This window comes from Anabaenopsis sp. NIES-4685 (genome assembly GCF_059725405.1).
In genome coordinates this window covers 2,248,992-2,710,364 of record NZ_AP043602.1, presented here as the reverse complement: position 1 = coordinate 2,710,364, position 461,373 = coordinate 2,248,992, and the positions used below count along the sequence as shown (strand labels likewise).

Below are 461,373 nucleotides of genomic sequence, written 5' to 3'. Positions count from 1 at the left end.
AGTGACATTATGAAGCAAATTAGAATTGGCAACGCTAGTTTGAGTTAATGACAAAGCCCAAAGAAAAATAGCAGATGTCCCTAACATTGATGATAAAACAACAATTCCCCAGTCTTGTAACTCAATGACTGGATTAGGTACAGATGAATTGTTGATTTTAGATCGAATTACCTGCCAAACAAATAAAACTATTGTAGCTATATAATAGCGATTGAAAATAGTTGCTGACGGACTCAGTTCATTTTCTGCCAGCCGAGTGAAAATTGCCGCAAAAGATAAAATGAAAACTCCCAATAATAATGATAAGAAAGCCAATGGTAATGTGTTGTTTTGACTGGGTTTCAATGCTGGACTAGATTCTGATACCATAAATTTTGCTGCTAGATACTTTTTTATGTCAAAGATTATAGGTTAATTAAGTAGTTGTGTAAAATAAATTTTATGTTTAGGAGAGGAAATAGAGAGTAGTTAGCAGAGGGAGCATCCCAATTTTGCAAAGAGATAGGGAGAGGGCAGAAATATTCGCGAGTTTGCATCGCGAATAAAGAGGGGGACTGTACATCAACACAAAAATTCGCGACAATTGATTTGTGTTCCATCCCTAGTAGAAAGGCCAATGACCCCAGAAGAAAAAAAAGAATTAGGCTCTGACAGCAAAAATAAGGTGTAGATGTCTAGATTGCATTGTGCTGTCGAGGGTTTAGTAATTTCTCTCATTCTCCCATACCCATTACTAGACGACCCTTATTTATCAATGCACTATTTTGTTATTCTGTCAATGCGTAAGTCCTAGAGAAATATCGCGTCTGGCTAAGGCGTGCAAGTCTACTAAGGGATAACCGCTCCCATGTCCCCGTTGAAGTAGAAAGTAAAGTCTAGCTTTGTCTAGGTTTTATATAGCAGACAGCTAAACGTCGAAAAAATATCACCACGCTCTAAGATTAAACGCGGTGAATCTGGAAACCTGTGTAAACAGGATATTATATCTGAGACTGTCAAACTTCTGAGTTGTTCTCGGTTAAACGTTGTTGTTTAAGGTTTTGTAATTGCTCTAACAAAGAATCTACTTCTGCTTGGAGGTGTTGAAGTTTCGCGTGTTGGTCTTCTTGATAATAAGACTTGGTGACATCGCTAACCCAGAGAGTCTGGGAGGGACGTTCGGAAACACTAGATGAACAAGTAGGCATTGTTAAATAAATTTCCTAAATTGACTCACACCATCTATATAAACATCATAATAACGTTAAGTTAAGATTAGTTAAACACTTGTATATATTTAATCATATAAACTCATACTTGGCTAGTGTATTTATAAGTGAAGGTAATGTTATCCCCTGAGTTACACACAGAATTCATGGCTGGGAAGGCAGAGTACTGTGATCACAAAGGAGGATTTCACATAAAATAAAAATCATCAGTGAGACGTTGGCACTCAATGTGGATAATATTCTTATAGAATGAAAAATCTAGAAAATAGCACCTCAAAAGGAGAAATTAAGTTTTTCCCTTGCCAATGGAGGGCTTACCCATCCCCAATCCTTAGTTAAAAACTTTTAAAACCTGTGACTGTGAGTTTGTCTGTTGTTAAATCTACTCGCCAACCTTGGCCCGGACTGATAGAAGCCTATCGCGAATATTTACCTGTAAGCGAGAAAACGCCGGTTGTTACCTTACTAGAGGGTAATACTCCCTTGATTCCAGTACCGGCCATCGCCGAACGCATTGGCAGACAGGTAAAAGTATTTGTCAAATACGATGGTCTTAACCCCACTGGTAGCTTCAAAGATCGGGGGATGACTATGGCAATCAGCAAGGCTAAGGAAGCTGGGGCTAAGGCAGTAATTTGTGCTAGTACAGGGAACACCTCAGCGGCGGCGGCAGCTTATGCTAAACGTGGCGGGATGAAGCCTTTTGTGTTGATACCCGATGGCTATGTAGCCTTGGGTAAGTTAGCACAGGCTTTGTTATACGGTGCGGAAGTTTTAGCAATTAAAGGGAATTTTGACCGCGCCCTGGAAATTGTGCGGGAAATGTCGGAAAGCTATCCCATTACTTTAGTTAATTCGGTGAATCCCTACCGTTTGGAAGGACAAAAAACCGGAGCATTTGAAGTGGTAGATGCTTTGGGTAATGCTCCAGACTGGTTGTGTATCCCAGTGGGTAATGCGGGAAATATCACAGCATATTGGATGGGTTTTTGTCAATATCACCAAGGCGGAAAATGCGATCGCCTACCGCGGATGATGGGATTCCAAGCCGCAGGGGCTGCTCCCCTGGTGAATGGGCATCCTGTCACCCATCCCGAAACCATCGCCACAGCTATACGTATTGGTAACCCTGCTAGTTGGGATAAAGCCATGGCTGCCCAATCTGCTAGTCAAGGTAGTTTTAAAGCCGTTAGCGATGAGGAAATTCTCGATGCTTATAGACTTTTAGCATCATCAGAAGGTATTTTCTGTGAACCCGCCAGCGCTGCATCTGTAGCCGGTTTGTTGCAGGTTAAAGACCAAGTTCCCACAGGGGCGACAGTGGTTTGTGTCCTCACCGGGAATGGTTTAAAAGACCCAGATACAGCTATTAAACACAGTCACAGCCAATTTAAACAAGGCATTGATGCTGAAGTAGGGGCAGTAGCCCAAGCAATGGGATTTTAATTATTTGGTATCAGCTGACTGTCAGTGGGGGCTACACCAACTTTTTCTTGGACAGGTAGCCCCTAAATTCATGTATGGCGGATTTTGGTTATGTGGTGAAGATTTTCTGTTAAAGTTTTTTACCTAGTTAGAATTTTATGAACCAAAAGAGGGATAAATAAGAATAGTCTTATCTAAGTGATTCCTCCCCTTAGTTCTTCTATGACTTATTGCCTCAGAATTGCCGATATTCCCACTAATGAGCGTCCACGCGAGCGTTTAATGAGCCACGGTGCTAAAACTTTGGCTACAGCTGAGTTAATTGCAATTCTTTTAGGTACTGGTCAGGGACCGGGAAAACTTTCGGCTGTAGGATTAGGACAATATATATTACAAGAACTAAGTAAACATCAACGTGACCCCCTAGCAGTTCTGCGAGAGATTAACCCAGCGGAATTAATGCAAATTCCTGGTATTGGCCCAGCCAAAGCCACCACTATCTTAGCGGCAATTGAATTGGGGAAACGTACCTTTCAATTTCGCCCATCAGACAGTACACCCATTGATAACCCCGTTGTGGCTGCGGCTGCACTTAGTCAAGATTTAATGTGGCAAACACAAGAACGTTTTGCAGTGTTGCTGTTAGATGTGAAAAATCGGTTATTGGGAACCCAAGTAATTACTATTGGTACCGCCACGGAAACCTTAGCATCCCCGCGAGAAATTTTCCGAGAAGTCATTCGTCAAGGTGCAACCCGGGCAATTATTGCTCATAATCATCCTTCAGGTAATGTGGAACCTAGCCCAGAAGATATAGAATTAACCCGTCAATTATTAGCAGGGGCGCGGCTTTTAGGCATTCCATTATTAGATCACTTGATTTTAGGTAATGGTAATCACCAAAGTTTACGTGAAATTACGACACTGTGGAATGAATACCCCCAAGGTGATTAATAGAAAATGGGAGTGACTGTTATTGCCACTCCTAGAGCCACGGATCAAGAAACTTGAAGATATTACTTACTGTTCCCCTTGCTACCATTCCCATTCCGCATTAGCACACGTTCAGCAAGTTTATCTGGTACTTCCTGGAAATGGTCATGTTCCCAGTGGAAAAACCCAACACCCAGGGTGAGCGATCGCAACTCTATAATAAAGTTTTGCATCTCAGCTTGGGGCAAGTATGCAGATACATGATCCCAGTTTTGCCAATCATCTTTGCCCTCATATCCTAAAATCTGCCCTCTTCTACCACTCAATAATTGCAGTACCTTAGAGGTAAATTCGCTCGGTGTTGTCACTCGCACCCGCAGAATCGGTTCTAGCAGAGTCGGTTTAGCCTGGGGTACTCCCGTTTGCATTGCCAATCGTGCAGCCTGTTTAAAAGCTTGTTCAGAACTATCAACGCTGTGATAAGAACCATTAGTGAGAGTGACAGCCACATCTACCATGGGAAACCCCAAAGGCCCATGTGTTAAAAACTCCCGCACACCCATTTCTACACCAGGAATATACTGTTTAGGAACTACACCCCCAACTATAGTTTCATCGAAGTTAAAACCTTTTCCCCGTGCTAGGGGTTTGATATCCAGGAAAACATCACCAAATTGGCCGTGACCACCACTTTGATGCTTGTAGCGTCCATGAACCGCAGCCACAGTTTTACTGATGGTTTCTTTATATGGTACTTGCGGCTGATGAGTTGTCATCGGTAAGTGATATTTGCGCCGCAGTCTGTCTAGGGCGACTTGTAAATGAATTTCACCTTGACCCCAGAGAATGACCTCATGAGTGTCCCCGTGTTGCTCCCAAGCCAAGGAAGGATCTTCTTCTAACAACTTGCTTAGGGAACTGCTGAGTTTTACTTCATCATTGTGTCTTTCCGGTGTAATCGCCAAAGCATAGACTGGCCTTAACTGTTCGGCTTTGGGTAATTCCTTCGCCGGGGTTTGTGTAGAAATTGTCTCTCCTGTGTTGATACCCTCTAAACGGCTCAAAGCGACAATTTCACCTGCACCGACTTGATTAACTAAATGCTGTTGTTGTCCCATGAGGCGGTAAATTCCCCCAGTCCGAACACCATTTAGGACAATACCATCAGTTAATTCACCTCGCCACACACGCACTAAGGAAAGTTTGCCACCTTGGGGGGTATAGTAAGTTTTTAATATCTGGGCTAAGGGGTGATTCCCTTTGATATTTCTTAAACGACGTTCTGCTGTGGTTTCTGATTCCGGCGCTTCTCGTTGTAGTGCTTCTAACAGAGGTCTGACACCATAATCTTTTTCTGCTATACCAAAGAACACCGGAACTACCAAATCCGCCCCTAATTCTAGTTTTAAGTCTTGAATAATTTCTTCTTCGGGTGGTTCAATGTCTTCTAAAAGTTCTTCGAGTAGGTGGTCGTCAAAATTCGCCAAAGCTTCGAGCATTTCCGACCGGGCGATTTGTTCTTCTGCTTTTAAATTTTCAGGAAAAGGAATCAAATCAGCAGGTGCGCCTGGGTGATATTGATACGCTTGTTCACTCACCATGTCGATAAATCCGGTGAGTTGCTCCCCTTGCATGATTGGGTATTGGTGAGCTACCAGAGGACGACTAGAAACTGCTTTGAGTGCGTGTAATGTTTCTAAAACGTGAATATTTGCCCTATCCATTTTATTCACAAACACCAGATGGGGAATTTCCCAATCATCCAGGAATTTAAATAAGGGCGCTAGGGTCAGAACCCGTTCGCTGATGGGTTCACAAACGACAATTGCCGCGTCAACTCCTATTAAAGTATTGTAGGTTTCTTGGGCAAATTCTACCGAACCCGGACAATCAATAAAGGTAAAACGAGTGTCTTTAAACTCTGTACTGGCGGCGGTGACTTCCACACTCATATGGCGATCGCGCGATTCTGGCGCACTATCCCCCACCGTGTTACCATCCTTCACATTACCCGGGCGCGAAATTGCCCCACTGACAAATAATAAGCTTTCTAGTAGTGTGGTTTTTCCACTTAAATAAGGTCCAACAATTGCAACGTTCCGCGAACCCGATTTTACTTTTTCGTTCATAAAACCCCTCTTGCGGTAAGTCAGTCTTACCTGCATGATTCTTGTTCAGGAGTATCAAATACTTTTCTGCCAGAAAAATAATTCCTTCCTTAACTTGTCATTATCCTGCCTTTAACCACAATTGCCAGAAATTGTATTTTATCGTAAGGTTGACCTTGATTTTTTTTAAGATAAAAATAACTTTAATATACAATATTAAAGATTTGTAAATATTTGATAATTACCGACCCTTTTTATAGCATTTGTTAGGCTGTTATACTACTTGTATGCACCAAGATACAAATGATTTTCTATTATTATTCACAGTATTTACCCAGGGTAGGCAGGAGTTATACTGAGCATGTGGATAGCTTGCGTCGCCTAGCCATAGTATGCCCAACCGAGAAGATTTGTGACATTAAAATGTGACTTGATTTATTTGAAAAGTGGTGTATACATACAGCTAAAATTGGGGTGTGAACCTCTTTGAGACGTATCTTTTTGTACCCTTATAGATAGATGAATCATTCCTTGAGCATGAGTAAAAATCAAATAGTCACCTCAAGGAGAATCAATCTATGACTACAGGTAACGGTCAATCTCAACAACCCATTAGCAACCTAGAGTATGACTTCCTCACCGTGCTGCATAATAAAGCTGAAGCAGTCAAGGCTTATGACTGCTACATCAAAGATGCACAGGAAATGAACTCTCAGCCCTGTGTAGAATTATTTCAAAAGTTGCGACAGTTGGAAATAGAACAAACCCAAGAAGTTCGCCACCATTTGCAACAAGTGATGCAGCACGGCAAGATGTAATAACAGATGTAATAAAGCCTTTTTCCGGCTCATGAAGTACACACCAATTCCCTATTCCCTATTCCCTATTCCCTGTTCCCTGTTCCCTCAAACTAAAAAAAATTGTACCTCACGAGCATGGGAAATGCTATAACATTGCAAATACAAAACTCTATTGACAATCCCCGCTCTAAAGAAACGGGGATTGTTGATCTGTGAATAATTTCCTACTACTTAGCATCTTAGTAAAAAAAAGCGGGTACTCGACCCGCCAGCAGAGAAATATAAAATTCAACTATCAATCGGTACTTAGAGGGAAATTTCTGGCGCGCGCAAAGAAATCTCTGATGCTTCTTTCTCCTGTGCTAAAGTCGGTACAGAATGACGTAATCTTGTCGTTAACTGTACTGTTGTCGCATCATACATCTGGGTCAGTAACTTAGGATAAAACCCAATACCAATAATTGGCACTAACAAACAAGCAATGATAAACACTTCCCTGGGTTCAGCATCTATTAGAGCTTGGTGGGAAACTAACTCTTCGTTTTCTTGACCATAGAAAATTTCCCGTAACATAGACAGCAAATAAATTGGAGTTAAAATTACCCCCACAGCCATCAGGAACACCACGATAACTTTAAAAGTGGAGCTATAAGCATCACTGGTGGCAAAACCCACAAACACCATTAATTCAGCCACGAAACCGCTCATTCCTGGTAATGCTAAAGAAGCCATGGAACAAGTGGTAAACATAGCAAAAATCTTTTTCATCCTCTTACCCACACCACCCATTTCATCTAACATCAGGGTGTGTGTCCGGTCATAAGTTGCGCCCACAAGGAAGAACAAACTCGCCCCAATTAACCCGTGGGAAACCATTTGTAAAACCGCCCCACTCAGTCCCAAATCGGTAAAGGAAGCAATACCAATGAGGACAAAACCCATGTGAGAAATTGAAGAGTAGGCAATTTTCCGCTTCAGGTTGCGCTGGGCGAAAGATGTTAGGGCGGCGTAGATGATATTAACCACCCCCAAAACCACCAACACAGGGGCAAAATAAGCGTGAGCATCGGGGAGCATTTGGGCATTCATGCGAATTAAGGCATAACCGCCCATTTTCAGCAGAATACCTGCTAATAACATATGTACCGGCGCTGTAGCTTCACCGTGGGCATCTGGTAGCCAAGTATGTAAGGGAATAATTGGCAACTTGACAGCGTAGGCAATGAGAAACCCAGCATAAAGTAAAAGCTGGAAATTAAGAGCGAAATCCTTCAAATCCAGCGATCGCATATCGAAGGTGACGGTATCGCCGTAAAATCCCATTGTCAGGGCAGACAGCAAAATAAACAACGATCCACCAGCGGTGTATAAAATAAACTTAGTCGCTGCATATTGTCGCTTTTTGCCTCCCCAAATGGACAGCAGAAAGTAGATAGGTACGAGTTCCAGTTCCCACACCAAGAAAAATAACAGCATATCCTGAACAGCGAACACGGCGATTTGTCCGCCATACATCGCCAGAATCAAGAAATAAAAGAGCCTGGGCTTGAGGGTCACAGGCCAAGCTGCTAAAATTGCCAATGTAGTAATAAACCCAGTCAAAATAATCAGAGGCATAGACAAGCCATCTGCCCCTACTGACCAATTCAAATCAAGTTGAGGTAACCAGGGGTAACTCTCCACCATTTGCAAATCTGGATTCGAGAAGTCGTAACCAGTATAAAAAGCGTAAACAATTAGTGCAAAATCAATTAGTCCCACAATCAGGGAATACCAGCGCACTGTTTTGCCGTCTTTATCTGGGATGATGGGAATCAGTAGCGACGCGGCTATAGGTAACAAAATAATTGTCGTCAGCCACGGAAAATTAACTGTATTCATCGCAATTAATCTGCAAACAGAATCATGTTGGGCAAAAAGTCACTAGCTATTAACTAACAGCTTTTTGGCAGTTTTCCTTTCATTGTTAGGTTGATTTAATCAAATTGACAATCCCCCACCCTCCCGGATGACCTAAACCACATCTACAAAGCAGCCCTAACCGCCAGTCTGTATATTACAGGTAAACTCCCCGCCAATTGCCTCATAATGAGCAATTAAGGCATCTGTTGTCCATTAAATGACAAATTTAATGAAAATATTAAAATCACGTATTTTTAGATGATTATTGAGGTGTTAGTCAAATATTTGGACAAACCTCTTGATAAATAGTCACAATACCAAGCTAAAAATATAGTCAAATATTTTTAGTAACTATATGACTTGTAGTCAAAAATCTTGTCATCTTTTGCAATGCAACTCTCTGCGCCTAGTGCGCCTGGTGCGTGAAACAAAAAATCATGTAGGGGCGGACAGCAGTCCACCCCTGTAACAACTAGGTGATACCAAAGAAAATCACTAAACCCAAAACTGCCCCAAAGATAATTAAGGCGTAGAATTGAGCGCGACCATTTTCCAGGTACTTCAGACCTTCACCACTAACGAGGGTGAAAAAGCCGGTAAGATTAACAGCACCATCAACAACGCGGAAGTCAACTTCCATCACTTGTCGAGCTAGACGACGTAGTCCCAGAACAAAGACACGATGGTAAATGTCATCAAAGTACCACTTATTCAGGGATAGCTCATAAAGAGATTTGATTTGAGAAGCGATCGCAGCCGGGTCAATTTTACCCCACAAATACATTAGCGAAGCCAAGGTAATGCCGATTAAAGAAATACCTACAGAAGCCCCCGCCATGATGTAAAACTCCGTCGGGTTAAACTCAGCGGCTTTTTCCAGAACTTCGGTGATGGTTTCGCTAGGGGGAAAAATAAACTCCTCAAAGTAGTTAGCGTAGGGTGTCCCCACCAGACCTATCAGAATCGAAGGTATAGCCAACACAGCCAGAGGTAAAGTCATCGTCCACGGTGATTCATGAGGAGTACTGCTGTGATGTCCGTGGGAGTCATGGGCTGCCAATTCTCCTTGTTTCATCGCCCCTGGTCCAAAATTAGGCGCTAGTGCAGCCGAATCTAATTCCTGGACTATGGGGGTGGCAGCTTTTTTCAGCTTATCCTTAATTTTCTGGTCGTTACCGCGGAATTTGCCTTCAAATGTCATGAAGTACATTCTAAACATATAGAAGGCGGTAATACCGGCAGTTAACCAGCCAATTAACCACAGAAGTGGACTAGCTTCAAAGGCGTTACCGAGAATTTCATCTTTTGACCAGAAACCAGCAAAAGGTGGAACCCCAGAAATTGCCAAGCAACCAATCAAGAAGGTAATACCTGTGACGGGCATATACTTTCGCATTCCTCCCATCAAGCGCATATCCTGGGCTAAGGCTGGGTCATGACCGACAACCCCTTCCATACCGTGAATCACCGAACCAGAACCTAGGAATAACATCGCCTTAAAGTAGGCGTGGGTCATGAGGTGGAACAAACCCGCACTGTATGAGCCTAATCCCATAGCCATCACCATGTAGCCTAATTGGGAGATGGTGGAATAAGCCAGACCCTTTTTGATGTCATTTTGAGTTATGGCAATACTGGCACCCAAAAACGCCGTAAATGCCCCGGTAAAGGCAATGACGTTCATGGCCGCTGGGACATGCTCAAATACTGGGTACATCCGGGCAATCAGGAACACACCGGCTGCTACCATGGTGGCAGCGTGGATGAGCGCTGAAATGGGGGTTCGTCCTTCCATGGCATCTGGGAGCCAGACGTGGAGGGGAAATTGGGCGGACTTTGCCACGGCCGTAAGAAGACTAAGATCGCCAACAGGATGGCGAGAAAATTGCTTACAGAACCGGTTTCTACGAGTTGGCCTAGGCGATCGCCCATGACCCCAAAATCAAAGCTTCCCGTAGCCCAGAATAGTCCGAGAATGCCCAATAGTAAGCCAAAGTCTCCCACGCGGTTAGTCACAAATGCTTTTTGACAAGCATCTGCTGCTGCTTTGCGATCGTACCAAAAGCCTACCAGCAGGTAAGAACACATCCCCACTAGTTCCCAGAAGATATAAATCTGCACCAGGTTGGGACTAACTACTAGACCCAACATAGAGGAACCGAACAGGCTGAGATAGGCGTAAAACCTTACGTATCCAGGGTCATGAGCCATATAGCCATCGGTGTAAACCATGACTAATAAAGCTACTGTGGTGACAATCACCAGCATCAGGGCTGTTAGGTGGTCGATAGTGTAGCCCATACTCAAGTGAAAATTACCGGCTGCTGCCCATTCTAGGGTACGCAGGTAAGGCGCGTGTCCTTGAATTTGGCTCCACAGCAAGGCCAAGGAGAACGCCATTGCTGCTCCCATGAGGGAGATGATGACTACAGCGTTGATTTGCCGCAGGCGGTTTGTCACTTGATTTAAAGAAATTAACCCTAAACCAACCAGCATTGCTCCTAAAAGCGGAAATACTGGAATCAGCCAGGCATATTCATAGATTACTTCCATCACTGATGCTTACTTTTAGAATTCTAATTTGGGGGAACTGTTAATAATTGTGACACACACCCTTGAGGATAAAATACCCCACCCGAAGCTAATTGGGCCGGGTAATTAAGCATGGTTTTATATTTTATAAATTGGGTAGTAAGGAACAGAAAATATTTAGTGGTATTACACATAACCAGTAACTAATCATGAAAACCTGATCAGGTTAGGCCATAGGGACAAAACTCCTGAGTATGTGGCTGACTCAGGAACCCACATACGTCTTTAAGGTAGGAGATGTAGTGCCAACTGTCTGTTGAATAAACGGTTATGGTCAATCATTGTAGCTGTAATCACTTGGTCTCCATCCAATTATCACCCGTACTCACATCAACCACTAAGGGGACACTTAAATGTACAGCATCTTCCATGAGTGACTTGATTTGTGGTTGCAATTCTTCCCACTCTGGAGGAGGAACTTCAAATACTAATTCATCGTGAACTTGTAATAACAACCGCGCTTGATACTTCTGCAAAACTTTATGCAGTCGCACCATGGCAATTTTGATAATATCAGCGCTAGAACCTTGAATTGGGGCATTAGCAGCAGAACGTAATAATCCCGCATCGGAAGCAGCTAATTTTTTTAATTTACTCAAGTCAATGTTATCTGGGTTGCTACCTTTTAAGTGGCGTAAACTATTATTGGTAAACTCAAAATACCGGCGTCTACCTAGAATAGTTTCTACATAACCTTGAGCGATCGCTTGTTTTTTTAACCCTTCCAAATAAGCAAATACACATGGATAACGTTCATTAAATCGCTGGATAAACTCATTAGCAATAGTTTTATCTATCCCCGTAGAACGGGAAAATTTCAGTGAACCCATACCATATATAACACCAAAATTAATAGTTTTCGCAATCCGGCGTTCTTCTGATGTAATATGTTCTTTGTCAAATACCAAACGTGCGGTTACTGTGTGAATATCTTCATTTTGCTGATATGCTTGTAATAGTATCGGCTCCTGACTTAAATGAGCTAAGATGCGTAATTCAATTTGAGAGTAATCCGCAGCCACCATTAACCAATCTGATTTCGGTAAAAAAGCCTTACGAATTTGGCGACTAAAGGCTGTACGAATGGGGATATTTTGTAAGTTGGGATTAGAGGAAGATAACCGACCTGTGGAAGTTGCAGTTTGATTAAAATCAGTATGTATCCGTTGGGTATCTGGACGGACTAAAGCCGGTAAAGCATCTACATAGGTAGACTTTAATTTCGATAAAGTACGATATTCAATAATGGCATTAACAAAGCCAGTTGTATCAACTTCCTGGAGTTTTTCTAAAGTCCCTGCATCAGTAGAGTAACCGGTTTGAATTTTCCGGGAGTATTTGGTACTTAAGCCCAATTTTTCAAATAAGATTTGACTTAATTGTTTAGGAGAACCCAAATTAAATTTTTCTCCAGCTACGGTAATTGCTGTGTCCTGTAATTTAGCTAAAGTTATCTCTAATTCCTGGGATAGTTCTTGCAAGTAAACAGAATTAATCGAAATACCCGTATATTCCATCTCCGCTAAAACTGCTTCTAGGGGTTGTTCCACTTGTAGCAATAACTTATGTAAAGCTGGAGTTTTTTCTAATTCCTCACGGAGCTTAGGCACAAGTTGCCATGTGGCGTAAACTTGTAAACAGCAATAATTAGCTACAGCAGTGATATCTAGATCCCCAATATTTTTACCTTTGGGAACTAAATCATTATAGTTAGTTAAGATTAATCCCAAATGACGCAACGCTAAATCAGTGAGGTTATGGCTAGTATCTGGATTTAAAACATAACTAGCTAACATGGGATCAAATACTACTCCCGCCAAGTTAATTCCTTGGTTGCGAAAAACTAAGCGGTCAAATTTAGTATTTTGGAAGGTCTTGGGATATTCTGCACTTGATAATATCGGATTTAGTGCGGTGAGTGCAATATCTTTAGGTAAATTCTCCCCTTCTCTATGACCCAGGGGAATATAAGCTGACTCATCAGGAGCAATTCCCCAACAGCAACCAATACCCACTAGTTGAGCATCTCTTGGTTCTAATCCAGTGGTTTCAGTGTCCCAAGCAACAGGATGTTTGGGGTCAGTAAATTTTTGTAATAAGTTGACTAACTCAGTCAGTTGGGATGAGGTCTTAATTATCCGTGGTTGAATGGGTGAGTTAATTTTTGGTGACATTGCTGCTGTGTCCACAGCACTAAAAAACCACACATCATCATCTTCATCGGGTGTGGTGGCTGAGTTCTGGGTAATTTCCCCACCAAAACGTTGCTGGAGTTCGTTAAATTTACCTAAAAAGCTTTTGAATTCTAATTTCTCTAAAATGGGAGTGAGAATACTGGTATCAAATCCCGTTAATTTGCAATCTTCTAAATTAATTTCTAGAGGAACATCTAAAACAATTTTGGCTAAGTATTGCGACTTTTGCGCGTCTTCTCTACCTGTTAATAGTTTTGTCTGTGTTGCGCCTTTAATTTCATCTAGTGCTGCATAAATCTGATCTAGAGAACCGTAAGTACTAAGTAGCTGTACTGCGGTTTTTTCGCCTATTCCCTTGACACCGGGAATATTATCTGATTTATCACCACAGAGGGCTTTAAAATCGACAATTTGTGCAGGTAATACACCTAATTTGGCTTGAACTTCTGCTGTACTAAATTCAGTGATGCTGTTTGTAGAACGTTTGAGAGCATCAGGGCTAAAATTTAAAACGGTGATTTCTTTGGCTGGGTCGATGAGTTGAAATAAATCGCGATCGCCTGTTAAGATTTTCACTCCATACCCAGCAGCAGTAGCTTTTTGTGCTATGGTTCCCAAAACATCATCCGCTTCATAACCAGGTGCGGTGAAAATTGGCAGATTTAACCCTGCTAGCAATTCGTGCAGATTTTGTAAATCAGGAACAAAATCTTCTGGTGTTCCTGGACGGTCAGCTTTATAAGTATCATCAGCTTCATGGCGAAAAGTTGGTAAACCCAAATCAAAAGCCACAGCTATGGCTTCTGGTTGTTGTGTCGCCATAACTTCTAATAGACATTTGAGAAACCCAAAACATACACTAGTAGGAATTCCTGTTTTAGTCCGCAGTCCGCCATCTTTTCCTTTGGCGAAGGCGAAATAAGAACGAAAAGCTAGGGAATGTCCATCTACGAGGATGAAGGTGGGACGACCTGTGGTGTTTGCAGTTTGAGACATAGCTATATTATTTTACCTCCCCATGAAGTGCTAGAGCCTGCTAACCTCATACTGGGAGTTTTAACCTGAATGGGGAATTTATGCACAAAGCACCTACCTCTGATTTAACATCCGCTGGTAATCAGGCTCTGGCTACACAAGACATTAAGTTACTGGTTTTAGATATAGATGGTACGATCTCTGGAGAGTCTAACACCTTAAGTGTACCCGTAAAGCAAGCGATCGCAGCGGTACAAGCCAAAGGAATTCACGTAGCCATCGCCACTGGTCGGATGTATTGTTCAGCTTTACGCTTCCACCAAGAAATTAACTGTCTTCTACCATTGATGGCTTATCAAGGCGCTTGGATTCAAGACCCAGCTAGTCAGAAAATTCATCGCCATTGGTCTGTTTCCAGAGAAATCGCACACCAACTACTAGATTATTTTGAACAACCACAACTGCGATCGCATTTATCTATCCATTTCTATATTAATGACCAGCTGTACGTGCGAGACTTGAGCCAAGAAACTCAAACCTATGCAAAACGTTCTGGTATTACGCCAATTCCCGTAGGCGACCTACGCCGAGTTCTGAGCGATGAACCCACAAAAATACTAGCCTTGTGTGAGGACACACAGGTAATTAATCAGTTACTAGGTGATTTACGCCGTCAATACACACCTGCTGAACTTTACCTCACAACTTCGATTGCTACGTTCTTTGAAGCAACTAACCCCTTAGTTAATAAGGGAACTGCTGTGCGTTACCTAGCAGAAGAATTACTAGGCTTACAAAGCAAAAACGTCATGACTATTGGTGATAACTTTAATGATTTGGAAATGCTGCAATATGCTGGTATCGGTGTAGCTATGGGTAACGCTCCACCAGGTGTAAAAGCTGTCGCCCAATGGGTAGCCCCTACTGTAGAGGAAGATGGGGTAGTAAGTGCGATCGAGAAATTTTTACTCTCTTAAAACTGCTTAACATCAGAAAAGACACCGACGACTGGCCGTGTTTCGTCTCGGTGCCTTTACTGGTTCGCTCCTCACACACCTGTAAATATAACCGAGGCGACTACATCAGTCAATAGTTTCCAGAAAACTTGCGATTTTTCCCGGTAATTATAAAGATTTGGTAAAGAATTTTTTCATCGCAAATAATCATAACTCCAGAGGAGCAAAAACTCCCAGTTTATCTACAAGTAAACACCTCAACACAGACTGAGTAGCCATGATCAGTCCCACCCTGGCTTGGGCTAATTCTAGTGAAGTAATTTTCACCTCCCCCAAAATCCGACACCTGCACCAGAAAGCCTCAAAAGCTCGACTTAAATCCAAGGCAACTTTTTCCCAGTTCACTGTACCACTACACTCTAAGTTATCTACAGCCTCTACTAACTCAGTAATCAGACGACCCTCTGCTGGGTGAGTGAAGCGGAGTTTTTGCTCATCGTTGAGCCAAGGTATGTTCTCTACCGATACCAAACTAGTCAGGTTAGCCTGATGTACTTCCTTGAGTTTAATCAATCCTTCATGGTGAGCTAGACCGCACCAATGAGCAGCAACGTGCATGAGCATATTGAATCATAAACAAGCTAGAGGGATTTAACATGGTAATTTTGGCTTTTTCCCTCTCCCCATCTTCACCCACACTCTTAACTACAAGGTTTTGCAACCAAGCAGCTAAAAAAGCATGAGTTAACTCTAAATGAATCCAACCAGGGGGAACTACTTCCACCTGAAAAACACCGTCACCCATTGCTGATAAGTGAGAGACAATTCCATTGGCGATGTCCATCGTTTTGTCATGATCAGATTTTGCCAACTGGAGCGCCAAACCTGAAATATATAAAACTCGACTATCATCTGTACCCTTATAGAGAGGAAACTTTCTACTTGCTATGGGGACAAATTCACCACTAAAATTACAAAAACTGAGTACATATAATATGTAACGATATATTAACCCTTTAATTGCTATTTCTCGGCTCACTAGTAAATTTGAACTATATACACTTGTACTCACAGGGTATCCATAACATATTTGTATATTTTCGTCATCTACCTTAAGATATAAATCTGAACTTGATGCAAAAAAATGAGAGTAGCATAAAATTTGATGAATTTTCGATGAACTGTCAGTAAACTTTACTACAATCATTGTACAGTAGGAAGTATAACAAAAGAGTAGAGGGCAAACTAACTGCTTTTCTGCTCTTTGTATGGCTGACGCTGTTAGGCGTTAAGCCTACTCTGCCGACACAAAGACACTCCTTGCACCTTTTTATTACGTCTTTGTATTCAGCCAAACGCTCTTTGTTACCTATGCAATCTCCATCTTCTTTTTCTGAGGCATCACGGCCCTTTTTAACTTGGCAACGGATTCTTGACTGGGCTCAAGAACACTACCGCTGCCGCACCTTTAGCAAGGATGAACGTATTCCAGCCCGACCTGGATTATTGTACTTAGTGCAAAGGGGCGCAATTCGCATGGTGGGAACAGCACAAGTTAGTACCACCGCCAGTCAGCTCACTTCTCGACGCATTAATAGAACTCCAGAAGAAGCCTTCTTGGGTTTTATCGGCGCGGGACAACCGTTTGAAATTGTGGCTCAGTCACCATTCACCCTCCAAGCATACGCCCATGTTGACCAAACAGCTGTGCTGTGGATGTACTGGCACGATTTAGACAACTGGCCTCACTTCCGCCGTGAAGTCATGGATGCCTTTAGGTATCAGCACCAACGTAAATTACTGTGGCTGAGTGCCTTGGGACAACGCCGCACCATTGACCGACTCTTAGGATTCCTGACACTATTGATTGAGGAATACGGAGAACCGGCTATGAGTGAGACTGACCCCGATGTGATTCGTGGCTATTGTCTGCCCTTCCCCCTCACCCATGCCCAAATTGGTAGCGCCATCGGTTCCACTCGTGTAACTGTGACTCGCTTGATGGGTAAGTTGCGTCAACGCGGCTTAATCCTCACCCAGGGAGATAATCTCATTTGCTTACCAGCAGAGTCGATTAATCGAGCCAACTGAAACGCATTTCACAGCTGATGAACAAAAGCCACAGCAAGTTAGAGTCGGCAATATCTACTTCCTGGGTTTGAGCAATCTGTTTGACAACCACAAACAGATTGTGATCAATTGCGTAATGTGAAAATCAATGTTCTTGGTAATGAGCAATCTATTGCCCTTGCTTCCCAATAGCAAGGGTCAATAGCACAAATGTATTCTATATTACCTAGGATGTTCAGTTAATTCAGACTGGGCTTGGGTGGTCGTGGCTGTACAAACCACATTAAGACCACTCAACTCGCCTGGGGAAGAATTTATGCCGTGGAAAACGTTTTCCCCATCTTCTCTGATGGTTCACCGTACCGGTTCAAAGTCATAGCCAGTCCGGGAACGGTTACCGGTAACTACTTTTACTAGTTGCACAGGCGCAGAGCGATCGCCTGAAGGTAAAAATCGAATCGCACCAGAAGCCCCAGTAGGAGAAAAATCAGAAGCGGTGAGTGCTTGTTGTATCCCCGAACGTGTAGGATTTCTTTCTAATGCGGCAATCAGGGCTACAGTGGCATCATAAGCCAAGGCAGTTCGCCAACTAACATCAGCACCCCACAAATCCCTCGACTTTTGGGGAAAATCTGACTGGCGATCGCCTAAAATATGCCAGGGAACTGCTACCACCATCCCCAAGGCTGCCTCTCCCACCACTTCTAATGTTTTAATATTATAAACATCATCTCCTCCCAGTACATTTAACCGTTTCTGGTTCAGTTGAACCACTTGCAGTGCTTTATCTAAATTTTCAGTGTCAGTTGCTAACATCAAAACTTCTGCACCCTCCCCAATAGCCTGTTGTAGGCTTTTAGCCGCACTAAAATTTCCCTGGGACAGGTCAAACTCACCTGATACTCGTCCACCCTCCAACAACACAGATGATACAAACTCCGACTTTAAAGACTGGCTGTAATTACTCCGGGAATTAAAGAAAACCGCCGCTTGTCTTTTCTGCAAGTTTTTGACCATATAATTAGCCAAGCTCCTAGCTGCGATAAAATCACTAGGTACTGTGCGGAAAATATAGGGGCTAAAGTTAGAAATTTTCACCGAAGTGCTAATAGGAGTAATGGCTACCAGTTTCCCAGCATCATAAATAGTACCTGCCGCTAAGGTAGTGTCACTGCTATAAGGACCAACTACCCCCAATACATCGGGATTTTTAACTAGGCTAGCAGCAATTTGTTGAGCAATCTCAGGATTATTATCATCATTGGCTATCCCTACCTTTAAAGGTACGCCTTTAATACCCCCGGAGGTATTCACCTCATTTTGGGCTTGAGCGATACCGCGTAGAATCTCCAGGGAAACATTAGGATTATTACCTATAGGTACTGAGGCGACAACACTATAGCTTTTAGCAGCACCAATGCGGGCATTATTTAAATATATCAGTGCCTGGGGGTCATTACGCTTGAGTTTTAAAGATGTTTCTAAACTAGCAATAGCTTGGGTATAATTTTTCTCACTTATTGCTTGTACTCCCGCTTTTTTGTCAGGAGTCACTTCGCCAGTGTTCAAAATTCTTTCTCCAAAACTAATCCGCTCTGCACCGGGTTGATTTTGGGGAAATCTGATTATGTCAAAAAACCACAAAATACCACCTAATAAGCCCAATGTGATCAGCAGGGAAAAAACAAGTAGGGTAGTTTCATTTTTCTGGGACATAATTAAGAATTGGGGTTGATTTATAAATTTATTTATGCGTCGCGGTCAGTAATGCTGAAAGAAACTGGATGTGTAGGTGTTTTAATTCTTGTTAAATATTAAAGATAATATTTGATAAACAATTCGATATATGGATGTAACTGCAATAGTTGCTAAACCACCAGCAACCGCTAGCAAAATTATTTGTGAAATGGCAATTCCCCCTTGTAAAAAGGGAACAAAAATAATCACTGCTAAGGTAATTACCGGAATCAATAATAAATCAAACTTTTCAATCCACCGTCTAGTTTGGGCGAATATTATTATACCTAATATCAAAGCACAAATCACCCCAGTGATTACAGCACTGCCCAAGAAACTATTCAGAGCGATCGCTATTAATGCACCCTCAAACCCGCTAAAAGCTGCTCCACCCAATAATTCCCACGTAGAAAAACTGGGCTGAGGTTTTGTTTTGGCTGGTTGAGATTTGGGTGTAACAATTGGGGTAATTGATGGTTGAGAAAGAGCTATAATTACTTCATTAGCCGAATGAAAGCGTTGATTAGCAGCAGGTAAGAGCATTTTATCTAAAATATCAGCCAGGCGAGGACTGACCTTAACTAAAGAGCGCCATTGCCACTGATTAGTATAGGTATCAAACAGTTGATTTGCTGCTTTACCTGTCAGCAAGTTCAGGATAGTGACCGCCAAAGCGTATAAGTCTGTAGACGGGAAGACCTGGTTACCGGCCATTTGCTCTGGTGGTGCAAATCCCATGGAATAAATACCAGTGGAAGCATTAGAGCCTCCCGTAGCATTTGTTACCTGCTTCACAGCCCCAAAATCCAGCAGAAAGAGTTTACCATCACGACGACGCATGATATTAGAAGGTTTAATATCTCTGTGAATGATACTTCTATCATGTACGAACTGTAAAACCTTGAGAATTTCTTGCAGTATTTCTAAAACTTCTGGTTCAGAAAATTTACCCTTCTGATCCAATTCTTCTGCTAAATTTTGTCCATCAATGTATTCTTGTACCAAGTAAAAAAACTGCTCTTGGTGTCCTCCTTGCAAACTATTAACTATTACCGGGAAAAAAGCAAATAAACCAGGTATTTGCTCGTGTCCACTACCTATTTGGGCTAGAACTTCTGCTTCTCTCTCAAATAACTTTTGTGCTTTTTGCAATTGAGTAGGTGATAAACTTCCCGCGGGCTGAAACTGCTTGACTACGCATTGACGCATTCCTGGTATGCGGCGATCTATTGCTAAAAATGCTGTACCAAATCCCCCTCTTCCCAGTAACTTAACTGGCACATATCGACCATCTAGGAGTAAGGGCATACCGCAGGTAGTACAATATTTTTGTTGCGTTGTTTTCAGGGTGTTAATATCGTCCAAATCCGCAAAATAGTTTTGTGGGCGAGGGTAAGTCGGACGAGTACAGTAAACTTTCATTTTTATCATTGTCATGCCATCAATAAAATCGATTTACTTACTCTCAACCATAAATTATATAGCATTTCCCATGCTCGTGAGGTACAATTTTTTTTAGTTTGAGGGAACAGGGAACAGGGAATTGGTGTGTACTTCATGAGCCTGAAAAAGGCTATAATTTCCCCACCAATAAATTAAGGAAATTACATCTCCAACTTAAAAATACTGATGACAAGAGACTAATAACTAGATTTTAAACTGGTTCAGAATCAGAGTTAATATTGACTCCATCCAGTGTATTTACCCCTAACTTAGGTTGTGATATTTTCAACATATCTTTATTCCATTCTGGAGTAGCAAACTGAGGTAAAATTTCTTGACTAAAGGCTTCTGCAGCCTTAGAACGATAGCGATTAGGATTAAAAATCAACCAGAGGTTTCGCTTGACGACGACACCTTCAATGCAGGTAGATTTTAATACACCCATTTGTAATTCTTTGGCGATGGCTGAGGTGGAGACAAAGGCAGCACCCAAGCCTGATTGCACGGCATTTTTGATGGCTTCTATGGAATTTAGTTCCATTTCAAACTTAAACCGTCTGGTATCAATATCACACCTTACCAGTACCTGATCAATCACTTTGCGAATAGTTGATTGGGAGTCTAGAGCAATGAATTGTAGTTTATATAGGTCTTCTTTTTGAATTTTTTCCTGTTTAGCAAAGGGATGAAATATTGGTAAAATCAGTGCTAGTTCATCCTCAGCGTAGGGCATAATTACCAAAGATTCTGCTAACTCAGCCGGAACTTCACCACCAATAATCGCTAGATCAATTTGTCCATTAGCGACACTCCAGGCGGTGCGCCGGGTAGAGTGGACATGTAATTGCACTGATACATCTGGATATTTTTGGCGGAACATACCGATCATTTTTGGTAAAAGATAAGTTCCGGTGGTTTGAGAAGCGCCAACAATTAAAGTACCGCCTTGGAGGTTTTGTAAATCTTCCACAGCGCGGCAGGTTTCTTGACACAAACTCAGGATTTTCTCACCATAGCTCAAGAGTAGATGTCCAGCTTCGGTTAATTGTGCGCGACGACCTCCACGGTCAAATAAAGGGACATCCAGCTGTCGTTCTAAGTTTTGGACTTGTAAACTCACCGCAGGTTGCGAGACGTAAAGACTATCAGCAGCACGCTTAAAGCTCCCTTCTGCGGCGATCGCTTTCAGGATACGTAACTGATCTAAAGTGAAAGGAAGGTCAGACATAAGGCTCAACCCACAATTTTAAAAGGAGCAGCTTGGTGAACAAAGCAAACTGCTACGTAGTTTTTCTGCCCACTAGGGGCGTGATCTGTAGCAGAAATAAATAATTGGTGACAATTGACTAGTGAATCAAGTTTTCCAGCTTGTCACCCTCCCTTGTTTTGTTACATCTTCAAGAAGGCTTGACTCGAAAAAGACAGTACCACAACACCCTGAGTAAAGTCTCCTGTGGAAAATTTTGTGGTATTGGTTGTACTGAGTTAACTTTTTGTTAAATTACTTTACCTATGTATACAATGCTCAATTCTTGGCTTACTCCCAGTCATTTGGTCATGTTGGGATTACAATTAGCTTTCGCGATCGCTCACAGTGGGGGAGCGGCCCTCCGTCCTTGGGCAGAAAAACACATCGGACCGAGGCTTTATCGCATTTGTTTTGCATTAATTAGTTTACCCTTAGCTGTAATCTTAATTATTTACTTTTTCAATCATCGGTATGACGGTTTGCAACTGTGGCTAGTACAGGCAGTACCGGGAGTAAGGCTAGGAGTTTGGGTATTATCAGCGATTTCCTTTTTCTTTTTGTATCCTGCTACCTTCAATTTACTAGAAATCGCCGCCATTCAAAAGCCCCAAGTTCACCTTTACGAGACAGGAATTATTCGTATTACCCGCCATCCCCAGATGGTAGGGCAAATTATCTGGTGTTTAGCCCATACCCTCTGGCTAGGAACTAGCTTTACCTTGGTTACTTCCCTGGGCTTAATCTTGCATCACTTGTTTGGTGTTTGGCATGGCGATCGCCGGCTGGCGGCACGCTATGGTGAAGCCTTTGAAGTCGTCAAACAACGGACATCAATTATTCCTTTCCGAGCAATTATTGATGGTCGTCAATCTATCAAATGGCAGGAGTTTCTCCGCCCTGCCTACTTAGGAGTAGCAATTTTTATAGCTCTGCTCTCTTGGGCTCACCCCCTGTTACTGGTAGCAACTAGTCGGATAGAATGGTAGTTAGAGACGATCCCCACTATCAAAATAAAATACCAGTCAATGGCAATTTCCGCCGATCAACCGCTGCCAAATCAATGTAGTATGAATTTTAATAGCTTTCAGCAGGGGGATCGCTTCGTCAGTTTGATATTTTCTCTAGGTCTTTGACAACTTAAATGCTTGTACTAGGGAAGTAATAACACAGCAGTCCAATTTCCTGGAAACAGGAAAGATGGGCAGTGGATAAGTGAAAACAGCGACAGTATCTCTGCCCTGGCTGGTGGTTACAGTGTATGTTTTTCCTAAATCCGCTTGAGGAAATAACTGCGTTGGCAATTCTTGCTCCTGATAGCTAGTTTAATATCAAAACCTTATAATTTTAGAGGCGTCATGGTGTTGTCGGTTAGTGAGCGGACATTTACACAAGAAGTTTTACAATCTCCCATTCCTGTTTTAGTGAATTTTGAAGCACCGTGGTGCAGCTTGTGTCGCCTGATTCACCCTCTGTTGTTGCAATTTAATGCTCAATGTGGTGAGCAAATCAAGTTAGTAGGGGTTAACGCCGATAATAATTTTAAACTGGCTAATACTTATAGACTCAGGACACTGCCAACTTTGCTGTTAGTGGAAAATGGCATAATTCGGCATCGTCTAGAAGGTTTTAGTAGTAAAGAGGATTTACGTCTGGCTTTAGAAGAAATTAAGCTCACTTATAATAACCGTTCTAGAACATACCATGCCGTGACCACAGCAGACATGGAATGTCGCTCGGCTTGACGCTCTACCCGGCTAGAAGCCGGGATATTCACCACCAGGTACTCTAGTGCCATTGTTGTTATCTTGGAACAACAGATCCAACTGAGTTTCCAAGTTCCCAGGCCACCACGTTTGCTCTCATGAGCGTGGTGTTGTCTGCTCACAAACCCTGTTGATTCAGGGTTCGGCGTTTGAAACAGTAATAGCGCCTAGGTTTCCGCTGGGGAGAATTTCAGTCATCTGTGGCTCAAAATCCTAAAATTAAGAAAAATGGTAATTAGCTAAATTCAACAAATTTTTAGATAAACAAGGTAGACGATAAATAGATCAGTAATCCAAAGACTCTATGATTGTCGAATAATTTGATAAACAAGGACATTCCCTCGTTAATTGGGACTTTTAGGGCAAATATACCCTTTAGGTTACCTCGAATGTCAAAAATCTGTGGATTGTCTGCATTTACGTAGTTTCAGCCAGGCTAATTATCTGCTAACTGCGTAAGTGTTCCTAAAGTTGAGGAAAATAATATTACAATTTATCATGTTTTAGATGAGAATATTTACTGTTTGTCAGCTTGATCAGAAGGAGTTGACAGACAAAACACTGTTGTAAAATAGACATAAGTAATGATTTGGGGGGCCATTTACTGGTCAGGAACGCCTATAGAAACTATTTTTGGAAATCTTCAAGGTCTTAAATCCAGTCAGCTGAAGCAACTACAGCGACTTTACCACCAGCGCATCCCAGGCGATCGCATTACTACGCCTGAATTTTCCCAGCGTCTGGCTGCTATCAGCACAGAAATCAATCAGCCTGTATGTGCTTACCTCAACCGTCGGGGACAAGTGATGCGTGTAGGGGTAGGTACACCCCGTCAAACGCAAATCCCACCGTTAGAATTACCCCGTTACGGTGCAGAGCGTCTGAGCGGTATTCGTTGTATCGCCACCCATCTCAAGGCAGAACCCCCGAATGAGTCGGCTTTGACGGCTATGGCACTGCAACGCTTAGATGCTCTTGTAGTGCTAAATATTACTAGTACAGGATTTACAAAGCGCGGAGGCGGCTCCACGGGGTACGTCAAGGAAAGTTATTTAGCTCATTTAGTATCCAATACTAAACAGCTAGTCTCAACTCAGCTGGGGACAAAGGTAAATTTAGTGGCTCCCGACTCGGGACTTTACTCTAGCGTATCCCCACCTATGAGTTTAGATATGCTGTCAGAGCAGGATTTTATCGACTTAGTGGACAGTGTGGAAGCCGAATTCCAACGGGAATTTGTGGCCACGGAAGTAGCTGCTGACCATGATCGCGTCGTCATAGTTGGTATTATTACTGACACTGAAAGTAGTCAAAGATTCCAAGATACCATAATGGAATTAGCCAGGTTAGTACATACAGCAGGGGGAGAAGTATTACAGACACTACAACAAAAGCGATCGCGGATTCATCCACAAACAGTAGTGGGTGAGGGGAAAGTAGAAGAAATCGCCCTGACTACCCAAACCCTGGGAGCTAATTTGATTGTTTTTGACCGTGATCTCTCACCCGCCCAAGTGCGTAACTTGGAAAGGAAAATTGGTGTCCGGGTAGTTGACCGCACAGAAGTAATTTTAGATATCTTTGCCCAACGGGCCCAGTCCCGTGCTGGTAAACTACAAGTCGAACTCGCACAGTTAGGGTATATGATGCCTAGACTCAGTGGTAGAGGTCTGGCTATGTCGCGGTTAGGTGGTGGGATTGGCACCGTTGGACCGGGTGAAACTAAACTGGAAACAGAACGGCGCGCTATTCAAAAACGGATTTCTCGACTGCAACAGGAAGTCAACCAGTTACAAGCCCATCGCTCCCGGTTACGCCTAAGACGGCAAAATCAGGAAGTTCCCTCTGTGGCTTTAGTGGGCTATACCAACGCCGGTAAATCCACTTTGCTCAATGCTCTCACCAACGCGGAAGTTTACACCGCTGACCAGTTGTTTGCTACTCTTGACCCCACCACCCGCCGCCTAGTAATTGCCGATGGTGACCGTGGTGGAACTCAAGAAATTCTACTCACAGATACAGTAGGTTTTATACACGAACTCCCAGCCTCTCTAATGGATGCCTTTCGTGCCACCTTAGAGGAAGTCACAGAAGCCGATGCTCTACTGCATTTGGTTGATTTATCTCATCCTGCTTGGTTGAGTCATATTCGCTCAGTTAGGGAAATTTTGGCACAAATGCCAGTTACTCCAGGCCCTGCACTGGTTGTTTTTAACAAAATTGACCAAGCAGATAGCGCCACCTTGGCTTTAGCTCGAGAGGAGTTTCCCCTGGCTGTGTTTATTTCCGCCAGTCAGCGATTAGGTTTAGAAACCCTGCGTCAACGTCTGACCCAACTGGTCAAATATGTTGTTGACACTCGGTGACTTGAATCGCCGTGATGGCTGTAAGAACCCCCCGGATAGAAGCGGGGGGATTAAAGGCATTAAAAAGGCATTAAAATTAAGAAGTATTAAATTTAATTGAGGATTTTATGGCTGCCAAAGTTGAAATTTACACTTGGAGCACCTGCCCATTTTGCATCCGTGCTAAGAGTTTGTTGACTAAAAAAGGTGTTGATTTTGCTGAATATTGCATTGATGGAGATGAAGAAGCACGGTCTCAAATGTCAGTAAGATCTCAGGGGAGACGCTCAGTACCACAAATTTTTATTAATGATTCCCATGTTGGTGGTTGTGATGATATTCACGCTTTAGAACGTCAAGGTAAGCTGGATGAATTATTAGCTTCTGATGTCTAGATTAACCCAATATTGAGATTAAGATTAGACATATCTAACAAATCACCTAGAGACGTGAGGTCTCACGTCTCTGGAGGTCTGGGAGAAAAAAGTATATTTACCGGCTTAGTTTGCTCAATAATTTAACTCTAAATGCGGACAAAAACTGGAAAAATCCCTTTCATGGTTAACTATCACGGCGAATCAAGCCGTTGGCACTTCCTCCACTGTCTAAAGCCGATTGGCTTCCGTGCCTTTCGGGGATTTTCTTGTGAATCATGTCAGATATTGCACATTTTTTGATATCAGGCATACTATACATGGCCAGTTGTTCCAAATCTGGTATATTTAACCAAACCTGCCACTGACATAATTTCGGGTATCTTCTTGTTGGGGGTCATTGAAGATGGCTTCTGTAGAACTATATTCTACTAGATAACCACTGCGACCACCTTCCACAACCTGAACGTTGAAAAAAGCTGTCTGATCAGACACCCGTGCTGCCTGTTGCATATTATGGGTGACGATGACAATGGTATATTTTTCTTTGAGTTGGTGAATTAGTTCTTCCACCCGCAATGTAGAAACTGGGTCTAAGGCAGAACAGGGTTCATCCATGAGAATAATTTCCGGTTGCACTGCGATCGCTCTAGCGATACACAAGCGTTGCTGTTGTCCGCCGGATAAAGATGTGCCACTTTGTCGTAGTTTATCTTTGACCTCATCCCACAAAGCAGCTTGTCTGAGACTGCGTTCGACTAATTCATCCATATTCCCTTGATAGCCATTGATTTTGGCTCCAAAAGTAATATTCTCATAAATTGATTTAGGAAAGGGATTTGGTCGTTGAAATACCATCCCAATTCGGCGGCGCACCTGTACAGGGTCGATGTTGGGTGCATACAAATTGTGATCGTAAAAATAAACTTTGCCTTCTGCTCGAAAGGAATCGATGACGTCATTGAGACGGTTATAGCATCGCAGCAATGTACTTTTACCGCAGCCAGACGGACCAATAAAAGCTGTCACCTGATTTTTCGGGATGTCCAGCCAAATATTTCGCAAAGCCAAAAAATTACCGTAGTACACATTCAGATTCTCTGTGCGTAAAACAGTTTCAGTGTCATTCACTGTAGTAGTGTTAGTAGGCATAATAATAGTGTATTGTGGATTTTTGCCCCAGAGAATCTTTCTCTGGTGGTTCCTTAGCCAAAACGACCACTCACATAATCGCGAGTACGCTGATCCTGGGGACTGGAAAAAATTCTCTCGGTGGTATCTACCTCTACCAGATACCCGACGCGATTTCCCCCTTCCAGGGCTTCGGCATTAAAGAAAGCAGTATAATCTGCAACCCTAGAAGCCTGCTGCATGTTATGGGTGACAATGACAATAGTGTAATGCTGTTTGAGATCAAGCATTAACTCCTCAATCCGCATCGTCGATATAGGATCAAGAGCCGAGCAAGGTTCATCCATCAAAATCACATCCGGCTGAACCGCAATAGCGCGAGCAATACACAAACGCTGCTGTTGTCCCCCTGAAAGAGAAGTCCCCAACTTGTGGAGATTGTCTTTAACCTCATCCCAGAGGGCTGCACGGCGGAGGGAATTTTCAACAATCTCATCCATATTTCCCTTAATGCCATTCACCCGCAAACCATAGGCTACATTGTCATAAATCGTCTTCGGGAAAGGATTAGGCTGCTGAAATACCATACCCACCCTGCGGCGGACTACCACCGGGTCAACTGTAGCACCGTAGAGATTTTGTCCTCGGTAAGTAAGGTATCCCTTCACCTTCGCACCCGGAATCAAGGCGTTAGTCCGATTGAAACAACGCAGGAGAGTACTTTTACCACAGCCCGAAGGACCAATTAAAGCGGTAATTTTGCCCTCCAGAATATCCATTGTCACATACTGAAGGGCGATCGCACCCCCATAGTAAACCGATAAATCCTTGACCTCAAAAATGCGCCTACTATCAACGGGACTGCTATTACTAATTTTCTTTTCCATAGTATTCTCAATGTAGAGTGTATAGAAATTGGCTGAGTTTGCAGCCAAAAGAATTGAATTCCCTGATCTTATAACTTCTTCTGCCGACTCAAGTACCGAGCCAAAATACTAAACAACAGCACAATTGACAATAACATCAAGGCGGCGGCCCAAGCCAAACTCTGGGAAGCCTTATAGGGAATAATCGAGAAAAAGTAAATTAACACTGGTAAGGTTGCCACAGGTTCCCAAACATTAGTGGCCCAGAAATTATTGTTAAAAGAGGTGAACAGCAAGGGAGCCGCTTCTCCGGCAGCCCGGGCAACAGATAAAACTATACCAGTAATAATTGAAGTCAGAGCTGCTGGTAAGACAATCTGGACAATGGTTTCAAATTTTGTCGCCCCAATACCCATTGCAGCCAAACGCAACTCATTAGGCACTAATAACAAAGCCTCTTCTGTAGACCGAATAATAATAGGCAGCATTAACACCGCCAAAGCCACCCCACCGGAAAAAGCCGAAAATGACCCTAATGGCATCACCACAATTGCATAGGCGAATAAGCCACACAAAATAGCGGGGACACCGGTGAGTACATTACAGGAAAACTTCACCAAGTAGGCCAACCGAGTTCCCCGACCAAACTCAGCTAAGTAAATAGCCGCAATCACACCAAAAGGAACTGAAATCAATGTACCAATACCCAGAGTCATTAAAGTTCCAATAATGGCATGACCAAAGCCACCCTCAGATAAACCAGGAGGCGGGGGGAGCTTAGTAAAAATATCTGGAAATATTATGGAATTAATCCCCTTTTGAAACACACTCGCCAGCACCCAAATTAGAGGGATAATTACCGCCGCGGCAAACACCATAGTTAAAATGGTCAACACCCGCCCCATGATCCGGCGATGGGGTGCCATGGTTTTCTCACTGATATCAAAACCACTGTCCGTGGCCGATGCCACGCTATCGCTATCATACCCAAAGGAATACTGATTATCTGGAGTACCCATAATTTAATTGATATTTCGTAAACTTAATCTTGCATACACTCGTACTCAAAACTGGGGAAAAGGCGTGATATTTTACTCAATATTTTGGAATCGACGAATAATCATCTCAGCTAAAATATTCACTACTAAAGATAAAAGCATTAGCACTACGCCAGCGTACATTAAAGCCGCAACTTGAGTGCGTCCCGCTTCTCCAAATTGGGAAGCAATCAAACCTGTGATCGTCGATCCGGGTTGCAGCCATGATATGTTAATGCGGTTGGCGTTACCAACGAGCATAGCCGCCACCATGGTTTCCCCCATGGCTCGACCCATAGCCAACATCACAGAACTGATAATGCCAGATAACCCTGCGGGAATCAGCACTCTGAGAATTGTTTCCCAACGGGTTGCTCCCAAAGCTAAGGAACCATTGCGGAGATTACTGGGTAGGACTTCAAAGGTGCTCCGGGTAATAGAGATGATAATGGGCACAATCATAATTGCCAGTACCAAGCCCACAATCAGCAGACTATTGCCAAAAACAGAATCGCCACCGAAAAAAGGAATCCAGCCGAAGTACGTGTTAAGGAAGGTAAAAATAGGTCTGATAGCAGGAATGAGGACAAAAATACCCCAAATTCCCAACACCACGCTGGGAATAGCGACGATCAGTTCAATGGCAAAAGCAATGGGAGTTGTTACCCATTTAGGCGCAAATCCTTCTGTTAAAAAGATGGCTACTCCGATGCCCAAGGGGATAGCAATTGACAGGGCAATCAAGGCAGTGACTAAAGTTCCATATATCTGAGGTAGTACCCCATAAACGTTGGTGACAGGGTTCCAGGTTGTACCGACTAAAAAACCCAGACCAAATTTTTCAATGGCTGGTGTAGCTGCTATAGCGGTCTGTATGATTACCCATAGTAAAACTGCTCCGGCACTGATGGCTAGTATCAGGGTTAGTCCCCAAAATCCCACATCTAGAACCCTAGCGGGACTGATTTGCTTTTCCAGGCTATTCCCGGTTAATTGAGTTGATTTATCTGCCGACATCATGACTTGATTTTTGCTCTATAAGTGGTTATTGTGACATGGTGATGTCCCAACTCAGGTGTCGGGATGAATTTTGGGAGTGTTAGATGTCAAAGACACTCCCAATCATCTCGGATTATTACTTGGCGTTCACCGTGTCAAATACTGCTTTAATTCTCTGCACTAGAGGGTCAGGAATGGGGACATAAAGAAGTTCCTCCGAAAGTGCCTTGCCTTCGGGTCCCAAAGACCATTCCAAGACATTACGCATGGCTTGCCATTTAGCATCGTCCTCATACTGTCGATAGATCATCACCCAAGCTAGACCGACTATAGGGTAGGAATCAACACCCGAAGGGTCTGGAACTAGGAGCGCGAAATCATCGGGTACCGGCTCATCTAGTAGAGCTTTGGCTGCTGCTTCTGGAGATGGGGCTATAAAGTTTCCAGCTTTGTTTTCAATTAAGGCGGAATTGATTTTGTTTAGGGCAGCATAGGCGTAGGATAAGTAACCAATGGCTCCCTCATTCTGCTGAATGGCAGCGGCTACGCCTTCGTTACCTTGTCCGCCAATTCCCACAGGCCAGTCTACTGAAGTTCCTGCCCCAGCTGTCCAGTCTGGGCAGACAGTTTTAATGTGGTTGGTAAATACGAAGGTAGTACCACTCCCATCAGACCGGTGCGCAAAGGTAATGGGTAGGTCGGGAATCTTTAAACCAGGGTTATCTGCGGCGATGGCTGGATCAGTCCATCGAGTAATTTTTCCGGTTACGATATCACAATAACTTTTGCGGGAGAGTCTCAGTTCGAGATCTTTAACTCCTGGTAAGTTATAGGAGAAGGATAAAAAGCCTCCGGTCATGGGAACTTGGATCGGATCGTAATTATGAGCTTCTTTGAAGGACTTGAGCCGACTTGCAGAGTCGGTGATGGGTGCTTCGCTCGCCCCAAAGTCTACGGTTTTATTGATGTACTGCTCCAAACCCGCCCCACTTCCTACGGACTGATAGCTCACCTGGACATTGGGGTTGACTTGGCGATTATAGGCATCAAACCACCTCTGAAAAAGAGGTGCGGGGAATGTTGCCCCGGCTCCGGTAATAGCTATTTTCTGCCCACCACCACCATCCGCTCCTGGGCTACAGGCTGTTGCTACCAACATGATTGGTAGTGAAGCGATGGCTAACACAACTTTGCGATTAAGAACCATGAAAAATACGTCCAGTTTGCGAAAGTACTACGGAGTTATATCAAAAAGACCTTGCTTCATTGGTCATGACAACATCACCGGCATCACAGTCTAGGGTTATGGCGGTAGCAATGGGATTATCTGAGTCTTGCCCCGCGCCACAAGCCCCTAAGCTAAATTACATATCTAACAGCGATGTTTTAGCTGCTAGGCGACTCTTGTTGATTACATGTAGACCTGTGAATTTTTAGTTAATTTATCCAGATGAGCGATATTAGAATACCTCTAAAAGATACGTCTGAAGGTAAACAAAAGGTTAACAAAGGCAAAATAATATATTTTTCTGATCTATTTGCTACATTGAAAATAAAAAAAATGCTACGTAATTTCTTAAATTTTATGGTATAAATTATAAATTTTCAGGAAAAACCAAACTATCCAGTATTATTTTCAGGTTCAAACATGATTTTTCCGCAATTTTTTAGCGATCGCCATTTATTCAGAAGCTAATCACCCAAAGCCTCAAACCACAGAATTCCCTTAAGAATGTCCCGCTCACCTAACGGCATAGCGGGTTAATATCAAAAATATTACTTATTAGCATATGAGATCGCGTATAAATTTTATCCCTAAATAATATTTGGGGATATTTTTCATTGAGAATTTTCTAATTATTAAGTTCGACTTTGAAACACCCAACTTGATGTTCCTTACGCCAAGCATGAGGTGGTAAACCATGATGTTGACGAAACTGGCGGGAGAAATGGGAAACATCTTGATAACCCAATGCTCTGGCAATTTGCTCAACTGTTTGGTAATCATTTTGCAGTAAAAAACGCGCTCCTTGCATCCGGCGTTTAACAATCCAGCTATTGACAGTTTCTCCTGTCTGCTTTCCCACCTGGTTAGTCAAGTAAGCAGGTGAGTAACCAACTGCTTCAGCTACATCACACAGTGTAATTCCTTCGTGATAATGGGCTTCAATAAATTCAAAAACTTTTTTTAATTGGGGAACACAGGGAAATATTGATTGAGGTGAGTTCAAAGCTGTGGTCTGATCTGCGGATCCTGATTTTTGAGCTTCCTGGAATTTAGCAGCACACCAAGTTTTGAGCACAGCTTGTCTTTGCAACTGGGTATTAATTGCTCTGAGTAATTCGTCTAGTGAAAAGGGTTTAGTAACATAGTCATCTGCACCTAACTCCATACCTTTGCGAATAGCCTCTCTAGTACAGCTACCCGTGATAAAAATAAAGGGAATAATTGCTGTAACAGGATCTTGACGTAGCATGGTGAGGACAGTGTAACCATCTATATCCGGCATTGTCAGATCACAAAGTACTAAATCAGGTACATACTCCTGTGCTTGTTGGATACCAGCTAAACCATTTTGAGCGTTTATAATATCAAACCCTTTAGCTTCAAGACCCTGTACATAAAGATGGCGGGTAACATGATCATCTTCAATTACCAGAATTTTTTTGACCGATTCGTACTTCATTTTATAGCAACCAAAATTATAATATTAAATGGAACATGGGGATTTTTAAATTGACAAATCTTAAATACTTAAATCAATTAACACTTATAGTAATCAAAACATTCTAATTCTCATAGAAAAGAGGCTTCTTTAACTAGTGGTAACATCACAGTAATGGTAGTACCTTTATCTACTTCGCTTTCCAGATTCACTTGACCACCATGTAAATCTACTAGCGTTTTAATAATCGATAATCCTAGTCCATTACCGGGTATATTCCCAATATTACTTCCCCTGTAGAATGCTTCAAATAATCTTTCTTTGTCTCTGGTTGGAATGCCAATTCCTTGGTCTTTTACCTGAAAAAAAATAGATTTTTCTTGGTAAGTCATAATCAAATCAATAATGCTATTCTTAGGAGAATACTTAATGGCATTTTCTAGGAGATTCTTCAATATATAATCTAATAATTTTGCATCAAAAAAAGCATTGATCACTTCCAAATTAGTCAGAAAATTTATTCTTTTTTCCATGGAAATAATGTGCATTTCCGCCACTAAATTATGACAAAATTTCACTAAATCCAGTGGTTTAGGGTCAAAATTTATTTTGCCTGATTCTGCTTGAGCAAACAACAAAGTATCATCTAACATCTGGCTGATTTGTGCGATGGCTTTTTCTATATTTTCCAGTAATGATTCTATTTTTTGCTTGGTATGCTTGTCTATTTCTTCTGCAACTAAGCTATTACAAAATGAAATAATATTTAGTGGAGTACGAAGTTGATGACAGACCATAGAAAGAAACTGCGCTCTCAGTTCGCTTATTTGTTTAGCTTGTTGTAAAGCGTTATTAAAACTTGACTCTAAATTTTTGTAATCTGTAATATCAATAGCTATGATTAATTCTTCTGGTTTTACAGGTAACTTGAAAATTCCATCAAGCTTAGTTACCACGCCAATTAGCAAGCGTTCCGTACCATCTGATGTGAGGATATTTATCTCCTGGTATTCAAAGTCAGGTAATTCTTTTTGCAAGCATAAATTTATAGGTTTTTTCCTCTTAATTATTCCGTTAAAATCAAAATTATTTAGTAGTTCCTCTTTACTATATCCAGTAAATTTTTGTACGGCAGAATTTACATAAAATATTCTGTTTCCCTGAATCAGAAAAATGTTGGCTTCTATTGTTTCTGGTAAGGTGAATAATATATTGATATTCACCGGTTTTATGCTCAAATCTATGGCTTCATCCCTCTGAGGTCGAACAACAGCACAGGCAAAAGTTTGACCTGTTTTTTTCAGGTATATAATAGAAGTTTCAACTGTAAATATGCGCTGTTGCTTATTACGATAGCGAGATTTAAACGTAAAATAATCTTCTGATTTTATTTTTGATAATCTATGGATATCAAAATCTATATCTAGATGATAAAGCCTCATTGAAAGTAATTCTTCACGGGAATAGCCAGTCATTTTGCAAATTGCATCATTGACAAAAATCAACTGGTAATTTTCTCCTAAGCATAAAGCTGGTTCTACAGCTTGATCTATCAGGAAATAAGCAAATTTTAAATCTATTTCTGTCTGTATATTTCTGGTAAGATTTGCAAAAAATAACCTATCTTCGCTATAATCCATAAACTTAATATCTCCCTTTCATAAGTCAGAACCATAGGCATTCAAAAATCAAGATAATAGCTCTTAAAAAGACATATATTTATTGGTCATTGGTAATAATTTTAAATTATTTCATAAAATGTGCTATTTATTTGAATTTTACTAATAACATAAAAAAATTATAAAAATAAACTTACAAGTTATGGAATTTATAAAATATGAAATCTTATAACTCCACCTTAATCGATACTTTTAAACTGAATTTAGGATAATTTTTGATTTCCATGACTCAATATCAAATACAAAATTATCTGCACTATAACTTGACAAACCACTGCTTTTATAAAAATATCAATGAGGTTATACGTGACTTTAATGTAAATGTGCTAAATTGACAAGTGACATTGAACTATTCAGCCAATAACTAATAGTTAACATCTAATTTTCACAGAATATGCAATCTAAAAGATAACGTATATATTGATATTAGGGTTTGAATGTGTATTTACAAATATGGGCATAGAGAGTTAAGTTAATTCATAAAAACTCTGATATATGATTTACATTATTAAAGATTTAACTATATTTAAGATTATTTATTCATCTACCATGAGGAACATATCTGACGAGCAAACAATAGCCTAATATGAATTGATTTGTGATAGTCGAGACTATTTTTGCTCTAATAGACTGGAAATTTATACGTTCATCTATCTAAAGAAGTAAGAAATGATAATATATGTTTTAATTAAGCTGATAAGAATTAGTGATATTTTATATTGATCTTGTCAACCTGGACTATTAGCCGCTGTTTGCTGTTGTTGTTCACTTTCTCCCGATAATTCAATTCTGGGGCTGAGAATTTTCAGCTAAAACAAAAATAACCTCCGTGCTCACTTCCGGGTTAGTCTGTGGAGTAACTCACAAAAATACACATCTAATACTTTTTTCTGATACCTTGACTAAGGAAATCAGGAGGATAATGTTTGTCATAATAAAACATAACGACTAAGCCAGTATAAATCTGTATAATTCAATACCATGACTAATAGTTTAATACATAAATAACTGATAAAAACATTGTTTGAGTATTTGTGCAAATAAAATGGCTGGAAGTGTAGAAAATGTGGGAACTATTCAATTACTATGGTCTATGGTTGGTTTGCTCCTCACCATGGGCGGTACTTTCCTAGAAGCCTATAGTATTGCCTTACCTTGGACTGGGAATAATCAAGGAACTGAGATTTTTTCTTTGGGTGTTACCTGTCAAGTTGGTGCGGTACTGTTAGTAGGTTGTTTAGGAGGTAAAAATGCTGGCGCACTATCGCAAATCGCCTATTTAGTCATGGGTTTAACCTTGCTACCTGTATTTGCCGATGGTGGCGGTATTGGATATGTTAAACTATCTCAGTTCGGTTATCTGTTAGGTTTTATCCCTGGAGCGTGGATTTGTGGATCTTTGGCATTTCAAGCTAGACCTAAGCTGGAAACCCTGGCTTTCAGTTGTTTGAGTGGCTTGTTAACTGTCCACTTCTGCGGTATTACTTATTTAATCATCAGTTATATTTTTCAGTGGAAAGGTACGGAAAATTTGCCTCTAATGCAAGCAATCCTTAAATATTCTTGGTTTGCACTGCCCGGTCAACTAGCTGTAGTGTGTGCTGTTACCGTAATAGCATATGTATTACGTCATTTAATGTTTTATTAGTTATGGCAGAGCTAGTACGACAGTCAAGTAAAAATCGAAAAATCCATTTATAGGCTTTTGACCAATTTGAAATGATTGGGACTAATTGTACATTTTCTCGGTAATTATATGTACTTTTATAGACAAAGAGGAGATGGTGATTTTGATATCCATTTAGTAAATACTATTTTTATTGACATTAACCTCTACTATCTCTCACGCCCTAGTTGCTAGTTTCATGCGTTTAAAAAATCATCTCTTTTGGATTACTGCCTTCATTGCTTTTTTCTTAGATCAACTAACAAAATATTGGATAGTGCAGACCTTTAGCCTGGAACAGACATTACCAATTATACCAGATGTATTCCATTTCACTTATGTTACTAATACTGGGGCAGCTTTTAGTCTGTTCAGCGGGAAAGTAGAGTGGTTAAGATGGCTATCGTTGGTCGTGAGTTTGTTATTGATAGCACTAGCATGGTTTGGCCAGAATTTAAGTCGTTGGAATCAGTTAGGCTATGGTTTGATTTTAGGCGGAGCTATGGGGAATGGTATTGATCGGTTCGCTTTGGGGTATGTGGTTGATTTCCTGGATTTTCGCTTGATTAATTTTGCCGTATTTAATATGGCAGATTCATTTATTACTATTGGTATTATTTGTCTATTAATTGCTTCTTGGGAAAAAGCACCCAGTCATAGTGACAGTTAAAGCTAATCTGAACACTTGATAAATGAAAATCAAAGTATCCCCTCAACTTCCCATGTCAGAGAGAATTTTAATGTCAATTAATCCTTAAAGATATTACCCTAATATTTTCAAAAATTATAGATGTTAAGGGAGTATGGACTCACAATCTTGTACGGTTGGCAAGAGTAATGAACCCGACTTGGTAGGTTTGATGAGTCGATATTTTCTTGGTGTAAGATTGAATTAGTAAAAACTACCTATAGCTAATTTCTGCTGTGACTGATGTGTACAATGGTGGAATATCTGTATCGAGATTGTCAAATCGCCCGAATGTTTGCCAATAATTCTGATGTAAATAGCCTATGAGTTCCCCCAACCTCCTCATAAGCCACAAACTGTACTTGGTCAACTGACTCAAGCAGTACAGACACTTCAAGCGAGGGTTGACTTTTCCAAGTTGGCGCTGAAGCCTAATGCCAAAGTACCAGAGATATGGGTGCAGGATACAGGGGCAGAACGTGAGGTATATCCGTTGTTAGGCGATCGCTATATAGTAGGTCGTAGTTCCAAATCCTGTGATATAGTCATTCGCAATCCAGTTGTCAGCCAAATTCACCTATCACTCTCACGGGATTCAACTCAACGCACCCCTGTTTTTGTCATCAAAGATGAAAACTCCACTAATGGTATTTATCTGGGGAAACGCCGAATTAATCGATTAGAACTGCGTCACGGTGACATTTTTACTTTGGGACCGCCAGAACTCGCAGCTTCAGTGCGGCTACAATACTTTGACCCAGCACCCTTGCATATAAAAGCAGCAACTTGGGCGGCCTATAGTATGGCAGGTGTGAGCGCCTTAGTGGGGTTAGTCATAGGGGTGGAATGGCTAAAATTTTCCGTCAGACCCTTACCCACTGCTAGCAGCGCCCCTATAGTGATTTATGCCCGCGATGGCTCGACACCCTTGCGCGAGCCTCGGAGTACCTCTCATGTAGACCTCAAGAGTTTAGAGGACTTTGGCTATTTACCCGCGGCTATAGTGGCCTCAGAAGATAGTCGTTACTATTGGCACTTTGGCGTTGACCCTTTAGGGATTTTGCGAGCTGTGTTAGTCAATACGCGCAGTGGAGATGTACAGCAGGGGGCTAGCACCATTACCCAGCAAGTGTCCCGAAGTTTGTTCCGGGACTATGTAGGCGCTCAAGACTCCTTGGGACGCAAACTGCGGGAAGCTATTGTTTCCTTGAAGCTAGAAACTTTTTACAGTAAAGATCAAATATTACTCATTTACTTAAATCGAGTATTTTTGGGGGTGGATACATCCGGTTTTGAGGATGCAGCTCGTTATTACTTTGATAAGTCAGCTAGAGAATTAACTCTCTCAGAAGCTGCAACATTAGTGGGAATTTTACCTGCTCCCAACGCTTTTAATTTTTGTGGAAATAACCCCAATAGGCTACAACTAGTTGACTATCGTAATCGCGTCATTAGGCGAATGTTGGACATGGGGAAAATTTCCGCAGAACAGGCCAATCGAGCTAGGCGCTCCCCAGTCCAGATTAACCCCAAAGTTTGCGAACGGCAATCCAGTACCATTGCTCCTTACTTTTACCAGTATGTATTTCAGGAATTGGAATCAATCTTGGGGGTAGGAGTTGCCAGAGAAGGAAATTTTATCATTGAAACCCAGCTCGATCCCAGAATGCAAGCAGAGGCGGAAACAGCTTTGCGTAATCAAATCAATAAAGCTGGTTCTACCTTGGGCTTTTCTCAAGGAGCGATCGTTACCCTAGACACTAGAACTGGTAGTATTTTGTCGATGGTAGGCGGGACTGATTTTGGAAAAAGCCAGTTTAACCGTGCTGTTCAAGCCCAAAGACAACCGGGTTCTACCTTCAAGGTTTTCGCTTTTGCAGCCGCCCTAGAGAGGGGAATACCAGCCTCTAAAACTTATTCTTGCGCGGCTCTACCCTGGCAAGGCTTTACCTATAGGCCTTGTAGAACCGGTGCCCAGAATTCCTTAGATATGACGACTGGCTTCGCCCTGTCAGAAAATCCCATTGCTCTGCGAATTGCCAGGGAGGTGGGGCTAGATAGAGTCGTATCCACCGCCAGACGTTTAGGAGTCAAGTCATCACTCGAAGCAGTTCCCGGCTTAGTACTGGGTCAAAGTGTAGTCAATGTTTTAGAAATGACTGGTGCTTTTGGCGCCATTAGCAATCGTGGTGTTTGGAATCCACCCCACGCAATTAGCAGGATTATAGACAGTAGTGATTGTCAAAATAGTCAGGATTTAAAAACTTGTCGTGTTGTCTATTCCTTTGACGAAAATCCGGACGCTAACCAGCGAGTTTTACCCACAGGTGTAGCCGATGAAATCAACCAGATGATGCGCCAAGCAGTAACTAGCGGTACTGGACGCGCCGCGGCTATCGGACTGGGGGAAGGTGGGAAAACCGGCACCACTGATAAAAACGTTGATCTCTGGTTTATTGGTTCAATCCCCAGTCGCCGGTTTGTAACTGGCATTTGGTTGGGTAATGACAATAATTCTCCCACATCCGGCAGCAGCGGGCAAGCAGCCCAACTTTGGGGCAATTATATGAGACAAATTACCAGATAAGGTGGGGGTGAATAGTCACTGATATCCCCGCCAAGGGCTAACTTGCAGAATACCATCTCTGGTAAAAACTACTTTAAATTGGGCTATTGGTTCATTTGTGAGAGAACCATTAGCGGGAGTTTGCAGCAATTTGGGTAAAGGAGTTGATTCTATGCCCTCATTTGCTCCTTGATTTACCGCTTTATAACCAATGATCGCACCATCAGGATTTACACCTACTCGATAGACTAAATCTTCTCTTAATTCTGAGCGACTAGTCCAACCTAGATCAATTTGTTTATAAATTTTTCCATTCAGAAGACGTAGTTGGGATGAATTAGTAATTTCTGTAGCTGAATTTAAGAGTGCTTCTAAATTTCTGATTTTGAGTGCTGTATCCACGATTGGAGTGGCTACATTCAGGTCAGTTGCTGGGGAACTCTCTGGAGTTTGTATATTTGGGGGTGTTATGTTCTCTGATGCAGCCGAATTGGGGGTGGGTGCTATGGATACAGTCTCTTCTTGCTCCTGGGTTGCTGGTGGGCGCGTCTCAGGGGCAGGAATTAGGCTCAAAGCGATGGCGGCAACTGCTACAGTTGAAATTCCTATACTTGCCGCTACTCCTTGCTTGAGTAGAAATTCATTAGGACTACCGTAACTTCTAGGCACGGGCTGTAATTCTAATGACAACTCTGGTAGGGTTTGGCTGTCAGCAAAAAATTGATCCACAGCTTCAACCAGGTCAAATAACTGCACTGTATTCAAATCCATTTGAATGGGCGGTTGATTATAGTTAGGCTGAGACTGAAAAACATCTACAGCTATTTCAGAATGCACAATTAACCGGTGCCGATTAGTGTAAATTTTTTGTAACTCCACTAATTCTGAGTCTTGATTATGTGCTTGGGGGTTTGACACATTACTCAAAAATTCTTGAGCATAGCCACTCACAGCCCGGACTAGACTCTCAAAAAATTCTCGTCCGCCTACTAGGGGCTGACTATAGCCAGATATATAGCATTCTGCATTGACCAATATGGATAATTCTGGACGCATACCTTGATAGTATGCTGCTTTGGCTACATCACTGAAACCCTCTAACAGCAGTGTACAATTAGGTAGACTGTACTTACGTTGAATATTCATTCTACTTCACCGTCAAAAAGACTAATCCAAAATCGCTGCATTCCAGCTGTACCAGTACAAAATAGTAATTGTCCCAACAAATTGATTGCTAGTTCATCTAATTTATCGTCAGAATCTAATGCCATTACGGTAGAACGTCGGGGATTCATTCTACTTCTGAAATGTACTCGAAATCGCTCTAGGTAATTCGATAGGCGTAAATTCTGTACCAAAGGTATCTGCTTTTCACTCATTTGCTGATATGTCATCAACATTTGGCGAATGACAACGGTTAAACGCCGCGCGATGTAGCTGGCAATAACTACTAAAGCTTTTGCTTCCATGATAGTCAAGGGACGGCGAATATGAGATCTTCGCAGTGGGTTAGAGCTCCGCATTCGCCATAGATTTACTCGGTTTTTAATAATTCCTTTCAGTTCTAACTCATCAGCAAAAGCCAGAATAGCTTCGGAGCTACCAAGTTCTAAAGCTTCAATTGCCAGTAAAATTAGATCAACTTGCAGTCGGGTTCTAGCCGGACAACCCTGTGCTGCCTTGGCGAAGCTTACCATAGGCATCGCAGGGTCTGGTAAAGTATCCAGAATCATCGGCAAGGAGGGGGGGGGTGGACTATTCAATGGCGTTAAGCTGGCTGAGACATTCATTCTATAAATTACCTTGTGCAGAGCTAATAGGCAGAATAAAACTAGTACAACTAATTTAAAGGAGCTAGAACAGGCTTGAACCTGTTTCAAACTTGTTTGTAGTGCTTAAGCATTGATTACTTTTTCTGCTGTCCAAAGTTCGGTAAAAATTAGGTAAATAAATCTCTTCTTGTCAGTCAGAAACTGATTTACCGATTTTTTTGTCGGAGGTAGTTCTCTTGGAGACCGTGGCTTTGTAGAAGTCTTTATGTAAGTGGGAGTGGTATTACAGTTGCAGTATCTACCTGCTTTGTGCGGTACAGATGCCAAGTTGCTCTAAGTAACGCCATCAAAAATCACCTCCGATTTAGTTGTTTTGAGTATAGTAAAAGAATATATCAAAAATCAGGAAACCCCCAAAGGCTAATATATTATTGTCCCTTACCTTCCCTGGCTGTATTACCGTGTAAAATTAGCTAATCTGGCTAAATTAGAGCGTCAATGATCAGGGTATGAGATTATAGTGTAGGATTTTTCAGGGACTAGTCATGAGTCATTGGTCATTAATCCCCCTCCTACCCCCTCATAACTGAATTTTATGGATTTAAAGTCTCTAATTCGCGATATCCCAGATTTTCCTAAACCCGGAATTTTATTTCGCGATATCACTACTTTACTGCGCGACCCAGAGGGATTGCGCTACACTATTGACTTTTTTACGGAAAAATGCATTGGTTTAGGCTTAAGAGCTGATTATGTTGTGGGTATGGAGTCCCGTGGGTTTATTTTTGGACCTCCTCTAGCTTACAAATTAGGAGCGGGTTTTATTCCGGTACGGAAGCCGGGAAAGTTACCAGGAGCAGTTCACTCAATTGAATATGAATTAGAATATGGTACAGACTGCCTGGAAATGCATCAAGACGCTTTGCATCCAAATAGTCGCGTTTTAATTGTAGATGACTTGATTGCCACAGGTGGTACGGCTAGTGCAACCGCTAAGTTGGTGCAGAAGATTGGCTGCGAATTGGTAGGGTTTGGCTTTATCATCGAGCTACAGGATTTACAAGGACGTCAACATTTACCAGATGTGCCGATTGTCTCCCTAATTGAATACTAATCATTGTTAATCTCTCCTATATCCTGAGAAATTGACTAATAAAAAATGACTAAATTGCTATGACTTCTCAGAAAATTTCCTGGAAGACCTGTCACGAGGGCTTTATAGGGCTAGTCACGAACGAAACATTTGTTTATGTGGTGAAACGGATATTGCAAGCACTGTTCACTTTGTTATTGGCAACGGCGCTGTCGTTTGTGATCATGAAACTATCCCCGGGGGATTATGTGGATACGTTGCGCCAAAATCCGACAATTTCGCCAGAACGCATTGAGGAATTAAGGCAACAGTTTGGTTTAAATAAATCTTGGCCAGAACAGTTTGGACTATGGTTATGGCGAATTTTTACCCAAGGAGATTTTGGTACCAGTTTTGTTTACCAACGCTCAGTAGCTTCTCTGTTGTGGGAAAGGATACCAGCAACTTTACTTTTAGCGATCGCTTCTTTATTTTGTACCTGGGCGATCGCAATTCCCTTTGGTATTCTCGCAGCTGTGAAACAAAATCAAGCGACTGATCGCATTTTACAACTGATTAGCTACACAGGACAAGGGTTTCCTAGTTTCATCACTGCTTTGTTTCTGCTCATATTTGCTCAAATCACCTCACCTTTATTTCCCGTGGGTGGTATGACTAGCATCAATCATGCTGATTTGTCTTGGTTTGGCAAAATCATTGATATTGGCTGGCACATGATTTTACCCACCATTGCCTTAAGTATCACTAGTTTTGCCGGGTTGCAAAGAATCACTCGCGGAGAATTGTTGGATGTTCTACGTCAAGATTATATCCAAACGGCTCGCGCCAAGGGACTACCAGAAAATCGGGTGATTTATGTTCACGCTCTTCGCAATGCCATAAATCCTTTAATTACTTTGTTAGGCTTTGAATTGGCTGGTTTATTAGGTGGTGCATTTATTGCCGAACAATTCTTTAACTGGCCCGGTTTAGGGAGATTGACTTTACAGGCAGTAATGGCAAAAGACCAGTATTTAGTCATGGCTAGCCTCGTCATGAGTGCCGTATTACTGAATATAGGCAATTTAATGGCGGATTTGCTATTAAAGGTAGCCGACCCCCGGATTCGTTTGGAATCTTAATTGAGTATGTTTTCTGAAATTTATTATATATTGCGTTCCTCGACTGATGGTCGTTATCTCGTAGCCCATCCCGATGCTGAAAGTTCCGGCTATTTATTACTGTTTAGGGAAAACTTTGATGCTTTAAGCTATCTCAATACCCATGCTGGTCAATTAGCTAACCGCTTTGCCGTAGAATCTGTTCTTGCTACACAGTTGGGTAATTTGCTCAAACGTTGGGGTTTTAGCGGCGTGGGAATTGTCATAGATCCGTTATTGCCGAAAGTAGATTTTATGCAGCATCGTTAAATATAGTAGTTCGCAGGTAGATAAGTACTATATGAATGATAAAACTCTTGTGGAGTGGGCAGTATGCCCACTAAGGGTGTAACGCAGTATAATGAGATACCCTATGAATAATCCACAGAGGCACAGAGAAAAAGGAGAAAGAAATAGAGAATTTCACTTCAGGGGTGGACATTTTGCCCGCCCCATTATTTAAACCACGACTTTTTCTAACATCAATTTAGAACGTTTGACTTGCTCAGGAATAGCTACGGGATAATCTCCAGTAAAGCAAGCTGAACAGAAACTATTAGTATCTTCCTGGGTTGCTTCCAGCATTCCCTCCCAACTCAGATAAGCCAGGCTATCTACTCCCAACTGCTCGGCAATTTCTGACACTGACTTGGTAGCAGCAATCAACTGATCCTGACTATCAGTATCAATACCGTAAAAACATGGATGTGTGACTGGTGGGGAAGAAATGCGCATATGTACCTCGCTAGCACCTGCTTCACGTAATGCTTTAACCAGTTTCCGGCTGGTTGTACCCCGAACAATGGAATCATCCACAATAATTACTCGTTTACCCACCAATACATCTTTGAGTGGGTTAAGTTTCATGCGAATCCCGGACTCGCGCATAGATTGTGTGGGCTGAATAAAAGTTCGACCCACATAGCGATTTTTAATCAGTCCTTCGGCGTAGGGGACACCAGAGGCTTGGGAAAATCCAATGGCCGCAGGTATTCCTGAATCAGGAACACCAAAGACAATATCAGCATCTACAGCGGATTCAGCCGCTATTTGTCGCCCTAACCTCATGCGATAGGTGTACAAACTTTCGTTGTGCATGATGCTATCAGGACGGGCAAAGTAAATCATCTCAAAGATACATAACTTACGAGCAGGTTTTTGACTCCAATGGTAGGAAGCTAAACCTGCTTCAGTAATCCAAACTAATTCCCCCGGTTCCACATCTCGTAAGTATTCGGCTCCAATGATATCTAAACCACAAGTTTCCGAAGCCAAGACATAACGGACTGGTAACCCGGGTAAAGTTCCAATTACTAAGGGGCGGATACCATTGGGATCCCGCGCACCCATGACACCAACGGGAGTCCCAATCACCAAACTAAAAGCGCCTTGGCAACGGTGAAATGCCCTACTTGCTCCTTCTACCCAATCTGCACCAGCGTTGACGGCTTGAGCGATCGCCAAAGCGATCATTTCCGAGTCTGTTGTTGTGACTAAACTCACTTGGGTCTTGACTAACTCTGACCGCAGCTGCACAGTGTTGACTAAATTACCATTATGTGCTAAAGCTAATGAACCTAGTCGGGTTTCCACCACAGCCGGCTGGACATTATCCTTGCGGCTAGAACCAGTAGTGGAATAACGAGTGTGACCAATAGCGAGGTTTCCGGGTAACTGATCCAAAATGGACTCATTAAAGACCTGAGAAACTAAGCCCATGTCTTTGTGTAGGTGTACTTTTGCATCTTCAAACGTTGCAATCCCAGCTGATTCTTGACCCCTATGTTGCAGAGCGTATAATCCAAAGTAGGTCATTTTGGCAACATCTTCTTCTGGAGCGTAAATGCCAAAAACACCACAAGCTTCTTCTGGTTTGTCAGGTCGATGCTCTTGACTATTGATTGGGTCTATTTCCTGATTGTGGTATTCATCCGATAGCTTGTGCGGTGTAGCCATAGTGACGGAATGGATGGGAATCATTAGCTATTGCTCCTGGTTTGGGTGTCAAGTCGGAATAATCGGTAATTGATAATTTTTAATTCGCAATTACTACCCCACCAATAAATGGAGTGAGTTATGCTGGATTTTGTTCTGGAATTAATTACGAATTGCAAACTACGAATTAGTAATTATTTAGTCCCTGGGATTATGTCGCTGGATAGTTGCCAAATCCTTAACGAATCTTTAACCATCTATTAAAACAGTACCGTAATTCTGCTCACAGAGGTTAATTATCCCCATATAGGGGATAGAAAAATTAATTGGGAGTATTACCTAGGCGAGCAAGACGGTTAGAGATCGCCCGGAAATAGGGATCTTTCATCTGTTCCATAGTAAGTTTGATTAAGATTTGGTTATCATTGGTTAAAATCCTCAAACCTAGTTCAGAATCACCCAAATTACCTACTGTACCAAGTTTTTGCCAATTAGCCCCCAAATGTTCACCTAAGTAATATTCCCATTTTTCTTGCTGTGATTGTGTTACAGAAACTACTATTCTTGCGCCACCTTCACCAAACAGCACTTCATCCAGACGTTTTAACTGATGTTCAGGAATTTCTATCTGGATTTGGGCACCTAAGTTACCAGAAAGGCAACATTCAGCCAAAGCAACAGCCACACCCCCCTCAGATGAATCATGGGCAGAACATATCCAACCAGCACGAATACCTAAGCGGCAAACTTGCTGTACACGACGTTCCAAATCAAAATCTATCCTTGGCGGATGGCCAGCAACAGTATTGTGAATAGTAGCTAAATACTCAGATGCACCCAAACTAACAGAGGATGTCAGAGGTAATCCCAAAAGATAAATTAAATCACCATTACCTTGCCAACCTTGACCACAAATCCTTGTTAAGTCAGGAATTAACCCCACCATACCCACCACAGGAGTAGGATAAATGGGTTGGGGATTACCTTGAGAATCAAAGGTTTCATTGTACAGAGAGACATTCCCGCCTGTAACTGGTGTTGCCAATTCTAGACAACCTTCAGACAAACCGCGACAAGCCTGGGATAATTGCCAGTAACCAACGGGTTTTTCTGGACTACCAAAATTGAGATTATCTGTCACCGCCAGAGGTTCGGCACCCACACAGCTGAGATTACGAGCTGCTTCTGCCACCACGGCCTTAGCTCCCTCATAGGGATCAAGATAAACATAACGAGGATTACAGTCTACAGTTGCCGCCACACCTGATGTCAAACTTTCAGGTTCTAATTCTTCATTTTTCCTTGTTTCTAGGGGACGTAAGCGCACCACAGCAGCATCAGCACCACCAGGCAGAATCACAGTATTATTCTGGACTTGATGGTCATACTGACGATAAACCCAATTTTTAGAAGCGATGGTTGGCGTACCGAGCAAAGTTAACAGAATATTATCCCAGGATTGGAGTTTACCTTCAATGTCAATCCCCGCAATTGTACAAGCTGGTAAGGAATCAGGTGACCATTTCCAAGCTTCCAGAACATACTCTGGTGGTTCTGCTAACAATTCCCGTTCATAAAGAGGGGTATTTTCCGCCAGCGCCTCAGCCGGAATTTCTGCTGCGACTGTACCCTGAAAGAAAATCCGCACAATGGGGTCAGCAATCACAGTACCCGCAACCACAGCATGAAGTCCCCAACGGTGGAAAATATCAATTAGCTCTTGTTCTCGACCCTTGTGGGCTACAAATAGCATTCTTTCTTGAGATTCAGACAGCAGGTATTCATAGGGAACCATCCCCAACTCCCGCACAGGAATTTTATCTAAATCAAATTCAATACCCACACCACCTTTAGCCGCCATCTCTGAAGTAGAACAGGTAATACCCGCAGCACCCATATCTTGGGCGGCGACAACAGCACCAGTTTTAAATGCTTCCAGACAAGCTTCAATTAAAGACTTTTCTATAAAGGGGTCACCTACTTGTACGGCGGGACGGTTATCCATTGATTCATCTGTTAATTCCGCACTAGCAAAACTGGCACCCCCCATACCGTCTCTTCCCGTGGTAGAACCGACATATAACACAGGATTACCAATACCAGCAGCACCGGATTTAACGATTTCTGGTGTTTCCATTAATCCCAGTGCCATGACGTTAACTAAGGGATTACCCGAATAAGCCGGGTCAAAATATACTTCACCCCCAACAGTCGGCACTCCAACGGAATTACCATAATGTGAAATACCCGCTACAACACCTGTAAATAACCTTTGGGTTTTGGGATCATCTAGAGAACCGAAACGTAAAGAGTTTAATAAGGCAATGGGACGCGCCCCCATTGTAAATATATCTCTTAATATACCGCCTACACCTGTGGCGGCACCTTGGAAGGGTTCGACGGCTGATGGGTGGTTATGAGATTCAATTTTAAATGCTAATTGCAGTCCAGCGCCTAAGTCTACAACTCCGGCATTTTCACCAGGTCCAACCAGGATGCGCGCTCCTGTGGTGGGAAACTGCTTAAGTAAAGGACGGGAATTTTTATAACAGCAATGCTCAGACCACATAACTCCAAACATTCCCAGTTCAGCTTTGTTGGGATGTCGTCCTAAGCGTCTGACAATTTCTGCATATTCTTCTGGTTTTAATCCTTCGGCGGCGATTTCTTGAGGGGAAAAGGGAGTAGAGGAAGTGGCGGTCATGGAAATAATGCACCAAGAGTACAGAGAATTATTGTATCGATTTAGTTACCCTATATGCACTTTGCAACCACTAATTAAGACTTTTTTGCATATTTACCCTTCAAATAGTGGCGACTATCTGCTAAAATTTCCCCACATCTGGTTAATAACTTGACAGATTTTTTGCCACAGCCATGACCAAATGTGAGGACGTTATGATCAAATGAGAAATCTTATGGGTCTAATACCTTAACATTCACAATCCTAGAACCAACACCAGTTTGATCAAGACATCGCTTGAATGATGTAATCAAAGTAGGGTGCTGCTTCGGTCGCATCTTCCACACTTAGTAAGTCAAGAGAGGCAGTTTTCAAGGCGCTAATAGCTTCTACCATGCCTGGTACAGGAACACCTAAAGAATTGTACATTTCTCGCACGCCGATTAAACCAATTTTTTCGATTGGTTCTTTGTCGCCTGCAAGTACGCCATAGGTAATAAGGCGCAAATACCAACCAAAGTCACGGATACATAGGGAACGCTGACGTTCGCCGTAAGCATTACCGCCGGGGGCGATAAAGTCAGGGCGCTTTTTCCACAGATTTTTGGTTGCTTCCTGAACAATCTTTTTTTCGTTCTCCGCTAAGGTCGCAGCAATGCGTGTCCTTTGTTCTCCGGTTTGGAGAAATTCTTTGATGCTTTTGAGTTCGCCACTGCTCGGATAACGCAGTTGGTCGTCGGCTTGGAGAATAACTTGGCTAATTACGGTCATAATTATACGCTCTTGTGTGCGAAATATTATTTGCTAGTTTAGCGAGTCTGAGGTACACAAAGAAAGGAAAATTAGGAAGATGATGGGAGTGAGCACAAGGATTGTGATTTTCTCATGACCAATGACCCATGACTAATAACTAATGACTAAACACCAGGGTGAGTTAATTGAAATTGTGATCGCCGACTTGAGTAGTACAGGTGATGGTGTGGGACGTTTTGAGGAAATTGTGGTTTTTGTCCCCGATACTGTTCCAGGCGATCGCGCTATAGTTCGCTTAGTACAAGTTAAACCTCAATACGCTCATGCTCAACTTCATCACCTCTTGCAAGCATCTCCTCATCGGGTCAGAGCAAGTTGTATTGTGGCTGACAAGTGTGGTGGTTGTCAGTGGCAACATATTGATTATGAATATCAGCTAGTAGCGAAGCATGATCAAGTTATCCAAGCTTTACAGCGTATTGGTGGTTTTGTCAATCCACCAGTCGATCCGGTGTTAACCACAGATGCACCTTTGGGCTATCGCAATAAGGCCACTTATCCTCTAGGAGTTTCCGCCACAGGTCAGGTACAAGCTGGTTACTACCAAAAAGGTAGCCATCGATTAGTGAATTTAAATCAATGTCCTGTTCAAGATGCGAGATTAAATCCTTTACTGGTACAAGTAAAGCAGGACATCCAACAACACGGTTGGCAAATTTACGATGAACGAAAACACCAAGGACAAATCCGCCATTTGGGTTTACGTATTGGACGGCGAACTGGCGAAATGTTATTGACTTTGGTAGTGAAGGAGTGGAATTTACCAGGAATTGAACAGCAGGCCCAGGAATGGTTAAAGCGCTATCCCCAACTGGTGGGTGTGTCTTTAAATCGCAATCACCATCGCACAAATGCCATTTTTGGCGCTGAAACTCGTTGCGTTGCTGGTGTTTCTCACCTGCGAGAAGTCTTTGCTGATTTAGAATTTCAAGTCCGTCCAGATACGTTTTTCCAGGTTTATACAGAAACCGCAGAAGCACTGTTGCAGATAATTCAGTCAGAACTCAATCTTCAAGGACAGGAGTTGCTAATTGATGCTTATTGTGGTATTGGTACTTTAACTTTACCTTTAGCCAAACAAGTTCGGGAAGCTATAGGATTAGAATTACAACCAGAAGCTGTAGAGCAAGCTATTGTCAATGCCCAGCACAATGGAATTAATAATGTTACATTCCAAGTAGGCGCAGTAGAGAATTTGCTGCCGGAAATGGGCATAATACCAGATGTGGTGTTACTTGATCCGCCGCGCAAAGGGTGCGATCGCGCCGTGATTAATTCTTTATTAGAACTGAAACCTCCACGCATAGTTTACGTCAGTTGTAAAGTAGCTACTCTGGCTCGCGATCTAAAATTGTTATGCCAAGATGGGCTATATCACATGACACGCATACAACCTGCTGATTTCTTCCCCCAAACAGCTCATGTAGAAGCGGTTGCTTTTATGGTGTTATCACATTAGTATCAGTAATACTGAGTGTGGAAGAAAAACTTACATTTCAAATTTGTAGTCTAATGCATACTAAAAATGCTAAAATCTAATTAAGCTAAAAAAAACGATTTTGTTACAGAGATTAAATTCCCATCCACCCCAAGCAACATGAATAAGCTTTGGTAAAGCAACAATCGGCAATACCAAGATTATCCTCATACTCTTGAATATTACCAATAATTTTCTTTGCTAACTGCACGAGCAGTTGTCTTTATAGGCGTTATATGTATCAACAATCTCATCTCATAAACAGAGTCAATTCTCCCTAGGATTTCCCAAATTTAGTGTTTAAAGACGCAAGTTTGAAGGCAGCGTGACCACCTCACTTTTGTATCAGGGTGCCTGTAATCAATAGCAAACTAATGTCTAGCTAACTGAAAGCTGCGGGGTTTCTCTTGTGATGACCATTTCCCTTCGTCCAGTTGGACGTTATTGGGGCACAATTAGTTTTGCCTCAACTCTTTATCTATGCCCAATTTTAGATTTACTCCTAGCTGAAATTCCAGGAAAACTGCAAGCAGAATTGCGCCTAGGACTCCAAGAAGCCCTAGTAAATGCCGCAAAACATGGTAATAATCTTGATCCTAGTAAAACAGTTGTAGTCCGTTTTTCCCTAATCAACAATCAATATTGGTGGGTAATCTCAGACCAGGGTCAAGGCTTTGTTCCTGTATCGGCTGATGATGAAAACCCCACAGATTATTTACCACCAGATGAATCAGAAAATGGTCGTGGTTTATGTCTTCTGCATCAAATTTTTGATCAAGTAGAGTGGAATCGTAAAGGTACAGAATTGAGACTGTGTAAAGAAATGGAAAATAGCCCCCGTTTGTCTTTGAGACGGTAGGGGAGCGGTCATTAGTCATTGGTATTGGGAAAACAACTACTTTATCCCTGATTTCCATGGCTGGGACAGGGAGGTGCAGAAATTGATCGGTCTAACCAACCAACAGCTTGTTGTAATCTCACTATGGCTTCTTCGGGCTGATTTTGGACAAGGTACAAAAGGGCGGCCGCGGCTTGTTCACTAGCGCGAGAATTGCGGTTAGACTTGAGGCGATGCCAATCCTTAGGCGAGATACTTAGCCTTTCCATTAAGGCTTGGGCTAGTTCTAGAGTGCTAAGTTCATTCAATGGATTGGTTTGAGAAAGCTGAGTAGGTTGAGACATGATTCTAAGTGCTAAGTGATGCGTAAAGAGAAGATAAATTACTTATATAAAATAGTGCTGATTCAGAAGTTAAAATTTTGGGGATTGACCAGCATTTAATCATAGTTTACTACCTGAAAATGAAACCGCGTCAAGAATCACCATCGCCAGGGGAAAGTCAAGAAACGGATTTGGATCAAGAACTGGAAAATATAGAGCGATGGCTCTACTCCTTGAAGAAACGTTACAATCAGGTACAAAGCCATCGACAAAAACAGGCACAATGGCAACAGCATCAACACGAATTAGCACAAGATAAACACCAGACAGCAGAAATATCAGCTGCCCAGTAAATTAAACAGCAGTTAAAACTACTAGAAATCAACTGAGAACGCCAGTTATTTTCTGGGACTAGTTTGACAAAACCTTTCTGTCCAGCCGTCCGCTTGAGTGGAATGGTATTTATTGTAGGCTGGATATTGTGGTGGGTAATCCCGATTTTGGCTTGGGGAGCAACTTAAATGTTAATATTGTTTAATATCTGTCTTAGTTGACAAAATAGAAGTTATATAGTATGTCAAATCGAAGAATTGCAGAAGTATTACGCACTGGTCAACCTGATGATTCTCTCGTGGTTCAAGGCTGGGTGAGAACAAAACGGGAGTTAAAAGGATTTGCGTTTATAGAAGTCAATGACGGATCCTCACTAGCTAATTTGCAAGTGGTCATCAATCAGGATTTACCAGACTACGAAGCCATTATTAAAAAGCTGAATACAGGTGCTTCGGTGGAGGTGAGTGGGCTACTAGTGGCTTCTCAAGGGAAGGGACAGCGCATTGAATTAACAGCCGCGGCTGTGAAAGTTTATGGAGAAGCTGATCCCGAAACCTACCCTCTGCAAAAGAAACGCCACTCCTTTGAATTTTTACGCACCATAGGACACTTGCGATCGCGGACTAACTCTTTTGGTGCAGTTTTCCGGGTGAGAAACGCCTGTTCTACAGCCATTCACCAATTTTTCCAAGAGAGGGGCTTTTTATGGGTACATACACCTGTAATTACGGCTAACGACTGCGAAGGCGCGGGTGAACTATTCAGCGTCACCAGCTTCGACCTCAAAAACATACCCCGCACACAAACTCAAACAGTAGATTACACCCAGGACTTTTTTAGTAAACCCACCTATTTAACAGTTAGCGGTCAGTTAGAAGCCGAGGTCATGGCCATGGCCTTTACTAACGTCTACACATTTGGCCCCACATTCCGGGCGGAAAATTCCAATACCTCGCGCCACCTCGCCGAATTTTGGATGGTGGAACCAGAAATGGCCTTCTGCGACCTAGATGGTAATATGGATTTAGCCGAAGCATTTCTCAAACAGGTTTTTGGATATGTGTTAGAGAAATGTCCAGAAGACATGGAATTTTTCAATCAACGCATTGATAATACTGTTTTAGCCACAGCCGACAATATTATTAATAATCAATTTGAGCGATTAACTTATACAGAAGCAGTCAAATTATTAGAAAAAGCCAATGTCAAATTTGAATATCCAGTGAGTTGGGGCTTAGATTTACAATCAGAACATGAAAGATATTTAGCAGAAGAGCTGTTTAAAAAGCCTGTAATTGTCACAGATTATCCAGCCCAAATTAAAGCATTTTATATGCGTTTGAATGAGGATGAAAAAACCGTTCGCGCCATGGACATTCTTGCACCTAAAATTGGGGAAATTATCGGCGGTTCTCAAAGAGAAGAAAGGTTAGATGTATTGGAACGCCGTATTTTAGCCCAGGGAATGCAACCGGAAGATTTATGGTGGTACATGGATTTACGCCGTTATGGTACTGTTCCCCATGCTGGTTTCGGCTTAGGCTTTGAAAGACTGGTGCAATTTATCACAGGTATGGGAAACATCCGGGATGTGATTCCCTTCCCTCGCACACCACAAAGCGCCGATTTCTAGTATAAGCCATCATATAAATCTCTTGCAGCCTTAACCCACACTAAAAGACCACAAAAAACTTAGGGTGGGTGAGGTACACAGGGTCATATTGTAGCGATAAATATTTGTAATTTTGAGACGTAACTCACTCTATGGTTATTTCCAGTTGGGAAGACGGGGAATTTAGGTGGAGTGATGTATTGATAATTTTAGGTGATATCCGGGTTGGAACATGGCAGTTGAGGACTGTATTATGAATTATGAATTATGAAGTTTGAATTAAAAAAACCCAAATTTAGCTTCACAATTCATAATTTGTTAGCCGTCAAACTAAAGTCAGGATGTCAAAACAAGCTTGAGTTTTGAGCTATTCTGTGTAACTCAAAACTCAGAACTTGGGAAATCAGCACAGAGATTAAGCCATTTGATTTTCAATCGCCCAACGCGCTAGTTCAGTACGGTTGTGGAGATTAGTTTTGCCCAACATATTGGACACATGGCTTTCAACTGTACGCTGACTCACATTTAGTTCTTCAGCAATTTCCCGATTAGCTAAACCCCTAGCGACAAACTGTACCACTTTCAGTTCAGTTGGGGTTAACTGTACATCAAAGGGAACCTGAATTCGGGAACCGTTTTCTCCTCCTTTAGCTTGGTGTTCTTTCCAACGAGTAGTTTGCTTCAGCGAAGATTCTACTTGTGCTACGAGTTCTTCTGGTTCAAAGGGCTTGACCATATAAACATCAGCCCCTTTGTTCAGACCTTTAACTCGCTCTGCACTTTGGCCCTTCGCTGATAGGAAAAGCACGGGAATCCAGGCGGTGCGTTCATTTTGTCGGAGTTGTTCTACAAAAGTATATCCGTCCATCTCCGGCATGATGACGTCACAGATGATCATATCTGGAATATCTTGTTGAAGAATTCCCAGGGCTTCTCGTCCATTTTCGGAAGTGTTAACTTCATAGCCTCTAAATTCCAGGTAGTCCTTCACCAGCAAGATGAGGTTAGGGTCATCGTCAATCAGTAGCAGTCTTTTGTGATCTTTCATGCTGGGCTCTTTCATAGCATTGGCACTTTTCGCGCTTCGGTCCATCAAGGTGTTGAGTGGTTATCCTTTATGGTGGATCATTGAGGTGTTGTCCTTTTTCTACTTAACTTGCCTTTGCCTTCTGGAAGTCTTAAAAGTGGTGATTACTTTTGATAAGACGACGGGATCATGGGCAACTTTCAGTAAGGATACGTAGAGCAGTAGTATTTATAATGCGTTATTATATATCGCTTTGAAAGTGGCGGGTGAAAAAAACACTGATTAAATAATCATGCTTCTAATTCACGAGGTACATATTGGCTGAAGATGACCCTAACTTAAAAAAAACCGCCCTTTCAGAGGCTTACTGCTTTACTATATCCTGGTGATGTTCAGCCTTGACAAATGTTCGCAAGCAAGTAGAGGAGTTATCGGCAGAAGATGGGTCAAAATGCATATTCTTGCACCACCATTATGCCTATCGAGTGTTTTGGGATGACTGGCTCAATAACTTCTGGTTTTGCTCGGCAATACCAGGAACCATATGGGTAGACCACCATTATCGGTCTACAGCAACAAACCCGCAAGAGATAGGCTGTAGTCTTATAGGATGTAAGTGGGAGACTTGCTGTTTAATTCACCCTTGGGCTTTAGTCAGTGTTCCCAATATCCAAGACTAACTTGTTTTGCACAGAAGTGAGTAACTGTCTGGTCAGCACAGATAAAATTCTCTGGCTGAATTTCTGCCATTGCTCAGATTTTTAGACAATTACTTAGGGCTTTGTCATCAAGAAACTGAGTAATTTTGGCGAGTTAACGGCGTCACCCTACCAGTGTAGTCTTACTCATCGATCGGCACCCTGATTACAGTTTTATAACAATTTCCCGGTTTTGCACATAAATTTATCTATATAAAAATATTCGTAACTTACCCAGCAAAACCCGATATATCCAAATGATGCAGTATTTATACTTAAGTACTGCTGCCATATGCTGGTGCGGGAACCCGTACTCAATTAATTATTGCCATTTTATGCTGCTTTTAGGTAGATTAGCACTCAGGAGTTGAGAGTGCTAACTCTGGAGAAAAAATATTTATGGCAGCTGTAACTTTAAGCGTTTCTACAGTTAAACCCCTAGGCGATCGCGTTTTCGTAAAAGTGAGCGCCCCGGAAGAAAAAACCGCAGGTGGACTGTTTTTACCCGACAACGCCCAGGAAAAACCCCAAGTAGGCGAAGTAGTAGCCCTTGGACCTGGCAAGCGTAACGATGACGGTAGCCGTCAGACATTAGACATTAAAGTCGGCGATAAAGTGCTGTACTCCAAGTATGCTGGCACTGATATCAAGCTCGGCACAGAAGAATACGTACTGCTTTCTGAAAAAGATATCTTAGCAGTCGTCAACTAATGGGGAATGGGTACAGACGCGAGGGGGCGAACCCCACGCCCAAAGCCCAACCCCTAAAGTCCAATTAAAAATCTTGACTTACTCCCTGAATAGAGATACCTATGGCAAAGCGCATTATCTATAACGAAAACGCCCGTCGCGCCCTCGAGCGAGGCATTGACATCTTGGCTGAGGCTGTAGCTGTCACCCTAGGCCCTAAAGGTCGTAACGTAGTCCTCGAAAAGAAATTTGGTGCACCCCAAATCGTTAATGACGGTGTAACCATCGCCAAAGAAATCGAATTAGAAGACCACATTGAAAATACAGGCGTGGCGTTGATTCGTCAAGCTGCTTCTAAAACCAACGACGCGGCTGGGGATGGTACCACCACTGCCACCGTTTTAGCCCACGCCATGGTCAAAGAAGGCTTACGCAACGTTGCAGCTGGTGCTAATGCAATTTCCCTGAAGCGTGGTATTGATAAGGCCGCAGGCTTTTTAGTAGATAAGATTGCTCAACACGCCCGTCCAGTAGAAGATTCTAAATCCATTGCCCAAGTTGCTTCGATTTCAGCTGGTAACGATGAAGAAGTCGGCCAGATGATTGCCCAAGCAATGGACAAAGTAGGCAAGGAAGGCGTAATTTCTCTCGAAGAAGGGAAATCTATGACCACCGAGCTAGAAATTACCGAAGGGATGCGCTTTGACAAGGGCTATATCTCTCCCTACTTTGCCACCGATGCTGAACGCATGGAAACGGTTTTTGATGAGCCTTTCCTGCTGCTCACCGATAAAAAAATCGCTTTGGTACAAGATTTGGTACCAGTTCTCGAGCAAGTAGCTCGTGCTGGTCGTCCTTTAGTGATTATCGCTGAGGATATTGAAAAAGAAGCTTTAGCTACCTTGGTGGTTAACCGTCTGCGTGGTGTGCTGAATGTTGCGGCTGTAAAAGCTCCTGGCTTTGGCGATCGCCGTAAAGCTATGCTCGAAGATATCGCCGTTCTCACTGGTGGTCAATTAATTACCGAAGACGCTGGTTTGAAGCTAGAAAACACCAAGCTAGAAAGCCTGGGTAAAGCTCGCCGTGTGACCATTACCAAAGACAACACCACCATTGTTGCTGAAGGTAATGAAGTTGCTGTTAAGGCTCGTTGTGAACAAATCCGTCGTCAGATGGAAGAAACCGAATCTTCCTACGACAAAGAGAAGTTACAAGAACGTCTTGCTAAACTCTCTGGTGGTGTAGCTGTGGTCAAAGTGGGTGCTGCCACCGAAACCGAAATGAAAGATAAGAAGCTACGCTTGGAAGATGCTATCAACGCTACCAAAGCGGCTGTAGAAGAGGGTATTGTTCCCGGCGGTGGTACAACTCTAGCTCATCTGGCTCCTAGCCTGGAAGAGTGGGCTAACAGCAGCCTCACCGGTGAAGAATTAACAGGTGCTTTGATTGTAGTTCGGGCTTTACCTGCGCCTCTGAAGCGGATTGCTGAAAACGCCGGTCAGAATGGTGCTGTCATTGCTGAACGGGTCAAAGAGAAAGAATTCAACGTTGGTTACAATGCTGCTACCAATGAATTTGTTGATTTGTTAGCCGCTGGTATTGTTGACCCTGCGAAAGTAACTCGTTCTGCTCTGCAAAATGCTGCTTCGATCGCTGGTATGGTGTTGACAACCGAATGTATCATCGTTGACAAGCCAGAACCTAAAGACGCAGCTCCTGCTGGTGGCGCTGGTATGGGTGGCGGTGACTTCGATTACTAATACTCTCTAAGTCACATAAATTAAAAAAGCTCCATTCCCTTGTGGGTGGGGCTTTTTTTGTGATTAATGGTTAAATTTTAGGAAAAAATACAGACTTAGTAATATACTTATCAAGCTTAAATTTTAAGTTTGCCAAGTATGGAAGATTACCAAGCCGCTTTTATGCAGCGTCAACTTGATACCGAAATACTATCTAGAAAGGATTCAGAAAGACGAGTAGCTGCTATGCACTTTGGAGGTGTAACCATTGAATGTTTATTAAAAGCAATGATTTTTGCGACTTTACCAAAAGGCGTAACTCAGGAATGGAAGACAGATTCTACTGATCCTGGTCATACTATTACGAATCCTGGACATAGCTACATAGAAGCATTAAAACGGCTTAACCGACTTAAATCGAGAATTGATAATTTTCCTGAAGTGCGAGAATGGATCAATGAAGTAGAAAATCCAAACAGCAAAAATTTTATAGATATGCGTTATTCTGGCCTTGAGCCTGATGATCAAAGTTATAAACGCTGGTTAAAAGCCTATCTCAGCCTCAAGGGCTGGTTACAGAAGCAAGCTACTCAACTTTAACGAGGTGGTAAAATGCAGGACAATTGGCAGTCTTTACTCAAGCAGCATATTAACAGCCAATATGTGCAGAATCCTCAAAATGAGTGGGTTGATGTAAACATTTCTACATCAGGATTGCTAAATCTGACTATAGTTAGCAATCAGTTTATTAATTTATCTATCCCTCAGCGTAAAGAACAAATATCAAGCTTACTTAAATCTAAGGTTCCTCCTGAGGTTGCTGATTTATCTCCTGGATTTCTTTCCTTATATACGCTTCAAGAAGCGAAGTCACTAAATCTTTCACCGCCACAAGTTTCTAATACAGCTTTAGTTCATACTTGGCAAGATTTAGCTATCCAAGCAGCAAATCCTCAAAATCAATCACCCCCACCCCATCGCGAACTTACTTTACCCAGGACAGTGACATTCTATTCCTTTAAAGGAGGAGTAGGACGCACTACGGCATTAACTCATGTTGCTTGGATTTTAGCAATGCGGGGACATAAAGTTGTAGCTGTAGATTTAGATTTAGAAGCACCGGGTTTAAGTACAGCATTTAACCTCGAACCACAACCAAAATACGGAATTGTTGATTATTTTTATGAGCGTTCCTACTTACCAGAGGGAATAGATCCTAAGATTTCAATTACTCAGATATTTGGTGAAGTGAATATATCTAACGCCACAGGCAGATTATTTATTGTTCCTGCTGGTTATCTTACTCTTGATTATGTTTCTAAAGTTGATGACCTCCGAGCTACTACTTTTATTGATGGAAATCAAAGTCTTTGGGATGTTTTCAAGGGTGAAATTTACGAACATTTAAAACCGGATATTATCTTAATTGATTCCAGAACTGGAATTAATCAATGGGGAGCTTTATCATTAATTCAAGCTGCTGACGAAGCGATTATTTTTCTTTTCCCTAATGAACAAAACAAACAGGGGATAGAATTACTTTTATCATCCCTTCAAAACATCAAGAAATTAGCAATTAAGTTTGTTTTTTCTCCGGTATTGGATAATACTCACAAGGAAGTTTCGTCAAAAATAACCTATATTTTTAAGTCATTGCTGAATAGTATAAATATAGCAATAAATCAAAATCATGAAAAAGATGAAGATGAATCGGATTTAGATAATTATCAAGATACAATAATAGAGAAACCTTTAGTAATTCCCTACTTTACACCAATTGCTATAGCTGATAATTATCCTGTACAAGCTTTTATAAATCACTATAATAAAATTGCCAACTGGATTGATGAAGAAACTGATGAACTTCGACGCATAAATATTTTAAGTAATTCAGAACAACGTTGGAAAATTATTGAAAGCTTGCAATTTCCTGAAGCAAATGCTGCTGATACAAACAATTTGAGTTTACTATTTCAGCGTACCACTGATTTTGAAAAATTTTTAGATGATACTACCTGTTTGATCAGAGGAAGAAAAGGAACAGGTAAAACTGCTTTGTATTCGCTTTTTCTTAAACACGAAAGTGTTGCTCGAAAATTAGCTCACGGACGTTTGGATAATAGTGTATTTTTTTCAGCTCATGGTCGCTTTAAAGAAAGCCGTCCCTCTCGTGATGAATTCCAAAGCATCCATACAAGTTTGAAACATAATGATGGTTCATGGGAAGCTTTTTGGAGGGCTTATTTACTGCTTAGGTGTCATCAAGAATATTTATTTATATTCCCTATAAGTGAAAAGTTTACCGGATTGGAAGAAATTATTAAAAAGTTGCCTAAAAAAGGATGGCACTATGAAACTACCCAAGCATTACTAAAATTATCTACTGATTCTGATCTGCGACTTATCGTCAAAGATGTCATAGATATCATTAATCAAACAGCGACAAATAACTCTCAAAAACTGTGGTTTCTCTATGATGATTTAGATGAAGACATTTTTGAAGCAGGAGAATTAAGACAGCAAGCACTCACTGGCTTATTTCAATTAATCCAGTCTTGTGATGCCAACAGATTAACGGCAATTAGGTTTAAAATTTTCTTGAGAGAAGATATATGGAATCGCTTAATTTTTGACAACAGAAGTCATTTCAACGGACGTGATATTCTTTTACAGTGGACCAGGGTTGATTTTTTACGATTAGCACTCCGCCAAGTAATACAATCTAAAGATTTCAAAAACTTGGTTGATAAGTTCTCTCCTGTTGCTGTGGAAAGTATTGATCAAGCTAGTGAAGAAGTAATTGATAAAGCCTTAGAATTACTTTGGGGAAGTCGTCGCAGAACAGGAGACAAAGCTAAATATGTATCCAGATGGGTTTATGAAAGATTAACAGATTCAAGTGGTACCACTTTTCCTCGAAGTCTCAGTATATTATTAGAAGGAGCAAAAGACCAAGAATTAAGCTATAAAGGAAAATCATCGATTCAACCACCAAGTGACCGTTTACTGCGAAGTAAATCTTTAGAAATTGGTTTGAAGAAAGCATCGGAAAAACGCTGTCATGAAGTAAAAGAAGAATATCCTGATTTGGCTAAATTTTTTGACTCTCTCAAACAGAAATCAGCCTTTTTAACCCAAGAAGAATTACATACTATATGGCAAGAATCAGCGCATGATATAGCAGAATTTGAAGAGTTCACTTCTTTTTTAAGTGAAATTGGTATTATTGAATGGCGAGAAAAAAAGAAAACCTATAAAGTTGCTGATATATATGTGTATGGTTTTCAAATGATTCGTCAAGGCGCAGTATAACAAAAAAATTTGTATTTCTATCCAGTTTGGTTCGACAATTTTTAAGGGAGTATATTATAAAACAGTCTGTAATTTAAGAATTTTTAGAGGCGTTACCTAGAACCTCTCTAAATATTTCATAATCTTTATATCTTGAATGATAAAGTTAAAATGAGACAGACTTTATCAATTTATAAATGATTGTTAAAAATCCAACAGATAAAGGTTGGCATGGCAAACTTAATCTAGTATATGCCGATCGCCTGAATAATACCGAGTTAATTCACAGTCACCAGCAAGCACCCCTGAAGGTACAACGGCCTTTTTATCCAGAGGGGGCAAAAATTTGTCATAGTGTGATATTACACACTGCGGGGGGTGTCGTAGGGGGCGATCGCCTATCCTATAACCTCCACCTCCAACCCCAAGCAAAAGCATTAATTACCACAGCAGCAGCCAGTAAAATATACAGAAGTAACGGACTACAAGCCAGGCAAAATATAAACATCCAAATTGATGCAGGTGCTTGTTTAGAATGGCTCCCCCAAGAAACAATAATATTTAACGGAGCAATTTATCGCCAAGATTTACGGGTAGAATTAGCACCGGGAGCCAGTTGGTTAGGTTGGGAAATTACCCGATTTGGTCGGACAGCCAGAGGTGAAAAATTTTTCCAAGGAGAATGGCGATCGCACACAGAAATTTGGACAGGAGGCCTTCCCCTGTGGATTGATCGCCAATGGTTACCCGGTAGCGAAGAGGTTTTTCACAGTCCTCATGGTTTAGCGGGACAACCAATAGTAGGTAGTCTGGTTTGGGTAGGAAACCCTATTTCTGGGGAAACCTTGGCAAAAATGCGGAATTTATGGGTGGGTACTGGGGATATCGGTATGACACAGTTACAAAATGGATTTTTGTGTCGATATCGTGGTACTTCCACATCAGAAGTGAGAAACTGGTTTACAGCTATTTGGCAATTACTACGAGTATCCGTTTTAAATCGTAGTAGCTGCGTACCCAGAGTATGGCAGGTTTGAACAAAGCATAGAGGATAAGAGAATGCAACTGACACCCCAGGAAAAAGATAAACTGCTGATTTTCACCGCCGCCTTATTAGCAGAGAGACGTAAAAATAGGGGTTTAAAATTAAACTATCCAGAAGCAGTCGCCTATATTTCCGCTGCTATTTTAGAAGGAGCAAGAGATGGGCAAACTGTAGCAGAACTAATGACTTATGGGACAACCGTATTAACAAAAGATGATGTTATGCCAGGTATACCCGAAATGGTACAAGAAGTCCAGATAGAAGCAACCTTTCCCGATGGTACTAAGTTAGTAACTGTACATAATCCCATTAGATAATTATTAGGTAAAAGTAAAACCATGATTCCAGGGGAAATTATTACACCAGATGGCGACATAGAATTAAATGCAGGTCGTCCTACCATTAAACTACAAGTTGCAAATACAGGCGATCGACCGATTCAAGTAGGTTCCCATTTTCACTTTTATGAAGTGAATTCAGCCTTAGATTTTCACCGGGAACAAGCGCGGGGAATGCGACTTGATATTCCCGCAGGAACAGCAATAAGATTTGAACCGGGAGACCAAAAACAAGTTACCCTAATACCCTTAGTGGGGAGTCGTCAAGTTTACGGGTTTAATAGCAAAGTTAATGGAAGTCTTTAAACGCAAAGGGGCGCAAAGGTAGACGCAAAGGGACGCAAAGGTATGGATCAGAATGATTTGAGTCGAATAATTATTGGTTGTGCAATGCGGGTGCATACTGTCCTAGGTCTAGGTTTATTAGAGTCGGCCTATGAGGAATGTTTGGATTATGAATTGAGGAAACAGGGATTAAATGTGAGTAAGCAAGTTCCACTACACCTGATGTATGAAAGTGTCAAATTGGATTGTGTCTATAGATTAGATTTAATGGTAGAAAATAAGGTAATTATTGAAGTCAAAACCGTAGAATCATTTAAACCAATTCACGCAGTACAACTTTTAACTTACCTAAAACTGGCTAACTGTAAACTTGGTCTCCTCATCAACTTTAATGTCACCCTCCTCAAAGAAGGAATCAAACGTGTAGTTCACCAACTCTAACTTTGCGTACCTTTGCGCTTTCCTTTGCGTACCTTTGCGTTTAAATATAATTAGGAGCAATTTACTATGCCTTATAGAATTTCTCGTCAAGCCTACGCCGAAACCTATGGCCCTACAGTAGGCGATCGCATTAGACTAGCTGACACAGAATTATTTATTGAAGTAGAACAAGATTTTACCACCTATGGCGATGAAGTGAAATTTGGTGGCGGTAAAGTTATTAGAGACGGAATGGGACAATCCCCCATTTCTAACGCCGATGGCGCGGTAGATTTAGTGATTACAAACGCCTTAATTCTCGACTGGTGGGGTGTGGTCAAGGCAGATATTGGCATTAAAGACGGTAAAATTTTCAAAATCGGTAAGGCCGGAAATCCTTATATTCAAGACAATATAGATATTATTATTGGCCCGGGTACGGAAGCTTTAGCTGGGGAGGGAATGATCATCACTGCTGGGGGTATTGATAGTCATATTCATTTTATTTGTCCTCAGCAAATTGAGGTGGCGATCGCTTCTGGGATTACTACTATGTTGGGTGGTGGTACTGGACCTGCTACAGGAACAAACGCTACCACCTGCACCCCTGGACCTTGGAATATGCACCGGATGTTACAAGCTGCTGATGCGTTCCCCATGAATTTAGGCTTTTTGGGTAAAGGTAACACCAGTCAACCCCAAGGAATAGTAGAACAAATTTTAGCAGGTGCGATGGGGTTAAAACTCCATGAAGACTGGGGAACTACCCCAGCCACTATTGATACTTGTTTGGGTGTAGCTGATGAATATGATGTGCAAGTAGCAATTCACACAGACACTCTCAACGAAGCCGGATTTGTAGAAGATACCATCGCCGCTTTTAAACATCGTGCTATCCATACTTACCATACTGAAGGTGCAGGGGGTGGACACGCTCCAGATATTATTAAGGTTTGCGGACAAGCCAATGTTTTACCATCTTCTACCAACCCCACACGCCCTTACACTGTCAACACCCTAGAGGAACATCTAGATATGTTGATGGTATGTCATCACCTGGACCCTAGCATTCCTGAAGATGTGGCTTTTGCTGAGTCCCGTATCCGTCGAGAAACCATCGCCGCTGAGGATATTTTACATGACTTAGGCGCGTTTAGTATGATTGCCTCCGATTCTCAAGCTATGGGTAGGGTAGGAGAAGTAATAATTCGTACCTGGCAAACCGCCCATAAAATGAAGGTACAACGGGGAAGCCTTGCAGGGGATGGACTGGCGGATAATAATCGCGCCAAGAGATATATTGCAAAATATACGATTAATCCCGCAATTACTCATGGTATTTCCCAGTATGTCGGTTCTGTCGAACCAGGGAAACTAGCAGACTTGTGCTTGTGGCGACCGGCGTTTTTTGGTGTGAAACCAGAAATTGTCATTAAAGGTGGGATGATTGCGTGGTCACAGATGGGTGATGCTAATGCTAGTATTCCCACACCCCAACCAGTACATATGCGCCCTATGTTTGCTAGTTTTGCGGGTGCGCGTCACGCTACATCTTTAACTTTTGTTTCCCAAGCTGCAGTACAAAGGGAAATTAACAGCCAATTGGGTTTACAAAAGTCCATAGTTGCTGTTTCGGGGACACGTCAAATCAGTAAAGGAGATATGAGGCTAAATGATGCGCTCCCACGCATTGAAGTTGACCCAGAAACCTATGAGGTGAGAGCTGATGGTGAATTGTTGACTTGTGAACCCGCCAAGGTTTTACCCATGGCGCAAAGATATTTTCTGTTTTAGATCATTTAACTACTGGAGAATAAATTTAAATGCCTGGACAAATAGTTACAAATATGTTATATGACAATTTACTCAATATTCCTGAGATGCTCTATAATCAACGGGAATTTTTTCAAACTGGTAAAACAAAAGATATTACTTTTCGCCTGGAACAACTGAAAATTCTTAAACAAGCAGTACTTGACAATGAACAAGCAATAATTCAAGCACTAAAAGCAGACTTACATAAACCGGAATTTGAAACTTATGCTATAGAAATTGGTGTAGTCACTGAAATAGATTACGCTATCAAACACCTCAAGAGTTGGACTAAACCGAAACAAGCACCAGTTCCCTGGAAGTTTTTCACCTACTCGGCTAAAATATATCCAGAACCTCTAGGGGTTGTTTTAATTATCGGTCCTTGGAACTATCCTTTACAGCTAATTATTTCTCCTTTAGTAGGTGCGATCGCAGCGGGTAATTGTGCTATTATCAAGCCTTCAGAAATTGCGCCCCATACTTCTAATTTATTAGCTGAAATCATTGGTAAGTATTTTCCGTCAGAGTATATCGCCGTAGTAGAAGGAGGTATAGAAACCAGTGAAAAACTCCTAGCAGAAAAGTTTGATCATATCTTTTTCACTGGTGGGACAAAAGTTGGCAAAATTATCATGGCCGCCGCAGCTAAACATCTGACACCAGTTACTTTAGAATTAGGCGGTAAAAGTCCCTGTATTGTAGATACTGATATTAATCTTGAACATACGGTTAAACGCATAACTTGGGGAAAATTTATCAATGCAGGACAAACTTGTATCGCACCTGATTATCTGTTAGTTCATCAAAAAATAAAACAAGATTTAGTAGATGGCCTGAAAAAATGCCTCAAAGAATTTTATGGAGATAATCCGGCAAATAGTCCAGATTATGCCAGGATAATCAGTAAAAAGCAATTTGACAGATTGGTTAATCTGATTGAAGATGGGCAAATTATCATAGGGGGAGAAACCAAAGCTGAGGAACTTTATATCGCTCCTACGTTACTTGATCATGTTTCTTTAGCAGATCCAGTGATGGAAGAAGAAATATTTGGCCCTATCCTGCCTATAATTGAATATACAGATATTACAGAAGCGATCGCCTTAATTAACTCCCGTCCCAAACCCTTAGCTTTATATATATTTACTCAGAATCAGACCCTGCAAAAACAAGTTTTACAGGCAACCTCATCGGGTGGAGTGTGTATAAACGACACAGTAATGCAAGTAGGTGTGTCATCTTTACCATTTGGTGGTGTAGGTGACAGTGGGATTGGTAGCTATCATGGAAAAGCAAGTTTTGACACCTTTTCTCATGACAAAAGTGTGTTAAAAAATTCTTTTTGGTTGGATTTAGACTGGCGATACGCTCCCTACCAAGGCAAATTATCTGCCTTAAAACGAATTCTGGGCTAGAACTTCTATTGAAGACCACCAGTAATGGGTAACGGGGTTTCCCAATTACTCATTACCGTAACCTATAAATCTAAAGCCTAGCTTGTCCAGAAAATTATGATTCTGCTTCGTCTTCTTCAGCGGTGGGATAGACAAAGGTAGAACGTCCAGACAAAATTGACTTACCCAGAGAAAGAGCCTTTTGGGCTTCGACAGCAGCTTTATGTCTCCAGGTGGCTCGACGCTTATCTCGTTTTGATTTGGATGTTTTCTTCTTAGGGACAGCCATAGTAGCGGATCTCGCAATTTTTGACAACCTCCCTATTCTAAGCTATAAACTCGACTTTTATAGGGGCGGTTTCAAATGGCAAAATTCCGATTTGCGCGATCGATTTGGGAATATTTACAAATCAATTGCCGTTTACAGTCAAATAATTCAGGGAAATATCCGGATCTTTTTGCCAATTTGGCCAATAAATAAATGTAAACAGGATGATCAATGATCTTGGTTGAGCAATATTCTTGACTGTAGCCTGATCGACCTCAGTGATCACTGGTAATATGATATTTAATAAATATGATAATTTAATCATGATACTATAAAAAATGCTTATATTTCAGTTACTGGATCAGATTCTGCAAACAGTATAAAACATAGGTTAGCTTTGTTTTTTCAGCAAAGCCGAGCGCAATTTTAGGCAATACAAGAATCAATAACCTACAAAGAGCGGGATGGCAAATTACTGGGCGATCACAATTGGCATCAATCAATATCAGTTCTTTCAACCCTTACGTTGCGCTCAAGCAGATGCCGAGGTGTTAAATAGTTTTTTGGTTGAAGAGGGAGGGTTACTACAGCAGCGCTGTTTATTGATGACAGAGTCCTCGCCTCCCATTGGGGATATATCCACCTATCCCACTAAGCAGAATATTCTGCTGTTGTTGGAGGATTTGACCGCGGGTTGTTGGCAACCACAAGATCATCTGTGGTTATTCTTTAGCGGTTATGGGGTGAGTTACAAGGGCAAAGATTACTTAATGCCAGTGGAAGGAAATCCGGAATTGGTGGAAGAAACTGGCATAGAATTGCGATCGCTGATGCAAAGTCTGCAATTGGCTGAAGTTAATACAGTGCTGCTGCTGGACATCAATCGTGCTTTTGGCACCAAGCAAATAGCCCCGTGGGAGCAGAAACCATAGAACTGGCTAAAGAACTACAAATTGCGGCCATTCTTTCTTGTCAATGTGATGAATTCTCCCATGAAAGTAGCGAACTGGGTCATGGGTTCTTCACAGCCGCATTATTAGAAGCTTTGCGTTCTGGTAATGCCACTCACTTAGCCGATCTAGACAGCTATTTAAGTGTTCTTACCCCAGAATTATGTCAACACTATTGGCGACCTGTCCAAACCCCGGTAACGATATTTCCATCTCACCCAGAAGCGATATTACCGCAGTTTGAGATGCAAAGCCACAAGGAACCAGTTAAAGCCGAACCAGTTATTTTTCCGGAGGAAAGCTTTGCCGTGTCCGTCACAGCGCCTGCTCTGGGTGCAACAACCCCCCCCAATTTACCCAAGACGCAAAACGTGACTATGTGGGGAGAATATCTAGGTGTGGAAACTACCCTGGGTAGTCAATCACCCTCTGTGAATTTGCCGAACTTTATACCAGATATTGGCAAATTATCGGAATCACAAGTCCCAGGCTCACAGCAGGGGCAGTATCTCAACCAAGAGAACACCCCAACTACTACAGGGGAGAGCTTCATTCCTCATGTACCTCAAGCCGATGACTCGCCATTACCCGATAATCAGACAGATCCCCCGCTATGGAAACAGTTTTTATTTTGGGGAGGCGGTACTATGCTGGTAGTCGCTTTGATTTCTATAGTTATTCTCCGCAATCAAGTAAGATATTTGCAAGTCAAACAAACTACAGAAATATCACCTTCATCACCTCCCACCGGAACAGTTGAACAAAATCATTCTTCTGCCTCTCAAACACCACCATTAACTCCGAGACAACAAACCCCATCTAATGCCCAAGTCTCCTCTAATTCTGAGTCTAAAAAGCGCAGTCAAGCAGTTTCAGAATTATCAAGAATGTCTCTGAGCGCAACCCAAGCCAGTGATCTGAGCAAAGCGATCGCCAATGCTAAGGCAATTCAACCAGGTGACCCACTCTACAAACAAGCTCAGGAGAATATTCAAGTTTGGAGTCGCATGATCCTAGAGTTAGCAGAGGGTCGTGCCGAAAAAAAAGAATATACAAGTGCCATTGCTGCAGCCCAATTAATTACTCTTGACCAAGACCTTTATTCTCAAGCACAACTGGCAATTACCCAATGGCAGTTAGAAGCTAAACAATATTTAAGTAATAATATTGTTATAGATGCAGCTGAGGCGTTAATTAGACCGGGACAAGCATCATCATATAATCGTGCCATTGAAGTCGCTAAAAGAGTACCACCAGGTCAACCAGGATTTGATCGCGCCCAAAAATCCATCAATGAATGGAGTACACAAATTTTGGCACTGGCGAAGACTCGAGCAGAGCAAGGTAATATCGAAGCAGCAATTGAAACCGCTACTTTAGTCCCAGAGATGACAGGAACTTACGAAGATGCTCAAGAAGCCATCCAAAAATGGCGGACTACCCAGAAGAATTAAAAAGAGTTAGGAATTAAGGATTAACCCCCAACTCTTAACTTTTCACTGAAGAACAAAGCATTGAGTATTAGCAGTATTGCGACACATCCTCGCCACATTCGTCAGCAAGGTAGCACAGAGCGCGGAAACGTAAACCCACGAGTTCCTCGTATAAAGGATTGAGTTTACACATGGGCGGAATGTGAAACAGGGTTTTACCAAATAATTTGATATCGCGCTCAAAGGGACATTGAGCCGGAATCAGTTTACACAACAGATGAGATCGTTGGCGATTATTAACTGGAATGCTATCTACCCAATGGCGCAGGGGTTGGAGGAGATCACGGTTAGACTGGGAAGTTGAATCTTGTAACTGACTTATAGGAGCTTTGTTAGTATCGCCTTGATTAAAAGATACCCAGCTTGTTAACAAAAACTTCTTTGTGGTATTATCAAATACCTTCATGGTTAATCCTCTATATTAATGAGGTTATTCACCTTACTGATGAATATATACAACGTAGCAATGATTTTTGCCGGAGGAATTATTCTCTGACTAAGTCACAATCGGGCGTTACACTAGCCACTTAGGCCATAATCCAACTTATGACTACGTCAAGTTAATCGTAATTGTCGCTATATCGGTAGTGTGATCATGCAATCTTATTCATAACTTGACATACTTTAAATTTTAATAAAGCCATCTGTCATTAGACAGGGTTTAGTGTAACTTTTATAAAACTTAACATAAAAAAGGCTGGGAATATCTTTGGTAAACCAAAATAGTACTTTTGTCCGATCTGCTCCATAGAATGACTTACGTGATAACTATGAACGGAAGTCCACAGGCTAACACGGTCAATCTGACCGCTTCTTGTTTTAAATTCATCGCCGCGTTTAAATGTCTCAGGACTTACGCAAAACAGAACGAAAGTAGGGGTAATTCATGAATCACCCCTACATCAGAACCAGGTTTTTAGTCCAATCTTGCGTAAGTCCTATTATTATCATTAGTTAAGAAGAACCAAAAAACCCCCGACTCGTCAAAGTCAGGGGTTCTCAAATCTTCAACCCCGGTGCGGCGCGATGATTAGGATGCTACCTGGGCTGTGGGGCGAGTCCGCCGTCTTCTACCATCAGCAACCTTGACAGGTGGTTCTTCGGGAATTTGCATCAACAAAGTTACTGTTGGTTGACATTGTAGTTCTCGACGGATAGAGCGTTGCAACTCTCGCTCTAGCATCCCTTGCAATCCACCCCAGTCTACTTCGGGTCTTTCCCCTTCACGAACTTGGGCAAATTCTGACCAGCGCACACTGAGCATTTCTTCAATGCGCTGTTGTACCCATTTTTGCACAAGCGATCGCTCTACATTAGTTACTACACCCCGCAGATGAGTTTCTGGTTTAGCCAGGAGCTGGCCGTTCCAATCAATGGCGGTGGCGATGGTGACAATACCTTCTTCTGACATACGTTGTCGTTCTTGGAGAACTTGAGCGCTCACCATTCCAGAACTAGTAGTATCCACAAGTTCTATACCACATCTGACTGTACCCGCCACACGGATAGAATCTTGTGTTAATTCCACAATGTTGCCATTTTGGATAATTACCATGTTGTCGGCAGGAATACCCATACTCTGAGCGGTTTCCGAGTGCTTAACCAGCATTCTATGTTCACCGTGAAATGGTACAAAGAACTTGGGACGAGTTAAGGCAATCATCAGTTTTTGTTCTTCTTGACAGGCGTGACCAGAAACGTGAATACCCTTGTCCCGTCCATATACCACGTTTGCCCCTTGAATCATCAATTTATCGATGGTGTTGACCACCGCGATCGTATTGCCAGGAATGGGGTTAGCAGAGAATATTACTGTGTCCCCTGGGCGGATTTTGATTTGGGAGTGTTCTTTGTTGGCAATGCGCGTCATGGCTGCCATGGTTTCACCCTGTGAGCCAGTTGTCAAAATCAAGACTTTTTCATCGGGCAAATTGCGAACTGCATGCAATGGCTGGAACAGACTATCATCACACTTGATGTAACCCAGATTGCGAGCATGAGCAATCAAATTCAGCATGGAGCGACCAACAACTGATACCACCCGCTTATGCTTCTGCGCCAACTGTAAAATTATGTTGATCCGATGCACACTGGAAGCAAAGGTAGTGACAAATAAGCGCCCGGTAGCTTTACCAAATTCCCGGTCAAGGTTGGGATAAACAGAGCGTTCTGAAGGGGTATATCCTGGTACTTCTGCGTTAGTTGAATCACTCAGTAAGCAAAGTACACCCTGTTCACCGTGTTCTGCTAGCCTTTGCAAGTCAAAGTTTTCGCCGTCTACAGGTGTATGGTCGATTTTAAAGTCTCCCGTGTGGATGACCACACCTAAAGGGGTATGAATAGCCACTGTAAAGCTGTCGGCAATGGAGTGGGTATTGCGAATATATTCCACAAAGAAATGTTGACCAATGCGCACCACATCCCGGGGTCTAACTGATCTTAAATCGGTGCGATCGCGTACCCCTGCTTCTTCTAGTTTACCCTCTAGCATTGCCATTGCTAGTCTAGGACCATAGATTACCGGGATATCAAATTGCTTGAGGTGGAAGGCAATACCGCCTATATGGTCTTCATGACCGTGGGTGACGATCATACCTTTAATTTTCTGGCGATTCTCCCGTAGATAGGTTGTATCTGGTAGGACAATATTTACCCCTAGCATTCCTTTGGTCGGAAAGGCTAATCCCGCATCTAAAAGAATAATTTCGTCCTCATACTCAAAAACGCAAGTATTTTTGCCAATCTCATGTAATCCGCCCAATGGAATAATTTTGAGGGCAGATTTAGTTTCGTTGTTTACCATTATTTTCCTTGGATTGTTGTTGTTTTTCTTCAGAGTTAATAAATTCAAATTCAGCAATCTTGTTATGAAATCAAATACCAGCTTCCTATCTGAAAGCAGCTATATTTTGCGTGAGATTGTTCATTTATTCCTGTTATAAAAAAAAAAGCATTTTACATATATAACTTTTATCTAATCTCTCTACTGTGCGGTGGGCTTCTACACTTTTACATCTACAAAATCAGATATCTATGACAGTCTTAGCGGAGTAATTTCTCTGGTAAACCAGTTAAAATTACTCTCACTCAAGTTAGTAAGCATTCAATAAGTTACTATCTAGTTAAATTAAGTTCTTCCAGCACTGCTCTTAACTTATCAGTAACATCTGAGTCAGCTTCCCATAGGGGTAGACGAGTTGAACCGACATCCCAACCTTGAAGTTTCAATGCTTGTTTAATTGGAATGGGATTTGTAGTTAAAAATAAAGCTTTAAACAATGGAAATAGTTGTAGATGAGTTTCATTAGCACTGGCGATTTTTCCCACACTAAAAGCTTGGATCATCTCTTGTAGTTGATTGCCTACCAGATGAGAAGCTACACTCACAACGCCTGTAGCTCCAATTGCTAACAAGGGCAGGGTTAGGGAATCATCTCCAGAGTAAATGTCAAATTCTTTTGGTGTCAACCGGCGGATTTCACTCGCCTGGTCTAAATTGCCACTAGCTTCTTTGATACCAACAATATTATCAATTTCCGCTAACTTAGCAACTGTATCTGGACTCAGATTTTGACCAGTACGCCCAGGAACATTATATAACAGTATTGGCAGTTCTGGACAAGCTTGGGCGATGGCTTGAAAGTGCTGGTAGAGACCCGATTGTGGTGGTTTGTTGTAATAAGGTACAACCTGTAATGAACCATGCACCCCTATTGTAGCAGCTTTTTGGGTGGCGGCGATCGCTTCTTTTGTGGAATTAGAACCACATCCTGCTATCACCTTGGCTTTTCCACTCACCGCTTGCAATACTTCCACAAACAACTGGTATTCCTCTTCCCAGCTTAGGGTAGGGGATTCACCCGTTGTGCCACATACTATTAATGTATCTGTACCGTTGTTAGCTAGATGTGCTGCTAGTTTTGAGGCTACATCATAGTTGACACTGCCGTCTGCCTTGAACGGCGTAATCATAGCGGTTAAAACTCTGCCAAATTCTCCCACCCTGTTTCACTCCTAATTAGCCTTTTAGTTTTTTATCTCTTGGTGGTTCTCTATTTTAATAACCTATTGCTGAACTTGTTTCAAGGGTAATTCACTCATCTTGATTTTTCTACCCAAAAATAACTGAAATTCCATATTAAACTAAGCCGGTCAGTCACCTGACCGACTCGTCTTCAGAACCGTACGTGAGATTTTCACCTCATACGGCTCCTCAGCAATATGGTTCTTGTCATGAATACCTACAAGACTTCCATCACTGGCTGTCTTCTTGTCATGGCAATGTCTGTGTAATAATTGTAGGTTCTTATGTTCATCTTTTCCACCTTTGGAGATGGGTAAGATGTGGTCTACTTCCATTACATCACCGTCCCTAAAGTAATGCCCACATTCTGGACATTTACCCTTTTGCTTTTTAAGTAGGGTCGCTACCCTTTTATTGGCTTCGGGATGGTTTGTCATTCTTGAACTCCAATATACCCAATCACCGTCAAATGGCGAGGCGTTACCTTTAACCTTAATATGACGTACTATGGGAGTCTCTGGGTGTCTAAACAGTTTGATGAACTTATCATCCATCTTTACTGCAAATTCCCAGTTATTACCTCCGATTGTATGCCAATACTTATTGGTTATCCATTTCCCAGATTTATTGGGGTGTCGGCGCTTTGCCCACCTATAAAGACGTTGGTAAACCTGTTTAGAGATATTGTTGAAAATTTCTTTACTTACTACCGATGAGTAGTAATTACACCATCCCTTGATTATAGGGTTAAGTTTACTTATCAATCCCAATTGTGGTGTTGGTAAGTTTCTTTTAATGGTGTCCGAAACCTTTTTGTAATGATTCTTAACAGATTTCTTTGATGGGGTGATGATGGTTTTAAACCCTAGTATTTCCTTGTGGGTGTTCAATCCTGAGTTGTATTTACCAACCGGGGATTGTCTTACGTTGAATCCCAGAAAATCAAATCCTGGTTTCTCTGATTGGTGTTCATACAAGGTATGAGCCAATCTGGTCTTACTAGGTTTTAATTCCAATCCCATTTCATTTAGCCATTTAACTAAGATTTCCCTGCATTGTTCAATAACTGTCAGATTCTCATGCAAGATGACAAAATCATCTGCATATCGAATGATTGATATTGCATTAGCCTTATCCCTTTTAGAGCCTTTACCTGGTAATTTCGAGGCATACTCTTTAATAATTTCCTCCATACCGTGTAAGGCTACATTTGCCAGTAGAGGGGATATTACACCGCCTTGGGGTGTGCCTTCTTCTGTAGGAAATAGGACTTTGCTATCGACCACACCTGCTTTTAACCACTCTTTGATTTGACGGCGTAGTTTAGGGTAGGTGTTCAGTTTCTTTAACAATGCTTGATGATTAATCTTGTCAAAACATTTAGCAATATCGGCATCCAAAACAAACTTAGATTTGACATTTATAGAATTGAATATTGCTTGTATGGCATCATGACATGAGCGCCCTGGTCTAAATCCGTATGAATTGGGTTCAAACTTTGCTTCCCATTCTGGCTCTAATGCCAGTTTGACAAGCGCCTGTAGTACCCTATCATACATTGTGGGTATTCCTAGTGGTCTTTTCTCATCCCTTCCAGGTTTGTCTATCCAAACTCTTCTGGTTGGTCTGGGTTTAGACCCTAGTTTTAACTCTTCTACCAATTCCAGTCTTTCATTAGGTGATAAAGCTTTCACCCCATCAACCCCGGCGGTTTTCTTTCCTTGGTTATCTTGAGTTACCCTACGTGTTGCCAAAGCTTTGGCTGACCAGGATTTCATCAGCACCTTTTGGAGTCCACGAACAACCTTGACATCACCACGGGTTCAGGCTTGATAAATTCGTTTTTGGATTTTGTAAACACGACGTTCTAACTGTTTCCAGTTAATCGTGTTCCATTCTACCGTAGTCTTTACACTCGTTTTAGACATAATTCCTACTTGAGACTTTATCATCCATATCACCGTGAATCTGTCAGCATATCTTAGGCATTACCCTAAGCGTTCGCTTCTGACTCAATCTTCCCCGCTTGCAGCATCCGGTTAGCACCTACTTTTAGATTCGACCTTCTAAAAGGGCTAACAAGGGGTTACTTCGTTCCATGTGTCCATTCTGTGTACCTTTAGAGTGATGCTATATGCCGGGTTTATCGGGAGTGCATAACGGTCTGATAGCAAGCAGCCGTTTCCTTATCCTTTACCTTTTGGTTCCAGCCTGTCAGCCTGATTTGGCTGGTTAAAATTCACGACACTTCAAACGCATCTTAGGAAATCTTACTCATGGGTACTTTGCTCAACGTATACCAGGTTAGGCTCCCAGTAAGAACGCCTTTTCCTCCTGCTTTACGGATTGATGGCTAGTCGCTACCGTAAGGAGGATGCTGTCACCCTTGCACCTAGGGGGTGGGATTCTCACCCACATGAACACACAGTTACAAGAGTCTGGCTTTACCCAGTCTTGCCTCTCATCCCTGAGCATATATGCTCCCGATCGAGAGAACGAGTCGCACTGCTATTATTCAGTATAAACCTATCTTTTTGCAGATTTTAGTAGATTTTTTTCTACTAATAATTCGGCAATTTGGACTGCATTTAACGCCGCCCCTTTACGGATTTGGTCACCAGAAAGCCAAAGTTCCAAGCCGCAAGGGTGAGAAATATCCTGACGAATTCTCCCCACTAGAACATCGTCCTGAGATGTGGCTTCCATGGGCATGGGAAAGTAATTCTTTTCCCAATCTTCGATTAATTTTACGCCAGGAGAGTGACTTAAAATTTCCCTGGCTGTATCTGGACTAAATGGATTTTCAAATTCTAAATTAATTGCTTCGGAATGGGCGCGTAGTACAGGAACCCGAATACAAGTAGCAGTAATTCTAATTTGTTGGTCGTTAAAAATCTTGCGGGTTTCGTTGACCATTTTCATTTCTTCCTCACAGTAACCCAAATTGTTTAAAGCTGAGTTATGTGGAAATAAGTTAAACGCCAATGGGTAAGGCAAAACTTCCGTCACCGGTTGCTGTCCTTGTAGTATAGCGCTAGCTTGGGTTTTGACTTCTGCCATGGCCTTGGCACCTGCACCGCTGGCTGATTGATAGGTTGAGACTACAATCCGTTTAATAGGGTTAATTTGATGCAGAGGCCAAATTGCCACTGTCATCAAAATTGTTGTGCAGTTGGGGTTGGCGATAATACCTTTGTGGTTAGCGGCCGCTAGGGGATTCACCTCTGGTACTACCAAGGGAATTTCCGGGTTCATCCGAAAGGCGCTGGAATTATCTATTACTACCGCACCTTTTTCCACAGCCACTGCTGCCCAAGTTTTCGATGTAGAACCCCCAGCACTGGCTAGAACTAAGTCCAGATTTTCCAAGGTGCGATCGCTCACTAATTCTACCGGTAAATCCTCACCTTTAAACCGCAGCGATCTCCCTACACTGCGCTCTGATGCCAATAGCTTCAACTCCCCCACTGGAAAGTTCCGGCTTTCTAGTAATTCCAGCAACTCTGTGCCCACAGCACCAGTTGCTCCCAAAATACCTACACTATATGATTTTGACAAATCGGCTTTCTCCTTTCCCAGATTCTCTGTATTGTTTTTCAAACAGATGATATTTTATACTTAAATTTCTAAATAGTGATGGTCTATTTTGAATATTTTTTTTAATTCTATGGGATTTTTCGGCAAAAAGTGCATTGATTTTATAGGTGACATGAAGTTAAAGTCATTTAATTTAACTACTATTGCTGCTCAATTCCTCCACTTATCCCGAAAATTATATAATAATATTATACAACAACCTCATGTCCAGTACAAGAAAAGGAGTGTCTACACTTGAGCATGGTGTAATGCTGACAGTTTTTAACCGAACAACTATCGAGATTGTCAAGTGGGTTGCGAATCACGATGGGTGTACTATGATTCAGATTGACTGCAACCAGCACAGTTAAAAATGTAGCTTCCTGTTTAGGTAACAGTCACTTTCAGCCCCACAAGGTACACAGAACCAACAGTAGAACCATTCCTAGCATAAGATACAACTTGAGAAACAAGATATCACAGTATTTGAAAAAACAAGAACTGCTAAAGTTCTTGCATAACTGCGAGTTTCCATAGTTAAACTTATGGCAATAAATTGTCAAGTCCTTTGCCATGAGCAGTAAACTGGATATCTACTGAAAAGACTCATCCATATAATAATATGGGATTTTGAGTAACTTGTGGGTTCCCCCCATTCCCAGGGCAAGAGCAATCAAGCCACAGAAGCGGTAAATCGCATCAAGTGCCAACTGGGAGACAAAAAAATCAGAAATAAATACAGAGACGAAGCATGAAAGTTACCCAGGAAAAACTTCCAGCCAGCCAAATCGGCTTGGAAATCGAGATTACGCCAGAAATTACTAAGCAAACTTATGAACAGGTAATTAAAAACTTAGCCAGTAGTACAAGTATTCCTGGGTTTCGTAAAGGTAAAGTACCGCGGCCAATATTGCTACAACGGCTGGGTATAACTCGTATTAAAGCAGCAGCCCTCGAAGAAATACTTCAAGATGGCGTGGAAAAGGCACTCAAACAGGAAGAAATACCCGCAATTGGACAACCACAACTGCGGACTTCTTTTGAGGAATTGATTAGTAATTATGAACCAGGAAAACCCCTAACCTTTTTAGCGGCTGTAGATGTAGAACCAGAGGTTAATCTGCTACAGTATACCGGTTTAACAGCTAAAGCGGAGGAAATCAAATACCAATCCAGTCGAGTTGATGAAGTCATAGAAAAGGAAAGGGAACAGTTGGCGACGCTGATCCCTGTGGAAGGACGTGGATCTCAAATTGGTGATGTGGCTGTGGTTGATTTTAAAGGTGTGCTGGCCAAAGGTGAAGGCGAAGAGGAAACAACCGAACCGACAGCAATTCCGGGAGCCGAGGCCACAGATTTTCAACTGGAATTGCAAGAAGATAAATTTATCCCCGGCTTTGTATCAGGGATGGTGGGGATGAATCCGGGAGAAACCAGAGAAATTGCTGCTCAGTTCCCAGATCCTTACGCTAACCAAGATTTAGCCGGAAAAGCAGCAATTTTCACAGTTACACTTAAAGAACTGAAGGAAAAAGAACTACCAGAATTAAACGATGACTTCGCTCAGGAAGTTAGTGAATTTGAGAGCTTGGATGAACTGCGTGCTTCTTTAGAAGCACGATATCAAAAAGAGGCTGAGGAAAAAACTAAATCCAACCAGCAGCAAGCTTTGTTGGCAGAAATGTTGAAGTACGTGGAGGTTGACCTACCACAAACCTTGATTGATAAGGAAATAGACGCGATGCTAACACAAACTGCAATGCGGCTTTCTCAGCAAGGATTAGATGTGAGACAGCTGTTTACCCAAGAAATCATACCCCAATTACGGGAGCGATCGCGCGATGAAGCCATTCAACGCCTGAAACAGTCTTTGGGATTACTGGAAGTAGGTAAACGCGAATCTATCGAGGTCACGCCTGAAGAAGTGGAAACCAGAGTGGCTGAAGTGATGGAACAGTACGCAGACCAAGAAGTTGACGCCCAAAGAATGCGGTCAGTGGTGGAAAACGAACTGTTAACTGAAAAAATAGTCGATTGGCTTCTACAACACTCATCAGTGGAACTTGTTCCTGAAGGATCTCTGAGTTCAGCAGCAGAAATTTCCGGCGAGTTAGAGACACCTGTAGATCAGGGCGAGGAACAAAGCACCTCTGCTAGTACAGAATCAATATAATTGGTGTACAGACGCGAATTATCGTGTCTGTACAAGAAAGTGCTGAGTAACAATCTTTCCTACTCGGTACTTCCTTGTCGCAGAGTGATTAATCACCTCTGTGAGGGAAATATTGCCTGAAAATTAGCGTGGGTGGGGTGTTTACCCACAGCTATATATATGAGGCATAATGGTTAACAAATAGCTCAAATAAAACTGCATCAGTTCACAAGGCGGCAATAACTGCCAGCAAACCCCTCCTAACTTAATTCTCAATTGTTCTTATATGCTTCTATCCCAGTCGGGAAATCATCCCATCCATAGTTTAAGCACAATCAAAATTAGCTCTCACTTGAGCCGACCCAGCAACATTGTACCGATGGTGGTAGAACAGTCTGGCATGGGAGAACGTGCTTTTGACATTTACTCCCGCTTGCTGCGAGAGCGGATTATATTCTTGGGTACTCCCATAGATGATGCTGTTGCTAATTCCATTGTTGCTCAATTGCTGTTCTTAGACGCGGAAGATTCGGAGAAAGATATTCAGTTGTATATCAATTCCCCCGGGGGTTCTGTCTACGCGGGGATGGCAATTTATGATACAATACAACAAATACGCCCGGATGTTGTTACTATATGTTTTGGATTAGCCGCAAGTATGGGGGCTTTCCTGTTGTCCGCCGGTTCTGCTGGTAAACGGATGTCTTTACCTGACTCTCGCATCATGATTCACCAACCACTGGGTGGGGCTCAAGGTCAAGCCATTGATATTGAGATTCAAGCGCGAGAAATTCTTTATGTGAAGGCTAAGTTGAATCAGTTACTCGGTCATCATACTGGTCAGCCTCTAGAAAGACTTGAGGCAGATACCGAACGCGACTTTTTTATGTCGGCAGAAGAAGCAAAAAACTACGGTTTGATTGATCAAGTCATCTCCAGACAAAATATTCCCACCGCCGGGGAAAACGTCACCATTCTGAAATAAGAGGCTGGTATGTCTAAGTACGACTCCCATTTAAAATGTTCGTTTTGTGGCAAGTCTCAAGAGCAGGTTCGTAAATTAATCGCAGGTCCGGGAGTCTACATCTGCGATGAATGCGTTGACTTGTGTAATGAAATCCTAGACGAAGAGCTACTGGACACGAATACGGCTGCGTCACAACCAGCACAAAGGTCAGAAACACCTCCAAAACGTCGTGCCCGCTCTTCTAATCTCTCATTTAACCAAATTCCCAAGCCTAGAGAAATTAAAAATTATCTAGACGAACACGTTATCGGTCAAGACGAGGCCAAAAAAGTTTTGTCTGTGGCAGTTTATAACCACTACAAACGGCTGGCAGTCATTCAATCGAAAGGTAAAAATGGCGCAGACGATGCTGTAGAACTGCAAAAGTCTAATATTTTGTTAATTGGTCCAACTGGTTGTGGCAAAACCCTCTTAGCCCAAACCTTAGCCACAATCTTGGATGTACCCTTTGCTGTGGCTGATGCCACGACACTCACTGAAGCAGGTTATGTTGGTGAGGATGTAGAAAATATTCTGCTGCGACTGTTACAAGTAGCAGATTTGGATGTGGAGGAAGCCCAGCGAGGAATTATCTACATTGACGAGATAGATAAAGTAGCTCGCAAGAGTGAAAATCCTTCCATTACCCGCGATGTTTCCGGTGAAGGCGTTCAGCAAGCTTTGCTGAAAATGTTAGAGGGAACAATCGCCAATGTGCCGCCTCAAGGAGGTCGTAAGCATCCTTATCAAGATTGTATCCAGATTGATACGAGCAATATTCTCTTTGTGTGTGGCGGTGCCTTTGTGGGTTTAGAGAAGGTAGTAGAGCAGAGAGTGGGTAAAAAGTCAATGGGTTTTGTACAACCGGGGGACAGTCAGTCCAAAGAAAAGCGGGTTGCTGATACTCTGCGCCATCTCGAACCCGATGACTTAGTTAAGTTTGGTATGATTCCCGAATTTATTGGACGAGTACCAATGGTAGCTGTAGTAGATCCTTTGGATGAAGAAGCGCTGATGGCAATTCTCACCCAACCACGCAGTGCTCTGGTCAAACAGTACCAAAAGCTGCTCAACATGGATAACGTTCAATTAGATTTTAAACAGGATGCTTTGCGGGCGATCGCTCAAGAAGCCTACCGCAGGAAAACGGGCGCTAGAGCCTTGCGGGGTATTGTGGAAGAACTAATGCTTGATGTCATGTACGAATTACCATCCCGCGAGGATGTCACTCGGTGCATGATTACTAAGGAAATGGTAGAGAAGCGCTCAACAGCTGAATTAATAGTACATCCTTCTTCCCTACCTAAGCCAGAATCAGCGTAGGTATCATTAGTCACTGGTCACTGGTCATTGACTTTTGACTTTTGACTTTTGATTTTTGACTTTTGACTTTTGACTTTTGATTTTCGACTCTGGAAAAATGCCTTATATTTGTGTTCGTCGTGTTGAGCATTACTATGAGTGGGTGAAAAAACCATCTGGTTCTTCGGTAAAGCCAGTAATGGTTTTTATTCATGGTTGGGGGGGGTCAGCGAGGTACTGGAAAAGTACGGCTGATGCTTTAGCAGACCAATTTGATTGTTTACTCTACGATCTGCGGGGTTTTGGTCGTTCTCGCGGAAAACCTAATATAGTCGAATCCGGTGCATCTGTTGTAACGTCCCAGTCAAACCCAGACAAATCAGTAGCAATCAAAGAGTTAAGCTATGAATTAGAAGAGTATGCTGAGGATTTAGCAACTTTACTAGATGAGTTGCAACTCCAACGCGTTTATATTAACTCTCATTCCATGGGTGCATCTATTGCAACATTGTTTATTAACCGCTATCCCCAACGAGTAGAACGAGCTATTTTAACCTGTAGTGGTATTTTTCAGTACGACGAAAAAGCCTTTACGGCTTTTCATAAATTTGGTGGTTATGTAGTCAAATTTCGTCCTAAGTGGCTAAGTAAAATACCATTAGTTGACCGAATATTTATGGCTAGATTCTTGCATAGCCCAATTGCTAGTTCTGAACGTCAGGCTTTTTTGCAAGATTTTCTGCAAGCAGACTATGATACAGCTTTAGGTACAATTTATACCTCAGTTAGTAAAGCGCAAGCGGAGATAATGCCCCAAGAGTTTGCCAAGGTGCAAGTACCAGTTTTGCTGGTGGCTGGTGAGTATGACCAAATTATTCCGGCGCAAATGGGTCGTCAGGCCGCATCAGGGAGCGAAAATATTAAGTTTACCATTATTCCTAATACATCCCATTTTCCTATGTTAGAAGATGCTTCAACTTACTTACAAGTATTAGACGAGTTTTTACAGGTGAGTCAGGTATACCAATAGCTGGCGTGGCGTAGCCATAAAGTTAAACCACAGATAAACACAGATAAATTTCATATTGGGAAAGGCTATGTGGCTAAAGTCCCAGTTCACGTTTTAACAAATTAATCGATGTAGCCCCAATATAATTTTCCACTTTAATTAGTTTGGGTGGACGAATAATCTCTTCTAGTGATGCTTGTAGTGCGGCCTGTACTGTTGGGAAACTGGCTTGATCGCTGATAATTACTTCCGCCCGCTTGACAATGGCTCTGATTTGATAAGCATCTTTTGGCTGGGAAGTCATGATTAATAGTTCATCGCCTCGTAAACCATGAAGAATTGCTTGTGCAGCACGAACAATCCCGGAACTCAGACTCACTATACCTACACAATTCTCCTTCGGTAAGCTTTTGAGTAGTTCCAGTTCTTTGCTGTAGTCGTAGATATCCAGGGGAATCACACGTACGCCTTTTGGGGCGGCGATCGCCTCTACATCGCTGATAAAATAACGATTTGTGACCACTGTAGCCGAAGTAGTTTTATCTAACAAGGCCGTTAATTCTTCTATCGCTACCAACTGTACAGGTATCTTTAGAGATATTTTTAATTCATATACCATCAATTCCCCGACACCTATATCATGGGAGGGAACTGCAACCAATACTTGGGCGCTACAACTTAAGCGCCAATCAATTTCACCTAAAAATATCTCCCGCGCTTGATGCAGTGAATAGCCTTGAGATAACATCTCATCCAGTGCTTTTTGCACTAGTTTATACCCATCTTCAGTTTCTTTTCTGATGAATGGGTATTGCAGCTTGCTACCGTATTCATGACCTTGACTCCGCACATAAATTCCCGAACCAGCTATACTTTCTACAAAACCGTCCTCTTCCAACTGCCGGTAAACTTTGCTAATGGTATTACGGTGTAACCCAGTTTGCATTGCTAACGCTCTTGTGCTCGGCAATTTATATCCAGGTGGATATTGTCGGGAGGCGATGACAAACTGAATTTGATTAAATAGCTGACTGGAAGCGGGTATTTCACTGTCTGGCTGAATACGGAATTTAATCATGACCAAACCTATTGATATTAGTAAAGGCAACTAACCGAGTGTATCGATTAGTATTAAAGATGTTATGTACACATTTATTTTTTCGAGGGAAAATTTTTTCCCGCAATTTTTGCTAATTGATAATTTTCTTGGGAAATAGCTACATTTACTGGCATATTGATATCAAATCATTAAATACTTAATTACACAACACAGGTAGAAATTTTTATGGAAGAAAAAATTATACAGACAGCAAAGTTGAAGATTTCGCAAGATAATCTACAAATATCCGCTTATTTAGCACAGCCACAAGCACCTGGTTCTTATTCTGGTGTTGTGGTATTACAAGAGATTTTTGGTGTCAATGTTCACATTCGGGAAGTTACAGAACGAATTGCTCAACAAGGATATGTGGCGATCGCCCCGGCACTTTTTCAACGTCAAGCCCCTGATTTTGAAACAGGCTACACCGCAGAGGATATTGAAATTGGCAGAAAATATGCTTGGAAACAGACTCAAGCATCAGAGTTATTGCGTGATATTCAATCAGCCATTGACTATCTCAAGACCCTGCCCCACCTGAAACCCGATAGCTTTGGCTGTATTGGCTTTTGTTTTGGTGGTCATGTGGCTTATCTTGCTGCTACCCTACCAGATATTAAAGCTACTGCTTCCTTCTATGGTGCTGGTATTACTACTCGCACCCCTGGCGGTGGCGCTCCTACCATCACCCGTACCCCGGATATCCGAGGCACAATATATACTTTTTTTGGCTTGGAAGATGTCAGCATCCCCGCAGCAGAGGTCGATGAAATTGCCGCAGAATTAGAAAAATATAAAATTTCTCATCGAGTGTTTCGCTACGATGGATCTGAACACGGATTTTTCTGTAACCATCGCGCCAGCTATAATCCTAAAGCCGCAGGTGATGCTTGGGAGCAGGTGAAACAACTTTTTGGCAGTGTGTTAGGAGCCTAGAGACAAAAGCAGGGGAAAGTCCCTGGATTGGGGACTATTCAAGCTATTTTAGGTTGTTTTCCCTACCAAATAATCATGCCATAATTACCTAACACTCCTACTAGCTCGGAACTTGTTAGGGGTTTAGTACAAATCCAGTGGCATCACATCAAATAATAATTTATCTTTAATCGTCATGAACTCCGAATCGAAACTTTCTCAACTAGCCAATTCGTCTTTTACTATGGACGATTTTGCCAAAGCACTAGAAGTACACGACTACCAGTTTCAAAAGGGACAAGTTGTCAGCGGGAAAGTATTTCAACTTGACCCTAATGGAGCCTATGTAGATATTGGTGGCAAATCATCCGCTTTTCTCCCCCGTGATGAGGCTTCTTTGAGAGCAGTGACCGATTTATCGGAGGTGCTGCCATTGCATGAGGAACTAGAGTTTTTGATTATCCGAGATCAGGATGCAGAAGGTCAAGTCACCCTTTCCCGAAAACAGTTGGAAATTCGGCAAATCTGGGAACGACTCGCCGAAATGCAAGAAGGCGGTCAAACGGTGCAAGTCAGGGTCACCGGTGTGAATAAAGGTGGTGTTACTGTTGACCTGCTTTCCTTGCGAGGGTTTATTCCGCGATCGCACTTAGCCGAACGTGATAATCTAGAAGCGCTAAAAGGCCAAAGTTTGACCGTGAGTTTTTTAGAAATTAATCCTGACACTAAAAAACTTATACTTTCCCAACGTTTGGCTACTCGTTCTAGCAACTTCAGCTTATTAGAACTAAATGAGCTAGTAGAAGGTAAAGTTACTGGTATTAAACCTTTTGGAGTATTTGTAGATTTAGATGGTCTGAGTGGTTTGCTACATATTAAGCAAGTCAGCCAAAAATTCATTGACTCTCTAGAAAAGGTCTTTCAAATTGGTCAAACAATTAAGGCTGTAGTTATTGACTTAGATGAAGGTAAAGGTCGTGTGGCTCTTTCTACAAGAATTTTAGAAAATTTCCCTGGTGAAATCTTGGAGAATTTTGATGAAGTAATGGCTTCAGCCGAAGCGCGTGCTAATCGAGCTAGTAAGAAATCTGCGGAATAGGGGCATAGTTTCACGGCAATTATTTGCGCTTTTGCGTCTTGGCTTAAGCTTACCCGGTTTATAAAACCGGGTAATTAATATATTTGCAAACGGAGAGGGGGAGATTCGAACTCCCGGAGGTTTTAGCCTCATCCGATTTCAAGTCGGACGCAATCGACCACTCTGCCACCTCTCCAATAAAACTGTCGAACTTATAATAAACATACGACAATATAGGATTATAGCGCCTTTGCCAAATATTAACAAGCCGACATATCATAATATATCTGATCATCTACACAGATGGCACTACTAAAGAAAAATATCTTTGGCATCCTGGGCTATCGCCTATAGAGAATTTCCTCTACAGTCACCTGGAAATCATAGCCTACCCAGACTAAGGAGACTTGGGAGACCTCACCGGCTTCTAGGGAGACAATGGAAAAATTGCGCAGCCTTTGCCCCTGATTTTCCAAAATCCTGGGTACATTTGCTGCGTTTAGGTAAATGATTCCCTCTGGACTTTTAAATACAGCTTTGCGCTGGACTGTTTTTGTATGTCTGAGGGTGCGGTGCATATGACCAAACGTCACCAGAGGAATTTTTTTACCGGACGTGAGAGCCTGAGAAATCGCCGCGCCCAGGTCTGGGTCGCCAAAGTCACCACCGATGGGATGCCAGTCCTTACCGCAGGGGTCTTCGGGTCGATCGCCTAAACCACTAGGTCCATTGTGTCCCAGAAAAATAATCGTGTCATGAGCGGCGCTGTTTGCGGCTTTGACAATCAGGTCAGTGGATTCCTCCATACTCGTCACACCATACCGTTGTTGCAGGATGTCCGCAAATTTCCACTCTGGTTCACCCCAGGTAAAAGGACGACCTCCCACCACAGTTAAATTCCAGGTGGGAAAATCCAGCCGACTGTAACCTACGTGGGACGCCTCTAATAAATCGAGTTGTTCTTGTACCCAATCTGACTTAGAACGGTCATATGGACATTTCCGCCGTCCCCATTCCGTGGCAGTATACCAGGCATCGTGGTTTCCCATCACTGCTGCTTTGGGAATATCCAGGGAGGCTATCGCTTTGACCACATCCACCGATTCATTGCCAAAATCGCCCACAAACAGCACCAAGTCAACACCTAGGTACTTGAGTGCAATGCCATCTTCTACTTCCCACTGGTCGTGAACATCTCCAACTACAGCAATTTTTAGGGTTATTGATTTGGTTTTCTGACTGGTCATGCCACTTTCCTTGCCGTCTATATCCAGCATATGAAACTCCGCCGGATTTGCACAGAACAGACGGGATATCGACCCCCTACTATTTTTGGTAAAAACTACTATAATTGAATCCACAGAACAAAAACGTGGAACTTAAGGCAACTCCTAACTGTGTTTACCACCGCACTACCTCAAAAAAACAAAACCCAAACTGGTGAACTACCACTAGATTTATTTACTGCCATTGAGAGTCTAAAAAAGGAACTCAATGCAGTGATCCTGGCTCATTACTATCAAGATCCGGATATTCAGGATATCGCCGACTTTATTGGGGATTCCTTGCAATTAGCCAAAGCTGCAGCCCAGACAAATGCAGATGTGATTGTCTTTGCTGGTGTTCACTTTATGGCGGAGACAGCAAAGATACTTAACCCTGATAAGTTAGTGCTTTTACCAGATTTAAATGCTGGTTGTTCTTTAGCAGATAGTTGTCCACCAGAAGCTTTTGCAGCTTTTAAAGCAGCACATCCAGATCATCTAGTGGTTTCATACATCAACTGCTCTGCCGACATTAAGGCCATGAGTGACATTATCTGCACCAGTTCCAATGCTGTCAAGATTGTGCAACAAATACCACCGACACAGCCGATTATTTTTGCTCCGGATCGGAATTTGGGACGGTATGTGATGGAACAAACCGGACGAGATTTGTTGCTATGGGACGGGAGCTGTATTGTTCATGAAACATTTTCTGAAAAGAAGATTGTGGAGTTGAAAATTACACACCCACAAGCTGAGGCGATCGCTCACCCAGAATGTGAAACTAGCGTATTGCGCCACGCAAGTTTCATCGGCTCAACAGCCGCCTTACTCACATATTGTCAAAACAGCCCTACAAAAGAATTTATAGTGGCTACAGAGCCGGGTATTATTCACCAAATGCAGAAACTTTCCCCGGAAAAGCACTTTATTCCTGCCCCGCCATTGAACAACTGTGCTTGTAACGAATGTCCATTTATGCGGTTAAATACTTTGGAAAAATTATATTTAGCGATGAAAAATTGTATTCCGGAAATCACAATGTCAGAGGATATCCGCCAGGCTGCGCTGCGACCAATACAACGGATGCTGGAGATGAGCAGTTAATCTGTATAAACAAAACACCCCTTGGGGGGGTGTTTTGTCGTATAATATTAAACCTGGCATCGAGCTATTTTTGCGGAGGGCTACCCCTCAACTATCGTGGCCGCTGCAGCGTTTCACCTCTGAGTTCGGGAAGGTATCAGTGTGGTTCCACCGCGCCATAGACACCAGGAAAGAGTGGTGGGTCAGATACCCTGAAGACTGCAAGTAACGCGAAAACCAGAGTGATGAGGTCAAGCCCTCGGTCTGTTAGGACTCCTCAGCTACGTACATTACTGTACTTCCACTTAGAGCCTATAAACGGGTGTTCTGCCCGTGACCTTACCTACTTTAGTAGTGAGAGCACTCATCTTGAGGTGGGCTTCCCACTTAGATGCTTTCAGCGGTTATCCGCTCCGCACTTAGCTACCCAGCGTCTACTCCTGGTGGAATAACTGGTACACCAGCGGTGCGTCCTTCCCGGTCCTCTCGTACTAAGGAAGGCTCCTCTCAATGCTCTTACGCCTGCACCGGATATGGACCGAACTGTCTCACGACGTTCTGAACCCAGCTCACGTACCGCTTTAATGGGCGAACAGCCCAACCCTTGGGACGTACTTCCGCCCCAGGTTGCGATGAGCCGACATCGAGGTGCCAAACCTCCCCGTCGATGTGGACTCTTGGGGGAGATCAGCCTGTTATCCCTAGAGTAACTTTTATCCGTTGAGCGACGGCCATTCCATGCTGTGCCGTCGGATCACTAAGGCCGACTTTCGTCCCTGCTTGAGTTGTAACTCTTGCAGTCAAGCTCTCTTTCTGCCTTTACACTCGCCGCACGGTTTCCAAGCGTGCTGAGAGAACCTTTGCGCGCCTCCGTTACCTTTTAGGAGGCGACCGCCCCAGTCAAACTGCCCACCTGAAACTGTTCCTACACCCGCTCAGGGTGTCAGGTTAGAATTCTAGCTTCGCCAGAGTGGTATCTCACCGTTAGCTCCATACCCCCCACAAGGGGTACTTCTTCGCTTCCCACCTATCCTGCGCAAGCCAAGCCCGAACACAATTCCAGGCTACAGTAAAGCTTCATAGGGTCTTTCTGTCCAGGTGCAGGCAGTCCGTATCTTCACAGACATTCCTATTTCGCCGAGTCTCTCTCTGAGACACCATCCAGATCGTTACGCCTTTCGTGCGGGTCGGAACTTACCCGACAAGGAATTTCGCTACCTTAGGACCGTTATAGTTACGGCCGCCGTTCACCGGGGCTTCGGTCGTCAGCTTCAGGGCGAACCCCTGACCAACTTCCTTAACCTTCCGGCACTGGGCAGGCGTCAGCCCCCATACGTCCTCTTTCGAGTTAGCGGAGACCTGTGTTTTTGGTAAACAGTCGCCTGGATCTCTTCACTGCGACCCACTTTCGTGGGCACCCCTTCTTCCGAAGTTACGGGGCCATTTTGCCGAGTTCCTTAGAGAGAGTTATCTCGCGCCCCTTGGTATTCTCAACCTCCCTACCTGTGTCGGTTTCGGGTACGGGTATGATGCTTTCATCACATAACGAGCTTTTCTTGACACTATCCTTCACCATGCGGAGTTCGTAAACCCCTCCCAAACCAATTAGGGTATGGTTATCTTTCATGCGTCCCTCGCCATGCTCCCACATCTTAGTCAGGGATTATTCACCCTGTGTCCATCGACTACGCCTTTCGACCTCGCCTTAGGTCCCGACTAACCCTCCGTGGACGAACCTGCCGGAGGAACCCTTAGGGTTTCGGGACATTGGATTCTCACCAATGTTTTCGCTACTCAAGCCGACATTCTCACTTCCGTCTCGTCCACAGCTGCTTACCGCTACTGCTTCTTCCTACTACGGAACGCTCCCCTACCGATTAATTTCTTAATCCCACAGCTTCGGTACATCACTTAGCCCCGTTCATTTTCGGCGCAAGATCGCTTGACTAGTGAGCTATTACGCACTCTTTCAAGGGTGGCTGCTTCTAGGCAAACCTCCTAGTTGTCTATGCAATCTCACCTCCTTTCTCACTTAGTGATGATTTGGGGGACCTTAGCTGGTGGTCTGGGCTGTTTCCCTCTTGACAATGAAGCTTATCCCCCACTGTCTCACTGGCAATGTGTGCCCTGGGTATTCTTAGTTTGTCTCGATTTGGTACCGGTCTCCCAGCCCGCACCGAAACAGTGCTTTACCCCCCAGGTATATTCATTACCGCTGCGCCTAAACACATTTCGGGGAGAACCAGCTAGCTCCTGGTTCGATTGGCATTTCACCCCTAACCACAACTCATCCGCTGATTTTTCAACATCAGTCGGTTCGGACCTCCACTTGGTGTTACCCAAGCTTCATCCTGGCCATGGTTAGATCACCAGGGTTCGGGTCTATAAACACTGATTTTTCGCCCTCTTCAGACTCGGTTTCCCTTGGGCTCCAGCATTCTCGCCTTAACCTACCAGTGCCTATAAGTCGCCGGCTCATTCTTCAACAGGCACGCGGTCATCCGTTTAATCGGACTTCCACTGCTTGTAGGCTAACGGTTTCATGTTCTATTTCACTCCCCTTCCGGGGTTCTTTTCACCTTTCCCTCGCGGTACTGGTTCACTATCGGTCACACAGTAGTATTTAGCCTTACGAGATGGTCCTCGCTGATTCACATGGGATTCCTCGTGCCCCATGCTACTCGGGATTCAGCTACTATCCTTTAGTTTTCGACTACAGGACTTTCACCTTCTTTGGTGCAGTATTTAGCTGCTTCGTCTAACCTCTAGATTCGATATTGCTGTCCCACTACCCCAAAAGATTAATCCTTTGGTTTAGGCTTTTCCCCTTTCGCTCACCACTACTTAGGGAATCTCTTTTGATTTCTTTTCCTCCAGCTACTAAGATGTTTCAGTTCGCTGGGTTAGCTCTTTCCTGCCTATATATTCAGCAGGTAGTCTTTAGGGTTGCCCCATTCGGAAATCTCCGGCTCATAGTTTGCTTCCAACTCCCCGGAGCATATCGTCGGTAACCACGTCCTTCTTCGCCTCTGTGTGCCTAGGTATCCACCGTTAGCCCTTATTAGCTTGACCACTTTACATTGGTTTTTTCCACCGCAAACACTTTCATTTGATTGTCTGTGTCTGCCTGCTTTTTTCGCGTTACTATGCAGTTTTCAAGGTTCTGGCTGAGTTTTACCCAGCAGTCTGGCTTGATGCCATGTTGCTGACTTTTTCTCTGTTATTAAAATGAACCAAAAATACTTTGAAAGTTTTTACCAACCTCGACCGACCTAGGAATGACCATCTCAGCATCTATTTACTTGCTGTTTTCGATATCTGAGTGGATTAGGTCTCCCTAAAAGGAGGTGATCCAGCCACACCTTCCGGTACGGCTACCTTGTTACGACTTCACCCCAGTCACCAGTCCTACCTTCGGCATCCCCCTCTCCTAAGAGTTGGGGTAACGACTTCGGGCGTGACCAGCTTCCATGGTGTGACGGGCGGTGTGTACAAGGCCCGGGAACGAATTCACTGCAGTATGCTGACCTGCAATTACTAGCGATTCCTACTTCACGCAGGCGAGTTGCAGCCTGCGATCTGAACTGAGCTACGGTTTACGAGATTTGCTTCACATCGCTGTGTCGCCGCCCTTTGTCCGTAGCATTGTAGTACGTGTGTAGCCCAAGACGTAAGGGGCATGCTGACTTGACGTCATCCCCACCTTCCTCCGGTTTGTCACCGGCAGTCTCTCTAGAGTGCCCATCTTCATGCTGGCAACTAAAAACGAGGGTTGCGCTCGTTGCGGGACTTAACCCAACATCTCACGACACGAGCTGACGACAGCCATGCACCACCTGTGTTCGCGCTCCCGAAGGCACTCCCACCTTTCGGCAGGATTCGCGACATGTCAAGTCTTGGTAAGGTTCTTCGCGTTGCATCGAATTAAACCACATACTCCACCGCTTGTGCGGGCCCCCGTCAATTCCTTTGAGTTTCACACTTGCGTGCGTACTCCCCAGGCGGGATACTTAACGCGTTAGCTCCGGCACGGCTCGGGTCGATACAAGCCACGCCTAGTATCCATCGTTTACGGCTAGGACTACTGGGGTATCTAATCCCATTCGCTCCCCTAGCTTTCGTCCCTCAGTGTCAGTTATGGTCTAGTAGAGCGCTTTCGCCACTGGTGTTCTTCCTGATATCTACGCATTTCACCGCTACACCAGGAATTCCCTCTACCCCGACCGCACTCTAGCTTTGTAGTTTCCACCGCTCTGATGAGGTTAAGCCTCATTCTTTAACAGCAGACTTACATGGCCACCTGCGGACCCTTTACGCCCAATCATTCCGGATAACGCTTGCATCCTCCGTATTACCGCGGCTGCTGGCACGGAGTTAGCCGATGCTTATTCCTCAGGTACCGTCATTTTTTTCTTCCCTGAGAAAAGAGGTTTACAACCCAAGAGCCTTCCTCCCTCACGCGGTATTGCTCCGTCAGGCTTTCGCCCATTGCGGAAAATTCCCCACTGCTGCCTCCCGTAGGAGTCTGGGCCGTGTCTCAGTCCCAGTGTGGCTGATCATCCTCTCAGACCAGCTACTGATCGTCGCCTAGGTGCGCCTTTACCACACCTACTAGCTAATCAGACGCGAGCTCATCTTCAGGCAGCTAGCCTTTCACCTCTCGGCATATCCGGTATTAGCCACCGTTTCCAGTGGTTGTCCCCGACCTGAAGCCAGATTCTCACGCGTTACTCACCCGTCCGCCACTATCTCCGAAAAGACCGTTCGACTTGCATGTGTTAAGCATACCGCCAGCGTTCATCCTGAGCCAGGATCAAACTCTCCGTTTTGTTTTCCTTAGAGTTTGGTCTCCGAATAACTTCTTATTGCGGATTCCTGTTATAATTTTTGATTAACCTTGGGTTTCTCTACCCAAACTAAATCTTCTTGACGAGGATTGGTTATTCTTTTACTTTCAAAGTATTTTGTTTTCTCGGTTCAGGTGTCTTCGGCTCTCGCCTTGCCACTTATTTAATATATCTATTCTATCTGGTTTCGTCAAGGGGTTTGACAAACTTTTTTTTAGCTCACATCCTCCGGCTTCTTTCCCTTGATCCGAGAGACTTCTGCAGGATCTGAGTTTTTCAATGTTGCTCTATCTGAATGTGAAACGTCAAAATGACCTGTTTTTTTTCTCGGATGTTCCTGTAGAGGAGCATTTCATACCAATTCGCTAACCCCAATCATCCCGATTTTACTCAGCAACGCTAGTTATTCCATATATATCAGCGGTTAATCCATGAACCCAACTATATATATTCTTCCTATTTCCTTTAGACCCTTTTGCTGATCATCTGTCAGGGGACCTGCCTAATGGTTCCCCAAGAATAGGGGAACCCAACACTAAACAGACGGACTTTTACAGCGATCGCCCTTGGGCTGACTTGTCAGTTCGCACCAACTGAGCAGCATAACTCTAAATCCAAATATAATCTTATTTGTCAAGTATGGTTGACAAATTGTAATAATATTGTTAAATTAGGTTACATAAAGTAACAAACACAAAAAACTATGTACACAACTATTAATGAAAAAGGTATTCTCAATAACTATGCCAAAGAACCCCAAATATACTGCGCCACCTACCCCAGCCAAGAGCAGCAACGTCAATATACTGTCCAAGCTGCATTTGCTACATTAATTGTCGCTACCTTAATTTTGGTTTCCTTGGGCGTTAGCTAAGATTTTTTGATTTTCGTATCGGTATCTCTCATCGTCAATTCGACTTCTCCTTCTCACCCTGGTTAGTTTCACCAGGGTTTTTTGTTGTGCAAAAATAATTCATCAGCCCCCAGAGAGTCTCAACATATCTCACCTTGAGGATTCGGGTGGAGGTGTGTCTAACATGATAATTTAGGTATCTACAATAAAAAAAAATATCAAAACCAGATATAGTCAGGAAAATTAATGATTAGACCGCGTAAGTCCTTTGCCCAACATTGGCTCAAAAGTGAAAAGGCTCTGGATGCAATTATTAAAGCAGCAGAATGTCGTCAGAGCGATCGCATCTTAGAAATAGGCCGGGTACCGGTATTCTCACTCGTCGTTTACTACCCCACGTGCAATCTCTCATAGCAGTAGAAATAGACTTTGACCTGTGCAAACAGCTAGCCAAGCAACTGGGGAAAAAGGACAACTTTTTACTATTGCAAGGGGACTTTCTGATCTTAGACCTACCATCCCATTTAGCATCATTCACCAATTTTCACAACCCTAATAAAGTAGTAGCCAATATTCCCTACAACATCACAGGGCCAATCATCGAGAAGTTGCTAGGTACTATAGCCCACCCCAACCCAGAACCTTATGATTCCATAGTGCTACTCGTACAAAAGGAAGTAGCAGAAAGATTGTATGCTAAACCTGGTTCTAGAACCTTTGGAGCCTTAAGTGTGCGGGTGCAGTATTTAGCTGATTGTGAATTCATTTGTACCGTTCCCGCGGGTGCATTTTACCCACCACCAAAAGTAGACTCAGCAGTAGTGCGGTTGAGTCCCAGACAGATAGAAACCCCAGCAATTGACCCCCACAAATTAGAAACTCTAGTAAAACTCGGATTTGGTGCCAAACGCAAAATGTTAAGAAATAATTTGCAATCCATTGTAGAACGCGATCGCCTGAGCCACTTACTGGAACAATTAGAAATAAATCCCCAAGTTCGAGCCGAAGACCTGAGTGTTCAGCAGTGGGTAACTTTAGCCAACTTATTGACAAATGCTACCAGTTCTGTGTAAGCAAAGACAGAGAACATCAAGGACACAAACAAACAAGTTCAGCGTGGCTCGTCACAAAGATATGGTATTGAATAACTAAAATTGAGCAGTCAAAATGCGTTCATACACTCTAATTGCTCCCGCCAAAATCAACTTGTATCTGGAAATCATCAGCGACCGGACTGACGGCTATCATGAGTTAGCGATGATACTCCAAAGTATCGGGCTTGCAGACGAAATAAATGTACAGGCCCTTAGCAATCAAATGATTAGAGTCAATTGCAACGACCCACAAGTACCTACAGATCAAAGTAACCTAGCATACCGAGCAGCCGAACTCATGGCGACGCAATTTCCTCAAGCCTTAGCTGAATACGGGGGCGTAGAAATTACGATTAACAAGCATATTCCCGTAGCTGCTGGATTGGCCGGAGGTTCCACAAATGCTGCAGCCGTGTTAGTGGGGATAGATTTACTGTGGAACCTGGGACTAACAAAATCAGAATTAGAAGAACTGGGTGCTACTCTTGGTTCAGATGTCCCGTTTTGCGTTGCGGGGGGAACAGTGATCGCCACAGGTAGAGGCGAGCAACTTTCTCCCTTACCAAACTTGGATACTATATATATAGTATTAGCCAAATATCGCAGCTTAGAAGTTTCTACAGCCTGGGCATACAAAACCTATCGCCAAGAATTTGGTAGTTCTTATCTCAGAGACACTGAAAATTTAGCAGCACGGGCGGCTGCAGTGCATTCGGCACCAATAGTTAAAGGTATCCTGAATAAAGATATAGGAGAAATTGCCCAAAAACTACACAATGACTTAGAACGTGTAGTTTTACCAGCTTATCCTCAAGTGTCACAACTGCGAGAACTATTTTCCGCGCAACAAGGCGTTTTAGCAACCATGATGTCTGGTTCTGGCCCCACAGTTTTTGCCCTAGTGGAGTCTGAAGAACAAGCACAAGCAGTTAAGCTACAGATAAGGGCTGCAGTTCCCGATGAGGACTTAGAATTATTTGTGACTCAGACTGTGATACATGGCATTCAGGTGACATCATCAATGGGTTGAGTGAAGTAGAAATTTACCACCAAGATAGTAAGACACGAAGAACATATGAGTGACCCAAAAGTAACACAAGCAGAAGCTGAAAATCAGGTTCCACCAACTCCTTTACGTTGCATCACAGGAGCGGTGTTTTCTGGAGGACTCGGATATGCTATGTATTCGCTAATGATATCCATAGCGACAACTTTCGCCACTAAACCTATCCATTCGGATAACCCCATGGTGGTAAATATTGGCTCTGCTGTCCGTACTTTAGTCGTCGGTGTAGTTGCCTTGGGATCTGGGATATTTGCCATAGTTGCAATTGGTTTGCTGGCGTTGGCAATGCAATTATTGTTACAGCAGTTGACAAAACCCAAAAACAGTTAACCTAGACCTAAAGCTGCATATTTTTGGTAATCAGGGTCAATACCAAGCATTTTATCACTACTAGGAATTTGAGAAACCTGGTTCTGATTTCTCCAATTTTTGGGCGATACACCATGATGCTGGCGAAATTGCCGGGAGAAATGACAAGCATTTTGGTAGCCTAGTGCTGTAGCAATCTGCTCTATTGTCTGATCAGTATCCGTCAATAAAGGACGGGCCGCGGCCATGCGGCGTTTGACAATCCAGCCATTAACAGTTTCACCTGTTCTTTTCGCCACTGTAGTGGTTAAGTATGCTGCTGAGTAACCAACGGCATCAGCTACGTTAGATAAGGTAATCCCTCGATGATAGTTAGCTTCAATATAGTCGAAAACTTCTTTGAGATGGGGAACGGCTGGAAAAATTGAGTTAGATTTGACAGTTCGGTTTGTATTATCGCCTACCGATTCTGGCATTTGCTGAGATTCAGTTGCATACCAGCAACGCAAAAGAGATTGCTTTTCTAATCTGATAGCGATCGCTTTGTGTAATTCTTCCAAAGTAGAAGGTTTAGTAATATAGTCATCAGCTCCCAACTCCATACCCTTACGAACATCTGTCTTATTGTCGCTACCAGTCAGAAAAATAAACGGAATAATCGCAGTCACAGGATCTTGACGCATGGTATAAAGAACGCTATAACCATCCATACCCGGCATCACAATATCGCAAACCACCAAATCAGGAAAATGGGTTTGTGTTTTTTCAATACCAACCAAACCATTTTCAGCACCTATAGTATTAAAACCGATCGCCTCAAGACCCATTAAATAAAGATTACGGGTAGTAGCATCATCTTCAATTATGAGAATTGTTTTCGTAGATTCCTGTGTCATTTCTCTATTAATAGGATTTGTAGCAAGGAACAATCAGCAAACTGTCTACTAAACTCATAACTGGGATGTTACTACTGGTAACATGATCTTAAATGTTGTACTGACATCAACTTCACTTTCCACAACAATATTACCCCTGTGTAAGTCCACAAGGGTTTTGACAATGGATAATCCTAGCCCAGTACCTGGCAAATGATGACTATTGCTACCGCGATAAAATGGCTCAAATAATCGCTGTCTATCTGCAAGTGGAATGCCAATACCCCTATCTTTCACCTCGAAGACTACGTTCCCATGCTGACAGAATAGTTTAAGTTCAACCACGCTATCACTAGGAGAATATTTCATAGCATTATCCAGCAAGTTCATGATCATCGGCTCGATCAGTTTTTTATCTATACAGGCTGTTAAATAACCTCCTTGGGGTAGTAAATTTATGCGTTTATGGCTACCACTTGTCTGCATTTGCGCAATTAACTGATTACAGAAATCAACTAAATTCAATGGTTTGGTATCATAGTTAAGTTTAGCTGTTTGTACCTTCGCCAATAACAAGACATCATCTAAAATATTGGTAATCTGTTCTACACCTGTTTGAACATGATCAAGTAATGGTTGTATTTTCTCTTCATTCCAGTCGCTCATATACCTTTTGAGCAAGCTATTAGAGAATAAAACAATATTTAAGGGAGTGCGGAATTGATGGCATAACCTAGAGATGAAATCCCCTTGCAGTTGAGTTAGTTGTTTTATTTGTTCTAAAGTCTGGCTCAGGTCTGATTCTGTATTTAACCGCGGGAATTCTGGTTTCCGCTGCGATTCCGTCACATCCCAAATGCTCCATACTCTACCAATAATTTCACCATCCACCCACTGAGGCTGAGAATATTGAGCAAAAACCCTGCCATCTTTTAACTCCAAGATACCGTAGGTTTCTAGGTCATATTGACTGCATACCTGACGTATAATCTGGTAATAGGCTTCTGGGTCTTTCAATTGGTTCTCAAAAAAAGCTTGATACTGAACATATTTCTGGGACTTGATCAGAGAGTTGGGTATTTGCCACATTTCCACAAATTTCTGATTAAAGCTGACAATCTCTCCTTTGAGACTGACTGCAACAATACCATGAGCAGTCGATTCTAGAGTAGAACGCAGTAGAAGAAGGGATTGTTGCAGGTGCTCCTCCTTTTTCTTGAGTTCAGTGACTTCTTTTCCTAAATTCTCCTGAGTTTTGTTTAATTTGTCAGTCGAGTTGTACATACTCCCCCTACTACCTTATCAGTTCTCTGAATAGCCAAAGCTGCAATTAAACTTCCAAGTTTGATGCTCATCTATGTAGTTGACATACCCCCCAATTTAGAACCAAGGGAATTATGGGGTCAAAAATCTCGTAATTTCCAGGGAGAAAATTGGATTAATTTAGCTAGATTACGACATTTGCACAGAAAATAAACTTGTGATTTGAATGTAGACATATCAGGTTCGTCCATAGTGCTTTCCATATCTATTCATCATGTTTGTATTTGCTATTTTTTCTCAATTGCTAATCAAACTATTAACACCTTGATCAGATAATTTTTTCAAAGCTCATGATTAACCTTGGGTGTAAGGCAATTCGATACAAGGATATTTATCATTATATTTTACATTGCTAAAATATAAAAAATATATTTATTACTTATAGAGTATAGAAATAAAAGTTTATTAAAGTTTATTTTTGTCACCCATTTATTCTTCATAAGTAATTCTTGACATAAAAAATGTATTTGAGTAATTTATCAGAATCAATTACTTTTATGATCAAGCTGTCATGGGTAAAATATATCTATCTCTCCTATATGTTTTGCAATAGATGGTTAAGCTATTTATAAATTGAATTTTCGTTATTTTCCGGGTGGATATATCTAACCATAGAAATATTGAAATATAAAATAATCTTCTCATTCATCTGTCATCAGATACACTTCAATTTTACATTTATGGGGGTCTTCTCAGAATATCTATCCAAGGTTATAAAAATTGTAAATATTTTATGTTTAGATAATCACGAAAGATTTTTTTACATAAATGTTGAGTAACAAATAATTCTCTTACTAAAGTTGTTAATCATGAAAAGCAAAATAAATTCAACTTTCCCAAGAGTGAATGTATTGACGGACAGCAACATATGATACTTGATGTTATGCCATAAGATAACATATGATTATAAAGTTTAAAATCATATCATAAAATACCAAAATAAACAACTATAATATTATCTTATTCTTTGAGTAAAACCCAGGGCATAGAATTTGTGAGCTTGGGATATCATTTCAATGCTAAGGAGAATAATTAAGCAGACCAATCAATCACAAAAGCGAAAGAAGAGATAAGTCTATCTAAAAATTGTTCATATATCTATGGCTAGAAATTGAGTACGCTTAATACAGAAGCTGCTTCTGCAACACGGTTTATCTGTAGGGGATAGTTTAACTAGATAACTATGAGACATATAAAAATGCTCACTAGTTAAATCCACCCCTATTTTTCAACCCTTAAAGTTAATGCTTTTGACATATCATCCTTGTGTGATATCAACCTTTTTATAGAGATAGGAAAAATTGCTCTAACTTCAAGAGATTAGCTCAAACTACCATGAATGCTCTCAGTACTTCAGTGCCGCGATTTTAGATTTCACTTGACATCATCAATCAAATGTGGGTCTAGATGATAGGAATCCAAATTAACAAAGAGGGAAAGGTATGCATCAAATAAATAATACTTGTCACACCCAAACCGCCAAGAAAATTAACACAGAACAAATTGAACAAATTATCAAAGCAATTATTGCGGGAAAGTATTCATGGGCCTGTGTATTAATTTTGCGTTTTTCCGGTTACAATCCTATAGACTACATCCCTTACCGCACCTACATTCGACTACTAAAAAATAATTGTCTAGCTGAGAAATGTAACTCGAAAGACACTGAGAAAAAAGAGGTTTTCGACATTAAGTCAAACTTGATTCGACTTTGAAAACAGTAGGAAGTAGATTTCCAACTTGATATTTTCTGAGTCACCCTATCTCCAGATACATAGTAGCTAATGATTTACCCAGTGACTACTGTTAATAGCCGTCTGCAACCGATTCTCAGAGAGATTGTGTGGCATAAAAAGCAAGAAGTAGCGCAAATGCACCAACAGATGTCGTTGGCTTCTTTGCAACGCCAGTTAACGGCTGCGCCAACGGTGCGAGATTTCTTGACTGCTTTACAACAAAATCTTCACAAACCTGGACTAATTGCAGAAATCCAGAAAGCATCACCATTGTATGGTAATATTCGCACAGATTTTGATCCCATAGCGATCGCCAAAGCTTATGAGCGAGGTGGTGCAGCTTGTATATCAGTGTTAACTGAAACTGCATTCTTTCGTGGTAGTTGGGAAAATTTGCGTGCTATCCGCCAGAGGGTAGCATTACCTTTGTTGTGCAAAGATTTTATGATTGACCCGTGCCAAATTTATCTAGCACGAGCGGCAGGAGCAGACGCTGTACTCCTAATAGCAGCTATTCTCACAGATCGGGAATTGCAAGACTTTCTCAGAGTAATTCACTATTTAGGGATGAATGCTTTAGTAGAAGTTCATAACTTGAATGAACTAGACCGAGTACTAAAACTGGATGACATCCGTCTAGTTGTAATTAACAACCAAAGCCTAGAAGATTTTACCATTGATTTGAGTATTACGCAACAATTGCTAGCAGCTAGGCGATCGCAGTTACAAAACTTAGGTGTAATAGTTGTCAGCGAGTCTGGACTATATACAAAGGCTGATTTATGTTTGATGGCTGAGGCTGGTACACATGCGGTTATAGTAGGAGAACCATTAATTAAACAAGAAAATATAGAGCAGGCCGTGCGTTGTCTGGTTAAAGGTGATTAATCAACACCTAAGCCCAGCATGGTATCCCTATCAAAATAACCCGCCCTGATCACCCCTACCTTTTAACGAGAGGATGAAACGCGAGACGACGGGTTTTAAACCGGGGTGTTTCTTATTTTCCCCCCTGACTTTCAATATAGTTTTTAACTACCTCCGTACTGACTTGACCTATTGACGCTACAAAATAGGTCGGTGTCTACAAAGGAGGTAGTTTTTTCAGTTCCGGTAATTCTCTGCTTAAATAAATTATATCCTAAACTTTGCGAGCTAGGATTTTATCCGGCGTAGCAACATCAGTTTAGAATCCCCTAGGTTTCAACCGGGCGAGAAGTCAAATTTGTATAGGTGACTAATATTCGCAATTAAGTAAAACATTTGCAACAAAAGCCTCAAAAATAATATCTACATTATTAGTAATACATCCGAATATTTTGACAGCCAGCCATGAATAAGCAAGTACATGATGAAGATTCTCCGTTAAATATCATTTCAGCCGAACAAACTCATACCAAGTACCAAAATCAAGTGCCCTGGAAAAAGGTAGTTACTTCTTTATCATTGGTGCTACTGGGATCAGGGATGACATTCGCCGGTGGTTATGTAGCTGGAAACCCTCAGCAAATATCTCAGACGACATCAAACCTAGCAGTAAGTCGAGTCAATGCTGCCATCCCATCACCAACTGCGGCGGGTTCCAACTTCATTACCCAGGTAGTGCAGAAGGTAGGGCCTGCTGTAGTGAGAATTGAAGCATCTCGAACAGTCACCAACCGCTTACCTGCCGCATTTAACGATCCATTTTTCCGCCAATTCTTCGGTTCTCAACTACCAGAACAACAAAACCGCGTAGAGCGAGGTACTGGTTCCGGTTTTCTCATCAGTAAAGATGGTAGTATTCTCACCAATGCTCATGTAGTAGCTGGTGCGGATACCGTGAGAGTTATACTTAAGGATGGGCGGAGGTTTGAAGGTAAAGTTTTGGGAAGAGACGAACTAACAGATGTGGCTGTTGTCAAAATTCAGTCTAACAATCTGCCGACTGTAGAACTGGGAAACTCAGAGCAACTGCAACCGGGCGAATGGGCGATCGCCATTGGTAATCCCTTAGGATTAGATAATACCGTCACCACAGGCATCATTAGCGCCACCGGTCGCAGCAGTAATCAAATTGGCGCACCTGATAAGCGAGTAGAATTTATTCAAACCGATGCAGCCATTAATCCTGGTAACTCCGGTCAACCGTTGTTAAATGCCCGTGGTCAGGTAATTGGGATGAACACAGCCATTATCCAAAGAGCTCAAGGACTAGGTTTTGCCATTCCCATTAACACAGCCCAAAGGATTGCAAAGCAACTAATTAGCGCAGGTAAGGTAGAGCATCCTTATCTAGGAATTCAGATGGTAGACTTAACACCTCAAATCAAAGAACGCCTAAACTCAGACCCCAATAGCGGTGTGATGGTAAATGAAGATAAAGGTGTATTAATTATGCGCGTCATGCCTAACTCACCCGCTGCTAAAGCCGGCTTACGTGCAGGGGATGTCATCCAACAACTCAACGGTAAATCAGTCACAGAAGCCAGCAGTATCCAGAAAGCAGTGGAAAATGTTCAAGTTGGGGGAGATGTGCGCTTAGGATTGCGGCGCAATGGGCAAAATATCAACTTAGCCGTCCGAACTGGTGCTTTCCCCACTCAAGGAGCGCAATAAATAGCTGCTTTAGCGCAGCGGAGTATTGCTCATTCCTGAGTCAGTTTCAAACCCTACTGGTTACAGCAATAAAAGCACCAAAGCCCACCAGCAACAGCCTGAAAATCCCAGAAATTTTCAGTCTGTTGCCTCCTTAAGGGGCGGGATGAATGGGTGGCGACTTTAGCCGCCGTCTTAGACCTCTAACCAGTTCGCGTAAAATTTCTGTTTGAGTTCTACCTTCTTGCTCGCAATATTCTTTAAGCAATTCCTTTTCCTCTTGCGTTAAACGAAAAGTTATAAAAATTTCAGGTTTAGGCATAATTAAGATACTGGCTTTTGTGGTATTTTAATTATAGTGGTGAGGGTATTCAACCACTTAAAAAACCCAGAGCCGAGAGGCATAGCACCTTGAAAAATCAAGATATTGGGTTCTACACGCATCATGCTTGTGTAGGTAAAATCTCCCAGCACCAAGTACCAGAAAACCAAAGTTTTATTGCTTGAAACAGTACGGCAGGACACAGGGTATCTGGGTTCACAGAAGGAGCAAAAAGCTTGCGGACAAAACCACCTCTGGTATGGAGGGGTAACCAACTATGGTAAGTGGACTGGATGAAACAAGAATCCCATCGGTTTTAGCTGTGGGAGTGTCAATGACTATTCATGATTGCTAAGTTCCCACTAAATATCTGATAGCAAGGAGTAGTAAAAAAATCCCATATAACTTCTTGATGATCTCACCGCTAATAAATGGCTGATTAGCAAATAATGCTCCAAATAAATTACCAACTATGAGTCCAATGGCGACAATTGCAGCATATTTAAGATTCATGTTGCCGTTGCGATAGTACACTATTGCCCCTAAAATGCCAATGGGCAAAATTTGAGCAGCAATAGAAGTACCAGTGGCAAATTTCTGATCTAGACCAACCAATAACACCATAGCTGGTACCATAATTGCACCACCCCCCAGACCGAACATACCACCAGTTAAACCGGCAACTAAACCAATGGTCAACATTTGAACAACTATATTAGACATATTGATGAATTTTTATTTTTTTTGACATACTCACCGACCTTGAAGGTCCGTGAGTATTGACAGTTCACAGTAACTCGCTGGCGAAACAGTCTTACAGTCACTCCCTGTCTGTTTTAGGTCGTGCCAATGCCCCATGCCGACCATTTCTATGTTCTTAGAGGATGTTTGATAAGTCATGATTATAAAACTTTTTCTCCATCGCTCATTGTAGCAAAAGTATTAAACTCAGTGGGGATGTCACCATCCCTCACTGGTCTCCAAAACCGTACGTGAAAGTTTCCCTTCATACGGCTCCTCAGTGTATGACTACCACCATTGGTTTGTGGCATCAATCTTTACTCCGGTGAAGGTAGTCATGGCAGTGTAAGTGAACAGCCAATAGGTTCTTATCAGCGTTCTTGCCCCCCTTTGACTTCATTTCAAGATGATGCTTCTCGATTAGGTCTTCGGGTTTAAAGTTTAGTCCGCAGTGGGCGCACTTTCCTTTCTGCCTCTTGAGCAGTCGGGATTTTTGAGGGTCAATAGTTTGATATCTATCCCCCATGCGCTTACTCCAATAGACCTCATCCCCATCAAAAGGACTTCTAGTTCCCGCTACTTTTACCCATTTCACACTGGCTGGAAAGCTAGAGTGGCAGAGTAATTCTAGGGGGTTATCTCCATCCCTAGACACGAATGACCATTGTTGACTTCCTCCGAAGTATTTTCTGGCTATCCAGTGTCTATTTTTCTTTGGGTGACGACGTTTTGCCCATCTCCATAATCTAGACCACATTAGGTTTTTGACCATGGAGAATGTTTCCTTTGAGTGCCAGGGAGACTGATAGTTACACCATCCCCTGATAATCGGATTTAAGTGTTTGATTAACGCTGCTGCGTCAACAGCTTGCATCCTGTTAATTCTGAGGTTTAGTGCTTCGTAATGTCTCTTGATACTCTCTTTACTTGGTCTAATGATGGTTTTGAATCCTAGTTTCTTCTTGGAGGTAGTTTTCCGGAGTGATGTTTTCCTACTTCAAATTGTCGGATTTCAAAACCGAGGAATTTGAATCCTGGTTCTTCATCCTCTAGTTGATGCAGGGTGTGTGCCACTCGCGTTTTGCTATCCTTCAATTCCAGACCAGTCTCTTTTAACCATTTCTCTATTAATCTTTTACATTCTGTTACCGGCTCTAATTCCTCACAGAGGACAACAAAATCATCCGCGTAATGAATCAATCTAGGTGACTGAAACATCCTCTTGTAGTTTTTCCAAGATTCAGTCCATCTTCCCTTTTCATCACTTGGGAAATTGTTCTCTATGAGTTCTTCTAATCCATGTAACGCGATGTTGGCTAATAAAGGCGATAAAACCCCACCTTGCGGTGTTCCCGATTTCGTGGGATTGTATCCTTTTGCTTCACTTAATCCACTGAGGTCAACCACTCCCGATTTTAACCAGGCTTTGATTTGTCGATGGAATTTTGGGATGGTGTTCAGTTTCTTTAGTAAGGCTTTATGGTCAATTTCATCAAAGCATTTGCTGATATCAGCATCTAGCACATATTTGGGCTTTTTGTTGATACAGGCAAATATTGCTGAGATGGCATCGTGACAGGATCTTCCGGGGCGAAAGCCGTAAGAGTTCGGTTCAAATTTGGCTTCCCATTCTGGCTCTAATGCCATTTTGAGTAATGCTTGTTTGGCTCTTTCAGTTATAGTGGGTATCCCTAATGGTCTCTTCTCCTTCTTTCCAGGTTTGGGTATCCATACCCTTCTAGTAGGTCTTGATTTACCATCTAGAGTAAGATTGTCAACAAGTTCTAATCTCTCATTAGGTTTGAGGGATTTAATTCCGTCAGTTCCTGCTGTTGATTTTCCTTTGTTGTCCTGTGTTACCCTTCTGACTGCCAATAGCTTACTGTAGTATGAGCTAACCATCATCTTTTGGAGTTTACGGACTAGCTTGACTTCACCTTGTAAAGAAGCTCGGTAAATTCTTTTGGCTAACTTAAATACTTGGTGTTCAACGACTTTCCAGTCAATTGTTTCCCAGGTATTCCATCTCGACTTTGACGTTATCTCCATAATGAGCATTTTCATTGCTACTTAGAATGTACTTCTCATACAGCAGGTGAGCTTTCAGCGTATCCTCATCCATTACAGATGGGCTTTGGCTTCTTCTCACATCTCTGGGACTGGGGTGTTTCTTTGCGGGTAACTACTCTAGCTTCGACCTGACTAGAGAACCTTCCCAATTCTTGAATCGTTCCTGTTTTCCGTTGGTTCTGACTTTAGAACTATCCAATCCACCGGATAAATTAGACGACATCTAGGTGGAACTAAAGATTTCCATCTAATCATTATTCTCATGCTCCTGTTTCGAGCGTTGGGTATCAGCCTTATTGCCCAACTTCGTTGTAACGATGGTTTTACGGATATTCACTTCCGTTGTTCATGGTCAGTTGCTTGCGGTTGCACCAATTTAGGCTATTAGTTTCACCGCTTTTAGTACCGCTTCAGAGTTAAGGTTTACCATTCCCTTACAAACTGGATACTATGCTTTCAACCTGATGTCGAGGCGGAAGGACTTTCACCTTCACAGAAAACAAGTTTTCTCGGTCTCGGTATTGTTTACCTTCCCTATTAACCAGGGGTTTCCTGGTGAGGAGAACTTCAGGAGTTGCCTCCTTGGTCTCTCCAACGACCCGCACCTTCAGACCCAAATCAATACCTATGCTTTGGTTTTTGGCAACAGTAATATTGGGTTCAACTTCTACAACGAAGCTAAGAAAATAGCGGTTAGTGCAATCTTGTGAAAATGTATGGACTCTGGATGTCTGGCTGATGATATGGATGGGCAAGTGGCAAAAAAAGTTATATAATCTCAGTGATTGTACTAAATTTACTTATGGATCAATCCCTGAAAGCATAGTAAAGATTTTCTGGTGATTCAGCCGGATTTCCCAAGCATTCTATTACCATAAAAAAGTCTTGAGTGAGGAACAGCAAACAAATGGATGTGAAGCTGATTTTAGTGGGATTGACAGTTATATTCACTTTTGCGTGCCTCTTCTTTGGCACTAAGAATGGATTTTATGATTCGGACAACTATCATGGTAATGGCTCTGCACATTAAGAATAATCTCTAAAGGCAAAATGAGCGGGTCAGTTGGGCTACCCTTCCTCTATGGATAAACCATGCAGGCTAGGGGTCAGGGGAGTGGCAAACCCAAATATGAGGTCAGAGGGCAGGAAACCATGAGGGATAATCTGTGGGCATCCTCTCGCGTTGATGCTCAGGAGAAGGCTAACGATTTAGACTGTTTGCCCTATAGTGTCCAGCATCATGATGAGGGTGTTTGTTTATTAGTACGAATGGGTCCACACCGGATTCTACTAGATTGTGGATTAGAGGACACTTCATCGTTACTCACCTCTTCAGCTAAGTCGGCAATCCCAGCGGATTTAGTGTTGGTCAGTCATGCCCACCCAGACCACGCCCGAGGATTGCTAGACTTACATCAAACTTTTCCTCTGTTACCTATCTATGCTAGTGAGGTAACAACCAAGTTACTACCGTTAAATTGGCTAGACCAAGATACCAAGACAATTCCTCAGTTCTGTCATGCCTTACCGTTGCGATCGCCTGTGGAAATCCAAGAAGGTCTGGTAGTGGAATTATTTCCTGCCGGACACTTACCGGGAGCAGTAGTAATTTTGCTCACATACACAACAAAGGATCGCTCTTATAAACTACTGTATACAGGGGATTATTTCTTATCAAACTCACGCCTGGTGGAAGGTTTGCGTTTAGAAGAGTTACGGGGATTAGACTTAAATGTATTGATTATTGAAGGCACTTATGGCACATCCCGTCACCCCCACCGTCGCCACCAGGAAAATCAATTGGCGGAGCGGATTAATCGGGCGATCGCCGATGGTCATTCTGTGCTTCTTCCCACACCGGCTTTAGGTTTAGGCCAAGAATTGTTGATGCTATTACGTTCTCATCATCACTTCACCGGACGAAATATAGATATTTGGGTGGATGGTGCTGTGGCTACTGGTTGCGATGCTTACCTGGAAATACTGCCCCACTTACCTCCATCAGTGCAGAACTTTGCTCGCCATCAACCCTTGTTCTGGGATGAGCGAGTGCGCCCCCGAGTCCGGCGGTTGCAGCCAGAACATCGGGCTACTGTGGGTAAGTCTCCCTGTATTGTCCTGACTGACTCTACAGCTAATTTAAACCAATACTGCCAAAGGGAAACAGTCCCTTGGATGATTCTGTTACCAGAAAAGATTGATATAAAACTTAATACAAAATATTCAGCACCCACCAAGGACGAAACTTATCTTCTGGCCCAGCATAGTGACGGGTCTGGGACTACTCAACTAATTCATAATTTGCGTCCCCAGCACGTTGTTTTTGTCCATGGTTCGCCGACATACTTGGCAGATTTGACTGGCTTGGAAGAACTACAAAACCGTTATCATGTCCATTCTCCATCTGCTGGCACTTTTGTAGAACTGCCAATTGGAGACACATTTTTACAACCAGCACCCCCAGAAACCAATTATGAAGGGGAACTTACAGAATTAGGAACAGTCATTACTGTCACCTTACCCGATGCGATTACAGATGATCCCCGTTGGCAACAGTTTGCCGATACTGGTTTAATAGAAGCTCGTTGGCAGGGTGAAGAACTAGTATTGCGAGGATTGTCTGCTAGAGAAGTACTGCACCAAAACAGCGATCGCCAGGCTTGGTGTGATATAGATTGTTGTGGCACTTGCCGACACCAAAGAGGACAAAGGTGTTGGAATCCCGCATCAGTGTTACATAACTTCAAAGTCACCCTTGAGGGATATTGCCCTGCTTTTGAACCCTTGGCTAAAACTTCCTAAAATCTACCAGTGTAGAAACGCCTAATAGTTCTTGTCTTTATCAAGGTAAAACCTTTAATGGTGCTGCGGCTGCACTCACTATCCATTCTACTGTATTATAAGATTCTGTAGATTAATGATTGTCCTCCAACTGCAAGTCAGTTTTTGTCACACGGACTACCCTTTTTGTTTTTCATAGCAATTTACTCCAATCCTATGGACTAACATTAGCAGCTTCCAAGAGTATTTAGCATGATTTATGAGGTTTATCTTTTACAGTGACCAACCCTTATCTCCCGCGCAGACCAACCAACTTAGATGATGATTGCTCAATCATCTTTGACACTTTCCCATTGAGTTACGCTCTATACTATAGGACTAGAGCCAACAGAAGACAAACTTTAGCTTGTATCCCCCGTTGGGAAAACGGGGGGTTTACGCATCACGTTTGGTAACATTGAAGAATCATTGCGTCTCTACTCAGGATTAGATTCGGGAGAATGTTTATGGATACGCTCTGATTCGGGACAATCTTCTGTCATCAGAAACTCTATATTACCGCGTGGTACCGAGGCTAACTTTTGGCTTACAGAGCCAATGCTTTCTAAACGAACCATCTCCTCCCAGGCGCAAACCTCGTCTTCCTCGTCTGTTTCATACCGTAGAGTCACTAAGTCCCCCTCTATATCGAGGATGCGGGCGCGTTCAATCCAGCGTTGCTGGTCCCGCAAGAATACACATACCTCGCGCCCGTCGCAACACAGTTGATAGATCTTGCGGTGTAGCATGTACTGCTTCTACCTTTTTAAACAACGTAGTTAAACCTGTGAAATTTGGGTTTTACCGTCTGACAGAACCTACTACAATCTACCGATGTAAAAATGCGTAATAGTTCTTATCTTGATAAAGGTATAACCTTTAATGGTGCAACGGCTGCACTCCTTATCCCTTTGGCCGCATCGGCATTAGGGGAGAATTTTCTGACAATTCGCCAGCAACTATTGAGATCTCCATAGCAATTTTCTCCAATACCTAAATTCTCCTAACCAAGCTAATATTTTCTCGTGAGTATCTCTTGATTTATGTAAGAAAAAATACTCCAAATTAAGCGTTGAACGCGGTTGTTTGATTTGCTTACTTGTAGTAGTTGGCATTGGTGGGAAATCCAGGAACTTTGCTTTATATTTATCCCTATGTATTTGATCTTAACTCATTATCTTGTCCACCTTAATGCTTTTCTACAACAATTGGCAAACAGTTTTAATTTGAGGCTGTGAAAAGTTCCATGTGGGTGTGCATCATACCCGATATTTGCTCTAACAATAATGGACGGAAATACTATAAAAACTGACGAAAGTCCTCATCCTGGCGGCTTAATTGCACCCAGTCTAGATTTAAGGAGAGAAATCGTTGCACTAAGCGATCGCACGCCGGGCGTTCAGTAGCATAATGTCCCGCATCAATGAGAATGAGATTGCGATCGCGACTTTCCTGGAACTGATGGAACTTACAATCAGCAGTCAGATAAACTTGAGCATGAGTTTTCACTACAGCCGAAATAAAACTAGCCCCCGAACCTCCTAATACTGCGACTCGGTAAATAGTTTGTTGTAAGTCAGCAGTGGGCGAGAAAATCAAATGAGGAGGAGCGAGTCGAGTTTGAATAGTAGCGAGTAACTCCTGTAAAGTCAGATATGGACGGAGTAACCCAACACGTCCGTAGCCTAATCCTGGTTGTGTCGCTACTATAGGAGTGGCTTCGTGCAAATCTAGAATTTGAGCTAAAACATCGGCAGTTCCATCTTGTACTTGATCAAAATTTGTATGCGCACTGTAAACACCAATATTGTACCTAAAAGCTAATCTTGCTATTTCCGCTATGGCCTCACCACTACATAAAGACTTGGGAGGACTAAAAATCAGAGGATGATGAGCAAAAATCAAATTAGCATTCAAAGCGATCGCTTCTTGCATTACAGCCAAAGTCGGTGTCAAACAAACCAACACACGGGCTTTTTGATCTAACACCCCCGGCTCAATTTGCCAACCGCAATTATCCCAACTTTCACACCAAGTCGGATTTGCCCATGCTTCAAACCAAGTAATTAAATCAGCAATGTTCACAAAAATACAATCCTGGGAAACTAATTATGTTAAATTCAGTTCTTTAATATTAGTGATTTTATGAAGTTTATGACAGATTCTGGAGTTTTCAGCCACAATGGTAATACTAAACCATACCAGTAACTGGGGAACTCTGAATTGGTAGACAAAGACTAATTTATAGGGGAACACATTGATGCTTTCGACAAACGGCGAATATCAATCTTGGGATATAAAAGAAACAGTTCTGCCAGTAGCGTCAAGTTTAACAGAATCTGAGGATAAACTTACACAAACCACTGTCGGGACATTTACTAAGTTTTTCGGTCATTATAGCGACTCAATGGAAATGAATAGCCCAGCCCATAAAGTTGCCGAGTATCTGCAAGCTCATGGTGCATGGTTTTCCCGCTGTGCTGAACCAATGAAAGTAGAACCGTTGAGTGAAAATGCTTATGCTTTAATTATTGGTCGCTTTGGCTCCTTTGGTTATCACGTAGAGCCAAAAGTTGGCTTAGAACTGTTACCTCCAGACCAGGGAATATACAGGATTCGCACAATTCCTGTTCCTGACTACCATCCCCCTGGCTATGATGTAGACTATCAGGCATCGCTACAGTTGGTAGAAAGTACTGATAATGACTCACATAATGGTTTTAGTGAGATTACACGAGTGGAATGGGAATTAGATTTGATGGTTAATCTTCACTTTCCCAAATTTATTCAACGCCTACCCCAGTCTTTAGTCAAATCTACAGGCGATCGCCTACTTAACCAAATTGTCCGTCAAGTCTCCCGGCGCTTAACTCGCAGAGTCCAGGAAGACTTTCATCAATCCCTAGGAATTCCCTTTCCTAGTAATTCTCATCGCAGCCAATAACTTCAAACTCATTAGCCAATAGTCATACTATTGGCTAACGGCTAAAGACTAAGCATTACTAAGAATTCTCTGGACAATTTGCACGCCAGTAATGGCCTGCCATGTAAAAAGCCCTAAAAGCCCGAAATTGAGGGTAATGTGAGTTATACGCGCCCAATTGGCTCCTTTTTGCATGAAAGGAGATAAAGCAGCTGATAACGCAATTAGACCTGTCATTCCCAGTCCGGCTAATAAATGCGGCCCTACGAATAACTTACCGTTATTGATGTAGGTAACGGCCATGCCACCAATAGCACCTGTTACCATTAAAGCTAACAGTACAGACCCTACTTGGTAGTGTTTGATGTTGTATTTACCTTTAATCAGTTCTTTCTTTACATCTCCTTGAGCGCTTCTGGTACGCTGTACTTGTAGCCCCAGATAAGCAGCATACAGGGATAGTGCTAATAACCCCCACATGGTTAGCGGGTGGAAAAAGTTTAGCCAATATTTCACTTCCGGCGACAGTTCCAAATTCATGGTGTTCTCCCCCAATCCTTAAATCTTCATAAAAGTTAGCATAACTCTATTTTCTGTACTTCAAGTTGCCAGGGGTGAAATATATTGCCTTGTTTTTCAGTTTGCCTCTTGCCAAAGTGCTTAAACAATTTCAGACTAAATTGGGGCACTAGATTCACAAAAACTGCCGGGGTGCGTGATATTGATTATGGAAAATAAGGATGTATTGCTGCTAAAGTCGGCTAAAAGTGGCGATATTAGGCATCTGTGCCAGCTGTTAGCTACCGGTGCTCAGGTTGACGTTAGCGATGACCATGGTACTACACCATTAATGTTTGCTGCCAATTCAGGTTACACCGAAATTGTGCGATCGCTATTAGATGCTGGAGCAAGTATTAACCTACGCAGAAAACGCTATGGTTTGACGGCTTTGATGTTCGCTGCTAGTAGTCATCAACTGGACATTGTGCAGCTTTTGCTCTCTAGAGGTGCTGATGTCAATGCGATTAATGAAGATGGTAGTACAGCTTTAATGGCAGCTACAGTTAAGGGTGATGTTAATATCATGCAGGTCTTATTAGCTGCTGGCGCTGAGGTAAATATCACAGACCAAGATCATGATACTGCTTTAAAATTAGCTGTTAGATCCTCTAACACAGCCGCAACAAGACTATTAACACAAAATGGTGCAGATGTCAATATCCAAGACCCAGAAGGTGAGACACTTTTGATGATGGCCGCTGACTTAGGAAATTTGGAAGTTGTGCAAGCATTGCTAGCAGCTGGAGCTGATGTGAATCAGGAAAATGAACATGGTGGTACTGCGTTATCAGCAGCAGTAGCAGCAGGACACACTGCGATCGCCTCTGCTTTACTAGATCAAGGTGCCGAAATTAATCTTCAAGATCAAGACGGTGAAACTCCCCTACACTTAGCCGTTGTAGAAGGTTACATTGATGTGGTGCAACTGTTACTAAACCGAGGTGCAGACCCCCAAATCAGAAATCATCTGGGTGATACACCAATACTTGTAGCCGCATTCCAAGGACATAGCCAAATCCTTGACGTATTATTGTGTTCTAGTCAAAAAATCAATAGTACAAGTCTAGGTATACCTTTGATATTAGCAATATCCCAAGGAGATATGGAAACAGTAAAACTGTTACTAGACCACGGTGCTGATGCTAATAGTCTAGGAAATGATAGCAAAACAGCCTTAATTAAGGCAGCAGAACATAACTACACAGGAATAATGCAGTTGTTGCTGGGTCTAAAGGTGCAAATGTAAATTTTCAGGACTTAGCAGGAGCAACAGCATTGATGTGGGCTGTTGCTCGGGAATATGGAGAGGCTGTACAGATACTACTGCAAGCTGGGGCAGATATAAATCTGAAAAACCGGGGCGGTTATACAGCTTTAATGATTGCGGAATTTAATGGGTATCAGAATATAGCCCAGAGTCTCGAAAAATCCGGCGCACAAGAATAGAGTTTTGTTTAAATCACCGGTAACAGATGCAGTATAGAGGTAATGTAGCAACTGCATCTATTCTCCTAGGAAGTATTAATAATTAACAAAACTGACTTTGTTAATAATTAACAAAGTCAGAAATACTTGGAACACTAAAGTATAACAGGCAAAATGTTTCTACTTTCGCGTTTCCTACTGTGCTAGATAAGCTAAATATATAAGATTTAATCCTGAATAACAGTATTATAAAGATCCGTTTCGTGGTATAATCCAGTCTGCCAATTTTATAGTTGATCCCCGTGGATATTTTACAGACATCCTCCACTGTGAAGATAGACCCAATAATTGGCACAATTATTCAACAGCAACATTTCCCCAATTTATGGGTAGGAATTGGTTGTCAGAAGGGTAGTTCGTCGCGTTTGATAGCAACAGCAATAAAACAAGTATTTGCAGAAAATCAACTCCGGGAAAATACCATTGCTGGTCTTGCTACCATCGATACTAAAGCCTCAGAAGTTGGTTTAATAGAACTGTGTCATCTTTGCAATTTTCCCTTAAAAGTCTTTCCGGCCAATATTTTGTCTACTGTATCTGTCCCTCACCCTAGCAAAATCGCCGCCAAAACAGTGGGAACTTCGAGCGTAGCTGAGGCTGCAGCTATTCTCGCAGCCTCTTATATTACCCCACCTTTGACTAGAAAAGAAGAGTTAGAAATTAGATTATTAGTTCCTAAACAAGTTTTTCGGTTAGAGTCCGAACCAGGGTCGGTAACGCTAGCTGTGGCGACTAATGATCGTTGACCGGAAATAATGGGATACAGAACAACGTCCTTCTAGGAGGGCTTTTCTTGATTCTTAATATACTCTTTTAAAAGTTTTAGCAGCACACCTCCCAGAGAAATAGCAAAATAACTAGGCTCCATAAAGCTTCTTTATGGGGTTTCTTATAGCCAGCTTGGCCGTATCGACGAATGGAAACCCCTTTGAAAATAGGAGACACTACAAAATTACCCTGAGAAAATAGCTAATTAAGCTAGAAACAATAGTTAAGACAATCGAACCGACTAAAGCAGGCCAGAAACCTTGAATTTCAAAACCATAACCGGGGGTGAGGTTACTTGCTAGCCAAAAAGTTAAGGCATTAATCACAAAGGTAAACAAACCAAAGGTGAGTAAGGTAATAGGAAACGCCAAAATGTTTAAAACTGGTCGAATAAAAGCATTGACTAATCCGATTACCGCTACAGCCACCAGGGATGCGACAAAATCCCTGACGAATAACCCCGGGACAATATTAGCGGTGATCAGCAAAGCCACCGCAGTAACCAGCCAAGTTAGCAAAAAATGTCTCATTGCTTTTTCCTAGAATTTAACTATCTTCGCAATAGTGCTTCCCAGGTAGCACCACCTACCACACCGTCAGCCTCCAGACCATAGTGTTGTTGTGCAGATTTTACTGCTGCTGCCGTCATTATGCCAAAATCTCCATCCACATCGCCAGCGAAAAAACCTAGCTGTTTGAGTTGTTTTTGCAACTGTCTCACTGCTGAATTACGCATTCCTGGACGTAAAATTGGCAATCCTTGGGAGGTATATTGAACACCAGGTATTCCGCCTGGGGGTGGTGAGGCTGGTATGGGCTGACTAGAATTAATAACTATGCTGGTGGGTAGAATCTGGTTGGTAATGGGAAAATTTGGCCTCAAGTTGGATGACGGCTGATTTCCCGGGATTGTTGGTATAACTACTGGCTCCAGGGGGAATAGTCGTTGCCAAGTAATAGAGTCAACAATGCCATCTGGAATCAATTCAACTGCTCGTTTGAATTGAGAAACGGCTGCGGCTGTCCCCTCTGTGTAAATACCATCCACTGCACCTGAGTAGAAGCCTAAAAGTTTTAGAGCCGCCTGTAGTTCTGTAACTTGTTCTCCTTGACTACCAAGTTTGAGGGTAGGACGGCTAATTACAACTCTATTTGTTGCTTGAGCAATTTTTGTGGTAACCACAACTGCGCTGACTGTATCCGAGGTGAACAGTAACAAGGTAGATGAACACAGCAGTAAATAATAAAACTTATTTTTGTTCAAGCCACGAAATGCTTTTAGTGACTCAAAGTAGTTCCAGATACTTGTTGTCAGCCTCACTTGCATGGACTATATTCCCAGAAACTTATGACGGTAATATTATACTTCCTTCTGTTCAAAAAACAGGTGACACAAAAGCAATTGTACCACTTAATACTCCGCACGGGGAAATACAGTTTTAATTGCAGTCTCTTGACCAACTACAGATATATAAGGTTGCTGTAAATATTTACATGCAGAAGCGATCGCATCCTGAACAGTCACAGATAGAATTAATTCTTGAAACTGTTGATCAAAATCCAGACCTAAACCCAGTGTTTCATACCAGCCATAGATTTGGGCAATTTGTCCGTTAGTTTGTTTACCCAAAGCGTACTGCCCCAGAATTTTGTTTTTAGCTGCTTGCAGGTCACTTTCTGATATTTCTGTTTTACAGAGTAAATCTACTTCTGTACGTAGTCCTTCCAGAGCAATGCTGGTATTTTCTGCGGCTGTACCCATATAGACTACAAATGAGCCTGGATACAACCTTGTGGGATAAAATGCCGACACTTCGTAGGCTAAACCCCTTTTTTCCCGTAATTCCACAAACAAGCGACTAGAAAGCCCATTACCTAGGTAAGTAGACAGCAATTTTAATGGGGGGTAGTCTGGACAACTTACCGATGATCCCAAGTAACCCAACATAACTATGGATTGCTGTGTTTCTAAAGGCTGTACTCGATGCTGGGGTTCTGGGTTAATTTCCGGTAAGTTAAGTAATGGGATGTCCTGTGCAGGAACTTCCCAATCGCCAAATACTTGTTCTACTAGTGTTAGAGCATCTGCTAAGGTGACTCGCCCTGCAATACTAATAACTAGATTATCGGGACGGAAATATGTTTGGTGATAGTCTACTAAGTCAGCACGTGATAAGCCGCTCATTGTGGTTTCATCTCCTAGGACTGACATAGCATAGGGATGATTTTGGTAGACTACCTGGCGCATTTGGCTAAAGGCAATGGTAAATGGCTGTTCTTTTTGAGAGCGAATATTTTGCAGTGCTAAACGCTTTTCTAGTTCTACTTGGGATTCGGGAAATGTAGGCGATCGCAACATTCGCCCAGCCAATGCTAAGATATCAGAGAAATCTGATGTTACGGTCTTCAAAGACAACAAAAAATAATCTGTGGCCGCATCAGCACTCAAGCTTGCTCCCACAGACTCTACTTTTTCAGCAACTTCCCAGGTTGAAAGTCCGTCACATCCCTTTGTCATCACTGCTGAAACCAAATAGGCTAATCCCGCTTGCTCTGGCTTTTCGCAACAACTACCAGCACGGACAAACATCCGCGCCGCTACAATATCCGCAGCAGGATTTTCTGTCACTATGACTACAATACCGTTATTCAATACAGTGCGGTGAACAGGAGAGGCAGATAGGCAAGGTTTCACAATTATTAGGTATTAATTATTGGTAGGTGGTTAGTTGTTTGCGAGTGGGGATGCTAATCAGCAACCGGTTTAAGTATAGTAACTGCATAATTATCAGGTGAAAGCAACTGTTTAGCTAATTTTTGCAATTCTTGAGTATTAAATGATTGAATATGCTGAGGATATGCTAGTGCCAATTCAGCTTGGGCAATAGTGTTGTAGTATCCATAAAGACCTGTCAACTGATTTGGTGTTTCCGTAGAAAAAGCGTATTCATTACAAACCAGCCTACGTATGCGGGCGAGTTCCCGCTCGCTAATTCCCATGGTTTGCAAATCATTTAAATGACGAAGAATCAGATTTTCCACCTCATATAGGTTTTCCACTTTCAAAAAAGCAGTAATGGTAAATAAACTCGATTCTCTTTGTAAGCAGAAATTACAATAAATTTCCTGGACTAATTGCAATTCTTCTCGTAAATGATGCACCAGTCGGGAAGTGCGGCCTTCTGAGAGTAACACTGCCAATAAATCTAAACCATAGACTGTGTGCAGTTCCTTGACTCCCGGCACAACCCACGCCATAATTAGGCGGGCTTGTTCTAGACGTGGTAAACAAATTTCTTGGCGCTGAATTCCCGTGATTACTGGTTCTACTATTTCTTCAGCTTGTGGACAGTCCAATGGTGGGGCAAATTCAGCAAATGATTTATTTACGAGTTCCCAGGCTGGCTGTTGAGAAATTCCCCCCACAACTACTACTGTCATGTTTTGCGGTTGGTAGTGTGCGCGATGAAAACAACGCATGGCTGCTGGTGAGTGTTGCATTAGTTCTAACTCACTACCTAGGACTGAACGCCCGTAAGGATGGTTTTGGTAGATGCTTTGATTGAGGGCTTGGAATCCTATCGAATCGGGATCATCATTGCAGGAGCGAATTTCTTCGAGCACCACATCCCGTTCCCGGATAAATTCATCATCTGGGATCGCGGCATTAATTAGCAGTTCTCCCAAGTGCGGCAGAGTATCTTCTACGTAAGAAGCGGCTGTGGTTAGGGTGTAGTGAGCATAATCATAACTTGTGGCGGCATTACTCACACCACCCCTGGTTTCAATGTGGTGATCAAAAATTCCTGGGGCTAGTCTCGCAGTCCCTTTAAAAATCATGTGTTCTAAAAAATGAGCCATACCGTACCACGGTTTCGGCTCCACTATTGCTCCGGCTCGCACCCAAACGTCAGCCACAACTACAGGGGTAGTAGTAAGTTCCTGATGGATCAGTGTTAGACCATTATCTAGTCGGAGAACCGAGGCTGGAAAAACGTTATGCTTTAGTTCTTGTAACAAGTTTTTGTAGGTTTAATCACAATTTAAGATAATTTTTACTATTCTAACTCTGAATGATAACGAAATCAGAATTAAATTATACAGATTTATAAAATTAAAGCCCCTAAGTTTTTGCTAACTTGAGGAGCTAATAATTTTAAGTTCACCGCGACGCCGTTTTACCTAAGTTTATGACCTGGTTTAACCAGGTGGGTGCCGACGTTCTTCGTTTTAAGTTTCCAGGTACATGCCCGGTTTACTGCCACGAGACTTGTTAGCTTCCCTTTTCTTTAAAGACATAGATCAAAAAACTTGATGGCAGTCACCAACGTCGTAGTGCAACTAGATTATTATAGCCTTCTCAAACAGGTTGTGTGTTGAGTATGAAAATTTTCTCGTGAATTTGACTGGGAGCCTGAGTAGTTGGATGGACAAATATATCTTTCACCAGCTCTGTCAGTTTTTACCGCTGCTGGGGGAACTACAGACTGGTCAGTGTGAGATTTGTCCATATTTGTGATATCTAAACTAAATACCAGATAGATTCTATAGTTTGGGCTATATTAATAATGGTATCTCGGTTTTTATCATCTAATAACACGGTGACGTGTCCGAGTTTGCGCCCAAGACGTGATTCTGTTTTCCCGTACCAGTGAACAAAAGCTTGGGGAATCTCGGCTAACTTTTGGCGCTGGGTTTGGTAGTCGCTTCTGGAAATTTCATACCCCAGCAGGTTTACCATGACGGCACTAGCACAATGTAAATCAGGATTGCCCAAAGGTAAACCACAAACTGCTCTCAAGTGCTGTTCAAACTGAGATGTTTCACAAGCGTCTAAAGAGAAATGCCCAGAATTATGGGTACGAGGGGCAATTTCATTGACCAAGACTTTACCGCTGGGGGTGAGAAATAGTTCAATCCCAAAAACTCCCACTACTTCCAAGTTATTTAAGAGAGTATGGGCGATCGCTTCTATTTCTGCTGCTTGGTTGGGTGTAATATCAGCTGGTGCAATCACTCGCCGACATACCTGTTGCTCTTGTTGGGTTTCTACCACTGGGTAAGTCACAACCTCACCTTCTGTGGAACGAGCCGCAATTATTGCTAATTCTCGTTCAAAGGGGACAAATTCTTCTATTAAAAATAGATGTTGACTTAAATCTTTAGTTGTGATGTGAGAATTTAGCTTTTGCTCCAAAGATGCTAAATCATTAATAATGAAAGTCCCTTGACCATCATAACCATGCCGTCGGGATTTTAAAACAAGAGGAAAACCCAGGTGTGCTGTTTGAGACGAGAGATTGTCTAGTTGTTCGAGAGCGAAAAATCGGGGGACAGGTAATTCCAAATCTTGTAAGTAGCAGCGTTGATCATATTTATCTAAAAGAGGCCTTAAGGCTTCTAACCTCGGGCGAAAACAAACACCTTGGTTTTGGATTAAAGATAAGGAATCCAAATCAACAAATTCATTTTCAAATGTGATGACATCAGTCTTTTGTGCTAACAGATCTGTGGAAATAGCATCATCAACTGATGCCAAAACAACATCCTCAGCCGTGGAAACCGCAGGATCATTAAGACTCGGAGTTTGCACTACCAATTCTAATCCTAATTTTTTGGACGCACCCCCCATCATCCAGGCCAGTTGTCCACCACCAATTATACCAACACGCTTCATCGACATCCCAGAGAATAACTAGTTTCTACGCCAGTTTTAGAGTTTACACCACTGGCTTTGTGACACAGTTCTTTAATTTGCGCTCTATCCAAAATTGCATCTGTGAAATCCGCACTATTGATATTCACATCAGTAAAGGTGGAGCGTAACAAAAGAGCTTCTGTAAAAATGGCATCGCTTAAATCAGCCCCTGTTAAGTTTACCTGATCCACCATAGCATTAGTTAAATCGGCTCCGTGAAGATTGGCTTGAGTCATCACCGAAGCACTCATCACGGCTCCTCGTAAGTCAGCACCTTCAAAGTTAGCTAATTCCATATTGGCGTTAGAGAACTGATCGCTTGTAAAGTTTGTCCTGAAAAATCACGTCTGGCTAATTCTGCATTACTAAATGACATGGGATGAGTCCAATCTGCCCTGGCTGGTGGGGAAGCTTGGCAAAATAGTATAATGCCTAGAATCAATGCTAATCCTTGCTTCCAAAATATATTGGGTAACTGTTTTGGGGCCCTAACTAATATTGAAAAGTCTTTAATCATCTTTGACCTTACCCGATAGAATTTTTTGTAATAATCTGCTAAGGGATAAAAAATACTGTTATTACCTGCCATAAGCATATAGGCGATCGCACTCCCCCAGCCTATTGTTCAGCAATTTAATACCAATGGATAGCAGCACAACTCGCAAAATTGTCAGCCATTTTAATTTTATTACCATATTTTTCGGCTATATTTTGCACCACACATAATCAAGTTTGTGAGGATTATTAGCCATCCAACACCATATTCATAGGATAACCTACATAGTTGGATAAGTTAACAAGCGATCGACCCAGTACTGACCTGTGAGTTAGCTGAGTTATTTACAATTCTTGATATTAGCTTATATAAGTAAAGTTTATTGTATTTTGAGTGCCACAGGTAGGAGAGACTGTTAATCTTTTAATTATATGAGTAGTTAAGCAATTCTTGTTTGTCCCAAATAGCTAGACCGCTTTACATCTGGGGTTCTATATGTGGGGTATTTCCTCTGAGTTCATAATCATTGGTTAACTATTCAGCAAATCTGTCAGCAACTTATATTTACCAACTACACAAATTCTACAAGTCTTAATTACCCACAAGATTATGATTATGACTCATTACTCTGTTGAGTGGATTGAAGCATGGTGCGAAGAAAATGGCTGGACAGAATTATTTGTCGAGCGGCGCAACAGCTATTGGGCTTTTCCGCCTGGCGGGGTAATGTCAGAACCCATTCCCAATCATGTACTTAACTTGATCAAAGCTGAAAGGGGCTTAACTGTTGAGGAAAAAGTATGGTCAGCATCGGCAGTAATTGGTACAATTGTAGCCATATTTTCCACATTTATATTTAAGTGTCCTATGCCCTTAGTTTTGGCGTTCGCTTTTAACGCCGTCACTGTAGCTCAGTTGGAAATTGAATATGACTAAATATCCAGGCTTTGCATATTAAGTGCTATGTTGGGTAGCATTGCGAATAGTAGTTTGCTTAGAGTGATGAACTGCGCATTATTGCTACCCTGACTGAAAACCCTTTGTTGATTTCTTTGGTCTCTTAACTTTGGGTTGAGATTTGTTAACTTCTGCTAGGGCTTCTTGAAATAAATTGTGCAAATGTATAGGCACACTGGCGACTTCTGGCAAATCTGGCTCTATAGGTTTATCAAATTCCTGTAAAAGTGAATCCAATTCGTTTAGCAGGTTAAAATCTGGACGTTGGAGAAAACCTTGCAATACCTCCTCTAGTTGATTTGGATACTTTTGGCATAAACGATACCAGATAAAAGCATTAATACTTTTATCTTCCAAATAGTAGCGAATTAGTGTGTGATTACCTTCAATATCTTGCCCATCTTCATGATGTGAGAGAATTGCTTGCATTCTCGTATATGTTGGTAAAAACATTTGTCCCCAGCGCGGATGGGAAAGAACAGTAACCTGTTCTGCTTTCCTCAGTTCGGCAGGTAAATTAACCCTGGGCATAACCATTTTAGTATTGCCGCAGGCATTCTTACCTTTAAATATCTGACAAAATACATTAGAGTCTGCACCAACTTCTTTTGCAGCGGTTTGTATTTCCTCTTCGCTAATACCCGCTTCTGCTGCCATTTCCGCTAGAGATTTGGAAGCATCAATTCCTGCTACAGCCAAATGTTTCTGAGTAATTAATTCTTGAAATTCGGCAATTTTTTTATTCAGTTGATATCCCGGCAATGTAATTTCATCACCACCAAAAAAGTCTACAAACTGCTGATGATATTGTACTACTGACTGCCAAGCTTCTTCTAGTAAGTCAGGAGCATCGCTATAAAGATGATTTTTATAGTTTTCTTTGAAATTACCAATTGCTACAGCGAGTTTTGGGTTACCCAATTTTCCCATAAGTATATAGGGGCTAGAAAAGTTCAGCAAGTATTGTTAACGGGAAAAATACGAGTTAGTAATATTTCTCCCGGTTTCAACCGAGATAACCCTTGTATGGTTTGAGTATCGCTTGGGTTGACAATGTAGTGCTTATCTGTAAGCCAATTCCTGAACTCAAAGCCATCTGGTAAAAGATTAGTGACGGCAAATAAGCCAATAAAACTATGATACCAGTTCTGGATTAAACTGCGCAGACTTAAGCCCTCGGAGATATAGCCGTCTGATAAATCCTGACGGTTTTCAATAAACAAATCTAATGGTGACTTATCGGCAATTTTTCCTTCTACAAGAAAGCTATCAATGATGAATTGTTGCTGAATAGTATCTCCAGTACCTCGGCGCAAATGCGCGGTCGCATAAGTTTCTAATGCTTGTGCTAGTTGTCCTTCTGCACCCAAGACAAAATCAACTAAGGCTTGTTTTAATTTATGGGTTTGTTCTAATATGGCATCCACAACTGTATTTTTTTTTAGCTGCAACAACTGTATTTTAGGTTCTTTCATATAGTTGTAGCATCTAGCGATCGCTAGATTGTATTATCAGGTACTCTCCCTCAAGAAATAAGCCAAGAGAAAAAAAACAAAAGCCCCTTCAATAGTAGAAGAGGCTTTTGTTTATGGTGTTAGAAATATAAACCTGGCATCGAGCTATTTTTGCGGAGGGCTACCCCTCAACTATCGTGGCCGCTTGCAGCGTTTCACCTCTGAGTTCGGGAAGGGATCAGTGTGGTTCCACCGCGCCATAGACACCAGGAAAGAGTAGTGGGTCACAGGACCCCGAAGACTGCAAGTAACGCGAAAACCAGAGTGATGAGGTCAAGCCCTCGGTCTATTAGTACTCCTCAGCTACATACATTACTGTACTTCCACTTAGAGCCTATAAACGGGTGTTCTGCCCGTGACCTTACCTACTTTAGTAGTGAGAGCACTCATCTTGAGGTGGGCTTCCCACTTAGATGCTTTCAGCGGTTATCCGCTCCGCACTTAGCTACCCAGCGTCTACTCCTGGTGGAATAACTGGTACACCAGCGGTGCGTCCTTCCCGGTCCTCTCGTACTAAGGAAGGCTCCTCTCAATGCTCTTACGCCTGCACCGGATATGGACCGAACTGTCTCACGACGTTCTGAACCCAGCTCACGTACCGCTTTAATGGGCGAACAGCCCAACCCTTGGGACGTACTTCCGCCCCAGGTTGCGATGAGCCGACATCGAGGTGCCAAACCTCCCCGTCGATGTGGACTCTTGGGGGAGATCAGCCTGTTATCCCTAGAGTAACTTTTATCCGTTGAGCGACGGCCATTCCATGCTGTGCCGTCGGATCACTAAGGCCGACTTTCGTCCCTGCTTGAGTTGTAACTCTTGCAGTCAAGCTCTCTTTCTGCCTTTACACTCGCCGCACGGTTTCCAAGCGTGCTGAGAGAACCTTTGCGCGCCTCCGTTACCTTTTAGGAGGCGACCGCCCCAGTCAAACTGCCCACCTGAAACTGTTCCTACACCCGCTCAGGGTGTCAGGTTAGAATTCTAGCTTCGCCAGAGTGGTATCTCACCGTTAGCTCCATACCCCCCACAAGGGGTACTTCTTCGCTTCCCACCTATCCTGCGCAAGCCAAGCCCGAACACAATTCCAGGCTACAGTAAAGCTTCATAGGGTCTTTCTGTCCAGGTGCAGGCAGTCCGTATCTTCACAGACATTCCTATTTCGCCGAGTCTCTCTCTGAGACACCATCCAGATCGTTACGCCTTTCGTGCGGGTCGGAACTTACCCGACAAGGAATTTCGCTACCTTAGGACCGTTATAGTTACGGCCGCCGTTCACCGGGGCTTCGGTCGTCAGCTTCAGGGCGAACCCCTGACCAACTTCCTTAACCTTCCGGCACTGGGCAGGCGTCAGCCCCCATACGTCCTCTTTCGAGTTAGCGGAGACCTGTGTTTTTGGTAAACAGTCGCCTGGATCTCTTCACTGCGACCCACTTTCGTGGGCACCCCTTCTTCCGAAGTTACGGGGCCATTTTGCCGAGTTCCTTAGAGAGAGTTATCTCGCGCCCCTTGGTATTCTCAACCTCCCTACCTGTGTCGGTTTCGGGTACGGGTATGATGCTTTCATCACATAACGAGCTTTTCTTGACACTATCCTTCACCATGCGGAGTTCGTAAACCCCTCCCAAACCAATTAGGGTATGGTTATCTTTCATGCGTCCCTCGCCATGCTCCCACATCTTAGTCAGGGATTATTCACCCTGTGTCCATCGACTACGCCTTTCGACCTCGCCTTAGGTCCCGACTAACCCTCCGTGGACGAACCTGCCGGAGGAACCCTTAGGGTTTCGGGGCATTGGATTCTCACCAATGTTTTCGCTACTCAAGCCGACATTCTCACTTCCGTCTCGTCCACAGCTGCTTACCGCTACTGCTTCTTCCTACTACGGAACGCTCCCCTACCGATTAATTTCTTAATCCCACAGCTTCGGTACATCACTTAGCCCCGTTCATTTTCGGCGCAAGATCGCTTGACTAGTGAGCTATTACGCACTCTTTCAAGGGTGGCTGCTTCTAGGCAAACCTCCTAGTTGTCTATGCAATCTCACCTCCTTTCTCACTTAGTGATGATTTGGGGGACCTTAGCTGGTGGTCTGGGCTGTTTCCCTCTTGACAATGAAGCTTATCCCCCACTGTCTCACTGGCAATGTGTGCCCTGGGTATTCTTAGTTTGTCTCGATTTGGTACCGGTCTCCCAGCCCGCACCGAAACAGTGCTTTACCCCCCAGGTATATTCATTACCGCTGCGCCTAAACACATTTCGGGGAGAACCAGCTAGCTCCTGGTTCGATTGGCATTTCACCCCTAACCACAACTCATCCGCTGATTTTTCAACATCAGTCGGTTCGGACCTCCACTTGGTGTTACCCAAGCTTCATCCTGGCCATGGTTAGATCACCAGGGTTCGGGTCTATAAACACTGATTTTTCGCCCTCTTCAGACTCGGTTTCCCTTGGGCTCCAGCATTCTCGCCTTAACCTACCAGTGCCTATAAGTCGCCGGCTCATTCTTCAACAGGTACGCGGTCATCCGTTTAATCGGACTCCCACTGCTTGTAGGCTAACGGTTTCATGTTCTATTTCACTCCCCTTCCGGGGTTCTTTTCACCTTTCCCTCGCGGTACTGGTTCACTATCGGTCACACAGTAGTATTTAGCCTTACGAGATGGTCCTCGCTGATTCACATGGGATTCCTCGTGCCCCATGCTACTCGGGATTCAGCTACTATCCTTTAGTTTTCGACTACAGGACTTTCACCTTCTTTGGTGCAGTATTTAGCTGCTTCGTCTAACCTCCAGATTCGATATCGCTGTCCCACTACCCCAAAGGATTAATCCTTTGGTTTAGGCTTTTCCCCTTTCGCTCACCACTACTTAGGGAATCTCTTTTGATTTCTTTTCCTCCAGCTACTAAGATGTTTCAGTTCGCTGGGTTAGCTCTTTCCTGCCTATATATTCAGCAGGTAGTCTTTAGGGTTGCCCCATTCGGAAATCTCCGGCTCTTAGTTTGCTTCCAACTCCCCGGAGCATATCGTCGGTAACCACGTCCTTCTTCGCCTCTGTGTGCCTAGGTATCCACCGTTAGCCCTTATTAGCTTGACCACTTTACATTGGTTTTTTCCACTGCAAACACTTTCATTTGATTGTCTGTGTCTGCCTGCTTTTTTTCGCGTTACTATGCAGTTTTCAAGGTTCTGGCTGAGTTTTACCCAGCAGTTCGATTGTTGGCGCAATCAATTGCTGAATCTTTCTCGATCTATCATTTTATCATACTGTGTACATAACCACAATGCTTATATCTTTTTTTGTCTTCTCTGACAGTTCAGATATTTCTGGCTTGTGATTTTTACACAAGGTGGAGATTAGCGGACTCGAACCGCTGACATCCTGCTTGCAAAGCAGGCGCTCTACCAACTGAGCTAAACCCCCATCTAATAACTCGTAATTTCCATTTCGTAATTCGCAATTTACTACTACTTACGCTCTGTTCATTACTTATTATTTTCAGGTGGGCCATCCTGGACTCGAACCAGGGACCTCACCCTTATCAGGGGTGCGCTCTAACCACCTGAGCTAATAGCCCATTATCCGAACCCAACCTATAGTTTGAAAGCTTCAGCAAATCCTCGCGACCGACCTAGGAATGACCATCTCAGCATCTATTTACTTGATGTTTTCGATATCTGAGTGGATTAGGTCTCCCTAAAAGGAGGTGATCCAGCCACACCTTCCGGTACGGCTACCTTGTTACGACTTCACCCCAGTCACCAGTCCTACCTTCGGCATCCCCCTCTCCTAAAAGTTGGGGTAACGACTTCGGGCGTGACCAGCTTCCATGGTGTGACGGGCGGTGTGTACAAGGCCCGGGAACGAATTCACTGCAGTATGCTGACCTGCAATTACTAGCGATTCCTACTTCACGCAGGCGAGTTGCAGCCTGCGATCTGAACTGAGCTACGGTTTACGAGATTTGCTTCACATCGCTGTGTCGCTGCCCTTTGTCCGTAGCATTGTAGTACGTGTGTAGCCCAAGACGTAAGGGGCATGCTGACTTGACGTCATCCCCACCTTCCTCCGGTTTGTCACCGGCAGTCTCTCTAGAGTGCCCATCTTCATGCTGGCAACTAAAAACGAGGGTTGCGCTCGTTGCGGGACTTAACCCAACATCTCACGACACGAGCTGACGACAGCCATGCACCACCTGTGTTCGCGCTCCCGAAGGCACTCCCACCTTTCGGCAGGATTCGCGACATGTCAAGTCTTGGTAAGGTTCTTCGCGTTGCATCGAATTAAACCACATACTCCACCGCTTGTGCGGGCCCCCGTCAATTCCTTTGAGTTTCACACTTGCGTGCGTACTCCCCAGGCGGGATACTTAACGCGTTAGCTCCGGCACGGCTCGGGTCGATACAAGCCACGCCTAGTATCCATCGTTTACGGCTAGGACTACTGGGGTATCTAATCCCATTCGCTCCCCTAGCTTTCGTCCCTCAGTGTCAGTTATGGTCTAGTAGAGCGCTTTCGCCACTGGTGTTCTTCCTGATATCTACGCATTTCACCGCTACACCAGGAATTCCCTCTACCCCGACCGCACTCTAGCTGTGTAGTTTCCACCGCTCTGATGAGGTTAAGCCTCATTCTTTAACAGCAGACTTACATGGCCACCTGCGGACCCTTTACGCCCAATCATTCCGGATAACGCTTGCATCCTCCGTATTACCGCGGCTGCTGGCACGGAGTTAGCCGATGCTTATTCCTCAGGTACCGTCATTTTTTTCTTCCCTGAGAAAAGAGGTTTACAACCCAAGAGCCTTCCTCCCTCACGCGGTATTGCTCCGTCAGGCTTTCGCCCATTGCGGAAAATTCCCCACTGCTGCCTCCCGTAGGAGTCTGGGCCGTGTCTCAGTCCCAGTGTGGCTGATCATCCTCTCAGACCAGCTACTGATCGTCGCCTAGGTGCGCCTTTACCACACCTACTAGCTAATCAGACGCGAGCTCATCTTCAGGCAGCTAGCCTTTCACCTCTCGGCATATCCGGTATTAGCCACCGTTTCCAGTGGTTGTCCCCGACCTGAAGCCAGATTCTCACGCGTTACTCACCCGTCCGCCACTATCTCCGAAAAGACCGTTCGACTTGCATGTGTTAAGCATACCGCCAGCGTTCATCCTGAGCCAGGATCAAACTCTCCGTTTTGAATTGTTTGTTTTAGCTCTTTTGACTGCTCTTTTTTAACTTCAGTCTAGTTAATTTATTGACTTGACGCGCAATATTTGCTGTATAATTGCTTTCAAACTATAATATTTTCATGGTTCGGTGTTCCCTCGGACTGCGCTTTGCGGCGCTTGTCTCTCAGGCACTTATCCAATATAGCTACTGTCTCTACCTTTGTCAACTCTTTTTTTCTAAAATTTCCAGATTTTTTTTTCATGTCTCTGAAACTCGCCACAGTGCTAGGTTGTAGGCAACAATAGTGTATGCCAGTTGCTGACTAAGGGAGGATAGAGCGTGAATTTTCAGTCTGTGATTAGTTTATTGCATCAGTTTTGGGGTGACCGTGGTTGCTTAATTGCTCAACCATATGACATTGAGAAGGGGGCGGGTACTAAAAACCCCCATACATTTTTAAGGGCTTTGGGACCGGAGCCTTGGTCAGTGGCTTATGTTGAACCATGCCGTCGTCCTACTGATGGGCGCTATGGTGAAAACCCCAATCGCTTTCAACACTATTATCAGTATCAAGTTCTGATTAAGCCGTCGCCAGATAATATTCAAGAAATTTACCTTGATTCCTTGTCTGCTCTGGGGATTCGTCCAGAAGACCACGATATTCGGTTTGTGGAAGATAACTGGGAAGATGCGACGGTGGGTGCTTGGGGAACTGGTTGGGAAGTTTGGTTAGATGGGATGGAAATTACTCAATTTACCTATTTCCAACAGTGTGGCGGAATTGATTGTCGTCCCGTGTCGATTGAAATCACCTATGGGTTAGAGCGGTTGGTGATGTACCTCCAGCAAGTGGAAGCCATTACTAAGATTGCTTGGACTGACAACATAACTTATGGTGATGTTTTCCTACAAAGTGAGATTGAGCAGTGTACTTATAACTTTGAAGGGTCTAATCCTGAGTTGCTGTTAACACTGTTTAATTTATATGAGCAGGAGGCTGGCCAATTAACTGAGCGTGGTTTGGTGGTACCCAGCCTCGATTATGTTATGAAGTGTTCACATACGTTTAACTTACTGGATGCTAGAGGCGTAATTTCGGTGACGGAGAGAACTCGTTACATTGGCAGGATTCGTCATTTGGCTCGGAAGGTGGCTCATCTATATGTTGAGCAACGGGAAAAGTTGGGTTTTCCTTTACTCAAGGGGATAAAGGTTTGTAGCTCTTGAATGTAAAACAATAACAGGACTGAGGCACGGGTCAGGTGAGAATAAATCACAGATTGGACTGACTAATGAGAGTTTGAGTGGACACTCAACCTGAAAAAGTAAGGTTTTTTTGCCTCAGTCCTAACTAAGAGAGCAAATCAGCAAGTTTGGGAGCCTAAAGAGTTATTATGTTTGCTTTACTTTTGACGAGTGACTTATGATTCCGACGAGTGGTGTGGTTATCTGTCTTGGTTTTATTTTAGGGTTGTTGTTTACCTCGGTGGCTTGGGGTGGGTTTTGGGTTTTAGGTTTAGGGATGGTGGGGGCGCTTCTGTTTAGAAAACGCAGATTAGGGAAGGCTACACAATACCCAAATGATGGCAATACAAATCAGGGATTAAGAAATATCTGGTCAAATATTCCTCATTCTAGAATATGGTTAGTTGCCGGTTTAGTGGGGTTATTAGCAAGTGTATATTTTCAATGGCGATCGCCCCAACCCGGAGCGCAAGATATTAGTACATTGCTGGTATCGGAAAATAATGGTAATCAGCAACAACTGGTGATGGTTCGTGGCCAAGTGATAAGTAACCCCCGTTTAACTCGCAACCAACGAGGACAATTTGTATTAGCAGCTACTCAGGTTGATCAAGTTAAGAATGAAACCGGCCCGCTAGATGCGGCTAAAGGTGTGACGGGAAAATTATATGTAACGGTACCCTTGCTCCAGGCTACTGGGTTATATCCTGGTCAACAAATTTCTGTGACGGGAGTTTTATACAAGCCAAGAACAGCATACAACCCAGGTGGTTTCGATTTTCAGAAGTTTCTCAATTACCAAGGAATATTTGCGGGTTTGAGTGGAAGACAGATTACTTTCCTGGATGAGTATGATCAACGTCCGTGGGGATGGTGGCAAGTTCGGCAGCGAATTGTGCGATCGCACACTCAAAGCCTGGGTGTTCCACATGGTCCATTGGTAAGTGCAATGGTGTTAGGTAGCAAAGCAGTTGATTTACCTCACGATATCCGTGATTTGTTTATCAAAGCTGGATTGGCTCACACGTTAGCAGCTTCAGGATTTCACGTTTCTTTGGTGTTAGGTTTGGTAATGCAGTTGACAAGCCGTGCATCTGAGAGAACACGGTTTACTTTTGGCTGTTTAGCCTTAATTATTTTCCTGAGTTTAACAGGGTTCCAACCTTCAGTACTCAGGGCGGTAATTATGGGTTTTGCGGCTTTAGTGGGTTTATTATTACAAAGAAAAGTTAAAAAATTTGGCTCTCTGTTATTAGCAGCAACTTTATTATTGTTAATTAATCCCCTATGGATTTGGGATTTAGGCTTTCAATTGAGTTTTTTAGCCACACTAGGGTTAGTGGTCACAGTTCCCGCATTGGTAAAACGCTTAGATTGGTTACCACCGGTCATCGCTTCCTTAATTGCCGTTCCCCTGGCTGCGACAATTTGGACTTTACCTGTGCAACTTTTTGTATTTGGGGTGATGCCGGCTTACGGTGTAATACTAAATATGATTAGCACACCTTTGATTGCAACCATTAGTATAGGTGGGATTATTAGCGGCATAGCAGCATTACTTTGGCCTACAGGTGGCAGCACCTTAGCAGGACTATTATATTATCCTACTGACTGGTTATTTAAATTAGTAGAACTATTTAATAAATTTCCCGGTAATTCTCTGAATTTGGGTAGTATATCTACGTGGCAATTGCTAGCAATATATGCACTGGTGATTTTGGTTTGGCTAGTACCTTGGTGGCAAAAACGCTGGTTATTTGCCAGTTTCATGGCCATCGGTTTTGTACTCATCCCCTTTTGGCATTCTGCCAATACATTATTTAGGGTCACAGTCCTAGCAGCAGGTAAAGAACCAGTTGTAGTCATTCAGGATCGGGGAAAGGTGACACTAATTAATAGTGGAAAGCAGGGGACTGGACGCTTCACAATTTTACCATTTTTACAACAGCAGGGCATTAATCACATAGATTCGGCGATCGCCTTCGGCACTGATCGCAGCGGAATCAGCAGTAATTTAAAATACCAGGAAACTAGCGCTTGGTTGGAAGTACTACAAGCTATAAGAATAGATAAGTTTTATGAATATTCAGCCAACCTCACAAACAACATTACTAATCAGGCAATTCAACAGCAAGTGCAAAAGCAACAAGGAATACACCAACCTTTAGCACCTGGTCAAATAGTCAATACTGGTTCAGTAACTGCTCAGTTAATTAATGACCAGTTACCTGTCTTACAACTGCAAATTCAAGGACAGAATTGGCTATTGGTGGGGGATGTCAAGGCTCAGGAGGTAGAACAGCTAGTCAAAGCAGGTAGCCTAGTGCGTCCACAAGTACTGTGGTGTAGACCTGAGTTATTGTCAGATTTGTTACAAACGCTTCAACCACAGGTGGCCATAACCTCTTATACTAATTTAGACTCAAAAACCTTATCTAATCTGAGTAAAAACCAGACACAGCTATTTTCTACTAGAGATGACGGCGCTATCCAATGGACCCCCAATAATCAATTTGAGGCCTTTATTCAACAAACTGAAAGTAAATCTACGTTTTTTTGATCAAATTCCTCAATTGGTAAATCTAGGTATAGAAACGTTCCTGGGAACGTTTCTACAGGGGTTTCACCGAAAAACACCCGATTGCAGCCAACCTAAACACACTAAAGGCTAAACGTTAACTGGACGCCTATCTACTGATGGTTGGTAATGAGTACTCCCATCAACTTCTACTTTTAGAGAAACCTGCTGACCTGTAATCAACCTAGCTCCACGATTACGGGTAATATAGTTCCATACCCACTGAATGGTTACTACCAACTTATTATCAAACTCAATTAAAAAGTAGATGTGAATCAATAGCCAAAACAGCCATGCAAAGAAACCTTTTAACTTGATGAAACCCAAATCTACCACAGCGGAGTTTTGCCCAATCATTGCCAAGCTACCGTGGTCGGTGTAATTGAAGGATGGCAAAGTTTGACCTTGAAGCCGTTTTTGAATCAGTGACGCAACATATTCTCCTTCCTGTTTAGCAACAGGTGCAACCCCTGGTAAAGGTTTCCCATTGTGATGGGAGAAATGAGCCAAATCACCAACTACAAAAATATTATCATACCCCTTAATACTCAAGTCAGATTCTACAATCACACGCCCGGCGCGATCGCACTGCGCACCTGTGCGTTCAGCTAAGACTTTTCCCATGGGTGAAGCTTTGACACCTGCAGCCCACAAAATAGTTTTAGACGGGATTTGTCTGACCTCCTCACCTTGTTTGAGGGTAACAACATCATTTTCAATCTTGGTTACCAAGGCTTTGGTCTCCACAACCACACCCAACTCCTTGAGAGATGCTGCTGCAGCTTCGGATAAATCTGGCGCAAAAGGTGGAAGGATGCGATCCATTCCTTCTAACAGTAAAATTTGCGTTTCTGAAGTGTCAATATTGCGGAAATCTTCCTTGAGAGTTTGGTATGCCAATTCCGCGATCGCCCCTGCCAATTCTACACCAGTCGGGCCACCACCCACAATCACAAAGGTCAGTAGAGCTAGGCGTTTTTCAGGGTCTGTTTCTTGTTCTGCGGCTTCAAATGCCGAAAATATGCGCCGACGCATTTCTATAGCATCTTCTACGGTTTTCAAACCTGGGGCGAATTCTTCCCATTCATCCTGACCAAAATAGGAATGCTTCGCACCTGTAGCTACAATTAACGTATCATAGGTTACTCTTTTTTTACCTATAATTACTTCCCGTGCCTCTGGATTAAGATCATCTACTTCCCCCAGCAACACCTGAGTATTTTTGCTCTTACTCAGCACCGAGCGTAATGGCGAGGAAATATCAGCAGGTGATAGGGTACCCGTAGCAACTTGATATAACAGCGGCTGAAATAGGTGAAAATTACGTTTATCGATCAGGGTAACATTTACCTTCGCCTTAGCAAGTGCCTTGGCCGCATACAGTCCACCAAAGCCTCCACCAACAATCACCACTTGATGTGGTGGGGTATTCTCAAGTGAATTTACCATAAATAATATTTCCTTCCGTTACGGTATTGTAACTATTCTTAACAAATTTGTATTAAAATTATCATATTTTTTCTGCTGGTTTTGAACATCTAAAAAAATAATTTAAGTAATCTCAGTTACTAAAAATCTGCTTTGCTGTAACTGATGACAATGCTTAATGTTTTAAAGCAGATGCAAAAACCCATTATATTTTGGGATGTGGATTTACAGGACTGGCGAGGTAAGTCAGCGGGAGAAATGATGAATATATTTGAAAAAAGCTTTCACAATGGGAGCATCATACTTTTACATGACTCCGATGGTGTCGCGAAAGGGGGAGTATATGCTAGTCGGCATAATACTGTAGAAGTGGTGGAAAGAATTTTGAGTGCTTACACTCCCCAGGGATATGAATTTGTGACCATATCCGAGTTATTGAAGAGAGGAACTATGGTTAAATCAGTAAATATCTGCCTACAGAATTAACCCTTTTACGACTTGGATAAATCCTAAAAATACCCATCATGAGATATTGGCATCTGTGTATTATAACTCTATTTACTCTGTTCTTCCGCTTACCCTTTTTCTTCCGTTCTACATTCAATTGGGATGAAAGTACATTTATTTTAATGGGTCAGTCCATTTTAAATGGTAACTTACCATATGTAGAAATATGGGATTTAAAGCCACCACTTGCATTCTTTAGCTATGCTTTACCTATTTTAGCTTTTGGTAAATCTATCATATCTATTCGCCTATTTGGGACAATATGCGTAATCATATCAGCCATTCTGACTTACTATATTTGTCGCTGTGTGTGGGGACGAAAATTGAGTTTATTAGCTGCTATTATCTTTGTTATTTTAACTGGTCCGTTGATGGATGGTAAATCTACGATGACCGAGCATATAGCTATTGTACCTTTACTCGGTTCATTAGCCCTGCTCTTGAAAGAGCTTAAATTAAGTAATCTAAAATTTTTCATTGTTGGTTTGCTGATGGGAACCGCTTGTATGATTCGCCTAAATTTAGCTTATGTAGCATTAATTTTAGGTTTATATATTGCAGCTAGAAGCATTAATAATTTTAATTTACATTATAAAAGTTTATTATCCATATTTGCCTATGGAATTGGTTGTTTAATTCCATTCATAGTTTTGTTTTTACCATACATAGCGACAAACAATTTTGCCCTATTTAAGGCTGCGGTAATTGATGCTTCGTTAGCTTACTCACATTCTCAAATACCATTCTGGCAAATTATATTTAAGCAAATTTATGATATTTGGGGGATTATATTTTTAATAGGTTGTTATCAGATTATTTTAATTATTAAACAACAGAAAAAATATTCACAGCAACGAAATAAATTTATATACTTATTGATATACTTTTTTGGTACTGAATGGTCGATTTTAAATAGTGGTGCGGCACATAGTCATTATATGATTCAACTGGCTCCTTTTTTGGCTCTGGTATTAGCATCTTGGTTGATGAAAATCTTGGATTTAAACTTAAAACCAGGTTATTTCATACTCATAGTCACCTTGATGCTCACGGTTACACCCAGTTTGAATGAATACAAAACTATAGGGGTGCGTCTGGTGACACAACAATCAATCTTATACGGGAAAGAATATGATTTAGCTAAATATTTAGCTGAACAGGGAGGAAGTGATATTACAGCATATATGATGGATCATCATCTGGTTTATTGGCTCCTGAACCTGAAACCGCCTACAAAAATAGTCACCCATCCATCAAATATATCCAAAGAATATTTACTACGTGTTCTCCAAGGTCCAACTGCTAATACTAATCAAGCATTACTGGAAGTGTTGGCACAAAAACCTGAGTTTATTGTCAAAAAGGAAAATGTTTGGTATTTACAAAGTCATCCAGAAGCGATCGCCTTACTGGAAAGAACACTCAAAACAGATTATACACTCTTAAGGAACATGGAAACCACACAAATTTATCGTAAAATATCCGAGGTCAAACAATAGATAAATTCATTAGATATTAGTACATCATTTTTTTAATTTCAGCCAGCCAAAATTCTACAAGTATATGTATTTCAATAAAGATTGGCGCTCTACCGTTTCCGCTCCCTGGTTTCATCCTTTACTGTTGCTGATATGGTTCATAATAGGTGTGGCTTTACGGTTCACCAACTTAACAGCTAAACCACCTTGGATTGATGAAATTGCTACTTTGGTGTTTAGCTTGGGAAATAGTTTTTTACCAATACCCTTAGATCAAGCGATCGCCTCTGATATATTATTACAGCCATTACAAATAAATCCCGCCGCTGGTGTGGGGGATGTAATTCATCATCTCCTCACAGAAGATAGCCATCCACCTATATATTTTGTAATGGTTCATCTGTGGATGAAACTATTTCCCCATCAAGAAGGTATAGTATCATTGTTTGCTGCGCGCTCATTTCCCGCTTTACTGGGTGCAGTTTCTATTCCCTGTGCTTATGTTTTGGGTAAGTTAGCTTTTCGTTCTGCATTAGTGGGACAATTATCGGCGGCCATGATCGCAGTTTCACCATACGGTATTTATTTAGCACAGGAAGCACGTCATTATAGTTTGGCTATCCTCTGGGTGATGGGTTCCTTAGCTTGCTTAGTGATTGCTATCAATCACTTGCAAAACCAAACCTTATTACCCATGTGGTTAATTGTTGCTTGGGTAAGTATTAACGCCTTGGGTATTGCTACTCATTACTTTTTTGTTCTCACTCTGAGCGCCATTGCTTTAGTGTTGATTTTTGTAGCGGGGAAACAACAAACACAGGCAAAAAATTGGGTGTTATTCTCTCCCAGTTGGCGGCGACTATATTTGATTGCAGCTGGTACTGCTGTAGCTGGGTTAGTTTGGTTACCTACCTGGTTGCAAAATCGTCATATTGGTGCTTTAACAGAGTGGATTCAAGGTGAACGGGTGGGACTAAGTTGGATTAGCCCTATTTTCCAAGCTTTAGCCACCTGGATTACCATGATTTCCCTCCTCCCGGTGGAAGCACCACAGTTAACGGTGATCATTCTCTCCGGGTTGGTAATGTTAATTTTCTTTATTTGGGCAATACCTATTTTAATTGCTGGTCTTAAAGTACAACTACAAAACCCTGAAACTAGTTTCATCACTCAGGTGTTTGCTGGGGTGATATTAGGAGCGATCGCTTTATTTTTCTGCTTTACTTACTTCCTGGGTATAGATATCACACGGGGCGCTCGTTATAGTTTTGTTTACTTTCCCGCTGTGATGATCCTCCTGGGTGCGACTCTAGCAAGTTGTTATCAAAATCCCAACATTGGTCAATGGGGTATCACCGGTAAACAAGCTGTCATCCTGATTTGGGTGATGGGATTACTTAGCGCCATTACAGTTACCTTTAATCTGGGTTATCGCAAATATTACCGCCCTGATTTATTGGTTCCCGTGATTGAAGAAAATTCTTCACAACCAGTGTTGATAGCCACAACCCATAAAACTTTAGTACAAACCGGAGAGATGATCAGTATAGCCAGGGAATTAAAATTCTCAGGTTCACAGACTAATACCCAATTTCTCCTAGCCCATCAAGACCAGGACCCTAATACCTCTACTATAGCCTTAGGCACAACTGTTAAACAATTACCCCGCCCCTTTGATTTATGGTTAGTTAATTTTCATGCTCCTATAGGGGAGACAGTACAACAACAATGTTCACTTGATTTTCAGAACTTACCGGGAGTGACCGGATATGAATATCAGGTCTATCACTGTGATAAATTACCGATCGCCCGTAAATTTTGACAAGGAATTAATTCATTAAAATCTAAACTACCATTTTTTTTCATACCAGCGATCGCCTCAATGGCAGATAATAAATGCTCCGCTGCTTGAGTTTCTGAGTAACCCCGACGTTGAGCGATCGCTATAGCTGCTAAATCGGCGTTTAACTCTAATTCCGAAGATTTGTTACCCCGCCAAATCCGCAGCAGCGCCATGGCGCTTAATCCCGTAGCAACTCCCACACCCAGTGCGATCATCGATCTGGTAGGGTGCTTTATTGAACGCACCTTTTTGATTTGCAGCCTAACCAAAGCTTAAATTCCTGGCTGAAAAAAGGCTGAAACCTTTCCCAGGATTACTTGTGTGTACACCCTAGGGTCTAAACACGGGGATTCTTGGGTTCAACGAGACCATTTAAACTAGACTCCTTGCGTTATCTAACTCTTATAAAAACTCAACTTGGTTGATCATGTCTGGTGGTTCAAGTACTTCCCACATGAGAATTAAAGTCTGCAAAATTTGACCGATTGAGCGGCGTTTTTGGTCACAATAAGCAATTCCCGCATGATTGATTCCACTATGGTGAAGATTAACAAAGTCATCATCATGAGTAACCAATATTCTATTCTCAGACGCAGCAAAGATAAGTTGTTCTTGGTCTGATACGCTGATTAATCCGACTTCTGAAGTTGTTGTGACATCTATTTTTCGACGACGCAAACCCAATGCAATAGCATTACTCACGCTTTCATCTAAATGAAATTTAATCTCGTTGACCATTATTCAGTTTGCAGTTTTTGCTTGAGAATCGAGGGTGTTTGTACTGATACTCCCTTAATAAACGTTTCTGATTCTCTCATTTGTTGACGAATTTCATCTCGATGATCATGATAATAGGCTAAAGCCGCATAAACATCAGATAAGCTGATACCAGGGTGATGGTCTAGAATTTCATCTACTGACATCCCCATTTGTTCGTGTTTGATCACAATATCCTGAACTCGAATCCGATGTCCAGCAATTCGGGGTTTACCACCACAAATTCCCGGTGTTATTTCAATATGGTTTTTGATGGTATCAAGAGACATAAAAATAAATCATTTTTTTACTTACCTCAAGCTTATCAATTTTTCCCCTGCTTCTCTACCAGTTCATCGCCTGTCAGATGCTTTTTGGTATACCCACAGGTGATAAATTGCCGATCGCCCGTAAATTTTGACAACGAATTAATTCATTAAAATCTAAACTACCATTTTTTTGGATACCAGCGATCGCCTCAATGGCAGATAATAAATGCTCCGCTGCTTGAGTTTCTGAGTAACCCCGACGTTGAGCGATCGCTATAGCTGCTAAATCGGCGTTTAACTCTAATTCCGAAGATTTGTTACCCCGCCAAATCCGCAGCAGCGCCATGGCGCTTAATCCCGTAGCAACTCCCACACCCAGAACATCCCCCTGTGCTGACTCCATCACTCCCGCTACCAAACCAGCGATCGCCACACCTTGATAAATCTGGGGTTGAAACCACTTCACCTGTGTTAACCAGCTTACCTTCTGCAATATTAATAAATCCCGTTGGGGTTCCGGTAAGGAAGACCAGAAATTAAAATTGATAGATATGACTCGCTCCCGTGTCCAAGGTAGAGGAAAAGTAGCATCAATTACCTTGGGCTGCTTGGGCTTGCTGACAATTTTTACCGTCATCCGACTAGAAGCAGGTATGACATTTAGTAACCGGCGAATCTCAGCCTTTGACTCCATAACAATAATTGTTGATGACATAATTACAGTTGTTCACAGTCTCTGCTCTGGTTACCAAAATACTCTATTAGGTGACTGAGGTGATATTAGTGTATTCTATGATTATGACTGTTGTACTTAAAGAATAGTTAACCAGCTTAACCTTCTGAATTACCAACTACCAATTAAATGGATGCTTTTGCTCCCATCGCCCCTGAATGGACAAATCAAGCGGTTCATGCTCACCAGTTCTGCTGTCCTAGTTGTCACGCTAGTAACCTCGAAGCGGTAAAAGTTTGGATTAATAGGCGATCGCCTGTCATCACACCAGACCACCGTCGCAAATGGCAAGAATTTTACCATTGTCAGTGTAGTTATGTGTGGTGGGGTTGGAGTAGCGATCGACCTCCTGCGGATATACAGCACTATTCAAGTAAATAAAGTACACATCTTAATATCATAAATCTTGTGGGGTGGGCATCGGTGCCCTCCCTTGTCTACCTCACCCAGATAAAATGCGCCCTATAAGCGAAAACCAAAAAACCCGCACCAAGGCGGGCTTTTTAATTAACTGTTCACGACAGCTTTAGAATCTGAAGGTGGTACGCAGTGTACCTACATAGATAGTTTCGTTATTATCGTTGTTTTCAGGGTTGAGAATAACCAATACGCCGGGAGTGACGGTAATGTTGTCGCTGAAGCGCATTTTGTAGAGACCTTCTAAATGATAGGAGGTGTCGGACTCCTCTAGAGAAGTACCTGTTGCTGAAGAACCACCTGTAATCTTGGGGGGTTGACCAAAGATCAGACCCAATACGTTACCTTCTCTACCAAAGTCTTTAACAGCTAAACTGCTAGTCCAGTAGAACATATCCGCGTCAGCATTGCTAACTTCAGATTTAGCATTGCTGAAACCAGCCCAACCGCCTAGGGTCAGTGACGAGCTAGGTTTTAAACTAGCTTGGAAACCATAGTGGTCAGCAGAAGTTGCAACATCACCAAATGGGTTGTTAGCTATCCTACTTCCTGTACTACCAAAAAGGTTTACACCAGACTCACTATTTTGATAAGCACGTGCGTAGCTAAAACCAACATTTAAAGCATTGCTGGGTCTGAAAGCCACTTGACCGAAGATTGTACTACCACCATCGAAAATACCATTTTTCTCGTTAGGGTTGTTAGCATTGGATGCTACATAAGCGGCGCTTAAAGTTAAAGGACCACTGGGATTCAAGTTGACAGTTAAAGCACTACCACCACCTGTGCGGTAAATGGGGCTGAAACGACCGTAACGAGAAATAGCACCGCCACCAGAACTAGCAAAGTCAGGATGGAAGTTAGGGACGTTATCATCTAAGTCAGCACCCACCGCATCGATTTTGACTCGTACGGAGTCACTCAGGTTGAAGGTGTAGTTAACTTTATCGATGTTAAGATCATCACTAGCCTCAAAACCAAGACGGGTCATGTTAGTCCCTGTGGTGGGTCTTACAAAGTTCCCGTAATTCAACCGAGTTTGCAACCTATCCTTACCAGTAAAGCTAGTATTGAGAGTTAAGCGTACTCTGTTAGCAAAAGCGGTATTGCTTTGTAGATCGGGATTGTTATCAGGGTTTGTGTCCCTATCCGCTTGCTTCTCACCAAAAGCCTGATACAAGCCAAAAATAGCTTCCCCAGATAACTTGGTGGTGGTAGAAAACTGATTAGCTTCTAACTCAGCAGTGCGAGCTTCCAGAGCATCTACACGACCGCGCAGGGTTGCCAATTCAGCAGAAAATTCTTCTTGTAACCGCTGTAATGAAGCTAAATCTTGTCTTGTAATGACATCAGCGGTTGCAGTGGCGATTAGTTCGTTAACTCTGTCTAAACAAGCGTTTAAAGCCGCTGCAAATTCAAAACGAGTTAAGGTGCGGTTACCGCGGAAAGTATTGTCGGGAAAACCGGAGATACAACCGTAGCGCTCTACTAAAGATTGTAATGCGCGGTATGCCCAGTCTGTGGGGCGGACATCAGAAAATTGAGAAACAGATGTTACCTGACCGATGCTGTTAGCCTCTTGGGACAATTGAGCAACGGTTGTTTTTTGATTTAGTTCACCAGCCAGGGCTGTATTAGCAAAGAATAGAGCCGCAATTGCTGGGCTAACTTTGAGGGCGTTCCAAAGTAGTTTTGTCATGTTCTTAAGTTTCACTCACACCAAATAAGTTGAGATAACAGCAAAGCTTTAGGCTTTTTCTGCTGATCTTTTCATAGCTTCAGTTTTGAATATACCAAAATTTTTATAATTAACACAAGCCCATGATCATTTTTTTTGATACTCTATTTTTTATCTGATTATTTTGTGATAGAAGAATAATTCGCCGCTTGTAGCGTAGGAGTAGTTCTTGTTCCTCAAATTCCTGTAGAGTCCGGGTTATAGTCACACGAGTAGTATTTAAGACTTCTGATATTTCCTGGTGGGTAATATTTAGGTCAATTAATCTCCCCTGTTCTACATCGCGCCCAAATTTTTGACTTAACCACAGTAGGAACCTTCCCAAACGTAAGGACATCGGTTTGAGATGTACAATACTTAATATTTCCTCTGAATCTTGAATGTGTGATAGGAAAGCACCAGTATACTGGTGCCAAAGCTCCGGGGGTACAATACTAACTTCTACGCTTGTTAAACATTCAATTTGGTAGGGTTGGATTTTAGTTAAACAATGTCCCACCAGATCACCAGTTCCCCAATAACCCAGAGCAATAAATATGCCATCTTCGTTCCAGGTTAAGGTACGAACTGCGCCGCGATCAATACGCCACAGAACATCCTTGTCAGGGGGAATTAATTCGCGGCGAGTAAATAATCTTTGTGGTAATTTTCCACCGGGGATAGAGTCATGAGATACATCAGATAACTTTGGGGTCAGACTGGTGGGATACATGATGTAAGTACTTAATATTGGGGCAACTAGAGTTAGCCTAATTAAGTAAGTTTAAGAAAAGGTAATATTTTGGTAAATTGTATGTTACTTAACAAAAGTTAAGGGTATTGTGGGTATCGTGGTTTCGACTTCGCTCAACCACCCAAATCAATATGTTCCCGTAAGCGCAGTCGAAGGGAACAATCACCCCCTAACAACTTTGTCCCGTAACAATGTATGCTACCCGGCGACCAATGTTAGTAGCATGGTCTGCCATCCGTTCTAAACAACGAATTGCCAGCGCCAGGAGTACAATCGGCTCCACTACCCCCGGTACATCTCTTTGCTGGGCTAAAGTTTGATAAACTCGATCATAAGCATGATCTACAGTATCATCTAAGCGCTTTAAATCTCGTCCCCCAACTTCATCCAAATCAGCTAAGGCTTTTAAGCTACTTGCTAGCATGGCTTGTGCGTGGTGAGACATCTCCTCAATCTCTGGCAAAGAGCTATGTGGTGGGTAAGGAAAAATTTTTACGGCAATGTTAGCTAAATCCTCGGCATAATCCCCAATACGTTCTAAGTCTCGCACTAACTGCATAAAGGCACTTAAACAGCGTAAGTTTTGATCTGTAGGTGCTTGGAGTGTGATAATTGTCGTACAATCTGATTCTATTTGTCTATAAAAGCGATCAATTTTTTTATCTAATCGGGGGAGTTCCCGAGATGCTGTTAAATCTCGGGAAAATAGGGCTTGGTGGCTGAGGCGGAAGGATTGTTCTACCAAAGCTCCCATGCGTAATATATCCCGTTCCAAGCGCCTGATGGCACGTGCTAATTGGGGATTTTGCGGTTGAGAGTTGCGATCATACAAGGCAGCTTGCACACTGATTAATCTCAAAGGTGAAGATATTCTTAACTATAGTCTTGGCTTGGGTAGTTTGCCATAACTTCAGGAAGTTGAAGTTTTAACCAAGCTCCACCGGTTTCTGGATGATTCATCGCTTTAATAGAACCGCCATGGGCGACAATAATTTGTCGCACAATAGCTAAACCTAAACCATTACCCACAATTGCACCCAGAGAATTATTTTCTGGTAGTGAGGAATGAGTCCGAGCTTTATCTCCCCGGTAAAATCGCTCAAATATATGTGGTAAATCTGCTTCGGAAAAACCCAGTCCGGAATCAATGAGATTTATTTCCAAAATAGGAACTAGGCGACTGTCAGTGTCTGGTATTGATAGGATTTGGGCTTGAATTTGAATAGTGCTACCAGGAAGACTATATTTAATGCTGTTGTCCAGCAAGTTGAGAAAAACCTGATAAATACGCCCAGGGTCGGCTTTGATCCACAGATTTTCTGGGCCGCAGTAGGATATAGACAGGTGTTGCTTTTGGGTTAATGGTTCTAAGCTTTCCCACACAGATATGATCAGCGATCGCAATTCCACAACTTCCAAATGCAATTGCATAGCGGGGTTGGCTTCCATTTGAGTCAGTTCTAACCAGCTTTGCACTAAGTTAATCAGCCGATCTACCTCTTGCATTAGCCGATCAACCCAACGATTCAAGGGAGGGTCTAAGCGGTTTTGTAAAGTTTCCACCACCAAACGAATGGAAGTCAAGGGGGTTCTGAGTTCGTGAGCTAGGTCAGAAAAAGAGCGATCGCGTTCCTGATTCATATCTAGTACAGGTTGGCGATTTTCCAGAAATACCCCCACCTGTCCATTGGGTAGTGGTAAACTGGAAGCGCGCAACGCCAGGGGTTTTATCCTCGATACCCCTGATACCCCATTACTTTTAGTACCGCTAGTACCGCGAAAAGCGCAATCAGAAGAGGGGTGAAATATCCACTCTTTTACCTGTAATGCTTGGCGATCGCGAGTTTTTTCCACTAAATGGTCAAGTTCATAAGACCGCACCAACTCTAGTAACAGCCGCACCTGTCCAGGTTGCCATGTTTGTAGATATAATATTTGTCGCGCTTGCTGATTGCACCACAGCAATTGATTTTCTTCATCTACCTGCAAATATCCTATGGGAGCAAAATCCAGCAAGTCTTGGTAGGTTTTTAGGGACTGCTGCAAATTTTGCTGCTGCTGCTTGATGGTGGTTATTTTGCGATGCAAAGGAGGTATTAGTCCCAGCACCACCTGAGAATGAGCAGAGCTTGAGGGTTCTATTAGTCCCCTTAAGTAGCGTTTTAGTTGAACCTGTTGCCAAATCCACAACCCAGTACCTACCGCTAAACCCAGAAAAAATCCCAATAAGAGCATGAGACTATAAGTTGTTAGTTACTTGATCATTAATAAAAACTAACAACTATCTCCACAGATATCAGAAAAATGCTCAAAACCCTAAATTAACAAGTACTTGCATCTTCGGTAGGAGTTTTCAACCAAAACGGTAGCCAAAGCCTCTGACAGTCACAATGTATTCTGGATGACTAGGGTCATCTTCTAGTTTTTCCCGCAACCAGCGGATATGAACATCCACAGTTTTACTGTCACCCACAAATTCAGGACCCCAAATCTGATCTAGCAATTGCTCACGAGACCAGACACGGCGAGGATAATTCATAAACAGTTCCAGCAAGCGAAACTCTTTAGGAGATAAATTCACCTCTTGACCACGGACAAGCACACGACATTCTTGGGGATTTAAACTCACAGTCTTGTGTGTTAATACTTGTATTTGTGGCGAGGTAATTAAGCGTTGGCGACGGAGTAAAGCCCGACAGCGAGCCACTAATTCCCTCATACTAAAGGGTTTAGTCAGGTAATCATCCGCTCCTACTTCTAAGCCCAAAACCCGGTCAGTTTCGCTACCTTTAGCACTGAGAATCAAGATTGGTACTGGGTTTCCTTGATGACGCAGCAACCGACATATATCTAGACCATTAACATAAGGAAGCATGACATCAAGAATTATTAAGTCAAAAGCGGGTTCCCCTGACTTGGCTTCACAACTTTGGAAATACTCTACAGCTGATTGCCCATCCGCAGCACTTATGACGCTAAAACCTTCTTCTTCCAAGGCTAAAGCTAGCATCTCTTGGATTAACTCCTCATCTTCTACTACTAAAATACGGCTGGTTGAGCCAATTTTGCCTCTGGTAGAAGACTGGATGGATTCACTGGTATACATTGATAGCAGGAAAATCTATTTTTTTGTATGAATTAACATTTTGCAATTAACCACCGTGGTTTGATTTCTCTACAGCAGTAATTTTTTTTGCAAAAAGTAATACAAATCACAATACATCATCAATAACTGTAATTGCAAGCTACCATCAGTATTTTTAGCAATTGACTTGATGAAATTATTTTCTTAATTATGATGATTTATTGACAATCCACCAAACAAAACAATAAACCTTGAAAATATAATCATGCCTCTCTCACTGCCTCTAAGGTAGATACTTTTGTACTACAATCCAACCGGTCAAGGACACCCAAATAAAACCACCAAAGAGAATAATATTCACACCAATATGTAAAGGTCTAGCCCAAGAACGCCTAGTGTTAATTTGTGTGGCGCTCCAAGCAGACAGCAAAACTAATATTACTACTATTAACCCAGCCATCAAGTGTGATGAGTGTCCCAATGAGCCAAAGTGTCCTATAGTGCCAATAATGCCAATGGCTAGCAGTAGTAACACTAGACTAACCATAGTGATACCAATTGTATAATGCAGCGATCGCACTTCTCTACGTCCCCCAGGAACCAGCGGAACCTGGGGAAATGCGCCAAAGTTCTTTCCCGAAACATCCAAATACCCGTAACTGCTAGGAGCAGATACCCTACCAGCGATAACCCCATCGACCAAGCGGCTATTTTCCACAACCAAATAAAAGAAGGTAAATTCATGACATTGATTGTAAATGGAAATGGAGCCAGATGGGGACCCGGAGAGTCAATCAAAAAGGTTGCTGAATTTGGCAACCCCGAAATTGGATAAAATTGTTTTTTTAATCCAGACTCAGCCAGCAATTGTTAAAGGTTTTGTTGTATTTTCAAGTTGGTTATTAATTGACTGCACCGTTGGTTGTGTCTTCATGGTGTCCATATCTATTGAGTCTGTATGAAACTCATTACTAGTAGGCTCACTCATAGCCAAGCGATCGCACGCAATTGTATCAGATAAAATTGCACTGGCCATCATTCCCGTATGAATTTCCATTTGAGCTTCTAATGGAGCTTCAAACACAAGGCGCTGTCCTGGAAAAACAACTCTTTCAAAGTACCAATTAGAAATATTGCAGATGCGAGCCACCTGGATTTTGTTTGTAGCATTAACGTAGCAACAAAGGATATGCTCAGATTGCTCAGGTGGTAGAGGATCTAATATTTGAGGCATAACTGCGGAGGAGCTTTACGCTACAATTTTACATTACACTATTTAAACTAACATTGCCTGATCCCAAGATGCTGTAACTCCGACTACCAACCGAAATTTTCTACGCTATTTCTATCTAAATATATGTTCAAGTTATGAAACCTTAATCAACTATCATAACTTTAGTAAAAAAAATATACTCCCCCAGAGTGATTTTAAATTTTACTGGACTCGGATCACTGATTCTGACTCCCACAGGGCGGTTTGCTCCCTGAATAGCCAAACTCAATGTTATGGTAAAGATATATAACAATCTTGCTCATCAAATATATTCATGTATTTATGTCCTTTGACTCCGAGCAAATCCAACTATTCCCACAATTGTCCGCACTGTTCATCGCAGTAGCAATTGTCAACTACAAAGCCAACTAAAATAAACAAACAGTTTTCAACTGCATATCTGTCTATCGTTTTCATAAACAACTGCAAGGTGAAAGCCCAAAAACCCATGATGGAAAATCGCATCCTCTACGTTCGCCTTCCCTGTAACCCCATATTTCCCATTGGGGTAGTATATCTTTCAGATCACATTCACAAACTATTCCCCAACATTGAACAACGGATCTTTGATTTGGGAACAGTACCACCTTTAGATTACGCATCCAGCCTAGATACCTGTATCGATGAATTTAAACCCACACTCCTAGTATTTTCTTGGCGTGATATTCAAATTTATGCTCCAGTGGGTGGACGTGGGGGTAACCCACTACAAAACGCCTTTGAGTTTTATTATGCTCAGAATCCCCTGATCAAATTACGTGGAGCTTTAGGCGGTTTGCGAATCTTTATCGCTTACTATGTGGAGTTGTGGCGCAACCAAGGATTAATCAAACGTGGTTTAACACGCGCCCAAAAATATCACCCTGATGCTCGTGCTATTGTCGGCGGTGGTGCAGTCAGTGTATTTTATGAACAATTGGGTAAAACCTTACCCCCAGGGACAATTATTTCCGTAGGTGAAGGTGAAACACTCATCGCAAAACTTTTAAGCGGTAGAGAAATTCAAGATGAACGTTGCTATGTAGTGGGAGAAACTCAACCACGACCACGCCTAATTCATGAACAACCCACCCCCTTAGAAAAAACCGCCTGTAACTACGACTATATAGAAAGTATCTGGCCAGAATTTAACTATTACCTGCAAGAACAAGACTTTTATATTGGCGTACAAACCAAGCGCGGTTGTCCCCACAATTGTTGTTACTGCGTTTACACCGTCGTAGAAGGTAAACAAGTCCGCATCAACCCAGCAGCAGAAGTAGTTACCGAGATTCGCCAATTATATAATCGCGGTATTCGCAACTTCTGGTTTACTGATGCTCAATTTATCCCGGCACGTAAATTTATTGATGATGCTGTAGAACTATTACAGAAAATTGTCGATTCTGGTATGACAGATATCCACTGGGCAGCATACATCAGAGCCGACAACTTAACACCCCAGTTGTGTGACTTGATGGTCAAAACCGGGATGAACTACTTTGAAATTGGGATTACCAGTGGTTCTCAGGAACTAGTTCGCAAAATGCGTATGGGTTACAATTTACGCACCGTCTTACAAAACTGTCGCGACTTAAAAGCAGCTGGCTTTAACGAATTAGTTTCCGTCAACTATTCCTTTAACGTCATTGACGAACGTCCCGAAACCATCCGCCAAACCATCGCCTACCACCGGGAACTAGAACGAATTTTTGGCGCTGATAAAGTTGAACCAGCTATCTTTTTTATTGGACTCCAACCCCATACCCATTTAGAAGAATATGCCTTAAAAGAAGGTATCCTTAAACCAGGATATAACCCCATGAGCTTGATGCCATGGACAGCTAAAAAACTCCTCTGGAATCCTGAGCCCCTTGGTTCTTTCTTTGGGGAAGTCTGCTTACAAGCTTGGAAACAAAACCCTAATGACTTCGGGCGCGAAGTTATGAACATCCTAGAGGAAAAATTGGGTTGTGCCAATTTGGAAGAAGCACTTTCTGCACCTATAGACAAGAAAGAAAAACAGCCTCTAAGTGTATCATAGATATTTGACATCCTCTCGCCGCCGTAGTCACAATATCACAACGTCCCTAGGGGGGTTCTATAGAACCACTCTAATATGGTAACTTGTATTTAGATGATTTCCTCAGCGGGCAGGATGTCTACCCTACAAGAGTTTTAAGATTTATTATATATTACCCATCAAGCTGCAATCTGCTGTAAATTCATAGTTTAATTCAGCAACGCCCAATTCAAAATTCCGATCAAAATTCAGAATTACCTACCAATTATGACAGCCTATGTTAGAAGGTTCCATACTACAAAAGCTGGAAAAAGCACACCGCAATACTACTAGACCGCTTGCACTTGGGGTCTACTACAAAAATACGTTAGTTTCTCTGTGCCATGCTTTAGAAGACCACATCTTAAGTGAAGATAGTTCACCTTTAGTTATTACAGCCTTTCAACAAGGTAAATGGTATCTCCAAGAAGCCGAAAGATACGCAGATATGGCTCAGTGTAGCCAGCAAATTGTGATTATGGCGACACCGGATACAGGCTTTGTAGAACATCCCACTAGCCAACTTAGTAATGTGGATTTAGTGCCATTAAATCCACTTGACCCAGTAGCCCAGGAGTGGCACTTAATTATCCTGTCACCAGAATACACAGCGATGGTACTTTGTCAAGAGCTATCAGAGTCTGATTATGGTGTCGATGGTAGACCAGCCTCTGATATAGAGCGGAAATTCTACGGCTTATGGACATTTGAACCAGAATTAGTGCAAGAAACAGCCAACTTGGCGATCGCCCACATTCAAGAATACAATCCAGAACTAGCAGAAAAACTAATCAACCGTCAAAAAAATATACATTATAGTCCAGTTACGCCAAAACATTTAAGTGCAGTTGTCTCCCGCGTAGTAGATTATCTCGAGACAGGACAGAACCCACAACCACTTAGCACCGCTCCCAGTCAACAGGCCTTAGACCGTAACCTAGTTTCTAATGAAATCCAGGCATTTTTACGGATGGCGCAATTAATCGATATGGCAGATGTCCAAAATCCCATGGCCTGCGCCGAAGTCGTAGCACTTGCTGAAATCATGGGGCAGCTTTTAGAACTACCAGCATGGCAGATTAAACGATTGCGACTAGCAGGTTTTTTACACCGTATAGACCCACTACAAAAAGCGGAAAGCCTTCTCACTCCCGGTACATCTACCCGCTACCAAGAACAAGCGCCCCATTGTCCCTTAACTTGTCCCCTAGTACCAGGAGCCCAGGTATTGCGAACCATGTCCAGACTCCAGGCCATTGCCCAAATTATCACCCACCAAAGCGAATGGTGGAACGGTACAGGGGAACCAGCAAATTTAGCCGGAGATGAAATTCCCTTAGAATCGAGAATTTTAGCCCTAGTCTCCGATTTCCAGTGCCGCGTCAACAACATCAAATCATCCCCAAACACTCCCCAAGAAATATTTACCCAAGCCTTAGAGGCATGCAGACAACAACAATCAACCCGCTTTGACCCTAAACTTGTAGATGCTCTAGCTTTATTAGTTATGGGTTTACAGCAGGGTCTAGACTTACCCGTGATATCACTGAAAGTCAGCACCGGCCTATGGCTCCTTGACTCCCAATGGGATAAGTATCAACAAACCAGTACAGTACAACCTCACTGATAAAACCTCTGAGCTTCCTAATTACCAGTCATCCCCATGAATATTGAAGCCATTAAATCAGGAAAACTCAAACAACTTCCAGGAGCTAACTTAGAAGACGAGGAACTCTCCCAACTCGATTTGAGCCGGATCAATCTCGCAGGCGCTAACTTAGTCGGTACTAATTTCATCGGTTCCAAACTTGAAGGCGGACATTTCCAGGGAGCCAACTTGATGGGCGCAAACCTGCAAAAAACTGACCTGCGAGCGAACCTAATGGGAGCGAACTTAATGCAAGCCGACTTAACCAGTGCCGACTTGCGTGGTACTAATTTACGCGGAGCCAACTTAATGGGGGCCACACTGGCTGATGTCTCCCTGGCTGGTGCTTTCTTGAGTGGTGCTAATTTAATGAATGTCAACCTACAGGGTGTTGACTTACGCAGTGCTGACTTACGGGGTACAAACCTCACCGGCGCTAATCTCAAAGGTGCTGACTTAAGTCGTGCTGATTTGCAAGGAAGTTTATTAAGTGGAGCCGACTTAGAAGAAGCTGACCTACGTGGCGCAAATTTAGCCGGGGCGAACCTCACCGGCGCCAATCTCCTCTGTGCTGAGTTGGAAGGGGCAAATTTGACCGGGGTCAAGTTAGATCAGACTTGCTTACTGGGGACAGTCATCGCCACAGGTTGTTAAAAAAGTATTAAGCTAGGACTCGCCAACGCATCCACACCGCCAGTATTCCCATGAACACCACCCCCATCACTCCTTGTAGAGGATTATTATTTACACCCGTCACCCAATCAGGAACTTGACCAGTATATTCAATTAAATTGCCCACATTAATTATGTAATAGCCCCAAACTAAACCACCATGTAAACCAATCGCTAAACCCAATTTTCCCCCACGCCAGCGTTTAGCCCATACCTGCGTTAACCCCAGCAATACCAAAGCTGGAAATTGGGGTAATGTTTGAATAATTGCCTCCCACGGTTTAATAAAGTGCAATGCAGCAAAGGTGACAGCATTGACCCAAAGTGCCACACCTAAGCTATAGTCCCGTTCTAGTTCATCCAGTAACCAACCTCGAAATAATAACTCTTCCGCAAACCCCAAACCCAAAGAGGCAATTAAACCCTCTAGAATTATTCTCGGCCAGAAAACCTGCGGTTGTTGCCATACCAGCCAACCTAAAAAACCTTGTAGCCCAAACACTACCAGAATGCCAACTATACCAGTAGCTAAACCATTCAGCAAATCCACTGCATTAGTCCGGGTGATTTCCCCACCATATTGTCTGAATATCTGGGGTTGGTGATAGACATTTTTACCCCATAGCCGCAACAGCAAAATAAATTGAGCATATAACAGCACGATTGTCAATATACTTACTAAGTTAGGATCACTAACTAACAAGTAAATCGGGATGGCGAAGGGTCCCCATAGGACTAATAAGGCTGCAACAAAATAACCCAGCCTGATGGTAACAGGACTGTGGGCTAACCGAATTAGGTTGATTTTCATGGGATTTTGAGGAATAAGTGCAATATATTGTCTTATTCGTCCGGTTCAATGGTGCTACTTAAACCATGACTTTTTAATGTTTCGCAATAAAATTCCGCGTGTTCCTGAGCGCACGTAATGACTAAAGCCAAACCGTTAGTATGGGCTTCCATCATAATGCTTACTGCTTGGGGTTGGGTCAAGCTCGGTACTGTAGTTAATAGTGTCTGTACTACATACTCCATGGAGTTGTAGTCGTCATTATGGAGCAAAACCCGGTACCGAGGAAGCTTGCGGGATGTGGAACGCTTCTCAATGGTTTCTACAGACACGGCTGTTTGCTTTTAATTTCGATGATTGACAACAAAGTAGATGTTAAGTCAGTCGATAGCATTGACTTAATACTTATTTACTTATGCTATAACATCCCGATACAAACCTCAAAGATTAACCTCCCACCCTTTTTTTGAAGCTGAACGCTTTCCACTCTGCCCAGAAATTTCTGATAATCTGAAATTAAGGTATGTTCAATATCTTGGTTTGAGATAGCCCATTCTCGCTTTTACAATCAAATAAGCCGCCACTTCGTCAACTTAACGAATATGAGCCTAGAGTTTCAACCAGGACAAATTGTATCTTTAGACCATAGTGAAAAGAATCTACTTGCAGAAGTTATCCAAGTCGTGGTTGCTCGTCAGCTGTGCTGGTTACGTCCCCTGCTGTTAGCTAACTGTGCACCAGAACCACCAATTATTACTGATCTGCGAGATGGTTCACATTTGCTTTGTCCTCTTAATTTGGTGCGACCAGCCCTAGATACGGAGGTCATTACCTTTTTGAGCCAGATTTTAGCTAAAGAACCCAAAAGCCAACTAGACTCAGGTGCTCAACAGCAATATTATCAATTTATTCAGCAGATATACCGAGGAATTGAGGACTAGGGGAAGGAATTTACCGTCCTCATGCCTATTCGCCGCCCGAAATTAAGCGTAACGAATACCAGCATCTCTCATGCGTTGAATGGCTTCATACATCCGTTCATCGGGAATGGTCAGGGCTATTCTGAAAAAGCCCTCGCCGATGACACCATAACCATTTCCTGGAGCTACCATAATGCCACATCTGTCAAGCAATAAAGATACAAATTCTTGGGAAGAATATCCTAGAGGTACAGGTACCCAGATATAAAGTGTAGCTTCAGGAGGTTCAATCGGCCAGCCTAAAGACTGTAATCCTTGCACAATAATGTCACGACGCTTTTGGTAACCTGACATTAACGCCCAGAGTTCTGCATCACTAGTGCAGAAGGCTGCGATCGCGGCTCTTTGAATTGCCTTAAATACTCCAGAATCAACATTACTTTTTACCTGTCTCAGTCCTTGAATACCAGTGGCATTCCCAACCACAAAACCAATACGCCAGCCCATCATATTATAGGATTTAGACAGACTGTGAAATTCAATGGCGACATCTTTCGCACCCGGAACTTGCAGGACACTCGGCGGTTTATAGCCATCGTAAGCCATTTCTGAGTAAGCATGGTCATGACATAGCAAAATATTATACTGCCTGCAAAAATCAACCAATTCTCCCAAAAATTCCAGGCTGGCTATGGCTCCTGTGGGATTATTGGGATAATTAATCCACAATAATTTGGCCTTACGGGCAATTTCTTCAGGAATTATATTTAGGTCAGGTAAAAAATTGTTTTCTACCTTCAACGGCATACTATATGGTTCACCACCAGCAAAAACTGAGGCAGTCTTATACACAGGATAACCAGGATCCGGTATCAGGGCATAGTCTCCCGCCTCTACAAAAGCTAAGAAGGTGTTATGTATTGCTTCTTTGGAACCAATCGAAGAGATAATTTCTGTATGTGGATTTAACCCTGTCACCCCAAACCTTCGTTCCATCCAATTAACCGCCGCCTCCCTAAATTCTTGTGTTCCCTGATAGGGGGGGTAGTTGTGGGTGGAGGGGTCATCAATTGCTTGATGCATGGTCTGAAGAATCTGAGTAGGAGTTGGTTTATCTGGGTCGCCCAGTGCCAGATTAATGATATCAACTCCCTGAAGCCCAAGTTGTTCCCGTTTGCTGTTAAGTTCAGCAAACAAATAAGGAGGAATTTTTTCTAAACGTTTAGCGGGCTGCATGGTGGTTTATGACTAATGCAAGTTATGGATGCTCATTAGCACAGTTTACGCCACACAGGTGAAATAAATACTAAATTTCCGCGAAAAACACTAGCCATGACCCGGGATTTCCCTTGTCAGCAAGCAGTACTTAACCCCAACTGGGTACTAACTTCACCCTACCCGCATCCATTTCTGCCATTAATAACTCTAGAGCTTCATAATCTACATCAGAAATGTAACCCATTTGAGTTAGTTCTGAATTGATTTCATTTTCGATTTCGGGGGTTAATTTTTGAATATCAAGGGCTTTTTCAACCAGTTGACGGATAATGTATTTAGTTCTCATCAGTAATATACCAAGACTATATGTGATAATTCCTGTCCAAGATACTGTTAGGTATACAATGTGATTGAATTTTTCATGCTGGTGTGAACTATATCATTAGAGGATGGAATAAATAATCTGTCTTTAACCTTGGTATGCAACCCTGTCCAGCATGACAATAAATCAAGTCTTTGCATCTAAACCTGAGAGTGAGTTAATTAGTTTGAGTTACTAACCCCGTAAGCTTTGTCAGAAAAGTTACGCTGATTTTATCTCCTCTATGGCGGTCTATGTAGATTGTTTTGCAGATGGATGGGAAAAAAAGTATACAGATACACATTTTATCCTGTATTTACGACAATTTTATCAAACATCTTAAGTTTGATAAAAATTCGGCAAAGTTACCGGAATAGGTGGGAAAACATCAGAAGCAAAAGTTGGCGCTGTACAGTTAAAGTATCAATTAGTCCCCCTACGCTTGCCCGACCCTCACCCACACCGGGATAGATAAGTTAGTAAACGGTGTTGAATATGTAACAGTATAAATGTACCAAATAAATCTACCAACAACTGCAATTTATAATTGTAGATTGTGATTCAGCAACGGAAAAAGGTGTATTTTTACAAAAATCTGGCCATGAGGATTGAATAACTGTACCGCACAGGCTACATTAATGCTAAATTATAGTAGATTAGCTGTAATTAAGGTAGCTAAGAAGATAGCATAGTGGTTGTTGCAGTTGAGAAATTAATCACAGCGGATATATTAAAGCCAGCGCGTTACTTGGGTAATGAGCGATTGGCAGTACATAAACCCTGGCATAAGGCCACAATACGCTGGGCTTTAACCTACCCAGAGGTGTATGAAGTCGGCTCGTCTAACTTAGGGCATATTATTCTATATAATATCCTCAATGCCCAGCCCCAACAATTATGCGATCGCTCTTATTTACCAGGATCTGACCTGGCAGCAAAACTGAGGGCAACCAATACACCCTTGTTTGCCGTAGAATCAAAGCGACGCTTAGAAGAATTTGACATTTTAGGTTTTAGTCTCAGTTATGAACTGGGAGCAACTAATATCCTGGAAATGTTAGACCTAGCGGGAATCCCCCTCACATGGCAAGAAAGAGCCGAGGGTAACTACCCGTTAATTTTTGCCGGGGACAGCACGGCCACATCAAACCCCGAACCATACGCCGACTTCTTCGAGTTTTTCGCCCTCGGCGATGGGGAAGAATTACTACCAGAAATTGGGTTAGTGTTGGCAGAAGGGAAACAAAGCAAACTAAGTCGGGAAAATCTACTCCTAGACTTGGCTCAGATACCAGGGGTCTATGTCCCTCAATTTTACGATATGGCAACGGATGGCTCAGTACATCCTCGCCGAAAGGATGTGCCAAAACGAATTATCCGCAGGGTAGCAACCCCAATCCCAGCATATTCCATTGGTTTAGTTCCTTACATGGAAACCGTCCATGACCGTCTCACACTGGAAATTCGGCGAGGATGTACACGTGGTTGTCGCTTTTGTCAACCAGGAATGCTGACTCGTCCAGCCAGGGATGTGGAACCAGAACAGGTAGTAGCAACCATTGAAAAAGGAATGCGGGCTACTGGATACAATGAGTTTTCCTTGCTATCCCTGAGTTGTTCCGATTATTTGTCCTTACCAGCAGTAGGGATGGAAATCAAAAACCGGTTAAAAACGGAGAATATTTCCCTGACACTGCCTAGTCAACGGGTAGATAGATTTGATGAAAATATTGCCAAGATTCTGGGTGGAACCAGGCAAGGTGGACTAACTTTTGCGCCAGAAGCCGGCACACAAAGAATGCGGGATATTGTAAATAAGGGTTTAACTAATGAAGAATTATTAAGAGGCGTAAAGACAGCTTGGGAACAAGGTTGGGATAAAATTAAGTTATATTTCATGATTGGGTTGCCGGGGGAAACAGATGCCGATGTGGTAGGCATTGCGGAAACAGTCAGTTGGCTACAACGAGAATGTCGCGGTAGAGGCAGAAAACCACTAAACTTTAACCTGACAATTTCTAACTTTACACCCAAGCCCCATACGCCTTTTCAATGGCACTCAGTTTCTACTACAGAGTTCAAACGGAAACAAAACTTGCTCAGACAAGAATTCCGTCGCATTAGGGGTGTTAAGGTGAATTTCACCGATGTCCGAATTTCGGCAATGGAAGACTTTGTGGGCAGAGGCGATCGCACACTAGGGAAAGTAGTCCGTCGCGCCTGGGAATTAGGAGCCGGTATGGATTCCTGGTATGAAAATTTAGATGCAGCCTTTGGTGCTTGGGAAACAGCCATAGCCGAAGCTGGTTTAGATTGGAAATATAGGCGGGTAGAAAAGGGCGAGTGGAATCTGTTTGATAGCCAGGAAGACAAAGTTGAGGGGAGAAGGGGAAGGGGCGTAAATTCGGTTTTCACTCCCCCACTACCTTCGCCAGACTCCCTAAATATGCCCTTACCTTGGGATCATATAGACACAGGCATCGATAAAAAATGGCTGCAGGAAGACTTAAAACGGGCTTTAGCAGCGGCAGTAGTCCCGGATTGTTCTTTTGCAGCTTGCTCACACTGCGGTGTCTGCGGCACAGACTTCGGACATAACATTGTGATTTCACCGCCACCAATACCAGAATTTCCCGGCAATTTTGTTCCCAATACAAATAAAACCCAAAGACTACGCGTCTGGTTTGGTAAGCAAGAGTCCATGGCTTTAGTGAGCCACCTGGATTTAATACGCCTGTTTGATCGGGTCATCCGCAGATCAGGTATACCCATTGCCTTTACCGGTGGATTTCATCCGGGTCCCCGGATTGCGATCGCCAGCGCTTTAGCTCTTGGGGCCACCAGCAGTGGAGAAATTGTAGATTTTGAGTTAACCCAGCCAGTGGAAGTTGAGAATTTCCGACAGCAACTAGTTCAGGAACTGCCCGGGGACATCCCCATATATAAAGTTGCTAGTATAGACTTGAAAGCCACCGCAGCTAACCAAGTCATTGAGGCTGCGGCTTATGTAATTAAGCTAGCAACCTCCAGATCAGTAACAGCAACACAATGGCAAGAATGGATTGATGCCATCAAAGCCAAAAATGATCTATGGTGGGAGAAAACTAGCAAATCAGGGAAGAAGGAATTAGTAAATCTGCGCTCCCGCTTGTTTGAACTGGAATTAGTAGAAACTGAAACCAGTACAGCAGAGTCTACAGCTGTTATGCATTATCTAGGAAGTTGTCGCCATGATGGTGTGGTCTTGCGTCCCGAACAAATACTGTCTATGCTGGAAATAGTATCGCTCGAAGAATTTCAATTGCTGCACATCCACCGCAACCAGCTAGTTTTAGGTGTATAATCCCTAATAAGCAATGGTTTATTTAGAGCCTCCCTCAAGGACTTAAAACCTAGGGCATAGCTGCGCTGATGGCGGAGCGTGACCCTAGCCAAGTCTGACATAGGACATAATGGCAATTAATTCCCTCGGTTGCGTTAGAATCAGAGCAAGAGAATTTTCACTGCGTGGCCATTCAATGGACTAGTTCACTCCCCTAGTAAGCAGGGAGGAAAAGCTATCTATAGCTATGCCAGGCAAAGCTATGGGAGCGTGTACTTAGCTAAAACTTGCGTTCAGGCTTCTGTGTAAGCATATAAGATTGTGACTTCTAGAATTGTATCCAAAGACTTGGTAATGAAGACAGCTTGCCGCTCTTCCTAGGACATAAGCGAATGGCTACGCCACACAAGCTATCAGCCGAATGCTGCTGGAGCTGCTGTAGAAGTAGTTGTGAGACTTGTCTTGTAGAAGCCACTATCCCTAGAGCTAACTTGTGAACTAGTAACTTAAAAAATGGGCTGCCGTGGCCAACTCTTCCTCTATATTTTCTAAACAAGTGCTAAATGCCTAATCTCTAGCTACCAGTGGTATAGCATCAAAAATCACCCATAGAGGGTTGCCCTGATTTTTCAATGTTAACTTTGGTTAAATAATATGCAGCCGTTGGAAAATAATCACCGCGTGTAAACGCAACTCTTTAGTCCGATGCTCCCTTTAATTTTGAGCAAAGAAGTCACAATTTTGATGATCAGCAGCGCCTTTTGGAGCTGGCAGGGGCGAAAGGCACGCGTGTTCCTCTAAGCTTCTCGTTGGCGCTGCCAATTTTTGAGGAAATTGAATGCCAAAGCAAATTATCATAGCAGAACAGCATCAAATTGCTGCTGTCTTTTCTGAAGATCAAATACAAGAACTCGTAGTCGCCACTGGTCATCACCAAATTGGTGATATCTACTTAGGTGTAGTAGAAAATGTTTTACCAGGAATAGATGCGGCTTTTGTCAATATCGGAGATCCAGAGCGTAACGGATTTATTCATGTGACCGACTTGGGTCCATTGAAGCTAAAGCGTACGGCAGCAGCAATTACAGAACTATTAGCACCACAACAAAAAGTTTTGGTACAAGTGATGAAGGAGCCAACAGGGACGAAAGGTCCCAGGCTCACAGGTAACATCACATCACCGGGACGCTATGTAGTTCTCATGCCCTACGGTCGGGGGGTAAACTTATCTCGACGCATTAAAAGTGAAAGTGAGCGCAACCGCTTGCGTGCGCTAGCAATTTTGATTAAACCGGCGGGAATGGGTTTACTGGTGCGTACAGAAGCAGAAGGCAAACCAGAAGAGGCTATTATTGAGGATTTGGAACTGTTGCAAAAGCAATGGGAAGCCATTCAGCAAGAAGCACATTCTACCCGCGCCCCGGCGCTACTGAATCGGGATGATGACTTTATCCAGCGGGTACTCAGAGATATGTACGGTGCCGATGTGAATCGGATTGTGGTGGATTCCAGCACCGGATTGAAAAGAGTAAAACAGTATTTGCAGAATTGGAGTGGAGGTCAAACACCCCAGGGCGTATTGTTCGACCATCACCGCGATCGCTCGCCAATTTTAGAATATTTCCGCATTAGTGCCGCAATTAGAGAAGCCCTCAAACCGAGAGTAGACTTACCCTCTGGCGGCTATATTATCATTGAACCAACAGAAGCATTAACAGTAGTAGATGTTAACTCTGGTTCCTTCACGAGATCCGCAACGGCGAGGGAAACAGTGTTGTGGACCAACTGTGAAGCTGCTACGGAAATCGCTCGTCAGTTACGGCTGCGAAATATTGCCGGGGTAATTGTGGTTGACTTCATTGATATGGAATCGCGGCGCGACCAATTACAAGTTTTAGAACACTTTAATAAAGCACTCAAGGCAGACAAAGCTCGTCCTCAGATTGCCCAACTCACGGAGTTAGGACTAGTAGAACTGACCCGTAAACGCCAAGGTCAAAATATTTATGAATTATTTGGTCATACTTGCCCCACTTGTGGCGGGTTGGGGCATACTGTGCGTTTGCCAGGAGATACAGAAACCCGACTGCCAACCACTGCTGAAATACCAGAGCGTTCGGATTTCGGATCCACTCAGTCTAAGGTCTCTTTTCCTAATAACGATAGCGTGGGGAGAGTTCAAACACCAAGGATACAGGCAGTAAAGGCGCGAGGTTATGAGTCTTTTGACGAGGGGTTTGGGGATATTATTGATACCCCCATTAATCATCCTAGCTATCAAGAACCACGGGACGTAAAGCGTCGTGTTCGTAAGAGCAGCCATGGTAGATTTGGTCTTAATGGAGTTAATACTAAGGATGATATACGTAGCCTAGACTCTCTGTCGAGTCGAGGTGGAGACATCAGTGGGGTGATTCCTGGTGAGGTAGGTTTTGACAATGATTTAGATATAGACTTAGACATTGATACCCAAAGGTCTACTCCAGAAATTCCCTCTCCCTCCTTAACTAAATCCGGTTGGCAAGAGAGAACTGGGCGGGCTACCAGGGAGAAGCTCGATCCAATTAAACCAGTGGTAGAACCACCGGAATTTAAAACTGTGGAAATGAGTCCCCAAGAACAAGATGTGTTCGCTTTGATGGGGGTTTCTCCTTTATTGAAGTTGGATGAGGAATCTCAGGGTAAAAGTCCCAAGTCAGTAATTATTAATATTATTGCACCAGGACAATTAGACACTAATGTCACAAAAAATCACAATTTGATTTTTGAGTCACAGGATGAACCCAATAATCAGTTGTCGCTACCAGAAGATAAAACCCCTAATGTCCTGGATAGGGAGTATGGTTTTGAACCCCAAGAAGAAACCATAATCATAGAGAGCGTAGTTGAAACTCCAGAAGCTACTACTCATAGCTTTCCTATGGATTTGGAAGTGACACCTGCCGTTACGCCGGTCGACAAAATCTCTACTGGTAACCGTCGCCGCCGCCGTCGTTCTTCTGCCCTAGAGTCTAACTCTTCTACGGGTGAGGACAATTAATTCTGTTATGGAGACAGAAGAAACAATTTCACATCCCGGATTCTTGAATTCGGGTGAGGCGGGTCTCCCTTTTTCACCTTCCCATTTACCTTTCTCTTGTGACTTGGTGGCGGGTATAGATGAGGTGGGGCGAGGTGCTTTGTTTGGTCCTGTGGTGGCAGCAGCTGTGATTTTGCCTGGTTGTGCCTTGCCAAAACTCATGGCTGCTGGTATTAAGGATAGTAAAAAACTTTCCAGTTCTCGGAGAATTACACTAGCAGGGCAAATTTGTGAATTGGCGACGGACTGGACTATTGGGGTTGCTTCCAGTACTGAGATTGATGAACTAAATATTTTGCAGGCAACTCTGTTAGCTATGAAGCGGGCTGTGCTGAAACTGAATGTACAGCCTCAACTATGTTTAGTTGATGGTAACCAGCTGATTAAAGATTTGTTGGTGCCTCAACAAACTATCGTTAAGGGTGACGAAACTCATGTGAGTATTGCAGCTGCTAGTATTGTCGCTAAGGTTTGGCGTGACTCGCTGCTCATCCGTTTGGCATCAAAGTATCCTTTATATAATTTGGAGAAGAATAAGGGCTATGGTAGCCAAAAGCATTTGCTGGCTCTCCAACAGTATGGTCCATCACGACTGCATCGCAAATCTTTTCGTGGTTGTCAAGTGAGCGATCACTTAACTGAAGCTCAAGGCGTTGGACTTTAACCATACAAGCTACGGCTAGCTTGCTAGTTCTTAAATAATCCCCTTGGTCTAGGTTGAGATAGGTTTTATATAAGGGAGTGAGTTAATCTGGGTTGAAAATAGGGATTTCGCCAGGACTGCAATTGCCTTTGGCACTGCGCTGATTGCAATCAGCGCTAGTGTTGTCAATTAGGAGAGGTTCCATACCCTGTGATGTTGCCCAGTGGTGGTAATCGGCTAGGAGTTGATGCTGTAGGCGTTGTTTTATGGTCATCAGTATACTTTTGAGTAAACCATTACCTGTGGCTTCTAGGATGGGCTGAGGTGTGAAGCAAAATGGGGCAGGGATATCTACTTCTACTTTTAGGTCGGCTTTTCCTTGGAGGCTGGTGATGTTGTTGTTTTCTTGGGGTGATAAATACCCTTGTAAATTTAATGACCAACGCTGGTTGATGTACTCAAAGCCCAGAATTTGACTATTTACCGATCGCACCTGAATGGTTCCATGTGATTCTGCCCAAACTTTCAGGTCTACAGTGGGTTGAATACTCAGTGACATGAAGGTTAATGGACGCATTTTTAAGCGAAATATTTCTTCTGAAAGTTGCTGTATGCGACTATTATCTGTGAGTGCGTTGACTAGACGTTGGGGCTGACGCAGGTAATGTTGGATAGGGATGGGTTGTGGTGGTACATTAATTCTTACTGTTTGGCAGGCGGTAAACTGGGTAGCCATGAATTAAAAGCAATAATTGTTGAATACTTCTGTTTTTAATTAAATTATAATTTTATTTTTTTCTATTCGTTGAAACATTATAGGAGCCGATTCCAATTGACTGGGAGAAAACTTGAGAAAATTGGATTGAACTCTATTTAAAAGCTGTTCACAAAAGACTATTTTTACCTATCATACAGTCATAACCTCGGCTCAACCATGCTCCATGATGGAGTCCTATTACAATAGGCCTCTAGTTTAGATAAATAATTTAGGACTAAAGTCTGTGACTATATCTATTGCTCATTTAGGCACCTCCTGGCACTTACGCAGAACAAGTAACTGCTTTTTATGCTAACTGGCTGGCAAAAAAAACAGGTAATCAAGCTATGTTGTGTCCATATTCGAGCATTTCCCAATCACTCAACGCTGTTGCGTCTGGAGAAACTCTGTTAGCTGTTGTACCGGTAGAAAATTCTATTGAAGGCAGTGTAACTATGACAATGGATACACTATGGCAGTTGGATAGTTTACGAGTTCAGTTGGCTTTGGTGATGCCGATTGCTCATGCTTTAATTTCTTGTGCCGGTAGTTTAGATACTATTCAAACTGTTTATTCTCACCCACAAGCTTTAGCACAATGTCAAGGATGGTTAGGGCAGTTTCTCCCAACTGTGCAGTTAATAGCGAGTAATTCGACTACCGAATCCCTACAGCGACTGGATGGAGATTTAACCGCGGCTGCGATCGCATCCAGTAGAGCCGCCGAACTCTATAAATTGCCTATATTGGCTAGTAATATTAATGACTACCCCGACAACTGCACTCGCTTTTGGGTGGTGAGTCAATGGGTGGAAGATTTAGTGGCTATATCAGGAAGTGCTCATTACACTTCCTTGGCTTTCACTGTCCCAGCGAATTTGCCGGGAACGCTACTTAAACCACTACAGGTATTTGCTGGGTTAGGGATTAATCTTAGTCGTATTGAATCGCGACCAACGAAGCGATCGCTAGGAGAATATTTGTTTTTTATTGATTTAGAAGCAGATGTGCACGAAGAGCAAATGCGATGCGCTTTAGCGCAGTTAACTGAGCATACAGAAATCTTGAAGATTTTTGGCAGCTATAATATTCTACCTATAAAAACTGGGTTGTAATTCGTAATTCAAAAAATACGAATTACGAATTACCTATGGCTACGCCACGCAAGTTATCACATAGCCTTCCCCTGGGAAAAAGGAAATATAGCCTTTTTCAGGCTCATGAAGTACACACCAATTCCCTATTCCCTATTCCCTATTCCCTGTTCCCTGTTCCCTGTTCCCTCAAACTAAAAAAATTTGTACCTCACGAGCATGGGAAATGCTATATTACGAATTATTGAAAGTATCTTTGAGGACGGCGCGGGCTGCTAAATGATTCCGAGTAGAAGTCAAAATTTCTGCTTCTCTTTCCAAGCGAAGTAAGGTATCTTGTGTTTCTAACAATGCTTGTTGCTCTGATGGCACACCATAGAGATTACTTGCTACCCAGTAAGAAAGTTCTGTAGGTAGGTCGGGTAATTCCTCTGGTAGTTCCATATTTTGCTCAGTTAACTTGGCTGAGAGACGAACTACATCTCGTAAGAGTTGTTCGACATCTGCGGCTAAGGGGCGTAAATCTTGAGTTGGCGGCTGATCTTCTAACCATTCTACTAACCCAACACGGTACGGCTTTTCGCGGACGTATTCTAAAACACGGAACCTTTGCTGTCCCAAAGTTAACATTTTCATGCGGTCATCTGGCAGCCGTTGGTAATGAATGATTTCTGCACAGCAACCAATATTAGCGATTGTACCGTCAACTGGATCGACCATTAACACACCGAATCGGCGATCGCTCTCCAAAATCGTATTCATCATGATTCGGTAGCGGAATTCAAAGATGTGTAGGGGTAATGGTCTAGTAGGGAATAGAACTACTTCGGGTAACGGGAACAGAGGTAGTTCGCGAACTGCAATTTTAGAAGAGGATGTCATTGTTACCTTTGTATAAAATTAATTGTGAAATTTATTCTTCTCTGCTTTCCCCGTACTTTTCTGATATTCTATCATTTGTTTCCCAGCTGATAAAAAGCCCTGAGATAAATTTCTTCAGGGCTGGGTAAATATTACAGCATTAACCTTATAGTTTTACTTCAATGTCCACACCAGAAGGTAAATCTAGCTTCATCAGGGCATCAATAGTTTTGGAAGAAGGTTGATAAATGTCAATAATCCGGCGATGGGTGCGGGTTTCAAAGTGTTCCCGGGCATCTTTATCTACGTGAGGCGATCGCAGCACACAGTAGATTTTACGTTTTGTTGGTAAAGGAATTGGGCCTATAGCTGTAGCGTTAGTTCTGTTAGCCGTGTCTACAATCTTCTCGCAAGATGTGTCCAATAAGCGACGGTCAAAAGCCTGTAAACGAATTCTAATTTTCTGCTGCTGTAGAGTTGCCATCTTTAATTTTCTAGGTTCTGATGAATGATGATGATTTTTCTGAGAATTATCGGGGATAGTGACTTTTTATGCCCACCGTGGCCAAGGCTTTGGGGTGAGACTGTCACAATTCCCCTTCTGCTGAGATTAGCCGCAGCATAGGTGATTACTTGAACAAGCAATCAAAGAAGGAAGATAAAGGAGCACCGATAGATTATCTACCAGCGCTCCTTGCTTATAGAACAAAAAGGTGTTACTTCAGAATTTTGGAGACGACACCGGCACCAATAGTGCGTCCACCTTCACGAATTGCGAAGCGCATTCCTTGCTCAATAGCAATGGGGTTTATCAATTCCACTGTCATTTTAATGCGATCGCCGGGCATCACCATTTCTGCCTCGCTACCATCATCAGAAGTAAAGGATTTGATGGTGCCGGTTACATCAGTTGTCCGTACGTAAAACTGAGGACGATAGCCGGAGAAAAATGGGGTTTTCCGTCCGCCTTCTTTCTCTGTCAAGACGTATACTTCACCTTCAAATTGAGTGTGTGGAGTAATAGAACCTGGTTTGGCAATTACCATACCGCGCTCGATGTCAGTTTTTTGGATACCGCGCAGGAGCACACCGGCGTTATCACCAGCCATACCTTCTTCGAGACTCTTCTTAAACATCTCGATCCCAGTCACCGTGGTGTTGCGAGTGTCTCTAATGCCGACTAGTTCAACCACATCACCGACTTTAACCTTACCACGCTCAATCCGACCAGTGGCCACAGTACCACGACCTGTGATCGAGAATACGTCTTCCACTGCCATCAGGAAGGGTTTATCTACAGCACGGTCGGGAGTAGGAATGTAGGAATCTACTGCTTCCATGAGGGCGTAGATTTTGTCCACCCACTCATCTTCACCCCGTTGAGTTTTGGGGTTAGCAGTCATTTTTTCCAATGCTTTGAGACCGGATCCCGATATAATGGGGATGTCGTCACCGGGGAAATCGTAGCTAGATAATAGCTCACGGACTTCTAATTCTACCAACTCTAATAGTTCTGGGTCATCTACCATGTCTTCCTTGTTCAGGAACACAACCAGACTGGGCACACCTACCTGCTTTGCGAGTAGGATGTGTTCACGGGTTTGGGGCATGGGGCGATCTGCGGCGGAAACTACGAGAATACCACCATCCATTTGAGCCGCACCAGTGATCATGTTTTTCACATAATCAGCGTGTCCTGGGCAATCTACGTGAGCATAGTGCCGATCGCCGGTTTCATACTCAACGTGAGCCGTATTGATGGTAATCCCCCGTGCCTTTTCTTCTGGGACATTATCAATTTGATCGTAGCCTTTACCTGTAGCTTGACCCAGCGCCGCCAGAGTCATAGTAATGGCTGCTGTTAAAGTAGTTTTACCATGATCAACGTGACCAACTGTACCGATATTAACGTGGGGTTTAGTCCTTTCAAACTTTGCGCGTGCCATGAATGCTCGTTTCCTTTTTTAATTAAGCGTTCCCTTTGCTTTTCGCTATGATTGCTTCAGCCACGTTGCGAGGTACTTCTTCGTAGTGGCTAAATTCCATCGAGAAGATACCCCGACCTTGGGTCTTCGAGCGGATATCAGTAGCGTAGCCAAACATTTCTGCCAATGGGACTTTAGCAGTTACCTTGGCTAAACCATCATCAGATCCCATACCTTCAATTTGTCCACGACGAGAGTTAAGGTCGCCCATCACATCCCCAAGGAAGTTTTCGGGTACTTCAACCTCAACTTTCATCATAGGTTCTAATAGTACAGGAGAAGCCTTCAATACTGCCTCTTTCATTGCCATTGAGCCAGCAATTTTGAAAGCCATTTCTGAAGAGTCTACATCGTGGTATGACCCATCCACCAGAGTTGCTTTCACATCAATTAGTGGATATCCTGCTAATACACCGGATTCGCAGCTTTCTTTCATTCCTTGTTCTGCTGGTCCGACGTATTCTTTTGGTACGACACCACCCACAATTTTAGAAACAAATTCAAAGCCCGTACCCGGTTCGCCTGGTTCCAAATCGATCACAACGTGACCATATTGACCTTTACCACCACTTTGGCGAATGAATTTCCCTTCAATTTTGGAGACTGATTTCCGAATCGTTTCGCGGTAAGCTACCTGCGGCGCGCCGACATTCGCTTCTACTTTGAATTCACGTAACATCCTGTCCACCAGAATTTCCAGGTGTAGTTCTCCCATTCCCGCGATTACGGTTTGGTTGGTTTCTGGATCTACACTGACACGGAAAGTGGGGTCTTCTTCAGACAGAGATTGCAGAGCTTTAGAGAGCTTGTCCATGTCGTTCTTGGTTTTGGGTTCAACCGCTACCGAGATTACCGGCTCAGGAATGAATAGAGATTCCAGAATTACTGGTGATCCCTCATCAGTTATGGTATCACCCGTCAAGGTCTCTTTTAATCCCAATGCGGCTCCCAAATCCCCAGCCCGCATTTCATCCACATCTAGGCGTTCATCTGCTTTGAGAATCACCAGACGGGAAATCCGCTCTTTCTTGTTCTTGGTAGCGTTGAGAACATAACTACCTTTCTTCAGAACACCAGAATAAACCCGAACAAAGGTGAGACGACCGTAGGGATCAGCCATAATCTTAAAGGCCAGAGCTGATAGAGGTTCTTGGTCATCAGCTCTACGCTCAACCACCTCACCTGTAGGTAATGTACCTTGGATAGCTGGTACTTCCGTTGGTGCTGGTAGATAATCTACCACTGCATCCAGCATCAACTGCACACCTTTGTTTTTAAATGCCGAGCCGCACAGTACTGGCACAATCGTACCCGCAATTGTCCCTTGACGCAGCGCACAGCGAATTTCATCTTCTGTAAGTTCTTCTCCCTCGAAGTACTTACTCATCAGAGTGTCATTGGTTTCGGCTACAGCTTCTACAAGCTTGGTGCGGTACTCTTCTACCTGGTCTTGCATTTCGGCGGGGATATCTGTTTCTTCGATATCTGTTCCCTCGTCGTTGTTGTAAATATAGGCACGCTGGCGTACCAGATCAACGATTCCTCTCAAGTCATTTTCACTACCAATTGGTAGTTGAATGGCAATGGCATTAGTCCGCAGGCGATCGCGCATTTGTTCGTGAACTCTGTAAAAGTTCGCCCCTGTGCGATCCATTTTGTTTATGAAAGCTATGCGGGGGACTTTGTAGCGGTCTGCTTGTCGCCAAACTGTTTCCGACTGCGGTTGCACGCCGCCCACAGAACAAAACACCGCGATTACACCATCCAACACCCGCATAGAACGTTCTACTTCGATTGTGAAGTCAACGTGTCCGGGAGTATCGATAATGTTAATTTGATGATCTTTCCAACTGGTACTGATAGCAGCAGCAGTGATGGTAATTCCCCGTTCACGCTCCTGCGCCATCCAGTCTGTCACGGCTGTTCCTTCATGAACCTCGCCAATTTTATGAATTATGCCAGAGTAAAACAATATTCTTTCGGTTGTCGTTGTCTTGCCCGCATCTATATGCGCCGCAATACCGATATTGCGTACTCTCTCTAGCGGGATCGTACGTGCCACAGTAGCCTCCTATTATAGTTTTTGTCTCATGATATCTTGTATATTACTCTTTGTTAAGGTTCTATACTTCTACGGAAAACCGTATTTTTTTTGTGCGTAGGCGATATACCGCTGTTATATCCACGATATACCCCTACTTTTCTTAGTAACGATAGTGTGCAAAAGCCTTGTTAGCTTCTGCCATCCGGTGTGTTTCTTCCCGTTTGCGAATTGCATTCCCGGTCTCGTTGGCAGCATCCATTAACTCATTAGCTAATTTACTTGCCATTGTGCGTCCGGGTCTAGACCTGGAAAATTTAACTAGCCAGCGCAAAGCTAGGGTTGTACCCCTGTCTGAACGTACTTCCATCGGTACTTGATAGGTGGCTCCGCCTACTCGACGCGCTTTTACTTCTACCAAAGGCGTGGCGTTGCGGACTGCTCTTTCAAAAGTTTCCAGTGGCGGAGCGCCGGTGCGATCTTCAATAGTTTTCATGGCATCATAAACCAGCCTAGCAGCCAGTGATTTCTTTCCATGACGCATCACCCGCCGGATTATCATGCTGACCAGGCGACTGTTATATACGGAATCAGGCGGAACTGGACGCCTTTGAATAACACCACGACGAGACATACTTCACCTTTACTTCGGATTTGGCAACGAAATTATATGCTATCAGACACTAGGTATATGGGCGGGTAAAGCCGCCGTTTTAACTTTGTCTTTTTTTTCTCCACGCCAGATTAGGCGACGACATCATAAACTTTAATATTTTAGATGCAACCGCTGCAATTGCCTACGGCACTGGCGATAGGGTAGCGCGGCTTAGGGTATAGCCAATCGCTTGGCAGGATAATGGTTTAAATTACCTAATTTTCACTGCTTAATACAGGGTTTAGCAAGACTTTGTGGCAACATAAATCACCACTATTTAGCTATCGCACCCTTTCAACCTATAGGATGATGATTCATCCTCGACGATTAATTGCCTATTTCCTATTTCTTCGTTCCTTTCGGGAGCTTGGTTCCGTACTTGGAACGCCCTTGCTTACGGTCTTTAACTCCAGCTGTATCTAATGTTCCACGGATAATGTGGTATCTCACACCTGGTAAGTCTTTCACACGACCGCCACGAATCATTACTACTGAATGTTCTTGCAAGTTATGACCGATACCTGGAATATAGGCTGTGACCTCAAATCCCGATGTCAATCTTACCCTTGCTACTTTACGTAGAGCAGAGTTGGGCTTTTTCGGTGTAGTTGTATATACCCTTGTACAAACACCCCGACGTTGTGGGCATTGCTTTAGAGCTGGAGACTTAGTTTTCTGACGCGCTTTTTCGCGTTCGGTACGTATGAGTTGCTGTATTGTTGGCATGAGTTACAGCGCGTAAAGCTGCTTAGAGGTCTAACTTTTAACAAATCCTGATTATATCTTTTTTTGGGGTTCTATGTCAAACTGATATTTTTTTATTTAAACAGATATGGGCGTAATCATGGAGAAGGACATACCACAGCCACAGGTGGCTATGGACTGAGGATTGTGGAAGCGAAAACCACCACCCATTAAATCTTCTGAATAATCTAATGCCAACCCATTTAAATAATTCAGGCTTTCATGATCTATGACAACCTGAATACCGCTCACCTCAAAAACGCCATCGTTCATCGTGACATTGTGGTCAAAAGACATATCATAAAACCAACCTGAACAGCCCCCTACCTTAATTGCTAATCTGAATAAAGAATTTGGCTGCTGTTTTAACTGTAATCGCCCAATTTCACTGATTGCGGCTGGACTCAGATGAATCATGGAATTAGTTATGGCTTCCGCCAGGCTAAGTTATCGACAATAAAAAACCCCATTTTAAAATATTACAGACAGTTGAAGTCTAAAAGTCACGATTACAAAAAATTTGGTTTTGATTTTTTACTGGGCTAAAATCAGCATATAGGTGACTGGGCAGTGCTACTGGTGTATGTCTTCTTAATTCGTGAATTAATATTAACATCCTGTGTGTATCACTGAAAAGATTAGTCCCCGCCAAACGGGGACTAATCTCAGTCTAATCGGTACTGAGGTATGAGAAAAATACTGAGTATACTATACCTACAGCTTTTGCAGTTGTGGCAGTTTTAACCATCATTACGAGCATAGTCGTCTTGATAGCGAATAATATCATCCTCGCCTAAATATTCACCATTTTGGACTTCAATTAACACCAAAGGAATCACTCCCGGATTTTCCAGACGGTGGGATGTACATTGGGGTACATAGGTTGACTCATTGTTCCTCAGTAGCACCTCCTTATCTCCACAAAGAACCCTAGCAGTACCAGAAACAACAATCCAGTGCTCACTGCGGTGATGGTGCATTTGCAGACTGAGACGGTGTCCCGGTTTGACCTCTATGCGTTTAATTTTATATCCCCGCCCTTCCTCCAACACTGTAAAAGAACCCCAAGGGCGCAGCTCGGTTGCAGCAATCCCTTTATTAGAGATGGACACGGGTAGAGATAGATTATTAGTTTGTGTGGTTTCTGGAAATTGCGCCATAGTTACCTCAGTTGGTCTACAAACAAACCGTTATTAATCGTTGGATGAAGGGTAAAACTGATCCTTGAGATTTGCACCTTGCTAAACATAACAAAATTAAAACAGGAGGGTGCAAAAATAAGTCCTTCAACCAAAACTTCTATACCAACTCTTCACACCACAAGAGTGACGATGACCTGAGCTTAAAAAACATGAGTCCGACTGCATTAATCATTGCAAACCTAGAATCCTCACCCCTTACCTTCCTACTCCCTACTCTTGTTCTAAGAAAACCCCAATACCGTTGTGGACACGTGCCGCAGTATTACTCGAACGGTCGAGTAGTTGTCCTCCCAGATAAAGACCAGTAGAACTCCCACCGTCTAAATTCAGAGCGTTCACACAACCAATATTCTTCATTAATTGGGCGTGTTCCGCTAGGGTGGGGCCTAGTCCACCAGCACGATTGTGTACAGCAGCAATGATTACTGATCCGCTTGCTGTGGTGCAAATACCACTACGAGCAGCTTTTTGTCTAATAAAGGCTGGACTGAACTTTTCCCTAGCAGCATCCAGGACAATTTGATTATTTTGTACTAATAGGGGACCGGCTCCCATAATGTGGGGATAGCGGTTAAAGTTGGGGGAATTTGTTGTGCTGGTAATGCTAACTGGTGTACCAATAGTTAATTGTGATGCCCCTAAATACGATGATTTACCACTAGTAGCATTGGCACGTAAGGTTAGTAGGTAGCCGTCTTGGGGAATGGTAAATGTTGTTTCACCAGCCTTACCACCTGGTAGCTGATTTGTGACTCGGTTTTGTTGGACAATAACAATGATTTCGTTATCCGTTAGGGGGGTGTAGCTAGTTCCCCATGTGTTGGTGTAACGAGCAATACCACTCTGCACATAACCACTATTTAAAAATAGAATCGGCAACTTTTGATTATTGTCAATGATTAACGTTTCTTCTAAAGTGAGACGACCGAAGTAAAACTCCCCGGAGTCATTCCAGGCGATCGCCCCCCGATTAAGAATTGGGCCTGATAGCCACTGACCACCCCGACGAATTGCCCCCAAAGGTAATCGATTATTGCGGTTAAAATAACCAGCATTAATTGCGGCCACAGCTGAAGACTGCTCTGCCATTTGGATGAGTGGTGCTGTACCGGTTTGACTGCTGGTGTTAGTCCCAATGGGTTGTAAACGTAAGCCAGTTTGACGGGGATTAATATCTAACCAAACCACGGGAAAGCGTTCTGTACCTAAACTGACAAATTGCTGTCGCCAGCGCAATCCTGTAGCCCAGTTAATATCTCGTTGTACCAGGAACATCGGGACGAAGATCAATGACCAGGCGGTTGGGGTTTGCTAAGGTCATGATCTGGGGAGCCATACCAAAGGGTACACTCAGACTAATAATTGTGCGATTGTTAACTACCTCTAATTTTCTCACTATTGATCTGTCCACCTTACCCCCATGAGGATTTGCCGGGGTTGGTGATGTTGATAGAGCATAGCGTTGGCTTAAAGCAGCATCGGCGATCGCATCTAGAGCCACTACCCACTCTCTATTGGGTGGTGCTGCAGATTCTGCTTCTGTTTCAGTGCTTATAGTTCCCCCTGGCGAGACTTGCCAAGGTGATGGACGATCTAAATCTAAGACAATGCGAGCTGAATGAAAGGGAGGAAGACTAACCCCTGAGAGCTTGCGTGGCGTAGCGATAGATTGTTGACTTTGACGAATATTTTTTATTTGAGCTTTTGGCGTGGCGATCGCCATAACATTACCATTAGCTTGTAATACCCAACCTACTGTTTGAGTAAAATCAGTAATATCCATATAGCGATAGCCTTGCAGCAGCCTGGTAGCTAAAACCGATGGTTCCTGGTTTGATGAGAACCATTCTATTGGTTGACTAGCAACACTGTTGCTGCTCAAAAAATCAACTCCAACGATCTGCCTTAGAGCACCGTCACTCAAAAAAGTTTTCACTCGCCCATCTGTTCCTCTCTCCTGTAACCAAGCCCCTGGTAAGGTACGACCATTGAGGATAATTTGGTTACCAGACGCTAACACCCCACCGGTGGATGTGCAGCAAGGTGTGTTTTGCGTCACCGGGCTGGTATTGATCCAGGATTCCTCAGCTCTACTAGACCATTTAGTACATAAGCAGAATATAATAATCACTACTGCTGTTGGTGCTATAGACCGCAACATGCCCGAAGGCAACCGATAGCCGGCGTGGACTAGCCGTAGCCACCTTTGATTACTGCTCTTGGTGAGAGCACAATAATGTTTTTTAGTATGATGTGACATTTTTACCTCAATATTATTGATAGCTTAGGTGGCTTAGGCATAGACTACTTGCAGCACAGTAAGTTTCACAGGAATCTTAAGAAATAGTGATTGAATTTTTGCATAAATGTGATAATATATAAATTGGCTATCTATCTCTTGTCAACTGAAAAAGTCATCACACCATTAAAAACACTATTACTGAGTGTTTTAACCATCACTCTATTCAGTCAAGCTGTATAAAAAACTAGTTTGGCTGCTGCAAAGCCAGTGAAAATATCTAATATTCACGGATGGTTGCTATTTGAGTGAGGTCTGTCTTCTAGCAAGATGGATCAAATCATCATCAAACAATGAAATATATACAACAAAAGATATTTGGAGTAATTGTCAAATGTGTATGTTGTATAATACGCTGATTTTGGGGATGAATCAGGATTATTCCGCACTTGAAAACTAAGTTCTGTTACGGGTAAGCCAAAAAAGTTTTACTTGAACTCTATTTTTTTTCATCTGGGAATAGAAACTTGAACCAAAAAATAGCTTGAGAATATCAACCAAAAGTATAAAAAAAACCGCAGGTATTTGCAAAAGGTTAAACAAGAAAAAACCGAAGTGAAAAATTTTCTCTAAATTTCGGTGATTTATATATTTTCCAGGTAAAACGATTTTTCCCACAGTCTAAGCTGGATTCTGCTAGGTCGGGACTACGTCAAAGACTAGGGTAATTGCTTACGCTACGCTAGCGTAGCGTAAGGCATATTCTTCTCACAAATATTGGCAACATTTGTGACTAACCATCTCAAGAGCAGTCTATGAAAGATAAAGCGATGCATCAATCACAAACACAGAAAATTTCAGATATTCAAATCAAACCATTAGATGGAACCAAGGTGGTTAGTAGAAGAACGAGATGCTTGTGGTGTAGGTTTTATTGCTCATCGCCGCAATTATGCCAGTCACGAAATTGTGACAAAAGCTTTAGATGCTTTAACCTGTTTAGAACACCGCGGTGGTTGTAGCGCTGACCAAGATTCTGGTGATGGTGCAGGAATATTGACAGCAATCCCCTGGGAGTTATTTGAAAAAGACTATTCCCGGGAAAATGTGGGGGTAGGAATGTTATTTCTACCACAAAGTAGCGAAATAGCGGCAAAAATTAGAGGTATAGTCGAGGAAATAGCGACAGCAGAAAAATTAACCGTACTGGGTTGGCGAGTAGTACCAGTGCAACCTAATTTACTGGGGATACAAGCAAGAGAAAATCAACCCCAGATAGAACAGGTTTTTCTAGGATCAGCAGATAAAAGTGGGGATGAACTAGAAAGAGAACTATATATTACCCGCCGGCGAATTTTCAAAGCTACTCAGCATATTTCCGCAGAATTCTATATTTGCTCGTTGTCCAATCGGACAATAGTCTATAAAGGCATGGTGCGCTCTGCTATCTTGGGAGAATTTTATCTCGATTTAAAGAATCCAGCCTACAAAAGCGCCTTTGCCGTTTACCATCGCCGCTTTAGCACTAATACCATGCCCAAGTGGCCTCTGGCTCAACCCATGCGTTTATTGGGTCACAACGGGGAAATTAACACCTTATTGGGTAATATTAACTGGATGATGGCACGGGAATCTAGCCTGAATCATCCAGTATGGGGCGATCGCTCCGAGGAATTTAAGCCCCTAGTTCATATCGACAACAGCGACTCAGCCACCCTAGATAACGTTCTGGAATTAATGGTACGTTCAGGACGTAGCCCCTTGGAAGCCTTAATGATTATGGTGCCAGAGGCATACCAAAATCAACCTTCTTTGCGTCAATATCCCGAAATTATCGATTTTTACGAATATTACAGCGGACTGCAAGAAGCATGGGACGGGCCAGCACTGTTAGTATTTAGTGATGGTGAAAAAGTTGGCGCAACACTAGACCGTAACGGATTAAGACCCGCTCGTTATCTAATTACCAAAGATGATTACATCCTTGTCGCTTCCGAAGCTGGAGTAGTAGAAATTCCCGAAGCGAATATTCTGGAAAAAGGTAGACTCGGACCAGGACAAATGATTGCTGTGGATCTGGTCAACCATGAAATCCTCAAAAATTGGGAAATTAAACAATACATCGCCCAGCAGCATCCCTATGGAGAATGGTTAAAACAATATCGCCAAGAACTCAAACACCTAGTAAATCAAACTCCCAGCAATGGGAATAGTCATTCCAGCACGCACCAAAATATCAGTGGGGTAGCCATAGGAAGCGATGAACAAACCCTACTGCGTCATCAATTGGCCTTTGGCTATACCACAGAAGATGTAGAAATGGTAATTCAACCCATGGCCGCTGAGGGTAAAGAACCGACTTTCTGCATGGGGGATGATATTCCTTTAGCGGTGCTGTCAGAAAAACCCCACCTACTGTATGACTACTTCAAGCAGCGTTTTGCTCAAGTGACAAATCCAGCCATTGACCCCCTCCGGGAGAGGTTGGTCATGTCCTTAAATGTGGAACTCGGAGAACGGGGAAACTTATTAGAAGTTAAGCCAGAACACGCCCGCAAACTGAAATTAGAATCCCCTGTGTTGATGGAGACAGAACTAGAGGCGATTCGGTTATCAGGGTTTGCAACAGCGGAATTATCCACCTTATTTGCGATCGCCCAAGGACCAGAAGGATTAAAAGATGCTGTACAGTCTTTAAAAGCACAAGCTGCGGCATCTGTCAAGGCTGGAGCAAAGATTTTGATCCTCAGCGATTGCCCAGAAGGGGATAATGGCATTAGTGCTGAATATACTTACATTCCTCCCTTACTAGCAGTAGGAGCAGTACATCATCACCTAATACAGCAAGGTCTACGAACTAAAACATCCTTGATTGTGAAAACAGCCCAGTGCTGGAGTACACATCACTTCGCCTGTTTGATTGGCTATGGAGTTGATGCGGTTTGTCCTTACACAGCTTTGGATACTGTCCGCGACTGGTGGTGGAAACCCAAAACCCAAAACTTTATGGAACGGGGTAAAATAACCAAGCTTACCCTAGAAGAAGCTTTAGGGAATTATCGCCAAGCGGTAAACTCCGGTTTACTAAAAATTCTCTCAAAAATGGGAATATCCTTACTGTCCAGTTATCAAGCGGCGCAAATTTTTGAAGCCATTGGTATCGGTGGGGATTTATTAGCATTGGGATTCTGTGGTACAACTTCCCGCATCGGTGGGTTAAGCGTCAAGGAATTAGCAGAAGAAGTGCTTTGTTTCCATCGCAAAGCCTTCCCGGAACTGACCGCTAAGAAGTTAGAAAATTTGGGTTTTGTTCAGTATTTCCCTAAGGGAGAATACCATATGAATAACCCAGAAATGGCCAAGGCGCTCCATAAAGCCGTGGATGGTAAACAATATGACCACTACGAAGTTTACAAGCAGCACCTACAAGGACGACCAGTAACAGCTTTGCGTGATTTGTTGGACTTCCAAAGCGATCGCGCACCCATCCCTTTAGAAGAAGTAGAATCAGTCAGTGAGATTGTCAAACGCTTCTGTACTGGTGGGATGTCTTTAGGTGCCTTATCAAGAGAAGCCCATGAGACTTTGGCTATAGCCATGAACCGCATTGGTGGCAAATCTAACTCTGGGGAGGGTGGGGAAGATCCAGTACGGTATAAAGTGCTAAATGACGTAGACCCATCCGGTAAATCATCGACTTTACCTCATTTGCATGGCTTGCGCAATGGTGACACAGCTTCTAGTGCTATTAAGCAAGTAGCATCCGGACGCTTTGGGGTCACACCAGGATATTTAAGCAGCGCCCAACAAATTGAAATCAAAATCGCCCAAGGAGCAAAACCCGGGGAAGGTGGACAACTACCAGGAGCAAAAGTTAGTCCTTACATTGCTATGTTAAGGCGCTCTAAGCCCGGTGTAACCTTGATTTCACCCCCTCCCCACCATGATATTTATTCCATTGAAGATTTAGCACAGCTGATTTTTGACCTGCACCAAATTAACCCCACAGCACAGGTATCTGTAAAGCTGGTGGCGGAAATTGGTATTGGGACTATTGCGGCGGGTGTAGCTAAAGCTAACGCCGATATTATTCAGATATCTGGTCATGACGGTGGTACCGGAGCCTCACCACTGAGTTCTATTAAACACGCAGGGTCACCCTGGGAACTAGGGTTAACTGAGGTACATCGTGTATTGATGCAAAATGGCCTGCGCGATCGCGTGATTTTGCGTGTAGACGGTGGGCTAAAATCTGGTTGGGATGTGGTCATGGGCGCTTTGATGGGCGGTGAAGAATTTGGTTTTGGTTCCATCGCCATGATTGCCGAAGGTTGTATTATGGCGCGCATCTGCCACACTAATAACTGTCCTGTGGGTGTTGCTTCTCAAAAAGAAGAACTTCGCAAGCGGTTTACAGGAATGCCAGAACATGTAGTCAATTTCTTCTATTTTATCGCAGAAGAAGTGCGCCATTTACTAGCAAGACTCGGCTACCGCTCTTTATTAGAAATTGTCGGACGGGCTGATTTGTTAACCACACGAGAGGGGGCAAAAGTTAGCAAAACCCAAGCACTCAACCTTGACTGTTTACTACACCTCCCAGATGGTAAAAATAACCGTACCTGGTTACTACATGAAGAAGTCCACAGTAACGGTGTGGTGCTAGATGACCAATTGCTGGCTGACCCAGATATTCAAAGGGCGATCGCCCAAAATACCACTGCTACAAAAACCCTGGCGGTAGTTAACACTGATAGAACAGTGGGAGCACGGTTAGCCGGTGCGATCGCTTCTCGCTATGGTGACAGTGGTTTTGAAGGACAAATTAACCTCAATTTCCAAGGTAGTGTGGGGCAAAGCTTTGGTGCTTTTAACCTCCCTGGCATGATTTTGACCTTGACAGGAGAAGCTAACGACTATGTGGGTAAGGGGATGCACGGTGGTGAAATCATCATCAAACCCCCTTCTGATGCTACCTACGCAGCATCACAAAATGTCATAGTTGGTAACACCTGCCTTTATGGTGCCACGGGTGGGGTATTATTCGCCAACGGTTTAGCCGGTGAACGCTTCGCTGTACGCAACTCCAAAGGTATGGCAGTTATTGAAGGTGCAGGAGACCACTGCTGTGAGTACATGACCGGTGGTGTGATTGTTGTCTTGGGGAAAGTAGGACGTAACGTGGGCGCTGGGATGACTGGCGGACTAGCATACTTCCTAGATGAAGACAATTCTTTCCCGGAGTTAGTCAATCCAGAAATTGTCAAAGTCCAGCGAGTGCTGACAGAAGCGGGCGCAAAACAATTGCAAGAATTAATCAGAAATCATGGCGATCGCACTGGTTCACCAAAAGCAAAAATGATTCTGCAAAATTGGTCAGAATACTTGCCTAAATTCTGGCAACTAGTACCACCTTCTGAAGCCCAGAGTCCAGAAGCAAATCCCCAAGCTATTGTGGAAAAACAGTTGAGTTCAGTTTAGGTTCTCACCACAAGGTACCCAACTTTTCTCAACAGTTAAAAAACTGTAGAGACGTTAATAACTAACGTCTCTACAACTCATACAGCACCTTGCAATAGCCATAAGCATTATTTTTTGTTTGCGAGCAAAGTTTGATTTTTGTCTTCCATCACTAAAAGTTCTGGAATAGTCACAAAACTATAACCTTGCTGTCGAAACTTACTAATAATTTCCGGTAAAGCTTGCACAGTTTGGGAACGATTTCCACCCCCATCATGCAACAACACAATACCGCCAGGTTGTGCGTTCCGAAAAACATTATTGACCAAGTTCGGGACACTGGGTAGGGAATAGTCTAATGAATCCGACGACCACAGAACAATGGCATACTGATTATTTCTAGCATAAGCAGCTAGTCCATTGTGCATAATTCCCCCCGGCGGTCTAAACAAATTTGTTTTGACACCGGTAACTTGATAAATTATCTCCGTTGTATGCTTAACTTCATAGGCTGCTGCATTGGGATTCATATAATGATACCAATGATGCCAAGTATGATTACCAATGGCGTGACCTTCAGCAATCACCCTCTGCACTAGAGTGGGATAATTCTTAACATTCTGTCCAACAACAAAAAATGTAGCTTTAATATTATTTTGTTTAAGAATATCCAGCACTTGTGAAGTGGTTTCCCTCCAAGGGCCATCATCAAAAGTCAGAGCAATCACTTTTTGATCTTGATTCAATTTCCCCGCCTTAATAGTTGCTCCTTGAAAGCGTGCTGGTGCACCAGAGGTAACACCCTTAGTGTTTGCTTCTTGCTCCCAACTGGTCAGCATCGCCGCCTTTAACTGCTCAATGCGCTGCTGAGTACTGACCTTGGGGGCAGGTAAATTATTTATATTTATACTTCGTCTGCCCTGAGCAATGGCTACGCCACGCGAGCTATCAGATGCATTGGGCTTGATGAATAACATTAAGCTAATGCTCAAACTAGCACTCAAGAAAAGCAATGCAATTAGTATTCCTTGCGGCCACAGAAAAGTCTTACTTTTTGCCACTTCATAGCTCCTTCAAGGGTAGAACTATCAGTTATAGTTGTGACGGTGTTTTCATAACAGAATTGGTTATAAATACTAAATACCCATATTTCTATTGCTATCCATAATTTTTAGCTAGAGATACATAGGAATTACAAAAATATCAGACCATAGCTTTTAAAGCTGCAAACATAACCTAAAAAATCTGGTTTTAGATAAAAACAGCCCCATGACATTGGTCAATCCCTCACAATAACACCTAAGTTGTGCAATCAATTATTTTTCCAGTGTTGTTATAGCAATTTACACAATTTTCTGTGACATTTAAGTAAATCTTATCCCCTCTTCAATCACCTGATATTTTGCTCCTGATAGCCTAGCCTAGCGTCAGCGATTTGTCATTAGTATCTCTGGAATAAAAAGTTAAATTTTCAAGTCAATAACTATGGATTCCTTTCTAAGAGGATGTTTGTCAAGTCATGATTACTGTATCAACTATTGTTTGACCCCTCCCTAACCCTCCCCTTGCAAGGAGAGGGGACTTTATGTTATCTTTGCCCATTACCCATTACCCATTACCTATTACCTATTAACCATTAACCATTACCCATTACCCATTACCTATTACCCATTACCCATTACCTATTACCTATTACCTATTACCTATTACCCATTACCCATTCCCTGTTCCCTGTTCCCTGTTCCCTGTTCCCTGTTCCCTAAGATAAAAATTACCTGTTGAAAACTTATAAAACATCCTCTAAGACAATTTGTAACCTTGAACAATTAACATTCCTTGTCAAGTTGCACATTGATTGCACCCTTCCCTGTCAATAAATTTAGTTACACTCAGCACAGCAACCAAGAGCAGGATAAACTAAAAAAATATTGTCTTGTAATTTTCAAATATGCGCCGATCTGCAGAGAAAAAATGGCTAATAACCTTACTTCTGGGATCTCTGATTCTTTGGCTAATATTTTTGGGAAACTCACCCTTACGAGATTGGGATGAAGGTACTGTAGCACAAGTTGCTCGTGAAATTTGCCGCGCCCCATTTGCTTCCATGACTTGGCTTTACCCAGTTTTGGCAGATCAACCATATCATAATAAACCGCCTCTCATCCATATACTGATTGCTTGGACTTACTCCCTGGGAGGGGTGAATGAGTTGACAACACGTTTACCTAGTGCAGTATTAACTGCCTTGGGAGTACCTATACTCTATCTAGTAGGAGGTTTGGTTTTTCAGCAAAATTTACCAGCTTTGTTTTCAGCCTTAGTTTACCTGACAATGTTGCCTGTAGTACGTCATGGGCGACTCGCAATGCTAGATGGCGCCAGTATTACTTTTTTCTTATTATTGTTATTTTTTCTACTAAAATCGCGTCAAAATCAGCAATATGCACTAGGTGCTGGTTTATGTCTGGGGTTAATTACTCTAACAAAAGGGATGCTTGTTTTATTATTGGGGTTAATCGCTTGTTTATTTTTGATTACTGAGAAACAATTAACTTTGTCGAAAAATCCCTACTTCTGGGCAGGAATTTTTTTCGGAACAGCAGCACCTTTAACTTGGTATTTTGCCCAATGGCAATATTATGGGGATAATTTCTTGCAAATAAATTTACACCTACAAACCTTTAACCGTGTTGTTAAATCTGTAGAAGGTAATAGCGGTCCGCCTTGGTACTATTTAATCGAGTTAATTAAATATGGTTTTCCCTGGCTCATATTTTTACCTGGTGGTTTATATCTAGCTATCAAAAAACATCATACCTCTTGGGCCCGTTTAGTTCTCATTGGGATAATTGTTTACTTTTTTAGTATTTCTGTGATGAGAACCAAACTACCTTGGTATATTATGCCGGTTTATCCTTTCCTAGCTTTGGCAATTGGGGCAAAACTCAGCCAAGTTTGGCAGTTTAAGCATTTAATTAACAAATCTTGGTCAATATATTTGACTATTATTGCTTTAGCAGGTGTGGGAGGATGTATTTACTTTATTGTTGCTGAACCTCAGCCTGTATTAATAGCCATGAGTCTAGTTTTGGCAATCAGCATAAGTTTAGCAGCATGGTTGATTCAACAACGCGATCGCCGTTTTATTCCTGTCCTCTTTTCCGGGATGTATCTAGTTTTATTACTATTAATGACTTCCAAATCCTGGATTTGGGAGTTAAACGAAGCTTTTCCTGTTAAACCAGTAGCTGCATTAATTCGCTCCCATGTTGCACCAGGAACTAAAATTTACACTTCTTTTGCTTATGGTCGTCCTAGTTTAGATTTTTACTGTGATTGTCAAGTCATTCCCGCAGATATTAGAGTTTTAAAACAAATGTGGTCAGAAAAATATTATTTACTATTAGATAATGGTAGTTTAGATCATCTTAATGTACCTATGAGTCAAGTTATAGGCAAGGTTGAAGAATTGACATTAATCGCACCACTAATTAATTAGGTTTTTACTAAATAAGTAAACATCTTGATCCTGAAAATCTAATTTAAATTGGGGATTAGAAGTTATTTGCTTCACCAGAGAATTGGCAAACTCTTCATTACTTCCCCAACCGGGATGACGAACATTTAATAAAATATAGTCAAAAATCTTGAAGTCCTGGGGAAAATTACCATCTGTAAACTTAATTATTTGTCGATGGCTTAAATGTGGGGAAATTTGTGAGGTTGTGTAAACGCCTCCTTTGGTCTTTATTTGGGATACTGCTTCATGGGTAGCTTGCAAATTGTCTACAGAACTTAAATATCTACCACCAAAGTAAGTAAATTTTGCCAAGCAAAGAAATCCTATCAATGACCAGATAATCATCCCACGTCTATTTTGGATCCATCCCTTACCCCAAGACAAACTAGTAATTACAGCCAATATTAGAAAAGGTAAAGCTGGTAATGAATATTGGTGAACCAAGTCTTTTTGTAAGGGATAGTCTGCTAGTAGATTGATAAAAATACAAGGAATAGCTGGTATTAATGATTTGAAACTAGCAGCAGACAGACCCCAAATAATTGGCGAAAATAATAAAACTAAATACACTAAATTGTCTAGGGAGAAAAGTGTTCCTAAGATTAGCCATGGTTGGAAAAATAAGTTTTGAGCAATTTCTAGAACCGAATTACCTAAATAACTGTAACGTCCAACTGCTCCTGCTTCTGACCCGCTAAAGGAGGGAATCACTAACTGTGTCGCTATTAAAAACCAAGCTGTTCCTAAAAAAAGAGCGATCGCCCCAGCAAAACGTCGTTTCTCAAAAAACAGTAACCATAGTCCCATCCCAGCAACAGTCAAAGATAACACTGCTTTACAGCTTAAAATTAAGACCACACAAACACAAAACCAAGTTATTTTTCCCAGACGCGCCGCCAACACTGCACTCAACAGTAAAGGTACAGCAATAACTTCCGGGTGGAAATCAAATAAGTTAGCATTAAATATCAGTGGATATAACAAATACACACCAGCCATACCAATTGCTTGGCTCTCTTTTAGTCCTGCTATCATACCTAAATGATATGTAGGTAAAGCACCTGAAGATAAAGCTAGCGCTTGGACAACAAATAACCAATAAACGCTGGGGTAGACCTTATATAACAAAGCTAAAGGATAAAAAATTCCAGCAGCATGATCCCCAATAATATGAAACCCTAAAAAGGAAGATATAGGGTTTTCACCTTGACTAATTAAGTAAATAGCCTGGTCGAAAATACCTAAATCAAAGCCATCTGATTGAAATAAAAAGTGTCTTAAACTGCTAGCTGCAAATAAAACTAAAGTCCCCACCCCAATCATCCAACCAATAGCACCAGGTCGAATTAGGCTTTGTTTCCCTAGTCCCAACCAACTATTTTTATTCATAATTAACTACCTGTTTTTCCGCTAATTAATACTTAAGACTACTTAAGCTATAGTCCCCAGTATTATCTCAAAATTTGGGTTGAAATCTCTTAGGTATAAACGATAAAAATTAAAATTCCCAACAATCTGGTACGGGAGAGTGTCAAACTAGAAGTTGTCTGTAAATTCTTAAGCAATTATGAAGGCTATTACCCTTCTGGGTTCTACCGGCTCCATCGGTACTCAAACTTTAGATATCGTCACTCAGTATCCAGACCAATTTCGGATCGTGGGATTGATTGCTGGAAATAATGTAGAGATGTTAGTGGCTCAAATTCGCCAGTTTCGACCCAGTATAGCGGCGATTTCTGCCCAGGAGAAATTACCAGAACTGCAAGCAGCCATTAAAGACCTTGATCCCCAACCTATTTTACTCGCTGGTACTTCTGGAGTCATCGAAGTTGCCCGTTATGGTGATGCGGAAACCGTAGTGACGGGTATTGTGGGTTGTGCTGGTTTATTACCGACTATCGCTGCTATTGAAGCTGGTAAAGATATTGCTTTAGCAAATAAAGAAACTTTAATCGCAGGCGGTCCGGTGGTTTTACCTCTGGTAGAAAAACACGGTGTCAAACTCTTACCCGCTGATTCTGAGCATTCCGCAATCTTTCAGTGTCTCCAGGGTGTCCCCAAGAATGGCTTGCGGCGAATTTTACTCACTGCTTCCGGTGGGGCTTTCCGTGATTGGGATGTAGCCAAGTTAGCAGATGTGACGGTTGCTGATGCTCTGAAGCATCCTAACTGGTCTATGGGGCGGAAAATTACCGTAGACTCGGCTACTTTAATGAATAAGGGATTAGAGGTAATTGAGGCTCATTTCCTTTTTGGCTTAGATTATCAAGATATTGATATTGTCATTCATCCCCAAAGTATTATTCACTCACTTATTGAGTTACAAGATACATCGGTTTTGGCTCAACTGGGTTGGCCGGATATGCGGTTACCGTTACTTTATGCTTTGTCTTGGCCTGAGCGCATCTACACGGACTGGGAAAGGCTAGATTTGGTTAAGGCTGGTAATTTGACTTTCCGTGAACCGGACCATCAGAAGTATCCTTGTATGCAGTTGGCTTATGCTGCTGGTAAGGCCGGCGGTTCCATGCCCGCTGTATTAAATGCTGCCAATGAGCAGGTTGTGGCTTTATTTTTAGATGAGAAAATTCAATTTTTAGATATTACCCGATGTATCGAATTAGTCTGCGATCGCCATCAAAATCATAACTGTAGCAGTCCATCTTTAAATGACATTTTGGCAGCAGATAAATGGGCTAGGCAAGAAGTTGTAACATTAGCTCACCAGTTAAAATCTCCTACCAAGGTAATTCCCCTGTCCCCTACAAGTCGATAGTATCAAAATACTTAGTGAGGTCGGTTATTTAGGCTAACCCTCCTCACTGGCTTTATAAATCATTGTGGCTGAGTCATAAAATTTAGATATACTTAAGCGTCAATTCTTAAAAATTACTAATATTGATTCAAATATCACGGATTGATCACAAGCATATGGAAGATATAGGGTAGAGTCCCCAGATAAGAATTAGTGTGAAAATATACGACCAAGAATATTATTAAGCTGCGTGCAACTTCTACAAGACTATTTTCTATCAGCTTTCAGTGAGTCACCAATCCTGCAACCAAAATATAGCCAGTATTTTCAGTCTTACTGTTTTGTGCATCTTTCAAGGAAAATAATATTAAACACATACATCAATATTCACTCTCACCATTAAAAATAGGACATATTCAGGAATTAACATTTATGATTCCCATCCTCATTCTTGCTTGGATAGTCTTTGTTATCTTGTTAAAAGTTCTCAAAACTACTTTTAAGAACGCATTAACAATTGCAGCTATAGTAATTTTATTAAATGTCGGCTTTGGAATCACACCTGAAGATATTTGGCAACAGATTATGCAAATTGCTCAAACAATTGCGCCACCGCAGTAGATTATATCACCTATTAGCAACCTATCTGTATTGCGGATCATTTTTCTAACCTAGGAAGCTTCTCTAACGCATCCTTAATACTTGCAGGTAGCTGACGCATGATCTTACCTCTTTCGCGATCCAATCCTACTAATGTTACCTTAGCTGTGGTGTATAACTGCTGTCCATCTGTGGAAACAATTCCATAATCCCAGTTCATGCGGACACCGCTTACTTCAGCAATACGCGTTTTGACAATTACAGCCATTCCTAACTGAATTGCACGGTGATAACGTACTGAAAGTTCTACCACCGGTAAATCACAGCCTAATAACACTAAATCAGCAAAATCAATACCGATGGAGCGCAAACATTCCACCCTTGCTTCTTCCATCCAAGTTAAATAAGTACCATGCCAAACCATACCTCCATAATCAGTATGATGAGGTTGTACTCTTACCGGATATTCAAACCAACTCTCAAATTTGCCGTTTGATGGTACATCAATGGCACTATTTGCTGGTAATTCCCCTGGAATAGCTTCTTTTTCAGACATTTTTCAGTTTGTTAACAGTTATCAATGTTCCACATCTCACAGAATTGTCTACCGGGACTCACTGCTATGTAAACACCAATGTTTCCAAGTGCGTTAGGATCATAGTCCATAACGCACCCTAGCAAATGAAAATAAATGTGTATCAGGTTTTTTCACTTGTGTTTACACTGTCAACCCGCAATCAGAACAAACATCTTAGTTAATGCCCATGGTCAAGCCTATCACTTTTTAGCCAGAGTTTTGTTGCCGGAACCATTTGGCGTAGATTGTTTTACAAGATTAGCCAGTTCTTGTAACTGATTAATGGCTTCTGCACCCTCTAACTTCATTAATTCACGATCATCTCGCATTTCAGTCCAAGTAATCCCATAATCGGATACTAAGAATCGAATCAAGTGATTGTCGCCTAAGCTTACCATAAATGAAGCACTATTCATCTGGTCGCCACAGGTATAACATGACGCAGGGTAACCGCGTCGTTCTAGTACAATTGCCAAGGCTTGTAGATTCATTACCAAGTCTTGAACGAATTGTTGGTGTTGATGCGCTAGTCTCAGAAACACTTTTTTCCTCCAGACACCACAGTGATTTCAGTCGTCTTTATATTTTCTTTAGCTTTTTGCATCCACTGGTATTGTAGACTAAACATTACCTTTACCAAAGTCCTGTAAGATTATTAATTAATTACCTTGTTTAGGGTAGTAAATAAATTTACAGCTTGCGGTATCAAACTATTCAATTTCAGGGATTGACTGCTCGGACGTATTTCATAAACTTCACCTCGTTAGTTATGTATGTCCGACTAAATGCCTAACTGAAACAATTCCGTTTTCAGGGTAACCCAAATTTGGTATGAGTCAACAGTATAAAATTTCCAGTGGTCATTTTGCCGGACATACAGCAATTTCTACTTGGTTGAGGTACAGTTAGATGGTCAGGATGACCAAATATTTTTAACCTTCATATAGTACCTATCTATCACCTAATCTGCTGTATACTGCCAAAATTGTCTGAGAACAACAATTGAAACTACTGGCGTATTTTTCGTAGACAATCCTCTAGGGCATTCCACTTGAATCTAATACTCATCTAAACTATTTTCCCATGGGACGAAGCAGCAATCGGTATATGTGGGAGTAGTGCTGAATCTGTGTTTTATTATTGTCAACACTTCTGACCAAATACCTAACATACGTATCCATGGCTTATGACTGAGAATAACTGAATACAGGATAGTTATGGTGCCATTTTGTCAGTATTTTCTAATTCTTGAGGTATTACCGCCCACACTAAGTAAAATTAGAATTTAGGAATCACCCTAATATCCCAACTGCCGCTATACCTGATAAGTTAAGTATAGCGGTGGATATTTTAATCGACTACTTGCCACCAACCGAAAGCCGGACCGATAAAACGGATAGTTATCCAAGCTACTACCATAACACCAATACAGAACCAGGTTCCGCGAGTAGTCCAGTTCATAAACTGTTCAGACTGAGTTTTGGTGATGGGAACCCAAGGTAAGATTCGAGATTCTTGACCGTAGTTCTCTGCGAGTGTAGTTTTACGACGCTTTGCTTCACCCATAATCAACAATTCTTGAATGAGGTTTTAATATGCTTGCACCAAAGTTGATAATAGCGCTTGCTATGAGGCGATCGCATGGTAATTGATAAAAGTCAATACTCACCTAGCCAGAACTCTCTTCATCAGGATGAGAAAACAGACTGGGATCAAGATAGTTAATACGTGCTAGAGGACTGAGGACAGCCAGTACTTGTGCGCCATAACTGCGGTTAACTACACGACTGTCGAGTAAAGCTACAATACCTTGACTTTCTCGGACTGGTGCGATCGCTCGTTGTAATTCATTCAAAGCCGCTGGTAATAAGAATAAACGAAACCAATCCTGATGCGATCGCTTATAGTAAGCAACCCTACCAGCTACAAGGGGGCTTTCTAAAGATGGTAACGGTAAAGTAGCAATAATTAACAGATGGGGCGCTGGTAAAACCGACTGATGCGATCGCCAAAATTCCCACCCACTAATTAAAATCCCATTATCATCCAAGCAAGTCCTTTCCACCTGAACCCGTGAACCAAATTCCGAGGCCAGAATAGCACCCACTCGACCCTTTAGTGGCACATCTCCCACCAATACAACCGTCAAACCAGGGCCGTAGCGCTCAGACAAACCAGTGTCCGCACTTTGTGAATAAATGCTCCTTGAAACTCTGGGGTATTGGGTAGAGGCAATTTATGGGGTATATACAATTGAATTGCTGCGCCTTGAGTCTCATTAGAGAACTTCAAGCAAGTTATCTCATTTAAACCCAAACGCTCACGGAACAAAGGCGCTTCAGTTTCCGGTTCCAAAGCGCTACCTACTAAGACCACTGGTTGTCTGAGCCAAATAGGCGCGATACTTTTTCCTAATTCCATGGGAGCAGAGTGTAAATAAAACACCCCTTGGCGACGCTCAAGTGTTGCCCATAATAGAGAACATCCGCCCATATTTTCTTTACTATTAACCAATTGCACACCAAAATTTTCCCATGGCTTTGTTAGTGTTTTTACATACCTTATTTGCTCATATAAATCACATAATATTTTTTGTTCTAAGGGAGAAATAAGATAGCACTCATAGGGATTAACTGGGTGCTGGAACAGAACGCGAGTTAGTTGCGCCCGTGCCGAGCGAATCACGTCCGCCTTGTCAGGACAAGCTAACATCAGTTGATCCCAATCATGGGGTGTAATATCTTGGGTCAGGTGATCCCGTACCCAATCTTCTAAATCATCCACCCCATCAATAATTGTAGGAATCCCGGCAGGAAAAACATCAGCAGATGCAAACTGCCCCTTTAACCAAGCCTGGGGAGATATCAGCAGTACTCCAGGAAAATCAGATCCCGGCCAAACTTCACCTGTCCTAATCGGTTTATTGGCTGGTAGCCACTGCTGTAGACGGGGAATTTCCACCTGTAGTAACCGCTGCTGTACTGCTTCGGGGGCGACAATAATTACCGGACCATACCACATCAAAGCCGATGCCACAAAACTAGTGCGATACCGACCTTGATAGCCAGAAACGGCCCCAACTTGAATTAAGGCGCTACGTCCTAGGCGCAAGGCACGCGCTACCAACCTTGCCATCGTTAAATGATGGGCCGAGGAAGGAAACCCCGACTGCGATCGCAGGAAGTTATGTAGTGACAAATGAACTTCAGCCTCAATCACAAGCTTTTAATCCCATACAAAGTGATTTCTAATTTCCGTCGCCCCATTTCCATTATCTTGTAATTAGTCCTTAGCGACTACTCAAGACCCATCACCCATCATCCATTACCCTCAATTATGCCAACTTACACAGGAATATCCAGCGAAGCCTTCAGACATCCACTTGATCGCCAAGCCGAGAAAGCTTTACGAAATTTGCCAGGATTTGATTTAATCGCTCGTAAATTTGTAGAATTGTTCTACGAACGCCCCCAATTAGTCTATCTGATGGGTAACACCATCCAAGTAAGCACGCGTCAATACCCCACTATTTACCATATGTTCCGGGAATGTGTCCGCGATTTGGACGTTTACCCAGAACCTGCGTTGTTTGTCGTACAGAATCCCCAAGCTAATAGCTATGCCCTGGGGCAGGAAAATCCCTACGTAGTCATCAACACAGGAACCTTAGACTTACTTGATCCCTCCGAGATTAGGGCAGTCTTAGCCCATGAACTAGGTCATATTAAATGTGGTCATACTATTCTAATTCAAATGGCCATGTGGGCTATGAGTGCCGCTTCTGCCCTAGGGGAATTAACCTTCGGTGTTGGCAATTTCGTCTCTCAAGCTTTGATTTATGCCTTTTTTGAATGGCGACGTAAAGCCGAGTTAACCGCAGACCGGGCTGCTTTGTTAGTCATAGATGACTTAAACACTGTTATGTCATCCATGATGAAAGTTTCCGGCGGTAGTATTAAATATGCTCATGAATGTAGCTTAGAAGAATTTGTTAAACAGTCAGAAAATTATCATTTACTAGATGAAAATAGACTGAATCAGGTTTATAAGTTCTTGCTGTATAATGGCTTTCAAGGCACGATGTTGAGCCATCCTTTCCCAGTCGAACGATTACGGTATTTGCAAGAGTGGTCTGTATCTGAACAATATCAACAAATTCGCGCAGGAAATTATCAGCGATCGCCTGCATCAGGGGAAGTAGATGTTACCTCCGAAACTTCCTCACAGGAAGCCGAAATTTTGCGACAACAAATTGAAGAATTGCAACAACAAATTAACAAAATGAAAAAATATGACTAGCCAAATCATGACTAATTTTTAGCAAAATTCAACCACTCAGACTTGAAAATTCCTTAAATCTTCAGAATGAAGTTGATACCTACCCCATAACTTAGTCTCATAGCCATTAGATATTGATTTGTTTAACTTTGGCAATGCATCTAAATAAGAATTTTTTTAATATGGCAGTTCAGCTGATCAAACGACTATCAATACTCGCCACTATTTGCGCCTTTGTAATCTTAATTCCGGGAATTGCCTTGGCCCAACCCATCCCAAACAAGTCTATCCCTAGTATCATTATTGCCCAAATCACTAAAAATACAGATTCTAGCTTATTTTGGGATACTAACATCTCTCCCACACACTCCATGAACACACCACAGCAGCAACAACAAGTCCAGGCTGTACGTCAGAGAAGAAATAAAGACATAGTGGCAATATTAAATACCTCCCAGCGAGCAAAACTGGCTGAAAATATGCGCTCTGGTGACGACATCAATCAGGGTTTAAAAAAACTGAATTTACCACCAGAACAAAAAGACCTGATAAATACGATCCTAGAGTTGGCTGACCTGAAGATGCAGGCCATTTCCTCTCGGTATTCACTATAAATATAGCATTTCCCATGCTCGTGAGGTACAAAGTTGTTTAGTTTCAGCGAACAGGGAACAGGGAATAGGCAATTTATGTGTACTTCATTAGCCTGAAAAAGGCTTTATCTATGACTGTCAACTTTTCCAGCATCTATAATATATGTTGCCCTATTTAGTCCCTTACCATGTCCGAAGAAGATATCCGTGCCGCCAGGCTGGAAAAAGTCAACCAACTCAAGCAGCTAGGAGCTAACCCCTACGCCTATCGTTGGGAGTCCACCCATCACACAGCAGAATTACAAGAAAAATTTGCCGACTTACCCAATGGTGAAGAAGTTCATTTAGATGTTGCCGTTGCTGGCCGTATTATGGCGCGTCGGGTTTTCGGTAAACTGGCTTTCTTCACCCTACAAGATGAAACTGGCGCTATTCAACTTTATCTCGAAAAAAATCGTATCCAAGAATGGATGGCAGATGTTGATGGCGAAGCTTTCACCCATCTCAAACAACTCATAGATGCAGGTGACATTCTGGGAGCCAGAGGTACTATTAAACGGACTGAAAAGGGCGAATTATCTGTCTACGTCAAAGAATACAGCATCCTCACCAAATCCCTGTTACCCCTACCGGACAAGTGGCATGGTTTAACCGATGTTGCTAAACGCTACCGTCAACGCTATGTAGATTTAATTGTTAACCCCGAAGTGCGGCAAACTTTCCGCCGTCGCGCCCAAATTACTGCCGGAATTCGCCGCTACCTAGAAGAACGGGATTTTCTGGAAATTGAAACTCCGGTTTTACAAAGTGAGGCTGGCGGTGCTGATGCGCGTCCCTTTATCACTTACCACAACACCTTAGAAATGGAGTTGTATCTGCGAATTGCTACCGAACTTCATTTAAAGCGGTTGATTGTCGGTGGTTTTGAAAAGGTATTTGAATTAGGGCGCATTTTCCGGAATGAGGGAGTATCGACTCGCCATAATCCCGAATTTACCTCTGTTGAAGTTTACCAAGCCTACGCGGATTACCATGATATGATGGCCCTCACAGAGGGAATTATTACCACCGTAGCCCAAGAAGTTCTCGGAACATTACACATTAGTTACCAAGGGACACAGATAGATTTATCACCACCTTGGCGACGGGTGACAATGCATGATTTAGTTAGAGAACATACAGGCTTAGATTTCAATTCTTTTTCTACATTGGAAGAAGCGAAAGCTGCAAGTAAAAATGCTGCGCTTCAAGGTATAGAAGATGCACCAACAATCGGCAAACTTTTAAACGAAGCCTTTGAACAAAAAATAGAAGAAAAATTAATTCAGCCTACCTTTGTCATAGATTATCCAGTGGAAATTTCACCCCTAGCTAAACCCCATCGTTCTCAGCCGGGTTTGGTAGAACGGTTTGAATTATTTATCGTCGGGCGTGAAACTGCTAACAGCTTCTCAGAACTCACAGACCCAATAGACCAAAGAGAACGTTTAGAAGCTCAAGCAGCGTTAAAAGCTGCTGGTAACTTAGAAGCTCAAGGTATAGATGAAGACTTTATCACTGCTTTAGAATATGGAATGCCTCCGACTGGTGGTTTAGGTATTGGTATTGATAGGTTAGTGATGTTGCTGACTGACTGTGCCAGTATACGCGATGCGATCGCCTTTCCCCTACTTAAGCCAGAATCAGCTAAATCAGGAACGGACTAGAACAACTGGTAATATCTCCACCCATGTAGGCATCTTTTTGATCTGTGTTCATCTGTGTTCATCTGTGGATAATTAATTTAGTTCAAGTGGCTTACGCCAGGCTACGCTATCGATGATCAACCACAGAGCCACAGAGAACACAGAGAAAATGATGTTTTGCCTAATTCCTGATTAATTTGCTACTTCCGCTATTTCAATAACCCGCCCCTCATAGTCCTTTACCAAAAAATTCAGGGGCTTTTGGTTGCGAATCTTCAACTTTAAACCGCGCATTTCCACCCGCAATAGAATCATATCCAAGCAATCCCGGTCAAAACAAACATGACGCTGCTGATTCTTACTACCCAAACTAGCCCCCCTAATGACATGTAACTGAGTATTTTTCTTCATCTGATACCACAGCCCCTCATTAGCATTGTTCATAGCCTTGTTAGACCAGCTGGGAGTAGTAGACATATACAATGGGTCAATACCAGTTGTACCGAGAGTTTGTTCGTAGTTGTAGTAATAGTGTAAAGGTACTTCCGCGGCGGGCAAATCTAGCAGACCTTCATAAAACTGTCGAGCAATTTCCAAGTCAGACACCATAATTGTGTGTACTTTTGGCGCACTAGTGAGAAACATCCACATAGCGCCCGCATAAGCAGCCAGTAACATCACCATAATGCCTTGGGTGGAAAATAAGCTATCCAAAGGCAGAGAAGACAAAAAAGAGCCTAAAGTCAGAGGGGTGAACAAGAAAGGCATCACGTTAGCTACTATAACCATGAATAAACCAAAGATTATATAAGGGAGCGGCTTGTATTATTCTCGCTGAGAACTAAATTTAAGTCTTAGTTTCTAGTTTATCAGCTGCTATCATAGACGCAAAACTCCATATTGTTAACTGGCGGGCAGAGCTTTAATATGGTGAGATTTGCCACATTTGACCAAAAAAGCCCAGCATCCCTGAATCAGTGGTTTAGTTCAACATTTTAGTTCAACATTACAGCACCGTCGTCTTGAATCCGCACTGTATTCTTATCCTCTCCTAGATCAGTGGTTTCATTAAATGTCAGCTGCATTACGCCTTCTTTCCTAGAGGGTTCAGGTGTTACTTCTAGCAGTCCCCCATCCTCGCGAAAAAATGTCACAGTCACTGGCGCAGCCAAATCTTGTAATGTTACCTCTGATTGACCTTCAAGCGATCGCGGTGGAGTATCACCAATTACTTCATAAGTGATATTAGCCCCCGTATTATTCACCAATGTGATCTCAACCATACCATTAGCCAGACTAATCTCGGCGCTCGGTGGTTGTTGTTCTTCTGATGGAGGTGGTTCAATAGCGATCATTGGTGGACGCGCTAGTACAGCTGACTCTGGCGGAATACCCTGTACTAAAAGTTGTTGCGTGATAGCATTTGGCGGACATCCCGGAGGTACAACATTTCTAGTATTATATGGTTCTTCATAATAAATACCGGGGCAAGGATTCAGTGCTAAAGTATCCGAATCCGGTGCTTCTCCCCCAACACCTAGAGGACATTTCACTGGGTGGAAGAGTTGGAGGACCGACGGGAAGCCGCCCTTCGGCTTGTAGTTTCCGCGTGAAGGCATTGGGAGGACATCCCTGTGGTACTACAACCCGGTTGTTGTGTGGTTCTTCGTAGTAAATACTGGGACAAGGGTTAACCTGAGAGGTCGGTTGCTGTGCTACTACCCTGGTAGAAATCAGCGGCGCACCAATGAGTAATCCGCTGCAAATAACCCCGAAAAGTCCAGTATACTTGCGAGTTGGTTGCTGATTTTTATTCATGATTAACTCCTAAAAAATCCGCACTTTTTGCTATAAGATATTATTGGGTAATTTAGGTAAACTTTGCCTGATGGCTTGCGTGGGGTAGCTATACCCAAAATAATATTTTTAAAATCACCAAAAAAATATATCAATGGCAATTCATCAATGATTCCAATTTAACAATTAACTTTAGTTACTTAATCTAACTAGAGGATAGAAATAAAAATCAGATCACACCATCATTTAAACCTTAAGGATGATGTAATTAAATAATTAATAATTGAGGTTCTAAGGTTTACGTTTCTCAGACAAAATACATTGACTATTCATAAGTCATGAGTCATAAGACTGATTGGTAAAGTGACAGTAAAAATTGTACCTTTACCAATATTGCTTTCCACCTGTAGATGACCTTGATGATGTTCCACAATCGCTGCTGCGATCGCTAATCCCAATCCTGAACCGGTAGAAGTTTGTGTATTTGTCTTTGCTGTCTTATGGGTACGTGCTGGATCTACCCGATAAAAACGGTCAAATAAACGGGGTAGGGCTTCGGACGGAATACCAATTCCCGTATCAGTAACTTTGATTTGTAATACCGCTGTTCCATGACAAAGTTTAGAACCGCGATTGCTTCCCTCTAGACGCGACAACTGTACAGATACCTGTCCATTAGATGGGGTGTATTGCAAAGCATTACTAATCAAATTTGTAAATAACCGTACGAGTTGATCCCATTGGCCTGGAAATGTAAACCAATTTTCCAGTAATTCCAGGGAGATTTCCGCACTGGGGGGATCAACCAAATCCAACGTTAAAGTAATTTTTTTTTCCCTAGCTAATAATTGTTGTTCTTCCACCACCTCCATTAGCAAAGCATCCAAAGGACAAGAGGAAAAAACATTTTTGCTGATTCCACTGTCTTGTCTGGTCAGGAACAATAAGTCATTGACTAGCTTACCCAAGCGCTGGGTAAGTCGTTCCACTACTTTTAAGTGGTGGCGATAGTTGACAATAGTCGTATTTTGTGAGTCTGCCAGTTCTAAATCAGCTAGGGCAACTTGGACATTAGTTTGAATCAAAGTAATGGGACTTCTGAGTTCGTGAGAAGCATCAGCAGTGAATTGTTTGAGGCGTTGGTAGGATTCCCCCACCGGTTCCATCGCTTTACCTGAAAGAAACCAGCCACTTGCTGCTACAGACAAAACCATCAACCAAGTACCTAAAGCCAAATCAATAATTAACTGGCGACTAGGTTTAGTGACTTCAAACCAGGGGTGACTAACACGCAGATATCCTAATACTTGCCTTCCTCTTTCTACACGCTGGGTAACTTGTCGCAGTAAGACGACAGAGTTATGAGTTTCCCCATCTCCCCAGATATCCTGTTTAATTACCCGGACGGTTTCACCAAGATGGTTACCATGAATGGGAATGTTTAGGGGTGATGATAGGGTTGACCAGATTAATTGACCGGTGGGACTAAACCACTCTAGGTCAATGTGGTCATCTTCCACCGTCATAGCATTATCGCGAAAACTTGCTTCTACATTAATCTGAAATTGTCCAGCTTCCCCATTCACCGTTGAAATCACAAGCGATCGCTCGACAATTTCCACCACGTGATTGAGGGTATCATCAATGCGCTCAATTAATGTATTGCGGAAATATAAATATACACCACTGGCAAATAGTAACAATAATACCGCAGTGACGGCAGTGTACCAGAGTGCCAGACGGCGGCGAGTAGCTTGAAACATTTGGCAAAGCAAAGAAAGTCTGTAGTTCTCCTATTTGAATCTTAAATTATTCCTAACTAGATAGTTTCACTTATGCCCTAATTAATCTAATATATTTATTGTCCCTAGATGTAGAGCTTAATCTACCTAAACTGAGATCGTTATGCCGAAATCAAAAAAGAGCGCTCATCCCATTGATTTAAACGATCCACAATATTACATTAACCGTGAGTTAAGCTGGTTAGAATTTAACAGTCGTGTACTGCACGAAGCCTGTGACCCCCGGACACTGCTTCTAGAACGATTAAAATTTTTGGCCATCTTCAGCGCCAACTTAGATGAATTCTTCATGGTGCGGGTTGCAGCTTTAAAGCAACAGGTAGAAGCAAAAGTTTCTCAGTTAACTCCCGATGGTCGCACACCGCAACAACAACTAGACGATATTCGCTCAACTCTCACTCCCGAGGTGACAAGACAGCACCAACAATTTCAACAGGTTCTACAACCTTTGCTAGCTAGTCACGGTATTCACATACTAGACTACATCAACTTAAATCAAAAACAACGGACTTACTTAGATAACTACTTTGAAGAACAAATCTTTCCGGTTCTCACTCCCTTAGCTGTTGACCCTAGCCATCCTTTCCCTTTTATTTCTAATCTCAGCCTAAATTTAGCGGTTGTAGTCCAAAATCCGGACAGTGAGGAAGAATTTTTTGCCCGGGTAAAAGTCCCCAGTGTCTTACCGCGATTTTTGCCAATACCACCAGAGTTAGGGATTTCTGAAACTGGAGAAACTGCTCACTGGACTGGTGTACCCCTAGAACAGGCGATCGCCCATAACCTGGAATTTCTATTTCCAGGCATGAATATACAAGAATACCACCCCTTCCGTATTACCCGCGATGCTGATTTGGCTTTAGAAGAGGATGAAGCCGATGACCTACTATTAGCCATTGAACAGGAACTACGCAAACGGCGCATGGGGGGGACGACTGTCAGACTAGAAATTAAATCCCACACTCCCGATCCAATACGTTCTCGGTTGCTGCAAGATTTGGAGTTAACCGAAAATGATCTTTATGAGGTTGATGGTCTTTTAGGACTCCGGGATTTAATGTATTTTATGGCTTTACCATTAGCCGAACTTAAAGAACCCCCACGTCAGTCTGTAGTACCTTCACGCCTCCAAAGGTTAAAAGAACCCAGTTTAAACTCAGAGGCCTTGGAACTAGAAGAAGGTCAAGACTTTTTTGCGGTGATTCGGGAAAAAGACTTGTTGGTACACCATCCATATCAATCCTTTTCCTCAACAGTAGTTAACTTTATTACCCATGCAGCCTATGACCCGAATGTCCTAGCAATCAAGATGACCCTTTACCGCACTTCTGGCGACTCCCCCATAGTAAAAGCCTTAATTGCAGCTGCAGAAAATGGCAAGCAAGTATCTGTACTAGTGGAATTAAAAGCGCGGTTTGATGAGGAAAATAATATCTACTGGGCCAGGAGTTTAGAAAGAGTCGGTGTACATGTTGTCTACGGTTTAGTAGGGCTAAAAACCCATTGCAAAACCGTGATGGTCGTACGACGAGAAAAAGACCGGATGCGCCGCTATATACATATAGGTACAGGTAACTATAATCCTAAAACAGCCCGCTTGTATACCGATTTGGGATTATTTAGCTGTCGGGAAGAATTAGGCGCGGATATCACAGACTTATTTAACTTTTTAACAGGCTATTCTCGGCAAAAATCTTACCGGGAAGTACTAGTCGCTCCTGTGAATATGCGCGATCGCTTTTTAGGCTTAATTCATCGGGAAATAGAAAATGTTCAAAATGGTTTTTCCGGGCGCATTGTCGCCAAAATGAACTCCCTTGTAGATCCGCAGATTATCGCTACTTTATACGCGGCTTCTGGAGCTGGAGTGGAAATTGATCTGATTATTCGGGGTATTTGCTGTTTGCGCCCAGGACTAAAAAACATCAGCGAAAATATTCGCGTGATTAGCATTATCGGCCGCTTCTTAGAACATTCTCGCATTTATTATTTTCATAACAATGGACAGGAGGAAATTTACATTGGGAGTGCTGATTGGATGCGTCGCAACTTAGATCGACGAGTTGAAGTAATTACTCCAATTAAAGATCCAGATATTGCTAAAGATTTGCAAGAAATTCTGGGAATTATGTTAGCAGATAATCGTCAAGCCTGGGAATTACAATCTGATGGTACTTATATCCAACGCCGTCCTGGTGATGACTGTCCAGCCACCAGTTCCCAAACAACTTTGCTAAATATGGCATTAAGTTCAAGTAGTATAGCGTCAAACCTGATTGATTCCAAAAAAAGTTACTATTACACAGACAAATAGTCAACTTTATTTCCTAAGTATGAAACTTAAGTGAATAAATAGACTCATGAATTACTATCGACAACAAATCTTCTTCAACCATAAGATAGAGTGATTTCTCTTGCGTCTTACCATAAACTATAAGGAATGTTGCAAGTGTTTTTCATTACCTTAAATGTTAACTTTTTTTTGTGAATCTGTGACATTGCGTGTTCTGATTGTTGATGATCACGAACTTACACGGTTAAGTTTAAAATTGGCTTTTTCTAATCAGGAAAATTTCCAGGTAGTGGGGTTAGCCTGCAATGGTCAAGAAGCTATAGAAATGCTGAAAAGCTGCCAACCTGATGTAATTATTCTAGATTTACAAATGCCAGTTATGGATGGTTGGCGTGCTTCTAGTCATATTAAAGCAATATCTCCTAAAACTCAGATACTCGCTTATTCTTCAGTGGAAGATGCAAGTTTGTTCAACCCTAAGACCACAGCCAATTTTGACTATGTTTCTCCCAAAGATATTCCTACTACTAAACTTATTGCTCTGGTTGCGCAGTTAGGAGAACATACCAGCAATCGATAAGTTAGAAGCAATCATCTTATGAAGTTGTTTGCAAACTAACTGGCCCTTAGTAAAATATATATCTAGAATACAGCAAGAAGATTGTGATTATAGGCAAACAGCGCCAGTTTATCCGTTAAATCACGGTTTAACTAACGCTGGTCTATGTTTTGATCTAGTCAGTTTAGCCTAATTATTATCGGTTTCCGGAAAAGTCCGCTTAAATTCATCAATTAAATCATCCATTTCTTCCAAAGCCTGGTTAACATCAATTCTCAGAGTTCCTAAGTTTGGCTGCTCCAAAAGGCTTAGGAGGTACTCGCGTTTGTTAGTAACCACGGCAATTCGTTCTTTTATCGTCTGTAAGTCCATAATTTTTTCTGATGTTTCAATACCCTCAGATTTAAACTTAACCCAAAATGGAGTAGACAGGTGATTAGTCCCGCATTTAGAAGATCATCAGCAATAGCGGAGGGTTAGACGCAAAAGATATCAGTGATGATTGTCAAGACCTCAACTTAGTGGGCGGTAGTTCACTTGTGACCAATAACCGATGATAATAAAACAGAGATGTTAAAAATCTATAATATCCTAAGCTCATGTTACGTAAAATTTCTTTGGGGACTATCGGTTTAAGCGTTGGTGGTATATTAATCATTGTTGGTTTCGTAGCCTACGCTGCTGACAATGCCACACTTAATCTTGTCGGTTTTTTCTATGGGTTTCCTCTTTTCTTGGGAGGATTGGCACTCAAAGCCAATGAGATTCTGCCTATACCCTTTAGCCAAGATACAACGCCAGATGTATTACGCTTACGGGAGCAGCAAGCAACTATTACTCAAAATAAAATTCGGAAGGACATCACTCGATACTGTTATGGTCAAGAGGCCCATTTAGATGAGGCTCTCTCTTATCTAGGTCTGAGTCCTACAGATGAAGACCGTCCCGTGGTCACAGGTTTACGAGAAACGGAAATTAATGGGGCTTATGCCTTGATTTTAGAATTTTATTCCCCCTTTATTTCATTTGATGTTTGGCAGGAAAAACAGGAAAAAATGACCCGTTATTTTGGACCTGGAGTAGATATTAAAATTACACAAGTAGGTGAAGATATGATTGAATTAACAATTTTCAGTATCCTTGATAAATAATATCTCTACCTATAATCCGGTCATACCCGCGGAGAGTGTCAATGTAAAGCTACTTCTCTAATCGTATTGCATACCACTGTAAATATTTTCCCGGGACAACATCTAATTCACAACTTGTATCAATTAAATATTGAGCTTGAGCACTGACGGAATCAAACCTTTGTAAGTCTGTGGGTAATTCCTCTCCAGTCATTGTTTGTAACACAAGCTCAAGCTTTTCTAATAATTCCTCTGCTGTGAGAAATTGTTCCGGTTGGTCTGTTTCTAAAACCACAAAGTGGTCTTGCTGATACATTAATGAGTCTGGCATTGAAAAATCTGACTAACTAATAAATTGTGGTTTTTAGCCCCAATGATTAAATTAAGTTTTATCGCTATTTTTGGTAAAAGGCCGGGGTTATTCGTCATCCATGATAACTCTTGCCCAGTCACCAGTGGCTAACTAAGATGGGTATACTGGTAATGTAAAATGGAACCAAGCGCCGCCATTGGGGGCAGAATCCACCCAAATTTGTCCATAATGGGACTGTATGATGCGTTGACATAAACACAGACCAATGCCGTAGCCATCAATAGCTTGATCACGTTGTAATCGATAGTGATGTTCAAAAATGCGTGTGCGGTTTTCTAGGGGAATTCCCGGTCCGGTATCACCAATAGTGATTTGAACTTTTTGGGTGGTACGGTGTAATCCTGCAATAGTAATTTTACCACCTTCTGGTGTGTATTTGATAGCATTATCTAACAAATTAATTAGCACTTGGCGCACACGTTCTGGATCTGCATATATTTTTGGTAAGTCCTGGGGAATATCAGTTTCTATTTGTTGGGATTTGGCAATGTAGCGATCGCGCAATTCTGCCAACACATCGAAACATATCTCGCCAATTTCCATTTTTTGTGGTATGATAGGTATGCTTGTATCGTAACTACGCCCTACCTGCAACAGATCAGCAATCATTCTGTCAATAGTCTTAGTTTGATTCCGAGCTTGTTTTAATAAATGTGCTGCCATAGCTGGTTTAAGCCGCTTATTAAATGCACCAATATCTACGTTGTAATTAGATTGTAGAGTTTCTATGGCGATAGCCGCAGCAGTGAGAGGATTGCGGATGTCGTGAGCCAGCATAGCTATGACTCTATCTTTAAATAATAGCTGCTCTTGCAGTTTCTCTTTTTCCTGTTTTAACCGAAAAACTTCGTCTGAAAGTTTAATGAGTTCTGCAGAAAAAGCCACAGAATGAATTGTTGATTGCGGTGATGATACCCCACTATTATCATCTATTTGTTCTGGTAAGTCTTGTTGTACTTTTAAGTAAGTATCGGCGGACACCTGCCAGCGAGGCCACCAGTCCTTCAATTGGGCGATTATATTACTTCCAGCTATAACTTGTCGCGGTTCTGGCTGAATTTTTACCAGAGCGGGTGTAGCAACTAATTTAAAATGTTCTGCTAAATAGGGTTGTTCCCCAACATCTATGATTTGAAGTTCAAAATTATACTCTTTTCGTAATTCTTTTAAGTAAGCACGGATACGCTGCACTTGTTGTCGAGACTTTGGTCGTCCATCGACAAATAGTAACAGTTGGAGTGGAGCCTCAGAATAAATAGGCTGATCCTGGGAAACTTGCATGTAATCGTGTTTCAGCACTGGTAACAACCCGGCGATGCTTCGCTTAACAGAAATGAGAATGGATTGACGGTTGTCGATAATCGTTGATTGTTTTCTTAATATCTATCTTAGGTTTTTCATACTCCTATCTAGTGTCAGATACATTTGATTGCTCCTCTTGAGTAAGAACTTACAAGACTAATAGTCGAGTGCCAATATCAAAATGAGATGATAAACGGTTAACGACCTTAAGTGAAAATCTCCTCAAACAAACTTACCAAAACTTACTTAAACTTTAGCAGAAATATGGCTAAAAAATACCTTAACAAGGGCAATTCATTGATTTACAATAGATCCTAGGCAACAACCACGCCTATAACCCTCATGGTTTCAAGCTAGCTCACAGAATGTCTCTGTCCAATCCTGTAGATACTTTCCATGGAATTTCTCTACATTTTAAATAAGCGTGGTTTCTTTTAAACTGAAGCAGTAAGGCAATTCCAGATTTTTAGGTGAGTCTGAGGAACTTTAGTAGAGATACAATTAACAATTCAAGTAAAGACCCTAAAAAGTTATCCCAATCTTCATGAAAAATAATCTCAAAACTCTGTGTAATTTCCAGATAGATTGACAGATAAACCCCGGTATCTTACCTGACTAATGGACTGTAGCCGTAAATCAAATTTATGGCTATTTATGCCCTTCTAGTCAGGAATCATTCAAACCGTTCCCAGTGCGAGACTCTAATCTACACTGATGCGTATTAGGACTGGTACATGATCCATAGCTGGGAACGACTTACCTGACTGTACAAGAGAAGCAAATTTATGCGCTGACATTTAAGCAACAGTAACGAAAGTTTTTCGGCTCCATTCCGGATAGATTACAATCTAAGACTGGGTGTTATCCTTTCCCCTGCTTGAGGGATGCTAAGAATAAATTTAACCTTAGTTTAGCACTTCAGTTGGTGCAAGAATATTTTCAATCCTCGGAGTCATTTTCCCTCCTAGTCGTGACAGTCTGCGCTAGTGTAGGAATTGAAACCCCATTTGTAGTTTCCCGTGTTTTTGTCTAAACCTCCAGCTGTATTATTGAGCTTGGCTATTCTATTCACTTCTTTAACAGCTTGTGCTAACAGTCCCACCGCCAAAACCCTAGAACAGTCTTTGGCTGCTGATCCTAGATTAAAAGATCACCCCGGAATATTTGGTGAATCTCAGATAAATCAGGCGAAAGCCAGGCGAGAACCAAAAGCAACCCAAGGTTGACTTACCATCTGATTTTCCCCCAGATATCCCTTTGTATCCTAATGCTAAATTAGAGTCAGTCACACCCGCTAGATCTGAAAAAAACAGCATAGTCACTCGCTGGATAAGTTCTGACCCCAGCAATTTTATTGCTAGCTTTTATAGTGACCAGTTTCAGAAAAACAACTGGCAGATTTTACAACAGCCCACAGATAATTTAGAAGATACCTTTGAAGCACACCGTCAAGGTGTCCAGGTTAAGGTATCTATTCAGCCACAATCAGTTACTCAACCCAAACCTGATCAACCACAAACAGCTACAGCATTAGTTATTGAGTACATAGTTAATAAAGGTATAGAAACTGCAAAGACTGACGATCTGCAAGCTAATAATTCTACTTTTATTAGTCCGGCGGTATCTGATAATCTATCCACGCAGCCGGGTAAGACATCTGTTAGCCAAATGGCTACAGCAAGCTCTCAGCAATTCCATGATCTCAACCAAGCACCGGTAGAACTACGTCAATTCATTCAAGACTTAGCATCTTTGGGAGTTTTGTCTTTACAGTCTCAAGAAGTCAACACTCGCTCTAATGATGTCATCAGTAAATCATTTGAACCCAGTAAACATATTACTCGCCGAGAATATGCCCGCTGGCTAGTTGCTGCCAACAATACTGTGTATTTTAATAATCCTGCTAAACAGATTCGCTTGGCATCCCAAAACACTCAATCCACTTTTACTGATATAGCGCCCACTGATCCTGATTTTCCAGTCGTTCAAGGGTTAGCTGAAACCGGTTTAATCCCTAGTCCCTTGTCTGGTAATTCCAGTGCTGTTTTGTTTCGTCCTGATGCACCACTAACACGAGAACAGTTGATTTTGTGGAAAATCCCCCTAGATATTCGTCAAGCCTTACCGGACGCTAGTTTAGAAGCAGTGAATCAAACGTGGGGTTTTCAAGATGCGGGAAAAATTGACCCCAAGGCTTTACGCGCCGTACTGGCTGATTTCCAAAATGGCGAAAAATCGAATATTCGTCGGGTGTTTGGCTATACAACCTTGTTCCAACCTCAAAAACCAGTGTCTCGGGCTGAAGCTGCCGCAGCTTTGGCATATTTTGGCAATCTGTCCGAGGGGATATCTGCTGCAGAGGCTCTCAGTGCCAAGCAAGTTGCTAACTGAGCTTGATATAGCTAAGGAGTGTAAAGTATTGTTAATTAACGTGAGCCAAGCCGATGACGGGATTTGAACCCGTGGCCTGCTGATTACGAATCAGCTGCTCTACCACTGAGCCACATCGGCGTATACAGTGTAGTATTATAGCATTATTTACTCATGATCAAACCAAATCCTCAAAATCCCATCAACCCAGAGCAATATGCCCGTCTCAAAGCTGAAATGGCAGCCCCCTATAGGGGTTTACGCCAATTTCTGTATCTAGGTTTTGCTGCATCTGCTTTAATTGGCGCGTTTATATTCTTTTTTCAAGTCCTTGCCGGCAGGAATATTGACACAGCAGCACCTAATTTAGCCCTGCAGATGGGAATTTTTGCCCTCATGATCCTCCTTTGGCGCTGGGAGCAACGTCGGCGAAGGGGTTATTAGGTAAATTAATGTTAAATTAATGTGATTTTTGGACTAGTGTTGTGGCAAAAATCTGCAAATTATTCACTTTTAGTTAGTCTGGCCCTTTGAATTTGCTGGCTAAAAGCTGAACTAGTCCTGGAGGATCCCCCACCACAGCTTCATCTGGGCAGCAAGGATAATCTGGGGATCAAAAATACATCCATTTTGCGTAAGCCACTTTCGGCAAGAGCGCCATCAAATTGGCAAATCACCTTCAGAATGTTTGATCCGACCTGTAGAAAATTTCCTTGATTTTTAATAAGCTAAGGTTTCTAAAGTTTCTCGTAAATATCTCCTTACTTGTTTTTCGAGATGAAGTCCCTGCAATTGGGGATAGTGTTCTAGTCGCCAGCTTTTAAAACCTGAACTAGTGGAGATCGCACATTTTAGGCTATACCAAATTTCCGCCTCAGCAGAAAATTGACCATTCCCTTGGACATTGCGCGGATCGCCATCGCGTTCGCCAAGTGCTTGCTTTGCAATCAGCCCACCGTAGGAATCCCTACTAGATAATGGAATTTGAGCCATAGTTCTTCATTCCTCAGTTTTAACTTCAATATGGCAGTATTCAGTTTCACTAATTACGACATTGCCCACATCAGAAACTACATAATTCCTTTAACACTTATCAGGTTTTACTTTAGGGTTGATGGTCGGTTTATGTTAATTTCTACTTTTGGGATTTAAATCGCCACGGTGGAATTTGATTGACCGGCACACCTTACATACTCCCATAGGTGGGCCAGCATACAGTCTAAGCCTCCCATTATCACTACCCGGTTTGTTGTTCATTCCACTCTCGACTTCGCCTGATTTATGGGGGTTCTGCCGGAAACAGCTAAATTTCTTCTTAAGAATATAGTACTCAATACCAAAAATTCTGTCTTATTAGTCACTAAAATACGTGATAGACTCACTGGCAGTGTGGAAATTAATGTTAAACCTTTCTATAACACCTATCTAAACCTACCTAAGCAGATTGATTGTTTACTTCTTGCTTCACCTATTTCCAGTGCATAACTGGTATATGAGCAATACTTGACACTCTGCGGTCTGAAGACACGCAGATTCTTTAAGACTTGCTTAAAAGGAATAGTCAATTATCCCCCTACACGCTCAAAACAACTACCTACGGATAAGTGTTGCAATTGCGCAAAATTTTATATTTTTTTGGCTTTCTGAGTCCATCGAATTTTGGCGGTATACACTCTGTATTTTGCCTTTGCTTGTTTACCCAGGCTACGGTCAAAGCCGAGACGAGATAAATCAGGGGTTTCTCCTGCTCAAAATACTTCTTCGTGCAGATGGTTATTCTTACTCGCACCTTGATTATATCATCACGGCGAATCAATTCGCCGTTGGCACTTCCTCCACTGTCTAAAGCCAAGTGGCTTCCGTGCCTTTTTTGCGATTTTCTTGTGACATCATTCTAAACTGATTGCAAGCAATAGAGTATAGGCTTCTCATCTAATCCACCTATTGCCATGCCTACCCATCCTAGGCTATCGGAGGCGATGAGCTTTGCTTTAAGTCTACTCAATGCTCTACCGCCGATATAAATTTCTTACCTTCCTGAGGAAACTACAAAATACCGAGACAATTCATCAAGGGAGCAGACGGCATTGATGAGTTTTGAACTGTGAGTTATGCACTCATTTGATCTCAAAACTCATCATTTTCACTCACAACCCAGAAATGAGCAACCAGCACTATTTCGTCAATGTGAGTGTACGACGCTTAGTTACCATTTGGAAGGCTTCAATCAAGTCACCTTCTACCCAGTCATGGAACTTATCAATGTTGATACCGCATTCATAACCGGAGTTAACTTCCCGCGCATCTTCCTTCATCCGTTTGAGGGAGTCAAGGACACCTTCATAAATGACCTTACCTGCACGACGCACTCGCACCTTGCAGTTGCGAACCAATTTGCCAGACTGTACATAACAACCAGCCACGGCTCCACGCCCCACAGGGAAGACGGCACGGACTTCGGTTTGGCCAAGGGGTTCTTCCACCAACTCTGGTTCCAGCAGACCTTCTAAAGCTCCTTGGATATCTTCCAAAAGTTTGTAGATGATATTGTATTCCCTCACATCCACCCCGGCTTCATCGGCGGCTTGTCTAGCGCCACTAGCATAGGTAGTATTGAAACCAATGATCACAGCGCCACTAGCTGCGGCTAGGTCAATATCGGTTTCAGTTATTTCCCCAGCGGTTGCCAATAGCATACGAATTTGAACTTCGTTTTGGGGGATTTGTCTGAGAGATCCAACAATAGCTTCCACAGAACCTTGTACGTCTGCCTTTAAGATTAAGTTGAGTTCTTTCAACTCTCCCTCTTGTGCTTGGGCCGAGAGGGTGGTCAAAGTGACACGCCCTTGTAACAGACGGGATAGACGTTGTTTGTCAGCGCGATCGCTAGCCAGGGTTCTGGCTTCTTTTTCGTTAGCGAAGACCTGGAATTCATCGCCCGCGGCTGGGACATCACTTAAACCGAGTACTTCCACAGCAAAAGAAGGACTAGCAAGCTCTACTCGTTTGCCTCGGTCATCTACCATTGCCCGAACTTTACCAAACGCCGAGCCGGCCACTAACATATCTCCCACATGGAGGGTACCATTCTGAATCAGCAGGGTAGCAACTGCGCCTTTTGCCTTATCCAGATGTGCTTCAATCACTGTGCCCTTAGCAGACCTGTCTGGATTGGCACAGAGTTCTCCCACTTCTGCTACTAGCAAAATCATATCCAGAAGCGTATCGAGGTTTTCGCCCTTGATAGCACTTACAGGAACCATGATTGTTTCACCGCCCCACTCTTCAGGTGTGAGACCATACTGAGTGAGTTCTTGTTTAACTCGGTCTGGTTGTGCGCCTTCCTTATCAATTTTGTTAATGGCAACAACAATTGGTACTCCGGCAGCTTGGGCGTGACTAATAGCCTCTACCGTTTGGGGACGAACACCGTCATCAGCAGCCACTACTAAAATCGCAATATCAGTTACCCTTGCCCCCCGCGCCCGCATAGCCGTAAATGCCTCATGTCCGGGAGTATCAAGAAAAACTATCTGCTGTTCTTTTCCCTCATGTTGCACATCCACATGGTATGCACCAATGTGTTGGGTAATACCACCAGCTTCCCCAGCAGCAACCTTAGTTTTCCGAATGGAGTCAAGCAGAGTTGTCTTCCCATGGTCTACGTGACCCATAATTGTCACCACAGGGGGACGCCGCTGGAGTAGCTCCATATCTGCCACATCAAGCATTTCCGTGACTTTACGGGCTTCTGCTTCTGGTTGAGCAGTTTCCACTTCTATCTCCAGATCTTTTCCTATTAAGGTAATGGTGGGGATATCCAAATTCTGGGTGATACTTACAGCCATACCTTTGAGGAAAAGGATTTTCACAATCTCTGTATCGGCGATCGCAAAAACATCAGCCAGTTCTTGGACTGTCATTGGCCCTGTGATCACTACCTTTTCAGGACGTTCACGCTTTGTCTCCAATTCTTGGCGACGGTTTTGGTCGCGACGAGAGAAGGATTTTTTCTTTCTAGCAGTTGGGGCGCTAATAACTGCTGCTGCAGGTGACTGTGTACCTCGAGCAGCTTTTGGTTTAGGAGGACGGGCGATGGAAAGACTAACCTGGACTGTAGCTGGTGAGTCTTGATCCTCATCATCGAGTAAATCCTCTTCTTCAAAGTCATCTTCAACGATTGGTTTAACCCGCTTGCCTTTAGGTCCTACTTTACCGGACTTTTCCTTGATTTCGTCAATAATTTCTTCCTCTTGCCACCTTTTACCACCTTTAGCCAGACGCGGTGGTGTGGGGCGTTTCAAATCAAGTAGTTCCGGTGCGATCACATCAGTATCCAGGTCGGGTTTTACCTGTCCCCCTGACATGGGTTTTGGCGGAGTAGCAATTGGCATTGCGGCTACAACTTCTGACGGACGTACTGGACGACTAGGTCTTGTCCCATCTGCCAGTGGTGCACTTCGTAACCGCTGCTCCGGGTGACCTTGTCCGGGCGGCCGATTGCCTTTTTGTTCTGCTTTGACTGGATTTGTGGGAGTAGCACGATGCTGTTTTGCCGCTGGGGCTTGTGGGCTGTCACTGCTAGTGCCTCGTTGCGGCTTCTGCTTGACTTGATCGCGCTTGAGTACTGGTTTTTCTGTGGAACTCTGGCCGATTCCTACACGGGAATTTCCAGCCACCGGTCTGGCTGGCGGCTCCGCCAGATGGGGTTTTTGCGGTTTTTCCGCTTTTGGTTTAGGGGAAACCCCACTTCGGCTGCGTTCAGTTCCAGCTTTTTCAGGTTTTGCGGCTGCTCTTGTTTCTAGCGCCTGTGTATTAGAAACTGGATCTACTGGTTTGATTGCAGGTTCTGGTGAGGTCTCAGATTGATTCCGGGGTACAGGTCGAATTGGTGCCGTCGGCTTCATGGGTGAGACTGGTGTATCGATTGGCTCTGATTGTGAAGAAGAATGAACTTCTGAGGAAGCAAGTTGGCTATCATTAGCCACTGAAGCTTGGGGGGCGTTTCGGGTATTATTTCTCAATATTTTGGGTTTGCGAATTTCCAAAATTTGTGGTTTGTGAGGTGGTGTAGGTCGATTGCGATTGCCTCCGGCACTGCGCTTTGCGCCATCGCCAGGTTGTGATGTATTTAGTTTACTAGATGTATTGTTGCCTTTCAAATTATTAGCCGTCAGTTTTTCGGCAGCCGTGCGTATACGTTCTGCCTCAGATTCGGAAATAGTGCTGCTATGGCTTTTAACCGCGATTTCGAGCTGATCGCAAATAGCTAATAGCTCTTTGTTATCCAAATTCAATTCCTTTGATAATTCGTAGATTCTAACTTTGCCGTTGTTCATCCACTCTTCCCCTTTAATTTACAGTTTTTTAGCGGATGGTTGCCTGGTTTCGGACATCTCCATCCTTCGATTACTGTTTTAGGTTGCCCTTGGTGATTTTGCCGGTGCCTCCAGTCAGGAAAGAGAGATATTTCGGTTTAACTCTGACATCTCCACCAATAATCATGATGGTTGATGCCCAGCTGCCCTGATCGCTACCAGGTTGCCATTCTTTAGTTTTTTGTTTTGCTGATTCTGAGTCTTCCACAACACAATCGAGTAAAACTTTTTGGGGGTATTGCCCTGCCACTCGTCTTGTAAAAAAGCCGCTGGTTACTACACCCATTTACTATTTTGGCATTCACCCCATTAATTGCAGAGTCGGCTTTATGCACAAAGACTCTGGGGATTACCGCCTCCAGGTTTTTCCACCCGTTGTTAATTTTGATTTTGGGCATGGGTTTGGCCTAGACGTTGCCACAATGTTTGATACAGTGTTTCAGGCACTGATGCATGTAGCGATCGCCCCAGTCTATTTTTTTTCTGAGCCGCTTGTAGGCAACTCATTTGGGGGCATATATAGGCAGAACGCCCCATCCCCTGATCTAATTGTACCTTTCCGGATGGAAAAACGCGGACAACCCGCCAAAAGTCTTCTTTCAAGCCGACTTGACGGCAACTAATACAACGTCGATAATTCGGTTTCATTGGTCTTATTTGACTACAGGGGAGCAATCTGGTTGTGAAAATAAAGTTGGCTTTACCAATCTTTACTTAATAGTGGCATGATTGATTCTGTGGTAATCATTAAGACTAGTAATCTTGTCAATAGTATAATAACTGCATCAGAGTCATAAGTTAATCTTGATCACTGATCTCAAAAATTTCTTCCTCCTGTTCTAGTTCCTCTTGGTTTTCATAATCTAGCTCCTCCAATTCCAGATCATCTGCCTCTGGTTTATATTGGGCTCGTGCAGCCGCGAACTTAGTATCCTCTCCCGTATAATCGTACTTAGCTTTGTCTTTGATGTCGATTTTCCAACCAGTGAGACGGGCTGCTAAACGAACATTTTGTCCTTCCTTACCAATAGCTAAACTCAGTTGATCTTCAGCTACAAGTACGTGAGTTTGGCGGGTTTCAGGATCCATGAGACGGACTTCATCCACCCGGGCTGGACTCAAAGCGTTAGCAATATATGTAGATGGATCTGGAGACCAACGAATCACATCTATTTTTTCCCCACGTAATTCGTTGACTACTACTTGAATGCGTGACCCCCGTGCACCAATACAAGCGCCAACTGGGTCTACATCCCGCTCAAGGGTATCTACTGCAATTTTAGTCCGAGGACCAACATAACGGGAAGGCGGATTAGCTTCTCGTGCTACGGCAACAATTCTGACTACCTCATCTTCAATTTCTGGGACTTCGTTAGCAAACAGATAAACAACCAAACCAGCATCAGCACGGGATACTAGCAACTGAGGACCCCGTTGTTGCCCTTGGGAAACCTTTTTGAGATACACCTTAAAAGTAGCATTAGCCCGATAATTATCATTGGGGAGTTGTTCTCGCTTTGGTAATTCAGCTTCCACTTCCGGCTGACCAAAGCCACTGGCCACTGCCAAAATCACCGATTGTCTTTCAAACCGTAAAACTCTAGCTTGTAGGACAGTTCCTTCTAAGTCTTGGAATTCTTCTTGCACCATTTGGCGTTGCTGATCCCGGAGTTTCTGAGCCAGCACTTGCTTGGTTTGCATGGCTGCCATGCGACCAAATTCTCGCTGATCTGGGGTGACATCCAGCACTACAGAGTCTCCCAATTGTGCTTCAGGAGCGACCTGTTGCACTTCATCGAGGGATATCTGATGGTCGGAGTTCTCCACTGATTGCACAATGCTTTTCGTAGAAAGAACGCGAAATCCTTCTCCTTCGATGTCAAGTTCTACCTCGAAATTCTCAAAATACTCTTCATCAAATTGTCTTCGTTCTAAGTTTTGGGCGCGACGATAACGTTCGTAGCCTTTAAGCAATGCTTCTCTAATAGCTGACTGAACTGCTAGACGTGGCAAATTGCGCTCACGACTGATACTTTCAATTAATTCTTTTAATCCTGGTAAACTAACCATTGACATAAGTAATCTCCTTTAAAATCGAGTCTAAAAAAAATAGGGATAAGGAAAATTAGAGGCGCAATTAATCAACCCGCGCCCTGTCAACTTTCCCAAGTTAGAGATAATTCATCAATTACCCCTAATAAACTCTCCTCTATACAAAGGGGTGGAGAGTGAGAAACTACAAATTAGAGGCTTGGGATTAGAGAAAAGTTTGACTCTACTCCCTAGCCTTTTACTTCCAGTTACTGTTGTCTAGCTCTGAGTTCCTCACCTATGGGTGCTCATCTAGTTGCACCCTAGTAATCAGAGTCCGGGGAATTTCGATCACACGACCTTTTTGGTTTAAGTAAACAGTGACTTCATCCCGGCGAATCAACTGACCAATCCACTCTTGTTGTCCATCGTAGGGTTGGGAAGTGGAGATAATCACAGGAAATCCCTTAAAGGAAATAAATTCCCTGTCTGTAATTAATTGTCGTGAAATTCCAGGACTGGACACTTCCAAGACATAAGCATCTGGAATGATCTCCGCCGCATCTAAGGAAGCTTCTAAAGCGCGACTCATAAGCTCACAATCATTCAGTCCAGTGTCTTTTTGAGGGTTGCGGATATCTACCCTTAATACTGGAGGACGCTGGTTAGTCTGAAAAACTATGCCAACGAGTTCCAAGCCCAGTTCTGCTGCTACTGGTATTGCCAAATCGATAATTTGTGAAACTAAAGGATGAGTCATGCGAAATTTCAATAAAAAAAGTGGGCATCGACCCACTTCCTGCGATAGGGATATCTTCCAAGAAGTCTTGTGACGAATCAATAATGGTTCGTCTCTCTTCCGAGTTTAGCGCATTTCTTTAAGAGTCTATAGTAAATAGTCATTGGTCACTGGTTATTAGTCAATCTCTTGTGCCCTTATCCTCCTTATTCCACTGATATCCATCATTTTGAGCTAATTTTGGTTCTTAACCGGGAGAATGTTATTGTTATCTACTGATGCTTGTATTTTTAGCTGTCTGGTTTGTTCCATAATCTGGTCTATGTCTTCTTGGGATAACCGCTGGACATAGTTGAGCTTAAGTTCTTCGAGGTAGTCAGACATTAAGCTTTGAATTTCCGCAATTACGTGTTTTTGCTGTACTTCTTCGGAGAATATTTTGCTAAAGCTTTGCGCTAGTTGAATAGAAAGTTTGCCTCCTACAGGGTCTTTCATAGCTGTAGTGACCGCGCTGTAAAGGTTTCTGGTAAGTTGAGTTGCTAGTTGCTCACTGAGTTGGGCTTGTATATTACCTAATCCCCAAGGTACAAGGTGGCGATAAAGAGGGACTTGATTAATGGTGGTGGCAATATTGTGACGTAAAATGGCAATGATTTCTGGTTGAACTTTCGGCAGTACTTGATAGACTACAGTTTGCACTAAAATATTCGTGATCGCTTCTATTTCATTGATGTTGTTAATATTTATATAGGGACTCGCATTTTGTTTTTGCGTCAGCCATCTGCTGAAATCGCCGCTGCGAATTGAACCTTGAAGCTGGTTAATGACTCTGACTACCACTATTTCTGTGAGGTCTTCGGCAAAATTCGCTAATATTGATTGGTTTATTTGCTGCTGCAAGGGCTGAAGATTTAATAACCTGGCTTGGTGTAGGCGCACTGTTACCGGTATTATACGTAACCAACGCCAAAAAGGCAATACTAAGAACAAGTCATACCAGCGCCACAATATAGCATTTACCCAGGTAAAATTGGGATGACGACTGCGCAAATAAAAGGAGCGCCCCAATAATTCTATGCCAAATAGCAAGATAAAGGGTAAATCAATCTGCCAAAAGTTATCAAGCAATTCCCCATTTTCCCCGATGCGGCGGAAATAGTTGCTGGCTATTAAAGGTCGGATTTGTCTGTTAAAAAAGTTAATCTCTTGGTTCCATCCTTGTCTCGATAAATACTCTCGACTCCAGAAGGTATTAAAAGACTGTTTTGCAGATTCTTGACCGATGCGATCGCGCATCCGATTTTTAGCTTTTTCAAAATTACCACCTTTATTCACTGCTGCAAAGGGGTTACCGTCCACCATCTCATTACTGAGACGACCAAGTTCTTCTAACTTAATTTTGGCTTCTGGGGAAGTTAGCCCCGTTTGACTCACCTGGTCTTGGAGTGCGTCTACTTTATTTAAATAATTTCTCGTTTCTCTATGGTCTTCAATACCCTTAACAGGGTCATAAACTCGGGTAATTTGGGGTAAATTCCGTAAATAGAAATCCCGCCACGGTATGTAAGTTAAGTTAAAAAATACTAAACATAAATTAACCGTGGCCATGATTGCCATGACCCTTTCAAAAAGCAGGTTTGATGATTTTAAAGGCTTTTGTTTACTCATTGACTGTGATTATTTGCTCACTGGTTGGGCTTGTGCGGATATAATACGGATATATATACAGCACCTCTCCAGTCAATGAACTACACAGATATTAATATAGTAAATCTCATGGGACGGGCAGGCAAGCCCGTCTTCTAAGCAGATGAGATATGCTGTATATTTAGGGTGCTGGTTTCGGGAAAAACTTGTCAATGAGTCACCCCTACTGTGAGGTGTATTCCTCCTCCTCCAGTTCTAAATCGCTGTCCTCTAGGGTTTGGTGGGGAATGGCGGCAATAATTGCATCTATCACTTTAGATACTGCTAATATCTCGATGTTAAAATCGGGGTATTTTTGCCCTTTAGGAACGATTGCTCGTTTAAATCCCAGTTTAGCAGCTTCTTTTAATCGTAGTTCCATTTGAGACACAGATCGCACTTGTCCCCCTAATCCCACTTCACCAATTAATATTGTACCCGGCTCAACTATGCGATCGCGGAAACTGGCAACAATAGCGACGGCTATTCCTAAATCCACCGCTGGTTCCTCCACATTTAAACCACCCGCTGAGGCCACGTAAGAATCTAATTTTGACATGGGAATCCCGACCCGCTTCTCTAAAACAGCCAGAATCTGCACCAGACGGTTATAGTCTATCCCTGTACCTACGCCGGGGAGAAGGGTAACTAGTAGGACTGACCAAAGCCTGTAATTCTACTACAATGGGGCGAGTACCCTCACAAGCTACCACAAGAGCTGTTCCCGGTGCTGGGTCATCACGGTTACCTAAAAATAACTCTGAAGGATTAGGCACTTCTCGCAGTCCGTTCTGCACCATTTCAAAAATACCAATTTCGTGAGTGGCACCGAAACGATTCTTGACAGTTCTTAATAACCTGTGGGAGGCAAAGCGATCGCCCTCAAAATATAATACTGTATCTACTAAATGTTCTAAAACCTTCGGTCCGGCGATGGCTCCTTCCTTAGTGACGTGTCCGACAATTAACATCGTAATATCTTCATGTTTTGCCACCTTCATCAAAGCTGCTGTACACTCCCTCACCTGGGCCACAGAACCGGGTGCTGAGGTCAGCGCCGGAAAAAATATTGTTTGAATACTGTCAATTACCGCCAGATTCGGCCTTAGTGAGTCCATCTCCTTTAATATTTCTTCTAAGTCTGTTTCTGGTAATACATATAAATCAGCATTTATACCCTCTTCTCCTACCTCGTTTGCTGTGGCTTCTGATTGCTCACTGGTGAGATGCTGGGTTTTTGCTACTCCCAAGCGAGAGGCTCGCAATTTTACCTGTTGTCCTGATTCTTCTCCTGTGACGTAGAGAATGCGGTATTTTTGCGCTAACTGGTTTGATACTTGTAGTAGTAAAGTAGATTTACCAATTCCCGGATCACCACCAATTAGCACCATGGAACCAGGGACAACACCACCACCTAGCACCCGATCAAGTTCACCATACCCAGATTCCCAACGGGCGATTTGGCGATCGCTAATTTGATCAAATGTCAGGGAAGCTCTAGGTTTTGCTGGTTTAACCGTAGATTTACCAGGATTGTGACTTCCTTGCCAACCAGTTATCCCACCCCTAGTCAGCACATCTACTGATGATTGAATCGTAATTTGCTCTTCTAAAGAATTATATGTACCACAAGCTGGACACTTACCAAACCACTGGGGAGATTCTGCTCCACACTCGTTACAAATGTAAAAGGTTTTAGGCTTTGCCATTATTTAAAGTTGTTCAAAAATCTTAATGTTTTCTTAATTGTTGGTCAAAACTAAAATCAAATAAGAATAAGAGTTAGAGCTTTTTCCCAATCAATTGATGGAATGATATCTTAATATTATGGTATTAAAAATTAATCATGTTAAATTTTAGTTAAGGAGCATAGAGAAACTTGGAAAGCCATAAAGAAAAAATCTTGGTGGTAGACGACGAAGCCAGTATTCGCCGGATTTTGGAAACGCGCCTTTCCATGATTGGCTACGATGTGGTCACTGCGGGAGATGGAGAAGAAGCTTTAGAAACCTTTCGCAAATCAGAACCTGACCTAGTAGTGCTAGATGTGATGATGCCAAAGCTGGATGGCTACGGCGTATGTCAAGAATTGCGTAAAGAATCCGATGTTCCCATTATCATGCTAACAGCCTTGGGGGACGTTGCCGATCGCATCACCGGTCTAGAATTAGGTGCTGATGACTATGTTGTCAAACCATTTTCCCCCAAAGAGCTAGAAGCTCGCATTCGCTCAGTACTCAGACGAGTAGACAAAACAGGGGCTTCTGGTATTCCTAGCTCCGGGGTGATTCATGTTGGTAACATTAGAATAGACACCAACAAACGCCAAGTCTACAAAGGGGATGAGCGCATTCGGTTGACAGGTATGGAATTTAGTCTCCTAGAGCTACTAGTTAGCCGTTCGGGAGAAGCATTTTCTCGCTCAGAAATCTTACAGGAAGTATGGGGTTACACACCAGAACGCCATGTAGATACCCGTGTCGTAGACGTACATATTTCCCGTTTGCGGGCTAAATTAGAAGATGATCCTAGTAATCCAGAATTAATTCTCACAGCTAGAGGTACTGGTTATTTGTTTCAGAGGATAATTGAACCAGGCGAGGAATAAGCACAGTTGTAAAAAGTCAATAGTTGTATTCTCGCAACTAATGACTAATCACTAATGACTAACCACTAATGGCCAAATCTGACCCCAATAAAATTTTACGCCGTTTACCCCTAGCTGTGGGTGGGTTAGGCGCTGTACTTTTGCTAATTAACCGGTTGCTGACTCCAGAACTAACAGAGTCCCAAGCACGTGGGGATGTAGTGGGCGTAATTTTGAGTGCAGTTTTGATTCTCACAGGTTTAATATGGCAGCAAGTACAGCCGCGATCGCCTGATTCTGTAGAATTAATTGGAGAAGAAGGTTTTGTACTTGCACCAGACTTACCAGAGACCGTCAAAACCGAACTAGCCTGGGCATCTCGTTTATTATTAACTAATACAGTCACCCGCTCACTGGTAGTAGTCTATAAAAACCAGGTTCTGCTGCGTCGTGGTATTCTGGGTGCTAAATCAAAAGTAATACCAGGTCCCATCCTCAAACGAGTATTGGAAACACAAAAGCCAATTTATCTCGTAGCTTTGAAAGTATACCCCGGGAGAATTGAATTTGATTACTTACCAGAAAACACACAAGGTGTAATTTGTCAACCAATTGGTCAGGAAGGAGTGATGATTTTAGGAGCCATGCACCCCGCAGCTACACCAAACAAGATGAACAATGGATTGCGGGAATTGCTGATAAATTAGCAGTAACTTTGCATTCCTCCTTGCTAGCTAATATGGAGATTTAAAACTTTATGCTTACTTATTGGCTACTAATTACCCTCATGGTAGTGGGGGTAATTGGTTCGGTGGTTCCCGGTATACCCGGAAGCAGTTTAATTCTAACTTCTATGATTATTTGGGGTATACTGGGTAGTTCCTTTGCAGCCATCAAAATCCCACTGATTGTCACAATTGTAGTTTTAATTCTCAGCATCGCCGTAGATTTTCTAGCTGAGTTACTTAGGAGCAAAAAAAGCCGGTGCTAGTAAGTGGGGACAAATCGGCGCTATCCTAGGATTGATATTAGGCTTTTTTGGCTTACTACCAACCTTACCCTTCGGCGGACCTCTGTTAGGAATTTTATTAGGTCCGCTACTAGGCGCAATTATTGCTGAGTTTATTTACCGACGCGAACTATGGCCAGCAGTTAAGGCTGGTGTAGGCATTATAGTGGGTTCGGTAATTGGAAACTTAATTCAAGGAGTTTTAGCGATCGCCGCAGTTGTAGTTTTTATAGTCACAACTTGGCCTCAAGTATATGGAAGTTGAGAGAATCAAGCCAAATTTAAAGATTTTTTAGCTTCATTAGCTACCGCTTCCACTTCGTCATCAGTAAGAGTTTCTAAAAGCAAGTGAGCATCAGTACCACCTAAACGACTCAAAGCTTGAACAACCCTATAACGGATTTGCCAGTCGGAGCTAGTAATAAAGGGAGCTAAAAGGGGAACTGCTTCCATATCTCCCAACTCACCCAACGAACTAATCGCAGCTGTTTGGACTAATTCATTTTTTGATGATAGTGCTTCTTTGAGTAGTTCAAAGCCCCGTGGATCACCCAACTCTCCCAATGTCGCAATAACACTAAACTGCACCAGCCATTCAGGGCTTGTATTGTAAAGTTGCTGTAAATCTTCAAAAGCATCTTCGAGTTTTAACGCCCCCAAACAATCAGCCGCAGCAGCTTGTACATCAGGTTCAGGGTCATTGAGCATACCGCGCAATACATCCAAAGACAACTCTAAATTTTGCCTTCCCAGAGTATCCATCTGACTTACTGCTGAGTATCTTACTCGCGAATTACGGTCACCCATAGCAACTTGAATCAGTTCAAAAGCCGTTGCTGGTTCCAGTTCACGAACTTGATTAACACCACGCAATCGATCGCCCAGATTTTCCGAACTCAGCAACTGCCGGACAGACTCAGAAGTAATATTAGTAATATTCATTTATTTGTCCTAAATTTTGTAAATTTTTTTAAAAAGCCTTGAATATTAACTACTTGCCATAGCCCGAACAATATCACCACGGGTAAGGATACCAACCACCTGACTCTCGCCGTCAATCACTGGTAGGCGGTGAACATTCCGTTCATGCATCAATTGTGCTGCTGCTTTGACAGTTTTATCCGGTGAAATACTTACAGCATTGGGACTCATTACCTCCCCAACAGTTTGTCCCAATACCTTGTGTAGTTCCCTTTCATAAGTAGCGGGGTTTTGTAAATAGATGACGCTGTCTAGAAACATGATGTAAGCCGGAGGAGTCACACCAGTTTCTTGCCACATCAAGTCTGTTTCTGAAATAATACCCACCAGCTTACCAGCGTTATCCACCACTGGTAAACCACTAATGCGGTTTTCTGCCATAATTTGAATGGCCTCCTGAAGTGGAGTTTCCTTTCCCACAACAATTGGGTCACAGGTCATAACATCACTAACGGTCTTAGGCATTTGCTTACTGATACCCATGCAGTTAATGAAATATTATATCATCCCCCCGGCAACAGGATCACTACTTAGATAATGCAACAGGCTCCAGTACACCAAAAAGTCTTTTATTCAAAAATAATATCAATTTCTAACTTCCCGCCTTAACGCTGCGATAATTTGACTATTAGCCTCGGGAAAGGTAAATTTTTCCAGATCATCCAAATCCACCCAGCAAATTTCATCGCACCCTATGGTTTGAGGAATACCCATAATTAGACGACAATGATACACCATCAGAGTAACCCGCAAATGAGTATAAGTATGATCAATAGTAATTAAATGCTCTCCCACTGCGATTTCTATGGCTAGTTCTTCTTTAATTTCTCGTTTAATACATTCTTCGATGGTTTCACCAGGCTCAATTTTGCCTCCGGGAAACTCCCATAAACCACCCATCACACCTTGGGGAAGACGACGATCAATTAAAATTTGCTGATGCTGGTTCCAAATTACCGCCACACCGATAATTTTGTGAGGTTGGCAAGAAGAACTAGTTGTACTCATATATTATCGGGGGGTGGAGACTCCGCTAAAGTAAAAAAGTTAAGGGGATTCTTGGTGAGTCCGTCCTCCCCGGAGACTAAATGCCCTGCACGCACACCCATTGCCTTAAGGCGTTTGATGTAAGATTTAGGTAACAGTATTGACTTTTTTAGGGAAAATTAGAAATCATGAGTCAACTGCGTGATGATTCTCTTCGGTTCCTTGTAAAACAGTTTCAAAATGCATTCTCTGTTCAGCGTTCCGGAGAAAATAACCGCTAATCATTGCCGAAGCCAGTAGCTGACCAAGACTTTCCCGACTGGTGGTGATTGTAATGTCGAAGTGTTCTGAAGGTAGGTTGCCTAATAATCCAATGATATTACGCTCCATTACCTGAATAACTTCAGAGGAAGTTGGCTTTGATAGTTGGGTAACTGTGTCCGGAGTCAGAGATTTAACGTATTGCCACAGTAAGTTAGTAGTTTCTGAATCACCGTTAAAAAATTCTGAGACCTTCTTGGATTGGTTACTCATCTTGTACCTCCTGTACTCACACTACTAACTGTAGTGTGGTGTTTGCAACTTGAATAATAATTTAGTTATTTGAACAGCCGATAAACTGTTCCTATCAATCTAATTTAACAGTCTAAGTCCATGCTTAAAGTCGATGTAACCGTACCTCCAGTAGCGTACTTTCTCATCTTAACCTAAACTCTGCTCACAAGTATTCCTGAGAAAGACGCGATCACTCGCGTCTGTACTCAACTTGCTAAATATTCGTTCATGTTAGCTTTAGATTTACGAAGTTTACTTAAGGCTTCTCGTTCGATTTGCCGGACTCGTTCACGACTAATCTGGAGAAGATCACCTATTTTCGCTAAAGTTAGAGCCTGTCCATCTAGTAAGCCAAAGCGCAATTTAATTACCTCCTTTTGTTGCGGGGTAAGTTCATCCATGAGGCGCTCTAAGTCAGAAGATAGAGAAGACTGCATGACAAACTCTTCTGGAGAAGCTCCGGGATCTTCTAACATTTCCCCCAGTTCGGTGTCGTAGTTATCACCCAACCGCAAATCTAAAGATAAAGGTAACCGCGCCTTTTCCAGATACTCCCGTACCTGTTTGGGTGTTAAATCTAACTCTAGAGCCAGTTCAGCAGCTGACGGTGCGCGTCCCAGTTGTTGCGATAATTGCCGTTGTGCCTTTTTGATTTTATTGAGTTTTTCAGTAATGTGAATTGGTAATCGGATAGTCCGAGCCTTTTCAGCGATCGCCCTGGTGATGGCTTGACGTATCCACCAATAAGCATAGGTAGAAAATCTGTACCCCTTGGTGGGGTCAAACTTTTCTACACCCCGCTGCATCCCAATACTACCTTCTTGAATCAAATCTAATAGATCAACGTTACGCTTAATGTACTTTTTGGCAACTGATACTACCAGACGCAAATTGGCTTCTACCATCTTGCGTTTAGCGATTTCACCCTGGGCGATCGCATCTTCCAACTCTGTTACTTCTAGATTTGCAGCTTTCGCCCACTCTTCTAGACTAGGTTGACGACCCTTCTGGTTAACCAGAGAATCCCTGACATCGTGCAAAATACGAGAAAATTGCACCTGTTTACCGTAGAAAATTTCCTCCTCGTGGGTTAAGAGTGGCACACGGCCAATCTCACGCAGGTAAGTCCGCACGAGGTCTGTGGCTGTCTGAGCGGTCTTCATGGCGCTACTCTTTGGTAATTAATGATGGATGTAACGGTAGGGTAATTAACTGATCTTTGTTGTTGTGGGATATAACCCACTGAGAATAATAACTGTTGCTCAGGTTACTACTTTATACATTCCGATGTGATCATCGGCTACTTTGTTCCCTGGCTTAGGGCTTGGCGGCTAGACTCTATAATTTATGTCTCATTTTCCACATCTGTCTTAGGTTAGATAAAACTTAATAAATCAAACATTTCTTGTATCTATATTAAAAACTGTAACATTTATGATAAAAGATGCCAATACCTGTAGACGCTGATTTTTGTGACATTTGCTAATGGATATCATTATCTTTAGCAATGGTTAGAAACACTACCAGTGGACATAATTGGCGAAATCCACAGGTTTAATCACCATAAGTGTTCTATTTTGCCCTTTTCCTCCTGTTTTAATCTATGCGTCTTGCCAGAGCCACAATTTATAGAGTTCGATCACATTTGTATCCTCTTGATTACGAATGACATTAACCCCGCACCATAGCTGTGCTAAGAGCGTATCCAGACTTATCCCATTACGAAATACTAATCGTATTCGCTCATATTTCTTAACATATCTCAATATAAATAATAATTATGGTTCTATAATAATTACTTAATTTTTCCTGTAAATACTGCTGAGTGGACATTACCCAAAAAAGCAAAGTGGTCAACTTTGCCTGACCACTTTGTTCGTATAAGCCCGAAATTCTCAGGTGCTAGCCCCTAATTCACCCACCTTGCAGTAATCTTGGATCACCTTGACATCTAAAGTAGTATTTTGCAGCGAACGAATAGCTGCCACAGTAGCTCTAGCGCCAGCAATAGTAGTCACAATGGGGATTTTGTAGGCTAAGGCTGTACGCCGGATTAACCTAGCATCAGTTTGGGCTTCTTCCCCAGAAGGTGTATTAATAATCAATTGAATTTTCTGATTTTTAATTGCATCCAGCACGTGGGGACGACCTTCATGGAGTTTCAGGACTAACTCAACATCTAGCCCGTGTTCCTGGAGGACACGGCGTGTACCTAATGTAGCCATGACCGTAAAGCCCAATTGCATCAGTTCCTTCACCACATTCGCCGCGTCAGATTTATCGCGATCGCTCATGGAGACAAACACAGTACCCTTAAGGGGTAAAAACTCGCCAGCAGCTAATTCTCCCTTAGCAAAAGCCCGCCCAAAGTCGGTGTCAATCCCCATTACCTCACCAGTCGAGCGCATTTCTGGACCTAATATAGTGTCAGTTCCCGGAAATTTATTAAACGGTAATACTGCTTCCTTCACAGCGATATGAGATGGAATCACTTCCTGAGTTAAGTTGAGTTCTGCTAAAGTTTTCCCCGACATAATTAAAGATGCCAGTTTTGCTAAAGGTACACCCGTAGCTTTAGATACAAATGGCACAGTACGCGAAGCCCGGGGGTTAGCCTCTAGAATATAAACTTGGGGAGAATACCCTTGCGCGCCCACAACAGCAAACTGAATATTCATCAATCCCACGACAGACAATGCTTGAGCTAATTGCACCGTCCAAGTGCGGATTTGTTGCAGAACTGCTGGAGACAGGGAAATGGATGGTAGAGAACAGGCAGAATCCCCTGAGTGAATACCCGCCTGCTCAATGTGTTCCATAATGCCACCAATCACCACATTCCCCGTGTGGTCAGCGATGGCATCCACATCGACTTCAATGGCATTTTCGAGAAACTTATCAATTAAAATAGGATGATCTGGTTCTACCTGAACGGCAAAGGTCATGTAACGTTCTAATTCTGTATCAGAATAGACAATTTCCATGGCTCGTCCTCCCAAGACGTAACTAGGGCGCACTACCACTGGATAACCAATGCGTTGAGCGACAATCAGCGCATCTTCGTAACTGCGAGCAATACCATTAGGGGGTTGAGAAATATTCAACTGATTAAGAATCTTCTCGAAACGTTCTCGATCTTCCGCCATGTCAATGGAATCCGGCGATGTTCCCCAAATTTTCGTGGGGAGATCGGTGTTCTGGTTAAGAAATTCCTGTAAAGGAACCGCCAATTTTAGGGGTGTTTGTCCCCCAAACTGAATAATTATACCTACGGGATTTTCAGCTTCGATAATGTTGATCACATCTTCTTTGGTTAACGGCTCAAAGTACAGGCGATCGCTCGTGTCATAATCTGTAGAAACCGTTTCAGGATTAGAATTAACCATAATTGTCTCAAATCCCGCTTTCTTCAAAGCATAGGCCGCGTGACAACAACAATAGTCAAACTCAATTCCCTGGCCGATGCGGTTAGGACCACCGCCCAAAATCATCACTTTCGGCTTAGTGGTGGGTAAAACCTCGGTTTCTGCTTCGTAGGTAGAGTAATAGTAAGGAGTGAAAGCTTCAAACTCAGCCGCACAGGTATCTACAGTTTTATAAACCGGAATTACTCCCAATTGTTTACGGTAATTGCGGACTTCATCCTCACTCGTCTTAGTCGCAAAGGCAATCTGGCGATCGCTAAAGCCATCCCGTTTAATTGCATATAACTGCTCTTTTGTCAACTGGTGTAAAGGTGTGCGCTTCAGGAACTTTTCCACATCCAGCAGTTGCTGCATTTTATCCAAGAACCACGGATCAATGGCCGTAAGTTCGTAGATTTCCTCGCTACTTAACCCCAATTGTAAAGCATGGCGCACCGCAAAAATGCGATCGGGATGAGGGGTTCGCAATTGAGCGCGAATTTGTTCACCACTAGGCAACTTTTCCGATTGGTCACAACCCCAGCCAGCCCGTCCAGTTTCTAGAGAACGGAAAGCCTTTTGGAAAGACTCATTAAATGTCCGCCCAATCGCCATGGCTTCACCCACTGACTTCATTTGAGTTGTCAGCACAGGGTCAGAACCAGGAAACTTTTCAAAAGCGAAGCGGGGAATTTTAGTAACTACATAGTCAATAGTCGGTTCAAAGGATGCGGGGGTTTGCTTAGTGATATCATTTTTAATTTCATCCAGGGTGTATCCCACAGCTAGCTTGGCCGCAATTTTGGCAATGGGGAACCCCGTAGCTTTGGAAGCTAGGGCGGAACTGCGGGAAACACGAGGGTTCATTTCAATTACCACCACATCACCAGTCACGGGATTAACCGCAAATTGGATATTAGAGCCGCCGGTTTCTACGCCAATCTCCCGGATAATTTTAATTGCCATATCCCGGAGCCTCTGATATTCCTTATCAGTCAGCGTTTGGGCAGGGGCAACAGTAATGGAATCACCCGTGTGAATCCCCATCGGGTCTAGGTTTTCAATCGAACAGATAATCACTACATTATCTGCCAAATCCCGCATGACTTCCAACTCGTATTCTTTCCAACCGAGTAGGGATTGGTCTATGAGAATTTGCGACACTGGGCTAGCATCTATACCTACCTGTGCCATTTCTTCAAATTCTTCTTGATTGTAGGCAATACCGCCACCAGTCCCCCCCATTGTAAAGGCAGGACGTATAATTAGGGGATAACTGCCAATGCGATCGGCGATTTCTTTGGCCGCTGATAAAGATGAAGCCGTACCACTAGGACAAACAGCCACCCCGATTTTTTCCATAGCTTCATTAAACAGTTTGCGGTCTTCCGCTTTCTCGATGGCTGGTAATTTAGCGCCGATTAGTTCAACGTTATACTTATCCAATGCGCCATTTTTCGCTAGGGCTACGGCAAGATTGAGTGCTGTTTGTCCTCCCATGGTAGGTAGGAGGGCATCAGGGCGTTCTTTGGCGATAACCTTTTCGACCATATCCGGTGTTAGTGGCTCAATATAGGTGCGATCCGCTGTTTCTGGATCAGTCATAATTGTTGCCGGGTTAGAATTAACTAAGACTACTTCATAGCCTTCTTCTCGCAGTGCTTTACAGGCTTGAGTACCGGAGTAGTCGAATTCACAGGTTTCACCGATGACGATAGGACCAGAGCCTAACAGTAGTATTTTCCGGATGTCTTGACGGCGGGGCATAGTTGTTGCGTTGGAGTAAGAGAATACAAATCCTGATTATTTTAAAGGTCTTTCGCCTTTGTCAGATTATTTATTATTAAGTTTTCCAGGTTGGATAGCGCATAGGGACTGGGGGGCGCTTACCTAATACGCCAGCCATTGTATCAAGGAAACTACTATAGCCTACCTTTTTGTGGATGTACTGTCCTTGTGCAGTATGGCTGATTACAAAATATATGAATCCTCCATAAGTTCCACTGCTTTTCCCACCATCAAGCAATTTTTGAGGTAAAGGTCTAATTTTCTTCCCATGTCCCGTCACATTTTTATTAAGATATGTAAGTTTTCTAGTAATAGAATAAATTATCAATAACAGAAATTGGACTATTAGTAAATATCTTCAATTGCAACTAATACTTTTTAGAATATATCTGAGAACTTTATCTAATTTGAGTGATTGTAAATCATATCTACTACGACAAAAGCCACGAACCCGGGCTTAAAAGCCTTGGTATAGTAGCGAATTATTTTCGCCAAAAACTTTTCATATATCCTCCAAGTTTCATGGTCAGTTTATGTTCTAACTAGCTTGAACATTATTGCTATACATTAAAAAAGCAGGTGTTTCAACCCTTGGGAGTTAAAACACCTGGCTTTTGTATATCTTCTTAATGTTTAAGTCTGTCAACTACTATCTGAGAGCAGACTTGACGCGAATCCAATTATCAAACTCTAATTTTCAGCAGTTTGGACAAATCCTAAAGTTAAGCTATCTTTACCCAGGAAATGAGCTAAATGGTAAGCCCTTTCCTCAGTTTTTAACAGAATTTGTTCATAGAGATAGCGGGTACCACGGTCGCCTAAACTCTCTGCCTGAGAAGCTTGACGACGAATAACCTTAATAATGGCTTGTTCTGCTGCTAAATCATTTTCTATCATTTGGCGGCAAGAATATACACCGTCGGGTTCTGGCTCAAAACAGGTAAGTTCCGCTAACTTACTAAAACTAGCCGCTGGTACACCACCCAGCCCGTTTAGGCGCTCGCCAATTTCATGGACATGACCTTGTACTTGTTCGTAGTTGTCGCTAAAGAACTCATGCAGTGAGTAAAATTCTGAACCTTCTACTACAAAATGATGCTTTTGATATTGTAAATATAGTGCTTGGAAGCTAGCTAATACAACGTTGAAACCTTCTGTTACCGGAGCAGTAACACTATGATCTAGCAGTACAGGATTGTCATAAACCTGACCAAAATTTTGTACTAAAGTTTGTGTATCAGACATTGTTCTCCTCGCTTTTTCACAGTTATGGCTTTTAACTGCTTATCTTTTATATATTAACATTTTTAGAAGAAATCAACAGCGATTAATAACAAAAAAATTAGATTTTTATTTCTGTAAATATGGTTTTTTATGAGAACTGGAATGATGCCAGGGATCTCATCACAGTTATGATTAATCAACTAATAACAGTATCTAGCAATTATTTTCTAAACATAACCAATCTCATCCCTTCTAACTTTCAGGTTTTTCATCAGCAAAGGAGATAATCTTTACCTTTCCACCTGCCAAACAACCCAGGTAATTAGGGGAATTAGTAAAATTTTAACCTTCTAGGGGATTAAGTTTAACAATTTCAGTCATTTTCCCACTCAAACATGGGAGATTTTCAGTCATTGGTCGCAATGAGTCACAACTCAATCGCCTATTCCTCCCACACTCACCACTACCCACTTCCTAATTCATAACCGGAAAGTATGAGAAATTTGTGATCTTTTTTTTGATTCTATTGAGAAATCTTTTCATTTAAGGTATGCTGATATTAAAGAGGCATTATTCCCCAAGATTTTTCAGTTCAGGGGCTTAAAGCACTAATGGGTTGCAAGTTGAGGGCTAGTCTGTTGAAACGGTTACGTTCACAAATCGAGAAAAATTTTATTGTAGGCGTAGAGGTGGACTGGGCAGACCGATGGCAAGTGTATAAACGCTTACAGGAGTTAGATATCCCCTGTTCCTGTGAGACTAACCAACCATTGAGGGTTGAGACTAACACCCCTTTAGCAATGGTTCAACTCTGGTCTGTAATACAGCAGTTAACAGCATCTCGGCAGGATTTGATTTGGAGTCTGGAATGCTGCTGGAAAAGTCGTTACCGAAATTTCTGAAGTTTTGACACACAACACCTATTTAGGCTGAGTTAGTTAAGGAGAGATTAAGCAAAATGAGTGCATCTTACAGTAGAGAAATATCGGAATTTCGCCTAGAAGGAAAATTCATAGATTTTGTCATTAAAGATGGCTACAACCTCAAGGGCTTGTTATTACACACTGCTGAGGGTGAATGCTATGTTAAACTTGCTAAACATTTACGCGCGGCTTTTGACTTGCGTTTAGCGCCTGGTAGTTGGCTGCAAGTTGTTGGTTCTCAAAAGCATGATATAAAAAAAGATAAAGTTATATTGAAGGCGGAGCGTGTGATGGCAGTACGTTCTCATATCGAGACGGTTGCAACGGTTACCTCAGTCATAGAACCCCCAGCCATCAAAAACACGCAGGAAAAAATAAGTAAAAATAAAGACACTATTTTGGTGTGTCACAAGTCTGATTGTATGAAGCGTGGCGGTAAAGCAGTTTGTCAAGCGTTGGAGGCTGCTTTAAGTCATCGTGGGTTGGAAGATCAAGTGAGTATTAAAGGTACTGGCTGTATGAAAAAATGCAAGGCTGGACCTAATATAGTGATGCCAGACAAAACCCGTTATAGTCGTATTCCATATACACAAGTTCCGGCAATTATGGATAAGCATTTTGCTCATTGCAAGAAGCAACAGCAGTCACATAATTGCCCACAGGGGGTCATACATCATCGGGAAATTGGTTGAAACCGCTGGTAAGGTTGTGATCCTTCCATGAAACATTCTTTGTCTTGCCTGTTGTTTGGCAATGGGTATTGGCAATTATTATTAATAATAATTTTCGGCTGAAGTTGAAGGCGAGCGCCCTAGCATTGACTGTACAATCTAGGCGAGCGCCTAATATTTTCCTGTGGCAAAAATAGGCTAAACAACCGCAATACAATCGATTTCTACCAAAACATTCTTTGGTAGACGAGAAACCTGGACACAAGCACGGGCTGGGGCTGTAGCTTCAGGAAAATATTGAGCATAAACCGCATTGACTACGGCAAAATCATTCATATCAGCTAAAAATACTGTAGTTTTGACCACACTTTCAAATGTGGCACCAGAGGCTGTCAGAATAGCTTCTAGATTAGCCATAACTTGCTCAGTTTGCTTTTTAACATCATCTGTGTAGATGACATCACCCAGTCGGGGGTCAATGGCAATTTGTCCAGCCACAAAGATCATTTGACCGTTAGCGGCGATGGCTTGATTATAAGGTCCCACCGGAGCCGGTGCTTTATCAGTACGAATTACTTGACGATTCATAGATATCATGTTTTCTAATAATGTTTCCCCTGTGCCAATTTCTCCCTCACAGGTGTTTGGCTGTCGGTAAACTTCCCCATCTGGCATTATCGCACCAGTCAGGTCAGCATTTTCAAAGCTAGCACCATAAATATTGGCTCCGGTTAAAATCGCCCCCTGCAAGTTTGCACCATCGAAATTTGCTAGCATTAAATTTGCATCTGTCAGACAGACTCTTTCCAAATTAGCCCCTTGCAAACAGGCCCCCTTGAGGTTTGCTTGTTCTAGAGAAGCCCCAACTAAATTCGCCTGAGCTAAATTCACCCCTGACAAATTAGATTTATCTAACCGGACTCCCCGAAGTTGGGCTTTGTGCAGATTGCAGTTTTCCCATAATGCTTTCATCAGATTAGTATGCATTAGGTTAGCTTGGGTGAAATTTGCGCCAGAAAGATTCGCCTCTTCCAAATTTGCAAAACTTAAATCAACACCAGTCAGGTCAGCCCAACTTAAATTAAGCCGATAGCCCCTAATTTGAGTCAAATTTGTAGATTTTAAAGCAGCCCTAGACAGATTTGCTTCCCAGAGATTAGCTTTTTTTAATTTAGCTTCACTTAAATCTACTCCACTTAAATCTGTTTTGTGTAAATCTATATCATTTAACTGTGCCCCTCTCAAGTCTACACCGCTAAAATTGGCGTTTTGAAATTGCCGTTCTCCTGCGGCATATCGCTCTAACAATTCCTCAACATTCATAATGCACCCTCAAGTACTACCAACACATTATAGAGTAATAATTTATTCATTTTATTCTATGTACATCTGTGGTTAATTAATCAAAACCCAACTGGGGACGTAGCCCATAATGGCGATAATGCCAATAATCCCGGAGAATGCGATCATGGTCAAAACATAAATTACTCGGTACACGCCAAGACTCAAAAATGCCTATATTTTTGGCATCATCACCCGCCATTGGTTCCCCCGTGGACGTTGCTAAAAACACAATGCTGATGGTATGTTGGCGTTGATCGCGGCTAGGATCAGAATATACCAAGAATTGTGTAATTAACTCGACTTTCAAACCCGTTTCTTCCTCAGCTTCCCGTCGCAGCCGCCACCTCTACAGGTTCACCATAATCAACAAAACCACCGGGAATAGCCCAACCAAAAGGTAAATTCTGTCGCTCAATTAATACTATTGGTCGATGTGGACGGTCTACCAATTCAATAATGATGTCAACGGTGGGTGCGGGGTTTCTGTAAGTCATGATAGATTTGATGGGATAACTTCTTGTTATATTTGAACTTAAATATGCCTTTTCCTAGATCCAGTGGTATTTTATTGCATCCTACATCCTTCCCCAGCCGATTTGGTATTGGAGATTTAGGCTTAGAAGCCTATAAATTTATTGATTTCCTCAGAGAGAGTTACCAGCAATATTGGCAAGTTTTACCTTTAGGACCAACGGGATACGGTAATTCTCCTTATGCTGCATATTCAGCCATGGCGGGAAACCCTATGCTCATCAGTCCAGAACAGCTGCAAGAGCAAGGTTTACTAACTGAAGAGGACTTTGCTAATTTACCAGTATTTAACGACTCTCAGATAGACTATGAGGGAGTCAAGTCTCTCAAGACTGCTTTGCTACAAAAAGCTTGTAATCATTTTCAAGTTAAGGCTACACCTTTACAACAAAAGGAATTTGCTGGTTTTTGTGACAGCAAAGCCTATTGGTTAGATGATTACGCCTTATTTATGGCGCTCAAAGACACTCATAATAATACCAGTTGGCATACTTGGGAGGCGGAACTGGTCAAGCGTGAACCAGCAGCAATAGATAAAGCTAGGGAAAAATTAAAATCGGAAATCTTCTATTATAAGTTTCTCCAATTTGAATTTTTCCGCCAATGGTCTGAACTTAAATCTTATGCCAATATGAGCGGCATTTACATTATTGGCGATATTCCCATTTATGTAGCCCAAGATAGTGCTGATGTGTGGGCTCACCCCGAGATATTTTGTCTTGATGAAGAAACGAGAGAACCGGCTTTAATGGCGGGAGTTCCACCGGATTACTTTAGTGAAACTGGTCAATTATGGGGTAATCCTGTTTATAACTGGGAAGAATTAAAAAAACAAGATTTTAAATGGTGGGTGGGTCGCTTTGAAGCGATGCTCGATTATATAGATGTGATTCGCATTGACCATTTCCGCGGATTTGAAGCCTACTGGGCTGTGGAAAGGGGAGAAGAGACAGCCATGAATGGAGAGTGGTTGAAAGCTCCAGGAGATGACTTATTTGATGCGATTAAAGCGAAACTAGGTACACTACCAGTTTTAGCGGAAGATTTGGGGGTAATTACCCCAGAAGTAGAAGCATTACGGGACAAGTATGAATTTCCTGGGATGAAAGTTTTGCAGTTTGCTTTTGGTTCTGATCCCGGTAATCCTTTTTTACCTTTTAACCATACACGTAATGCTGTAGTTTATACGGGTACTCACGATAATGACACAACTGTAGGCTGGTTTAATCAAGCTAACGATTGGGAAAAGCGCAATTTATTACTTTATTTAGGTTGTATTAGTCCAGAAGGTGTCCACTGGGATGTAATTCGACTGGCTTTGAGTTCCATCGCTAATCAAGCAATTATTCCTTTGCAGGATATCTTAGGTTTAGCAAGCGAGGCGCGAATGAACTTTCCTAGCACTGCTGAGGGTAACTGGGGTTGGCGTTACCAGTCCTCATTGTTAACAAGAGAACTAGGAGAGCGTCTGAAAAATCTGACTCAACTTTATGGACGCGCACCCCAGGAGAAGTGAGGAATAAACAGCTGTTTATTCCTCAGGACTTTGGTCTAGCAGCAATCTTGATTTCTCTCTCTTTCCCCGGTTCTCCCATTTGTTTAGCTTCTTGCTGATTGACACTGATTAATACGCTACCCGCATTATTGGTTTTCACCGTTAGTTGCTGTTGGGCTTTCCAACTGCGCTGACTTCCTTCTGGGAGAACGCCTTCAAACTCAATTTTGCCATCAGCTATAATACGAATCCATGATGATGCTTTTAATGTCACACCAATATGCAGTGAGTCACTGTTATTGATGCGATTCAATCTACCGCTAACACTTTGGAACTGGTTTGATGCTTGGGAATTTACTTGATTGTGCTGTGGTTTTAACACAGTTTCTTGTTTTGGCTGTTGATTGCTATCGCTCAGAGTAGTATTATTTAGCAGGCGAGATAAGCTACTTACAGAGCATACAATGACAAGTATGTAAAGTAAGTAAAGATGAACAGGACGTAGTAGACCACTTAAATGAACTTTCCCAGTAGGTGCTAAACTCACGGGTGGAAAACCCAGAGGAAAAGTATTGGACAATTCTACTCCATTTAAGCCTAATGCTTCGGCAAATTGTCTGATTAAAGCTCTAATATAAACTGGTTCTGGCAGATCATCTAATTTACCTTGTTCAATGGAATCTAAGAGTTTCTGGGGAATTTTGGTTAAAATTACTATGTCTTCTTGTGATAAACTTCTTTCTTGACGGACAGCCAACAGGTAAGCTCCCAGTTCTGCCAATTTTTCCGATTGTTGTTGTTTTAATGAAACTCTAATTTCGGGTTTATCTTTACTTTTGAGCCACTTCATGCTTTCGTTCCATTCCTGATCTCATCTCAATCTTTAACGGGTAGATGCTTAATTTGTTTTTGCAAAAAGCGAACTTCAGCATCATTAAGTGAACGATATTTACCCTCATGTAATAAGGGCAAATTTGGCCTTTTTAATTGAATCGGACCTATGGCAGTACGATGTAGCTTAATTACTGGATATCCCAACTGTTCAGCTACACGGCGAATCTGTCGGTTTCTCCCCTCTTTTAAAACTATTTCTAAATGGCTATTTTTGGCAATAGTTCCTATAAAATTTACTGTAGCAGGAAGTGTTTTTTTTCCCCCCAAGACAACCCCTTCACGCCACATTTCTAGCACCGCTTCCGGGGGATGTCCCTTTACTAGTACCCGATAAGTCTTAGGAATCCTGTGACGTGGATGGGTGAGTCCAAATGTGAGATTTCCATCATTTGTCAGGATTAATGCTCCTGTTGATTGTGCATCTAAACGACCAACTGGGTGCAAACCTGAACCCTGGCGTAACTCGGGTGCGAGTAAATCCAAAACTGTTTTTCTTCCTTGGGGGTCGTCACAAGTAGAAACTACTCCCGCAGGTTTGTGTAGTAATAAATATATCAAGGGTGGACGCCGTTGGGCAGAAACTGGCTGACCATCTACGGCAATTTTATCTTTTTCTGGATCAAGTTTTTGACCTAAATGTGCTGTGACACCATTGATCCGCACTCGCGATCGCCGAATCATTTCTTCAGCTTCACGACGTGAGGCAATCCCCCACTGAGCTAGAATCTTTTGTACCCGTTCCTCCATAATGAAATTACTGTGTATAGTCTTTTCGATTTAAATAATCATATGATTTAAATTTTGTGCAGAATAGAGATAAATGTTACATTTAAGGCTAATTTCGCCTCAGTTAGTTATTGAGCGAGTACCCATCAACCTAGTTGTTCAATGTCCGAGAAAAATTCCCTAAGCAAAAATCCACCTAAAATCCGGATCATCACACATACACTGACAACAGCCCTCAAACTGTGGTTAAAATCACAGGTCAGCCAAGTATCGCAGTTAGATGTAGAAATTAAAGCGAGCGATCGCCAAATTCTCTCTGGTTGTGTTCCTTGGGTATCTATTTTTGCGACTAATGCAGTGTATCAAGGTATTCATCTCACACAAATTCAACTGTTAGCAGAAAATATTCAGGTAAACATCGCCTCAATACTCAAGGGACAGGCACTAAGACTATTAAAAATAGTACCAGTTTCTGTTCAATTAATGGTAGACGAGAAAGACCTGAATAGTTCTCTCTCATCTGAATTATTCTCTACTGGTTTAAATGATCTATTGTTGAAAATATTACCAGAAATTGGTTTGAGAGCCAAGCCAATTTCTTGGCAAAGAATAATACTTGATAATAATAAAATTCTCCTCAAGTGCATTATATCATATGCAAGTGAAGCCACGCATCTGGAAATTAATTTCAATTGCTCCTTAATTGGCGGTCATGAGTTGAAGCTAGACAATATCCAAGTCATGCAAAACGAAGCATCTCTGTTAAAGGATGAGCACAGTTACAATCTGAATCTTGGCTCAGATGTCGATATTCAAGAAATCAGTGTGATCCCTGGTCAGATGATTTGCCAAGGAATGATTAAGATTAATCCTTGAGGAGAGATGAAACCTGGATCCGGGGTAAATGGTTTAGCCTACAGTCCCCATTCTCCACAGGTCAGAGATTTGCAATCAATGGTAATAAAAGCGTCACAAAATAGTAAACCAACGGGGCTGTAAAAATATAACTATCAGTGCGGTCTAAAATACCACCATGACCGGGGATCAACTGGCCTGAATCCTTCACGCCAGCGTCACGCTTGAGCATAGACTCAGTGAGGTCACCTAACAGACTAGCAATACCAATCAGTAAACCCAATCCTACACCAGTGAAGAGGAATTTTGGCAAGTGCAGATAATAGGCTCCTACCAAGGCTACGGCGACGCTGGCTATAATTCCAAATACCGCCCCTTCAACGGTTTTTTTAGGACTGATATCAGACAAACGGGTTTTGCCGAAGAATTTGCCAATCACATACGCACCAATGTCAGCAGCCCAAATACAAAAGAAAGTCAACACTGTTAAAGTTAAGCCTGGTGATAAGGATGCCAAACTTTCTTCCTGGAACTTACCAATGTTAGACCAGTAACCACTGATAGCTTGCGTGGCGTAGCCATAGGAGATATTGCCGTAGGCTAAACTATCAAGATTGCGCAATCTTACCCAGTAACTTGATAAGTAGCCAACATAAAATAGTCCCATAATCGAGGCGGAAATATCGGCGATTGTAGCCATTTTTGGTTGAAACAATAAATAAAAACAAATTAATGTCCCTGCTATTGGCATCACAGCATCAGCCAAACTTTCATTAAAGTTACAAATCACTAGTAAAGCTAGGCTGACAAACATGGTAGTTTTAGCAGCGGGCAAAATACCTCTAGCTCGCACCAAATTAAAATATTCTTCTTGACCTAAAAGAACCACCACCGCAATGGCGATAGTAAAGTACCAACCACCCAAAAGGGTAGCCCCCAGAGCCAGGGCGATCGCCACAATTCCACTAATAATCCGAGACCAAGGCATAGAAATCAGTATGAAGTATAAAGGATGAAGTCTGAGGTATGAAGTGTCATTTATCCTTGATACCCCAGTTTTCATCCCCCTAAACTAGTCTAGTTTCTCACCACTCAGGATAAAAATGGGATCAACAGCCACAAAGGTTTGAGAAAATCCCCGCGTCTCCAGGCGGTTGACAGCAGACTGGACAACTTCAACATTTCGAGCTAGTAACAGGGAGAAGCTTTGGGAAATAGCATATAGTCCTTCTAGATTAGCAGCTGTGGCCACAACCCTACCTGATGGGGGCAAATAATGCCATACGGCTGGTAAAATATCCTCTATGGGTTTTCCACCCTCAATACAAACGCGATCAGGGACTAACTTGATCTCCTGCAAACAGTCTGGGGCGCTACCTTCAATTATTTGCACATTCTTGACTTCAAAGCGATCGCAGTTGCGCTTAATTAAGTTAGCTACATCTTCATCCCGTTCTACTGCTATAATGTGTCCATTAGGACATAGTAGTCCAGCTTCTACAGGAATTGTCCCTGTTCCCGCGCCAATATCCCATAATACTGAATCAGATTTGAGCCGCAGTTGGGAAATTAATAATAGTCTGAGTTCTCGCTGACTGAAGGGAATACCCGGTAAATGCTCAAATAATTCATCGGGAATACCAGGAGTAGTATAAGGCCAAAGTTGGGAAGGCATAGAAAAACACAATTATACTAAATGTATCAGCTTGCCCAATTTGACAAGCCATAAGCCAAAAAAGCTTGAAAACTTAGCGTTATTAGCAATCATAATGATCAGCGAAGTCTTAGGCGATCGCTACGAAGTCCAGCAGCTATTAGGAAAGAAATCAGGGCGACGGACGTTCTTAACCAGGGATAAAACCACAGGGGAGTTAGTAGTCGTCAAGTTACTTTCTTTTAGCAGTGACTTTGAATGGGATGATCTCAAGCTATTTGAGCGCGAAGCCAAAATTTTAAAATCTTTGTCCCATCCCGCTATCCCCAGTTATCTAGACTATTTTGAAGTAAATTTACCCAAGCTTAAAGGATTTGCTCTAGTACAGAGCTATATTTCAGGTCAAACTTTAGAACAATACATCAAAGTTGGACGGACTTTTACAGAATCTGAAATCAAACAGGTAGCCACAGAGCTTTTAGAAATTCTCATCTACCTACATGGGATGCATCCACCTGTGATTCACCGTGATATTAAGCCTAGCAATATTTTATTGGGTGAGCGCTCCGCTCATCATGTCGGTCAAGTTTACCTAGTAGATTTCGGTTCTGTGCAAAATGTACAAGGTACAGAAGCCGGGACTAGAACTGTAGTCGGAACATATGGCTATATGCCTCCAGAGCAATTTGGGGGGCGTACTGTTCCAACTTCTGACCTTTATAGTTTAGGCGCAACATTAATTTATTTGGTCAGTGGTAATCATCCAGCCGATTTACCCCAAAAAGATTTTCGCATTCAGTTTGAACAAGTAACTCACCTGAGTCCAGGGTTGATTCGCTGGTTAAGGTGGATGACTGAACCAACCCTAGAACGGCGACCAAGTTCGGCTTTAGAAGCCCTGAAAGCTTTGAATGAGTCCCAGTTGAAAAGCCCCCTCCCTTTAAATATGGTTAAACCTGTGGGGAGTCAAATTCAACTTTCCCAGAATTGGGATCATCTAGAAATTCTCATCCCGGGTGGTTGGCGGTTTTCAGGGTTATTCAGTGGTTTATTTGGATTTGGTGTTTTATTTGGTATGTTTTTGTTCTTTGTTGGCTTCGTGGCGACAATTGGGGGGCTATTTAACATCAATTTTCTCGGTGTCTTAGGGGGATTGATTATGTGTAGTTGCGGTTATTCCATATTGCATGTCTGTGGATCTGTAAGTACCCGCCTGCGTTTCGATGAGCAGCAAATGACCTGTACTCATGAATTATTCCGCTTTAAATGGCATGGTTTCCCCCCAGCGCCTCGGGAAAGTATTACTAAGATTGCTTGTATTCCTCAATACGTCGAAGATGCTATGGGTGATATTCTCCACCCAGCAAAGTTAGAAATTTGGGTGGGAGTGAGAAAATACCCTCTGAGTGTTAATGATGTTGCTATTATTCAATCTGAAGCGGAACTGGAATGGCTAGCTCATGAATTAAGTGATTGGTTAAATATCCCCATGGAGAAAGCATAGACTCACCAAACCAAAAACAATTTAAAATTCAGCCCAATTGTAAGTTGAAAAATAGTTGTCTTGAGCCTCTAGGTTGTCTTGCTTTCCCAGCACTGTTAAAGGTTGGTTTGTAGGCCCTGTCTTTAAACCTGGTGAGTCTCAAATTCAAAGTAAAACTGAGAAAAGATTCTAAAATTTTTACTGCCTTGGTCTCACCTGGGAGATACTCTAAAAGAAACCCAAATATTGCTCATCTATTTAGATAAACTTGGCACTAGAGAATTTTATGATCTAAAGTTCTGTCTTTAATTATACTTGAATAAAGGATAACCGTAATGTTTGGACTAGGATGGCCGGAAGTAGTCATAATTGCCATTGTAGCTATCGTAATTTTTGGACCTAAAAAAATTCCTGAATTGGGAAATGCATTGGGTAAAACCTTACGGGGGTTCAAGGAAGAATTGAACTCTCAGGATGATGACGCCCAGGGTGATAGGTAAGGATGGGTAGCCATAGGAGAACAGCAATATTTAGAAGTAGAGACGCCATAGATTCGTCTCTACAACCCCAACTAAGGTAAAGTCTTGATCACAGAAGACGTCATCCCATTTTGAGTATCTACGATTGTGGTGGAGGTATTTTGTGGCTGTACCTCCTCTGTTACTAAACCCCGCAGCTTGATTAACTTGATGGCTCGACTCACACTTTCTGGTAAAATTACTACTAGACTGTTATCGGGAGCCATATCTAAGGCTTGATTAATTGCCGTAGTTTCATCCAAAACTGACTCATAACGACAATTTGGATTAACTTGCGTAATACCGTTAGTAATCAAATCCGCCGCTGACCCACGTAATCGCCCCCTGGTGTCATCATCTTCTTTGACAATAATATAGTCAAAAATTTCTGCCGACAATTTCCCCAAAGTGACAAAATCTTCATCACGTCGATCGCCTGGACCACCCACAACGCCAATGCGCTCTCCCGTAGTCCAATTTCGCACAAAAGAACCCAAAGCCTCATAACTGGCGGGATTGTGAGCGTAATCTACCAAAGCATGATACTTACCCAAATTAAATAAATTCATTCTTCCGGGGGTTTGACTCACCGAGGCCCGGAAAGTCTTCAACCCGGCGCGAATCTGTTCTATGGTCACATCCTGGACAAAAGCCGCCAAACTAGCCGCCAAAGCATTAGCAATCATAAAACCGGCTCGTCCGCCCATGGTCAAGGGAATATTTTCGGCTCTTTCTATGCGGTGTGTCCAATCGCCCTTAACAATAGACAGATAGCCATTTTCATAAACTGCCGCGACACCCCCCTGCTGTACATGCTGACGCACCAACTCAGCATCAGGATTCATAGTAAAATACGCAACATTAGCTTTAGTTTTCTGCGCCATAGCTGCTACCCGATGGTCATCGGCATTTAGCACAGCGTAACCGTCAGTAAATACGGCTTCTGCTACCACACTCTTTAAATTAGCCAACTGCTCAATGGTATCTATATCACCTATACCCAAATGGTCAGCAGATACATTCAATACTACACCGACATTAGCCATATCAAAACCTAGACCAGAGCGTAGGATCCCACCGCGAGCAGTTTCCAGCACTGCCACATCCACAGTGGGATCTTCCAAAATCACATGGGCGCTTTGCGTCGAGTATTATCTCCTGACTCTACTAAGTATTCACCGATGTATGTTCCATCTGTAGTCGTATATCCTACTACTTTACCTGTCTGCTTATAAATATGTGCCAACAGTCGAGTAGTGGTAGTTTTACCATTGGTGCCTGTGACACTCAAAATGGGAATCCGGCCTGACTGTTCATGGGGAAACAGCATATCCATCACCGCTCCAGCAACATTCCGGGGTATACCTTGACTGGGAGCTACATGCATCCGGAATCCTGGCGCTGCATTCACCTCCACAATTACCCCATCTACCTCGCGCAAAGGACGGCTAATATCTGTAGTGACAATATCTAAGCCGGCTATATCCAAACCAATAATTTTCACCACCCTTTGAGCCAACCAGACATTTTCCGGGTGGATTTCATCCGTGCGGTCTATAGCACTTCCCCCAGTACTCAAATTAGCTGTTGCCCGTAAATAACAAATTGTCCCTTTAGGTGGTACACTCTTAAGGGTTAAGCCTTGCCTTTCTAATAATTGGTAGCTGCTACGGTCTAATTCAATCTTGGTGAGTATATTATCATGCCCCTCACCACGATTAGGGTCTTGGTTGGTTTCCTCGATCAGTTGAGCAATGGTAGACCGACCATCGCCGACAACATGAGCCGGAACCCGTTCCGCTACGGCTACCACTTTGCCATTTACAACCAGCACCCGATGGTCTCGCCCGGCGTAATAGCGCTCAACAATAATAGAGCGAGAAATTAATCGGGCTGCTTCATAAGCCGCTTCGGCTTCATCCCACTCTCTAATATCAATGGTAATTCCACGCCCGTGGTTACCATCAGATGGTTTGATGACAATAGGATAGCCACCCACATATTCAATGGCTTCTTCCAAATCATCAAAAAAGTTGATCACTGTACCTTTGGGTACTGGGGCTCCAGATGCTGCCAGAATGCGTTTGGTAGCTTCCTTATCGCAAGCTAATTCGACTCCCAAAATTCCGGTATTACCAGTCATAGTTGCTTGCATCCGCTTCTGATTCACGCCGTAACCCAATTGAATCAAAAACCGGACACTCAACTGTGTCCAGGGAATACCTCTTCTTTCAGCTTCTTTGACAATTGCTTCAGTCGAAGGACCTAAAGAGGATTCACGCCATAAATCTTGTAGGTCTAAAATATCTTGATCGAGTTCTGCTTTTGGATAACGACCTCTATCAACGATACTTTGGCAAAGCCGCACAGCTGCTCTCGCCGAGTAGCGTCCTGCTTCCTCATTCAGATACTCGATCACCACCTGGAAAATCCCAGGTGTGGCAGTTTCGCGGGTGCGCCCAAAGCCGACATGCATTCCGGCTAATTCCTGCAGTTCTAAGGCTACGTGTTCCACGATGTGGCCCATCATAGTGCCTTCCTTAACCCGCATCAGAAAACCGCCGCGACAGCCAGGGGAGCAGTAATGACCTTCCAGACTTGGCAGAGCCTCTACTAATCCTTCGTAAAAGCCAGGGATTTGATTCGAGGGCGTCTCGGCAAGGTTCTCTAAATCGAGTCGCATAACGATTAGCTTGTGGCGTCGAATGCTCCAGTAATTTGGGCCACGTAAGGTCTGGATCTTGAGGATTCTCATGGGAATAGGTAGATGGAGATTCGGAACCAAAATTCTAGTTTCTTACTGAAATTGACCGCTAAACTGTTTATGGTGAACAGTTTTTGTGTTAGTGTTAGCGGGGCTAGCAACAAAACAGGGTACTTGGTCATTGGGGGAGTCTAGTTTTTTGGGAATTTGATAGGGTAGCGTGGCGTAAGCCATATTTTTCCTCCCCCTTGTTTTAGCGGTCGATCCGGTGTACAGCAGGTAATACAGTCCGCTGATATAGGTGAAAGCGATCGCCATAGCTGAGGATGTGCAATCGTAAATTATGCACTGTGAGAGGTTCATTAGCGCCCACATGAGGCTCGTTGGTGTGGCTCACTTCTGTGGGATCGACAATAGTGACACTTCCTTTACCGACAACTTGTAGCCAACCATCACGTTCAAATACAGCACAAGTATCTTCATCAATTCCAATCCCTAGGCGGTCGGGATGAGCGGCGATCGCACTAATCAACCGACCCATGCGATTACGATTGTGAAAATGCTGGTCAACAATCACCTCCGGAATAAAACCCAAACCCGTTGCCATATCGACCAGGGAACGATTTGGAGTTTCACCACTACCACCACCAGCAATCATATGATGCCCCATCACTGCGGCTCCGGCACTAGTACCGGCCAGTGTCAGTTGTCCGTCCCGTACCCGTTGGCGGATAATTTCCATAGCTGGCGTATCTGAGAGTACGCCACAAAGACGCAATTGGTCGCCTCCAGTGAGAAATACACCACTACAGGATTCCAAGGACTCTTTGACAAGGCTGGTTTCGCACTGTTCGCGTTCGCGTATGTCTAAAATCTCGACTTTGTCTGCACCCATTTCTTCAAATAGGCGAATATATCTACCCCCGATGATAGCTGGTTCGCGAGAAGCCGATGGAATAATTGTAATATAGGCCTTACTAGCACCAGCACGGCCAAAAAAAGTTCTGAGGATATCGCGTCCATGAACTTTATCTTCTGCGCCTCCGATAACCAGAACGGCGGTTTTAGTTGCTTGGGGTGTCCTCATTTCCAGCGATTTAGCTTTTAATTGCGGCATTGTGTTTCTCCTGTCAACAACTTCAGGTGAATAGAACAAGGTATGGCTATGGACACTCAGGGGAATGGCTAACACCAAGGAAGCGATTGCACTTCGCTTTTTGGGGGAGAAACTTGTCCTAAACTTAGCATCGGGGTAACTTGCCGATTTAACTTCTGGACTGATCCACATGTTCCCGTAGCGTCTCCGTTAGGATAAGCCTTAATATTCATGTGTTGTTTACTGTTCCTCAAAGCCGGTGCCTTGTTGTTCACCTGTACACTTTTTCCAGACTGGCAAAATAATGCTGGGGAGACTGGAGATGACACTTGTGTTCGGTGGGTTTCCCCCCTTTGACGAAATGTCCTTTTCCCCTCTGGTATTGCGGTCTATCAGGTTTTAACACGCTTTTCTTGAGGCTGGGCCTATGCAGCCACTGAAGTTGTTAACTTGCTCAGATTATTAATTTAAATGTACTTGTGACAATATTTAAACACAAATTAAGTAATTAGAAAAACTTTTGATCCTACTAAAATCAAGAGATTTTCTGAGATCGTTCAGAAAATCCTCTTGATTAAACTTGTCTGTAGTTCTATCCTACATTGAGCGATTGTGTTTGCTAGACATTCAAATTTAAGATTAGTGTTCTCCAATACGAATTACTGTGCGCTTTGATATAGTTACACTTTTTCCTGACTGTTTTACCTCACTTTTAAGTTCCGGTCTGCTAGCCAAAGCCTTAGCTAAACGGATTGCTCAAGTAAATCTGCTTAACCCCAGGGATTTTACCACCGATAAGCACCATAAGGCTGACGATGAACCCTATGGCGGTGGCGTAGGGATGCTGATGAAGCCAGAACCAATCTTTGCTGCTGTGGAATCGTTGCCAACTCTACCACGCAGAGAGATTATTTTTATGAGCCCCCAGGGTCAAACCATGAATCAACCCCTATTGAAGGAATTGGCTACGAATTATGACCAGCTAGTAGTCATCTGCGGCCATTACGAAGGAGTAGATGAGAGGGTACTCCGTTTAGTCAATCGGGAGGTATCTTTAGGAGATTTTATTCTCACCGGGGGAGAAATTCCAGCTATGGCATTGCTCAATGGTGTAGTCAGGCTTCTACCAGGTACTGTAGGTAAAGTCGAGTCCCTGAAGTCAGAAAGTTTTGAGGAGGGATTGCTAGATTACCCCCAGTACACTCGCCCGGCTGATTTTCGCGGCTGGAAAGTTCCCGATGTCTTACTATCTGGAAATCATGCGGAAATAGCTCGATGGCGATATCAGCAACAACTCAAAAGAACGGCTGATCGCCGTCCCGATTTGCTGCAAAAATGGCAACAGGAGAAGCAGCAATTGGGGGAAAAGACATTCCCCAATGACCCATCACGACAAAACAATCAATCATAACCATGAATATTCGCATTGGCAACGGCTACGATATCCACAAATTAGTCAGCGATCGCCCTTTAATTCTGGGAGGAATCCCAATTCCTCACGAATTTGGTTTATTAGGGCATAGTGACGCTGATGTCCTCATTCACGCCATCATGGATGCTATGTTAGGGGCCTTATCCTTGGGGGATATTGGTCATTATTTTCCTCCCACTGATCCCCAATGGGCTGGGGCTGATAGTGTAGTTCTATTAACTCAAGTACATCAACTCATCAAGGAACAAGGTTGGCAAATAGGTAATATTGACTCGGTAGTAGTAGCAGAACGTCCCAAATTAAAGCCGCATATTGAAAAAATGCGTGCTAATTTAGCCTCTGTTTTAGAGTTAGTACCCAATCAAATCGGCATCAAAGCCACGACTAATGAAAAATTAGGCCCCGTTGGTCGCGAAGAAGGTATATGTGCTTATGCAATAGTTTTATTATCAGCTAAAAACTGATTAGTCAATTTATTTAATAAAACTAAACGATAAATTATGATATTCAGTAACAAAATATCTAAACCAATAAAAGGTTTTTGGTTATTCATATGTTTAGTGGCTTTTACAGCTATGACAATTATAGCCTGTAACCCATCTAAATTCCCAACTAAATCCGCAGAATTACCGCAATTAATCAACAGCATTCTCAGTGATCCGAAAACCTTTAATTATGCGCTGAGTTCCGAATCTCCTAATATTTTCGGTTTAACTTACGAGGGATTAACTACCCAGAATCCCATCACAGGGGAAATTGAGCCAGTGTTAGCAGAATCATGGTCAGTTACCGATGATAAATTAGGGTTTATTTTTACCCTCAGAGAGGGTTTAAAATGGTCAGATGGGCAACCACTAACAGTAGACGATGTTGTTTTCACTTATAACGACATCTACCTCAACGAAGAAATTCCCACAGATACTAGAGATATTCTCAGAGTAGGTGACAGCCGCGCATTACCTAAAGTAGAAAAAATTGATGCCCGGCGGGTTAAATTTACTACTCCAGAACCATTTGCGCCCTTTTTGGGAACATTAGGAATCCCAATTTTACCCGCCCATGTCTTGGAAAAATCCATCACAACAAAAGACCGAGAAGGTAAGCCTATATTTCTCTCCAAGTGGGGCGTTGATACTCCTGTCGATGAAATCATCGTCAATGGCCCATACAAATTAGAGCGTTATGATACAAGTCAGCGTGTAATTTTCCAGCGTAACCCCTATTATTGGCGTAAAGGCCCACAAGGAAAATCTCAACCTTATATTGAACGGATAGTATGGCCAATTGTCGAATCTACAGATACTTCAATGCTGCAATTTCGTTCTGGTGGTTTAGATGCTGTGGGAGTGACACCAGATTACTTTTCTTTGCTCAAAAAGCAAGAAAAACAGGGTAATTTCACCATCTATAACGGCGGTCCAGCGACTGGAACCTCCTTTGTTGTGTTTAATCTCAACAAAGGTAGAAGAGATGGTAAACCTCTGGTAGACCCGATAAAGTCTCGTTGGTTTAATACAGTTGAATTTCGGCAAGCAGTAGCTTATGCTATTGACCGCCAAACCATGATTAATAATACTTTCCGCGGCTTGGGTCAAACTCAAGACTCACCCATTACCATCCAGAGTCCTTTTTATATGTCTCCGGAACAGGGACTAAAAACCTACGATTACAATCCTGAAAAAGCCAAAGAATTGCTCAAAAAGGCTGGTTTTAAATATAATACCCAAGGTCAACTATTAGATTACCAAGGTAATCGGGTTCGTTTCACCTTACTAACAAATGCAGGAAACAGAATCCGCGAAGCAATGGGGGCACAAATTAGACAAGATTTAGGCAAAATTGGGATCCAGGTTGATTTCACACCCTTGGCATGGAATACTTACACAGATAAGCTAGCTAATACTCTAGATTGGGATGCTTCTTTACTAGGGTTGACTGGTGGGCTAGAACCCAATAATGGCGCTAATGTCTGGTCACCTGAAGGGGGATTACATATGTTTAATCAAAAACCCCAGGCGGGACAAAAGCCAATAGAAGGCTGGGAGGTGTCTCCTTGGGAGGCGAGAATTGCTGAACTTTACATTCAAGCGGCCAGGGAATTAGACGAGGCCAAACGTAAAGAAATTTATGCGGAAACTCAGAAGATTAGCCAAGAATATTTACCGTTTATTTATTTGGTTAATCCTTACTCATTGTCAGCAGTGCGAAATAAATTTGAAAATATTCAGTATTCAGCTTTAGGTGGCGCATTCTGGAATATTTATGAAATCAAAATGACCTCCTAATTTTCCTATTCCCTCATTGAAAATTACCGTGAATCAACCCGAAAGTTTGCGATCGCTCTTAGAAGCGGTTGCTAATGGTCAAGTTACCCCAGATATAGCGTTAGACTCTCTAAAAAGTTGGTCGTATGAATCTGTGGGTGAGTTTGCCAAAATTGATCATCATCGCCAACTGAGAACTGGTTTCCCTGAAGTCATTTGGGGACCTGGTAAGACTCCAGAGCAGATTGTACAAATTATGCAGGTGATGCGCGACCGTAACCCGGTAGTGATGGCAACCCGCATTGAACCAGAAGTTTATACCGCACTGCAACCCAAGATTAGGGATTTACGATATTACGAATTGGCGAGAATTTGCGCCATTAGTCCCCCCATCATTGACCCAAAGATTGGCGGTTTAATTAGTATTCTTTCGGCCGGGACTGCTGACTTACCGGTGGCTGAAGAGGCGGCTGTAACAGCAGAACTTTCTGGTTTGCGTGTACAGCGTCTTTGGGATGTGGGTGTGGCGGGAATTCACCGTTTACTTAGTAATCGCCATTTGATTCAAGCCTCATCAGTTCTCATTGTTGTGGCGGGAATGGAGGGCGCTTTGCCTAGTGTTGTGGCAGGTTTAGCAGATTGTCCAGTGATTGCTGTTCCTACTAGCATTGGTTATGGTGCCAGTTTTGGCGGTTTAGCCCCCCTATTGACAATGCTCAACTCCTGTGCAGCAGGTGTGGGTGTGGTGAATATTGATAATGGTTTTGGTGCTGCTGTGCTGACCGGGCAAATTTTGCGAACAGCTGAGAAAATCAATTCAAAATAAAAGATTATCTATGACGAAAGAACAAACGTGGAGTCAACGATTTGAATCCGCATTACATCCAGCCATCGCTCGTTTTAATGCCAGTATAGGTTTCGATATCGAATTAATCGAATATGACCTGACTGGTTCTCAAGCTCATGCTAAAATGCTGGCTCATACGGGTATTATTTCCTCTGTAGAGGGGGATCAACTCGTGGCTGGTTTAGAACAGATTCGCCAAGAATACCGCCAAGGAAAATTTCAGCCGGGTATTGATGCAGAGGATGTGCATTTTGCTGTGGAACGCAGACTAACGGAAATTGTCGGCGATATAGGTAAAAAGCTGCACACGGCGCGATCGCGTAATGATCAAGTTGGTACCGACACTAGACTTTATCTGCGGGAGCAGATTCAAGCAATCCGCAGCCAACTAAGAGAATTTCAACGTGTATTACTAGATATAGCCGAAGACCACGTTGAAACTTTGATTCCTGGATATACGCACCTTCAACGTGCCCAACCCGTGAGTTTAGCTCATCACCTCCTGGCGTATTTCCAAATGGCACAACGCGACTGGGAACGCCTAGGAGATGTTGCTCGCCGGGTGAATATTTCCCCCCTCGGCTGTGGTGCATTGGCGGGGACGACTTTCCCTATTGACAGACATTACACAGCTAAACTATTGCATTTTGACACAATTTATGATAATAGCTTGGACGGAGTTAGCGATCGCGACTTTGTGATTGAATTTCTCTGTGCGGCCAGCTTAATCATGGTTCACCTCAGCCGTCTTTCTGAGGAAATTATCCTCTGGTCATCGCAAGAATTTGGTTTTGTCACCCTCAAAGATAGCTGTGCTACTGGTTCTAGCATTATGCCCCAAAAGAAAAACCCCGATGTACCCGAATTGGTGCGCGGAAAAACTGGCAGGGTATTTGGTCATCTCCAAGCAATGCTAGTAATTATGAAAGGCCTACCCCTGGCATATAATAAAGACCTGCAAGAAGATAAAGAAGGTTTATTTGACAGCGTTAACACCATCAAAGCGTCTCTAGAAGCCATGACAATATTGTTGCAAGCTGGGTTGGAATTTTGTCCACAGCGTTTAGCAGCAGCCGTTAGCGAAGACTTCTCTAACGCTACAGATGTGGCAGATTATCTGGCGGCTAGGGGTGTTCCTTTCCGAGAAGCCTATAACCTTGTTGGTCAGGTGGTGAAAACCACTATTGCCGCCGGTAAACTCTTAAAAGATTTAACATTAGAAGAGTGGCAACAACTCCATCCAGCATTTGCCACAGATATTTATCAAGCAATCTCCCCCCGTCAAGTCGTAGCAGCACGCAATAGCCACGGTGGCACAGGTTTTACACAAGTAAATCAGGCAATTACTACAGCCCGCACTCAAATTGGTGAATAACAGAAGTATAGCGTGGGCAATGGGCAGATATTTCTAGTCTAGCTTATTCCCAATGCGCAATGCCAATTAACAAATCAGGGGGTACATATAATATGTACCCCCTGAAAATCCAAAAACTCAAATAATTAAAAGATGTCAACAGAATTAGGACTCAGCGTCAGTTGCGGCTGCGCCCTCTTCTTCCTCACTCTTAGGAGGTCTTTGTTGGAACCTTCTCTGCATTCTTCCTGTAGTAGTCCGTTTACGAAACTTTCTGGCATACGCCTGGTTACGTAGCGCCTTTTCTTTTTTCGGGTTACGGCGCTTGGCCATGTTCACCTCATTTAATAAACAACAAAAAATCCCAACTAGGCATTACATAAGGAACATCAGCTACTTATGTCATTGATATATCTTTGGCCTAGATTAGTCATTATATAGTTTTAACAGCATACTAGTCTATCGTATTTCATTTATTTATGTCAATACTACCGAGAACTGCTTCTCCAGTGCCAAGGTGTTGATTATTGTGGATCAAGTTGTATTTAAGCCATAGCTAACCCAAAAAGTCAATCACTTCCGTGTGTAATGTATAAATACACACTAATATGTTTTTTTGGCAATCAATAAGAACATTGATATACTGTACAAAGTCTTGAGAAAAAACTGATTTCTGCCATTCAAACTCAATAAATAACTTAAGATTGAATGTTATTGCTTTTTTTTGCAACATTTGCCCAGTCGAGAAGTAATTTATGGCGCTTAGTACAAACGGTACTAGGTCTGATTTTCCGTCATCCTATTACTGGTGCTAGTATCATCCCAATATTGCCAGATGGTCGAATTGTCCTGATTAAAAGGCGCGATGACGGCTGCTGGGCGTTACCAGGGGGTATGGTGGATTGGGGAGAGGATATTCCTCAAACAGTCAAACGAGAATTGAGAGAAGAAACCGGACTGGAGTTGGTAAAAATTACCCGTTTAGTAGGAGTTTACTCAGCACCTGACCGTGATCCTCGCATTCATTCAATTTGTATTCTGGTTGAAGCTGAAGTTCAAGGAGAAATGGAGATTCAAGATACTTTGGAAGCTTTGGAAATCGAGGCTTTTCAACCTGATTCTTTACCTCTAGGAAAAATGTCTCATGACCACACGCGCCAGTTAGAAGATTATTTGAACGGCTTGACAACACTAGCATAAACGGTATTGTTGATTAGAGATTTAACCTTAGATTAAAGTGCATACACTATTCCGTAACTCCCGGAGACAACTCACTCAAGGGCTTTTGTTTTGGCGTGAAGCTGGTGAAGGGACTCCTGTAATTTTCTTACATGGTGCTTGGAACAATAGCAGTCAATGGGTATCAGTAGTTGAGTCACTATCTGATAATTTTCATTGCTTTGCACCAGATTTATTGGGGTTTGGTGAGTCAGAAAACCCTAATGTTCATTACTCGATTGATTTAGAGGTAGAGTGTATTGCCGAATTTGTTCAAGCTCTGAGATTGGAAAAAGTATACTTGATAGGGTATTCTCTTGGCGGTTGGATTGCTGCTAGCTATGCTTTGAAGTATCCAGAGCAAGTATATGGTTTAGTATTGCTAGCACCAGAAGGTGTAGCTGTGCAAGGACAGGAAAGATATTCTCGGAAAATGCGAAAATTTATCAAAAGTACACCAATCTTCTTGAAGATATTAAAATTCTGTCGGGGATTAAATAAAATTCCGGGGTGGAAAGAAAAAATTGACAAAAATTTTAGTTGGCGTCGGACTTTGTTAGAATATCCTGCAGCGTGTCAGATGTTGTTCCAGAGGCGAGATTCAGAAATTGAAGCAGAATTACTTGATAAAAGATTGCACTTGATGAAAGTTCCAGTGCTAATTTTACAAGGTGGTCAAGATTCACTAGATGCAGTAGTTAAAACTCAAACTTACACTCGCCTGCTGCCTCAAGTAGATTTGAAAATAATTGCTCACGCCGGAAATGATTTGCCTGGTTCTTGTAGCGGAATTGTCATTCGATATATTCAGAACTTTATCGAGACTAATTCCAACAATTCCAACTTTTACTACTAATTCGGTAAAGCCTAATTAAAAGAATCTGACTATTTCTCTCATTCCCCAAAAAATTAAATTTGGTTCCACAATTAAACGCGCTGCAATATCTGGAAATTTAAATTGCAGATATTTTAATAATAAAAGTCTATCGCCTCCTTTGATGACTATTTTAGCATCAGGAAATAGCCGCCACCAGGACATGCAAAAATCTTGAATCCCAGCTAGTAAAGTGTAAATAATCCCACTTTGAATCGCCTCTGGTGTATTTAAGGCAAACCTTGGAGGTAAATAGATAATTTCTATTTCTAGATCTGGTAATTGTGCGGTTTTTCGCCTTAAAGTAGTAAACTGTAAAGCCAGTCCTGGTAGAATTGCGCCTCCTAGCAAAGACTCATTAGCATCCGCACCCGTAAAAGTTAGTGCGGTTCCAGCGTCAATTACTAGTATGGGAAAACCAAATTTTTTTCCTGCCCCCCACAAGGCCAGCGCCCGGTCAATTCCCAAAGTGGGATACATATTTAAAAGAGGAATTTGCTCTAACGTGATCACACGCACATGAGGGTGATTTTGCCAAATTGCGGTTTGATCGGGGACGACAGAAGCTAAGAATATAGGAGGATGGGGAGTTTTCTCAGGGGCTATTTGCCTATTCCTGACATGGCCAGGCAAAATTTCTGGTGGGACATCATCGAGTGTTTGACATTGAGCTAGTTTTTGTATTATGGACTCCGAAATATGTTCAGTGTCCCAGGTGTGGGTCAGAGTTTCACCTGTGAACAGTCCCCAGTGTAGGCGGGAATTGCCAATTTCCAAAGCTAACCAAAGATTCTGTGGTTTCACACTTTTAATTTTTTTAACTCTGTCATAGTTTTTTCAATCAAGCTGAACAATCAAGGCGTGTCACAATACAAATAGGGGAAAAATACTCATTGCGTCAAGGAGGACAATTATGGTATCCACAACTCAAAAACGTCTCACTATAGAAACTGTGGCAATTGCTCAAGAAACCATAGCAATCCGCTCTTTAGACTGGGACCGCGATCGCTTCGATATTGAGTTTGGTCTGCAAAACGGTACCACTTATAACTCGTTTCTCATCCGAGGTGAGCAGACTGCCTTGGTTGACACTTCTCACCAAAAGTTTCGCCAGTTATATTTTGATATACTCACGGGATTAATCAATCCCACAGAAATTAATTATCTAATTGTCAGCCACACGGAACCAGATCATAGCGGCTTAGTGAAAGATTTGTTGCAAATGGCTCCAGAAATTACCGTTGTGGCTTCTAAGGTAGCAATCCAGTTTCTAGAAAACTTAGTACATCAACCATTTAAACGCCAAATTGTCAAAAATGGCGATCGCTTAGATTTAGGCAATGGTCATGAATTAGAATTTGTCATTGCCCCCAACTTACACTGGCCGGATACCATATTCAGCTTCGATCACAAAACCAAAGTTCTCTACACCTGTGATGCTTTTGGGCTGCATTATTGCTCAGATAGCACCTTTGACGACAACTTAGCAGCCATTGAGGCAGATTTTAAATATTACTACGAATGCTTAATGGGACCTAATGCGCGCTCAGTGCTATCTGCCCTCAAACGCATGGCGGAACTAAAAACCATTGATATGATTGCCACTGGTCACGGGCCGTTATTATCTCACAATGTGGACGAACTCATAGGGCGCTACCGTACTTGGAGCCAAAACCAAAGCAAAGCGGAAACAGCGGTGGGGATATTTTACGTTTCTGAATATGGTTACGGCGATCGCCTTGTCCAAGCCATTACCAAGGGTATTAGTAAAACCGATGTGGCGGTGGAAGTCGTAGATTTGGGGTCAGGGGTAGATTTACAGGAACTGAGGGAATTAGTCGGTCGGTGTACAGGAATAGTAGTGGGTACACCAAACGCGGGAAGCAATGCCAATATCCAAGCAGCACTCAGTACCATTTTAGGCTCTGCGAAAGAAAAACAAGCCATAGGCATATTTGAAACCGGCGGCGGAGACGATGAACCTGTAGATCCTTTACTAAATAAATTCCGTAACTTGGGATTAACAACAGTTTTCCCGCCAATTCGCATTAAGGATACCCCCACCGAAAACACTTACCAACTGTGTGAAGAGGCGGGTACAGACTTGGGACAGTGGGTAACACGCGATCGCAGCATCAAAGCTATGAAATCCCTGGATACAGACCTAGATAAAGCACTAGGTAGAATCAGTGGCGGACTATATATAATTACTGCCAAAAAAGGCAACATATCCAGCGCCATGTTAGCTTCCTGGGTTGCGCAAGCCAGTTTCAAACCCCTGGGATTATCCATTGCAGTCGCTAAAGACCGGGCGATTGAATCACTTATGCAAGTAGGCGATCGCTTTGTCCTCAATGTCTTAGAGGAAGGTAATTACCAAAAACTCATGAGGCACTTCTTAAAACGGTTCGCCCCAGGTGCTGACCGCTTTGCAGGTGTGAGAACTCAGCCTGCCAAAACGGCGCACCCATCCTCGCCGACGCTTTAGCCTACATGGAGTGTGAAGTTGTGAGTAGGATGGACTGCGGTGACCACTGGGCGGTATATAGCCACATCTACGAAGGAAGAGTATCCAAACCAGAAGCATTAACGGCTGTCCATCATCGGAAAGTCGGTAACCATTACTAAAAAGATGATTGATGACTGGTGATCCGTTAAAAATGAGTTTTAAAGCTATGACTTTCTCTGTAGACAAACCCCGTGACGTTCAAGCCCTTCCCATTGGGACAGATACTACAATACTGCGATCGCGCAGTTGGTCAAGACTGAGATTTGAAATTGAATATGCTCTTGCTAAAGGAACAACTGCCAATTCTTATATAATTCAGGGGCAAAAAATTGCTGTGATTGACCCTCCAGGGGAAACATTTACGCAAATTTACTTAGAAGATTTACGGCGAAGGGTTGATTTAAAAACTATTGATTATGTCATACTCGGTCATATCAATCCTAACCGCGCTTCTACTCTCAAGGCATTATGGGAAGTTGCACCCCAGATCACCTTTGTCTGTTCTAATCCTGGGGCTAAAAATTTACGCAGTACTTTAGACAATCAAGATTTACCAATTAAAGTTATGCGGGGGGATGAAACCCTCAACTTGGGTAAAGGTCATGATTTACAATTCATTCCCACTCCTAACCCACGTTATGCAGATCAGCTTTGCACCTACGACCCACAAACAGAAATCCTATACTCAGATAAGCTATTTGGGGCGCATATTTGTGGCGATCAGGTATTTGATGAGGGGTGGGAAGCAATCAACGAAGACCGACGCTATTACTTTGATTGTCTGATGGCTCCTCACCCTCGGCAAGTAGAAACAGCATTAGATAAACTTGCTGATGTACCCATCAGAATGTATGCTCCTGGACATGGCCCCATAGTGCGTTATGGCTTAATCGAACTGACTAAAGCCTATCGCCAATGGATTCAACAACAAGCCTCATCCGACTTGACAGTGGCACTGATTTATGCATCAGCCTATGGTAATACCGCCACCTTGGCCCAGGCGATCGCTCGTGGTATTACTAAGGCTGGCGTGGGGGTAGAATCCATTAACTGTGAATTTACAGAACCAGAAGAAATTCGGCTGGCGGTGGAAAAGTCTGCTGGTTTTGTCATCGGTTCACCTACCCTTGGCGGTCATGCACCTACTCCGGTGCAAACAGCTTTAGGAATTGTCCTTTCTACGGCTACTAATGATAAACTATCCGGGGTTTTTGGTTCCTTTGGCTGGAGTGGTGAAGCGGTTGATTTAATTGAAAATAAACTCAAAGACGCTGGATTTCGGTTTGGTTTTGATACTATCCGGGTGAAGTTTAAACCCGATGATACTACATTACAATTATGCGAACAGGCCGGTACTGACTTTGCTCAAGGACTGAAAAAGGCTAAAAAGGTGCGTGTTCCCACCCAACCAGCCACAAATGTAGAACAAGCAGTTGGCAGGATTGTGGGTTCTCTTTGTATTGTGACAGCCAAGGAAGGCGATATATCCAGCGCCATGTTAGCCTCCTGGGTTTCTCAAGCTAGTTTTAATCCTCCTGGTTTAACCGTCGCCGTGGCTAAAGACCGAGCGTTAGAAACGTTGATGCACTCAGGTAATAAATTTGTCCTTAATATCCTCCCGGAGGGTAAGCATATAGGTTTGATGAAACACTTTCTCAAACCTTTTGCTCCCGGACAGAACCGATTTGCTGGTGTTCCATCTGACGAGTCTGAAAGTGGTTCTCCCATTCTCACTGAATCCTTAGCATATTTGGAATGCTCCGTACAAAGTCGATTGGAATCAGGTGACCATTGGCTGGTTTATGCCACGGTAGATAATGGCAAGGTCTTAAATAAAGATGGTGTCACCGCTGTGCATCAACGCAAAACCGGAAGTCATTATTAGCTATGGCTACGCCACGCTATCACTATCAAAGGGTGACTTTGTGATTCTTTGCCATAGACAGGCCAGATGTATGGCTTACTCTATGATCCCCACTTACCATCCTAGAGTAAACCGTCCATTCTCTTTTCCAAATATTGACCAATCATCAATTCCTCTCCAGCACGGGAAATGATTGTCTGTCTGGTGCGGTATTTACTACCCACTAGTTTTAACTCCTCTTCAAACACTGACCCGTTGTACTCAGTTCTCAAACTGAGTGTTTTCGGGTTGGAGAAGTAATATTGAGCTGTGATTGGTTTGACTGTAGCAAAACCGCGATTGCGATACAAGGTATTTCCCAAAACTCCAAATAATGTGGAACCTTGAGATTCTTTTTCGGATCTGAGGACATCTGTAGTTTCCCAGGTAACTTGAGCGCCACAAATTAAACTCACCGAACCCGCTAAATTGTGGATATGACCCAGGTTTTGTAATTCATCACATCCTGATTCTAAAAACCGGATGGTGATTAAACTTTGTATTTCCTTGGTTTTACCTTCCGGTAAGGTATAGTAGCGTCTTTCAGAGCGCCACTGACCAACTGATTCTCGAAAAAACTCTGCAATCTGGTACTCGTCAGCGGTTTGTGCAAGTTTGAGGGGTGATGTCACTGTTAATTATCCTCGCCTATGGCTACGCGACGCAAGCTATCGCAAAAACTTATGTCATTTATATTATAAGAGTACAAAAGGCAATATTTCGTTGAGAAAATTAATATAAATTCAGAAATATTAGTTAATTTGCTAAAAAATGTATGTTTGTGTAAAATAAGTTTCATAGTTTTCTAGGTTAGAATCACCACTAAAAATTCCTAAAAGTCCTAATAGGAGAGGTGAATCTCAGCTATAATTGGCGATTTGAGATGGAAAAACCCGGAAAGAATCATCAGTAATGCAGTAACACTCTATACTGTAAATATCAGATTACCAAGTACAAAAAAATATTTACGCTTGTACTGGCAAGATAATGGTAAATACTTTATTAACTGCGATAGCGCAGTGTGGCGTAAGCCATAAGTAAAAAATAAAACTAAACAAGCTGTCAGAGTCGCCGTATAGATTCGTGCAAATATGCATGAGTCAGTAGAAATATACAGTCCCTTTCCACAAAAAACTGTCTTTATTGAGCAAATATCATGATTTTGGCGGTAAAAATCTGTTTTAAACCCACCTATAACGCCTCCTTAAACCAATTAATTGATCCCCAATTGTCAAAACCTTCTCTTCCTGCTCCCTTCTGGTTTGCATTACTACTAGGTGTGGGATTATTAACGGCTAGTTGTGGGGAGGTACCCAAAGAATCTGCTCACGCTCAATCTCAGCAACGTCGTGAAAGACAAAGCAGTAACAATCCTACACCTGTAGATGTAGCGATCGCCCGTACTGATTCATTAAGGGTTCAACCAACTTACACAGGGAATACCACACCATTTCAGACAATATCATTGCGATCGCAAGTAGAAGGAAGACTATTGGCTTTGAACTTAGACGTAGGCGATCGAGTAGAAAAAGGCGCTAAGGTCGGACTCTTAGATGATACCTTGCTCTTAATAGCGTTAAGACAAGCAGAAGCGGAACTAGCAGCCCTGAAATCAGAAGTAACCAAGGCAGAAACTCAAGTAAGTAATGTCCGAGCAGAAGTTGAAAGAATGCGGTTAGAATTATCACAAGCTGAGGCTGACTCCCAACGACAACAGGAACTCTTTCAAGCGGGGGCGATCTCCGAACAAACTGCGGAACAATCACGCACCAGATCTCTCACCGCTGCCCAGTTATTAAGAGCATCGGAAGAGCGGGTACGTACAGAACAGCAAGCCGTCACCACAGCCCAAGGTAGAGTAACTGCGCAACAAGCCGTAGTCGCTCAATTTCAGGAACGTAGATCCTACTCGCGCTTAATCTCCCCCATCACCGGTGTGATTACACAAAGAGTCACAGAACCAGGTAATCTTCTCCAACCAGGTAATGAAGTTGTACAGATAGCTGACTTTAGCCGCTTAAAAATCATAGTCCAAGTTTCCGAATTAGAACTATTTCAAATTGAAGTAGGACAGTCAGCACAAGTCAGTTTAGATGCTTTCCCCAATACCACCCTAATAGGTAGAGTCACACGGATCTCTCCAGCGGCTGATACAACAGCTCGCTTGATACCAGTAGAGGTAGTGATTCCGAATAAGGACAACAAAATTGGTAGTGGACTCTTAGCAAGAGTCAAATTTGAACCCCAGTCATCACAGCGAGTAGTGGTGTCTCAATCAGCTATTCAAGAAAACTCAGACGAGAGCAACAGTCAAGTATTTATAATTACAGAAATAGAAGGTAAAACCAAGGTAACAGCCCGTGCGGTTACTTTGGGTAACAAAGCCGATGGTAAAGTAGAAATTCTCTCTGGCTTGCAACCAGGTGATGCCTATGTTGTTCGATCTGCTCGGCCTTTAAAAGATGGTCAAGCTGTAGTTCTTTCAGTTTTGTCAGAAACAGCTAAGTAAAATTGTGACACAAAATTAAGCAATAATAAATACACAGATATAATCGGAAATTTTGGACTAGGAATTGATGAAGCTTCTTTTATCGGAGATGAGCAATAGATGCAAGAAATACAGAAAGGCGGATTTAGTATCAGTATTATTTCTATCAGGCGACACATTGCCACACTGATGTTAGCTCTAGCTGTGTTCGTATTAGGAGTATTCTTTATTATAAAATTACCCGTAGATTTACTACCATCAATTACCTATCCCCGAATTGGTGTGAGAATAGAAGCACCGGGAATCTCTCCAGAGGTAGCAATTGATGAAATTACAAGACCGTTAGAATCAGCCTTGTCGGCGACGGAAGGTGTATTCCAGATTTTTTCTCAAACTCGGGAAGGAAGGGTAAGTTTAGACCTGTATTTTCAACCAGGGGGCAATATTGATCAAGCCCTAAACGATGCTACAGCCTCCTTAAATAGAGCTAGAGGGAGATTACCAGAGAGCATTGAAACACCTCGTTTATTCAAATTCGATCCTTCCCAGTTACCAGTTTATGAATTTGCATTAACCTCACCCTCTCTACAAAGCCTAGATTTGCGGGTTTTTGCCGAGGAAGAACTAGCGCGTGAACTCGGTGTTGTCCCCGGAGTCGCAGGGGTAGAGGTATCGGGAGGGGTGAAAGAAGAAGTCAGAGTCAATCTTGATTTAGACCGTTTACAAGCTTTGGGCGTGGGTTTGACAGATGTCCTGGATGAACTGAGAAACCGCAATCAAGATGTTGCTGGGGGTCGCCTTTTAGGGTCCAATTCTGAGCCATTGACTCGGACTGTGGGGCGGTTTGAAAATGCTGATGAAATTAGAAATTTGTCTTTTGAAGTCCGTTGGGTACCAGATGATAATAGTCAGACGATCTTATCTGATCGTCGCGTTTATTTGCGAGATTTTGCTCAAGTTATTGATGGTTCTGAACAGCAGCGAATCTACGTTTTACTGAATGGGGAACCAGCTGTTAAACTTAGTATTCAAAAACAACCGGATGCTAATACTGTTAATGTTGTTGATGCTGTCACAAAACGTTTAGAACAACTGGAAGCATCGGGTGTATTTCCTGAAGGGACAATACTCACATCTACCTTGGATGAGTCAAAGTTTATCCGCAATTCCATTTCTAATGTCGTTACGGCCGGGTTGATGGGTACAGCGCTAGCTGCTGTCGCAGTTTTGCTATTTTTGGGTTCCCTGCGACAAACTTTTATTATTGTCATTGCTATTCCTTTAGCTAGTTTAGCCGCCATTATCTTAATGGGAATATTTGGGTTATCCCTCAACGTTTTTAGTTTGGGTGGTTTAGCTTTGGGGGTGGGAATTGTGGTGGATAACTCCATTGTCATGTTGGAGAATATTGCTCAGGGTGCAGGTATGACTCCCGGTAAGGATAGTAAAACCCGCCTGAATTCCCATGAACTTATTCAACAAGCTCAACACAGCAGTCAGGAAGTAGAGTCGGCTTTAATTGCTTCTACCAGTACAAACTTAGTGGCGGTGATGCCGTTTTTGCTCATTGGCGGCTTTATATCACTACTATTCAATGAGTTAATTCTCACTATCAGCTTTTCTGTGGCGGTTTCCATTTTGATTGCGGTAACTATTATACCTATGCTCACGTCACGGACTTTGGCATGGCGATTTTCTAGTGGGTTGAGTAAGTTTTGGTTACTACAAGCATTTAACCGCCGCTTTTATGCAGCGACAAATGCATATAGGCGATTTTTGTCTGAAGTATTGCGCTGGCGATTTTTAACAGTTGCGATCGCTATTGTAGTTTTTGGGGGTGCTAGTTTGTGGATGGCTCCGCAAATTCCCCAAGAAATCCTCCCGCGCATTAGTACAGGACAAGTCAGATTAAATGCTCAGTTTCCATCTGGTACGACTCTAGAAACCAACCGCAAGGTTATGGCTATGGTGGATGAAATTCTCCTCCAGCAACCGGAAACTGAATATGTCTTCTCTACCGCTGGTGGTGCGCTTTTCGGCACAAATGTCAATGCTAATCCCCTCAGAGGTACTAGCACTATTACCCTCAAAGCGGGTAGTAATGCTGAAGCCTACATAGAAAGAGTTACCCAAAAAATTAACCAGCTCAACTTAGTAGGAATTCGCCTCCGCCTTTCCCCTGGTCAGGTGCGGGGCTTAATTCTCAGTAATTCTCCAGCACGTGGTGCTGATATTGATGTTATTCTTCAGGGTAACGATACACAGAAACTCGAACAAGCTGGTGGAGAGGTACTAGCTGCTCTAGAACAGCAAGCTACTTTAGTGAGATTTCGTCCCGAAATCGATGACCGTCAACCAGAACTGCAAATTCTTCCTGACTGGGAAAGAGTTGCAAACTTGGGCTTAACCACTATCAAGATTGGCGATACAATTCAGACGGCTATTTCCGGTAGTGTTCCTACCCGACTCCAACGCGGTAACCGTTTAGTGGATGTGAGGGTACAGTTAAATGAAGCATCCATCCAAGAGGTGTCTCAATTGGAAAGATTACCTTTGTTCGTGAATAATAACCGTCAGGTGCGACTGATGGATATAGCTACAATTACTAAAGCCGAAGCTCCTGCGGAGATTCAGAGAATTAATCAGCGTCAGGTAGTGATAATTGCCGGTAATTTGACTGAGGGCGCTAATCTCAGTGATGCTTTTACCCAGGTAGATAGCATATTGGGTGATATAAGTTTACCTGACGGTGTGAGCATTTTACCCAGTTCTGCGGCTGCATCTAATCAGGAACTACAGAACTCACTGCAACTATTAGGTGGATTAGCTAGTTTTCTCGTTTTTGTCGTCATGGCAGTGCAATACAATTCACTCATTGACCCCCTGGTAATTATGTTAACAATTCCTCTGGCTTTGGCTGGAGGCATTTTTGGTCTTTACATTACCAATACAGCCATTGGTGCCACTGTCATAGTCGGGGCGGTATTATTGGTGGGTATTGTTGTTAACAATGCCATCATCATGGTAGAACTAGCGAACCAAATTCGCCAAAGAGATCAAGTTGGTAGGAAAACAGCAATTTTACAAGCTGCTCCTCAACGCTTACGTCCAATATTAATGACTACTATTACTACGGTTTTAGGGATGTTTCCCTTGGCGCTGGGAATCGGTGAAGGTTCAGAATTTCTTCAACCATTGGGTGTGGTTGTGTTTTCTGGTCTGTCTTTGGCTACATTACTCACTCTGCTGATAATTCCTTGTTTTTACAGTATTGCCGAAGATTTATGCAATTGGCGGCACGGAAAGCCAATTTTTATCCATATGGGCGGACGGAAGAAAAAGTTCTGATGTTGAATTAATCAAGATTTTGCTCTAAATAAGTAGACTGAAAGAGGATGATCGCTTTATGATTAGTGATTGTGAGTTTTTAAAGCAGAAACACTATGAACGCTCAAGAAATTATCCGCTCCATTGAGGCGGAACAACTGAAGTCGGATTTGCCCATCATCTATGTGGGCGATACTGTAAAAGTCGGTGTAAAGATTCAGGAAGGACAAAAGTTTCGCGTACAACCCTACGAAGGCGTGGTGATTGCTAAACGTAATGGTGGTATTAACGAAACTATTACAGTCCGCCGCGTGTTTCAAGGTATTGGTGTAGAGCGGGTATTTTTGTTACATTCTCCCCGCATCGACAACATTAAAATCATCCGTCGAGGTAAAGTCCGCCGTGCTAAACTTTATTATTTACGTCAACGTGTAGGCAAAGCTACCAGAATCAAACAACGGTTTGACCGTGCCTTGTAGATTTCGGCTAAAGTATGGCAGAAAATTCGACAATCAAGCGGCATTCGCCGCTAATTTTCCCCGACAAAAAAAAGGTGACATAATGGAGAAAATGCGCTATACTAAAAAAGGTTCAGCGCAATGACTGAATCCAAGCCACTTTGTGCGCTCTTAGTTCAGTTGGTAGAACGCAGGTCTCCAAAACCTGATGTCGGGGGTTCAAGTCCTCCAGGGCGCGCTTGAAAGGAAAAAAACACACCCCGGAAAAACAGCATTCCTGCTAAAATGGCAGATGGATCTAGTTATTTCGGGTGTAATTATTTTTTATTTACAGCTTTTTTGCTTCCAGTAAGATGGAATGAAAATGAGCAGGGTGTACCTTATATTGACAAAACGGGGGTAAAACGACAGTGGCCAAAAAAAATGAGGCAGAAATGCCAGGAAACACCAATGGCTTCAGTTTAGCCAACTTCTTTCAGGGTACGAAGGAAGAACTGGAAAAAGTGGTTTGGCCAAGTCGAAAGCAACTAGTGAGCGAATCAGCAGGTGTACTCTTAATGGTCACACTATCTGCATCTTTGATATACTTGGTCGATGGATTGTTCGGTTGGGTCGCACAACAGGTATTCTGATGACTTCTGCAACAGACGAACCATATAACTCAGCTTTACATTCTGAGGAAACAGCAGAAACGGCGCTTAATGAAGCACGTTGGTATGCAGTACAAGTAGCCTCAGGCTGTGAAAAACGCGTCAAGACAAATTTGGAGCAACGTATCCACACTTTTGATGTATCTGACAAAATTATCCAAGTGGAAATTCCCCACACGCCAGCGGTAAAAATCCGCAAGGATGGTAGTCGTCAGCAAACAGAGGAAAAGGTTTTTCCTGGTTATGTGCTAGTGCGAATGGTAATGGAAGATGACACTTGGCAGGTGGTACGAAATACCTCTCATGTAATTAATTTCGTGGGAGCAGAACAAAAGCGTGGCGGTAGCAGAAGCCGCGGTCACGTGAAACCAGTACCTTTAGGTGCATCAGAAGTAGAAAGGATCTTCAAACAAACTAGTGAACAGGAGCCGATTGTTAAAATTGACATGGTCACTGGTGATAAGATAGTCGTGCTTTCAGGTCCTTTTAAAGACTTTGAAGGTGAGGTGATTGAAGTCAGTCCGGAGCGTAGCAAATTAAAAGCCCTGCTCTCGATTTTTGGGCGAGATACACCAGTAGAATTGGAATTTAATCAGGTAGAAAAACAGAGCTAAACACAAATGGCGAAGAAAGTAGTAGCGGTCATTAAACTGGCCCTGAATGCTGGAAAAGCCAACCCAGCACCACCAGTGGGTCCCGCATTGGGTCAACACGGTGTGAACATTATGATGTTCTGCAAGGAGTACAATGCCAAAACAGCAGACCAAGCTGGAATGGTAATTCCTGTAGAAATTTCGGTGTTTGAAGACCGGAGTTTTACATTTGTACTCAAAACACCACCAGCATCAGTACTGATTCGCAAGGCAGCGAAAATTGAAAGAGGCTCTAATGAACCCAACAAAAAGAAAGTTGGGTCAATTACAAAAGCTCAACTGCAAGAAATTGCTCAAACGAAATTGCCTGATCTCAACGCCAATGATATAGAAGCGGCGATGAAGATTGTGGCAGGTACTGCGAAGAATATGGGCGTGACCATCGCCGAGTAAATAAAAAAAACTTATCGGGGGAGAGATTTAATCTCGCAAATTACCCCAGGAGATAAAAATGGGAAAAAAAATATCGCGCCGTTTGCAGGCGCTGCTAGAAAAAGTAGAAGATAGGGAGTATGCGCCATTAGAAGCTTTGAGTCTGCTCAAAGAAACGGCAACAGCTAAGTTTCCTGAAGCAGCAGAAGCGCATATCCGCCTGGGCATTGACCCCAAGTATACAGACCAACAACTGCGGACAACGGTAACACTGCCCAAAGGTACTGGACAAACTGTGCGGGTGGCGGTAATTACTCGAGGTGAAAAAGTTGCAGAAGCTAGCAATGCTGGTGCGGATCTAGTCGGCTCTGATGAGCTGATTAACGAAATTCAACAAGGTATGATGGATTTCGATAAACTAATCGCTACTCCAGATGTGATGCCACAGGTGGCAAAACTGGGTAAGTTACTTGGTCCGCGGGGTTTGATGCCATCTCCTAAGGGGGGAACGGTAACATTTGACTTAGCAAGTGCGATCGCGGAATTCAAAGCGGGTAAATTAGAATTCCGAGCTGATCGGACTGGTATCGTCCATGTTATGTTTGGTAAGGTGTCTTTCTCGCCTGAAGATTTGTTGGTAAACTTAAAGGCATTACAAGAGACCATTGACCGTAACCGTCCTTCAGGAGCTAAAGGTCGTTATTGGCGGACAATTTATGTAGCTTCGACTATGGGTCCATCAATTAAAGTCGATATCAATGCTCTACGGGATTTAAAAGTCGCCGAAGTAGCTTAATGGGTACTAGAGGCTAGAAAGGGGAAAGGATGGTTGCCATCATCCATTTTTCGATCTGAGTCAGCACTGTACTCCCCCCAAAACTAAATAAGCCAAACCGGAGACAGCAGGAGCCATTGGCTCAAATATCCTGCCGAGGTTAAAGCTCTAATTGCCACGAATTACTACCCATTAAGGTGTAAATACTCAGGTATGAAGAGTTTTCCTGTCAAACCCCGGCTAGTATAGCTGGGGTTAATTGTTTTGACTGGCTGATAGTAAAACCAAAAAATACCCAGCTAGGAAGAAACAAAGAAATTGGGCGCACAAAGAAATGGTATTAACATTTTTGAATTGGCTGCTCTCGAATTCACACCTGTGAACAAAAACCCGCAGGAGGTAAAACCGACTTGAATCTCAATAAGTAGATTTAAACAAGTTTTACTTAGTCGAAAATTAAGATTTTGCCCTTGGAGGTAAAACTAAGCATGGGTAGAACGCTAGAAAATAAAAAAGAGATAGTAGCTGATCTCAAAGAAACTTTGAGTGAGTCAACTTTGGCACTGGTAATTGATTACCAGGGGTTAACAGTTGCTCAGATTACCGACCTACGGAGGCGCTTACGTCCGAGTGGCGCTGTTTGCAAGGTAACAAAAAATACCTTTATGGGCATTGCCATTGAGGGTGACGAGAATTGGCAACCACTTTCGGGATTGCTTCAAGGTTCTTCTGCCTTTTTGTTGGTTAAAGAAGACTTTTCATCCGCAATTAAGGCTTATCAAGACTTTCAGAAAGCCACCAAGAAGACAGAACTTCGTGGTGGGGTTATGGAAGGTCGCCTGCTCAAGGAAGCTGATGTCAAGGCTTTAGGAGACTTGCCATCCAAGGAGCAACTCATGGCACAAATTGCCGGAGCTATCAACGGATTGGCTACCAAACTGGCTGTGGGTATTAACGAAGTTCCCAGTTCTTTGGCTCGTGCGTTGCAAGCTGTGGCTGACAAAGACCAAGGTGACAGCGCTGAAAGTGCGGCTGAATAAAATTCGTCGATAGCGGAGCGTGGCGTAAGCTACATTACACCAAATTTTGCCTTCATTCACTAGGCAAAAACACAATTTAGATTACAGGAGTTATATCAATGTCTGCTACAACTGATCAAATTCTCGAACAATTGAAAACTCTAACTCTGCTGGAAGCATCTGAGTTAGTTAAGCAAATTGAAGAAGCCTTCGGCGTGAGTGCTGCTGCACCTGCTGGCGGGATGATGATGATGGCTCCTGGTGCTGCTGTTGCTGCTGAACCAGTGGAAGAAAAAACCGAGTTTGATGTGGTACTAGATTCCGTTCCTGCTGACAAGAAGATTGCTGTACTGAAGATTGTCCGCGAATTGACTGGTTTAGGTCTCAAAGAAGCAAAAGATCTGGTGGAATCAGCACCCAAAGCCGTCAAAGAAGGCATTGCTAAGGATGCGGCTGAAGATGCTAAGAAGCGCATCGAAGAAGCTGGCGGTAAGGTAACTGTTAAGTAATCAAGACTGTCTTCTCAAACTTGTAGTTTAGGGACTCTCAGAAAAAGCCTGCTTGTGCAGGCTTTTTTTTTAATGCAAATCAGCATCCCAAACACCAATATAAATCCTATCCTGCTGGTTGCGTTCAATTACACCTTTTAATTCTCCAACATTAAAAGAATATCGCTGAGTTTGTCGATCGCGTACTTTTTGCAGTCCTTGCTTGATATCACTATTGGCATTACCATTGAGCATTCCCTGTAATGTTTTTTGCATTACTTCTGAGTTGATAGATTGGGGAAAAGTTGCTTCAGTTTGGCGCAAGACTCCGGTTTTCTGGTCAAATAAATAACCAAGATCAACATTATCTTCTAACCGATAAAGAAAAGCTCGAGTATTCCATAACCCTCTGGAATTTGTACTGGGCTGACCTAAAACTGCTTTAACAGTCTGTTGAGAAGTTCCTGTAGGAAATGCTGGTACTCTGGAAATTTTGCTGTTGCTAGGAGCCCCATCTTGGTTTTGCTGTGGGGGTGGTGGTGGGGTTTCTGGCTGTGGGGGTGGTGGTGGGGTTTCTGGCTGTGGGGGTGGTGGTGGGGTTTCTGTCTGTGGCTGTGGGGGTGGGGTTTCTGGCTGTGGGGGTGGTGGTGGGGTTTCTGGCTGTGGGGGTGGTGGTGGGGTTTCTGTCTGTGGCTGTGGGGGTGGGGTTTCTGGCTGTGGGGGTGGGGTTTCTGTCTGTGGGGGTGGTGGTGGGGTTTCTGGAGTGAGTTTAAATCTGGCAGTTACTTGGGGCTGTGATTGTACAGGTACTACCGGCTCTACAGGAGGTTGCAGAGTAGATGCTGTGTCAGCAGGTTCCTTAGGTAAGGAGTTTGGTAAAGAAGTCGGATTGATGTCAGTTGATTCGGAAAATGGTCTGGGTGGTGATGATGTCGTCAGAGATACTTCAGGTTGTTGTTCACGGGTAAGGCTAGAAATTGCCACCCCACCTATGACGCTACCCAACAATAAACTAGCAATAATTAAAACAGGTTTTTGCCAGATGCTGGTAGGAATAGTTGGCAAAGAAGATATTGCCTGGGTTTGGTGAGTTGATAATATTTTTTTAGGACTAATATGTACTGTGGCGGTAGTCATAGAAGACTGTTGGGCGGTATCACGAGCAGATTTTAAAGCATAGAGCATTTTACTAGCGGTGCTATAGCGATCGCTCACATGGGGCTGAATTGACTGATTAATTACCTGTGCTAAATGTGGCGAGACGTTGGGGGCTAAATCCACCCAGAGAATTTCCCCAGTTTGCGGGTGTGTTGCTAATTCTGATGGGTGTTTCCCAGTCAATAAATAAACCGCGGTCAAGCCTAGGCTGTAGATATCACTGGCGTAAACAGGTCGTCCTATAGCTTGTTCAGTGGGCATATATCCAGGGGTACCAATTACCATGGAACGACTCCCTGGATGGGGAGAACTGGCCACAGAACGGACGGTTTCTTTAACTGCTCCAAAATCAATTAAAACTGGCTTGTTATCCCTCGAACGCAGGATAATATTATCTGGCTTGATATCCCGGTGAATAATACCTTGACTGTGAACATAAATTAGTATCGATAGCAAACTCAAAAGAATTTCCCGCACATTGCTTTCAGTTTGACAACCCTGAGTTTCCACAATGTCAATCAAAGTTTGTCCCTGAATCCATTCTTGCACCAAGTAAAATTCTCCATGCTCACTAAAGTAAGCATATAGTTCCGGTATTTGGTCGCTACCCCTCCCTAGGACTTCTAAAGTTGCTGCTTCCCTCTCAAACCTTTGTGTAATCATTTTATGATTGTAGGGATTATTGACTATGGGTTTGAGTTGCTTAATTACACAGCGACGACGAGAAGGCATATGGGTATCTTCAGCTAAGGAAGTTTCTCCAAATCCACCAGCACCCAAAACTTGAATAACTTGATAGCGATTATTGAGTAGCGCTATTGTCATAAATATTTACAAAATATCTTTCCTTCCCAATGTATATCAGATAGGATAGAAATCTGGCTATGAAACCACCCATTTCCTGTTTTACCCCCTTAATCTCCCCAGATCAAGGGGGAAAACAGAAAGTCTAGTTACCTCTTAAATACAGGTAACCGGGTGGTCTAAAGAAATCTTTGATGCAGGATCATCTTTTTTCAAATATCCGATAAGAGGATGTTTGATAAGTGTTCAACAGGTAATTTTTATCTTAGGGAACAGGGAACACCGGATCAGGGAATGGCGAATGGGGAATGGGGAACACACCGAACACACAATAAACAATAAAATCCAGTCCCCTCCCCTTACAAGGGGAGGGTTAGGGTGGGGTCAAACAATATTTGATACACTAATCATGACTTGACAAATATCGGCTAAGGCCATCAACTTACTTTAAATCTAATAATCCTTGCTCTTTCAATTTGGGATTAAACCGTAATTGTTCTTGTAAACCGCGGTTTTTCAATACTAGTAAAATTTCTGCTTCTACTCGCCGGGCTATATTTTTCAGTACTTTGATTTGCGCCAATTCATCATTAGCTGGGTGATGATATTTTTCTTCTTCCTGAGGTGTCATTAATTGCAGCACATTAATAGCCTGTGTCCAGCTTTCCCGATCATCTGCATTACCTAAAGGAATAGTAGTATTTTCCTCTATCCAAGCATTTTGAATACTTTCTAAAATTGCACGTTTAGGACTTGCAATTGTTTGCACTTTGACCCAATAACATTGTTCTGGTTTACGGACTAAATGTTGCTTAAGACTCAAGTAAACATCCCGAGAATAGCCGACAAATTGTAGTTGTTTAGCCTGGTCAAAAATAGCGTATACGCCTATTTTGCCAGAAAATACTTGAGGCAATTCTCCGTTTATATCAATATAAGGTACGTATTCTATTGCGGATAAACTGGAAAAGTTGGTTTCAATGGTCATTTGTTAAATACCCAATTCTATCACTGATAGTATACTTTGGGGACTATGTAACGCCAGCTAATAAAGGCGGACGGCTAATTTCTGTAATTCGTATTTGTTAATACTTCGCTCATAAAAAATCCTTGGAGCATTGAGAGGAATTAATCTCCCAATTGTATCATTAACAGTCCACCAGTCCATTTAATCAGTTAGTGGGGGGATTGGGGATTAATTATTGGCTAAAATTCCCATCTATTCCTCTGATAAGTGATATAGTCTTTTTCAGGCTGATGAAGTACACACCAATTCCCTATTCCCTGTTCCCTCAAACTAAAAAAAAATGTACCTCACGAGCATGGGAAATGCTATAGTTTAACCAAAAAAACTCAGAAATAATCTCCAATACGTATAAGTCAAAAGCTTCTGTATTTATACGTATTATGTTAAATAATCTATCAACTGTCACAGGTAAGACCCATGTACTGAATAGGACTAACTAGCGGTGTAGCCTTAACAACACTGACATTTACCCTCAGTGCTACCCAGACTTGGAGTCAAACTAAAACTAATCAAAACAGCTTTACTTGTCTCTCAACTCGCTACCCCGGTTGTGTGGAGAAAATTCCCACACCCTTGGGGTTAACACCTGAACCAGGAGGAAAATACCAGAGAATCATTACTTGGAAATCTGACTCTTTACCCCCAACTGTGCAGATATCCCATAGCTATACAGTGACTTATATCGCTCGCAGTAATGTTTACCGTAAGCAGCAGAAATGGGATTTAGCACTGGTCGATTACAACAAAGCTATTGCGATTGATCCTAATGATGCTTATGCTTACTTGTATCGCGGTGCTGTTTATGTTTATCTCAGAGACATCAACAAAGCCAGGGAAAACCTACAACGAGCAGGGCAATTATACCTCACTCAAGATGATCCCGATGGTTATCAACGAACAATTACGCTTTTAAACTCTCTGTAGCTGCAAGATCCCCGACTTCTCACATTATCAGAGATAATCTAGGCTAATTTAGCTAGAAGTCCGGGCTCTGTGTGACACCGAAGATCATGTATTTGATGATCTTGACAAGATGGGATAGCGCCATTCTATATACCCCCCTTACGTTGCAAGGGGAGGGGTTGGGGGTGGGGTCAAACCTAATCAGAAGGGCGAAGCTATAGGCGATCGCACCTCCATGAGTAATATCCCCGACTTCTTACATAATTGGGATAATCTAATATAATTTGTCCAGAAGTCGGGGATCTGTGTGACACCGAAGATCATGTATTTGATGATCTTGACAAGATGGGATAGCGCCATTCTATATACCCCCCCTTACGTTGCAAGGGGAGGAGTTGGGGGATGGGTAACCCCCGGATACTAGAGCTGAGAGTGCAAGGTTTTAAAAATCCTCATCCTCATCCATATCATCTTCATATTCATCATCGTCAGCCACCAAGTCGTTGACTATGTCATCCGCAATTAATTCATCCTCCTCATCTAATATTGACCTTTCAGAGCGACGAGTACCAAAAGTACCCTCCCCTAAACCAGAAACATCCAGGTTATAACTGCGCGCTGTGCGGTCATCTAACACCATATCCAGCGCGTCATCCACCTCATCTAAAACACCGCTACCCTCTAGTGTCCCATATTCATCTAAAGCCCCCGGCTCCTCGTAAGTGTTATAACCAGTCCCCGCCGGAATCAAGCGCCCAATAATCACATTCTCCTTCAACCCCCGCAGCCAATCAGATTTCCCCTCAATAGCTGCCTCAGTTAATACCCTAGTAGTTTCTTGGAACGAAGCTGCAGAAATAAAACTATCCGTATTTAAAGAGGCTTTAGTAATCCCTAACAGCACGGGCGTATATTGTGCCTTCGCCCCCCCTGTAATCGACATCGCCTCGTTCACCTGCTCTACTTGTCGCAGTTCCACTAACTCCCCAGGAAGCATCGTAGTATCTCCACCATCATCAATTCTGACCTTGTTAGTCATCTGGCGGACAATTACCTCAATGTGCTTGTCAGCAATATCAATCCCCTGGGACTGATACACCATCTGCACTTCATTGACTAAAAAAGTCTGTACCTTTTGCAAAGCATGACTAGCACAAGCATAAACACCCTCCTCTGAACCTAGACTAAAGAAAACCTCTAGTATTTCATGGGGATTAGAAGGGCCATCGCTCAGTGGTTCTCCAGCTGTAACAGCCCCTCCATCTGGAATCATTAAATTTTGTCCTGGTCCTAGGGGATACTCAGTCACCACCCCATTCGCCTCAACTACCCTCCCGGCGATCGCCTCATCCCCATCACCATAAACCACCTGCAACTCCCCAGAGCGCCGAGCTAAAATACAAGCCTCCTTAGGTTTACGAGCCTCCAGTAACTCCTCAATCCGGGGCAAACCTTGGATAATATCCCCAGTTTTCGCCCGTTCAAACACCAGCAAAACCAAATTATCCCCCCGTTGCACCAAATCCCCATCTTCCACCTGCAAAACAGCCCCCGGACTCACACGGTAAGGGCGACCCACCCGGATGTAAACAGCATATTCCTGCCCAGCCAGAGCCGAATCCTCACCAGTCGCAGCAGTTGTCTTCCTCTGAACCACAGACCAAACCTGCCCCGACTCCTGCGCAAACACCCCCGGAGCTAGCTCCGCCCCTTCTACCAACAAGTCACCCATCTTAACCTTGGGTTGGCTCGCAGCTACTCACCACCACCTTATCAACATCACGCAAAACCAAACAGCGCCGCACGGTTTCCAGGTCTTCTCTCACGCCCCGGACAATTCCGCCATCTTTAGCAAGAATCTTAGTACGCGCAACCACAGACCCAGGCGCTATGCAGTCCCCATCCTCAACCTCCAAACTAGTTTCCGTACTCCCTTGAGTAGCATCCGCCGCTATATCCCGCCGCACCACCAAAGACTCCAGAATCACCAGCTGCAAACGCTGCACGGCTGGATTTTCCGCATCTTGTACTAACTCAATGTCCGCAGCCAAAGGAGAACCACCATGGTCTTGTTCCCCATCTTGCTCAATCTCCAAAACTAACTGAGTTCGTAAAAGTTCCACCCCATCCACAGACTTAACACGTTCAGAATCCTTATAAGGCAAGCGCTGCACTGCCCGCATTTGTATAGAGCGCCCAGTTTGTTGATTAATAGATGTTGTTGAAGGAACATCTGGATGATTAGGTACTGGAAACTCTATCACCGGACGGCTTAATAAAGCCGGACCTTCTGGAGTTTCCACATACTGAACGTAGCGTAACTCAGTCGCCACTGCACCGCGAAACTCCTGACCGGGTTGGACAAAAGTATTATCCACGCCCATAATTTCTTCCAAATCCCCCGCGTCAGCAGTAGTAAGTCCCGCATCCATCAGCAGCAACTCACCGGGTTTAATCACCACCTCCCGGAGGATATCGTTTTTCTGGGTGATTTCTATCACTCCACCGGTTTGACAGAAAATATCTTTAACAACTTCAGTACCAGCTTCCACAAATTGCCCATCTTCCACTAAAAGTAGGGAGATATCTTTGTTCACCTCATGAGTTTCTTCAGGAATCCACAAAAGTGTACCCCCTTGAACCACCTCATAACCTAGTTTCGCTTTACCTTTCTTCTGAACCTCTACACCCGCGAACTTAAGAAAACCACCCGTATTTGTACGATACCGGTCATCAATTAGTTCAGCTACTACTTGACTATTTTGGACTTTTGTACCTGGGGTCGCCCGTAAGTTAAAAACTTGGTTATTACTAGTTGTAATTAAATAGTGGTTACGACCTTGGGAACTTTCTACGGTGACTGTAGCTTGGTCTAAGACTACAGAAGCTGTGATGATTTCAATTTCCCTAGCATTCTTTCCGGGGAGATTTTCCGGTAACCGTACTACTCCCCCATGTTGTGTGGTTAACTTGGTTTCTGCTAAAACGCCGTTTTCTGAAATTCGGTCACCATTTTTTACCACCAATTCCGCCCCCGGTGGTAAATTGTAAACCTCTCCAGATAATACCCAAATTAATCCACCCCGGGCAGCCGTCGTAGTTGTGTTTCCTTGGCGGTCTGTCTTTTGCTCAGGTACAACTTCTGCAAATAACACTTCACCCGCCAAATCTGAAGCTACATCTTTTACCGCTTTTTCCGTATTCAAGCGGGTTGTCCGTCCACCTAGAGCCACTTCCGCCAGTAATTGACCGATTTTTACCTGCTGACCATTCTGGACGTATAAAGTAGAGCCTTGGGTAACGTTGATTTCTTGGGCGACTTGGCTTTCATGGTCTGAGTGTAAATGAATGACTCCATTAGCTTCAACATATAAAGCATCTTCACCATGTCGCGTGCGATAAGTACGGGTGCGGAGTTTCCGTGGGAACCGGATAGTACCGTCACTCTTAGAACGAACCTGCTGCGCCACTTCACCGGTGAACACACCCCCGGTGTGGAAAGTACGCATTGTTAACTGTGTCCCTGGTTCTCCAATACTTTGGGCAGCAATAATGCCTACAGCTTCCCCTAAATCTACCATTTTGGCGTGGGCTAAACTCCAGCCATAACAATGTTGACACACAGAACGCGCCGCTTCACAGGTTAAGGGCGATCGCACTACCACCTCAGTCACCCCAGCCTCATGGATTTTATCCGCCAACTCATCCGACACCGGAGTATTCCGGGGCGCAATTACTTTTCTTGTTTCAGGATGCACCACATCCTCAGCAATTACCCGCCCTAGCAACCGTTGAGACAGAGGAATCAAAATCTTACCCCCCTCCGTCATGGCACGTAAAGGAATACCCCTGGTAGTACCGCAGTCAATTTCCCGAATAATTACATCCTGGGAAACATCTACCAACCGCCGGGTCAGATAACCAGAATCCGCCGTCCGTAAAGCTGTATCTACCAATCCCTTACGCGCACCGTAAGAAGAAATAATATACTCAGTTACCGTCAGACCTTCCCGGAAATTGGTCTTAATCGGTAAATCAATAATTTCCCCCTGCGGGTCAGCCATCAAACCCCGCATACCCACCAACTGGCGCACCTGGGAAATATTCCCCCGCGCTCCAGAGAAAGCCATCATATATACAGAATTGAGAGGGTCAGTGCTTTTAAAGTGCACTACTACCTCATCCTTGAGGGCCTCACTAGTTCCGTTCCAAGTATCAATTACTTTTTGGAACCTTTCCACTTCGGTGATTTCGCCCCGTTGATAGCGGTTCTCCGTGGACCGGATTTCTTCCTCCGCTACCTCCAACAGCGATCGCTTAGTCGGGGGAATCATCAAATCATCCACACTAATAGACACCCCCGCCTTAGTCGCATAGCGGAACCCCAAATCCTTCAACTTATCTGCCATCACCGCAGTCCGCGCCGTCCCATAATGGGTAAACGCCCAAGAAATTAACTTTCTCAATTGACCCTTATCAACCACCCGATTCCGAAAAACAGCCTGTTCTTTAGTCATTATTAGTAATTCCCTATCTTGTAAAAAAGATGGTTGACAGTCAACAGCCAACAGTCAACAGTCAACAGTCAACACCCAACAGTCAAGAGTTTATACAGCCAAAGCCTCTTGAATCGCCTTGTTATAAATCACCCGACCCGGAGTAGTGCGGACATATTGAGACATTAAATTACCTTGGGCATCCTCCCTGACTCGGCGATACTTATACATCACAGTCCGTGTACCATCACCATTTTCCGTCACTTCCAGGGGTTCTACATCTGGTTTCTCTGTTTCCACATCCCCATCAAAGCGGACATAAATATAACTGTGTAGATCAACCTGCCCTTGATGGAAAGCCATAATCACATCATCCAGAGAAGCGTAGTACCTACCCGCCCCCTTAGTCGCCCTAGGATTTTCCGCTGTTAAATAATACGCTCCCAACACCATATCCTGACTAGGGGTAATAATCGGTCTCCCCGTAGCCGGAGATAAAATATTATTAGAAGCCAACATCAACAGTCGCGCCTCAGACTGACTTTCTAAAGACAGGGGCACATGCACCGCCATCTGGTCACCATCAAAATCAGCATTAAAAGCCGGACAAACTAAAGGATGTAACTGAATCGCCCTACCCTCGACCAACACAGGCTCAAAAGCCTGAATACCTAAACGGTGGAGGGTAGGCGCTCGGTTTAACATCACGGGGTGTCCCTCAATTACCTCCTCTAGCACATCCCACACACTAGGGTCATTACGAGAAATCAACTTTTTCGCAGCCTTAATATTGTTCACCATCCCACTGCGGATTAACCGATTAATCACAAAAGGCTGAAATAGTTCTATAGCCATCTCCCTAGGTAAACCGCACTGGTGGATATTCAACTTCGGACCCACCACAATTACCGAACGTCCCGAATAATCTACCCGCTTCCCTAACAAATTTTGGCGGAAACGCCCTTGTTTACCCTCAATAATGTCAGACAGCGACTTCAGAGGGCGATTATTTGCCCCCACCACAGTCCGACCCCGCCGACCATTGTCAATTAAAGCATCCACTGCTTCTTGCAGCATCCGCTTTTCATTCCTCACAATAATCTCCGGGGCTAAAATCTCTTGCAATCGCGCCAGCCGATTATTCCGATTGATCACCCGGCGATACAGATCATTGAGGTCACTAGTAGCAAACCTCCCACCATCTAACTGCACCATGGGGCGTAAATCTGGGGGAATCACAGGAATCACAGACATAACCATCCACTCAGGTTTAGAACCAGTGGCAATAAAATTATCAATGACTCGCAGTCGTTTAATTAACTTGGCTCGTTTCTGACCCTTAGCCCCGGCGATTTCCTCCCGCAGGTTTTCGGCTTCTTGTTCTAAGTTAATATCAGCTAATAAACGCAGCAAGGCTTCTGCTCCAATACCTACTTCTACCCCTTGCAGCGTCGAATCTTCGCTGTAAATTTGGTCCTCAATTTCTAACCACTGGTCTTCACTGAGCAACTGCTTATAACTTAAAGTTTCCGCATTACCAGGACTAAGCACCACATAGGAATTGAAATACACAATCTGCTCCACATCCCGTAAAGGCATATCCAGCAGAATCGAAATATAACTCGGAATACCCTTGAGATACCAAACATGAGCCACAGGCGCAGCCAGCTTTATATATCCCATGCGGTGACGACGCACTCGCGACTCCGTTACCTCCACGCCGCAGCGTTCGCAGACAATACCACGGTGACGGACTCGTTTGTATTTGCCACAGTGACATTCCCAATCCTTAGCCGGTCCGAAAATCCGCTCACAGAATAGGCCATCCATCTCCGGCTTGAGAGTACGGTAATTAATAGTCTCAGGTTTAGTGACTTCCCCCACCAACTGACCATTAGGTAGGGTTCGCTCACCCCACTGGCGAATGCGTTCTGGTGATGCTAAACCGATTTTGACATAATCAAACTGATTTGACTGTATTGTTCTCATATTTCCTTAGTCATGAGTAAATCCTTAAATGCGTTCACTGTTGACAGTTCAGTGTTAACTGAAAAATACCGTCAACAGTCAACCGTCAACCGTCATCTGTACAGGTTTTTTAGTCTTCCTCTAAGGAATCACGAGTCAGAGATTCATAGGTAGGACGAGGAGGTGTACGTCGGACAGATTGATCCGCCATTAAATCTACCTCCACATCCAAGGAACTACCGTCAGATTGGGTCTCAACCTTATGGACAGCAATATCTAAACCTAGAGACTGCAACTCTCTCATTAAAACCTTGAATGATTCCGGCGTTCCAGGTCGAGGAATTGACTTACCCTTCACGATCGCATTCAAGGCCTCATTCCGTCCCTGCATATCATCAGACTTGACTGTCAGCAACTCCTGCAACGTATAAGCCGCCCCAAAAGCCTCCAATGCCCAAACCTCCATCTCTCCAAATCTTTGCCCACCCTGTTGAGCCTTACCCCCCAAAGGTTGCTGAGTTACCAAGGAATATGGACCTGTAGAGCGCGCATGAATTTTATCATCAACCAAATGTACAAGCTTCAGGATATAAGCCACCCCCACTGTAATCGGTCGGTCAAAAGCTTCGCCAGTCCGACCATCAAATACCATAATTTTACCGGGGTTATCAGGGTTATACACCCAGTCCTTCTCCGTCTCATCCCTTGCCTCCTGTAACTTCCCATGTACCAATGTCCGGGAGGTCTCCTCACCATACATCTCATCAAAAGGTGTAATTTTAAACCTCACTCCCAATGTGTGAGCAGCCCAGCCCAACATACACTCAAAGACTTGACCTACATTCATCCGGCTAGGTACACCTAAAGGATTAAGCACAATATCCACGGTGGAACCATCAGCCAAATAAGGCATATCCTCGACTGGTAAAATCCGGGAAATAATCCCTTTGTTCCCATGGCGACCGGCCATTTTATCCCCGACCTGGATTTTACGTTTCTGGGCTACATATACGCGCACCACCATATTAGCACCTGGCGGTAATTCGTCACCTTGTTCCCTTGTGAATAAACGGACATCAACTACTCGTCCTTTTTCTCCATTGGGAACCCGTAGGGAATTATCCCGCACGTCTCGCGCTTTCTCGCCAAAAATAGCCCGTAAAAGCTTCTCCTCGGGGGGTTGGTCAGACTCTCCCTTTGGTGTAACCTTTCCAACTAGTATATCTCCGGATTCGACCCAAGCACCAACCCGAATAATTCCCTGCTCATCTAGTTGGCGTAGAGCATCTTCCCCCACGTTGGGAATTTCTCTAGTGATTTCTTCGGGTCCTAGTTTAGTTTGTCTGGCCTCAATTTCATATTTCTCAATATGAATCGAAGTATAAACATCATCCTGCACTAATCGCTCCGAAATCAAAATCGCATCCTCGTAGTTATAACCCTCCCAGGGCATATAAGCGACAATGATATTTTGACCCAACGCTAACTCCCCACCTTCGGTAGAAGAGCCATCCGCAAGCACTTGACCGGCGATCACCCGCTCGCCAATCCTAACCAGAGGTTTTTGATTTAAACAAGTATCCTGATTAGACCTTTGGTATTTAGACAGGCGATACTTAATTTCTGGAGAGTCATTGAAAGGCTTAACCCGAATTTCCGTAGCATCCACATAGGTAACTTCTCCATCCGTGCGGGAAACAATCACCATCCCCGAATCCCTTGCACCTTGAGCTTCTAAACCAGTACCCACCAAAGGACGCTCCGGCTTTAACAGCGGTACAGCTTGGCGTTGCATATTGGAACCCATAAGAGCGCGGTTAGCGTCATCATGTTCCAAAAATGGAATCATACTTGTAGCTACTGAAACAATTTGCACGGGCGAAACTGCTACATAGTCCACCTGTTCAGGGGTAGTGGTTGCCCAGTCTTGGCGGTAGCGCACAGGTACAGACGGTCCTTTAATGTAGCCATTGTCGTCTAATGGTATATCACCCGTGGCTGTACGTAAATCGTCTTCCTCATCCGCAGTCATATAAACTGGCGGTAGGTCAAAGCGTACCCGCCCATTTTCCACAGGTCTAAATGGCGTTTCCAAAAATCCATATTGGTTAACACGCGCATGGGTAGCCAAAGACCCAATTAACCCTGCGTTGGGTCCTTCTGGTGTTTCAATGGGGCAAATTCTGCCATAGTGGGAAGGGTGAATGTCTCGCACTGCAAACCCAGCCCGTTCACGTGTTAAACCACCTGGACCGAGTGCGCTAAGGCGGCGTTTGTGGGTCAGTTCTGCTAAGGGATTTGTTTGATCCATGAACTGACTTAGTTGACTAGAGCCAAAGAATTCTTTGATTGCTGCTACCAATGGTTTAGGGTTAACTAGGGAAGCTGGGGTTAGAACTTCGGCATCAGATACTGTCATCCGTTCCCGAATAATCCGCTCTAGGCGGTTCAAGCCGACTCTTACTTGGTTTTGTAGCAGTTCGCCGACGCTTCTGACGCGACGATTACCTAGGTGGTCAATATCGTCGATATTGCCAATGTCATATTCTAGGTTAATCAGATAGTCTACTGCGGCTAAAATATCTACGGGAGTTAATACGCGGGTGGTGTCAGGAACAGAAAGTCTTAATTTTTTATTGAGTTTATAGCGACCCACTCGACCGAGATCATAACGTTTAGGGTCGAAGAAGCGGGAATCTAACAGCTGTTGTCCGCCTAGTACTGTGGGTGGTTCACCGGGGCGTAATTTCCGGTACAATTCCATCAGGGCTTCTTCTTCGGAAAATTGACCTTCTTTTTCAATGGTCTTTTGGAAATATTCGGGGTGGCGCAGGGCGTCAAATATTTCGTTGTCGGATAAGCCTAGGGCTTTTAATAGCACTTGGGCTGAGAGTTTGCGGGTTTTGTCGATGCGTACCCAGACTAAATCATTACGGTCTGTTTCAAATTTCAGCCAAGCCCCCCGATTAGGGATTAAGCTAGCTGAATAGGTACGTCGTCCGTTTTTGTCTATTTCTGATTTGTAGTAAACTCCGGGCGATCGCACTATTTGATTAACGATTACCCGTTCGGCTCCATTGATAATAAATGTCCCACGGTCTGTCATTAAAGGCAGGTCGCCAATAAATACCTCTTGCTCTTTAATATCTCCTGTTTCCTTGTTCAGCAGACGTGTAGGTACATACATCTGTACCGCGTAGGTACTGTCACGCCGTTTTGACTCCTCAACGCTGTATTTGGGCTCTTTGAGTTTATAGTTATGTCCTAAAAAGTGTAGTTCTAGTTTGCCTGTGTAGTCTGTAATTGGACTAAAGGAATTTAGTTCTTCTATCAGCCCCTCTTCTAAAAACCAGCGAAAACTCGAGCGCTGGATTTCAATCAAGTCGGGTAATAAAAAGGCGGATTCCATATATTTATCTGTAGTCATGCCCTTACCTTCGTCAACCTGGTTAAATTTGTTTATTGGACGCTGCTAGTGTCTGGTTTTTGCGTGTTCCCCAATTAGGCGTATATGTCTATCACTCTTAGGAACACCTGTTTCTTTATCCCATCTATTTCTACACTTAGACAAACCCTGCCATTTAAGCTAGAAAGAGAGTTTTTGACAAGGGGCTAATCGCCCTTATTTTCTCTGGTGGCTGCGCTAAAATCCAGATATTAATTTGCTCCCATGGCTTACGCCACGCTACGCCACGCTACGCCACGCTACGCTATCATGAATATGCCTAGACTTCTCTAAGCTCTCTTGGTGCGATCAATGCACGGTTTATAGTTACAGTTGTCTGTTTATACACAGGTAAACAGCATAGTACTTGGTTAAGTTTGATTTGTCACCTCGTTGCTCTATTTTGCTCGTTTTTCCATGGACTAGGCCACGCTACGCGACCTGCTTTAGCAGCAGCGCTGGCGCTATCGCACGCGACATGATTTACTTTTAACAATTTTCTATAGGTTGAGTATGGCTCCATGCGCTGTTTTGAGCAAAGTCACCGGTGAGAGTCGAACTGCTAAACCAGTCATAAAATCAGAACATCCGCTTGTAGAGAGGAGAAGGATGATCAAGTTGATAACATTACAAAATCAAGCTTAAGAGTTTGTAATTCCTTCCTTTTTTTTGATTATGGCTTATTCAAGTTTTGGAGGGATTCATCTTAGCATAACTTTGTCCTGCCGGAGTTAGACCTTGATCAGAGCCGCCTCCCACACAAAAAGGGAGGAATTTCACCAGGGGCGGCTTTAGTAATATCCCCATTTATGGTAGGTGATATCTATGTTTCACATCTGGGAACCCGGTCACCCCCACTAATCCAAATAATTTACAAGCATTTTCAGTAGTTTGAGTAGCAATGGCTTCTAAAGTCTCCCCACGCAAATCGGCTACCTTTTCCGCCACATAACGGACATAGGCTGGCTCATTCCGCTTTTCACCCCGTTTAGGGACAGGGGACAAAAATGGGCAGTCTGTTTCCACTAGTAGGCGATCGCCTCTGACCATCGCGGCGGAAGCCTGTATGGCTTTGGCATTTTTGAATGTTACCGTCCCGCTAAAGCTAATATAGAAACCTAAGTCCACAAACCATTGAGTTTCTTCTGGTGTTCCACCCCAACAATGCATGACACCTCTGGGGATTTCTCCCCTATTTTCCCGCCACTGTAGCAATATTTCCCTCACTTCCGGCGCGGCATTACGACAATGGATAATCACCGGTAAATTGAGTTGGCTGGCGATCGCCAATTGTGCTTCAAACACTATGCGCTGTGCTGCATAGTTATCTGCCTTATAGAGATCCATACCCATCTCCCCAATGGCTACCACCTTCGCTTCAGAACTAGCCAAAGATTTGATTTGCGCGGCTGTATCGCTCCCCCACTTGTCAACATCCAAAGGATGTAAACCAACGGAGAAGCTGAGTTCCGGGAACTGGTGCGCTAAGGATTTGATCCCCGAAAATTCTGACGGTTCGACGCACGAATGTACTAGACGCACTACACCTGCTTCTTGCCATCGCGATCGCACTGTTTCTAAATCCCCCTTGAATGTATCAAAATTCAGATGGACGTGAGTATCAATCAAAATTAGACCACCCGTGGGCGGGAGGCTTGCATTGTCCTTTTTGCTCATGAGTTCTTATGTCGCAACGCCAAGCGCTACCCTGATGCTAGATCGGTTTTTATGATTCCCTGACCAGTAATCAGTCAGAGTAACTGATTACTGATAGAGTAGCGTGGCGTAAGCCATACACTTGAACTACTCAGCAGATGCTGGGGTGAGTGGCTTGAGTTTCCGAGCCAGTCTTGATTTTTTTCTAGCGCCATTGTTCGGATGTAGAACACCGCGCTTGACCGCTTTGTCAATTTTGCTGACAGCCGCGGACAGCCGCACCTGTACCTCTTTCTCTAAATCTGAGTTAGGATTAGCTGCATAGACATCTACAGCGCTAAAGTATTTTTTCATCAGCGTTTTTACTGCTGATTTGTAAGCTTTGTTCCGCAGACGATTGCGTTCTGCGATTTGGGCGCGTTTAAGAGCAGATTTTGTATTCGCCACGGTCAATTCCAGAAATACTATTAATATGTACACACACTACTAGACTTACTAATATAGCACTCATACTGCCAATGTCAGAATTTATCAAAAAAAACTTTTTCTATGGCTAACGCCACGCTATCGCTATGGGCAGTAGAGAGTGGCAAGTAGGATTACGACTATGGAACAGACAGGGGTAGTGTGGTCTGCGGCGTTACTCCACAAAGCCTGATGATCAATTAAAGTATCCTTGACAACTTTACCGTTGGCGTGTACTCATTGGCTAAAATGCGTTAAGATAAGGTACTAATAAAAATATCGCGGTAAGCGGGAAACTCAGCGGCTTTAGCCCTGAGAGGGAAGCGACTTAGTGGTTAAAACCACCGTGGTCTTTTCAGGTGAAAAGTAGCCAGTAAGCTAGGCTTAGACTTTAAGTGAAAACTACTGTTGGTAGCCTTGGAAGTATTAAAAAAAATCCAGGTTAAGCTATAGAAGAGAGTTAGGACGATCTCGATAACCTGATGGTTGAAGAGTTAAGACTAATTCTCAGGCGGGAATATCCTAAATTTTGGCATTATCCTTACTCCATGCTGCGAATCATTACTCAGCAGGCAGATGTTGTATCAGAACTGCAACGTATCTGCAACCGTACTCACGATGAACACGTGCTTCACAAAGAAGCAACTGTGCGCGAAGTACTGCAAGCAGTGAAGCGCCAAGGCGACAAAGCTGTTTTGCATTATACAGCTGAATTCGATAACCAAACCCTGAAACCAGAGGAGTTGCGTGTTACTGGCTCGGAAATGGATGCAGCCTACCAACAAGTATCGCGGGAGCTACTCCAGGCGATTCAGTTGGCTAGCTGCAAGATTGAAGCATTTCACCGGCAGCGTGTGCCGAAAAGTTGGGTACACTTTGGTGATGATGATGTCGTGCTGGGCAAACGCTATATCCCGGTAGATTGTGCTGGTTTATACGTTCCTGGCGGTCGCGCAGCTTATCCGAGTACTGTGCTTATGAATGCTATTCCAGCTAAAGTGGCTGGTGTACCGCGTGTAGTAATGGTAACACCACAGGGGAACAGAAAAGCAATTAACCCGGCTGTTTTGGTGGCCGCACAAGAAGCGGGGATAAGAGAAATTTATCGTGTGGGAGGGGCACAAGCGATCGCGGCTTTAGCCTATGGTACAGATACGATTCCGAAAGTGAACGTAATTACCGGTCCGGGCAATATATATGTCACCTTAGCGAAAAAACTAGTTTACGGCACTGTCGGCATTGATTCCCTAGCCGGTCCGAGTGAAGTTTTAATTATTGCCGATGAAACAGCAAATCCTGTAAATGTGGCGGTGGACTTGTTAGCCCAAGCAGAACATGACCCAATGGCGGCGGCGATTTTGTTGACCACAGATACAGCTTTAGCCAAAAACGTACAAGTAGCGGTGGAAAGACAGTTAGTAGATCATCCACGACGGATAGACACGGAGAAGGCGATCGCCCACTATGGTTTAATTGTAGTTGTAGAATCGTTATCGGCAGCAGCAGCATTTTCTAATGAATTTGCCCCAGAACACTTAGGATTACAAGTTCAAGATCCCTGGGGATTACTTGCGGATATTCGCCACGCTGGGGCAATATTCTTAGGGGACTCAACACCAGAAGCCCTAGGAGACTATTTGGCGGGCCTAACCATATCTTGCCGACTTCCGGTGCTGCTCGTTATGCTTCACCTTTAGGAGTAGAAACCTTTCTGAAACATTCCAGTATTATTCAATACTCACAGAGAGCACTGGAAAAGGTAGCTGGGGCAATTGACGCTTTAGCAACAATGGAAGGACTACCATCTCATAGAGATTCAGTGCGACGGAGAATTCAGCAGCAAGAGTAATTATCAATGTTGATTTTTTGGATAATCTATTGTAAAAACTTACTCAGTGGAGGCACAATAAAAGATTGTCACTCAGTAGCCACAATAGAGCAGGGTTATAAGTGACAATAACTTGTATCAGGGAATTATATTAAAGGGTTATACCTTTGAGGAGATCAGTGGTGCTAAAAAATGTTTTGGTAGCTCTTGACGGATCGGAAATTGCAGAACGAGTCATTGACAGTTTAAATGACTTGGTGTTTTCCGGTGATACCAAGGTCATTCTGTGTCATGTATTTCCCACGCCAGAGTCAAAGATGCAACTATCCACAGATAGCGATCATCGAGAATCTTCCAACCTGCCTGATTTCCATATTGAAAAACTACTGTTAAATTATAAGGAAAAATTAACATTTAAGAGTGAATTAGAATTGGTAACAGGAGATCCTGCCGAAGAAATTATTCGTCTTGCTAACATTTACAAGGCGGATCTAATTATCATTGGTAGTCGCGGGTTAACTGGGATGAAGCGAATTGTTTTGGGTTCTGTGAGCACTCAAGTAGTGGAGGAGGCTAATTGTTCGGTGTTCGTGGTGAAACCAACCTGACAAGCAGTTAAGGAACATGGGGTAAAATTTAAGGATCAGTTTTTCCTGGAGGCGATTAATCACGGGCTTTTGTGTAAAAGCGATTAAAGGCCTCTTTCGCATTAATTAATTGACTAAAAACTGCCGCAAACTTAACAAACTTAGGGTATGACCTAGATTTAAAGGAAGAATTGAAACCCCTTCCAAGCGGGACTGAACCCAACCTTCTCCCCAGTACCATTCATGAAAGCCATCAATACCTCCACTAAGTAGCAACCGCAAACAATTAGGTTTCGCCACATCTACTTGATGATGAATTGCAATTGGGCCAGTCCAGGTTGTAAACTGAAAGCCAGTGTGCAGTTCTTCTGGCATTCCTGGGGTAAAAGTTTGTCCTACCAGCCATTGGGCTAGTTTATCGGGGTGTTGCAAACTATTACGAATTGCACTGGCGGAGGCTGTGATTTCTATTCTTAGTTGACTTTTTTGAAAATTACCAAGCATTTCTTAATAATTATTTAAGGTTTAAGTCCGAATTTCGGTGCATTGTAGTTCTAGTATTGCAAATACAATCATATTCTGCATGGGACAGGGCGTAATCAGAGAGTCGTTTTCTACTTAAAATAGAGAATGTAGGCTTATTAAGAAACGTAAGGTTTTTCATGGCTGATCAATTAATTCGTGCCACAGCTGCCGATGGTGGTATTCGTGCTGTAGGTGTTATTACTAATCGTTTAACAGAAGAAGCACGGCAACGTCATGGGCTGTCCTATGTGGCAACAGCAGCACTAGGGCGGACTATGGCGGGTGGCTTGTTGATGGCTTCTAGTATGAAGCGACCTGGTTCTAGAGTGAATGTCCGCATCAAGAGCGATGGTCCTCTGGGTGGTATCCTTGTAGATGCTGGTTTAGATGGAACAGTACGGGGCTATGTGGCCAACCCATCTGTAGAATTGCCTCCTAATGAAAAAGGTAAGTTGGATGTTGGTGGTGCAGTGGGTAAGGGCTATCTCTATGTAGTGCGAGATATTGGTTATGGCTACCCTTACTCTAGTACCGTAGAGCTGGTATCGGGGGAAATAGGGGATGATGTGGCGCATTACTTAGTTAATTCTGAACAAACACCTTCAGCCTTAGTTTTAGGGGTGTTTGTAGGAGCAAGTGGTGTAACTGCTGCTGGGGGATTGCTAGTACAAGTTTTACCGAAGGCTGCTAGAGATGAAGCCATAGTAGAAACATTGGAGTCTCGTGTATCTAGTTTATCCGGATTTACCCCATTATTACAAGCTGGTAAGACTTTACCAGAAATTTTTGATGACTTACTCGGAGACATGGGTCTGTCAATATTTCCGGAACGTCAAATGTTGCGCTTCCACTGTGGTTGTTCTTTTGACCGCGTACTAGGAGCATTAAAAATGCTGGGAGCCGAGGAATTGCAAGATATGATAATTAAAGATAATGGTGCAGAAGCAACTTGTGAGTTTTGCGGCGAGGTTTATCAAGCAAGTAGCAATCAGCTAGCTAAATTAATTGTTGATTTGGAAACAGAATCTTCGGTTTCTGGTTCAAGTGTATAATAATACAAAAAGATGATAATTTTCATGGTATCTGTGGTCGGAGAATATTGAATCAGGTACCTTTGGAATTATCAACGAGTTACTATGACGGCATCGGAATTATCAGCATAGAACAGTTAACTATTCAACTACTTTGGTGTGAGAGATGACACAGCGGGATATTCCAGAAAATTGGCCTCCATCTAAAGCAGGAGAGCCAGATGATATGATAAGGTTATCCCCAACGCCACAATTCGCTGAAACTCAAGCATTTGGTGTGCAGGCTAATGGTTCAACCTCTAAGTCAGTGAATCGACAACAACAAGACAGTTACGAATTACCTTTACATCAGCAGTCAGCCGCAACTAGTGTACCCGGTCAAAAGTCTGGGAAATCCCCCGGCTGGATGAAAAACTGGTTTTTGTGGGGATTAATATTAACATTGATACCTGGCAGTATCGGGTTCGTAGCAATGACAGTGTTGCTGAAACTACCAAGTAGTCCCACTTGTACTGCAATTTCTCGACCTTTTGTCAGCGCTTCAGTGAGGTTATACTGCGCTCAGAAGTTAGCTGCTGGGCAAAATGTGGATGATTTACTGCGAGCGATCGCTTTGGTGAGTAAAATATCAGAGGATCACCCATTGGCGGGAGAAGTTAACCGTTTTGTTGCCGAATGGTCGAAAGACATTTTACGGATTGCAGACGAGAGTTTTCAGTCAGGTAATTTAGAGGATGCCATAGCTACTGTCCGTCAGATACCTAAACATTTGGCAGCTTATAAATTAGTAGATGAACAAGTTAGTAAATGGGAGTTAATTTGGTCTCAGGCGGAAGACATATATAAGCAGACTGAAGAGGAACTAAAAAAACAGCGTTGGCAATCAGCATCTATGCTAGCCGCTCAATTAATGGGTGTAGATAATGAGTACTGGTCTGGCGTTAAGTATAATCAATTAGATAAATTAATTACATCAACAAGGGAAGATGCTGATAAGTTAGCAAATGCGGAACGTTTAGCAAATACCAGAGTTTCAGATAACTTATTAAAAGCGATTGAACTTTCTGAGTCCCTCAGTCCGGAAAGCTACCTTTATCAACAAGCACAAGAGTTGATTCCTGAAATTGGGCGAAAAATGCTGGATTTGGCACAAGCAAGCCTGGATAGGAGGGATGCGGGAAAAGCTATAGATATTGCCAGACAAATCCCAGATAATGCCCAATTGCAGGTAGAAGTGAAAGACTTTATTACTTTAACTGAGGCCAAAAGGAATGCATGGATTGGTACTGTGTCTGGTTTAGAAACAGCAATCTTTGAGGCGCAACAAGTTGATGCTTCCAGAGCAATTTATGGTGAAGCACAGGCGTTAATTGCTAGTTGGCAAGTGGAAATTGAAGATCTGGCACGTTTGGAAAGAGCCAGGACACTTGCTAGTCCAGGGACAATCGAAGACTTGACAGCCGCTATTGCTGAAGCGCAGTTAGTTTCAGGTAATAGTCCCCGGGCTGCGGAAGCGAGGACGGAGATTAACCGTTGGCGTGACCAAGTTCAGACTATTGAAGATAGACCGATTTTAGAACGGGCTCAACAATTAGCATGGCCTTCAAATGATATTAATGCTTTGCAAGCCGCAATATCTCAAGCTAGACAAATCCGTGAGGGTCGGGCCTTGTATTCTGAGGCACAGAGCAGAATTAGGCAGTGGACAGATACCATTGAGCGCACACAAGATCAGCCATATTTAGATAGAGCCAGAATGTTAGCCCAAGGTGGTAATTTTACTGCTGCTATTAATACAATACAACCGATTGCATCATCGGGGCGATCGCTTTCTAGGGAAGCTAGGAACAATATACGTAATTGGCAAGGACAAATCCGTGCTAGAGAAAACTGGGCTAGGGCGCAACAGGTAGCAGCTGGGGGTACGCCAGAAGCTTTATCTCAAGCGATCGCCATAGCGAATCGTGTTCCCAGAAGTAGCACTTTACGCATGGATGTGAATTTTGCCGTTAACCAATGGAGTCAGCAGTTATTAAGCATTGCTAATTCTCAGAGTAATTCTAATCTTGCCAGGGCGATTGAGACGGCGAAGTTAATTCCCCGAGGTAGTTCTGCTTATAATACAGCGCAACAGCAAATTAAGAATTGGGAGCAGTTACTTAATCCTGAGCCTCCACCATTTGAGCCTATAGTTCCGATTGTTGAAAGTAGTTTTTAATCTGGATATCTGATTTTCTTAGGTTTTTTGCAACCTTCTGGTCACGGATTGTAGGTGATTGTAACATAAACCCACCCCAGCCCTCCCCTTGTGATGGGAGGGGACAAGTTTCAATCCCTGATAGGGATTATAGGTAATTGTAACATAGAAAACTTCCTATAAAGTATCCGATCGCCTGAGATAATTGGTTAATGTTAGAGGTTGTTTGATAATTTTTCAGCCGTAATTTTCATCACATCTTCACCCCATTTAATTGATTAAATCCAGTCCCCTCTCCTTACAAGGGGAGGGTTAGCGTGGGGTAAAACAATATTTGATAGTAGGAGCAAAACCGAAATCAATATGTTCCCTGAGCGAAGTCGAAGGGAACAATATAAGGGGGAGGAAGTCGAGGTTAAGAGAACCGCAAGATATTTTAGAGACTATTGAGGGGAGCGTGGTTTCGACTTCGCTCAACCACCGAAATCAATCAATAGCGATGAGGACAATAGGCGTATTGGTTCAAGGCCGCAATCTGGATATATTCACTATTATTCATAATTTTTGGTGATTTTTGATTGATATGTTCGCCGCATCATCCCCATACCCATTGGTGTTTTCCGTCCTACCCCTGCATATAAGGCAAAATCAGCTAAGGCGTTAATTTTTTTAATTTCTATAGGTTCGATTTCTCCTAAGATTTGATAGCTCACTTCTCCCGCAAATCCAATAAATTTACTACGAGAGTCTGCGACAATTTCTGTATGAATGTTGAAGAATGAGGGGAATATTGACTCTAGAGAAATTTGATTAATTTCGATTTCACTATATTTATTCCACCGAGAAAGTAGGGAATTAAAGATACATTCTCTGGTGGGGAGGGTGCTGTCATATTTTCCTTGACGGAAAGCGGTGGGTGTGGAGAAAGTAAAGTGAATATTGCGATAGCGATCGCTGGCTTGCTGATATAATTGACTATAGGGTATGGTATTAGCCCAAGGTTGGTTAGATTGGGGTGTACCTTGAATGCTGGTAATATACAAGTCAGCGGGGCCTAGATGCCAAGGGTGATTAGGGTTAAGATTGAGCCAGAGTTGGGTAAGTTGACTAAAGAGTGTGTCATCTAACAGGGAGATGCGCCACCAGCAAGGCTTTCCTGGGGGGATCGCTTCTTGATGTGTATGTTGTAGTTTAGACATTCCTCTAGTTCCCTGAAGGAAATTAGTTTGTAGGGGTGAGAGGGTAAAGGCTTTATCAGCACTAGGATTATGTAGGCGATCGCCTAATGTAGGATCTACGGAACTGACAAGGGTTAAAAATAGTGCGTGCAGATGTCTTCCTGTGAGAAACTGGGGAGGGATAGGCGACAGGGGAAGGAGGTTAAGAATTAAGCTATGAGGCATATTTAATAGTTAGGAATATTTTGTGTTTGCTGGGGAGGGGTGAGGTAAAGGTAATTTGTAATTGGGAGATATAGCCAAAGTCAATAAAAACTCAACAATTTACTTTGCTGTTTTATTGGGGCGTTTTACTTGCGTTTTTTTGTGCTAGACTTGGGGGCTCTTGATTCAATGGTAAAATCTGGTATTTCTGCTAGTTCAGATTGACTTAAACTATACTGTTCACAAACCAAGCTCAACCGACTTCCTGGGGTTTGCACTGCGTTAACGGAGTGAGTCAAATCACCTTGAAAGTAAAGTAAAGTGTTCACCTGGGGTTTAATTTGTCCCAGTTGGCGTTTATGAGACTTGAGTACTAGTTCTCCCCCTACCATATCTTCAGGTAAGCGTACATATAGAACACTGACACACATAGGTGGTTCTATGGTTTTGCAGTAAGAACGCAAGGAACGGTCAATGTGGGGGTCTACACGGGAACCTTGTTGAAGCTGTAAGGGATTGAGGTAAAAAGCATTACAACTAGGTTGGAGAGCTAAATCTAAGTAGGGCTTGAAGTAGGGGAATTTTTGTTCTACAGTGGAGATGTGCGATCGCCTAAACACTAGAGAAAATCCCTTAGTGGCGACAAAATCGCGGTTAAGGTTATTGATCGCAAAGTAAGAACAAACCTGAATTTCTCCCCATAGGTTATTGAGATACTCCATTGGGAAAGCGTTATGCTGTTGTTGAAAGTATTTCACCGTGAGTTTAAAAAGCGATAGAAAGTAAAATTAGGAACCACATTAGATAAATCATCTGTGTTTATTTGTATATATCTGTGGTTCCATATTGCTAAAACCGACCTTGATTAACTCCCAAAACGGTATTCCATGCGAGCGGGAAGCTTTAACCCTGGGATATCATCAAAGTAATAGTATAAACCTCGCATTTGCACATTTTGAATCAGACTAACAGGAGGCATATTTACTACATCATAGCTAATAACTTGATTAGTAAACATGACATCTAAAGGGTTTAAAGGATATTTACAAGTAAATAAACCCTCAGTAGTGTGAGAGTTATGTAACTCCGTAACTGTCACCTCAGCCTTACTCATCCACTTACCCAAGCGGATCCATTTTGGTAATTTAATTGGTTTTTCAGCAATTAGGAAAAATTCAAATTGACTTTCTGGTGCAATTTCTTTAGTTCTACCAAAACTGGGGATATTCTTTTGGGTTTTCTCCATCTCGACATGATAGTTATTATTAGCATACTTCCAGGTGTTGAGAATGGCGGAATGATGCAAAACCCTAGCGGGAGTAATGTAAATTTTCTGCTGGTTGAGTGGTATTAAATGCTCCTCATATTTTGGTACTTGTTCCTGGCTAAAGTAGCGATAGGAGTGTTCATCAGCTACGGTAGTAGAGTGGATTTCACTATCAACTAAACCCAGTGCGTAACAGAGGGCGTAATTGTGAATTATTGGCTCTGTTTCGTAAAGTCGCCCAATTTCACGGGTGGCAAAATACAGGCTATCATGTAGTTCCAATTGACATTGATAGATAATGGTCATAGAGGTTACTTAGCCTTAGCACTTGTTTTCTTTTTGCTAATGTGCTTTTTAGCATAATCCTTGGCTTCCCCATCAGCTTTCTCTAAAATTGCTTTAATTCCTGTTTCTGTACCTGTAAGGGTCTTAACTTCCTGTAGCAGAGGTGAAAAAGCATCACCAATAAAATCAGTATGTACAATAAATTCATCAGCCATTAAAGCCTCAATTGCACTTTTAGCAGCAGTAATTACATCATCCTCATCCAAAGGTTCAGGAGGATGAATGGTATTTTGGGCTTTCATTTGGTCATATATTGCTTGAGTCCAACGGAGATTACTGGTAATTTCTCCATCTGCAAATACAACACCAATCAACTCATTGCGCAGGCGACCTGTACGGGTGGTTTGCGCTCCATAGTGGCGGGTTCTGAGAATATTATTAAAAACGTAAAGGAAACTCGCCTCTGTAGGGTCTTTGAGGGTGACAATACTAGGGAAGAAAACCTGCGGTCTAATATGGTCTTGCTGATTAATACGACTGGTAACTTCACCGGGTTTAGAACCATTTTCCCCCTTGGATGCCATTGTACCATTTTCAAAGGGGGCGTTGAGGGTAAAAGTTTCGTGGGATTCATCAAAAGGGGTAATTGAAAATGCTGTATCTACAATTACCTTAGATTTTTCCGAACCAGAGTCACCAATGGCAAAACCGTAAATAATACAATCAGGATTATCCATAGCGAAATTAACGTTATATTCGCATTCCTCCGCAGTCATCAAGCCGTAGTTACGCAGTAATTCCCGACCAACTAAACGTTCTGGGGTAGATTGTTTGCGCTTAAACATTGATAAACGGCTGATTGTGGCTTTATCTCTCACTCCAGCTCTCACCCTGGCTTTATTTAATTCTCCATCTGTTTGAAAAAGTGGATAAGATTCTGTAATGCGGACAGTGAGAAAATGGGCATATTTTCCCATGGGTTTGTAGGGAATTGCAGCTTGGAATAGTTTTGAAGGAACTGTTTTCAACAATGACATGATTAATCTCTCCAGAGAATTGAATGTGTTTGATATTGGGTTAGAAATTGGGTTAATGGAAATATCTAATTACTCAGTTACATCATCTTTTTCGGGATATTTTTCGGCGTTTTCTTTGTCATCTGCAAGGCGGTAAAGGAACTCACAAGTATCTCGAATTAAATTGATTTGACGACCTGCTAAACGAGCGCGATCGCCTGCAAATGATTTCTCAAATACCTCCTGAACAAAATATCTGGAAAAATCTACAACAGCTTGGCGTTCTTGTTCACGGTTACTAGTTACCCAACGTCCTTCAGCAGTAGAAGCATGAACACGGTCCATGAGTTTAAACACTTCCGCCGCTACCGCCATTACTAATGTTTCTCCCTGAAAAACACTAGACTCAGCTTTAAGAATAGTTTCAGATGCCATATCTATGGGTTTCAACACAGCATTAGATTTAGGGTTATAACGCTTATTAGCGCGGTAAAATTTCCGGTACAAATCTGTTAATTTTTGCGGATGATTTAAGCTTGATTGTTCTCCCACAATTAACTGCTCCATATTTTGATCAAATTTCACATGAGGGTCAAAACAAGGGTAAAAATGATAGGTATAAAGCCTAAGTTTTTCGATTCGGGCTGTTTCTACTCCTTGGTTACGCACCCATCGATTGAGATAAGCAAAAACATACAAAGGACTGGTTTCAAAATCCTTAGATAGTTCTGCAAATTTACCCCAATTCGCATCGTAACCAGTTTTACCTTGTTTAGCGTTGACATCTAAATGAATAGCATAAGCCGCCGTTAACACATTTAATGGTGCTGGGTATTCAATACTGTTTTCTTCCCAACCTTCTAAAATGTAATCAAGACGGAATCTATCCCTTTTGACTAAGGCACGGAAAGCATGGGGCGCACTATCTAAGAAAACGCTTTCCTCAAATTCAGCACCATCATTAAAAGGTGGAATTGGCGACTCAGAAACCACTGTTTTTACATCTAGAATCATGGGAAAAGCAAAAGCTAGCCAACTCGGCATTATCCAAGATTCAGTGTCGGTGCTATCCTTTCCTGGGGGGAGTGCCATAAAATAAAATGTTAAGGGTTGATCTTCAGGATAAGAAAGCTTAAATGTGCGGTTTTTTCCAGCCTGGATATGTTCATCAATGATGAAGCTATCTACCTTTTGATAATTTGCTTTTTCTAAGTTTGCCTGTAAATCCTTGCTGATGAAATGATTACGTATGGTAGTATCAAAGCGAGTTTGAGCAATACCATTGTATGCTTTCTGTAAAAACTTATTAGTTTCTGGGGTGAAATAATAAGTTGGGTAAAAATAGAGATAGCGGTATTTTCCCTCTTCAAATCGTTTACCAACTGCTTGAGTTTGATTCATCAAAATTTGCCTGAGCATCATTTCCACACCCGCAATACTGGAAATGTTCCGCTTGGCGTTGGAACCCCCCAACATTTGTTTATTTGTATAAACTTGGGGTGTAAATAAAACTGCTGATTCCATTTGCTCAGTCACGGTGTAAGCTGAATGAGAAATTGAGCAAATAAGTTGCTTTCCTCTTCCTGATTTTTTAGCAGCATTGTAACTATTTAATTCGTCTAAAAATGTCTGACTTTCAGCTACAGGTGATACTTGTTGCTTGCTATTTGGCAACATGACGACGCGATTTACCCACAGTCTTAAATCCTCCCAACCATCGGGTAATTCATACTCAGAAATCAGCGGGGAAATCAAGGTTGATAAGTAATCGATAATTTGCTGACAAATTTCGCGGATGTTTTCAATCCCCGGATGAGATTCTAAATATTTAGCCGCTAAATAATACCATTCATAAGGTACTCCCCCAGTATTTCCTTTTAACTTATTTTCCTTCAGACTTTCGTTAATGCGTTGAATTTCCCGAACTGCGGGTAAATATGCTGTTAAATTCCACAACTCCGCGACTTTGTGGGTTAAGTCTAAATCTGGTAATACTGGTAGTCTTTTATCTTTCTTTCTCGCAGCATCAATGCGCTTAACGGTCTCTTCCCAAATCTTACGGGTGACTAAATCACCAAATTCCGCTATTTGGTCGATGCGGATATCATCTTTAAATGTGAGGTCATGGTCAGCAGATAAAACATTTTGTTGCTGAAATTTAATCAGATTTTCACTGCGACTTTGAGCAACAGAAGATTTATTAGAGTTTAATATCCTTAATGTAGCATCTAAAGCTACTTGCATTAAACCTAAATGCTCAAAGAATAAATTGTAATATTCCGCATATTTCATCCCTTTACCATCTCGACTAAATCCTGTTTGTCGCAGACGCAGTTGACCTGCACACAGTGACTTAATACTATTAACTACACGGTCTGATAAATTTTCTTTAGTAATGGGCGGTGCATTACGCAATGCTAGATAAATTACACCTGTGGGTAAATACAGTAAAGGTTGATAGTAAATGTTTTCATAAGTGTTCACACTGGTATGATCGTCAATTAAAGCATTATTAACTACGTTAGTTAAAACACCTCTATTTTCAGCAATACTGTGATAGGTAAATTTTAGTTTTCCATCACTTAATTTATGCAGAATCTCTTTGAGTCGGTTATGTTCCGCATCTTGGGGATGTTTGACAATTGAGGCCAGGGAATCAGCCAAACAAGTTAAATGACACAAACTTTTAATAGTGCGATCTTCGAGAACGGGATTTAAGCCAAATTCCGAAAAATTCCAGTTAGTATCCCAGCGTCGTTGTGCATTATAAGCTATGCACAATAAATCATCTAAATATTGCTGATAGGCTTCCCAGTTATCTGGGTTAATAAACTTATCAAGTCCTAACTGGTGAATTTTTTGATCAATAATTTGGCGCTGTTCTTTTACGGGTAACTGGCGACAGTCTGCTGGGACATCGGGAAATTTTTCAAAGTCATGTAAAATAAAGCCTGCAATTACTAATCGGCGTTCTTTTTCTTTCACCAGTCTTCGGACTGTAGTATCAAGTTGTTGTAAACGCTTTTCAATTAAGTTAGCCGGAAATAAACCATTGAGTAAATGTGTATTCAATGATTGGTCAGCAGCATTATCTCGCCGAACTTTAGTTTTACCTGCTACTGCTCGCTCGTGGTCAATTTCATCAAAGAATTTACCGCCTTTGGCTGTAACACCAATGGCTATATTTAGGAGGTTGGGTAAAACATACTCAGCGAAATCAGCCATTACTGGGTCATGAGGATTTTCCGCCTGAATTGCTTCTCGCAATAGTTTAAGTGTGAGTAATTCACCCTGAGTTTCAATGGTACGGTCTGAAGAATCACCATCAAAACCAAAGTCTTGATTAAACAAATCATCGTCTAATTCTTCTAGTTCTTGATTTTGATTGTCAAATAAATCTAGTTGCTGATTGTCTGCAATGGCTTGAGTTTTTTTATTCATGATCTACAAATAATCAAATTGACTAATTATTGGTTGCAGGTAAGGAAGATATTACTGATTGGGTTTTATAGTTTGTGAAGAGGAAAGCTGGAGTAAAACTTACTGTCTTAAGATGTGGCTTTTTAAGTGACTTATTCAAGCATCAGCCAAGCTGTTGGGGATTAAGATTGCTTACGCCTGAGCTTAATACCGCAAGCTGGTGCTTTCCTCTTGTAGAGAAATTATCGGATAGTCTATGACATTGGTTACTCGGTTAATAACCTATATTCAAATTGGTTATGAGCAACTTGTTTTTTTTCAATTAGGTAGCCTTTTCTACGAGCTTCAAATATGGTGTGTCCAAATCGGAAACTCACATTTGCTGCTAGCTCATCGCTAGAATGCCATTTACCATCCTTAAGAATTGCAATTAATTTCTCAAGGTTTTTTAATTTGACGGACATATCATACTCCTTAACACCTATGGTCATGGCAGCCCAAATACTGGCCATATTTACGCATCAGCATTTGTATAGTTTTGAACCTACATAAAACGAAACCTGTTGTCAAGGAATTTTTCTGATTTTAATAAGCTTAGACTTATTCAACACTAAAAGCTCTTGACATATTCAACCTGACTATGAAATACTTCCATCAGATAAAGCTTTACGAGCACGTAACCACTTAATTAATCCCTATTAGGGATTGAAAAGAATAAGTCTGTGCTTAAAACCGTAAGCTTTTTTTCTCAACAATCCCTATCAGGGATAGAAACCTTAAACAATCCATATTTCATCTCCTTTGCTTTTCAAGTTATGGGCGTATAGGTGAGGGTATCTAGCAACAGTGCTGACTGACCAAAAGCGATCGCATAAGGTGCAGTAGCATCATGAACGCTGTACTGGTCGCAAATGGGGTAAATCTGAAAGTGCATTGGTAGTCGTAACCGCATCCGCACTTCCGATACAGGGCCACGAATGATGTAAGCAACTAAACCCTGTGTTTTCAGGCGTTTGTTAATTGCACTGATCCATTTATTGTCGGGTTGGGAAATTTCCACCCCAGTTAAAACCTGAACTTTCCCAGTCTCCGCTATTGGTTGTAAGTCTCCTGGATAGGTAAATTTCCAGTTCAGTCGTTCCTCACGGTAGGAACGCAACTTAATAAATGCGAGACAATGAGCAAATCTACCTTTGGCTATGGGTTGTTCTGTGTGTTGTGCGGTTTCTGCGAGTGTCCGCATAAATCCTGCCTCTGTCCACATTTCAATGTCTAAATTGCTCAAAATACCTGGTAAATCGTAGGTTTTAAACCTGTCTGCTGGGTTTTCTTCCGTTAAGTCATACAACCCACATTGCAAGGGACTAGAACCCCGAAAACTAACAGCTTCTTCAGCAATGGGATTACCTGGTTTACCTGAGATTGCTTTCCAGTCTCCCGCCCATTGCTGAATATCTTCACCTATGGATTTGAGGCTGTTATTAAATACTTGCTCACAGGCTGTTTGAAATTGTTGTCGGCTTTGGGCATACTGTTGTTTAATTGTGCGATCGCTCAATTGGTAACATAGCCAAAATGATTGTACAGTACCCCAGCGGCGATAATAACCATTAAAATCATTGATTTTTCTATAGTTATCATTAATTATGCTGTGAAAAAATGGGCGCTCATACGTACCATCTACCTGTAAGGGTGGTGAATCTCCCTGAAATAAACGTTCTCCTAAAAAGTTAGGCACAAGAGCAAAAGCTGTAAAGTGGTTAAACTTAATCATTTGACCATCTTTCTCATAGCCATCATGTCTACCTAACCGCCCCAACCGTTGAATAAAATTACCTGCATCTGATGATTCAAACATCAGAAAATTGATTTTAAAATCAACCCCTACATCAATTGTGCTGGTACCGATAACTAAATCAGCCATGAGACTGCGTTCTTTTATTTCCTTTCCAGAAAGCCCTGTATTTTCTCCTACTGTTAGATCATAAGGTTGCAAAAATTCCTGAAAAAATGCCGTTAACCGCTTGACTGCTGCAATGGAGTTGAGAATAATTGCTCCTTTACTACCAGGAGAATTTTTAAACTCAGATAAAATTAAATCACTATTTTCTTTGAGCCAATTTTCCGAAGCTTTAGAACTAGATTCTAAAGGAATAAAGTTGAGGGTTATTGTTCTGGCTACCTGTCGCCAACCTTGTGTTTGTAGTTGCTTTTGTTCGTATTGTGTGGCAGGAAATTGATATTTATTTTCGGCAATGGGATTGATCACCTGACAGCGAAATCCTGCCTGTTGCAGTCTGCTAATTAAGTTTGGATCTGGTGTAGCTGACAGAAAAAGAAACCGTTTACGCCGATTTGTACAGCGAATTAACAACATTGTATTAATTACGCTGGCAATTTGGGTGGCTGTAAAAACATGAAATTCATCAAAAATAAATAAGCCAAAATCTTTATCAATCCTACCCCATAATTTATCTGGGCTATCAACGGGACTTATATAAGCACCTCTATGCAAATAGTGAAAGATATCAGGATTAGTCAGTAATACTTCTCTTTGATTTGCGAGAGTTGCAATAGCGGCCGCTTTTTTTAGTCCTTCATTTTCAGCATAGATTTCTAAGTCAGCCCCGCTTAATTTGGCTACACGCGGCTCATTTTCTGGTTGAAGTTGGGCAATATATCCTCTAATTTGTGTTTCTTGGTCTCGTGCAAGTTCGTTAGTTGGGTAAAGTCCAATGGCGGAAGATTGACCTTGAATCACTTCTAAATAAGCCGCTAAACTTTTACCGTCACCTGTCATGGCTGTGTTGAACACTACGTCAATATTTGAATCCCGTAGTGCTTCTAAGGTAGCTAATTGATGCCAAGAAAGTGACCAATTTTCAGGTAATTTCACGCCGTCAGGTGTGGGGACGGTTTGAGAATAAACAGGTTTGAGAGTAATTTTCCAATCTGCCGACATTCACTTAAATAGTGTCCGTAAACTGTTGTTATTTCTGATCATGCCATGCAAAATAGATGTTAGCAAGATATATCTGGATAAAAGTGTCCGTACAAATATGAGTCGGAAAGGTCAGTCTATAACTCTGTCTTTAAAGGAGCGGGATAAAGCAGAACTGGAAGCCATAGCTCTGCAATTTGGTATGATGTGGGGAAATCGCCCGAACATATCCAAGCTCATAGAAGCCATAGCCCAACGTAAGTTACGCATTGGTAACAATAACAATTGGACAGAAGACAGGATTCGAGCATTACATCGGTGTATAGGTGCATTAACCGACATTGGACAAGTAGAACAAGCCCAAATTATTGCTAACTTGCTTCTAGAACGCAGCGAACTGTCAGTACCATTGCGGACGGAAATACAAGCTTTTTTAGAAAATCTCCCCCCACCTTGGCGGTTACAAATAGATAACTACATCCTGCGACAGCAACCATTTCAGCTTTCCTACCAAGATGCAGCAGGGCGCGTACTGAATTTTACGGTGCGCCATGCTCGGATTACCCCCCAGGAAAAGCGCCAATATCTTAACTGCTGGTGTGAGGAAACAGAAGGAAACTCTGATATCCCTGAGCTGATTCATAACTGGACTTTACGCTTAGATAGAATTACAGATGCGGCTGTAACTTCCATCCCTGGTAATTGGCATTCTCAGTTAGATACAATAGAGGTGGAAATACATATATTTGGCGGCTTGGCTTTTGGTTATCAAGCAAAACCGGAAGATCACATCAATGAATGGTTAGCAGATCAACCAGGGGTTCGCCGAGTTGTGAGGACGGTATCAAATACCTTTTGGTTTAGCCGGGAGGTGATGCAATACGGTCCAGACTGTGTAGTAATTCTACCTGAGAATGTGCGCGATCGCCTCAAGGAAAAAGTTCGCAACCTCTGCAAGTTATACGATATTGAAACCACAAGTTAAATCCCACTCCCATAACATCATCCCCACCTTCAGCGGTCTTCGACTCTCCAGTGAAATTTATCCTAAAATCTGCGCAATCATCCGATTGGCTTGAGAACCATAACCACCGCCAAATAAATTGAAGTGATTGAGAATGTGATAGAGGTTATAGAGGGTTTTTCTTTGCTGATAACCTGGCTGTAAAGGAAACACTTGGTTATAACCTTGGTAAAACCCAGGGGAAACCCACCAAATAATTCTGTCATGGCAATGTCAACTTCTCGATCGCCAAAATAAGTAGCTGGGTCAAATATCACAGGTTCTCCTAACACAGTAAAACCAGCATTCCCACCCCATAAATCACCATGTACTAAGGATGGTTCTACTTGATGACCGGCTAATAAATCAGGAATAGCCGCCAGTAGTCTATCTTGTTGAGGAAAACTACCCCCCCGTCGCCTAGCTAATTGAAATTGATAATTTAAACGATATTTGGTATAAAATTCTGCCCAGTCTCCTGTCCAGGTGTTGACTTGAGGTGTGGAACCAATAGTATTATTAATTTTCCATCCAAAACCTTTACTACTAATGGCTTTGTGCATCGCGGCTAGTTTGCGCCCCATTTCTTCCCATTTACCGTTATCGCCTCCCATTTCCAGCCATTCCAAGACGATGTAGCTATAATTACCAGCAGTACCCCAACAAATGGGTTGAGGTACAAGAATGGTATTTGTAACCAGTATTTCCTGTAAGCCCAGGGCCTCAGCTTCAAACATCCCCACTTGAGATGCTTGATTGAGCTTCACAAAGTAAGTTAAATCTCTATCAGAAATAGCATAACCTTGATTAATACAGCCACCACTAACACCGCGCTGGCGCTGAGTTTGAAATTTTTTGCCGGTGACTTGGCTAATATGGGTATCAATTTCAGTCCACATTTTCTTAGTAGGGTTTTAAGATCACTACCCCATAAGCATCGGGAGAAAGATACTGTTTTGCCGATCGCATTAAGTCAGTGGTATCTTGCGATTGAATATGATAGGGATAATTAAAAGCAGGTTCTAACTTTCCTATCATAGATTGATAGTAACCATATAAACCAGCGCGATCGATTGGGGTTTCGTTACCAAATATATACCTATTGGCTACCCGCCGCCGCACCCGAGCAATTTCTGCTTCTGAAACTAACTCTGTATGTAGTATACGGATATGTTGGGCGATCGCCTCCTCCACAGCTTGTAAATTTTCCACAGCACATTTAGCGGTAATATAGAATGTCCCTTGTAACTGATTAGTCATATTACTAACACTAATAGAACTTACCAGTCCCCGTTCTTCCCGCAAATCTCGCACCAGTCTGGATGTGCGTCCATGTCCCAAAATACCCGCCAAAACATCCAACCCATAAATATCATCTAGCTGTCCCAACCCTGGAACCCGCCACACCATGACTAAACGTGCTTGCTGAAGACTCTCATCGACAAATTCCCGACGCACAATTTCTGTAAACGCAGGTTCAGGATTAACTCTTAACTCTTGAGTATTAATTGTTCTGTGTTCACTATGACTAAATCCCTCAGCTACAGTTGCAATTAATTCTTCTACGGGTAAATTACCCACAGCCACAGCGGTAATCGACTGGGGTTGATACCAAGTTGCGTGAAAGTCGCGCATTTGTTGGGCTTGCAGTTGAGAAATTACCCCTTCTGGTCCCAATACTGGACGGCGATAAGGTAAATGCTCAAAAGCCGTCTCCATTGCTCTTCTGAATGTCCGTCGCTGGGGATTATCTTCAGAACGGCGAATTTCTTCTAAAACCACTAAACGCTCCCGTTCAAAGGCATCGTCAGGAATACTGGCATTAAGGACTACATCTATTTGTAATGGCGCTAGCTCTACAAAGTCTTTGGGAGCAGTGGTTATGTAGTAATGAGTGTAATCTTGGCTAGTGGCTGCATTAGTCACAGCACCCCGTTCTTCAATTCGACGTTCAAACTCACCGCTTGCTAATCGCTCGGTGCCTTTAAAAACCATATGCTCTAAAAAGTGAGCCATGCCATTAATCCTATGAGATTCTACCGCCGAGCCTACTTTGATCCACAAGCTGAGATTTACAGCTTCTACTGGCATTTGCTCTGCGACTATGGTTAAACCATTGGGTAATTGGTGGAGTGTGGGGGCGTTTATCCGAGGGAATTTTGCCAGAGTTGAGGTCATGGGTGGTAGGAGAGTCACGGCTTTTTACTCTTTCATCTTATCCACTAATTTTCATCTGTATCTTGAGGAAACTGTTTAGGTGGTGAATTTCACGCGGCTTTTTTTTTCGCAGATGAAGTAAAATTATAAGTAGTAATATTAAGAATTATAAAGATAAATATCAATGACCAATATTTCTAGTCACAAAACTAAATCTCGCGTTGCTGTTATTGGTGCAGGTATAGGCGGACTGACTGCGGCGGCTTTATTGGCCCATAGGGGTTACAGTGTTTTAGTTCTCGACCAAGCCCTAGTTCCGGGGGGTTGTGCTTCTACATTTAAACGTCAAGGATTTACCTTCGATGTGGGGGCGACTCAGGTTGCTGGGTTAGAACCGGGGGGAATTCATCACCGCATATTCTCGGAATTAGCTATAGACTTACCAGATGCGACACCCTGTGATCCTGCTTGTGCTGTGTATTTACCCGGAGAAAGTACACCGATTAATGTTTGGCGTGACCCCCAGAAATGGCAAGAGGAACGCCAAAGACAGTTTCCTGGTAGCGAACCTTTTTGGCAGATGATGACGGTGTTATTTGAGGCTAGTTGGCAATTTCAAGGGCGTGACCCAGTATTACCACCGCGTAATTTGTGGGATTTATGGCAACTAGCTCAAGCGGTGCGTCCTAGTACATTCATTACAGTACCCTATACATTATTTACTGTGGGTGATGCTTTAAGGTTTTATGGACTGGGTAAGGACCAGCGTCTGAGGACGTTTTTAGATTTGCAATTAAAACTGTATTCCCAGGTGAGTGCGGAGGAGACAGCTTTACTCTATGCTGCAACGGCGTTGAGTGTCTCTCAATTACCCCAAGGATTATTCCATCTCCAGGGTAGTATGCAGGTACTCAGCGATCGCCTGGTGGCATCCTTAGAACGAGATGGTGGTAAGTTATTAATGCGCCATACCGTGGAAAAAATTCAGGTAGAAAATGATCAAACCAATGCTGTAGTCATTAGAAACCAGAAAACAGGTGAAGTCTGGACCGAAGTAGTAGATCATGTAGTTGCTAACGTCACCGTGCAGAATTTAGTGCAACTATTGGGAGAAAAAGCCCCAGCTGGTTATCAAAACCGTGTGGAAAAGTTACCCCCAGCTTCGGGAGCCTTTGTGGTTTATTTAGGGGTAGATATAAGTGCTATTCCCCCCGGTTGTCCCCCCCATTTACAATTTTTGTATGATGTTAACGGCCCGATTGGTGAAAATAATTCTTTGTTTGTTTCCGTGAGTCATCCCGGAGATGGACGCGCTCCCGAAGGTAAAGCCACAATTATCGCTTCATCATTTGTCGATCCTACGCCCTGGTGGCAAGGTGAGAATTATCAACAGTTAAAGCAACAGTATACTGAAGATGCGATCGCTCGTCTTAGCCAATACTTCTACCTCAAACCAGAAACCATTATTCATGTAGAAGCTGCTACCCCCTGCACCTTTGCTCATTACACAGGGCGCGATCGGGGTATAGTTGGTGGTATTGGTCAAAGAATACCCACCTTTGGACCTTTTGGATTTGCCAATCGTACACCCATCCAGAATTTATGGTTAGTAGGTGACTCAACTCATCCAGGAGAAGGTACAGCTGGGGTCAGTTACTCAGCGCTGACAGTAGTTAGACAAATTCAGGCGTAATTTTAGAATTAACAGATTTCTAGTTAGAAGTTAATTACTAGAAATCAAGTATCTGTGTTCATCTGTGGTTGAATTGCAAAAACCAACATATCTAATTCCAGTCCGCTCTGTTAAACTTACCCAAAACTACCCACTGGCAGTTTTAGCGTTAACTTCTTGTTTCATCGCGGTCTGAGAATGACTTCGACTAGGTTTGTCCGCTCCGCAAGCAATCCCGGTAAAGCTTACCGTTTCTGACCGTTCAGGAATAAAAATCTTCTCAAACCACCGGTCAATATTTTTGGCGGCGTTTAAATCTCTGTCTTCAGTGTGTCCACATTCAGGACAGACATAAACACGGTTTTTCAGTGGCATTTTATGCCTATGATTACCACAGTTAGAGCAAATCTGAGAACTAGGAAACATCCTATCAACAATGATTAGTTGACTGGAGAATTTCTCCGTTTTATACTCTAACTGCCGTCGAAATTCATACATACCACAGTCAGCAATTGCGCCTGCTAACTTATGGTTTTTGAGAAATGCTTTGACGTGTAAATCCTCTATCTTAATAACGCTGTGGTTCTTAGCTAGATAGTGAGTCAATTTATGGATTGAATCTTTACGGATATTTACAACTTTAGCGTGCAGTTTAGCCAGCTTCTTAACAGCTTTAGTGCGATTTTTAGAACCTTTTACTTTCTTGCTCACTCGACGCTGTAAACGCTTTAAGCGCTTACTCATCCGGCGATAAGCTTTAGGGTTAGAAAACACCTGACCTGTACTAGTTACAGCTAATTCCTTAATACCGATATCAACCCCAACACTAGGGCGTTTAGCGTTAACGATAGGTTTTTCTATCTCATATTTGATAGCAAGAAACCAGCGGTTAGCTTGACGACTAATAACACAATTATGAATTGCTGTAACTGGTAACGGTTCTGCTAATCGTACCCATCCAATACTAGGAAGCTTGACCCGCTTACCATCATTTTTCATCCCTGGTTTGGCTTTAGTCCCAGACTCTAAATAAAAAGAATCGCGCTGACCTTTTTTCTTAAATCTGGGTTGTTTAGATGTTTTTTTGAAACATCTATCCCATGCTTGGCGTAAATCGGCTAAAGCTTTTTGTGGGACATTCTTGTTAACTTCGTAATACCAATCATGCTGGGATTTTACCTGTGCAACTAATCGTTTGTGTAAATCAATTGCAGATGGAATCTTGACAGATTTATCAGTTTCCCGCAGTTTCAAAACCTGTAGGATTGCAGCATTTGCCCAGTTATAGGCGTGTCGTGCAGTACCAGAAGCTTTACGGAAAGCTGACACATGTTTGTTGTTTGGTATCAGTGCTGTTTGAAAACTGAGTAACATTGTTCGACCGCCAATGTTTTCTTAATTTTAAAATTATATACCCATAAGACCTACATCACCTTTCATAATGCGAAAGTCTAACCGTTTTTACTGACACGCCTAGCTCTTTAGCAGTGTCGCTAATCGAAATAGTCATTTGATTGTTGTCCATAATAGAGTTACCTCGCTGTACCCACTCTATTATGTGTACATCATGGTAGTAATGTCTATATGTGGGTATAAGTTAACGTGCAGTTTAGTCCCCTGATCATAGTCTTGTCATTTTTAGGTATTTCGCATCCAACTTTTCCATTACAAGTGTTAGGTTTAAGCTGTTTAAGATGCTGGACTTAATTGGTCGCTTTTCATCCCAAAAAATCAGAGATGAATAAAACTTGATTACTGATGGAGAACTCAACATCTCAAAGGTCTTGTGTGCAGTCTCCTCATTATCAAAACTCAGGAAGTAAACAGTATCATCAAAAACGACAGGCTTACTAACTATATGGCTAATTAACCGAAATTCTAACCTCTTATAAAGACCACAAATTGCAATTTTCCAAGGTTCAAAAGTATACGCACCAACACCAAAGATAGAAAACTTTGGATTACTTTTGTATATTTTACTCTTGCGGTTATCTAAATAACTTGCATGAGACTCTAAATAACTCCAGGTTTTAGGAGCTAAATGTTTTATAGACTCAGTTGATTCACCAACAAATTTCTGAGTCACTAGGAGATATCGATCAGTATTTTTTATACGATTTTGAGCCACATCCGAACCTTTAATTAAAGGAAAAACATAACTTTCTTCAATATCAACAGTTTCTCCTAGTCCATTTATAAAACTATTATTAATTTTACGCAACTCCATGACATTCGAGCAATCATGTTTAATCCCAGAACGCCATTTCTTTTGACGATTCACATCATATAGTTGACTGAATTTTTCAAAAGAAACTATATCTCTTATGAGGAGATTATGGCGATAACCTATTGTATAATATTCTGAGCTTCTCAAACTACTAAATACATTACAGCAGTGGTTTTTAGAGGTTGAATCAAATTTACAGAAGAATAAACAGGCGTCCACAGATGCATCAAAATACTTTTTTGTATCTATGCTATAACTTGCACAGTCAGCCAAATTAAGATTATTAGAATAAAGGTAGCCTAATAACTTTCTGGAAACGGAAGTTTTGCAAAGCATTGCTAGGTAAGCATTACGCCCTTGTAGCCATTGTATAGACTGAATTAGCATCCATTCGGAAATATCAAAGTTACTCTTACCAGTTATAGCGTCTAAGCCTCTGTGATTTTGAAAATTACTTTTTTTGGGTAGGTTTGTGCCACCAATTCCTCCCTGTTGCGAACTAGTCACCCAGGGAAAATTACCAAGCACGAGAATTTGTCCATGCAATTGATTTACATATGATAACCAATTAAACTCAAAGAAGTTGGCATTTTTAAGCTCAATCCTGTTATCTTCTAAAAATAGTTTTTCCGTGTGTGCATTCTGTAAATAATCTGAGTTTATCTCTACTCCAATAATCTTTTTAGTTGATGGAAATAAACGTGCAGCAGTCTTAATAAAATTACCAACTCCGCAAGTGGGCTCAATAATCACATCTGGATTAACACCAATTTCTATCAACTGCTGACATACTTCTTGAGCGAGTTCCACCGGGGTTTGGAAATCTCCATATTCTATTTTTGTCTGATCACCAGTCTGAATCATTGGTTAGCCCTGTAAACAGCAACTATGCCTTTTTCTTGTCCAGCACGCTCAATAACTCTTCCATATTGTAGTCGCCATTGCAAAGCATTAGAAATAGTTAAAAATCCTTGCAAGGGAGGGTTAAGCAGGATTTCGTCTGCGATGTTAGATGCTTCAATTTCATCAACAGGCAAATTTCTATCATACATAAAAGCAATCAAGTCATCTTTGTTACCTTGATTTTCCAAGATGCTCCGAATTCCACGAGTCATCTGAAAATCTGCCGTTCTTTCTGTACTGACGTAAATTGTGTGCTGAATATTTAAATTTGCAGTCTGATTTGTACTGTTGTCTGTGTTCTCATAAACAAAGATGATTAGTCCATATCCCAGTCCAAAAATCTTTTGTCTTGCAGATTTATAAGGACACGATGACTGTGGTTGTTTAATGTTTGTGACTTTAATATCAACTAATAACTGGGGAAAGTCAATACCACTAGCTGAATTACCCTGAACAAAATCATACTTCTGTTTGAGATAGAGCTTAAATTTCTGCTCTAGATATGTTCCAATTGCTTTCCCATCAGTAACACCGTAAAGTAATGGTTCTGGGTGTCTAGATTCAGCGACTGAAAACACTGCAGCTTCAGTACATAGGGTTTCTATGGTCAAAATTTTCATGGTTGAAGCAAAAAACAATATTAATTACGGCATTTCTGGTCGATCCAGTAAATATCCTAATATCATAAATCTTGTGGTGTGGCTATCCTGACAACCCCGCCTACCTACTTTGACTGTTGTGCTACTGCAAAAACAATATAAGTGATAAACTTTACCTATCAAATATAGGTTTGTCTTAGGGAAGACCAGGAATCATAGCTACTTTAATCACCTCACGGGCTTTCATCTGGTAAAACACCTGTTCTAGGTCTTGTAGCGATCGCTCTTGACTGATTAACAATTCAAAAGGTATTTTACCACTAGCTATGAGTGAAAGGGCTGTCCGCACATATTGCGGTGTATTATGAAATACCCCTTTTAAAGTCAGTTCACTGTAATGTAACTTTTCTGTGTCAACTGTAATAGTTGTGTCTCGCGGACAACCACCGAATAAATTCACAGTTGCACCAGGACGGGCGCAAGTGATGGCGGTTTCCCAGACAGTAGGCACACCTGTAGCTTCAATTACCACGTCAGCACCCCATCCCTGAGTAAGTTCTTTCACTACACCGGGAATATCGGGGATGTGATGATAATTAAATGTGTGTGTTGCTCCCAGTTGTTGACCTATTTTCAGCCTGTGGTCATTACCTCCCCACAGGATCACTTCTGATGTCTGAGCTAATACAGCCACAAACATCAACCCAATCGCCCCATCTCCCAACACAACCACCCGGTCATGGGGTTTGACATCAGAACGAGCCACACCATGCAAGACACAGGCTAAAGGTTCGGTCATAGATGCTAAGGATAAAGGCAACTCATCGGGAACCCTTAACATATTAAGTTGTACTATTGCCGCAGGGATTTTCAGATATTCCGCAAAAGTGCCATTATTCCAGGTGATCTTAGGACATAAAGAATACTCCTGTCGTTGACAAAAGAAGCATTTCATGCATGGTGCGGAATTATTAGCGACAATGCGATCGCCAACTTGCCAATCTCTCACACCAGCACCCACAGCCACAATTTCCCCTGCAGCCTCATGACCAAACAAGGTGGGGAGTTGCAGCATTTTGGCATGGCCACCACGCCGCCAAACCTTTAAATCTGTACCGCAGGTGGTTGCTACACCCACTTTCATCACCACTTCACCACTGGTGGGGGTGGGTTCAGCCACCTGTTCTAAGCGTAAATCTTCTTGACCGTAGAGTAATGCTGCTAACACAGCTTGGAACCTAATTAGTTATTTACACTTGATTTTATCAGATTGTGGCAGACACTGAGAAATTCTCCCTAGTCTCTGAGTGTAGTTTGAGGTACAGCCTCATGGTGAGTTTCACCGGTCGTACGAACCACACGAGCTACAGTTAACATAGGTATCTCTTGGCGACAGGATTGGCAAAACCAATACAATTCATTATGACGGATATGACGCAGGAGGGAACCACCGCAACACGGACAGATGTTAGACATCATATTCATAGGATCCTCCTCAAGTAAAGTTGTTTAAAAGTTGGAAAAAAATTTTTAGTTAAAATCTGACCTGATCTGTATCTAAATAACTATTTTCAAAGGCCAACCAGTTTGTTTAGCAATGGCGATCACCTGTTTAAGACCCTTTTCCAACACAAAAGCGGCCTAAAAACGCTAGATAATAGGATTTTTATGGTTGGACTATGAAGGGATAATCCTGAGCTTCTATACCGTTATAAGTAGCGACATAGTTAAGTTTAATTGGCTGCTGGGCTTTGCTAATACTGACATAAGGTTGCTGGCGATAGTAGGTAAATACTTTTTGAGTATCTCGGATAATAAGGATTGTGCAAGATGTGGGCGGTGGGAGTTGATACCAAGGCGGAACTCTTTCCCTTCGGGGAACGAGTTGAGCGATCTTCATCAGTTGTTTCGGTTTACGTGGTGAAGAATTACTCAGAATAAGTATTTACATCAGCTTCTCAAAACAGAAAATTCGTACTTACTTTTTCTGATATAAATTGACCGCATTAACCTTTGGGAAGCCGATGTTAGTTAAGGGTATAATTAACCATTACCAAGAGAGTTTCCCAGATCAACAATGGCTAATTAGCAGCCATGTCTTTAGAATATACCTGAATTGAGACTGGTTGCATCTACCTTGGGGATCATGCCATAGTTAGTATTTTTTGTATTGGCAGTTACAGAATAATATTTGGTGTAGCTATTCATACTAAAAATCTCAGATATTTGTAATTTTTATTAACCATAAGTTAACCAAAATAGATTAACTAGAGTCATGTAAAATAATTCCTGCCAAAACTAATCAAAAATTAATATTTTTTTCCATAAGAAAATGAAAATTGCCACTTGGAATGTAAACTCAATTCGCACTCGCCTGGAACAGGTGATATTTTGGTTAAGGGAAAATCCCATTGATGTCCTGTGTTTACAGGAAACAAAAGTTGTAGATGCGGACTTTCCGCGATCGCCTTTAGAAGAATTGGGCTATCATACTTATTTTTCGGGACAAAAAGCTTATAATGGTGTAGCGATGATTAGTCGTCAACCACTTAGCAATATTAGCGCCGGTTTCACGCCAATTCTACCCAATATTGACCCACTATGGGATGTGCAGAAGCGCGTGATTACAGGAGTAATTGATGGTATTCGCATTGTAAATGTCTATGTCCCCAATGGTTCGGCCGTGGGCAGCGAAAAATACGAGTTTAAGCTGCGCTGGCTGACGGTACTAAGGGAGTATTTACACACCCTTTTACTTTCACAACCTGCACTCTGTATGTGTGGTGACTTCAACATTGCCTTAGCTGCCGAAGACATTCATGAAAAAGCTAGTACAGACAATCATATCATGGCATCCGAATCAGAGCGCCAGTCTTTACGAGATATCTTAGATTTGGGGTTTGCTGATGCCTTTCGTAAGTTTACCACCCAAGGGGGACACTATAGTTGGTGGGACTATCGCGCCGCAGCTTTTAGGCGCAATATGGGTTGGCGAATTGACCATCATTATCTCACCCCAATACTCTATGAACGTGCTAAAAGCTGCATCATTGACCCTACTCCCAGAAAATTGCCCCAACCTAGCGACCACACTCCTGTAATTGTCGAATTTTAGATTAGGGTGTAAATGGAATTCATCACCCAAAATCCTTATGTTTCTGGTAACTGGAGCAACGGGAGGAATTGGTCGCCGAGTAGTGCGACTCCTACGCTTACAAGAAAAGTCAGTGAGAGCATTTGTCCGCCTCACTTCCCGTTATAACGAGTTAGAACACCGAGGAGCAGAAATCTTCATCGGTGATTTGCGACAAGACCAGGATATTGCAAAAGCTTGTCGCGGTGTGGAGTACATTATCAGCGCCCACGGTTCTGATAGTGACTCCCTCTATTTGGATTATCGCGCCAACATTGAACTCATTGATCAGGCAAAAGCTAATGAAGTTAAGCACTTTGTCTTTATCTCAGTATTAGGAGCCGAACGAGGCTATGAAGATGCTCCCGTGTTCAAAGCTAAAAGAGCAGTAGAAAAATATTTAGAAGCTAGTGGCTTGAATTACACAATTTTACGCCCCTCTGGATTAGCATCGAATTTACTACCATTGGCAGAACAGTTTCGCGAAACAGGTTTTTATCTGCTCGTTGGTGATCCTAAAAACCGTAGTTCGGTTGTTAGTACCGATGATTTAGCCAGAATAGTAGTGGATTCAGTCAGAGTTGAGGGCGCATGCAACCAAATATTACCAGTGGGAGGTCCGGAGATTTTATTGCGTGAGGATATTCCCACCATTTTTAGTCGCGTCTTCAATAAGGAACCTTTAGTCATTAATTCTCCCCTATTCGTTGTTGACGGGTTACGGTCTACCTTGGGTTTATTTAATACCCAGGCACAACAAGCTCTAGGAACTTATCGCACATTGCTGGCCAATGAATTTTTCTGTCGAAAAGATGAAATAGCTAACTTAGAGAGGATTTTCAATTTTCACTTAGAAACTTTAGAAAATTTTCTGCGCCGCTATCTTGCAGTTTGAATTAGTGGGTCAGTGGAGATCAGGAAGTAGGGAAGAATAAACTTCCCATTCCCCATTCCCCATTCCCCATTCCCCATTCCCCATTCCCCATTCCCCCATAATCTAAAATTTTATGAAATATTCCTTACTCGCAAATGCTGCTCAAGCGCGTCAAACAAAACAACAATTTGCTAAACCAGAAGACCAACTATCTTATGAAGTGGGTAAGGCTGTACAGGAATTGCCCCCACTATATACCAGGGTTTTGGCAGGAACACTGAGCTTGGTGGTATTTGGAGCGATCGCCTGGGCGAATTTCTCTCAAATAGATGAAGTGGCGATCGCACCCGGGGAATTAATCGCCTCTACACAGGTGCGACCAGTAACATCTTTAACCGGCGGCTCTATTGTCAAAGTCAAGGTACAAGAGGGCGATCACGTTATTAAAGATCAAGTTTTGATTCAACGTGACCCAGAATTGAAGCAAACAGATGTTAATCGCCTCACCCAATCAGCAAAATTAATCTCCCAAGACTTACAGCGTTTAGAAGCCGAACGCATTGGTACTACAGATACTGGGACAAAACTACAAGATGAACTTTTAGCATCCCGCCTTGCAGATTACCAAGCACGTCAAGCTGTCACCCAAGCAGAAGCCAATCGCCAACAAGCAATTATTGCACAGATACAAGAACGCTCTCTTCGCTTACAAGAAAATCTAGTCAACGCTCAAAGCAGCTTTGAAAATGCCCAAACTAATTTACTTAACGCGCAAAATGTCGTTATTTCAATAGAAAAAAATGTGGCGATCGCTGAAGAAAGAGAAGAAAATCTCCGGACTCTGATTGCTCCGGGTGCATTACCAAGAATTGACTACTTAGAGGCGCAAGAAAGATTAAATCGCGCCAATACAGACATGACCAGAGCGAAGGATGAAGTAATTAATGCCCAGAATAGATTAACTGAGATTAAAGACAGAATAGCATCCTTAAAAAGAGAGATTGCTGCCCAATCCCAAGAAATGCGTCAAGCAGAACAAGCCTATCAAGGAGTTCGCCAACAGTCCCAGCGTTTAGCCTCTGAGCGCCAAAGTGAAATTCTAACCCAAATCAAACAGCGCCAAGAAGAACTCAGCAATATCAACGGTCAACTTGAACAAGCAACAAAACAGCAAGCAGGGGAAACTATCAAAGCCCCAGTTACAGGTACAATCTACAAAGTTAAAGCCACCCCCGGCCCAGTACAGGCCGGTGAAGAGCTACTGTCAATCTTACCTACAGGGGAAGAAATATTATTAGAAGTTAAAGTTCGTAACCGTGATATTGGCTTTATTCGTCCAGGTATGACCGCAAAAGTGAAAATGGCAACTTTTCCCTTTCAGGAATTTGGCACCATTGATGGTACAGTTGTCCAAGTTAGTCCTAATGCAATTATAGATGAGGAACTGGGTTTAGTTTTCCCCACCAGAATACAGCTAACTCAATATTCTATATATGTCCAGGGCGAAAAGGTGGCTTTTACTCCTGGAATGGTTGCTAATGGTGAAATTGTCACTCGTCAAAAATCAGTTTTAACTTTTATTATTGAGCCTGTAACTCGGAGATTTAGTCAAGCATTCTCAGTCAGGTAAGCTCATCCGACGCCTAACACAAGTTTTTCTTTCCAGTCACACCCTACCATGTACACACAAGTCGAAGTAAATTATAAAGGAGCTGGGGTGTACACCCCAGTGCAAAAACCTTTGATTTGGCTAGGGTGTGTTATCAACCTTAGTCCCAAGGCTACTAAAATTCACTATGATGCGTTGTATTCAGCGACAACACACCCTAGACAAAAGCATTTCCAGTATTTAATTTGTGTGTACACCTAGCCCTGCTCCTGTCTGAATTGGCAATATCTGTGTGTACACCACCCTAATAGTCACACCCAGACCACTACCGTTGAGTTTCCATATCCGTATCCGTAGCGATAATCCCACACGGTTCAGCAATTACCTTAATTCTGTGAAAGACATATATCTGAATCTAGATTATTATTACAATTACTTAGAAATAAAAAACTTTTGATGTAAAGTGTAAAATCAGGAATACGGAGAGTAAGCGATATTCTTCCATGTTAGACCAAGTTAGACCAAAGTTTAGTCATTGTATCAACAAAGGAGCAGTGATTTATGCCACAGATTCAGAAAAAAGTATACTTAATTACACAGGAACAGCGTGATGCCTTACTCAACTATCTCTTAAATCGTCCATATCGTGAGGTAGCAACTGGAGTTGAGTTTCTCAATAATGCACCAACTACTATGGTGAATCTGGAAGTTACTAATGAGCAATTAGAAAGTATGACTGGCGCAACACAACCGGAATCTGAAACCAAGGCACAAGACGAAAAAGAAGTACAAATTGCTAACGCTACTACATAAAAATTAGGTGTTTTTAATGCAGTTTAATTAACTCTTGATTCACTAGTGATGATCAAGTAGTTCCACTTAAACAAGTTGCCTAAATAAAATCAGCATTAAGAACACATTGACGGAGAAAGTCTAGAAAGAGGTTCGGATCTCTTTCTATAGGTAACTTGTTTAAGTTTAATTAAATTTATTCAGATCAATTGGGGTATTCACCAAAAACAATGTTTTTGGTGACAATTCGGTATATTTCCGATGATAATTCCCCATATCAAATACTAATACAAATCACAATCATCAACTTAATTACTATTTTATTATGGATATCATCCAACCTACCACTAATCCATTTAATACAGAATATCCATTATCTCAGAGTCAAGATCCTTTCCATCCTGCCATCAGAGAAATTGCCTTTGTTGATTCGCAGTTATATGATTATCAAACAGTAATTGAGAATTTGGATGCAAATATCCATGCGATCGCTTTAGATAGCAATTACAGTGGGATTACCCAAATTACCGAGAAATTACGAAACTACAGTAATTTAGATGCCATCCATATTTTCAGTCATGGTCAAGCCGGTGGTGTACAGCTAGGTAGTGCCTTTTTGTCTCACGATAACTTATGGAATTATAAAGATGCCCTAAGTGGCTGGGGAGAAGCCCTACTGCCACAAGGTGACTTATTATTTTATGGATGTAATGTAGCGGCCGGCGAATTAGGCGAATCTTTCGTACAAAATATTAGTCAAATTACAGGGTTAGATGTAGCAGCATCAGATAACCTAACGGGAAATACAAGTTTAGGTGGTGATTGGCTGCTAGAATTTCAAACTGGAGAAGTGGCTTCCATATTTAATACAGAAACACTTAGCAGTTACTCAGGGCTTTTACTACCGCAACCATCATACAATAATGATTCCACTAACACCATAATTACTCTCACAAATTCAGCAGACAAACTTAAATTAACAACAGATGATACCGGTAAATTAACCTTAATTGATATAGGAACAACACCAACCTTTACAAGTATTAGCTTTAACAAACCATCCCAGTCATTAACCATAGATACTCTAGATGGCGAAGATGAAATTATCATTGACTCCAGCATAGAATTAGGTAGCGCTCACCTCATTGTGCGAGGTGAGAAAATTTCCCTCAACACCGGTGGGCAAATTACCACCACAGGAAACATCACCTTTAGCGCCGTCGCCAACATAGCAGCAGGAATAACCACAGCACAAATCAACCTAGCTGGGGGAATTACCGCCGGAAGTTTCATTGGGATAACGCAAACGGAAGGAACATTAATTTCTGAGAGTATTGACACCAGCGAACAAGCAATTATTCAGCTAGATAACGCCACACTAAATCTCAGTAATCTGGATTTACAGGTAATTAGAGCAAGTAAATATGAGTCATCGGCAAGCCTAGCAACAAATACTATCAATGGTGTTGCCACAGTCAACATTGGCAATAGCAACATTATTGCCACCAGCAATATCAATATTTTAGCTCAAGAAAATACAACCCTCACAGCAGAAAATCAAGGTATATCTATTAATAACAGTTTCCAGGGACAAGTGGAAATTGGGATTAGTAATAGTAGCATTCAATCAGCCGCGCTGACAGTTAAAGCTCAAAGTGATGCTAACATCAAAGCACAAGCATCACAGGTAGTTAATCAAATTGCCGGAAATATTCAAGCCTATATAACTGATAGTAATAATATAGAAATTGGTAATGGGGGATTATCCCTGATAGCACAGGATAATACCAAAGCGACTGCCATTTCTCCAGGCATTAGCATTGACATAAACACAGGTTTAGGGCAATTAGGATTTACTGGGTCAGCAACAGTAAATACCTTAAACCGTACAACACAAGCGTATATTCAAAAATCTGGCATCAGAGTTATTGATGGCGATATTAACCTCAAAGCTGAGAAAAATCAGCAAGCCATAGCCAATACTGCCGCGACACAAATCACTGATAATAGCTCACAAAGTCCCCTTATTTCTGTCAATATTCAACTTGATGGAACATATTCAGCCAACTCCATATTAGGTGACACCAGGGCATACATTGAAGACAGTACCTTAGAAACAGTGAACACTGGGGATATTGTCATCCAAGCACAAGACACCTCAATCATTGATGCTACAGCTCAAATCAGTGCCTTTGCAGAATCTCAATCACTAGTACCCGTAGATGGAGTTGGACTAGGAAGATCCATAGCCTTTAACGCCATTGGTTGGCTTAGTGATTGGTTTAACAAGACACTAAATGACTTAATAGGAAGCAGTGCGGGGATAACAGAGGAATCAGCAGATGTTCAGGCATACTTGAAAAATGTGACAATTACTGTTGCTGATGATTTATCTATTTTAGCCACATCAGCAGCGCAAATCAACGCCACAGTCAGCAACACTTCGGAATCTACTGCCTCATCCCTGTTTGGAGCTAGTAGTATGGCAAGCAGTGGCATCCTAGCCAGCAACAGAGTCAGCACAACAGTAGCAGCTTACATAGATAGCCCAGTAGGTAGCGCAGTCATTGGCGGGACAACAGAAATCACAGCCCAAGACAACATAGGCATATACAGCAACAGCAAAATAGTATCCTCTAGCATTACCACCAACGACGGCGGCGCCGCCTTATTACAAGGGGGAATCAACAACCTCATCAAAGCCGACTATAACAGCAACGAAGGGCAAAGAACCATCAACTTTGGGGAAAGAGTCAGAGAAGCAGCCACAGGGAAAGTATACGAATATCTAGGATTAAATAACACGAGCATAGACCTGAGTACAGCGGACTACAGCGACTATGGGTACTGGAAACCAGTCACAGGAACCCAAATAATTCCCCAAGGGAACAACATCAGTAACTCAGATTCCGTGGCCGCAGGGGGATTAGTGGTGACAAACCAAGTCAGTGGCAAAGTAGAAAGCTACATCAAAAACAGCACCCTGACAACCAAAGAACTGAGCATCCAAGCCGTAGAAAACGCCACAATTAAAGCCAACATAGACAGCACAGTCTCAGCATCAGGAGGTAGCGCCTACGGTAGTGGCATCACCCTAGCAGTGAACTCAGCCATCACCACCAACCAAATCCTCAGTAGCGCCCAAGCCTACATAACCAACAGCAACATCACCAGCCACACCGGAAATATCAGCATAGATGCCAGCAACACATCGACAATAGAAGCTCAAACCCTGAGCGTCACCAGCAGCGGGAATGAGGCACTGGGAGTCACAGTCGCCTTCAATACGATAGGGTGGAAGCCACAAAACATATTTGCTGGCACACTGGATGCCCTATTAGGAAGCGCCATCCTGGGCACAGCCCAACCAGCCCAAGTCAAAGCCTACATCGAAAAATCCACCATCAACGCTGCCGGGAATCTCACCCTCACAGCCACATCCCAACAGCAAATCACAGCCAAAGTCAGCAACGAAGCCACATCCGCCGCATCAGCCCTGATTAACGCCACCGGCATAGCCACCGGTGGCATATTAGCCAGCAACCTCATCAACAGTAATGCCCAAGCCTACATAGACAACACACAAAACACAGGGAAAATCCAAATAACAGGCAGCATAGACATAGATTCCCTGGATGAAAGCCACATCAACGCCGACACCAAAGTCATAGCCTCCTCCAACACCACCAACGACGGGGGAGTAGGCATCATCAACAACCTAGGGAAACAGTTACTAGAAGAATATAAATACACCAGCAACTCCGGCAGCAAACAGCTAAAATTTGGCGACCGAGTCAGACTAGCCAGCGATTACGCCGAAGAAAAAGGCATAGCCGGGACAGTGTACCAATACATGGGCACAGAAAGCACCATAGACCTAGGCACACAAGACTATACCAACTATGCCCTGTGGAAAGCACTAAATAACATCAACATCCTCCCCACCGGGTTAAACATCAGCGACTCAGACGCCATGGGATCTGGGGGATTAGTAGTACGTAACGACGTACGCAGTCAAGTCAGCAGCTACATCCAGAATGGAGATGTTAAAGGTAGTAGCCTGAGCATCAGTGCCCAAGACAGCAGCCAGATCACAGCCCTAGCAGAAACCACAGCATCAGCATCGGGGGGTAGTTCCTACGGTAGTGGCACAGTCATAGCCGTAGCCGGCACCATAGCCACCAACACCGTACTTAGCGAAACCACAGCCTACCTCAGTAACAGCAAAATAGAAACCAGCAGCGGGGATATTACACTAGAGGGGATATCAGACGGTCAGATAAATGCCACCATCTTGACCAACGCCACATCAGGAGACAAAGCCCTCGGAGTCACCCTCGCCTTCAACACCATAGGATGGCAACCACAAAACCTGTTGAGCAACACCCTAGATGCCTTATTAGGGGATTCAGCGTTAGGGACAGCCAAGCCATTCACAGTTAAAGCCTACATCCAAAACAGCAGCATCACCACACCAGGAAATCTGACATTACTAGCAGACTCCACAGCCCAGATCACAGCCAAAGTCAGCAACCAAGCCGAATCAGCCGCATCAGCCCTCTATGGAGCCTCCGGTAAGGCCATAGGAGCAGCCCTAATTAGTAACCTAGTTAACAGCCAAGCCCAAGCCTACATAGACTACAGCACCGCCACACCAGGAGTAGTCATAGTAGGTGGGGACATTAGCATCACAGCCAAAGACACAGCGGGAATAGAAGCCACCAGTACCATAGTCAGTAAATCCGTAACCACCAACGATGGCGGCTTAGGAATTATTCAAAACTACCTGAATTATTTAGACGACTACGAATACACCACAGCATCAGGAACAAAATTACTCATACCCTTAATTCATAAAGTCAGGCTAGCAGCGGATTATAGCGGCGGGGGAGATGGTGGTAGTGTATACAGATTCTTGGGTACAGATTTAGACTTGATAATTGACTTAGGCACAGAAGACTATACAAATACCAGCCGCTGGCAGAAAATCACCCAATCAACAGCCGACTATGTACCCAATCTCGGTAATATCAGTAATTCAGATGCTAAAGCCGTAGGAGCAATGGTAGTACGTAACGACGTACGTAGTCAGGTAGGAAGTTGGATAAATAAAGCCCAAATTACGGCCACCAACATTAGCATCAAAGCCGAAGAGTCAGCAATTATTACAGCTAATACAGAGAGTGAAATTACTGCTTCAGGAGGTAGTTTCTATGGCAGTGGTACAGTAGTAGCAGCAGGGGGTATAGTAGTTACTAACTTAGTATTGAGTGAAGCAGATGCACATATCAGCAATAGTAATATTCTTACCACAGGTAATGTAGACATTACTGCTGATAATAAATCTATCATTGATGCCACCTTATCAAGTTCACTAGATACAGGTGATACAGCCCTGGGTGTAGCCCTAGCATTCAACACATTAGGGTGGCAATCAAAAGATATATTTAGAAACGCATTTAGTGCCCTATTCAACACAAACATCCTAGGAAAAGAGCAACCAGCCGCAGTTAAAGCATATATTATTAACTCCCAAATCAACATTAGTGGAGACTTAAACCTAGCAGCCACATCAACCGCGCAAATCAACGCCACAGTCAGCAACGCTGCCAATTCAGTAGCATCAGCCCTATATGGAGCCAGTGGCATGAGCGTGGGAGGCATCCTCGCCAGCAACAGAGTCAGCACAACAGTAGGAGCCTACATAGAGAATGGCATAGGCAGCGGTGTGATTGGCGGGAAAACAGACATCACAGCCCAAGACAACATAGGCATATACAGCAACAGCAAAATAGTATCCTCTAGCATTACCACCAACGACGGCGGCGCCGCCTTATTACAAGGGGGAATCAACAACCTCATCCCCGCCGACTATAACAGCAACGAAGGGGAGAGAACCCTGAAATTTGGGGAAAGAGTCAGAGAAGCAGCCACAGGGAAAGTATACGAATATCTAGGATTAAATAACACGAGCATAGACCTGAGTACAGCGGACTACAGCGACTATGGGTACTGGAAACCAGTCACAGGAACCCAAATAATTCCCCAAGGGAACAACATCAGTAACTCAGATTCCGTGGCCGCAGGGGGATTAGTGGTGACAAACCAAGTCAGTGGCAAAGTAGAAAGCTACATCAAAAACAGCACCCTGACAACCAAAGAACTGAGCATCCAAGCCGTAGAAAACGCCACAATTAAAGCCAACATAGACAGCACAGTCTCAGCATCAGGAGGTAGCGCCTACGGTAGTGGCATCACCCTAGCAGTGAACTCAGCCATCACCACCAACCAAATCCTCAGTAGCGCCCAAGCCTACATCACCAACAGCAACATCACCAGCAACACCGGAAATATCAGCATAGATGCCAGCAACACATCGACAATAGAAGCTCAAACCCTGAGCGTCACCAGCAGCGGGAATGAGGCACTGGGAGTCACAGTCGCCTTCAATACGATAGGATGGAAGCCACAAAACATATTTGCTGGCACACTGGATGCCCTATTAGGAAGCGCCATCCTGGGCATAGCCCAACCAGCCCAAGTCAAAGCCTACATCGAAAAATCCACCATCAACGCTGCCGGGAATCTCACCCTCACAGCCACATCCCAACAGCAAATCACAGCCAAAGTAAGTAACGAAGCCACATCCGCCGCATCAGCCCTGATTAACGCCACCGGCATAGCCACCGGTGGCATATTAGCCAGCAACCTCATCAACAGTAATGCCCAAGCCTACATAGACAACACACAAAACACAGGGAAAATCCAAATAACAGGCAGCATAGACATAGATTCCCTGGATGAAAGCCACATCAACGCCGACACCAAAGTCATAGCCTCCTCCAACACCACCAACGACGGGGGAGTAGGCATCATCAACAACCTAGGGAAACAGTTACTAGAAGAATATAAATATACCAGCAACTCCGGCAGTAAACAGCTAAAATTCGGAGACCAAGTTAGACTAGCCAGCGATTACGCCGAAGAAAAAGGCATAGCCGGGCAAGTGTACCAATACATGGGTACTGCCGCCACCATAGACCTAGGCACACAAGACTATACCAACTATGCCCTATGGAAAGCACTAAATAACATCAACATCCTCCCCACCGGGTTAAACATCAGCGACTCAGACGCCATGGGATCTGGGGGATTAGTAGTACGTAACGACGTACGCAGTCAAGTCAGTAGCTACATCCAGAATGGAGATGTTAAAGGTAGTAGCCTGAGCATCAGTGCCCAAGACAGCAGCCAGATCACAGCCCTAGCAGAAACCACAGCATCAGCATCGGGGGGTAGTTCCTACGGTAGTGGCACAGTCATAGCCGTAGCCGGCACCATAGCCACCAACACCGTACTTAGCGAAACCACAGCCTACCTCAGTAACAGCAAAATAGAAACCAGCAGCGGGGATATTACACTAGAGGGGATATCAGACGGTCAGATAAATGCCACCATCTTGACCAACGCCACATCAGGAGACAAAGCCCTCGGAGTCACCCTCGCCTTCAACACCATAGGATGGCAACCACAAAACCTGTTGAGCAACACCCTAGATGCCTTATTAGGGGATTCAGCGTTAGGGACAGCCAAGCCATTCACAGTTAAAGCCTACATCCAAAACAGCAGCATCACCACACCAGGAAATCTGACATTACTAGCAGACTCCACAGCCCAGATCACAGCCAAAGTCAGCAACCAAGCCGAATCAGCCGCATCAGCCCTCTATGGAGCCTCCGGTAAGGCCATAGGAGCAGCCCTAATTAGTAACCTAGTTAACAGCCAAGCCCAAGCCTACATAGACTACAGCACCGCCACACCAGGAGTAGTCATAGTAGGTGGGGACATTAGCATCACAGCCAAAGACACAGCGGGAATAGAAGCCACCAGTACCATAGTCAGTAAATCCGTAACCACCAACGATGGCGGCTTAGGAATTATTCAAAACTACCTGAATTATTTAGACGACTACGAATACACCACAGCATCAGGAACACAAGTACTCATACCCTTGATTCATAAAGTCAGGCTAGCAGCGGATTATAGCGGCGGGGGAGATGGTGGTAGTGTATACAGATTCTTGGGTACAGATTTAGACTTGATAATTGACTTAGGCACAGAAGACTATACAAATACCAGTCGCTGGCAGAAAATCACCCAATCAACAGCCGATTATGTACCAAATCCCGGTAATACCACTGATTCAGATGCTAAAGCCGTAGGAGCAATGGTAGTACGTAACGACGTACGCAGTCAGGTAGGAAGTTGGATAAATAAAGCCCAAATCACCGCCGATAGTATTAGTATCAAAGCCGAAGAATCAGCAATTATTACAGCTAACACAGAGAGTGAGATTACAGCATCAGGAGGTAGTTTTTATGGCAGTGGTACAGTAGTAGCAGGAGGGGGCATAGTAGTTACTAACCTAGTGCTAAGTCAAGCGGATGCGTATATAAGTAACAGTACTATTAATAGTACTGAGAATGTAAATATTACTGCTGATAATAAATCTATCATTGATGCCACCTTATCAAGTTCACTAGATACAGGTGATACAGCCCTGGGTGTAGCCCTAGCATTCAACACATTAGGGTGGCAATCAAAAGATATATTTAGAAACGCATTTAGTGCCCTATTCAACACAAACATCCTAGGAAAAGAGCAACCAGCCGCAGTTAAAGCATATATTATTAACTCCCAAATCAACATTAGTGGAGACTTAAACCTAGCAGCCACATCAACCGCGCAAATCAACGCCACAGTCAGCAACGCTGCCAATTCAGTAGCATCAGCCCTATATGGAGCCAGTGGCATGAGCGTGGGAGGCATCCTCGCCAGCAACAGAGTCAGCACAACAGTAGGAGCCTACATAGAGAATGGCATAGGCAGCGGTGTGATTGGCGGGAAAACAGACATCACAGCCCAAGACAACATAGGCATATACAGCAACAGCAAAATAGTATCCTCTAGCATTACCACCAACGACGGCGGCGCCGCCTTATTACAAGGGGGAATCAACAACCTCATCCCCGCCGACTATAACAGCAACGAAGGGGAGAGAACCCTGAAATTTGGGGAAAGAGTCAGAGAAGCAGCCACAGGGAAAGTATACGAATATCTAGGATTAAATAACACGAGCATAGACCTGAGTACAGCGGACTACAGCGACTATGGGTACTGGAAACCAGTCACAGGAACCCAAATAATTCCCCAAGGGAACAACATCAGTAACTCAGATTCCGTGGCCGCAGGGGGATTAGTGGTGACAAACCAAGTCAGTGGCAAAGTAGAAAGCTACATCAAAAACAGCACCCTGACAACCAAAGAACTGAGCATCCAAGCCGTAGAAAACGCCACAATTAAAGCCAACATAGACAGCACAGTCTCAGCATCAGGAGGTAGCGCCTACGGTAGTGGCATCACCCTAGCAGTGAACTCAGCCATCACCACCAACCAAATCCTCAGTAGCGCCCAAGCCTACATCACCAACAGCAACATCACCAGCAACACCGGAAATATCAGCATAGATGCCAGCAACACATCGACAATAGAAGCTCAAACCCTGAGCGTCACCAGCAGCGGGAATGAGGCACTGGGAGTCACAGTCGCCTTCAATACGATAGGATGGAAGCCACAAAACATATTTGCTGGCACACTGGATGCCCTATTAGGAAGCGCCATCCTGGGCATAGCCCAACCAGCCCAAGTCAAAGCCTACATCGAAAAATCCACCATCAACGCTGCCGGGAATCTCACCCTCACAGCCACATCCCAACAGCAAATCACAGCCAAAGTAAGTAACGAAGCCACATCCGCCGCATCAGCCCTGATTAACGCCACCGGCATAGCCACCGGTGGCATATTAGCCAGCAACCTCATCAACAGTAATGCCCAAGCCTACATAGACAACACACAAAACACAGGGAAAATCCAAATAACAGGCAGCATAGACATAGATTCCCTGGATGAAAGCCACATCAACGCCGACACCAAAGTCATAGCCTCCTCCAACACCACCAACGACGGGGGAGTAGGCATCATCAACAACCTAGGGAAACAGTTACTAGAAGAATATAAATATACCAGCAACTCCGGCAGTAAACAGCTAAAATTCGGAGACCAAGTTAGACTAGCCAGCGATTACGCCGAAGAAAAAGGCATAGCCGGGCAAGTGTACCAATACATGGGTACTGCCGCCACCATAGACCTAGGCACACAAGACTATACCAACTATGCCCTATGGAAAGCACTAAATAACATCAACATCCTCCCCACCGGGTTAAACATCAGCGACTCAGACGCCATGGGATCTGGGGGATTAGTAGTACGTAACGACGTACGCAGTCAAGTCAGTAGCTACATCCAGAATGGAGATGTTAAAGGTAGTAGCCTGAGCATCAGTGCCCAAGACAGCAGCCAGATCACAGCCCTAGCAGAAACCACAGCATCAGCATCGGGGGGTAGTTCCTACGGTAGTGGCACAGTCATAGCCGTAGCCGGCACCATAGCCACCAACACCGTACTTAGCGAAACCACAGCCTACCTCAGTAACAGCAAAATAGAAACCAGCAGCGGGGATATTACACTAGAGGGGATATCAGACGGTCAGATAAATGCCACCATCTTGACCAACGCCACATCAGGAGACAAAGCCCTCGGAGTCACCCTCGCCTTCAACACCATAGGATGGCAACCACAAAACATATTATCGAACACCCTAGATGCCTTATTAGGGGATTCAGCGTTAGGCACAGCCAAGCCATTCACAGTCAAAGCCTACATCCAAAACAGCAGCATCACCACACCAGGAAATCTGACATTACTAGCAGAGTCCACAGCCCAGATCACAGCCAAAGTCAGCAACCAAGCCGAATCAGCCGCATCAGCCCTATATGGAGCATCCGGTAAGGCCATAGGAGCAGCCCTAATTAGTAACCTAGTTAACAGCCAAGCCCAAGCCTACATAGACTACAGCACCACCACACCAGGAGTAGTCATAGTAGGTGGGGATATTAGCATCACAGCCAAAGACACAGCGGGGATAGAAGCCACCAGTACCATAGTCAGTAAATCCGTGACCACCAACGATGGCGGCTTAGGAATTATTCAAAACTACCTGAATTATTTAGACGACTACGAATACACCACAGCATCAGGAACAAAATTACTCATACCCTTGATTCATAAAGTCAGGCTAGCAGCGGATTATAGCGGCGGGGGAGATGGTGGTAGTGTATACAGATTCTTGGGTACAGATTTAGACTTGATAATTGACTTAGGCACAGAAGACTATACAAATACCAGTCGCTGGCAGAAAATCACCCAATCAACAGCCGACTATGTACCAAATCCCGGTAATATCAGTAATTCAGATGCTAAAGCCGTAGGAGCAATGGTAGTACGTAACGACGTACGTAGTCAGGTAGGAAGTTGGATAAATAAAGCCCAAATTACCGCCACCAACATTAGCATCAAAGCCGAAGAGTCAGCAATTATTACAGCTAATACAGAGAGTGAAATTACTGCTTCAGGAGGTAGTTTTTATGGTAGTGGTACAGTAGTAGCCACAGGCGGCATAGCAGTTACTAACTTAGTATTGAGTCAGGCAGAGGCCTACATCAGCAATAGTAATATTGCTAGTAGAACCGATGTAAATGTAATTGCTAATAATACATCAATTATTGATGCTACTCTCCTAAGTTCCCTGTCTACGGGGGATACAGGTAGGTCTGGTGTGTTAGCTTTTAACTCCATTGGCTGGAAACCGCAAAATGTTTTTGCTAATGCTCTGGATACGTTAATTGGCGCTCCCCTGATTTCTGGGGCTTCATCAGGGGAGCAGCCTGCTAGCGTAAAAGCTTATATCAGAAATACTGAGGTTAATGTCGGCGGTAATTTATCTGTTTCTGCCATCTCTGAAGTAAAAATCAACGCTACTGTTAGTAATGCTGCGGATTCTACAGCTTCAGCTTTATATGGTGCGAGTGGCAAGAGCGCCGGGTTAATTTTAGCAAGTAATAAACTTAGTAGTACCGCAGAAGCATATATTGATTATGATGGTGTTTACAGAGGTGCCCGCATAGTCAATGTCGCTGGGGAACTGACGATCGCAGCCCAAGACAATGCTGGTATTTATGCCAATAGTAAAATCGTTTCTTCTTCTACCACGACCAATGATGGTGGTGCTGCCCTTCTCCAAGAGGGAATCAACGATCTCTTAAATGTTGATTTTACCAGTTTAGAGGGGGAAAGAACGGTCAAATTTGGCGACAGAGTTAGTCTCACTGATGATTATGACTCAGGATTGGGCAAACCTGGCAGTGTATATGAATATATGGGTACTACTGCCACATTAGACCTCAGCAGTGAAAACTATAGTGATAAAGGTTATTGGAAAGAGGTAACGGAAACCCAATTAGTACCCCAAGGGTTAAATCTTGCCGTTGGGGGAGGTTCTGATGCTGCGGGTGTTGGCGGGCTGGTAGTCTTGAATGACGTGAAAAGTAATGTAGTTGCCTACATCAACAGGGGAGAAGTCACCGCAGGGGAAATAACTTTAAAGTCTCTGGAAACCGCAGAAATCAGCGCAACCGCAGATATTACTGCCTCAGCTTCCGGCGGTACTGTCATGGGTAAAGGCAATGTAGTTGCTCGCAGTGGAGTTATTGCCACCAACCTAATCCTCAGTGATTCCCAAGCTTATATTACGGCAAGTAATATCACTACAGGTGATTTGGTTCTGGATGCTCAAAATACTTCCCACATTAACGCACAGACATTAAATACTATCAGCAGTGGCGATACAGGACAGGGAGTGACAATGGCATTTAACACCATTGGCTGGAAGTCACAAAAATTCTTCATGTTCCAGGCTCTCGATACCTTACTGGGTGATCCGGTCATGGCCAATGCCTTTAATAGCCAGCAACCTGCTAAAGTACACGCCTTCTTATTTGATACCACAGTTAAAGCCACGGGAGATATTTCCCTTACAGCTACTAATGATGCCCAAATCAATGCCACTATTAGTAATACTTCCACATCAGTAGCCACAGCCTTTGCAGATGCCAGCAGTAAGAGTATGGGCTTTGTGGTAGCCAATAATATGGTTAACACGGATGCTAAGGCATATATTGACTATAATAATCGCAGAAATTTGCAGTTGAATACCGTGAATGCCACTGGCGGGATAAATATATCTGCAGTAGATGATGCTCATATTGTAGCTAATAGTACTTTGCAAGCCCTCTCATCCACCACTAATAACCCCGGTTTGGTAATCACTACTCTATTTGATAATATTCTTTCGGGTTCTTATCAATACACGACTAAATCAGGGCAGCGCGATGTTAAAAACTCCGAAATTGTTCGAGTAGACGATGAATATACTAACGGTGGAGATGCGGGTGGTTTTTATCAGTTTGTTGGTACCGATGCAGAGGGAGAAAATCTTGACTTAGGAACTGTAAACTATAGCAGTGGTAAATGGGAGAAAATTCCTTTAGATAGTGCGGTAGATGATGCCTTAGCTTGGGGAAATAAGTATGTAGGCATTAGTATAACCGGCTCTGATTCTCAGGGCATTGGCGGTTTGATTGTCCGTAATGATGTCAGGGGTAACGTTGAGAGCTATGTCAATAGGGCGACTACCATATCTGCTGATATCAAATTGGTTGCCTTAGAAAATGCCACTATCACTGCCGTGGATGAAAGTACAGTGGAAGCCATCGGCGGTAGTGTAATCGCCAAGAGTAATTCCCTGGCTGTCAATGGCATCATCGCCACTAACCTAGTATTGAGTAAAGCCAATAGTTATATTAGCGGCAGTAACATCACCACCAACACAGGCGGTGTGAGTATCGATGCTAAAAACACTTCTATTATTGATGCCGAGATTACTAGTAATACCACATCTAAAGGCGTTTCTGTAGGCATTACCTTAGCATTCAATACCATAGGCTGGCAACCACAGAACTTCTTATTTAACACCATTGATACCTTATTTGGTACTAGCATTGGTACGGCAGATTTAGCAGAAGTTGAAGCATACATTCTCAACTCTAGTATTCAGTCTGCTGGCGGTTTAGCTGTAACTGCCACTTCCCAGGCTGATATATCTGCAAATATTGGCACATCATCCACAGCCATTGTGGGCACCTTACAAACTGAGTCTAGTAACACATCCGTCAGTGTCGGTGCAGTAGTAGCCCTCAACAAAGTGGGTACCCTGAGCCGGGCGTACTTAGAAAATACCCCTACTGTCAGAGCCAATAACGGTAGTGTGCGAGTAGAGGTAAGTAATACATCTACCATTGATGCCAATGTAGAAGCCCCATCCCTGGCGGTGGGAGTGGGGGCAGCATCAACCAATACAGTATCTGTGGGCTTCAGTGCCGCCCGGAATGAAATTCTCAACAACACAGAAGCTTATATCAAGAATGGCTCCGTTACAGCTACTAATGGCAGTGTTACCGTTAGCGCCCAACAGAATGCAGCTATTGACGCTAGCTCTATTGCTTCTTCCATTGCCGTTGCAGTCAGTTTGAACTCTGGTGAAAAAGCCATTGGCTTCAGTGGTGGAGGGGCGTTAGCCTTCAATTTAATTAGGGGTAAAGCTAATGCTTATTTAGATAACGCCCCTGTGGTAGCAACAGGTACAGGGGAAAATGAAGGGATAGTCACCATCAGTGCTATCAATGGCGGTAGCATCACCGCAAAGGTAACATCCCTATCCGTTGCGGTAGCTGCTAGTCAAGGTTTTACCCCCGGTGCTTCCATTGGGGTTTCTGTAGCCCGTAACTTAATCGGTTGGAATGAGTATAGTCAAACTACTCCCAATCCTTTTGAGGTACAAGCCTATGCTCTGAATAGTGCCATTACTGCGGCTAAGGGCATTAGCTTAACTGCAACATCAAATACTGTTATTGATGCTACGGTGGCTGTTACCTCTGTTGCGGTTGGTTTGTCTTCTCAAGGCAATGCTTTGGGGTTAAGTGCTGCAGGGCTAGAGGCTACTAATAAAATAGCAACCCGGATTAATGCTTACATTGATGGTGCTGGGACTACAGCAATTACGGCTCAAGGTGGGGATCTGACTGTGAAGGCGGCGGACACTTCCCGCATTACCGGTGATGTCCAGTCCATATCGGTGGGGGCTTCATTGTCAGGGGGTAAAGTTAGCGGCTCTCTTTCTTTAGGTTTGTCTTTGGCAAGTAACTATATTGATAATCACGTCAATGCCTACATTAAAGATGTCCATGGCACTATTACAGGCTCGGTCATTCTCCAAGCAAATACCCTGGAAGACCAGAGTAAGTTTAATCACCGCTATAATACCTCCCAGACAGTGGCTTTGATGATTGGGGATAGGGTGAAAACTGCTGATGATAAAGTTTATCGGTTCTTAGGGGAAGCTTATAATTACACCACTGAATCTACAACCTCAGATGATTTGGTAAATATAGCAACCGCCAAGGAGGTTAGGACGCAAAAAGTAAGACATCCTCAATGGCATCTCGTAAAGAATCAAACTGCTCAAGTTTTTTGCGGATTCGACTTTTTAACCAAGACCAACATTTTTCAATCTGATTCAGGTCTGGAGAATAAGGTGGTAGGTACAACACTTCACACCCTGCGTACTCAATCAGTTGTTGAATGCGCCCACCTTTATGAAATGTAGCATTATCCATCACCACAACCTGTCCCGGTTTGAGTGTGGGAAGCAAACAAGCTTCAAGCCAAGTCTCAAATACTATTCGATTACACGCACCCTCAACAGTGAAAGGAGCTATCAGCTGATGGTTACACAGCGCGGCAATTATGTTCACCCGACCTTGACGACGACCTGATTTAAGTGCATGGAAGCGCTGTCCTTTTGAGTTCCAACCGTAATCATACTGGTCTCGGTTGTCCATTCCTGACTCATCGAGGTATACAATCTTCTCCACAGGTAACTTAGACAACTGCGTTACGAAAGCCTGTCGTTTAACCTCATCGCGCTCACGGTAGCCATAAGTCTTTTTTTTCGCGTAAAACCAATTTTTTTCAAAGCTCTTGAGATTGTGCGCTCGCTAATTTCTTCAGGCCAAAGTGAGGCCATCTCTACTTGGGTTTTATCGCCATGCACGGAAGCGAACTCACGAAATTTTTCCCAATCGGTAATTTTGTGACCATTCCCAGGACGCTTACTAGGCAAGGCTTGGAAGTCCCCCGTTTCGGTTTTTCGCTTCAACCATAGGGTGATGGTGTTGCGACTAATATTAAACATTTGACTGGCTTCAGTTTTCTTCAAGCCATCGAGTTCAATCGCTTGGATTACTTTTTGACGAAGGTCGTAACTGTACGGCTTGGGCATATACCTGTAGCAAGCGATCGCTTCACATGAAAAGGGACTACTTATAGTTTATGCTTAAATTACCTTGGCGGTTGCTATATTACAGCCGGGAACATTGTCAAGTTAGCTAATGATTATGCCGGCGGTGGTACTGGCGGTGCGTTTTATAGAAGCTCGGTTAATATTGATGGTATTGATTTGAGTGTTGAAGATTATAGTGATACTAGTCGTTGGCAATTAGTAACCCACAATCTCGCTGCTGAGAATTACAATGATGGCAAGCGGTGGAGGCAAGAAACAGCCATTTCTGCTACTTCCATCGCCGCTTCCGTAGCAGCAGCAGTTGCTGGTAAGGCAGGTTTTGCGGTTAGTGGGGCTGGTGCTGCCGCTGATAATATCATTCTGTCTAAAAATAATGCCTACATTGATAATAGTCGAATTATTAACGCGGTCAATGTAGAACTGACATCACAAAATAGCGCCTCTGTGGATGCTATGATTTCGGCGGCTTCCGGTGCTCTAGCTTTTGGTGGTAAGTTAGGGGCTGCTGCTTCCGTGGGTGTAGGTGTTGCGAACAATACTATCACCCAAGAAATCCAGTCTTATCTTAATAATGCCAATGTCACAGCCACTGGTAACCTACATCAGACTGCGATCGCCGATGGTGTGATTTTAGCCACTGTAGCCGCTGGTTCCTTTGCGGTTGCTGGTGGTGGCAAAGTGGGCGTAGGCTTGGGCGGAGCCGGGGTGAGTGCTGAAAACAAGATTAATACTAAGGTGAATGCCTACATTGCCAGCACCACTACCCCTATTACCATCACTGCCAAGGAAGTAAAATTAATCGCTGATGATACCTCCACCATTGAATCCTTCACCGGTGCGGCATCCCTAGCTGCAACACTCGCCGGTACGGCCGGTGTTTCCCTATCTATTGGCGTGTCTTTAGCCCGGAATACCATTACTAGTGAAGTGACAGCCTACACCAGCAATGCTAACGTCACTACTAACACAGGCGCAATAATCGCATTAGTGAAAGAAGCTGCTTCTATTCAAGCTAGTTCTATCGCCGCTTCCCTCGCCGCTGGGTTAGGGGGTACGGCGGGTATAGCAGTCAGTGGTGCTGGCGCAAGGGCAGATAATATTATTACCTATAAAAATAATGCCTATATTAATAGAGGCACGATTACCAGTGCTGGTGATATAATTCTGACATCAGAAAATACATCTAATATTGATGCCCTGATTGTGGCGGCATCTGGGGCTGTGGGTGGTAGTGGAACTGCTGGTGTGGGTGTATCCATTGGGGCAGCAGCGGCTGAAAATCAAATCACTGGAGAAGTCCAAGCCTACATTAATAATGCTAATGCCACAGCCACTGGTAACTTACATCAAAGTGCGATCGCCGATACAGATATTTCTGCTACTGTCGCGGCTGGTTCCTTTGCGGTTGCGGCTGCGGGTACGGCTGGCGTTGGTTTGGGCGGAGCCGGGGTAAGTTCAGAGAATAAGATTAATACTAAGGTGAATGCCTACATTGCCAGCACCACCACTACCCCCATTACTGTCAGAGCTAAGGAAGTAAAATTAATCGCTGATGATACCTCCACCATTGAATCCTTCACCGGTGCGGCATCCCTAGCTGCAACACTCGCCGGTACGGCCGGTGTTTCCCTATCTATTGGCGTGTCTTTAGCTGAGAACACTATTAGTAGTGAAATTACTGCCTATACTAACAATGCTAACATCACCACCAACTTGGGTGGTATCAGTGCAGAGGTGGGAACAGCCTCTACTATCACAGCCAGTTCTATCGCCGCTTCCCTCGCCGCCGGTTTAGCGGGTACAGCAGGTATAGCAGTCAGCGGGGCTGGGGCAAAAGCAGATAATATTATTACTTATAAAAACAATGCCTATATTAACAGAGGCACTATTAACAGTGCCGGTGACATAACTCTCACATCAGAAAACACATCTAATATTGATGCCCTGATTGCAGCAGCCTCTGGGGCTGTGGGTGGTGGCGGTACTGCCGGGGTCGGTGTATCCATTGGGGCAGCCGTAGCTGAAAATCAAATTACCGGAGAAATTCAAGCCTACATTAATAATGCCAATGTCACCGCCACCGGTAACTTACATCAAAGCGCGATCGCCCATACTAATATTGCCGCTAACGTAGCCGCTGGTTCCTTTGCGGTTGCGGCAGCGGGTACTGCTGGTGCTGGTTTAGGGGGAGCCGGTGTAAGTGCTGAAAACAAGATTAATACTAAAGTTAATGCCTACATTGCCAGCAGCACCACTACCCCCATTACCATCACTGGCAAGGAAGTAAAATTAATCGCTGAGGATACCTCTACCATTGAATCCTTCACCGGTGCGGCATCCCTCGCAGCCTCCTTTGCCGGAGCGGCAGCGGTCTCTATATCTATTGGCGTATCTTTAGCCCGGAATACCATTACTAGTGAAGTGACAGCCTACACTAAAACTGCCAACATTACAACTAACACAGGTGCTCTAATCGCATCAGTGAAAGAAGCTGCTTCTATTAAAGCTAGTTCTATCGCCGCTTCCCTCGCCGCTGGGTTAGGGGGTACAGCGGGTATAGCAGTCAGTGGTGCTGGTGCCAAAGCAGACAATATTATCACCCATAAAAATAATGCCTATATTGATAGAGGCACGATTACCAGTGCTGGTGATGTAACTCTGACAGCGGAAAATACATCTAACATTAATGCCCTGATTGCAGCAGCATCTGGGGCTGCAGGTGGTGGCGGCGCTGCGGGGGTCGGGGTATCCATTGGGGCAGCAGCGGCTGAGAATCACATCACTGGAGAAGTTCAAGCCTACATTAATAATGCCAATGTCACAGCCACTGGTAACTTACATCAAAGTGCGATCGCCCATACCAACATTTCAGCCACAGTAGCCGCTGGTTCCTTTGCGGTAGCAGCAGCAGGTACAGCTGGTGTAGGCTTAGGCGGAGCCGGTGTCAGTGCAGAAAACAAGATTAATAGTAAAGTTAACGCCTACATTGTCAGCACCACCACAACCCCCATTACCATCACCGCCAAAGAAGTCAAATTAATTGCGGATGATAGCTCCACCATCGAATCCTTCACTGGTGCTGCTTCCTTAGCGGCTTCCTTTGCTGGGGCGGCAGCAGTATCTGTATCTATTGGGGTATCTTTAGCCCGGAACACCATTAAAAATGAAGTCTTGGCTTACATCCAGAATGTGAATTTAAAAACCACTAACGGAGAAGTTGCCCTTTCAGCCAAAGAAACCGCTCAAATTAAAACTACCTCCGTAGCGGCTGCATTAGCTGCGGGTGTTTCTTCCATAGGAATCGCCCTGAGTGGGGCAGGGGCTGAGGGTACAAACATTGTTACTAACCAGGTTGGGGCTTACATCAGTAACAGCACCATAGAAACCGCAGGAGGGGATGGGGACGTGGTTGTGGTGGCAGACAGTAACTTAAACCTGTCAGCCGTAGTAGGTGCGGCTGCGGGGTCTGTGAGTGGAGGATTAGTAGCAGCGGCGGCGGCGATGGGTGTGAGCCTGGCAAGAAACCTGATTGGCTTTGATAGTGTGGGAGATACCACTGGCTATAGGAATCAGGTTCTGGCTTATATTCAAGGGTCAACAGTGAAGGCTACTGGTGATGTGCGGGTTGTGGCTACTGGGGTTGAGTCTGTGGGGTCAATCGCATTTGCGGGGGCTGTGGCTGTAGCCGCTGGTATTGGTGGTGCGGCGGCTGGTAGTGGGGCATCTGTGACTAATAAGATGGGGTCTAGGGTCCATGCTTATTTGCAAAACACGGGGGTAAGTAGTTTAGGTGAAGTGGAGGTTAAGGCTAGTTCCCGCAGTGAGGTAACTAAGGCTTCAGCGATGGGTGTGGCAGTGGCTGCTAGTTTGGCGGGGTTGTCTGTGGGTGTGTCTCGGGTGGTAAATGAGTTGAGTAATGATATCCAAGCCTACATCCACAGCACCGGGGCCAGAACTATTGAAAGTTTAAAAAATATTACTGTTGATGCTAGTGCAGCACAGGCACATATTAATGATGTTGATGCGGTGAGTGCTTCCGTGGCGGCGGGTGCTTTGGCTGTGAGTGGTGGTGGTATTGATATTAGTAATACTATAGGGAATACTGTTACAGCTAAGGTTACGGGTTTAATCACCCTGATGAGTGGGGAAGATGTGAGTATTCTGGCTCATGAAGATGCTCAACTAACCGCACAGGCTAAAGGAGCGACTGCTGCGGGTGGGGCGATCGCACTAGCTCTGGGTGTGGCTGTGGTCAAAAATGAGCTTAAGAGTACCGTTGAAGCCGTTGTGGATAACGACCCTCTTAAGGTTTGGGCTGTACGTGCTATTCCTTTGAGTATTACTGCCAATAACATTAGGATTAATGCTGATGCTGTGAGCTATATTCCCCAGACTCTATCTATAGGCATTGCAGCCGCCGCTGGGATTGGGGCTGGGGTTACAGCTAATATGGCTACGGGTAATATTACTACTGTGGTGAGAGCGGTTACCGAAGGTGTGAGTTTAAATGCCTTGGGTGATGTAGAAATTAAAGCGACCGGGGATAATCAGGTCAGGGCTGATGCTAAAGGAGGCGCTTTAGGAGCTTTAGCAGCAGGGGCGATGATTGCGGATATTACTCTGGGTAGAGGTAATAATATAAACGAAGTAACCGCTACTTTGGGTAATGGTTCTGTGGTTAATGGGCGGTTGTTAACTATAGAAGCTAGTGGTGTTTCTGACCTGCTACCAGAAAGCGTCGCAGCGGGTGCGGGGGTAATTGCTGGTTTGGGTTCTTCCTCCACAGTCACTAATGATTACTCTACCTTGGCGCGCATTGGGGACAGTACCACAATCAACCTCAAAAGTCTTCTTGTTACCTCTAATCTCAGCCAAAAGGTAGATGCGGGGGCGGATAGTTACGCTGTAGCCTTAGCCGCGGGTACTGGGGCTGTGGTAGATAATACTATTACTAGTAAAACTAATGTTGATATCGGGGCTAACAGCAATATTACAGCTGATAACTTGGTTGTCGCAGCGGTAAATCGCCTGGTTAAAGAGGAATACACCGGAGAGGATGAGGCGAATTTAAAAACCGGTTCCGCTGGTGCGGGGGTGGTGTCAGTGCTGCAAAGCACTACAGATATTGGCACTCTAGCAATCCTTTAGAAGCAGTAGTTAATATTGGGAAAAACACCAATATTACCGTTAAAGGAACTAACGCCAATCGCGGGGTATTCAGAATTGAAACTTTAACTGATGTCAGCGCCATTGACAAAGTAGAAGTTGATACATTAAGCGGCTTTAGCGTCGCCGTGGGTTTATCGGAAATCAACGCCCAAACTAAGACAGGAATTAACATAGATACTGCTACCCTAGAAAATAAATCTGGGGATATGTACTTAACCGCCAGGTCTAATAGTGATACCTTTGTCAGTACAGATATTTTCTCCGCTTCTGCTTTTAGCGGGGTTGCAGCTGCTAACGCCAAAGCTGACGTAGACAGCACCCAACAGATTACAGTTAAAGATGCTGTGCTTAAAGGTAGCGACGTTTATCTGTTTACTGGTAGAGACAGTTTTGCAGTTCCTAATTTATTGGGAAGTTCCGCTAATGGACAAGTTACCACTATTTCTTTTGGTCCGAGTTTCAGCATCCCCGATGTAGAAGCGAAAATTAACGAAGTTAATCAGATTGATATTTCCGGGAAGACGATTATTAGAGCTTTAGAAGATGTGACCCTGGTAGCTAACGAAGGCATTGGCGGAGGACAGCGCGCCCGGACTGATGGTAGTGTAGTTAGTATTTCCTTGGTCCCCTTTGGCTTTGATGTTCCCGACGGTGCGGATGTAGACAGCACTAACCAGGTAAATATCGGTAATGATGTCTTAATAGAAGCTGGGATTAATAATAAAACCACCGTACAAATCAAGCCCGTAACAGTGGGGGGTGTACAGCAACTCAGTCCAACGCGGTTGAGTGAAACTGTTAACAGACAAGGGATACCTAACAATCAGTTGACAAATGCAGAAAAAGCTGATCTGGGCTTGGATGCGGAAACTAAGTATGAGTATAAAGCGTTAAACCTAGATTCCCTAAGTTTATCTATATATACAGGAACCTTGGTTAGAGTTATTAGGGGAGCTAATGCGGGGGGAAGACTGGGACATTATTACAGATATAAACCCATAACTAATGTTGGGCCTGACTCTGTGATGTTGGAGAAGGAGAATTATACAGATACCCAGCGGTGGGAATATGTGGGAGCTAGTCCAGATTTAACCGATAAAACCGTTTATGATAGCGATGCCACTGTTAAGTTTAAGAACAGTCTCCAGAATAAATTCTATGTGGTGAAGCCCACGGAAGTGGATGACGTGACTTTAACCTATGCTAGTTTAGGGAACCTGTTGATAGAACAGAGAAACCAAGTATTAGACTGGATGGGAAGCCATGCGACAGACCCAGAAGCTATCGCTAGGTATGAGGTACAGTTAGCTGCTATTGACCAGGCGATCGCCGATTCTGGTTTAATCGACCCAGAAACTGGCTTTGTGAGGGAGCAACTAGATTTACTGTTTGTCAACCTTCCCAATATCTACGCTGCTCCTGGTTCCATCTTTATCGAAGCGGACGGGAGTGATAGTAAATATCAGGCCTTAATTAACAGCAAGAAATTAATTGCTAGATCTGGGGCGGAAATTAGGGTAACTAACCAGTCTCCCTTCACCCTTAACGTCAATGATGCCATCATCAGGGACAACAAACGCATTAAAATCATTGATGGTGAGTATACAGTTTTAGGTCCTGGTAACGTTTACTTTAACAACAGTCCATTGACTAAGGTAAACGACACCAGTCCTAAAAATATCTCCATAGTCCAAGATGCCTTCCCTAACAGTCAATACGGCTTGGTGGGAATCACCATCCCCGCCGCTGACCAGGATATATACTTACTAGGGGATGTCATCAACGAAGCTGGTGACTTATATATTGACAACAGAGAAGGTAGCATCCACGTTTCTGGGGAACTCAGAGCCGCTACAATCACAATTAATGCTGCGCGGAATTTTAACTTAAATACAGATGGTTGGTTCCACACCAACCGCGACCCGCGACAATATTTAAATCTGGACATTACCAGAGCGGTAGTTTTTGATGAATGGGGGGAACCCGGATCTAAGATTTACACTGATGCGGGGGACATTGAGGGACAAGATTTAAGGTCAGCCATTAATGAGAATCGTTCCCGCATCCTGGCTCAGGGTTTAATTAGTATTACCGCTCGATATTTGAATATTAACGGGATTATCCAGAGTGGGGTAACGACTATTGAGTTAGATGTTGCTCCCAACTTCAACCCCGGTAATAACATTACTAATTTTACCGATGATAACGGTCAAACTATCGCGGGGATTAGCTTCGGTGAAGATAAAGTACCTGTGGATGGTTACTTTGACCCCAACCAACAGGCGATTATTTTAGATGATATTATCCCCAAAGGTGGACAAATTACCATCGCCGGGCAAATCTTCAGCACTGGTAACGGACAATTAAGGGTAGCAAATGGTTACACTAATCTAGACATTAATAACGCCAGTCCTTACAAGCTCATTCTCAACAACATCGACACCACCACTAACCGTAAGGGCAAAATTACGATTATTGACACAGAAACCCTGAAGAAGACAGAATATACCTTAGACGCTGAGGGTATCCAAACCGCTAATTATCAAGGGGTTCACAATACAGTTAGTAACGCCATAGACTACAGCTTAGTTAACCAGGCGACTAATGGTGTTAATGATGAGATTAAATATCAACCCGTCCGAGACAGGTTCTATATGTCGGACCGAAGGACAGGAGAAAACGGCGGTTTATGTCTTTAAATATGAGAAAAAGGTTTTAGACCTGTCCTTAAACCTGGGTAAGTTGTTTAAAGCTTTTGGCTTAGATTTCGACTTTAGCTGGGATTTAGAGGTAGATGAACTGGTAGAGGATGATTCCTACGAATGGCGGGAAGTAGAATTTACAGATGAGAAACCCTTACTAGAGTCGGAAGCGTTAGTTACAGATAATCAATTAGCTCAATGGGGCGCTATTCTCAGCGAGTTACTTGGGGAAACAGTAGAAGTAGTTTACCGGGTTGAGTATGAGCAGACTGAAGATAATAGTGTTGATTTAATCCAGAATGTTTCCTTAGTCAGGGATATTAACAATAAGAAGATTTATCGCTACATAGGAGAAAATGCGGACTTAGAACTGTCCCTCCAGGACTTTAGTGATAGTAGTAAGTGGGAAGATACTGGTAACACCAGCAATGCTAAGGATTATAATGACCCTCCCCTAAACCGTTATGATAGTGATTTCCGTAACGTTTCCACTAAGGAAAAAACCTGGACTAGTGGGGGTGGTTTTTTACAAAAGAAAACTTACCACTTTCAATTAACTGTTATTCAGGGGTTAAAGGATTACTATACTCACGCTCTCAAAGCTGATTACCCGATTGATATTCAGTTCCTCCAGGACCTAGCAGCAGTGAAGCGAGTATCAGCATTAACAGCGTGGGTGGGTTAGAGCTTTATGGTGATATTGAATCCCCCAGCAGTAATTTGCAACTTAGTGGCGCTTATATTCAGAGCGTGGGTTCTAGTGTAATTTACGCCAATACTAAGGAAAGTAGCGAAGTAGGGAATTTAGATTCTCTTTCTTTAAAAGCAGAGTCCGGTAATATTGAAGTAGCAATTCAAGGCGGTTTACAACCTCTCAATGCGATCGCCCAACAAGATATTAATTTACTGATAGTTTCCCCAGACAATAAGAGCAGTTACCTGATAGTTAATAACATTACCGCCGGGGGTGACATTGGCATCCGCGCCGCCGATGGTATTAGTATGTCTAACAATAATGCTCTCATCACCGGTGATGACATTATCCTCAACACCAGCAAGGGCGGTATTGGGAATGCACAACAGTGGGTAAATGTCAGTACCAACGATTCCGGTGGAGTAGGAGGAAGCGCCAAAGGTGATGTTTACCTCCGTCAAACCACAGGGGATTTACATCTACTGGGAATGGAGACCGAGGGAGATATTTATTTAGATGCGACTGATGGGTCAATTCTGGATAATTTAGGGGAAATTTCCGCTCTAGCAAGTAGAGAGCTAAGTGATAAAGCTTTAGCTGCATTCGCGGAGGATTCTTTAAGGTATCCTTTGTCAGTTCCTCTTTACAGCTTCCTTTATCCCCTGAGTAAACCCACAGGGGTAAATACTCCCCCAGAAAAAGCAGAGGAGTATAATATAGTTGCTCGTCACCTCACTGTCACCACTGGTGGTAATTTGGGTAAGGTTGGGGACAAGGTTGTAATTAACCTGGAAAACGGTTATACAGACCTGAGTACTGAGGAGAAGAAGTTACTTTCTAGTGCCACTGTTAGCGATATTATTGGGGTGACTTACGGCACTTACAGGTATTTGGGGGATGGAGCAAGTAACGTTAATTTGGCTCAATCTGATTTTACAGATACTGCTGCATGGCAACTAGTTAACCCAGATATTGTCACCGGTGTGAGTCGGTTAATTGTGGATAACCGCAATGTGAATCAGGGGGATATAGTTTTAGTCCAGTATGATGCGGCGGAATATGGATTATATAAGTATTTGGGAGAGCCTGCTAGTTTAGACTTAACTCGCCAACTTTACCTTGACCCCACCCAGTGGGAGAGATTAACCGCTTCCCATGGAACAGACGCTGTGGGTAATGTCACCCTAGAAACAGGTCAACTGGTTTTAGACAAGTCTGTAATTAAAACCTTGACTTTACAGGTGATTAATGATGTTGATGTCCTCACCGATGAATTAACTAATATAGATGCTGGGGGTGCGATCGCCCTCCAAGACGGAAGTAATTTGACGGTTGACAAAATTACCGCAGGTGGGAACGTCAGACTACAGTCTACAGGTAATCTCATTGATAACCACACCACAGACACCCCCGCCATTACCACCTCTGGTAACAACATCCTGTTAATTTCCGGTGGTGTCATAGCTTCCCACACTCCTGATATCCCCTTCCGCATCAACATGACAGGGGAAGTAAGACAACTGAGCGCCGAATCCACAGGTGATGCTTACATCCGTTACTTAGGGGAAGAAGCATTAACAATCAATAAGGTCAACGGTAGTTCTAATATTAAAATAGAAGTCACTAATACTGACGTACTCCTGAATACCATCACAGCCGGGGGAACGGTAGACTTAGATGTTAAAGGCTTCATTATTGACAACAACAAAGACGCACTCAATATCAGCAGTTCCGCCATTAACATAGAGTCCGACACCAGCTTTATTGGGGAACATACCAATTACTTAGATGTAGATGTCCTTAACGACGGAGTAATTAACGTTAAATCCACAGGGGAAGAACAAGGAGCGATTTATCTTAACTCTCTTTACCGTAACTTCCGGGTGGGTAAGATTGAAAGTAACTTTGATGTGGGTTTACGCACTACCCAATCAATCATCGACACCCAGGAAAATACTCCCGATGTGGTAGGTAGGAATATTACCTTAGATGCTCTGGGTAACATCGCTACAGCTGATAACTTCCTGGAAATTAACACCAATTCCCTCACGGAGGGTAAATTAATCGTCGCTAGTAATAGTAACGCCTATTTGCGGGAAGTCTCTGATGACTTGTATTTGGAGCGAGCTAATGTCATCGGAAACGCTGATATTAGAGTCTTAACCGGTGATATGCGGGTAAATGAGGTGACTGCAGGAACGCTCACCTTAGAATCTAGTCACGGGATATTTATTCCTGGTTCAGTCACTACCCAAAGAGATATTAAACTAATCTCCCAGACTTCGCGCCTATCTAATTATGATGATTACCTGGAAGTAGGTTTACCAGATGACTTGTACCTCAAAGACTTACAACCCGACCCATTCTCACTCTTCCTCACTGGTACTATTACCAGTCTGGCTGACAACGCCACCCTTAACCTAGGGTTTAGTGATGATGTCATCCTCAGAGGTAACATCAACGTCAGCGGCGAAAACTCTAATTTAAATATTGCTACCACCGGTTGGGTTTATGTAGAAGGTTTCCTCACCTCCGAAAGTCAAATCAATATTTTGACCACAGACAGATCTAACAGCAGGGGTTCTAGTGTTTACGTTCATGGGACTTCTAGGGTTAGAACTACAAAAGCAGGTAGTGCGATTACCATTACAGGCGCTAAAGATGTAGATATTCTCGGCGCAGTAGTTGCAGGAGGAGAAATTGGCGCTAATGGTGTCACCTTTGCGGGTAATGACTCCACTGTGGTTGTTACATCTGGTGAGCAACTTTTCCTAGATACAGGTTTATTAGCTTCCAAGTCTGTAACCATGAATGGGGGGATAGGTGGAAGTGATGACAATGGCTTAGGATTATTAATCACCCCCGCTGGTGGTGCTGCAGCTTATGGGTTGAGCTCTGATAGCAGTGGGGGAGTGATTACCATTAACAATCAAGGGAACATGGAGGTTATGGGAACCTTGGTAGCTGGTGGTAAACTGTTCCAAACCTTTGATGATAATGGTAACCTGGAAAGTCAAACCATAGACTGGTCTGGTAACTATGGCGCAATTAAGATTAACTCCCTCGGTCAAGCTTTTGTCGGTGGTAACACCGTCAACAAAGCAGGGGAACCTATCCAAACCGGTGCTTACCTATTCGCCCATGATTTAATAGAAATCAACGGAGGCGCTCACCCCTCTGGTACGGGAACCTTTATTCAAGCTGCGAGTGAACTAGTTACCCATACCCCCGATAGTCACATAGAAATCAACGCGACTCAAGATGCTGATATCCAGGGGTTATTAGTCCCAGGGGGTGAGGTAACTACAGTTAGAGACGCTACTGGTTCTTACATGGGGCGTTATGTAACTCACTTCAATGGGGAATCTACCCTAAAAGTGACCGCAGACCACCAAATTAGAATCGGTCAAACTCTCCAAGCTGGTAAACAGATAGATTTAATTGGTGGGGTTGACCCTGTGGAACCAGACCCGGAGGACGGTAGCACTAATTATAGTGGTCGGGGGATGGTGGTTTATGGTTCTACCCAAATATCTACTTGGAAACCAGACAGTAATATCAACCTCAATGCTGCGGGTAGAGTTGATATTTTAGCCCCTGCTCATAGTCATGAAATTGCTGCTACTGGATTCTATGAGTTAGCAACGGGGGTAATTAGCCAAGATGTCACCCTCAAGCTACAAATAGATAAGGTGGGTTTTGTCATTGCAGCCAATGTAATTCTACCAAAGTCAGAGACTGAGAATAACGAGGAAGTAGCGGATTTAGTCGCAGATTTAAACACGGCGCTGGTAAGTGCTACCTGGACTGTTGTTAGTACTCAAAATCAAGATACACCAGCAGTAGATAGTACTTACACAGACTTTGACCAGTATGATATGTTGGTGAAAATTCGGGAAGGGCGGTTAGTCTTAACCAGTTCCTATGAATTTGAGCTAATAAATCAAGGGACGATTAACGCAGACTTGCTAGGCTTTACCCCACTAACCGCAGATATCACCTCCATACTCCCTTATAATATTCAAGCTGGGGAAGTGGGTTCTCAAGTTACTATCGGTTCACCGGAGAGACCCAATAGTAAGCTTTATATTGCGGGTAAGGTCTTAGCATATGAAGCTATTCACCTCAACAGTGGAACATCCCCCGATGGTGTTGATGTTGATTTAGATTGGACTGGGTTACTGGAAACTGTAGACGGTGACATTAACCTAAATATTGGTGTCTATGGCGTGGTTAAAGGTGATGTGGTCGCTGGGGGTGAGAACAATAATATTAATGTCACTGCTAGTAAGACTTTAGAACTCCATGGAAGTCTCACTGCAGGGAATGAGATTAATTTAAGTGCGGGTGAAGAAGTAGTAGAGAATGAAACTAGTATTCATACCTTTGGGACTAGCCGCGTTGATAGTAAAGTCTTGAATATTCAAGGTTTGAATGATGTCGTCATTGATAGCTTCATTGGTGACCTTGATTACATGAAGGTTATTAATCTTCAGGCGATCGCCGGTAACCTCATCATCGCCCCCACCTCAGGCCGCATTATTAGCTATGGACAACTAACCATGGGAGGTCAGAACATCATCAACCAAGGTGTTGTCCGCTCCCTAGGTGTAGATGGTGATGCGAATACGGTGGAAACCTTACTCACCACCCCTGGTAGTATCGACCTTGACAGCGACATTCTCAGCTTGGGAACCTTTAAAGTAGTCGCTGGGGAGAATATTAATGGGTACAATAGCCAGATAATTATTCAAACCCCAGGGGAAAACCTGCAACTTATCCAAACCAACCCCACGGGAGCCATTAACCTCGGTCGAACTGTAGAAAATAACGGTATCTACCAGCAACAGGGGATTGATTTAGTCGCTCCGGGTGAAATTATCTTACAAGCTGCGGGTGATATTAATATTAACTCCGCCGCCCGGATTCTCACTAGTGGCGATAACAGCCGCATTGAAATTACCGGTAATACGATTAATGTCGTAGGCGCAATCTTAGCGGGTAGTTCCCTCACAGCGGAAGGTAATCAAACGACATGGACGGGTAAAGGAGCGCTTAACCTCAACGCTACAGAACTAGTTAATTTTGGCGGTATGGGAGTGACAGAGGGAACCCTCACCCCCCGTGGTGGTTCCGCTCAAGCTACAGGAGATATAAACATCACCATCGCCGGTGGAGACAATGACTTAGACTTGACTATGAATAGTTTAAGCTTGATTCAAACCGACGCTACGGCTAGATTTAGTAGTACGGGAAGTGCTGTATTAAACGACTCCACCCCTACAACAATTAACATTCAAGGACAAAACCAGCTAGAAACTAACGGAACCATCCAAGCTTTCCACAACGACTCTGATATTACCATCAACACCGCCGGACTCCTGTTAGTTGACGGTTATTTAGTCGCTGACGACATCCTGACTTTAGATGGAGGAACTACACCCAGTGGTTATGGGTTAATAGTCAATCCCATTATCTTTAAAGACAACCAAAACCGGTTAGTTAACAGTTCCAATTTCTTCATTAACCACAAAGGCGAATATGTAGACGCAAATGGTAACCTTATCCCCCTTGGTGATGCTCCTGTAGAATATAACGGTGAACTGTCTCAACTTACCCGCATTGGTGGGGGTATTCTGGATACTGCACCTGGTGGGACAATTAACATCACTGGTGAGTCTAGTATTGTGTTCCGGGGTCAGGTCGCTCCTGAGATTAATTCATCTATTTGGGGACTACCAATTAACTCAGATGTTAACCCTGAGAAATTATTCATTACTAGTAAAAATAATGCTGGTGATATCTTTGTTGATAACCAAGTGCGATCGCGCAGCTTAATTCACATCCAGGGAAATAACATTCAACTAGTTGACTACCAAGAAATCAACCCCAAAGACGCTATCCGTCCTAACAACGCCCTGATTACCACCAGTGGAACAGGAGATTTAACCCTCACTGAACCAGCAGTCCAAATTCACGGTACAGGTGAAGTATTAATCGCTCGCAGCAAATCACCCCTAGAGCGCGCCCTAGTCACCTCCCACGACACCATAGAAATCATCGCCGACACCCTGTTAATTCAAGGTTTTGTCAGAAACCACGAATCTACAGCAGACATCAATATTAATGTAGTCACCTCAGCAGAAATCAACGGTATAGGAACTAACGGGATAGTCACCGCTGGTAATAACCTAAATATTAAGGCCGGAATTGACCCGGTATGGAACTTAGACACCATCCGGGGTAACATTACCAAATCCCAGTTAAACGGTGGTCAAGTCCTGGTTTATGGTACTGGTTCCCTTAACGCTCCCCAAGGTGTCGTTAATATTTTATCCGGGGGGACGGTAACAGTAGCAGCAGACGCTAGTTTAGCCACAAATCAAAAACTCATAGGTATTCCCGTATTAACCCAAGTCCCAGTCACGAAAACTATTAACGCTGGGACAAAAAAGGTATTAGCCACCGACGACCCCAACACCCCTCAAGATGAAAGTAAGATTGAGATAGAAGTAGTCAACTGGATTACCACCACAGTTACAGAGCAAGTAGGCGTTGACCAGGTACGCGTCGGTAGTGAGTTCTTTACTATGGACGTAGTTCTCAATCAAGATAGTTACTGGAACCCAGAAACAGATACAGAAAGAGAGTATTTTGTCAACCAAGTTGATTACTTTGTGGATGAGATTATCTGGGGAGTAGCAGGTAAACCTAAATCCGACGCTGGATTTAACGAATTAACCACAGACCAGCAGGATGTAGTTTTAGAAGCACTAGGTTACTACAGACTGTTTGACTTTAGTTTCAGTAACGCCAAGGTAGACAGAAACATCAACGGTAACCCCACCCGCAATGATGTTTACTGGAACCTCAGCGAAACCAACGAATCCTTTGAGATGGAAACCGCCCAAGGGGTAACATACCGTAAAGAGATTATTGGTGGTAGCGACTATAAACAGAGCGCCCAAGCAGGGTTTTATAATTCCTATGATGTAGCGACAAATCCCCAAAACATTGCTACCACCATCATTAATATAGATATTGACGGTTGGAGTGATATCTATTTACGTGTACCTGTGGGTATTAGTGCTGATTTAGAAGCAATCCTGAGAACAGTATCTCAAAATCAGTCTAAATTACTAAATGCTACCAACCCCAACACTTTTGATGGAACTAACCCCAGTGCTTACACCCCTAGCTATCAATGGATAAATCAAGGAGCAGGGGTCACAGCTACAGGGGAATACGTCGGTTACTTCTGGAACGAAGCCGACGCTAGTTATACTCAAGAAACCTCCGACTACTTCTTTGATAATGATGGCTATCCAGCGGCCTATAGTGACCAATGGGATGAATGGGTTCCCTTGGGTGGTTACTGGATGGACAATGATGATGGTAGCAGCATGAGCTATGGTGAGGAAGAAGATATACCCACATGGAATTGGCGATTACTCACCCCTGAAGATATGGCTGTTCTAGATGATGCCTTTGGGGATGGCCATGACATTGAGTATTATGTGGATAAAAATGACTTTGTTGAGTATCCCCATGATCAATACCTGAGTACCTCTAACCTGAGTATGTGGTTAGCCAACTACGACGAGGTAGAGTCAACCATCATCTATACAACAGTCTGGGGGAGCGGCGATGATGTCGGTGCTTTTGTCCGGGGACGGAAGAAGAAGCAAGGGGTTAATCCCACCGAAGATGGAGAAGCCCACTGGTCAGTAGATTATGTTGCAGACACTGGTAATCGTTACTTTAATCTTGACCTGCGGGAAACAGTCAACTTTAGTGTTGACCCTGACTGGAGTGTGGGAGACCAAACGGAGCCAATACAGCCAGCACCCTATAAGCTGACTAGATACACTGACCTAGTTTCTGCTAATGATAACTACATCGATGCCATTAAGTACGATACTTTAACCTTTACACAGAAATCCACCACCACTAAAGCTGGACAATTCGGTTTTGACTTTGATTACCCCGGTGAATGGGTTCCCCTAGGTGGCTACTGGGTGGATAATGATGATGGTAGCGAAATGAGCTACGATGATGAGGAAGATATACCCACATGGGATTGGCGGGAGTTGACAGCTGCTGATATTGGTGTCCTAGATGATGCTTTTGGGGATGGCCATGATAAAGAAAGCTATTCAGGACACGCTTTTGTTAGTTATCCTGATGTCAACCTCAGCGCTGCTACCCTCGCTAACTGGCAAACTCAGTACAGTGAAGTACAATCTACCATTGTTTGGACATTTCAGTTTAGTGATGGTTACGACCCTGATGATGGGACTGGTGATGATGTCGGTGCTTTTGTCCGGGGGCGTAATGTTGAACCAGTCAGCATTAAAGAAGATTGGCAAGATTATCAATATCATTGGAAATCTAAATATAAACCTGTTTTTGACGGCCGCTTACAAACTTCCTGGAAATGGGTAAGCGCAGAGCAAAACATTTATGATGGTCGTCCCCGGTATGAGACTTGGGAAACCCAGGTTAAGGATGTCAGCATTAAATACGAGAATAAGTACATCAATGTACCCATTACCACAGAAGAAATTATCTGGCTCACAGTCAGAACTACTCCCGAAACTCCGAAGGATTATGGGGTATTTTACAACTCCATAGCCGCTGCTGGTGGTATTAATATTGAGGCTGTGGGTGATGTAAATATTGCTGGTAAACTCTCTACCGTTAACCTTGACAGCAACATTAGTATTACTAGTGACGCAAATGTCAAGATTAAGGGAGAATTACCCGCCAACAGAACATCTGAGACAACCATCGCCGCGCCTTCTATTATCACTGCGTCTAATCAAGTATCCATTACATCTGTCAACCTTGATGTTACTGATGTTAGTGAACTGCGGGCGACTAAGGACACCGGTAAGGTTATCCTTTCCACGACAAATAACATCAGCTTTGCTGGGGTAGCCTCTGCTGGTACGTTAGGTAATGTTGGTGGTAGTGTGACGTTAAATGCAGGTAATGATATTGGTATCTTTGGTAAAATCACCGCCAATGACAGCATCAGCGCCGAAGCTGGGGGTAATATTACAGGAAACATCGCCGCTGACATCAAAACAGCTAGCACTGGTACAGTTAGTTTAACTACGGGCACCACTAGGAGTATAAACTTACCTTCTGCTTGGATAGAAACAGGTACTTTTAACGCCACTGCTGGCTCAATTAACAACTACTTAATTGATGGCGAAATCACCCTAAATGGTGAAACTTACGATTATATTCAACATGGTTTAATCGCTGCTGACGCTATCAACATCAACACCCAAACCGGAATTACAGCTAGTCTTCAAGTTGACAATCTTAACATTAATAATAATGGCGGTAAAATTGACCTCACCCTTGATGACAACCACCAAGATACTCTCTCAGAAGTAGCAGTTACTCTCACCACTAGTGACACGGAAACTGAGATTAAATCAGCCGCTCTACTGCGTTTAACTGACATTAATACCACCGGCGCTGGTAATATTAACGTTAGCGGTGTGGAGAATATCACAGTTGAAAAACTGCAAATAGCCAACCAAATCACCATTGAAACAGTTAAAGATATCATCCTCCAACACCAAACAGGTGATTTATCTGGGACTACAATAAAACTAATTTCAGAGGATTTCCTACCAGAAAATACTAACCGCATACAGGCTAATACATTACAGGTAACAACCGCCCAAAATGATATTAATCTCTATACCCAAGTTAGTAACTTGAGCATTCAAGCCGGTGGCGTAGGTGATGTTAATGTCACTAATGTTGGTGGTAGTTTAAACCTACAAAACATTACCCTGAACCAAGGTGATTTCACCCTTACCACCAGTGGGGCATTAATTGCCACTTTAGTAGAAATAATTAACACTGCTTACGCCCCCACTTTTACCCTCACCAGCAACGGTGACATGACTATCGGTAGAATTAATGCCGGTAACTATAGCGAATATGATAGTAATGGTAACTTAACTCGCTACAGTCAAATCAACCTCACCACTAACAATGGTGGTGACATCCTGGCGCAAAACTCCCAAGACAATCAACCAGAATTAATCGCCGTCAAAGCTAACCTCATAGCATCGTCAACAGGTAGCAACATAGGATTATTAGAGGTAGACCTAGCAGAAGTCACCGCCACAGCCCACGGGGACATTAAAATTAAGGGTATAGGGAAGGTGGGAACCGGTAACCAGCAGGAAAACCGCAACTTGAGTATACCAACTATGACATCTAGTAACGGTAATATTCAAGTTTCTAACCTTGGTTCCCTAATTACATCAACCGCAATCAGCGTACCCCTGGCGACCGGAACTATTGACTTACGCAGTGTCCAAGATGATTTAGTAATTAATGTCTCTAATGGTAATACAGTCCTCGATGCTCACACCTTAATTCTCCAAGCTACCCAATCTATAGACATAGATAAAACCATTATCCTGGACGCTAAGAAAATTACTTTATCTAAGGGTGACTCGGCGATCGCTCAAGGGGGAGTAACCTTACCCAACGTCAAAACAGATGAGCTAGTCTTAGCCCTAGACTCAGATAATATTATTATTTCTCCCGAATCTTTTGACAACTTCACCAAAAAGACACCCGGTACCGAAAAAATCATCAACCTAGAAGCCAGAGGTAACCTGCAAACCACAGGGGACTACGCCGGTTATTACAAATATCGCGACACCAGAACCAACACAGAATACTACCTAGATAAACCTGAATTAGCCCAAAGCAACGCTTACCGGTTGAATAACCAGCAACTGGAACTCTTGACAGAAGAAGAAAAAGCAGAACTAAGTTTAGCCCCCATATTAAACACTGTTTACTATCAAGAAAGAGAGACCCAAACAGGTAAGTACGCCTATTACCATGACGCTAACAATAATAATATTCAAGACAGCAACGAACGGGTTTACCATCTAGACGTAGTGCCCCAGGGTCAAGAGCAAGTATACAACAGCGTCAACGACATCTTAGACACCCTCACAGTCTGGACACGTCAAAACTCCTCCGGCCTGTATATGTATACAGTCACCGAAAACCTAGAAGGACAAGTCCCAGAGAACAAAATCATCTACGTTTCCGAACCCGACTATAGGGAAGTTGCCAAAAATCCCAACTACAGCGACGTTTACATCTACATGACCCAAGCATCCAAGACTGGGTTAAACCTCAAACCTGTACTACAGTCAGAACTGGCCGGAGCAATTAAATTAACCAAAGCCTCCGGCGAACTACAAAACAATCGCATCACCTTTACAGTCCAAGCCGATGAATTAATCCTCAAAGCTCAAAAAGACCTGCCTAATATAGACTTTGAGGAAATGCTTACCATAGCCAATCATGTGGAGATTAGCACCGGTGATAATTTAGTTTTAACTGGAGTCCCCGTTACTAATAACCTAGTCTTAGGTTCCACTGGTTATTACAACGGCTCCACCCTGGTGGGTGGTAGCGTCACCACAGCCAATGGGGTAAGGCTTAACTCCCAAAACATCGATATTACCGCACTCAAAAATATTAATATTGGTGTTTCTGGTAATAATAGCAACTTAAACGCCGAGGTTGTGGGTAATGGAACCATTACAGTTAACTCCACCAGTTCCTTAAACCTTAACAACATCATCGCCAACGACGGGGATGTTAACATTACCGCCAACAGTGGCATAACAGTAACAAACTTAAATATTGACACCGGGGACGTTAACCTATCTAGCGGTGGTACCATGACCGTACACAACCTAGAGGCTAACTCCGACCTAACCTTAACAGCCAATAACATCTACAGTGGTACACAAGACACCGACATTACCGGGGACTCTCTGAGGTTAAACATCACAGGGAATATTGGTAGCAGTAATAATGTATTGCAAACTGCTGTGGATAGCCTGAGAATTACCCCAACCAACAATATAAATAACATCTACCTGGAAAACAGCGGCGCACTCACCCTAGTAGATGCGATTAACGCCAGTGGTAACGTAGTATTTTCTACCCGCAGTCCCATGACGGTAACGGAGAACATCACAGGCTTATCAGTTAATTTAACAGCAGGAGACTCCGCGGAAGCTGGTGATGACTTGGTAATTAAGGCTGGTGTTACCTTAACCGCCACAAATGGAAATATTACCTTAAGTGCTGGGGATAACTTCACCCTAGAAGCCAATTCTCACCTTGTGGCCACAGGGAATGTTGATATACAGACAGATTTACAAAATCAAGACCCCGGCACAGGTAGTATAGTTACCCTTTTAGGTAGAATCCAGTCTAGCAGACTGACTATGACCACAGGGGAAGATGACGACACCTTCAACCTTGACAACACCCTGCGAACTACCGTTACTAACCCAGTCAGCATTGACGGTGGTGGTGGCATAAATACCTTAAATGTCAACAACCAAGAGGATACGGTAGGGCGGAATGTAAATATTACTCAAACAGCCATTACTGGTTTAGCCGTTCCCATAAATTACCAGAGACTGCAATACATTAACTTGTATTTAGGCTCTGGTAATGATTCCTTCATAGCGGATAAAACAGTTACCGCCGCTGTCTTCGTCGATGGTGGCGGAGGTAATAACAGCTTTACTCAAGACTTCTCAGACAGTACAGATGACCTAAATCTAGTTATTGACCTCCAAAACCCCTCTCCCCAAGATTCCGGTTCTCTGATCTACAATATGCAAGGAATTAACCTGATGTTGGGTTCTGGTAACAATGTCGTGACTTTGGTTAATCCTACCCTAGTTAACGGTGCTAACTTCTCAATTGACGGTAGCAGAGGGCAAAGCGATCGCCTTAATCTTGACTTTTCTTCTGACACCCTAGGCTTTACAGACTCGGTAACAGTTAATAATACTCACATAGTAGGTTTGGGGTTAAGTAACCTGCAATACCTAGGGATGGACACCATGGCTATCATACTCGGTTCCGGTGCCGATAGAATCAACCTCACCAACAACTTCAGCGGCGCTTTGGAACTAGACGCCCGTGGTGGTGATAACACCATCAGCACAGGAGATGGGAACCATACCATCAAGGCGGGAGATGGCAACAACAGAATTATCACAAAACACGGCAATAATCAGATTACCCTAGGTGACGGTCGGAACACCATCACCACAGGTAACGGCGATATGGAGATTATCTCTGGCAGTGGAAACAATAGCATCAGCACTGGGAATGGAGATAGCCAGATTACCACCGGTGATGGTAATAACAGCATCAGCACCAGGAATGGAAATCAAACTATCACCACTGGTCGTGGTCATAACCGCATCATTACCGCCAATGGTAATCAGATAATTGCGGCTGGTAATGGTGATAATACCATCACCCTAGGAACTGGTAACAGCAAGATTACAACCGGTGATGGCCGGAATAGTATTACTACAGGGGATCAAGATTCCGAGATTATCTCCGGCAGTGGAAATAACACTATTAGAACCGGTAACGGCAATAATCGCATTACCACCGGTGATGGTAATAACAGCATCAGCACCAGGAATGGAAATCAAACTATCACCACTGGTCGTGGTCATAACCGCATCACTACCGCCAATGGTAATCAGATAATTGCGGCTGGTAATGGTGATAATACCATCATCGTAGGAACTGGTAACAGCAAGATTACCGCTGGTGATGGTCGCAATACTATTACTACAGGCGATCAAGATTCAGAGATTATCGCTGGCAGCGGAAACAACATCATTAGCGTTGGTAACGGCAATAACCGCATTACAACCGGTGATGGCAATAACCAGATTAGCACTAGAAATGGCAATCAAACTATAACCAGTGGCAATGGTTCTAACCGCATCACTACCGCCAATGGCAATCAAACCATTAACACCGGTAACGGTAATGACACCATTACCACAGGAATTGGTCATAGTCGGATTACAACTAGTGGCGGTGATAACACCATCAGGACTGGTAATGGAAATCAAGTTATTACCACCGGCGCAGGCAACGACCGCATCACTACAGCAACTGGCAACAGTCGGATTACCAGCAGTGGAGGTAATAACACCATCAGAACTGCACATGGAAATCAAATTATTATCACCGGTGCTGGTAATGACACCATCAATACAGGAAATGGCGATGATATTATCACCACCCAGGGAAGCAATAAAACCATCAGGACTGGTCGGGGCAATAAGACCGTAATTTATAACTAAGTACTAAGTACTAAGTTGCAAGTAACTGTCTTGCCTCAGCGATCCTGACAATTAGCTCTACCAACCTCCATCAATGAATTGGGTTACTCACTGGCCGTTGAAAAATCTGTGAATTTCAGTGTTGGAAATCCCAGAAGCCTTGATATATAGCAGGGGCAGGGGGCACTGGAGCAGGGGGAAGCCTTGAAACGCTTGAATTTCAATGGTTTTATCTTCTGTTTATGTCCTAACCACCTTGGCGGTTGCTATACTTTTTGTAGTTTTTTTAGTTGAATAGGACTTACGCAAGATTGGACTAAAACCTAGTTCTGATGTACGGGTGATTCAGGAATTACCCCTATTTTCGTGTTTTGTGTAAGTCCTGGTGTATAATGGTGTATAATCAGGAATATGGGGAGTAAGCGATATTCTTCCATGTTAGACCAAGTTAAACAAAACTTTAGTCATTGTATCAACAAAGGAGGAGTGATTTATGCCACAGGTTCAAAAAAGAGTATACTTAATTACACAAGAACAGCGTGATGCCTTACTCAACTATCTCTTAAATCGTCCATATCGTGAGGTAGCAACTGGAGTTGAGTTTCTCAATAATGCACCAACTACTATGGTGAATCTGGAAGTTACTAATGAGCAGTTAGAAAGTATGACTGGCGCAACACAACCGGAATCTGAAACCAAGGCACAAGAGGAAAAAGAAGTACAAATTGCTAACGCTCCTACAGAAAAATTAGGTGCTTTTAATGCAGTTTAATTAACCCTTGATTCACTAGTGATCATCAAGTAGTTCCACATAGAAAAAAGTTACCTAAATAAAATCAGCATTAAAAACATGTTGACGGAGAAAGTCTAGAAAGATGGTCGGCTCTCTTTATGTAGGTAACTTGTTTAATTTTAATTAAATTTATTCAGATCAATTGGGGTATTTACCAAAAACAATGTTTTTGGTGACAATTCGGTATATTTCCGATGATAATTCCCCATATCAAATACTAATACAAATCACAATCATCAACTTAATTACTATTTTCTTATGGATATCATCCAACCTACCAGTAATCCATTTAATACAGAATATCCATCCGATGGTATTCTACCATCTCAGAGTCGAGATCCTTTCCATCCTGCCATCAGAGAAATTGCCTTTGTTGATTCGCAGTTATATGATTATCAATCAGTAATTGAGAAATTGGATGCAAATATCCAGGCGATCGCTTTAGATAGCAATTACAGTGGCATTACCCAAATTACCGAGAAATTACGAAACTACAGTAATTTAGATGCCATCCATATTTTCAGTCATGGTCAAGCCGGTGGTGTACAGCTAGGTAGTGCCTTTTTGTCTCAGGATAACTTATGGAATTATAAAGATGCCCTAAGTGGCTGGGGAGAAGCCCTACTGCCACAAGGTGACTTATTATTTTATGGATGCAATGTAGCGGCCGGTGAATTAGGCGAATCTTTCGTACAAAATATTAGTGAAATTACAGGGTTAGATGTAGCAGCATCAGATAACCTAACGGGAAATACAAGTTTAGGTGGTGATTGGCTGCTAGAATTTCAAACGGGAGAAGTGGTTTCTATATTTGATACAGAAACACTCAGCAGTTACTCAGGGCTTTTACTACCGCAACCATCATACAATAATGATTCTACCAACACCATAATTACTCTCACAAATTCAGCAGACAAACTTAAATTAACAACAGATGATACCGGTAAATTAACCTTAATTGATATAGGAACAACACCAACCTTTACAAGTATTAGCTTTAACAAACCATCCCAGTCATTAACCATAGATACTCTAGATGGCGAAGATGAAATTATCATTGACTCCAGCATAGAATTAGGTAGCGCTCACCTCATTGTGCGAGGTGAGAAAATTTCCCTCAACACCGGTGGGCAAATTACCACCACAGGAAACATCACCTTTAGCGCCGTCGCCAACATAGCAGCAGGAATAACCACAGCACAAATCAACCTAGCTGGGAGAATTACCGCCGGAAATTTCATTGGGATAGCGCAAACGGAAGGAACATTAATTTCTGAGAGTATTGACACCAGCGAACAAGCAATTATTCAGCTAGATAACGCCACACTAAATCTCAGTAATCTGGATTTACAGCTAATTAGAGCAAGTAAATATGAGTCATCGGCAAGCCTAGGAACAAATACTATCAATGGTGTTGCCACAGTCAACATTGGCAATAGCAACATTATTGCCACCAACAATATCAATATTTTAGCTCAAGAAAATACAACCATCACCGCAGAAAATCAAGGTATATCTATTAATAACAGTTTCCAGGGACAAGTGGAAATTGGGATTAGTAATAGTAGCATTCAATCAGCCGCGCTGACAGTTAAAGCTCAAAGTGATGCTAACATCAAAGGACAAGCATCACAGGTAGTTAATGAAATTGCCGGAAATATTCAAGCCTATATAACTGATAGTAATAATATAGAAATTGGTAATGGGGGATTATCCCTGATAGCACAGGATAATACCAAAGCGACTGCCATTTCTCCAGGCATTAGCATTGACATAAACACAGGTTTAGGGCAATTAGGATTTACTGGGTCAGCAACAGTAAATACCTTAAACCGTACAACACAAGCGTATATTCAAAAATCTGGCATCAGAGTTATTGATGGCGATATTAACCTCAAAGCTGAGAAAAATCAGCAAGCCATAGCCAATACTCCCGCGACACAAATCACTGATAGTAGCTCACAAACTCCCCTTATTTCTGTCAATATTCAACTTGATGGAACATATTCAGCCAACTCCATATTAGGTGACACCAGGGCATACATTGAAGACAGTACCTTAGAAACAGTGAACACTGGGGATATTGTCATCCAAGCACAAGACACCTCAATCATTGATGCTACAGCTCAAATCAGTGCCTTTGCAGAATCTCAATCACTAGTACCCGTAGATGGAGTTGGACTAGGAAGATCCATAGCCTTTAACGCCATTGGTTGGCTTAGTAATTGGTTTAACAAGACACTAAATGACTTAATAGGAACCAGTGCGGGGATAACAGAGGAATCAGCAGATGTCCAAGCATACTTGAAAAATGTGACAATTAGTGTTGCTGATGATTTATCTATTTTAGCCACATCAGCAGCGCAAATCAACGCCACAGTCAGCAACGCAGCCGAGTCTACTGCCTCATCTCTGTATGGAGCTAGTAGTATGGCAAGCAGTGGTATCCTCGCCAGCAACAGAGTCAGCACAACAGTAGGAGCCTACATAGAGAATGGCATAGGCAGCGGTGTGATTGGCGGGAAAACAGACATCACAGCCCAAGACAACATAGGCATATACAGCAACAGCAAAATAGTATCCTCTAGCATTACCACCAACGACGGCGGCGCCGCCTTATTACAAGGGGGAATCAACAACCTCATCCCCGCCGACTATAACAGCAACGAAGGGGAGAGAACCCTGAAATTTGGGGAAAGAGTCAGAGAAGCAGCCACAGGGAAAGTATACGAATATCTAGGATTAAATAACACTGCCATAGACCTGAGTACAGCGGACTACAGCGACTATGGGTACTGGAAACCAGTCACAGGAACCCAAATAATTCCCCAAGGGAACAACATCAGTGACTCAAACGCCATGGGAGTAGGGGGGATAGTAGTCACCAACAAAGTCAGCGGTCAAGTAGAAAGCTACATCAAAAACAGCAGCATCAACACAGAAACACTCACAGTCAGAGCCATAGAAAATGCCAGCATCACAGCCAAAATAGACAGTAGCATCACAGCATCAGGAGGTAGCGCCTATGGAACAGGCACAGTCATAGCAGTTAACGGCTCCCTAGCAGTCAACGAAATCCTCAGTCAAGCACAAGCGTACATTAGCAACAGTAATATCAACAGCAGTGGGGATATCACAGTAGCGGCCAGCAACACATCCCAAATAGAAGCAGAAAACAAGAGCGCCTCCACATCAGGAGACACAGCCGTAGGGGTAACAGTAGCATTCAATACCATAGGATGGGAACCACAAAACATATTCGCTGGCACACTGGATGCCCTATTAGGCAGTGACATAGTAGGCACAGCCCAACCAGCCCAAGTCAAAGCCTACATAGAAAAAACCACAGTCAACGCACTGAATAATCTAACAATCACAGCCCAATCCCAACAGCAAATCACAGCCAAAGTCAGTAACGAAGCCACATCAGCCGCATCAGCCCTGTATGGAGCCACCGGCATGGCCACCAGTGGCATATTAGCCAGCAACCTCATCAACAGTCATGCCCAAGCCTCCATAGACAACACAGAACATACAGGGAAAATCCAAATAACAGGCAGCATAGACATAGATTCCCTGGATGAAAGCCACATCAACGCCGACACCAAAGTCATAGCCTCCTCCAACACCAGCAACGACGGGGGAGTAGGCATCCTCAATAACCTAGGGAAACAGTTACTAGAAGAATATAAATATACCAGCAACTCCGGCAGCAAACAGCTAAAATTCGGAGACCAAGTTAGACTAGCCAGCGATTACGCCGAAGAAAAAGGCATAGCAGGGCAAGTGTACCAGTACATGGGTACTGCCGCCACCATAGACCTAGGGACACAAGACTATACCAACTATGCCCTATGGAAAGCACTAAATAACATCAACATCCTCCCCACCGGCTTAAACATCAGCGACTCAGACGCCATGGGAGTAGGGGGATTAGTAGTACGTAACGACGTGCGCAGTCAAGTCAGTAGCTACATCCACAATGGAGATGTCAAAGGTAGTAGCCTGAGCATCAGTGCCCAAGACAGCAGCCAAATCACAGCCCTAGCAGAAACCACAGCATCAGCATCAGGAGGTAGTGCCTACGGTAGTGGCACAGTCATAGCCGTAGCCGGCACCATAGCCACCAACACCGTAGTCAGTGAAACCACAGCCTACATCAGTAACAGTCAAATAGAAACCAGCACCGGAGATATTACACTAGAGGGGATATCAGACGGTCAGATAAATGCCACCATCTTCACCAACGCCACATCAGGAGATACAGCCGCCGGAGTCACCCTCGCCTTCAACAGCATAGGATGGCAACCACAAAACCTGTTGAGCAACACCCTAGATGCCTTATTAGGGGATTCAGTGTTAGGCACTGCTAAACCATTCACAGTTAAAGCCTACATCCAAGACAGCAGCATCACCACACCAGGGAATCTCACCTTACTAGCAGACTCCACCGCCCAGATCACAGCCAAAGTCAGCAACCAAGCCGAATCAGCCGCATCAGCCCTCTATGGAGCCTCCGGTATGGCCATAGGAGCAGCCCTAATTAGTAACCTAGTTAACAGCCAAGCCCAAGCCTACATAGACTACAGCACCGCCACACCGGGAGTAGTCATAGTAGGTGGGACGATGAGCATCACAGCCAAAGACACAGCGGGGATAGAAGCCACCAGTACCATAGTCAGTAAATCCGTAACCACCAACGATGGCGGCTTAGGCATTATTCAAAACTACCTGAATTATTTAGATGACTACGAATACACCACCGCATCAGGAACAAAAGTAGTAGACCAGGGGGAAAAAGTCAGAATAGCAGCAGATTACACTCAAGGTGGAGATGGTGGCAGCGTCTATAGATTTAAAGGCAGTGATAACACCAGCATAGACTTAGGTAATGAAAACTATACAAATAGTAGTCTCTGGGAAAAAGTCACCCAAGAAACAGCAGATTATGTACCAAATATAGGTAACGTTAGTGATTCAGATGCTAAAGCCGTAGGAGCAATGGTAGTACGTAACGACGTACGCAGTCAGGTAGGAAGTTGGATAAATAAAGCTCAAATCACCGCCGATAGTATTAGCATCAAAGCCGAAGAGTCAGCAATTATTACAGCTAATACAGAGAGTACTATCACAGCATCTGGAGGTAGTTTATATGGCAGTGGTACAGTAGTAGCAGGAGGGGGGATAGCAGTTACTAACCTGGTACTGAGTCAGGCAGAAGCGTACATCAGCAATAGTAATATTGCTACCACAGGTAATGTATATATTACTGCTGATAACAAGTCCATAATTGATGCTACCTTATCAAGCTCACTAGATACAGGTGATACAGCCCTGGGTGTAGCCTTAGCATTCAACACATTGGGGTGGCAATCACAAGATATACTTAGAAACGCATTTAGTGCCCTATTCAACACAGACATCCTGGGAGAAGAGCAACCAGCCGCAGTTAAAGCATATATTATTAACTCCCAAATCAACATTATTAGTGGAGACTTAAACCTAGCAGCCACATCAGCAGCGCAAATCAACGCCACAGTAAGTAATGCAGCCAATTCAGTAGCATCAGCCCTATATGGAGCCAGCGGCATGAGCGTGGGAGCATCCTCGCCAGCAACAGAGTCAGCACAACAGTAGCAGCTTACATAGATAGCCCAGTAGGTAGCGCAGTCATTGGTGGGACAACAGACATCACAGCCCAAGACAACATAGGCATATACAGCAACAGCAAAATAGTATCCTCTAGCATTACCACCAACGACGGCGGAGCCGCCTTATTACAAGGGGGAATCAACAACCTCATCCCCGCCGACCATAACAGCAACGAAGGGGAGAGAACCCTGAAATTTGGGGAAAGAGTCAGAGAAGCAACCACAGGGAAAGTATACGAATACCTAGGATTAGATAACACTGCCATAGACCTGAGTACAGCGGACTACAGCGACTATGGATATTGGAAACCAGTCACAGGAACCCAAATAATTCCCCAAGGGAACAACATCAGTGACTCAAACGCCATGGGAGTAGGGGGGATAGTAGTCACCAACAAAGTCAGCGGTCAAGTAGAAAGCTACATCAAAAACAGCAGCATCAACACAGAAACACTCACAGTCAGAGCCATAGAAAATGCCAGCATCACAGCCAAAATAGACAGTAGCATCACAGCATCAGGAGGTAGCGCCTATGGAACAGGCACAGTCATAGCAGTTAACGGCTCCCTAGCAGTCAACGAAATCCTCAGTCAAGCACAAGCGTACATTAGCAACAGTAATATCAACAGCAGTGGGGATATCACAGTAGCGGCCAGCAACACATCCCAAATAGAAGCAGAAAACAAGAGCGCCTCCACATCAGGAGACACAGCCGTAGGGGTAACAGTAGCATTCAATACCATAGGATGGGAACCACAAAACATATTCGCTGGCACACTGGATGCCCTATTAGGCAGTGACATAGTAGGCACAGCCCAACCAGCCCAAGTCAAAGCCTACATAGAAAAAACCACAGTCAACGCACTGAATCTAACAATCACAGCCCAATCCCAACAGCAAATCACAGCCAAAGTCAGTAACGAAGCCACATCAGCCGCATCAGCCCTGTATGGAGCCACCGGCATGGCCACCAGTGGCATATTAGCTAGTAACCTCATCAACAGTCATGCCCAAGCCTCCATAGACAACACAGAACATACAGGGAAAATCCAAATAACAGGCAGCATAGACATAGATTCCCTGGATGAAAGCCACATCAACGCCGACACCAAAGTCATAGCCTCCTCCAACACCAGCAACGACGGGGGAGTAGGCATCCTCAATAACCTAGGGAAACAGTTACTAGAAGAATATAAATATACCAGCAACTCCGGCAGCAAACAGCTAAAATTCGGAGACCAAGTTAGACTAGCCAGCGATTACGCCGAAGAAAAAGGCATAGCAGGGCAAGTGTACCAGTACATGGGTACTGCCGCCACCATAGACCTAGGGACACAAGACTATACCAACTATGCCCTATGGAAAGCACTAAATAACATCAACATCCTCCCCACCGGCTTAAACATCAGCGACTCAGACGCCATGGGAGTAGGGGGATTAGTAGTACGTAACGACGTGCGCAGTCAAGTCAGTAGCTACATCCACAATGGAGATGTCAAAGGTAGTAGCCTGAGCATCAGTGCCCAAGACAGCAGCCAAATCACAGCCCTAGCAGAAACCACAGCATCAGCATCAGGAGGTAGTGCCTACGGTAGTGGCACAGTCATAGCCGTAGCCGGCACCATAGCCACCAACACCGTAGTCAGTGAAACCACAGCCTACATCAGTAACAGTCAAATAGAAACCAGCACCGGAGATATTACACTAGAGGGGATATCAGACGGTCAGATAAATGCCACCATCTTCACCAACGCCACATCAGGAGATACAGCCGCCGGAGTCACCCTCGCCTTCAACAGCATAGGATGGCAACCACAAAACCTGTTGAGCAACACCCTAGATGCCTTATTAGGGGATTCAGTGTTAGGCACTGCTAAACCATTCACAGTTAAAGCCTACATCCAAGACAGCAGCATCACCACACCAGGGAATCTCACCTTACTAGCAGACTCCACCGCCCAGATCACAGCCAAAGTCAGCAACCAAGCCGAATCAGCCGCATCAGCCCTCTATGGAGCCTCCGGTATGGCCATAGGAGCAGCCCTAATTAGTAACCTAGTTAACAGCCAAGCCCAAGCCTACATAGACTACAGCACCGCCACACCGGGAGTAGTCATAGTAGGTGGGACGATGAGCATCACAGCCAAAGACACAGCGGGGATAGAAGCCACCAGTACCATAGTCAGTAAATCCGTAACCACCAACGATGGCGGCTTAGGCATTATTCAAAACTACCTGAATTATTTAGATGACTACGAATACACCACCGCATCAGGAACAAAAGTAGTAGACCAGGGGGAAAAAGTCAGAATAGCAGCAGATTACACTCAAGGTGGAGATGGTGGCAGCGTCTATAGATTTAAAGGCAGTGATAACACCAGCATAGACTTAGGTAATGAAAACTATACAAATAGTAGTCTCTGGGAAAAAGTCACCCAAGAAACAGCAGATTATGTACCAAATATAGGTAACGTTAGTGATTCAGATGCTAAAGCCGTAGGAGCAATGGTAGTACGTAACGACGTACGCAGTCAGGTAGGAAGTTGGATAAATAAAGCTCAAATCACCGCCGATAGTATTAGCATCAAAGCCGAAGAGTCAGCAATTATTACAGCTAATACAGAGAGTACTATCACAGCATCTGGAGGTAGTTTATATGGCAGTGGTACAGTAGTAGCAGGAGGGGGGATAGCAGTTACTAACCTGGTACTGAGTCAGGCAGAAGCGTACATCAGCAATAGTAATATTGCTACCACAGGTAATGTATATATTACTGCTGATAACAAGTCCATAATTGATGCTACCTTATCAAGCTCACTAGATACAGGTGATACAGCCCTGGGTGTAGCCTTAGCATTCAACACATTGGGGTGGCAATCACAAGATATACTTAGAAACGCATTTAGTGCCCTATTCAACACAGACATCCTGGGAGAAGAGCAACCAGCCGCAGTTAAAGCATATATTATTAACTCCCAAATCAACATTATTAGTGGAGACTTAAACCTAGCAGCCACATCAGCAGCGCAAATCAACGCCACAGTAAGTAATGCAGCCAATTCAGTAGCATCAGCCCTATATGGAGCCAGCGGCATGAGCGTGGGAGGCATCCTCGCCAGCAACAGAGTCAGCACAACAGTAGCAGCTTACATAGATAGCCCAGTAGGTAGCGCAGTCATTGGTGGGACAACAGACATCACAGCCCAAGACAACATAGGCATATACAGCAACAGCAAAATAGTATCCTCTAGCATTACCACCAACGACGGCGGAGCCGCCTTATTACAAGGGGGAATCAACAACCTCATCCCCGCCGACCATAACAGCAACGAAGGGGAGAAGAACCCTGAAATTTGGGGAAAGAGTCAGAGAAGCAACCACAGGGAAAGTATACGAATACCTAGGATTAGATAACACTGCCATAGACCTGAGTACAGCGGACTACAGCGACTATGGATATTGGAAACCAGTCACAGGAACCCAAATAATTCCCCAAGGGAACAACATCAGTGACTCAAACGCCATGGGAGTAGGGGGGATAGTAGTCACCAACAAAGTCAGCGGTCAAGTAGAAAGCTACATCAAAAACAGCAGCATCAACACAGAAACACTCACAGTCAGAGCCATAGAAAATGCCAGCATCACAGCCAAAATAGACAGTAGCATCACAGCATCAGGAGGTAGCGCCTATGGAACAGGCACAGTCATAGCAGTTAACGGCTCCCTAGCAGTCAACGAAATCCTCAGTCAAGCACAAGCGTACATTAGCAACAGTAATATCAACAGCAGTGGGGATATCACAGTAGCGGCCAGCAACACATCCCAAATAGAAGCAGAAAACAAGAGCGCCTCCACATCAGGAGACACAGCCGTAGGGGTAACAGTAGCATTCAATACCATAGGATGGGAACCACAAAACATATTCGCTGGCACACTGGATGCCCTATTAGGCAGTGACATAGTAGGCACAGCCCAACCAGCCCAAGTCAAAGCCTACATAGAAAAAACCACAGTCAACGCACTGAATCTAACAATCACAGCCCAATCCCAACAGCAAATCACAGCCAAAGTCAGTAACGAAGCCACATCAGCCGCATCAGCCCTGTATGGAGCCACCGGCATGGCCACCAGTGGCATATTAGCTAGTAACCTCATCAACAGTCATGCCCAAGCCTCCATAGACAACACAGAACATACAGGGAAAATCCAAATAACAGGCAGCATAGACATAGATTCCCTGGATGAAAGCCACATCAACGCCGACACCAAAGTCATAGCCTCCTCCAACACCAGCAACGACGGGGGAGTAGGCATCCTCAATAACCTAGGGAAACAGTTACTAGAAGAATATAAATATACCAGCAACTCCGGCAGCAAACAGCTAAAATTCGGAGACCAAGTTAGACTAGCCAGCGATTACGCCGAAGAAAAAGGCATAGCAGGGCAAGTGTACCAGTACATGGGTACTGCCGCCACCATAGACCTAGGGACACAAGACTATACCAACTATGCCCTATGGAAAGCACTAAATAACATCAACATCCTCCCCACCGGCTTAAACATCAGCGACTCAGACGCCATGGGAGTAGGGGGATTAGTAGTACGTAACGACGTGCGCAGTCAAGTCAGTAGCTACATCCACAATGGAGATGTCAAAGGTAGTAGCCTGAGCATCAGTGCCCAAGACAGCAGCCAAATCACAGCCCTAGCAGAAACCACAGCATCAGCATCAGGAGGTAGTGCCTACGGTAGTGGCACAGTCATAGCCGTAGCCGGCACCATAGCCACCAACACCGTAGTCAGTGAAACCACAGCCTACATCAGTAACAGTCAAATAGAAACCAGCACCGGAGATATTACACTAGAGGGGATATCAGACGGTCAGATAAATGCCACCATCTTCACCAACGCCACATCAGGAGATACAGCCGCCGGAGTCACCCTCGCCTTCAACAGCATAGGATGGCAACCACAAAACCTGTTGAGCAACACCCTAGATGCCTTATTAGGGGATTCAGTGTTAGGCACTGCTAAACCATTCACAGTTAAAGCCTACATCCAAGACAGCAGCATCACCACACCAGGGAATCTCACCTTACTAGCAGACTCCACCGCCCAGATCACAGCCAAAGTCAGCAACCAAGCCGAATCAGCCGCATCAGCCCTCTATGGAGCCTCCGGTATGGCCATAGGAGCAGCCCTAATTAGTAACCTAGTTAACAGCCAAGCCCAAGCCTACATAGACTACAGCACCGCCACACCGGGAGTAGTCATAGTAGGTGGGACGATGAGCATCACAGCCAAAGACACAGCGGGGATAGAAGCCACCAGTACCATAGTCAGTAAATCCGTAACCACCAACGATGGCGGCTTAGGCATTATTCAAAACTACCTGAATTATTTAGATGACTACGAATACACCACCGCATCAGGAACAAAAGTAGTAGACCAGGGGGAAAAAGTCAGAATAGCAGCAGATTACACTCAAGGTGGAGATGGTGGCAGCGTCTATAGATTTAAAGGCAGTGATAACACCAGCATAGACTTAGGTAATGAAAACTATACAAATAGTAGTCTCTGGGAAAAAGTCACCCAAGAAACAGCAGATTATGTACCAAATATAGGTAACGTTAGTGATTCAGATGCTAAAGCCGTAGGAGCAATGGTAGTACGTAACGACGTACGCAGTCAGGTAGGAAGTTGGATAAATAAAGCTCAAATCACCGCCGATAGTATTAGCATCAAAGCCGAAGAGTCAGCAATTATTACAGCTAATACAGAGAGTACTATCACAGCATCTGGAGGTAGTTTATATGGCAGTGGTACAGTAGTAGCAGGAGGGGGGATAGCAGTTACTAACCTGGTACTGAGTCAGGCAGAAGCGTACATCAGCAATAGTAATATTGCTACCACAGGTAATGTATATATTACTGCTGATAACAAGTCCATAATTGATGCTACCTTATCAAGCTCACTAGATACAGGTGATACAGCCCTGGGTGTAGCCTTAGCATTCAACACATTGGGGTGGCAATCACAAGATATACTTAGAAACGCATTTAGTGCCCTATTCAACACAGACATCCTGGGAGAAGAGCAACCAGCCGCAGTTAAAGCATATATTATTAACTCCCAAATCAACATTATTAGTGGAGACTTAAACCTAGCAGCCACATCAGCAGCGCAAATCAACGCCACAGTAAGTAATGCAGCCAATTCAGTAGCATCAGCCCTATATGGAGCCAGCGGCATGAGCGTGGGAGGCATCCTCGCCAGCAACAGAGTCAGCACAACAGTAGCAGCTTACATAGATAGCCCAGTAGGTAGCGCAGTCATTGGTGGGACAACAGACATCACAGCCCAAGACAACATAGGCATATACAGCAACAGCAAAATAGTATCCTCTAGCATTACCACCAACGACGGCGGAGCCGCCTTATTACAAGGGGGAATCAACAACCTCATCCCCGCCGACCATAACAGCAACGAAGGGGAGAGAACCCTGAAATTTGGGGAAAGAGTCAGAGAAGCAACCACAGGGAAAGTATACGAATACCTAGGATTAGATAACACTGCCATAGACCTGAGTACAGCGGACTACAGCGACTATGGATATTGGAAACCAGTCACAGGAACCCAAATAATTCCCCAAGGGAACAACATCAGTGACTCAAACGCCATGGGAGTAGGGGGGATAGTAGTCACCAACAAAGTCAGCGGTCAAGTAGAAAGCTACATCAAAAACAGCAGCATCAACACAGAAACACTCACAGTCAGAGCCATAGAAAATGCCAGCATCACAGCCAAAATAGACAGTAGCATCACAGCATCAGGAGGTAGCGCCTATGGAACAGGCACAGTCATAGCAGTTAACGGCTCCCTAGCAGTCAACGAAATCCTCAGTCAAGCACAAGCGTACATTAGCAACAGTAATATCAACAGCAGTGGGGATATCACAGTAGCGGCCAGCAACACATCCCAAATAGAAGCAGAAAACAAGAGCGCCTCCACATCAGGAGACACAGCCGTAGGGGTAACAGTAGCATTCAATACCATAGGATGGGAACCACAAAACATATTCGCTGGCACACTGGATGCCCTATTAGGCAGTGACATAGTAGGCACAGCCCAACCAGCCCAAGTCAAAGCCTACATAGAAAAAACCACAGTCAACGCACTGAATCTAACAATCACAGCCCAATCCCAACAGCAAATCACAGCCAAAGTCAGTAACGAAGCCACATCAGCCGCATCAGCCCTGTATGGAGCCACCGGCATGGCCACCAGTGGCATATTAGCTAGTAACCTCATCAACAGTCATGCCCAAGCCTCCATAGACAACACAGAACATACAGGGAAAATCCAAATAACAGGCAGCATAGACATAGATTCCCTGGATGAAAGCCACATCAACGCCGACACCAAAGTCATAGCCTCCTCCAACACCAGCAACGACGGGGGAGTAGGCATCCTCAATAACCTAGGGAAACAGTTACTAGAAGAATATAAATATACCAGCAACTCCGGCAGCAAACAGCTAAAATTCGGAGACCAAGTTAGACTAGCCAGCGATTACGCCGAAGAAAAAGGCATAGCAGGGCAAGTGTACCAGTACATGGGTACTGCCGCCACCATAGACCTAGGGACACAAGACTATACCAACTATGCCCTATGGAAAGCACTAAATAACATCAACATCCTCCCCACCGGCTTAAACATCAGCGACTCAGACGCCATGGGAGTAGGGGGATTAGTAGTACGTAACGACGTGCGCAGTCAAGTCAGTAGCTACATCCACAATGGAGATGTCAAAGGTAGTAGCCTGAGCATCAGTGCCCAAGACAGCAGCCAAATCACAGCCCTAGCAGAAACCACAGCATCAGCATCAGGAGGTAGTGCCTACGGTAGTGGCACAGTCATAGCCGTAGCCGGCACCATAGCCACCAACACCGTAGTCAGTGAAACCACAGCCTACATCAGTAACAGTCAAATAGAAACCAGCACCGGAGATATTACACTAGAGGGGATATCAGACGGTCAGATAAATGCCACCATCTTCACCAACGCCACATCAGGAGATACAGCCGCCGGAGTCACCCTCGCCTTCAACAGCATAGGATGGCAACCACAAAACCTGTTGAGCAACACCCTAGATGCCTTATTAGGGGATTCAGTGTTAGGCACTGCTAAACCATTCACAGTTAAAGCCTACATCCAAGACAGCAGCATCACCACACCAGGGAATCTCACCTTACTAGCAGACTCCACCGCCCAGATCACAGCCAAAGTCAGCAACCAAGCCGAATCAGCCGCATCAGCCCTCTATGGAGCCTCCGGTATGGCCATAGGAGCAGCCCTAATTAGTAACCTAGTTAACAGCCAAGCCCAAGCCTACATAGACTACAGCACCGCCACACCGGGAGTAGTCATAGTAGGTGGGACGATGAGCATCACAGCCAAAGACACAGCGGGGATAGAAGCCACCAGTACCATAGTCAGTAAATCCGTAACCACCAACGATGGCGGCTTAGGCATTATTCAAAACTACCTGAATTATTTAGATGACTACGAATACACCACCGCATCAGGAACAAAAGTAGTAGACCAGGGGGAAAAAGTCAGAATAGCAGCAGATTACACTCAAGGTGGAGATGGTGGCAGCGTCTATAGATTTAAAGGCAGTGATAACACCAGCATAGACTTAGGTAATGAAAACTATACAAATAGTAGTCTCTGGGAAAAAGTCACCCAAGAAACAGCAGATTATGTACCAAATATAGGTAACGTTAGTGATTCAGATGCTAAAGCCGTAGGAGCAATGGTAGTACGTAACGACGTACGCAGTCAGGTAGGAAGTTGGATAAATAAAGCTCAAATCACCGCCGATAGTATTAGCATCAAAGCCGAAGAGTCAGCAATTATTACAGCTAATACAGAGAGTACTATCACAGCATCTGGAGGTAGTTTATATGGCAGTGGTACAGTAGTAGCAGGAGGGGGGATAGCAGTTACTAACCTGGTACTGAGTCAGGCAGAAGCGTACATCAGCAATAGTAATATTGCTACCACAGGTAATGTATATATTACTGCTGATAACAAGTCCATAATTGATGCTACCTTATCAAGCTCACTAGATACAGGTGATACAGCCCTGGGTGTAGCCTTAGCATTCAACACATTGGGGTGGCAATCACAAGATATACTTAGAAACGCATTTAGTGCCCTATTCAACACAGACATCCTGGGAGAAGAGCAACCAGCCGCAGTTAAAGCATATATTATTAACTCCCAAATCAACATTATTAGTGGAGACTTAAACCTAGCAGCCACATCAGCAGCGCAAATCAACGCCACAGTAAGTAATGCAGCCAATTCAGTAGCATCAGCCCTATATGGAGCCAGCGGCATGAGCGTGGGAGGCATCCTCGCCAGCAACAGAGTCAGCACAACAGTAGCAGCTTACATAGATAGCCCAGTAGGTAGCGCAGTCATTGGTGGGACAACAGACATCACAGCCCAAGACAACATAGGCATATACAGCAACAGCAAAATAGTATCCTCTAGCATTACCACCAACGACGGCGGAGCCGCCTTATTACAAGGGGGAATCAACAACCTCATCCCCGCCGACCATAACAGCAACGAAGGGGAGAGAACCCTGAAATTTGGGGAAAGAGTCAGAGAAGCAACCACAGGGAAAGTATACGAATACCTAGGATTAGATAACACTGCCATAGACCTGAGTACAGCGGACTACAGCGACTATGGATATTGGAAACCAGTCACAGGAACCCAAATAATTCCCCAAGGGAACAACATCAGTGACTCAAACGCCATGGGAGTAGGGGGGATAGTAGTCACCAACAAAGTCAGCGGTCAAGTAGAAAGCTACATCAAAAACAGCAGCATCAACACAGAAACACTCACAGTCAGAGCCATAGAAAATGCCAGCATCACAGCCAAAATAGACAGTAGCATCACAGCATCAGGAGGTAGCGCCTATGGAACAGGCACAGTCATAGCAGTTAACGGCTCCCTAGCAGTCAACGAAATCCTCAGTCAAGCACAAGCGTACATTAGCAACAGTAATATCAACAGCAGTGGGGATATCACAGTAGCGGCCAGCAACACATCCCAAATAGAAGCAGAAAACAAGAGCGCCTCCACATCAGGAGACACAGCCGTAGGGGTAACAGTAGCATTCAATACCATAGGATGGGAACCACAAAACATATTCGCTGGCACACTGGATGCCCTATTAGGCAGTGACATAGTAGGCACAGCCCAACCAGCCCAAGTCAAAGCCTACATAGAAAAAACCACAGTCAACGCACTGAATCTAACAATCACAGCCCAATCCCAACAGCAAATCACAGCCAAAGTCAGTAACGAAGCCACATCAGCCGCATCAGCCCTGTATGGAGCCACCGGCATGGCCACCAGTGGCATATTAGCTAGTAACCTCATCAACAGTCATGCCCAAGCCTCCATAGACAACACAGAACATACAGGGAAAATCCAAATAACAGGCAGCATAGACATAGATTCCCTGGATGAAAGCCACATCAACGCCGACACCAAAGTCATAGCCTCCTCCAACACCAGCAACGACGGGGGAGTAGGCATCCTCAATAACCTAGGGAAACAGTTACTAGAAGAATATAAATATACCAGCAACTCCGGCAGCAAACAGCTAAAATTCGGAGACCAAGTTAGACTAGCCAGCGATTACGCCGAAGAAAAAGGCATAGCAGGGCAAGTGTACCAGTACATGGGTACTGCCGCCACCATAGACCTAGGGACACAAGACTATACCAACTATGCCCTATGGAAAGCACTAAATAACATCAACATCCTCCCCACCGGCTTAAACATCAGCGACTCAGACGCCATGGGAGTAGGGGGATTAGTAGTACGTAACGACGTGCGCAGTCAAGTCAGTAGCTACATCCACAATGGAGATGTCAAAGGTAGTAGCCTGAGCATCAGTGCCCAAGACAGCAGCCAAATCACAGCCCTAGCAGAAACCACAGCATCAGCATCAGGAGGTAGTGCCTACGGTAGTGGCACAGTCATAGCCGTAGCCGGCACCATAGCCACCAACACCGTAGTCAGTGAAACCACAGCCTACATCAGTAACAGTCAAATAGAAACCAGCACCGGAGATATTACACTAGAGGGGATATCAGACGGTCAGATAAATGCCACCATCTTCACCAACGCCACATCAGGAGATACAGCCGCCGGAGTCACCCTCGCCTTCAACAGCATAGGATGGCAACCACAAAACCTGTTGAGCAACACCCTAGATGCCTTATTAGGGGATTCAGTGTTAGGCACTGCTAAACCATTCACAGTTAAAGCCTACATCCAAGACAGCAGCATCACCACACCAGGGAATCTCACCTTACTAGCAGACTCCACCGCCCAGATCACAGCCAAAGTCAGCAACCAAGCCGAATCAGCCGCATCAGCCCTCTATGGAGCCTCCGGTATGGCCATAGGAGCAGCCCTAATTAGTAACCTAGTTAACAGCCAAGCCCAAGCCTACATAGACTACAGCACCGCCACACCGGGAGTAGTCATAGTAGGTGGGACGATGAGCATCACAGCCAAAGACACAGCGGGGATAGAAGCCACCAGTACCATAGTCAGTAAATCCGTAACCACCAACGATGGCGGCTTAGGCATTATTCAAAACTACCTGAATTATTTAGATGACTACGAATACACCACCGCATCAGGAACAAAAGTAGTAGACCAGGGGGAAAAAGTCAGAATAGCAGCAGATTACACTCAAGGTGGAGATGGTGGCAGCGTCTATAGATTTAAAGGCAGTGATAACACCAGCATAGACTTAGGTAATGAAAACTATACAAATAGTAGTCTCTGGGAAAAAGTCACCCAAGAAACAGCAGATTATGTACCAAATATAGGTAACGTTAGTGATTCAGATGCTAAAGCCGTAGGAGCAATGGTAGTACGTAACGACGTACGCAGTCAGGTAGGAAGTTGGATAAATAAAGCTCAAATCACCGCCGATAGTATTAGCATCAAAGCCGAAGAGTCAGCAATTATTACAGCTAATACAGAGAGTACTATCACAGCATCTGGAGGTAGTTTATATGGCAGTGGTACAGTAGTAGCAGGAGGGGGGATAGCAGTTACTAACCTGGTACTGAGTCAGGCAGAAGCGTACATCAGCAATAGTAATATTGCTACCACAGGTAATGTATATATTACTGCTGATAACAAGTCCATAATTGATGCTACCTTATCAAGCTCACTAGATACAGGTGATACAGCCCTGGGTGTAGCCTTAGCATTCAACACATTGGGGTGGCAATCACAAGATATACTTAGAAACGCATTTAGTGCCCTATTCAACACAGACATCCTGGGAGAAGAGCAACCAGCCGCAGTTAAAGCATATATTATTAACTCCCAAATCAACATTATTAGTGGAGACTTAAACCTAGCAGCCACATCAGCAGCGCAAATCAACGCCACAGTAAGTAATGCAGCCAATTCAGTAGCATCAGCCCTATATGGAGCCAGCGGCATGAGCGTGGGAGGCATCCTCGCCAGCAACAGAGTCAGCACAACAGTAGCAGCTTACATAGATAGCCCAGTAGGTAGCGCAGTCATTGGTGGGACAACAGACATCACAGCCCAAGACAACATAGGCATATACAGCAACAGCAAAATAGTATCCTCTAGCATTACCACCAACGACGGCGGAGCCGCCTTATTACAAGGGGGAATCAACAACCTCATCCCCGCCGACCATAACAGCAACGAAGGGGAGAGAACCCTGAAATTTGGGGAAAGAGTCAGAGAAGCAACCACAGGGAAAGTATACGAATACCTAGGATTAGATAACACTGCCATAGACCTGAGTACAGCGGACTACAGCGACTATGGATATTGGAAACCAGTCACAGGAACCCAAATAATTCCCCAAGGGAACAACATCAGTGACTCAAACGCCATGGGAGTAGGGGGGATAGTAGTCACCAACAAAGTCAGCGGTCAAGTAGAAAGCTACATCAAAAACAGCAGCATCAACACAGAAACACTCACAGTCAGAGCCATAGAAAATGCCAGCATCACAGCCAAAATAGACAGTAGCATCACAGCATCAGGAGGTAGCGCCTATGGAACAGGCACAGTCATAGCAGTTAACGGCTCCCTAGCAGTCAACGAAATCCTCAGTCAAGCACAAGCGTACATTAGCAACAGTAATATCAACAGCAGTGGGGATATCACAGTAGCGGCCAGCAACACATCCCAAATAGAAGCAGAAAACAAGAGCGCCTCCACATCAGGAGACACAGCCGTAGGGGTAACAGTAGCATTCAATACCATAGGATGGGAACCACAAAACATATTCGCTGGCACACTGGATGCCCTATTAGGCAGTGACATAGTAGGCACAGCCCAACCAGCCCAAGTCAAAGCCTACATAGAAAAAACCACAGTCAACGCACTGAATCTAACAATCACAGCCCAATCCCAACAGCAAATCACAGCCAAAGTCAGTAACGAAGCCACATCAGCCGCATCAGCCCTGTATGGAGCCACCGGCATGGCCACCAGTGGCATATTAGCTAGTAACCTCATCAACAGTCATGCCCAAGCCTCCATAGACAACACAGAACATACAGGGAAAATCCAAATAACAGGCAGCATAGACATAGATTCCCTGGATGAAAGCCACATCAACGCCGACACCAAAGTCATAGCCTCCTCCAACACCAGCAACGACGGGGGAGTAGGCATCCTCAATAACCTAGGGAAACAGTTACTAGAAGAATATAAATATACCAGCAACTCCGGCAGCAAACAGCTAAAATTCGGAGACCAAGTTAGACTAGCCAGCGATTACGCCGAAGAAAAAGGCATAGCAGGGCAAGTGTACCAGTACATGGGTACTGCCGCCACCATAGACCTAGGGACACAAGACTATACCAACTATGCCCTATGGAAAGCACTAAATAACATCAACATCCTCCCCACCGGCTTAAACATCAGCGACTCAGACGCCATGGGAGTAGGGGGATTAGTAGTACGTAACGACGTGCGCAGTCAAGTCAGTAGCTACATCCACAATGGAGATGTCAAAGGTAGTAGCCTGAGCATCAGTGCCCAAGACAGCAGCCAAATCACAGCCCTAGCAGAAACCACAGCATCAGCATCAGGAGGTAGTGCCTACGGTAGTGGCACAGTCATAGCCGTAGCCGGCACCATAGCCACCAACACCGTAGTCAGTGAAACCACAGCCTACATCAGTAACAGTCAAATAGAAACCAGCACCGGAGATATTACACTAGAGGGGATATCAGACGGTCAGATAAATGCCACCATCTTCACCAACGCCACATCAGGAGATACAGCCGCCGGAGTCACCCTCGCCTTCAACAGCATAGGATGGCAACCACAAAACCTGTTGAGCAACACCCTAGATGCCTTATTAGGGGATTCAGTGTTAGGCACTGCTAAACCATTCACAGTTAAAGCCTACATCCAAGACAGCAGCATCACCACACCAGGGAATCTCACCTTACTAGCAGACTCCACCGCCCAGATCACAGCCAAAGTCAGCAACCAAGCCGAATCAGCCGCATCAGCCCTCTATGGAGCCTCCGGTATGGCCATAGGAGCAGCCCTAATTAGTAACCTAGTTAACAGCCAAGCCCAAGCCTACATAGACTACAGCACCGCCACACCGGGAGTAGTCATAGTAGGTGGGACGATGAGCATCACAGCCAAAGACACAGCGGGGATAGAAGCCACCAGTACCATAGTCAGTAAATCCGTAACCACCAACGATGGCGGCTTAGGCATTATTCAAAACTACCTGAATTATTTAGATGACTACGAATACACCACCGCATCAGGAACAAAAGTAGTAGACCAGGGGGAAAAAGTCAGAATAGCAGCAGATTACACTCAAGGTGGAGATGGTGGCAGCGTCTATAGATTTAAAGGCAGTGATAACACCAGCATAGACTTAGGTAATGAAAACTATACAAATAGTAGTCTCTGGGAAAAAGTCACCCAAGAAACAGCAGATTATGTACCAAATATAGGTAACGTTAGTGATTCAGATGCTAAAGCCGTAGGAGCAATGGTAGTACGTAACGACGTACGCAGTCAGGTAGGAAGTTGGATAAATAAAGCTCAAATCACCGCCGATAGTATTAGCATCAAAGCCGAAGAGTCAGCAATTATTACAGCTAATACAGAGAGTACTATCACAGCATCTGGAGGTAGTTTATATGGCAGTGGTACAGTAGTAGCAGGAGGGGGGATAGCAGTTACTAACCTGGTACTGAGTCAGGCAGAAGCGTACATCAGCAATAGTAATATTGCTACCACAGGTAATGTATATATTACTGCTGATAACAAGTCCATAATTGATGCTACCTTATCAAGCTCACTAGATACAGGTGATACAGCCCTGGGTGTAGCCTTAGCATTCAACACATTGGGGTGGCAATCACAAGATATACTTAGAAACGCATTTAGTGCCCTATTCAACACAGACATCCTGGGAGAAGAGCAACCAGCCGCAGTTAAAGCATATATTATTAACTCCCAAATCAACATTATTAGTGGAGACTTAAACCTAGCAGCCACATCAGCAGCGCAAATCAACGCCACAGTAAGTAATGCAGCCAATTCAGTAGCATCAGCCCTATATGGAGCCAGCGGCATGAGCGTGGGAGGCATCCTCGCCAGCAACAGAGTCAGCACAACAGTAGCAGCTTACATAGATAGCCCAGTAGGTAGCGCAGTCATTGGTGGGACAACAGACATCACAGCCCAAGACAACATAGGCATATACAGCAACAGCAAAATAGTATCCTCTAGCATTACCACCAACGACGGCGGAGCCGCCTTATTACAAGGGGGAATCAACAACCTCATCCCCGCCGACCATAACAGCAACGAAGGGGAGAGAACCCTGAAATTTGGGGAAAGAGTCAGAGAAGCAACCACAGGGAAAGTATACGAATACCTAGGATTAGATAACACTGCCATAGACCTGAGTACAGCGGACTACAGCGACTATGGATATTGGAAACCAGTCACAGGAACCCAAATAATTCCCCAAGGGAACAACATCAGTGACTCAAACGCCATGGGAGTAGGGGGGATAGTAGTCACCAACAAAGTCAGCGGTCAAGTAGAAAGCTACATCAAAAACAGCAGCATCAACACAGAAACACTCACAGTCAGAGCCATAGAAAATGCCAGCATCACAGCCAAAATAGACAGTAGCATCACAGCATCAGGAGGTAGCGCCTATGGAACAGGCACAGTCATAGCAGTTAACGGCTCCCTAGCAGTCAACGAAATCCTCAGTCAAGCACAAGCGTACATTAGCAACAGTAATATCAACAGCAGTGGGGATATCACAGTAGCGGCCAGCAACACATCCCAAATAGAAGCAGAAAACAAGAGCGCCTCCACATCAGGAGACACAGCCGTAGGGGTAACAGTAGCATTCAATACCATAGGATGGGAACCACAAAACATATTCGCTGGCACACTGGATGCCCTATTAGGCAGTGACATAGTAGGCACAGCCCAACCAGCCCAAGTCAAAGCCTACATAGAAAAAACCACAGTCAACGCACTGAATCTAACAATCACAGCCCAATCCCAACAGCAAATCACAGCCAAAGTCAGTAACGAAGCCACATCAGCCGCATCAGCCCTGTATGGAGCCACCGGCATGGCCACCAGTGGCATATTAGCTAGTAACCTCATCAACAGTCATGCCCAAGCCTCCATAGACAACACAGAACATACAGGGAAAATCCAAATAACAGGCAGCATAGACATAGATTCCCTGGATGAAAGCCACATCAACGCCGACACCAAAGTCATAGCCTCCTCCAACACCAGCAACGACGGGGGAGTAGGCATCCTCAATAACCTAGGGAAACAGTTACTAGAAGAATATAAATATACCAGCAACTCCGGCAGCAAACAGCTAAAATTCGGAGACCAAGTTAGACTAGCCAGCGATTACGCCGAAGAAAAAGGCATAGCAGGGCAAGTGTACCAGTACATGGGTACTGCCGCCACCATAGACCTAGGGACACAAGACTATACCAACTATGCCCTATGGAAAGCACTAAATAACATCAACATCCTCCCCACCGGCTTAAACATCAGCGACTCAGACGCCATGGGAGTAGGGGGATTAGTAGTACGTAACGACGTGCGCAGTCAAGTCAGTAGCTACATCCACAATGGAGATGTCAAAGGTAGTAGCCTGAGCATCAGTGCCCAAGACAGCAGCCAAATCACAGCCCTAGCAGAAACCACAGCATCAGCATCAGGAGGTAGTGCCTACGGTAGTGGCACAGTCATAGCCGTAGCCGGCACCATAGCCACCAACACCGTAGTCAGTGAAACCACAGCCTACATCAGTAACAGTCAAATAGAAACCAGCACCGGAGATATTACACTAGAGGGGATATCAGACGGTCAGATAAATGCCACCATCTTCACCAACGCCACATCAGGAGATACAGCCGCCGGAGTCACCCTCGCCTTCAACAGCATAGGATGGCAACCACAAAACCTGTTGAGCAACACCCTAGATGCCTTATTAGGGGATTCAGTGTTAGGCACTGCTAAACCATTCACAGTTAAAGCCTACATCCAAGACAGCAGCATCACCACACCAGGGAATCTCACCTTACTAGCAGACTCCACCGCCCAGATCACAGCCAAAGTCAGCAACCAAGCCGAATCAGCCGCATCAGCCCTCTATGGAGCCTCCGGTATGGCCATAGGAGCAGCCCTAATTAGTAACCTAGTTAACAGCCAAGCCCAAGCCTACATAGACTACAGCACCGCCACACCGGGAGTAGTCATAGTAGGTGGGACGATGAGCATCACAGCCAAAGACACAGCGGGGATAGAAGCCACCAGTACCATAGTCAGTAAATCCGTAACCACCAACGATGGCGGCTTAGGCATTATTCAAAACTACCTGAATTATTTAGATGACTACGAATACACCACCGCATCAGGAACAAAAGTAGTAGACCAGGGGGAAAAAGTCAGAATAGCAGCAGATTACACTCAAGGTGGAGATGGTGGCAGCGTCTATAGATTTAAAGGCAGTGATAACACCAGCATAGACTTAGGTAATGAAAACTATACAAATAGTAGTCTCTGGGAAAAAGTCACCCAAGAAACAGCAGATTATGTACCAAATATAGGTAACGTTAGTGATTCAGATGCTAAAGCCGTAGGAGCAATGGTAGTACGTAACGACGTACGCAGTCAGGTAGGAAGTTGGATAAATAAAGCTCAAATCACCGCCGATAGTATTAGCATCAAAGCCGAAGAGTCAGCAATTATTACAGCTAATACAGAGAGTACTATCACAGCATCTGGAGGTAGTTTATATGGCAGTGGTACAGTAGTAGCAGGAGGGGGGATAGCAGTTACTAACCTGGTACTGAGTCAGGCAGAAGCGTACATCAGCAATAGTAATATTGCTACCACAGGTAATGTATATATTACTGCTGATAACAAGTCCATAATTGATGCTACCTTATCAAGCTCACTAGATACAGGTGATACAGCCCTGGGTGTAGCCTTAGCATTCAACACATTGGGGTGGCAATCACAAGATATACTTAGAAACGCATTTAGTGCCCTATTCAACACAGACATCCTGGGAGAAGAGCAACCAGCCGCAGTTAAAGCATATATTATTAACTCCCAAATCAACATTATTAGTGGAGACTTAAACCTAGCAGCCACATCAGCAGCGCAAATCAACGCCACAGTAAGTAATGCAGCCAATTCAGTAGCATCAGCCCTATATGGAGCCAGCGGCATGAGCGTGGGAGGCATCCTCGCCAGCAACAGAGTCAGCACAACAGTAGCAGCTTACATAGATAGCCCAGTAGGTAGCGCAGTCATTGGTGGGACAACAGACATCACAGCCCAAGACAACATAGGCATATACAGCAACAGCAAAATAGTATCCTCTAGCATTACCACCAACGACGGCGGAGCCGCCTTATTACAAGGGGGAATCAACAACCTCATCCCCGCCGACCATAACAGCAACGAAGGGGAGAGAACCCTGAAATTTGGGGAAAGAGTCAGAGAAGCAACCACAGGGAAAGTATACGAATACCTAGGATTAGATAACACTGCCATAGACCTGAGTACAGCGGACTACAGCGACTATGGATATTGGAAACCAGTCACAGGAACCCAAATAATTCCCCAAGGGAACAACATCAGTGACTCAAACGCCATGGGAGTAGGGGGGATAGTAGTCACCAACAAAGTCAGCGGTCAAGTAGAAAGCTACATCAAAAACAGCAGCATCAACACAGAAACACTCACAGTCAGAGCCATAGAAAATGCCAGCATCACAGCCAAAATAGACAGTAGCATCACAGCATCAGGAGGTAGCGCCTATGGAACAGGCACAGTCATAGCAGTTAACGGCTCCCTAGCAGTCAACGAAATCCTCAGTCAAGCACAAGCGTACATTAGCAACAGTAATATCAACAGCAGTGGGGATATCACAGTAGCGGCCAGCAACACATCCCAAATAGAAGCAGAAAACAAGAGCGCCTCCACATCAGGAGACACAGCCGTAGGGGTAACAGTAGCATTCAATACCATAGGATGGGAACCACAAAACATATTCGCTGGCACACTGGATGCCCTATTAGGCAGTGACATAGTAGGCACAGCCCAACCAGCCCAAGTCAAAGCCTACATAGAAAAAACCACAGTCAACGCACTGAATCTAACAATCACAGCCCAATCCCAACAGCAAATCACAGCCAAAGTCAGTAACGAAGCCACATCAGCCGCATCAGCCCTGTATGGAGCCACCGGCATGGCCACCAGTGGCATATTAGCTAGTAACCTCATCAACAGTCATGCCCAAGCCTCCATAGACAACACAGAACATACAGGGAAAATCCAAATAACAGGCAGCATAGACATAGATTCCCTGGATGAAAGCCACATCAACGCCGACACCAAAGTCATAGCCTCCTCCAACACCAGCAACGACGGGGGAGTAGGCATCCTCAATAACCTAGGGAAACAGTTACTAGAAGAATATAAATATACCAGCAACTCCGGCAGCAAACAGCTAAAATTCGGAGACCAAGTTAGACTAGCCAGCGATTACGCCGAAGAAAAAGGCATAGCAGGGCAAGTGTACCAGTACATGGGTACTGCCGCCACCATAGACCTAGGGACACAAGACTATACCAACTATGCCCTATGGAAAGCACTAAATAACATCAACATCCTCCCCACCGGCTTAAACATCAGCGACTCAGACGCCATGGGAGTAGGGGGATTAGTAGTACGTAACGACGTGCGCAGTCAAGTCAGTAGCTACATCCACAATGGAGATGTCAAAGGTAGTAGCCTGAGCATCAGTGCCCAAGACAGCAGCCAAATCACAGCCCTAGCAGAAACCACAGCATCAGCATCAGGAGGTAGTGCCTACGGTAGTGGCACAGTCATAGCCGTAGCCGGCACCATAGCCACCAACACCGTAGTCAGTGAAACCACAGCCTACATCAGTAACAGTCAAATAGAAACCAGCACCGGAGATATTACACTAGAGGGGATATCAGACGGTCAGATAAATGCCACCATCTTCACCAACGCCACATCAGGAGATACAGCCGCCGGAGTCACCCTCGCCTTCAACAGCATAGGATGGCAACCACAAAACCTGTTGAGCAACACCCTAGATGCCTTATTAGGGGATTCAGTGTTAGGCACTGCTAAACCATTCACAGTTAAAGCCTACATCCAAGACAGCAGCATCACCACACCAGGGAATCTCACCTTACTAGCAGACTCCACCGCCCAGATCACAGCCAAAGTCAGCAACCAAGCCGAATCAGCCGCATCAGCCCTCTATGGAGCCTCCGGTATGGCCATAGGAGCAGCCCTAATTAGTAACCTAGTTAACAGCCAAGCCCAAGCCTACATAGACTACAGCACCGCCACACCGGGAGTAGTCATAGTAGGTGGGACGATGAGCATCACAGCCAAAGACACAGCGGGGATAGAAGCCACCAGTACCATAGTCAGTAAATCCGTAACCACCAACGATGGCGGCTTAGGCATTATTCAAAACTACCTGAATTATTTAGATGACTACGAATACACCACCGCATCAGGAACAAAAGTAGTAGACCAGGGGGAAAAAGTCAGAATAGCAGCAGATTACACTCAAGGTGGAGATGGTGGCAGCGTCTATAGATTTAAAGGCAGTGATAACACCAGCATAGACTTAGGTAATGAAAACTATACAAATAGTAGTCTCTGGGAAAAAGTCACCCAAGAAACAGCAGATTATGTACCAAATATAGGTAACGTTAGTGATTCAGATGCTAAAGCCGTAGGAGCAATGGTAGTACGTAACGACGTACGCAGTCAGGTAGGAAGTTGGATAAATAAAGCTCAAATCACCGCCGATAGTATTAGCATCAAAGCCGAAGAGTCAGCAATTATTACAGCTAATACAGAGAGTACTATCACAGCATCTGGAGGTAGTTTATATGGCAGTGGTACAGTAGTAGCAGGAGGGGGGATAGCAGTTACTAACCTGGTACTGAGTCAGGCAGAAGCGTACATCAGCAATAGTAATATTGCTACCACAGGTAATGTATATATTACTGCTGATAACAAGTCCATAATTGATGCTACCTTATCAAGCTCACTAGATACAGGTGATACAGCCCTGGGTGTAGCCTTAGCATTCAACACATTGGGGTGGCAATCACAAGATATACTTAGAAACGCATTTAGTGCCCTATTCAACACAGACATCCTGGGAGAAGAGCAACCAGCCGCAGTTAAAGCATATATTATTAACTCCCAAATCAACATTATTAGTGGAGACTTAAACCTAGCAGCCACATCAGCAGCGCAAATCAACGCCACAGTAAGTAATGCAGCCAATTCAGTAGCATCAGCCCTATATGGAGCCAGCGGCATGAGCGTGGGAGGCATCCTCGCCAGCAACAGAGTCAGCACAACAGTAGCAGCTTACATAGATAGCCCAGTAGGTAGCGCAGTCATTGGTGGGACAACAGACATCACAGCCCAAGACAACATAGGCATATACAGCAACAGCAAAATAGTATCCTCTAGCATTACCACCAACGACGGCGGAGCCGCCTTATTACAAGGGGGAATCAACAACCTCATCCCCGCCGACCATAACAGCAACGAAGGGGAGAGAACCCTGAAATTTGGGGAAAGAGTCAGAGAAGCAACCACAGGGAAAGTATACGAATACCTAGGATTAGATAACACTGCCATAGACCTGAGTACAGCGGACTACAGCGACTATGGATATTGGAAACCAGTCACAGGAACCCAAATAATTCCCCAAGGGAACAACATCAGTGACTCAAACGCCATGGGAGTAGGGGGGATAGTAGTCACCAACAAAGTCAGCGGTCAAGTAGAAAGCTACATCAAAAACAGCAGCATCAACACAGAAACACTCACAGTCAGAGCCATAGAAAATGCCAGCATCACAGCCAAAATAGACAGTAGCATCACAGCATCAGGAGGTAGCGCCTATGGAACAGGCACAGTCATAGCAGTTAACGGCTCCCTAGCAGTCAACGAAATCCTCAGTCAAGCACAAGCGTACATTAGCAACAGTAATATCAACAGCAGTGGGGATATCACAGTAGCGGCCAGCAACACATCCCAAATAGAAGCAGAAAACAAGAGCGCCTCCACATCAGGAGACACAGCCGTAGGGGTAACAGTAGCATTCAATACCATAGGATGGGAACCACAAAACATATTCGCTGGCACACTGGATGCCCTATTAGGCAGTGACATAGTAGGCACAGCCCAACCAGCCCAAGTCAAAGCCTACATAGAAAAAACCACAGTCAACGCACTGAATCTAACAATCACAGCCCAATCCCAACAGCAAATCACAGCCAAAGTCAGTAACGAAGCCACATCAGCCGCATCAGCCCTGTATGGAGCCACCGGCATGGCCACCAGTGGCATATTAGCTAGTAACCTCATCAACAGTCATGCCCAAGCCTCCATAGACAACACAGAACATACAGGGAAAATCCAAATAACAGGCAGCATAGACATAGATTCCCTGGATGAAAGCCACATCAACGCCGACACCAAAGTCATAGCCTCCTCCAACACCAGCAACGACGGGGGAGTAGGCATCCTCAATAACCTAGGGAAACAGTTACTAGAAGAATATAAATATACCAGCAACTCCGGCAGCAAACAGCTAAAATTCGGAGACCAAGTTAGACTAGCCAGCGATTACGCCGAAGAAAAAGGCATAGCAGGGCAAGTGTACCAGTACATGGGTACTGCCGCCACCATAGACCTAGGGACACAAGACTATACCAACTATGCCCTATGGAAAGCACTAAATAACATCAACATCCTCCCCACCGGCTTAAACATCAGCGACTCAGACGCCATGGGAGTAGGGGGATTAGTAGTACGTAACGACGTGCGCAGTCAAGTCAGTAGCTACATCCACAATGGAGATGTCAAAGGTAGTAGCCTGAGCATCAGTGCCCAAGACAGCAGCCAAATCACAGCCCTAGCAGAAACCACAGCATCAGCATCAGGAGGTAGTGCCTACGGTAGTGGCACAGTCATAGCCGTAGCCGGCACCATAGCCACCAACACCGTAGTCAGTGAAACCACAGCCTACATCAGTAACAGTCAAATAGAAACCAGCACCGGAGATATTACACTAGAGGGGATATCAGACGGTCAGATAAATGCCACCATCTTCACCAACGCCACATCAGGAGATACAGCCGCCGGAGTCACCCTCGCCTTCAACAGCATAGGATGGCAACCACAAAACCTGTTGAGCAACACCCTAGATGCCTTATTAGGGGATTCAGTGTTAGGCACTGCTAAACCATTCACAGTTAAAGCCTACATCCAAGACAGCAGCATCACCACACCAGGGAATCTCACCTTACTAGCAGACTCCACCGCCCAGATCACAGCCAAAGTCAGCAACCAAGCCGAATCAGCCGCATCAGCCCTCTATGGAGCCTCCGGTATGGCCATAGGAGCAGCCCTAATTAGTAACCTAGTTAACAGCCAAGCCCAAGCCTACATAGACTACAGCACCGCCACACCGGGAGTAGTCATAGTAGGTGGGACGATGAGCATCACAGCCAAAGACACAGCGGGGATAGAAGCCACCAGTACCATAGTCAGTAAATCCGTAACCACCAACGATGGCGGCTTAGGCATTATTCAAAACTACCTGAATTATTTAGATGACTACGAATACACCACCGCATCAGGAACAAAAGTAGTAGACCAGGGGGAAAAAGTCAGAATAGCAGCAGATTACACTCAAGGTGGAGATGGTGGCAGCGTCTATAGATTTAAAGGCAGTGATAACACCAGCATAGACTTAGGTAATGAAAACTATACAAATAGTAGTCTCTGGGAAAAAGTCACCCAAGAAACAGCAGATTATGTACCAAATATAGGTAACGTTAGTGATTCAGATGCTAAAGCCGTAGGAGCAATGGTAGTACGTAACGACGTACGCAGTCAGGTAGGAAGTTGGATAAATAAAGCTCAAATCACCGCCGATAGTATTAGCATCAAAGCCGAAGAGTCAGCAATTATTACAGCTAATACAGAGAGTACTATCACAGCATCTGGAGGTAGTTTATATGGCAGTGGTACAGTAGTAGCAGGAGGGGGGATAGCAGTTACTAACCTGGTACTGAGTCAGGCAGAAGCGTACATCAGCAATAGTAATATTGCTACCACAGGTAATGTATATATTACTGCTGATAACAAGTCCATAATTGATGCTACCTTATCAAGCTCACTAGATACAGGTGATACAGCCCTGGGTGTAGCCTTAGCATTCAACACATTGGGGTGGCAATCACAAGATATACTTAGAAACGCATTTAGTGCCCTATTCAACACAGACATCCTGGGAGAAGAGCAACCAGCCGCAGTTAAAGCATATATTATTAACTCCCAAATCAACATTATTAGTGGAGACTTAAACCTAGCAGCCACATCAGCAGCGCAAATCAACGCCACAGTAAGTAATGCAGCCAATTCAGTAGCATCAGCCCTATATGGAGCCAGCGGCATGAGCGTGGGAGGCATCCTCGCCAGCAACAGAGTCAGCACAACAGTAGCAGCTTACATAGATAGCCCAGTAGGTAGCGCAGTCATTGGTGGGACAACAGACATCACAGCCCAAGACAACATAGGCATATACAGCAACAGCAAAATAGTATCCTCTAGCATTACCACCAACGACGGCGGAGCCGCCTTATTACAAGGGGGAATCAACAACCTCATCCCCGCCGACCATAACAGCAACGAAGGGGAGAGAACCCTGAAATTTGGGGAAAGAGTCAGAGAAGCAACCACAGGGAAAGTATACGAATACCTAGGATTAGATAACACTGCCATAGACCTGAGTACAGCGGACTACAGCGACTATGGATATTGGAAACCAGTCACAGGAACCCAAATAATTCCCCAAGGGAACAACATCAGTGACTCAAACGCCATGGGAGTAGGGGGGATAGTAGTCACCAACAAAGTCAGCGGTCAAGTAGAAAGCTACATCAAAAACAGCAGCATCAACACAGAAACACTCACAGTCAGAGCCATAGAAAATGCCAGCATCACAGCCAAAATAGACAGTAGCATCACAGCATCAGGAGGTAGCGCCTATGGAACAGGCACAGTCATAGCAGTTAACGGCTCCCTAGCAGTCAACGAAATCCTCAGTCAAGCACAAGCGTACATTAGCAACAGTAATATCAACAGCAGTGGGGATATCACAGTAGCGGCCAGCAACACATCCCAAATAGAAGCAGAAAACAAGAGCGCCTCCACATCAGGAGACACAGCCGTAGGGGTAACAGTAGCATTCAATACCATAGGATGGGAACCACAAAACATATTCGCTGGCACACTGGATGCCCTATTAGGCAGTGACATAGTAGGCACAGCCCAACCAGCCCAAGTCAAAGCCTACATAGAAAAAACCACAGTCAACGCACTGAATCTAACAATCACAGCCCAATCCCAACAGCAAATCACAGCCAAAGTCAGTAACGAAGCCACATCAGCCGCATCAGCCCTGTATGGAGCCACCGGCATGGCCACCAGTGGCATATTAGCTAGTAACCTCATCAACAGTCATGCCCAAGCCTCCATAGACAACACAGAACATACAGGGAAAATCCAAATAACAGGCAGCATAGACATAGATTCCCTGGATGAAAGCCACATCAACGCCGACACCAAAGTCATAGCCTCCTCCAACACCAGCAACGACGGGGGAGTAGGCATCCTCAATAACCTAGGGAAACAGTTACTAGAAGAATATAAATATACCAGCAACTCCGGCAGCAAACAGCTAAAATTCGGAGACCAAGTTAGACTAGCCAGCGATTACGCCGAAGAAAAAGGCATAGCAGGGCAAGTGTACCAGTACATGGGTACTGCCGCCACCATAGACCTAGGGACACAAGACTATACCAACTATGCCCTATGGAAAGCACTAAATAACATCAACATCCTCCCCACCGGCTTAAACATCAGCGACTCAGACGCCATGGGAGTAGGGGGATTAGTAGTACGTAACGACGTGCGCAGTCAAGTCAGTAGCTACATCCACAATGGAGATGTCAAAGGTAGTAGCCTGAGCATCAGTGCCCAAGACAGCAGCCAAATCACAGCCCTAGCAGAAACCACAGCATCAGCATCAGGAGGTAGTGCCTACGGTAGTGGCACAGTCATAGCCGTAGCCGGCACCATAGCCACCAACACCGTAGTCAGTGAAACCACAGCCTACATCAGTAACAGTCAAATAGAAACCAGCACCGGAGATATTACACTAGAGGGGATATCAGACGGTCAGATAAATGCCACCATCTTCACCAACGCCACATCAGGAGATACAGCCGCCGGAGTCACCCTCGCCTTCAACAGCATAGGATGGCAACCACAAAACCTGTTGAGCAACACCCTAGATGCCTTATTAGGGGATTCAGTGTTAGGCACTGCTAAACCATTCACAGTTAAAGCCTACATCCAAGACAGCAGCATCACCACACCAGGGAATCTCACCTTACTAGCAGACTCCACCGCCCAGATCACAGCCAAAGTCAGCAACCAAGCCGAATCAGCCGCATCAGCCCTCTATGGAGCCTCCGGTATGGCCATAGGAGCAGCCCTAATTAGTAACCTAGTTAACAGCCAAGCCCAAGCCTACATAGACTACAGCACCGCCACACCGGGAGTAGTCATAGTAGGTGGGACGATGAGCATCACAGCCAAAGACACAGCGGGGATAGAAGCCACCAGTACCATAGTCAGTAAATCCGTAACCACCAACGATGGCGGCTTAGGCATTATTCAAAACTACCTGAATTATTTAGATGACTACGAATACACCACCGCATCAGGAACAAAAGTAGTAGACCAGGGGGAAAAAGTCAGAATAGCAGCAGATTACACTCAAGGTGGAGATGGTGGCAGCGTCTATAGATTTAAAGGCAGTGATAACACCAGCATAGACTTAGGTAATGAAAACTATACAAATAGTAGTCTCTGGGAAAAAGTCACCCAAGAAACAGCAGATTATGTACCAAATATAGGTAACGTTAGTGATTCAGATGCTAAAGCCGTAGGAGCAATGGTAGTACGTAACGACGTACGCAGTCAGGTAGGAAGTTGGATAAATAAAGCTCAAATCACCGCCGATAGTATTAGCATCAAAGCCGAAGAGTCAGCAATTATTACAGCTAATACAGAGAGTACTATCACAGCATCTGGAGGTAGTTTATATGGCAGTGGTACAGTAGTAGCAGGAGGGGGGATAGCAGTTACTAACCTGGTACTGAGTCAGGCAGAAGCATACATCAGCAATAGTAATATTGTCACCACAAGTAATGTAGACATTACTGCTGATAACAAGTCCATAATTGATGCTACTCTCCTAAGTTCCCTGTCTACGGGGGATACGGGTGGATCTGGTATGTTAGCTTTTAACTCGATTGGCTGGAAACCGCAAAATGTTTTTGCTAATGCTCTGGATACGTTAATTGGCGCTCCCCTGATTTCAGGGGCTTCATCAGGTGAGCAGCCTGCTAGCGTAAAAGCCTATATCAGAAATACTGAGGTTAATGTCGGCGGTAATTTATCTGTTTCTGCCATTTCTGAAGTAAAAATCAACGCTACTGTTAGTAATGCTGCGGATTCTACAGCTTCAGCTTTATATGGTGCGAGTGGCAAGAGCGCCGGGTTAATTTTAGCCAGTAATAAACTTAGTAGTAACGTCGAAGCATATATTGATTATGATAGTGTTTACAGAGGTGGCCGCATAGTCAATGTCGCTGGGGAATTGACGATCGCAGCCCAAGACAATGCTGGTATTTATGCCAATAGTAAAATCGTTTCTTCTTCTACCACGACCAATGATGGTGGTGCTGCCCTTCGCCAAGAGGGAATCAACGATCGCTTAAAGGTTGATTTTACCAGTTTAGAGGGGGAAAGAACGGTCAAATTTGGCGACAGAGTTCGTCTCACTGATGATTATGACTCAGGATTGGGCAAACCTGGCAGTGTATATGAATATATGGGTACTACTGCCACATTAGACCTCAGCAGTGAAAACTATAGTGATAAAGGTTACTGGAAAGAGGTAACGGAAACCCAATTAGTACCCCAAGGGTTAAATCTTCCCTTTGGCGGAGGTTCTGATGCCGCGGGTGTTGGCGGGCTGGTAGTATTGAATGACGTGAAAAGTAATGTAGTTGCCTACATCAACAGGGGAGAAGTCACCGCAGGGGAAATAACTTTAAAGTCTCTGGAAACCGCAGAAATCAGCGCAACCGCAGATATTACTGCCTCAGCTTCCGGCGGTACTGTCATGGGTAAAGGCAATGTACTTGCTGCGAGTGGAGTCATTGCTACTAACCTGATTTTAAGTGATTCCCAAGCTTACATTAGCGAAAGTAACGTCAACACTGGCAACCTGACCTTAGATGCTCAAAACACCTCCCACATTAATGCCAAGACATTAAATACCATCAGTAGTGGCGATACAGGGGTGGGAGTGACAATGGCATTTAACACCATTGGCTGGAAGTCACAAAACTTCTTCTTTTTCCAAGCCATAGATACCTTACTGGGTGATCCCGTCATTGCCGATGCCTTTAATAGCCAGCAACCAGCTAAGGTGCACGCCTTCTTATTCAATACCACAGTTAACGCCACGGGTGATATTTCCCTTACAGCTACTAATGATGCCCAAATCAATGCCACTATTAGTAATAATTCCACATCAGTAGCCACAGCCTTTGCAGATGCTAGCAGTAATAGTATGGGCTTTGTGGTAGCCAATAACATGGTTAACACCGATGCTAAGGCATATATTGACTATAATCGCAGCAATTTGCAGTTGAATACGGTCAATGCCACAGGCAGCATGACTATATCTGCGGTAGATGATGCTCATATTGTAGCTGATAGTACTTTGCAGGCTCTCTCATCGACCACTAATAACCCCGGTTTGGTGATCACTACTCTATTTGATAATATTCTTTCGGGTTCTTATCAATACACGACTAAATCAGGGCAGCGCGATGTTAAAAACTCCGAAATTGTCCGAGTAGACGATGAATATACTAACGGTGGAGATGCGGGTGGTTTTTATCAGTTTGTTGGTACTGATGCAGAGGGAGAAAATCTTGACTTAGGAACTGTAAACTATAGCAGTGGTAAATGGGAGAAAATTCCTTTAGATAGTGCGGTAGATGATGTTTTAGCCTGGGGTAACAAATATGTAGGACTGAGTATAACAGGCTCTGATTCTATGGGTATTGGTGGGTTGATTGTCCGTAATGATGTCAGAGGCGGGGTGGAAAGCTTTATCAAGCAAGCTACCATTACCGCAGCCGATGTTAATGTATCTGCCTTAGAAAATGCCACCATTAAAGCTACCGACATAAGTACAGTGGAGGCTATAGGTGGTAGTATCATTGCCAGTAGTTCATCCATCGCTGTCAATGCTATCATTGCTAATAACTTGGTATTAAGTAATAGCAATGCATACATTACAAACAGTAACATCACAACGAACACAGGCGGTGTGAGTATCGATGCTAAAAACACTTCTGTTATTGATGCCGAGATTACTAGTAATACCACATCTAAAGGCGTTTCTGTAGGCGTTACCTTAGCATTCAATACCATAGGCTGGCAACCACAGAACTTCTTATTTAACACCATTGATACCTTATTTGGTACTAGCATTGGTACGGCAGATTTAGCAGCAGTCCAAGCATACATTCTCAACTCTAGTATTCAGTCTGCGGCTGGTTTAACTGTAACTGCCACTTCCCAGGCTGATATATCTGCAAATATTGGCACATCATCCACAGCCATTGTGGGCACCTTACAAACTGAGTCTAGTAACACATCTGTGAGTGTCGGTGCAGTAGTAGCCCTCAACAAAGTGGGTACCCTGAGCCGGGCGTACTTAGAAAATACCCCTACTGTCAGAGCCAATAACGGTACTGTGCGAGTAGAGGTAAGTAATACATCTACCATTGATGCCAATGTAGAAGCCCCATCCCTGGCGGTGGGAGTGGGGGCAGCATCAACCAATACAGTATCTGTGGGCTTCAGTGCCGCCCGGAATGAAATTCTCAACAACACAGAAGCTTATATCAAGAATGGCTCCGTTACAGCTACTAATGGCAGTGTTACCGTTAGCGCCCAACAGAATGCAGCTATTGACGCTAGCTCTATTGCTTCTTCCATTGCCGTTGCAGTCAGTTTGAACTCTGGTGAAAAAGCCATTGGCTTCAGTGGTGGAGGGGCGTTAGCCTTCAATTTAATTAGGGGTAAAGCTAATGCTTATTTAGATAACGCCCCTGTGGTAGCAACAGGTACAGGGGAAAATGAAGGGATAGTCACCATCAGTGCTATCAATGGCGGTAGCATCACCGCAAAGGTAACATCCCTATCCGTTGCGGTAGCTGCTAGTCAAGGTTTTACCCCCGGTGCTTCCATTGGGGTTTCTGTAGCCCGTAACTTAATCGGTTGGAATGAGTATAGTCAAACTACTCCCAATCCTTTTGAGGTACAAGCCTATGCTCTGAATAGTGCCATTACTGCGGCTAAGGGCATTAGCTTAACTGCAACATCAAATACTGTTATTGATGCTACGGTGGCTGTTACCTCTGTTGCGGTTGGTTTGTCTTCTCAAGGCAATGCTTTGGGGTTAAGTGCTGCAGGGCTAGAGGCTACTAATAAAATAGCAACCCGGATTAATGCTTACATTGATGGTGCTGGGACTACAGCAATTACGGCTCAAGGTGGGGATCTGACTGTGAAGGCGGCGGACACTTCCCGCATTACCGGTGATGTCCAGTCCATATCGGTGGGGGCTTCATTGTCAGGGGGTAAAGTTAGCGGCTCTCTTTCTTTAGGTTTGTCTTTGGCAAGTAACTATATTGATAATCACGTCAATGCCTACATTAAAGATGTCCATGGCACTATTACAGGCTCGGTCATTCTCCAAGCAAATACCCTGGAAGACCAGAGTAAGTTTAATCACCGCTATAATACCTCCCAGACAGTGGCTTTGATGATTGGGGATAGGGTGAAAACTGCTGATGATAAAGTTTATCGGTTCTTAGGGGAAGCTTATAATTACACCACTGAATCTACAACCTCAGATGATTTGGTAAATATTACAGCCGGGAACATTGTCAAGTTAGCTAATGATTATGCCGGCGGTGGTACTGGCGGTGCGTTTTATAGAAGCTCGGTTAATATTGATGGTATTGATTTGAGTGTTGAAGATTATAGTGATACTAGTCGTTGGCAATTAGTAACCCACAATCTCGCTGCTGAGAATTACAATGATGGCAAGCGGTGGAGGCAAGAAACAGCCATTTCTGCTACTTCCATCGCCGCTTCCGTAGCAGCAGCAGTTGCTGGTAAGGCAGGTTTTGCGGTTAGTGGGGCTGGTGCTGCCGCTGATAATATCATTCTGTCTAAAAATAATGCCTACATTGATAATAGTCGAATTATTAACGCGGTCAATGTAGAACTGACATCACAAAATAGCGCCTCTGTGGATGCTATGATTTCGGCGGCTTCCGGTGCTCTAGCTTTTGGTGGTAAGTTAGGGGCTGCTGCTTCCGTGGGTGTAGGTGTTGCGAACAATACTATCACCCAAGAAATCCAGTCTTATCTTAATAATGCCAATGTCACAGCCACTGGTAACCTACATCAGACTGCGATCGCCGATGGTGTGATTTTAGCCACTGTAGCCGCTGGTTCCTTTGCGGTTGCTGGTGGTGGCAAAGTGGGCGTAGGCTTGGGCGGAGCCGGCGTAAGTTCAGAAAACAAAATAGGCACTCTAGTTAAGGCATTTATTGACGGTGACGGAGCTAATGGCATTCAAGCGAGCAATATCATCCTCACAGCGCAAGACTCATCAACCATCAAAGCTGATGCTGGGGCGGCATCCATAGCTGCATCCTTCGCAGGTACGGCGGGTGTCTCCCTATCAATTGGTGTTTCTCTAGCCAGTAACTTAATTACCAACGAAGTTGAGGCATTCATTAAAAATGCCGACAATGGTGTGAGAACCACCAGCGGTAATCTATCCCTCACAGCCACCACCACTGCTAACATTCAAGCCCTATCAATTGCAGCCTCCCTAGCAGCCGGCATTGCAGGTACTGCGGGGATAGCAGTCAGTGGAGCGGGTGCTGCTGCTACTAACACCATCCTGACTAAGACTAATGCCTACATTGATAACAGCGTCATCAACAGCGCCGGGGCTGTTAATTTAACAGCCAATAATCAAGCCGCCCTTGATGCCACCATAGTGGGAGTTTCCGTATCCGTTGGTGGTGGTGGCACTGCAGGGGTAGGGGTATCCATCGGTGCGGCAGTAGCTTACAACTACATTGGTTACAGTGGTGATACTCGTATCCCAGCGGAAGTACAAGCCTACATTAGAAATTCCAGTGTCACCGCCGGTGGGGAATTGAAATTAGAAGCCCTAGCCAATGGGACGATTAACGCCAAGGTGGGTGCAGGTTCAGCCGCAGTAGGAGCCGCGGGAACCGCAGGGGTGGCTGCTAGTGGTTCTGGTGTGAGTTCAGAGAACAAAATAGGCACTTTAGTTAAGGCATTTATTGATGGTGACGGAGCTAATGGCATTCAAGCGAGCAATATCACCCTCACAGCCAGAGACTCATCAACCATCAAAGCTGATGCTGGTGCTGCCTCCTTAGCCGCATCCTTCGCAGGTACAGCGGGTGTCTCCCTATCAATTGGTGTTTCTCTAGCCAGTAACTTAATTACCAACGAAGTTGAGGCATTCATTAAAAATGCCGACAATGGTGTGAGAACCACCAGCGGCAATCTATCCCTCACAGCCACCACCACTGCTAACATTCAAGCCCTATCAATTGCAGCTTCCTTAGCCGCTGGCTTTGCAGGTACTGCGGGGATAGCAGTCAGTGGGGCTGGTGCATCTGCTACTAACACCATCCTGACTAAGACTAATGCCTATATTGATAACAGTAAAATCAGCAGTATAGCTGATGTCAATCTTACAGCCCAAAACAGCGCCTCCATAGCCGCCACCATTGTGGCAGCCTCTGGGGCTGTGGGTGGTGGAGGTAGCGCGGGGGTAGGTGCATCTTTGGGCGCTGCTGTGGCTATTAACCAAATTGGTGTCGGCTCACCGGCTGAAGTTCAGGCTTATATTAACAATTCCAGTGTCACAGCCAATAACCTACAACAAACCGCCACATCTAATGCCACTATTTCTGCCACAGTGATTGCCGGTTCCTTTGCAGTCACTGGGGGTGGTGCCGCTGGTATAGGTCTAAGTGGTGCGGGGGTCAGTGCGGAAAACCAGGTAAGCACTAACGTCAGAGCCTTTATTAGTGGTAATAGTAATGGCGACATTACTGTTAAGGCAGTCAATTTAAGTGCTAATGACACATCAACCATTGAAGCCATCACCGGGGCTGCGTCCTTGGCAGCATCCTTTGCCGGTACGGCAGCAGTTTCCATCTCTATCGGTGTATCCTTAGCTCGTAATACTATCAATAACCAAGTAGCTACCTACATTGAAAATGCCACAGTAGAAGCCACTGAGGGCAATATTTCCCTGATAACTAGAGATAATGCCCAAATTAGCGTCCTTTCTGTGGCGGCTTCCTTTGCTGCCAGCTTCGCTAAAGTGGGGATATCTTTGAGTGGTGCCGGTGCCGAAGGTACAAATGTCATTGCTAATCAAGTCAAGGCATATATCGCTAACAGTACTGTCAAAGCCACGGGAACAGAGGCAGATATTATCCTTGACTCACAGGCGACATCATCAATCTCCGGTTTAGTGGGTGCTGCCGCCGGTGCTGTCAGTGGTGGTTTGGGAGCAGCAGCGGGAGCCATTGGGGTATCTATCACCAAAAACTTGATTAACAACCAAGTGACTGCCTATGTTGACAACTCTAATCTCACCGCAGGTGGGGATATTAAGGTAAAAGCTAAATCAGCAGAAACCATCAGCGCCGTTGGTTTTTCCGGTTCAGTAGCCATTGCCGTTGGTATTGGCGGCTCCTTGGCAGCCAGTGGGGTGGAAACCACCAGTATTATAACCAGTCAGATATCAGCCTACCTGAACAATACCAATGCCCTGGCTTTAGGTAACATTGATGTCTTAGCAGAGTCAGACAGTCAAGTAACTCGAGCCGAAGGCATTGGCGTGGCTGTTTCTGCCAGTATGGCAGGGCTAGCAGTGGGTGTTTCTAAAGTGGTGAACACTATCCAAAATAATGTTCAGGCATACATTAATAGCAATACAGCCAAAAACATTTGGGCACAGGGAGATATCACAGTATCCGCCGATGTATCTCGTGCCAACATTAGTGGTGTCAAAGCCGTGACAGCATCCATTGCCGCCGGTGGCATTGCCATCAGTGGTGGTGGTATTGATATTCAAGGAACGATTAATAATCAGGTCACAGCTAAAGTTACTGGTAATGTGAATGTAGTCGGTGGAGATGTGAAGATACTGGCTGATGAAAATGCCTACATAGCAGGGGAGGCTACTGGTGTAACTATATCCGTAGGTGCTGGATTTGCCGCCTCTTTAGGGATCGCATTAGTCACCAACCAGATTACTAGTACAATCCAAGCCTTTGTAGATAATGATCCTAGTCAAACCTGGCAATCTGGTCATAGTCGTGGGGTAAGCATATCCTCTGAAAATACCACCATTCATGCCAATTCCATAGCCAACATCAGCCAAACTAGGGCGCTGGGTATTTCTGCATCTCTATCATTCAGTGTAAGTGCTGGCATCACCGCTAACCGCGCCGATGCCGATATTATGACGGTGGTTAAGGCCTACGCCGAAGGCGCAACCCTTGCATCTACCGAAGATATAGATATTCGAGCCACCAGCAATAACCTGGCTAGGGCAACAGCAGATGGTGGGGCTTTGGGTACCCTAGCCATAGGGGCAATGATTGCAGATATTACCCTGGGTAGGGGTAATGGTATTGATGAACTAGAAGCCACCCTAGGTAATGGCACAGTGGTAACAGCCAGAGGCTTAAGAATAGATGCCAACAGTAATGATGACTTGCTCGCCCAAAGTTTTGCGGCTGGTGCGGGTGTAATATCTGGTTTCGGTTCCGCATCCTACGTTACCAGTGACTATGCCACCTTGACAAAAATTGGTGATTATGCACAAGTTGATGTCATTACCCTATCAATGACATCAACCCACATCCAAGATATTGATTCGTCCGCCAAAAACTTCTCTGTCAGCATTGCTGGGGCTACGGGTGCGGATGCTCGCAATAATATCACTAGTAAGGCTAATGTCCAGATTGGTTCTGGAACTGTTGGCGATTCCGGTATTAGAGTAACAGCGGATACCATATTTATTAATGCCATCAACACCCTAACCAAAGAAGAATTTAAAAATGATAGTAACCTGCGGACTGGGAGTGCTAGCGGTTTAGGTGTTTCTGTCTTGAAGAGTGAAACTAATATTGGGACTGGTAGTAATCCCTTTGAGGCGGTGGTAAATATCAAACCCGGTAGCCAGTTGGTGGTAGAAGGTACTAACAGGAGTCGGGGAATGTTCCAGGTGAATGCCTTTAATGGCATCACCGCCTATGATGTGGTGAGGCTAGAAACCATTTCTGGGGCTGGTATTGGTATAGGTTTATCAGAGATTAAGACTAATACCAATGCCAATATTAATGTAGATGGTGCTACCCTGCATAATAAAACCGGTGATCTCTATCTCACAACTAAAACAGATACTAATAATCGGACTAATACCAATTTACTAGTTGTGGGTGGATTTACGGGGGCTGGTTCTGAGGCTAAAGCCGAGACTAATGCCAACAATAATATCAATGTCAATGACTCTCTGCTCAAAGGTAGTGATATTTACCTCTATGCAGGACGCAGCAGCTTTGAAGTCAGTAACCTGTTAGATAGCTTCGCCAACGTCAACGCCACTACATTCGCCCTGGTAGGTATTACTACACCAGTGGTGCGTGCCACCATTAATGAAAGGAATATTGTTAACCTTTCGGGTAATACCAATCTGCAAGCCCTGGAGGATGTCACCCTACTGGCTAAAGAGGGTTTAGGCGGTGGTGACAGGGCGAAAACCGATGGGCTAGTATTGAATATTTCCTTAATTCCTTATGGGTTTGATGTCCCGAATGGAGCTAGCGTTGGTAGTACCAATCAGGTAAATATAGGTAGTGATGTTAATCTTAAAGCCGGGATTAATAATAAAAACGTCATTCAAATTAAGCCCATTACCGTCAATGGTGTGCAACAATTCAATCCAGCGCGGTTAGATACAGAGTTAAGTTTGGAGGAAAAGGCAGCCTTAGATTTAGATGCAGAAACGAGATATGAATATGCCCGGTTAGATTTAACTAGTATTAGTTTTGGGGTGTCTACTGGAACGGTGGTCAGGGTAGTAGCGGGGGCGAATCAAGGTGGTACGGTAGGTAATTACTATCGATACAGACCTCTGACTGATAATGGCTCTGATGGACTAATTTTGAATCAGGAGAACTATGCTGATGCTCAAAGATGGGAAAATCTAGGCTCTAATCCCACATTAGAGGACGCGGTAGTTTATGACAGCAATATCACTGTTAACCTCAGTAATAGTCTGCAAGATAAGTTTTACGTAGTTAAGCCCAAGGATTTGGGTGATGTCACACTATCCTACGCTAGTTTAGGTAATGTCCTCATCGACCAAAGAAACAAAATTCTGGGCTGGATGGCTAGTCACTCCAAAGATGCGGAAGCTGTAGCCCGTTATCAAGTACAACTAGATGCCATCAACCAAGCCATAGCGGATGCGGGACTGATGAGTGAAAATGGACTGATACAGCAAGAAATAGACTTGTTATTTGTCAACATACCGAGTATCTATGCTGCTCCTGGTTCCATCTTTATCGAGTCCAGCAACCTGAGTGCTAATAGTGTCTCATCCTTAATTAATAATAAACAACTGATTGCCAAGGCTGGGGCTGCCATTAATATCACTAACCAGTCGCCCTTTGCGATGAATGTCAATGATGCGGTTATCCGTGATAACAAACGCATTAAAATCATTAATGGGCAGTACACAGTCCTCAAACCAGGGAATGTTTACCTGAATAATGCACCCCTGACTAACGTTGATAATACCGAAGAGAAGAAAATCACCATTGTCCAGGATTCCTTCCCCACTAGTGTCTATGATACCGGTGGTTTTGAGATTCCTGCTTATGACCAAGATATGTACATCTTGGGTGATGTGATTAACGAAAATGGTAATTTATTAATTGACAACAGAGAGGGTAGTATCAACGTCTCCGGGGAAATCAGAGCCGCTGAAGTCACTATTAATGCTGCCAAGAATTTTACCCTGAATACGGATGACTGGTATCACAGTAATAAAGACCCCCGCCAGTATTTGAACTATGATGCTGTCCGAGCTACTGTATATAACCAGTCTGGTTATCCTAACAGCCGCACTTATAATGATGCCACCAATGTCAATGGACAGAATTTACAAGCTGCTATTAACCGTAATCAGTCGAGGGTGTTGGCTCAGGGTGCTATTGCCATTACGGCTCGTTACCTGAATGTCAATGGTATGATTCAAAGTGGAATCAGCACCATCGAAATGGATATCGCGGCAGATTTTGATCCTGGTTGGAGAAATCGTAATCTGGTTGATGATAACGGCAATACCCTCCAGGGTATCAGTTTCGGTACGGAAGGAGTTCCTGTAGATGGTTACTTTGATTTTCTTCAGCAAGCAATTATTCTAGATGACATTGTACCCAAGGGCGGACAGATTACCATTGCGGGGCAGATATTCAGCACGGGTAACGGTCAGTTAAAGGTTGCCAATGGTTACACTAATGTTGATATCAATAACCAAAGTGGTTATAAGTTGGTTCTGAACAGGATTGATACCACCACTAACCGCCAAGGTAAGATTACTATCATCGATACGGAAACCTTGAAGAAGGTAGAGTATAAGTTAGATGCTAATGGCATTCAAACATCTAATTACAATGGTGCTCTCAATAGTAACAGCACTGTTGAATACACTCTAGTTGGCACTAGCTCTAACAGCATTTCTGATGACATTAAATATCAGCCTCAACTAGGGCGGCAATATGTCTGGACGGAGGGACAGGAAAAAACCGAGGTAGACGTTAGAAAATATGAGGATAAGAGTTTCAACCTCTTAGGCTTTGATTGGGATGGTTTAGTACCAGATGATAGTTATACCTGGAGGGATGTACAATTCCGGGATGAGAAACCCTTGCTAGAATCGGAATCAGTACAGTCTACTGGGGGGACTGTTCCGGTTTATAGCGTTGCCTATATGCAGACGGAAGATAATAGTGTAGACCTGATTCCCAATGTTTCACTGGTGAGAGATATCAGACCACCGTTATCAAGTCCTGATTATGGTAAGGTCTACCGCTATGTAGGTCCGGTGGCTGATTTAGAGTTGGATGTGCAAGACTTTACTGATCCTAATAAATGGCAATACACGGGAAATAGAGTTTTCGGTCAATTTACCAGTGTGTCCCAGAATAAGTTTGATAGCAACTATAAAAATGTCTCTGTTAAAGTAGACCAATGGCAAACTGGTGGCGGTTGGTTAAGGAAGAAAACTTTACACACTAAAATTACGACCATTAGGGGACTAAAGGACTTTTACACCCACACCCTCAAGGGTGACTACCCCATTGATGTGGAGTTTATCCAAGGACCAAGTGCCAATAACGCTAACATATCTGTGACCAGTGTGGGAGGGCTAGAACTCCAAGGTGACATTGAATCTCCCGGAACTCGCGTACAGTTGGCAGGGGGTTATATTAGTAATGGCGGCTCCAGTGTAATTTATGCCAATACTAAGAATGCGGCAGAAGTACAGCCAGGGGCACAACTGAACTTTACATCTTTTAATGGGAATATAGATTTAATAGTAGAAGGTGGTTTACAACCGGTTAACGTTTCCGGAGCGGGTCATGTCAACTTAACCATCATTTCCCAAGATAACCAGAGCAGTAGTTTAGTTGCTGGTAATATTAAATCTAATAACGGTGATGTCACCATCAAAGCACCCCAGGGCATCACCATGGAGAATAATAGTGCGGTGATTGCGGGGCGCACTATTACCCTGGAAACTCAAGAGGGTTTAGGAACTGAATCTCAGTGGTTACGCGTCAATAGTGGTAATAGCATTGGTTATAGCTTTGCAGGTATTGACAGGGGTGGTGTCAAAGCCGAAGCCCAGGATAATATCTACATTCGTCAGGTAGTAGGGGATATGAATGTGATCTCCATTACTACCCCAGAGAATGTGTATCTAGATTCCGCCGGGGGGATTTTTGACGGGTTGAAAGAAAATCCCAGACTGAGTGACAAGATGGAAAATGCAACCATAGATCCCCGACTATTAGAACTGGGTGTTGATGAGGAATCCCTCAAATATCCCCTATCCTTCACCCTGTATAACTACCTGTACCCCGGTGCGGAATCCATAGATACTGGTTCAGCTATCAGAAGCTCAGAAGACTACAACATCACCGCTCGCAATATCACCATCAGCGCTGGGGGACAAATAGGTCAGATCGGGGATATGGTAGCCATAGATTTATCTAATGGCTTTAGAGCCTTGTCTACCCAAGACAAGAAAACCCTTTCCAATGCGGCGGTGAGTGATGTGGCGGGGGTCATCTATGCCACTTATAGATATATTGGTGGTGGTCTCAGTGATCTGAATCTCAGTGAGACAGATTTCAATGACACCAATGTATGGGAAAAAATCACCCCACACTTTATTACTGGCACAAATAAAGTCCTTGAGCAGAAGGTAAACATCACCACCGGTCAAAGAGTCTTAGCAGAATACAACCCCACAGAATACGGACTTTATGAATACTTGGGGGACAGTGGAGAAATTGACTTAAGCCAGCAAATCTACATAGATACGAGGGTATGGCGGAAAATCACCCCCGACTATGGCACAGATGCACCAAATGCTGTCAATCTAGAGAACGGGCAATTAGTAGCAGATAAGACCATTGTTGAATATGTAGGGTTACAATTAACCGATGACCTAGATTTAGATGTCCCTGATGCTTCACCCACCATTGACGCTGGGGGAGGGGTGGCGCTGCAATCTTCTGGCACATTGAAAATTAACCGCATCACCGCCGGGGGCGATGTGCGGCTACAATCTCCTGGAGATATCATTGATAACTACATCCCGGACACCAGCGCGGGTATTAGCACCACTGGTAATGTGCTGTTAGTGTCCCAAGGTAATATTCAAGGAAATACCCCTGAGAATCCCTTCCGGGTCAACTTGTTTGGGGACATCAAGATTAATAGAGGACTGAGTACGGAATCAGCCGGAGACACTTACATTCGCCACATTGGGGATAAATCCCTATTTATTAATCAGGTGAATGTGGGCGGTGATGTGAAAATTGAAGTACCAGCAGCCAATGTCTACCTGAATAACATCACTACACCCAATAACGTAGATTTACAGGTACGTGGTTACATCAGTGATGCTAATCCTGATGAAATGAATATTGAGGCTACATCTATTAATATTGAGTCGGAAGCCGGGTTTATTGGTGAATATGCCAACTACCTAGATATTGACTTGCTGAACAATGGGGTGATTAATGCGACATCCACAGGGACAGACCAAGGGGCGATTTACCTCAACTCTCCAGAACGAGATTTACGAATTGGTGTGATTAACACTAAATTTGATGTGGGTTTACGCACACCAGAAGGGATTGTAGATACCATAGATGGAGTAGTCACTGGTAGAAACGTCACCCTAGAATCGGGTAAGGATATTGGTAGTAGTGATAAGTTCTTCCACATTGACACCAATTCTGTAACTGATGGTGATTTGATAGTAGTTACTGATGGTAACGCCTACATCCGGGAAGTATCTGATGACTTAATCATTGAGCGGGTGAATGTCATCGGTGATGCAGATATTAGAGTGGGTACGGGTGACATGATAGTGGGAGAAGTCACCGCAGATACCCTATATCTGGAAACTAGTCACGGAATGTTTATCCCCGGTGCGGTGACTACCGAAAGTACTATGACATTGGTGGCTAATACTTCCCGCTTACCGAAATATGATGATTACCTGAGTGTAGCTCTGCCAGATGAGTTATATCTCAAAGATATTCAAGACAGAGAAGCAGATCCTTTCTCCCTGTTCTTAACGGGAACTCTGACCACTGGTGCAGATGACACCGACCTGAATTTAGAATTTACGGATGATGTGATTATCCGGGGTAATATCAATGTCAATGGCAATAATTCCCAGTTGAATCTGGCTTCTGATGGTTGGTTGTATATTGAAGGTTGGTTGAATGTCTCCGACACTATTAACATCAACGCCAAAGGCGATAATATTGATGGTTCCAGTGTCTACATCCACACTACAGCCAGGGTGAATAGTAATTTAGCTGGTAGTGCCATTAATATTGAAGGTACGAAGGATATAGATATCTTGGGGGCGGTAGTTGCTGGGGGTACAATTGGGGAAAATGGGGTTACCTTTACTGGTCCTGACTCTACTGTTACCATTACCGCGGGTGAGCAAATCTTCTTAGATACAGGGTTATTAGCTTCTAAATCCGCTATGCTCAATGGTGGGATAGCTGGGGATGATGATAACGGTGTGGGGTTAATCATTACCACTGCGGGTGGTGTCACTGCTGAGGGTTTAACCTCTGATGGTAGTGGGGCGTTAATTTCCATGAATAACCGAGGTAACATGGAAATGATGGGAACCTTAGTAGCTGGTGGTAAGCTCCTCCAAACCTTTGATACTCAAGGTAATCTGTTATCTCAAACTGTTAACTGGTCTGGGAACTCCGGTAAAATTGATATTACTTCCCAAGGTCAAGCCTTTATTGGTGGGAGAACGGTTAATCAGGGTGGGGAAGCTATAGAAACTGGTGGTTACTTGTTCGCCCATGATAATATCACTATTAATGGTGGTAGTAATGAATCTGGTATTGGTACATATATCCAAGCAGCTAGTGAGTTGGTAACCCATGCTCTGGATAGTGTGATTGAAATTAACGCTGCTGAGGATGTGGATATTCAAGGGTTATTATTACCCGGTGGTACGGTAGAAGTGGTACGGGATGCCACAGGTCAATACATGGGTCGATATGTGCATTATAATTTGAATGCAGACTCTAGTATTAAGGTGAATGCTGATAACCAAATCAGAATTGGGCAAACCTTAAAGGCTGGTAAGTTAATTGATTTAGTGGGTGGTAGTGATGAGTCTGGTAAGGGGATGGTCATCTATGGTTCTACTCAGATTGCTACGTGGGGAGAAGATAGTACCATTAACCTCAATGCTCCTGGTAGAGTTGATATACTAGCCCCAGCACACACCAATGAAATAGAGGCGAGTGGTTTCTATGAATTAGCTACAGGGGTGACTAGTCAAGATATTACCCTGAAATTACAGATTGATAAGCTAGGGTTTGTAATTGAGGCGTTAGTAACTCTACCCAAGTCTGAAACTAGTGATAATACTCAGGTGGGTAACCTGACAGAAGATTTAAATAACGCCATTAAAGCCGCGACCTGGACTGTGATTAGCACAGATGATAGTAATGTTCAGTCTGTGGGGAGTATTTATACAGGGATTGATAATAATGACCTAGAGGTGAAAGTGCGGGAGGGACGGTTGATGTTAACTAGTTCCTACGCGATTAAACTGGTCAAGGACGGTTCTATTAATCCTGAGTTATTAGGATTTACTAATCTGGTTACAGAGTTAACCTCTAGTCTGCCCTACAATATCAAAGCAGATCAAGTGGGTTCAGTGGTGAATATTGGCGCACCCGCAGGACCTAATGGTAAGTTGTATATTGCGGGTAAGGTGTTGGGTTATGAAAGAATTAACCTCTACAGTGGAACATCCCCCGATGGTGTTGATGCTGTCAGTGAGCAAAGTCCAACTGTTGATTTAGATAGTACCGGGTTACTGGAAACTGTGGATGGTGACATTAACCTAAATATTGCTGTCTATGGCGTGGTTAAAGGTAATGTTGTCGCTGGGGGAGTGGACAAAGATATTAAGATTACAGCGAATCAGGTTCTAGACCTCTATGGTAGTCTCACTGCTCAGGATGAGGTCAGGTTAACTGCGGGGGTAGAGGAGTCACCAGTACCAGGGGAAATGAGTATTCATACCTTTGGTACGAGTAAGATTAATGGTCGTGCTGTTAGTATTATTGGTGTGAATGATGTCTTGATTGATAGCACTATTGGTGATAGTAGTGTACCAATGCAGACTCTTGAAATTGGTTCTTTATCAGGAGGTTTCCGGTTAGGTCAAGATTCTGGCAGAATCATCACTAATGCTAATGTTAAGATGACAGCCACAGATATTAACATTGACAGTGTGCTGACTCATAGCCAAGGTGATGGTAATCCAGATACTCCAGAACTATGGATTGATGCGACAAATAATGTCACCTTAATGACTGATATCATCAGCCAAGGTTCTGTGAAGATTACAGCGGCTAATGAAATTAGGGCTTATAATGGTCAGGCTTTGGTGACGGGGGCGGGAGAAGGTTTGACCCTAGCTGGTGGTACGATTAACTTAGGTCGCACTATTACGGTTGATGGCAACTATCAACAGCAAGGTTTTGATTTAGCTGGTGTTGCTCATGTCAATATCAACGGTACGGGCGCTGTGAATATTGGTTCTGGGGTGCGGATTCTCAGCAGTGGTGATGACAGTAATATTAACGTGAGTGCTTCCCAAGTGAATGTGGTGGGTTCTCTACTCGCGGGGGCGCAATTACTGGATAATAACGTTACTTGGACTGGTAAGGGAGCCGACCTGAATATCAATGCTGATAACATTACCTTTGGTGGTGCGGGTGCTGATGGTAGTGCAGATATGGTCACCCGTGGTGGTTCGGCTCAGGTGACGGGAAGTGTTAATATTAGTGGTGCCCAGTTCTCCATGAATAGTCTGAGTAACATCAAGGGTGATGCTACTGGTGGATTTGGAGAAATAGGCAGTTTAGAGGATACTAGGGATAGTCAGATTAATATTACTGTTGATGAGATTACCATTGATGGTTTAATACAAACCTATGATGATGGTGCTGATATCAATGTTGATAGTACGGGGTTATTATTCATCAATGGGTATTTGAAAGCAGCTCACACCTTGAATGTAGATGGTGGTACGGGAACTGATGGTTATGGCTTGATGCTGACACCGTTAATTTATCGGGATGGTGAAGGTAGGTTAGTTAATAGTTCTGGTTTCTACATTAATGTTGCTGGTGAGTATGTTGATGCGGATGGGGTGAAATTGGCTGTGGATGCAGCACCGGTGTTGAGTGATGCTGCTCCTGAGAGTTTAAGTCGTGTGAGTGGGGGTACTTTAGAAACTGCGGCTCACGGTGCGATTAATATTAGTGCTGAGGGTGGTATAGTTCTGAGTGGACAGGTAGCACCAGTGAGCGGCGCACCGGATAATGCAACGGTGAACCCGGATAAAATCACGATTGTGAGTGAGGGGAATACAGGGGATATCTTCATTGATAATGCCATTGGGGCTAAGAGTCAGGTGATTATACAGGGTAGGAACCTGTATTTAGTGGATTATAGAGAAGATGAACCGAAGGATTCACAGTTACCGAATAATGCTCTGATTCAAACCTATGGTGGTGGGAATTTGAGTTTAAGTGACCCATCTATTCAAATTCATGGGACTGATGAGGTGGTAATTGCTAGGAGTAAGGCTCCTTTAACTAGGGCGTTGGTGGATTCTGTCGCTGATGTGGAAGTTAGGGGTAATAGTCTGTGGTTACAGGGCTATATCTTCAGTGGGAATGGTGAAGATATCAGCTTGAATGCAGTGGGTGATATCAATATTAGTGGTTTGGCTAAGGCTCATGGTAATCTAAATATCCGGGCGGGTATTGGTGCTGATTGGTCATTAGATACTCTCAGAGGTTCTATTACCAGGGAGCAACTGATTGGCGGTAATGTCATAGTTGATGGTGCGGGAACTTTAGAGGCGACTGTGGGGACTATTAATGTCCTGGCTGGTGGTACAGTGAGGGTAGATGCTGACTCTAGCTTGGGAGCGGGAACAAAGGCTGTATCGATTCCGGTGATTAGTCAACGGGCGATTACAGTACCGGTGGTAACGGGTACTAAGGTGGTGGCTGATGGTACGGTTGAGGTGGAGGTGGTGAATTGGGTTCCCACTATGGTGACGGAGCAGGTGGGTACTGACAGGGTGCGGGTGGGTAGTAAGTTCTACACTATGGATGTGACCTTAACTCAAGATAGTTACTGGAATCCGACGACGAATACGGAGCGGGAATACTTTGTTAATCAGGTGGATTATTCTGTAGATAATGTATCTTGGGGTAGTGCGGGTAGACCGACTGCGGATCATGTGTTTGAGAATTTGTCCCCTGACCAGCAGTTGGCGGTTTTGGGTTACTTGGGATATCATAAGCTGTATGATTTGAGCTACACCAATGCCAAGATTAATCAGGTGATTAATGGTAATCCGACTCAGATGGGTTGGAGTCCTGATTGGGCGAATAATACGAATAAGACGATTATTAATGTACCGGTGGCGGGTTGGAGTAATACGGCTGATCCCAGACAGAATAAGTATATTCGGGTTCCCCAGGGTTCTAATATTCAGGATGTGTTGCGGGTGGTGTCTCAGGGGACTGAGACCAGGTGGCAGGAATTAGTGGGTAGAAACCGTGATCATGCTGTGGTTAATTACGTCCAAGACCGTTCTCGCTATACAGGAGTAGGTGACTTTGACAATTCTCCCGGACGTTGGCAAGTTACTTATGACAGAAACGGTCAACGGGAATACACGATCTATAATGACAGTGTGAATGTAATTGAGCGTAACAATATATATCATTCCCGGACTCCTGACTGGCATTATACTTCAGGTTTGATCCAAAGTAACGATGTTACTCAACGTAATAGCTATGCAGTAGGTGACTACTTCCTGGAAAGTGCTTCTTTAACCAATCAATACCTGGAAAACATTCGTTATAATCAGCATGTGGGATTGGCACCGAATCCTAACTTTACTTTTGATTTTCGTGCTCTGATGAATTGGGCGGGAGGAGCATCAGACACTGATTATGACCTGAGTGTTTATGATAGCAAATATAACGAGACCATTTCTTATACAAATAGGAACGGCACAGAACTTCAATTAAAGGAAGATATTATAGGAACCGCCAACGGTCAAGAAAGAATCGAGGGCAGTAATATGACTGGTACTCGTACCTTGGGAGTGGTGGCTAAATTATTTAATGGATCGTCGGGGTCTGTAATGACACAAGTCACTATTGCCTACAAAAATAATGAAGGATACTTAACACTTAAAGACCCAAATAATAATTTACAGCAAATAGGTGTGGGTGAAAGTTACAGTTATAATTTTTCCGGCGCATCAGACAACCCTTACAATTTCTCTGAGCTAACTGGTTATCGTAATATTTACGAGGACTACGACGACTATGAGTATAACTGGACTTCGATTTGGCACGATATCCGTGACCAACGACACACCCTACAATATCAATGGGTGAGCAACCCCGAAGACATTTACGACAACCGCCCCCGGTACGAAACCAGGGAAATCCTCCTCCAGAGCGTCTCCACCCAAACCAACACCAGATACCGCACCGAAAACATCACCGAAGACCAAACCATCTGGGTAACAGAACGCACCACAGACCCCAACCAAAAAGCCTACGGGGAATTTGCCGGAGACACCATGACCGCAGGTAATGGTATTAATATAGATGCCACAGGCAACATCAACATCATCGGCAAATTAATCACCACTAACCCCAACAGCACCCTGAACATCAACAGTTTGGGAATTGTCAACATTGAAGGCAAACTACCAGATAATAATGATGGTGACACCTTAGCCGCACCCTCCCATCTGGAAGCCAACAGCATCAGCATCACCGCTGATACCATCAACATCAGGGATAATAGCCAATTACTAGCAGACACCGGCGCTGTTACCCTCACCAGCACAGCGGACATTCACTATGATGGCGTAACCACCACCCAAATCCAATTCAACGCTGGTCAAGATTTGCACATCCTGACCAGACTCAATGCTAACAGCATTACAGCCCTAGCTGCTCGTCACATCACGGGTAACAAATACACAGATATCCAAACCAGTGGTAACCTCACCCTCACAGCTAATACTGGTAATATCGACCTCCCCTCTAGTTGGATAGTCGCTGATGCGGTCACCCTTAATGCAACCCAGGGAACCATTAATAATTACTTAGTGAATGATAATGGCAACCTGGAACATGGTTTAATCACTGCCAACACCATCAACCTCAACGGTCAATCTGGCATTAATGCCAACCTCAAAGGCACTAATGTTAATATCATTAACACCAACCTTGGTAATATTGACCTGATTTTAGATGAAAAAGACAGTAACGGTATTAACAGCGTTGTCACTACAGCCGATGGCAACATTACCATTAACGCCCTGGGTGATATTAACTTACAAAATATCCAAGCCCTAGGAAATGGCAATGATATCACCATTATCAGTGATAAAGCAGTTACAGTTAACAAGGTAAAAGCTGATGATAAATTAAGGATCAAGACAGCAGGGGAATTAATCCTTAATTTAGCCGCGAATGGTGATTTATCCGCCGGTGGTGAAATTAACCTCAACAGTAACAGTATTAGTAATACCAACAATAGCACCCTCACCACAGGAACCTTAAACCTTACCTTTGGTGGTGGGGTGAATCTGAAGACAGCAGTCAACAAGCTGAGTATACAAACCGGTGCAATTGGTGATGTCAGTATTAATAATACCTCTGGGGACTTGATAGTTACTGCTGCTCAGATTGGGGATGGTGACTTTAACCTGACCACATCGGGAACCCTGACAGCACAACTGGTGACACTGGTTAATAATGCTGTAGCGCGCACCTTTAACCTGACCTCTGGTGGTAACATGACCATTGGGGAAATTAACCTAGGTCATTACGGTGATTATGATGCTGATGGTAATTTGGTCAGCTACACCCAAATTAACCTGACAGCCAATGGTGATATACTTGCCCTCAATCCCGATGATGACGAACCAGAATTAATTGCTCTCAAAGCCAACCTCACCGCTACTGGTAATATAGGGTCAACAGTCAACAGTCAACTATTAGAAGTTGACTTAGGAGAACTCACCGCCACCGCTGATGGTAATATTAAAATCAAGGGTGTTACTAAACGTGCATTGAATATGCCTGTGATGACTTCTACCACAGGTAATATTGAGGTTGTCAATCAAGGTAGTTTGGTGACATCGGCTCAATTAACTGTTCCCAACACGGGAACCATTGATTTAAGAAGTGTCACAGGTGATGTGGTAATTAATGTCCTCAATAGTGATCTGATTCTGAACGCTGATACCTTAATTCTGGATGCTAACCAAACCTTAGATATAGACTCAGAGATCACCCTAGATGCTAATCAAGTTACCCTGGGTAGAGGTAAGTCTGGTGTTGTCGAAGGTGGAATAATACTACCAAAGACCACGACAGGTGAAATTGTGTTCGCGGTGGGTTCTGATAACATCGTTCTGTCTCCCGAATCCTTGGCGAATTTGACGACTCAGACACCAGGTACTGAAAAAGTTCTCAACCTGGTAGCTAGAGGTAATCTGCAAACTACAGGACAGTACGCAGGTTACTATAAGTATAAAGATACGATAAGTGACAAGGAGTATTATTTAGATAAGGCTCTAGATGAAGCTGAGATCAGTGACATCAAGGTTTATGATGCTCAACTGCAACTATTGACGGATGAAGACAAGGCTGGATTAAATCTAGTACCTATTTTAAATACGGTTTCTTACCATGAAAGGGAAAGTCAAACAGGTAGATATGTCTACTATAATGACACGAATAATAATGGTGTCTTAGACTCGGCTGAAGGTATTTACTACAAAGATAATCCCAATAGCACTACAGTTTACAGTCGTCAAGATGGCTCGGGTAAATATGCTTATGTGGTCTTAGAGGACACAGGTTCTGGTATTCCTGAGAATAAAACCATATATGTTAACGAGGCTGACCGGACTAAAGTTGCCGAGAACCCCCATTATAAACGTGTAGAATTGTACATGACTGCGGTTAGTGACACCAGTGGTTTAAACCTCAAGGCTAAAATGCGCTCAGAGTTAGCAGGGGGAATTAAGTTAGCCGAAGCTGCGGGTGAGTTAGAAACTAATCGCACTGGTTTTGATGTAGCAGCAGATAAATTGATTCTCAAATCTCAAAGGGACTTGGGTAATATCAACTTAATGGAAATGCTGAACACAGCAGATGATGTGGAAATTAGTGTTGGTGGTGACCTAGTATTGGATGCAGCGCCCACTACAAGTAATTTAACAGTCAGTTCCATGGGTTACTATGATGCCAATGGTAATTTGGTGGGTGGTAGTGTGAGAACCACTAATGGTGCTGCGCTGACTTCTGAAAATATCACCCTGAATGCGTTGAAGGATATTGATGTAACAATTAGTAGTGAAAATGCAACTTTAAATGCAGGGGTTGCTAATGGTGGTAGGATTGATGTCAGTGCTGCCAATTCCAACTTGACTAATGTCACAGCTAAGGGTGATACAATCTCTTTGACTGCAAAGAGTCTCAGCACCGGTTCAACTGGCATGATTACGGCCGACTCTTTATCTGTGAATACCACTGGTGATATTGGTAGCAATGGGAATGTAGTGCAAACTGCGGTGAGTCAACTGAATCTAAGTAACACTGTTGGTAATGCTTATATTCGTAATCAGGGCGAAATGAGGGCAAATAGCATTAACCTTAATGGCTCACTCAACCTGGAAAATGATGGATCTTTAACTATGGGTGCTGTGAATACCACTGGTAGTGTTAACATCACTGCTCGTAGTCCCGTTACGCAAACAGCTGATATCATCTCCAGTGGAGATATCAGTATAGTCGCCACGGAATCTGCCGGAAATGATGATTACATAATTATCCGTCAGGGTGTCACTCTCAGGACTACAGGTGGCAATATTACCTTGCAAGCTGGTGACGATGTTACCCTGGAGAATAATTCCACTTTAAATGCTTCGGGCAATATTGTTATAGAAGCAGATTTAGGTACTACTGATGTGGGTACTGGGGTTACTGTCAGTTTAAATGGCAGTATTACAGGCAGTAGTTTAACTATTACCACTGGAGATGATGACGATACCCTGAATTTGAATGGTACTATCAATGCCAGTAATAGTGTGAACATTTCCACCGGTGATGGTGTCAATAACCTGAGTTTGACTAGTATCACTGCTAATAGTTTAGCTATTACCACCGGAGATGATGACGATACCCTGAATTTGAATGGTAGTATCAATGCCACTAGTAGTGTGAACATCAACACCGGTGATGGTGTCGATAACCTGACTTTAAATGGTACTATTACTGGGACTAGTAATATAACCATGACGACAGATGACACCAGCACGACTGGTGATGGTGGTGATACCCTGACTGTGACTGGTAGTATTACAGGCAATAGTCTAGCTATTACCACTGGAGATGGTGCAGATCAGGTGAGTTTGAGTAGTATCACTGCTAATAGTCTCACGATTAGCACTGGTGATGGTGGTGATACTCTGAGTGTGAGTGGTAGTATTACAGGCAATAATAGTACCGTAACCATCAATACTGGAGATGGTGTCAATAACCTGAGTTTGAGTAGTATCACTGCTAATAGTTTAGCTATTACCACCGGAGATGGTGACGATACCCTGAATTTGAATGGTAGTATCAATGCCACTAGTAGTGTGAACATCAACACCGGTGATGGTGTCGATAACCTGACTTTGAATGCTAGCATCACAGGCAGTAGTAATATAACCATGACGACAGATGACACCAGCACGACTGGTGATGGTGGCGATACCCTGACTGTGACTGGTAGTATTACAGCCAATAGTCTAGCTATTACCACTGGAGATGGTGCAGATCAGGTGAGTTTGAGTAGTATCACTGCTAATACTCTCACCATTAGCACTGGTGATGGTGGTGATACTCTGAGTGTGAGTGGTAGTATTACAGGCAATAATAGTACCGTAAACATCAATACTGGAGATGGTGTCAATAACCTGAGTTTGAGTAGTATCACTGCTAATAGTTTAGCTATTACCACCGGAGATGGTGACGATACCCTGAATTTGAATGGTACTATCAATGCCACTAGTAGTGTGAACATCAACACCGGTGATGGTGTCGATAACCTGACTTTGAATGCTAGCATCACAGGCAGTAGTAATATAACCATGACGACAGATGACACCAGCACGACTGGTGATGGTGGCGATACCCTGACTGTGACTGGTAGTATTACAGGCAATAGTCTAGCTATTACCACTGGAGATGGTGCAGATCAGGTGAGTTTGAGTAGTATCACTGCCAATAGTCTAGCTATTACCACTGGAAATGACGCTGATACAATTAATCTGAATCAAGCGGCTCAAGTCACCACGATCAATACCGATGGTGGTGATGATGTGATTAATTTTGGTAATAGCAATAATACTCCCGATGATTTCACTGCTGCTGTCACTGTGAATGGTGGTGATGGGACAAACACTTTAAATATCAATAATCAAGGGGATACTGTTGGGCGAACTGTAAATATTACTCCAAGCATCATTACTGGGTTAGGGGCTGGAATTGCCTATAACAGTCTGCAAAATATTAATCTGCATCTGGGTTCTGGTAATGACAACATCTTAGCAGGTGAAAGTGTGACGGCTTCTGTGTTCGTCAATGCTGGAGGGGGTACGGATACATTTGGTCAAGATTTCTCACTACGCACTGATGACTTGAATCTAACTATTGATCTGCAAAACGCTCCACCTAACACGATTGATTACGAGAATGTGGAAATAATCGGCTTGGTTTTGGGTTCTGGTAACGATACTGTGACACTAGTCAATCCTAGTATCAGTCTTGCATCCACCTTCTCAATCATAGGGAATGAAGGGAGCGATCGCCTTAACCTTGACTTCTCCTCTTATACCCTAGGCTTTACAGACTCGGTAACAGTTAATAATACTCACATAGTAGGCTTGGCGTTAAATAACCTGCAATACATAGGTATGGAAGCCCTGGCTATCATACTTGGTTCCGGTGCCGATAGAATCAACCTCACTAACAACTTCAGCGGCGCTTTGGAACTAGACGCCCGTGGTGGTGATAACACCATCAGCACAGGAGATGGGAACCATACCATCAAGGCGGGAGATGGCAACAACAGAATTATCACAAAACACGGCAATAATCAGATTACCCTAGGTGACGGTCGGAACACCATCACCACAGGTAACGGCGATATGGAGATTATCTCTGGCAGTGGAAACAATAGCATCAGCACTGGGAATGGAGATAGCCAGATTACCACCGGTGATGGTAATAACAGCATCAGCACCAGGAATGGAAATCAAACTATCACCACTGGTCGCGGTAATAACCGCATCATTACCGCCAATGGTAATCAGATAATTGCGGCTGGTAATGGTGATAATACCATCACCCTAGGAACTGGTAACAGCAAGATTACAACCGGTGATGGTCGGAATAGTATTACTACAGGGGATCAAGATTCCGAGATTATCTCCGGCAGTGGAAATAACACTATCAGAACCGGTAACGGCAATAATCGCATTACCACCGGTGATGGTAATAACAGCATCAGCACCAGGAATGGAAATCAAACTATCACCACTGGTCGTGGTCATAACCGCATCACTACCGCCAATGGTAATCAGACAGTTAATGCTGGTAATGGTGATAATACCATCATCGTAGGAACTGGTAACAGCAAGATTACCGCTGGTGATGGTCGCAATACTATTACTACAGGCGATCAAGATTCCGAGATTATCTCCGGTAGGGGAAATAACACTATCAGAACCGGTAACGGTAATAATCGCATTACCACTGGTGATGGTAATAATCAGATCACGACTAGAAATGGAAATCAAACTATCACCACTGGTAATGGTCATAACCGCATCACCACAGCCAATGGACATCAAGTTATTGCCACTGGTAGCGGTAATGACAGCATCACCACAGGCATTGGTAATAGTCAGATTACAAGTAGTGGAGGTAATAACACTATCACCACCCGTAATGGGAATCAAGTTATTACCACCGGTGCTGGCAATGACCGCATTAACACAGGTAATGGCGATGATACCATTAACGCTGGTGCAGGTAATAACACCATCAGGACTGGCAGGGGTAATAAGAGGATAATTTAGTGATAACCTGATGAAGGATATAATTTTTGTGGGGTGGGTATCTTACCCGCCCCTGTGTCCCTGACTGTAATGTGCTGTAATTCCTGTTATCGGCGAATAATGGGGAGAAATCTGCGTAAAATATCTATGCCTAGCTGCAATTGACTGAAAAGTTTCCGGATTTTGGTAAAATCTACCCTATTTTGATCAATATCATCGGCATTGAAGATATTATCATTTATGCCATCATTTATGCCGCTAAGTCCTGCGATCGCCCTATGGTAATACCCTAATTCCGCTAGTTTCCCAGGATTCATAGGGCTGATAAAGAAAGAAATGGGAGGGGGGTTAGAAGTTGGTGCATTTTCACTGATAAAATCTGTTACTTTTATTTCCAGATTTATAGCAGTAGCTAATATAATATTGCCGCCATCTCTGCCATAGTCCGGTGAAACTACAGGGGTGATGTTCCACCTGTTAGCATCTGGTATTGGTGTACTATTTCCAGCGGTTTCTATAATGATTTCTCGGATTTCGCCATTAGTTAAGTTAGGATTAGCACTGAGCATTAAGGCAACTACACCAGCAACGTGAGGAGCGGCCATGGATGTACCACTATATGTACCATACTCATTACCAGGGAGGGAGGAATAAATACCCACTCCTGGAGCCGTCACATAGGGAAAAGAATTCAGCCCAGCCCTGTTAGAGAAGTTAGCCATCTGACTGTTCCTGTCAACTGCTCCCACAGCCAATCCGCAGTTGTTGGCATAGCGAGCGGGATAGCCGGGAAATGGGTAACTATTATTACCCGCTGCCATGACAACCACAACACCTTGACTACTGGCATATTGAATTGCAGTTTCCAATGTGCTGTTAGGGAAATTACTACCGAGACTGAGATTAATTATATCAGCACCATTATTCACAGCATAGTAAATACCATCAGCAACGGTATTACTGCTGCCTGATCCCTGTTCATTGAGAACTTTAATCGACATGATTTTAGCATCATAGGCAATACCAGTTACCCCAAAGCCATTATTTGCTCCAGCAATGGTTCCAGCCACATGAGTACCATGACCATTAACATCGATGGTACTGTTGGTATTGTCAACAAAATTCCAACCTTGGGCATCATCAATATAGCCATTATTATCGTCATCGATGCCATTACCAGGAATTTCATTGGGATTAGTCCAAATCTTATCCTTTAAATCTGGGTGATTATAGTCAACGCCGGTATCTAACACAGCAACAACTACACCATTACCTGTGTAGCCCTGGGCCAGGCCGCCGGTGCTCTGACTAAATCTGCTCCCCAATTATTACCACCCACAGGAGGAACATCAGCAAAAGTATTTTCACCAGCAGCTCTTGCTACTGCGGCTGCGGCATTAATCAAGCCATAGCCAGAATTAAAATTATAGTTAGTGGTCTGGAGGGAAGTTGTATTAATATTATCAGGATTATCGGGTGAATTAAAACTACTCCGACCCCTGAGGCTCAAGCTATAATCATTGTGGATTTGAAAAGTGTCTACGGAGGAGAGATGGGTGGAATTTAGCCCGTGATGAGGAAACAAAGTCTGACTAATATCGTCAATGGGCATATATATTTTCTCCTCAATGAAACAGAATATTTTTTGACAGCACTTGTTAAAACCTGTTTCCCAGGTTTTAAAAGGTGAGTTTACCTCCCTTAATCACAATTAATATGAAATGAAATTGCAAAATGACTCTTTTTTGACCAAAAAGTATAATTGAAAGTATAGTTTTTCCCGTCGTTTAGGGTGGTGTGAGCTATGGAGTTTTATCTGGTGCAAAAACCCAAGCCTTAATACAGCGATGGTTTCTGGGATGAGGAAGGAAAATCACAAAGGAGCAAAGTGATGGAAAGTGGACATCTGGATCACAATGATTGACAGCGCCCTTCATCTGAGTTAGGTAAAAAAGGGCGGGCTTTCCTGCCCACCCCAGAAGATTTATGATTGTCATGGCGAGGGGTTCCCTGTGACCGCATCACCCAAGACACAAATAAGATTAAATATTTGCTTGCTGACGTTGGTATAGTGACCAGTACAAACCTTTTTGTTGTAGCAAATCTAAGTGAGTACCTCGTTCTGCAATTACGCCTTTTTCCAAGACTAAAATCAAATCGGCACGTTTTAGGGGTGCGAAACGGTGAGCAATGAGGAATACAGTGCGGTTACTAGAAACTTTTTGTAAGTTTTGCAAAACTTGCTGTTCAGTTTCACTGTCTAAAGCGCTGGTGGCTTCATCTAAAACTAAAATTGGTGCTGAGGAGAGAAAGAGTCTGGCTAGGGCTATGCGTTGTCTTTGTCCCCCAGATAAAGCCGTCCCTCTTTCTCCCACGTTGGTTTCATAGCCGTAAGGTAATTGACTAATAAAATCATGGGCGACAGCTAACCTTGCAGCTTCTACTACTTCCTCGGCGGTAATATCGGGGTTACCAAGAGTAATATTTTCTAAGATGGAGCCATTAAATAAAAAGTCTTCTTGGAGAACTACGCTAATTTGTTGGCGTAGTGAGGCTAAATCAGCACTCTTAACATCAAATCCATCAATTAAAATCCGTCCCGATTCAATTTGATAGAGGCGTTGTAATAGCTTAGAAAGGGTACTCTTACCCGAACCACTGCGGCCGACAATTCCCACAAATTGCCCTGGTTCTACGTTGAAGGAGATACCTTTGAGGACAGGTTCAATGTGTGGTTGGTAACGGAAAAATATTTGCTCGAAGGTAACTTGACCTTTGATGGGTGGTAAAACTAACCCTGTTCCTGATTCTGCTTCTGGGGCGATGTTGAGAATATCACCAATGCGGTCTACAGAGAGTAGCACTTGTTGGAGATTTTGCCATAGTTGCACTAGACGTAATAGTGGCCCGGTGACTCTTCCTGAGAGCATTTGAAAGGCGACAAGTTGCCCAATAGTGAGATTTTGCTCAATGACTAGTTTGGCACCAAACCAGAGAATGAGTAAAGATGAAAAATTGGTGAGAAAGTTACCGATATTACTGCTAATATTGGAGGTAGTAGAGGCTTTAAATCCTGTACGCACGAACCGTGCAAATAATCCTTCCCAGCGATCGCGTGCTGCTGGTTCGGCTGCATGGGCTTTGACAGAGTGAATCCCTGTAACTGTCTCAACTAAAAATGATTGACTGTCGGCATTGCGATTAAAAGTTTCATTGAGCCAATTGCGCAGAATTGGTGTAGAGATAATTGTCAAAGCTGCAAATAAAGGCAATACCGCCAAGGCTACAAAGGTCAGCTGGATATTGTAATAAAACATCAAAACTAGATAAACTACAGCAAAGAAACTGTCTAAAATCACAGTTAATGCTGTACCTGTGAGAAATTGGCGGATTTGTTCTAGTTCCTGAACCCTGGCTATGGTATCTCCCACGCGCCGTGACTCAAAATAAGCTAAAGGCAAACGCATGAGATGGCGGAATAGTTGAGCCGATAGGCTTAAATCTAAACGGCGGGCGGTATGAGTAAAGATAAATAGCCGCAGAATACCCAGTATAGATTCAAAGGTCGCGATTAACAACAGTGCGATCGCCATGACATCAAGAGTGGGCAAACTTTGCTGCACCATTACTTTGTCAATGACAACTTGGGTAATCAGTGGAGTTCCCAACCCTAGCAGCTGCAAAGTAAAAGATGCTACTAATACTTCCGCGAGGAGTTTCCGGTACTTCCAAACTGCTGGGGTAAACCAACCCAAATTAAATTTTTCTTGAGTAGATATAAGTTCAACTTGCCAGAGTCTACCATCCCATGCAGACTCAACCACCGACTGGGGTAAACTTTCACAAGCATAATCCTGATTGAGGGGATTAGCAATAATCAGGTTAGATCCTTTCATGCCATAGGTTACTACCCAAGAAGCTGGCCGGGATGAATCCACTTGCCATTGTAGCATGGCTGGAAATGATAACTGCCGCAAGTCAGCCCAGGTAACTTGTAACCTTCGCAGCATTAACCCCAACTTCTCACCCCCCTCCACCACATTCTTGGGGCGCTGTCCCCTGAGTTGGCGTTGCACCCATTCTAATTTCACCGGATGTTCTAAGTATTGCGCCACCATTGTTAAGCAAGCAGCAGCCGTGTTCGCACTATTTACAAAGGGATAAGCAGAGGTGACAACCGTTGGGGATGGGTTGAGTTCCGGTGTCAGGTCTGGTACTCCTAAGTTCCTCTGGTGAATATCACCTGTGTCCTTCCCACCAGTTCGCCAAAAATCTTCAATTTCAGGACTAGAAAACTCTGTCCACAGTGCTGTACTCCAACATACTACTACTACTTCTTTGCTAGCAGCTACAGCTTTGCAGTCTACAGACATCTGATACAAACTACCAAACCAATCACCAGCTTGTAGAGAGGCTAAAGGCTTACCTTCTTCTTGTTCTCGTAAACGGACTTTACCAGTCAAAATCAAAAACTGATCACTACCTGCTGCGGTTGACCAGATTTTTTCTCCCAAACGATATTGACGGATTTGGGCTTGATTTTGCAGTTGGGATTGTTGTTCAGAACTCAACCAGCGCAGGGGTGGTTGATACCAAGGTATAGAAGCTAGGGCGTTGACTTTTAAACGTTGATTATCCAGAGATTTTAGCTCATTTGTAGTTTGACCGTCAGCTTTTGAATTTTCTCCACTAGCCATTTCTCAAATAGTTCATTTTGTAGTGATTGTTGAAGTTGGATATCTTCTAAAGACGCTGGCAAAAATTGTTCCACTCGAAATAAGCCGTAACGTCCTTCGATTTCTATAGGTCCGACAACTTGTCCAGGAGTAGCTATATCAAAAACCGCTCTTAATTGATCCGGTATTGTTCCTCGGCTTACTGGTCCCATCATTCCGTTAACCATGCGGTCTTCTGCGAGGGAATATTCTTTCGCTAGTTGCTCAAAACTACCTCCTTCTGCAATTTGGCTTTGTAGTTCTTCAGCTATTTCTAGATCCTCGACAATAATTCGGGAAACTATCACCCGATCCAGAAAAATTTTGCGTTCGATAAAATATTCGGAAATTTTCGGTTCTGTAATTAAAACTTTCAGCTTTTCTAATTTAAATTTCAGTGCTATTGATTCGTAAAAGGTAGCGTAGTCTGTGGCATTGTCTTTTAGCCATTCCTGAAATACTTTAGGGTCATTGAGTTGATTCTTGAGGCGGAAATCAATAATGGTCTGTTCTGTGGAAGCGGGACTAATGTGTATATCATCTCGCGATTGTATTTCTTGTTCAATAACATATTGGCGGAGAATGTCGCCAATAAAATGGGCTAACTTTCCAGAGGCTTGCAGATATTTTACCGCCTGATTTATAAAAATTGGCTGGTCATTAACTATCAAAAACGGTGAAGATTCCATGAAATAATCCCATAAAGAACAGATGAAGAAAGTAAATGAGCCAAAATATAAACTAAATCTATCTATCTCAGCCACCTGAAAACCGATGATTATAAAATAATGGTAAAATTAACGCATAATAGAATCAACTATGCGCCAATAATTGCGTGTTTTTTAAAGAATCAGGCGAAAAAATCAGGAAATAGTAATTTTCCAAATCAAGGCGAGTATGATAGCTGCGATCGCCCCAATTAATGTGTTAATAATATTTACTACTTCGTTGGTGAGCCAGTCATATTTAGATTGCAATGTTGCACCAATCACACTTTCTAAATTTGTAGCGATAAATGCAGCCAATATACACCAACACACTCCTAATAAATCCACTAAACCCACAGCCCAACCTACAGAGGCGATCGCAATAGAAGCCACCACACCGGCTATTGTTCCCTCTAAACTCACTGCTCCTTCTGTACCACGAGATACTGGTTGTAGTGTAGTAATCAAAAAAGTTCTCTTACCGTAGGCTTTACCAACTTCGCTAGCAGTGGTATCAGCAAGCTTAGTACTCAAACTAGCGACATAACCCAGTAATAGTAGAAACTCAAGGTTACTGACCATGAGTAATCCGGAATTGAGAATTCCCACCCCCAACGCACACACAGCAGCAGTCAGAGCCGAACCCCAAACATTTTCCGAACCTCTAGCTCCAGAACGTTTCTCAGCTATTCCTTCTGCTTCTTTTTGTGCCATGCCAATACGTGTTACACTAGAACCAACCAAAAAATAGAACATTACCACGAGATATCCTTGCCAACCAAGAGTTACCCAAATGAGTACTCCCAGTAACCAAGCGTGAAATAATCCGGCTGGGGTAAGTAGCTTTTTAGGCAAAATCGAGGCTAAAGCTAACAGCACCGTGTTTAATCCTATGGCTACTAACCAAGGATTTGCAAAGTCAAGAAAAGATAACATCAGCAATCAATCATGAGTACTTTGGCCAGAATACCAACAGGATAACCAACTTTAGAACTGGGATGTTGAGTTTCTGCCACTGTTTCACGCCAAAAATGCCGATATTCTTTTCCTATTACAGGTTAAGTAACCCCCACCGACTTGTAAAGATGTGTTAATCGCTTTTCCACCCCACTTCAGTCCAACATCTTCACTAAGATATAAGCTGAAATTATCTTAAACTGTATGTTTGACCACAAATCAGGTTTTAGGGGACTAAACGGCTTCACTTTGTATACAGTATTAACGATTTATTATATATAGGACTCCTATTTGATTTCTGTTCCCTGTTCCCTGTTCCCTGTTCCCTGTTCCCTGTTCCCTGTTCCCTGTTCCCTGTTCCCTTTCCTCACTGATAATTTCTCAACTCAAATAGGATGACTATATTTAAAATAGCTATGCAGCGTACCTTATTTCATCTGGCTTTTCCCGTAACTGACATTGCCCAAACCAAAGCATATTATGTTGATGGACTTGGCTGCATGGCCGGTCGTGAAAATTCCCAAGCGCTAATTCTCAACCTCTACGGACATCAATTAGTAGCTCATGTCACTAAGGAAAGTCTGTTACCCCAACGGACTATCTACCCTAGACACTTCGGACTCATTTTTGTTCAGGAACATGACTGGGAAGAGTTGCTAGAAAAAGCACAGAAACAACAGCTTATTTTTCGGGAATCACCTAAACGTCGCTTTGTGGGTTCACCCTTGGATCATCGCACTTTCTTTTTAGAAGATCCCTTTTACAACTTGATGGAATTTAAATATTACCGCCACCCAGAGGCGATTTTTGGCAGTTCTGAATATCCCGAAATTGGTGACCGGGGTTAATTGGTTCTGCCAAGGCAGATACTACGGCTGCCAAACTGTTGGGATCTGTTAACATTGAGGGATGTAGTAGAACTTTGACTACTATTTGTTTTCCCACGGGCATTTGTGAACTATTTGCCGGAACGATCATTAAATCATAAGGTGTCCATATCGATGTAAAATTTATCTGATCTAATATCTGAGCATCAGCATTTAAATCTTGGATGAATCGACTATTAGAGCGCATTTGCAAGCAGCCTGGACGCTGGGAAGCATAGGCCATCAAAGTTCCGTTGTGAGGAGAGGAAATAGTAATTAACCTGTGTACGCGGTTGATTCCTCCTAGCCTTTGAACATAGTAACGGCTGATAATTCCTCCCATACTGAAGCCTACTAAATCAATTGGTTCGTGTGGGCCAAAGGTATTAAGAATATAATCTCTTACCTGCTGTGCCAAAATATCAAGACCAACGGCAGCATTGTTGGGAACCAGATCCAGGGTATACACAGGCCAACCCTGCTGTCTGAGATAACTGGCCATGGTATTGAAAACTGCTCCAGTGTCTTCAATACCATGTATTAATAACACGGAGTTACGCTGTAGGTTGTTGCTATTCATAGGAATATATGGGATGTCCTTAATTGAATGCCTTAATAGTGTCAATGTCTACTAGTAATCTATGCCACTTTTACCACGGGTCTGCCAACAGGAAAATATTAATTTTAATTAAGCATCATTTCTAAATCTTGCACTTAGCTACGGTAAAATTGAATAATTAACTCTTAATGTCTACCAGTGGGAAGTGCTTCCACTACAGAAATAAAACTATTTACAGATATATAAACACGGGGGAAATTCTCATGTTCGGTTTTATCAAAAAGTTAATCGCGGGTATTTTGGGTTTTATTACTGGGTTGTTACCTGGTAAAAAAGGCAGTGGCTACTACTTAGAGTTAGATGAATCCGCAGATGATACAGCACCAGCAGCTACAGCTAAAGATCAACAAGTATCCCCATCACCTGCTAATGGTACGGCTGCGGTGGTTTCAGCCGCAGTAGATGCACCCGCTGCTTCAAAAACCAGTAAAGTAGAGCCGACAAAAAATACCGGAGCTAATCAAGCCACACCCACCACAGTATCAGCCTCTAATGGGACAAAAACACCAGCCACTGAAACTACTTTTGCCCCAAAATATCTTGTTCCTACTGGGTCTGGCTCTAGTCGCCGCCGTCCAGGGGCAAATATGAATTCTTACCTGGATATGGCACGACAAATGAAAACTTCTAACTAAGTTGGTTGACACTCCCCTGACTGCGGTAATGGGGATTTTTTGCTAACTAGTGAAATGCTGCGGAAATTAAGGTTATTGCTACTGTTGGCGCTGTAACTGCTCGCAAGATGCGGCGGCCAAGAGATACTGGTTGAAAGCCAGAGGCGATCGCTAGGCTGATTTCCGCTTCAGTCCATCCCCCTTCCGGGCCTGTGGCAATGGTAATTGTAGATGTGTCAGATTCAATCAGGTTATTTAAATGGGGATAATCACCACGTCCCTCACAAATATAACGGTGACTTCCCAGATTAGCGCTAATACTAGTAGTAAAAGGTACGGGTTCCAAGATTGTGGGGATAAAACAGCGTTCTGACTGTTCCGCCGCTTCTGTAGCAATCCGTCGCCAACGTTCCAGTTTTTGCGGGCTGGGATTGAGTAAGGTGCGATCGCTCAATACCGGAGCAATACAACTTACACCTAATTCTGTACAATACCTGACGATTTCATCAAATCCATTCCCCTTGGGCAAGGCTACCATGAGGGTAACGGTTACAGGTAATTCATTTTCTGGGCTTAATTGTTCTAATATCTGGGCTTGTTCTCCTTCTAATTGAGCTAACCACCATTTTCCTCGACCATCCATGGCAATGAAGCGATCGCCCCCACGTAAGCGTAACACTCTGCCTAAATAATGCTGTTGCTCTTTACCTAGGGTAATCACATTTGCTTGAATTTGAGAGGGAGCGATCGCCATTCTTTGTAGTTGAGCCATGCTAATTTAATTACCTACAGTCATCAAGCATAAAAAAACCTACTCTGTCATTATTACGGAGAGAAGGTTCAAAATATTTATTGAATTGATTTACACCAGATTCTCAAAGTAAGCTTCTAAGGCTTCATTCACCAACTCAGTCATTGGCCTGTCTTGACTATTGGCTGCTGCTTTCAGCTTATTATATACCTCATCGCGGATACTAACTCGATGGCGGGATTTACCGCTACTAGTAGCTTCAGGTTTGTAAGTATCCGTAAACTCACGTAGAGCAGCAAAACCGAGACGATGGCAAAAATCGCCAAAGCTTTCGCCGTATTCCCGAAAATTCTTAAAGTAAACGAAAATCGGCTCCAAAAAGCTTTCTATATCATTATGATGTAGCTTGTCTACATAAGGCTGCGCTAATCTTGTCTGATTTGGGGAACCTCCCAGCCACACTTGGTAAGATTCAGGAGCGCTCCCCACAAAACCTAATTCTGCCATGTAGGGACGGGCGCAGCCGTTGGGGCAGCCTGTCATCCTTACCACAAAATGCTCTTTTTGTAAACCTAGTTTATCCAATAACTGGCGAATCCGTTCTAAAATGCCTGGTATTGCCCGTTCAGATTCCGTAATAGCCAAACCGCAGGTAGGCAAAGCCGGACAAGCCATAGCATAACGTACTAGGGGTTCAATAGTGTTGGGATCATCAACGATGCCGCAACGGTGTAGAAGCTCCTGAATGGCTGACTTATTTTCTGGCTCAATATCGTAAAAAATGATGTTGTGGTGGGGTGTCAAACGCATGGGTAAGTTAAATTGATCCACAACTTGCCGCAAAGCAGTTTTGAGTTGAAAAGAACCCTCATCTTTAACTCGACCATTCTCTACGGAAATGCCTAAAAATAGCTTGCCATCACCTTGTTCATTCCAACCGAGGAAATCGTAATATTTAAACTCTGGTAACGGTTGGAAGGCGGGGAGTGATTTACCGAAATACTCCTCAACTTGGGTACGGAAGTTATCTACACCCCACTCATGAATTAAGTACTTTAATCGCGCATGACGGCGCTCCGTGCGATCGCCATAATCCCTTTGAGTGGCAACAATCGCCTTAACTAAATCGTAAACATCATTTTTTTCCACATAGCAGATTTCATCTGCTACCCTGGCAAAGGTTTCTTCCTTATTGTGTGTCCTCCCAAAACCCCCACCAGCAAACACATTAAAACCTTCCAGTTCTCCCTGGTCATTAGTGATTACCACTAAGGTCAGGTCTTGGGAATATAAATCTACGGAATTATCACCAGGTACAGTCACCCCAACTTTGAATTTGCGGGGCATATAGTGAGTGCCATAGATCGGCTCTTCGCTACCATGAATAATAGTACCATTGCCATTGCGTTGTCGTGCGGCTTTAACTTCTTCGGTTTCTTCCCCACTAATGATTTTTTCGCCATCTAACCAAATTTCGTAGTATGCCCCCGTTTGGGGTGTCAACAAATCAGCGATATTATTGGCGTATTCCCAGGCATACTGGTACTCGGCGCGATTCTTGAAGGGTGCGGGTGGAGCCATGACGTTACGGTTAAGGTCGCCGCAAGCCCCCAGGGTCGAACCCATATTTTTTACTATACTAGCGATCGCTGCCTTGAGATTCTTTTTTAAAATCCCATGTAACTGAAAGCCTTGACGTGTGGTTACTCGTAATGTGTGGTTCCCGTATTGATCAGATAAATTATCTAAAGCCAGATACAACTGCGGTGGTATAAACCCACCGGGATTTCTAGTCCGCAGCATAAACTGATAATCTTTCTCCTGTCCCTTGACCCGGTTATCGCGGTTATCCTGCTGATAGGAGCCATGGAACTTGAGCAGCTGTACTGCTTCTTCGGTAAAATGAGTTGTATCTTCAAGGATTTGTGTAGCTACGGGTTCGCGTAAAAAATTACTTCTTTCCTTGATACCTTCTACTTTGGAAGGCTGATCACGCTTGGCAATTGGGGCAGGAGCAGATTTAACCATCAGAGTTGTTCTATTATTCTCAATAAGGCATCGGTGGACGCCGAACCATGTTTTCGGCTGAGTGATTCCCGGTAATCCGGTCGGCAATAGGAGGAATAATTTAATTTTAACACAGTAGGGTCTCTTCAAAATCTCTATCAAAATGGCGATCGCGGTTCACTTATTTAATCTCCTGCGTACTAAAAACTAATGTTCCCTTAAGCTTAATTTCTCGTGCCTTGTGACATGGCGAATTACATCCTTATCCGCAGAAACCTTAGAGGATGTTTGATAAGTTTTCAACCCTAATTTTCATCACATCTTTACCGTAAGGATTCAGGTGGTGGGGTATTGACAAGTGTGGTAAGGGAAGCAGAATATAGCAATTATGGAGAAAAACCTGCCACCAAAACTAGACAGTGAAACCTTGAAACAGTTGGCGACTTTTCAACTGGTAGGGATCATCATGGAGCAGGGGAAAACAATAGAGAAGCTAACAAGCAGAGTTGTAGAACTAGAACAAAAAATAGAGAAACTCAAAGTCAGTAGAGACTTAGACAGCACAACATCATCAAAACCACCATCGGGAGACATCCTCAAAAAAACCGAAAAAAAGCTCGAAGAGCCAGTAGAAGAGAGCCAGATAGCAAAACGGAAACCAGGAGGACAACCAGGACATCCGGGAAAAACCAGAATCGGATTTTTATTGGGACTCTAACTTAGATCGAGTGCGGGGATATTTGGGGGTATTCTCTCGACTGTGTTTTTTAAAAGTGGTTTAAACCTTACCAGATCTAATCAATGCAGAAATTAGGATACCACAAAAGCCATCACATTAAAATATTCACCTGATGAAACTTGAGGGGGATTTTATAAACTAGATTCGCCAATTCTGCCCTAGATAAGTTAAAGATTGAAATAGCTGGTGATTCATCGCCAGCATTTCCCCAACCCATCCTCTAGGAAGAACCGCGCCATTAGCTTGGTGTATTTTCATCTGGTGAGGACTAACGTGTGATAGCTTGCGTGGCGTAGCCATAGATTAAATCACAGCCCTAAGCGTGACGTTTTATCTTGACATTTCACCGATAGCTTGCATGGCGTAGCCATAATCACATCAATTTGACTGTTTAGCTAGCATAGCTACTCTTTTTCTTGAAATTTCCATGTCAACTCTCGTCATCGTCGAATCTCCGACCAAAGCTCGTACCATTCGCAACTACCTGCCAAAAAACTATCGGGTAGAAGCGTCTATGGGTCATGTCCGTGACTTACCCCAATCTGCCACGGAAATTCCCGCCGCTGTGAAGGCGGAGCCGTGGCCCAGCTGGGGGTAAATGTAGAAGCCGACTTTGAACCGGTGTATGTAGTCCCCAAAGACAAAAAGAAAGTTGTCACCCAGCTTAAAGAAGCCCTCAAAGAAGCAGATGAACTGATTCTGGCAACAGACGAAGACCGGGAAGGCGAAAGCATCAGTTGGCATTTATACCAACTCCTCAAGCCAAAAGTTCCGACTAAGCGAATGGTCTTTCACGAAATTACCCAAGAAGCTATTAAAAAAGCTTTGAAAAACTGCCGCAATATTGATGAGGAGTTAGTTCGAGCCCAAGAAACACGGCGGATTTTGGATCGATTAGTGGGTTATACCCTGTCTCCCCTGCTGTGGAAAAAAATCGCCTGGGGATTATCCGCTGGAAGAGTACAGTCAGTAGCTGTAAGACTTTTAGTCACCAAGGAGCGCCAACGGCGAGCCTTCCATGAAGGTACATATTGGGATTTAAAAGCTAACTTAGTGCAAGAAAAAACCGCCTTTGGCGCTGTGTTAGTGACACTGGGAGGAACAAAAGTAGCCACTGGTAGTGATTTTGACGCAGCCACAGGACAAATTGCCGCCGGGCGCAATGTCTTGTTACTCAACGAAGCCCAAGCGATCGCCCTCAAACAAAGGCTGACGGGCAAAACCTGGAATGTCAACAACATCGATGAACGGGCTGTAACACGTAAACCAGCGCCACCCTTTACCACTTCGACACTCCAACAAGAATCAAACCGTAAACTGCGTCTCTCAGCCAGAGACACCATGCGGATTGCCCAGAATTTGTATGAGCAAGGGTATATTACCTATATGCGGACAGATTCAGTACATTTGTCTGATCAGGACAATCACCGCCGCTCGTACCTGTGTAGAACAACTTTACGGTAAAAACTACCTCAGTCCCCAACCCCGGCAATACACCACCAAATCTAAAGGCGCACAAGAAGCCCACGAAGCTATTCGCCCCGCTGGGAGCACTTTCCGTACTCCCCAAGAAACTGGTTTAAGCGGTCGGGAACTGGCTGTTTATGACTTGATTTGGAAGCGTACCGTCGCTAGTCAAATGGCTGACTGTCGCCAAACCCAAATTACTGTACAGTTGCAAGTTGAAGATGCTGGCTTTCGTTCTGCTGGTAAGCGGATTGATTTTCCAGGATTCCTGCGTGCTTATGTAGAAGGTTCGGATGATCCAGATGCAGCCTTGGAAGATCAAGAAGTAATTTTGCCTAGTTTGAAAGTGGGGGATCATCCCAATTGTACCGACTTAGAAGCCGTGGGTCACGAAACCCAACCACCAGCTAGATATACCGAAGCCACCCTGGTGAAAACTCTAGAAAGTGAAGGTATTGGCCGCCCTAGTACTTACGCGAGTATTATCGGTACAATCATCGATAAGGGTTATGCCCAATTAGTAAGTAATGCCTTGATTCCTACTTTCACGGCCTTCGCCGTCACAAATCTTCTAGAAAAGTATTTCCCGGATATTGTAGACCCCAGTTTCACCTCCAAGATGGAACAAACTCTAGATGACATTGCCACAGGGGAGGCTAATTGGTTACCTTATTTACGACAATTTTATCTCGGAGACAAAGGTTTAGACACTCTAGTTAAAGAACAAGAACATCAAATTGATGCCACTCTTGCCAGAACGATAGTATTAGAAAATTTAGAGGCTAAAATCCGTATAGGAAAATATGGCCCCTACATCGAAATGGAGAATGATGGTACTGTGGTTACTGCTTCCATTCCCAAAGACCTCACACCATCTGACCTTGACCCCAAACAGGTAGAAATACTGCTGCGACAAAAAACCGCAGGGCCTGACCAGGTGGGTCGCCATCCTGAAACTGGTGAACCCATTTATCTCAAAATTGGTGCTTATGGTCCCTATGTGCAGTTGGGTGATAAAACAGAGGAAAATCCCAAACCCAAACAAGTTTCTTTACCCAAAGGTGTCACACCGGAAAATGTCTCTTTAGAGATGGCTGTGGGTCTGTTGTCTCTACCCCGGACATTGGGAGTTCATCCAGTCACAGGTGGTAAAATTAAAGCCAGTTTGGGGCGCTTTGGTCCTTATGTTGTTCACGACCAGGGTAAGGAGGGAAAAGATTATCGCTCCCTCAAAGTTGGTGATGATGTGCTGACAGTTTCCCTGGAAAGAGCATTGACGCTATTATCTGAACCGAAAAAGGGGCGCGGAACCAGCCGTAACAACTCCAAAACAGCTTTACGGGAATTGGGTATGCACCCTGATGAAGGTACGCCAGTAAATATTTATGATGGCCCTATGGTCCTTATATTAAGCATGGCAAAATTAATGCCAGCATCCCAGAAGGTCATTCGGTAGAGGATATCACCCTATCTACAGCCCTAGAATTATTAGCAGTCAAAGCCTCTACCAAGAAATCTACTCGCAAGACGACTAAATCTACCACATCTCGCACCAAGTCAACTGCTAAATCATCCCAGACTCGCACTAAAAAAAATGATCCAGAAGCTTAGAGGTTAGTCAATAGCTGATTATTTGCTAACAATAGATTATATATGCTCACAAATGCTCAGATAGCGGTATGGCTCATGTACCACTACGAGAAGCAGTCAAACAACTGGGAATGCACCCAAACACTTTAAGGAAGTACGCAGACAATGGCAAGATTGAAAGCATTAAAAACGAAGCAGGACAAAGACTTTTTCATGTCGAATCCTACCTCCGTGGTGCAACTAGAACCTCCTTTGTCTGCTACTGCCGAGTTAGTTCAACCAAGCAACGAGACGACCTTGGTAGACAAATCGCCTATATGCAATCACTCTACCCAGATGCCGAAATCATCAAAGATATCGGCAGTGGAATCAACTTTAAAAGAAAAGGACTGCAAACCTTACTGGACAGACTTATGCTCGGAGATCAGCTCACGCTTGTTGTTACCTGTCGTGACCGACTCGCAAGGCTTGGATTCGAGCTTATTGAGTACATGGTCGAGCAAAACGGTGGACAGGTCGTGGTTCTCAACAACACTGTACATTGTCCAGAGTCAGAACTTACCTCGGATCTTCTCTCCATCCTCCACGTCTTCTCTTGTCGGATGCACGGACTCAGGAAGTACAGTAAAAAAATCAAGGAAGATCCGGATCTTTCTCACAACCGAGCAGAAACAGATCGTTAAACAGTGGTTTGGTGTATCCAGGTTTGTTTACAACACCACCGTCAAACTGCTGCAAGACTCTAGCATTAAGGCTAACTGGAAAGCGATTAAGACTGACATAATGAACGGACTACCAGAATGGAGTAAATCAGTCCCTTATCTTAAATCAATCGCCATCAAAGATGCTTGTAAGTCTGTCAGCAATGCCAAGAAAAAGTTTAAAAACGGTGGTGGTGTTAGCAAGATTAGATTTAGGTCAAGAAAAGACACTGTACAATCTTGCTACATTCCCAAATCTGCCGTAAAAGACTTGGGGATTTACCACACTGTATTAGGTAAGGTAACCTTCAAAGAAGCCTTACCACAAAGCTTTGGCGACTGTCGTTTAGTATTTGCCTACCGTGATTACTATTTGACAGTTCCAGAGGATGTGCTGCAACAGAAGTCTGATAACCAAGGACGTGTTGTAGCACTTGACCCCGGTATCAGAACGTTTATCACCTTCTTTTCTGAATGTAGTTTTGGGGAAATTGGCACATCTGCTAATTTACAAATCCAGAAGCTGTGTTTTCGCTTGGATAAGTTAATTTCTAAATTCACTCAAGCCAAGTGCAAACAAAGAAGAAGAATGAAACTTGCTGCTAGTAGACTGCGAGGTAAAATCAAAAACCTTGTAGACGAATTGCACAAGAAAACTACTCGATTTTTGGTTGATAACTTTGACATGATTTTACTGCCCACCTTTGAAACATCCCAAATGTCTCAGAAGGCAAAGCGACGAATTAGGTCAAAGTCAGTGCGCCAAATGTTAACACTCTCTCACTACCGATTTAAGCAGTTCCTTAAGCACAAAGCTTTTGAGACTAATAAAGTAGTGATGGATGTGAACGAAGCGTACACATCAAAAACAGTCAGTTGGACTGGTGAAATCATCCCCAACCTTGGTGGTGCTAAATTCGTTAAGTCTCCATCTGATGGGCGGGTAATGAGCCGGGACATAAATGGTGCGCGAGGGATTTTCCTACGTGCATTGGTTGATACGCCCTCTCTTAAAGAGTGTATTTGTTAGTGAATGTTAGCAAAAAAGTATCGGATGTTTAGTCAGTCATGATTAGTGTATCAACTATTGTTTGACCCCTCCCTCACCTTTCCCTTTATCAGGGAAAGGGGACTGGATTTTATTGTTTTTTGTGTGGTCTGTGAGCGAAGTCCATAGCGATAGCGTGGCGTTAGCCATACCGTGTTGGGTGTGTTCCCCAATCCCTCGGTGTTCCGGTGTTCCATGTTCCCTGTGACTTTGTAGCCGGAGGTGTCAAAGGTCGTAATGTGATACTCTAAAAGGTAGGGTTGATGACAAAAGCCAATTTTAGAAGTAGTTCACTTCCAGGAAGGCTCGGTTGCTGTCAGCCTGTTCTCAATCAAGAGGTGCGAAAATACGCGAGTTACGCGTAGCCGTTAGTCACAATATTGAGGTAGTATCTCAGGAGCAGTCAGTTCAATGGACTATATAAATAAAGTGCTAGAAAAGCTGAAAGCGTTGGCACGCAAGCTCATTGAAGCTTTATTAAGCCCAGAGCCAGAGCCAGAACCGGAACTAATTCCGATTCCTGTCAATGAGCGATCGCGTCGTCGTTAATACCTGAAAAAATTGAACTCGTATTCGCCAATTATTAGTATTTTAGTACTGCACGGGCCCAATCTAAATTTACTAGGACAGCGAGAACCAGGAATTTATGGTTCCTTGACTCTAGCTGATATTAACCGCTTGTTAGAAGCAGAAGCTTTGAAGTTACAAGCGCAAGTAATTCCTGTGCAGTCAAATCATGAAGGGGCTTTGGTAGATCAGATTCATGGGGCTTTAGGAAAACATCAGGGAATTTTGATTAATGCGGGGGCTTATACCCATACAAGTGTGGCTTTGCGGGATGCGATCGCTGGTGTGAATATACCCACAGTGGAAGTACATTTAAGTAATATTTATCGCCGGGAAGATTTTCGCCACCATTCTTTCATTGCGCCGGTGTCTATCGGACAAATCAGTGGTTTTGGTGTGCAAAGTTATTTGCTGGGTTTACAAGCCCTCGTGGATCACTTAAGAAATCAAGTTAAAAAACATTAATTTTCCTAAAAAATTGTCATATTTTGCGGTAGGTAAAACTGTCTAGACCTAACCAGGCTTAAGATTGATTTGATAGGTATGAGGTAGCCCTAGTGTCGGCATGATTTAACCCGAAGATATGAAATAATTTTGAGGAGTAGCCCATGATTACTACTGCCATTTTCCCATCCCGATATGTTCAAGGTAGCAATGCTATCAAGTTGCTCGGTGAAGAATTAAGTCGTTTAGGTCGAAAAGCCCTTGTAATCATCGATCCCGTGATTTTTGGGCAATTCCAACCCTTGATTGAAGAGTTCACCGCGGGAAAAGTCGAAGTATATCTCCAAGGTTTTGGGGGTGAATGCTGCGATGGCGAAATTGATAAACATATATCAACAGCTACAAGTTATCAAGTAGATTTAATTGTCGGTGTGGGAGGGGGAAAAACCATCGACACAGCCAAAGCCACCGCCCATCAATTAAAACTTCCCGTCGCCATTGTCCCCACTATTGCCTCAACCGATGCCCCATGTAGCGCCCTATCAGTGATTTACACCCCCGAAGGCCTATGGGAACGCTATCTGGTCTTACCCCGCAACCCAGACTTAGTTTTAGTAGATACAAGTATTATCGCCCAAGCCCCTGTGCGCTTTCTGGTATCAGGTATGGGAGATGCCCTCGCTACCTGGTTTGAAGCAGAAGACTGTCAGATTAAACGCGCTAAAAATATGACCGGGCGCATGGGTCCGATAACTGCCTTTAGTCTCGCCCATCTGTGCTATGAAACCTTGCTGGAATATGGGGTTCACGCAAAAACCGCTTGTGAACAAAACGTAGTTACTCCGGCTTTGGAACGGGTGGTGGAAGCGAACACGTTACTGAGTGGACTCGGCTTTGAAAGTGGCGGACTGGCTGCAGCCCATGCCATTCATAATGGGTTTACAATGCTCGCAGAAACTAAAAAGTTTTGGCATGGTGAAAAGGTGGCATTTGGGGTACTGACAATGCTGATTTTAACCGATCGCCCAAGTGCGGTGATTGATCGCGTCTTTAGCTTCTGTGAAGCGGTGGGACTACCGACTACCCTAGCGGATTTAGGACTGGAGGGAGTTAGTCGCGATCGCTTATTTTTAGCGGCGCAACAAGCTTGTAGTGCCGGCGAAACGATTTATAATGAACCATGTGAAATTACCCCTGAAAGTGTCCTAGCGGCCTTATGTACTGCTGATGCGGAGGGAAAGCGACGGCGGCAATTGTAATTTTTTTTTATTATGCGCTACCCACTGATTAATCGGTTTAAAGGTACTTTATTAGGAGCATTACTAGGTCAGGTTTTAGCACAGGATGCCCAGAATTATCTTAGCTGTGATGTGAGCGAAATACTCCTTCTGGGTACTAAAAACTTAATAGAGCTAGGTAAATTAGATTTAGATAACTGGCCAGATCAGCATCCTACAGAACCTCCTGATTTAAACTGCACTGATAGCCTTCTGCTCAGAGCTATAATTGCCACATTACCAGTGGCACTTTTTTTTCATGATCACAGCACCCACCTACGACAAAACTTGCTGGAGATGTTGCCAATATGGGGCGGTGAACCAGTTGTCAGGGATGGCACACTAGCAGTAGGATACACCATAGCCAAATCTCTCACCGAAAAACTTGCTCCTCAAACCCTCATACCCGAAATCATCAGTTTTATTGGCGACACATCCACGCTGTTACCAGATAAATTAATAAAACTGAATAATTTATCAGAGCAAGCAGTTGGGTTAGAAACAGTACAAGCCGAATTTAGTAGAGAAGACGATGCGATTCATGCTATTGTTATGGCGTTTTACTGCTTTCTCAGCACCTTGGAAGACCTGCAGTTGGCAGTTTTGCGAGCTACTCACAAGGATAATACTAGGGAGGGAGAAACTGGAAATTTACATTTGCAAACCATCAGTATAATTACTGGTGCATTATCAGGGGCTTACAATAGTACCCTGGGTATTCCTGTAAAATGGCATGGTTTGTTATCCCCTGATAATTCCAGGAGTCCAGTGGTAGAATTAGCTGATGTACTGGTTGCTGTATGGTCAGGAGTGTATGATCCCGCTCTACATTTCAATGAGTATCCAGGGGAGGGATGTGTGAGACATGAAGAACAGACTGCGCTTTGCGTCTTTGCATCTCCTCGCGTTATTCAGTCCCGTTAAGATAATGGTCGCCGTTCCGTTTGTAAGCGCCAAATACCAGTTAATAAGTAGAAAATTTAGTATTTTTGTCCTCTCTAAAAATAACCTGATGTAGGTGGCTATGCTGTGTAACTGGCTTCAAGCAGATAGCATTACCAATCTTCTCATGAGCTTTGCCAATGGGCAAAGCGCGATCGCATCCACAAAACCTAGGGACTCTTTGAGGATTGTCTTGTTTTGAGTTATCAAAGTAAGCAACCGGAGATTATGAACAAGCAGAGATTTTCTCAATATTTTGACAACAGCGAACACCAAAAACCAGAAATAGCACTCAGAACAATGGCAAAAACGGTCAGAACTCGACGGGGTATTGACGCACTATATCCAAGCTGGTTGCATTCTCAGCGTTCCTCCGTGGTTCTGGCCGTCGCTGTCCTATCTCTGACTGGGGTTATGGGGCATAAACTATACAATCAACCGCAACTGACAGTAGGTACTCCAGCACCGGAAACCATCAAAGCACCCTATACTGCTAACATTGAGGATAAAGGACAAACACAAGCCAAACGCCAAGCCGCCAGTAAGGGTTCCATCCCAGTGTTGATGGTCGATGTCCACAAGACTGAAATAATCAACAATAATTTACACAAACTTCTGGAACAAGGCCAGAAAATTCGCACAGTAGCTGGAGTTTTTCCCTTTTTTGATACAACAGTTGTGTCTATTCCTACCCAGCATTATCTTCGTTCCTGTTCTATTGCAGAATGGAAAACCCTACTGGCAAGTTTAGGAAATAATAGCCCAAACCAATCAAGCTTGTCAGTTAACCCAAACAAAAGTAACCCCGAAAATACACACAGAAGCACCATAGCAGAAAAACTGCCCTTATTCCCATCATCTACTGGTTCACCGCTCCTCAGTTCCGGTAATCTACCCCTGTTTGTGTCTCCTGGTAATCAAAAACCCCTTAATCTTGCCCAGAACAGGGAGTTGGCTCAAGCAGTAGCAGAACTCAAAGCTTATCGTGCTACAACTTCAGCTAAAAATTTGGATTCACTCATATTGCAAACCTCCCAAGTGCGGCAAAAATATAGCCAAGCCAGAATCCAACTGTTACAGCAACAGTTAGCCAGTCCCCCGCAAGTTTACACTGAAACCACCCTGCTGCAATTATCAGATGACGAGTGGCAGCAAGCACAGGCAGGAATTCGCCAGAGCGCTGACAGAATTCTGGCTCAAGGGATTTCCCCAGGATTACCTTCAAGTATTCTAGAAAATGCGGTGAAGCTCAACATCCAGGAAGTTGTCCCAAAAAATGCCGAACCCTTGGTAACTAACTTCTTATTAGCCGTGCTGCAACCAAATCTCAAGACTGATGAGGAACAAACCAAACAACAAATACAGCAAGCATCAGATAGAGTATTACCTGTAATAGTGAAGGTAGAGCAAGGAGATCTGATTGTTACCAAAGGAGAAGATATTACTCAATGGCACTTTGATGTTCTGGAGCATTATCAATTAATTCGCCGGGAGAATAACTGGCGAGAATTGATGAAATTAGCCAGTATGATCACAGTAGCAATTGGCATTTTTGTTGTGGTAGGGAAAAAAATCAAGTATAAATTGCGGCAGCGCGATTACCTGTTAGTACTGCTACTTACCCTCACTACCCCTGCAGTAATCGCCCTTGGCTTACCATATACCACGTGGAGCGGCGTGGGTTTACTGTTGGGTAGCTTTTATGCACCTATTTTAGGTGCTACTGTTGTGGTACTGCTGTTGTTAATTCTACCAATGACAGTGGAAATCAGCATAATTTCGCTGTTAGCTGGTGGAGCGGCCGGAATATTGGGCAGTACCATGGCGCAAAAATTGCGATCGCGCGAAGAATTGGCATTATTGGGTGTAGCGATCGCCCTGACTCAAGGGGGTATGTACCTGATCATGAAGCTGCTCATCGGTGCGGTATTTGGCGCAGGTTGGTATGGCGTACTTCAGGGAGCAGGATTATTTGCATTATCTGGTTTAGCCTGGAGTATTGTGGCCTTGGGCTTAAGTCCTTATCTAGAAAAAGTATTTGATTTAGTTACCCCCATTCGATTAGCTGAACTAGCTAATCCCAATCGCCCCTTATTAAAACGACTGGCTACTGAAACCCCAGGAACCTTTCAGCATACCCTATTGGTAGCTACTCTGGCTGAAGCTGCTGCCAAAAAGCTCGGATGCAATGTAGAACTAGTAAGGGCTGGAACTCTGTATCACGATATCGGTAAAATGCACGATCCTCTGGGGTTTATTGAAAATCAAATGGGGGGGCCTAATAAACATGAAGAGATTCAAGATCCTTGGAAGAGTGCAGCAATTATCAAAAAGCACGTGAGTGAGGGGTTGGTGATGGCCCAAAGACACCTTTTACCCACGGCGATTCAAGCTTTCATCCCTGAGCATCAAGGAACAATATTGATTGCCTATTTTTATCACCAAGCACTAGAAATGTCCCGGGAAGACCCCAGCTTAATAGTAGATGAGGCAGATTTTCGCTATGACGGACCGATTCCCCAATCACGGGAAACTGGAATAGTCATGTTAGCCGACTCTTGTGAAGCGGCCCTGCGATCGCTCAAAGATGCAACTCCAGAACAAGCCTTAACCATGCTGAATAATGTTCTGCGTGCCAAATGGCAAGACAATCAAATGGTAGATTCAGGACTGACAAGGCAAGAAATGTCAGAAATCAGCCGTATATTTGTAGATGTTTGGCAGCAATTTCACCACAAGCGCATTGCTTATCCTAAGTTAAAGGTTAGTAACAATGGGTGAATCCTTAGTTAATCATGGCGAGAACAACTAACCCTGGGTCAAGATTAAAAATCCTACTTGCAATAAACCAATCAGAAAACCCAAAACACCACCTAAAGTTACAATTGCCTGTAGTTCATTTTTGACGATTCCCTCAATTGCAGCTTCTAAATCAGCAGGTGAAGTTGCTTTCACACGGTCAATGATTACTTTATCTATCGATAATATTGGAATTACCTGCGCTACAATTTTTTCTAAATCTTTTTCCAAATATCTTTCTAAAATTTTTGCCAACTCTTGACTGACAACTTCTAAAGAAGAACCGACTACCTGTGAATTGCTCAGACGATTAAGTAGTAATTTGGCTATCTTCTCCCAGTTAACAGAATCAGTCAATCCTTGAAGTAAATCGCTACCACTCGACTGGATATAATGACGCACACTTTCCCTTGTAGTCTTTCGGAGTTGGCGCACTGTCCCTATGGGTAAGTTTTGTAATGATAAATCTTGCAAGACTTTTTTCAGGCGATCGCGCATTTGCAAAACTTGAATCAATTCCTCTAAACGAGCATTAGTAGCATCTTTTTCATCTAAGCAAAAAGTTCTCAGTCTCGTGAGAGTATTACGTAAACCAAATAAATTTGCTACTACCCAATAAGTACCACTGGTCTTTTCTCGAAAGCTTTCATCAATAGTTTGAATAGTGCGGTCAGTCAAAAAATCAATAATTACCTGTCGCAATACATCTGGAGGTAAAACTACCTGTAGTAACCAATCAGCTAGCCTTGTTGATTGTTCTTCACTCAGTTGTAATTCCAGCAATACTTGGTCAAAGATTTGATTAATCTGTACCTCTAAAAAATCTTCTCGCCTTGCCAAAACTTTGAGTAACCGAGGTAATGATTCTCCTAACAAATCACGCAAAATTCCTGCGACTATTGTGGCACTTTTTTCGTTTTTTTCCTCTTTAATTTGTGTAATTGCCAACTGCAATAACCACAAAATGGCTGACTGTACGCGTTCTGTTTGTAACAACCGGCGCGCCAGATTTTGCAATTCTGTTGGAGTCAGCAATGACCCCATAATTGTATTAGAAATTTTTTGAGCCAGACGTTCCTGATTGCTGGGAATCAATCCGGGAGTAAATGGTAATTTGCGCCCCGCTATGTAAATGGCCGGTAGGGGCGAAACAACATTTTTATGGCTAGATCGTTAGTGAAATAGCCAATAGTGCCACCCAGGAACGGGGGTAATAAATAAAACCAAAGGTGAGACCAATCCAAGGTAAAAATTAAGAGAATTAGGCTTGATAAACCACAAGTGGTAAATCATTTACTGACTACCAATACTCCCATCATATCGTTGGCAATGGGATAGTGTGTAACCGCAGTAAAACCAACTTGACGGGCTAACTCGACTTGCTCCTCCCCAGTGGGGAAACGATCTAAGCTGGGACTGATATAAGCATATTCTTGTTTTAAACCCATTTTTTCAGCCATGGGTACAACTATACTACTTAAATACCATTGCTGAAAAGCTCGCATCTGCTGATTTCTGGGACGGTGAAAGTCTAAAATTGCCCCTACTGCGCCAGGTTTGAGAACGCGGTGTAATTCTTGAAGACTGCGATTAATATCTGTAACATTTCTTAAACCATAGCCCATAGTGGCGGCATCGAATTGGCCATCCTCGAAAGGTAAACTGAGTGCATCAGCTTCTATCCAAGAAATATTGGGTTGGGGGTGCAGGCTTTGGGCGCGTTTTTGAGCAGCTGCTAGTAGATTGGCTGAGAAATCCACACCATACACCTGTCCCTGGTTTCCGACATATCTGGCTAAACCGAAGGCTAAATCACCACTACCGCAACATATATCTAGACAAGTATCTCCTGGTTTAGCTCCACTCCATTTGATGGTCATTTCCTTCCAGATCCGATGTTGTCCCAGACTCAACCAATTATTTAACTGGTCATAAACTGGAGCAATACGGTCAAAAATATCGCGGATTTCTCGATTCATTATGGGTCATCTGTGAATGGTCAAGAGTGAAGAATATTTTGACACTAGTATAGTATGTGTAAGACAGAAACGATAAACTGGGGGGTGGAATTTCAGATATCCTGGTTGGCGTTGCTCAGTCACATTTAAACAAACTTTCCTATTTTAGGCTCCCACTCCCGAATTATGACTAATTTACCTTCTAATGCTCAAAATCCTGAAAATGCTGTGAATGAAGATGTAGTAAAAGATTTGCTACGAAAGCTCAGACAAAAACAAGGTAACTGGGTAGAGTGGGGAGCGGCGATCGCCTCCTTGCAAAAAGCCGGTTACAATCCTCAGCAGATTTTTGAGGAAACTGGATTTGAGCCAATTCAACAAAACCAGGTGGTTGTTGGTTCCCAAGTTTATCATTCTTTAGAAAAAGGTGGTGCTTCGGAAGCTACGCGATCGCACTACGGTACACGTGGTAGCGATATTTTATACGAATTACGCTCCCTGACCCACGAAGAACGAGCCGCTGCGGCTGAACTGACATTTACCCACAAACTCGATATGGATGAAGCGCGGGAAGTTGCAAAAGCAATTAAGGACTTTTCCCGGTTGCGGACTTTACCAACGGGTTTTTCCGCCCATCCTGGTGATGCTGTTGCCTATCAAGCTTGGAAGTTAGCACGGCAGTATACAGATTTGCAAGAGCGATCGCGTCTAATTGCCAAGGGTTTAAAATTTGCCCACACCCCCACAGCTAGGAACAAAATCGAACAGTTATTAGTTGATTTTACTGTAGTTTCCCAGCGTCCCGCCCCCATTTTACCCTTTTATCGCTTTGAGTCAGAAGACGAATTACCCCGCATCGTGCCGGTAGTGGGGGAGTTGCCATTAACACCAGAAGATTTACAAGCTGTACCCCTAGTAGAAAGCCTGGAACCATTTGGGTTAGTTAAATTTTCTGGGGAACAGGCTTGGGTACCATTACCTGGTTGGCAAGTATTATTAAGTGCGGAAGATCCTGTAGTGATTTTATGTAATAGCGATCGCCTACCTAACCAGGAAAACAATTTACCAAAACCCGTGCTGGTGGTTGTAGACCGCGCCGCGCGTCAATGGGATGATTCCAGCTATTTCGTGGTTGAACACAATGGTGAATTAGATTTTCAGTGGTTTGACACCGAGCCACAAATTTCTCTACTGGGGCGAGTGATTGTGATTGTCCGTCCTAAGAAAATTTTTGATGATGTGATCAGCAAAGATTCCTGGCAAATTGACGAGTAATGTCAAATGACAAATTTAACAGGTGTTCTTAGGGGTTGATTTGGTAGGCTCTTGGGTGAATTTGACCGGTACAGATTCTGATACTTCAGAAATTAATGTATCATATGTATCATTATTTTCATAATCTTCCCTAGTGGGTTTTTGCAGAAAAGCGATCGACCTCTGACAAGAGTATGCGATCGCTTTTCTTACATACTTTTAGTAAAGTCTGGAAACAGCAATTATTACCAGATTTGTCAAAAGTCATGTCCTAACCAATACTTAGCCGATACTAAATATGAAAATTTATTAAATTTTTATACCCAGACTAAAGTAATTATGGGTTACTTGGTAGGATGTGTCTGATTGTAATTTCTGATAGTTTTTTGTACGCAAGGCGATTGGTCCCTTGTTTAATCTGTCTGGTATGAGTGTGACAAAAAACTCCCAGCATTTTGCAGCATGATCTGATTCTACTTCGTATATAGATTGAGCCTGTATCAAAGCTGTGCTGGTGGTAACGCTACCACTTGAGTTGGTCTAGTACAAGTTTGAAAAAATTAACCCATAAAACTAAAAGGAACCCTATAACCTATGAGAACCATTCAAACCGCTCCTGAAGATGGTGGACTAGCAGTTACTGTAGATGAACTTGGTCGTTTTGGTAGTTCTGGTGTTGGCGGACAGGCTGGTGTTTATGATCCTGTTGGGAGTATAGAACCTGCTAGTACAACTTATTTATCCTTCATTGCCCTAGGAATTATTGCGGGGGATGGTACAACTGGTCAACGTATTGAGTTAGCTCTATCTCAGACTAACGATGAGGCATTTACTAGTTCTACAGACACCACTGCAAATAGTGCCTTTACTATTAACGGACTCCAGTTTCAACTAGAGCAAATTGTTCAAGATAGCTTTAATAGAGAGGGTGAAGTTAGGACAGGTGCAAGATTAGATCAAGTCTATAGTATTACGAACATCACTGATCAACCCATCAGATTTGATTTAGTACGTTACGTAGATGGAGATTTAAACTTTGATGGGAGTTTGATTGACGGGGGCGGTAGAATCATTCAGCGGGGTGTAGAAATTATATTTGAAACTGATGCTGGGGGAACTGGAGAGACAGATACAACTTTTTTTGGGATTACTGGTACAGGTGGGACTATTCCCACCACAAATCGTTGGGAAATAGATGGATACAGTAGTTTAAGGTCTAATGTTCTAGGGGGAAGTAACTTACAAAATATCATCGTGCAGGGTGACAGTAACTCCGATGGCTTTGTTGATAGAGGTTCAGAGTATGACTTAGCCCTAGCTTTAAGAAACGTTTTTGAATTAGCTCCAGGAGCATCTACCACCTACATCACAACTACTCGTTTTGGCTCCGGTGAACCTGAACAATTAGATATCACTCCCCCATCGGGTGGCGTTAGTGCTTTACCTCCAAGAACTGTAGGCAATAGTATCAATGTCACATGGGGAGCAACGGATCGCAGTGGTATTAGAAGCTATGATCTATTTGTATCCGTTGATGGCGGTGAGTTTACTCCATGGTTAACCAATGTAACTATAAATAACGCCATTTATACTGGTGAAACAGGTAAGACCTACACTTTTTATAGTTTAGCCACTGATAACCTAGGCAATAGACAGGTTGCTGCTACTGCCCTAAGAACTTCCACTCAAATTATTAACCCCATACCAGGTACTTTAAGTTTCAGCGCCCCTCAATTTACTGTTAATGAAGATGGAACACCGGTTACTACCGTCACTGTGACTCGCACAGGGGGAAGTGATGGGGTGGTAAGTGCCACTATTAACTTCAAAGATGGCACGGCTAAAGCGCCCAATGATTATAACAACACTACCATTACCGTTAATTTTGCTGATGGGCAAACCATTAAAACTGTTAATATTCCCATTGTCAATGACAATATCTCAGAACTTGACGAGACAATCCAGTTAAGCCTCACTACCCCCACCGGCGGCGCAACTATTGGCAAGCAAAACACCGCTACCCTCACTATTATTGATGATGATGGTCTTGCCATATCAGGATTTCCCCGTGGGGCTATAGGTAGTAATCAAGGGCAAACTACCATTATCATAGTAGGTCAAAAGTTCTCCCCCACCGATAAAGTCAGCCTAGTGGCTACCGATGGCAGTGAAAAAGAAGCTACTAAAGTTTATTGGGTGAATGATAATGAAACCTGGGCAACCTTTGATTTACAGGGCTTAACCCCTGGCAGATATAATGTGGAAATTAGCGATGGTGTGAAAACAGCCGCCGCTAATAGTGCTTTCACCGTTACTAATAATCTACCCGGTAATGTTCGGGTGCAGTTGAGTTATCCATCCTCTGGTGTGGCTATTGTCACCTATACCAATGTGGGACAAACAGATGTTATTGCACCCCTGCTAAGAATAGTACCCACTAATGCCCAAGTTAATTACCCAGAAGACAATACTGTTAGTGCTACCCTACGCCAACTCCTGAATTTAAGTTTAGCCACTGGTGGCAATGGACCGGTAGGAATTTTAACCCCAGGACAAACAGAACAATTTTCCTTTACCTATACTCCCAGTGGTAACGGTTTGATTTCCTTCACAGTGGAACAAGTACAGCCTGATGAAATCATTAATTGGGCTAGTATTAAGGCAGAATCCCGCGCTGATTATAGTTTTATTAATGATGCCGCTTGGGATGCCATTTGGAGTAATTTAACCGCTGTTTTTGGTACAACTGCGGGACAGTTTCAAGCTGTAATGGCAGAAAATGCTAATTATTTAAGTCAACTTGGACAACCCACTAATAATTTAAACCGGTTATTTGCCTTTGAGTGGATACAAGCAGTCAACACTCTCACTAACGTGAGTTTAATCAGTAGCACCGATGTAGTAGATGCTGCCCCTGGACTATCTTTAACCTTTAATCGTACCTTCTATCAATCCATTGCTGAACGCTACAATTTAGGAGCTTTAGGACGGGGTTGGGCGAGTGAGTGGGATTTACGCGCTACAACTGACAATCAAGGTAATGTGGTTATCCGCAGTGTGGGAGACTTACAGCGGGCTTTTGACCAACAAACAGACAGTAGTTATACAGAAGCCGGTGGCGCTGTGGTAACTATTGTTAATGGTGAATATCGGTTAAGGGAAGTTAATGGTATTGTTTCGCTGTTTAATAGGGATGGTCAACTTAGTTATGTGGAAGACCCTAACGGTAATCGCATCACCCTGGAATATGCTGATAATCGCCTGACTCAATTAGTTCATACCAATGGGGGTACATTGACTTTAGATTACAATCCCCAAGGACGTATTAGCCAGATTACCGATTCCACTGGGCAAGTTACCAATTACACTTATGATACCACTGGGGAAGCCCTGCTATCTGTCACCAGTGATCAGGGAACCATCGCCTATACTTACGATACCAGCGATGTAGCGGGGAAAAAGTATTCTCTGTTGTCAGTCACATCCGAACTGGGCTATCAGCGTAACTTTGAATACGATAACCAAGGTCGTTTAATTAGAGAATACACCAATGAAGAGGGGCTAAGTCTGACTTACAGCTATGATAGTGTTGGTGGTGTCACCATTACTGATAGTACAGGCACATCCCAAACTATCCTTTTAGATGACCGAGGTAATGGCGCACAAATTCGGGGGGTTAATAATCAAAATCTCCTATTTCGCTATGATGCCGATGGTAATTTGATTAGTGCTACTCTGCCTAATGGTGGTCAGTCTAGTTATAGTTACGACAGTATAGGCAATTTAAGCAGACAGACAAATTTACTCAATCAAAACGTTAATTTTACCTACGATAGCACCTTTAATCAACTCACAGGGTTTACAGACCCCAGAGGTAACAGTGTTAATTATACCTACGATGACAGGGGGAATCTGACTCTAATCACATACCCTGATGGCAGTAGGGAACAGTTTATTATTGACGATTTGGGTAATCTTACCAGTTTTGTCAACCGTCGAGGTGATGGGATTCAATATACCTATAATCAAGACGGGCTACTGACGGCAAAACAATACCCTGATGGTTCTGGGGTTAGCTATATCTATGATACCAGGGGTAATCTTACAACTGTCACCGATGCCACAGGTAGCATTACCATGGAGTATGATGGTGCTGACCAAGTTACAAAAGTTACATACCCCACAGGACGGACATTAAGCTACACCTACAATGCCGATGGTCAAAGGACTAGATTAGTTTCCCAGGATGGGTATACGGTAAATTATGGCTATGACAACCTGGGACGGTTAAAAACTTTAACCGATGTTACGGGACAAGGCATTATTAGCTATGACTATGATATTCTGGGGCGTTTAATTAAAGAAACTAACGGCAATGGCACCTATACCACCTATGAGTATAACCAAGAAAGTCAATTAAGCCGTTTAATCAACTACAAAGCTGATGATACGGTAAATTCTAGGTTTGAGTATAGCTATGATAATCTAGGGCGGCGTACCACCATGACCACCCTAGAGGGAATTTTCCAGTATGGTTATGATGCCGTTGGACAGTTAACCTCTGTGGTGACACCGGATAATCGTACTATCAACTATACCTATGATGGGGCAGGTAATCGGATTGCGGTAACAGATAGTGGGATAACCACAGGTTACAGCAGTAATAATCTCAATCAGTATACTCGTGTTGGTAATGCTGTCTACACCTATGATCGGGATGGAAATTTAATTCAAAAGAATGAAGGGGGACAGACTACCACCTACACCTATGATGTGGAAAATCGGTTAGTGGAGGTGGAGACGGCTGATGGTAGTAGGTGGGAATATGAATATGATGGTTTAGGAAACCGGGTTGCTACTATTATCAATGGTCAACGTACCGAATATTTACTCGACCCGGCGGGGTTAGGGGATATTGTGGGGGAATATGATGGTAATGGTAATTTGGTTGCTGTTTATCATCATGGCATCGGTTTAGTGAGTCGGGTGAGTGATAGTAATAGTTACTATTATGATGCCGATGCTTTGGGTTCAACCATAGGGTTAACGACTAATGATGGGAGTTATGTTAACCGTTACAGTTATTTACCTTTTGGGGAAGATTTAACCAAAGTTGAAGGCGTTGCTAACCCCTTTGAATATGTTGGTCAATGGGGTGTCATGGATGAGGGTAATGGTCTCGATTTCATGCGAGCAAGGTTTTATGATAGCGGGTTGGGAAGGTTTACAGCGGTTGATCCTTTAGATATAAATGCTGGGGATGTAAATTTTTATAGATATGTTTTCAATAATCCAGTAGAAAACAATGATCCATCAGGGCAAATAGCACCATTTATCGTTGCTGCCGCATTAGGAGTAGGTATAGGAGGAATATCTGAGATTGCTATACAGGCAGGATCACAATACTTTTCAGGCCAAAAAATTGATATTAATTGGACAGATGTAGGTGTTTCTGCTGCTTTGGGTGCATTTGGAGCTGGTTTAGGAGCTAGATTAAAAAATACAACTAAAGTCTCTGGTCAAGTATTTTCTCATTGGTTGCCAGACCGATGGGCAAAATATTTGCCTAGTAATAGTATCAGAAATGTCTTTAACAAAGACCATTGGTTAGGCAGATTAAATGGTCAATATGTGTCTAAAGAATTTCACTATTTGACTGATTACTACGCGGTTATAGGTAACGGTCGTAAGGAGGCATTTAAAGGGCAAAGATTTTTAGAAGGGGTTAGAAAAGTTCCTAAAAAAGGAGATGTTGATAAGTATCCATTTTTAAACTTCAACTTAATTCCCCGTACTCCTTTGTGGTTCGCCAACAGTTTATTATTTCCTTTGTTGCCTGGATTGAGCGGCGGCACATGGGGAGACCCCCACATACAAACCCTGGACGGCTTAGGCTACGACTTCCAAGCAGTGGGAGAATTTACCCTGGTTAAATCCACCACCGACGACTTGGAAATCCAAACCCGCCAACAACCGTGGGGAAACAGTACCAGCGTTTCTACCAACACCGCCATTGCGATCAAACTCGGCGACCAACGCATCGCCATTTACGCCAACCAAGCAGAACCCCTCCTAATTAACGGTACCATCGTCACCCTTCCCAATAATAGCGCAGTTTACGCAGTCGGTCAAAACCTCATTACTAGAGAAGGGAATCAATACAGAATTATCACCGCCAATAACGACCTCATCCAGGTAAAACATAATAGCAGCTTCCTAAATATTAACCTTGGTTTAGCAGATAACCGCCAAGGTAAAGTGGTAGGACTCCTGGGTAACTTTAACAATAACCGCAATGATGAATTTAACCTCCGGGATGGTACGGTCATTGGCGGAAGTATCTCTAATGAACAACTTTACGGCGACTATGGCAACAGTTGGCGCATTGTTCAAGGCGAATCCCTCTTTGACTACGCCCCAGGACAAGATACTAATACCTTCACAGACCTAACCTACCCCCGGAATATTGTCACAGCAGCTACCCTCACCCCCGAACAACGGGCCGCCGCTGAACAAATTGCCCGCGATGCCGGAATTACAGATCCAGATATCCTAGAAGATGTCATCCTAGATATTTTTATCACCAATGGCGACCTGCAATTTATCCAAGGTGCTGTTACAGAACAACGACTGACTACGGTCAGCGCTCCCAATACCCTGGTGAATCCCGACGGTTTCGGTACTGAACATTATTTAACCGCCGGAGCAATTATTCCCTATACTATCCGCTTCAGTAATAACGCTGAAGCTGAAACCACACCTGTTGCCCAAGTTACCATCAGCCAACAACTAGACACAGACCTAGACTTTAATACCTTCACCTTAAATAACCTTGGCTTTGGAGATATTACCCTAGTTACCAACGGCGTACAAAATTATAATCAACGCCTCGACCTGCGGGACACTCGCGGTGTGTTTGTCGATGTCAATGCTGGGTTAGATGTAGCCACTGGTATTGTAACTTGGACATTCACCGCCATTGACCCCTTAACTGGCAACCCTGTAGATAATACTACCCAAGGCTTTTTACCTCCTAACGACTCTAACGGAGCCGGACGGGGATTTGTCAGTTACAGCATCCAACCCCTAAGCAATATTACGAATAATACCCGCATCGATGCCCAAGGGAGCATCACCTTTAACAATCAAACTCCCCTCCTCACTAATCCAGTCTTTAACACCTTAGATAGTGACATCCCCGTCAGCCAAGTTAACCCTTTACCAGCCAACAGTAATGAGCCTAACTTTACTGTATCTTGGACGGGTACAGATAACGGTAGTGGCATTGCCTCCTATGATATCTATGTAGCTATAGATAATGGTGACTTTACTATCTGGCAACAGGGCATTACTCAAACATCTGCTATCTATAACGGTGAAGTGGGTCGTACATATGCTTTCTATAGTCTGGCTCAGGATAATTTAGGTTTAACTGAAGTCATCCCCACTCAAGCTGATACCAGCATAACTGTTGATAGGATGGAAGCTTTGCAAGTCAATAACTTTCAGACTAATTCCAGTGGCTTTGTCTTGACATTCAATGATGACGTCAATCTCAGTGTTCTCAACCTTTACACAGGATTAGACTTAGCCAACCCACTCGCTCCAGTTACAGACCTACCAGACCTCACCCTCACCGATAGTGAAGGCAATATTATCAATGGTTCACTCATTTGGGATGAGACTGACAACGCCCTGACTTTCGTTAAAACAGGTGACATTCTAGCACCTGGTAATTACACCCTGACCCTGGAGAGCCGTAGTGATGGTTTCGTCAGCACGAACGGACGCTTACTTGATGGTAATGAAGATGGTTTCCCAGGTGGTAACTTTGTTCGGGAATTTACCGTCAATAGCCCCACAGTACCAGTCCTCACCTTACCTGACTTTAGCCGCGCCCCTGGTCAAGAAGTAAACATACGTGGGGGTGGTCAATTCAATCCTTTACCCATCCGCATCACCAATCCCGGTGGTGTAGACAACATTAGCTTTACCTTGCAATATGACCCAGACCTGCTGGCTATTACAGGAGCAAATGTAGTCGCATCGGGTTGGAATTTAAATTCTGACTTCAATACACCAGGACAAGCTCAGTTTACCCTCAGCGAGGCTGCCCTCAATGCTAGTACCGACTTAATCACCTTGAATGCTCAAGTTCAGCAGACAGCAACCTACGGTGCTAAAGGTGTACTGCAAATACTTCCCGGTGCGGGCTTAGTAGGAGACAGTGCAGTACAGCTGGTAGCATTAGTGGGAGATACGACCAAAACAGAAGGCTATCTTTCTACAGATGCGGCCTTAATTTCTCGGGTAAATGTGGGACTTGATTCAGGATTTAGAGCTTTCCCTGTGACTGATCCCCTGATTATAGGAGACGCTACCAACAACGGAATTATAGATGCGGCCGATGCAACCTCTGTGCGCCGAGCATCCGTGGGTCTACTTAGCCCATTCCTCCCACAATTGGTGGTTTAATCATACCACGAGTATTCAAAGATGCAGATGGGGCAGTGATCGCCGCCCCTGTAACTTGTCTAATTTTCTGACAGCGGTAAAGTTGATAGGGAATACCTATCCGATGGTGTTCTGCACTGTCTATATTACAAATACTATCCCCAAACAGCCCCAACTGCTGGGGATAACTCTCCCTGATCATTCCAGGGCCAACTATCCATAAATTTATCTGAGATATTCCCAGTGTTGGCATTTGATCAAGTTTCTCCCACAAGGGAGGTGAATGGGGAGATTTGTCTAAAAAACCAACAGTATCAAATTGATTGAAACTGTTGGTATTATTCCTAAGTTTTTCTAATGCTAAAGCAAAACCTAATCCCAATGCCACATCCTGATAATTGCTATATCCTACCACGAGCATGATGGGCGCAGATGGTTCTAAATTCATGTTTTGGGCAACTTGTTCAGGTAGGAAAGGCTTTTGAAAGACTAAATTAGAAACTACAAACACACAACTGATAACCCCCACCAACAAAATTATCAATTTTGACTGGTGATTTTTGCCAATACTAGCTGCCAACAAAGCGCAAAAACTGGGATAATAAACAAAGTTATAGCGGGGAATAACAGTTATATCTTTACCAAATAAGTAGGCTATAGCAAAAAACTGGATTAACACCACAATCATAAAAGTGGCAAGGGTTAAGATTGATAAATGGGTTGTCTTTTGTAAATAGACAGTTTTTAAACCCTTCCATACTTGCAAACCTACCCAAATGGCAAAAGTTACCATGAAAAAGCCACAGATAACTATAATTAGTAAAGGCTGATTTTCCACAGGTAGAGCAATTACCATTAAAATCCAACTAATTAAGGTGTTATATACCGGGGAAATGTGCATGGTAGCAGGTAACCAGTTGGTGGCGGAACTCTGAAAATGATTCAACATTACCCGCATCCAGGGAATAAAACTAATTACCACCCCAATAGTTGCTATAATTAAGCTGTTTTTGAATATCGAAGTTTTACACCAATACATTAATAAGAGTAGTGTGATAATTTCAGCAATGAACGCCAAAATAAAAAAGTAGTGAGTATAAAGACCAATAATATTCACAATTGACCATAAGAGCACAACCCACCATCTCAGGCGTTCCTGTTCTAAAATATCCCGCTGAATTTCCATTAGTCCCCATAATGCTAAAGTGATGAGGAACATGGGCATGGTATAATGACGTGCTTCTTGGGAAAGGTAAACAGCAAAGGGAGAAACAGCCATGATTAATGCGGCGATGATTCCCGATGTTGGAGAAAAAGCAGTGCGGTTGACAAAATAAATCCCGACAATGGTACCCACGCCAAATAAGGCCGGTAGCGATCGCAATTTTGTTACCCACTCTGAACCCAAGGGAGTCATCGACCCTAACCAGCTGTACATTCCACAAAAAAATAATGGAGGATGGGTAGACTGATGGGCTAGATTTGCAGCAATTTGGTCACAAGTAACTCCAGACTGGTAAGTGAAAATTTCTGGGACTCTTTGCAGTGGGAATAAGATATCTAAGGGCAATTGATGATAATTTTTCCCTAAACTGAAAATAGCTGTAATTACCTCGTCCATCCACAGAGGTTTTAAGTCTAAATTCTGAAAGCGTAAGACAGTACTCAGGGCGATGATTGCAGCTAATCCTAGATAATAATTTAGATATGGTTGCCTATTTGTCAAACCTTGATGCAGTTTTTGCAGTTGGGAGATGATCTGATACATAAAACTACTGTGCTTTTTAAATCTCAATTTTTATGTTAAATTCTGATCTTAGTCCTAATTTCTCTGGAGAATTTATTCAGTCTCAGTTACAAGAAAAGATTTGGGTAGTCCGTAACACTCTGCGGCCAGGACAACAGCAAATGGCTGATTGGACTTCAGGACTCCTGGCTGTTTCGGCGGTTCCTGGGGCTGGTAAATCTACTGGTATGGCCGCAGCAGCAGCGATCGCGATCGCTCGTCAGTACCAAGTTTATGCTCAGTCTGGTGTGTTTGACCGTCGTCAGGTTGTAGTTGTGACTTTTACTCGTTCGGCTGCTGCCAATATTAAAACAAAAATTTGCCAATACTTAAAAGATTTATCTCTACCTCAGTCGGGCTTTGCTGTTTATACTTTACATGGTCTAGCTTTGAATATTGCTAGCCGTTACCCTGATTTGTCTGGTTTAGATTTAGATAATGTCACCTTAATTACTCCTAATCAAAGCCACCGGTTTGTACGTAAAGCAGTAGAGCAATGGATTAATAATCATCCGGAACTTTATGTCCGGTTGCTAGAGGGTAATCAATTTGACGGGGAAGAGACAGAAAAATTACGTCGTCAGTCAGTTTTGCGCACGGAAGTTTTACCAGACTTAGCCACCACCGTCATTCATGAGGCTAAAAGTTCTGGAATCAAACCAGACCAACTCAGAGGTTGGAGTGAAAAAATAACAGATAAATACGTAACTTTACGTATAGCTGCGGGATTGTATGAAGAATATGAGAATCTCATGCGATCGCATGATTTCATTGACTACGATGATATGATACTGGCGGCGCTTCGTGTTCTAGAAAACCATAGCGCCCGTACCATCGAACAAAACCAACTTTTAGGTGTATTTGAGGATGAAGCCCAAGATTCTAGTCCTTTACAGACGAAGCTGTTAGAGATTTTAGCCGGTGTTGAGGGAGATAATTATTCACCGACTAATCCCTACTCTCCAGGTAACTTAGTGCGTGTTGGTGATCCGAATCAGGCGATTAACTCGACTTTTACCCCAGCAGATCCGATATATTTCCGGGATTTTTGCCAATTTTGCCATGGCTTGGGCAAACTAGCAAATATGGATCAAGCTGGACGCAGTAACAGAATCATCATTGCTGCTGCCAACTATGCTCTAGAATGGGTAAACGGGTTTTATCAGCGCAAAAATCGGCAACTGCCCTTTAGTGAGCAAAAAATCCGCCCTGTTAATACCGGCGACCCCCAAAAAAATGCCAATCCGGTACCCACAGGAAGAGGATTAGAGCTTTATAAACCGCGAGATATTAATCATACAGTCGAATTACTGTCTCAAAGAGTGGTGGAGTTGTTTGCTGAAAATCCTCACAATATGAGTGCAGCAATTCTGGTGCGAGAAAATCGCCAAGGACGCTGGTTAACACAGAGGCTGGAACCTGTGTGTCAGGATCATAAAATTAAACTTTATGATGTAGGTGAAAGCGATCGCCGTTCTCATGTTCCCAAGGAAGTTTTGGCATTATTGCAATTTTGCCATCGCCCCCATTCTTCTGACTATCTCAAGGCTGCTTTGGAGGTGTTGGTACAACGTCAATTGATTCCTACCCAAGACCTCAACGCTCTGGCCAGTCTACCAGAAGAATTTTTATATCCCGGTCCGTTAGCAGCACCCCGGACACAGACAGTACAAAAAGCGGCGCATCTGTGTCGTAGTTTACTTCGCGCTCCTTTGGAATTGCCCTTGTATGATCTGATTTCCTTTGTGGCTTTAACTTTAAACTATGAACAAGCGGAATTGGCAACTGCTGATAAACTCGCAGAACGGGTAAATCAGCAAGTAACTGACCATAATTCTATGGAAGCAATGCTGGCGGCTTTAAGTGAAATTGTCAATTCTGAACGGTTTGAACCAGTGGAAACCGATGATTTAGAAGGCCGTTATACTCGTCCGGGTCAATTGACCATTATCACTATGCACAAAGCTAAGGGGTTAGATTGGGACTATGTATTTATTCCGTTTCTATATGCAAAGTCAATTCCTGGTAAGTTTTGGGTTGCTCCCAAAAGCCAGTTTTTAGGTAAGTTTACTTTATCGGAAGTTGCCCGCGCCCAAATTCGCACGGCGCTACATGGCAAATCTCATATACCTAATGTGTACCAGGCGTGGGAAGAAGCAGAACATTTAAAAATGTCTGAGGAATACCGTTTACTATATGTGGCTATGACACGAGCCAAGCGCTTGTTATGGATGTCTGCATCACAACAAGCGCCTTTTTCCTGGAGTAACCCAGAAAATTTACAAGCAGAACCGCCTTGTCCTGTTTTTGTGGCATTACAACGCCAGTTTCCTGAATGTGTAGTTGATTTGCCAGAAGATTTCAGGAAATAGTATATAATTATGGATTGTGTCGAATTAACGTTAGACCATGCCTAAACTCAAGACTCGTAAAGCAGCGGCGAAGCGATTCCGTGCCACTGGTAGCGGTAAAATTGTCCGTCGCAAAGCTTTTAAAAGCCACCTTTTAGAACACAAATCTTCTAACAAAAAGCGTAACCTGTCCAAAACTGCACTGGTACACGAACGGGATGAAGAGAATGTGCGGTTGATGCTTCCTTATTTGTAAATTGTTCAGGAAATAAATTATGACAAGGGTAAAACGCGGTAATGTAGCTCGTAAACGCCGCAATAAAATTCTCAAACTAGCTAAGGGGTTTCGTGGTTCTCACTCAACTTTGTTTAGAACCGCTAATCAACAGGTGATGAAGGCGCTACGGAGTGCTTATCGCGATCGCAAAAAGAAAAAGCGCGATTTTCGCCGTCTGTGGATTACCCGCATCAATGCCGCTGCTAGGCAACATGGTTTGAGTTACAGTCAGTTAATGGGCAATCTCAAAAAAGCTGATATTCAACTCAATCGCAAAATGTTGGCACAATTGGCAGTCCTAGATCCTGCTGCATTTGGTAAAGTAGCTGAGTTAGCACTACAGGCTAAAGGATAAGGGTGGTAACGGATGAATAACCGATGTAACAGATGGCTAAAAATTAATCAGTTACATCTGGTATTATCCGCTACTATTGTTTGTATTGTCTGTTTTTACTGGGGATTTATGGCAAATGGGTCTCAAATGCCAGAAATCCAGCGTCGAGGTTATTTAAGTATTGCCGTTAAAGATAACTTACGCCCTTTGGGATTTAGAGATGTTGACGGTAATTTACAAGGGTTAGAAATTGACTTGGCAAAGCGTCTGGGGTTTGATTTGTTAGGTAAACCAGATGCTGTCAGGTTACAACCGGTAGCCAACAGCGATCGCTTGTCTGTAGTCTTAAACAAGAAAGTAGATTTAGCCATCGCTAGGGTAACAGCAACGGAATCGCGATCGCGTGTAGTCAGTCTCAGTGTTCCTTACTATTATGACGGCACTTTTGTAGTAACAAAAGATATATCTGTGAGTAAGTTGGGTGATTTAGCCAACCGCAAAGTGGCGGTAATCAATAACTCTAGTACAATTGCTGACATACGTTACTATGTGCCGAAGGCGGAGTTAGTGGGAGTTAGTTCATATGAGTCGGCGCGGAGTCTGACAGAAAATAATACAGTGGTAGCCTTTGCTGCGGATGCTAGTGTTCTGAGCGGTTGGGTACAAGAATATCCCGAATACAGACTGTTACCGACCAAGCTATCTACAGAACCTTTATCTGTAGTGATGCCCAAGGGATTGCAGTATGATCAGTTAAGAAGACAAGTTAATCAAGCGATCGCCCAATATACAGCAGATGGTTGGCTCAAAGAACGTGTGAACTATTGGGGCTTACCGTAAGTAAAGAAATATTTACCTCATCTTCCCAGTGTCCCATAATAGATACAGAAGTGTGAAATTTTAATATTTGTATTTCCAGACAATGGATCAAAATTTAGTCATTATTTATCTGTCAATTTTCGTCGGTCTGCTTTCATTCGCCGTTGTGAATGTTTTCCGCCAAATTTTCAAAACTCGCAGGCGTGAAAGTGCCTTATCCAGATTACGCAAAAAATTAGAGAACCAAAAGGGTACGGCTCAAGAATATTATGAGTTAGCTAGTATCTATTCGGAAAAAAAGTTATTTTCTCAGGCGGTGGTACTGTTTCAAAAAGCTCTGAAAGCTGCTGAGGAGGAAGAAGAAGATATTACCGCCCCTATTTACAACGGCTTAGGCTATGTTTATTTCAGCCAAGAGCAATATGACTTAGCAATTCGTCAGTATAAAGAAGCTCTCAAACATCAACAAGACTATGTAACAGCACTGAATAACCTCGGACACGCCTACGAACGCAAAAAATTAACTGCTCAAGCCCTGGAAATGTATGAGCAAGCATTAAAAATTGCTCCCAATAATACCATTGCCAAGCGCCGGGCTGAATCTTTGCGACGCTTGGTGTCTGTTTGATTAAATAGGGGGTGACAATAATTACTATGTTGATATTCACCCAACGTCAACCGCCTAATCCTGATGCATCTGTCAGTTTCACCCTCCCACTGACTGCGGAAGAACGCACCCGCGGTCGCCATCGTTGGGAAACCGAAGATGGTCAAGTTATATTTACGCGTTTACCCAGAGGGATAATACTGCAAGATGGTGATATTTTGCAAAGCGAAACCCACAAGGAAAAAGTCAGAATTACTGCTAAAGCAGAAACAGTGTTAACTGTTTTGGCACCAACGCCACTTTTATTAATGCGCGCAGTATACCATTTGGGAAATCGCCATGTACCTGTAGAAATTACTTCTAGCTATTTACGCTTATTACCCGATTCAGTTTTACGCACAATGCTAGAACAACTGGGACTAGAAGTTATAGAGGAAACCCTACCATTTCAGCCGGAATTAGGCGCTTATGGACACCATTACTCTCACTGATGCCAATTTCCTATCTATATTACAGTTAGCAAGTCCAGGGTTACCTGTGGGAGCATATGGCTATTCTGAAGGCTTAGAAAGGCTGGTGGAAAATGGCACTGTTTCCAGTCCAACCACCCTGAAACATTGGTTGGAGGGGGAACTGCGTTATGGTGCAATTCGGTTAGATGCTGCGGTGATGCTACGTGCTCAGGAATCCGCTAGTATTGGGGATGTATCGGCTTTATGTCGTTGGAATGTGTGGTTATCTGCTGCTAGAGAAACCGCGGAATTGCGCGCTTCTAGTTGGCAAATGGGGCGATCGCTAACTCAGTTGTTGGGTAAACTAGAACCGGATATCACGCCTTTAGTGAGTGCTGTGGGTAATCCTGTCAATTATGCGATCGCCTTTGGGATTGCTGTGGCTCATTGGGAGATCAACCATCAAGCTGCTTTACTGGCATATTTACATAGTTGGGCTAGTAATTTAATTACAGGGGGAGTGAAACTCATTCCCCTGGGTCAAACTGCGGGACAAGAATTATTGTTAGAGTTACAACCATTAATCAGCGCCGCTGTGAGGGAAATATTGGCCTTAGAGGATGACGACCTCAGTTGTTGTAGCTGGGGTTTATCCTTAGCTAGTATGCAGCACGAAACCCAGTATACAAGGTTGTTTAGGAGTTAGATACAAAAATAATGAGTGCATTGCGTGTAGGAGTAGCAGGCCCGGTGGGTTCGGGTAAAACCGCCTTAGTCGATGCTTTGTGTAAGACTTTGCGTGAGCAGTATCAGCTGGCGGTAGTCACGAATGATATTTATACCCAAGAAGATGCTCAATTTTTAGTACGTTCTCAGGCCTTGACTAGCGATCGCATCTTAGGGGTAGAAACTGGAGGTTGTCCCCATACAGCAATTCGGGAAGATGCTTCTATGAATTTGGCTGCTATTGAACAATTAGAAAACCAATTTACTAATTTAGATTTAGTATTTTTAGAAAGTGGCGGTGATAACTTAGCAGCTACCTTTAGTCCAGAACTAGTAGATTTAACAATCTATGTCATCGATGTGGCTGCTGGTGATAAAATTCCCCGCAAGGGTGAGACCTGGTATTACTAAATCTGACTTGTTAGTGATTAATAAAATTGACCTTGCGCCCTATGTCGGAGCAGATTTAGATATCATGAAACGAGACACTCAGAAAATGCGCGGTGATAAACCTTTTATTTTCAGCAACCTGAAGACTCAACAAGGGTTAGGAGATGTAATTAAATTTGTAGCTTTACATATCACATAGCATTATGAATCAAAATCAGGTCTCCACGAGATGACCTGTACACAAGCTATTTACAGCCTATTCTAGATAATTTATAAACTTGCAATCTCCAGAGAGGATTGCTATTGTCCTACTGAAGGGGGGAAAGATACTTTTACATCTAAAGTAAACTTTTGAATTTTTTTCACATATTTATTCAGGTTTAAATTCAAAGATGAAAGATACTGAGGAAACTCTATTTTTGCTCCCAGACTTAACACTGTTGTCACCTGACTAAACAAATCTAGTCGGAAGTTTTCTTCTGTTATTGGGTTAGTAAATTCGCTATACCTTCTCAAAGCTAATTTACGAGCATTAATCAAGTTGCTAATATCTTCATCCTCTTGTAACAATTCACCTTCAACGTACCTTTCAGCCTCCTCGATGTTTGGTAAACTTCCCGCCATTTTCCTTGTTCTTGAGCGATAATATTCAATTATTTCCTGAGCGGAAGAATCCCCACTAGTTTTTATGGGAAAATTCCCAAGAAGATTTAATCCTAAGCGGTTTGCTGAACTACTGTGCTTTTGATCAATGATATTTATAGAAACTTTTTTCGCCCCCAGAAGAGTACAGACATGAAGATAGCAGTTATACTTTCTGTCTATTGAATGCTCACGAAGTGCTTCTGCTTGCAAATAATATGGACGCTGAAACCTTTGATGAAGTCTGTTTGAAAGCTCCTTATATTTCTTATTTGGATACTGATACCCATACTTAGTTTGAAGCAGAATATTCCCGACTCTCAAAAGACCCTGCTCCTTCAAAACTTTTAAGAATTCTTGACTATTTTGATCATAAAATTCAATATCATCTCGGACAAAACAAACTCCTCCCATATTCTCAAATGTTTTATTTCCAGGTTCAGGATACTCAAGCCTTTCTCTGTCAAAATTAGATACAACTATGATTATCTCGCGCTCGTCTGGGTTATCAACAGGAACCCTCTCAATACGGTCTTGAATAATCTTTTTTGACATTAAACTTTATCCTGTATTAAGAGAATTAGAAAAATATTATTAATACCAATAATACCACTTAAGAATAAACTGCTTTTAACATCGATAAATGGGGAAATTCCTAATAATAAACCTACTAAAATGGGTATAAAAGAACCCAGAGCAAGCTTTACTATGAGCATAACCTGAGCTTTAATTTTATGTTGATAGTAAATAGACTTTAGCCCTGAGCGTATGATGCGTAACTGTTCTTGTTTAACTGAGCGGTCAACTTCAATTGAAAACTCCTTAACTCTGTCAAAAATATCAAAAACCCAGTCTTCAAAACTATATTCCCAAGATAAACTAGGTTTCCTACCGTAAATACCGATTTTTGCAGGACGACCAGATACATCTAACTGTTCAGTGATTAATTCAACATAAAATTCCGCATTTTTTTTATGTATTATACGTACATTTGATTCATTAACTAACTCGGAACCATGGAGAGCGAGATCATCTATTTTCCGAATTATATCCTGACCTTCTCCCTCAAAAGCTTCAATTCTTCTTGAGTTTTTAAAGATGACAGTTGGAATATCTTTATTAAAATTTTGAACATAAAATGCTAAACAAGCCATTTTAATATCCTATATTAGCTCATTAAAAATACTTAGTACCAATTGGTTACCGAGATTATTGGCAGCCAGACTTCCAACTACGAATCGCACATCATAGAATAGTTTTGTACCTATGATTTCTGATATGATTGTCTTGAATTCTCTAGAATAATCTTCTTTGATTGATTCATCTAAGAAATTAGGAACAAAAAAATCTTCAGTAGCTCTTTCATCAGATACAGGGATGAGTATGTTCCGATCTGCGCTCTGGGCGAAATGATTGCCAACAATAATCAACTGTTTTTTACTTTTAAACAGAAAATCATCTTTAGCCCATTCTTGAAAATTACTGAAATCTTGCTTTAAGCAATTTTTAACAGACAACCTAGCCCGATTCATGTCTTCTGTAAAGGCTATGTTGTGATTGCGAGCCAAGACTAGATCGCTTCTGAGAAGATAGATAATATAATCCTGTTTCTGAAATACTTCTTTTCGCGTATACGGTCTCGCCTTGTCGCCAGGAGTATCAATAATTACCTTGATTAATATTGATTTCTGAACACATTTATACTCAAAATTGATCTTCAGCGTTTTCCTCTGTTCTGGTTTGTCAGTAGACCCAGGACTTGGTTCTATTGTCTGGCTCTGAATTAGTTGGAAAAGCACTGACTTACCACCATTATCATGGCCCAAAATTCCAATTTTTTTACCTAAAAAAGGAAGAAAAAGATCATCAAGAATATTCTTGTCTGTGTCCCATCCCCATTCCATGTTAGAGGTTCTCAAACTAGACTACAATGATTATTCTTAAAATAATAAAATTTTATGAATTTCTTCAACCATAAGCATTTTACCTCTATACCTACCTAAAGCAAAATAAGCCAAGAAAAAAAACAAAAGCCCCTTCAATTGGAGAAGAGGCTCTTATCTATGGTATTCGTAGAAAAATAAACCTGGCATCGAGCTATTTTTGCGGAGGGCTACCCCTCAACTATCGTGGCCGCTGCAGCGTTTCACCTCTGAGTTCGGGAAGGGATCAGTGTGGTTCCACCGCGCCATAGACACCAGGAAAGAGTGGTGGGTCCCAGACCCTGAAGACTGCAAGTAACGCGAAAACCAGAGTGATGAGGTCAAGCCCTCGGTCTGTTAGTACTCCTCAGCTACGTACATTACTGTACTTCCACTTAGAGCCTATAAACGGGTGTTCTGCCCGTGACCTTACCTACTTTAGTAGTGAGAGCACTCATCTTGAGGTGGGCTTCCCACTTAGATGCTTTCAGCGGTTATCCGCTCCGCACTTAGCTACCCAGCGTCTACTCCTGGTGGAATAACTGGTACACCAGCGGTGCGTCCTTCCCGGTCCTCTCGTACTAAGGAAGGCTCCTCTCAATGCTCTTACGCCTGCACCGGATATGGACCGAACTGTCTCACGACGTTCTGAACCCAGCTCACGTACCGCTTTAATGGGCGAACAGCCCAACCCTTGGGACGTACTTCCGCCCCAGGTTGCGATGAGCCGACATCGAGGTGCCAAACCTCCCCGTCGATGTGGACTCTTGGGGGAGATCAGCCTGTTATCCCTAGAGTAACTTTTATCCGTTGAGCGACGGCCATTCCATGCTGTGCCGTCGGATCACTAAGGCCGACTTTCGTCCCTGCTTGAGTTGTAACTCTTGCAGTCAAGCTCTCTTTTTGCCTTTACACTCGCCGCACGGTTTCCAAGCGTGCTGAGAGAACCTTTGCGCGCCTCCGTTACCTTTTAGGAGGCGACCGCCCCAGTCAAACTGCCCACCTGAAACTGTTCCTACACCCGCTGAGGGTGTGAGGTTAGAATTCTAGCTTCGCCAGAGTGGTATCTCACCGTTAGCTCCATATCCCCCACAAGGGATACTTCTTCGCTTCCCACCTATCCTGCGCAAGCCAAGCCCGAACACAATTCCAGGCTACAGTAAAGCTTCATAGGGTCTTTCTGTCCAGGTGCAGGCAGTCCGTATCTTCACAGACATTCCTATTTCGCCGAGTCTCTCTCTGAGACACCATCCAGATCGTTACGCCTTTCGTGCGGGTCGGAACTTACCCGACAAGGAATTTCGCTACCTTAGGACCGTTATAGTTACGGCCGCCGTTCACCGGGGCTTCGGTCGTCAGCTTCAGGGCGAACCCCTGACCAACTTCCTTAACCTTCCGGCACTGGGCAGGCGTCAGCCCCCATACGTCCTCTTTCGAGTTAGCGGAGACCTGTGTTTTTGGTAAACAGTCGCCTGGATCTCTTCACTGCGACCCACTTTCGTGGGCACCCCTTCTTCCGAAGTTACGGGGCATTTTGCCGAGTTCCTTAGAGAGAGTTATCTCGCGCCCCTTGGTATTCTCAACCTCCCTACCTGTGTCGGTTTCGGGTACGGGTATGATGCTTTCATCACATAACGAGCTTTTCTTGACACTATCCTTCACCATGCGGAGTTCGTAAACCCCTCCCAAACCAATTAGGGTATGGTTATCTTTCATGCGTCCCTCGCCATGCTCCCACATCTTAGTCAGGGATTATTCACCCTGTGTCCATCGACTACGCCTTTCGACCTCGCCTTAGGTCCCGACTAACCCTCCGTGGACGAACCTGCCGGAGGAACCCTTAGGGTTTCGGGACATCGGATTCTCACCAATGTTTTCGCTACTCAAGCCGACATTCTCACTTCCGTCTCGTCCACAGCTGCTTACCGCTACTGCTTCTTCCTACTACGGAACGCTCCCCTACCGATTAATTTCTTAATCCCACAGCTTCGGTACATCACTTAGCCCCGTTCATTTTCGGCGCAAGATCGCTTGACTAGTGAGCTATTACGCACTCTTTCAAGGGTGGCTGCTTCTAGGCAAACCTCCTAGTTGTCTATGCAATCTCACCTCCTTTCTCACTTAGTGATGATTTGGGGGACCTTAGCTGGTGGTCTGGGCTGTTTCCCTCTTGACAATGAAGCTTATCCCCCACTGTCTCACTGGCAATGTGTGCCCTGGGTATTCTTAGTTTGTCTCGATTTGGTACCGGTCTCCCAGCCCGCACCGAAACAGTGCTTTACCCCCCAGGTATATTCATTACCGCTGCGCCTAAACACATTTCGGGGAGAACCAGCTAGCTCCTGGTTCGATTGGCATTTCACCCCTAACCACAACTCATCCGCTGATTTTTCAACATCAGTCGGTTCGGACCTCCACTTGGTGTTACCCAAGCTTCATCCTGGCCATGGTTAGATCACCAGGGTTCGGGTCTATAAACACTGATTTTTCGCCCTCTTCAGACTCGGTTTCCCTTGGGCTCCAGCATTCTCGCCTTAACCTACCAGTGCCTATAAGTCGCCGGCTCATTCTTCAACAGGCACGCGGTCATCCGTTTAATCGGACTCCCACTGCTTGTAGGCTAACGGTTTCATGTTCTATTTCACTCCCCTTCCGGGGTTCTTTTCACCTTTCCCTCGCGGTACTGGTTCACTATCGGTCACACAGTAGTATTTAGCCTTACGAGATGGTCCTCGCTGATTCACATGGGATTCCTCGTGCCCCATGCTACTCGGGATTCAGCTACTATCCTTTAGTTTTCGACTACAGGACTTTCACCTTCTTTGGTGCAGTATTTAGCTGCTTCGTCTAACCTCCAGATTCGATATCGCTGTCCCACTACCCCAAAGGATTAATCCTTTGGTTTAGGCTTTTCCCCTTTCGCTCACCACTACTTAGGGAATCTCTTTTGATTTCTTTTCCTCCAGCTACTAAGATGTTTCAGTTCGCTGGGTTAGCTCTTTCCTGCCTATATATTCAGCAGGTAGTCTTTAGGGTTGCCCCATTCGGAAATCTCCGGCTCTTAGTTTGCTTCCAACTCCCCGGAGCATATCGTCGGTAACCACGTCCTTCTTCGCCTCTGTGTGCCTAGGTATCCACCGTTAGCCCTTATTAGCTTGACCACTTTACATTGGTTTTTTCCACTGCAAACACTTTCATTTGATTGTCTGTGTCTGCCTGCTTTTTTTCGCGTTACTATGCAGTTTTCAAGGTTCTGGCTGAGTTTTACCCAGCAGTTCGATTGTTGGCGCAATCAATTGCTGAATCTTTCTCGATCTATCATTTTATCATACTGTGTACATAACCACAATGCTTATATCTTTTTTTGTCTTCTCTGACAGTTCAGATATTTCTGGCTTGTGATTTTTACACAAGGTGGAGATTAGCGGACTCGAACCGCTGACATCCTGCTTGCAAAGCAGGCGCTCTACCAACTGAGCTAAACCCCCATCTAATAACTCGTAATTTCCATTTCGTAATTCGCAATTTACTACTACTTACGCTCTGTTCATTACTTATTATTTTCAGGTGGGCCATCCTGGACTCGAACCAGGGACCTCACCCTTATCAGGGGTGCGCTCTAACCACCTGAGCTAATAGCCCATTATCCGAACCCAACCTATAGTTTGAAAGCTTCAGCAAATCCTCGCGACCGACCTAGGAATGACCATCTCAGCATCTATTTACTTGATGTTTTCGATATCTGAGTGGATTAGGTCTCCCTAAAAGGAGGTGATCCAGCCACACCTTCCGGTACGGCTACCTTGTTACGACTTCACCCCAGTCACCAGTCCTACCTTCGGCATCCCCCTCTCCTAAGAGTTGGGGTAACGACTTCGGGCGTGACCAGCTTCCATGGTGTGACGGGCGGTGTGTACAAGGCCCGGGAACGAATTCACTGCAGTATGCTGACCTGCAATTACTAGCGATTCCTACTTCACGCAGGCGAGTTGCAGCCTGCGATCTGAACTGAGCTACGGTTTACGAGATTTGCTTCACATCGCTGTGTCGCCGCCCTTTGTCCGTAGCATTGTAGTACGTGTGTAGCCCAAGACGTAAGGGGCATGCTGACTTGACGTCATCCCCACCTTCCTCCGGTTTGTCACCGGCAGTGTCTCTAGAGTGCCCATCTTCATGCTGGCAACTAAAAACGAGGGTTGCGCTCGTTGCGGGACTTAACCCAACATCTCACGACACGAGCTGACGACAGCCATGCACCACCTGTGTTCGCGCTCCCGAAGGCACTCCCACCTTTCGGCAGGATTCGCGACATGTCAAGTCTTGGTAAGGTTCTTCGCGTTGCATCGAATTAAACCACATACTCCACCGCTTGTGCGGGCCCCCGTCAATTCCTTTGAGTTTCACACTTGCGTGCGTACTCCCCAGGCGGGATACTTAACGCGTTAGCTCCGGCACGGCTCGGGTCGATACAAGCCACGCCTAGTATCCATCGTTTACGGCTAGGACTACTGGGGTATCTAATCCCATTCGCTCCCCTAGCTTTCGTCCCTCAGTGTCAGTTATGGTCTAGTAGAGCGCTTTCGCCACTGGTGTTCTTCCTGATATCTACGCATTTCACCGCTACACCAGGAATTCCCTCTACCCCGACCGCACTCTAGCTTTGTAGTTTCCACCGCTCTGATGAGGTTAAGCCTCATTCTTTAACAGCAGACTTACATGGCCACCTGCGGACCTTTACGCCCAATCATTCCGGATAACGCTTGCATCCTCCGTATTACCGCGGCTGCTGGCACGGAGTTAGCCGATGCTTATTCCTCAGGTACCGTCATTTTTTTCTTCCCTGAGAAAAGAGGTTTACAACCCAAGAGCCTTCCTCCCTCACGCGGTATTGCTCCGTCAGGCTTTCGCCCATTGCGGAAAATTCCCCACTGCTGCCTCCCGTAGGAGTCTGGGCCGTGTCTCAGTCCCAGTGTGGCTGATCATCCTCTCAGACCAGCTACTGATCGTCGCCTAGGTGCGCCTTTACCACACCTACTAGCTAATCAGACGCGAGCTCATCTTCAGGCAGCTAGCCTTTCACCTCTCGGCATATCCGGTATTAGCCACCGTTTCCAGTGGTTGTCCCCGACCTGAAGCTAGATTCTCACGCGTTACTCACCCGTCCGCCACTATCTCCGAAAAGACCGTTCGACTTGCATGTGTTAAGCATACCGCCAGCGTTCATCCTGAGCCAGGATCAAACTCTCCGTTTTGAATTGTTTGTTTTAGCTCTTTTGACTGCTCTTTTTTAACTTCAGTCTAGTTATTTGATTGACTTGACGCGCAATATTTGCTGTATAATTGCTTTCAAACTATAATATTTTCATGGTTCGGTGTTCCCTCGGACTCCGCTTTGCAGCGCTTGTCTCTCAGGCACTTATCCAATATAGCTACTGTCTCTAGCTTTGTCAACTCTTTTTTCCCTAAATTTTCAGATTTTTTTTCATGTCTCTGAAAGTCTTATATAGCAAGCCTTTTGAGGTATAATTGGTCTGTAAATCAAAATAAAAGTAACTAAGTTGTGAGTAAATTCGGTGTTTTACCGCCAAGGGTAGTTCTAGATCCTTTACTGCGTGGCTGGTTGGTAGAAGATATTGGTCGGGGCGATCGCACTACTCAATCTCTGTTATGCCAAAATGCAACTACAGGAGAAGCTCAATGGGTCGCTAAAGCATCGGGGATAATTGCGGGGTTACCAGTAGCAGCCAGAGTATTTGAACTTTTAAATCAAAAAGTAAATTTTGTGGCTCTTGTCCCTGATGGTGAAAAGTGTGAACCAGGACAAGTCATAGCAGAAATTGATGGTTCCCTAGATGCGCTGCTCATGGGTGAACGGGTGGCGCTGAACTTGGCCATGGGGTTGAGTGGAATTGCTACTCTCACACATATATATGTAGAGCAAATAGCGGATTTACCCGCTCAGTTTGTGGACACCCGCAAAACTACACCAGGGCTGAGATTATTAGAAAAGTACGCATCTGCGGTAGGTGGAGCGGTAAATCACCGCATGGGCTTAGATGATGCTGTCATGATTAAAGATAATCATATTGTGGCAGCTGGCGGAATTGGTGAAGCCATTACCCGCATTCGTTCCCAGATACCCTATCCTCTGACTATTGAAGTAGAGACGGAAACCCTAGAACAAGTGACAGCCGCATTAGAACATCAGGCGGACATTATTATGTTGGATAATATGCCTGTGCAGATGATGGGTCAGGCGGTGCAGTTAATCCGTCAGCAGAATACTAGGGTGAAAATTGAAGCTTCGGGAAATGTGACCCTAGAGACTATTCGCACTATTGCCGAGACTGGGGTTGACTATATATCTAGTAGTGCGCCCATTACTCAATCCAGGTGGTTAGATTTAAGTATGAAAATTTCAGGTAAATCAATCGACCGATAGCGTACCGTGGATTAAGCCGTACTAGTTAGAGCTAAAATAGTCAAGTTTTACAGAAAGTCTCACCATATAGGGAGCGAATAGCCTCCCATAAACAGATAACATTAATATATGAACGCTACACAAGAACAACTAAAACTGAAACTTCAGCAGGCTTTAGTGGCTGCTTTTGGCGCTGAGTACGCGGGAGTAGACCCGATTTTAGTGACTGCGAGTAATCCTAAATTTGGTGACTATCAAGCAAATGTGGCCTTGTCGCTG

At 43.4% G+C, this 461,373-nt stretch carries 277 protein-coding genes, 7 tRNA genes, 9 rRNA genes, 1 other RNA gene, 29 pseudogenes and 1 other annotated feature (2 of these 324 running past the window's edge); of the genes and pseudogenes, 148 read left to right on the top strand and 175 right to left on the bottom strand.

The features are described from left to right. Both AC6IZ0_RS11610 and AC6IZ0_RS11605 read right to left on the bottom strand, forming a co-directional pair. Positions 1–369 carry the beginning of a DMT family transporter gene (locus tag AC6IZ0_RS11610; protein WP_497723019.1) on the bottom strand. 594 nt of this gene lie to the left of the window's left edge, so the window shows 369 of its 963 coding nt (coding positions 1–369); it begins with the start codon at positions 367–369; its stop codon lies beyond the left edge, outside the window. A 626-nt stretch (positions 370–995) separates the two neighbouring features. After that, positions 996–1,187, bottom strand: coding sequence for a hypothetical protein (locus AC6IZ0_RS11605; RefSeq protein ID WP_271734100.1), 192 nt, complete (start codon positions 1,185–1,187; stop codon positions 996–998). A gap of 375 nt (positions 1,188–1,562) precedes the next feature. On the opposite strand from AC6IZ0_RS11605, the gene thrC reads away from it, so the two are divergent. Continuing rightward, the gene (gene thrC / locus AC6IZ0_RS11600) at positions 1,563–2,654 is read left to right on the top strand and encodes a threonine synthase (RefSeq protein WP_497723018.1); all 1,092 of its coding nucleotides are present in this window, start codon (positions 1,563–1,565) and stop codon (positions 2,652–2,654) included. Positions 2,655–2,855: 201 nt separating this feature from the next. Continuing rightward, complete coding sequence (gene radC / locus AC6IZ0_RS11595; protein WP_271760806.1) at positions 2,856–3,587, top strand: RadC family protein; 732 nt, start codon at positions 2,856–2,858, stop codon at positions 3,585–3,587. Positions 3,588–3,649: 62 nt separating this feature from the next. On the opposite strand, the gene AC6IZ0_RS11590 is transcribed toward radC, so the two are convergent. Beyond that, the gene (locus tag AC6IZ0_RS11590; RefSeq protein WP_497723017.1) at positions 3,650–5,695 is read right to left on the bottom strand and encodes an elongation factor G; all 2,046 of its coding nucleotides are present in this window, start codon (positions 5,693–5,695) and stop codon (positions 3,650–3,652) included. Between the two features lie 557 nt (positions 5,696–6,252). Here AC6IZ0_RS11590 and AC6IZ0_RS11585 point away from each other — a divergent pair. Further along, a complete protein-coding gene (locus AC6IZ0_RS11585; protein ID WP_271734104.1) occupies positions 6,253–6,492 on the top strand; it encodes a hypothetical protein in 240 nt (79 codons plus the stop codon). 288 nt (positions 6,493–6,780) lie between these two features. Here the strand turns inward: AC6IZ0_RS11585 and ndhD1 are convergent, their stop codons facing one another. The 3 genes and pseudogenes from ndhD1 to polA all read right to left on the bottom strand — a co-directional run bounded on the left by ndhD1 (position 6,781) and on the right by polA (position 14,159). Further along, positions 6,781–8,355 carry a photosynthetic/respiratory NAD(P)H-quinone oxidoreductase subunit D1 gene (ndhD1, locus tag AC6IZ0_RS11580; protein ID WP_497723016.1) on the bottom strand — a complete coding sequence of 525 codons (1,575 nt, stop codon included), beginning with the start codon at positions 8,353–8,355 and terminating at the stop codon, positions 6,781–6,783. A 493-nt stretch (positions 8,356–8,848) separates the two neighbouring features. Continuing rightward, positions 8,849–10,929: pseudogene (locus AC6IZ0_RS11575) on the bottom strand (NAD(P)H-quinone oxidoreductase subunit 5). Positions 10,930–11,261: 332 nt separating this feature from the next. Then, positions 11,262–14,159 (bottom strand): DNA polymerase I, encoded by a 2,898-nt coding sequence (gene polA / locus AC6IZ0_RS11570; protein ID WP_497723015.1) that lies wholly within the window; start codon positions 14,157–14,159, stop codon positions 11,262–11,264. An 80-nt stretch (positions 14,160–14,239) separates the two neighbouring features. Between polA and AC6IZ0_RS11565 the strand changes: the two genes are divergently transcribed. After that, a complete protein-coding gene (locus AC6IZ0_RS11565; RefSeq protein WP_271734110.1) occupies positions 14,240–15,115 on the top strand; it encodes a Cof-type HAD-IIB family hydrolase in 876 nt (291 codons plus the stop codon). A 186-nt stretch (positions 15,116–15,301) separates the two neighbouring features. Here AC6IZ0_RS11565 and AC6IZ0_RS11560 read toward each other — a convergent pair whose 3' ends face one another. Next, positions 15,302–15,712 carry a hypothetical protein gene (locus AC6IZ0_RS11560; RefSeq protein WP_497723013.1) on the bottom strand — a complete coding sequence of 137 codons (411 nt, stop codon included), beginning with the start codon at positions 15,710–15,712 and terminating at the stop codon, positions 15,302–15,304. Further along, the gene (locus AC6IZ0_RS11555) at positions 15,672–16,133 is read right to left on the bottom strand and encodes a hypothetical protein (protein ID WP_497723012.1); all 462 of its coding nucleotides are present in this window, start codon (positions 16,131–16,133) and stop codon (positions 15,672–15,674) included. Before AC6IZ0_RS11555 ends, AC6IZ0_RS11560 begins: the two co-directional genes overlap by 41 nt. A 332-nt stretch (positions 16,134–16,465) precedes the next feature. On the opposite strand from AC6IZ0_RS11555, the gene AC6IZ0_RS11550 reads away from it, so the two are divergent. Continuing rightward, positions 16,466–17,185: a Crp/Fnr family transcriptional regulator gene (locus tag AC6IZ0_RS11550; RefSeq protein ID WP_497723011.1), complete on the top strand. Its 720-nt coding sequence runs from the start codon at positions 16,466–16,468 to the stop codon at positions 17,183–17,185. Positions 17,186–17,518: 333 nt separating this feature from the next. Here AC6IZ0_RS11550 and AC6IZ0_RS11545 read toward each other — a convergent pair whose 3' ends face one another. The 3 genes from AC6IZ0_RS11545 to AC6IZ0_RS11535 all read right to left on the bottom strand — a co-directional run bounded on the left by AC6IZ0_RS11545 (position 17,519) and on the right by AC6IZ0_RS11535 (position 21,572). Next, positions 17,519–18,880, bottom strand: coding sequence for an ABC transporter substrate-binding protein (locus tag AC6IZ0_RS11545; RefSeq protein WP_497723009.1), 1,362 nt, complete (start codon positions 18,878–18,880; stop codon positions 17,519–17,521). 81 nt (positions 18,881–18,961) lie between these two features. Then, positions 18,962–20,323 (bottom strand): protein kinase domain-containing protein, encoded by a 1,362-nt coding sequence (locus AC6IZ0_RS11540; RefSeq protein ID WP_497723007.1) that lies wholly within the window; start codon positions 20,321–20,323, stop codon positions 18,962–18,964. A gap of 232 nt (positions 20,324–20,555) precedes the next feature. Next, positions 20,556–21,572: a LysR family transcriptional regulator gene (locus tag AC6IZ0_RS11535; RefSeq protein WP_271734115.1), complete on the bottom strand. Its 1,017-nt coding sequence runs from the start codon at positions 21,570–21,572 to the stop codon at positions 20,556–20,558. 284 nt (positions 21,573–21,856) lie between these two features. On the opposite strand from AC6IZ0_RS11535, the gene AC6IZ0_RS11530 reads away from it, so the two are divergent. The 4 genes from AC6IZ0_RS11530 to grxC all read left to right on the top strand — a co-directional run bounded on the left by AC6IZ0_RS11530 (position 21,857) and on the right by grxC (position 26,096). Next, on the top strand, positions 21,857–22,579 hold the full coding sequence (locus AC6IZ0_RS11530) for an NnrU family protein (protein ID WP_497723005.1): 723 nt from the start codon (positions 21,857–21,859) through the stop codon (positions 22,577–22,579). Positions 22,580–22,948: 369 nt separating this feature from the next. Then, positions 22,949–23,335, top strand: coding sequence for a thioredoxin family protein (locus AC6IZ0_RS11525; RefSeq protein ID WP_271734117.1), 387 nt, complete (start codon positions 22,949–22,951; stop codon positions 23,333–23,335). Between the two features lie 641 nt (positions 23,336–23,976). Then, entirely contained in the window at positions 23,977–25,722 is a 1,746-nt protein-coding gene (gene hflX / locus AC6IZ0_RS11520; protein ID WP_497726046.1) for a GTPase HflX, read from the top strand. Between the two features lie 107 nt (positions 25,723–25,829). Continuing rightward, positions 25,830–26,096, top strand: a complete 267-nt coding sequence (gene grxC, locus AC6IZ0_RS11515) for a glutaredoxin 3 (RefSeq protein WP_271734121.1) — start codon at positions 25,830–25,832, stop codon at positions 26,094–26,096. 166 nt (positions 26,097–26,262) lie between these two features. Here grxC and AC6IZ0_RS11510 read toward each other — a convergent pair whose 3' ends face one another. The 8 genes from AC6IZ0_RS11510 to AC6IZ0_RS11475 form a co-directional block, all read right to left on the bottom strand. After that, positions 26,263–26,388, bottom strand: a complete 126-nt coding sequence (locus tag AC6IZ0_RS11510) for a hypothetical protein (protein WP_271734122.1) — start codon at positions 26,386–26,388, stop codon at positions 26,263–26,265. Between the two features lie 35 nt (positions 26,389–26,423). Then, positions 26,424–27,227: a phosphate ABC transporter ATP-binding protein PstB gene (gene pstB / locus AC6IZ0_RS11505; RefSeq protein ID WP_271734123.1), complete on the bottom strand. Its 804-nt coding sequence runs from the start codon at positions 27,225–27,227 to the stop codon at positions 26,424–26,426. A 53-nt stretch (positions 27,228–27,280) separates the two neighbouring features. Further along, positions 27,281–28,093 (bottom strand): phosphate ABC transporter ATP-binding protein PstB, encoded by an 813-nt coding sequence (pstB, locus tag AC6IZ0_RS11500; protein ID WP_271734124.1) that lies wholly within the window; start codon positions 28,091–28,093, stop codon positions 27,281–27,283. 68 nt (positions 28,094–28,161) lie between these two features. Next, positions 28,162–29,091, bottom strand: a complete 930-nt coding sequence (gene pstA, locus AC6IZ0_RS11495) for a phosphate ABC transporter permease PstA (RefSeq protein ID WP_271734125.1) — start codon at positions 29,089–29,091, stop codon at positions 28,162–28,164. 72 nt (positions 29,092–29,163) lie between these two features. Then, positions 29,164–30,129, bottom strand: a complete 966-nt coding sequence (gene pstC / locus AC6IZ0_RS11490) for a phosphate ABC transporter permease subunit PstC (protein WP_271734126.1) — start codon at positions 30,127–30,129, stop codon at positions 29,164–29,166. A 115-nt stretch (positions 30,130–30,244) separates the two neighbouring features. After that, a complete protein-coding gene (gene pstS, locus AC6IZ0_RS11485) occupies positions 30,245–31,315 on the bottom strand; it encodes a phosphate ABC transporter substrate-binding protein PstS (protein WP_271734127.1) in 1,071 nt (356 codons plus the stop codon). Positions 31,316–31,961: 646 nt separating this feature from the next. Then, positions 31,962–32,795: a response regulator transcription factor gene (locus AC6IZ0_RS11480; RefSeq protein ID WP_497723002.1), complete on the bottom strand. Its 834-nt coding sequence runs from the start codon at positions 32,793–32,795 to the stop codon at positions 31,962–31,964. A 110-nt stretch (positions 32,796–32,905) separates the two neighbouring features. Beyond that, on the bottom strand, positions 32,906–34,414 hold the full coding sequence (locus tag AC6IZ0_RS11475) for a sensor histidine kinase (RefSeq protein WP_497723001.1): 1,509 nt from the start codon (positions 34,412–34,414) through the stop codon (positions 32,906–32,908). A 1,084-nt stretch (positions 34,415–35,498) separates the two neighbouring features. Here AC6IZ0_RS11475 and AC6IZ0_RS11470 point away from each other — a divergent pair. The 3 genes from AC6IZ0_RS11470 (at position 35,499) to AC6IZ0_RS11460 (ending at position 39,394) form a co-directional block, all read left to right on the top strand. Next, positions 35,499–36,101: a biotin transporter BioY gene (locus tag AC6IZ0_RS11470; RefSeq protein WP_271734130.1), complete on the top strand. Its 603-nt coding sequence runs from the start codon at positions 35,499–35,501 to the stop codon at positions 36,099–36,101. Between the two features lie 217 nt (positions 36,102–36,318). Beyond that, entirely contained in the window at positions 36,319–36,789 is a 471-nt protein-coding gene (gene lspA, locus AC6IZ0_RS11465; RefSeq protein WP_271734134.1) for a signal peptidase II, read from the top strand. 334 nt (positions 36,790–37,123) lie between these two features. Further along, positions 37,124–39,394, top strand: a complete 2,271-nt coding sequence (locus AC6IZ0_RS11460) for a transglycosylase domain-containing protein (RefSeq protein WP_497726045.1) — start codon at positions 37,124–37,126, stop codon at positions 39,392–39,394. Positions 39,395–39,409: 15 nt separating this feature from the next. Here AC6IZ0_RS11460 and AC6IZ0_RS11455 read toward each other — a convergent pair whose 3' ends face one another. After that, positions 39,410–40,519: a DUF4335 domain-containing protein gene (locus tag AC6IZ0_RS11455; RefSeq protein ID WP_497722998.1), complete on the bottom strand. Its 1,110-nt coding sequence runs from the start codon at positions 40,517–40,519 to the stop codon at positions 39,410–39,412. Continuing rightward, complete coding sequence (locus AC6IZ0_RS11450; RefSeq protein ID WP_497722996.1) at positions 40,516–41,163, bottom strand: DUF3038 domain-containing protein; 648 nt, start codon at positions 41,161–41,163, stop codon at positions 40,516–40,518. The genes AC6IZ0_RS11455 and AC6IZ0_RS11450 overlap by 4 nt, the downstream gene beginning before the upstream one ends. Positions 41,164–41,740: 577 nt before the next feature. Between AC6IZ0_RS11450 and AC6IZ0_RS11445 the strand changes: the two genes are divergently transcribed. From AC6IZ0_RS11445 to AC6IZ0_RS11435, 3 genes are read left to right on the top strand one after another with little or no spacing between them, the layout of a single operon-like run. Further along, positions 41,741–42,259 (top strand): adenine phosphoribosyltransferase, encoded by a 519-nt coding sequence (locus AC6IZ0_RS11445; RefSeq protein ID WP_271732264.1) that lies wholly within the window; start codon positions 41,741–41,743, stop codon positions 42,257–42,259. Between the two features lie 59 nt (positions 42,260–42,318). Further along, positions 42,319–43,359 (top strand): ABC transporter permease, encoded by a 1,041-nt coding sequence (locus AC6IZ0_RS11440; RefSeq protein WP_271732266.1) that lies wholly within the window; start codon positions 42,319–42,321, stop codon positions 43,357–43,359. Positions 43,360–43,365: 6 nt separating this feature from the next. Next, positions 43,366–43,647 (top strand): hypothetical protein, encoded by a 282-nt coding sequence (locus AC6IZ0_RS11435; protein WP_271732268.1) that lies wholly within the window; start codon positions 43,366–43,368, stop codon positions 43,645–43,647. A gap of 189 nt (positions 43,648–43,836) precedes the next feature. On the opposite strand, the gene purF is transcribed toward AC6IZ0_RS11435, so the two are convergent. The 3 genes from purF to AC6IZ0_RS11420 all read right to left on the bottom strand — a co-directional run bounded on the left by purF (position 43,837) and on the right by AC6IZ0_RS11420 (position 48,766). Then, positions 43,837–45,357, bottom strand: coding sequence for an amidophosphoribosyltransferase (gene purF, locus AC6IZ0_RS11430; protein WP_497722994.1), 1,521 nt, complete (start codon positions 45,355–45,357; stop codon positions 43,837–43,839). Positions 45,358–45,634: 277 nt separating this feature from the next. Beyond that, positions 45,635–48,016 carry a phosphoribosylformylglycinamidine synthase subunit PurL gene (gene purL / locus AC6IZ0_RS11425; RefSeq protein ID WP_497722993.1) on the bottom strand — a complete coding sequence of 794 codons (2,382 nt, stop codon included), beginning with the start codon at positions 48,014–48,016 and terminating at the stop codon, positions 45,635–45,637. 264 nt (positions 48,017–48,280) lie between these two features. Next, entirely contained in the window at positions 48,281–48,766 is a 486-nt protein-coding gene (locus AC6IZ0_RS11420; protein ID WP_271732272.1) for an allophycocyanin subunit alpha-B, read from the bottom strand. Positions 48,767–48,908: 142 nt separating this feature from the next. Between AC6IZ0_RS11420 and rlmD the strand changes: the two genes are divergently transcribed. Continuing rightward, on the top strand, positions 48,909–50,267 hold the full coding sequence (gene rlmD, locus AC6IZ0_RS11415) for a 23S rRNA (uracil(1939)-C(5))-methyltransferase RlmD (protein WP_271732274.1): 1,359 nt from the start codon (positions 48,909–48,911) through the stop codon (positions 50,265–50,267). 427 nt (positions 50,268–50,694) lie between these two features. Continuing rightward, positions 50,695–51,144, top strand: coding sequence for an ATP-binding protein (locus AC6IZ0_RS11410; protein ID WP_271732275.1), 450 nt, complete (start codon positions 50,695–50,697; stop codon positions 51,142–51,144). 41 nt (positions 51,145–51,185) lie between these two features. Here AC6IZ0_RS11410 and AC6IZ0_RS11405 read toward each other — a convergent pair whose 3' ends face one another. Beyond that, positions 51,186–51,467 (bottom strand): DUF6439 family protein, encoded by a 282-nt coding sequence (locus AC6IZ0_RS11405; RefSeq protein WP_271732276.1) that lies wholly within the window; start codon positions 51,465–51,467, stop codon positions 51,186–51,188. Between the two features lie 119 nt (positions 51,468–51,586). Here AC6IZ0_RS11405 and AC6IZ0_RS11400 point away from each other — a divergent pair, with 119 nt between their 5' ends. Both AC6IZ0_RS11400 and asnS read left to right on the top strand, forming a co-directional pair. Continuing rightward, positions 51,587–51,799, top strand: a complete 213-nt coding sequence (locus AC6IZ0_RS11400; RefSeq protein WP_334310750.1) for a hypothetical protein — start codon at positions 51,587–51,589, stop codon at positions 51,797–51,799. Positions 51,800–52,020: 221 nt separating this feature from the next. Then, complete coding sequence (gene asnS, locus AC6IZ0_RS11395) at positions 52,021–53,412, top strand: asparagine--tRNA ligase (protein WP_497722990.1); 1,392 nt, start codon at positions 52,021–52,023, stop codon at positions 53,410–53,412. Positions 53,413–53,806: 394 nt separating this feature from the next. Here asnS and AC6IZ0_RS11390 read toward each other — a convergent pair whose 3' ends face one another. Then, on the bottom strand, positions 53,807–54,484 hold the full coding sequence (locus tag AC6IZ0_RS11390; protein ID WP_271732315.1) for a response regulator transcription factor: 678 nt from the start codon (positions 54,482–54,484) through the stop codon (positions 53,807–53,809). A 332-nt stretch (positions 54,485–54,816) separates the two neighbouring features. On the opposite strand from AC6IZ0_RS11390, the gene AC6IZ0_RS11385 reads away from it, so the two are divergent. From AC6IZ0_RS11385 to AC6IZ0_RS11335, 11 genes are all read left to right on the top strand, one after another. Further along, the gene (locus AC6IZ0_RS11385; protein ID WP_271732278.1) at positions 54,817–55,098 is read left to right on the top strand and encodes a hypothetical protein; all 282 of its coding nucleotides are present in this window, start codon (positions 54,817–54,819) and stop codon (positions 55,096–55,098) included. Positions 55,099–55,515: 417 nt separating this feature from the next. Further along, positions 55,516–55,827, top strand: a complete 312-nt coding sequence (gene groES, locus AC6IZ0_RS11380) for a co-chaperone GroES (protein ID WP_200989836.1) — start codon at positions 55,516–55,518, stop codon at positions 55,825–55,827. A gap of 101 nt (positions 55,828–55,928) precedes the next feature. Further along, positions 55,929–57,566, top strand: a complete 1,638-nt coding sequence (gene groL / locus AC6IZ0_RS11375; protein ID WP_497722987.1) for a chaperonin GroEL — start codon at positions 55,929–55,931, stop codon at positions 57,564–57,566. A gap of 138 nt (positions 57,567–57,704) precedes the next feature. Beyond that, complete coding sequence (locus tag AC6IZ0_RS11370; protein WP_497722986.1) at positions 57,705–58,145, top strand: hypothetical protein; 441 nt, start codon at positions 57,705–57,707, stop codon at positions 58,143–58,145. A 12-nt stretch (positions 58,146–58,157) separates the two neighbouring features. Further along, complete coding sequence (locus tag AC6IZ0_RS11365) at positions 58,158–60,857, top strand: ParA family protein (protein WP_497722984.1); 2,700 nt, start codon at positions 58,158–58,160, stop codon at positions 60,855–60,857. 176 nt (positions 60,858–61,033) lie between these two features. After that, entirely contained in the window at positions 61,034–61,873 is an 840-nt protein-coding gene (locus AC6IZ0_RS11360; RefSeq protein ID WP_497722983.1) for an urease accessory protein UreD, read from the top strand. Positions 61,874–61,895: 22 nt separating this feature from the next. Further along, positions 61,896–62,198: an urease subunit gamma gene (gene ureA / locus AC6IZ0_RS11355; protein ID WP_271732285.1), complete on the top strand. Its 303-nt coding sequence runs from the start codon at positions 61,896–61,898 to the stop codon at positions 62,196–62,198. 21 nt (positions 62,199–62,219) lie between these two features. Beyond that, a complete protein-coding gene (locus AC6IZ0_RS11350; RefSeq protein WP_497722981.1) occupies positions 62,220–62,525 on the top strand; it encodes an urease subunit beta in 306 nt (101 codons plus the stop codon). A gap of 42 nt (positions 62,526–62,567) precedes the next feature. After that, a complete protein-coding gene (locus AC6IZ0_RS11345; RefSeq protein ID WP_497722979.1) occupies positions 62,568–62,945 on the top strand; it encodes a GxxExxY protein in 378 nt (125 codons plus the stop codon). Positions 62,946–63,011: 66 nt separating this feature from the next. Continuing rightward, positions 63,012–64,718, top strand: a complete 1,707-nt coding sequence (gene ureC / locus AC6IZ0_RS11340) for an urease subunit alpha (protein WP_497722978.1) — start codon at positions 63,012–63,014, stop codon at positions 64,716–64,718. Between the two features lie 53 nt (positions 64,719–64,771). Further along, on the top strand, positions 64,772–66,154 hold the full coding sequence (locus AC6IZ0_RS11335) for an aldehyde dehydrogenase family protein (RefSeq protein ID WP_497726044.1): 1,383 nt from the start codon (positions 64,772–64,774) through the stop codon (positions 66,152–66,154). Positions 66,155–66,248: 94 nt separating this feature from the next. Here AC6IZ0_RS11335 and rpmF read toward each other — a convergent pair whose 3' ends face one another. Next, positions 66,249–66,422, bottom strand: a complete 174-nt coding sequence (rpmF, locus tag AC6IZ0_RS11330; protein ID WP_271732290.1) for a 50S ribosomal protein L32 — start codon at positions 66,420–66,422, stop codon at positions 66,249–66,251. A gap of 443 nt (positions 66,423–66,865) precedes the next feature. Here rpmF and AC6IZ0_RS11325 point away from each other — a divergent pair. Further along, positions 66,866–68,805 (top strand): annotated as a pseudogene (locus AC6IZ0_RS11325) (caspase family protein). Between the two features lie 67 nt (positions 68,806–68,872). Here AC6IZ0_RS11325 and AC6IZ0_RS11320 read toward each other — a convergent pair. The 5 genes from AC6IZ0_RS11320 to AC6IZ0_RS11300 form a co-directional block, all read right to left on the bottom strand. Continuing rightward, positions 68,873–69,250 carry a Mo-dependent nitrogenase C-terminal domain-containing protein gene (locus AC6IZ0_RS11320; protein WP_271732293.1) on the bottom strand — a complete coding sequence of 126 codons (378 nt, stop codon included), beginning with the start codon at positions 69,248–69,250 and terminating at the stop codon, positions 68,873–68,875. A 624-nt stretch (positions 69,251–69,874) separates the two neighbouring features. Beyond that, entirely contained in the window at positions 69,875–71,647 is a 1,773-nt protein-coding gene (locus tag AC6IZ0_RS11315) for a ribonuclease J (RefSeq protein ID WP_271732295.1), read from the bottom strand. Positions 71,648–71,958: 311 nt separating this feature from the next. Next, positions 71,959–72,846, bottom strand: a complete 888-nt coding sequence (gene dapA / locus AC6IZ0_RS11310; RefSeq protein WP_271732296.1) for a 4-hydroxy-tetrahydrodipicolinate synthase — start codon at positions 72,844–72,846, stop codon at positions 71,959–71,961. A 150-nt stretch (positions 72,847–72,996) separates the two neighbouring features. Next, positions 72,997–74,646 carry a group II intron reverse transcriptase/maturase gene (ltrA, locus tag AC6IZ0_RS11305; RefSeq protein WP_497722976.1) on the bottom strand — a complete coding sequence of 550 codons (1,650 nt, stop codon included), beginning with the start codon at positions 74,644–74,646 and terminating at the stop codon, positions 72,997–72,999. A gap of 748 nt (positions 74,647–75,394) precedes the next feature. After that, the gene (locus tag AC6IZ0_RS11300; protein ID WP_271732298.1) at positions 75,395–76,426 is read right to left on the bottom strand and encodes an aspartate-semialdehyde dehydrogenase; all 1,032 of its coding nucleotides are present in this window, start codon (positions 76,424–76,426) and stop codon (positions 75,395–75,397) included. Positions 76,427–77,195: 769 nt separating this feature from the next. On the opposite strand from AC6IZ0_RS11300, the gene tig reads away from it, so the two are divergent. The 4 genes from tig (at position 77,196) to AC6IZ0_RS11280 (ending at position 81,934) form a co-directional block, all read left to right on the top strand. After that, complete coding sequence (gene tig, locus AC6IZ0_RS11295; protein ID WP_497722975.1) at positions 77,196–78,617, top strand: trigger factor; 1,422 nt, start codon at positions 77,196–77,198, stop codon at positions 78,615–78,617. 265 nt (positions 78,618–78,882) lie between these two features. Then, on the top strand, positions 78,883–79,581 hold the full coding sequence (gene clpP / locus AC6IZ0_RS11290) for an ATP-dependent Clp endopeptidase proteolytic subunit ClpP (protein WP_497722974.1): 699 nt from the start codon (positions 78,883–78,885) through the stop codon (positions 79,579–79,581). 9 nt (positions 79,582–79,590) lie between these two features. Further along, on the top strand, positions 79,591–80,925 hold the full coding sequence (gene clpX, locus AC6IZ0_RS11285; RefSeq protein WP_497722972.1) for an ATP-dependent protease ATP-binding subunit ClpX: 1,335 nt from the start codon (positions 79,591–79,593) through the stop codon (positions 80,923–80,925). A gap of 97 nt (positions 80,926–81,022) precedes the next feature. Further along, the gene (locus tag AC6IZ0_RS11280; protein WP_271732304.1) at positions 81,023–81,934 is read left to right on the top strand and encodes an alpha/beta fold hydrolase; all 912 of its coding nucleotides are present in this window, start codon (positions 81,023–81,025) and stop codon (positions 81,932–81,934) included. A 73-nt stretch (positions 81,935–82,007) separates the two neighbouring features. Here the strand turns inward: AC6IZ0_RS11280 and AC6IZ0_RS11275 are convergent, their stop codons facing one another. Further along, a complete protein-coding gene (locus AC6IZ0_RS11275) occupies positions 82,008–82,991 on the bottom strand; it encodes a GntR family transcriptional regulator (RefSeq protein ID WP_271732305.1) in 984 nt (327 codons plus the stop codon). Between the two features lie 207 nt (positions 82,992–83,198). On the opposite strand from AC6IZ0_RS11275, the gene AC6IZ0_RS11270 reads away from it, so the two are divergent. Further along, positions 83,199–83,948 (top strand): dienelactone hydrolase family protein, encoded by a 750-nt coding sequence (locus tag AC6IZ0_RS11270; RefSeq protein WP_271732307.1) that lies wholly within the window; start codon positions 83,199–83,201, stop codon positions 83,946–83,948. 175 nt (positions 83,949–84,123) lie between these two features. After that, positions 84,124–85,026, top strand: coding sequence for a S1 RNA-binding domain-containing protein (locus tag AC6IZ0_RS11265; RefSeq protein ID WP_497722969.1), 903 nt, complete (start codon positions 84,124–84,126; stop codon positions 85,024–85,026). A gap of 90 nt (positions 85,027–85,116) precedes the next feature. On the opposite strand, the gene AC6IZ0_RS11260 is transcribed toward AC6IZ0_RS11265, so the two are convergent. Further along, a tRNA-Ser gene (locus AC6IZ0_RS11260) sits at positions 85,117–85,201 on the bottom strand. Between the two features lie 145 nt (positions 85,202–85,346). Then, complete coding sequence (locus AC6IZ0_RS11255; protein WP_497726043.1) at positions 85,347–86,252, bottom strand: TIGR04168 family protein; 906 nt, start codon at positions 86,250–86,252, stop codon at positions 85,347–85,349. A gap of 150 nt (positions 86,253–86,402) precedes the next feature. Between AC6IZ0_RS11255 and nadA the strand changes: the two genes are divergently transcribed. Then, positions 86,403–87,377 (top strand): quinolinate synthase NadA, encoded by a 975-nt coding sequence (nadA, locus tag AC6IZ0_RS11250; protein ID WP_271732313.1) that lies wholly within the window; start codon positions 86,403–86,405, stop codon positions 87,375–87,377. Positions 87,378–87,428: 51 nt separating this feature from the next. Here nadA and rrf (AC6IZ0_RS11245) read toward each other — a convergent pair. The 3 genes from rrf (AC6IZ0_RS11245) to AC6IZ0_RS11235 all read right to left on the bottom strand — a co-directional run bounded on the left by rrf (AC6IZ0_RS11245) (position 87,429) and on the right by AC6IZ0_RS11235 (position 92,185). Further along, a 5S ribosomal RNA gene (rrf, locus tag AC6IZ0_RS11245) occupies positions 87,429–87,546 on the bottom strand. 57 nt (positions 87,547–87,603) lie between these two features. Further along, positions 87,604–90,428, bottom strand: a 23S ribosomal RNA gene (locus tag AC6IZ0_RS11240). A 268-nt stretch (positions 90,429–90,696) separates the two neighbouring features. Beyond that, positions 90,697–92,185 (bottom strand): 16S ribosomal RNA (locus AC6IZ0_RS11235). The 16S, 23S and 5S rRNA genes sit together here, the layout of an rRNA operon. A 721-nt stretch (positions 92,186–92,906) precedes the next feature. Here AC6IZ0_RS11235 and psb34 point away from each other — a divergent pair. The 4 genes and pseudogenes from psb34 (at position 92,907) to AC6IZ0_RS11215 (ending at position 95,546) form a co-directional block, all read left to right on the top strand. Continuing rightward, positions 92,907–93,077, top strand: coding sequence for a photosystem II assembly protein Psb34 (gene psb34, locus AC6IZ0_RS11230; protein ID WP_271730989.1), 171 nt, complete (start codon positions 92,907–92,909; stop codon positions 93,075–93,077). A 225-nt stretch (positions 93,078–93,302) separates the two neighbouring features. Then, positions 93,303–94,129: pseudogene (gene rsmA / locus AC6IZ0_RS11225) on the top strand (16S rRNA (adenine(1518)-N(6)/adenine(1519)-N(6))-dimethyltransferase RsmA). A gap of 94 nt (positions 94,130–94,223) precedes the next feature. Continuing rightward, positions 94,224–95,180, top strand: a complete 957-nt coding sequence (ispE, locus tag AC6IZ0_RS11220; RefSeq protein WP_497722967.1) for a 4-(cytidine 5'-diphospho)-2-C-methyl-D-erythritol kinase — start codon at positions 94,224–94,226, stop codon at positions 95,178–95,180. A 45-nt stretch (positions 95,181–95,225) separates the two neighbouring features. Continuing rightward, positions 95,226–95,546, top strand: coding sequence for a DUF3082 domain-containing protein (locus AC6IZ0_RS11215; RefSeq protein ID WP_271730983.1), 321 nt, complete (start codon positions 95,226–95,228; stop codon positions 95,544–95,546). On the opposite strand, the gene AC6IZ0_RS11210 is transcribed toward AC6IZ0_RS11215, so the two are convergent. Together AC6IZ0_RS11210 and AC6IZ0_RS11205 are read right to left on the bottom strand one after the other, a co-directional pair. Then, complete coding sequence (locus AC6IZ0_RS11210) at positions 95,543–96,421, bottom strand: response regulator transcription factor (protein ID WP_497722965.1); 879 nt, start codon at positions 96,419–96,421, stop codon at positions 95,543–95,545. The genes AC6IZ0_RS11215 and AC6IZ0_RS11210 overlap by 4 nt on opposite strands. Before the next feature lie 54 nt (positions 96,422–96,475). Further along, the gene (locus AC6IZ0_RS11205) at positions 96,476–97,684 is read right to left on the bottom strand and encodes a PAS domain-containing sensor histidine kinase (RefSeq protein ID WP_497722963.1); all 1,209 of its coding nucleotides are present in this window, start codon (positions 97,682–97,684) and stop codon (positions 96,476–96,478) included. 1,481 nt (positions 97,685–99,165) lie between these two features. Between AC6IZ0_RS11205 and AC6IZ0_RS11200 the strand changes: the two genes are divergently transcribed. Together AC6IZ0_RS11200 and trpC are read left to right on the top strand one after the other, a co-directional pair. After that, complete coding sequence (locus AC6IZ0_RS11200) at positions 99,166–99,438, top strand: HetP family heterocyst commitment protein (RefSeq protein WP_497722962.1); 273 nt, start codon at positions 99,166–99,168, stop codon at positions 99,436–99,438. Positions 99,439–99,507: 69 nt separating this feature from the next. Next, complete coding sequence (gene trpC, locus AC6IZ0_RS11195) at positions 99,508–100,347, top strand: indole-3-glycerol phosphate synthase TrpC (RefSeq protein WP_497722960.1); 840 nt, start codon at positions 99,508–99,510, stop codon at positions 100,345–100,347. Between the two features lie 112 nt (positions 100,348–100,459). On the opposite strand, the pseudogene AC6IZ0_RS11190 reads toward trpC, so the two are convergent. Then, positions 100,460–100,588 (bottom strand): annotated as a pseudogene (locus AC6IZ0_RS11190) (transposase); the annotation flags it as partial. Between the two features lie 203 nt (positions 100,589–100,791). On the opposite strand from AC6IZ0_RS11190, the gene AC6IZ0_RS11185 reads away from it, so the two are divergent. Continuing rightward, a complete protein-coding gene (locus AC6IZ0_RS11185; protein ID WP_497722958.1) occupies positions 100,792–102,057 on the top strand; it encodes an HhoA/HhoB/HtrA family serine endopeptidase in 1,266 nt (421 codons plus the stop codon). Positions 102,058–102,190: 133 nt separating this feature from the next. Here AC6IZ0_RS11185 and AC6IZ0_RS11180 read toward each other — a convergent pair whose 3' ends face one another. The 6 genes from AC6IZ0_RS11180 to AC6IZ0_RS11155 all read right to left on the bottom strand — a co-directional run bounded on the left by AC6IZ0_RS11180 (position 102,191) and on the right by AC6IZ0_RS11155 (position 105,163). Beyond that, entirely contained in the window at positions 102,191–102,358 is a 168-nt protein-coding gene (locus tag AC6IZ0_RS11180; RefSeq protein ID WP_271733159.1) for a RepB family protein, read from the bottom strand. 2 nt (positions 102,359–102,360) lie between these two features. Next, positions 102,361–102,528, bottom strand: a complete 168-nt coding sequence (locus AC6IZ0_RS11175; RefSeq protein ID WP_271733158.1) for a hypothetical protein — start codon at positions 102,526–102,528, stop codon at positions 102,361–102,363. 181 nt (positions 102,529–102,709) lie between these two features. Further along, entirely contained in the window at positions 102,710–103,081 is a 372-nt protein-coding gene (locus AC6IZ0_RS11170) for a sulfite exporter TauE/SafE family protein (RefSeq protein ID WP_271733157.1), read from the bottom strand. A 179-nt stretch (positions 103,082–103,260) separates the two neighbouring features. After that, complete coding sequence (locus AC6IZ0_RS11165; protein WP_497722956.1) at positions 103,261–103,410, bottom strand: hypothetical protein; 150 nt, start codon at positions 103,408–103,410, stop codon at positions 103,261–103,263. Beyond that, positions 103,410–103,973: a group II intron maturase-specific domain-containing protein gene (locus AC6IZ0_RS11160; RefSeq protein WP_497722954.1), complete on the bottom strand. Its 564-nt coding sequence runs from the start codon at positions 103,971–103,973 to the stop codon at positions 103,410–103,412. Before AC6IZ0_RS11160 ends, AC6IZ0_RS11165 begins: the two co-directional genes overlap by 1 nt. A 77-nt stretch (positions 103,974–104,050) precedes the next feature. Further along, a complete protein-coding gene (locus AC6IZ0_RS11155; RefSeq protein WP_497722953.1) occupies positions 104,051–105,163 on the bottom strand; it encodes a reverse transcriptase domain-containing protein in 1,113 nt (370 codons plus the stop codon). A gap of 913 nt (positions 105,164–106,076) precedes the next feature. Here AC6IZ0_RS11155 and AC6IZ0_RS11150 point away from each other — a divergent pair. Beyond that, complete coding sequence (locus tag AC6IZ0_RS11150) at positions 106,077–106,199, top strand: DUF8629 family protein (RefSeq protein ID WP_267910268.1); 123 nt, start codon at positions 106,077–106,079, stop codon at positions 106,197–106,199. Between the two features lie 122 nt (positions 106,200–106,321). After that, positions 106,322–107,971, top strand: a complete 1,650-nt coding sequence (locus tag AC6IZ0_RS11145) for an MBL fold metallo-hydrolase (protein ID WP_497722952.1) — start codon at positions 106,322–106,324, stop codon at positions 107,969–107,971. A gap of 455 nt (positions 107,972–108,426) precedes the next feature. On the opposite strand, the gene AC6IZ0_RS11140 is transcribed toward AC6IZ0_RS11145, so the two are convergent. After that, entirely contained in the window at positions 108,427–108,738 is a 312-nt protein-coding gene (locus AC6IZ0_RS11140) for a DUF6679 family protein (RefSeq protein ID WP_271733154.1), read from the bottom strand. 550 nt (positions 108,739–109,288) lie between these two features. Then, positions 109,289–110,074, bottom strand: a complete 786-nt coding sequence (locus AC6IZ0_RS11135; RefSeq protein ID WP_497722950.1) for a Nif3-like dinuclear metal center hexameric protein — start codon at positions 110,072–110,074, stop codon at positions 109,289–109,291. Between the two features lie 175 nt (positions 110,075–110,249). On the opposite strand from AC6IZ0_RS11135, the gene AC6IZ0_RS11130 reads away from it, so the two are divergent. Then, complete coding sequence (locus AC6IZ0_RS11130) at positions 110,250–110,933, top strand: DUF1997 domain-containing protein (protein ID WP_497722949.1); 684 nt, start codon at positions 110,250–110,252, stop codon at positions 110,931–110,933. 48 nt (positions 110,934–110,981) lie between these two features. Here AC6IZ0_RS11130 and AC6IZ0_RS11125 read toward each other — a convergent pair whose 3' ends face one another. Then, complete coding sequence (locus tag AC6IZ0_RS11125; protein WP_271733150.1) at positions 110,982–111,452, bottom strand: DUF4079 domain-containing protein; 471 nt, start codon at positions 111,450–111,452, stop codon at positions 110,982–110,984. A 187-nt stretch (positions 111,453–111,639) separates the two neighbouring features. On the opposite strand from AC6IZ0_RS11125, the pseudogene AC6IZ0_RS11120 reads away from it, so the two are divergent. Together AC6IZ0_RS11120 and AC6IZ0_RS11115 are read left to right on the top strand one after the other, a co-directional pair. Then, positions 111,640–112,919, top strand: a pseudogene (locus AC6IZ0_RS11120) (ankyrin repeat domain-containing protein). Between the two features lie 326 nt (positions 112,920–113,245). Further along, on the top strand, positions 113,246–113,704 hold the full coding sequence (locus AC6IZ0_RS11115) for a cobalamin biosynthesis protein (protein ID WP_497726042.1): 459 nt from the start codon (positions 113,246–113,248) through the stop codon (positions 113,702–113,704). A gap of 198 nt (positions 113,705–113,902) precedes the next feature. Here AC6IZ0_RS11115 and AC6IZ0_RS11110 read toward each other — a convergent pair whose 3' ends face one another. The 7 genes and pseudogenes from AC6IZ0_RS11110 to AC6IZ0_RS11080 form a co-directional block, all read right to left on the bottom strand. Then, positions 113,903–114,256, bottom strand: coding sequence for a phage holin family protein (locus AC6IZ0_RS11110; RefSeq protein WP_497722948.1), 354 nt, complete (start codon positions 114,254–114,256; stop codon positions 113,903–113,905). A 20-nt stretch (positions 114,257–114,276) separates the two neighbouring features. Next, a complete protein-coding gene (locus AC6IZ0_RS11105; RefSeq protein WP_497722947.1) occupies positions 114,277–115,053 on the bottom strand; it encodes a peptidoglycan-binding domain-containing protein in 777 nt (258 codons plus the stop codon). A gap of 84 nt (positions 115,054–115,137) precedes the next feature. Continuing rightward, on the bottom strand, positions 115,138–116,421 hold the full coding sequence (locus AC6IZ0_RS11100; protein ID WP_497722946.1) for a M16 family metallopeptidase: 1,284 nt from the start codon (positions 116,419–116,421) through the stop codon (positions 115,138–115,140). Between the two features lie 53 nt (positions 116,422–116,474). Further along, entirely contained in the window at positions 116,475–117,746 is a 1,272-nt protein-coding gene (locus tag AC6IZ0_RS11095) for a M16 family metallopeptidase (RefSeq protein WP_497722945.1), read from the bottom strand. A gap of 138 nt (positions 117,747–117,884) precedes the next feature. Beyond that, a non-coding RNA gene (gene ssrS / locus AC6IZ0_RS11090) (6S RNA) lies at positions 117,885–118,068 on the bottom strand. Between the two features lie 180 nt (positions 118,069–118,248). Next, a complete protein-coding gene (locus AC6IZ0_RS11085) occupies positions 118,249–119,403 on the bottom strand; it encodes a 5-(carboxyamino)imidazole ribonucleotide synthase (protein WP_497726041.1) in 1,155 nt (384 codons plus the stop codon). Then, positions 119,400–119,890: pseudogene (locus AC6IZ0_RS11080) on the bottom strand (pentapeptide repeat-containing protein). The gene AC6IZ0_RS11085 and the pseudogene AC6IZ0_RS11080 overlap by 4 nt, the downstream one beginning before the upstream one ends. 642 nt (positions 119,891–120,532) lie before the next feature. Here AC6IZ0_RS11080 and AC6IZ0_RS11075 point away from each other — a divergent pair. Beyond that, the gene (locus tag AC6IZ0_RS11075) at positions 120,533–120,856 is read left to right on the top strand and encodes a slr1957 family protein (protein ID WP_497726040.1); all 324 of its coding nucleotides are present in this window, start codon (positions 120,533–120,535) and stop codon (positions 120,854–120,856) included. Between the two features lie 84 nt (positions 120,857–120,940). On the opposite strand, the pseudogene AC6IZ0_RS11070 reads toward AC6IZ0_RS11075, so the two are convergent. The 6 genes and pseudogenes from AC6IZ0_RS11070 to AC6IZ0_RS11045 all read right to left on the bottom strand — a co-directional run bounded on the left by AC6IZ0_RS11070 (position 120,941) and on the right by AC6IZ0_RS11045 (position 127,577). Next, positions 120,941–122,304 (bottom strand): annotated as a pseudogene (locus AC6IZ0_RS11070) (hypothetical protein). Positions 122,305–122,483: 179 nt separating this feature from the next. Beyond that, positions 122,484–122,602, bottom strand: a 5S ribosomal RNA gene (gene rrf / locus AC6IZ0_RS11065). 58 nt (positions 122,603–122,660) lie between these two features. Continuing rightward, positions 122,661–125,485 (bottom strand): 23S ribosomal RNA (locus AC6IZ0_RS11060). A 254-nt stretch (positions 125,486–125,739) separates the two neighbouring features. Then, positions 125,740–125,812 (bottom strand) — tRNA-Ala (locus AC6IZ0_RS11055). Between the two features lie 80 nt (positions 125,813–125,892). Continuing rightward, positions 125,893–125,966 (bottom strand) — tRNA-Ile (locus AC6IZ0_RS11050). Positions 125,967–126,088: 122 nt separating this feature from the next. Further along, a 16S ribosomal RNA gene (locus AC6IZ0_RS11045) occupies positions 126,089–127,577 on the bottom strand. A gap of 312 nt (positions 127,578–127,889) precedes the next feature. Here AC6IZ0_RS11045 and glyQ point away from each other — a divergent pair. Together glyQ and AC6IZ0_RS11035 are read left to right on the top strand one after the other, a co-directional pair. Beyond that, positions 127,890–128,777, top strand: coding sequence for a glycine--tRNA ligase subunit alpha (gene glyQ / locus AC6IZ0_RS11040; RefSeq protein WP_271730894.1), 888 nt, complete (start codon positions 127,890–127,892; stop codon positions 128,775–128,777). Positions 128,778–128,973: 196 nt separating this feature from the next. Then, positions 128,974–131,355, top strand: coding sequence for a ComEC/Rec2 family competence protein (locus tag AC6IZ0_RS11035; RefSeq protein WP_497722943.1), 2,382 nt, complete (start codon positions 128,974–128,976; stop codon positions 131,353–131,355). A gap of 108 nt (positions 131,356–131,463) precedes the next feature. Here the strand turns inward: AC6IZ0_RS11035 and AC6IZ0_RS11030 are convergent, their stop codons facing one another. Continuing rightward, the gene (locus AC6IZ0_RS11030) at positions 131,464–132,822 is read right to left on the bottom strand and encodes an NAD(P)/FAD-dependent oxidoreductase (RefSeq protein ID WP_497722942.1); all 1,359 of its coding nucleotides are present in this window, start codon (positions 132,820–132,822) and stop codon (positions 131,464–131,466) included. Between the two features lie 171 nt (positions 132,823–132,993). Between AC6IZ0_RS11030 and AC6IZ0_RS11025 the strand changes: the two genes are divergently transcribed. From AC6IZ0_RS11025 to AC6IZ0_RS11015, 3 genes are all read left to right on the top strand, one after another. After that, the gene (locus AC6IZ0_RS11025; protein ID WP_497722940.1) at positions 132,994–133,287 is read left to right on the top strand and encodes a polysaccharide deacetylase family protein; all 294 of its coding nucleotides are present in this window, start codon (positions 132,994–132,996) and stop codon (positions 133,285–133,287) included. A 143-nt stretch (positions 133,288–133,430) separates the two neighbouring features. Continuing rightward, positions 133,431–134,807, top strand: coding sequence for an ArnT family glycosyltransferase (locus tag AC6IZ0_RS11020; protein WP_497722939.1), 1,377 nt, complete (start codon positions 133,431–133,433; stop codon positions 134,805–134,807). A 64-nt stretch (positions 134,808–134,871) separates the two neighbouring features. After that, a complete protein-coding gene (locus tag AC6IZ0_RS11015; RefSeq protein ID WP_497722938.1) occupies positions 134,872–136,608 on the top strand; it encodes a glycosyltransferase family 39 protein in 1,737 nt (578 codons plus the stop codon). On the opposite strand, the pseudogene AC6IZ0_RS11010 reads toward AC6IZ0_RS11015, so the two are convergent. The 4 genes and pseudogenes from AC6IZ0_RS11010 to AC6IZ0_RS10995 all read right to left on the bottom strand — a co-directional run. After that, positions 136,572–136,835: pseudogene (locus AC6IZ0_RS11010) on the bottom strand (DUF3318 domain-containing protein); the annotation flags it as partial. The gene AC6IZ0_RS11015 and the pseudogene AC6IZ0_RS11010 overlap by 37 nt on opposite strands. Before the next feature lie 196 nt (positions 136,836–137,031). Next, positions 137,032–137,367, bottom strand: a complete 336-nt coding sequence (locus AC6IZ0_RS11005; protein ID WP_497722936.1) for a DUF5615 family PIN-like protein — start codon at positions 137,365–137,367, stop codon at positions 137,032–137,034. Continuing rightward, positions 137,367–137,675, bottom strand: a complete 309-nt coding sequence (locus AC6IZ0_RS11000; RefSeq protein ID WP_271764111.1) for a DUF433 domain-containing protein — start codon at positions 137,673–137,675, stop codon at positions 137,367–137,369. Before AC6IZ0_RS11000 ends, AC6IZ0_RS11005 begins: the two co-directional genes overlap by 1 nt. Positions 137,676–137,748: 73 nt before the next feature. Beyond that, positions 137,749–138,348, bottom strand: coding sequence for a DUF3318 domain-containing protein (locus AC6IZ0_RS10995; RefSeq protein WP_497726039.1), 600 nt, complete (start codon positions 138,346–138,348; stop codon positions 137,749–137,751). A 168-nt stretch (positions 138,349–138,516) separates the two neighbouring features. Between AC6IZ0_RS10995 and AC6IZ0_RS10990 the strand changes: the two genes are divergently transcribed. Further along, positions 138,517–138,768 carry a hypothetical protein gene (locus tag AC6IZ0_RS10990; RefSeq protein WP_497722934.1) on the top strand — a complete coding sequence of 84 codons (252 nt, stop codon included), beginning with the start codon at positions 138,517–138,519 and terminating at the stop codon, positions 138,766–138,768. 145 nt (positions 138,769–138,913) lie between these two features. Here AC6IZ0_RS10990 and AC6IZ0_RS10985 read toward each other — a convergent pair whose 3' ends face one another. The 7 genes and pseudogenes from AC6IZ0_RS10985 to AC6IZ0_RS10955 form a co-directional block, all read right to left on the bottom strand. Further along, positions 138,914–140,503 (bottom strand): iron uptake porin, encoded by a 1,590-nt coding sequence (locus AC6IZ0_RS10985; RefSeq protein WP_271734034.1) that lies wholly within the window; start codon positions 140,501–140,503, stop codon positions 138,914–138,916. 109 nt (positions 140,504–140,612) lie between these two features. Then, entirely contained in the window at positions 140,613–141,254 is a 642-nt protein-coding gene (locus tag AC6IZ0_RS10980; protein WP_497722933.1) for a Crp/Fnr family transcriptional regulator, read from the bottom strand. Between the two features lie 190 nt (positions 141,255–141,444). Further along, positions 141,445–142,119 (bottom strand): phosphate signaling complex protein PhoU, encoded by a 675-nt coding sequence (gene phoU / locus AC6IZ0_RS10975; protein ID WP_271734032.1) that lies wholly within the window; start codon positions 142,117–142,119, stop codon positions 141,445–141,447. Between the two features lie 29 nt (positions 142,120–142,148). After that, on the bottom strand, positions 142,149–143,510 hold the full coding sequence (locus AC6IZ0_RS10970; protein ID WP_271734031.1) for a PAS domain-containing sensor histidine kinase: 1,362 nt from the start codon (positions 143,508–143,510) through the stop codon (positions 142,149–142,151). A 118-nt stretch (positions 143,511–143,628) separates the two neighbouring features. Beyond that, positions 143,629–144,381 (bottom strand): response regulator transcription factor, encoded by a 753-nt coding sequence (locus AC6IZ0_RS10965; RefSeq protein WP_271734030.1) that lies wholly within the window; start codon positions 144,379–144,381, stop codon positions 143,629–143,631. 262 nt (positions 144,382–144,643) lie between these two features. Further along, positions 144,644–145,104: pseudogene (locus AC6IZ0_RS10960) on the bottom strand (DUF4079 domain-containing protein). Positions 145,105–145,216: 112 nt separating this feature from the next. Beyond that, on the bottom strand, positions 145,217–145,594 hold the full coding sequence (locus AC6IZ0_RS10955) for a DUF1830 domain-containing protein (protein WP_271734028.1): 378 nt from the start codon (positions 145,592–145,594) through the stop codon (positions 145,217–145,219). Between the two features lie 487 nt (positions 145,595–146,081). Here AC6IZ0_RS10955 and AC6IZ0_RS10950 point away from each other — a divergent pair, with 487 nt between their 5' ends. From AC6IZ0_RS10950 to AC6IZ0_RS10940, 3 genes are all read left to right on the top strand, one after another. Further along, positions 146,082–147,656 carry a photosystem II high light acclimation radical SAM protein gene (locus AC6IZ0_RS10950; protein ID WP_271734038.1) on the top strand — a complete coding sequence of 525 codons (1,575 nt, stop codon included), beginning with the start codon at positions 146,082–146,084 and terminating at the stop codon, positions 147,654–147,656. Positions 147,657–147,912: 256 nt separating this feature from the next. Beyond that, entirely contained in the window at positions 147,913–149,301 is a 1,389-nt protein-coding gene (locus AC6IZ0_RS10945) for a DICT sensory domain-containing protein (RefSeq protein WP_497722932.1), read from the top strand. A gap of 36 nt (positions 149,302–149,337) precedes the next feature. Next, positions 149,338–149,976 carry a pentapeptide repeat-containing protein gene (locus AC6IZ0_RS10940; protein ID WP_497722930.1) on the top strand — a complete coding sequence of 213 codons (639 nt, stop codon included), beginning with the start codon at positions 149,338–149,340 and terminating at the stop codon, positions 149,974–149,976. A 7-nt stretch (positions 149,977–149,983) separates the two neighbouring features. Here the strand turns inward: AC6IZ0_RS10940 and AC6IZ0_RS10935 are convergent, their stop codons facing one another. Together AC6IZ0_RS10935 and clpS are read right to left on the bottom strand one after the other, a co-directional pair. Then, positions 149,984–150,805, bottom strand: a complete 822-nt coding sequence (locus AC6IZ0_RS10935; protein ID WP_497722928.1) for a CPBP family intramembrane glutamic endopeptidase — start codon at positions 150,803–150,805, stop codon at positions 149,984–149,986. 32 nt (positions 150,806–150,837) lie between these two features. Continuing rightward, complete coding sequence (gene clpS, locus AC6IZ0_RS10930; protein ID WP_497722927.1) at positions 150,838–151,116, bottom strand: ATP-dependent Clp protease adapter ClpS; 279 nt, start codon at positions 151,114–151,116, stop codon at positions 150,838–150,840. Positions 151,117–151,386: 270 nt separating this feature from the next. Here clpS and AC6IZ0_RS10925 point away from each other — a divergent pair, with 270 nt between their 5' ends. Continuing rightward, positions 151,387–151,725 (top strand): hypothetical protein, encoded by a 339-nt coding sequence (locus AC6IZ0_RS10925; RefSeq protein WP_271734024.1) that lies wholly within the window; start codon positions 151,387–151,389, stop codon positions 151,723–151,725. A 42-nt stretch (positions 151,726–151,767) separates the two neighbouring features. Here the strand turns inward: AC6IZ0_RS10925 and AC6IZ0_RS10920 are convergent, their stop codons facing one another. Continuing rightward, positions 151,768–152,940, bottom strand: coding sequence for an LL-diaminopimelate aminotransferase (locus AC6IZ0_RS10920; RefSeq protein WP_497722926.1), 1,173 nt, complete (start codon positions 152,938–152,940; stop codon positions 151,768–151,770). Between the two features lie 130 nt (positions 152,941–153,070). Then, positions 153,071–153,268 (bottom strand): hypothetical protein, encoded by a 198-nt coding sequence (locus AC6IZ0_RS10915; RefSeq protein WP_271733716.1) that lies wholly within the window; start codon positions 153,266–153,268, stop codon positions 153,071–153,073. 706 nt (positions 153,269–153,974) lie between these two features. On the opposite strand from AC6IZ0_RS10915, the gene AC6IZ0_RS10910 reads away from it, so the two are divergent. From AC6IZ0_RS10910 to AC6IZ0_RS10900, 3 genes are all read left to right on the top strand, one after another. Then, positions 153,975–156,626 (top strand): TIGR03960 family B12-binding radical SAM protein, encoded by a 2,652-nt coding sequence (locus AC6IZ0_RS10910; protein WP_497722925.1) that lies wholly within the window; start codon positions 153,975–153,977, stop codon positions 156,624–156,626. An 817-nt stretch (positions 156,627–157,443) separates the two neighbouring features. Then, a complete protein-coding gene (gene rne, locus AC6IZ0_RS10905; protein WP_497722923.1) occupies positions 157,444–159,645 on the top strand; it encodes a ribonuclease E in 2,202 nt (733 codons plus the stop codon). A 7-nt stretch (positions 159,646–159,652) separates the two neighbouring features. Then, complete coding sequence (locus AC6IZ0_RS10900; protein ID WP_497722921.1) at positions 159,653–160,348, top strand: ribonuclease HII; 696 nt, start codon at positions 159,653–159,655, stop codon at positions 160,346–160,348. An 82-nt stretch (positions 160,349–160,430) separates the two neighbouring features. On the opposite strand, the gene AC6IZ0_RS10895 is transcribed toward AC6IZ0_RS10900, so the two are convergent. Continuing rightward, a complete protein-coding gene (locus AC6IZ0_RS10895; protein ID WP_497722919.1) occupies positions 160,431–161,063 on the bottom strand; it encodes a DUF1997 domain-containing protein in 633 nt (210 codons plus the stop codon). A gap of 265 nt (positions 161,064–161,328) precedes the next feature. On the opposite strand from AC6IZ0_RS10895, the pseudogene pheA reads away from it, so the two are divergent. Beyond that, positions 161,329–162,199 (top strand): annotated as a pseudogene (gene pheA / locus AC6IZ0_RS10890) (prephenate dehydratase). 213 nt (positions 162,200–162,412) lie between these two features. Here the strand turns inward: pheA and AC6IZ0_RS10885 are convergent. From AC6IZ0_RS10885 to AC6IZ0_RS10845, 9 genes and pseudogenes are all read right to left on the bottom strand, one after another. Next, positions 162,413–163,060 carry an LON peptidase substrate-binding domain-containing protein gene (locus AC6IZ0_RS10885; protein ID WP_497722918.1) on the bottom strand — a complete coding sequence of 216 codons (648 nt, stop codon included), beginning with the start codon at positions 163,058–163,060 and terminating at the stop codon, positions 162,413–162,415. A gap of 145 nt (positions 163,061–163,205) precedes the next feature. Then, positions 163,206–163,523 carry a 30S ribosomal protein S10 gene (rpsJ, locus tag AC6IZ0_RS10880; protein WP_006196404.1) on the bottom strand — a complete coding sequence of 106 codons (318 nt, stop codon included), beginning with the start codon at positions 163,521–163,523 and terminating at the stop codon, positions 163,206–163,208. A 232-nt stretch (positions 163,524–163,755) separates the two neighbouring features. Further along, positions 163,756–164,985 (bottom strand): elongation factor Tu, encoded by a 1,230-nt coding sequence (tuf, locus tag AC6IZ0_RS10875; protein WP_497722915.1) that lies wholly within the window; start codon positions 164,983–164,985, stop codon positions 163,756–163,758. 22 nt (positions 164,986–165,007) lie between these two features. Further along, the gene (fusA, locus tag AC6IZ0_RS10870; RefSeq protein ID WP_497722914.1) at positions 165,008–167,086 is read right to left on the bottom strand and encodes an elongation factor G; all 2,079 of its coding nucleotides are present in this window, start codon (positions 167,084–167,086) and stop codon (positions 165,008–165,010) included. A 142-nt stretch (positions 167,087–167,228) separates the two neighbouring features. Continuing rightward, complete coding sequence (rpsG, locus tag AC6IZ0_RS10865; RefSeq protein ID WP_271733706.1) at positions 167,229–167,699, bottom strand: 30S ribosomal protein S7; 471 nt, start codon at positions 167,697–167,699, stop codon at positions 167,229–167,231. 363 nt (positions 167,700–168,062) lie between these two features. Beyond that, on the bottom strand, positions 168,063–168,446 hold the full coding sequence (gene rpsL / locus AC6IZ0_RS10860; RefSeq protein WP_271733705.1) for a 30S ribosomal protein S12: 384 nt from the start codon (positions 168,444–168,446) through the stop codon (positions 168,063–168,065). A 96-nt stretch (positions 168,447–168,542) separates the two neighbouring features. Then, positions 168,543–168,881: a HesB/IscA family protein gene (locus tag AC6IZ0_RS10855; RefSeq protein WP_497722911.1), complete on the bottom strand. Its 339-nt coding sequence runs from the start codon at positions 168,879–168,881 to the stop codon at positions 168,543–168,545. Between the two features lie 323 nt (positions 168,882–169,204). Next, entirely contained in the window at positions 169,205–169,624 is a 420-nt protein-coding gene (locus AC6IZ0_RS10850; RefSeq protein WP_271733703.1) for a phosphomannose isomerase type II C-terminal cupin domain, read from the bottom strand. Between the two features lie 252 nt (positions 169,625–169,876). Next, positions 169,877–171,926: pseudogene (locus tag AC6IZ0_RS10845) on the bottom strand (phosphodiester glycosidase family protein). Positions 171,927–172,787: 861 nt separating this feature from the next. On the opposite strand from AC6IZ0_RS10845, the gene gltB reads away from it, so the two are divergent. Next, positions 172,788–177,386, top strand: a complete 4,599-nt coding sequence (gltB, locus tag AC6IZ0_RS10840; RefSeq protein ID WP_497722909.1) for a glutamate synthase large subunit — start codon at positions 172,788–172,790, stop codon at positions 177,384–177,386. 107 nt (positions 177,387–177,493) lie between these two features. Here gltB and AC6IZ0_RS10835 read toward each other — a convergent pair whose 3' ends face one another. Then, on the bottom strand, positions 177,494–178,426 hold the full coding sequence (locus AC6IZ0_RS10835; RefSeq protein ID WP_497722908.1) for a polysaccharide deacetylase family protein: 933 nt from the start codon (positions 178,424–178,426) through the stop codon (positions 177,494–177,496). A gap of 887 nt (positions 178,427–179,313) precedes the next feature. Between AC6IZ0_RS10835 and AC6IZ0_RS10830 the strand changes: the two genes are divergently transcribed. Continuing rightward, the gene (locus tag AC6IZ0_RS10830; RefSeq protein WP_497722907.1) at positions 179,314–180,864 is read left to right on the top strand and encodes an ArnT family glycosyltransferase; all 1,551 of its coding nucleotides are present in this window, start codon (positions 179,314–179,316) and stop codon (positions 180,862–180,864) included. Here the strand turns inward: AC6IZ0_RS10830 and AC6IZ0_RS10825 are convergent. Next, entirely contained in the window at positions 180,853–182,274 is a 1,422-nt protein-coding gene (locus AC6IZ0_RS10825) for a DUF2079 domain-containing protein (protein WP_497722906.1), read from the bottom strand. The two genes, AC6IZ0_RS10830 and AC6IZ0_RS10825, sit on opposite strands and share 12 nt — an antisense overlap. A gap of 178 nt (positions 182,275–182,452) precedes the next feature. Between AC6IZ0_RS10825 and dxr the strand changes: the two genes are divergently transcribed. After that, the gene (dxr, locus tag AC6IZ0_RS10820; RefSeq protein WP_497722904.1) at positions 182,453–183,661 is read left to right on the top strand and encodes a 1-deoxy-D-xylulose-5-phosphate reductoisomerase; all 1,209 of its coding nucleotides are present in this window, start codon (positions 182,453–182,455) and stop codon (positions 183,659–183,661) included. A 411-nt stretch (positions 183,662–184,072) separates the two neighbouring features. After that, positions 184,073–184,261 (top strand): hypothetical protein, encoded by a 189-nt coding sequence (locus AC6IZ0_RS10815; RefSeq protein ID WP_271733694.1) that lies wholly within the window; start codon positions 184,073–184,075, stop codon positions 184,259–184,261. Between the two features lie 37 nt (positions 184,262–184,298). On the opposite strand, the gene AC6IZ0_RS10810 is transcribed toward AC6IZ0_RS10815, so the two are convergent. From AC6IZ0_RS10810 to AC6IZ0_RS10795, 4 genes and pseudogenes are all read right to left on the bottom strand, one after another. Next, positions 184,299–184,796, bottom strand: a complete 498-nt coding sequence (locus AC6IZ0_RS10810) for an acyl-CoA thioesterase (RefSeq protein ID WP_271733693.1) — start codon at positions 184,794–184,796, stop codon at positions 184,299–184,301. Positions 184,797–185,017: 221 nt separating this feature from the next. After that, entirely contained in the window at positions 185,018–185,359 is a 342-nt protein-coding gene (locus tag AC6IZ0_RS10805) for a DUF1815 family protein (RefSeq protein ID WP_271733692.1), read from the bottom strand. A gap of 808 nt (positions 185,360–186,167) precedes the next feature. Beyond that, positions 186,168–186,383: a DUF2839 domain-containing protein gene (locus tag AC6IZ0_RS10800; protein ID WP_271764078.1), complete on the bottom strand. Its 216-nt coding sequence runs from the start codon at positions 186,381–186,383 to the stop codon at positions 186,168–186,170. 103 nt (positions 186,384–186,486) lie between these two features. Further along, positions 186,487–188,036, bottom strand: a pseudogene (locus tag AC6IZ0_RS10795) (helicase C-terminal domain-containing protein). 117 nt (positions 188,037–188,153) lie between these two features. Here AC6IZ0_RS10795 and AC6IZ0_RS10790 point away from each other — a divergent pair. From AC6IZ0_RS10790 to lysS, 3 genes are all read left to right on the top strand, one after another. Next, positions 188,154–189,116: a M48 family metallopeptidase gene (locus AC6IZ0_RS10790; protein ID WP_497722901.1), complete on the top strand. Its 963-nt coding sequence runs from the start codon at positions 188,154–188,156 to the stop codon at positions 189,114–189,116. Positions 189,117–189,277: 161 nt separating this feature from the next. Then, on the top strand, positions 189,278–189,709 hold the full coding sequence (locus AC6IZ0_RS10785; RefSeq protein WP_497722900.1) for a hypothetical protein: 432 nt from the start codon (positions 189,278–189,280) through the stop codon (positions 189,707–189,709). Between the two features lie 167 nt (positions 189,710–189,876). Then, positions 189,877–191,394, top strand: a complete 1,518-nt coding sequence (lysS, locus tag AC6IZ0_RS10780) for a lysine--tRNA ligase (protein WP_271733687.1) — start codon at positions 189,877–189,879, stop codon at positions 191,392–191,394. A 171-nt stretch (positions 191,395–191,565) separates the two neighbouring features. Here lysS and AC6IZ0_RS10775 read toward each other — a convergent pair whose 3' ends face one another. From AC6IZ0_RS10775 to AC6IZ0_RS10765, 3 genes are all read right to left on the bottom strand, one after another. Then, on the bottom strand, positions 191,566–192,162 hold the full coding sequence (locus tag AC6IZ0_RS10775) for a glyoxalase-like domain protein (RefSeq protein WP_271733686.1): 597 nt from the start codon (positions 192,160–192,162) through the stop codon (positions 191,566–191,568). A 206-nt stretch (positions 192,163–192,368) separates the two neighbouring features. Continuing rightward, the gene (locus AC6IZ0_RS10770; RefSeq protein ID WP_497722898.1) at positions 192,369–192,992 is read right to left on the bottom strand and encodes a hypothetical protein; all 624 of its coding nucleotides are present in this window, start codon (positions 192,990–192,992) and stop codon (positions 192,369–192,371) included. A gap of 507 nt (positions 192,993–193,499) precedes the next feature. Then, positions 193,500–194,933 (bottom strand): sensor histidine kinase, encoded by a 1,434-nt coding sequence (locus AC6IZ0_RS10765; RefSeq protein WP_497722897.1) that lies wholly within the window; start codon positions 194,931–194,933, stop codon positions 193,500–193,502. A 142-nt stretch (positions 194,934–195,075) separates the two neighbouring features. On the opposite strand from AC6IZ0_RS10765, the gene ppk1 reads away from it, so the two are divergent. Together ppk1 and AC6IZ0_RS10755 are read left to right on the top strand one after the other, a co-directional pair. Beyond that, the gene (ppk1, locus tag AC6IZ0_RS10760) at positions 195,076–197,286 is read left to right on the top strand and encodes a polyphosphate kinase 1 (RefSeq protein ID WP_497722895.1); all 2,211 of its coding nucleotides are present in this window, start codon (positions 195,076–195,078) and stop codon (positions 197,284–197,286) included. 154 nt (positions 197,287–197,440) lie between these two features. Then, positions 197,441–197,845 carry a response regulator gene (locus tag AC6IZ0_RS10755; RefSeq protein WP_497722894.1) on the top strand — a complete coding sequence of 135 codons (405 nt, stop codon included), beginning with the start codon at positions 197,441–197,443 and terminating at the stop codon, positions 197,843–197,845. A 168-nt stretch (positions 197,846–198,013) separates the two neighbouring features. Here AC6IZ0_RS10755 and AC6IZ0_RS10750 read toward each other — a convergent pair whose 3' ends face one another. Then, positions 198,014–198,196: a hypothetical protein gene (locus AC6IZ0_RS10750; RefSeq protein WP_271733679.1), complete on the bottom strand. Its 183-nt coding sequence runs from the start codon at positions 198,194–198,196 to the stop codon at positions 198,014–198,016. A gap of 227 nt (positions 198,197–198,423) precedes the next feature. Between AC6IZ0_RS10750 and AC6IZ0_RS10745 the strand changes: the two genes are divergently transcribed. Then, positions 198,424–198,975, top strand: a complete 552-nt coding sequence (locus AC6IZ0_RS10745) for a DUF2854 domain-containing protein (protein ID WP_271733678.1) — start codon at positions 198,424–198,426, stop codon at positions 198,973–198,975. A 49-nt stretch (positions 198,976–199,024) separates the two neighbouring features. Here AC6IZ0_RS10745 and AC6IZ0_RS10740 read toward each other — a convergent pair whose 3' ends face one another. Both AC6IZ0_RS10740 and AC6IZ0_RS10735 read right to left on the bottom strand, forming a co-directional pair. Next, positions 199,025–199,285, bottom strand: coding sequence for a CRR7 family NDH-1 assembly protein (locus AC6IZ0_RS10740; RefSeq protein ID WP_497722893.1), 261 nt, complete (start codon positions 199,283–199,285; stop codon positions 199,025–199,027). A gap of 132 nt (positions 199,286–199,417) precedes the next feature. Continuing rightward, positions 199,418–200,626, bottom strand: coding sequence for a histidine kinase (locus tag AC6IZ0_RS10735; protein ID WP_271733677.1), 1,209 nt, complete (start codon positions 200,624–200,626; stop codon positions 199,418–199,420). 1,022 nt (positions 200,627–201,648) lie between these two features. Here AC6IZ0_RS10735 and AC6IZ0_RS10730 point away from each other — a divergent pair. Further along, positions 201,649–203,020 (top strand): annotated as a pseudogene (locus tag AC6IZ0_RS10730) (S-layer homology domain-containing protein). A gap of 48 nt (positions 203,021–203,068) precedes the next feature. Here AC6IZ0_RS10730 and AC6IZ0_RS10725 read toward each other — a convergent pair. Continuing rightward, positions 203,069–203,140 (bottom strand) — tRNA-Thr (locus AC6IZ0_RS10725). Between the two features lie 33 nt (positions 203,141–203,173). Between AC6IZ0_RS10725 and AC6IZ0_RS10720 the strand changes: the two genes are divergently transcribed. Further along, positions 203,174–203,443, top strand: coding sequence for a DUF3493 domain-containing protein (locus AC6IZ0_RS10720; RefSeq protein WP_271733675.1), 270 nt, complete (start codon positions 203,174–203,176; stop codon positions 203,441–203,443). Between the two features lie 276 nt (positions 203,444–203,719). Here AC6IZ0_RS10720 and AC6IZ0_RS10715 read toward each other — a convergent pair whose 3' ends face one another. From AC6IZ0_RS10715 to radA, 9 genes and pseudogenes are all read right to left on the bottom strand, one after another. Further along, positions 203,720–203,992, bottom strand: a complete 273-nt coding sequence (locus tag AC6IZ0_RS10715; protein WP_271733719.1) for a hypothetical protein — start codon at positions 203,990–203,992, stop codon at positions 203,720–203,722. Between the two features lie 601 nt (positions 203,993–204,593). Then, positions 204,594–204,851: a hypothetical protein gene (locus AC6IZ0_RS10710; protein WP_497722892.1), complete on the bottom strand. Its 258-nt coding sequence runs from the start codon at positions 204,849–204,851 to the stop codon at positions 204,594–204,596. A 322-nt stretch (positions 204,852–205,173) separates the two neighbouring features. Then, the gene (gene infB, locus AC6IZ0_RS10705) at positions 205,174–208,338 is read right to left on the bottom strand and encodes a translation initiation factor IF-2 (protein WP_497722891.1); all 3,165 of its coding nucleotides are present in this window, start codon (positions 208,336–208,338) and stop codon (positions 205,174–205,176) included. A 70-nt stretch (positions 208,339–208,408) separates the two neighbouring features. Further along, entirely contained in the window at positions 208,409–208,663 is a 255-nt protein-coding gene (locus AC6IZ0_RS10700; RefSeq protein WP_497722890.1) for a hypothetical protein, read from the bottom strand. 92 nt (positions 208,664–208,755) lie between these two features. Continuing rightward, positions 208,756–209,025, bottom strand: coding sequence for a YlxR family protein (locus tag AC6IZ0_RS10695; protein WP_271731773.1), 270 nt, complete (start codon positions 209,023–209,025; stop codon positions 208,756–208,758). A 150-nt stretch (positions 209,026–209,175) separates the two neighbouring features. Next, positions 209,176–210,453: a transcription termination factor NusA gene (nusA, locus tag AC6IZ0_RS10690; protein ID WP_271731772.1), complete on the bottom strand. Its 1,278-nt coding sequence runs from the start codon at positions 210,451–210,453 to the stop codon at positions 209,176–209,178. 253 nt (positions 210,454–210,706) lie between these two features. Next, on the bottom strand, positions 210,707–211,168 hold the full coding sequence (gene rimP, locus AC6IZ0_RS10685) for a ribosome maturation factor RimP (RefSeq protein ID WP_271731771.1): 462 nt from the start codon (positions 211,166–211,168) through the stop codon (positions 210,707–210,709). Positions 211,169–211,381: 213 nt separating this feature from the next. Continuing rightward, positions 211,382–212,815: a hypothetical protein gene (locus AC6IZ0_RS10680; protein WP_497722887.1), complete on the bottom strand. Its 1,434-nt coding sequence runs from the start codon at positions 212,813–212,815 to the stop codon at positions 211,382–211,384. A gap of 202 nt (positions 212,816–213,017) precedes the next feature. Beyond that, positions 213,018–214,542, bottom strand: a pseudogene (gene radA / locus AC6IZ0_RS10675) (DNA repair protein RadA). Between the two features lie 170 nt (positions 214,543–214,712). On the opposite strand from radA, the gene rpaB reads away from it, so the two are divergent. The 3 genes and pseudogenes from rpaB to AC6IZ0_RS10660 all read left to right on the top strand — a co-directional run bounded on the left by rpaB (position 214,713) and on the right by AC6IZ0_RS10660 (position 216,694). Continuing rightward, entirely contained in the window at positions 214,713–215,441 is a 729-nt protein-coding gene (gene rpaB / locus AC6IZ0_RS10670) for a response regulator transcription factor RpaB (RefSeq protein WP_200989741.1), read from the top strand. A 68-nt stretch (positions 215,442–215,509) separates the two neighbouring features. Continuing rightward, the gene (locus AC6IZ0_RS10665; RefSeq protein ID WP_497722886.1) at positions 215,510–216,127 is read left to right on the top strand and encodes a cofactor assembly of complex C subunit B; all 618 of its coding nucleotides are present in this window, start codon (positions 215,510–215,512) and stop codon (positions 216,125–216,127) included. 50 nt (positions 216,128–216,177) lie between these two features. Next, positions 216,178–216,694: pseudogene (locus AC6IZ0_RS10660) on the top strand (DUF456 domain-containing protein). Positions 216,695–216,699: 5 nt separating this feature from the next. Here AC6IZ0_RS10660 and nblB read toward each other — a convergent pair. From nblB to dpsA, 7 genes are all read right to left on the bottom strand, one after another. Continuing rightward, positions 216,700–217,371, bottom strand: a complete 672-nt coding sequence (nblB, locus tag AC6IZ0_RS10655) for a phycobilisome degradation protein NblB (protein WP_271731765.1) — start codon at positions 217,369–217,371, stop codon at positions 216,700–216,702. Between the two features lie 45 nt (positions 217,372–217,416). After that, the gene (locus AC6IZ0_RS10650) at positions 217,417–217,875 is read right to left on the bottom strand and encodes a CBS domain-containing protein (protein ID WP_497722885.1); all 459 of its coding nucleotides are present in this window, start codon (positions 217,873–217,875) and stop codon (positions 217,417–217,419) included. A 120-nt stretch (positions 217,876–217,995) separates the two neighbouring features. Further along, on the bottom strand, positions 217,996–218,418 hold the full coding sequence (gene mutT / locus AC6IZ0_RS10645) for an 8-oxo-dGTP diphosphatase MutT (RefSeq protein ID WP_271731763.1): 423 nt from the start codon (positions 218,416–218,418) through the stop codon (positions 217,996–217,998). Positions 218,419–218,583: 165 nt separating this feature from the next. Further along, entirely contained in the window at positions 218,584–218,931 is a 348-nt protein-coding gene (locus AC6IZ0_RS10640; protein ID WP_271731762.1) for a DUF760 domain-containing protein, read from the bottom strand. Positions 218,932–219,158: 227 nt separating this feature from the next. Next, positions 219,159–220,115: an RNA polymerase sigma factor, RpoD/SigA family gene (locus AC6IZ0_RS10635; RefSeq protein WP_271731761.1), complete on the bottom strand. Its 957-nt coding sequence runs from the start codon at positions 220,113–220,115 to the stop codon at positions 219,159–219,161. 732 nt (positions 220,116–220,847) lie between these two features. Further along, complete coding sequence (gene carB, locus AC6IZ0_RS10630) at positions 220,848–224,123, bottom strand: carbamoyl-phosphate synthase large subunit (RefSeq protein WP_497722883.1); 3,276 nt, start codon at positions 224,121–224,123, stop codon at positions 220,848–220,850. 711 nt (positions 224,124–224,834) lie between these two features. Further along, positions 224,835–225,389 carry a DNA starvation/stress protection protein DpsA gene (dpsA, locus tag AC6IZ0_RS10625; protein WP_497722881.1) on the bottom strand — a complete coding sequence of 185 codons (555 nt, stop codon included), beginning with the start codon at positions 225,387–225,389 and terminating at the stop codon, positions 224,835–224,837. A 617-nt stretch (positions 225,390–226,006) separates the two neighbouring features. On the opposite strand from dpsA, the gene AC6IZ0_RS10620 reads away from it, so the two are divergent. Together AC6IZ0_RS10620 and AC6IZ0_RS10615 are read left to right on the top strand one after the other, a co-directional pair. Beyond that, complete coding sequence (locus AC6IZ0_RS10620) at positions 226,007–226,270, top strand: Asr1405/Asl0597 family protein (protein WP_497722879.1); 264 nt, start codon at positions 226,007–226,009, stop codon at positions 226,268–226,270. A 56-nt stretch (positions 226,271–226,326) separates the two neighbouring features. Beyond that, entirely contained in the window at positions 226,327–226,983 is a 657-nt protein-coding gene (locus tag AC6IZ0_RS10615) for a (2Fe-2S) ferredoxin domain-containing protein (RefSeq protein WP_497722878.1), read from the top strand. Positions 226,984–227,160: 177 nt separating this feature from the next. Here the strand turns inward: AC6IZ0_RS10615 and AC6IZ0_RS10610 are convergent, their stop codons facing one another. Then, positions 227,161–228,285, bottom strand: a complete 1,125-nt coding sequence (locus AC6IZ0_RS10610; protein ID WP_497722876.1) for a Rid family detoxifying hydrolase — start codon at positions 228,283–228,285, stop codon at positions 227,161–227,163. Positions 228,286–228,361: 76 nt separating this feature from the next. Further along, positions 228,362–228,800 (bottom strand): annotated as a pseudogene (locus AC6IZ0_RS10605) (NUDIX domain-containing protein). Positions 228,801–228,844: 44 nt separating this feature from the next. On the opposite strand from AC6IZ0_RS10605, the gene malQ reads away from it, so the two are divergent. Further along, positions 228,845–230,353, top strand: a complete 1,509-nt coding sequence (gene malQ, locus AC6IZ0_RS10600) for a 4-alpha-glucanotransferase (RefSeq protein WP_497722875.1) — start codon at positions 228,845–228,847, stop codon at positions 230,351–230,353. 22 nt (positions 230,354–230,375) lie between these two features. On the opposite strand, the gene AC6IZ0_RS10595 is transcribed toward malQ, so the two are convergent. Beyond that, complete coding sequence (locus AC6IZ0_RS10595; protein WP_271731752.1) at positions 230,376–231,182, bottom strand: helix-turn-helix domain-containing protein; 807 nt, start codon at positions 231,180–231,182, stop codon at positions 230,376–230,378. Positions 231,183–231,208: 26 nt separating this feature from the next. Beyond that, the gene (locus tag AC6IZ0_RS10590; protein ID WP_271731751.1) at positions 231,209–231,973 is read right to left on the bottom strand and encodes a pseudouridine synthase; all 765 of its coding nucleotides are present in this window, start codon (positions 231,971–231,973) and stop codon (positions 231,209–231,211) included. 141 nt (positions 231,974–232,114) lie between these two features. On the opposite strand from AC6IZ0_RS10590, the gene AC6IZ0_RS10585 reads away from it, so the two are divergent. Beyond that, positions 232,115–232,828 (top strand): LmeA family phospholipid-binding protein, encoded by a 714-nt coding sequence (locus AC6IZ0_RS10585; protein WP_497722872.1) that lies wholly within the window; start codon positions 232,115–232,117, stop codon positions 232,826–232,828. A 61-nt stretch (positions 232,829–232,889) separates the two neighbouring features. Here AC6IZ0_RS10585 and AC6IZ0_RS10580 read toward each other — a convergent pair whose 3' ends face one another. Both AC6IZ0_RS10580 and cbiT read right to left on the bottom strand, forming a co-directional pair. After that, complete coding sequence (locus AC6IZ0_RS10580) at positions 232,890–233,795, bottom strand: phosphatidate cytidylyltransferase (protein ID WP_497722871.1); 906 nt, start codon at positions 233,793–233,795, stop codon at positions 232,890–232,892. 84 nt (positions 233,796–233,879) lie between these two features. Continuing rightward, on the bottom strand, positions 233,880–234,482 hold the full coding sequence (cbiT, locus tag AC6IZ0_RS10575; RefSeq protein ID WP_497722869.1) for a precorrin-6Y C5,15-methyltransferase subunit CbiT: 603 nt from the start codon (positions 234,480–234,482) through the stop codon (positions 233,880–233,882). A gap of 94 nt (positions 234,483–234,576) precedes the next feature. On the opposite strand from cbiT, the gene AC6IZ0_RS10570 reads away from it, so the two are divergent. Together AC6IZ0_RS10570 and tatA are read left to right on the top strand one after the other, a co-directional pair. Beyond that, positions 234,577–235,965, top strand: a complete 1,389-nt coding sequence (locus AC6IZ0_RS10570) for a serine/threonine protein kinase (protein WP_497722867.1) — start codon at positions 234,577–234,579, stop codon at positions 235,963–235,965. 314 nt (positions 235,966–236,279) lie between these two features. Continuing rightward, positions 236,280–236,444, top strand: coding sequence for a twin-arginine translocase TatA/TatE family subunit (tatA, locus tag AC6IZ0_RS10565; protein ID WP_497722866.1), 165 nt, complete (start codon positions 236,280–236,282; stop codon positions 236,442–236,444). Between the two features lie 71 nt (positions 236,445–236,515). Here the strand turns inward: tatA and cphA are convergent. The 3 genes and pseudogenes from cphA to AC6IZ0_RS10550 all read right to left on the bottom strand — a co-directional run bounded on the left by cphA (position 236,516) and on the right by AC6IZ0_RS10550 (position 240,283). Further along, positions 236,516–239,217 (bottom strand): annotated as a pseudogene (cphA, locus tag AC6IZ0_RS10560) (cyanophycin synthetase). 42 nt (positions 239,218–239,259) lie between these two features. After that, entirely contained in the window at positions 239,260–239,400 is a 141-nt protein-coding gene (locus tag AC6IZ0_RS10555) for a hypothetical protein (RefSeq protein WP_271731743.1), read from the bottom strand. A gap of 19 nt (positions 239,401–239,419) precedes the next feature. After that, the gene (locus AC6IZ0_RS10550) at positions 239,420–240,283 is read right to left on the bottom strand and encodes a cyanophycinase (RefSeq protein ID WP_271731775.1); all 864 of its coding nucleotides are present in this window, start codon (positions 240,281–240,283) and stop codon (positions 239,420–239,422) included. A 643-nt stretch (positions 240,284–240,926) separates the two neighbouring features. Here AC6IZ0_RS10550 and trmD point away from each other — a divergent pair. The 5 genes from trmD to argH are packed head-to-tail and all read left to right on the top strand — an operon-like array spanning position 240,927 to position 246,180. Next, positions 240,927–241,673, top strand: a complete 747-nt coding sequence (gene trmD / locus AC6IZ0_RS10545; RefSeq protein ID WP_497722864.1) for a tRNA (guanosine(37)-N1)-methyltransferase TrmD — start codon at positions 240,927–240,929, stop codon at positions 241,671–241,673. 2 nt (positions 241,674–241,675) lie between these two features. Beyond that, positions 241,676–242,158: a 2-C-methyl-D-erythritol 2,4-cyclodiphosphate synthase gene (gene ispF / locus AC6IZ0_RS10540; protein WP_271731740.1), complete on the top strand. Its 483-nt coding sequence runs from the start codon at positions 241,676–241,678 to the stop codon at positions 242,156–242,158. Positions 242,159–242,194: 36 nt separating this feature from the next. Continuing rightward, entirely contained in the window at positions 242,195–243,979 is a 1,785-nt protein-coding gene (locus AC6IZ0_RS10535; protein WP_497722863.1) for an ABC transporter substrate-binding protein, read from the top strand. 28 nt (positions 243,980–244,007) lie between these two features. Beyond that, positions 244,008–244,784, top strand: a complete 777-nt coding sequence (larB, locus tag AC6IZ0_RS10530; RefSeq protein WP_497722862.1) for a nickel pincer cofactor biosynthesis protein LarB — start codon at positions 244,008–244,010, stop codon at positions 244,782–244,784. A gap of 10 nt (positions 244,785–244,794) precedes the next feature. Next, entirely contained in the window at positions 244,795–246,180 is a 1,386-nt protein-coding gene (gene argH, locus AC6IZ0_RS10525) for an argininosuccinate lyase (protein ID WP_271731735.1), read from the top strand. Positions 246,181–246,324: 144 nt separating this feature from the next. On the opposite strand, the gene AC6IZ0_RS10520 is transcribed toward argH, so the two are convergent. Then, entirely contained in the window at positions 246,325–246,492 is a 168-nt protein-coding gene (locus tag AC6IZ0_RS10520) for an Asl3888 family RNA-binding protein (protein WP_271731734.1), read from the bottom strand. Positions 246,493–246,867: 375 nt separating this feature from the next. Between AC6IZ0_RS10520 and AC6IZ0_RS10515 the strand changes: the two genes are divergently transcribed. Further along, a complete protein-coding gene (locus AC6IZ0_RS10515; protein WP_271731733.1) occupies positions 246,868–247,359 on the top strand; it encodes an NUDIX hydrolase in 492 nt (163 codons plus the stop codon). A 37-nt stretch (positions 247,360–247,396) separates the two neighbouring features. Beyond that, positions 247,397–248,233 (top strand): alpha/beta fold hydrolase, encoded by an 837-nt coding sequence (locus AC6IZ0_RS10510; protein ID WP_497722860.1) that lies wholly within the window; start codon positions 247,397–247,399, stop codon positions 248,231–248,233. A gap of 15 nt (positions 248,234–248,248) precedes the next feature. Here the strand turns inward: AC6IZ0_RS10510 and AC6IZ0_RS10505 are convergent, their stop codons facing one another. Continuing rightward, the gene (locus tag AC6IZ0_RS10505) at positions 248,249–249,055 is read right to left on the bottom strand and encodes a pantothenate kinase (RefSeq protein WP_497722859.1); all 807 of its coding nucleotides are present in this window, start codon (positions 249,053–249,055) and stop codon (positions 248,249–248,251) included. A gap of 109 nt (positions 249,056–249,164) precedes the next feature. Between AC6IZ0_RS10505 and AC6IZ0_RS10500 the strand changes: the two are divergent. Together AC6IZ0_RS10500 and AC6IZ0_RS10495 are read left to right on the top strand one after the other, a co-directional pair. Then, positions 249,165–250,879: pseudogene (locus AC6IZ0_RS10500) on the top strand (diflavin flavoprotein). A gap of 32 nt (positions 250,880–250,911) precedes the next feature. Then, on the top strand, positions 250,912–252,645 hold the full coding sequence (locus AC6IZ0_RS10495) for a diflavin flavoprotein (protein WP_497722858.1): 1,734 nt from the start codon (positions 250,912–250,914) through the stop codon (positions 252,643–252,645). A gap of 101 nt (positions 252,646–252,746) precedes the next feature. On the opposite strand, the gene AC6IZ0_RS10490 is transcribed toward AC6IZ0_RS10495, so the two are convergent. Next, positions 252,747–253,295 (bottom strand): phycobiliprotein lyase, encoded by a 549-nt coding sequence (locus AC6IZ0_RS10490; RefSeq protein ID WP_271731728.1) that lies wholly within the window; start codon positions 253,293–253,295, stop codon positions 252,747–252,749. A gap of 524 nt (positions 253,296–253,819) precedes the next feature. Here AC6IZ0_RS10490 and AC6IZ0_RS10485 point away from each other — a divergent pair. The 10 genes from AC6IZ0_RS10485 (at position 253,820) to rplL (ending at position 262,914) form a co-directional block, all read left to right on the top strand. Continuing rightward, positions 253,820–255,172, top strand: coding sequence for an efflux RND transporter periplasmic adaptor subunit (locus tag AC6IZ0_RS10485; protein WP_497722856.1), 1,353 nt, complete (start codon positions 253,820–253,822; stop codon positions 255,170–255,172). Between the two features lie 99 nt (positions 255,173–255,271). Next, complete coding sequence (locus AC6IZ0_RS10480; protein WP_497722855.1) at positions 255,272–258,499, top strand: efflux RND transporter permease subunit; 3,228 nt, start codon at positions 255,272–255,274, stop codon at positions 258,497–258,499. 95 nt (positions 258,500–258,594) lie between these two features. Continuing rightward, positions 258,595–258,957, top strand: a complete 363-nt coding sequence (gene rplS / locus AC6IZ0_RS10475; protein WP_271731724.1) for a 50S ribosomal protein L19 — start codon at positions 258,595–258,597, stop codon at positions 258,955–258,957. A gap of 144 nt (positions 258,958–259,101) precedes the next feature. Beyond that, positions 259,102–259,174: transfer RNA gene (locus AC6IZ0_RS10470), tRNA-Trp, on the top strand. 172 nt (positions 259,175–259,346) lie between these two features. After that, entirely contained in the window at positions 259,347–259,568 is a 222-nt protein-coding gene (gene secE / locus AC6IZ0_RS10465; RefSeq protein ID WP_271731723.1) for a preprotein translocase subunit SecE, read from the top strand. Further along, on the top strand, positions 259,568–260,200 hold the full coding sequence (gene nusG / locus AC6IZ0_RS10460; protein ID WP_271731722.1) for a transcription termination/antitermination protein NusG: 633 nt from the start codon (positions 259,568–259,570) through the stop codon (positions 260,198–260,200). The genes secE and nusG overlap by 1 nt, the downstream gene beginning before the upstream one ends. Positions 260,201–260,206: 6 nt before the next feature. Next, complete coding sequence (rplK, locus tag AC6IZ0_RS10455; protein ID WP_271731721.1) at positions 260,207–260,632, top strand: 50S ribosomal protein L11; 426 nt, start codon at positions 260,207–260,209, stop codon at positions 260,630–260,632. A gap of 58 nt (positions 260,633–260,690) precedes the next feature. Then, positions 260,691–261,407 (top strand): 50S ribosomal protein L1, encoded by a 717-nt coding sequence (gene rplA / locus AC6IZ0_RS10450; protein WP_271731720.1) that lies wholly within the window; start codon positions 260,691–260,693, stop codon positions 261,405–261,407. Positions 261,408–261,486: 79 nt separating this feature from the next. After that, positions 261,487–261,656 (top strand) — a sequence feature (ribosomal protein L10 leader region). A gap of 218 nt (positions 261,657–261,874) precedes the next feature. Continuing rightward, positions 261,875–262,426: a 50S ribosomal protein L10 gene (gene rplJ / locus AC6IZ0_RS10445; RefSeq protein ID WP_271731719.1), complete on the top strand. Its 552-nt coding sequence runs from the start codon at positions 261,875–261,877 to the stop codon at positions 262,424–262,426. Between the two features lie 98 nt (positions 262,427–262,524). Then, a complete protein-coding gene (gene rplL, locus AC6IZ0_RS10440; RefSeq protein WP_271731718.1) occupies positions 262,525–262,914 on the top strand; it encodes a 50S ribosomal protein L7/L12 in 390 nt (129 codons plus the stop codon). 69 nt (positions 262,915–262,983) lie between these two features. Here rplL and AC6IZ0_RS10435 read toward each other — a convergent pair whose 3' ends face one another. After that, positions 262,984–264,876, bottom strand: a complete 1,893-nt coding sequence (locus AC6IZ0_RS10435; protein WP_497722853.1) for a protein kinase domain-containing protein — start codon at positions 264,874–264,876, stop codon at positions 262,984–262,986. Between the two features lie 421 nt (positions 264,877–265,297). Continuing rightward, positions 265,298–265,843 (bottom strand): GIY-YIG nuclease family protein, encoded by a 546-nt coding sequence (locus tag AC6IZ0_RS10430; RefSeq protein ID WP_497722851.1) that lies wholly within the window; start codon positions 265,841–265,843, stop codon positions 265,298–265,300. A 591-nt stretch (positions 265,844–266,434) separates the two neighbouring features. Between AC6IZ0_RS10430 and AC6IZ0_RS10425 the strand changes: the two genes are divergently transcribed. Then, complete coding sequence (locus AC6IZ0_RS10425; protein WP_497722850.1) at positions 266,435–266,806, top strand: tetratricopeptide repeat protein; 372 nt, start codon at positions 266,435–266,437, stop codon at positions 266,804–266,806. Between the two features lie 180 nt (positions 266,807–266,986). On the opposite strand, the gene AC6IZ0_RS10420 is transcribed toward AC6IZ0_RS10425, so the two are convergent. The 6 genes and pseudogenes from AC6IZ0_RS10420 to rpsT all read right to left on the bottom strand — a co-directional run bounded on the left by AC6IZ0_RS10420 (position 266,987) and on the right by rpsT (position 278,797). Next, positions 266,987–267,145: a hypothetical protein gene (locus tag AC6IZ0_RS10420; protein WP_497722849.1), complete on the bottom strand. Its 159-nt coding sequence runs from the start codon at positions 267,143–267,145 to the stop codon at positions 266,987–266,989. Positions 267,146–267,227: 82 nt separating this feature from the next. After that, entirely contained in the window at positions 267,228–268,517 is a 1,290-nt protein-coding gene (locus tag AC6IZ0_RS10415; protein ID WP_497722848.1) for a DNA-directed RNA polymerase subunit beta'', read from the bottom strand. A 1-nt stretch (position 268,518) separates the two neighbouring features. Then, positions 268,519–273,270, bottom strand: a pseudogene (locus AC6IZ0_RS10410) (DNA-directed RNA polymerase subunit beta''). Between the two features lie 109 nt (positions 273,271–273,379). Next, complete coding sequence (gene rpoB / locus AC6IZ0_RS10405) at positions 273,380–276,676, bottom strand: DNA-directed RNA polymerase subunit beta (protein ID WP_497722847.1); 3,297 nt, start codon at positions 276,674–276,676, stop codon at positions 273,380–273,382. Positions 276,677–277,501: 825 nt separating this feature from the next. Continuing rightward, on the bottom strand, positions 277,502–278,371 hold the full coding sequence (locus AC6IZ0_RS10400) for a TatD family hydrolase (RefSeq protein WP_271734651.1): 870 nt from the start codon (positions 278,369–278,371) through the stop codon (positions 277,502–277,504). Between the two features lie 126 nt (positions 278,372–278,497). Next, on the bottom strand, positions 278,498–278,797 hold the full coding sequence (rpsT, locus tag AC6IZ0_RS10395; protein WP_271734652.1) for a 30S ribosomal protein S20: 300 nt from the start codon (positions 278,795–278,797) through the stop codon (positions 278,498–278,500). A gap of 566 nt (positions 278,798–279,363) precedes the next feature. Here rpsT and hisD point away from each other — a divergent pair. Then, positions 279,364–280,664: pseudogene (gene hisD, locus AC6IZ0_RS10390) on the top strand (histidinol dehydrogenase). A 161-nt stretch (positions 280,665–280,825) separates the two neighbouring features. Continuing rightward, on the top strand, positions 280,826–281,251 hold the full coding sequence (locus AC6IZ0_RS10385) for a universal stress protein (RefSeq protein WP_271734654.1): 426 nt from the start codon (positions 280,826–280,828) through the stop codon (positions 281,249–281,251). A 105-nt stretch (positions 281,252–281,356) separates the two neighbouring features. Here the strand turns inward: AC6IZ0_RS10385 and AC6IZ0_RS10380 are convergent, their stop codons facing one another. Further along, positions 281,357–281,734 carry a hypothetical protein gene (locus AC6IZ0_RS10380; RefSeq protein ID WP_271734655.1) on the bottom strand — a complete coding sequence of 126 codons (378 nt, stop codon included), beginning with the start codon at positions 281,732–281,734 and terminating at the stop codon, positions 281,357–281,359. Between the two features lie 158 nt (positions 281,735–281,892). Between AC6IZ0_RS10380 and hslO the strand changes: the two genes are divergently transcribed. Both hslO and AC6IZ0_RS10370 read left to right on the top strand, forming a co-directional pair. Beyond that, a complete protein-coding gene (gene hslO / locus AC6IZ0_RS10375; RefSeq protein WP_497722845.1) occupies positions 281,893–282,807 on the top strand; it encodes an Hsp33 family molecular chaperone HslO in 915 nt (304 codons plus the stop codon). Between the two features lie 145 nt (positions 282,808–282,952). Then, positions 282,953–285,004 carry a chromosome segregation ATPase gene (locus AC6IZ0_RS10370; protein ID WP_271734659.1) on the top strand — a complete coding sequence of 684 codons (2,052 nt, stop codon included), beginning with the start codon at positions 282,953–282,955 and terminating at the stop codon, positions 285,002–285,004. Between the two features lie 530 nt (positions 285,005–285,534). On the opposite strand, the gene cas6 is transcribed toward AC6IZ0_RS10370, so the two are convergent. The 7 genes and pseudogenes from cas6 to cas3 all read right to left on the bottom strand — a co-directional run bounded on the left by cas6 (position 285,535) and on the right by cas3 (position 295,315). Continuing rightward, positions 285,535–286,386 carry a CRISPR-associated endoribonuclease Cas6 gene (cas6, locus tag AC6IZ0_RS10365; RefSeq protein WP_497722844.1) on the bottom strand — a complete coding sequence of 284 codons (852 nt, stop codon included), beginning with the start codon at positions 286,384–286,386 and terminating at the stop codon, positions 285,535–285,537. Positions 286,387–286,511: 125 nt separating this feature from the next. Continuing rightward, positions 286,512–287,123, bottom strand: a complete 612-nt coding sequence (locus tag AC6IZ0_RS10360; RefSeq protein WP_497722843.1) for a 2OG-Fe(II) oxygenase — start codon at positions 287,121–287,123, stop codon at positions 286,512–286,514. Between the two features lie 107 nt (positions 287,124–287,230). Then, on the bottom strand, positions 287,231–287,938 hold the full coding sequence (gene cas5d / locus AC6IZ0_RS10355; RefSeq protein WP_497722842.1) for a type I-D CRISPR-associated protein Cas5/Csc1: 708 nt from the start codon (positions 287,936–287,938) through the stop codon (positions 287,231–287,233). Between the two features lie 5 nt (positions 287,939–287,943). Continuing rightward, complete coding sequence (gene cas7d, locus AC6IZ0_RS10350) at positions 287,944–288,954, bottom strand: type I-D CRISPR-associated protein Cas7/Csc2 (protein ID WP_271734667.1); 1,011 nt, start codon at positions 288,952–288,954, stop codon at positions 287,944–287,946. A 69-nt stretch (positions 288,955–289,023) separates the two neighbouring features. Next, positions 289,024–292,374, bottom strand: coding sequence for a type I-D CRISPR-associated protein Cas10d/Csc3 (cas10d, locus tag AC6IZ0_RS10345; RefSeq protein ID WP_497722841.1), 3,351 nt, complete (start codon positions 292,372–292,374; stop codon positions 289,024–289,026). A 245-nt stretch (positions 292,375–292,619) separates the two neighbouring features. Continuing rightward, a complete protein-coding gene (locus AC6IZ0_RS10340; protein ID WP_497722840.1) occupies positions 292,620–292,865 on the bottom strand; it encodes a hypothetical protein in 246 nt (81 codons plus the stop codon). Positions 292,866–293,129: 264 nt separating this feature from the next. Further along, positions 293,130–295,315, bottom strand: a pseudogene (gene cas3 / locus AC6IZ0_RS10335) (type I-D CRISPR-associated helicase Cas3'). A gap of 97 nt (positions 295,316–295,412) precedes the next feature. Here cas3 and AC6IZ0_RS10330 point away from each other — a divergent pair. Continuing rightward, positions 295,413–296,279 carry a helix-turn-helix transcriptional regulator gene (locus AC6IZ0_RS10330; RefSeq protein WP_271734671.1) on the top strand — a complete coding sequence of 289 codons (867 nt, stop codon included), beginning with the start codon at positions 295,413–295,415 and terminating at the stop codon, positions 296,277–296,279. Positions 296,280–296,336: 57 nt separating this feature from the next. Here the strand turns inward: AC6IZ0_RS10330 and AC6IZ0_RS10325 are convergent. Together AC6IZ0_RS10325 and AC6IZ0_RS10320 are read right to left on the bottom strand one after the other, a co-directional pair. Next, positions 296,337–297,196, bottom strand: a pseudogene (locus AC6IZ0_RS10325) (fructosamine kinase family protein). A 4-nt stretch (positions 297,197–297,200) separates the two neighbouring features. After that, positions 297,201–298,475, bottom strand: coding sequence for a M16 family metallopeptidase (locus AC6IZ0_RS10320; protein ID WP_497726038.1), 1,275 nt, complete (start codon positions 298,473–298,475; stop codon positions 297,201–297,203). A 163-nt stretch (positions 298,476–298,638) separates the two neighbouring features. Between AC6IZ0_RS10320 and crtD the strand changes: the two genes are divergently transcribed. Then, on the top strand, positions 298,639–300,147 hold the full coding sequence (crtD, locus tag AC6IZ0_RS10315) for a C-3',4' desaturase CrtD (RefSeq protein ID WP_497722839.1): 1,509 nt from the start codon (positions 298,639–298,641) through the stop codon (positions 300,145–300,147). A gap of 126 nt (positions 300,148–300,273) precedes the next feature. Here the strand turns inward: crtD and AC6IZ0_RS10310 are convergent, their stop codons facing one another. From AC6IZ0_RS10310 to AC6IZ0_RS10280, 7 genes and pseudogenes are all read right to left on the bottom strand, one after another. Next, on the bottom strand, positions 300,274–301,455 hold the full coding sequence (locus tag AC6IZ0_RS10310) for an RNA-guided endonuclease InsQ/TnpB family protein (protein ID WP_497722838.1): 1,182 nt from the start codon (positions 301,453–301,455) through the stop codon (positions 300,274–300,276). Between the two features lie 121 nt (positions 301,456–301,576). Next, positions 301,577–301,651, bottom strand: a pseudogene (locus tag AC6IZ0_RS10305) (IS607 family transposase); the annotation flags it as partial. A 96-nt stretch (positions 301,652–301,747) separates the two neighbouring features. Next, complete coding sequence (locus AC6IZ0_RS10300; protein ID WP_497722837.1) at positions 301,748–303,217, bottom strand: SAM-dependent methyltransferase; 1,470 nt, start codon at positions 303,215–303,217, stop codon at positions 301,748–301,750. Further along, positions 303,214–303,876: a type II restriction-modification system restriction endonuclease gene (locus tag AC6IZ0_RS10295; RefSeq protein WP_497722835.1), complete on the bottom strand. Its 663-nt coding sequence runs from the start codon at positions 303,874–303,876 to the stop codon at positions 303,214–303,216. The genes AC6IZ0_RS10300 and AC6IZ0_RS10295 overlap by 4 nt, the downstream gene beginning before the upstream one ends. A gap of 175 nt (positions 303,877–304,051) precedes the next feature. Continuing rightward, positions 304,052–305,083 (bottom strand): zinc-dependent alcohol dehydrogenase, encoded by a 1,032-nt coding sequence (locus AC6IZ0_RS10290; protein WP_497722834.1) that lies wholly within the window; start codon positions 305,081–305,083, stop codon positions 304,052–304,054. Positions 305,084–305,151: 68 nt separating this feature from the next. Then, positions 305,152–305,340, bottom strand: coding sequence for a hypothetical protein (locus AC6IZ0_RS10285; protein WP_271734680.1), 189 nt, complete (start codon positions 305,338–305,340; stop codon positions 305,152–305,154). Positions 305,341–305,521: 181 nt separating this feature from the next. Further along, positions 305,522–305,755 carry a hypothetical protein gene (locus tag AC6IZ0_RS10280; protein WP_497722833.1) on the bottom strand — a complete coding sequence of 78 codons (234 nt, stop codon included), beginning with the start codon at positions 305,753–305,755 and terminating at the stop codon, positions 305,522–305,524. A 432-nt stretch (positions 305,756–306,187) separates the two neighbouring features. On the opposite strand from AC6IZ0_RS10280, the gene xth reads away from it, so the two are divergent. From xth to AC6IZ0_RS10255, 5 genes and pseudogenes are all read left to right on the top strand, one after another. Continuing rightward, entirely contained in the window at positions 306,188–306,970 is a 783-nt protein-coding gene (gene xth / locus AC6IZ0_RS10275; protein ID WP_497722832.1) for an exodeoxyribonuclease III, read from the top strand. A gap of 37 nt (positions 306,971–307,007) precedes the next feature. Then, positions 307,008–307,883: an SDR family oxidoreductase gene (locus AC6IZ0_RS10270; protein WP_497722830.1), complete on the top strand. Its 876-nt coding sequence runs from the start codon at positions 307,008–307,010 to the stop codon at positions 307,881–307,883. A 112-nt stretch (positions 307,884–307,995) separates the two neighbouring features. Continuing rightward, on the top strand, positions 307,996–309,492 hold the full coding sequence (locus tag AC6IZ0_RS10265; RefSeq protein WP_497722829.1) for a beta-barrel domain-containing protein: 1,497 nt from the start codon (positions 307,996–307,998) through the stop codon (positions 309,490–309,492). A 540-nt stretch (positions 309,493–310,032) separates the two neighbouring features. Then, positions 310,033–310,284 (top strand): hypothetical protein, encoded by a 252-nt coding sequence (locus tag AC6IZ0_RS10260; RefSeq protein ID WP_497722828.1) that lies wholly within the window; start codon positions 310,033–310,035, stop codon positions 310,282–310,284. Between the two features lie 304 nt (positions 310,285–310,588). Then, positions 310,589–324,733: pseudogene (locus AC6IZ0_RS10255) on the top strand (DUF4347 domain-containing protein); the annotation flags it as partial. 1,009 nt (positions 324,734–325,742) lie between these two features. On the opposite strand, the gene AC6IZ0_RS10250 reads toward AC6IZ0_RS10255, so the two are convergent. After that, positions 325,743–326,617 (bottom strand): IS630 family transposase gene (locus tag AC6IZ0_RS10250; protein WP_497722827.1). Its coding sequence is split into 2 segments (ribosomal slippage): positions 325,743–326,285 and positions 326,288–326,617, totalling 873 coding nucleotides; the frame shifts between segments, so codons are not numbered across the junction. A gap of 177 nt (positions 326,618–326,794) precedes the next feature. Between AC6IZ0_RS10250 and AC6IZ0_RS10245 the strand changes: the two genes are divergently transcribed. From AC6IZ0_RS10245 to AC6IZ0_RS10210, 8 genes are all read left to right on the top strand, one after another. Beyond that, positions 326,795–331,786, top strand: coding sequence for a beta strand repeat-containing protein (locus tag AC6IZ0_RS10245; RefSeq protein ID WP_497722826.1), 4,992 nt, complete (start codon positions 326,795–326,797; stop codon positions 331,784–331,786). Between the two features lie 146 nt (positions 331,787–331,932). After that, on the top strand, positions 331,933–334,506 hold the full coding sequence (locus AC6IZ0_RS10240; RefSeq protein WP_497722825.1) for a hypothetical protein: 2,574 nt from the start codon (positions 331,933–331,935) through the stop codon (positions 334,504–334,506). Further along, positions 334,421–335,194, top strand: coding sequence for a hypothetical protein (locus AC6IZ0_RS10235; protein ID WP_497722824.1), 774 nt, complete (start codon positions 334,421–334,423; stop codon positions 335,192–335,194). The genes AC6IZ0_RS10240 and AC6IZ0_RS10235 overlap by 86 nt, the downstream gene beginning before the upstream one ends. After that, a complete protein-coding gene (locus AC6IZ0_RS10230; RefSeq protein WP_497722822.1) occupies positions 335,182–349,404 on the top strand; it encodes a beta strand repeat-containing protein in 14,223 nt (4,740 codons plus the stop codon). The genes AC6IZ0_RS10235 and AC6IZ0_RS10230 overlap by 13 nt, the downstream gene beginning before the upstream one ends. A gap of 472 nt (positions 349,405–349,876) precedes the next feature. Next, on the top strand, positions 349,877–350,155 hold the full coding sequence (locus AC6IZ0_RS10225; RefSeq protein WP_280792763.1) for a hypothetical protein: 279 nt from the start codon (positions 349,877–349,879) through the stop codon (positions 350,153–350,155). A gap of 279 nt (positions 350,156–350,434) precedes the next feature. After that, positions 350,435–355,813 (top strand): DUF4347 domain-containing protein, encoded by a 5,379-nt coding sequence (locus AC6IZ0_RS10220; RefSeq protein ID WP_497722820.1) that lies wholly within the window; start codon positions 350,435–350,437, stop codon positions 355,811–355,813. Positions 355,814–356,193: 380 nt separating this feature from the next. Then, positions 356,194–359,241 carry a beta strand repeat-containing protein gene (locus AC6IZ0_RS10215; protein WP_497722819.1) on the top strand — a complete coding sequence of 1,016 codons (3,048 nt, stop codon included), beginning with the start codon at positions 356,194–356,196 and terminating at the stop codon, positions 359,239–359,241. A 109-nt stretch (positions 359,242–359,350) separates the two neighbouring features. Next, positions 359,351–409,912, top strand: coding sequence for a hypothetical protein (locus AC6IZ0_RS10210; protein ID WP_497725973.1), 50,562 nt, complete (start codon positions 359,351–359,353; stop codon positions 409,910–409,912). A gap of 86 nt (positions 409,913–409,998) precedes the next feature. Here the strand turns inward: AC6IZ0_RS10210 and AC6IZ0_RS10205 are convergent. From AC6IZ0_RS10205 to AC6IZ0_RS10190, 4 genes and pseudogenes are all read right to left on the bottom strand, one after another. Next, positions 409,999–411,503: pseudogene (locus tag AC6IZ0_RS10205) on the bottom strand (S8 family peptidase). A 430-nt stretch (positions 411,504–411,933) separates the two neighbouring features. Then, positions 411,934–414,588, bottom strand: coding sequence for a peptidase domain-containing ABC transporter (locus AC6IZ0_RS10200; RefSeq protein ID WP_497725972.1), 2,655 nt, complete (start codon positions 414,586–414,588; stop codon positions 411,934–411,936). Next, positions 414,537–415,295 (bottom strand): peptidylprolyl isomerase, encoded by a 759-nt coding sequence (locus AC6IZ0_RS10195; RefSeq protein WP_497725971.1) that lies wholly within the window; start codon positions 415,293–415,295, stop codon positions 414,537–414,539. The genes AC6IZ0_RS10200 and AC6IZ0_RS10195 overlap by 52 nt, the downstream gene beginning before the upstream one ends. A gap of 174 nt (positions 415,296–415,469) precedes the next feature. Next, positions 415,470–416,249, bottom strand: a complete 780-nt coding sequence (locus tag AC6IZ0_RS10190) for a TIGR00297 family protein (RefSeq protein ID WP_497725970.1) — start codon at positions 416,247–416,249, stop codon at positions 415,470–415,472. Between the two features lie 437 nt (positions 416,250–416,686). Between AC6IZ0_RS10190 and AC6IZ0_RS10185 the strand changes: the two genes are divergently transcribed. Then, the gene (locus tag AC6IZ0_RS10185; protein ID WP_497725969.1) at positions 416,687–417,118 is read left to right on the top strand and encodes a VOC family protein; all 432 of its coding nucleotides are present in this window, start codon (positions 416,687–416,689) and stop codon (positions 417,116–417,118) included. Here AC6IZ0_RS10185 and AC6IZ0_RS10180 read toward each other — a convergent pair. Next, complete coding sequence (locus tag AC6IZ0_RS10180) at positions 417,048–417,716, bottom strand: esterase/lipase family protein (protein WP_497725968.1); 669 nt, start codon at positions 417,714–417,716, stop codon at positions 417,048–417,050. The two genes, AC6IZ0_RS10185 and AC6IZ0_RS10180, sit on opposite strands and share 71 nt — an antisense overlap. 242 nt (positions 417,717–417,958) lie before the next feature. Here AC6IZ0_RS10180 and AC6IZ0_RS10175 point away from each other — a divergent pair, with 242 nt between their 5' ends. Then, positions 417,959–418,390 carry a hypothetical protein gene (locus tag AC6IZ0_RS10175; RefSeq protein ID WP_497725967.1) on the top strand — a complete coding sequence of 144 codons (432 nt, stop codon included), beginning with the start codon at positions 417,959–417,961 and terminating at the stop codon, positions 418,388–418,390. Between the two features lie 46 nt (positions 418,391–418,436). Here AC6IZ0_RS10175 and AC6IZ0_RS10170 read toward each other — a convergent pair whose 3' ends face one another. Beyond that, positions 418,437–419,141, bottom strand: a complete 705-nt coding sequence (locus tag AC6IZ0_RS10170; protein WP_497725966.1) for a 16S rRNA (uracil(1498)-N(3))-methyltransferase — start codon at positions 419,139–419,141, stop codon at positions 418,437–418,439. Positions 419,142–419,231: 90 nt separating this feature from the next. Next, positions 419,232–421,148, bottom strand: a complete 1,917-nt coding sequence (gene sir, locus AC6IZ0_RS10165) for a sulfite reductase, ferredoxin dependent (protein ID WP_497725965.1) — start codon at positions 421,146–421,148, stop codon at positions 419,232–419,234. A 367-nt stretch (positions 421,149–421,515) separates the two neighbouring features. On the opposite strand from sir, the pseudogene AC6IZ0_RS10160 reads away from it, so the two are divergent. Further along, a pseudogene (locus AC6IZ0_RS10160) lies at positions 421,516–421,830 on the top strand (DUF6444 domain-containing protein); the annotation flags it as partial. Between the two features lie 174 nt (positions 421,831–422,004). Here AC6IZ0_RS10160 and AC6IZ0_RS10155 read toward each other — a convergent pair. After that, positions 422,005–422,166 carry a hypothetical protein gene (locus AC6IZ0_RS10155; RefSeq protein ID WP_271733248.1) on the bottom strand — a complete coding sequence of 54 codons (162 nt, stop codon included), beginning with the start codon at positions 422,164–422,166 and terminating at the stop codon, positions 422,005–422,007. A 127-nt stretch (positions 422,167–422,293) separates the two neighbouring features. On the opposite strand from AC6IZ0_RS10155, the pseudogene topA reads away from it, so the two are divergent. From topA to AC6IZ0_RS10115, 8 genes and pseudogenes are all read left to right on the top strand, one after another. Continuing rightward, positions 422,294–424,944, top strand: a pseudogene (topA, locus tag AC6IZ0_RS10150) (type I DNA topoisomerase). Between the two features lie 68 nt (positions 424,945–425,012). Next, positions 425,013–425,606 (top strand): IS607 family transposase, encoded by a 594-nt coding sequence (locus AC6IZ0_RS10145; RefSeq protein ID WP_497725964.1) that lies wholly within the window; start codon positions 425,013–425,015, stop codon positions 425,604–425,606. Next, the gene (locus tag AC6IZ0_RS10140; RefSeq protein WP_497726037.1) at positions 425,491–426,654 is read left to right on the top strand and encodes an RNA-guided endonuclease InsQ/TnpB family protein; all 1,164 of its coding nucleotides are present in this window, start codon (positions 425,491–425,493) and stop codon (positions 426,652–426,654) included. Before AC6IZ0_RS10145 ends, AC6IZ0_RS10140 begins: the two co-directional genes overlap by 116 nt. A 429-nt stretch (positions 426,655–427,083) precedes the next feature. Further along, positions 427,084–427,221, top strand: coding sequence for a hypothetical protein (locus AC6IZ0_RS10135; RefSeq protein ID WP_271733245.1), 138 nt, complete (start codon positions 427,084–427,086; stop codon positions 427,219–427,221). 12 nt (positions 427,222–427,233) lie between these two features. Continuing rightward, positions 427,234–427,704, top strand: coding sequence for a type II 3-dehydroquinate dehydratase (aroQ, locus tag AC6IZ0_RS10130; RefSeq protein ID WP_280801961.1), 471 nt, complete (start codon positions 427,234–427,236; stop codon positions 427,702–427,704). A 143-nt stretch (positions 427,705–427,847) separates the two neighbouring features. Next, the gene (locus tag AC6IZ0_RS10125) at positions 427,848–428,942 is read left to right on the top strand and encodes a glycerol dehydrogenase (protein ID WP_271733244.1); all 1,095 of its coding nucleotides are present in this window, start codon (positions 427,848–427,850) and stop codon (positions 428,940–428,942) included. A gap of 12 nt (positions 428,943–428,954) precedes the next feature. Further along, positions 428,955–429,884 carry an ADP-ribosylglycohydrolase family protein gene (locus AC6IZ0_RS10120; protein WP_497725963.1) on the top strand — a complete coding sequence of 310 codons (930 nt, stop codon included), beginning with the start codon at positions 428,955–428,957 and terminating at the stop codon, positions 429,882–429,884. 246 nt (positions 429,885–430,130) lie between these two features. Further along, on the top strand, positions 430,131–432,683 hold the full coding sequence (locus tag AC6IZ0_RS10115; protein ID WP_497725962.1) for an HD family phosphohydrolase: 2,553 nt from the start codon (positions 430,131–430,133) through the stop codon (positions 432,681–432,683). 27 nt (positions 432,684–432,710) lie between these two features. Here the strand turns inward: AC6IZ0_RS10115 and AC6IZ0_RS10110 are convergent. Together AC6IZ0_RS10110 and ubiE are read right to left on the bottom strand one after the other, a co-directional pair. Beyond that, positions 432,711–433,945, bottom strand: a pseudogene (locus AC6IZ0_RS10110) (DUF445 domain-containing protein). Positions 433,946–433,990: 45 nt separating this feature from the next. Further along, positions 433,991–434,680, bottom strand: a complete 690-nt coding sequence (gene ubiE / locus AC6IZ0_RS10105) for a bifunctional demethylmenaquinone methyltransferase/2-methoxy-6-polyprenyl-1,4-benzoquinol methylase UbiE (protein ID WP_497725961.1) — start codon at positions 434,678–434,680, stop codon at positions 433,991–433,993. A 165-nt stretch (positions 434,681–434,845) separates the two neighbouring features. Here ubiE and AC6IZ0_RS10100 point away from each other — a divergent pair, with 165 nt between their 5' ends. After that, on the top strand, positions 434,846–435,934 hold the full coding sequence (locus tag AC6IZ0_RS10100; RefSeq protein WP_497725960.1) for a RuBisCO accumulation factor 1: 1,089 nt from the start codon (positions 434,846–434,848) through the stop codon (positions 435,932–435,934). A 573-nt stretch (positions 435,935–436,507) separates the two neighbouring features. Next, the gene (locus tag AC6IZ0_RS10095; RefSeq protein ID WP_497725959.1) at positions 436,508–444,388 is read left to right on the top strand and encodes a Calx-beta domain-containing protein; all 7,881 of its coding nucleotides are present in this window, start codon (positions 436,508–436,510) and stop codon (positions 444,386–444,388) included. Here the strand turns inward: AC6IZ0_RS10095 and AC6IZ0_RS10090 are convergent. Next, positions 444,357–446,135, bottom strand: a complete 1,779-nt coding sequence (locus tag AC6IZ0_RS10090) for a glycosyltransferase family 39 protein (RefSeq protein WP_497725958.1) — start codon at positions 446,133–446,135, stop codon at positions 444,357–444,359. The genes AC6IZ0_RS10095 and AC6IZ0_RS10090 overlap by 32 nt on opposite strands. 32 nt (positions 446,136–446,167) lie before the next feature. On the opposite strand from AC6IZ0_RS10090, the gene AC6IZ0_RS10085 reads away from it, so the two are divergent. From AC6IZ0_RS10085 to ureG, 8 genes and pseudogenes are all read left to right on the top strand, one after another. After that, on the top strand, positions 446,168–448,525 hold the full coding sequence (locus tag AC6IZ0_RS10085) for an ATP-dependent helicase (protein WP_497725957.1): 2,358 nt from the start codon (positions 446,168–446,170) through the stop codon (positions 448,523–448,525). Positions 448,526–448,562: 37 nt separating this feature from the next. Continuing rightward, positions 448,563–448,760, top strand: a complete 198-nt coding sequence (gene rpmI / locus AC6IZ0_RS10080) for a 50S ribosomal protein L35 (RefSeq protein WP_200989608.1) — start codon at positions 448,563–448,565, stop codon at positions 448,758–448,760. Positions 448,761–448,779: 19 nt separating this feature from the next. Further along, positions 448,780–449,136 (top strand): 50S ribosomal protein L20, encoded by a 357-nt coding sequence (gene rplT / locus AC6IZ0_RS10075; protein ID WP_271733233.1) that lies wholly within the window; start codon positions 448,780–448,782, stop codon positions 449,134–449,136. A 12-nt stretch (positions 449,137–449,148) separates the two neighbouring features. Next, complete coding sequence (locus AC6IZ0_RS10070) at positions 449,149–449,955, top strand: transporter substrate-binding domain-containing protein (RefSeq protein ID WP_497725956.1); 807 nt, start codon at positions 449,149–449,151, stop codon at positions 449,953–449,955. A gap of 82 nt (positions 449,956–450,037) precedes the next feature. Then, positions 450,038–450,562 carry a tetratricopeptide repeat protein gene (locus tag AC6IZ0_RS10065; protein ID WP_271733231.1) on the top strand — a complete coding sequence of 175 codons (525 nt, stop codon included), beginning with the start codon at positions 450,038–450,040 and terminating at the stop codon, positions 450,560–450,562. A gap of 26 nt (positions 450,563–450,588) precedes the next feature. Further along, complete coding sequence (ureE, locus tag AC6IZ0_RS10060; protein ID WP_497725955.1) at positions 450,589–451,032, top strand: urease accessory protein UreE; 444 nt, start codon at positions 450,589–450,591, stop codon at positions 451,030–451,032. Then, positions 451,010–451,699, top strand: coding sequence for an urease accessory protein UreF (locus tag AC6IZ0_RS10055; RefSeq protein ID WP_497725954.1), 690 nt, complete (start codon positions 451,010–451,012; stop codon positions 451,697–451,699). The genes ureE and AC6IZ0_RS10055 overlap by 23 nt, the downstream gene beginning before the upstream one ends. An 11-nt stretch (positions 451,700–451,710) precedes the next feature. Further along, positions 451,711–452,308: pseudogene (gene ureG, locus AC6IZ0_RS10050) on the top strand (urease accessory protein UreG). Between the two features lie 101 nt (positions 452,309–452,409). Here the strand turns inward: ureG and AC6IZ0_RS10045 are convergent. The 8 genes from AC6IZ0_RS10045 to AC6IZ0_RS10010 all read right to left on the bottom strand — a co-directional run bounded on the left by AC6IZ0_RS10045 (position 452,410) and on the right by AC6IZ0_RS10010 (position 459,925). Further along, positions 452,410–453,306, bottom strand: coding sequence for a hypothetical protein (locus AC6IZ0_RS10045; RefSeq protein WP_271733227.1), 897 nt, complete (start codon positions 453,304–453,306; stop codon positions 452,410–452,412). Beyond that, a complete protein-coding gene (locus AC6IZ0_RS10040) occupies positions 453,306–453,905 on the bottom strand; it encodes a hypothetical protein (RefSeq protein WP_271733226.1) in 600 nt (199 codons plus the stop codon). The genes AC6IZ0_RS10045 and AC6IZ0_RS10040 overlap by 1 nt, the downstream gene beginning before the upstream one ends. A 9-nt stretch (positions 453,906–453,914) precedes the next feature. Further along, positions 453,915–454,655, bottom strand: coding sequence for a P-loop NTPase family protein (locus AC6IZ0_RS10035; RefSeq protein ID WP_497725953.1), 741 nt, complete (start codon positions 454,653–454,655; stop codon positions 453,915–453,917). A 180-nt stretch (positions 454,656–454,835) separates the two neighbouring features. After that, positions 454,836–454,953, bottom strand: a 5S ribosomal RNA gene (rrf, locus tag AC6IZ0_RS10030). A gap of 57 nt (positions 454,954–455,010) precedes the next feature. After that, a 23S ribosomal RNA gene (locus AC6IZ0_RS10025) occupies positions 455,011–457,834 on the bottom strand. Between the two features lie 254 nt (positions 457,835–458,088). After that, positions 458,089–458,161 (bottom strand) — tRNA-Ala (locus tag AC6IZ0_RS10020). 80 nt (positions 458,162–458,241) lie between these two features. Then, positions 458,242–458,315: transfer RNA gene (locus AC6IZ0_RS10015), tRNA-Ile, on the bottom strand. 122 nt (positions 458,316–458,437) lie between these two features. Continuing rightward, a 16S ribosomal RNA gene (locus tag AC6IZ0_RS10010) occupies positions 458,438–459,925 on the bottom strand. Positions 459,926–460,233: 308 nt separating this feature from the next. Here AC6IZ0_RS10010 and nadC point away from each other — a divergent pair. After that, entirely contained in the window at positions 460,234–461,115 is an 882-nt protein-coding gene (nadC, locus tag AC6IZ0_RS10005; protein WP_497725952.1) for a carboxylating nicotinate-nucleotide diphosphorylase, read from the top strand. A 108-nt stretch (positions 461,116–461,223) separates the two neighbouring features. Beyond that, positions 461,224–461,373: the start of an arginine--tRNA ligase gene (gene argS, locus AC6IZ0_RS10000; RefSeq protein WP_497725951.1), read on the top strand. 1,617 nt of this gene lie beyond the right edge of the window; the window shows 150 of its 1,767 coding nt (coding positions 1–150); its start codon is at positions 461,224–461,226; the stop codon falls past the right edge of the window.

Excerpts from the sequence above, each read along its gene's own strand:
- AC6IZ0_RS11605 (WP_271734100.1), bottom strand. The coding sequence starts at position 1,187 with ATGCCTACTTGTTCATCTAGTGTTTCCGAACGTCCCTCCCAGACTCTC.
- radC (WP_271760806.1), top strand. The coding sequence starts at position 2,856 with ATGACTTATTGCCTCAGAATTGCCGATATTCCCACTAATGAGCGTCCA.
- AC6IZ0_RS11590 (WP_497723017.1), bottom strand. The coding sequence starts at position 5,695 with ATGAACGAAAAAGTAAAATCGGGTTCGCGGAACGTTGCAATTGTTGGA.
- AC6IZ0_RS11585 (WP_271734104.1), top strand. The coding sequence starts at position 6,253 with ATGACTACAGGTAACGGTCAATCTCAACAACCCATTAGCAACCTAGAG.
- ndhD1 (WP_497723016.1), bottom strand. The coding sequence starts at position 8,355 with ATGAATACAGTTAATTTTCCGTGGCTGACGACAATTATTTTGTTACCT.
- polA (WP_497723015.1), bottom strand. The coding sequence starts at position 14,159 with ATGTCTCAAACTGCAAACACCACAGGTCGTCCCACCTTCATCCTCGTA.
- AC6IZ0_RS11565 (WP_271734110.1), top strand. The coding sequence starts at position 14,240 with ATGCACAAAGCACCTACCTCTGATTTAACATCCGCTGGTAATCAGGCT.
- AC6IZ0_RS11560 (WP_497723013.1), bottom strand. The coding sequence starts at position 15,712 with ATGCACGTTGCTGCTCATTGGTGCGGTCTAGCTCACCATGAAGGATTG.
- AC6IZ0_RS11550 (WP_497723011.1), top strand. The coding sequence starts at position 16,466 with ATGCAATCTCCATCTTCTTTTTCTGAGGCATCACGGCCCTTTTTAACT.
- AC6IZ0_RS11545 (WP_497723009.1), bottom strand. The coding sequence starts at position 18,880 with ATGTCCCAGAAAAATGAAACTACCCTACTTGTTTTTTCCCTGCTGATC.
- AC6IZ0_RS11540 (WP_497723007.1), bottom strand. The coding sequence starts at position 20,323 with ATGAAAGTTTACTGTACTCGTCCGACTTACCCTCGCCCACAAAACTAT.
- AC6IZ0_RS11535 (WP_271734115.1), bottom strand. The coding sequence starts at position 21,572 with ATGTCTGACCTTCCTTTCACTTTAGATCAGTTACGTATCCTGAAAGCG.
- AC6IZ0_RS11530 (WP_497723005.1), top strand. The coding sequence starts at position 21,857 with ATGTATACAATGCTCAATTCTTGGCTTACTCCCAGTCATTTGGTCATG.
- AC6IZ0_RS11525 (WP_271734117.1), top strand. The coding sequence starts at position 22,949 with ATGGTGTTGTCGGTTAGTGAGCGGACATTTACACAAGAAGTTTTACAA.
- grxC (WP_271734121.1), top strand. The coding sequence starts at position 25,830 with ATGGCTGCCAAAGTTGAAATTTACACTTGGAGCACCTGCCCATTTTGC.
- AC6IZ0_RS11510 (WP_271734122.1), bottom strand. The coding sequence starts at position 26,388 with ATGCCTGATATCAAAAAATGTGCAATATCTGACATGATTCACAAGAAA.
- pstB (WP_271734123.1), bottom strand. The coding sequence starts at position 27,227 with ATGCCTACTAACACTACTACAGTGAATGACACTGAAACTGTTTTACGC.
- pstB (WP_271734124.1), bottom strand. The coding sequence starts at position 28,093 with ATGGAAAAGAAAATTAGTAATAGCAGTCCCGTTGATAGTAGGCGCATT.
- pstA (WP_271734125.1), bottom strand. The coding sequence starts at position 29,091 with ATGGGTACTCCAGATAATCAGTATTCCTTTGGGTATGATAGCGATAGC.
- pstC (WP_271734126.1), bottom strand. The coding sequence starts at position 30,129 with ATGATGTCGGCAGATAAATCAACTCAATTAACCGGGAATAGCCTGGAA.
- pstS (WP_271734127.1), bottom strand. The coding sequence starts at position 31,315 with ATGGTTCTTAATCGCAAAGTTGTGTTAGCCATCGCTTCACTACCAATC.
- AC6IZ0_RS11480 (WP_497723002.1), bottom strand. The coding sequence starts at position 32,795 with ATGAAGTACGAATCGGTCAAAAAAATTCTGGTAATTGAAGATGATCAT.
- AC6IZ0_RS11475 (WP_497723001.1), bottom strand. The coding sequence starts at position 34,414 with ATGGATTATAGCGAAGATAGGTTATTTTTTGCAAATCTTACCAGAAAT.
- AC6IZ0_RS11470 (WP_271734130.1), top strand. The coding sequence starts at position 35,499 with ATGGCTGGAAGTGTAGAAAATGTGGGAACTATTCAATTACTATGGTCT.
- lspA (WP_271734134.1), top strand. The coding sequence starts at position 36,319 with ATGCGTTTAAAAAATCATCTCTTTTGGATTACTGCCTTCATTGCTTTT.
- AC6IZ0_RS11455 (WP_497722998.1), bottom strand. The coding sequence starts at position 40,519 with ATGAATATTCAACGTAAGTACAGTCTACCTAATTGTACACTGCTGTTA.
- AC6IZ0_RS11450 (WP_497722996.1), bottom strand. The coding sequence starts at position 41,163 with ATGAATGTCTCAGCCAGCTTAACGCCATTGAATAGTCCACCCCCCCCC.
- AC6IZ0_RS11445 (WP_271732264.1), top strand. The coding sequence starts at position 41,741 with ATGGATTTAAAGTCTCTAATTCGCGATATCCCAGATTTTCCTAAACCC.
- AC6IZ0_RS11440 (WP_271732266.1), top strand. The coding sequence starts at position 42,319 with ATGACTTCTCAGAAAATTTCCTGGAAGACCTGTCACGAGGGCTTTATA.
- AC6IZ0_RS11435 (WP_271732268.1), top strand. The coding sequence starts at position 43,366 with ATGTTTTCTGAAATTTATTATATATTGCGTTCCTCGACTGATGGTCGT.
- purF (WP_497722994.1), bottom strand. The coding sequence starts at position 45,357 with ATGATTCCCATCCATTCCGTCACTATGGCTACACCGCACAAGCTATCG.
- purL (WP_497722993.1), bottom strand. The coding sequence starts at position 48,016 with ATGACCGCCACTTCCTCTACTCCCTTTTCCCCTCAAGAAATCGCCGCC.
- AC6IZ0_RS11420 (WP_271732272.1), bottom strand. The coding sequence starts at position 48,766 with ATGACCGTAATTAGCCAAGTTATTCTCCAAGCCGACGACCAACTGCGT.
- rlmD (WP_271732274.1), top strand. The coding sequence starts at position 48,909 with ATGACTAAACACCAGGGTGAGTTAATTGAAATTGTGATCGCCGACTTG.
- AC6IZ0_RS11405 (WP_271732276.1), bottom strand. The coding sequence starts at position 51,467 with ATGTCTCAACCTACTCAGCTTTCTCAAACCAATCCATTGAATGAACTT.
- AC6IZ0_RS11400 (WP_334310750.1), top strand. The coding sequence starts at position 51,587 with ATGAAACCGCGTCAAGAATCACCATCGCCAGGGGAAAGTCAAGAAACG.
- asnS (WP_497722990.1), top strand. The coding sequence starts at position 52,021 with ATGTCAAATCGAAGAATTGCAGAAGTATTACGCACTGGTCAACCTGAT.
- AC6IZ0_RS11390 (WP_271732315.1), bottom strand. The coding sequence starts at position 54,484 with ATGGACCGAAGCGCGAAAAGTGCCAATGCTATGAAAGAGCCCAGCATG.
- groES (WP_200989836.1), top strand. The coding sequence starts at position 55,516 with ATGGCAGCTGTAACTTTAAGCGTTTCTACAGTTAAACCCCTAGGCGAT.
- groL (WP_497722987.1), top strand. The coding sequence starts at position 55,929 with ATGGCAAAGCGCATTATCTATAACGAAAACGCCCGTCGCGCCCTCGAG.
- AC6IZ0_RS11370 (WP_497722986.1), top strand. The coding sequence starts at position 57,705 with ATGGAAGATTACCAAGCCGCTTTTATGCAGCGTCAACTTGATACCGAA.
- AC6IZ0_RS11365 (WP_497722984.1), top strand. The coding sequence starts at position 58,158 with ATGCAGGACAATTGGCAGTCTTTACTCAAGCAGCATATTAACAGCCAA.
- AC6IZ0_RS11360 (WP_497722983.1), top strand. The coding sequence starts at position 61,034 with ATGATTGTTAAAAATCCAACAGATAAAGGTTGGCATGGCAAACTTAAT.
- ureA (WP_271732285.1), top strand. The coding sequence starts at position 61,896 with ATGCAACTGACACCCCAGGAAAAAGATAAACTGCTGATTTTCACCGCC.
- AC6IZ0_RS11350 (WP_497722981.1), top strand. The coding sequence starts at position 62,220 with ATGATTCCAGGGGAAATTATTACACCAGATGGCGACATAGAATTAAAT.
- AC6IZ0_RS11345 (WP_497722979.1), top strand. The coding sequence starts at position 62,568 with ATGGATCAGAATGATTTGAGTCGAATAATTATTGGTTGTGCAATGCGG.
- ureC (WP_497722978.1), top strand. The coding sequence starts at position 63,012 with ATGCCTTATAGAATTTCTCGTCAAGCCTACGCCGAAACCTATGGCCCT.
- AC6IZ0_RS11335 (WP_497726044.1), top strand. The coding sequence starts at position 64,772 with ATGTTATATGACAATTTACTCAATATTCCTGAGATGCTCTATAATCAA.
- rpmF (WP_271732290.1), bottom strand. The coding sequence starts at position 66,422 with ATGGCTGTCCCTAAGAAGAAAACATCCAAATCAAAACGAGATAAGCGT.
- AC6IZ0_RS11320 (WP_271732293.1), bottom strand. The coding sequence starts at position 69,250 with ATGAAGGTATTTGATAATACCACAAAGAAGTTTTTGTTAACAAGCTGG.
- AC6IZ0_RS11315 (WP_271732295.1), bottom strand. The coding sequence starts at position 71,647 with ATGGTAAACAACGAAACTAAATCTGCCCTCAAAATTATTCCATTGGGC.
- ltrA (WP_497722976.1), bottom strand. The coding sequence starts at position 74,646 with ATGAAATCCTGGTCAGCCAAAGCTTTGGCAACACGTAGGGTAACTCAA.
- tig (WP_497722975.1), top strand. The coding sequence starts at position 77,196 with ATGAAAGTTACCCAGGAAAAACTTCCAGCCAGCCAAATCGGCTTGGAA.
- clpP (WP_497722974.1), top strand. The coding sequence starts at position 78,883 with ATGCTTCTATCCCAGTCGGGAAATCATCCCATCCATAGTTTAAGCACA.
- clpX (WP_497722972.1), top strand. The coding sequence starts at position 79,591 with ATGTCTAAGTACGACTCCCATTTAAAATGTTCGTTTTGTGGCAAGTCT.
- AC6IZ0_RS11280 (WP_271732304.1), top strand. The coding sequence starts at position 81,023 with ATGCCTTATATTTGTGTTCGTCGTGTTGAGCATTACTATGAGTGGGTG.
- AC6IZ0_RS11275 (WP_271732305.1), bottom strand. The coding sequence starts at position 82,991 with ATGATTAAATTCCGTATTCAGCCAGACAGTGAAATACCCGCTTCCAGT.
- AC6IZ0_RS11270 (WP_271732307.1), top strand. The coding sequence starts at position 83,199 with ATGGAAGAAAAAATTATACAGACAGCAAAGTTGAAGATTTCGCAAGAT.
- AC6IZ0_RS11265 (WP_497722969.1), top strand. The coding sequence starts at position 84,124 with ATGAACTCCGAATCGAAACTTTCTCAACTAGCCAATTCGTCTTTTACT.
- AC6IZ0_RS11255 (WP_497726043.1), bottom strand. The coding sequence starts at position 86,252 with ATGACCAGTCAGAAAACCAAATCAATAACCCTAAAAATTGCTGTAGTT.
- psb34 (WP_271730989.1), top strand. The coding sequence starts at position 92,907 with ATGTACACAACTATTAATGAAAAAGGTATTCTCAATAACTATGCCAAA.
- ispE (WP_497722967.1), top strand. The coding sequence starts at position 94,224 with ATGCGTTCATACACTCTAATTGCTCCCGCCAAAATCAACTTGTATCTG.
- AC6IZ0_RS11215 (WP_271730983.1), top strand. The coding sequence starts at position 95,226 with ATGAGTGACCCAAAAGTAACACAAGCAGAAGCTGAAAATCAGGTTCCA.
- AC6IZ0_RS11210 (WP_497722965.1), bottom strand. The coding sequence starts at position 96,421 with ATGACACAGGAATCTACGAAAACAATTCTCATAATTGAAGATGATGCT.
- AC6IZ0_RS11205 (WP_497722963.1), bottom strand. The coding sequence starts at position 97,684 with ATGTACAACTCGACTGACAAATTAAACAAAACTCAGGAGAATTTAGGA.
- AC6IZ0_RS11200 (WP_497722962.1), top strand. The coding sequence starts at position 99,166 with ATGCATCAAATAAATAATACTTGTCACACCCAAACCGCCAAGAAAATT.
- trpC (WP_497722960.1), top strand. The coding sequence starts at position 99,508 with ATGATTTACCCAGTGACTACTGTTAATAGCCGTCTGCAACCGATTCTC.
- AC6IZ0_RS11185 (WP_497722958.1), top strand. The coding sequence starts at position 100,792 with ATGAATAAGCAAGTACATGATGAAGATTCTCCGTTAAATATCATTTCA.
- AC6IZ0_RS11180 (WP_271733159.1), bottom strand. The coding sequence starts at position 102,358 with ATGCCTAAACCTGAAATTTTTATAACTTTTCGTTTAACGCAAGAGGAA.
- AC6IZ0_RS11170 (WP_271733157.1), bottom strand. The coding sequence starts at position 103,081 with ATGTCTAATATAGTTGTTCAAATGTTGACCATTGGTTTAGTTGCCGGT.
- AC6IZ0_RS11165 (WP_497722956.1), bottom strand. The coding sequence starts at position 103,410 with ATGCCACAAACCAATGGTGGTAGTCATACACTGAGGAGCCGTATGAAG.
- AC6IZ0_RS11160 (WP_497722954.1), bottom strand. The coding sequence starts at position 103,973 with ATGCAAGCTGTTGACGCAGCAGCGTTAATCAAACACTTAAATCCGATT.
- AC6IZ0_RS11155 (WP_497722953.1), bottom strand. The coding sequence starts at position 105,163 with ATGAAAATGCTCATTATGGAGATAACGTCAAAGTCGAGATGGAATACC.
- AC6IZ0_RS11150 (WP_267910268.1), top strand. The coding sequence starts at position 106,077 with ATGGATGTGAAGCTGATTTTAGTGGGATTGACAGTTATATTCACTTTT.
- AC6IZ0_RS11145 (WP_497722952.1), top strand. The coding sequence starts at position 106,322 with ATGAGGGATAATCTGTGGGCATCCTCTCGCGTTGATGCTCAGGAGAAG.
- AC6IZ0_RS11140 (WP_271733154.1), bottom strand. The coding sequence starts at position 108,738 with ATGCTACACCGCAAGATCTATCAACTGTGTTGCGACGGGCGCGAGGTA.
- AC6IZ0_RS11130 (WP_497722949.1), top strand. The coding sequence starts at position 110,250 with ATGCTTTCGACAAACGGCGAATATCAATCTTGGGATATAAAAGAAACA.
- AC6IZ0_RS11125 (WP_271733150.1), bottom strand. The coding sequence starts at position 111,452 with ATGAATTTGGAACTGTCGCCGGAAGTGAAATATTGGCTAAACTTTTTC.
- AC6IZ0_RS11110 (WP_497722948.1), bottom strand. The coding sequence starts at position 114,256 with ATGAGACATTTTTTGCTAACTTGGCTGGTTACTGCGGTGGCTTTGCTG.
- AC6IZ0_RS11105 (WP_497722947.1), bottom strand. The coding sequence starts at position 115,053 with ATGCAAGTGAGGCTGACAACAAGTATCTGGAACTACTTTGAGTCACTA.
- AC6IZ0_RS11085 (WP_497726041.1), bottom strand. The coding sequence starts at position 119,403 with ATGAAGCGTGTTGGTATAATTGGTGGTGGACAACTGGCCTGGATGATG.
- AC6IZ0_RS11035 (WP_497722943.1), top strand. The coding sequence starts at position 128,974 with ATGATTCCGACGAGTGGTGTGGTTATCTGTCTTGGTTTTATTTTAGGG.
- AC6IZ0_RS11030 (WP_497722942.1), bottom strand. The coding sequence starts at position 132,822 with ATGGTAAATTCACTTGAGAATACCCCACCACATCAAGTGGTGATTGTT.
- AC6IZ0_RS11025 (WP_497722940.1), top strand. The coding sequence starts at position 132,994 with ATGCAAAAACCCATTATATTTTGGGATGTGGATTTACAGGACTGGCGA.
- AC6IZ0_RS11020 (WP_497722939.1), top strand. The coding sequence starts at position 133,431 with ATGGGTCAGTCCATTTTAAATGGTAACTTACCATATGTAGAAATATGG.
- AC6IZ0_RS11015 (WP_497722938.1), top strand. The coding sequence starts at position 134,872 with ATGTATTTCAATAAAGATTGGCGCTCTACCGTTTCCGCTCCCTGGTTT.
- AC6IZ0_RS11005 (WP_497722936.1), bottom strand. The coding sequence starts at position 137,367 with ATGGTCAACGAGATTAAATTTCATTTAGATGAAAGCGTGAGTAATGCT.
- AC6IZ0_RS11000 (WP_271764111.1), bottom strand. The coding sequence starts at position 137,675 with ATGTCTCTTGATACCATCAAAAACCATATTGAAATAACACCGGGAATT.
- AC6IZ0_RS10995 (WP_497726039.1), bottom strand. The coding sequence starts at position 138,348 with ATGGAGTCAAAGGCTGAGATTCGCCGGTTACTAAATGTCATACCTGCT.
- AC6IZ0_RS10990 (WP_497722934.1), top strand. The coding sequence starts at position 138,517 with ATGGATGCTTTTGCTCCCATCGCCCCTGAATGGACAAATCAAGCGGTT.
- AC6IZ0_RS10985 (WP_271734034.1), bottom strand. The coding sequence starts at position 140,503 with ATGACAAAACTACTTTGGAACGCCCTCAAAGTTAGCCCAGCAATTGCG.
- AC6IZ0_RS10980 (WP_497722933.1), bottom strand. The coding sequence starts at position 141,254 with ATGTATCCCACCAGTCTGACCCCAAAGTTATCTGATGTATCTCATGAC.
- AC6IZ0_RS10970 (WP_271734031.1), bottom strand. The coding sequence starts at position 143,510 with ATGCTCTTATTGGGATTTTTTCTGGGTTTAGCGGTAGGTACTGGGTTG.
- AC6IZ0_RS10965 (WP_271734030.1), bottom strand. The coding sequence starts at position 144,381 with ATGTATACCAGTGAATCCATCCAGTCTTCTACCAGAGGCAAAATTGGC.
- AC6IZ0_RS10955 (WP_271734028.1), bottom strand. The coding sequence starts at position 145,594 with ATGCCTCAAATATTAGATCCTCTACCACCTGAGCAATCTGAGCATATC.
- AC6IZ0_RS10950 (WP_271734038.1), top strand. The coding sequence starts at position 146,082 with ATGATGGAAAATCGCATCCTCTACGTTCGCCTTCCCTGTAACCCCATA.
- AC6IZ0_RS10945 (WP_497722932.1), top strand. The coding sequence starts at position 147,913 with ATGTTAGAAGGTTCCATACTACAAAAGCTGGAAAAAGCACACCGCAAT.
- AC6IZ0_RS10940 (WP_497722930.1), top strand. The coding sequence starts at position 149,338 with ATGAATATTGAAGCCATTAAATCAGGAAAACTCAAACAACTTCCAGGA.
- AC6IZ0_RS10935 (WP_497722928.1), bottom strand. The coding sequence starts at position 150,805 with ATGAAAATCAACCTAATTCGGTTAGCCCACAGTCCTGTTACCATCAGG.
- AC6IZ0_RS10925 (WP_271734024.1), top strand. The coding sequence starts at position 151,387 with ATGAGCCTAGAGTTTCAACCAGGACAAATTGTATCTTTAGACCATAGT.
- AC6IZ0_RS10920 (WP_497722926.1), bottom strand. The coding sequence starts at position 152,940 with ATGCAGCCCGCTAAACGTTTAGAAAAAATTCCTCCTTATTTGTTTGCT.
- AC6IZ0_RS10915 (WP_271733716.1), bottom strand. The coding sequence starts at position 153,268 with ATGAGAACTAAATACATTATCCGTCAACTGGTTGAAAAAGCCCTTGAT.
- rne (WP_497722923.1), top strand. The coding sequence starts at position 157,444 with ATGCCAAAGCAAATTATCATAGCAGAACAGCATCAAATTGCTGCTGTC.
- AC6IZ0_RS10900 (WP_497722921.1), top strand. The coding sequence starts at position 159,653 with ATGGAGACAGAAGAAACAATTTCACATCCCGGATTCTTGAATTCGGGT.
- AC6IZ0_RS10895 (WP_497722919.1), bottom strand. The coding sequence starts at position 161,063 with ATGGCTACCCAGTTTACCGCCTGCCAAACAGTAAGAATTAATGTACCA.
- AC6IZ0_RS10885 (WP_497722918.1), bottom strand. The coding sequence starts at position 163,060 with ATGACATCCTCTTCTAAAATTGCAGTTCGCGAACTACCTCTGTTCCCG.
- rpsJ (WP_006196404.1), bottom strand. The coding sequence starts at position 163,523 with ATGGCAACTCTACAGCAGCAGAAAATTAGAATTCGTTTACAGGCTTTT.
- tuf (WP_497722915.1), bottom strand. The coding sequence starts at position 164,985 with ATGGCACGCGCAAAGTTTGAAAGGACTAAACCCCACGTTAATATCGGT.
- rpsG (WP_271733706.1), bottom strand. The coding sequence starts at position 167,699 with ATGTCTCGTCGTGGTGTTATTCAAAGGCGTCCAGTTCCGCCTGATTCC.
- rpsL (WP_271733705.1), bottom strand. The coding sequence starts at position 168,446 with ATGCCAACAATACAGCAACTCATACGTACCGAACGCGAAAAAGCGCGT.
- AC6IZ0_RS10855 (WP_497722911.1), bottom strand. The coding sequence starts at position 168,881 with ATGATTCATCTGAGTCCAGCCGCAATCAGTGAAATTGGGCGATTACAG.
- AC6IZ0_RS10850 (WP_271733703.1), bottom strand. The coding sequence starts at position 169,624 with ATGGCGCAATTTCCAGAAACCACACAAACTAATAATCTATCTCTACCC.
- gltB (WP_497722909.1), top strand. The coding sequence starts at position 172,788 with ATGGAACCAAGGTGGTTAGTAGAAGAACGAGATGCTTGTGGTGTAGGT.
- AC6IZ0_RS10830 (WP_497722907.1), top strand. The coding sequence starts at position 179,314 with ATGCGCCGATCTGCAGAGAAAAAATGGCTAATAACCTTACTTCTGGGA.
- AC6IZ0_RS10825 (WP_497722906.1), bottom strand. The coding sequence starts at position 182,274 with ATGAATAAAAATAGTTGGTTGGGACTAGGGAAACAAAGCCTAATTCGA.
- dxr (WP_497722904.1), top strand. The coding sequence starts at position 182,453 with ATGAAGGCTATTACCCTTCTGGGTTCTACCGGCTCCATCGGTACTCAA.
- AC6IZ0_RS10815 (WP_271733694.1), top strand. The coding sequence starts at position 184,073 with ATGATTCCCATCCTCATTCTTGCTTGGATAGTCTTTGTTATCTTGTTA.
- AC6IZ0_RS10810 (WP_271733693.1), bottom strand. The coding sequence starts at position 184,796 with ATGTCTGAAAAAGAAGCTATTCCAGGGGAATTACCAGCAAATAGTGCC.
- AC6IZ0_RS10800 (WP_271764078.1), bottom strand. The coding sequence starts at position 186,383 with ATGGGTGAAGCAAAGCGTCGTAAAACTACACTCGCAGAGAACTACGGT.
- AC6IZ0_RS10790 (WP_497722901.1), top strand. The coding sequence starts at position 188,154 with ATGCCAACTTACACAGGAATATCCAGCGAAGCCTTCAGACATCCACTT.
- AC6IZ0_RS10785 (WP_497722900.1), top strand. The coding sequence starts at position 189,278 with ATGGCAGTTCAGCTGATCAAACGACTATCAATACTCGCCACTATTTGC.
- lysS (WP_271733687.1), top strand. The coding sequence starts at position 189,877 with ATGTCCGAAGAAGATATCCGTGCCGCCAGGCTGGAAAAAGTCAACCAA.
- AC6IZ0_RS10775 (WP_271733686.1), bottom strand. The coding sequence starts at position 192,162 with ATGGTTATAGTAGCTAACGTGATGCCTTTCTTGTTCACCCCTCTGACT.
- AC6IZ0_RS10770 (WP_497722898.1), bottom strand. The coding sequence starts at position 192,992 with ATGCCTTCACGCGGAAACTACAAGCCGAAGGGCGGCTTCCCGTCGGTC.
- AC6IZ0_RS10765 (WP_497722897.1), bottom strand. The coding sequence starts at position 194,933 with ATGTTTCAAGCTACTCGCCGCCGTCTGGCACTCTGGTACACTGCCGTC.
- ppk1 (WP_497722895.1), top strand. The coding sequence starts at position 195,076 with ATGCCGAAATCAAAAAAGAGCGCTCATCCCATTGATTTAAACGATCCA.
- AC6IZ0_RS10755 (WP_497722894.1), top strand. The coding sequence starts at position 197,441 with ATGTTAACTTTTTTTTGTGAATCTGTGACATTGCGTGTTCTGATTGTT.
- AC6IZ0_RS10750 (WP_271733679.1), bottom strand. The coding sequence starts at position 198,196 with ATGGACTTACAGACGATAAAAGAACGAATTGCCGTGGTTACTAACAAA.
- AC6IZ0_RS10745 (WP_271733678.1), top strand. The coding sequence starts at position 198,424 with ATGTTACGTAAAATTTCTTTGGGGACTATCGGTTTAAGCGTTGGTGGT.
- AC6IZ0_RS10740 (WP_497722893.1), bottom strand. The coding sequence starts at position 199,285 with ATGCCAGACTCATTAATGTATCAGCAAGACCACTTTGTGGTTTTAGAA.
- AC6IZ0_RS10720 (WP_271733675.1), top strand. The coding sequence starts at position 203,174 with ATGATCAAACCAAATCCTCAAAATCCCATCAACCCAGAGCAATATGCC.
- AC6IZ0_RS10715 (WP_271733719.1), bottom strand. The coding sequence starts at position 203,992 with ATGGCTCAAATTCCATTATCTAGTAGGGATTCCTACGGTGGGCTGATT.
- infB (WP_497722891.1), bottom strand. The coding sequence starts at position 208,338 with ATGAACAACGGCAAAGTTAGAATCTACGAATTATCAAAGGAATTGAAT.
- AC6IZ0_RS10700 (WP_497722890.1), bottom strand. The coding sequence starts at position 208,663 with ATGGGTGTAGTAACCAGCGGCTTTTTTACAAGACGAGTGGCAGGGCAA.
- AC6IZ0_RS10695 (WP_271731773.1), bottom strand. The coding sequence starts at position 209,025 with ATGAAACCGAATTATCGACGTTGTATTAGTTGCCGTCAAGTCGGCTTG.
- nusA (WP_271731772.1), bottom strand. The coding sequence starts at position 210,453 with ATGTCAATGGTTAGTTTACCAGGATTAAAAGAATTAATTGAAAGTATC.
- rimP (WP_271731771.1), bottom strand. The coding sequence starts at position 211,168 with ATGACTCATCCTTTAGTTTCACAAATTATCGATTTGGCAATACCAGTA.
- AC6IZ0_RS10680 (WP_497722887.1), bottom strand. The coding sequence starts at position 212,815 with ATGAGTAAACAAAAGCCTTTAAAATCATCAAACCTGCTTTTTGAAAGG.
- AC6IZ0_RS10665 (WP_497722886.1), top strand. The coding sequence starts at position 215,510 with ATGGCCAAATCTGACCCCAATAAAATTTTACGCCGTTTACCCCTAGCT.
- nblB (WP_271731765.1), bottom strand. The coding sequence starts at position 217,371 with ATGAATATTACTAATATTACTTCTGAGTCTGTCCGGCAGTTGCTGAGT.
- AC6IZ0_RS10650 (WP_497722885.1), bottom strand. The coding sequence starts at position 217,875 with ATGCCTAAGACCGTTAGTGATGTTATGACCTGTGACCCAATTGTTGTG.
- mutT (WP_271731763.1), bottom strand. The coding sequence starts at position 218,418 with ATGAGTACAACTAGTTCTTCTTGCCAACCTCACAAAATTATCGGTGTG.
- AC6IZ0_RS10640 (WP_271731762.1), bottom strand. The coding sequence starts at position 218,931 with ATGAGTAACCAATCCAAGAAGGTCTCAGAATTTTTTAACGGTGATTCA.
- AC6IZ0_RS10635 (WP_271731761.1), bottom strand. The coding sequence starts at position 220,115 with ATGAAGACCGCTCAGACAGCCACAGACCTCGTGCGGACTTACCTGCGT.
- carB (WP_497722883.1), bottom strand. The coding sequence starts at position 224,123 with ATGCCCCGCCGTCAAGACATCCGGAAAATACTACTGTTAGGCTCTGGT.
- dpsA (WP_497722881.1), bottom strand. The coding sequence starts at position 225,389 with ATGTCTGATACACAAACTTTAGTACAAAATTTTGGTCAGGTTTATGAC.
- AC6IZ0_RS10615 (WP_497722878.1), top strand. The coding sequence starts at position 226,327 with ATGAGTGCATCTTACAGTAGAGAAATATCGGAATTTCGCCTAGAAGGA.
- AC6IZ0_RS10610 (WP_497722876.1), bottom strand. The coding sequence starts at position 228,285 with ATGAATGTTGAGGAATTGTTAGAGCGATATGCCGCAGGAGAACGGCAA.
- malQ (WP_497722875.1), top strand. The coding sequence starts at position 228,845 with ATGCCTTTTCCTAGATCCAGTGGTATTTTATTGCATCCTACATCCTTC.
- AC6IZ0_RS10595 (WP_271731752.1), bottom strand. The coding sequence starts at position 231,182 with ATGAAGTGGCTCAAAAGTAAAGATAAACCCGAAATTAGAGTTTCATTA.
- AC6IZ0_RS10590 (WP_271731751.1), bottom strand. The coding sequence starts at position 231,973 with ATGGAGGAACGGGTACAAAAGATTCTAGCTCAGTGGGGGATTGCCTCA.
- AC6IZ0_RS10585 (WP_497722872.1), top strand. The coding sequence starts at position 232,115 with ATGTCCGAGAAAAATTCCCTAAGCAAAAATCCACCTAAAATCCGGATC.
- AC6IZ0_RS10580 (WP_497722871.1), bottom strand. The coding sequence starts at position 233,795 with ATGCCTTGGTCTCGGATTATTAGTGGAATTGTGGCGATCGCCCTGGCT.
- cbiT (WP_497722869.1), bottom strand. The coding sequence starts at position 234,482 with ATGCCTTCCCAACTTTGGCCTTATACTACTCCTGGTATTCCCGATGAA.
- AC6IZ0_RS10570 (WP_497722867.1), top strand. The coding sequence starts at position 234,577 with ATGATCAGCGAAGTCTTAGGCGATCGCTACGAAGTCCAGCAGCTATTA.
- tatA (WP_497722866.1), top strand. The coding sequence starts at position 236,280 with ATGTTTGGACTAGGATGGCCGGAAGTAGTCATAATTGCCATTGTAGCT.
- AC6IZ0_RS10555 (WP_271731743.1), bottom strand. The coding sequence starts at position 239,400 with ATGGCTTACGCCACGCTACCCTATCAAATTCCCAAAAAACTAGACTCC.
- AC6IZ0_RS10550 (WP_271731775.1), bottom strand. The coding sequence starts at position 240,283 with ATGCCGCAATTAAAAGCTAAATCGCTGGAAATGAGGACACCCCAAGCA.
- ispF (WP_271731740.1), top strand. The coding sequence starts at position 241,676 with ATGAATATTCGCATTGGCAACGGCTACGATATCCACAAATTAGTCAGC.
- AC6IZ0_RS10535 (WP_497722863.1), top strand. The coding sequence starts at position 242,195 with ATGATATTCAGTAACAAAATATCTAAACCAATAAAAGGTTTTTGGTTA.
- argH (WP_271731735.1), top strand. The coding sequence starts at position 244,795 with ATGACGAAAGAACAAACGTGGAGTCAACGATTTGAATCCGCATTACAT.
- AC6IZ0_RS10520 (WP_271731734.1), bottom strand. The coding sequence starts at position 246,492 with ATGGCCAAGCGCCGTAACCCGAAAAAAGAAAAGGCGCTACGTAACCAG.
- AC6IZ0_RS10515 (WP_271731733.1), top strand. The coding sequence starts at position 246,868 with ATGTTATTGCTTTTTTTTGCAACATTTGCCCAGTCGAGAAGTAATTTA.
- AC6IZ0_RS10495 (WP_497722858.1), top strand. The coding sequence starts at position 250,912 with ATGAGTTTTAAAGCTATGACTTTCTCTGTAGACAAACCCCGTGACGTT.
- AC6IZ0_RS10485 (WP_497722856.1), top strand. The coding sequence starts at position 253,820 with ATGATTTTGGCGGTAAAAATCTGTTTTAAACCCACCTATAACGCCTCC.
- AC6IZ0_RS10480 (WP_497722855.1), top strand. The coding sequence starts at position 255,272 with ATGCAAGAAATACAGAAAGGCGGATTTAGTATCAGTATTATTTCTATC.
- rplS (WP_271731724.1), top strand. The coding sequence starts at position 258,595 with ATGAACGCTCAAGAAATTATCCGCTCCATTGAGGCGGAACAACTGAAG.
- nusG (WP_271731722.1), top strand. The coding sequence starts at position 259,568 with ATGACTTCTGCAACAGACGAACCATATAACTCAGCTTTACATTCTGAG.
- rplK (WP_271731721.1), top strand. The coding sequence starts at position 260,207 with ATGGCGAAGAAAGTAGTAGCGGTCATTAAACTGGCCCTGAATGCTGGA.
- rplA (WP_271731720.1), top strand. The coding sequence starts at position 260,691 with ATGGGAAAAAAAATATCGCGCCGTTTGCAGGCGCTGCTAGAAAAAGTA.
- rplJ (WP_271731719.1), top strand. The coding sequence starts at position 261,875 with ATGGGTAGAACGCTAGAAAATAAAAAAGAGATAGTAGCTGATCTCAAA.
- rplL (WP_271731718.1), top strand. The coding sequence starts at position 262,525 with ATGTCTGCTACAACTGATCAAATTCTCGAACAATTGAAAACTCTAACT.
- AC6IZ0_RS10435 (WP_497722853.1), bottom strand. The coding sequence starts at position 264,876 with ATGACAATAGCGCTACTCAATAATCGCTATCAAGTTATTCAAGTTTTG.
- AC6IZ0_RS10430 (WP_497722851.1), bottom strand. The coding sequence starts at position 265,843 with ATGACCATTGAAACCAACTTTTCCAGTTTATCCGCAATAGAATACGTA.
- AC6IZ0_RS10420 (WP_497722849.1), bottom strand. The coding sequence starts at position 267,145 with ATGGCGCTATCCCATCTTGTCAAGATCATCAAATACATGATCTTCGGT.
- AC6IZ0_RS10415 (WP_497722848.1), bottom strand. The coding sequence starts at position 268,517 with ATGGGTGACTTGTTGGTAGAAGGGGCGGAGCTAGCTCCGGGGGTGTTT.
- rpoB (WP_497722847.1), bottom strand. The coding sequence starts at position 276,676 with ATGACTACAGATAAATATATGGAATCCGCCTTTTTATTACCCGACTTG.
- AC6IZ0_RS10400 (WP_271734651.1), bottom strand. The coding sequence starts at position 278,371 with ATGAGCAAAAAGGACAATGCAAGCCTCCCGCCCACGGGTGGTCTAATT.
- AC6IZ0_RS10380 (WP_271734655.1), bottom strand. The coding sequence starts at position 281,734 with ATGCTTGGTAATTTTCAAAAAAGTCAACTAAGAATAGAAATCACAGCC.
- hslO (WP_497722845.1), top strand. The coding sequence starts at position 281,893 with ATGGCTGATCAATTAATTCGTGCCACAGCTGCCGATGGTGGTATTCGT.
- AC6IZ0_RS10370 (WP_271734659.1), top strand. The coding sequence starts at position 282,953 with ATGACACAGCGGGATATTCCAGAAAATTGGCCTCCATCTAAAGCAGGA.
- cas6 (WP_497722844.1), bottom strand. The coding sequence starts at position 286,386 with ATGCCTCATAGCTTAATTCTTAACCTCCTTCCCCTGTCGCCTATCCCT.
- cas5d (WP_497722842.1), bottom strand. The coding sequence starts at position 287,938 with ATGACCATTATCTATCAATGTCAATTGGAACTACATGATAGCCTGTAT.
- cas7d (WP_271734667.1), bottom strand. The coding sequence starts at position 288,954 with ATGTCATTGTTGAAAACAGTTCCTTCAAAACTATTCCAAGCTGCAATT.
- cas10d (WP_497722841.1), bottom strand. The coding sequence starts at position 292,374 with ATGAATAAAAAAACTCAAGCCATTGCAGACAATCAGCAACTAGATTTA.
- AC6IZ0_RS10340 (WP_497722840.1), bottom strand. The coding sequence starts at position 292,865 with ATGGCCAGTATTTGGGCTGCCATGACCATAGGTGTTAAGGAGTATGAT.
- AC6IZ0_RS10330 (WP_271734671.1), top strand. The coding sequence starts at position 295,413 with ATGAGTCGGAAAGGTCAGTCTATAACTCTGTCTTTAAAGGAGCGGGAT.
- AC6IZ0_RS10320 (WP_497726038.1), bottom strand. The coding sequence starts at position 298,475 with ATGACCTCAACTCTGGCAAAATTCCCTCGGATAAACGCCCCCACACTC.
- crtD (WP_497722839.1), top strand. The coding sequence starts at position 298,639 with ATGACCAATATTTCTAGTCACAAAACTAAATCTCGCGTTGCTGTTATT.
- AC6IZ0_RS10300 (WP_497722837.1), bottom strand. The coding sequence starts at position 303,217 with ATGATTCAGACTGGTGATCAGACAAAAATAGAATATGGAGATTTCCAA.
- AC6IZ0_RS10295 (WP_497722835.1), bottom strand. The coding sequence starts at position 303,876 with ATGAAAATTTTGACCATAGAAACCCTATGTACTGAAGCTGCAGTGTTT.
- AC6IZ0_RS10285 (WP_271734680.1), bottom strand. The coding sequence starts at position 305,340 with ATGAATATGATGTCTAACATCTGTCCGTGTTGCGGTGGTTCCCTCCTG.
- AC6IZ0_RS10280 (WP_497722833.1), bottom strand. The coding sequence starts at position 305,755 with ATGAAGATCGCTCAACTCGTTCCCCGAAGGGAAAGAGTTCCGCCTTGG.
- xth (WP_497722832.1), top strand. The coding sequence starts at position 306,188 with ATGAAAATTGCCACTTGGAATGTAAACTCAATTCGCACTCGCCTGGAA.
- AC6IZ0_RS10270 (WP_497722830.1), top strand. The coding sequence starts at position 307,008 with ATGTTTCTGGTAACTGGAGCAACGGGAGGAATTGGTCGCCGAGTAGTG.
- AC6IZ0_RS10265 (WP_497722829.1), top strand. The coding sequence starts at position 307,996 with ATGAAATATTCCTTACTCGCAAATGCTGCTCAAGCGCGTCAAACAAAA.
- AC6IZ0_RS10260 (WP_497722828.1), top strand. The coding sequence starts at position 310,033 with ATGCCACAGATTCAGAAAAAAGTATACTTAATTACACAGGAACAGCGT.
- AC6IZ0_RS10235 (WP_497722824.1), top strand. The coding sequence starts at position 334,421 with ATGATGAGATTAAATATCAACCCGTCCGAGACAGGTTCTATATGTCGG.
- AC6IZ0_RS10225 (WP_280792763.1), top strand. The coding sequence starts at position 349,877 with ATGCCACAGGTTCAAAAAAGAGTATACTTAATTACACAAGAACAGCGT.
- AC6IZ0_RS10220 (WP_497722820.1), top strand. The coding sequence starts at position 350,435 with ATGGATATCATCCAACCTACCAGTAATCCATTTAATACAGAATATCCA.
- AC6IZ0_RS10215 (WP_497722819.1), top strand. The coding sequence starts at position 356,194 with ATGGGAGTAGGGGGGATAGTAGTCACCAACAAAGTCAGCGGTCAAGTA.
- AC6IZ0_RS10210 (WP_497725973.1), top strand. The coding sequence starts at position 359,351 with ATGGGAGTAGGGGGGATAGTAGTCACCAACAAAGTCAGCGGTCAAGTA.
- AC6IZ0_RS10200 (WP_497725972.1), bottom strand. The coding sequence starts at position 414,588 with ATGGCTAGTGGAGAAAATTCAAAAGCTGACGGTCAAACTACAAATGAG.
- AC6IZ0_RS10195 (WP_497725971.1), bottom strand. The coding sequence starts at position 415,295 with ATGGAATCTTCACCGTTTTTGATAGTTAATGACCAGCCAATTTTTATA.
- AC6IZ0_RS10190 (WP_497725970.1), bottom strand. The coding sequence starts at position 416,249 with ATGTTATCTTTTCTTGACTTTGCAAATCCTTGGTTAGTAGCCATAGGA.
- AC6IZ0_RS10185 (WP_497725969.1), top strand. The coding sequence starts at position 416,687 with ATGCAGCGTACCTTATTTCATCTGGCTTTTCCCGTAACTGACATTGCC.
- AC6IZ0_RS10180 (WP_497725968.1), bottom strand. The coding sequence starts at position 417,716 with ATGAATAGCAACAACCTACAGCGTAACTCCGTGTTATTAATACATGGT.
- AC6IZ0_RS10175 (WP_497725967.1), top strand. The coding sequence starts at position 417,959 with ATGTTCGGTTTTATCAAAAAGTTAATCGCGGGTATTTTGGGTTTTATT.
- AC6IZ0_RS10170 (WP_497725966.1), bottom strand. The coding sequence starts at position 419,141 with ATGGCTCAACTACAAAGAATGGCGATCGCTCCCTCTCAAATTCAAGCA.
- sir (WP_497725965.1), bottom strand. The coding sequence starts at position 421,148 with ATGGTTAAATCTGCTCCTGCCCCAATTGCCAAGCGTGATCAGCCTTCC.
- AC6IZ0_RS10155 (WP_271733248.1), bottom strand. The coding sequence starts at position 422,166 with ATGGCTACGCCACGCAAGCTATCACACGTTAGTCCTCACCAGATGAAA.
- AC6IZ0_RS10145 (WP_497725964.1), top strand. The coding sequence starts at position 425,013 with ATGGCTCATGTACCACTACGAGAAGCAGTCAAACAACTGGGAATGCAC.
- AC6IZ0_RS10135 (WP_271733245.1), top strand. The coding sequence starts at position 427,084 with ATGGACTATATAAATAAAGTGCTAGAAAAGCTGAAAGCGTTGGCACGC.
- AC6IZ0_RS10125 (WP_271733244.1), top strand. The coding sequence starts at position 427,848 with ATGATTACTACTGCCATTTTCCCATCCCGATATGTTCAAGGTAGCAAT.
- AC6IZ0_RS10120 (WP_497725963.1), top strand. The coding sequence starts at position 428,955 with ATGCGCTACCCACTGATTAATCGGTTTAAAGGTACTTTATTAGGAGCA.
- AC6IZ0_RS10115 (WP_497725962.1), top strand. The coding sequence starts at position 430,131 with ATGAACAAGCAGAGATTTTCTCAATATTTTGACAACAGCGAACACCAA.
- ubiE (WP_497725961.1), bottom strand. The coding sequence starts at position 434,680 with ATGAATCGAGAAATCCGCGATATTTTTGACCGTATTGCTCCAGTTTAT.
- AC6IZ0_RS10100 (WP_497725960.1), top strand. The coding sequence starts at position 434,846 with ATGACTAATTTACCTTCTAATGCTCAAAATCCTGAAAATGCTGTGAAT.
- AC6IZ0_RS10095 (WP_497725959.1), top strand. The coding sequence starts at position 436,508 with ATGAGAACCATTCAAACCGCTCCTGAAGATGGTGGACTAGCAGTTACT.
- AC6IZ0_RS10090 (WP_497725958.1), bottom strand. The coding sequence starts at position 446,135 with ATGTATCAGATCATCTCCCAACTGCAAAAACTGCATCAAGGTTTGACA.
- AC6IZ0_RS10085 (WP_497725957.1), top strand. The coding sequence starts at position 446,168 with ATGTTAAATTCTGATCTTAGTCCTAATTTCTCTGGAGAATTTATTCAG.
- rpmI (WP_200989608.1), top strand. The coding sequence starts at position 448,563 with ATGCCTAAACTCAAGACTCGTAAAGCAGCGGCGAAGCGATTCCGTGCC.
- rplT (WP_271733233.1), top strand. The coding sequence starts at position 448,780 with ATGACAAGGGTAAAACGCGGTAATGTAGCTCGTAAACGCCGCAATAAA.
- AC6IZ0_RS10070 (WP_497725956.1), top strand. The coding sequence starts at position 449,149 with ATGAATAACCGATGTAACAGATGGCTAAAAATTAATCAGTTACATCTG.
- AC6IZ0_RS10065 (WP_271733231.1), top strand. The coding sequence starts at position 450,038 with ATGGATCAAAATTTAGTCATTATTTATCTGTCAATTTTCGTCGGTCTG.
- ureE (WP_497725955.1), top strand. The coding sequence starts at position 450,589 with ATGTTGATATTCACCCAACGTCAACCGCCTAATCCTGATGCATCTGTC.
- AC6IZ0_RS10055 (WP_497725954.1), top strand. The coding sequence starts at position 451,010 with ATGGACACCATTACTCTCACTGATGCCAATTTCCTATCTATATTACAG.
- AC6IZ0_RS10045 (WP_271733227.1), bottom strand. The coding sequence starts at position 453,306 with ATGTCAAAAAAGATTATTCAAGACCGTATTGAGAGGGTTCCTGTTGAT.
- AC6IZ0_RS10040 (WP_271733226.1), bottom strand. The coding sequence starts at position 453,905 with ATGGCTTGTTTAGCATTTTATGTTCAAAATTTTAATAAAGATATTCCA.
- AC6IZ0_RS10035 (WP_497725953.1), bottom strand. The coding sequence starts at position 454,655 with ATGGAATGGGGATGGGACACAGACAAGAATATTCTTGATGATCTTTTT.